The organism is Enterobacter cloacae complex sp. 277I4, from assembly GCF_050031465.1.
Classification (GTDB): Bacteria; Pseudomonadota; Gammaproteobacteria; order Enterobacterales; family Enterobacteriaceae; genus Enterobacter; species Enterobacter cloacae.
In genome coordinates this window covers 1260323-1721695 of the sequence record NZ_JBLGWC010000001.1, presented here as the reverse complement: position 1 = coordinate 1721695, position 461373 = coordinate 1260323, and the positions used below count along the sequence as shown (strand labels likewise).

At 55.5% G+C, this 461373-nt stretch carries 433 protein-coding genes, 13 tRNA genes, 5 pseudogenes and 1 riboswitch (2 of these 452 only partly in view); of the genes and pseudogenes, 195 read left to right on the top strand and 256 right to left on the bottom strand.

Annotated elements, in window-relative coordinates; all coding sequences use genetic code 11:
- The 9 genes from ACQG19_RS08225 to lrp all read right to left on the bottom strand — a co-directional run.
- Positions 1-306, bottom strand: the 5' portion of a protein-coding gene (locus ACQG19_RS08225; protein ID WP_222168594.1) for an MFS transporter. The gene continues 843 nt to the left of window position 1, outside the view; 306 of the gene's 1149 nt are visible here — the first part of the coding sequence; its start codon is at positions 304-306; the stop codon falls past the left edge of the window.
- A gap of 274 nt (positions 307-580) precedes the next feature.
- A complete protein-coding gene (locus tag ACQG19_RS08220; protein ID WP_222168593.1) occupies positions 581-1444 on the bottom strand; it encodes a dimethyl sulfoxide reductase anchor subunit family protein in 864 nt (287 codons plus the stop codon).
- A gap of 1 nt (position 1445) precedes the next feature.
- A complete protein-coding gene (dmsB, locus tag ACQG19_RS08215) occupies positions 1446-2063 on the bottom strand; it encodes a dimethylsulfoxide reductase iron-sulfur subunit DmsB (RefSeq protein WP_029882994.1) in 618 nt (205 codons plus the stop codon).
- A gap of 10 nt (positions 2064-2073) precedes the next feature.
- Positions 2074-4518, bottom strand: coding sequence for a dimethylsulfoxide reductase subunit A (gene dmsA / locus ACQG19_RS08210; RefSeq protein WP_013097317.1), 2445 nt, complete (start codon positions 4516-4518; stop codon positions 2074-2076).
- 210 nt (positions 4519-4728) lie between these two features.
- The gene (serS, locus tag ACQG19_RS08205) at positions 4729-6021 is read right to left on the bottom strand and encodes a serine--tRNA ligase (protein WP_008499983.1); all 1293 of its coding nucleotides are present in this window, start codon (positions 6019-6021) and stop codon (positions 4729-4731) included.
- Positions 6022-6113: 92 nt separating this feature from the next.
- Positions 6114-7457 (bottom strand): replication-associated recombination protein RarA, encoded by a 1344-nt coding sequence (gene rarA / locus ACQG19_RS08200; protein WP_029882995.1) that lies wholly within the window; start codon positions 7455-7457, stop codon positions 6114-6116.
- Positions 7458-7466: 9 nt separating this feature from the next.
- A complete protein-coding gene (lolA, locus tag ACQG19_RS08195; protein WP_013097319.1) occupies positions 7467-8078 on the bottom strand; it encodes an outer membrane lipoprotein chaperone LolA in 612 nt (203 codons plus the stop codon).
- Positions 8079-8206: 128 nt separating this feature from the next.
- Positions 8207-11911, bottom strand: a complete 3705-nt coding sequence (locus ACQG19_RS08190) for a DNA translocase FtsK (RefSeq protein ID WP_246931499.1) — start codon at positions 11909-11911, stop codon at positions 8207-8209.
- Between the two features lie 135 nt (positions 11912-12046).
- Positions 12047-12541, bottom strand: a complete 495-nt coding sequence (lrp, locus tag ACQG19_RS08185; RefSeq protein WP_000228469.1) for a leucine-responsive transcriptional regulator Lrp — start codon at positions 12539-12541, stop codon at positions 12047-12049.
- A 545-nt stretch (positions 12542-13086) separates the two neighbouring features.
- On the opposite strand from lrp, the gene trxB reads away from it, so the two are divergent.
- The 5 genes from trxB (at position 13087) to infA (ending at position 18910) form a co-directional block, all read left to right on the top strand.
- Positions 13087-14055: a thioredoxin-disulfide reductase gene (gene trxB / locus ACQG19_RS08180; protein WP_013097321.1), complete on the top strand. Its 969-nt coding sequence runs from the start codon at positions 13087-13089 to the stop codon at positions 14053-14055.
- 114 nt (positions 14056-14169) lie between these two features.
- Entirely contained in the window at positions 14170-15936 is a 1767-nt protein-coding gene (gene cydD, locus ACQG19_RS08175; protein ID WP_013097322.1) for a heme ABC transporter permease/ATP-binding protein CydD, read from the top strand.
- Positions 15936-17657: a heme ABC transporter ATP-binding protein/permease CydC gene (gene cydC / locus ACQG19_RS08170; RefSeq protein ID WP_246931500.1), complete on the top strand. Its 1722-nt coding sequence runs from the start codon at positions 15936-15938 to the stop codon at positions 17655-17657. Before cydD ends, cydC begins: the two co-directional genes overlap by 1 nt.
- 45 nt (positions 17658-17702) lie before the next feature.
- Entirely contained in the window at positions 17703-18407 is a 705-nt protein-coding gene (gene aat / locus ACQG19_RS08165; RefSeq protein ID WP_013097324.1) for a leucyl/phenylalanyl-tRNA--protein transferase, read from the top strand.
- A gap of 284 nt (positions 18408-18691) precedes the next feature.
- A complete protein-coding gene (infA, locus tag ACQG19_RS08160; protein ID WP_002211347.1) occupies positions 18692-18910 on the top strand; it encodes a translation initiation factor IF-1 in 219 nt (72 codons plus the stop codon).
- Between the two features lie 287 nt (positions 18911-19197).
- Here infA and clpA read toward each other — a convergent pair whose 3' ends face one another.
- Together clpA and clpS are read right to left on the bottom strand one after the other, a co-directional pair.
- A complete protein-coding gene (gene clpA / locus ACQG19_RS08155; RefSeq protein WP_023622164.1) occupies positions 19198-21477 on the bottom strand; it encodes an ATP-dependent Clp protease ATP-binding subunit ClpA in 2280 nt (759 codons plus the stop codon).
- A gap of 27 nt (positions 21478-21504) precedes the next feature.
- Positions 21505-21825 (bottom strand): ATP-dependent Clp protease adapter ClpS, encoded by a 321-nt coding sequence (clpS, locus tag ACQG19_RS08150; protein ID WP_006174393.1) that lies wholly within the window; start codon positions 21823-21825, stop codon positions 21505-21507.
- A gap of 267 nt (positions 21826-22092) precedes the next feature.
- Here clpS and cspD point away from each other — a divergent pair, with 267 nt between their 5' ends.
- On the top strand, positions 22093-22314 hold the full coding sequence (cspD, locus tag ACQG19_RS08145; RefSeq protein ID WP_008499993.1) for a cold shock-like protein CspD: 222 nt from the start codon (positions 22093-22095) through the stop codon (positions 22312-22314).
- Between the two features lie 70 nt (positions 22315-22384).
- On the opposite strand, the gene macB is transcribed toward cspD, so the two are convergent.
- Together macB and macA are read right to left on the bottom strand one after the other, a co-directional pair.
- Positions 22385-24325 carry a macrolide ABC transporter ATP-binding protein/permease MacB gene (gene macB / locus ACQG19_RS08140; RefSeq protein WP_029883000.1) on the bottom strand — a complete coding sequence of 647 codons (1941 nt, stop codon included), beginning with the start codon at positions 24323-24325 and terminating at the stop codon, positions 22385-22387.
- Positions 24322-25437 carry a macrolide transporter subunit MacA gene (macA, locus tag ACQG19_RS08135; protein ID WP_246931501.1) on the bottom strand — a complete coding sequence of 372 codons (1116 nt, stop codon included), beginning with the start codon at positions 25435-25437 and terminating at the stop codon, positions 24322-24324. The genes macB and macA overlap by 4 nt, the downstream gene beginning before the upstream one ends.
- Positions 25438-25596: 159 nt before the next feature.
- Between macA and ACQG19_RS08130 the strand changes: the two genes are divergently transcribed.
- Positions 25597-26553, top strand: a complete 957-nt coding sequence (locus ACQG19_RS08130; protein WP_038419018.1) for a VirK/YbjX family protein — start codon at positions 25597-25599, stop codon at positions 26551-26553.
- On the opposite strand, the gene ACQG19_RS08125 is transcribed toward ACQG19_RS08130, so the two are convergent.
- On the bottom strand, positions 26550-28208 hold the full coding sequence (locus ACQG19_RS08125) for an ATP-dependent endonuclease (protein WP_222168587.1): 1659 nt from the start codon (positions 28206-28208) through the stop codon (positions 26550-26552). The genes ACQG19_RS08130 and ACQG19_RS08125 overlap by 4 nt on opposite strands.
- Positions 28209-28578: 370 nt before the next feature.
- Between ACQG19_RS08125 and aqpZ the strand changes: the two genes are divergently transcribed.
- From aqpZ to hcr, 4 genes are all read left to right on the top strand, one after another.
- Entirely contained in the window at positions 28579-29274 is a 696-nt protein-coding gene (gene aqpZ / locus ACQG19_RS08120) for an aquaporin Z (protein WP_013097330.1), read from the top strand.
- Positions 29275-29431: 157 nt separating this feature from the next.
- Positions 29432-30331, top strand: coding sequence for a lysine exporter LysO family protein (locus ACQG19_RS08115; protein WP_013097331.1), 900 nt, complete (start codon positions 29432-29434; stop codon positions 30329-30331).
- Between the two features lie 144 nt (positions 30332-30475).
- Positions 30476-32128 carry a hydroxylamine reductase gene (gene hcp, locus ACQG19_RS08110; protein ID WP_222168586.1) on the top strand — a complete coding sequence of 551 codons (1653 nt, stop codon included), beginning with the start codon at positions 30476-30478 and terminating at the stop codon, positions 32126-32128.
- A 10-nt stretch (positions 32129-32138) separates the two neighbouring features.
- On the top strand, positions 32139-33107 hold the full coding sequence (gene hcr, locus ACQG19_RS08105) for an NADH oxidoreductase (RefSeq protein WP_246931502.1): 969 nt from the start codon (positions 32139-32141) through the stop codon (positions 33105-33107).
- 58 nt (positions 33108-33165) lie between these two features.
- Here hcr and ACQG19_RS08100 read toward each other — a convergent pair whose 3' ends face one another.
- Positions 33166-33600, bottom strand: a complete 435-nt coding sequence (locus ACQG19_RS08100) for a DoxX family protein (protein WP_222168584.1) — start codon at positions 33598-33600, stop codon at positions 33166-33168.
- A gap of 152 nt (positions 33601-33752) precedes the next feature.
- Between ACQG19_RS08100 and poxB the strand changes: the two genes are divergently transcribed.
- From poxB to ACQG19_RS08080, 4 genes are all read left to right on the top strand, one after another.
- Complete coding sequence (gene poxB / locus ACQG19_RS08095) at positions 33753-35471, top strand: ubiquinone-dependent pyruvate dehydrogenase (protein ID WP_013097335.1); 1719 nt, start codon at positions 33753-33755, stop codon at positions 35469-35471.
- A 38-nt stretch (positions 35472-35509) separates the two neighbouring features.
- Positions 35510-36511: a low-specificity L-threonine aldolase gene (gene ltaE, locus ACQG19_RS08090; RefSeq protein WP_222168583.1), complete on the top strand. Its 1002-nt coding sequence runs from the start codon at positions 35510-35512 to the stop codon at positions 36509-36511.
- Between the two features lie 10 nt (positions 36512-36521).
- Complete coding sequence (locus ACQG19_RS08085; protein ID WP_222168582.1) at positions 36522-37958, top strand: SDR family oxidoreductase; 1437 nt, start codon at positions 36522-36524, stop codon at positions 37956-37958.
- 92 nt (positions 37959-38050) lie between these two features.
- On the top strand, positions 38051-39064 hold the full coding sequence (locus ACQG19_RS08080) for an NAD-dependent epimerase/dehydratase family protein (RefSeq protein WP_013097338.1): 1014 nt from the start codon (positions 38051-38053) through the stop codon (positions 39062-39064).
- Positions 39065-39160: 96 nt separating this feature from the next.
- Here ACQG19_RS08080 and ACQG19_RS08075 read toward each other — a convergent pair whose 3' ends face one another.
- The 15 genes from ACQG19_RS08075 to gspC form a co-directional block, all read right to left on the bottom strand.
- Entirely contained in the window at positions 39161-41002 is a 1842-nt protein-coding gene (locus ACQG19_RS08075) for a glycoside hydrolase family 19 protein (protein ID WP_013097339.1), read from the bottom strand.
- A gap of 136 nt (positions 41003-41138) precedes the next feature.
- Positions 41139-41591, bottom strand: coding sequence for a type III secretion system invasion protein IagB (gene iagB, locus ACQG19_RS08070; RefSeq protein ID WP_029883008.1), 453 nt, complete (start codon positions 41589-41591; stop codon positions 41139-41141).
- A gap of 137 nt (positions 41592-41728) precedes the next feature.
- Complete coding sequence (locus ACQG19_RS08065) at positions 41729-44431, bottom strand: glycosyl hydrolase family 18 protein (protein WP_246931504.1); 2703 nt, start codon at positions 44429-44431, stop codon at positions 41729-41731.
- Between the two features lie 263 nt (positions 44432-44694).
- Positions 44695-45492 carry a prepilin peptidase gene (locus ACQG19_RS08060; RefSeq protein ID WP_013097342.1) on the bottom strand — a complete coding sequence of 266 codons (798 nt, stop codon included), beginning with the start codon at positions 45490-45492 and terminating at the stop codon, positions 44695-44697.
- Positions 45489-45974, bottom strand: coding sequence for a type II secretion system protein M (locus ACQG19_RS08055; protein ID WP_013097343.1), 486 nt, complete (start codon positions 45972-45974; stop codon positions 45489-45491). The genes ACQG19_RS08060 and ACQG19_RS08055 overlap by 4 nt, the downstream gene beginning before the upstream one ends.
- On the bottom strand, positions 45971-47101 hold the full coding sequence (gene gspL / locus ACQG19_RS08050; protein ID WP_045295714.1) for a type II secretion system protein GspL: 1131 nt from the start codon (positions 47099-47101) through the stop codon (positions 45971-45973). The genes ACQG19_RS08055 and gspL overlap by 4 nt, the downstream gene beginning before the upstream one ends.
- Positions 47102-47116: 15 nt before the next feature.
- Positions 47117-48133, bottom strand: coding sequence for a type II secretion system minor pseudopilin GspK (gene gspK, locus ACQG19_RS08045; protein ID WP_246931505.1), 1017 nt, complete (start codon positions 48131-48133; stop codon positions 47117-47119).
- Positions 48130-48801, bottom strand: a complete 672-nt coding sequence (gene gspJ / locus ACQG19_RS08040; protein WP_038419012.1) for a type II secretion system minor pseudopilin GspJ — start codon at positions 48799-48801, stop codon at positions 48130-48132. Before gspJ ends, gspK begins: the two co-directional genes overlap by 4 nt.
- Positions 48798-49172: a type II secretion system minor pseudopilin GspI gene (gene gspI, locus ACQG19_RS08035; RefSeq protein WP_029883205.1), complete on the bottom strand. Its 375-nt coding sequence runs from the start codon at positions 49170-49172 to the stop codon at positions 48798-48800. Before gspI ends, gspJ begins: the two co-directional genes overlap by 4 nt.
- The gene (gene gspH / locus ACQG19_RS08030; protein WP_020689911.1) at positions 49165-49650 is read right to left on the bottom strand and encodes a type II secretion system minor pseudopilin GspH; all 486 of its coding nucleotides are present in this window, start codon (positions 49648-49650) and stop codon (positions 49165-49167) included. Before gspH ends, gspI begins: the two co-directional genes overlap by 8 nt.
- Complete coding sequence (gene gspG / locus ACQG19_RS08025; protein WP_013097349.1) at positions 49650-50099, bottom strand: type II secretion system major pseudopilin GspG; 450 nt, start codon at positions 50097-50099, stop codon at positions 49650-49652. The genes gspH and gspG overlap by 1 nt, the downstream gene beginning before the upstream one ends.
- A 2-nt stretch (positions 50100-50101) precedes the next feature.
- Positions 50102-51310 (bottom strand): type II secretion system inner membrane protein GspF, encoded by a 1209-nt coding sequence (gene gspF / locus ACQG19_RS08020; protein WP_020689910.1) that lies wholly within the window; start codon positions 51308-51310, stop codon positions 50102-50104.
- Positions 51310-52788: a type II secretion system ATPase GspE gene (gspE, locus tag ACQG19_RS08015; protein ID WP_057071989.1), complete on the bottom strand. Its 1479-nt coding sequence runs from the start codon at positions 52786-52788 to the stop codon at positions 51310-51312. The genes gspF and gspE overlap by 1 nt, the downstream gene beginning before the upstream one ends.
- A gap of 13 nt (positions 52789-52801) precedes the next feature.
- Positions 52802-54730, bottom strand: coding sequence for a type II secretion system secretin GspD (gene gspD / locus ACQG19_RS08010; RefSeq protein WP_013097352.1), 1929 nt, complete (start codon positions 54728-54730; stop codon positions 52802-52804).
- A gap of 12 nt (positions 54731-54742) precedes the next feature.
- Complete coding sequence (gspC, locus tag ACQG19_RS08005; RefSeq protein ID WP_029883203.1) at positions 54743-55474, bottom strand: type II secretion system protein GspC; 732 nt, start codon at positions 55472-55474, stop codon at positions 54743-54745.
- 299 nt (positions 55475-55773) lie between these two features.
- Here gspC and ACQG19_RS08000 point away from each other — a divergent pair, with 299 nt between their 5' ends.
- Together ACQG19_RS08000 and ACQG19_RS07995 are read left to right on the top strand one after the other, a co-directional pair.
- Complete coding sequence (locus ACQG19_RS08000) at positions 55774-57327, top strand: peptidoglycan-binding domain-containing protein (RefSeq protein WP_222168578.1); 1554 nt, start codon at positions 55774-55776, stop codon at positions 57325-57327.
- Positions 57327-57953, top strand: a complete 627-nt coding sequence (locus tag ACQG19_RS07995) for a hypothetical protein (RefSeq protein WP_222168577.1) — start codon at positions 57327-57329, stop codon at positions 57951-57953. Before ACQG19_RS08000 ends, ACQG19_RS07995 begins: the two co-directional genes overlap by 1 nt.
- Here ACQG19_RS07995 and ACQG19_RS07990 read toward each other — a convergent pair.
- From ACQG19_RS07990 to ACQG19_RS07980, 3 genes are all read right to left on the bottom strand, one after another.
- On the bottom strand, positions 57950-58573 hold the full coding sequence (locus ACQG19_RS07990; RefSeq protein ID WP_047351950.1) for a helix-turn-helix domain-containing protein: 624 nt from the start codon (positions 58571-58573) through the stop codon (positions 57950-57952). The two genes, ACQG19_RS07995 and ACQG19_RS07990, sit on opposite strands and share 4 nt — an antisense overlap.
- Before the next feature lie 263 nt (positions 58574-58836).
- Positions 58837-59667, bottom strand: a complete 831-nt coding sequence (locus ACQG19_RS07985; protein WP_095455610.1) for an N-acetylmuramoyl-L-alanine amidase — start codon at positions 59665-59667, stop codon at positions 58837-58839.
- Positions 59664-59987, bottom strand: a complete 324-nt coding sequence (locus ACQG19_RS07980) for a heavy metal-binding domain-containing protein (protein WP_112012253.1) — start codon at positions 59985-59987, stop codon at positions 59664-59666. The genes ACQG19_RS07985 and ACQG19_RS07980 overlap by 4 nt, the downstream gene beginning before the upstream one ends.
- Before the next feature lie 107 nt (positions 59988-60094).
- On the opposite strand from ACQG19_RS07980, the gene ACQG19_RS07975 reads away from it, so the two are divergent.
- The 6 genes from ACQG19_RS07975 to artJ all read left to right on the top strand — a co-directional run bounded on the left by ACQG19_RS07975 (position 60095) and on the right by artJ (position 64598).
- Complete coding sequence (locus tag ACQG19_RS07975) at positions 60095-60613, top strand: lipoprotein (protein ID WP_013097359.1); 519 nt, start codon at positions 60095-60097, stop codon at positions 60611-60613.
- A gap of 226 nt (positions 60614-60839) precedes the next feature.
- On the top strand, positions 60840-61568 hold the full coding sequence (gene artP, locus ACQG19_RS07970) for an arginine ABC transporter ATP-binding protein ArtP (protein WP_013097360.1): 729 nt from the start codon (positions 60840-60842) through the stop codon (positions 61566-61568).
- A 20-nt stretch (positions 61569-61588) separates the two neighbouring features.
- Positions 61589-62320: an arginine ABC transporter substrate-binding protein ArtI gene (gene artI / locus ACQG19_RS07965; protein WP_020689903.1), complete on the top strand. Its 732-nt coding sequence runs from the start codon at positions 61589-61591 to the stop codon at positions 62318-62320.
- 6 nt (positions 62321-62326) lie between these two features.
- Positions 62327-63043, top strand: a complete 717-nt coding sequence (gene artQ, locus ACQG19_RS07960; RefSeq protein WP_013097362.1) for an arginine ABC transporter permease ArtQ — start codon at positions 62327-62329, stop codon at positions 63041-63043.
- Positions 63043-63711 carry an arginine ABC transporter permease ArtM gene (artM, locus tag ACQG19_RS07955; RefSeq protein WP_013097363.1) on the top strand — a complete coding sequence of 223 codons (669 nt, stop codon included), beginning with the start codon at positions 63043-63045 and terminating at the stop codon, positions 63709-63711. Before artQ ends, artM begins: the two co-directional genes overlap by 1 nt.
- Before the next feature lie 155 nt (positions 63712-63866).
- Positions 63867-64598, top strand: a complete 732-nt coding sequence (gene artJ / locus ACQG19_RS07950) for an arginine ABC transporter substrate-binding protein ArtJ (protein WP_013097364.1) — start codon at positions 63867-63869, stop codon at positions 64596-64598.
- A gap of 75 nt (positions 64599-64673) precedes the next feature.
- Here the strand turns inward: artJ and ACQG19_RS07945 are convergent, their stop codons facing one another.
- From ACQG19_RS07945 to nfsA, 11 genes are all read right to left on the bottom strand, one after another.
- Complete coding sequence (locus ACQG19_RS07945) at positions 64674-66143, bottom strand: sensor histidine kinase (RefSeq protein ID WP_222168576.1); 1470 nt, start codon at positions 66141-66143, stop codon at positions 64674-64676.
- Entirely contained in the window at positions 66127-66834 is a 708-nt protein-coding gene (locus ACQG19_RS07940) for a response regulator transcription factor (protein WP_029883196.1), read from the bottom strand. The genes ACQG19_RS07945 and ACQG19_RS07940 overlap by 17 nt, the downstream gene beginning before the upstream one ends.
- 105 nt (positions 66835-66939) lie before the next feature.
- The gene (gene rlmC / locus ACQG19_RS07935; RefSeq protein WP_057072617.1) at positions 66940-68079 is read right to left on the bottom strand and encodes a 23S rRNA (uracil(747)-C(5))-methyltransferase RlmC; all 1140 of its coding nucleotides are present in this window, start codon (positions 68077-68079) and stop codon (positions 66940-66942) included.
- 40 nt (positions 68080-68119) lie between these two features.
- On the bottom strand, positions 68120-68593 hold the full coding sequence (locus ACQG19_RS07930) for a YbjO family protein (RefSeq protein ID WP_020689898.1): 474 nt from the start codon (positions 68591-68593) through the stop codon (positions 68120-68122).
- A gap of 65 nt (positions 68594-68658) precedes the next feature.
- Entirely contained in the window at positions 68659-69504 is an 846-nt protein-coding gene (potI, locus tag ACQG19_RS07925) for a putrescine ABC transporter permease PotI (RefSeq protein ID WP_020689897.1), read from the bottom strand.
- Positions 69501-70454, bottom strand: coding sequence for a putrescine ABC transporter permease PotH (gene potH, locus ACQG19_RS07920; RefSeq protein ID WP_020689896.1), 954 nt, complete (start codon positions 70452-70454; stop codon positions 69501-69503). The genes potI and potH overlap by 4 nt, the downstream gene beginning before the upstream one ends.
- A gap of 10 nt (positions 70455-70464) precedes the next feature.
- Positions 70465-71598: a putrescine ABC transporter ATP-binding subunit PotG gene (gene potG / locus ACQG19_RS07915; RefSeq protein ID WP_013097371.1), complete on the bottom strand. Its 1134-nt coding sequence runs from the start codon at positions 71596-71598 to the stop codon at positions 70465-70467.
- Between the two features lie 143 nt (positions 71599-71741).
- Positions 71742-72854 (bottom strand): spermidine/putrescine ABC transporter substrate-binding protein PotF, encoded by a 1113-nt coding sequence (gene potF, locus ACQG19_RS07910; RefSeq protein WP_013097372.1) that lies wholly within the window; start codon positions 72852-72854, stop codon positions 71742-71744.
- A 351-nt stretch (positions 72855-73205) separates the two neighbouring features.
- Positions 73206-73682: a YbjN domain-containing protein gene (locus tag ACQG19_RS07905; RefSeq protein ID WP_003858385.1), complete on the bottom strand. Its 477-nt coding sequence runs from the start codon at positions 73680-73682 to the stop codon at positions 73206-73208.
- A 63-nt stretch (positions 73683-73745) separates the two neighbouring features.
- Positions 73746-74648, bottom strand: a complete 903-nt coding sequence (gene rimK, locus ACQG19_RS07900; protein WP_013097373.1) for a 30S ribosomal protein S6--L-glutamate ligase — start codon at positions 74646-74648, stop codon at positions 73746-73748.
- A gap of 51 nt (positions 74649-74699) precedes the next feature.
- Positions 74700-75422 (bottom strand): nitroreductase NfsA, encoded by a 723-nt coding sequence (gene nfsA / locus ACQG19_RS07895; protein WP_020689894.1) that lies wholly within the window; start codon positions 75420-75422, stop codon positions 74700-74702.
- 184 nt (positions 75423-75606) lie between these two features.
- On the opposite strand from nfsA, the gene ACQG19_RS07890 reads away from it, so the two are divergent.
- The 3 genes from ACQG19_RS07890 (at position 75607) to ACQG19_RS07880 (ending at position 78240) form a co-directional block, all read left to right on the top strand.
- Entirely contained in the window at positions 75607-75876 is a 270-nt protein-coding gene (locus ACQG19_RS07890; protein WP_006809455.1) for a GrxA family glutaredoxin, read from the top strand.
- A gap of 852 nt (positions 75877-76728) precedes the next feature.
- The gene (locus tag ACQG19_RS07885; protein WP_222168574.1) at positions 76729-77187 is read left to right on the top strand and encodes a hypothetical protein; all 459 of its coding nucleotides are present in this window, start codon (positions 76729-76731) and stop codon (positions 77185-77187) included.
- A 48-nt stretch (positions 77188-77235) separates the two neighbouring features.
- Complete coding sequence (locus tag ACQG19_RS07880) at positions 77236-78240, top strand: hypothetical protein (protein ID WP_350362597.1); 1005 nt, start codon at positions 77236-77238, stop codon at positions 78238-78240.
- Between the two features lie 27 nt (positions 78241-78267).
- Here the strand turns inward: ACQG19_RS07880 and ACQG19_RS07875 are convergent, their stop codons facing one another.
- Entirely contained in the window at positions 78268-78651 is a 384-nt protein-coding gene (locus tag ACQG19_RS07875; RefSeq protein ID WP_013097375.1) for an inner membrane protein YbjM, read from the bottom strand.
- Positions 78652-78921: 270 nt separating this feature from the next.
- Between ACQG19_RS07875 and ACQG19_RS07870 the strand changes: the two genes are divergently transcribed.
- Positions 78922-80607: an aspartate:alanine antiporter gene (locus tag ACQG19_RS07870; RefSeq protein WP_246931506.1), complete on the top strand. Its 1686-nt coding sequence runs from the start codon at positions 78922-78924 to the stop codon at positions 80605-80607.
- Positions 80608-80952: 345 nt separating this feature from the next.
- The gene (locus tag ACQG19_RS07865; protein ID WP_246931507.1) at positions 80953-81381 is read left to right on the top strand and encodes a GIY-YIG nuclease family protein; all 429 of its coding nucleotides are present in this window, start codon (positions 80953-80955) and stop codon (positions 81379-81381) included.
- A gap of 237 nt (positions 81382-81618) precedes the next feature.
- Here the strand turns inward: ACQG19_RS07865 and ACQG19_RS07860 are convergent.
- A pseudogene (locus ACQG19_RS07860) lies at positions 81619-81845 on the bottom strand (phage tail protein); the annotation flags it as partial.
- A gap of 809 nt (positions 81846-82654) precedes the next feature.
- On the opposite strand from ACQG19_RS07860, the gene ACQG19_RS07855 reads away from it, so the two are divergent.
- The 4 genes from ACQG19_RS07855 (at position 82655) to arsC (ending at position 85243) form a co-directional block, all read left to right on the top strand.
- A complete protein-coding gene (locus tag ACQG19_RS07855) occupies positions 82655-82924 on the top strand; it encodes a hypothetical protein (protein WP_102751713.1) in 270 nt (89 codons plus the stop codon).
- A 229-nt stretch (positions 82925-83153) separates the two neighbouring features.
- Positions 83154-83474, top strand: a complete 321-nt coding sequence (locus tag ACQG19_RS07850; protein WP_038418999.1) for a metalloregulator ArsR/SmtB family transcription factor — start codon at positions 83154-83156, stop codon at positions 83472-83474.
- Between the two features lie 35 nt (positions 83475-83509).
- A complete protein-coding gene (locus tag ACQG19_RS07845; protein WP_246931508.1) occupies positions 83510-84799 on the top strand; it encodes an arsenic transporter in 1290 nt (429 codons plus the stop codon).
- Positions 84800-84811: 12 nt separating this feature from the next.
- Complete coding sequence (arsC, locus tag ACQG19_RS07840; RefSeq protein WP_058650658.1) at positions 84812-85243, top strand: glutaredoxin-dependent arsenate reductase; 432 nt, start codon at positions 84812-84814, stop codon at positions 85241-85243.
- 15 nt (positions 85244-85258) lie between these two features.
- Here the strand turns inward: arsC and ACQG19_RS07835 are convergent, their stop codons facing one another.
- Positions 85259-85810: a TetR/AcrR family transcriptional regulator gene (locus ACQG19_RS07835; protein ID WP_058650659.1), complete on the bottom strand. Its 552-nt coding sequence runs from the start codon at positions 85808-85810 to the stop codon at positions 85259-85261.
- A gap of 82 nt (positions 85811-85892) precedes the next feature.
- Between ACQG19_RS07835 and ACQG19_RS07830 the strand changes: the two genes are divergently transcribed.
- On the top strand, positions 85893-87107 hold the full coding sequence (locus tag ACQG19_RS07830) for an MFS transporter (RefSeq protein ID WP_246931509.1): 1215 nt from the start codon (positions 85893-85895) through the stop codon (positions 87105-87107).
- Entirely contained in the window at positions 87097-87909 is an 813-nt protein-coding gene (locus ACQG19_RS07825; RefSeq protein ID WP_038418994.1) for a Cof-type HAD-IIB family hydrolase, read from the top strand. The genes ACQG19_RS07830 and ACQG19_RS07825 overlap by 11 nt, the downstream gene beginning before the upstream one ends.
- Before the next feature lie 57 nt (positions 87910-87966).
- Here ACQG19_RS07825 and ACQG19_RS07820 read toward each other — a convergent pair whose 3' ends face one another.
- Positions 87967-89199 carry an MFS transporter gene (locus tag ACQG19_RS07820; RefSeq protein WP_013097422.1) on the bottom strand — a complete coding sequence of 411 codons (1233 nt, stop codon included), beginning with the start codon at positions 89197-89199 and terminating at the stop codon, positions 87967-87969.
- Positions 89200-89366: 167 nt separating this feature from the next.
- On the opposite strand from ACQG19_RS07820, the gene ACQG19_RS07815 reads away from it, so the two are divergent.
- The 3 genes from ACQG19_RS07815 to deoR all read left to right on the top strand — a co-directional run bounded on the left by ACQG19_RS07815 (position 89367) and on the right by deoR (position 91537).
- Positions 89367-90095: a phosphatase PAP2 family protein gene (locus tag ACQG19_RS07815; protein ID WP_029882876.1), complete on the top strand. Its 729-nt coding sequence runs from the start codon at positions 89367-89369 to the stop codon at positions 90093-90095.
- Between the two features lie 7 nt (positions 90096-90102).
- Positions 90103-90711 (top strand): undecaprenyl-diphosphate phosphatase, encoded by a 609-nt coding sequence (ybjG, locus tag ACQG19_RS07810; protein ID WP_020689884.1) that lies wholly within the window; start codon positions 90103-90105, stop codon positions 90709-90711.
- 67 nt (positions 90712-90778) lie between these two features.
- Positions 90779-91537, top strand: coding sequence for a DNA-binding transcriptional repressor DeoR (deoR, locus tag ACQG19_RS07805; RefSeq protein ID WP_038418989.1), 759 nt, complete (start codon positions 90779-90781; stop codon positions 91535-91537).
- 67 nt (positions 91538-91604) lie between these two features.
- Here deoR and dacC read toward each other — a convergent pair whose 3' ends face one another.
- The gene (gene dacC, locus ACQG19_RS07800; RefSeq protein ID WP_014831210.1) at positions 91605-92810 is read right to left on the bottom strand and encodes a serine-type D-Ala-D-Ala carboxypeptidase; all 1206 of its coding nucleotides are present in this window, start codon (positions 92808-92810) and stop codon (positions 91605-91607) included.
- A 241-nt stretch (positions 92811-93051) separates the two neighbouring features.
- On the opposite strand from dacC, the gene ACQG19_RS07795 reads away from it, so the two are divergent.
- A complete protein-coding gene (locus tag ACQG19_RS07795; RefSeq protein ID WP_246931510.1) occupies positions 93052-93678 on the top strand; it encodes a glutathione S-transferase family protein in 627 nt (208 codons plus the stop codon).
- Here the strand turns inward: ACQG19_RS07795 and ACQG19_RS07790 are convergent, their stop codons facing one another.
- A complete protein-coding gene (locus ACQG19_RS07790) occupies positions 93679-94797 on the bottom strand; it encodes a PQQ-dependent sugar dehydrogenase (RefSeq protein WP_040020711.1) in 1119 nt (372 codons plus the stop codon). It lies immediately after the preceding gene.
- Positions 94798-94903: 106 nt separating this feature from the next.
- Complete coding sequence (gene bssR / locus ACQG19_RS07785; RefSeq protein WP_013097430.1) at positions 94904-95287, bottom strand: biofilm formation regulator BssR; 384 nt, start codon at positions 95285-95287, stop codon at positions 94904-94906.
- 216 nt (positions 95288-95503) lie between these two features.
- Here bssR and rimO point away from each other — a divergent pair, with 216 nt between their 5' ends.
- Complete coding sequence (gene rimO, locus ACQG19_RS07780; protein ID WP_013097432.1) at positions 95504-96829, top strand: 30S ribosomal protein S12 methylthiotransferase RimO; 1326 nt, start codon at positions 95504-95506, stop codon at positions 96827-96829.
- Between the two features lie 63 nt (positions 96830-96892).
- Here rimO and gsiD read toward each other — a convergent pair whose 3' ends face one another.
- The 5 genes and pseudogenes from gsiD to iaaA all read right to left on the bottom strand — a co-directional run bounded on the left by gsiD (position 96893) and on the right by iaaA (position 103115).
- Entirely contained in the window at positions 96893-97804 is a 912-nt protein-coding gene (gene gsiD / locus ACQG19_RS07775) for a glutathione ABC transporter permease GsiD (RefSeq protein ID WP_029882874.1), read from the bottom strand.
- Between the two features lies 1 nt (position 97805).
- Positions 97806-98726, bottom strand: a complete 921-nt coding sequence (gene gsiC, locus ACQG19_RS07770; protein WP_020689877.1) for a glutathione ABC transporter permease GsiC — start codon at positions 98724-98726, stop codon at positions 97806-97808.
- Positions 98727-98731: 5 nt separating this feature from the next.
- Positions 98732-100270, bottom strand: coding sequence for a glutathione ABC transporter substrate-binding protein GsiB (gsiB, locus tag ACQG19_RS07765; protein WP_045295697.1), 1539 nt, complete (start codon positions 100268-100270; stop codon positions 98732-98734).
- Positions 100271-100293: 23 nt separating this feature from the next.
- Complete coding sequence (gene gsiA / locus ACQG19_RS07760) at positions 100294-102165, bottom strand: glutathione ABC transporter ATP-binding protein GsiA (protein WP_040020707.1); 1872 nt, start codon at positions 102163-102165, stop codon at positions 100294-100296.
- Positions 102152-103115, bottom strand: a pseudogene (iaaA, locus tag ACQG19_RS07755) (beta-aspartyl-peptidase). The gene gsiA and the pseudogene iaaA overlap by 14 nt, the downstream one beginning before the upstream one ends.
- Before the next feature lie 189 nt (positions 103116-103304).
- Between iaaA and moeA the strand changes: the two are divergent.
- A complete protein-coding gene (gene moeA / locus ACQG19_RS07750; protein ID WP_045901364.1) occupies positions 103305-104537 on the top strand; it encodes a molybdopterin molybdotransferase MoeA in 1233 nt (410 codons plus the stop codon).
- Position 104538: 1 nt separating this feature from the next.
- Positions 104539-105291, top strand: coding sequence for a molybdopterin-synthase adenylyltransferase MoeB (gene moeB, locus ACQG19_RS07745; protein ID WP_100168458.1), 753 nt, complete (start codon positions 104539-104541; stop codon positions 105289-105291).
- A 62-nt stretch (positions 105292-105353) separates the two neighbouring features.
- On the opposite strand, the gene fsa is transcribed toward moeB, so the two are convergent.
- Positions 105354-106016 carry a fructose-6-phosphate aldolase gene (fsa, locus tag ACQG19_RS07740; protein ID WP_029882869.1) on the bottom strand — a complete coding sequence of 221 codons (663 nt, stop codon included), beginning with the start codon at positions 106014-106016 and terminating at the stop codon, positions 105354-105356.
- Between the two features lie 128 nt (positions 106017-106144).
- Between fsa and ACQG19_RS07735 the strand changes: the two genes are divergently transcribed.
- From ACQG19_RS07735 to ACQG19_RS07720, 4 genes are all read left to right on the top strand, one after another.
- On the top strand, positions 106145-107044 hold the full coding sequence (locus ACQG19_RS07735) for a glycyl-radical enzyme activating protein (RefSeq protein ID WP_102751705.1): 900 nt from the start codon (positions 106145-106147) through the stop codon (positions 107042-107044).
- Between the two features lie 4 nt (positions 107045-107048).
- Positions 107049-109481 carry a formate C-acetyltransferase/glycerol dehydratase family glycyl radical enzyme gene (locus ACQG19_RS07730; RefSeq protein WP_246931511.1) on the top strand — a complete coding sequence of 811 codons (2433 nt, stop codon included), beginning with the start codon at positions 107049-107051 and terminating at the stop codon, positions 109479-109481.
- A 219-nt stretch (positions 109482-109700) separates the two neighbouring features.
- Entirely contained in the window at positions 109701-110516 is an 816-nt protein-coding gene (locus tag ACQG19_RS07725) for a Cof-type HAD-IIB family hydrolase (RefSeq protein ID WP_029882866.1), read from the top strand.
- 151 nt (positions 110517-110667) lie between these two features.
- Positions 110668-111924 (top strand): DUF1479 domain-containing protein, encoded by a 1257-nt coding sequence (locus ACQG19_RS07720; protein ID WP_246931512.1) that lies wholly within the window; start codon positions 110668-110670, stop codon positions 111922-111924.
- Here the strand turns inward: ACQG19_RS07720 and ACQG19_RS07715 are convergent.
- Positions 111921-112994, bottom strand: coding sequence for a LacI family DNA-binding transcriptional regulator (locus ACQG19_RS07715; protein ID WP_130626477.1), 1074 nt, complete (start codon positions 112992-112994; stop codon positions 111921-111923). The genes ACQG19_RS07720 and ACQG19_RS07715 overlap by 4 nt on opposite strands.
- A 286-nt stretch (positions 112995-113280) precedes the next feature.
- Here ACQG19_RS07715 and ACQG19_RS07710 point away from each other — a divergent pair, with 286 nt between their 5' ends.
- Positions 113281-114582, top strand: coding sequence for an MFS transporter (locus ACQG19_RS07710; RefSeq protein WP_014831193.1), 1302 nt, complete (start codon positions 113281-113283; stop codon positions 114580-114582).
- A 17-nt stretch (positions 114583-114599) separates the two neighbouring features.
- Positions 114600-116963 carry a glycoside hydrolase family 31 protein gene (locus tag ACQG19_RS07705; RefSeq protein ID WP_058679302.1) on the top strand — a complete coding sequence of 788 codons (2364 nt, stop codon included), beginning with the start codon at positions 114600-114602 and terminating at the stop codon, positions 116961-116963.
- A 93-nt stretch (positions 116964-117056) separates the two neighbouring features.
- Here ACQG19_RS07705 and ACQG19_RS07700 read toward each other — a convergent pair whose 3' ends face one another.
- Positions 117057-118652 (bottom strand): ABC-F family ATPase, encoded by a 1596-nt coding sequence (locus tag ACQG19_RS07700; protein ID WP_246931513.1) that lies wholly within the window; start codon positions 118650-118652, stop codon positions 117057-117059.
- Between the two features lie 221 nt (positions 118653-118873).
- Here ACQG19_RS07700 and ldtB point away from each other — a divergent pair, with 221 nt between their 5' ends.
- A complete protein-coding gene (gene ldtB / locus ACQG19_RS07695; RefSeq protein ID WP_020689864.1) occupies positions 118874-119794 on the top strand; it encodes a L,D-transpeptidase in 921 nt (306 codons plus the stop codon).
- 43 nt (positions 119795-119837) lie between these two features.
- Here ldtB and ACQG19_RS07690 read toward each other — a convergent pair whose 3' ends face one another.
- From ACQG19_RS07690 to mntR, 9 genes are all read right to left on the bottom strand, one after another.
- Entirely contained in the window at positions 119838-120554 is a 717-nt protein-coding gene (locus ACQG19_RS07690; RefSeq protein ID WP_013097449.1) for a GntR family transcriptional regulator, read from the bottom strand.
- A 15-nt stretch (positions 120555-120569) separates the two neighbouring features.
- Entirely contained in the window at positions 120570-121892 is a 1323-nt protein-coding gene (locus tag ACQG19_RS07685) for a PTS sugar transporter subunit IIC (protein WP_038418970.1), read from the bottom strand.
- 51 nt (positions 121893-121943) lie between these two features.
- The gene (locus ACQG19_RS07680) at positions 121944-123320 is read right to left on the bottom strand and encodes a glycoside hydrolase family 1 protein (protein WP_023622501.1); all 1377 of its coding nucleotides are present in this window, start codon (positions 123318-123320) and stop codon (positions 121944-121946) included.
- A 147-nt stretch (positions 123321-123467) separates the two neighbouring features.
- Positions 123468-124508, bottom strand: a complete 1041-nt coding sequence (locus ACQG19_RS07675) for an aldo/keto reductase (protein WP_040020693.1) — start codon at positions 124506-124508, stop codon at positions 123468-123470.
- A 106-nt stretch (positions 124509-124614) separates the two neighbouring features.
- On the bottom strand, positions 124615-126138 hold the full coding sequence (locus tag ACQG19_RS07670; RefSeq protein ID WP_246931515.1) for an efflux transporter outer membrane subunit: 1524 nt from the start codon (positions 126136-126138) through the stop codon (positions 124615-124617).
- Complete coding sequence (locus ACQG19_RS07665; protein WP_029882858.1) at positions 126138-127709, bottom strand: DHA2 family efflux MFS transporter permease subunit; 1572 nt, start codon at positions 127707-127709, stop codon at positions 126138-126140. Before ACQG19_RS07665 ends, ACQG19_RS07670 begins: the two co-directional genes overlap by 1 nt.
- On the bottom strand, positions 127706-128800 hold the full coding sequence (locus tag ACQG19_RS07660) for an HlyD family secretion protein (RefSeq protein WP_058683726.1): 1095 nt from the start codon (positions 128798-128800) through the stop codon (positions 127706-127708). Before ACQG19_RS07660 ends, ACQG19_RS07665 begins: the two co-directional genes overlap by 4 nt.
- A gap of 101 nt (positions 128801-128901) precedes the next feature.
- A complete protein-coding gene (locus ACQG19_RS07655; protein ID WP_038418965.1) occupies positions 128902-130011 on the bottom strand; it encodes an anion transporter in 1110 nt (369 codons plus the stop codon).
- Positions 130008-130481: a manganese-binding transcriptional regulator MntR gene (gene mntR / locus ACQG19_RS07650; RefSeq protein ID WP_013097457.1), complete on the bottom strand. Its 474-nt coding sequence runs from the start codon at positions 130479-130481 to the stop codon at positions 130008-130010. Before mntR ends, ACQG19_RS07655 begins: the two co-directional genes overlap by 4 nt.
- 183 nt (positions 130482-130664) lie before the next feature.
- Here mntR and mntS point away from each other — a divergent pair, with 183 nt between their 5' ends.
- Positions 130665-130793, top strand: coding sequence for a manganase accumulation protein MntS (gene mntS, locus ACQG19_RS07645; RefSeq protein ID WP_013097458.1), 129 nt, complete (start codon positions 130665-130667; stop codon positions 130791-130793).
- A 283-nt stretch (positions 130794-131076) separates the two neighbouring features.
- A complete protein-coding gene (locus ACQG19_RS07640) occupies positions 131077-132660 on the top strand; it encodes a phosphoethanolamine transferase (protein WP_129251494.1) in 1584 nt (527 codons plus the stop codon).
- 150 nt (positions 132661-132810) lie between these two features.
- Here ACQG19_RS07640 and ompX read toward each other — a convergent pair whose 3' ends face one another.
- On the bottom strand, positions 132811-133329 hold the full coding sequence (gene ompX / locus ACQG19_RS07635) for an outer membrane protein OmpX (protein WP_013097460.1): 519 nt from the start codon (positions 133327-133329) through the stop codon (positions 132811-132813).
- A gap of 354 nt (positions 133330-133683) precedes the next feature.
- Between ompX and rhtA the strand changes: the two genes are divergently transcribed.
- The 6 genes from rhtA to ybiO all read left to right on the top strand — a co-directional run bounded on the left by rhtA (position 133684) and on the right by ybiO (position 140294).
- Positions 133684-134571, top strand: coding sequence for a threonine/homoserine exporter RhtA (rhtA, locus tag ACQG19_RS07630; protein ID WP_013097462.1), 888 nt, complete (start codon positions 133684-133686; stop codon positions 134569-134571).
- Positions 134572-134870: 299 nt separating this feature from the next.
- Positions 134871-135374 carry a DNA starvation/stationary phase protection protein Dps gene (dps, locus tag ACQG19_RS07625; RefSeq protein WP_013097463.1) on the top strand — a complete coding sequence of 168 codons (504 nt, stop codon included), beginning with the start codon at positions 134871-134873 and terminating at the stop codon, positions 135372-135374.
- Positions 135375-135735: 361 nt separating this feature from the next.
- Positions 135736-136479: a glutamine ABC transporter substrate-binding protein GlnH gene (gene glnH / locus ACQG19_RS07620; RefSeq protein WP_013097464.1), complete on the top strand. Its 744-nt coding sequence runs from the start codon at positions 135736-135738 to the stop codon at positions 136477-136479.
- 93 nt (positions 136480-136572) lie between these two features.
- The gene (gene glnP, locus ACQG19_RS07615) at positions 136573-137232 is read left to right on the top strand and encodes a glutamine ABC transporter permease GlnP (RefSeq protein WP_003858462.1); all 660 of its coding nucleotides are present in this window, start codon (positions 136573-136575) and stop codon (positions 137230-137232) included.
- Complete coding sequence (gene glnQ / locus ACQG19_RS07610) at positions 137229-137951, top strand: glutamine ABC transporter ATP-binding protein GlnQ (protein ID WP_013097465.1); 723 nt, start codon at positions 137229-137231, stop codon at positions 137949-137951. Before glnP ends, glnQ begins: the two co-directional genes overlap by 4 nt.
- Before the next feature lie 129 nt (positions 137952-138080).
- Positions 138081-140294, top strand: a complete 2214-nt coding sequence (ybiO, locus tag ACQG19_RS07605) for a mechanosensitive channel protein (protein WP_246931516.1) — start codon at positions 138081-138083, stop codon at positions 140292-140294.
- Positions 140295-140339: 45 nt separating this feature from the next.
- On the opposite strand, the gene rlmF is transcribed toward ybiO, so the two are convergent.
- Entirely contained in the window at positions 140340-141248 is a 909-nt protein-coding gene (gene rlmF / locus ACQG19_RS07600; RefSeq protein WP_013097467.1) for a 23S rRNA (adenine(1618)-N(6))-methyltransferase RlmF, read from the bottom strand.
- 243 nt (positions 141249-141491) lie between these two features.
- Here rlmF and mcbA point away from each other — a divergent pair, with 243 nt between their 5' ends.
- The 3 genes from mcbA (at position 141492) to ybiJ (ending at position 142688) form a co-directional block, all read left to right on the top strand.
- The gene (mcbA, locus tag ACQG19_RS07595; protein ID WP_013097469.1) at positions 141492-141758 is read left to right on the top strand and encodes a DUF1471 family periplasmic protein McbA; all 267 of its coding nucleotides are present in this window, start codon (positions 141492-141494) and stop codon (positions 141756-141758) included.
- Between the two features lie 117 nt (positions 141759-141875).
- On the top strand, positions 141876-142142 hold the full coding sequence (locus ACQG19_RS07590; protein ID WP_013097470.1) for a DksA/TraR family C4-type zinc finger protein: 267 nt from the start codon (positions 141876-141878) through the stop codon (positions 142140-142142).
- A 285-nt stretch (positions 142143-142427) separates the two neighbouring features.
- Positions 142428-142688, top strand: coding sequence for a DUF1471 family protein YbiJ (gene ybiJ, locus ACQG19_RS07585; protein ID WP_013097471.1), 261 nt, complete (start codon positions 142428-142430; stop codon positions 142686-142688).
- Between the two features lie 114 nt (positions 142689-142802).
- Here ybiJ and ybiB read toward each other — a convergent pair whose 3' ends face one another.
- Positions 142803-143765 carry a DNA-binding protein YbiB gene (gene ybiB / locus ACQG19_RS07580; RefSeq protein WP_246931517.1) on the bottom strand — a complete coding sequence of 321 codons (963 nt, stop codon included), beginning with the start codon at positions 143763-143765 and terminating at the stop codon, positions 142803-142805.
- Positions 143766-143990: 225 nt separating this feature from the next.
- On the opposite strand from ybiB, the gene ACQG19_RS07575 reads away from it, so the two are divergent.
- The 5 genes from ACQG19_RS07575 to ACQG19_RS07555 all read left to right on the top strand — a co-directional run bounded on the left by ACQG19_RS07575 (position 143991) and on the right by ACQG19_RS07555 (position 149345).
- A complete protein-coding gene (locus ACQG19_RS07575) occupies positions 143991-144524 on the top strand; it encodes a fimbrial protein (protein ID WP_029882477.1) in 534 nt (177 codons plus the stop codon).
- A gap of 61 nt (positions 144525-144585) precedes the next feature.
- Positions 144586-145260 (top strand): fimbrial biogenesis chaperone, encoded by a 675-nt coding sequence (locus ACQG19_RS07570; protein ID WP_020684993.1) that lies wholly within the window; start codon positions 144586-144588, stop codon positions 145258-145260.
- Between the two features lie 71 nt (positions 145261-145331).
- Positions 145332-147827, top strand: a complete 2496-nt coding sequence (locus ACQG19_RS07565; protein WP_246931518.1) for a fimbria/pilus outer membrane usher protein — start codon at positions 145332-145334, stop codon at positions 147825-147827.
- A 23-nt stretch (positions 147828-147850) separates the two neighbouring features.
- Positions 147851-148834 (top strand): fimbrial protein, encoded by a 984-nt coding sequence (locus ACQG19_RS07560; RefSeq protein WP_246931519.1) that lies wholly within the window; start codon positions 147851-147853, stop codon positions 148832-148834.
- A gap of 10 nt (positions 148835-148844) precedes the next feature.
- On the top strand, positions 148845-149345 hold the full coding sequence (locus ACQG19_RS07555; protein WP_038418952.1) for a fimbrial protein: 501 nt from the start codon (positions 148845-148847) through the stop codon (positions 149343-149345).
- On the opposite strand, the gene dinG is transcribed toward ACQG19_RS07555, so the two are convergent.
- Positions 149332-151509 (bottom strand): ATP-dependent DNA helicase DinG, encoded by a 2178-nt coding sequence (dinG, locus tag ACQG19_RS07550; RefSeq protein ID WP_246931520.1) that lies wholly within the window; start codon positions 151507-151509, stop codon positions 149332-149334. The two genes, ACQG19_RS07555 and dinG, sit on opposite strands and share 14 nt — an antisense overlap.
- Positions 151510-151606: 97 nt before the next feature.
- Positions 151607-152959, bottom strand: a complete 1353-nt coding sequence (gene rhlE, locus ACQG19_RS07545) for an ATP-dependent RNA helicase RhlE (RefSeq protein ID WP_058679310.1) — start codon at positions 152957-152959, stop codon at positions 151607-151609.
- Between the two features lie 207 nt (positions 152960-153166).
- On the opposite strand from rhlE, the gene cecR reads away from it, so the two are divergent.
- From cecR to ACQG19_RS07520, 5 genes are read left to right on the top strand one after another with little or no spacing between them, the layout of a single operon-like run.
- A complete protein-coding gene (gene cecR / locus ACQG19_RS07540) occupies positions 153167-153844 on the top strand; it encodes a transcriptional regulator CecR (protein ID WP_013097480.1) in 678 nt (225 codons plus the stop codon).
- Positions 153841-154836: a secretion protein HlyD gene (gene hlyD, locus ACQG19_RS07535; RefSeq protein WP_013097481.1), complete on the top strand. Its 996-nt coding sequence runs from the start codon at positions 153841-153843 to the stop codon at positions 154834-154836. The genes cecR and hlyD overlap by 4 nt, the downstream gene beginning before the upstream one ends.
- Positions 154829-156565: an ATP-binding cassette domain-containing protein gene (locus ACQG19_RS07530; RefSeq protein WP_246931522.1), complete on the top strand. Its 1737-nt coding sequence runs from the start codon at positions 154829-154831 to the stop codon at positions 156563-156565. The genes hlyD and ACQG19_RS07530 overlap by 8 nt, the downstream gene beginning before the upstream one ends.
- On the top strand, positions 156558-157691 hold the full coding sequence (locus ACQG19_RS07525) for an ABC transporter permease (protein WP_038418946.1): 1134 nt from the start codon (positions 156558-156560) through the stop codon (positions 157689-157691). The genes ACQG19_RS07530 and ACQG19_RS07525 overlap by 8 nt, the downstream gene beginning before the upstream one ends.
- 9 nt (positions 157692-157700) lie before the next feature.
- Positions 157701-158807, top strand: a complete 1107-nt coding sequence (locus tag ACQG19_RS07520; protein ID WP_014831156.1) for an ABC transporter permease — start codon at positions 157701-157703, stop codon at positions 158805-158807.
- On the opposite strand, the gene ACQG19_RS07515 is transcribed toward ACQG19_RS07520, so the two are convergent.
- Positions 158769-159179 carry a YbhQ family protein gene (locus tag ACQG19_RS07515; protein WP_014831155.1) on the bottom strand — a complete coding sequence of 137 codons (411 nt, stop codon included), beginning with the start codon at positions 159177-159179 and terminating at the stop codon, positions 158769-158771. The two genes, ACQG19_RS07520 and ACQG19_RS07515, sit on opposite strands and share 39 nt — an antisense overlap.
- 133 nt (positions 159180-159312) lie before the next feature.
- On the opposite strand from ACQG19_RS07515, the gene ACQG19_RS07510 reads away from it, so the two are divergent.
- Genes ACQG19_RS07510 through ACQG19_RS07500 form a run of 3 tightly spaced genes read left to right on the top strand, consistent with a single transcriptional unit; the run spans position 159313 to position 162271 of the window.
- Complete coding sequence (locus ACQG19_RS07510; RefSeq protein ID WP_013097486.1) at positions 159313-160074, top strand: endonuclease/exonuclease/phosphatase family protein; 762 nt, start codon at positions 159313-159315, stop codon at positions 160072-160074.
- Positions 160071-161309, top strand: a complete 1239-nt coding sequence (clsB, locus tag ACQG19_RS07505; RefSeq protein WP_013097487.1) for a cardiolipin synthase ClsB — start codon at positions 160071-160073, stop codon at positions 161307-161309. Before ACQG19_RS07510 ends, clsB begins: the two co-directional genes overlap by 4 nt.
- The gene (locus ACQG19_RS07500; protein ID WP_013097488.1) at positions 161309-162271 is read left to right on the top strand and encodes a lysylphosphatidylglycerol synthase domain-containing protein; all 963 of its coding nucleotides are present in this window, start codon (positions 161309-161311) and stop codon (positions 162269-162271) included. The genes clsB and ACQG19_RS07500 overlap by 1 nt, the downstream gene beginning before the upstream one ends.
- 83 nt (positions 162272-162354) lie before the next feature.
- On the opposite strand, the gene ACQG19_RS07495 is transcribed toward ACQG19_RS07500, so the two are convergent.
- The 6 genes from ACQG19_RS07495 to moaA form a co-directional block, all read right to left on the bottom strand.
- A complete protein-coding gene (locus ACQG19_RS07495; RefSeq protein WP_014831151.1) occupies positions 162355-163062 on the bottom strand; it encodes a Bax inhibitor-1/YccA family protein in 708 nt (235 codons plus the stop codon).
- 58 nt (positions 163063-163120) lie between these two features.
- Positions 163121-163573, bottom strand: a complete 453-nt coding sequence (gene moaE / locus ACQG19_RS07490; RefSeq protein ID WP_038984995.1) for a molybdopterin synthase catalytic subunit MoaE — start codon at positions 163571-163573, stop codon at positions 163121-163123.
- Between the two features lies 1 nt (position 163574).
- Entirely contained in the window at positions 163575-163820 is a 246-nt protein-coding gene (gene moaD / locus ACQG19_RS07485; RefSeq protein WP_013097491.1) for a molybdopterin synthase sulfur carrier subunit, read from the bottom strand.
- The gene (gene moaC / locus ACQG19_RS07480; protein ID WP_013097492.1) at positions 163813-164298 is read right to left on the bottom strand and encodes a cyclic pyranopterin monophosphate synthase MoaC; all 486 of its coding nucleotides are present in this window, start codon (positions 164296-164298) and stop codon (positions 163813-163815) included. The genes moaD and moaC overlap by 8 nt, the downstream gene beginning before the upstream one ends.
- Positions 164299-164301: 3 nt before the next feature.
- Positions 164302-164814: a molybdenum cofactor biosynthesis protein B gene (gene moaB, locus ACQG19_RS07475; protein ID WP_013097493.1), complete on the bottom strand. Its 513-nt coding sequence runs from the start codon at positions 164812-164814 to the stop codon at positions 164302-164304.
- 24 nt (positions 164815-164838) lie between these two features.
- Positions 164839-165828, bottom strand: coding sequence for a GTP 3',8-cyclase MoaA (moaA, locus tag ACQG19_RS07470; RefSeq protein WP_013097494.1), 990 nt, complete (start codon positions 165826-165828; stop codon positions 164839-164841).
- Positions 165816-165950: riboswitch (molybdenum cofactor riboswitch) on the bottom strand. Its footprint overlaps the gene before it by 13 nt.
- Positions 165951-166176: 226 nt before the next feature.
- Here moaA and yvcK point away from each other — a divergent pair.
- Entirely contained in the window at positions 166177-167085 is a 909-nt protein-coding gene (gene yvcK / locus ACQG19_RS07465; protein ID WP_013097495.1) for a uridine diphosphate-N-acetylglucosamine-binding protein YvcK, read from the top strand.
- Between the two features lie 71 nt (positions 167086-167156).
- Here the strand turns inward: yvcK and uvrB are convergent, their stop codons facing one another.
- The gene (gene uvrB / locus ACQG19_RS07460) at positions 167157-169172 is read right to left on the bottom strand and encodes an excinuclease ABC subunit UvrB (protein WP_013097496.1); all 2016 of its coding nucleotides are present in this window, start codon (positions 169170-169172) and stop codon (positions 167157-167159) included.
- Between the two features lie 751 nt (positions 169173-169923).
- On the opposite strand from uvrB, the gene ACQG19_RS07455 reads away from it, so the two are divergent.
- Positions 169924-170646: an ABC transporter ATP-binding protein gene (locus ACQG19_RS07455; RefSeq protein ID WP_246931524.1), complete on the top strand. Its 723-nt coding sequence runs from the start codon at positions 169924-169926 to the stop codon at positions 170644-170646.
- Here ACQG19_RS07455 and bioD read toward each other — a convergent pair.
- From bioD to bioB, 4 genes are read right to left on the bottom strand one after another with little or no spacing between them, the layout of a single operon-like run.
- Positions 170609-171310, bottom strand: coding sequence for a dethiobiotin synthase (gene bioD / locus ACQG19_RS07450; protein WP_020685271.1), 702 nt, complete (start codon positions 171308-171310; stop codon positions 170609-170611). The genes ACQG19_RS07455 and bioD overlap by 38 nt on opposite strands.
- Positions 171303-172058 carry a malonyl-ACP O-methyltransferase BioC gene (bioC, locus tag ACQG19_RS07445; protein WP_062856851.1) on the bottom strand — a complete coding sequence of 252 codons (756 nt, stop codon included), beginning with the start codon at positions 172056-172058 and terminating at the stop codon, positions 171303-171305. The genes bioD and bioC overlap by 8 nt, the downstream gene beginning before the upstream one ends.
- The gene (bioF, locus tag ACQG19_RS07440; protein WP_246931526.1) at positions 172042-173199 is read right to left on the bottom strand and encodes an 8-amino-7-oxononanoate synthase; all 1158 of its coding nucleotides are present in this window, start codon (positions 173197-173199) and stop codon (positions 172042-172044) included. Before bioF ends, bioC begins: the two co-directional genes overlap by 17 nt.
- Positions 173196-174236 (bottom strand): biotin synthase BioB, encoded by a 1041-nt coding sequence (gene bioB / locus ACQG19_RS07435; RefSeq protein ID WP_014831141.1) that lies wholly within the window; start codon positions 174234-174236, stop codon positions 173196-173198. Before bioB ends, bioF begins: the two co-directional genes overlap by 4 nt.
- Before the next feature lie 68 nt (positions 174237-174304).
- Between bioB and bioA the strand changes: the two genes are divergently transcribed.
- Positions 174305-175612 (top strand): adenosylmethionine--8-amino-7-oxononanoate transaminase, encoded by a 1308-nt coding sequence (gene bioA / locus ACQG19_RS07430; RefSeq protein WP_058683713.1) that lies wholly within the window; start codon positions 174305-174307, stop codon positions 175610-175612.
- 48 nt (positions 175613-175660) lie between these two features.
- Positions 175661-176137: a kinase inhibitor gene (locus ACQG19_RS07425; RefSeq protein ID WP_013097504.1), complete on the top strand. Its 477-nt coding sequence runs from the start codon at positions 175661-175663 to the stop codon at positions 176135-176137.
- Positions 176138-176223: 86 nt separating this feature from the next.
- Here ACQG19_RS07425 and hutH read toward each other — a convergent pair whose 3' ends face one another.
- The 5 genes from hutH to hutI all read right to left on the bottom strand — a co-directional run bounded on the left by hutH (position 176224) and on the right by hutI (position 182463).
- Positions 176224-177744, bottom strand: coding sequence for a histidine ammonia-lyase (gene hutH / locus ACQG19_RS07420; RefSeq protein ID WP_246931528.1), 1521 nt, complete (start codon positions 177742-177744; stop codon positions 176224-176226).
- A complete protein-coding gene (gene hutU / locus ACQG19_RS07415) occupies positions 177741-179429 on the bottom strand; it encodes a urocanate hydratase (protein WP_246931529.1) in 1689 nt (562 codons plus the stop codon). The genes hutH and hutU overlap by 4 nt, the downstream gene beginning before the upstream one ends.
- Positions 179430-179556: 127 nt before the next feature.
- On the bottom strand, positions 179557-180291 hold the full coding sequence (locus ACQG19_RS07410) for a histidine utilization repressor (RefSeq protein WP_013097507.1): 735 nt from the start codon (positions 180289-180291) through the stop codon (positions 179557-179559).
- 19 nt (positions 180292-180310) lie between these two features.
- A complete protein-coding gene (gene hutG, locus ACQG19_RS07405; RefSeq protein WP_246931531.1) occupies positions 180311-181246 on the bottom strand; it encodes a formimidoylglutamase in 936 nt (311 codons plus the stop codon).
- Positions 181243-182463 carry an imidazolonepropionase gene (gene hutI / locus ACQG19_RS07400; RefSeq protein WP_029882493.1) on the bottom strand — a complete coding sequence of 407 codons (1221 nt, stop codon included), beginning with the start codon at positions 182461-182463 and terminating at the stop codon, positions 181243-181245. The genes hutG and hutI overlap by 4 nt, the downstream gene beginning before the upstream one ends.
- Before the next feature lie 224 nt (positions 182464-182687).
- On the opposite strand from hutI, the gene ACQG19_RS07395 reads away from it, so the two are divergent.
- Positions 182688-183971, top strand: coding sequence for a putative acyl-CoA thioester hydrolase (locus ACQG19_RS07395; RefSeq protein ID WP_038418926.1), 1284 nt, complete (start codon positions 182688-182690; stop codon positions 183969-183971).
- Positions 183972-184077: 106 nt separating this feature from the next.
- Here the strand turns inward: ACQG19_RS07395 and pgl are convergent, their stop codons facing one another.
- On the bottom strand, positions 184078-185073 hold the full coding sequence (pgl, locus tag ACQG19_RS07390; protein WP_013097511.1) for a 6-phosphogluconolactonase: 996 nt from the start codon (positions 185071-185073) through the stop codon (positions 184078-184080).
- 140 nt (positions 185074-185213) lie between these two features.
- On the opposite strand from pgl, the gene ACQG19_RS07385 reads away from it, so the two are divergent.
- Positions 185214-186032, top strand: coding sequence for a pyridoxal phosphatase (locus ACQG19_RS07385; RefSeq protein ID WP_161668979.1), 819 nt, complete (start codon positions 185214-185216; stop codon positions 186030-186032).
- On the opposite strand, the gene modC is transcribed toward ACQG19_RS07385, so the two are convergent.
- The 4 genes from modC to ACQG19_RS07365 form a co-directional block, all read right to left on the bottom strand.
- Positions 186033-187091 carry a molybdenum ABC transporter ATP-binding protein ModC gene (modC, locus tag ACQG19_RS07380; protein WP_058661677.1) on the bottom strand — a complete coding sequence of 353 codons (1059 nt, stop codon included), beginning with the start codon at positions 187089-187091 and terminating at the stop codon, positions 186033-186035.
- A gap of 2 nt (positions 187092-187093) precedes the next feature.
- A complete protein-coding gene (gene modB / locus ACQG19_RS07375) occupies positions 187094-187783 on the bottom strand; it encodes a molybdate ABC transporter permease subunit (protein ID WP_013097514.1) in 690 nt (229 codons plus the stop codon).
- On the bottom strand, positions 187780-188556 hold the full coding sequence (gene modA, locus ACQG19_RS07370) for a molybdate ABC transporter substrate-binding protein (protein ID WP_058661675.1): 777 nt from the start codon (positions 188554-188556) through the stop codon (positions 187780-187782). The genes modB and modA overlap by 4 nt, the downstream gene beginning before the upstream one ends.
- A gap of 178 nt (positions 188557-188734) precedes the next feature.
- Complete coding sequence (locus ACQG19_RS07365) at positions 188735-188884, bottom strand: AcrZ family multidrug efflux pump-associated protein (protein ID WP_013097516.1); 150 nt, start codon at positions 188882-188884, stop codon at positions 188735-188737.
- A gap of 129 nt (positions 188885-189013) precedes the next feature.
- Between ACQG19_RS07365 and modE the strand changes: the two genes are divergently transcribed.
- From modE to gpmA, 7 genes are all read left to right on the top strand, one after another.
- On the top strand, positions 189014-189802 hold the full coding sequence (gene modE / locus ACQG19_RS07360; RefSeq protein ID WP_058661673.1) for a molybdenum-dependent transcriptional regulator: 789 nt from the start codon (positions 189014-189016) through the stop codon (positions 189800-189802).
- Between the two features lie 67 nt (positions 189803-189869).
- Positions 189870-191342: a molybdate ABC transporter ATP-binding protein ModF gene (gene modF / locus ACQG19_RS07355; RefSeq protein WP_023622344.1), complete on the top strand. Its 1473-nt coding sequence runs from the start codon at positions 189870-189872 to the stop codon at positions 191340-191342.
- Between the two features lie 201 nt (positions 191343-191543).
- On the top strand, positions 191544-192560 hold the full coding sequence (gene galE, locus ACQG19_RS07350; protein WP_023622345.1) for a UDP-glucose 4-epimerase GalE: 1017 nt from the start codon (positions 191544-191546) through the stop codon (positions 192558-192560).
- A gap of 9 nt (positions 192561-192569) precedes the next feature.
- A complete protein-coding gene (gene galT, locus ACQG19_RS07345; protein ID WP_013097520.1) occupies positions 192570-193616 on the top strand; it encodes a galactose-1-phosphate uridylyltransferase in 1047 nt (348 codons plus the stop codon).
- Between the two features lie 3 nt (positions 193617-193619).
- Positions 193620-194768: a galactokinase gene (gene galK / locus ACQG19_RS07340; protein WP_100168475.1), complete on the top strand. Its 1149-nt coding sequence runs from the start codon at positions 193620-193622 to the stop codon at positions 194766-194768.
- Positions 194762-195805, top strand: coding sequence for a galactose-1-epimerase (galM, locus tag ACQG19_RS07335; RefSeq protein WP_013097522.1), 1044 nt, complete (start codon positions 194762-194764; stop codon positions 195803-195805). The genes galK and galM overlap by 7 nt, the downstream gene beginning before the upstream one ends.
- A 220-nt stretch (positions 195806-196025) precedes the next feature.
- Positions 196026-196778, top strand: coding sequence for a 2,3-diphosphoglycerate-dependent phosphoglycerate mutase (gene gpmA / locus ACQG19_RS07330; protein WP_008501111.1), 753 nt, complete (start codon positions 196026-196028; stop codon positions 196776-196778).
- Positions 196779-196839: 61 nt separating this feature from the next.
- Here gpmA and aroG read toward each other — a convergent pair whose 3' ends face one another.
- Positions 196840-197892, bottom strand: coding sequence for a 3-deoxy-7-phosphoheptulonate synthase AroG (gene aroG, locus ACQG19_RS07325; protein ID WP_013097523.1), 1053 nt, complete (start codon positions 197890-197892; stop codon positions 196840-196842).
- Between the two features lie 304 nt (positions 197893-198196).
- Between aroG and ACQG19_RS07320 the strand changes: the two genes are divergently transcribed.
- Together ACQG19_RS07320 and zitB are read left to right on the top strand one after the other, a co-directional pair.
- A complete protein-coding gene (locus ACQG19_RS07320) occupies positions 198197-198574 on the top strand; it encodes a YbgS-like family protein (RefSeq protein ID WP_020685076.1) in 378 nt (125 codons plus the stop codon).
- Between the two features lie 106 nt (positions 198575-198680).
- Positions 198681-199613, top strand: coding sequence for a CDF family zinc transporter ZitB (gene zitB / locus ACQG19_RS07315; RefSeq protein ID WP_038986082.1), 933 nt, complete (start codon positions 198681-198683; stop codon positions 199611-199613).
- Here the strand turns inward: zitB and pnuC are convergent.
- From pnuC to mngA, 20 genes are all read right to left on the bottom strand, one after another.
- Entirely contained in the window at positions 199610-200329 is a 720-nt protein-coding gene (gene pnuC / locus ACQG19_RS07310; protein ID WP_020685075.1) for a nicotinamide riboside transporter PnuC, read from the bottom strand. The two genes, zitB and pnuC, sit on opposite strands and share 4 nt — an antisense overlap.
- Positions 200330-200351: 22 nt before the next feature.
- A complete protein-coding gene (nadA, locus tag ACQG19_RS07305) occupies positions 200352-201395 on the bottom strand; it encodes a quinolinate synthase NadA (RefSeq protein WP_048971046.1) in 1044 nt (347 codons plus the stop codon).
- Positions 201396-201586: 191 nt separating this feature from the next.
- Positions 201587-201662: transfer RNA gene (locus tag ACQG19_RS07300), tRNA-Lys, on the bottom strand.
- Positions 201663-201684: 22 nt separating this feature from the next.
- Positions 201685-201760, bottom strand: a tRNA-Lys gene (locus tag ACQG19_RS07295).
- 46 nt (positions 201761-201806) lie between these two features.
- A tRNA-Lys gene (locus ACQG19_RS07290) sits at positions 201807-201882 on the bottom strand.
- A gap of 3 nt (positions 201883-201885) precedes the next feature.
- A tRNA-Val gene (locus ACQG19_RS07285) sits at positions 201886-201961 on the bottom strand.
- Positions 201962-201988: 27 nt separating this feature from the next.
- Positions 201989-202064: transfer RNA gene (locus tag ACQG19_RS07280), tRNA-Lys, on the bottom strand.
- 161 nt (positions 202065-202225) lie between these two features.
- On the bottom strand, positions 202226-203020 hold the full coding sequence (cpoB, locus tag ACQG19_RS07275; RefSeq protein ID WP_013097528.1) for a cell division protein CpoB: 795 nt from the start codon (positions 203018-203020) through the stop codon (positions 202226-202228).
- A gap of 9 nt (positions 203021-203029) precedes the next feature.
- Positions 203030-203551 (bottom strand): peptidoglycan-associated lipoprotein Pal, encoded by a 522-nt coding sequence (gene pal, locus ACQG19_RS07270; protein ID WP_006177214.1) that lies wholly within the window; start codon positions 203549-203551, stop codon positions 203030-203032.
- A gap of 35 nt (positions 203552-203586) precedes the next feature.
- Positions 203587-204879, bottom strand: coding sequence for a Tol-Pal system beta propeller repeat protein TolB (gene tolB, locus ACQG19_RS07265; RefSeq protein WP_013097529.1), 1293 nt, complete (start codon positions 204877-204879; stop codon positions 203587-203589).
- Positions 204880-205012: 133 nt separating this feature from the next.
- On the bottom strand, positions 205013-206278 hold the full coding sequence (tolA, locus tag ACQG19_RS07260) for a cell envelope integrity protein TolA (protein WP_095427304.1): 1266 nt from the start codon (positions 206276-206278) through the stop codon (positions 205013-205015).
- 28 nt (positions 206279-206306) lie between these two features.
- Entirely contained in the window at positions 206307-206735 is a 429-nt protein-coding gene (gene tolR / locus ACQG19_RS07255; RefSeq protein ID WP_003858589.1) for a colicin uptake protein TolR, read from the bottom strand.
- Positions 206736-206738: 3 nt separating this feature from the next.
- On the bottom strand, positions 206739-207431 hold the full coding sequence (gene tolQ, locus ACQG19_RS07250) for a Tol-Pal system protein TolQ (RefSeq protein WP_013097532.1): 693 nt from the start codon (positions 207429-207431) through the stop codon (positions 206739-206741).
- Positions 207428-207832 carry a tol-pal system-associated acyl-CoA thioesterase gene (ybgC, locus tag ACQG19_RS07245; protein ID WP_003858593.1) on the bottom strand — a complete coding sequence of 135 codons (405 nt, stop codon included), beginning with the start codon at positions 207830-207832 and terminating at the stop codon, positions 207428-207430. The genes tolQ and ybgC overlap by 4 nt, the downstream gene beginning before the upstream one ends.
- A gap of 147 nt (positions 207833-207979) precedes the next feature.
- A complete protein-coding gene (ybgE, locus tag ACQG19_RS07240) occupies positions 207980-208270 on the bottom strand; it encodes a cyd operon protein YbgE (RefSeq protein WP_013097534.1) in 291 nt (96 codons plus the stop codon).
- Complete coding sequence (gene cydX, locus ACQG19_RS07235; RefSeq protein ID WP_003858598.1) at positions 208270-208383, bottom strand: cytochrome bd-I oxidase subunit CydX; 114 nt, start codon at positions 208381-208383, stop codon at positions 208270-208272. Before cydX ends, ybgE begins: the two co-directional genes overlap by 1 nt.
- A gap of 14 nt (positions 208384-208397) precedes the next feature.
- On the bottom strand, positions 208398-209537 hold the full coding sequence (cydB, locus tag ACQG19_RS07230) for a cytochrome d ubiquinol oxidase subunit II (protein WP_013097535.1): 1140 nt from the start codon (positions 209535-209537) through the stop codon (positions 208398-208400).
- 15 nt (positions 209538-209552) lie between these two features.
- Positions 209553-211121: a cytochrome ubiquinol oxidase subunit I gene (cydA, locus tag ACQG19_RS07225; RefSeq protein WP_013097536.1), complete on the bottom strand. Its 1569-nt coding sequence runs from the start codon at positions 211119-211121 to the stop codon at positions 209553-209555.
- Between the two features lie 670 nt (positions 211122-211791).
- The gene (mngB, locus tag ACQG19_RS07220; RefSeq protein ID WP_246931536.1) at positions 211792-214422 is read right to left on the bottom strand and encodes a mannosylglycerate hydrolase; all 2631 of its coding nucleotides are present in this window, start codon (positions 214420-214422) and stop codon (positions 211792-211794) included.
- 23 nt (positions 214423-214445) lie between these two features.
- Entirely contained in the window at positions 214446-216362 is a 1917-nt protein-coding gene (gene mngA, locus ACQG19_RS07215) for a PTS 2-O-a-mannosyl-D-glycerate transporter subunit IIABC (protein ID WP_148790822.1), read from the bottom strand.
- A gap of 171 nt (positions 216363-216533) precedes the next feature.
- Between mngA and ACQG19_RS07210 the strand changes: the two genes are divergently transcribed.
- Positions 216534-217250: a GntR family transcriptional regulator gene (locus ACQG19_RS07210; RefSeq protein ID WP_246931538.1), complete on the top strand. Its 717-nt coding sequence runs from the start codon at positions 216534-216536 to the stop codon at positions 217248-217250.
- A gap of 82 nt (positions 217251-217332) precedes the next feature.
- Here the strand turns inward: ACQG19_RS07210 and sucD are convergent, their stop codons facing one another.
- From sucD to sdhC, 8 genes are all read right to left on the bottom strand, one after another.
- Positions 217333-218202, bottom strand: a complete 870-nt coding sequence (gene sucD / locus ACQG19_RS07205) for a succinate--CoA ligase subunit alpha (protein WP_008501094.1) — start codon at positions 218200-218202, stop codon at positions 217333-217335.
- Positions 218202-219368 (bottom strand): ADP-forming succinate--CoA ligase subunit beta, encoded by a 1167-nt coding sequence (gene sucC, locus ACQG19_RS07200; protein WP_006809579.1) that lies wholly within the window; start codon positions 219366-219368, stop codon positions 218202-218204. The genes sucD and sucC overlap by 1 nt, the downstream gene beginning before the upstream one ends.
- 95 nt (positions 219369-219463) lie before the next feature.
- The gene (gene odhB, locus ACQG19_RS07195) at positions 219464-220684 is read right to left on the bottom strand and encodes a 2-oxoglutarate dehydrogenase complex dihydrolipoyllysine-residue succinyltransferase (protein WP_095439893.1); all 1221 of its coding nucleotides are present in this window, start codon (positions 220682-220684) and stop codon (positions 219464-219466) included.
- A gap of 14 nt (positions 220685-220698) precedes the next feature.
- The gene (sucA, locus tag ACQG19_RS07190) at positions 220699-223506 is read right to left on the bottom strand and encodes a 2-oxoglutarate dehydrogenase E1 component (RefSeq protein ID WP_023622290.1); all 2808 of its coding nucleotides are present in this window, start codon (positions 223504-223506) and stop codon (positions 220699-220701) included.
- A 227-nt stretch (positions 223507-223733) separates the two neighbouring features.
- Complete coding sequence (gene sdhB / locus ACQG19_RS07185; RefSeq protein WP_246931539.1) at positions 223734-224450, bottom strand: succinate dehydrogenase iron-sulfur subunit SdhB; 717 nt, start codon at positions 224448-224450, stop codon at positions 223734-223736.
- 15 nt (positions 224451-224465) lie between these two features.
- Positions 224466-226232: a succinate dehydrogenase flavoprotein subunit gene (gene sdhA, locus ACQG19_RS07180; protein ID WP_014831113.1), complete on the bottom strand. Its 1767-nt coding sequence runs from the start codon at positions 226230-226232 to the stop codon at positions 224466-224468.
- Positions 226232-226579, bottom strand: a complete 348-nt coding sequence (gene sdhD, locus ACQG19_RS07175) for a succinate dehydrogenase membrane anchor subunit (protein WP_008501088.1) — start codon at positions 226577-226579, stop codon at positions 226232-226234. The genes sdhA and sdhD overlap by 1 nt, the downstream gene beginning before the upstream one ends.
- Entirely contained in the window at positions 226573-226977 is a 405-nt protein-coding gene (gene sdhC, locus ACQG19_RS07170; protein ID WP_020684965.1) for a succinate dehydrogenase cytochrome b556 subunit, read from the bottom strand. The genes sdhD and sdhC overlap by 7 nt, the downstream gene beginning before the upstream one ends.
- A 639-nt stretch (positions 226978-227616) precedes the next feature.
- Here sdhC and ACQG19_RS07165 point away from each other — a divergent pair.
- Entirely contained in the window at positions 227617-228900 is a 1284-nt protein-coding gene (locus ACQG19_RS07165; RefSeq protein WP_013097545.1) for a citrate synthase, read from the top strand.
- 99 nt (positions 228901-228999) lie between these two features.
- Here the strand turns inward: ACQG19_RS07165 and nei are convergent, their stop codons facing one another.
- The 7 genes from nei to ACQG19_RS07130 all read right to left on the bottom strand — a co-directional run bounded on the left by nei (position 229000) and on the right by ACQG19_RS07130 (position 234741).
- Positions 229000-229791, bottom strand: a complete 792-nt coding sequence (gene nei / locus ACQG19_RS07160) for an endonuclease VIII (protein ID WP_095907522.1) — start codon at positions 229789-229791, stop codon at positions 229000-229002.
- 19 nt (positions 229792-229810) lie between these two features.
- Positions 229811-230548 (bottom strand): 5-oxoprolinase subunit PxpA, encoded by a 738-nt coding sequence (pxpA, locus tag ACQG19_RS07155; protein WP_029883020.1) that lies wholly within the window; start codon positions 230546-230548, stop codon positions 229811-229813.
- Positions 230535-231467, bottom strand: coding sequence for a 5-oxoprolinase subunit PxpC (gene pxpC / locus ACQG19_RS07150; RefSeq protein ID WP_246931541.1), 933 nt, complete (start codon positions 231465-231467; stop codon positions 230535-230537). The genes pxpA and pxpC overlap by 14 nt, the downstream gene beginning before the upstream one ends.
- Positions 231461-232117 (bottom strand): 5-oxoprolinase subunit PxpB, encoded by a 657-nt coding sequence (pxpB, locus tag ACQG19_RS07145; protein ID WP_029883019.1) that lies wholly within the window; start codon positions 232115-232117, stop codon positions 231461-231463. Before pxpB ends, pxpC begins: the two co-directional genes overlap by 7 nt.
- Before the next feature lie 14 nt (positions 232118-232131).
- Positions 232132-232875: a type 2 GTP cyclohydrolase I gene (locus ACQG19_RS07140; RefSeq protein WP_023621132.1), complete on the bottom strand. Its 744-nt coding sequence runs from the start codon at positions 232873-232875 to the stop codon at positions 232132-232134.
- Between the two features lie 10 nt (positions 232876-232885).
- On the bottom strand, positions 232886-234298 hold the full coding sequence (gene phrB / locus ACQG19_RS07135; protein ID WP_246931543.1) for a deoxyribodipyrimidine photo-lyase: 1413 nt from the start codon (positions 234296-234298) through the stop codon (positions 232886-232888).
- A 236-nt stretch (positions 234299-234534) separates the two neighbouring features.
- Positions 234535-234741: a YbfA family protein gene (locus ACQG19_RS07130; protein WP_013097552.1), complete on the bottom strand. Its 207-nt coding sequence runs from the start codon at positions 234739-234741 to the stop codon at positions 234535-234537.
- 309 nt (positions 234742-235050) lie between these two features.
- On the opposite strand from ACQG19_RS07130, the gene kdpF reads away from it, so the two are divergent.
- The 9 genes from kdpF to potE all read left to right on the top strand — a co-directional run bounded on the left by kdpF (position 235051) and on the right by potE (position 246984).
- Positions 235051-235140, top strand: a complete 90-nt coding sequence (kdpF, locus tag ACQG19_RS07125) for a K(+)-transporting ATPase subunit F (RefSeq protein ID WP_014069365.1) — start codon at positions 235051-235053, stop codon at positions 235138-235140.
- Positions 235140-236819 (top strand): potassium-transporting ATPase subunit KdpA, encoded by a 1680-nt coding sequence (gene kdpA, locus ACQG19_RS07120; protein ID WP_246931545.1) that lies wholly within the window; start codon positions 235140-235142, stop codon positions 236817-236819. The genes kdpF and kdpA overlap by 1 nt, the downstream gene beginning before the upstream one ends.
- Before the next feature lie 17 nt (positions 236820-236836).
- On the top strand, positions 236837-238885 hold the full coding sequence (gene kdpB / locus ACQG19_RS07115) for a potassium-transporting ATPase subunit KdpB (protein ID WP_246931547.1): 2049 nt from the start codon (positions 236837-236839) through the stop codon (positions 238883-238885).
- Positions 238886-238897: 12 nt separating this feature from the next.
- A complete protein-coding gene (kdpC, locus tag ACQG19_RS07110) occupies positions 238898-239473 on the top strand; it encodes a potassium-transporting ATPase subunit KdpC (RefSeq protein WP_029883014.1) in 576 nt (191 codons plus the stop codon).
- Complete coding sequence (gene kdpD, locus ACQG19_RS07105) at positions 239474-242161, top strand: two-component system sensor histidine kinase KdpD (protein ID WP_426725861.1); 2688 nt, start codon at positions 239474-239476, stop codon at positions 242159-242161.
- A complete protein-coding gene (gene kdpE, locus ACQG19_RS07100) occupies positions 242158-242835 on the top strand; it encodes a two-component system response regulator KdpE (protein ID WP_013097557.1) in 678 nt (225 codons plus the stop codon). The genes kdpD and kdpE overlap by 4 nt, the downstream gene beginning before the upstream one ends.
- A gap of 279 nt (positions 242836-243114) precedes the next feature.
- Positions 243115-243219, top strand: a complete 105-nt coding sequence (gene speFL, locus ACQG19_RS07095) for a leader peptide SpeFL (RefSeq protein WP_003858645.1) — start codon at positions 243115-243117, stop codon at positions 243217-243219.
- A 256-nt stretch (positions 243220-243475) separates the two neighbouring features.
- Positions 243476-245674 (top strand): ornithine decarboxylase SpeF, encoded by a 2199-nt coding sequence (gene speF / locus ACQG19_RS07090; RefSeq protein ID WP_013097558.1) that lies wholly within the window; start codon positions 243476-243478, stop codon positions 245672-245674.
- A complete protein-coding gene (gene potE, locus ACQG19_RS07085) occupies positions 245671-246984 on the top strand; it encodes a putrescine-ornithine antiporter (protein WP_013097559.1) in 1314 nt (437 codons plus the stop codon). The genes speF and potE overlap by 4 nt, the downstream gene beginning before the upstream one ends.
- Positions 246985-247087: 103 nt before the next feature.
- Here potE and pgm read toward each other — a convergent pair whose 3' ends face one another.
- A complete protein-coding gene (gene pgm, locus ACQG19_RS07080; protein WP_020684950.1) occupies positions 247088-248728 on the bottom strand; it encodes a phosphoglucomutase (alpha-D-glucose-1,6-bisphosphate-dependent) in 1641 nt (546 codons plus the stop codon).
- Between the two features lie 24 nt (positions 248729-248752).
- Positions 248753-249301: a replication initiation negative regulator SeqA gene (gene seqA / locus ACQG19_RS07075; RefSeq protein WP_020684949.1), complete on the bottom strand. Its 549-nt coding sequence runs from the start codon at positions 249299-249301 to the stop codon at positions 248753-248755.
- A gap of 183 nt (positions 249302-249484) precedes the next feature.
- Between seqA and ybfF the strand changes: the two genes are divergently transcribed.
- The 4 genes from ybfF (at position 249485) to fur (ending at position 252097) form a co-directional block, all read left to right on the top strand.
- Positions 249485-250258: an esterase gene (ybfF, locus tag ACQG19_RS07070; protein WP_023621115.1), complete on the top strand. Its 774-nt coding sequence runs from the start codon at positions 249485-249487 to the stop codon at positions 250256-250258.
- A gap of 128 nt (positions 250259-250386) precedes the next feature.
- Positions 250387-250674, top strand: a complete 288-nt coding sequence (gene ybfE, locus ACQG19_RS07065; protein ID WP_013097563.1) for a LexA regulated protein — start codon at positions 250387-250389, stop codon at positions 250672-250674.
- 155 nt (positions 250675-250829) lie between these two features.
- Positions 250830-251360 (top strand): flavodoxin FldA, encoded by a 531-nt coding sequence (fldA, locus tag ACQG19_RS07060; RefSeq protein ID WP_008501067.1) that lies wholly within the window; start codon positions 250830-250832, stop codon positions 251358-251360.
- A gap of 290 nt (positions 251361-251650) precedes the next feature.
- Positions 251651-252097, top strand: coding sequence for a ferric iron uptake transcriptional regulator (gene fur, locus ACQG19_RS07055; RefSeq protein ID WP_010428651.1), 447 nt, complete (start codon positions 251651-251653; stop codon positions 252095-252097).
- 113 nt (positions 252098-252210) lie between these two features.
- Here fur and chiQ read toward each other — a convergent pair.
- The 4 genes and pseudogenes from chiQ to nagE form a co-directional block, all read right to left on the bottom strand.
- Positions 252211-252534: pseudogene (gene chiQ, locus ACQG19_RS07050) on the bottom strand (ChiQ/YbfN family lipoprotein); the annotation flags it as partial.
- Positions 252535-252578: 44 nt separating this feature from the next.
- Positions 252579-253976, bottom strand: a complete 1398-nt coding sequence (gene chiP, locus ACQG19_RS07045) for a chitoporin ChiP (RefSeq protein ID WP_038418907.1) — start codon at positions 253974-253976, stop codon at positions 252579-252581.
- Between the two features lie 446 nt (positions 253977-254422).
- Positions 254423-256090, bottom strand: a complete 1668-nt coding sequence (glnS, locus tag ACQG19_RS07040; protein ID WP_013097566.1) for a glutamine--tRNA ligase — start codon at positions 256088-256090, stop codon at positions 254423-254425.
- Between the two features lie 169 nt (positions 256091-256259).
- Positions 256260-258209 carry a PTS N-acetyl glucosamine transporter subunit IIABC gene (gene nagE, locus ACQG19_RS07035; protein ID WP_020684946.1) on the bottom strand — a complete coding sequence of 650 codons (1950 nt, stop codon included), beginning with the start codon at positions 258207-258209 and terminating at the stop codon, positions 256260-256262.
- Positions 258210-258538: 329 nt separating this feature from the next.
- Here nagE and nagB point away from each other — a divergent pair, with 329 nt between their 5' ends.
- The 12 genes from nagB to ACQG19_RS06975 all read left to right on the top strand — a co-directional run bounded on the left by nagB (position 258539) and on the right by ACQG19_RS06975 (position 265404).
- Positions 258539-259339, top strand: a complete 801-nt coding sequence (gene nagB / locus ACQG19_RS07030; RefSeq protein WP_013097568.1) for a glucosamine-6-phosphate deaminase — start codon at positions 258539-258541, stop codon at positions 259337-259339.
- 55 nt (positions 259340-259394) lie between these two features.
- A complete protein-coding gene (gene nagA, locus ACQG19_RS07025) occupies positions 259395-260543 on the top strand; it encodes an N-acetylglucosamine-6-phosphate deacetylase (RefSeq protein ID WP_102751678.1) in 1149 nt (382 codons plus the stop codon).
- 8 nt (positions 260544-260551) lie between these two features.
- Positions 260552-261772: a DNA-binding transcriptional regulator NagC gene (gene nagC / locus ACQG19_RS07020; protein WP_013097570.1), complete on the top strand. Its 1221-nt coding sequence runs from the start codon at positions 260552-260554 to the stop codon at positions 261770-261772.
- Between the two features lie 45 nt (positions 261773-261817).
- On the top strand, positions 261818-262570 hold the full coding sequence (gene nagD, locus ACQG19_RS07015) for a ribonucleotide monophosphatase NagD (protein WP_013097571.1): 753 nt from the start codon (positions 261818-261820) through the stop codon (positions 262568-262570).
- 249 nt (positions 262571-262819) lie between these two features.
- A complete protein-coding gene (asnB, locus tag ACQG19_RS07010; RefSeq protein WP_013097572.1) occupies positions 262820-264484 on the top strand; it encodes an asparagine synthase B in 1665 nt (554 codons plus the stop codon).
- 227 nt (positions 264485-264711) lie between these two features.
- Positions 264712-264788, top strand: a tRNA-Met gene (locus ACQG19_RS07005).
- A gap of 8 nt (positions 264789-264796) precedes the next feature.
- Positions 264797-264881: transfer RNA gene (locus ACQG19_RS07000), tRNA-Leu, on the top strand.
- Positions 264882-264904: 23 nt separating this feature from the next.
- Positions 264905-264979 (top strand) — tRNA-Gln (locus ACQG19_RS06995).
- 32 nt (positions 264980-265011) lie between these two features.
- Positions 265012-265086: transfer RNA gene (locus ACQG19_RS06990), tRNA-Gln, on the top strand.
- Positions 265087-265103: 17 nt separating this feature from the next.
- Positions 265104-265180, top strand: a tRNA-Met gene (locus tag ACQG19_RS06985).
- 39 nt (positions 265181-265219) lie between these two features.
- Positions 265220-265294 (top strand) — tRNA-Gln (locus ACQG19_RS06980).
- Positions 265295-265329: 35 nt separating this feature from the next.
- Positions 265330-265404 (top strand) — tRNA-Gln (locus tag ACQG19_RS06975).
- 105 nt (positions 265405-265509) lie between these two features.
- Here the strand turns inward: ACQG19_RS06975 and ubiF are convergent.
- Positions 265510-266685 carry a 3-demethoxyubiquinol 3-hydroxylase gene (ubiF, locus tag ACQG19_RS06970; RefSeq protein ID WP_058680561.1) on the bottom strand — a complete coding sequence of 392 codons (1176 nt, stop codon included), beginning with the start codon at positions 266683-266685 and terminating at the stop codon, positions 265510-265512.
- Between the two features lie 135 nt (positions 266686-266820).
- Here ubiF and miaB point away from each other — a divergent pair, with 135 nt between their 5' ends.
- The 10 genes from miaB (at position 266821) to rihA (ending at position 277094) form a co-directional block, all read left to right on the top strand.
- Positions 266821-268245, top strand: coding sequence for a tRNA (N6-isopentenyl adenosine(37)-C2)-methylthiotransferase MiaB (gene miaB, locus ACQG19_RS06965; RefSeq protein ID WP_013097574.1), 1425 nt, complete (start codon positions 266821-266823; stop codon positions 268243-268245).
- Between the two features lie 163 nt (positions 268246-268408).
- The gene (locus ACQG19_RS06960; RefSeq protein ID WP_246931549.1) at positions 268409-269455 is read left to right on the top strand and encodes a PhoH family protein; all 1047 of its coding nucleotides are present in this window, start codon (positions 268409-268411) and stop codon (positions 269453-269455) included.
- Positions 269452-269919 carry an rRNA maturation RNase YbeY gene (gene ybeY, locus ACQG19_RS06955; protein WP_003858677.1) on the top strand — a complete coding sequence of 156 codons (468 nt, stop codon included), beginning with the start codon at positions 269452-269454 and terminating at the stop codon, positions 269917-269919. Before ACQG19_RS06960 ends, ybeY begins: the two co-directional genes overlap by 4 nt.
- Before the next feature lie 89 nt (positions 269920-270008).
- Positions 270009-270887 carry a CNNM family magnesium/cobalt transport protein CorC gene (gene corC / locus ACQG19_RS06950; protein ID WP_013097576.1) on the top strand — a complete coding sequence of 293 codons (879 nt, stop codon included), beginning with the start codon at positions 270009-270011 and terminating at the stop codon, positions 270885-270887.
- A 5-nt stretch (positions 270888-270892) separates the two neighbouring features.
- Positions 270893-272431, top strand: a complete 1539-nt coding sequence (gene lnt / locus ACQG19_RS06945; protein WP_246931551.1) for an apolipoprotein N-acyltransferase — start codon at positions 270893-270895, stop codon at positions 272429-272431.
- Positions 272432-272831: 400 nt separating this feature from the next.
- The gene (locus ACQG19_RS06940) at positions 272832-273737 is read left to right on the top strand and encodes an amino acid ABC transporter substrate-binding protein (RefSeq protein WP_014883004.1); all 906 of its coding nucleotides are present in this window, start codon (positions 272832-272834) and stop codon (positions 273735-273737) included.
- A 155-nt stretch (positions 273738-273892) separates the two neighbouring features.
- Positions 273893-274633: an amino acid ABC transporter permease gene (locus ACQG19_RS06935; protein ID WP_013097579.1), complete on the top strand. Its 741-nt coding sequence runs from the start codon at positions 273893-273895 to the stop codon at positions 274631-274633.
- Positions 274633-275307, top strand: a complete 675-nt coding sequence (gene gltK / locus ACQG19_RS06930) for a glutamate/aspartate ABC transporter permease GltK (RefSeq protein ID WP_013097580.1) — start codon at positions 274633-274635, stop codon at positions 275305-275307. The genes ACQG19_RS06935 and gltK overlap by 1 nt, the downstream gene beginning before the upstream one ends.
- Positions 275307-276032 (top strand): amino acid ABC transporter ATP-binding protein, encoded by a 726-nt coding sequence (locus ACQG19_RS06925; RefSeq protein ID WP_014831084.1) that lies wholly within the window; start codon positions 275307-275309, stop codon positions 276030-276032. Before gltK ends, ACQG19_RS06925 begins: the two co-directional genes overlap by 1 nt.
- A 120-nt stretch (positions 276033-276152) precedes the next feature.
- Positions 276153-277094, top strand: coding sequence for a pyrimidine-specific ribonucleoside hydrolase RihA (gene rihA / locus ACQG19_RS06920; RefSeq protein ID WP_057071701.1), 942 nt, complete (start codon positions 276153-276155; stop codon positions 277092-277094).
- Positions 277095-277173: 79 nt separating this feature from the next.
- Here rihA and ACQG19_RS06915 read toward each other — a convergent pair whose 3' ends face one another.
- Positions 277174-277656 carry a zinc ribbon-containing protein gene (locus tag ACQG19_RS06915; protein WP_014831082.1) on the bottom strand — a complete coding sequence of 161 codons (483 nt, stop codon included), beginning with the start codon at positions 277654-277656 and terminating at the stop codon, positions 277174-277176.
- 214 nt (positions 277657-277870) lie between these two features.
- Here ACQG19_RS06915 and leuS point away from each other — a divergent pair, with 214 nt between their 5' ends.
- The 14 genes from leuS to lipA all read left to right on the top strand — a co-directional run bounded on the left by leuS (position 277871) and on the right by lipA (position 292832).
- Positions 277871-280453, top strand: a complete 2583-nt coding sequence (leuS, locus tag ACQG19_RS06910; protein WP_246931553.1) for a leucine--tRNA ligase — start codon at positions 277871-277873, stop codon at positions 280451-280453.
- A 14-nt stretch (positions 280454-280467) separates the two neighbouring features.
- On the top strand, positions 280468-281037 hold the full coding sequence (gene lptE, locus ACQG19_RS06905; RefSeq protein ID WP_028028133.1) for an LPS assembly lipoprotein LptE: 570 nt from the start codon (positions 280468-280470) through the stop codon (positions 281035-281037).
- Positions 281037-282068: a DNA polymerase III subunit delta gene (gene holA / locus ACQG19_RS06900; protein ID WP_047024238.1), complete on the top strand. Its 1032-nt coding sequence runs from the start codon at positions 281037-281039 to the stop codon at positions 282066-282068. Before lptE ends, holA begins: the two co-directional genes overlap by 1 nt.
- Entirely contained in the window at positions 282061-282726 is a 666-nt protein-coding gene (nadD, locus tag ACQG19_RS06895; RefSeq protein WP_038420893.1) for a nicotinate-nucleotide adenylyltransferase, read from the top strand. Before holA ends, nadD begins: the two co-directional genes overlap by 8 nt.
- A gap of 268 nt (positions 282727-282994) precedes the next feature.
- Positions 282995-283312 carry a ribosome silencing factor gene (gene rsfS, locus ACQG19_RS06890; RefSeq protein WP_003858696.1) on the top strand — a complete coding sequence of 106 codons (318 nt, stop codon included), beginning with the start codon at positions 282995-282997 and terminating at the stop codon, positions 283310-283312.
- Between the two features lie 3 nt (positions 283313-283315).
- Positions 283316-283783, top strand: coding sequence for a 23S rRNA (pseudouridine(1915)-N(3))-methyltransferase RlmH (gene rlmH / locus ACQG19_RS06885; protein ID WP_003858701.1), 468 nt, complete (start codon positions 283316-283318; stop codon positions 283781-283783).
- A gap of 28 nt (positions 283784-283811) precedes the next feature.
- A complete protein-coding gene (gene mrdA / locus ACQG19_RS06880; protein ID WP_426725860.1) occupies positions 283812-285713 on the top strand; it encodes a peptidoglycan DD-transpeptidase MrdA in 1902 nt (633 codons plus the stop codon).
- A 2-nt stretch (positions 285714-285715) separates the two neighbouring features.
- Positions 285716-286828 (top strand): peptidoglycan glycosyltransferase MrdB, encoded by a 1113-nt coding sequence (mrdB, locus tag ACQG19_RS06875; protein WP_013097590.1) that lies wholly within the window; start codon positions 285716-285718, stop codon positions 286826-286828.
- Between the two features lie 16 nt (positions 286829-286844).
- On the top strand, positions 286845-287957 hold the full coding sequence (rlpA, locus tag ACQG19_RS06870) for an endolytic peptidoglycan transglycosylase RlpA (protein ID WP_040020605.1): 1113 nt from the start codon (positions 286845-286847) through the stop codon (positions 287955-287957).
- Between the two features lie 139 nt (positions 287958-288096).
- Entirely contained in the window at positions 288097-289308 is a 1212-nt protein-coding gene (gene dacA / locus ACQG19_RS06865; RefSeq protein WP_013097592.1) for a D-alanyl-D-alanine carboxypeptidase DacA, read from the top strand.
- Positions 289309-289413: 105 nt separating this feature from the next.
- Positions 289414-289677, top strand: a complete 264-nt coding sequence (gene ybeD / locus ACQG19_RS06860; protein ID WP_003858718.1) for a DUF493 family protein YbeD — start codon at positions 289414-289416, stop codon at positions 289675-289677.
- 95 nt (positions 289678-289772) lie between these two features.
- Positions 289773-290414, top strand: a complete 642-nt coding sequence (gene lipB / locus ACQG19_RS06855; protein ID WP_013097593.1) for a lipoyl(octanoyl) transferase LipB — start codon at positions 289773-289775, stop codon at positions 290412-290414.
- Positions 290415-290705: 291 nt separating this feature from the next.
- Positions 290706-291659: a YbeF family transcriptional regulator gene (locus tag ACQG19_RS06850; protein ID WP_013097594.1), complete on the top strand. Its 954-nt coding sequence runs from the start codon at positions 290706-290708 to the stop codon at positions 291657-291659.
- 207 nt (positions 291660-291866) lie between these two features.
- Positions 291867-292832 carry a lipoyl synthase gene (lipA, locus tag ACQG19_RS06845; RefSeq protein ID WP_013097595.1) on the top strand — a complete coding sequence of 322 codons (966 nt, stop codon included), beginning with the start codon at positions 291867-291869 and terminating at the stop codon, positions 292830-292832.
- An 81-nt stretch (positions 292833-292913) separates the two neighbouring features.
- On the opposite strand, the gene tatE is transcribed toward lipA, so the two are convergent.
- Together tatE and ACQG19_RS06835 are read right to left on the bottom strand one after the other, a co-directional pair.
- Positions 292914-293117 carry a twin-arginine translocase subunit TatE gene (gene tatE / locus ACQG19_RS06840; RefSeq protein WP_013097596.1) on the bottom strand — a complete coding sequence of 68 codons (204 nt, stop codon included), beginning with the start codon at positions 293115-293117 and terminating at the stop codon, positions 292914-292916.
- Between the two features lie 125 nt (positions 293118-293242).
- Positions 293243-294031 carry a deaminated glutathione amidase gene (locus tag ACQG19_RS06835; RefSeq protein ID WP_029882132.1) on the bottom strand — a complete coding sequence of 263 codons (789 nt, stop codon included), beginning with the start codon at positions 294029-294031 and terminating at the stop codon, positions 293243-293245.
- A 67-nt stretch (positions 294032-294098) separates the two neighbouring features.
- On the opposite strand from ACQG19_RS06835, the gene crcB reads away from it, so the two are divergent.
- On the top strand, positions 294099-294482 hold the full coding sequence (gene crcB / locus ACQG19_RS06830; protein WP_029882131.1) for a fluoride efflux transporter CrcB: 384 nt from the start codon (positions 294099-294101) through the stop codon (positions 294480-294482).
- 219 nt (positions 294483-294701) lie between these two features.
- Here crcB and cspE read toward each other — a convergent pair whose 3' ends face one another.
- Both cspE and pagP read right to left on the bottom strand, forming a co-directional pair.
- Positions 294702-294911: a transcription antiterminator/RNA stability regulator CspE gene (gene cspE / locus ACQG19_RS06825; RefSeq protein ID WP_002439184.1), complete on the bottom strand. Its 210-nt coding sequence runs from the start codon at positions 294909-294911 to the stop codon at positions 294702-294704.
- A gap of 190 nt (positions 294912-295101) precedes the next feature.
- A complete protein-coding gene (pagP, locus tag ACQG19_RS06820; protein WP_155687007.1) occupies positions 295102-295719 on the bottom strand; it encodes a lipid IV(A) palmitoyltransferase PagP in 618 nt (205 codons plus the stop codon).
- Positions 295720-296300: 581 nt separating this feature from the next.
- On the opposite strand from pagP, the gene dcuC reads away from it, so the two are divergent.
- A complete protein-coding gene (gene dcuC / locus ACQG19_RS06815) occupies positions 296301-297668 on the top strand; it encodes an anaerobic C4-dicarboxylate transporter DcuC (protein ID WP_246931559.1) in 1368 nt (455 codons plus the stop codon).
- 93 nt (positions 297669-297761) lie between these two features.
- Complete coding sequence (gene rna / locus ACQG19_RS06810; RefSeq protein ID WP_013097602.1) at positions 297762-298571, top strand: ribonuclease I; 810 nt, start codon at positions 297762-297764, stop codon at positions 298569-298571.
- Here rna and ACQG19_RS06805 read toward each other — a convergent pair.
- Entirely contained in the window at positions 298565-299182 is a 618-nt protein-coding gene (locus ACQG19_RS06805) for a flavin reductase family protein (RefSeq protein WP_013097603.1), read from the bottom strand. The two genes, rna and ACQG19_RS06805, sit on opposite strands and share 7 nt — an antisense overlap.
- A 267-nt stretch (positions 299183-299449) precedes the next feature.
- Between ACQG19_RS06805 and rnk the strand changes: the two genes are divergently transcribed.
- Positions 299450-299860 carry a nucleoside diphosphate kinase regulator gene (rnk, locus tag ACQG19_RS06800; RefSeq protein WP_013097604.1) on the top strand — a complete coding sequence of 137 codons (411 nt, stop codon included), beginning with the start codon at positions 299450-299452 and terminating at the stop codon, positions 299858-299860.
- Positions 299861-299967: 107 nt separating this feature from the next.
- Here the strand turns inward: rnk and ACQG19_RS06795 are convergent, their stop codons facing one another.
- Complete coding sequence (locus ACQG19_RS06795; protein WP_013097605.1) at positions 299968-301206, bottom strand: zinc-dependent alcohol dehydrogenase; 1239 nt, start codon at positions 301204-301206, stop codon at positions 299968-299970.
- 180 nt (positions 301207-301386) lie between these two features.
- Between ACQG19_RS06795 and uspG the strand changes: the two genes are divergently transcribed.
- On the top strand, positions 301387-301815 hold the full coding sequence (gene uspG, locus ACQG19_RS06790) for a universal stress protein UspG (protein ID WP_013097606.1): 429 nt from the start codon (positions 301387-301389) through the stop codon (positions 301813-301815).
- A 60-nt stretch (positions 301816-301875) separates the two neighbouring features.
- On the opposite strand, the gene ahpF is transcribed toward uspG, so the two are convergent.
- Both ahpF and ahpC read right to left on the bottom strand, forming a co-directional pair.
- Positions 301876-303441: an alkyl hydroperoxide reductase subunit F gene (gene ahpF, locus ACQG19_RS06785; protein ID WP_029882129.1), complete on the bottom strand. Its 1566-nt coding sequence runs from the start codon at positions 303439-303441 to the stop codon at positions 301876-301878.
- Positions 303442-303629: 188 nt separating this feature from the next.
- Positions 303630-304193, bottom strand: a complete 564-nt coding sequence (ahpC, locus tag ACQG19_RS06780; RefSeq protein ID WP_008501015.1) for an alkyl hydroperoxide reductase subunit C — start codon at positions 304191-304193, stop codon at positions 303630-303632.
- A gap of 638 nt (positions 304194-304831) precedes the next feature.
- Here ahpC and citR point away from each other — a divergent pair.
- From citR to ACQG19_RS06765, 3 genes are all read left to right on the top strand, one after another.
- Entirely contained in the window at positions 304832-305731 is a 900-nt protein-coding gene (citR, locus tag ACQG19_RS06775) for a DNA-binding transcriptional repressor CitR (RefSeq protein ID WP_246931560.1), read from the top strand.
- Between the two features lie 171 nt (positions 305732-305902).
- On the top strand, positions 305903-307126 hold the full coding sequence (locus ACQG19_RS06770; protein ID WP_029882127.1) for a phosphoadenosine phosphosulfate reductase: 1224 nt from the start codon (positions 305903-305905) through the stop codon (positions 307124-307126).
- Complete coding sequence (locus tag ACQG19_RS06765) at positions 307111-307737, top strand: IbrB-like domain-containing protein (protein WP_013097610.1); 627 nt, start codon at positions 307111-307113, stop codon at positions 307735-307737. Before ACQG19_RS06770 ends, ACQG19_RS06765 begins: the two co-directional genes overlap by 16 nt.
- On the opposite strand, the gene ACQG19_RS06760 is transcribed toward ACQG19_RS06765, so the two are convergent.
- Positions 307738-308898 carry a pyridoxal phosphate-dependent aminotransferase gene (locus ACQG19_RS06760; protein WP_246931562.1) on the bottom strand — a complete coding sequence of 387 codons (1161 nt, stop codon included), beginning with the start codon at positions 308896-308898 and terminating at the stop codon, positions 307738-307740.
- 122 nt (positions 308899-309020) lie between these two features.
- Here ACQG19_RS06760 and ACQG19_RS06755 point away from each other — a divergent pair, with 122 nt between their 5' ends.
- Genes ACQG19_RS06755 through ACQG19_RS06745 form a run of 3 tightly spaced genes read left to right on the top strand, consistent with a single transcriptional unit; the run spans position 309021 to position 310860 of the window.
- Entirely contained in the window at positions 309021-309635 is a 615-nt protein-coding gene (locus tag ACQG19_RS06755) for a methylthioribulose 1-phosphate dehydratase (protein ID WP_013097612.1), read from the top strand.
- Positions 309632-310321 (top strand): acireductone synthase, encoded by a 690-nt coding sequence (gene mtnC / locus ACQG19_RS06750; RefSeq protein WP_020685649.1) that lies wholly within the window; start codon positions 309632-309634, stop codon positions 310319-310321. Before ACQG19_RS06755 ends, mtnC begins: the two co-directional genes overlap by 4 nt.
- Positions 310318-310860, top strand: coding sequence for a 1,2-dihydroxy-3-keto-5-methylthiopentene dioxygenase (locus ACQG19_RS06745; RefSeq protein ID WP_246931563.1), 543 nt, complete (start codon positions 310318-310320; stop codon positions 310858-310860). The genes mtnC and ACQG19_RS06745 overlap by 4 nt, the downstream gene beginning before the upstream one ends.
- Before the next feature lie 88 nt (positions 310861-310948).
- On the opposite strand, the gene ACQG19_RS06740 is transcribed toward ACQG19_RS06745, so the two are convergent.
- Positions 310949-311173, bottom strand: a complete 225-nt coding sequence (locus tag ACQG19_RS06740) for a helix-turn-helix domain-containing protein (protein ID WP_047351880.1) — start codon at positions 311171-311173, stop codon at positions 310949-310951.
- 105 nt (positions 311174-311278) lie between these two features.
- Between ACQG19_RS06740 and ACQG19_RS06735 the strand changes: the two genes are divergently transcribed.
- Entirely contained in the window at positions 311279-311545 is a 267-nt protein-coding gene (locus ACQG19_RS06735) for a helix-turn-helix domain-containing protein (RefSeq protein ID WP_058650492.1), read from the top strand.
- A gap of 40 nt (positions 311546-311585) precedes the next feature.
- On the opposite strand, the gene ACQG19_RS06730 is transcribed toward ACQG19_RS06735, so the two are convergent.
- Both ACQG19_RS06730 and mtnA read right to left on the bottom strand, forming a co-directional pair.
- Positions 311586-312065: an SRPBCC family protein gene (locus tag ACQG19_RS06730; RefSeq protein WP_246931565.1), complete on the bottom strand. Its 480-nt coding sequence runs from the start codon at positions 312063-312065 to the stop codon at positions 311586-311588.
- Between the two features lie 43 nt (positions 312066-312108).
- Complete coding sequence (gene mtnA / locus ACQG19_RS06725; RefSeq protein WP_246931567.1) at positions 312109-313125, bottom strand: S-methyl-5-thioribose-1-phosphate isomerase; 1017 nt, start codon at positions 313123-313125, stop codon at positions 312109-312111.
- Between the two features lie 104 nt (positions 313126-313229).
- Between mtnA and mtnK the strand changes: the two genes are divergently transcribed.
- The gene (mtnK, locus tag ACQG19_RS06720; protein ID WP_246931569.1) at positions 313230-314429 is read left to right on the top strand and encodes an S-methyl-5-thioribose kinase; all 1200 of its coding nucleotides are present in this window, start codon (positions 313230-313232) and stop codon (positions 314427-314429) included.
- Between the two features lie 30 nt (positions 314430-314459).
- Here the strand turns inward: mtnK and ACQG19_RS06715 are convergent, their stop codons facing one another.
- From ACQG19_RS06715 to ACQG19_RS06695, 5 genes are all read right to left on the bottom strand, one after another.
- Positions 314460-318617 (bottom strand): Ig-like domain-containing protein, encoded by a 4158-nt coding sequence (locus ACQG19_RS06715; protein WP_246931570.1) that lies wholly within the window; start codon positions 318615-318617, stop codon positions 314460-314462.
- A gap of 131 nt (positions 318618-318748) precedes the next feature.
- On the bottom strand, positions 318749-319990 hold the full coding sequence (locus ACQG19_RS06710; protein WP_187443941.1) for an LVIVD repeat-containing protein: 1242 nt from the start codon (positions 319988-319990) through the stop codon (positions 318749-318751).
- A 43-nt stretch (positions 319991-320033) separates the two neighbouring features.
- Positions 320034-321098 (bottom strand): sugar ABC transporter substrate-binding protein, encoded by a 1065-nt coding sequence (locus ACQG19_RS06705; protein WP_246931571.1) that lies wholly within the window; start codon positions 321096-321098, stop codon positions 320034-320036.
- 20 nt (positions 321099-321118) lie between these two features.
- Complete coding sequence (locus ACQG19_RS06700) at positions 321119-322114, bottom strand: ABC transporter permease (protein ID WP_013097621.1); 996 nt, start codon at positions 322112-322114, stop codon at positions 321119-321121.
- Positions 322111-323613, bottom strand: a complete 1503-nt coding sequence (locus ACQG19_RS06695) for a sugar ABC transporter ATP-binding protein (RefSeq protein WP_350362579.1) — start codon at positions 323611-323613, stop codon at positions 322111-322113. The genes ACQG19_RS06700 and ACQG19_RS06695 overlap by 4 nt, the downstream gene beginning before the upstream one ends.
- A gap of 159 nt (positions 323614-323772) precedes the next feature.
- Between ACQG19_RS06695 and ACQG19_RS06690 the strand changes: the two genes are divergently transcribed.
- The 4 genes from ACQG19_RS06690 (at position 323773) to ACQG19_RS06675 (ending at position 326527) form a co-directional block, all read left to right on the top strand.
- Positions 323773-324861: an oxidoreductase gene (locus ACQG19_RS06690; protein ID WP_047024254.1), complete on the top strand. Its 1089-nt coding sequence runs from the start codon at positions 323773-323775 to the stop codon at positions 324859-324861.
- Between the two features lie 57 nt (positions 324862-324918).
- Positions 324919-325662, top strand: coding sequence for an SDR family NAD(P)-dependent oxidoreductase (locus tag ACQG19_RS06685; protein ID WP_013097624.1), 744 nt, complete (start codon positions 324919-324921; stop codon positions 325660-325662).
- A gap of 183 nt (positions 325663-325845) precedes the next feature.
- A complete protein-coding gene (locus ACQG19_RS06680; RefSeq protein WP_246931573.1) occupies positions 325846-326142 on the top strand; it encodes a type II toxin-antitoxin system RelE family toxin in 297 nt (98 codons plus the stop codon).
- Entirely contained in the window at positions 326123-326527 is a 405-nt protein-coding gene (locus tag ACQG19_RS06675) for a helix-turn-helix domain-containing protein (RefSeq protein WP_222168541.1), read from the top strand. The genes ACQG19_RS06680 and ACQG19_RS06675 overlap by 20 nt, the downstream gene beginning before the upstream one ends.
- Here ACQG19_RS06675 and ACQG19_RS06670 read toward each other — a convergent pair.
- Both ACQG19_RS06670 and cstA read right to left on the bottom strand, forming a co-directional pair.
- Positions 326524-326721: a YbdD/YjiX family protein gene (locus ACQG19_RS06670; protein WP_013097627.1), complete on the bottom strand. Its 198-nt coding sequence runs from the start codon at positions 326719-326721 to the stop codon at positions 326524-326526. The two genes, ACQG19_RS06675 and ACQG19_RS06670, sit on opposite strands and share 4 nt — an antisense overlap.
- A 103-nt stretch (positions 326722-326824) precedes the next feature.
- Positions 326825-328930 carry a pyruvate/proton symporter CstA gene (cstA, locus tag ACQG19_RS06665; RefSeq protein WP_058683138.1) on the bottom strand — a complete coding sequence of 702 codons (2106 nt, stop codon included), beginning with the start codon at positions 328928-328930 and terminating at the stop codon, positions 326825-326827.
- 292 nt (positions 328931-329222) lie between these two features.
- On the opposite strand from cstA, the gene ACQG19_RS06660 reads away from it, so the two are divergent.
- Positions 329223-330335: a M20 family metallopeptidase gene (locus tag ACQG19_RS06660; protein ID WP_038420892.1), complete on the top strand. Its 1113-nt coding sequence runs from the start codon at positions 329223-329225 to the stop codon at positions 330333-330335.
- 67 nt (positions 330336-330402) lie between these two features.
- Here the strand turns inward: ACQG19_RS06660 and entH are convergent, their stop codons facing one another.
- Genes entH through entC form a run of 5 tightly spaced genes read right to left on the bottom strand, consistent with a single transcriptional unit; the run spans position 330403 to position 335228 of the window.
- On the bottom strand, positions 330403-330816 hold the full coding sequence (gene entH / locus ACQG19_RS06655; RefSeq protein ID WP_047351875.1) for a proofreading thioesterase EntH: 414 nt from the start codon (positions 330814-330816) through the stop codon (positions 330403-330405).
- Positions 330816-331568, bottom strand: coding sequence for a 2,3-dihydro-2,3-dihydroxybenzoate dehydrogenase EntA (gene entA / locus ACQG19_RS06650; protein WP_222168540.1), 753 nt, complete (start codon positions 331566-331568; stop codon positions 330816-330818). Before entA ends, entH begins: the two co-directional genes overlap by 1 nt.
- Entirely contained in the window at positions 331568-332422 is an 855-nt protein-coding gene (locus tag ACQG19_RS06645) for an isochorismatase (protein WP_222168539.1), read from the bottom strand. The genes entA and ACQG19_RS06645 overlap by 1 nt, the downstream gene beginning before the upstream one ends.
- Before the next feature lie 10 nt (positions 332423-332432).
- A complete protein-coding gene (gene entE, locus ACQG19_RS06640) occupies positions 332433-334043 on the bottom strand; it encodes a (2,3-dihydroxybenzoyl)adenylate synthase EntE (protein WP_040020567.1) in 1611 nt (536 codons plus the stop codon).
- Positions 334044-334052: 9 nt separating this feature from the next.
- Entirely contained in the window at positions 334053-335228 is a 1176-nt protein-coding gene (gene entC, locus ACQG19_RS06635) for an isochorismate synthase EntC (RefSeq protein WP_038418883.1), read from the bottom strand.
- A 188-nt stretch (positions 335229-335416) separates the two neighbouring features.
- On the opposite strand from entC, the gene fepB reads away from it, so the two are divergent.
- Positions 335417-336376 (top strand): Fe2+-enterobactin ABC transporter substrate-binding protein, encoded by a 960-nt coding sequence (gene fepB / locus ACQG19_RS06630; protein ID WP_013097635.1) that lies wholly within the window; start codon positions 335417-335419, stop codon positions 336374-336376.
- 46 nt (positions 336377-336422) lie between these two features.
- On the opposite strand, the gene entS is transcribed toward fepB, so the two are convergent.
- On the bottom strand, positions 336423-337670 hold the full coding sequence (gene entS / locus ACQG19_RS06625) for an enterobactin transporter EntS (protein WP_222168538.1): 1248 nt from the start codon (positions 337668-337670) through the stop codon (positions 336423-336425).
- A gap of 108 nt (positions 337671-337778) precedes the next feature.
- On the opposite strand from entS, the gene fepD reads away from it, so the two are divergent.
- The 3 genes from fepD to fepC are packed head-to-tail and all read left to right on the top strand — an operon-like array spanning position 337779 to position 340572.
- The gene (fepD, locus tag ACQG19_RS06620) at positions 337779-338786 is read left to right on the top strand and encodes a Fe(3+)-siderophore ABC transporter permease (RefSeq protein WP_246931574.1); all 1008 of its coding nucleotides are present in this window, start codon (positions 337779-337781) and stop codon (positions 338784-338786) included.
- Positions 338783-339775 (top strand): iron-enterobactin ABC transporter permease, encoded by a 993-nt coding sequence (gene fepG / locus ACQG19_RS06615; protein WP_038418881.1) that lies wholly within the window; start codon positions 338783-338785, stop codon positions 339773-339775. Before fepD ends, fepG begins: the two co-directional genes overlap by 4 nt.
- Positions 339772-340572 carry an iron-enterobactin ABC transporter ATP-binding protein gene (gene fepC, locus ACQG19_RS06610; RefSeq protein WP_020684607.1) on the top strand — a complete coding sequence of 267 codons (801 nt, stop codon included), beginning with the start codon at positions 339772-339774 and terminating at the stop codon, positions 340570-340572. The genes fepG and fepC overlap by 4 nt, the downstream gene beginning before the upstream one ends.
- Before the next feature lie 82 nt (positions 340573-340654).
- Here the strand turns inward: fepC and entF are convergent, their stop codons facing one another.
- Genes entF through fes form a run of 3 tightly spaced genes read right to left on the bottom strand, consistent with a single transcriptional unit; the run spans position 340655 to position 346012 of the window.
- On the bottom strand, positions 340655-344515 hold the full coding sequence (gene entF, locus ACQG19_RS06605) for an enterobactin non-ribosomal peptide synthetase EntF (RefSeq protein ID WP_246931575.1): 3861 nt from the start codon (positions 344513-344515) through the stop codon (positions 340655-340657).
- A complete protein-coding gene (locus ACQG19_RS06600) occupies positions 344512-344724 on the bottom strand; it encodes an MbtH family protein (RefSeq protein WP_057072263.1) in 213 nt (70 codons plus the stop codon). The genes entF and ACQG19_RS06600 overlap by 4 nt, the downstream gene beginning before the upstream one ends.
- Before the next feature lie 10 nt (positions 344725-344734).
- Entirely contained in the window at positions 344735-346012 is a 1278-nt protein-coding gene (gene fes, locus ACQG19_RS06595; protein ID WP_281506449.1) for an enterochelin esterase, read from the bottom strand.
- 67 nt (positions 346013-346079) lie between these two features.
- On the opposite strand from fes, the gene ACQG19_RS06590 reads away from it, so the two are divergent.
- Together ACQG19_RS06590 and entD are read left to right on the top strand one after the other, a co-directional pair.
- Positions 346080-348320 carry a TonB-dependent siderophore receptor gene (locus tag ACQG19_RS06590; protein WP_013097643.1) on the top strand — a complete coding sequence of 747 codons (2241 nt, stop codon included), beginning with the start codon at positions 346080-346082 and terminating at the stop codon, positions 348318-348320.
- Between the two features lie 163 nt (positions 348321-348483).
- Positions 348484-349131: an enterobactin synthase subunit EntD gene (gene entD / locus ACQG19_RS06585; protein WP_246931577.1), complete on the top strand. Its 648-nt coding sequence runs from the start codon at positions 348484-348486 to the stop codon at positions 349129-349131.
- A gap of 92 nt (positions 349132-349223) precedes the next feature.
- On the opposite strand, the gene betT is transcribed toward entD, so the two are convergent.
- Positions 349224-351257 (bottom strand): choline BCCT transporter BetT, encoded by a 2034-nt coding sequence (gene betT, locus ACQG19_RS06580; RefSeq protein WP_013097646.1) that lies wholly within the window; start codon positions 351255-351257, stop codon positions 349224-349226.
- 128 nt (positions 351258-351385) lie between these two features.
- Between betT and betI the strand changes: the two genes are divergently transcribed.
- Genes betI through betA form a run of 3 tightly spaced genes read left to right on the top strand, consistent with a single transcriptional unit; the run spans position 351386 to position 355137 of the window.
- Complete coding sequence (betI, locus tag ACQG19_RS06575; RefSeq protein WP_013097647.1) at positions 351386-351973, top strand: transcriptional regulator BetI; 588 nt, start codon at positions 351386-351388, stop codon at positions 351971-351973.
- Between the two features lie 13 nt (positions 351974-351986).
- The gene (betB, locus tag ACQG19_RS06570; RefSeq protein ID WP_246931579.1) at positions 351987-353459 is read left to right on the top strand and encodes a betaine-aldehyde dehydrogenase; all 1473 of its coding nucleotides are present in this window, start codon (positions 351987-351989) and stop codon (positions 353457-353459) included.
- Positions 353460-353472: 13 nt separating this feature from the next.
- Complete coding sequence (betA, locus tag ACQG19_RS06565; RefSeq protein WP_038418873.1) at positions 353473-355137, top strand: choline dehydrogenase; 1665 nt, start codon at positions 353473-353475, stop codon at positions 355135-355137.
- Positions 355138-355175: 38 nt separating this feature from the next.
- On the opposite strand, the gene ACQG19_RS06560 is transcribed toward betA, so the two are convergent.
- The gene (locus tag ACQG19_RS06560; protein ID WP_372588454.1) at positions 355176-355634 is read right to left on the bottom strand and encodes an SgcJ/EcaC family oxidoreductase; all 459 of its coding nucleotides are present in this window, start codon (positions 355632-355634) and stop codon (positions 355176-355178) included.
- Positions 355635-355950: 316 nt separating this feature from the next.
- On the opposite strand from ACQG19_RS06560, the gene ACQG19_RS06555 reads away from it, so the two are divergent.
- The 5 genes from ACQG19_RS06555 (at position 355951) to ACQG19_RS06535 (ending at position 359199) form a co-directional block, all read left to right on the top strand.
- Positions 355951-356133 (top strand): hypothetical protein, encoded by a 183-nt coding sequence (locus ACQG19_RS06555; protein WP_154819466.1) that lies wholly within the window; start codon positions 355951-355953, stop codon positions 356131-356133.
- 91 nt (positions 356134-356224) lie between these two features.
- The gene (gene brnQ / locus ACQG19_RS06550) at positions 356225-357529 is read left to right on the top strand and encodes a branched-chain amino acid transport system II carrier protein (RefSeq protein WP_222168532.1); all 1305 of its coding nucleotides are present in this window, start codon (positions 356225-356227) and stop codon (positions 357527-357529) included.
- Positions 357530-357538: 9 nt separating this feature from the next.
- On the top strand, positions 357539-357961 hold the full coding sequence (locus tag ACQG19_RS06545; RefSeq protein WP_222168531.1) for a DUF2000 domain-containing protein: 423 nt from the start codon (positions 357539-357541) through the stop codon (positions 357959-357961).
- A 115-nt stretch (positions 357962-358076) separates the two neighbouring features.
- Positions 358077-358409, top strand: coding sequence for an SMR family transporter (locus ACQG19_RS06540; RefSeq protein WP_146257225.1), 333 nt, complete (start codon positions 358077-358079; stop codon positions 358407-358409).
- A gap of 433 nt (positions 358410-358842) precedes the next feature.
- Positions 358843-359199, top strand: coding sequence for a hypothetical protein (locus tag ACQG19_RS06535; RefSeq protein WP_222168530.1), 357 nt, complete (start codon positions 358843-358845; stop codon positions 359197-359199).
- Between the two features lie 71 nt (positions 359200-359270).
- Here the strand turns inward: ACQG19_RS06535 and ACQG19_RS06530 are convergent, their stop codons facing one another.
- The 8 genes from ACQG19_RS06530 to ACQG19_RS06495 form a co-directional block, all read right to left on the bottom strand.
- Complete coding sequence (locus ACQG19_RS06530; protein WP_246931583.1) at positions 359271-360410, bottom strand: fimbrial protein; 1140 nt, start codon at positions 360408-360410, stop codon at positions 359271-359273.
- A 14-nt stretch (positions 360411-360424) separates the two neighbouring features.
- Entirely contained in the window at positions 360425-360961 is a 537-nt protein-coding gene (locus ACQG19_RS06525) for a helix-turn-helix transcriptional regulator (protein ID WP_222168528.1), read from the bottom strand.
- A gap of 26 nt (positions 360962-360987) precedes the next feature.
- A complete protein-coding gene (locus tag ACQG19_RS06520; protein WP_246931584.1) occupies positions 360988-363471 on the bottom strand; it encodes a fimbria/pilus outer membrane usher protein in 2484 nt (827 codons plus the stop codon).
- 19 nt (positions 363472-363490) lie between these two features.
- Complete coding sequence (locus tag ACQG19_RS06515) at positions 363491-364189, bottom strand: fimbrial biogenesis chaperone (protein WP_246931585.1); 699 nt, start codon at positions 364187-364189, stop codon at positions 363491-363493.
- Positions 364190-364297: 108 nt separating this feature from the next.
- A complete protein-coding gene (locus tag ACQG19_RS06510) occupies positions 364298-364846 on the bottom strand; it encodes a fimbrial protein (protein ID WP_246931586.1) in 549 nt (182 codons plus the stop codon).
- Between the two features lie 43 nt (positions 364847-364889).
- Entirely contained in the window at positions 364890-365267 is a 378-nt protein-coding gene (locus tag ACQG19_RS06505) for a hypothetical protein (RefSeq protein ID WP_130626529.1), read from the bottom strand.
- Positions 365268-365704: 437 nt separating this feature from the next.
- Positions 365705-365830 carry a hypothetical protein gene (locus ACQG19_RS06500; RefSeq protein ID WP_255250417.1) on the bottom strand — a complete coding sequence of 42 codons (126 nt, stop codon included), beginning with the start codon at positions 365828-365830 and terminating at the stop codon, positions 365705-365707.
- Between the two features lie 139 nt (positions 365831-365969).
- Positions 365970-366326, bottom strand: a complete 357-nt coding sequence (locus tag ACQG19_RS06495) for a hypothetical protein (RefSeq protein ID WP_246931587.1) — start codon at positions 366324-366326, stop codon at positions 365970-365972.
- Between the two features lie 223 nt (positions 366327-366549).
- On the opposite strand from ACQG19_RS06495, the gene ACQG19_RS06490 reads away from it, so the two are divergent.
- From ACQG19_RS06490 to ACQG19_RS06460, 7 genes are all read left to right on the top strand, one after another.
- Positions 366550-367218 carry a helix-turn-helix transcriptional regulator gene (locus ACQG19_RS06490; RefSeq protein ID WP_029883740.1) on the top strand — a complete coding sequence of 223 codons (669 nt, stop codon included), beginning with the start codon at positions 366550-366552 and terminating at the stop codon, positions 367216-367218.
- Positions 367208-368011 (top strand): PhzF family phenazine biosynthesis protein, encoded by an 804-nt coding sequence (locus tag ACQG19_RS06485; protein ID WP_108453292.1) that lies wholly within the window; start codon positions 367208-367210, stop codon positions 368009-368011. Before ACQG19_RS06490 ends, ACQG19_RS06485 begins: the two co-directional genes overlap by 11 nt.
- A 117-nt stretch (positions 368012-368128) precedes the next feature.
- Positions 368129-368467, top strand: coding sequence for a DMT family transporter (locus ACQG19_RS06480; protein ID WP_029883738.1), 339 nt, complete (start codon positions 368129-368131; stop codon positions 368465-368467).
- A gap of 14 nt (positions 368468-368481) precedes the next feature.
- Positions 368482-368805 carry a DMT family transporter gene (locus ACQG19_RS06475; RefSeq protein ID WP_058651695.1) on the top strand — a complete coding sequence of 108 codons (324 nt, stop codon included), beginning with the start codon at positions 368482-368484 and terminating at the stop codon, positions 368803-368805.
- A gap of 11 nt (positions 368806-368816) precedes the next feature.
- Positions 368817-371198, top strand: coding sequence for a choline trimethylamine-lyase (gene cutC, locus ACQG19_RS06470; protein WP_246931588.1), 2382 nt, complete (start codon positions 368817-368819; stop codon positions 371196-371198).
- Positions 371161-372120 carry a glycyl-radical enzyme activating protein gene (locus ACQG19_RS06465; protein WP_246931589.1) on the top strand — a complete coding sequence of 320 codons (960 nt, stop codon included), beginning with the start codon at positions 371161-371163 and terminating at the stop codon, positions 372118-372120. The genes cutC and ACQG19_RS06465 overlap by 38 nt, the downstream gene beginning before the upstream one ends.
- 196 nt (positions 372121-372316) lie before the next feature.
- Positions 372317-372535, top strand: a complete 219-nt coding sequence (locus ACQG19_RS06460; RefSeq protein ID WP_029883734.1) for a YgdI/YgdR family lipoprotein — start codon at positions 372317-372319, stop codon at positions 372533-372535.
- 101 nt (positions 372536-372636) lie between these two features.
- On the opposite strand, the gene ACQG19_RS06455 is transcribed toward ACQG19_RS06460, so the two are convergent.
- The 4 genes from ACQG19_RS06455 to budA form a co-directional block, all read right to left on the bottom strand.
- Complete coding sequence (locus ACQG19_RS06455) at positions 372637-373110, bottom strand: cold-shock protein (protein WP_038981039.1); 474 nt, start codon at positions 373108-373110, stop codon at positions 372637-372639.
- 138 nt (positions 373111-373248) lie between these two features.
- Positions 373249-374019 (bottom strand): (S)-acetoin forming diacetyl reductase, encoded by a 771-nt coding sequence (locus ACQG19_RS06450; RefSeq protein ID WP_013097651.1) that lies wholly within the window; start codon positions 374017-374019, stop codon positions 373249-373251.
- 20 nt (positions 374020-374039) lie between these two features.
- Positions 374040-375761, bottom strand: coding sequence for an acetolactate synthase AlsS (gene alsS / locus ACQG19_RS06445; RefSeq protein ID WP_176601416.1), 1722 nt, complete (start codon positions 375759-375761; stop codon positions 374040-374042).
- Positions 375733-376512 (bottom strand): acetolactate decarboxylase, encoded by a 780-nt coding sequence (gene budA, locus ACQG19_RS06440; RefSeq protein ID WP_095908436.1) that lies wholly within the window; start codon positions 376510-376512, stop codon positions 375733-375735. The genes alsS and budA overlap by 29 nt, the downstream gene beginning before the upstream one ends.
- A 105-nt stretch (positions 376513-376617) precedes the next feature.
- Here budA and ACQG19_RS06435 point away from each other — a divergent pair, with 105 nt between their 5' ends.
- The 3 genes from ACQG19_RS06435 to ACQG19_RS06425 all read left to right on the top strand — a co-directional run bounded on the left by ACQG19_RS06435 (position 376618) and on the right by ACQG19_RS06425 (position 378756).
- Positions 376618-377499, top strand: coding sequence for a LysR family transcriptional regulator (locus tag ACQG19_RS06435; RefSeq protein ID WP_020684590.1), 882 nt, complete (start codon positions 376618-376620; stop codon positions 377497-377499).
- 229 nt (positions 377500-377728) lie between these two features.
- Entirely contained in the window at positions 377729-378184 is a 456-nt protein-coding gene (locus ACQG19_RS06430) for a hypothetical protein (protein WP_246931591.1), read from the top strand.
- Between the two features lie 98 nt (positions 378185-378282).
- Positions 378283-378756, top strand: coding sequence for a GNAT family N-acetyltransferase (locus tag ACQG19_RS06425; RefSeq protein ID WP_246931592.1), 474 nt, complete (start codon positions 378283-378285; stop codon positions 378754-378756).
- 92 nt (positions 378757-378848) lie between these two features.
- Here ACQG19_RS06425 and ACQG19_RS06420 read toward each other — a convergent pair whose 3' ends face one another.
- Positions 378849-379571 carry an SDR family oxidoreductase gene (locus ACQG19_RS06420; protein ID WP_095907491.1) on the bottom strand — a complete coding sequence of 241 codons (723 nt, stop codon included), beginning with the start codon at positions 379569-379571 and terminating at the stop codon, positions 378849-378851.
- A gap of 98 nt (positions 379572-379669) precedes the next feature.
- Here ACQG19_RS06420 and ACQG19_RS06415 point away from each other — a divergent pair, with 98 nt between their 5' ends.
- The gene (locus tag ACQG19_RS06415) at positions 379670-380569 is read left to right on the top strand and encodes a LysR substrate-binding domain-containing protein (protein ID WP_246931594.1); all 900 of its coding nucleotides are present in this window, start codon (positions 379670-379672) and stop codon (positions 380567-380569) included.
- Here ACQG19_RS06415 and ACQG19_RS06410 read toward each other — a convergent pair.
- The 8 genes and pseudogenes from ACQG19_RS06410 to ACQG19_RS06375 form a co-directional block, all read right to left on the bottom strand.
- Positions 380566-380847, bottom strand: a complete 282-nt coding sequence (locus tag ACQG19_RS06410) for a hypothetical protein (protein WP_126850885.1) — start codon at positions 380845-380847, stop codon at positions 380566-380568. The genes ACQG19_RS06415 and ACQG19_RS06410 overlap by 4 nt on opposite strands.
- An 88-nt stretch (positions 380848-380935) precedes the next feature.
- Complete coding sequence (locus tag ACQG19_RS06405) at positions 380936-381322, bottom strand: hypothetical protein (protein ID WP_095907489.1); 387 nt, start codon at positions 381320-381322, stop codon at positions 380936-380938.
- A gap of 44 nt (positions 381323-381366) precedes the next feature.
- The gene (locus ACQG19_RS06400; protein WP_246931597.1) at positions 381367-381888 is read right to left on the bottom strand and encodes an SMI1/KNR4 family protein; all 522 of its coding nucleotides are present in this window, start codon (positions 381886-381888) and stop codon (positions 381367-381369) included.
- 130 nt (positions 381889-382018) lie between these two features.
- The gene (locus ACQG19_RS06395) at positions 382019-382483 is read right to left on the bottom strand and encodes an SMI1/KNR4 family protein (RefSeq protein ID WP_232519539.1); all 465 of its coding nucleotides are present in this window, start codon (positions 382481-382483) and stop codon (positions 382019-382021) included.
- Between the two features lie 233 nt (positions 382484-382716).
- Complete coding sequence (locus tag ACQG19_RS06390) at positions 382717-383250, bottom strand: SMI1/KNR4 family protein (RefSeq protein ID WP_095907486.1); 534 nt, start codon at positions 383248-383250, stop codon at positions 382717-382719.
- 11 nt (positions 383251-383261) lie between these two features.
- Positions 383262-387473, bottom strand: coding sequence for an RHS repeat-associated core domain-containing protein (locus ACQG19_RS06385; protein WP_246931599.1), 4212 nt, complete (start codon positions 387471-387473; stop codon positions 383262-383264).
- Between the two features lie 17 nt (positions 387474-387490).
- Positions 387491-387928 (bottom strand): DcrB-related protein, encoded by a 438-nt coding sequence (locus tag ACQG19_RS06380; RefSeq protein ID WP_045902376.1) that lies wholly within the window; start codon positions 387926-387928, stop codon positions 387491-387493.
- Between the two features lie 72 nt (positions 387929-388000).
- A pseudogene (locus ACQG19_RS06375) lies at positions 388001-388237 on the bottom strand (efflux transporter periplasmic adaptor subunit); the annotation flags it as partial.
- 189 nt (positions 388238-388426) lie between these two features.
- Here ACQG19_RS06375 and ACQG19_RS06370 point away from each other — a divergent pair.
- The 4 genes and pseudogenes from ACQG19_RS06370 to ACQG19_RS06355 form a co-directional block, all read left to right on the top strand.
- A complete protein-coding gene (locus tag ACQG19_RS06370) occupies positions 388427-388897 on the top strand; it encodes a PAAR domain-containing protein (protein WP_040021424.1) in 471 nt (156 codons plus the stop codon).
- Positions 388897-390288, top strand: a complete 1392-nt coding sequence (locus ACQG19_RS06365) for a PAAR domain-containing protein (protein WP_040021426.1) — start codon at positions 388897-388899, stop codon at positions 390286-390288. Before ACQG19_RS06370 ends, ACQG19_RS06365 begins: the two co-directional genes overlap by 1 nt.
- Complete coding sequence (locus ACQG19_RS06360) at positions 390289-390681, top strand: hypothetical protein (RefSeq protein WP_246931601.1); 393 nt, start codon at positions 390289-390291, stop codon at positions 390679-390681. It abuts the gene before it with no gap.
- A 59-nt stretch (positions 390682-390740) separates the two neighbouring features.
- A pseudogene (locus ACQG19_RS06355) lies at positions 390741-390962 on the top strand (helix-turn-helix domain-containing protein); the annotation flags it as partial.
- On the opposite strand, the gene ACQG19_RS06350 reads toward ACQG19_RS06355, so the two are convergent.
- Positions 390959-391855, bottom strand: coding sequence for an oxidoreductase (locus tag ACQG19_RS06350; RefSeq protein WP_246931603.1), 897 nt, complete (start codon positions 391853-391855; stop codon positions 390959-390961). The pseudogene ACQG19_RS06355 and the gene ACQG19_RS06350 overlap by 4 nt on opposite strands.
- A 105-nt stretch (positions 391856-391960) precedes the next feature.
- Here ACQG19_RS06350 and ACQG19_RS06345 point away from each other — a divergent pair, with 105 nt between their 5' ends.
- Positions 391961-393082, top strand: a complete 1122-nt coding sequence (locus tag ACQG19_RS06345) for a YbdK family carboxylate-amine ligase (protein ID WP_023620415.1) — start codon at positions 391961-391963, stop codon at positions 393080-393082.
- Here the strand turns inward: ACQG19_RS06345 and ACQG19_RS06340 are convergent.
- The 3 genes from ACQG19_RS06340 to ACQG19_RS06330 form a co-directional block, all read right to left on the bottom strand.
- Positions 393033-396167 carry an efflux RND transporter permease subunit gene (locus ACQG19_RS06340; protein WP_058661405.1) on the bottom strand — a complete coding sequence of 1045 codons (3135 nt, stop codon included), beginning with the start codon at positions 396165-396167 and terminating at the stop codon, positions 393033-393035. The two genes, ACQG19_RS06345 and ACQG19_RS06340, sit on opposite strands and share 50 nt — an antisense overlap.
- Before the next feature lie 9 nt (positions 396168-396176).
- Positions 396177-397241 carry an efflux RND transporter periplasmic adaptor subunit gene (locus tag ACQG19_RS06335; protein WP_219248689.1) on the bottom strand — a complete coding sequence of 355 codons (1065 nt, stop codon included), beginning with the start codon at positions 397239-397241 and terminating at the stop codon, positions 396177-396179.
- A 105-nt stretch (positions 397242-397346) separates the two neighbouring features.
- The gene (locus tag ACQG19_RS06330) at positions 397347-400055 is read right to left on the bottom strand and encodes a cation-transporting P-type ATPase (protein WP_246931605.1); all 2709 of its coding nucleotides are present in this window, start codon (positions 400053-400055) and stop codon (positions 397347-397349) included.
- A gap of 489 nt (positions 400056-400544) precedes the next feature.
- Here ACQG19_RS06330 and ACQG19_RS06325 point away from each other — a divergent pair, with 489 nt between their 5' ends.
- Positions 400545-400793, top strand: coding sequence for a DUF1158 domain-containing protein (locus tag ACQG19_RS06325; protein ID WP_013097677.1), 249 nt, complete (start codon positions 400545-400547; stop codon positions 400791-400793).
- A gap of 47 nt (positions 400794-400840) precedes the next feature.
- Here the strand turns inward: ACQG19_RS06325 and ACQG19_RS06320 are convergent, their stop codons facing one another.
- Both ACQG19_RS06320 and ACQG19_RS06315 read right to left on the bottom strand, forming a co-directional pair.
- Positions 400841-401182 (bottom strand): RamA family antibiotic efflux transcriptional regulator, encoded by a 342-nt coding sequence (locus ACQG19_RS06320; RefSeq protein WP_014830972.1) that lies wholly within the window; start codon positions 401180-401182, stop codon positions 400841-400843.
- A gap of 32 nt (positions 401183-401214) precedes the next feature.
- Positions 401215-402318 carry an MBL fold metallo-hydrolase gene (locus ACQG19_RS06315; RefSeq protein ID WP_246931607.1) on the bottom strand — a complete coding sequence of 368 codons (1104 nt, stop codon included), beginning with the start codon at positions 402316-402318 and terminating at the stop codon, positions 401215-401217.
- 190 nt (positions 402319-402508) lie between these two features.
- Here ACQG19_RS06315 and ACQG19_RS06310 point away from each other — a divergent pair, with 190 nt between their 5' ends.
- The 3 genes from ACQG19_RS06310 to nfsB all read left to right on the top strand — a co-directional run bounded on the left by ACQG19_RS06310 (position 402509) and on the right by nfsB (position 404231).
- Positions 402509-403099 carry a TetR/AcrR family transcriptional regulator gene (locus tag ACQG19_RS06310; RefSeq protein WP_426725859.1) on the top strand — a complete coding sequence of 197 codons (591 nt, stop codon included), beginning with the start codon at positions 402509-402511 and terminating at the stop codon, positions 403097-403099.
- Entirely contained in the window at positions 403089-403457 is a 369-nt protein-coding gene (locus tag ACQG19_RS06305) for an MmcQ/YjbR family DNA-binding protein (RefSeq protein ID WP_013097681.1), read from the top strand. Before ACQG19_RS06310 ends, ACQG19_RS06305 begins: the two co-directional genes overlap by 11 nt.
- A 120-nt stretch (positions 403458-403577) precedes the next feature.
- Entirely contained in the window at positions 403578-404231 is a 654-nt protein-coding gene (nfsB, locus tag ACQG19_RS06300) for an oxygen-insensitive NAD(P)H nitroreductase (RefSeq protein ID WP_013097682.1), read from the top strand.
- Positions 404232-404267: 36 nt separating this feature from the next.
- On the opposite strand, the gene ACQG19_RS06295 is transcribed toward nfsB, so the two are convergent.
- The 4 genes from ACQG19_RS06295 to ACQG19_RS06280 all read right to left on the bottom strand — a co-directional run bounded on the left by ACQG19_RS06295 (position 404268) and on the right by ACQG19_RS06280 (position 406905).
- A complete protein-coding gene (locus ACQG19_RS06295) occupies positions 404268-404555 on the bottom strand; it encodes a helix-turn-helix domain-containing protein (RefSeq protein WP_013097683.1) in 288 nt (95 codons plus the stop codon).
- Complete coding sequence (locus ACQG19_RS06290) at positions 404536-404865, bottom strand: type II toxin-antitoxin system RelE/ParE family toxin (RefSeq protein ID WP_044158813.1); 330 nt, start codon at positions 404863-404865, stop codon at positions 404536-404538. The genes ACQG19_RS06295 and ACQG19_RS06290 overlap by 20 nt, the downstream gene beginning before the upstream one ends.
- Before the next feature lie 139 nt (positions 404866-405004).
- Positions 405005-406039, bottom strand: a complete 1035-nt coding sequence (locus ACQG19_RS06285; protein ID WP_044158814.1) for a hypothetical protein — start codon at positions 406037-406039, stop codon at positions 405005-405007.
- The gene (locus ACQG19_RS06280) at positions 406036-406905 is read right to left on the bottom strand and encodes a helix-turn-helix transcriptional regulator (RefSeq protein WP_013097685.1); all 870 of its coding nucleotides are present in this window, start codon (positions 406903-406905) and stop codon (positions 406036-406038) included. Before ACQG19_RS06280 ends, ACQG19_RS06285 begins: the two co-directional genes overlap by 4 nt.
- A gap of 107 nt (positions 406906-407012) precedes the next feature.
- Here ACQG19_RS06280 and ACQG19_RS06275 point away from each other — a divergent pair, with 107 nt between their 5' ends.
- Together ACQG19_RS06275 and ACQG19_RS06270 are read left to right on the top strand one after the other, a co-directional pair.
- Positions 407013-408449 carry an MFS transporter gene (locus ACQG19_RS06275; RefSeq protein ID WP_029882609.1) on the top strand — a complete coding sequence of 479 codons (1437 nt, stop codon included), beginning with the start codon at positions 407013-407015 and terminating at the stop codon, positions 408447-408449.
- Positions 408450-408513: 64 nt separating this feature from the next.
- The gene (locus ACQG19_RS06270) at positions 408514-409758 is read left to right on the top strand and encodes a mechanosensitive ion channel family protein (RefSeq protein WP_020689363.1); all 1245 of its coding nucleotides are present in this window, start codon (positions 408514-408516) and stop codon (positions 409756-409758) included.
- Here the strand turns inward: ACQG19_RS06270 and ACQG19_RS06265 are convergent, their stop codons facing one another.
- The 4 genes from ACQG19_RS06265 to ACQG19_RS06250 form a co-directional block, all read right to left on the bottom strand.
- Positions 409759-410730, bottom strand: coding sequence for a LacI family DNA-binding transcriptional regulator (locus ACQG19_RS06265; protein ID WP_038418845.1), 972 nt, complete (start codon positions 410728-410730; stop codon positions 409759-409761).
- A 75-nt stretch (positions 410731-410805) separates the two neighbouring features.
- Positions 410806-411948, bottom strand: coding sequence for a Gfo/Idh/MocA family protein (locus tag ACQG19_RS06260; RefSeq protein ID WP_246931609.1), 1143 nt, complete (start codon positions 411946-411948; stop codon positions 410806-410808).
- On the bottom strand, positions 411941-412966 hold the full coding sequence (locus ACQG19_RS06255; RefSeq protein ID WP_246931610.1) for a sugar phosphate isomerase/epimerase family protein: 1026 nt from the start codon (positions 412964-412966) through the stop codon (positions 411941-411943). Before ACQG19_RS06255 ends, ACQG19_RS06260 begins: the two co-directional genes overlap by 8 nt.
- 15 nt (positions 412967-412981) lie before the next feature.
- Positions 412982-414220, bottom strand: coding sequence for an MFS transporter (locus ACQG19_RS06250; protein ID WP_029882613.1), 1239 nt, complete (start codon positions 414218-414220; stop codon positions 412982-412984).
- 204 nt (positions 414221-414424) lie between these two features.
- On the opposite strand from ACQG19_RS06250, the gene ACQG19_RS06245 reads away from it, so the two are divergent.
- Positions 414425-414787: a type II toxin-antitoxin system RelE/ParE family toxin gene (locus tag ACQG19_RS06245; protein WP_013097692.1), complete on the top strand. Its 363-nt coding sequence runs from the start codon at positions 414425-414427 to the stop codon at positions 414785-414787.
- Positions 414775-415074 carry a helix-turn-helix domain-containing protein gene (locus tag ACQG19_RS06240; protein WP_013097693.1) on the top strand — a complete coding sequence of 100 codons (300 nt, stop codon included), beginning with the start codon at positions 414775-414777 and terminating at the stop codon, positions 415072-415074. Before ACQG19_RS06245 ends, ACQG19_RS06240 begins: the two co-directional genes overlap by 13 nt.
- Positions 415075-415237: 163 nt before the next feature.
- Here ACQG19_RS06240 and pheP read toward each other — a convergent pair whose 3' ends face one another.
- From pheP to ACQG19_RS06185, 11 genes are all read right to left on the bottom strand, one after another.
- The gene (gene pheP / locus ACQG19_RS06235; RefSeq protein ID WP_040021452.1) at positions 415238-416623 is read right to left on the bottom strand and encodes a phenylalanine transporter; all 1386 of its coding nucleotides are present in this window, start codon (positions 416621-416623) and stop codon (positions 415238-415240) included.
- Positions 416624-416725: 102 nt separating this feature from the next.
- Positions 416726-418699, bottom strand: coding sequence for a PhoX family protein (locus tag ACQG19_RS06230; RefSeq protein ID WP_057071947.1), 1974 nt, complete (start codon positions 418697-418699; stop codon positions 416726-416728).
- Between the two features lie 126 nt (positions 418700-418825).
- On the bottom strand, positions 418826-421009 hold the full coding sequence (locus tag ACQG19_RS06225; protein ID WP_058651674.1) for a TonB-dependent receptor: 2184 nt from the start codon (positions 421007-421009) through the stop codon (positions 418826-418828).
- A gap of 223 nt (positions 421010-421232) precedes the next feature.
- Complete coding sequence (gene yahO, locus ACQG19_RS06220; protein WP_246931611.1) at positions 421233-421508, bottom strand: DUF1471 family periplasmic protein YahO; 276 nt, start codon at positions 421506-421508, stop codon at positions 421233-421235.
- 150 nt (positions 421509-421658) lie between these two features.
- Entirely contained in the window at positions 421659-422690 is a 1032-nt protein-coding gene (locus tag ACQG19_RS06215; RefSeq protein WP_040021458.1) for an ABC transporter ATP-binding protein, read from the bottom strand.
- A gap of 1 nt (position 422691) precedes the next feature.
- The gene (locus ACQG19_RS06210; RefSeq protein ID WP_038982839.1) at positions 422692-424266 is read right to left on the bottom strand and encodes an ABC transporter permease; all 1575 of its coding nucleotides are present in this window, start codon (positions 424264-424266) and stop codon (positions 422692-422694) included.
- A 24-nt stretch (positions 424267-424290) separates the two neighbouring features.
- On the bottom strand, positions 424291-425307 hold the full coding sequence (locus ACQG19_RS06205; RefSeq protein WP_108453269.1) for an iron ABC transporter substrate-binding protein: 1017 nt from the start codon (positions 425305-425307) through the stop codon (positions 424291-424293).
- A gap of 358 nt (positions 425308-425665) precedes the next feature.
- Complete coding sequence (locus ACQG19_RS06200; protein WP_045293282.1) at positions 425666-426496, bottom strand: CPBP family intramembrane glutamic endopeptidase; 831 nt, start codon at positions 426494-426496, stop codon at positions 425666-425668.
- A gap of 81 nt (positions 426497-426577) precedes the next feature.
- Positions 426578-426650: transfer RNA gene (locus tag ACQG19_RS06195), tRNA-Thr, on the bottom strand.
- Between the two features lie 508 nt (positions 426651-427158).
- Positions 427159-427548 carry a S24 family peptidase gene (locus ACQG19_RS06190; protein ID WP_426725858.1) on the bottom strand — a complete coding sequence of 130 codons (390 nt, stop codon included), beginning with the start codon at positions 427546-427548 and terminating at the stop codon, positions 427159-427161.
- Entirely contained in the window at positions 427548-427787 is a 240-nt protein-coding gene (locus ACQG19_RS06185) for a hypothetical protein (RefSeq protein WP_196343306.1), read from the bottom strand. The genes ACQG19_RS06190 and ACQG19_RS06185 overlap by 1 nt, the downstream gene beginning before the upstream one ends.
- Before the next feature lie 99 nt (positions 427788-427886).
- Here ACQG19_RS06185 and ACQG19_RS06180 point away from each other — a divergent pair, with 99 nt between their 5' ends.
- Positions 427887-428153, top strand: coding sequence for a DinI family protein (locus tag ACQG19_RS06180; RefSeq protein WP_426725857.1), 267 nt, complete (start codon positions 427887-427889; stop codon positions 428151-428153).
- Between the two features lie 97 nt (positions 428154-428250).
- Here ACQG19_RS06180 and ACQG19_RS06175 read toward each other — a convergent pair whose 3' ends face one another.
- From ACQG19_RS06175 to ACQG19_RS05975, 41 genes are all read right to left on the bottom strand, one after another.
- Positions 428251-429612 (bottom strand): phage tail protein, encoded by a 1362-nt coding sequence (locus tag ACQG19_RS06175; protein ID WP_426725856.1) that lies wholly within the window; start codon positions 429610-429612, stop codon positions 428251-428253.
- Between the two features lie 60 nt (positions 429613-429672).
- The gene (locus tag ACQG19_RS06170; protein WP_350389311.1) at positions 429673-430638 is read right to left on the bottom strand and encodes a DUF6453 family protein; all 966 of its coding nucleotides are present in this window, start codon (positions 430636-430638) and stop codon (positions 429673-429675) included.
- The gene (locus tag ACQG19_RS06165; RefSeq protein WP_426725855.1) at positions 430639-434424 is read right to left on the bottom strand and encodes a phage tail protein; all 3786 of its coding nucleotides are present in this window, start codon (positions 434422-434424) and stop codon (positions 430639-430641) included.
- Between the two features lie 9 nt (positions 434425-434433).
- Complete coding sequence (locus ACQG19_RS06160; RefSeq protein WP_058660771.1) at positions 434434-434967, bottom strand: tail assembly protein; 534 nt, start codon at positions 434965-434967, stop codon at positions 434434-434436.
- Positions 434910-435629 (bottom strand): C40 family peptidase, encoded by a 720-nt coding sequence (locus ACQG19_RS06155; RefSeq protein WP_054829864.1) that lies wholly within the window; start codon positions 435627-435629, stop codon positions 434910-434912. Before ACQG19_RS06155 ends, ACQG19_RS06160 begins: the two co-directional genes overlap by 58 nt.
- Positions 435629-436333 (bottom strand): phage minor tail protein L, encoded by a 705-nt coding sequence (locus tag ACQG19_RS06150; protein ID WP_394983095.1) that lies wholly within the window; start codon positions 436331-436333, stop codon positions 435629-435631. The genes ACQG19_RS06155 and ACQG19_RS06150 overlap by 1 nt, the downstream gene beginning before the upstream one ends.
- Before the next feature lie 36 nt (positions 436334-436369).
- Positions 436370-436723, bottom strand: coding sequence for a phage tail protein (locus ACQG19_RS06145; RefSeq protein WP_063161534.1), 354 nt, complete (start codon positions 436721-436723; stop codon positions 436370-436372).
- Between the two features lie 2 nt (positions 436724-436725).
- Complete coding sequence (locus ACQG19_RS06140) at positions 436726-440148, bottom strand: tape measure protein (RefSeq protein ID WP_426725854.1); 3423 nt, start codon at positions 440146-440148, stop codon at positions 436726-436728.
- Positions 440149-440211: 63 nt separating this feature from the next.
- Positions 440212-440808 (bottom strand): hypothetical protein, encoded by a 597-nt coding sequence (locus tag ACQG19_RS06135; protein ID WP_052135636.1) that lies wholly within the window; start codon positions 440806-440808, stop codon positions 440212-440214.
- A gap of 107 nt (positions 440809-440915) precedes the next feature.
- A complete protein-coding gene (locus ACQG19_RS06130) occupies positions 440916-441590 on the bottom strand; it encodes a DUF6246 family protein (RefSeq protein WP_426725853.1) in 675 nt (224 codons plus the stop codon).
- A gap of 57 nt (positions 441591-441647) precedes the next feature.
- Positions 441648-442391: an Ig-like domain-containing protein gene (locus ACQG19_RS06125; RefSeq protein ID WP_426725852.1), complete on the bottom strand. Its 744-nt coding sequence runs from the start codon at positions 442389-442391 to the stop codon at positions 441648-441650.
- A gap of 62 nt (positions 442392-442453) precedes the next feature.
- Complete coding sequence (locus tag ACQG19_RS06120) at positions 442454-442837, bottom strand: phage tail termination protein (protein WP_045354798.1); 384 nt, start codon at positions 442835-442837, stop codon at positions 442454-442456.
- Positions 442834-443202 carry a hypothetical protein gene (locus ACQG19_RS06115; protein ID WP_045336300.1) on the bottom strand — a complete coding sequence of 123 codons (369 nt, stop codon included), beginning with the start codon at positions 443200-443202 and terminating at the stop codon, positions 442834-442836. The genes ACQG19_RS06120 and ACQG19_RS06115 overlap by 4 nt, the downstream gene beginning before the upstream one ends.
- A gap of 2 nt (positions 443203-443204) precedes the next feature.
- Positions 443205-443561, bottom strand: coding sequence for a hypothetical protein (locus ACQG19_RS06110; protein ID WP_426725851.1), 357 nt, complete (start codon positions 443559-443561; stop codon positions 443205-443207).
- Positions 443561-443734, bottom strand: a complete 174-nt coding sequence (locus ACQG19_RS06105; protein WP_426725850.1) for a hypothetical protein — start codon at positions 443732-443734, stop codon at positions 443561-443563. Before ACQG19_RS06105 ends, ACQG19_RS06110 begins: the two co-directional genes overlap by 1 nt.
- Positions 443734-444114 carry a DUF7370 family protein gene (locus ACQG19_RS06100; protein ID WP_196343293.1) on the bottom strand — a complete coding sequence of 127 codons (381 nt, stop codon included), beginning with the start codon at positions 444112-444114 and terminating at the stop codon, positions 443734-443736. The genes ACQG19_RS06105 and ACQG19_RS06100 overlap by 1 nt, the downstream gene beginning before the upstream one ends.
- A 2-nt stretch (positions 444115-444116) precedes the next feature.
- On the bottom strand, positions 444117-444518 hold the full coding sequence (locus tag ACQG19_RS06095; protein WP_426725849.1) for a hypothetical protein: 402 nt from the start codon (positions 444516-444518) through the stop codon (positions 444117-444119).
- Positions 444519-444527: 9 nt separating this feature from the next.
- Positions 444528-445604 carry a major capsid protein gene (locus ACQG19_RS06090; protein ID WP_063159380.1) on the bottom strand — a complete coding sequence of 359 codons (1077 nt, stop codon included), beginning with the start codon at positions 445602-445604 and terminating at the stop codon, positions 444528-444530.
- A gap of 11 nt (positions 445605-445615) precedes the next feature.
- Positions 445616-446056 carry a hypothetical protein gene (locus ACQG19_RS06085; RefSeq protein ID WP_108684215.1) on the bottom strand — a complete coding sequence of 147 codons (441 nt, stop codon included), beginning with the start codon at positions 446054-446056 and terminating at the stop codon, positions 445616-445618.
- A 3-nt stretch (positions 446057-446059) separates the two neighbouring features.
- On the bottom strand, positions 446060-447445 hold the full coding sequence (locus tag ACQG19_RS06080; protein WP_426725848.1) for a DUF2213 domain-containing protein: 1386 nt from the start codon (positions 447443-447445) through the stop codon (positions 446060-446062).
- A 92-nt stretch (positions 447446-447537) separates the two neighbouring features.
- The gene (locus ACQG19_RS06075) at positions 447538-447732 is read right to left on the bottom strand and encodes a hypothetical protein (RefSeq protein ID WP_044704353.1); all 195 of its coding nucleotides are present in this window, start codon (positions 447730-447732) and stop codon (positions 447538-447540) included.
- A 31-nt stretch (positions 447733-447763) separates the two neighbouring features.
- Positions 447764-448765 carry a phage minor head protein gene (locus tag ACQG19_RS06070; RefSeq protein WP_426725847.1) on the bottom strand — a complete coding sequence of 334 codons (1002 nt, stop codon included), beginning with the start codon at positions 448763-448765 and terminating at the stop codon, positions 447764-447766.
- Positions 448698-450149, bottom strand: coding sequence for a DUF1073 domain-containing protein (locus ACQG19_RS06065; RefSeq protein ID WP_335264833.1), 1452 nt, complete (start codon positions 450147-450149; stop codon positions 448698-448700). Before ACQG19_RS06065 ends, ACQG19_RS06070 begins: the two co-directional genes overlap by 68 nt.
- 28 nt (positions 450150-450177) lie before the next feature.
- Positions 450178-451740, bottom strand: a complete 1563-nt coding sequence (locus ACQG19_RS06060) for a terminase (protein ID WP_426725846.1) — start codon at positions 451738-451740, stop codon at positions 450178-450180.
- Complete coding sequence (locus tag ACQG19_RS06055) at positions 451737-452387, bottom strand: hypothetical protein (RefSeq protein WP_426725845.1); 651 nt, start codon at positions 452385-452387, stop codon at positions 451737-451739. The genes ACQG19_RS06060 and ACQG19_RS06055 overlap by 4 nt, the downstream gene beginning before the upstream one ends.
- A 165-nt stretch (positions 452388-452552) precedes the next feature.
- Positions 452553-452771 (bottom strand): hypothetical protein, encoded by a 219-nt coding sequence (locus tag ACQG19_RS06050; RefSeq protein WP_106105990.1) that lies wholly within the window; start codon positions 452769-452771, stop codon positions 452553-452555.
- A gap of 179 nt (positions 452772-452950) precedes the next feature.
- Positions 452951-453496, bottom strand: coding sequence for a KilA-N domain-containing protein (locus tag ACQG19_RS06045; protein ID WP_032634763.1), 546 nt, complete (start codon positions 453494-453496; stop codon positions 452951-452953).
- A 350-nt stretch (positions 453497-453846) separates the two neighbouring features.
- A complete protein-coding gene (locus tag ACQG19_RS06040) occupies positions 453847-454317 on the bottom strand; it encodes a lysis protein (protein ID WP_350362784.1) in 471 nt (156 codons plus the stop codon).
- Positions 454314-454754, bottom strand: coding sequence for a lysozyme (locus ACQG19_RS06035; protein WP_350362785.1), 441 nt, complete (start codon positions 454752-454754; stop codon positions 454314-454316). Before ACQG19_RS06035 ends, ACQG19_RS06040 begins: the two co-directional genes overlap by 4 nt.
- Complete coding sequence (locus tag ACQG19_RS06030) at positions 454741-455046, bottom strand: phage holin family protein (RefSeq protein ID WP_122008274.1); 306 nt, start codon at positions 455044-455046, stop codon at positions 454741-454743. Before ACQG19_RS06030 ends, ACQG19_RS06035 begins: the two co-directional genes overlap by 14 nt.
- A 340-nt stretch (positions 455047-455386) precedes the next feature.
- Positions 455387-456196 (bottom strand): antitermination protein, encoded by an 810-nt coding sequence (locus ACQG19_RS06025; protein WP_426725844.1) that lies wholly within the window; start codon positions 456194-456196, stop codon positions 455387-455389.
- A gap of 112 nt (positions 456197-456308) precedes the next feature.
- Positions 456309-456950, bottom strand: a complete 642-nt coding sequence (locus ACQG19_RS06020; protein WP_200448562.1) for an HNH endonuclease signature motif containing protein — start codon at positions 456948-456950, stop codon at positions 456309-456311.
- The gene (locus ACQG19_RS06015) at positions 456947-457594 is read right to left on the bottom strand and encodes a recombination protein NinG (RefSeq protein ID WP_426725843.1); all 648 of its coding nucleotides are present in this window, start codon (positions 457592-457594) and stop codon (positions 456947-456949) included. The genes ACQG19_RS06020 and ACQG19_RS06015 overlap by 4 nt, the downstream gene beginning before the upstream one ends.
- On the bottom strand, positions 457587-458255 hold the full coding sequence (locus tag ACQG19_RS06010) for a serine/threonine protein phosphatase (RefSeq protein ID WP_426725842.1): 669 nt from the start codon (positions 458253-458255) through the stop codon (positions 457587-457589). The genes ACQG19_RS06015 and ACQG19_RS06010 overlap by 8 nt, the downstream gene beginning before the upstream one ends.
- Complete coding sequence (locus ACQG19_RS06005) at positions 458252-458422, bottom strand: NinE family protein (protein WP_426725841.1); 171 nt, start codon at positions 458420-458422, stop codon at positions 458252-458254. The genes ACQG19_RS06010 and ACQG19_RS06005 overlap by 4 nt, the downstream gene beginning before the upstream one ends.
- Positions 458422-458877, bottom strand: coding sequence for a YbcN family protein (locus tag ACQG19_RS06000; RefSeq protein WP_017383033.1), 456 nt, complete (start codon positions 458875-458877; stop codon positions 458422-458424). Before ACQG19_RS06000 ends, ACQG19_RS06005 begins: the two co-directional genes overlap by 1 nt.
- Before the next feature lie 248 nt (positions 458878-459125).
- Positions 459126-459368, bottom strand: coding sequence for a hypothetical protein (locus ACQG19_RS05995; RefSeq protein WP_125387033.1), 243 nt, complete (start codon positions 459366-459368; stop codon positions 459126-459128).
- Positions 459365-459988, bottom strand: coding sequence for a DUF551 domain-containing protein (locus ACQG19_RS05990; protein ID WP_426725840.1), 624 nt, complete (start codon positions 459986-459988; stop codon positions 459365-459367). Before ACQG19_RS05990 ends, ACQG19_RS05995 begins: the two co-directional genes overlap by 4 nt.
- A 271-nt stretch (positions 459989-460259) precedes the next feature.
- On the bottom strand, positions 460260-460643 hold the full coding sequence (locus tag ACQG19_RS05985; RefSeq protein WP_426725839.1) for an ead/Ea22-like family protein: 384 nt from the start codon (positions 460641-460643) through the stop codon (positions 460260-460262).
- Complete coding sequence (locus ACQG19_RS05980) at positions 460640-461185, bottom strand: hypothetical protein (RefSeq protein ID WP_420792525.1); 546 nt, start codon at positions 461183-461185, stop codon at positions 460640-460642. The genes ACQG19_RS05985 and ACQG19_RS05980 overlap by 4 nt, the downstream gene beginning before the upstream one ends.
- Before the next feature lie 74 nt (positions 461186-461259).
- Positions 461260-461373 carry the 3' portion of a winged helix-turn-helix transcriptional regulator gene (locus ACQG19_RS05975; RefSeq protein ID WP_426725838.1) on the bottom strand. Its footprint extends 228 nt past the window's final position, so the window shows 114 of its 342 coding nt (coding positions 229-342); its start codon lies off the right edge, out of view; its stop codon occupies positions 461260-461262.

Sequence of the window (461373 nt, the reverse complement as noted above, 5' to 3'; positions counted from 1 at the left end):
AAAGCGCCAGATCATCCAGCTCCAGAAGCCGACCATCAGGCCCAGCCCGGCACAGCCGGCAGCGAAAATCAGCGAGGCCAGATAATAGCTGCGGTTAAAGCCAACGCGTTTAATCAGGCTCCCCGTCATCAGCGTGCCCAGCAGGTTCCCCGTGAAAAAGGACGAGCTGACCATACCCACCTGCCAGGTTGGTAAGTTTTCATGGGCAAGCCATAGCGGGACGAGCGTATTCAACACTGCGATCGCCAGGGTCAACAAAAGCAGGCCACAGAGCAACAGGAGCACTGGCCGGGTATAGATGGTCATGGATTAAAAACCGTGAGGAAGTTCAGATTTCGTGCGCATCATGCCACTGGCAAAAACAAAGTCAATCCACCGATTCAGGCGTCAGGCACGATATGTGCCATGTCGATTTAAAAAACTCATCCTGCTAATGCAAAGTCTGCTACTGATATTAATTATCTGGTTGTTTTTATTTATTTCAGGGGATTTTTAATACCAAACATCAGTCGAAAAATTTCATGATGGAAAAAAGAAAAGCCGGGCGCTATGTCCCGGCTTTTTATAACGAAAAATCAAATCAGCTGGCGATAGCCATGCCTACCGTCATATGCAGGCCGTAAAACACACCGCGACCGATCAACTCCCCTGCCAGCACCAGCACAAAGGCCACTGACAGTAACGGCAGTGCGGGCTGATAACCTTTAAGCTGAGGGGCAATCCAGCACACCAGCGCAACAGCCAGCAACACCACACGCCAGGCCATCAGAGAACCGTAATCTGGCACCAGAGTTGAGGCCTGCTGAATGGAGCTGTGAATGGTTGCCAGCTCAGCGCCCTGCATCAGCGCAACCATCGTGCTCACCACCAGCGCCAACAGCGAAACGGCAGGGAGCAGACGCATCGCCCAGCCGTCCACACTCGCCACGCGCAGCAGCAGGTAGCCCAGCAGCGGCCCACCGATAAACATCGTCAGGAAGAAACTCATTGGCGTCCAGACGCTATACCAGGTGGGAACGGTATCGATGGTGTTATAAACCCGCACCATCATCCACACGAAGACCACGCCCAGCACCATTGTCACGATCAGCCACACGTTGCGCAGCCCCGCAGGAAGCTTTTTCAGGGCTGCCAGCAGCCAACCCAGCCCACCGACGGCAAAGAAGATCGCCCCGCTGGCAATTTCGTTACTCAGTGAGGATGCCCCCACGCGATTGAGAGAGTTGAACGCGCGCATTGGCGAGCCGAGGTGCAGCGTAGAGGCAATAAAACCGATCCCCATCAACGCCCACAGACCAAACATACTCAGCACCACGCGCTGCTGCTGTTCAGCTTTCAAATCGCCTTTCAGTAACGCAAGCGCGAGCACAATAAAGCCCCCCGCCACGCACTGCCCAAAGACCGTGAAGATCATCAGCGGCCATTCATGCCATCCACTTCCCATCTCACACCTCCTTCGGGTTTGCCAGATAGCCGGTGGTATCTCCCGTCGGGCGGCTGTTGGCGTTAGGTTTAATCACAATGCTCGGCTTGGTGAAGTGCGCGGACGGCAGTGGCGCGACGGCCGCAAGCTGGCCGTGTTTTTTACGCAACTCGTCAATCGGGCCGAAGTCCAGCGCGCGCAGCGGACAGGACTCCACGCAAATCGGCTTTTTGCCCTCTGCGACGCGGTCATGGCAGCCGTCGCACTTGGTCATGTGGCCTTTGGCGGCGTTGTACTGCGGCGCACCGTACGGACAGGCCATATGGCAGTAGCGGCAGCCGATGCAGACATCCTCATTCACCACCACAAACCCGTCGTCGCGCTTGTGCATCGCCCCGCTCGGGCACACTTTGGTGCAGGCCGGATCTTCACAGTGGTTACAGGCAATCGACAGGTAATAGGCAAAGACGTTCTGATGCCAGACGCCGTTATCCTCCTGCCAGTCGCCGCCCGCGTATTCGTAGATCCGGCGGAAGCTGACGTCCGGGGTCAGGTCTTTGTAATCCTTGCAGGCCAGCTCGCAGGTTTTGCACCCGGTGCAACGGCTGGAGTCAATAAAAAATCCATACTGGGTTGTCATCGGTTACTCCTTACACCTTCTCAACCTGAACAAGGTTTGTGTGGGACGGGTTGCCTTTCGCCAGCGGCGATGGGCGCTGCGTGGTCAGTACGTTAATACTGCCAGCCTGGTCGATGCGGTTTGCATCCGGGCTGTACCACGCGCCTTCCCCCAGTGCGACAACACCAGGCATCATGCGGGGCGTCACTTTGGCTTCAATATGCACCTCGCCGCGACCGTTAAAGATACGCACACGATCGCCATTACTGATGCCTCGTGCTTTCGCATCCATCGGGTTAATCCACATCTCCTGGCGGCAGGCGGCTTTCAGCACATCAACGTTGCCGTAGGTGGAGTGAACGCGCGCTTTGTAGTGGAATCCGGTCAGTTGCAGCGGGAATTTTGCGGTGAGCGGATCGTTATAGTTTTCAAACCCGGGCGTGTAGATCGGCAGGGGATCGATAACATCCCCTTCCGGCAATTCCCAGGTTGCGGCAATGTTTGCCAGCTCTTCGGAGTAAATCTCGATTTTGCCCGATGGCGTGGTCAGCGGATTCGCCTGCGGATCGTCGCGGAAGGCTTTGTACGCCACGTGGTGCCCTTGCGGATCGCGCTGTTTATAGATGCCCTGCTTGCGGAAGGTATCGAAATCCGGCAGGTCAGGGATCGCTTTACGGGAAAGTTCATGCAGATGACGCATCCACTCTTCCTGAGTGCGGCCTTCTGTGAACTGTTGTTCGACACCAAGACGTTTCGCCAGCTCAGAGGTCATCTCATAGATGGTTTTGCACTCGAAACGCGGTTTGATGGCCTGGTCGGTGAAGATCACGTAGGACATGTTGCCGCAGGAGGCATCCAGCGCGAAATCCATCTGCTCCGAGGCGGTGCAATCCGGCAGCAGAATATCCGCATATTTCGCCGATGAGGTCATGTGGCAGTCGATCACCACAATCATCTCGCACTTCTTGTCATCCTGCAGGATTTCGTGGGTGCGGTTGATCTCCGAGTGCTGGTTAATAAGGCAGTTACCGGCGTAGTTCCAGATCATCTTGATCGGCACATCCAGCTTGTCTTTGCCCCGTACGCCATCGCGCAGGGCGGTCATCTCCGGCCCGCGCTCAATGGCGTCGGTCCACATAAACATGGAGATACTGGTCTGAACCGGGTTTTCCAGGGTTGGCATCCGTTCAAACGGCAGCGAATAGGAACCTTCGCGCGCGCCACTATTCCCACCATTAATACCCACGTTACCGGTCAGAATGGAGAGCATCGAAATAGCACGAGTGGCGATTTCGCCATTCGCGTGACGCTGTGGCCCCCAGCCCTGGCTGATATAGGCCGGTTTCGCTGAACCGATTTCACGCGCCAGCTGGACAATACGTTCCGCCGGTATCCCGGTGATTTTTGATGCCCACTCCGGGGTCTTCGCCACGCCGTCACTGCCCTGGCCCAGAATATACGCCTTGTAATGCCCGTTGGCAGGAGCACTGGCGGGCAGGGTTTTCTCGTCATAGCCGACGCAGTATTTATCGAGGAATGGCTGATCGACAAGGTCCTCAGTGATCATGACCCACGCCAGCGCGCTGACCAGCGCCGCATCGGTGCCCGGGCGAATAGGGATCCACTCATCTTCCCGGCCTGCACCCGTATCGGTATAACGCGGATCGATGATGATCATCCGGGCGTTAGATTTGGCGCGAGCCTGCTCAAGGTAATAGGTTACCCCACCGCCGCTCATGCGCGTTTCACCAGGATTGTTACCGAAAAGCACCACCAGTTTGCTGTTTTCGATATCGGACGGGCTGTTACCATCTGCCCAGCCACCGTAGGTGTAGTTCAGGCCGGCAGCAATCTGTGCAGAAGAGTAGTCACCGTAGTGATTGAGATAACCGCCGCAGCAGTTCATCAAGCGCGCCACCAGCGTTTTGCCCGGTGGCCAGGAGCGGGTCAGCGTTCCCCCAAGCGTTCCGGTGCCATAGTTCAGGTAGATGGATTCGTTACCGTACTCTTTTATCAGACGCTGCATATTGCTGGCGATGATATCGTAAGCTTCATCCCAGCTGATGCGCTCGAACTTCCCTTCCCCGCGCTTACCGACGCGTTTCATCGGGTACTTCAGACGGTCCGGGTTATAAACCCGGCGGCGCATTGAGCGGCCACGCAGACAGGCGCGAACCTGATGCAAGCCGTCGTAGTTATCGTCACCGGTATTGTCGGTTTCGACGTATTTGATCTCGCCATCCACCACATGCATACGTAATGGACAACGGCTACCACAGTTTACGGTACAGGCGCTCCACACCACGTTTTCCGGGGCCGTAGCCGGGGACAACGCATCCGCCGCCGACGCCAGTCGGGTAAAAGGGAGAGTGAAGGCACTGCTGGCAACGGCGAGACCGCCAATTGCCGTGGTTTTCATCAACCCACGGCGAGTGACCTCGGCAGCCATTAACGCTTCAGGCGCTTTGATTTTCATAAAGACTCACTTTGGTTGCTCACAAAGAATAAGGGGCGGAATTAACCGCGATATAGTTTTATATATAACGAGCTAATGCGTTATGCGTGTTTTATGCTGGCTTTCATTCGCAGGAGTATTACTACTTTAGAGGGAGGGGGTATTGCGTCGTATCAAACCGAGGGTATAAAAAAAGCGCCAAAAGGCGCTTTTTTGTTGTAAGGCAAAGAATTAGCCGATGTACTGCTGGCCTTTCATGTATGGGCGCAGCACTTCAGGGATCTCAATACGTCCGTCTGCCTGCTGATAGTTTTCCAGCACGGCAACCAGCGTACGGCCAACAGCCAGACCAGAGCCGTTCAGGGTATGCACCAGACGGGTTTTCTTATCGGACTTGCTGCGGCAGCGTGCCTGCATACGACGCGCCTGGAAATCCCAGACGTTAGAGCAGGAGGAGATTTCACGGTAGGTGTTCTGCGCAGGTACCCACACTTCCAGATCGAAGGTTTTGCAGGCGCCAAAGCCCATATCACCGGTGCATAGCGCCATACGACGGTACGGCAGGCCGAGCAGCTCCAGCACTTTCTCCGCGTGGCCGGTCATCTCTTCCAGCGCGTCCATGGACTCTTCCGGACGAACGATCTGTACCATCTCAACTTTATCGAACTGGTGCATACGGATCAGACCACGCGTGTCACGGCCGTAAGAACCCGCTTCAGAGCGGAAGCACGGAGAGTGCGCCGTCAGTTTGATTGGCAGGTCGTCTTCGTCGATGATCTCATCACGCACGAGGTTGGTCAGCGGCACTTCCGCGGTTGGGATCAGCGCGTAGTTGCTGCTGTCGGCTTCCTCGTCCAGCGGACGGGTATGGAACAGATCGCCGGCAAATTTCGGCAGTTGTCCGGTACCGTACAGAGTATCGTGGTTAACCAGATACGGAACGTAGGTTTCGCTGTAACCGTGCTGCTCAGTGTGCAGATCCAGCATGAACTGTGCCAGCGCACGGTGCAGATGAGCAATCTGACCTTTCATCACCACGAAGCGAGAACCGGTCAGCTTCACGGCTGCCGCAAAGTCCAGGCCCGCGTGCATTTCGCCCAGAGTAACGTGATCGCGAACCTCGAAGTCGAACTCACGAGGCGTACCCCAGCGTTTCACTTCAACGTTGTCGTTTTCGTCTTTACCGACAGGAACGCTGTCGTCAGGAATGTTCGGGATAGCCAGGGCGATATCACGGATTTCGGCCTGAAGAACATCCAGCTCAGCTTTCGCCTGGTCCAGCTCTTCACCCAGTTTGTTCACTTCCAGGCGTAATGGCTCAATGTCTTCCCCGCGCGCTTTCGCCTGGCCGATGGACTTCGATCGAGAGTTACGCTCTGCCTGCAGATTTTCAGTTTGTACCTGCAGAACTTTACGACGCTCTTCAAGAGCGCGCAGCTTATCTACATCCAGCTTAAAGCCCCGGCGTGCCAGTTTTTCAGCGACTGCGTCTGGCTCATTACGCAGCAGATTGGGATCGAGCATGCTTATCCTGTGCTTATCGAATTAAAATAGGAAAATGTGGCCACAGCCTGCGGCCACAGGGATACAATGCCAACATTACCGCAACGACTGAACTAACGGTAGCGTTTTATAGGGCTATTTTGATCCTGTCCGGCGAGCCAGGCGAGCTTTTCGCCAATCTTGCCTTCAAGACCTCTGTTTGTGGGGTGATAATAGCGGGTTTGTGCCATTTCCTGAGGGAAATACTCTTCCCCGGCCGCGTAAGCGTTGGGTTCATCGTGAGCGTAACGATACTCCTGCCCGTACCCCATCTCTTTCATCAGCTTCGTTGGCGCATTACGCAGATGCACCGGCACATCGTAGTCCGGGCGCTCACGCGCATCCGACATGGCCGCTTTGAATGCGGTATAGACGGCATTACTTTTCGGCGCGCAGGCCAGATAGACAATCGCCTGAGCAATAGCGCGCTCACCTTCCGCCGGCCCGACGCGAGTAAAACAATCCCAGGCCGAAAGCGCCACCTGCATGGCGCGCGGATCGGCATTGCCAACATCTTCTGAGGCAATCGCCAGACAGCGACGCGCGACGTACAGCGGATCGCCACCGGCAGTGATAATGCGTGCATACCAGTAAAGCGCGGCATCCGGCGCGCTGCCGCGTACCGACTTATGCAGCGCCGAGATCAGATCGTAAAAGCGATCGCCTTTGTTATCAAAACGCGCGCTACGCTCACCGGCAATTTCGGTCAACAGTTCCGGTTTTAATACCCGTTTGCCGGCGTCGTCGACTTCGGCCATATCGGCCATCATTTCCAGGGTATTCAGCGCCCGCCGCGCATCGCCGTTAACCAGTTCCGCAATTGCACGACGCGTGTCGTCAGGCAGGACAATGTCCTGTCCGCCATAGCCGCGGGCTTTGTCGTCCATCGCCTGGGTGAGAACTTTTTCAATATCCTCGGTGGTGAGCGATTTAAGCAGGTAGACGCGCGCCCGGGAAAGCAGTGCCGAGTTGAGTTCAAATGACGGGTTTTCGGTGGTGGCACCGATGAAGAAGATGGTGCCATCTTCGATGTGCGGCAGGAATGCATCCTGCTGACTTTTATTAAAGCGATGGACTTCGTCCACAAAGAGGATGGTTCGTCGCCCGGCGTTACGGTTCTGGCGCGCGCGCTCGATTGCCTCGCGGATCTCCTTCACACCGGATGTGACGGCCGAGATGCGCTCGACGTCCGCGTTAGCGTAGCGGGCGATCACTTCAGCAAGCGTGGTTTTACCGGTACCGGGTGGTCCCCAGAGGATCATCGAGTGCAGATGCCCGGCCTCAATGGCCCGCGGCAACGGCTTACCCGCAGCCAGCAGGTGCTGCTGGCCAATATACTGAGCTAAATTTTCTGGCCGCATACGCGCGGCCAGAGGTTGAAACGCATTATCTGAAAAATCGAGCGACAGGTTGCCCACTCATGCCTCTTACTTACGTTGGTCGTCCACCGTTACGCCCTGCGGCGGGGTAAAGGTAAATTTAGATGCATCGACAGCGCCATTTTGCTGAGATTTGAGCTGATAGCTGCTGCGCTGATCGTCCTGCTCAACGGCGCCGAACTGATTGATGGTACCATTGGTGCTTACATTGATGGTGAACTGCTTCAGGTTGCCGTTGCTGCCTTTTGGCGTCAGGACAAACTCATCACCGTTCTGCTTAATATTATACTGCTGCCAGTCGCTGGCCTGGTTACGGGCTATCAGCATAAAGGGCGTGTTGCTGGTCGCATCTTTCAGCCAGGTGGCGGTTGCCTGCTCAACAAACGGGTTGAAGAACCACAGGGTTTTGCCGTCAGAGACCAGGATGCTCTCATCCGGCTGAGTCATGTGCCAGTTGAAAAGATTTGGGCGTTTTACCCACAGATCGCCCTGGCCTTCCTGCACCGCATTACCGCTGCCGTCAGTCACTTTTTGCGTGAAGCTGGCGTGGAAGCTGCTCACTTTATCCAGGCGGCTTTTAAGGTCGCTGGCCGCATCAGCCCAGACGCTGCTGGCGACAAAACTGGTGAGTAATGCACAGGCGATTGCGATTTTTTTCATTGTTGTTCCTTAAAATACGTCATCCCGAAATGGGGTTTCCGTTTTCTATTCTGGACCTGCCCGCAGGCAGGTGACAGAAGAAAATGCTTAAATTTGGCTGATTTCCCCTTCTTTGCACACGCTGAAGATCAATCAAACGGCGGCGGAGCCAGCACCTCACGGTTACCGTTATGCCCCTGCTCGCTGACAATGCCCTGGGCTTCCATCTGCTCGATGATGCGCGCCGCGCGGTTGTAGCCAATACGGAACTGACGCTGAACGCCGGAGATAGACGCTTTACGTTTTTCGGTAACAAAATTAACCGCCTGGTCGAATAACGGATCCAGCTCTTCGCCGCCGTCAAAGCCACCGCCGCCGCCTTCGCTTTCGCTGTCGGAGGTAATGCCGTCAACGTATTGTGGACGACCACGCGCTTTCCAGTCCTGCACCACGGCATGCACTTCCTGGTCGCGAACGAATGCGCCGTGAACGCGCACCGGAGAGGTGGAGTTCGGGCCGGAGTAGAGCATATCCCCCATCCCCAGCAACGATTCAGCACCGCCCTGATCAAGGATGGTGCGCGAGTCAATTTTGCTTGATACGGTAAAGGCGATACGGGTCGGAATGTTGGCTTTAATCAGACCCGTAATGACGTCCACAGAAGGACGCTGCGTCGCCAGGACGAGGTGAATACCGGCCGCACGCGCTTTCTGTGCCAGACGGGCAATCAGCTCTTCCACTTTCTTACCGACGGTCATCATCAGGTCAGCGAACTCATCCACCAGCACGACGATGTAAGGCAGTTTTTCCAGCACCGGATGCTGGGCATCCATGCTATCGCCCGGTTTCCAGTATGGATCGGGAATTGGACGACCCATCCGCGCCGCCTCGGCGATTTTCTCGTTATAACCCGCAAGGTTACGCACGCCCAGAGCCGACATCAGCTTGTAACGGCGCTCCATCTCGTTGACGCTCCAGCGCAGAGCATTGGCCGCGTCTTTCATGTCGGTCACAACTTCCGTCAGCAGATGCGGGATCCCCTCATAGACCGACAGTTCCAGCATTTTCGGATCGATCATGATGAAACGGACATCTTCCGGCTGCGCTTTGTAGAGCATGCTGAGGATCATGGCGTTCACACCCACCGACTTACCGGAACCGGTTGTACCCGCAACCAGCAGGTGAGGCATTTTCGCCAGATCGGCTACCACCGGCTCACCCGCGATATCTTTACCCAGCACCACGGTCAGTGGTGAAGGGTTGTCGCGGAATTTGGTGTTGTCCAGCACTTCACGCAGGTAAACGGTCTGACGTTTTTTGTTCGGCAACTCAAGACCGACATAAGGTTTACCAGGAATGACTTCAACCACACGAACCGCAACGGTCGACAGAGAACGCGCCAGGTCGCGGGACAGGTTTGAAATACGCGCGGCTTTAACGCCAGGCGCCAGGTTGAGTTCGAAACGGGTAATGACAGGGCCTGGAGAGTAGTTGACCACGTCCGCTTTAATGCGAAAGTCAGCCAGACGCGCTTCTACCAGACGGGCCATTTGCTCCAGCGCGAAGGTATCGACCGGCTCAACTTCTGCTGGCGGCGGCGTTAACAGATCCAGCGACGGCAGAGGCGTGCTCGGACGTTGCAACGGACGGCTGTCACCGTTACGCATCAGCAGCGGATGAATGAGACTTTCCTGCGGCTGTGCCTGAGGCTGCTGGAATTGTGGCTGCTGTGGCTGCTGTGGCTGCTGTGGCTGCGCATAAGATTGTGGCGCAGGCTGCTGCGGCTGGGCGTAAGCCTGTGGCGCTGGGGCCGGCTGCTGACGCACCGGCTCGGCTTCCGGCATGACGCTCGGCGTGAACAGCGGTTCGCTCGGAGCATCATCCACCAGATCTTTCATCGGTGAGAATTCGAAATCCGACAGCGAGAACGGGTTCGCACCAGCAGGCTGCTCACCTGAATAGCGTTGCTGCTGGGTGGCCGCAAACTGGCGTGCTAATTCTGCCTCTGCTGCATCATCATCGTCCGCCTGAGCAGGATGATCATGCTGATACTCCTCGCCATAGCGCTGATGCTGCTGTGCGGCGAACTGACGCGCCAGTTCGTCCTGCTGCATTTCATCTGCATCATCGTCGTAATCAGATTCACGGGCTTTCTCCTCAGCCATACGCTGAGAAGGCAGTTTAATGCCATAGGATGCCAGCTCGCGGCGGGTTGGCACACGCACGCGGTTAGGACGCGGCAACTGCGGGCCAATCCCCTCTTTTACCTGAGGACGTGGTGTTCCACCTGTCGCCAGGCTAAAGACCGGCGCCGCAGCCGAAGCGGCTGCTGTGGCCTGTTTCACGCTCTCTGCCACTGGTGCAACCGCAGGCGTTGAAGTAACCGGCGGTGCGGAGACAGAAGGTGTATTCACAACAGGCTCTTGCACCGGCTCGGGAACAGGCTGATACCATGCTGCCAGTTGCTCGCGCTCACGGGCACGGCGCTCTTCAACCTCTTCGAAATAGTACATTGGCGGACGAGACGGTTTGACCTCTTCCACCACCTCAGGTTCTGGTTGAGGCGCGACGTAAGGCTCAGCAGGCGGAACAGGCTCAGGGACATACTCCTGATACGGTTGCGCGACGGGCTGCTCGTCGTACGGGTACCCCTGCGGCTCATGAACGGGCTCAGGCTGATAAGGTTGCTGCCACGGTTCCTGCTGGACCGGCGCATAGCTTTCTGGCTCTGGTGCGATAACCGGCTCTGGCGTATGAACGCCAGGCGCCGTTTGCCACTCTACCTGAGGCTGTTGAATAGCGGACTCGGGAGCGGGAACCGACGCAGACGGCATAACGGCTTCCGCTGGTGCTGCATAAGCCTGCGCCGCCGTGGTCGCGGCTGCCGCGGCGGCAACCGGTGCGGTAACAGAGTGACCGTTTAGCAGTGGATCGTATTCATCAAAATCGCCCGGCGTGGCGCGACTGCCAGAGAAAAGCACATCATCAGGATCAACGGCGGCACCGGCTGAACGGTACTCAACATGATCGTCTTCGTCCATGCGTTTACCGGAGAAGAGCGCCGCATCGGTTTTACGACCCAGCGGGTTGGCAAATTTCTCGGCGACGCGCTGACGGCGTGCCAGTGCTCCACGCAAAATACGTGCACGACGAGATTCACGACGCTGTACTGGCGCATCGTCTTCCTCTTCGTACTCATCTTCATATTCGTCTTCATCGACCCATGTGTCGTCACGACGGGTACGGTTGCTGGCAAAGGTCAGAATAGTGAGGACAAAACTGCCGATCTTCTCGGCAATGCTCACCCACGACCAGCCGGTGAACAGCGTTAATCCTGCCGCCCAGATACACAGCAATGCCAGGGTACCGCCGCTGCTGTGAAGCATAGGCTGTAACGCAGAGCTCAGCAGGCTACCGATGACCCCGCCAGACGCGAAATACCAGATGTCATCGGCGTTGATGGCTGCCAGCCCGCAGGAGGTGAGGATCAACGCCAGCGCGCCTATCAGGCGCAGCGAAACCGCGAAATAGTCGATGTAGTCGTCGTTCTGACGATGGCGCCAGGCAAACCAGCATCCGCCAATAATAATGACGGGAATGGTATAGGCCATCACACCGAAAATGAAAAACAGGGTGTCCGCAAGCCAGGCACCGGGAACGCCGCCTAAATTATGGATAGGCTCATGCCATGCAGTTTGTGACCAGCTGGGATCTGAGGGGTTGAAACTGAGTAAGGCTGCCATCAGCCAGACGGCAAAAAGGGCAATAACAATCAGCAACGCCTCAAGGAGCCGACGTCCGCTGCTTAGCTTCGATAATGTGACTTCTTTGTCTTCAGTGTATTCCTGGCTCAAGAAAGGCTCTCCAGGTATCAGGCATATCCTGCCTGTTTGCTAAAACGGACAACAGCGCCGGGACACCCCGGCACTGTTGCTGTATGGATTAACAGGAGTGTAATCAAACTACACTGATTTTGCACCTGTTCCGTGTTAGCGCGTCTTAATAACCAGACGATTGCTCTGTTTGACCTCTTCCATCACCACATAGGTACGGGTGTCGTTCACGCCTGGCAGACGCAGCAGGGTTTCACCCAGCAGCTTACGGTAGGCGGACATATCTGGTACGCGGGTTTTCAACAGGTAGTCGAAATCGCCAGAAACCAGATGACACTCTTGAATTTCTTCAAGTTTTTGTACAGCGGCGTTAAATTGCTCAAACACATCCGGTGCACCACGATTCAGAGTAATCTCAACAAATACCAGAAGTGAGGCATCCAGATAATGCGGGTTCAGCAGAGCCGTATAGCCCTGAATAAAACCCTGTCTTTCCAGTCGGCGCACACGCTCAAGGCACGGCGTCGGGGAAAGTCCCACACGTTTTGAAAGCTCGACGTTGGAAATACGCCCATCCTTTTGCAATTCATTAAGAATGTTACGATCGATACGGTCGAGATCTTTGCCAGGGCGCTTCTTGCTATCTACCATTATTATTGTCTCTCTGTATTCCTTCCCTACTCCTGCCTGGACCCTGTGCACATCACTGTTCAGAGCCTGTACCCGTTAGTCATCACATCGCCTGGTTATCTATTAGACGCGATGCGGATTCGGGTTCTGTTGGTAAGAAGACCGTTGCCCGAAGGCAGTCACCGACATCACGTATGGCGTCTGTCCACGCCATGCGTAGATTTCACTGACCCGGTAAAAATGGCATTTACATGCATGCCTATGCGGCACACGGTTAACGCGGTTTTTTTTTCTTCCTTGAATGTTTTCGCAAAAGCGCAGGGGATTGTCAAAGCAAAACATCGATTTTTAGTACAACATGCCGGATATTCATTTCGGTGGGGTATTAATCCTCATTTTATTGCCTTATAAACAAGCGAATTTAAGAAGTAAGCCTGATGTTATAGCGCTCAATTTATCGTCATTGCCTATCGTACAGATTGAGATCAACATTGCTGTGCTCTTTTTTTACGGCAACAAATTCCCTACAATCCAGCCAACTGTCTGCCAACAACAATGGGGATCTCATGGGCACGGCCAAACACAGTAAGCTGCTAATTCTTGGTTCTGGACCTGCGGGATATACCGCGGCGGTCTATGCTGCACGCGCTAACCTGCAACCGGTTTTGATTACCGGTATGGAAAAAGGCGGTCAGCTGACCACCACCACTGAAGTGGAAAACTGGCCAGGCGACCCTAACGACCTGACCGGGCCGCTGCTGATGGAGCGTATGCACGAGCATGCGGCTAAATTCGAAACCGAAATTCTGTTCGACCATATTAACAAGGTCGATTTGCAGAACCGTCCGTTCCGCCTGACGGGCGACAGCGGCGAGTACACCTGCGATGCGCTGATCATCGCAACGGGCGCTTCTGCCCGCTACCTCGGCCTGCCGTCAGAAGAGGCGTTCAAAGGTCGCGGTGTTTCTGCCTGCGCAACCTGCGATGGTTTCTTCTATCGCAACCAGAAAGTCGCGGTCATCGGTGGCGGTAACACTGCCGTAGAAGAGGCGCTCTATCTGGCGAACATCGCTTCTGAAGTGCACCTTATCCACCGTCGCGACACCTTCCGCGCCGAGAAGATCCTGATCAAACGTCTGATGGATAAAGTGGCGAGCGGCAACATTGTGCTGCACACCAACCGTACGCTGGAAGAAGTGACGGGCGATCAGATGGGCGTTGCCGGTCTGCGTATTCGTGATACCCAGAACACCGATAACGTCGAAACGCTGGAAGTGGCGGGCCTGTTTGTGGCTATCGGTCACAGCCCGAACACGGCGATCTTCGAGGGGCAACTGGAGCTGGAAAACGGCTACATCAAAGTGCAGTCCGGTATTCACGGCAACGCGACCCAGACCAGTATCCCGGGTGTGTTCGCTGCTGGTGACGTCATGGACCACATTTACCGTCAGGCGATCACCTCCGCAGGCACCGGTTGCATGGCCGCGCTGGACGCTGAACGCTACCTTGATGGGCTGGCTGAACAAGGTAAATAATCTTTACAAGTCAGTAACAAACGTAAATAAAGGCGGCGATAAGTCGCCTTTATTGTCTCCTCGTTGTAACATTGCGCTGCCCACTTTCTAATAACATCACCTGCAAAGCACGCAATGGAAAAAACCCGTCAACAAGAGTTAACACGCTGGCTAAAACAGCAGAGCGTTCTTTCCCGCCGCTGGCTCATGATTTCCCGTCTTCTGGGACTGATCAGTGGTCTGTTGATTGTTGCCCAGGCATGGCTGCTGGCCCGCATTCTCAATCATATGATCATGGAGAACATTCCGCGTGAAGCGCTTCTGCTGCCCTTCATCGTCCTGATCCTGGTTTTCATTCTGCGCGCCTGGGTTGTCTGGCTGCGCGAACGCGTTGGTTTTCACGCGGGGCAGCATATTCGCTACGAAATTCGCCGACAGGTGCTTGATCGTCTTCAGGAAGCCGGGCCCGCATGGATCCAGGGAAAACCAGCCGGAAGCTGGGCAACGTTAATCCTTGAACAGATTGACGATATGCACGACTACTACGCCCGCTACCTTCCGCAGATGGCGCTGGCCGTCTGCGTCCCGCTGCTGATTGTGATAACCATTTTCCCTGTCAACTGGGTAGCTGCGCTGATCCTGCTGGGTACCGCCCCGCTGATCCCCCTGTTTATGGCGATGGTGGGGATGGGAGCGGCCGATGCGAACCGCCGTAACTTCCTTGCGTTGGGTCGACTGAGCGGCCATTTCCTTGACCGTCTGCGCGGCATGGAGACGTTACGCATTTTTGGCCGGGGTGAAGCCGAAACGGAAAACATTCGCCTGGCGTCGCAGGATTTCCGTCAGCGCACGATGGAAGTGTTACGTCTGGCGTTTCTGTCGTCTGGCGTACTGGAATTCTTTACCTCGCTCTCTATCGCCCTCGTGGCGGTCTATTTTGGTTTCTCGTATCTCGGCGCGCTGGATTTTGGTCATTACGGCACGGCGGTAACGCTGTCGGCCGGTTTCCTGGCGCTTATTCTGGCTCCGGAATTTTTCCAGCCGCTTCGCGATCTTGGCACCTTCTACCATGCCAAAGCGCAGGCCGTTGGCGCGGCTGACAGCCTGAAAACGTTCCTGGAGACGCCGCTGGCGCATCCGGAGCGGGGAGAGGTAACGCTGAACGCCAATGAACCCGTGACCATTGAAGCACGTGATTTCTCTATCCTGTCACCGGAAGGGAAAGTGCTGGCTGGCCCACTGAACTTTACCTTACCCGCCGGGCAACGGGTGGTGCTGGTAGGGACCAGTGGTTCAGGGAAAAGCTCGCTGATTAATGCGTTATCCGGTTTTATGGCTTATACCGGCTCACTGCGCATCAACAAAACCGAACTGCGCGATCTCGATCCGAACGCCTGGCGAAAACAGCTCAGTTGGGTGGGGCAAAACCCGCAGCTGCCAGCCCCGACGCTGCGGGAAAACGTCCTGCTGGCTCGCCCGGATGCACGTGAAGACGAGTTGCAATCTGTTCTCGACCGCGCCTGGGTCAGCGAGTTTCTGCCGCTGCTTCCGCATGGCGTCGATACCGTTGTCGGCGATCAGTCTGCCGGGTTATCCGTGGGCCAGGCGCAACGCGTGGCGGTCGCCCGCGCGTTGCTTAATCCATGCCAGTTAATGCTGCTGGACGAGCCGGCGGCCAGCCTGGATGCGCACAGTGAACAGCGCGTGATGGCGGCCCTGAACGCCGCCTCGCGGCAGCAAACCACCCTGATGGTCACTCATCAGCTGGAAGGCATTGCCGACTGGGACCAGATCTGGGTCATGGAAAACGGTCGTATTGTTGAGCAAGGCGATTACGCCTCTCTCGTTACCGCGCAGGGCCCCTTCGCTGCCCTGCTGGCGAATCGTCAGGAGGACATCTGATGCGTGCCCTGCTTCCCTATCTCGCGCTCTATAAACGCCACAAATGGATGCTGACGCTGGGCATCGTGTTGGCCATTGTGACCCTGCTTGCCAGCATCGGCCTGCTCACACTTTCCGGCTGGTTCTTGTCTGCCTCTGCCGTGGCGGGGGTTGCCGGGCTCTACAGCTTCAACTACATGCTTCCGGCGGCGGGCGTCCGCGGCACTGCCATTACCCGTACGGCAGGACGGTACTTCGAGCGACTGGTCAGCCATGACGCGACATTCCGCGTGCTGCAACATCTGCGCATTTACACCTTCAGTAAACTGCTGCCCCTCTCCCCTGCCGGACTGGCGCGTTTTCGTCAGGGGGAATTGCTCAACCGTGTGGTTGCGGATGTCGACACCCTGGATCACCTCTACCTGCGCGTGATTTCACCGATTGTCTGCGCGTTTGTGGTGATTGTGGTAGTCACGCTGGGTCTGTCGGTGCTGGATGTCCCTGTTGCGCTGACGCTGGGCGGGATCATGCTTTTGACGCTCATTATCCTGCCGCCGCTATTTTACCGCGCGGGTAAATCCACCGGAGAGAACCTGACGCGTCTGCGCGGGGAGTACCGCCAGCAGCTCACCTCCTGGTTACAGGGGCAGGCCGAACTGACGATATTTGGCGCCAGCGAGCGCTACCGTGCGCGAATGGAGAACACAGAACTGAACTGGCATGAAGCCCAGCGCCGTCAGTCTGAGCTTACCGCGTTCTCTCAGGCGCTTATGATGTTAATCGGGGGTGTCGCGGTCATCGCCATGCTCTGGATGGCGTCCGGTGGCGTTGGCAATAACGCACAGCCGGGCCCTCTGATTGCCTTGTTCGTATTCTGTGCCCTGGCGGCCTTTGAAGCGCTGGCGCCGGTGACGGGTGCCTTCCAGCATCTCGGCCAGGTCATCGCCTCCGCCCTGCGCATCACGGAGATTGCGGAGCAGGATCCGGAGGTGAAGTTCACCGCAGAGCAAACGGCCACGCCTGAGCAGGTTGCCCTGACACTCAATAACGTCACCTTCGCCTATGATAAGCAGGCACAGAATGCGCTGGAAGGCATTAGCCTCGCTGTGGATGCGGGTCAGCGGATTGCGATCCTCGGCCGTACCGGCTGCGGCAAATCCACGCTTTTGCAACTGTTAACGCGAGCCTGGGATCCACAGCAAGGTCAGATTCAGTTTAACGGAACTCCGCTGGCAGACTTCAGCGAACAGGCGCTGCGCAAAACCGTCAGCGTGGTTCCGCAGCGCGTTCATCTCTTCAGCGCCACGCTGCGCGATAACCTGCAGCTGGCTGCACCGGAGGCCACTGATGACGTACTCCGCGCCATGCTGGAGCAGGTCGGGCTGCATAAGCTGCTTGAAGACGATGGCCTGAACAGCTGGCTGGGTGAAGGCGGTCGTCAACTCTCTGGCGGTGAGCTGCGTCGTCTGGCGATTGCGCGCGCGCTGCTGCATGATGCGCCGCTGATGTTGCTCGACGAGCCCACAGAAGGGCTTGATGCGACAACTGAAAGCCAGATCCTTGATTTACTTGCGAATGTTATGGCCGGTAAAACCGTCCTGATGGTGACACACCGCCTGCGTGGACTGGCAAGTTTTGATCGGATAATTGTGATGGACAACGGACACATTATTGAGCAAGGTAGTCACGCAGAGCTGTTGACGAAACAGGGTCGCTACTACCAGTTTAAACAGCGTCTGTAGACTATATTTGTAGCGTCCTCACTCGCGTACTGGAGTTTTGCTGTCATGCGCCTGGTCCAGCTTTCTCGTCATAACATTGCGTTCCCGTCGCCAGAGGGAGCGCTGCGTGAACCCAATGGGCTGCTGGCACTTGGCGGCGATCTCAGCCCTGCCCGGCTCCTGATGGCCTACCAGCGCGGCATATTCCCGTGGTTTTCACCTGGTGACCCTATTTTATGGTGGTCTCCCGATCCGCGCGCCGTGCTCTGGCCCACGCAGTTTCACCTGAGCCGCAGCATGAAGCGTTTCCACGCAAAATCACCGTACCGGGTCACATTGAATCACGCCTTCGGTCAGGTGATAGAAGGGTGTGCGGAAGACCGTCATGAGGGGACATGGATCACCCGCGATATCATCACTGCCTATCATCAACTGCACGAGCTTGGCTACGCCCACTCCATTGAGGTGTGGGAAGGTGGCGAACTTGTTGGCGGTATGTACGGCGTCGCGCAGGGGACGTTGTTCTGCGGTGAGTCGATGTTCTCCCGGGCGGTAAACGCCTCGAAAACGGCCCTGCTGGTTTTCTGCCAGGAGTTTGCTCAGCGCGGCGGGCAGTTGCTGGATTGTCAGGTTCTGAACGAGCATACCGCCTCCCTCGGTGCGGTTGAAATCTCCCGCCGCCACTACATTGAGCACCTGGATAACTGCCGTCAGGAGAAGCTGCCGCGCGATTTTTGGGTACCGCGGACACTCTTTATGCCCAATGTCTAAATGTTTTCCGCATATTTTTTATGAGGGTGTTATAATTATGCCGCAGAGTAGCTTCTGCCTGTTGCCCCGCCGCCGTTTGGGACCTTCGCTTCAGATAACGTCCTGACGTTTATCCTGTTGTATCCCCTTTACGAATGCGCTTTCCGTTCGGTTGTACCGTGACGCTTGGGCAATGCGCCGAAACTGTTTTGCTGCGTTTTAAACGCGCAATTCTTTACTTAATTGATGAATTTCGGCATTATCTTGCCGGTTCAAAACTTGGTAGTGATACCCCAGAGGATTAGATGGCCAAAGAAGACAATATTGAAATGCAGGGTACCGTACTTGATACGTTGCCTAACACCATGTTTCGCGTAGAGCTGGAAAACGGTCACGTGGTAACTGCGCACATCTCCGGTAAAATGCGCAAAAACTATATCCGCATTTTGACGGGCGACAAAGTGACTGTTGAACTGACCCCGTACGACCTGAGCAAAGGCCGCATTGTCTTCCGTAGTCGCTAATTGTTTTCGCCTGTAATGGCAGATGAATATTAAAAAAGGCCGGGATAATCCCGGCCTTTTTTTATTCATGGCTTCAGTGTTGGTGTATTGTCTTCCACGGTTGTACAGAGGCGCCAATTTATGGCTGTGGATTTATCCAGAACCAACATCGAACGAAACTGGAAAGCGCCTCGCAAAATTCCTCTGCAGGCTGTTGCCCTCACCCCGCCCCTCTCCCACGGGGAGAGGGAGAAAAGCAGGCATAAAAAAACCGGGCTGATGCCCGGTTTTTAACACACATATTACACTCAGTGAGCCGCTTCCGGCTTGTGCTTCGCCGCACTCTGGAAATCGTACGTCAGTTCGTTCTTCGCCTGATCCAGTGCCACCGTCACCTGGCCGCCGTCCACCAGCGAGCCAAACAGCAGTTCGTTCGCCAGCGGTTTCTTCAGGTTGTCCTGAATCACACGCGCCATCGGACGGGCACCCATCGCACGGTCGTAGCCTTTCTCAGCCAGCCAGTTGCGGGCCTCCTGGCTCACTTCCAGCGACACGCCTTTCTGATCAAGCTGAACCTGCAGTTCGACGATGAACTTGTCTACCACCTGATGGATCACCTCGGTAGACAGGTGATCGAACCAGATAATGTTGTCCAGACGGTTGCGGAACTCCGGCGTAAAGATCTTCTTGATCTCTTCCATCGCATCGGTGCTGTTATCCTGGTGGATCAGGCCGATGGATTTACGCTCGGTTTCACGTACCCCGGCGTTGGTGGTCATCACCAGCACCACGTTACGGAAGTCCGCCTTGCGCCCGTTGTTGTCGGTCAGCGTCCCGTTGTCCATCACCTGCAGCAGGATGTTGAACACGTCCGGGTGCGCTTTCTCGATTTCATCGAGCAGCAGTACCGCATGTGGATGCTTGATCACCGCGTCGGTGAGCAGACCGCCCTGGTCAAAGCCCACGTATCCCGGAGGCGCACCAATCAGACGGCTGACGGTGTGACGCTCCATATACTCGGACATATCAAAGCGCAGCAGTTCAATGCCCAGCGCTTTGGAGAGCTGCACCGTTACTTCGGTTTTCCCGACACCGGTTGGACCGGCGAACAGGAACGAACCGACAGGCTTATGCTCATGCCCCAGTCCGGCACGGGCCATCTTGATCGCTTCGGTTAAGGCCTCAATGGCTTTATCCTGACCAAAGACCAGCATCTTCAGACGATTGCCAAGGGTACGCAGCGTGTCGCGATCGCTCTGAGAAACGCTCTTCTCAGGGATGCGCGCGATACGAGCCACTACGGACTCAATATCCGCCACGTTGACGGTTTTCTTACGCTTGCTGGCTGGCATAAGACGCGCACGCGCCCCTGCCTCGTCAATCACGTCAATCGCCTTATCCGGCAGATGACGATCGTTGATGTATTTCACCGCCAGCTCCACCGCCGCACGCACCGCTTTCGCGGTGTAACGCACGTCATGGTGCGCTTCATACTTCGGTTTCAGGCCGTTGATGATCTGCACCGTTTCCTCGACGGACGGTTCAGTGACATCGATTTTCTGGAAGCGACGCGCCAGGGCACGATCCTTCTCAAAGATGTTGCTGAACTCCTGGTAAGTGGTCGAGCCAATCACCCGGATCTTGCCGCTGGAGAGCAGCGGTTTGATCAGGTTAGCGGCGTCCACCTGCCCACCCGAAGCGGCACCCGCACCGATGATGGTATGAATTTCATCGATAAACAGGATGCTGTTGGTATCCTGCTCCAGCTGTTTTAACAGCGCCTTGAAGCGTTTTTCAAAATCACCACGGTATTTGGTGCCCGCCAGCAAAGAGCCGATATCCAGCGAGTAGATGGTGCAATCGGCAATTACTTCCGGTACGTCGCCCTGCACAATGCGCCAGGCGAGACCTTCGGCAATCGCGGTTTTACCCACGCCCGATTCCCCCACCAGCAGCGGGTTATTTTTGCGGCGACGGCACAGCACCTGAATCGCGCGCTCCAGCTCTTTATCGCGACCAATCAGCGGGTCGATACCGCCAACGCGAGCAAGCTGATTAAGGTTGGTGGTGAAGTTTTCCATACGATCCTCCCCGCCTGCTTGCTCTTCATTGTTATTGACCTGATTGCTGGGATCCGATGCCTGGTTAGGCTCGTCTTTGCGCGTGCCGTGGGAAATAAAGTTAACCACATCGAGTCGGCTGACTTCGTGTTTGCGCAGCAGGTAGGCCGCCTGCGACTCCTGCTCGCTGAAGATGGCGACTAGGACGTTTGCGCCCGTCACTTCGCTACGTCCGGAAGACTGGACGTGGAATACCGCGCGCTGCAGCACACGCTGGAAGCTGAGCGTCGGCTGTGTGTCGCGCTCTTCTTCACTGGCTGGCAGCACCGGTGTCGTTTGTTCGATGAAGGCTTCGAGTTCCTGACGTAGCGCCACCAGATCCACGGAGCAGGCTTCCAGCGCTTCGCGGGCAGATGGGTTGCTAAGCAGTGCGAGCAGTAAATGCTCGACGGTCATAAACTCATGTCGGTGCTCACGCGCTCTGGCGAAAGCCATATTTAAACTGAGTTCCAGTTCTTGATTGAGCATAGGCACCTCCCCCAATTTTATGCCTTATCAGGCCTTTTCCAGCGTACACAGCAACGGATGCTCGTTCTCCCTCGCATAGTCGTTCACCATCGCCACTTTGGTTTCCGCCACCTCGGCGGTAAAGATGCCGCAGATAGCTTTGCCACGATAATGAACGGTAAGCATCAGTTGCGTTGCACGTTCTACATCATAAGAAAAGAACTTTTGTAGCACGTCAATAACAAATTCCATCGGCGTGTAATCATCGTTCATTAACATAACTTTATACATAGATGGCGGTTTTAGCGCGTCACGCACTTTGTCTTCCGCCAGCTGGTCAAAATCCAGCCAGTCGTTGGTCTTACCCATTTTGCATAACCACTTTGAATCTACCTCAGATGTTAGATAACAATCATCTATTACTGTCATCCGCGATGTCTGTCACAAACTGTTGCAATAGCGTTAACTGCTTCAAACTTTGGTTGATTATTGTCCCATCTCCAGCGCCAAACGCTTGACGATGTCTTTCGATTCTCTAAATTGTACAAGCGTGAGATGGCGAGGTTTTGAACAGCCCCCACTCCACCACCGGTTCATTCCATCTTAACTTATAAGATTTACGAAGGATGTCGAAGCATGGAAATGGGTACTGTTAAGTGGTTCAACAACGCCAAAGGGTTTGGCTTCATCTGCCCCGAAGGCGGCGGCGAGGATATATTCGCTCACTATTCCACCATTCAGATGGATGGTTACAGAACGCTCAAAGCCGGGCAGTCCGTCCGGTTCGATGTACATCAGGGACCAAAAGGCAATCACGCAAGCCTTATCGTACCGATTGAAGCAGAAACGGTTGCTTAGCTCTCTGTTTTATTGTGTACATCCCGCAGTCAAAATGCCAGCCCGATCGGCTGGCATTTTTATTTTCGGGTTATTCCCGAGCCAGCGCATCCACCGGATCCAGCCGCGCCGCGTTGCGGGCCGGCAGCCAGCCAAACAAGATGCCGGTAAAGGTCGAGCATAAAAATGCGGTAAGAATGGCCACCGGTGAAAACCCAATCTCCCAGCCGGGTAAGAAAATCTGCAGGGCAAAGGCGATCATCATCGACAGCGCAATCCCCATGGCGCCGCCCACCAGACACACCAGCACCGCTTCAATCAAAAATTGCTGCAGCACGTCGCTGGCTCTGGCCCCAACCGCCATGCGAATACCAATTTCCCGGGTACGTTCCGTCACCGAGACCAGCATGATATTCATCACCCCGATACCGCCAACGACCAGCGAAATCACCGCCACCAGCGTGAGGAACAGCTGAAGAGTACGTGTGGTCTTTTCCGCCGTTTTCAAGAGGCCGTCCATATTCCAGGTGAAGAAATCCTTCTTCCCGTGACGCAGGGTTAACAGCCGCTCAAGCTGCTGTTCGGCCAGCGCGCTGTCATAGCCCTCCTTCACGCGAACAGTGATGGAGTTCAGCCATGACTGCCCCATAATCCGCCCGGAAATGGTGCTGTACGGTAGCCAGACCCGCAGGATCTTGCTGCTGCCAAACATGGACTGCTTCTCTTCCGCCACGCCAATCACGGTGGCTGGCATGTTCCCTACGAGGATCACTTCGCCCACGACGTTGGTTTTATTGGGGAAGAGCTGTCTGCGCGAGTTCGCGTCCAGTACCACCACCTGCGCCCTGCCCGCCAGCTGTTCGGCGTTGAAGGTCGCCCCTTCGCTGAAGGTCATGCCGTAGACGTTAAAATAATCTCCGCTGACGCCGTTCGCGCTGGCGGCAACGTCCACGTTACCCACGCGCAGGCGAAGGTTTTGCGACACGGCAGGCGTCGCCGAATTGACCCACGGCTGTTTCTGAATGGCCGCCAGGTCGTCGTATTTCAACGCCTGCTGATACTGCGGTTCGTCATCACCAAAGTCTTTCCCGGGATAGACGTCAATGGTGTTGGTCCCGATAGCGCGGATATCCGCCAGCACCAGCTGTTTGGCTGCATCGCCCACCACCACAATCGACACCACCGATGCAATACCGATGATGATCCCAAGCATGGTCAGCAGGGTGCGCATTTTATTGGCCGCCATCGCCAGCCAGGCCATGGTCAGCGCCTCGCGAAAACCGCTGGAAAACTGTCCCCAGCCGGTTGCAGCAGGCAAGGCTTCTTTTGGCGCGGCCGCTCTGGACGCACGCGGTGGCGGGTTGCTCACCAGCTCGCCGTCGTGGATCTCGATAATGCGCTCAGCCTGCGCCGCCACCTGCGGATCGTGAGTCACGATAATGACCGTGTGCCCCTGATCGCGAAGCTGATGGAGGATCGCCATCACCTCTTCACCGGAATGGCTGTCGAGCGCTCCGGTGGGTTCATCGGCCAGGATCACCTGCCCGCCGTTCATCAGCGCACGGGCAATACTCACGCGCTGCTGCTGACCGCCAGAAAGCTGCGAGGGCTGATACTCTACCCGCTCCGCCAGACCAAGACGCGTTAACAGCGCCTGCGCGCGCGCAAGGCGTTTCTTGCGCTCCACGCCTGCATAGACCGCCGGGACCTCCACGTTCTGCGCCGCACTCAGGTGAGAGAGCAGATGGTAACGCTGAAAGATAAAGCCGAAGTGTTCCCGACGCAGCTTTGCCAGCGCGTCGCCGTCCAGAGTGGAAACGTCCGTTCCGGCCACGCGGTAGGTACCGCTGGTCGGTTTATCCAGACAGCCAAGAATGTTCATCAGCGTCGATTTACCGGAACCCGACGCGCCAACAATCGCCACCATCTCGCCCGCTTCCACGCGCAGGGAGATGCCCTTCAGCACCTCCACCGGACCATCGCCCGACGGATAGCTGCGACGAATATCAGTCAGCTCAAGCAACGCCGTCATTTCGCCGCTCCGGGCAGGGTTTCGCTGGTGACCACCTCGTCACCCTCTTCCAGCCCTTTCACCACCACCACGTCGGTATCGTTGCGTGCGCCAATCACCACTTCACGCTCGCGCGTTTCGCCGTTGCGTAACACCTTCACCTTATAGCGGTTATCCCCGGCGGGTTCCCCCAGCGCAGAGAGCGGAACGGTCAGCACGTTTTTTACGCCGGTCAGCTGAATATGGACCTGCGCGGTCATATCCAGACGCAGCACGCCCTGCGGGTTGGGGACTTCAAAACGGGCATAGTAGAAGATCGCGTCGTTCACTTTTTCCGGCGTAGGCAGAATGTCCTTCAGCACGCCTTCATAGCGCGTCTGCGGATCGCCCAGTACGGTGAACCAGGCGTTCTGCCCCGGCTTAAGATGGATAACATCCGCCTCGGAAACCTGCGCTTTCACCAGCATAGTGCTCATATCCGCCAGCGTCAGAATGTTCGGCGCCTGTTGGGCGGCAATCACCGTCTGACCCTGAAGCGTGGTGATCTGGGTCACTTCCCCGGCCATGGGCGCCACAATCTTCGTATAATCGAGGTTGGTTTTCGCCGTATCCAGCGAGGCCTGGTTGCGCTTGATTTGCGCGTCAATGGTGCCAATCTGCGCCTGTTTCACCGCCAGTTCGGTGGCGGCCGTGTCGAGATCCTGTTTCGAGATCGCCTGCGTTTTGGCCAGCGCCTGCTGACGCGTCAGGGTCACCTGGGCAAGATTACGTTCCGCCAGCGCCTGCGCACGCTGCGCGCGCAGCTCCATCAGCGTGGCTTCCACTTCCCGGATCTGGTTTTCAGCCTGTTCCGGGTCGATAACGCCGAGCAGTTGCCCCTTTTTCACCTTATCGCCAATCTCAACGGACAGCGTTTTTAACTGCCCGCTAACCTGTGCGCCCACGTCAACCTTGCGCAGCGCATCAAGTTTGCCGGTCGCCAGTACGTTTTGCTGCAATTCACCCGGACGGACGATCAGCGTTTGATACTGCGGAACCGGCGCGTTGAGCACTTGCCATAACCAGTATCCGGCCGCTATCACCACTATCGCCAGCAGCAGAAACCACTTTCTGCGTTTTCCCTTAAGGTTCATAAATATTCCAAATAATTATTCTGGCTTACATCAACGTCGATTCTATCTAAACCACTCCTCAACGAAACCCCTGAATTCAGGAAATGCCTGGATTTGTTGACACAACGTTGACAAAGGGCCTGCTGAAATAACGCCATTCCATAAGAAGCAGGATCTCACATGTCTTCCATCGTCGATACACCGTATTCCACTCTGTCGCAGCCTAAATCCGGCTGGCAGCTGTTTAAAAGCCTGGTCACTGGCACCATTACGCCGGGCCTGGCATGGCAAAATCCCGCCTATCGACGTAAGTTTGCGCTTCGCACGCTGGCCACACCGCTCAGCACCGCACGTCTGCTCTCAAGCCTGGCAAAGCAGCCCCGTTTGATGCAAATGCTGCAGGTCCAGCCTGGCCTGCCCTGTCGCCTGCATCGCCCTTGGCTGACCGTGAATATGGATCGCCCGCATGCGCTGGAAGCCCTGAACTGGCACTACCAGACCATGAGTCACCACCTGCCAGCCGCGCTGCTCAAAGGCTATCTTTCTAAGCAGGGCGTGACGCTCCTGACCTTAACCGGTAAGGATGAACAGCAGTTTACCGTTCGGTTGTGCGCCGATGCGTTCCTGGATAAAGAGGGAGAAGCTACCCTCTTTTTCAGTGACCATCAGGATACCGTGCTGGCGGAAATAACGTTTACGCTGTGCCCGTTTGAAGGCAAAAGCACGCTCTTTATCGGCGGCCTGCAGGGGGCGAAAGCCCACGTTCCGCATGAGCTGATCCAGAAGGCAACCAAGGCGTGCCATGGCCTTTTCCCGAAACGTCTGCTGGTTGAAGCTGTCATGACGCTTGGCAGCGCCTTTCCGGTGGAGCAGATTGTGGCGGTGAGTAATGCCACCCACATCTATCGCAGCTGGCGGTATCGCAAGAAAAAAGAGGGGAAATTGCTGGCGGATTACGACAGCTTCTGGATCTCCCTCGGCGGACACAAACAGGATAACGGTAACTTTGAACTGCCGCTTGCCATGCCGCGTAAGTCCATGGAAGAGATTGCCAGTAAAAAACGCGCAGAATATCGCCGCCGCTATGAGCTACTGGATAGCCTGACGGAGCAGGTCACCCAGGCAACCCGGCGTTAATCGGCTTTCCCGCGTGCCAGCCACAGGACGCGGGAGAACATTTTACGCAGCAGCGTAGGCACCGATTCGATCCCTCTCCGCCCTGCTTCTGTTGCCACTTCAATGGCTAAATCCGGTTTTGAAGAGCGGTGGATCGCTTTGGCGATCACGCGCCGCATGTTCATCGGCACATCGACCGGCACCATCGCTATCCTGTGGAACACGTCATCGAACCCCTGGCGGTACATAAAGTGCTCCATGTCCATGGCGGGCAGCATGGTTAAATGATCCCGCTCTTCTTCTCGCTCATCGTTCAACAAGCTGCGCACGGTGGATGCGTATTTTTTACCCGCCTCATCGCCGTCGACCAGTACGTGCCATTCTATGCCCATCCGCCGGGCGAATTTGATCAGCGGCTTTAATCCTGACTGCGCAAACTCGATGACCTTAATCCCCTCCGCATCAAAATGGTGGCCGCACTGGCGCGCCAACTCGTTGATGACCCAGGTCTCGGTTTCCCCCTCCACCAGAAGCCAGCAGCGGGCAAAAAGCGACGAGGCGCGATTAAAGCGGATATGAAACGCAATACGGCGACCATCCTCGGCATTCATCCCTCCCGGCCCCAGCCGGTAAGCAGAAACGCGCGATGATTCACGCACCAGGCGGCAAACATACTCGACCGGCGTCAGCGACAACAACTCGCCGGAATTGGTGGTAGTAATGCGCTGAAGCGGCAGCAGATTCAGCAGGTGCCAGGCAACGGAGAGCATGATGGGGTGCAGACGTGTTTCCGGATCTTCCACCAGCAGCAGCGGACGCGCATCGCGATCCAGACGGACGGTTCCCTTGGCCTGCAGAAGGGTGGAAAACAGCCCCAGCAAAATCACCCGATGAGTGCGTCCGCCGGGCCGGTCGATCATCCGGTTAATGATATCGAGATAGCGCCAGCTTCGTTGCTCATCATGGGACCGACGGCGCATCAGACGATGGTACGACTGCGAGGTTCCCTGCTCGGAAAAATAGTGCTCCAGCAGTTGCACCATGGCAGAGAGCCCCTGGCGGATTTGCCCATCGGTGAGATTTTGCGGACGCGAAACCAGCTCGCGTGCCAGGAAATCAAGCTCGCGGGCGGTGACTTCTACTTCCGGCATATGCGGCACGGTACCGTTACGGATACGCCGCATAAAACGCGCATCGCGCAAGCGTAGCACCGGCATCAAACGAATCAGATGCCGGGCCAGCTCGTCGATATTGTCCAGCGGTATGGGGTTGCCTTTCTGGTCGAGAAATTCACGCAGGGTCAGCACCCCTTCATTCTCTGACATCTCGCCTTCCAGACGATAAAAAATACGGTGGAAGCCATCATCGCTCTGAACCCAGCACGGTGACATCGGGCGGAAGCGACGCACCCTGTGACGCCCCGGCTCGGATTCGCGGAACGTCAGAATGATATGGAGATGCTTCTCACGGCCGTTGACATCGCCGGGTGGAAACCAGAAATCATCATGAACGAAGTGATACAAATCGCCTTCGGGCGAAAGCAGCAGCGTCAGCGCGTCCAGCAGGCTGGACTTACCCCAGGCGTTCTCGCCGATGAGGACGTTATTCTGCTCCAGCTGGAGTGACAGACGGTTTATACCGCGAAACCCGACAATTTCCACACGTTCGAGAAGCATACATCCCCCGAGAAATGATCACTTTTTCCTTTAAGTTATCAGCAGTATAGCGGGAGGATGCCGCGCAGAACACTGTCAGGCCTCCTGATTATTTTGTCTCAGCACGAAAATTCAGAATTTACGTGCAAGGTTTCATTTGAAATAGTCTCAATAGCACCACAAACTATCGCCCGCAAATTGGACTATGATCTATTCACCTCCAGTTTGAACAAGGATTGACATCACATTGCCTTAAATCAAATTATCCGAATTTATTTAAGTGGCGAAGGGGTGTTGTTGGTTTCTAAAATAATGGCTCTTTGAGTCGTCATCCCTTTATGGCGATATATCCCGCGCGCGGGAAAGCGTGCGGTAGTTAATTGAGGTGGTTATGTTCAGAAAATTAGCAGCAGAATGCTTTGGTACATTCTGGCTGGTGTTTGGTGGCTGCGGTAGTGCCGTTCTGGCAGCAGCATTTCCGGAACTCGGCATTGGTTTTGTCGGCGTCGCGCTGGCATTTGGTTTAACGGTATTAACCATGGCCTTCGCAGTGGGACATATTTCCGGTGGTCATTTTAACCCGGCCGTAACATTAGGCTTATGGGCTGGTGGTCGCTTCCCGGCCAAAGAGGTCATTGGCTATATTGTCGCTCAGGTTGTGGGCGGTATTATTGCTGCCGCGGTGCTGTACGTGATTGCCAGCGGTAAAGCCGGCTTTGACGCCGCAGCCAGCGGTTTTGCTTCCAACGGCTTCGGTGAGCACTCGCCTGGCGGCTACTCTATGCTCTCTGCCATTGTGATTGAAATTGTGCTGACCGCCGGCTTCCTGCTGGTGATCCACGGCGCGACCGACAAATACGCCCCTGCGGGCTTCGCGCCTATCGCTATTGGTCTGGCACTGACGCTTATTCACCTGATCTCCATTCCGGTGACCAACACCTCGGTGAACCCGGCGCGCAGCACCGCCGTCGCCATCTTCCAGGGCGGTTGGGCACTTGAGCAGCTGTGGCTGTTCTGGGTAATGCCGATCGTCGGCGGTATTCTGGGCGGCGTGCTGTATCGCACCCTGCTGGAAAAACGCGATTAATCTTTCCCTCCCTCTCCCTGTGGGAGAGGGCCAGGGTGAAGGTAACAGGCCGGGTAAGGCGCAGCCGCCACCCGGCTTTCTTTTGCCGCTTTACTGAACAGCCTTTATTGGGTAGTGTCTCTGGCGCTCAACAACTACTCACAAGGACCGGTTGTTCATGTTCTCAGGACTCCTCATTATTCTGCTGCCCCTGATTGTGGGCTATCTTATCCCGCTGCATCAGGCATCGGCATTACGGCTTATCAACCGTTTTCTCAGCTGGATTGTTTACGTCATTCTGTTCTTTATGGGGATTAGCCTGGCCTTTCTGGATAACCTGGCGACCAATCTGCTTTCCATCCTGCATTATTCTGCGGTCACAGTTGTGGTTATTTTGCTCTGCAATATCGCCGCCTTATTCTGGCTTGAGCGCACTATTCCGTGGAAAAACCATCACCATCAGGAAAAACTGCCTTCCCGAATTGCGATGGCGCTGGAATCATTAAAACTGTGCGGCGTCGTGGTGCTCGGTTTTGTCCTTGGGCTCACCGGATGGCCTTTTTTGCAGCACGCCACCGAAGCCAGCGAATATACCCTGATCTTCCTGCTGTTCCTTATTGGTATCCAGCTACGCAATAATGGCATGACCCTGAAACAGATTGTCCTGAATCGTCGGGGAATGATTGTTGCCGTTATTGTGGTCGCCAGTTCAATGGTAGCAGGCGTCATTAACGCCTTGATTCTCGACCTGCCGCTCAAAACCGGCCTGGCCATGGCCTCCGGATTTGGCTGGTATTCCCTCTCCGGTATTCTGCTAACCGAGTCGTTTGGCCCTGTCATTGGCAGCGCCGCCTTCTTTAACGACCTGGCGCGGGAGTTAATCGCCATCATGCTGATCCCGGGTCTGGTTCGCCGCAGCCGCTCTACCGCGCTGGGTCTGAGCGGGGCGACGTCGATGGACTTTACCCTGCCGGTATTACAACGCTCTGGCGGGCTGGAAATGGTGCCCGCCGCCATCGTACACGGCTTTATTCTAAGCCTGCTGGTGCCTGTTCTGATGGCCTTTTTCTCCGCCTGATACCTCTCTGGCGGTAGGGTTCCTGCCGCCAAAATTGCGCTAAATCAATCTCCCTCTACTTTGTCAAAAAAAGCCCTTTTCACCGCCCGGACACAGGCATAACCTTAAACATGTATATCAAATATAACTTTAACAGGTGTGATTATGTTTTGTGTGCAATGTGAACAAACTATCCGTACCCCGGCAGGCAATGGCTGTTCTTACGCGCAGGGTATGTGCGGTAAAACCGCAGAAACATCAGACCTGCAGGATCTGCTGATTGCTGCCCTGCAGGGGCTTTCCGCCTGGGCATTCAAAGCCCGCGAGTACGGTATTGTCGACCACTACGTAGACAGCTTTGCGCCGCGCGCCTTTTTCTCCACGCTGACTAACGTTAACTTTGATTCGCCGCGCATTGTCGGGTACGCCCGTGAAGCGATTGCCCTGCGCGAAGCGCTGAAAGCGCAGTGCCTGAATGCCGATACCAGCGCCCGTGTGGACAACCCGATGTCAGAACTGCAGCTGGTGAGTGACGACCTGGGCGAATTACAGCGTCAGGCCGCAGAATTTACCCCGAACAAAGACAAAGCGGCGATTGGCGAGAACATTCTCGGCCTGCGCCTGCTGTGCCTGTACGGCCTGAAAGGTGCCGCAGCCTATATGGAGCACGCGCACGTGCTTGGCCAGTACGATAACGACATCTACGCGCAGTACCACAAAATCATGGCGTGGCTGGGTACCTGGCCTGCCGATATGAATGCGCTGCTTGAGTGCTCTATGGAAATCGGCCAGATGAACTTCAAAGTGATGAGCATTCTGGATGCCGGTGAAACCAGCACCTACGGTCATCCAACGCCAACGCAGGTCAATGTGAAAGCGACCGAAGGCAAATGTATTCTCATCTCCGGCCACGACCTGAAAGATCTCTACAACCTGCTGAAGCAGACCGAAGGCACCGGCGTTAACGTCTATACCCACGGCGAAATGCTGCCCGCACACGGCTACCCGGAACTGCGTAAATTCAAACATCTGATCGGGAACTACGGCAGCGGCTGGCAGAATCAGCAGGTTGAGTTCGCCCGCTTCCCGGGCCCAATTGTGATGACCTCTAACTGCATCATCGACCCGACCGTCGGCGCGTATGATGACCGCATCTGGACCCGCAGCATCGTTGGCTGGCCGGGCGTGAATCACCTTGAAGGTGACGATTTCGGTCCGGTGATCGCCCAGGCGCAGCAGATGGCGGGCTTCCCGTACAGCGAAATTCCGCACCTGATCACTGTCGGTTTTGGTCGCGAAACGCTGCTCGGCGCCGCAGACTCGCTGATTGACCTCGTCAGCCGTGAAAAACTGCGCCACATCTTCCTGATTGGCGGCTGTGACGGCGCGCGCGGTGAGCGTAACTACTTCACCGATTTCGCCACCCGCGTGCCGGAAGATTGCCTGATCCTGACGCTGGCCTGCGGTAAATACCGTTTCAACAAGCTGGACTTCGGCAACATTGAAGGGCTGCCACGTCTGGTGGATGCTGGTCAGTGTAACGATGCCTATTCAGCCATCATTCTGGCGGTCACGCTGGCGGAGAAACTGGGCTGCGGCGTGAACGATCTGCCGCTGTCGCTGGTGCTCTCCTGGTTCGAGCAGAAAGCGATTGTGATCCTGCTGACCCTGCTCTCTTTGGGCGTTACCAATATCGTCACCGGCCCAACCGCGCCAGGCTTCCTGACGCCGGACCTGCTGGCCGTGCTGAACGAGAAATTCGGTCTGCGTTCCGTGACCACCGTAGAAGAAGATATGCAGCAACTGCTGAGCGCGTAAGGAGTATTTCATGACCATGCCAACCTCTCAGTGCCCGTGGCGGATGCAGGTTCATCACATCCATCAGGAGACGCCGGATGTGTGGACGCTGTCGCTGCTGTGCCATGACTACTACCCGTACCGTGCCGGTCAGTATGCGCTGGTCAGTGTCCGCAACTCCGCGGACACATTGCGCGCCTATACGATCTCCTCGACGCCGGGCGTGAGCGAATACATTACGCTCACTATCCGCCGCATCGATGACGGTGCAGGCTCGCAGTGGCTCACGCGTGACGTCAAGCGCGGGGATTACATCTGGCTGTCTGACGCTCAGGGGGAATTTACCTGTGACGACAAAAGCGAAGATAAATTCCTGCTGCTGGCCGCGGGCTGTGGCGTCACGCCGATCATGTCAATGCGTCGCTGGCTGGCCAAAAACCGCCCGCAGGCCGACGTGCAGGTGATCTACAGCGTGCGCTCGCCGGACGATGTGATCTTTGCCGATGAGTGGCGCAACTACCCGGTGACGCTGGTGGCAGAGCACAACGCGACGCACGGTTTTGTCGAGGGACGTCTGAGCCGCGAGCTGCTGCAACGCGTGCCCGATATAGCGAACCGTACGGTGATGACCTGCGGCCCGGCACCGTATATGGAGATTGTGGAACAGGAAGTGAAAGCCCTGGGCGTAACCCGCTTCTTCAAAGAGCAGTTCTTCACGCCGGTGGCGGAGGCGGCAACCAGCGGGATTCAGTTCACCAAACTGCAACCGGCGCAAACCTTCTTTGGCCGCGTGGGCACCACGCTGCTGGAGGCGCTGGAAAGCAATAAGGTGCCGGTGGTAGCTGCCTGCCGTGCGGGCGTATGCGGTTGCTGTAAAACGAAGGTAGTCTCCGGGGAGTACAGCGTGACCAGCACCATGACGCTGACCGATGCAGAAATTGCTGAAGGTTATGTGCTGGCGTGCTCATGTCATCCGCAGGGCGATCTTGTGCTCGCGTAATCGTTAAACGTGTCATTGTAGGCCCGGTAAGCGCCAGCGCCACCGGGCTTTTTTTGCCCTATCGCCACGCAGGACCTTTCCCTACCGCGTACCGCCCTGCCCCTAAAAACGCCACCGCCAGCGAGCCGATAAAGAAATACACCAGGCTCTCAATGGCCCACGCACCAACGGCATCGAGTGCAAAGGTTTTGCCCGTGCCCACCATCAGCCATGCCACAATCATGGTAAACGCCAGCACCAGCGCCGCCGGGCGCGTAAAGAGGCCGACAATGATCAGGATCGGTGCCACCACTTCGCCAATCAATACGCCGTAAGCAATAAACCCCGGCAGCCCTTTTTCCACCAGCAGGCCGCTGATAAAGCCCACACCGCCAAATAACTTGTGTAATCCGTGAAACAACATCAGCCCACCGACGGCAAGTCGTAACAAGAGTTTGCCGAGATCGTCGCACGTTAGCTTTTCGCTTACAGCAATTAACAATGATTTAACCATCTGAAATGATTCCCGTTTTCACCCAATCTGTCGCCAGATTATGCCGAATCATTGCCGGTGAAAACCACCCTGAAATGAGGGGTATTGTGCAGGCAATACAGTGACTTTCTTCTAAGCTTGTAAGCGATATCACAAAAAGGAGACGGACAACCATGAAACAAACCGTGGCTGCATACATAGCGAAGACCCTTGAACAGGCAGGTGTAAAACGTATCTGGGGCGTAACCGGCGATTCACTGAACGGGCTGAGCGACAGCCTCAACAAGATGAAAACCATTGAATGGATGCCGACCCGTCATGAGGAGGTCGCCGCCTTTGCCGCCGGGGCCGAAGCACAGCTCACCGGGGAACTGGCCGTCTGCGCCGGGTCGTGTGGCCCAGGGAACCTGCACCTGATTAACGGGCTGTTCGACTGTCACCGCAATCACGTGCCGGTGCTGGCAATTGCCGCCCATATTCCCTCATCTGAAATCGGCAGTGGCTATTTTCAGGAGACGCATCCGCAGGAGCTGTTCCGTGAATGCAGCCACTATTGCGAGCTGGTGTCCTCGCCGGAGCAGATCCCGCAGGTTCTGGCGATAGCCATGCGCAAGGCGGTGCTGAACCGCGGTGTTTCTGTGGTCGTGATCCCGGGGGATGTGGCGCTCAAGGCTGCGCCCGAAGGGGCCAGCACCCACTGGTATCACGCCCCCCAGCCGGTCGTTACCCCAGCTGAAGAGGAGCTGAAAAAACTGGCGCAACTGCTGCGTTACGCCAGCAATATCGCCCTGATGTGCGGCAGCGGCTGTGCTGGCGCGCATAAGGAACTCCTTGAATTTGCAGGTAAGCTAAAAGCCCCAATTGTTCATGCCCTGCGCGGCAAAGAGCACGTTGAGTACGATAACCCTTACGACGTGGGCATGACCGGGCTGATCGGTTTTTCGTCCGGCTTCCATACCATGATGAATGCCGACACGCTGATCCTGCTCGGTACCCAGTTCCCCTATCGCGCGTTCTACCCGACGGATGCCAAAATCATTCAGATCGATATTAACCCGGCCAGCATCGGTGCACACAGCAAGGTCGATATGGCGCTGGTGGGCGACATTAAATCTACCCTTGCCGCCCTGCTGCCGCTGCTGGAAGAGAAAACGGATCGTAAATTCCTCGACAAAGCCCTGAGCGATTACCGCGATGCGCGTAAGGGGCTGGACGAACTCGCCAAACCGAGCGACAAAGCGATCCACCCGCAGTATCTCGCGCAGCAGATCAGCCACTTCGCGGACGACGATGCCATCTTTACCTGCGACGTCGGCACGCCAACCGTCTGGGCAGCACGCTACCTGAAGATGAACGGCAAACGCCGCCTGCTCGGCTCGTTCAACCACGGCTCAATGGCCAACGCCATGCCGCAGGCGCTGGGCGCCAAAGCCACCGCCCCGGAGCGTCAGGTGGTGGCGATGTGCGGTGACGGCGGATTCAGCATGCTGATGGGCGATTTCCTGTCGGTGGTGCAGATGAAGCTGCCGCTGAAAATCGTGGTCTTCAATAACAGCGTGCTGGGCTTTGTGGCGATGGAGATGAAGGCCGGGGGCTATCTGACGGACGGCACCGAGCTGCACGACACCAACTTTGCCCGCATTGCCGAAGCCTGCGGCATAACCGGTATCCGCGTGGAGAAAGCCTCCGAGGTGGATGAAGCTCTGCAACGGGCGTTTTCCATCGACGGCCCGGTGCTGGTGGATGTGGTGGTCGCCAAAGAGGAGCTGGCCATCCCGCCGCAGATCAAGCTGGAGCAGGCCAAAGGCTTTAGCCTCTACATGCTGCGGGCGATCATCAGCGGCCGCGGCGATGAAGTGATCGAACTGGCAAAAACCAACTGGCTCAGGTAAAACATTTCGCATGACCTCTTAAAATAAAGGGATGTGAAATGATTGATTTACGCAGTGATACCGTTACCCGTCCGAGTCGCGCCATGCTCGAAGAGATGATGGCCGCCCCGGTCGGGGACGACGTCTACGGTGACGATCCAACGGTCAACGAACTGCAGCGCTATGCCGCAGAACTCAGCGGTAAAGAGGCCGCCCTGTTCCTGCCCACCGGAACGCAGGCCAACCTGGTGGCGCTGCTCAGCCACTGCGAACGCGGTGAAGAGTACATCGTCGGCCAGGGAGCGCATAACTACCTGTACGAAGCGGGCGGCGCGGCGGTGCTCGGCAGCATTCAGCCGCAGCCGATCGACGCCGCACCGGACGGCACTCTCCCGCTCGACAAGGTCGCCGCAAAAATCAAAGCCGACGACATCCACTTCGCCCGCACCAAATTACTCAGCCTTGAAAACACCCACAACGGCAAAGTCCTGCCGCGCGAGTACCTCAAAGCGGCGTGGGAATTTACCCGCGAGCGCAGGCTCGGCCTGCACGTGGACGGCGCACGAATCTTTAACGCCGTGGTAGCCTACGGCTGCGAGCTAAACGAGATTACGCAATATTGTGACTCGTTCACCATCTGCCTCTCAAAAGGGCTGGGCACCCCCGTGGGTTCTCTGCTGGTGGGCGATGCGGACTACATCAACCGCGCCAACCGCTGGCGCAAGATGACCGGCGGCGGCATGCGCCAGGCCGGTATTCTGGCCGCAGCGGGTCTGTATGCCCTTAAAAACAACGTGGCACGTCTGCAGGACGATCACGACAACGCCGCGTGGATGGCCGGGCAACTGCGTGAAATTGGCGCCGACGTGATGCGACACGACACCAACATGCTGTTTGTTCGCGTGGGTGATGAGCACGCCGCTGCGCTTGGGGAGTTCATGAAAGCGCGTGGCGTACTGATCAACGCGTCACCTGTTGTGCGTCTGGTGATGCATCTCGACGTCAACCGCGAGCAGCTGTTGGACGTCGTGAAACACTGGCAGGCGTTTTTACAGCGTTAAGGAGCAGAACGTGCCGCAACGTATTCTGGTGCTTGGTGCCAGCGGGTATATCGGTCAGCATCTGACCACGGCGTTAAGCCAGCAAGGACATCAGGTGCTGGCGGCGGCACGCAACACTGAACGCCTGCAAAAACTAAACCTGCCTGGCGTCACCTGCCACAACGTCGACCTTAACTGGCCAGAGTCACTACCCGCACTGCTGGAAGGGGTCGACACGCTGTACTACCTGGTGCACAGCATGGGCGAAGGCGGCGATTTTATCGCCCACGAACGTCAGGTGGCCCTGAACGTCCGCGATGCCCTGCGGCAAACGCCAGTTAAGCAGGTGATTTTTTTAAGCTCGCTCCAGGCGCCCGAAAATGAGCAGTCCGACCACCTGCGCGCCCGTCAGCTTACCGCGGACACCTTGCGCAGCACGGATATCCCCGTCACCGAACTGCGGGCGGGGATCATCGTCGGCGCGGGCTCTGCCGCCTTCGAAGTGATGCGCGATATGGTCTACAACCTGCCGGTGCTCACCCCACCGCGCTGGGTGCGGTCGCGCACCACGCCGATTGCCCTGGAAAACCTGCTGCATTACCTGGTGGCGCTGCTGGACCATCCCGCCGAACAGCACCGCGTGCTTGAGGCCGCGGGGCCGGAGGTGTTGAGCTATCAGGAACAGTTCGAGCATTTTATGCGCGTCAGCGGCCGCCGACGCTGGCTCATCCCCGTTCCCTTTCCGACCCGCTGGATCTCCGTGTGGTTTTTAAACGTTATTACCTCGGTGCCGCCGACGACAGCGAAAGCGCTGATCCAGGGGCTGAAGCACGATCTGCTGGCGAACGATGGCGAACTGCGCGCATTAATTCCGCAGATGCTGATCCGTTTTGACGACGCGGTGCGCCATACCCTGAAAGAAGAAGAGAAGCTGGTGAACTCCAGCGACTGGGGCTACGACGCGCAGGCGTTTGCCCGCTGGCGGCCGGAGTACGGTTATTACCCGAAACAGGCGGGCTGCACGGTGAAAACCTCGGCCAGCCTGGCATCGCTGTGGGAGGTGGTGAACCAGATCGGCGGCAAAGAGCGTTATTTCTTCGGCAATATTCTCTGGCAGACACGCGGAGCGATGGATCTGCTGGTGGGCCACCGGCTGGCGAAAGGCCGCCCTGCGCAGCCGTACCTCAAAGTGGGTGATACGGTCGACAGCTGGAAAGTCATCATCGTCGAACCGGAAAAACAGCTGGCGCTGCTGTTCGGCATGAAAGCGCCAGGGCTGGGACGGCTCTGCTTCACGCTGAAAGACAAAGGCAATTGCCGTGAACTGGACGTCCGCGCCTGGTGGCACCCACATGGGATGCCCGGTCTGTTCTACTGGTTACTGATGATCCCCGCACATCTGTTTATCTTCCGCGGGATGGCAAAACGGATTGCGCAACTGGCAGAACAAAAAACGGAAAAGAACTAAATAAAACTCGCTTTCTTTCACCTTTCCCATTGCAACCCGCCGTAATTCACGAAAGAATGCGCACGAAATTCTTTTCAACACAGTGGATTGTTATGAAGGTACTGGTTACCGGGGCGACCAGCGGCTTAGGCCGAAATGCGGTCGAATTTCTGCGCAACAAAGGCATTAGCGTCAGGGCTACCGGTCGCAACGAGGCGATGGGTAAGCTGCTGCAAAAAATGGGCGCAGAGTTTGTCCATGCCGACCTGACGGAGCTGGTCTCCTCTCAGGCGAAAGTGATGCTCGCCGGAATCGACACCCTGTGGCACTGCTCCAGTTTTACCTCTCCGTGGGGAACCCAGGAAGCCTTCGATCTCGCCAACGTGCGCGCCACGCGCCGTCTGGGCGAGTGGGCCGTTGCCTGGGGCGTGCGTAACTTTATTCATATCTCCTCTCCGTCGCTCTACTTCGACTATCACCACCACCGGGATATCCAGGAAACGTTCCGTCCGGCCCGTTTTGCCTGTGAGTTTGCCCGCAGCAAGGCGGCCAGCGAAGAGGTGATCGACCTGCTGGCGCAGTCGAACCCGCATACGCGCTTTACGATCCTGCGTCCGCAAAGTCTTTTCGGACCACACGATAAAGTGTTTATTCCGCGCCTGGCGCAGATGATGCACCACTACGGCAGCGTGCTGCTGCCGCGCGGCGGTGATGCGCTGGTGGACATGACTTACTACGAAAATGCCGTGTACGCCATGTGGCTGGCGAGCCAGCCGGATAGCGATAAACTGGCGTCCGGTCGCGCCTATAACATTACCAACGGCGAACCCTGCCGCCTTCGCACCATTGTGCAGCGCCTGATCGACGAGCTGCACATCGACTGCCGCATTCGCTCGGTGCCTTATCCCATGCTGGATATGATTGCCCGCAGCATGGAGCGTTTTGGCAGCAAAACCGCCAAAGAGCCTGCGCTGACGCATTACGGCGTGTCGAAGCTGAATTTTGATTTCACGCTGGATATTTCGCGTGCGGAGAACGAGCTGGGGTATAAGCCGATTGTGACCCTGGATGAAGGGATTGTGCGCACCGCGGCGTGGCTGCGGGACCATGGGAAGTTGCATCGGTAGTTAATTGGGTGCGGCCTGATGCCCTCACCCCGGCCCTCTCCCACAGGGAGAGGGTGTAAACACGAAAACGGCAACCCGAAGGTTGCCGTTTTGCTTTTACAGAGCCGTCCAGGCCTCAGACCATGCCAGACCTGCGCCTGGTTCATAGTACATTGGTGCGTTGTTACACCAGCCGCTGTACGGGAACGGTTTGCACTGGAACAGTTTACCGTGGTTGTTCACGATATCGCCTGCGCTGTACTTGCTGTTCGCGCTCCACGCCGGGTAAGAGCCGGAAGTGCCTTCGTCCTGAGACGGGGTGGCTGCTTTGGCTTTTACGTTCAGCAGGTATGTGGTGGTGCTGCTCAGCTCGCCGTCGCTGACGGTCAGGCTGATTTCATACTGCTGCGCCGTCGCGGCTTCAGGCGCGTTGAAGGTCACTACCGCTTTATCGTCGCCGGTAACGGTCTGGCCGTCCTGGGAACGCCAGGTGTAGGTCAGCTTGTTGCCGTCTTCGTCGGTAGAGCCTTCTGCGCTCAGGGAGACCTGCGCACCGGCTTCAACCGCACCGATCGGACCGGCAATCTGCGCTACAGGCGCATGGTTTACCACCGCCGGGATGTCGTCTGGCACAGGTGCCGGGGTTTCATCCGGTGTTGGTGTCGGCGCTGGCGTCTCATCTTCAGACGGGGCTGGAGCAGGAGCCGGTGTTTCATCCGGCACGACCGCGGAACCGTCGTCGTTAACGATGTTCACGTTAAAGAACTTCTGTACACACTTGGTGTAGTCGCCGTCTTTGAACGCGCTAAATGGCGTCTGGTAACCCACCAGCTGGCAAGCGTAGGTCTTGCCATCTGGGGTATCCGCGCTCCATCCCCAGTCCTGTTCCCAGTAGATCTTCAGGGCACCTGCGCCACCTTCATCGAACTGCTTCATGTTGGCACAGCCAAGCACTTCGTCAGCCGGTACAGGGACTTTCAGGTAGTTAGCGAACTCTTTGTAGTATTTGATACGGTTCTGAGACTGAGCAATTTCAGTCGGGCCACCGCACTCTACGCCGCCGTTGATGATCTGGGTGGTCACGCCAAAGCCAGGGACAAGGCCGTTGGCTTTATCGTGGTCGTTCGGCTGCCAGGTGCCGTCGATAACCTGAAGCATGCTTGGTTTTGGCGGCTGTGGATAGGCGAAGAAGAAGATGGCGCTCGCCAGGTTCAGCCAGGTGTCGGCCACCAGCTCAGGTTTGTCGAGCAGCGTGCGGACATCGCCGTACATTGCTTCAGAGAATGGACCGTAGTTGTAGTTGTAGGACAACTGCTTAGCGCCGCGGCCAAAGTAGCTCAGGAAGTCGCCATCTTTGTCTTTACCGCACGGCCAGGTCTGACCCTGCCAGACGTCCGGGTTACACTCCCCGTTATAGCCGCCCTTCTGGCCTTCACTCCAGCCCATCTCGCGCACATAGACCAGTGCCTGACGCCATTCCGGCTCCGGACGCCAGCTTTCGTGGCCGCCGGTTTCCTGTGCGAAGTGAGCAAACATGGTTGCCAGCTCTTTACGGCAGATAGCTTCGCTGTCGCGGCCATCGTTGTAGGTATCACACAGCGCCGGGAATTTACCCACGGCTTTCAGGAAGTTACTGTAGCTGTAATCCTTCGCGCGCAGCGGGAACAGGTATTCCCAGTCGCTCTCTTTAAGGATCCCTTCAACGCGTTTCACGTTTACCGGGTTGGCTGCACGGCCTGGCTCAATCTGCTCGACCTGAGCGTTGTCCAGCGTACGGATGGTATCCTTCACGGATTTCATCAGTGGGAAATCGGTGAGCTCTTTTTCCTTTTTAGCCAAATCGCTGGCTTTCATGGTGTAAGGCACACTGCTTTCCGCCTTCAGCATGGTGGCCTGAGCAATCACCGGCGCTACGCAGGCACCGGCAATAAGCACGCTCAGTAATGTCCTTTTATTCATCTCGGTTATTCCTGTTAATTTCGATAAAGTTAAATAAATCTAAATTCATTTATTAATCCGTTAATAAATAAACTTCAGACAGCTGCTTTTCATTTTCTGAAGAATACGGGTGGGTACTCTTCAAAAAACAAAAAACTCACCAGTTGGTTCTGTCGCGGGCGGCTAATTTTAACTGCTGATACTTTTTCCAGACCTTATGGGCATAGACCATGCGCTTAGGGTAATTTTCTTTTTTAAGCCCGGCGTTATACGCACCTACCGCTTCCCAGTTGTATCCATAAACCTTAATCATGCCTGACAAAATAGAGGCGCCGACCATAATGGAGGTACAGGGCTCTGTCATCAGACGGTTTTCATTAATGCCTTTGCGTTCAAGTTCAGGAAAGTGCGAGCTGTTGATTTGCATTAATCCGACATCGCGCGTTCCGTCATGATTGATGCCAATGGCGTACGGGTTCATTCCCGATTCCACATTCGCGATGGCATAAAGTAAAAACGGATCAATATGATAATAATGCGCCGCTTTATTCCAGCAATTTGCAAATGCGCTATGACTTAATATCAATAACAAAAACAGAAACCTTTTCATTCTTCACCTGCGTGGCCGTTTTTTATTCTCCTCAAACACGTCCTGTTAAATTAGTGGAAGGTACTGGCCACACCCGAAGCGGGGTGTGACCAGTGATTGTGGGCCGATATCACACCCACAATTTCAAGCTCAGAAGATTATTTGCAGTCTGCTGACGCGCCTTCTTTCACCCATACATCGCTGTTGCCTGGTTTGTCACCTTTTGTCCACCATTTCGCGCGGTACTCGAAACCTTGATAGGTTGTCTTGTCACCACCGTTGTAGACCATGTCGGAGCGCCAGTTCATTTTCACCTGGCTGACCAGTTCCCATGCATCGGCGTTAAAGCCAGGTTTGTTGCCCTGAGTCCAGTACTTCGCTTTCCATACCAGATTATCGGAGCTGACCATGTCGCCGTTGTTGTAGATTTTGCTGGATTCCCATGCCGCGTATTTGCTGGCATTGGCATCTACCGGGTTATCGCAGCTGCCGGTTGCAGTGCCTTCATCCGATGGCGTGTTACCTTCATCGGATGGCGTGTTGCCTTCGTCAGACGGGGTATTGTCTTCATCAGGCACAACCGGGGTGGCTTTCGGCGTTACGGTAACCTGTACGTTAGACTGTACGCTGGTTTTACCGTCGCTTACGACAACGCTCAGGGTGTAGGTTGAGTCAGTTGTAACGTCCGGCGCGGTGATCTGTACGCTGGAGGTATCAGTACCGGTCGCGTGCATATCAGATGGTACGCTCCAGGCGTAGGTCAGTGCATCACCGTCTGGATCCGCCGCCTGCACGTTCAGGGCGTAGGTCTGACCGGCTTCCAGAATGACGTTCTGCATCTGGTTAACCACAGGGGCCTGGTTGGCTTTCGGCGCTTTGTTCACAACCTGAACGTCAGCGGTGCTGCTCAGGCCTTTTGGATCGGTCACGGTCAGACGGAATGCCAGGGTCTGGTTGCTGGTCACAGCGCCAACAGAGAAGGTCGCTTTCGCTTTGGTGCTGTTGGTCAGGGTAACGCTTGGGCCAGAAATCTGGGTCCATTTGTAGGTCAGCGCATCGCCATCAGGATCGGTGGAGGCAGAGCCATCCAGAGTCACGGTCGCAGGGCCGGTCACAGTTTGATCCGCCGCAGAAGCAACCGGTGCATGGTTGGTCACTACCGGATCTGGCGTGGAGCTGCCCAGCAGGCTTTCGTTCATCGCGTTCAGGATATCGCCGTTATCGGAGTCGATAGACCACGCGAACAGGCCGCCCAGGTTTTTCGCCAGAACGTACTTACCTTTTGCGGTGGCGGAACGGGCATCTTCATAAGAGATCAGCTCGCCGGTGGATTTGTTGAAGACGTATGGCGCTTCAGCGTCCGCGTCGTAGCCATATTCCCAGCCTGGCTTGCCTTTGTACTCGTTCACAATCTGACGATAGTCAACAACGCCTGGTTCCCAGGTGCCTTTCACGCCGTCAGTCGCGGTACCGGTGAACGGGTTGTTGCCGGTATAGCCGTGAACGCCAGTCCAGCCACGACCGTACATGCCGGTACCCACCACGATTTTGCCTGGCTGTACGCCCTGCTCCAGCAGCGCGTTAACGCCATTTTCGGTGGTGTAGTTGGTGTCCGGACGCCATGCTGGTGCATGCAGCGCAGCCTGGTGGCCCAGATCGGTCATGCTCCACGCGCCGTAGAAGTCGTAGCTCATCAGGAAGATGTGATCGAGATACTGCTGCGCCGTGGTGTAATCCACGTCTTCAATCTTATCTTTACCGGCACCGATGGCGCTGGTCAGTTCATAGGTGCGCCCCGTTTCAGCGGACAGTTCGTTCAGCATGGTACGCAGATCGCGAATCACGGCAGTATAGGTTGCCTTATCCTGCTGCGGGTTACCCAGTGATTCGTTCACACCGCCGCCGCCCGGGAATTCCCAGTCGATATCCACACCGTCGAAGAATTTCCAGGTTTTCAGGAAGTCTTTCACAGAGGCCACGAAACGTGCACGGATCGCGGAATCGTTCATGTGATAGAACGGATCGGACATGGTCCAGCCGCCAATGGATGGCAGAATTTTCAGGTCAGGATGGGCTTTTTTCAGCGCCATCAGCTGGCCGAAGTTACCTTTGTACGGGTCGTCCCAGTTAGATACGCCGGACTGAGGTTTTTGCAGCGCAGCCCACGGATCGTGGATCGCCACGGTGTAGTCAGGACGGCCAGCACAGGCTTTCTGCAGGTTGGCGAAGCTGTTGCCGTTTTCAACGGTTTTCAGACCGTCGTTGATGCCGTCGCCGCCACAGATTGGAATGAAGCCGTACAGGATGTGGTTCAGGTTAGCGGCAGGGATTTTATCGACCGGGAAGTTACGGCCATAAACGCCCCACTCAGGGAAGTAGGCGGCAACCACTTTATCGGTATGTTTTGCGAAGGTTTTGTTGTTTTCCTGCAGAGGCGCATTCAGCGGCAGGAGGTGGCTACCGTCAGTATCCGCCACGATGATCAGCTTGCTTGCGCTTTTGGTACAGCCGCTGTTGTTACAGAGTTCAACCTGCTCCTGGTAGCGACCGCCTTTTTTCACTTTAAAGGTGGCAGAACCGGATGCACCGGCAGCACCGGACCAGACGGTCTTGCCATCCAGCAGCACTTTACCGGAGGTCGGCGCGTCGCCGCTCCAGACGTTCCACTCGACTTTTACGTCGACACCGTCGTTATGAACCTTAACAAGATTACCGTAGTCCACTACGGCCTGGTCCACTTCAACGATGGCAAATTTATCGTTACCGCTGCTGATTGAAGGCGTACCTGGCGCTGCGGCGAACGCAGAGCCGGAAACGGCTGCGACAAAGAGTGCCAGATAGGTTGGCTTCATAAATTTCATTATTAATTCCTGATAATCTTATTTTTGATAAATGAAAAGGACCATGTATTCCATATAACATGGGCGAGTACTGAATAAGCTATTTAATTAAAACCACAAACCCAATTTAATTTTACTAACCATGTATAGTGCTAATATACCCTCCATAAAAAGACATGAGCGGCAATCCTTACAGCTTATGTTTCTTACAATACTCCGGGAATTAGTTGACGTCCTTTCATTCCCTCAGCGAAAAAATTTCAAAAAAAACTTGACCACATAAATCAGAATGTGAATTGCAAGGTCTGCAGAATAAAAATAACCAAACCGGCGAGTGACAACAGAGGGCCAAACGGAATAACGCTATTTTCTTTAACCGCTTTATAAAAAACAAAATACAGTGCGATACCGCTTAATGCCGCCGCGAGCAATAACGAAGGTAACGCCTGCCAGCCGCACCACGCGCCCAGCGCAGCCAGCAGCTTAAAATCACCGTAGCCCAATCCCTCGCGTCCTGTTGTCAGGCGAAAGGCCCAGTAGAGAAGCCACAGCGACAGGTAGCCCGCCGCTGCGCCAAACAGGGCATCCGACAACGGTAAGGTATGAAAAAGCGCATGATTCAGCAGGCCCGCCCACAGCAGCGGCTGCGTCAGGCAGTCCGGCAGCAGCATGTGTTTTGCGTCTATCGCCGCCAGCGGCAGCAGTCCACACCAGAGCACCCATAGCGACATCAATGCAGCCGCAGACGGGGCGTACGCCGCCGTTAGGGCAAAAAACAGGGCACTGGAAAGTTCAAGCAACAGCAGACGCAGCGGGATCGCGGTCTGGCAGCAGCGGCAGCGCCCACGCAGGCAACACCAGCTCAGAACCGGGATATTTTCCCACCAGGCGAGCGTGTGGGAGCATGCGGGACAGTGGGAGGCCGGAAACAGCAGGTTTCCGGCCCCCTCCTCCTCTTTAATGAGCGGGGGAATGCGTTCGACCACCACCCCCAGAAAGCTGCCGATAATGCCGCCAAGCGTGCCGCTGAGCAGGCAAAGGGCGGGCATCTGGCTGCCCTGAAGCAGCGTCAGCGAGTTCATGCCACTTTCGCCCAGGAGAGCTTAATCTGGGCCTTTACATCGCTAAGGTGATCAACCGGCGTGAGATCCATTTTCTCCAGACGAACCCCGGTGGTTAAATTCACCTCCCGAAGCCAGTTTTTCAGTTCATAGACGTTGACCCGATCAATATTAAACGTCAGGGTTTGCCCGTCCTGCTGGATATTACTCAGCGCAACGTGGATCTCTTTGGCACTCTCTTCCACCACGCTTCTCGGGTTACTGGTTTTTAAGACTTTCGCCTGAAGGTGATTTTTATTAATTTCTGCACGCATCCAGTTCAGGGTCTGTTTCTGTTTTTGCAGCGTGGCTTTCTCATTTTTAATAATATTATCCAGCGGGGTCATCACACCGTACCAGATAATGGCGCAACAGAGCGCCGAACCACAGAGTTTAATCAGCGTTCGTTCGCGCGGGCTGTAACGCAAATAGCGTGCTTTTAATTGTCCAATTTTCTCTTTCATTTATATTTCCCTGTGATGATAGCGGTATAAGGCGCTTCACTGGAGACCGGCTGCAGCGTAAAGTCGAAGGTATCACTCGCCTTATTGACGAACGCCTGCAACGCCGTGGGATCCATCGAACGGATGTTCAGCGTGAGCTGATTCTGGGTGTCGTCGTATCCCACTTCACTCAGTTCGACCGCCGGGAGCGATTGCTTGATCTGCTCCAGTGCGTCCAGTTGAAGAAAGATCCCTTTCTTCTCTTTCTTGATGTTCTGCCCGAAGTGGTACTTCAGGTTGGTGGTCTGGCGCAGCGTGGGGAAATAGTGCTGGGCCAATTCCACCATCTGCTGCTGGGCCAGGTTTTCCTGGTTAGAGAGCATCCAGGCCATGCCGATGCGAGGGCCAACCAGCAGCCCGAGACTCAGCACCGCCATGGCGGCAAGGGCCGGTTTCGCATAACGGAAACCGGTCTGTGCACCCGTGGCGCTAAAAACGCCGTGCAGCAGGTTTGCTTTGCTGCTTTTCCACTGCGGCTGGATCAGCACCAGCGGATGCTGCCAGGCCCGTTGCTCATCCACCTGCACGTCCGCTGGCGCATCGCCGTAACAGACGAGGTTACCGGCGCACTGCTGGCTCAACAGCAGCGGCAACAGGGCGGCGTCGGTTTCACAGGCGCCAAACGGCGAATAGCGCATCCAGTAACCGCTGTCGGTGGAGACCAGCGTGCTGCCGCCTTCGGTTACCGGCAGAAGGATCGCATCGGGCAGCACCTGCACCACCGTCAGCCCGGCATTGGCACAGCGGTCCAGCCAGTACTGCAAACGCGCCGCATCAATGGCCACCGCGTCCACTTCCCGCCCCTTCTTGTTGAGCACCGTCCAGTGAAGCGTGTCCACATCGCCAATCAGCGTCTCTTCTGCCAGCCAGGAGAACTCAACGCTGCCTTTTTTGGGCAACGTGAAGCGACGGAAGATCATTTCGCTGGCCGGCAGTAGCAGGCAGACGCGTGCGGCTAACGCGTGACCGGCAAGCGCCGCCAGTGACGCCCCGCCCTGACGCTGTTCCACCTGGTCGCTACCGGACTCGCACCACATTATGTTCCCGTCCTCATGCGTGTCGGGACGAATAAAAAGCACCTGTTTCATAGAATTCGTCTTGTGTTATTCAACCATTCGGTAGCGACGTTGCCAGGTAATCACCTTCCCGGCTTCATTATCAACATGAAGCTGGCTGACGACGCGCAGCGTTAAATCATCGGTATTGCCGGTACTGTTGACCCGGAAATAGTGACTGTTTACCGCAAGAAACGCCTGAACCTGCTTGAGGGCGTCTTTGGTCTGCGGATAATTTGTCTCAAGCTCTTTCTGGAATGCCTCCATCGACTCCCAGCCCTCTTCCGGGCGGGAGGCGATCAGACGGGCGGCCTCGTCCTCGCTCAGCGAGCCGATAAACAGGGCTGCCAGCAGCGGTGCCTGTTCTTCGGTCAGGGTGTTGACATCCACCTTGCTGGCGGTGTCGGGTAAGGCGCACAGCACTTTACTGACCTTGCCGTAGGCCGCCACCGGAAACGCAGGCAGCAGCTTTAGCTCCCCCGGGGTGCGCATCATCTGATTCGCAGGCAGCCGCGCGGGCTCAACGCCGGCCCAGGCATCTGTCTCCAGCCCCTCTTTGGCCGTTGTGGTATCACCGTCGAGATAGTCCATCAGCTGCTGGTAAATCTCTTCTGCGTCACCGGCGGAAATGCCGCTGTCGGTCAGAAGCTGCTCAACGATGCACGCTTTGACCGGTTTTTCCGGCAACGCCCCTGCGGTCTGTACTGCGGGGGTCGGATCGGCCGCCAGCAGGTTATTGACGTTAAAGCAGGTCTGGGCATCCTCAATCTGGCTCACCACGGTGTAGTGTTCACCCTCTGTCTCCACCGTCTCTGTCCACTCCCCTTTGGGCGACAGCCCCTGGCTGTCACCGCTGGCGTAGGTCTGAAGCAGACCTTCAATGGTTTTTTGCTGGCTCTGAATGGCCCAGCGCAGCTGCTGCTGACTCACCTGATAACGGGTTTTCTGCAGATTGCGGCAGAACTGCTGGCTGATTTTGGCCGCCAGCGCCGACATCATGACCAGCAAAATTAGCACCACCAGCAGCGCGACACCGCGCTGTTTTCGAACCGATTTTCCGCTCATTTGTTCTCTCCTGACGGAGCGGGCACCGGCTGCGGTTGTGGCTGCGCTGGTGTGGCCGCATCCCCCGATGGCGCAGGCGTTTGTTCTGTTGGTGCCGCCGGGGCGACCGGCATATCACCCGGCGTGGTAAATACCCAGCGCCAGGTATCGCCATTCTCCATGGTCAGCAGAAGCTCTACGCCGTCCGGCTGATGCGCCGTGTCGGTCCATTTGTTCTGCCAGCCCTCTTTCCAGAAGCGCCACGTCATCTCTTTGACATCGCTGAGGATCGGCACCTCTTCCGGCTTCACATCGGCAGGGCTGTCGATAACCGGCCAGATATCGCGCCACAGTTTTTTGTCCTCAAGCCGCCAGCGCACGCGCTCCAGCTGGACCTGACCGCTCACGCCGTTCAGCGTGGTCAACTCCAGCGCATCGTCGTGCTGGACAAATACGTCAGGCTCGTTGCGTGGCGCGCGTGCCTGAAGCTGAAAGAAATCCCGCTCCAGCAGGTTATAGGCGCGCTGAAGCTGGTTGAGTTGAGTCGCCGCCACGTCGGTGGCGTTCGAGGTGCGCATCGCCCCGTCCAGAATTTGCCAGGCAAGCGTGCTGATAACCGCGAAGATGGTCAGCGCAATCATGATCTCCAGCAGCGTAAAGCCCTGCTGACGCTGAATGTGCTTACTCATTTCACCTCTCCGGGTTCCGGTATCTGCAGGCTCAACACCGGTTTGTCTTCATCATCTTCGGCGTACACCTGCACTTCATCGGCAAAGCGATTTTCGGCGGTTTTCACCCGCTGCTTGCGCCAGATCCAGCTTCGCCCCCCCATGATTTCAGTCCCTGTCTGCAGGGCATCCGGGAACGGCGTGTTGCTCAGCTTTGCTTCCGCCAGCTGGTTTTCCGCCACCCAGCTCGCCTGCAGCGAATCGGCCAGGCCATGGGTAAAGCGCACGTTCAGCGAGACGGAGTTCATCAGCGCCAGCGCGGCGGTGGAGAAGATGACCAGAGCGACCATCACTTCCAGCAGGGTCATCCCCTGTTCTTTGCGTTTAGTCATCGTTCTCTACCGAAACCGGTGATGCCCCCTGCGACACCACGCGAAAGCGCTGCTTTTTATCGAAACTCTGCAGGGACAGCGTGAAGCGGCTTATCTCCCCGTCCGGCAAAAAGACAATCTGCGGCGTGGCGTCGGTTGTGGCAGCAATGCGCTGCGGTGACAGCGACACGTGCATCTCTTCCGGGAACTGGCCGTGGGTGACAATGCGCCCGGCGGTTAAGGGTTCCCAGTGTCGTTCGCCTTCTTTTTCGGCCCAGGTCACCAGCTGATATTCTGAGGTGGTGATCACCAGCCCAACGATATTTCCGTCCATTACCGCACGGTCTGAACCATATTCAACGAGGGCTTTTAACTGCTGACCGAAAATATCCGCGCCGCTGCGCGAGGGGATTGTCGACACCACCATCATGGCGCAGGAGGCAAATATCACCAGCGCCAGAATAATTTCCAGTAAGGTAAACCCACGTTGCTTATTCATTACTTCTCTTTTTTATCTAAAGACCAGTTGGTAATATCATCCGCGGTATTCGCTTCGGCATCCGGGCCCGCAGAGAAAACATCCACTGCGCCATGTTCACCCGGGCTGACCAGAATATAATCATTGCCCCACGGATCTTCCGGCAGGCGGCGAATATAGCCATCATCACGGTAGTTTTTCGGGATTGGCGCGATATCAGGTTTGGTGACCAGCGCCTGCAACCCCTGCTCCGTCGTGGGGTAACGGTGGTTATCCAGCTTGTACATATCCAGCGAACCTTCCAGCGCCACAATATCGCTGGTTGCTTTCTGGGCATCGGCTTTTTCTTTATTCCCCATTAAATTTGGTACCACCATACTGGCGAGCACACCGAGAATAACGATCACCACCATTAATTCGAGCAAGGTAAAGCCAGCCTGACCTTTCAGGCTATTTCGTTTTAAAGACATATTTAACCCACCATATTATTGAGCTGAAGAAGCGGTTGTAATATTGACAGCACGATAAATAAAACCACTGTCGCCATTGTCACCACCAGTGCCGGTTCAAATACCGACAGCGTTAACGTAATTCGATGCTGTAATGCCGATTCCTGGTTTTCCGCGGCGCGATCCATCAATGAACCTAATTCCCCGCTCTCTTCGCCGGAGGCAATCATATACAGCATGGTCGGCGGAAAGAGTTTCGCCTGGTCCAGCGCGTTATACAGAGAAGCGCCCTGACGTACGGTATCCGCCGCCTGCTCCAGCACCTGCCGGGCATAGAGGTTTTCGATCCCGTCCATCGCGATATACATCCCCTCCAGCAGCGGGACGCTACTGGCCTGCAGAATGCTGAGCGTACGGATATAGCGGGCGCTGTTGATGGCGCAAACCAGCTTTTTGATCGGCGAGCCATTCACCAGCCAGCTGTGCCAGCGAAAGCGGTTCGTGGTTTTCTTCACCCACGTCTTAAAGCCCACGATTGCGCCGAACAGCCCCCCGGCAATGTATATCCCGTACGCCTGCAGAAAATCGCTCACCGCAATCAGCGTGCGGGTGGTGATCGGCAGCTGCTGTTTCATGTGCACGAACTGCTCGATGACCTGCGGCACCACCGCCACCAGCAGGATGCTGATCACCGCCACGGCAACCACCGTCAGGGTGATCGGGTAGACCATCGCCTGCGTCAGCTTGCTTTTCATCTTCTGGCGCTGCTCGTTGTACTCCGCCAGCTTCTCCAGCACATCGCCGAGGTGGCCGGTTTTTTCCCCGGCCATCACCAGCGTGCAGTACAGCTTGTCAAAGGTGCGCGGGAACTGGCTGAAGGCATCAAACAGCGTATGGCCTTCCACCACTTTCTCGCGGATCTCCGTCACCATAGCCGCCAGCTTTTTGTCTTCCGTCTGCTTTGAAATGGCCTTCAGGGCGCTTTCCAGCGGCAGCGACGCGTTAACCAGCGTTGACAGCTGACGGGTGAACATCGACAGCACCGGCACAGAGAGTCTGGCGCCGGTTTTGGCTTTAGCGCTGGCCGCATTTTCACGGGTTTCGGTGATGGTGAGCGGCATCAGCTTCTGCTCACGCAGCGACTGGCGCACCTGCTTAGGTCCTTCCGCCTGCAGCGTGCCGCGCTGGGTTTTCCCGGCGGCATCGGTCGCGGTCCACGCGTAGAAAGCCATTATTCATCGCCTCCACGCTCGGCGGTCACGCGCATCACCTCTTCAAGGGACGTGATACCGCTGATGACCTTCATCAGCCCGTTTTCACGCAGGCTGTAGGCCTGTTTGAACAGCTCGGTCTCAATGGACATCTCATCTTTATCTTCATGAATGGCGCGGCGCATGGCGCTGTCGACCACCAGAAACTCGTGAATGCCCGCGCGTCCCTGATACCCGCTCTGGCGGCACTGGTCGCAACCAACGGCGCGATAGATGGCCTTTGGTGGCTTATCCATAAAGCTAAACAGCGCTTTTTCATTGTCATCCAGCGGACTGGTGGTACGGCAGTGCGGACACAGCCGACGCACCAGACGCTGGGCAATGACGCCGAGTAGCGACGAACCGATTAAAAAGGACTCCAGCCCCATATCCCGCAGACGGGTAATCGCCCCCGCCGCACTGTTGGTGTGCAGCGTAGACATGACCAGGTGACCGGTGAGCGACGCCTGCACCGCGATTTGCGCGGTTTCACCGTCACGAATTTCCCCGATCATCACCACGTCCGGATCCTGACGCAAAATGGCGCGCAGGCCGCGGGCAAAGGTCATGTCCACGCGCGGGTTGACCTGCGTCTGCCCCACCCCTTCCAGCTCGTACTCAATCGGATCTTCGACGGTCAGAATGTTGCGTTCATGTCCGTTCAGGGCCGACAGAATGGCATACAGGGTGGTACTTTTACCGGAGCCTGTCGGCCCGGTGACCAGGATGATGCCGTGCGGGCGGTTAATCAGCCCTTTCAGTTTTTCCAGCTCTTCATCAATGAGTCCGAGCTTGTTGATATCCGGTTTCAGGTTGCTCTTGTCGAGCAGACGCATGACCACGCGCTCGCCGTACTGCGACGGAATGGTCGAGACACGCACGTCAATCGCCTTGCGGCCAATGCGCAGGGAGATACGGCCATCCTGCGGCAGTCGTTTTTCGGCGATGTCGAGTTTCGACATGACCTTAATACGCGAGACCAGCAGCGGGGCCAGTTTACGTGCGGGCTGGAGCACCGGGCGCAGCACGCCGTCAACGCGGAAACGGATGCTCAGCGTGCGCTCAAAGGTTTCGATATGGATATCCGATGCGCCGTCTTTTACCGCTTCGCCGAGAATGGCGTTGATCAGGCGGATCACCGGCGAGTTTTCGTCGTTATCCAGCAGATCTTCGTTGTCCGGGATCTCCTCGGTTAACGCCATCAGATCGATATCCGCATCCATATCGTCCACCAGCTGCTGCGAAACGCCGCTGTTCTGCTGCCAGATTTTAGCCAGCATCTCATCAAACGCTTCCGCGCTCAGCGTCTGGGGCATAAAGGCGCGCCCCAGTACCCGGCGCATCTCCAGTAGCGCAAACGCGGGGACGTCGTCACGGATATAGACCGTGTCGTTCCAGAAAAGGATGCCGTTCTCCTTCGCAAAGCCGCTGGTGCAAAGCTGTTTCGTCAGTTCATCCACGCGTCACCTCCCCTTACTCTTTGAAGGGGTTGCGCGTGGTAGCAGGTGCGCTCACGCCGACCGGCATGGAGTGATCCTGCTTTGGATAGGCAGGCAGGACGGCGTTATCGGTGTTCTCAACAATGCCGAGCTTTTTCTCCTCCAGACGCTGCTGTTGACGGGCGCGGATCTGGTCGTATTTCTCCTTCGTCGCCGCGCTGTAGTTGTCGTCATCACGCAGGACGGTGGTATGGATAAAGACCATCAGGTTGCGCTTCGACGTATCCTCCGAGGTATAGCGGAACAGCTGTCCCACCAGCGGCAGATCGCCGAGCAGCGGCACTTTCGACACGTTCTGTTTGCTGACGTTTTCCATCAGACCGCCCAGCACCACCGTCTGGCCACTGTGGACCATCACTTCGTTGTTGATGGTACGGGTGTTGAAGGTTGGGCCGAGGCTGGCGTCTTCGGTGGCGCTGGCGTCAACGCTGGAGACCTCCTGCTCGATCTTCAGGTGGATCATGTCCCCGTCGTTGATCTGCGGAACAATCTTCAGCTTGGTACCGACGGTTTTACGCTCAACCGAGTTAAAGACGTTGTCGCCGCTGGTGGTCTGAGAACCCGACAGCACCGGCACATCCTGACCCACGTTGAACGACGCTTCTTTGTTATCCAGCGTCACCACGCTTGGCGTGGAGAGAATATCGTTCTTGCCGCTGGTGGAGAGCGCGGTCAGCAGTGCGCCATAGTCACCGTTGAAGAAACCGGTCGCCAGGCCAGTAAAGGAGGCCCCTTTGATCGTGCCGTTTTTGACCTGGCTAATGGGCAGACCGGTTGAACCGAACTGCACGCCGCCGTGTTTGCCGGTCCACTGCACGCCGAGATCCATGCCGTTACCGTCCTGCACTTCCGCAATGATGGCTTCCACCAGCACCTGCGGACGACGAATATCCAGCTTGTCGATCACCTTCTCCAGCGAGTTCATGACGTTTGGCTGAGCGGTGATCACCAGCGAGTTAGTGGACTCATCGGCGGTGATATTCAGCTCGCTATTGGTTGTCGCGGTTTTGCTTTTCGCGGTACCGGCTTTGTCTTTCAGCTGCTCACCGATACCGGTCAGCACCGGCACCACTTTCGAGGCGTTGGCGTATTTCAGGTAGAAGACGCGGGTATTGCCCTCGTTGTTCTGTTCGCGGTCGAGCTGGCCAATCAGCGAGCGGGTACGCGCGCGGGCATCTTCGGTGCCGCTGATCACCAGGCTGTTGGTTTCATCATCGGCCACCACTTTAGTCGCCAGCTGCGGGGCGTTTTGCCCTTTCTGCTCTTCATTGTTGAGATTATTCAACATATCGGAGAGCTCTTTCGCCGAGGCATAGCGCAACGGTACGATTTCACGACGCTGCATACCGGAACGGTCCACGCGCTCAACCAGATCCACCAGGCGGTTCACCACCGAGGCTTTCCCGGTTAACAGCAGCACGTTAGAGGGTTCAAAATGGACCACGTTGCCGATCCCCGAGGCATCGTTCAGCTGGCGCAGCAGCGGGGCCAGCTCGCGTACCGGCACGTTCTCCATGCGCACTACGCGGGTGATGATCTCATCCCCTTTGCCCGGGTTTTTACTGTCGGCCACCGGCACCCCGGCGGTACGCGCCACGCTGGAACGCACCACTTTGATCATGCCGTTATCCATTGGGATCACCGACAGACCGTAGAGATCCAGCACGCTCAGGAAGAACTGATAATATTCCTCTTCCGACAGCACGTTATAGGTTCTCACCGACACCGTGCCCTGAACGGACGGATCGACGAGAATCGTTTTATTCAGATTGCGACTTACCGTATCGATAAATTCGCGAATATCGGTATTTTTAAAACTGGCGCTAAAGTTGGCTGCAAACAGCGAACCGGAATATAACGACAATGCGGTCAGCGCCACGCACGCCCATGGAAATTTCTTCATGATTTACACTTGTTAATTGTTTAGAACATTAACCCGAATATTTTCAAGGTGAGCGTGCCGTCTGACGACGACCTCCGCTTCTTTCATTTTCGACCAGTTGGCGATAATATTTTTCGCCTGCGCTTCTTTCGTCATATCGACGTCATTCACTTTCACCACCACATCACCCTGTTTCAGCCCTGTTTCACTGTAAAAAGGCGACGCATTGCGTGGATTAATGTTAAAGCCTTCCAGTTGGCCTTTATCGATTAACGGCTTTAACACCAGATAATCATCGAGATGCAGACTGTCCGCGCCGGCATCTTTTTTCGATTTCGTCACCGGGCTATTGCCTGCATCGCCCTTAAAATAAGGCGGCTGTTTGAGGGCGAGCGTTTGCTTCGTGCCTTCATACTGAACAACCACGTTATCTTTATTAATTTCATCCACATACGCATCGTCGAACCCCACCAGCGGTTCTCCTTCCCGGTAGCTCTGCTGCCCGGCGGGGGTCTTAATCACGGCGAACGACAGCCACGACTCATCGCTGCGGATGATGCCTTCAATTTCTGCAGACAACGGCGCTTTTACCGCCGCCGGAACGTCGGCCTGACGGACCGCAGCCGTAAAAAGACCGAACGTTTTGTCACTGTTACGCGGTTTTAGCGGCGCTTTATCAGCATTAGCTAACTTATTCGTAACCTTTTTATAATCTTTAAAAACGACATAACCCTGCTGGCTGCAAAAAATTAGCATGACTAGCATTATGCAGGGCGTCATTAGCCTGGAAAGGAATGCGTTCCTCATTATTATCGGGCCTTTTAGCAAAGCAGGAATTCGCAGCGGTATGCTGCATAACTTAGTGAGCAAATAGTAATAAGCGTGACCAGTGCAAACCACCGGCTTCGCTATTAACTTTAATGAAGAAAATGATTGACCGGAAAAAAAGGGAATGTTAGATGCAGCCTGACAGGTTATTTTTACTCTGGTGTTAAATTGACCATGACAGGGGCTTACCGTACTTTTCGCCCATTGCTATTAAAGAGAAGAGACGGTAAGTCGTTATGTATCAGAGCCATTTTAAATTCAGTACCCCGCCGTTCAGAAATATCACCCGCAAGTCGGGCGATTTTCTGGTGCCTTATCATCAGGATGTGTTTAATCTTCTGAAAGAGAAAAGCCAGCAGGCAGGGATCACCGGGCTCTTTTACCACGACAGCGAACTGCTGGGGCAGTTCAGCGATGCCCTCAAAGCCAGCAGCAAGTCGGTGCTCTGCATTAATGCCTTTCCAAAGCTGAGCGCCAGTAGCCTGCTCTTCAAACTCAACCCGGTAGCGAAAGAGAAGAACAAGCTCCAGGCGGTTGACGCCATTATTCGCCAGTGGCGCGATGCGAAGTCGACCCACAAGGTGCTGGTCATTTCCCAGGCGCAGGCGATGAAGGCCAGCGGCTATGACGTGCTGGGCATACTGCTTACCCGTGCGCAGGAGCTGGATGTTCGCCTGTCGATTGTGCTGATGGGCACGGCTGACCAGGAAGTGATGCTGAAAGCCTCTGCCCTGCAGGAATATGTGCTGACCTGCCACACCCTGCGCAACCTGACCTGCCGCGAGTTCCTGAGCTACGTTGACGCCCAGTGCCACGAGCACGGCGCGGATGTCTCTCCGCTGACGCCCGCTCGCGTGAAAAAAACCCACGCCCTGACCAAAGGCAACATCAGCAAGCTGAACGAACTGGCTCATCTTTCCATGCTGGCCGCCTGGACCGAACGGGCGCCAAACGTTGGACCGCGTCATTTGCGTCTCGCCACCGGTGAAGCCCTGCCAGCGCCTAAGCGTGGTAAAACGCTGGCCTCCATCGGGTTGTTCGCGTCCGTCCTGTTCGCCGCCTGCGGCTGGATGATGACCTCGTCCATTACGGCAAAACTGCCGGTGGCGCTGCCGGTACCGGCCAGCTGGAAACAGCAGGTAAAAACGCCAGACGCGCCGGTACTGCCGGTTATCGAACAGGAGGTGGTGAATCAGCCCGATGCCATGCACCAGCTTTACGCCATGTGGGGCTATGACGCCTCTGCCGACGATGCCCTGTGCCAGAATGCCGCAAAAGTGAACCTGATGTGCAAACAGGGTAATGCCTCCCTGGACACGCTGGCGAAAGACGGTTACCCGTGGGTGAGCGAGATTAAAACAGGCGATCACATTAATTACGCCGTCGTGGCGCGTGCCGGGAAAAATTCCCTCGATCTGCTGATGAACAACCGCACCTGGCAGGTGAGCCGCTCGTGGTATAACCAGCACGCAACGGGCAATTACACCCTTCTGCACCGCCTGACCCCGTCAGGCAAAGACGAAATCACCGCCGCCAGCGACAGTAAAGATCTTGAGTGGCTGGATCAGCAGCTGAGCGTGGCGCTGGGCGAAAGCGAAACGCACGATAAAAACTGGACGGCGGAGCTGATGAAGCGCACCCGCGAATTCCAGGAAAAAATGCACCTCCGCGTCGACGGTATTCCGGGTGAAGACACCCTGATGCAGCTGATGCGCGAAACCCATACCACGCCGAGCGTGTTGATCCAGACAACCCAGGCTAACCCGACTACGCAAGAGAAGCACGCATAATGTCTACCATCTGCCTCGCTGCCCAGCGCAGCTATACCACCGGGGAACCGGTCTGGTTCTCATGGCGTTTGCCGTCATTCAGTAAAATTATCAGCGTGCTGACGCTCTGGTGTCTGGGGCTGTACGCGCTGATCGTCGCAGGCCTGTATGCGCACGTGTACTGGAACCTGCGCCACCCGGCGCCGGTGATAAAAAAGGTGAGCGTCGCGAAGCCAGACACCACCCTTTCTGATATGCATTACGTGTATGTCACCAAACCGTTCCCGCACCCGCAACCAAAGCCGCAGTCGGTAAAAGTGCAGGAAGATTTACCGCCGATGGACAATATGCCCATTAATAGCGACGAAAATGACTGGCAGCAGGCACCTGATGGCGCATTGCCGGACAGCCCCGTCACGCATGATACTTCGCGCGATACCTTACCCGGCACCGAAGCGCACGAACAGGCGATGAAACACGCGCAGGCAACGCAGCCGGATGAAGACAATTCATTAAAAATGTTATTTATGCAGGCGCTAAAACAGCAGCAGGATGATATGGCGAAGGGAAAAATGCCCGCACCACCGGTTGACGAAACGCAAAATGCGTCTCCTTCGATAATAAAAGGAGACGCGGGAGGGGATTAATATTTTTCCGGCAGGGAGGTCAGGCTAATCAGTCGCCCTTTTTCGACCACAATATATTGACCTTTTTTCAGGTCTGAGAGAATTTTAATAATGGTGCTACGTGCCAGGTTGGTGTATTCCTGAATATAATCATAAATATTAATATCTCGCTGATGATCAACAATCAGTTCGTTAATTTCTATCAGGAATTCACGGACGACGGAGTACGCGCTGCGGGCAACCAAAACATCATCCCGCTTGCTGAGCAAACAGATATACCAGGCCAGCACTTTAGTCAGTTCAGGCCACAGCCCGTGTTGGGTCATTAACTGCTGGAATTGATCTTTATGTATGGTACGAACCACGGTATTACTGCGTACCACGCCCTGCATATGCGTAGAGTTGTAGAAAATAGCGGAGAGACCAAAGATACATTGTCCCTGTAACGTAAACATACATAAGTCATCAGAACTGCGGCGGAACTCGACTTCTCCGCTGACGATAATGTGAATATTATCGGAGTTGCAGGTTGATATTTTTTGCCATTTTCTTAACGTTTTTTCTTCATACCCGGCCGTTGCAGAAATAATGGCTTCCATTTCATGATGGGGACGTGTTTTTTTACCAAAAATGCTTAACATTATTATACCCAATTAAGATGTTTAAATAAGAAAATTATCCGACAAGGCGTTACGTTGCCGTAAAATGTGTTGGTATTCTTTTTGAAATTAAAAAAACCAGAAGAGGACTGTTTCTTTAATTTGATTCATGCTGTGAATCGATGAATCAATCTTAGATGAGGGCGATTTTAAATCAATTTACTTAAAATGAATTGAGAATGTACTTAAGATTAATCTTATGATCATGCTCACAAAAACGAGGCATTCGGGTTAATCCCGAAGGATTACCCCTGCCCGTATTTCTCTAAAAGTGCTTCGGCAATGGCCATCGTTTCCACATCTGCCACGCCGTTCCACAGCTGCGGCCTGAAGTGCATCTGGAAGACCATAATGATGCGCTTCTGCTGAGCGGGGGTGCTGTTGTCGGGAACCTCGTAACCGTAACGCGCGAGCAAATCAAGTAACGCTGCGGTCTCCACGGCCTGATACCGTGGCCGCCCGTTCATATAGAACGCCACCCGGGACGCGTCGGGCCAGGCGCCAATCCCCTGCGCTGCAAGCTCGCGCCACGGGAACAGCGGACCGGGATCGTCCTTGCGCTGAGGCGCGATATCCGCATGGGCCACCACGTTCTCGGGTTTAATCTGATAGCGGGCGATAATGTCTTTTGCGAGCGGCACCAGGGCCGCAATTTGCGCGGGTTCGAACGGCGAAAAGTGTTTTACCCCGGCCGTTTTTTGCCAGCCGCGATTCTCAAGCTCAATGCCAACCGACGTATCATTAATACGGTTGGTGCCGCGCCAGAAGCTGATGCCCGCATGCCAGGCCAATTCGTTCTCGGGAACCAGCTGCCAGATGCGCGGTTTACCGTCCGGTGCGGGCGGCTTTGCCGGGATCAAATAGTGGGAGCTGACGTTCTTGTCCGTCAGCGTGGCCAGCGAACTGTCAAAGTCATCCGCCGTATAGTGGATAACCAGCACCTTGATGCGCGGATAGGCCGCCTGCGCCTGGTGGCGGGTATCCAGTTCATAGGCGCCTTTATCCACAATGCCTTTTTCCGTGGCGCACCCTGCCAGCAACAGCGCCAGCAGGAGTGTTGAAAACGCGCGTTTCATCGACGGGTTTTCACCGCCGTACCGCTTACACTCACCATCAGCATGCTGGCATCTTTACCGACGGTTTCGTAGTCGATATCAATCCCCACAACCGCATCCGCCCCCAGTGCTTTGGCCTGTTCGCCCAGCTCCTTAAAGGCGATTTCCCGGGCTTTACGCAGCTCTTTTTCATACGCGCCAGAGCGGCCGCCGACGATATCGCGGATACCGGCAAAGAAATCGCGAAAAATGTTGGCCCCCAGAATGGCTTCGCCCGTGACCACACCGCAATACTCGATAATCGGCTGCCCTTCCAGGGTTGGCGTTGTTGAAAACTGCATGGTTTCTCTCCTTCTTTAGCGTTCAATGCCTTAGCCCATAACTTCACCAGCATTATCGGTTCGTTACGCTATGATTGAAAGGATAGTTAATAAATAAGGAAATCAACATGCGCTACTCTGCTTTAACGCTTTTGGTGCCCTGCGCGCTGGTGCTCAGCGCGTGTACCACCACGGTCACGCCAGCCTTTAAGGATATCGGTACCCGCAGCGGCCCCTGTATAGAGGGCGGCCCGGATACCGTGGCGCAACAGTTCTATGATTATCGCATTCAACACCGCAGCAACGATCTCACCGGCCTGCGTCCGTATCTGAGCGATGGGCTGGCAAAACTGCTGAACGATGCCACGCGCGATCCGCAGCACAACGCGCTGCTGAAATCCGATCCGTTCTCCAGCCGCACGACGTTGCCGGACAGCGCCGAAGTGGCCAGCGCCTCGACCATTCCGAACACCGATGCGCGTAACATCCCCCTGCGCGTGAAGCTGACCCAGGGCACCCAAACCTGGCAGGATGAAGTGCTGATGATCCGCGAAGGCCAGTGCTGGGCGGTGGATGACGTACGCTATATCGGCGGGAGCGTTCATGCCCCGGCAGGCACGCTGCGCCAGTCGATTGAGAATCGCTAAACCCACTGTTTCAGAATTGTAAACCCCGAAAAATGTGCGGCATTTCATGCGGAATGCCGACATTTATACTCACCGACCTTGGGCTTCGCTATTTTGTGCTATGTTTAAGGGGTATTACGGGTTATATTTAACTTTTAACGCAGAAATATTGCATAACTATTCTGTCAACGGTACTATCTGCGGCCTCAATTGCTATAGATTGCCTGGATGAGTAAAGACTGCCCCGATGAGTATTAAACTAAACGGCATTAACTGCTTCTACGGCGCACACCAGGCGCTGTTCGACATCACGCTGGAGTGCCCGGAAGGCGAAACGCTGGTTTTGCTTGGCCCAAGTGGCGCGGGTAAAAGTTCTCTTTTGCGTGTCCTTAATCTGCTTGAAATGCCCCGTTCAGGAACGCTGGCTATCGCCGGTAACCACTTTGATTTTGCGAAAACGCCGTCCGATAAAGCGATTCGTGAACTGCGTCAAAACGTTGGCATGGTCTTCCAGCAATACAACCTCTGGCCGCATCTGACCGTCCTGCAAAACCTGATTGAAGCGCCCTGCCGCGTTCTCGGTTTGAGCAAGGATCAGGCGATGGCGCGTGCTGAAAAGCTGCTGGAGCGTCTGCGCCTTAAGCCCTACAGCGATCGTTATCCGCTGCACCTCTCCGGGGGTCAGCAACAGCGTGTGGCGATTGCCCGTGCGCTGATGATGGAGCCAGCGGTACTGCTGTTTGATGAGCCGACCGCCGCGCTGGACCCGGAAATCACCGCCCAGATCGTGAGCATCATTCGTGAGTTGGCGGAAACCAACATTACTCAGGTCATCGTCACCCATGAAGTGGAAGTGGCGCGTAAAACCGCCAGCCGTGTGGTCTACATGGAAAACGGGTATATCGTTGAGCAAGGTGATGCGAGTTGCTTTACCAACCCGCAAACCGATGCCTTCAAAAACTACTTATCTCACTGAGAGTGCCAGGGAAAATGATAATGAAAAAAGTATTGATTGCCGCGCTGCTCGCTAGCGTCAGCCTTTCCGCTACCGCAGCCCAGACCATCCGTTTCGCCACCGAAGCGTCCTATCCTCCGTTTGAATCTATCGACGCCAACAACAAGATTGTGGGCTTCGATGTCGATCTGGCTAACGCGCTGTGTAAAGAGATCGACGCGACCTGTACCTTCAGCAACCAGGCGTTTGACAGCCTGATCCCAAGCCTGAAGTTCCGCCGTATCGACGCCGTGATGGCCGGTATGGACATCACCCCAGAGCGTGAAAAGCAGGTGCTGTTCACCACGCCGTACTATGACAACTCCGCCCTGTTTATTGGTCAGAAAGGGAAATTTACCTCTGTTGACCAGCTGAAAGGCAAAAAAGTGGGCGTACAGAACGGCACCACGCACCAGAAATTCATCATGGATAAACATCCGGAAATCACCACCGTGCCTTACGACAGCTACCAGAACGCGAAGCTGGATCTGCAGAACGGCCGTATCGATGGCGTGTTTGGTGACACCGCGGTAGTAACCGAATGGCTGAAAGCCAACGATAAACTCGCGCCAGTGGGCGACAAAGTGACCGATAAGGACTACTTCGGCACAGGTCTGGGGATTGCCGTTCGTCAGGGCAACACTGAGCTGCAGCAGAAATTCAACGCTGCGCTGGAAAAAGTGAAGAAAGACGGCACCTACGAAACCATCTATAAAAAATGGTTCCAGAAGTAATTCCTGATGAATGAAATTCTTCCTTTAGCAAGCGCCGCCGGGATGACCGTCGGCCTTGCCGTTTGCGCACTGATTATCGGCCTGGTGCTGGCGATGTTCTTTGCGGTATGGGAATCTGCAAAATGGTTCCCTGTCGCCTGGACCGGCTCCGCGCTGGTCACCGTGCTGCGTGGGCTACCGGAGATTCTGGTGGTCCTGTTTATCTATTTCGGTTCCTCACAGCTGCTGCTGACGCTGTCGGACGGCTTTACCCTCAATCTTGGCGTCGTGCAGATCCCGGTGCAGATGCAGATTGAAAACTTCGACGTCAGCCCGTTCCTCTGTGGCGTCATTGCCCTTTCCCTGCTCTATTCTGCGTACGCGTCGCAAACCCTGCGCGGTGCGCTGAAAGCGGTACCGCAAGGACAATGGGAATCTGGCCAGGCGCTGGGGATGTCGAAAGCGGCGATCTTCTTCCGTCTGGTGATGCCGCAGATGTGGCGTCATGCCCTGCCGGGTTTAGGGAACCAGTGGCTGGTGCTGCTGAAAGATACGGCGCTGGTGAGCCTGATAAGCGTTAACGATTTAATGCTGCAAACCAAAAGCATCGCTACCCGCACCCAGGAGCCGTTTACCTGGTACATTGTGGCGGCGGCTATCTACCTGGTGATCACGTTGCTGAGTCAGTACATCCTTAAGCGTATTGACCTGCGTGCGACGCGCTTTGAACGGAGACCAGGCTGATGCTGGACTATTTACCCGAGCTGATGAAAGGGCTGCACACCAGCCTGACGTTGACCGTGGCGTCCATCATCGTGGCACTGATCCTGGCGCTGATCTTTACCATCATCCTGACGCTGAAAACGCCGGTGCTGGTGTGGATTGTGCGCGGCTATATCACCCTCTTTACCGGTACGCCGCTGCTGGTGCAGATCTTCCTGATTTACTACGGCCCGGGCCAGTTCCCGTCGCTGCAGGAGTATCCGGTTATCTGGCATCTGCTCTCTGAGCCGTGGCTGTGTGCCCTGATCGCCCTTTCACTGAACAGCGCTGCCTACACCACTCAGCTGTTCTACGGAGCGATCCGCGCCATTCCGGAAGGACAATGGCAGTCCTGCGGCGCGCTCGGCATGAGCAAAAAAGATACGCTGGCCATTTTGCTGCCGTACGCCTTTAAGCGTGCCCTCTCCTCTTACTCCAACGAAGTGGTGCTGGTGTTCAAGAGTACCTCGCTGGCCTACACCATCACCCTGATGGAAGTGATGGGCCACGGGCAACTGCTCTATGGACGCACCTACGATGTGATGGTGTTTGGCGCGGCAGGCGTGGTGTATCTGGTAGTTAACGGTCTGTTGACGCTGATGATGCGCCTGATCGAGCGTAAAGCGCTGGCGTTTGAGCGCAGAAATTAATCACGTAAATGCATAAAACGGTATTGATAAAGCGGGTAACCTGATGGGTTATCCGCTTTTTTTTATTCCTCAATAAATATTTAATCATTTATATTGAATATAAATTCAATAAATGGCATTGTACTTTCATAAGACCTACAGACGGGAGTATTACAATGAAAAAGTTAGTTCTGGCCGCATTACTGGCAACGTTTGCCGCAGGCGCAACGGCTGCGGATAAAATCAATTTCGGCGTTTCTGCCACGTATCCACCATTTGAATCGCTGGATGCCAGCAACCAGATCGTGGGTTTTGATATTGATCTGGCGAAAGCGCTGTGCAAACAGATGCAGGCCGACTGCACCTTTACCAACCATGCCTTTGATAGCCTGATCCCGTCTCTGAAATTTAAAAAATACGACGCGGTGATCTCCGGTATGGACATCACGCCAGAGCGTAGCAAGCAGGTGGCCTTCACCGACCCGTACTACGCCAACTCGGCGGTGGTCATTGCGAAGAAAGGGGCTTATAAATCCTTTGATGAGCTGAAAGGCAAACGCATCGGGATGGAAAACGGCACCACGCACCAGAAATACCTCCAGGACAAGCATCCTGAAGTGAAAACCGTGGCCTATGACAGCTATCAGAACGCGATTATCGACCTGAAAAATGGCCGTATCGATGGCGTATTTGGTGACACCGCGGTCGTCAACGAATGGCTGAAAACCAACCCGCAGCTCGGTACGGCAACCGAAAAAGTGACCGATCCGCAGTACTTCGGTACGGGTCTGGGCATTGCGGTGCGTCCGGATAACAAAGCGTTGCTGGCAAAACTGAACGGCGCGCTGAAGGCGATTAAAGCTGACGGTACGTATCAGAAAATCAGCGACCAGTGGTTCCCGCAGTAACCTCTTTTTGCCGGGTGGTCCGGCCTGCGGGGGTGGTCTGTAGGCCGGGTAAGCGCAGCGCCACCCGGCACTCTCTCACAACGGCACGAAGAACCTGAACCGCGCCCCGCTCACCGACTCCATCAGCCTGATCCCTCCCCCGTGTAGTTCCAGCATCCGTTTGACAATCAACAGCCCTAACCCACCGCGATTCTCCCGCGATGCTTGCGGATTCAACGCTGAAGGCCGCAGGAACAGATCGTCGCGCAGCGCGGCATCCACACCGGTTCCTGAATCGGCCACCTCAACCTGTAGCTTTTCATTCTCCTGCCATACGGCGAGACGGATCTTGCCGCCGGTGGGGGTATGGCGGATGGCGTTATCCAGCAGATTGGTCACCACGCGCTCTATCATCGAGACATCGGCATACACCAGCGGCAGCGGCCCGGGAACGTCTATCTGGAGCTGAAGCTCGCGCGTGCGCGCCGTGAGCTCAAACTTTTGCGCCACGTCGGAAATAAGCTCTCCCATCGCAAAACGCTCGCGCTGGGGCTTGATGCCGCCGTGCTCAAGACGCGCAAGCTCAAACAGCTGCTGTGACAGGTGACGCACCTTTTGCCCCTGACGCAACGCCGTGGCGAGGTATTGCTGATGCTCCTGCTGCGTCAGGGTGGCGGATTTCAGCGACAGCGTTTCCAGATAGCCAAGCAGCGAGGTCAGCGGCGTGCGTAAGTCGTGGGAAATATTGGCGATAAACTCCCGGCGCTGGCGGTCGCTGTCGGCCAGTTGATCCCACTGGTGGGCGATTTTGCGTGCCAGCTCGATAAAATTGTTACGCAGGAGCGCCACTTCATCTTTTGCTGCCACATCCGGCTGTTGGACCGCCAGCGCGCGTATCGCGCTCATGCTGTCATGCTCCAGCCCGGCCACTTCACGCGTCAGCCGTTTAACCGGACGCGTGACCCAGTACCAGATCAGTAAGCCCGCCAGCAGGCCAAACAACGCCACCCACAGCATTGACCAGAGCACCGTACTCCACAGCGCCTTGTGCCAGGCCATGTCCGCCAGCGCGTTCGACTCCTCGCCCTGTAAAATAATATACAGATAGCCTTTAAGCTCGCCGTCCTGACGTAACGGCGTCGCGCTGAACACTTTCTTGTTCTGGCTACGCGGATCGTCGCCAAAAACCGGCATGGTCGCACCGCTGAGGAACTCCTGTACCGGCGCGAGATTGATGCTTTGTCGCTGAATATGGCCCGGCGGGGCGGCATCGGCCAAGATATCGCCATCCGGGGAGACGACGTACAGTTCCACGCTCGGGTTGAAGGTCATCAGCCTGTCAAAGAGCGGTTTCAGCGCGGTACGGTCGACCCTGCCCTGGGCGTTCAGAATGGGTTCGCGCTGCACGATCTGTTGCGCCAGGCCGCCAGAGAGACGCTGAACCATGGCGTTACCATACTGCATGCTGCTGTAGAGCTGGACGGCGCAGGCGACGGCGGCACAGAGCATCATCAATAAAATGAACAGCAGCGTCAGGCGCTGGCTCAGGCTAAAGCGGCGCATCATGGTGCGGCTCCGCAAATTTATAACCTTTGCCCCAGACGGTGCGAATGATCTCCGGCTCGGCAGCGTCTTTTTCAATCTTGATGCGCAGGCGGTTGATATGGGTGTTAACGGTATGCTCGTAACCTTCGTGCTGATAGCCCCACACCTGCTCCAGCAGCGCCAGACGCGAGAAGACCTCGCCAGGATGGCGGGCAAAGAAGTACAGCAGTTCAAACTCGCGCGGGGTGAGATCCACTATCTGGCCGTGAAGCAGCACGCTGCGGGCCAGCGGGTCGATCGTCAGGCCATGCGCCTGAATATTCCCGGCACTCTGCGCCTGCCCCATCGCCTGCTGGCGGCGGAACAGCGCCTTAATGCGCGCAATCAGCTCCTGCACCGAGAACGGTTTTGCCAGATAATCATCCGCGCCGGTTTCCAGGCCGGTGATCCGATCGGTTTCGCTGCTGCGGGCGCTAATAATGATCACCGGCAGGTAGCGGGTCATCTGGCGAATACGACGGCAAATCTCCAGGCCGTCGACGTTGGGGAGCATGAGATCGAGGATCACCGCGTCCCACGGCTGTTTTTCAAGGCACTGTAACGCGTTGCCGCCGTCGGGCTCGTGGGTGATGATGTAGCCTTCATCTTCTAAATTGAGTCGCAGAAGTGCCGCGATATCGTGGTCATCTTCCACCAGCAGGATCTGCTTCATGGGTAAGCCTTATTTCATCTCTTATGACGTAAGCTTACCTGATTTCGCAGGGTTGAAGAGTTCACATTTTGTTGAAGATTTTGCGGATGTCATGCCGGGTGGCGGCTACGCCTTACCCGGGATGCGGGTTAACAACGTCAACACTTCATAATGCGCGGTATGCGGGAACATATCGAAAAGCTGAACACGTTCAATGCGGTAGCCCGGCAGGTGAGCGATATCTGTCGCCATGGTACGGGCGTTGCAGCTGGAATAAATAATGTAATCCGGCGCCATCTGGCTCAGATAGTCGCACAGCGCCTTGCCAATGCCCCGGCGCGGCGGGTTGACCAGCACCAGCTCCGGCACGTTGCCCTGGCCGGTCGCGAACTGCGTGGAGTCCAGCGCCTGGAAGTGCAGATTGGTTAATCCGAGCTCAGCGGCAGACTGTTTCGCGCAGGCAATCGCTTCGGCGGCGATCTCAATCCCGGTCAGCTGCATCTCGGGCGTGGCGCAGTGCAGACCAAAGCCCCCGACACCGCAGAACAGATCCCACATATGATGGATGTTTAACGCCCTCACCCAGTCGCGGGCGGTGGCATATAACGCACTCGCCACCGTCGGGTTGGTCTGGAAGAAACTTTGCGGGCGGATCCACAGCGGCACGTTGTTGAACGTTTCCGCCAGCGCATGCTGCCCGGTGAAGAAGATCTCTGTCTCCCCCTCCATAATCGCCATATGCACCGGCTGAATATTGGCGGTAATGACCTTCAGTTGCGGAAGCTGCTCCTGCAGCCACGGCAGCGCCGCGCGCAGTTGTTCCAGCTTGGCTTGCGAGCGCAGCACGAAACGCAGCATCATACCGCCGTCCATCTGGCTCTCGGTCAGGAGGAGATATTTCAGCTCGCCGCGCTTACGGGCGACGTTATAAGGCGTTAACCCCGCGCGGGCAATCAACGGTTTAAGCGCCGCAAAGACGGGCTCAAACGAGGCAGGATAAAGCGGGCAGCCGGTGAGATCTTCCGGCGTACCGTCGCGATGCAGCATGCCCAGCAGCGGTTTTTCTACGCTGCCGCTGACCACCATTTTGGCTTTATTACGAAAACCCTGCTCCGGGCCGCTGACGGGGGCGCACCACTCGCCCACCGCATGTTCAGCCAGCAGCTGTTGCAGGTCGGCCATTTTGGCGGTGAGTTGTTGAGAGACCGGCTGTTCTATCCACTGACAGGAGCGGCAGCGTCCGGCGTCATAGAGTGCGCACTGCATAGGAAAACCTTAAGAATAACGAGGGCTGCGATTATACACATTATTGCAGGCGGAAGAACCGCCGGCTTGAAGCTGGAGCAAAGAGCAGCAGGAGCACCAGCATATCGGGTAATTTCTGCATGACCAGCGCATGGAAGATCTCGCGTTTGGATCCACCGGCAATGCTGAACAGCTCCGGATAGCCATAGCCCAGCGAGGCGGCCCACAGATAGCTGGCGGCGGTCACCTGCGTCAGCAGATAGACCCAACGCGCCCAGTTGCGCCCTTTAACCAGCGAAAACGCGCAGTAGATTTCGATAAACACCAGCACAAGGCTGCTGAGGAATACCAGCGTGAGGTTCCAGGTTTGCACGCTGCGGTGAATGAACTCACCGATGCCGCGCGCCCCCAGGGTGTTGAGGATCATCAGTACATCAAGACAGCGGATCATAATAATAGCGAGCGCCGCCACCTGCACCAGCGCAGGTACGTTTGGACGAGCGTGCGTAAGACGTGATTTTTTTAATAATCCCAATGTTTTACTTCCCTGAAAAACAGTGCCGCGTCATGCGCGGCACATCACTGGAAATAATAATTCCTTCAGCCGCGTCTTGCACGCTGGATATCGCGCACGCGCTGCTTTTCCGCGCGCGCCATCAAATACCAGGCGATAAATCCGACAATTCCGACCACGCCGAGGATTATCGACGCCAGGGCGTTGATCTCCGGGTTTACCCCCATGCGCACGCTGGAGAAGACCAGCATTGGCAGCGTCGTCGCCCCTGGCCCGGAAACAAAGCTGGCGATCACCAGATCGTCGAGCGACAGGGTAAAGGCCAGCAGCCAGCCGGAGATCACCGCAGGCATAATCATCGGCAGCGTGATGATGAAAAAGACCTTCACCGGCGTGGCACCGAGATCCATCGCCGCCTCTTCAATGGAGCGATCCAGCTCGCGCAGACGCGAGGAGATGACCACCGCCACGTACGCGGTACAGAAGGTCACATGCGCCAGCCAGATGGTGAGCATGCCGCGATCCGCCGGCCAGCCAATGGCATGCGCCAGCGCCACAAACAGCAGCAGCAGCGACAGGCCGGTGATCACGTCCGGCATCACCAGCGGCGCGGTGATCATAAAGGCAAAGCCGTTCGAGCCGCGAAAACGCCCGAAGCGCACCATCACCAGCGCGGCGATGGTGCCCAGCACCGCGGCCATCGTAGCCGCCAGCGCCGCGATGGTCAGGCTCAGCCCCACCGCGCTCATCATCGCATCGTCGTGGAACAGTTCGCTGTACCAGCGCGTCGACCAGCCAGCCCATACGGTGACCAGTTTGGAGCTGTTGAACGAGTAGATCACCAGCATCAGCATCGGCGCATACAGGAAGGTAAAGCCGATCACCAGGATCGCAATTCGCCACGGAGAGCGCACTACCGGTAAGTTGTTCATCCGTGGTCTCCCATCTGTTTCTGCTGATGCTTGTGGAACCACATGATCGGCACGATCAGCAGCAGCAACATCACGATCGCCACCGCGGAGGCCACCGGCCAGTCGCGGTTATTGAAGAACTCCTGCCACAACACGCGGCCAATCATGATGCTGTCCGGGCCGCCGAGCAGTTCCGGGATCACAAACTCCCCAACCGCCGGAATGAACACCAGCATCGACCCGGCGATAATCCCGCCTTTGGTCAGCGGCACAATCACGCTGAAGAAAGTCTTCAGCGGACGGGCGCCCAGATCCAGCGAGGCTTCCACCAGCGAGTAGTCGATACGCGTCAGCGCCGTATAGATCGGCAGCACCATAAACGGCAGGTAGGCGTACACAATCCCGATATAGACCGCAAGATTGGTGTGCAGAATAGTCAGCGGCTGATCGATAACCCCTAACCACATCAGGAAGTTATTCAGCACCCCGTTATTTTTCAGGATCCCCATCCACGCGTAGACGCGGATCAGGAACGAGGTCCACGACGGCAGGATCACCAGCAGCAGCAGAATATTGCGCGTCGAGGGCTTACTGTGCGCCACCGCCCATGCCAGCGGGTAGCCCATCAGCAGACAGCAGAGCGTGGAGATCGCCGCCACCTGCAGTGACTGCAAATAGGCTTCGACATAAAGCGGATCTTCCGTCAGCTGCAGGAAGTTGCCAAGGTTAAGCGTCAGCGTCAGCTGTCCGTCTGCCCAGTCCAGCAGATTGGTGTAGGGCGGGATCGCCCGCGCCATTTCCGCCAGGCTTATCTTGAAAACGATCAGGAACGGCAGCATGAACAGCAGGATCAGCCACACGTAAGGCATGGCAATCACCAGCTTGCGGCCGTGGTTCATCTGCATGCGCGCCAGCCAGTGCGCAAAGCCGCCCGGTTTTTCGACGCGGGCTGGCGGTTCAAGTGTACTCATTGGCCGCTCCTTATACCGTCAGCACGACACAACTGTCCGCATCCCAGCACAGACGCACTTCGTCGCCCCAGGTCGGCAGTCCTTTACGGTAGCGATGTTCGTTTTGCAGCTGGGCGCTGAGCATCTGCCCGCTCTTCAGACGGACGTGGTAAATAGAGAGATCGCCCAGATAGGCAATGTGCACCACTTCGCCCACGGCAAAGTTAAAGCCATCGGCCGGAGGATCTTCACAGAGCATGATTTTCTCCGGTCGCAGGGCGATATAGACCGGCACGTTGTCTACCACGGAGTTATCCGGGTCGACCTTCAGCGGATGCTGCAGCCCCGGCGATTCGATGATCAGCCCGTCTTCTTCACGCGCTTTCAGCAGCCCTTCAAAAACATTCACCGAGCCGATGAACTCCGCGCTGTAGCGGGTAGTCGGGTGTTCATAAATCTCTTCCGGCTCGCCAATCTGCACGAACTTACCGCGGTTCATGATCGCGATACGCCCGGCCATGGTCATGGCCTCTTCCTGGTCGTGGGTGACCATCACGCAGGTCACGCCCACGCGTTCGAGGATATCCACCACTTCGAGCTGCATACGGTCGCGCAGTTTTTTATCCAGAGCACCCATCGGCTCATCAAGCAGCAGCAGTTTCGGGCGTTTCGCCAGGCTTCGGGCCAGTGCCACGCGCTGACGCTGACCACCAGAAAGCTGGTGCGGTTTACGCTTCGCGAACTCCTGCATGTGCACCAGACTCAGCATCTCCGCCACACGCGCGGTGATTTCGGCTTTTGGCAGCTTGTCCTGCTTCAGGCCAAACGCGATGTTCTGCTCCACCGTCATATGCGGGAACAGTGCGTAAGACTGGAACATCATGTTAATCGGACGCTGATACGGCGGTACGCTGGAGAGATCCACGCCATCCAGCACAATCTGCCCGGCGGTAGGTTGTTCAAACCCGGCCAGCATGCGCAGCAAGGTTGATTTACCGCAACCAGACGCCCCGAGAAGGGCAAATATTTCGCCTTTGTAGATAGTCAGGCTGACGTCGTCCACGGCATGCTGGCCATCGAAAGATTTGGTGAGATTACGAATTTCAAGTAGCGGGGTCAGCGCTTTACGGACTTTCGCCTGCGGGCGGGGGATCGCGTCATTCACGGGGTGTTCTCCGGCATAGATCAAAACTGGTGCAAACGCACCGTCAGGGTGCGCATCGCCGGGCGGCGCGAACGCTTGCCCGGCCTACGGGTTGTGTCGGCCCGGTAAGCGATAGCGCCACCGGGCAACGTTACCAAACGCCGTTATTTCCCGCTTTTCACCTTGGTCCACGCACGGGTACGTACGCGGTCAATTTTTGGATCCTGTACTTTCAGGGTGAAGAGCTTGGCAAACACATCCGCTGGCGGATAGATAGCCGGATTATTACGGATCTCTTCGCTAATCAGTGGCAAGGAGGCCTTGTTACCGTTGGCGTAGTATACATGGTCGCTGATATGGGCAATCACTTCCGGACGCATCAGATAGTTAAGGAACTGATACGCTTCATCTTTGTTTTTCGCATCGGCAGGCATGGCGAAGACATCAAAGAAGGCCAGCGCCCCCTCTTTCGGAATGAAGTAGGAGACATTCACGCCGTTTTTCGCCTCTTTCGCGCGGTTAGCCGCCTGCCAGACGTCCCCTGCCCAGCCAATTGCCACGCAGATATCGCCGTTAGCCAGGTCGTTAATGTACTGTGAAGAGTGGAAGTAACGGATATTCGGACGCAGCTTCAGCAACAGATCGGTCGCCGGGCCGGTGTAGTCATCCGCCTTGTTGCTGTTCGGATCTTTGCCGAGATAGTTCAGCACGGTGGCGAAAATCTCTTCCGGGGCATCCAGGAAGGAGACGCCGCAGCTTTTCAGCTTCGCGAGGTTCTCCGGCTTCAGCACCACGTCCCAGCTGTCCAGCTTGACGTCCGGGCCCAGCGCCGCTTTGACTTTATCCACGTTGTAGCCAATACCGGTGGTCGCCCACAGATACGGCATGGCGTATTTGTTCTCCGGGTCATGCTTAGAGACCAGCTTCAGCACTTCCGGGTCGAGGTTTTTCCAGTTTGGTAACTTGCTCTTGTCCAGCGGCTGGAAAACGCCTGCGGTCAGCTGACGCTCCAGGAAACTTGCGGACGGTACCACCAGGTCAAAACCGGTGCTGCCTGCCATCAGTTTGCCTTCCAGCACTTCGTTGGAATCAAACACGTCGTAGACCACTTTAATGCCGGTCTCTTTTTCAAAATTAGCCACCGTGTCCGGGGCAATATAGTCAGACCAGTTATAAACATGCAGCGTTTTTTGTTCCGCAGCGAGCGTGCCGGCAGAGACGGCCATCAGAGCACCCGCAACCAGACCCGATAACCATTTTTTATTCAAGGCGATCATAGTGTTATTCCTTCTGAAAGCTCGTTAACAAACGAACTAAAACTGTGCAATCTGGATATATGCAAAAATCATGCATAGTTTGTCGCTCTGCTCAAAATAAAAAGAAACCTCTTTACCCGGCAGGATCCGCTCGCTTTTTTAAGCATCGCAAGAATAACTGTAGCCCGTGTCTCCGGCTATAGCCCAGACGAAAAAACGCCTTTTATCAATTTTTTATGCAGGTTATGTCTACGTGATAAGCCGAAATGGCCTTTGAGGAGGTGAAAAATTCTTTAAAGAAAGGTTAAAAGCAGCAGAATAAATGGCGTTATGCAGCCGCTCTGGCAGCGACTGCGCAAAAGTCAGACAGGCTTAGTGAAGAAAATTGGGAGATGCATCATTATTCTCTGCATCGTCTTCCGCGCTGTACAGCAGATGGTGTGCATTGGCTTCCATCATAACCATTGAAATTTGCTCTTCACTCAAACGCATAAACCAGGCGAACTGCTTGAAGGAGAGCCCCGCGCCGGAGAACAAAGACTGGCAAACAACCAGTTTTGGCAGATTATCATCCTGTATATCGAGGAATGCTTTCACCGTCAAAGAACTGGCGTTGATCGCAGAGAGGTCAGAGGCCAGCGCCAGCAGCGCAGACGGCTTAACTTCTGCCAGCGCAGAGAAGAGGATCACGTCGTTAATGAGATCGATTTTGGCATCAAAAATGCCGTCGAAATTCTGCATGTGAGGCAGATGCAGCGCCTGGCAGGAATCACATTCAAAGAAGGTGATACCGGCATCATCAAGCCATTGACGTAACGTATCCAGTGTTGGAACGACCTGTAAATCCATCGCGGTGGAGCCTCTTTAGTAAAAACTTCGCATAGGGTACTCAAAAAGTGCGCGGTAATCCATTTAACCACCCGTTTTAAGACAGTAGCCCGGCGTGGCATGACGCTCAATCCATGCAATCATTTTACCTGCAATATCAACACCGGTGGTTTTTTCTACCCCTTCCAGCCCGGGCGAGGCATTCACTTCCATCACCAGCGGCCCGCGCGTTGCCCGCAGAAGGTCTACGCCTGCCACGTCCAGCCCCAGCGTTTGCGCCGCTTTCACGGCAATCTCCCGCTCGCGCTCGCTGATATCAGCAACCCGCGCAACGCCGCCCCGGTGGAGGTTGGAGCGAAAATCGCCCTCTTTCGCCTGACGCTCAATGGCCGCCACCACCTCATTGCCCACCACGAAACAGCGGATATCGCGCCCTTTGGCCTCTTCAATGTACTCCTGCACCAGAATGTGCGCATTCAGGCCGCGGAAGGCGTCAATCACGCTCTCTGCTGCCTGTCGCGTCTCTGCCAGCACCACGCCAATACCCTGTGTGCCTTCCACCAGCTTGATGACCAGCGGCGCACCGCCCACCATGTCGATCAGATCGCTGGTGTCGTCCGGGGAGTGAGCGATGCCGGTGACCGGAAGATCGATACCCTGGCGGGCGAGCAGCTGCAGCGAGCGCAGCTTATCCCGGGCGCGGGAAATGGCGACAGATTCGTTGAGAGGATAGCTGCCCAGCATTTCAAACTGGCGCAGCGCGGCCGTACCGTAATAGGTGATCTGCGAGCCAATGCGGGGGATCACCGCATCAAAATGCGGTAGCTTGCGGCCTTTGTAATGGATCGAGGAAGCAGCAGGGTCAATGTTCATATAGCAGGACATCGGATCGAGGATCTCAATCTGATGTCCGCGTTTTGCCGCCGCTTCTCGCAGGCGTTTGCATGAATAGAGCGTTCCATCCCGGGACAAAATGGCAATTTTCACCCTGCACCTCTCTAAAGACATGGGAAAAGCCTGCGTATCATACCGAATGGACTAGCGCGTCGCCCAGCCCTGTTTATGCAGATAATCGAGAATAAACGGGCGATTTTCTTTAATGATGGTACGGCGGATGTGGTCGCTCCAGGTATCGCGGCGGTTATTGCTGCCGCGCGTCATGTAGTAGTGCGCCAGCTCCTCGTCATACTGCGCCAGCACGTCGTTGTCGACCGGCTGGTAGTGGTTTTCATGGACCAGCATCGCCGCAGGCAGGCGCGGCTTGAGATCCGGGTTGTCAGCCGGCCAGCCGAGGCAGAGACCGAACAGGGGCAGGACGTGCTTCGGCAGCTTCAGCAGTTCGGTTACGCTTTCAATATTGTTACGCAGCCCGCCGATATACACGCCGCCTAATCCCAGCGATTCCGCCGCCGTAAAGGCGTTTTGCGCCATCAGCGCGGTATCGACCACACCCAGCAGCAGCTGTTCTGCCAGCCCCAGCTCGGCTTCAGGGCAAATTTGCAGGTGACGGTTAAAGTCAGCGCAGAATACCCAGAACTCGGCGGCCTGGGCTACATGCTTCTGCCCGCCCGTGAGCGTCACCAGTTGCTCTCGCATGGCCTTGTCGGTAATGCGAATAATTGAACTGCACTGCAGAAAGCTGGAGCTCGAGGTGGCTCTGGCGCTGTCGATGATGGCTTCACGCTGCGCCTCGGTGATGGGCTCATCGGTGAAGTGGCGGATGGAACGGTGGGAACGGAGCAGGTCAATAGTTGGCGTCATCGTCTCTCTCTTTGTCTTGCTTAATACGTGTGGCAGCCAGTATAGGCAATGATGCGCGGCATGTAATTGGCGAAACATAGCTCAAGGGTATTAAAGCGACAGGCGAAACCTACTTTAATGACGGCAGGTTATCGTGCACTATACGTGTCATTCGCCGTCAGGCTTGTTTTTTGAGGAGAGAGAAATGTTTGCAGTAATTTTTGGTCGTCCAGGATGCCCTTACTGTGTGCGCGCAAAAGAGCTGGCTGAAAAACTGACTGAAGAGCGTGATGACTTTAACTTCCGCTATGTGGATATCCACGCAGAAGGCATCACCAAAGCCGATCTGGAAAAAACCGTAGGTAAACCGGTTGAAACCGTACCGCAGATCTTCCTCGATCAGAAACACATTGGCGGCTGCACCGATTTTGAAGCTTACGCTAAAGAACATCTGGGTCTGTTTGCCGCTCAGTAATCACTAAGCAAACCCCACGCCCTGACGTGGGGTTTTATCTGTTTGCCAGTGCATAGCAGCCAGGCGATAACCTTTGGTTATGGCAAACTGGATAAACGCGCGAGCACTACGCTTGCACGGGCCTACGATTAATAATGCAATTCCTTGATATTAATACCGATTGTAGGCCGGGTAAGCGCAGCGCCACCCGGCATTGTTGACGGCCAGGTTGCTATAAATCTTCCTGAACGGCAGTAAAAATGTCTCTGCTCCCGGAACTGTCGATTAATTCTTTTTAAGCTGCCAGTACGGCAGTGCACCCACCCAGTATCGCGCTGGCTCGTTTCCCGCTTTTCTAAGCTGCCTGTACGGCAGTGCACTTTAGCGTCTCGTTACGCAGGGAATCAATCGCGTTTCTAAGCTGCCTGTACGGCAGTGCACTGAAAGCAAACATCGCTATCGTATTGTCATAAAAGAAAATAATCAATTCTGATGCCTTTAACCCTTTTTTCTACTCATTCTGTTCATCCTTAATAAATCAAAAACTTACAAGGCCTTCCCTAAAAAGGGTTTTGACGCATTTCGTCAGGAAAGACCTTTCAATACCCCCTTGCGTATTTCTTCACAAATGATCTTTACGATGAAGTCCGGGCTCCCCACTTCAACCTGTTACGCAGACAACTCAAAAATAAATATTTAAAAATCAATATATTAAAAATTTCTCATTTTCTCTGGCGAAGCCGGGCGATCTGATTATACTTTCTGAACGAACTCAAAATACTGTATGTATATACAGTAAAATTGTGTTCCGGGCAGGACGTCGCCTGACGCTGGGCAACGTCCGTTATGCAGGTTACCCCGTGGAGATACACCATGAACCCTGTCGTGAATACTTATCTCGCCGCCCCTAAAGCCGCTATCACACACTTCGACTCTTCTCAATCCGACTCGCTGCCGTTTCCGGTTCCGTCGGGTGAAAGTACAGTGCATGCGTCGTTACCGCTCACGCCTGCTCTACCGCAGGCGGTCAATGGTCCCATTAACATCATGACCCTCGCCTCCCCCTCACCCGATTATATGTGGGGAGTTACCTGGACCGGCATTACCTATATCAGTACCAGCGGTAATGCCTTTACACCCGTAGCACGCCTTCCCGTTCCGGGGCTGACTCAGTTTCCCATAGACCTGCTGGTGACACTACTCACCCAACCTCTGGATTCACCTGGCGTGATCGAAGGGATCTCTTCTCAACTCTCACCGGTTACCCCTTCCGGGGGAATTAACAGTGCCTATTGCCTTGTGGATAACACCAATACCTTGTTCGCTAACTAAGGCACAAAAGTCTATGCCGTTGGGTTGAATGTTCCTGATTTACCGTTATTGGGGATAAGCATTAAACGCACGCTGGATACCTCGGCATTTATTCCGGAAGGACAGGCCATCACAGGTCTCGTGTTGACCTATGACGGGAATCTGGTTGTGCTGGGCACGCGGTCCATTTCGGTCGTTTCTCGCACATTCTCTGGCCCGGTGCATACCCTGACGCTGGGCGCTGATGAGTATGTTTCAAACTCGGCGGCGGTAGATGAACACGGCGGTATTTATGTCGTCTCGGATAAGCTGATGCATAAAGTCGTCTGGACAGGCAGCACGCTCTCTGCCGATCCGGCCGATGGCGCATGGGTAAGTTCTTATCCCACCGGTGATACCTACCCGACCATCTTCGGCTCGGGTTCAGGGGCTACGCCGACATTAATGGGGTTCGGCAGCGATGCCGATAAGCTGGTAGTGATCACCGACGGTAAGAAGCGAATGAGTCTGGTGGCTTTCTGGCGCGATGCGATCCCAACCGGGTTTAGCGAGCGCATTGCGGGGATCATCCCGGTAACCTGCGGTCTGCCGCTGAGCACTGAATACATCCAGAGCGATCAGTCCGTGGCGATTCTGGACTACGGTGCCTTTGTGGTCAATAATGTGGGCGCAGGCACCGGTACGGGAATCGCCCTTACCGACGCGCTGGCGCGCGGCCCGATCCTTGATTCCCCTCAGGGCGTTGAGCGCTTTGCCTGGGATCCCGTCAGTCACAGCTGGAGCTCAACCTGGAGCCGGGCTGATATCTGCTCCAACACCATGATCCCGGCCATCAGCTCTGCGAGTAATACGGTTTATACCAGCGGTTACTATCGCAATAACGGCGGATGGAAGGTGGTAGGTATGGACTGGAATACCGGGCAAACAGTGCACAGTACCGTATTTAACGACAATATCTGCGGCAACGGCATTTACGCGCAGATGGAGTTTATGCCGGATGGCGATCTCCTGATGAATAGCATCCTGGGGCCAATGAGGGTGCAATTGCCCGGCGGAACCGTGCTGCCGTTATGAGGACGCAATGAGGGCGCAACGACGTCCTCATTCTTTTTTATTATGTAACCGTTGATGCCGTATCAGTGTGCGAAGAAACAGGAAAAACAGCGCACCGAGCGCGCACCAGAATACGCCGCTCAGCAGCCAGGCCAGCTCCTGCCAGAGGCTTCGCGTGGACACAAAAAGCAACCGCATCAGCACCAGACACAGCGGTGCCGCCAGCATTGCCCCTAACAGCGGCTTAACAACCTCGCCCTCGCGCGAGAGAAAACTCGCGGCCACGCCAGGCAGAATGAAAAAGAGCAGTCCCAGTTCCGGATGCCCGGAGGCTCTGAATGCCCCCTTAACATTAAACGCTAATGACATACAGACAACGGTGAACAGTAAGAAACAGCTTATCGCTCCTGCCCATTTTCCTTTAATGTTCAAATTATCCTCCTGACTTCTCTATCAAATAAAGTTTCGTCGCGTGGACACCCGATCGGATAAAGTTATGCGGCAATCCTTGCCAAAACCCGCATACGGTTATGCGATAATGAGTAGCCGTTGGTAGCTAATGCGATTAAACTATCCAGCTGCTATTGTCTTAGGGAATTTTTTTGGCCGCAGGGAGTGTAGAAGTATTCCCTGGCACTGAAAACAGTAGCCCAAAATGTCCTTTCATTCAACAACTTACTGGTAAACAAGAAGTTAGCCTCCGTGAATATAAACGTCGCAGACTTGTTAAATGGGAATTACATCCTGTTATTATTTGTGGTACTGGCGCTGGGCCTTTGCCTGGGTAAATTGCGCCTGGGTTCAATACAACTTGGTAATTCCATTGGCGTTTTAGTCGTCTCCTTATTATTAGGTCAGCAGCATTTCAGCATTAACACAGACGCGCTTAACTTAGGTTTTATGCTGTTTATTTTTTGTGTTGGTGTCGAAGCGGGTCCTAACTTTTTTTCCATTTTCTTCCGCGACGGCAAAAATTATCTGATGCTGGCGCTGGTGATGGTCGGCAGTGCGCTGCTGATCGCGTTAGGGCTGGGTAAACTGTTTGGCTGGGATATCGGGTTAACGGCCGGTATGCTGGCAGGCTCCATGACCTCGACGCCGGTTCTGGTGGGTGCAGGCGATACCCTGCGCCATTCCGGTATGGCCGGGGCACAGCTTTCTACCGCACTCGATCACCTGAGCCTGGGCTATGCCCTGACCTATCTGATTGGTCTGGTGAGCCTGATTGTAGGCGCACGCTATCTGCCGAAACTGCAGCATCAGGATCTGCAGACCAGCGCCCAGCAAATCGCCCGCGAGCGTGGTCTGGACACGGACTCCAAACGAAAAGTTTATCTTCCGGTGATCCGCGCTTATCGGGTCGGGCCAGAGCTGGTCGCCTGGGCGGACGGTAAAAATCTGCGCGAGCTGGGGATTTACCGCCAGACGGGTTGTTATATCGAACGTATCCGCCGTAACGGCATCCTGGCGAACCCGGACGGCGATGCGGTGCTGCAGATGGGCGACGACATCGCGCTGGTGGGTTACCCGGATGCCCACGCGCGGCTGGACCCAAGCTTCCGTAACGGTAAAGAGGTATTCGACCGCGACCTGCTCGACATGCGTATCGTCACCGAAGAGATTGTGGTGAAAAACCACAACGCCGTCGGCCGTCGTCTGGCGCAACTGAAACTGACCGACCACGGATGCTTCCTGAACCGCGTGATCCGCAGCCAGATTGAGATGCCTATCGACGATAATGTCGTCCTGAATAAAGGTGACGTGTTGCAGGTCAGCGGCGACGCACGCCGCGTGAAAACCGTCGCCGACCGCATCGGCTTTATCTCCATTCACAGCCAGGTCACCGACCTGCTGGCCTTCTGCGCCTTCTTTATTGTTGGCCTGATGATTGGGATGATCACTTTCCAGTTCAGCAACTTTAGCTTTGGCATCGGTAACGCTGCCGGGCTGCTGTTTGCCGGTATCATGCTGGGCTTCCTGCGAGCGAACCATCCAACCTTCGGCTACATTCCGCAGGGCGCGCTGAACATGGTGAAAGAGTTTGGTCTGATGGTCTTTATGGCGGGTGTCGGCTTAAGCGCCGGTAGCGGCATTGGCCACAGCCTCGGCGCCGTCGGCTGGCAAATGTTGGTTTCCGGACTTATCGTCAGCCTGGTACCGGTGGTGATCTGTTTCCTGTTCGGCGCCTACGTGCTGCGCATGAACCGCGCCCTGCTCTTCGGGGCAATGATGGGTGCGCGTACCTGTGCGCCAGCGATGGAAATCATCAGTGATACTGCCCGCAGCAACATCCCGGCGCTGGGTTATGCGGGCACCTACGCTATCGCTAACGTACTGCTTACGCTGGCAGGTACGCTCATCATCATCATCTGGCCTGGACTCGGATAACTCTTAACTTTGCGCGTAACGAAAAAATTTTCGTTATGCGCAGAACTTTTTTATCAGGGGGCAGTCATAACTAGTGCCACTGCTTTTCTTTGATGTCCCCAATTTGTGGAGCCCATCAACCCCGCCGTTTTGGTTCAAGGTTGATGGGTTTTTTGTTGCCTGAAATTCTATGACTCTTAAAATCAGCTACTTACAATCACGTTTTCTGATATCAGAAGATTTCGAAAAATCCGTCTGATCAAAATCAGCATCCCATTTAATTTTTTTGTCCCTTCCTCATGAAAAATCATCGCCCCCTGCCAGCAAAAGAATAAAATCAGTAAAAAGATCAGCAAGGAAAGCCGCATGTTCGTTTTTTATCCCGAGAGAATCTACAGCAGAACGGAAGTGATGAGCAAACCATCACCAGTTCCGCCAGTAAATGGCATCTACTTCTGGTGGTTTAAGGAAATTCCTCCAGGTGTACCGACAGAGGGGTGCGTTACCTCTGACGGCTACACGCTGTTGTATGTAGGTATCTCACCCGACCAGCGAGGGAAACCTAACAGCCGTTCGAACTTAAGGAAACGCATCAACACGCACTATAGCGGCAATGCCGCTGGCTCAACGCTCAGGCGCACGCTGGGTGTGTTATTGAGTAGTTCAAGTGGCTTTCCGCTGCGCCGTGTGGGATCTGGATCCAGAATGACATTTACTCATCCTGGCGAGCAGTGGCTTGATGTCTGGATGGAAAAGAATGCCAGGGTTCACTGGATACCTGTCGAAGCGCCCTGAGAGATTGAGGATAAACTGATCGCATCTATTCCCCTTCCATTAAACATTCAGGGGAATGCTCATGAATTTAAAATTACGCTTTCGGAAATGCGGAGGCTGGCTGCTGCCGAGGCAAGATTGATGGAGATTGCTGATGAAAGGGGTTTAAAAGGAGATTAGCAGTACAGTGACTGTTGCTGTAACACTGCGCCAGCAGGCCTGTATTAGTAGGCTAATTGCTCCTGCTTTCTTTTAGAGTTTGGTCTGGCCTGAAATCGCATCGAGCGAACGGACGAGCGTGCCGGACTTGTCCGCTGGTGGTCAGGACAACAATTAGCAGAACCAGTTCATTGCGTGGAAGATTGCTGCATCGGCATCCTCGCTGGCGCAGACCATGCCCACAATGACGGTGATCTCCGTGGTAATGGATCGGGTGTCTTCGTTTATTCGACTACGCGCCCCCCACGGTGGTAATTCTGAGCCATATAACGAAACTCCTAAAGAAGAGTTTCGCTATGATTCATTTATATGGAATGTAAATAATCGAGGCCATATTGTCTGAGTTATGATACAAAGTAATCGTTGAAGGGATAACGATACGATGAGAGTAAGTAATGGTTTTTAGTGAGATTGCCGTTCTATCATGTCAAATAGTGGCGTCTTTGCTGATGGGATGTGATTATTTCATGCCGTCCAAATGGAGAGGTAAGATCAATCAATCGCTTTCTGAATATTTCTCCCGTTTAAGGGATAATGTTGACAGAGATATCTCCATGAGATTTAAAGAAATATTCGCACAATTACAAATAATATTCTTTTGTTTATCTCTGCTAGCAATTGCCGTTGCAATATATTACTTTAGAGTTTTTTTGTTTGAAAACTTAACACCCATGCTATATCTGTGCATCACAATAATTTCAATTTTATGCGCCGCCATAGCTTTACATTATATCATAGGTCATACAGTAAAATTGCTCGTCACTTTAGGCATTGGGGGAATATTATTCAGAAGCATCTCTGTCTTCTTGCTTAAAACAGAAAAAGGTCCACTTGCCGGAACAGGATTTCTTATGTTGCTTGTATCATTCATAATGCGTTACATGAATATCACTCACATCTAAACGCAACGAAACAGCAATGACCATGCGCTATGCTAATCTGGCACTTGATCACATCGAAACAACCTTTCGTATTATTCTGCTAGCAACAGTGGTTACTGACGATTCAAGGGCACATGAAGTGTATTTTTAAAGCCAGAAACGTATTCTATTCTTACTTAACGAGATTCCCTGTCATGAAAGACCTGCTACAGCAAGGACATAAACTTCGTTCAAAGGCAAAAGAATTAGCGATATCTGTTCTTCAAAAACATCCAGACGGAAACAAGAATGGTAAGGGCGTAAAACAAGCCGATGTGTTTCGACTTTGTGGCCTGGATTGGGGTAATTACCCAAAAGCCCTGAGTACACAGCAACAGTACTGGGTTGTAGCCCTACTGCGCGAATTAGAAGCTGATGGATTAGTAGAGCAAGTGGAAGATAAAGGCCCCTGGCGATTGAAGTAATACCGTCTGATAAAGGTGACGATAGCGGTTGGTAACACATCGTAATCGCCACCTTTAAGCATTTAACTAACCTATTGTTTTCATTACAAATAATTATTTTCACTAACCCATTACATAAATTTTTTTTTGTTCCCTCAAATTTTATGCTCCATCATCCCCCCTCTTCCCTCCCCCGCATCAAACATATATGATTAAACAAATATGTATCAACTACCCGCAGGGTTCAACCATGCTCCACCCGCTCCAGCTTTTCAAAACCCTCTCCGACGAAACGCGGCTCTCCATCGTCATGCTTCTGCGTGAAGCCGGTGAGCTATGCGTCTGCGATCTCTGCTCCGCAACCACGGAGTCACAGCCGAAAGTCTCGCGCCATATGGCCTTACTTCGCGAGTCCGGGCTGGTTATCGACCGTCGTGAGGGGAAGTGGGTCTATTACCGTTTGTCTCCGAACATGCCTGCGTGGGCAGCTACCGTCATCGATAACAGCTGGAACTGCCTGCGGGATGAAACGCGTGCAAGGCTAAAGAATAGCCTTCCTGGGTCATGTTAAACACATTCATAAAAACAGATATAACGGAGTAAACGATGTTTCTGGCAGGGGCAATTTTTCTGTTGACGCTGGTACTGGTCATCTGGCAGCCCAAAGGGCTCAGTATCGGCTGGAGCGCGACGATTGGCGCCGTGCTGGCGCTGGCCAGCGGCGTGATCCACCTTAACGATATTCCGGTGGTGTGGAATATCGTCTGGAATGCCACGGCGACGTTTATCGCCGTTATTATCATCAGCCTGCTGCTGGATGAGTCCGGCTTTTTCGAGTGGGCGGCGCTGCATGTCGCCCGCTGGGGAAACGGTCGGGGGCGTTTGCTCTTTACTTATATCGTGCTGCTGGGTGCGGCCGTCGCGGCGCTGTTTGCTAATGATGGTGCAGCGTTGATCCTGACACCTATTGTCATCGCCATGCTGCTGGCGCTGGGGTTCAGCAAGCAGGCCACGCTGGCGTTTGTGATGGCGGCAGGTTTTATCGCCGATACCGCCAGCCTGCCGCTGATTGTCTCGAACCTGGTCAACATTGTGTCGGCAGACTTCTTTAAGCTGGGGTTCAGCGAATACGCCTCGGTGATGATCCCGGTTGATATCGCCGCGATTGCTGCCACGCTGGTGATGCTGCATCTGTTCTTTCGCAAGGAAATTCCACCGGAATATGATCTTGCGAAACTCCAGGAGCCCGCCCGGGCCATTCACGATCTCCCGACGTTCAGAACAGGCTGGATAGTGCTACTGCTTCTTCTCGTCGGCTTCTTTGTGCTTGAGCCTCTCGGCATTCCGGTCAGCGCCATTGCAACAGCTGGCGCGCTGATTTTATTCGCCGTTGCAAAACGCGGACACGCGATTAATACCGGAAAAGTGCTGCGCGGCGCACCGTGGCAGATCGTCATCTTCTCACTGGGGATGTATCTGGTGGTCTACGGTTTGCGTAACGCCGGGTTAACCGAATACCTTTCAGGCGTGCTGAATGCGCTGTCCACCCACGGTTTATGGGTGACTACTCTGGGAACCGGGTTCATCACCGCCTTCCTGTCATCCATAATGAACAATATGCCCACGGTGCTGATTGGCGCACTCTCTATTGATGGCAGCACGGCAACAGGATTGATTAAAGAAGCGATGATTTACGCCAACGTGATTGGCTGCGATCTGGGGCCAAAAATCACGCCTATCGGTAGTCTCGCCACCCTGCTCTGGCTCCACGTGCTGGCGCAAAAAAACATGACCATTACCTGGGGCTACTATTTCCGGACGGGCATCATCATGACGCTGCCGGTTCTGTTTGTGACGCTCGCCGCGCTGGCGTTACGTCTCACTTTCACACTGTAATGAGCCACTGATATGACCAACATCACCATTTACCACAATCCCGCCTGCGGCACCTCGCGCAACACGCTGGAGATGATCCGCAACAGCGGCACCGAGCCAGAGATCATTCTCTATCTGGAAAATCCGCCGTCACGCGATGAACTGATCAAACTGATTGCCGACATGGGCATTTCGGTACGGGCGCTGCTGCGTACAAACGTGGAGCCCTATGAGCAATTGGGTCTGGCAGAAGAGACGTTCACTGACGACCAGCTTATCGGTTTTATGCTGCAAAACCCGATCCTGATTAACCGTCCGATTGTGGTGACGCCGCTGGGCACCCGCCTGTGCCGCCCGTCTGAAGTGGTCCTCGATATTCTGCCGGATGCGCAGAAAGGGGCATTTACGAAAGAGGACGGTGAAGCCGTCGTGGATGCCAGCGGGAAAAAAATCACCCAGAAATAGAGGCGGGCCTGCAGGCTAGCGGTTCCCCTCGCCTGCAATCCTTCCCACCATCGCCCGGATCTCCTCACGCGTCAGCGGCGCTCTGTCGGTGACAAAGTGTAGCGTCATTCCTTCGATAAAGGCGTCCAGCGCGCGGGTGGTGACCGGGTCAAACCACTGCTCAAGCGTCGTCTGGCTCATCTGCATCCAGTCCTGCATTACCGTTTTCAGCGCCGCGCTGCGGTGCATAAAAGTGTAGAGCTGGTACATCAGCGCCATGTTGTGCGGCGTCGTCACCTGCGAGCTGTGGATCAGCGTGGTGATGGATTCACACGCCATCTCCGGGCTGGTTACCCCCGCGAAGAAATCACGGTATTGCTGCGACATCTGCCGGGTAAACCACGTGAAAGCCTCTTCCAGCAGCGACTCCATGCCGTCAAAATAGTAGGTCATTGACCCCAGCGGAACCCCGGCACAGCTGGCGATTTTACGGTGCGTGACGGCATGGATACCGTGCTCAGCAATGGTGTCCAGCGTCGCCTGCAGGATCTTCTCCCGGCGATGCGGGTCGTTAGGTGGTCTGCTCATACATGCCTCATCTGATTTGTGTACAAATGTACACAAACTTGCTAGTGTTGTCGCTATTGTTGTGCTTCTGGTGCTTATCTCAATGACTCTGACCTCACCCCGTAAGGCCCTGCGGTTGCGCATGTGGGCGCTTTTCATGTTCTTCTTTATTCCGGGTCTGCTGATGGCGTCCTGGGCCACGCGTACCCCGGCGATCCGCGATATTTTGTCGGTCTCCACCGCGGAGATGGGCATTGTGCTGTTTGGCCTGTCGATAGGCTCAATGAGCGGTATTCTCTGCTCGGCGTGGCTGGTGAAGCGCTTTGGTACCCGGGCGGTGATCCGCACCACCATGTGCTGCGCAATACTGGGGATGCTGGTGCTCAGCGTGGCGCTGTGGTATGCCTCGCCGGTCCTGTTTGCCCTGGGTCTGTTGATCTTTGGCGGCAGCTTTGGCGCGGCAGAAGTGGCCATTAACGTTGAAGGAGCTGCGGTCGAGCGCGAGATGAATAAAACCGTGCTGCCAATGATGCATGGCTTTTACAGCCTTGGCACGCTGGCCGGTGCGGGCGTGGGCATGGCGCTGACGGCCTCCGGCGTGAGCGCGAATCTGCATATCCTGCTGGCCGCGCTGATCTCTGTTGTGCCGGTGCTGACCGGTATCCGCGCCATTCCGGACGGCACGGGCAAAAACACCTCTGATGAACACAAAACGGCGGAAAAAGGGCTGCCGTTCTACCGTGATTTCCAGCTGATGCTGATCGGCGTGGTGGTGCTGGCGATGGCGTTTGCTGAAGGCTCCGCCAACGACTGGCTGCCGCTGCTGATGGTAGACGGACATGGGTTTAGCCCGACCTCTGGCTCGCTGATCTACGCCGGGTTTACGCTGGGGATGACCGTCGGACGCTTTACCGGCGGCTGGTTTATTGACCGCTACAGCCGCGTGGCGGTGGTGCGCGCCAGCGCCCTGCTCGGCGGGCTGGGCATTGCGATGATCATCTTCGTGGATGTGGACTGGATTGCCGGCGTATCGGTGATCCTCTGGGGCCTGGGTGCCTCACTTGGCTTCCCGTTGACCATCTCCGCCGCCAGCGATACCGGCCCGGATGCCCCGACGCGCGTCAGCGTGGTGGCGACCACAGGCTATCTGGCCTTCCTGGTCGGGCCGCCGCTGCTGGGCTTCCTGGGTGAGCACTACGGGCTGCGCAGCGCCATGCTGGTGGTGTTAGGGTTGGTCATGATTGCGGCGCTGGTGGCGCGCGCCGTGGCGAAGCCGGAAAAAGAACAAACGACACTGGAGAAGGGATATGAGCGTTAAACTGATTGCAGTCGACATGGATGGCACCTTCCTTAGCGACGCGAAAACCTACAATCGCGAACGTTTTCTGGCGCAGTATGCGCGCATGAAGGAGCAAGGTATTCGCTTTGTGGTGGCCAGCGGTAACCAGTATTACCAGCTGATCTCCTTCTTCCCGGAGATTGCGCATGAGATTGCGTTTGTCGCCGAAAACGGCGGCTGGGTGGTCAGCGCCGGGGAAGATGTTTTTAACGGTGAACTGTCGAAAACGCACTTCGACACCGTTGCTGCCGTGCTAAACGACGTTCCCGGCATTGAGATTATCGCCTGCGGCAAAAGCAGTGCCTATACGCTCAAAGCCTATGACGATGAGTTCAAAGCTATCGCCGCGAAGTATTATCATCGCCTCGAAATGGTAAGTGATTTCGACAACCTGAACGATATTTTCTTCAAGTTCGGACTCAACGTTTCTGATGATGAAATCCCGCGCATTCAGGCCATGCTGCACGAAAAACTCAACGACATAATGGTGCCCGTCACGACCGGCCATGGAAGTATCGATCTGATTATCCCCGGCGTGCATAAAGCCAACGGCCTGCGGATCCTGCAACAGCGCTGGGGCATTGACGACAGCGAGGTGGTGGCTTTCGGTGACAGCGGGAACGATGTGGAGATGCTGCGCCAGTCAGGCTTCAGCTTTGCGATGGCGAATGCCAGACCGCATATCAAAGCAGCGGCCCGCTTTGAAGCGCCGCATAATAACGAGGAAGGCGTACTGGATGTGATTGATAAGGTGCTCAACAGGGAAGCACCGTTTAATTAACACGTGCGGTCTGGTGCCCTCACCCTGACCCTCTCCCACCGGGAGAGGGAATAAGAATTATGGCTGCAGAGCGTTCCCGACGCGTTTGTCCTTCAGGAACATCACCATCAGGATAACCCACAGCACGCCGTTGGCGAGGTTAAACAGGCTGAACAGACCGTTGCCGCCGAGCGCATAAGCGTGCTTGCTCACCTCGATCCCGACGGTAAAAATCAGCATCTGCAGCATCCCCATCGCCGCCGAAACGGTGCCTTTACTCATCTCGCTGGCAAACAGCGTCAGACGCACCAGCCCGGCATTCGCCACGCCAATACCGAAGGCGTAAATACTCAACCCCGCCGTCATCCACAGATAGGCATGAGATGATACCACCGTCGCCACCGCGGCCACGGTAAGGCCCGCCGCAATCGGCCAGCCGCCCATGATGATGAGCGAGCGCACCGTGCGTCGTGATGTCAGACGCGCCAGCACCAGGTTACCGATAATCAGTGCGCCAAAAATCGGCACCTGCAGCAGCCCGTACTCGTAGCTGCTGAGCTGTTCACCGCTGATGATAATGACCGGTGACTGGGCGATCCACGCCAGCAGCGGCAGACTAACAAAGCCCGTCGCCAGCGCGCCTGCCACAAAGCGGCCGTTTTTCAGCACTGCTTTATAATCCCGTCCCAGCTCTTTCAGCGACAGCGTCTCACCCAGTCGGGTGGCCGTTTCCGGCATTGCGCGGTGCAGGCCAAAGAACGCGATGGCGGCCAGCACGGCGAAGAGCACAAACATGCCTTCCCACGGTGCCACATGCACCCACGCGGCGCCCACCAGCGGCCCCAGCAACGGAGCAATCAGCGCCACGTTCGCCATCAGCGCGGTGATTTTGATACACACAGCCTCCTCAAAGGACTCCTGAATGGCGGCATACCCCACGGCACCGATAAAGCACAGGCTTACCCCCTGCAGGAAACGCAGCAGGGTGAACTGTTCAATGTTTTGCGCCAGCAGCGTGGCGAGACAGGTCACGATAAACCACACCACGCCCGTCAGCATCACCGGACGGCGGCCAATACGATCCGACAGCGGCCCTAACAGCCACTGTAAAAACATGCCGCCAGCCAGATAGGCGGTCATAGAGGTCGGCACCCATTCAATACCTGCGTTGTATTGCGCCACCACGGCCAGCATACCGGGCTGAATCATATCGTTGCCGATATAGGTAGAGAACTCGTAAAGCACCAGACACAGAGGGAAAAGTAACGCCTGACGACCCAGACGCGTACCCGAAGAAGAACGGTTTAACATGCAATCTCTTTATGATGAAAAAATCGCGATGAGTGTAATGAATTGCCGCTGTCTGAGATAGCAAATTATCCAGAAGAAACAGAAATAAAGCATTTATCGTCGTTGTTTAAGGTTTCCTTAAGTTGACACCAATATGATAGCCATATTTCACGCTACCAACCAACTCTATGACCCGCATATCCCCTCGTTCAGAATTGTCTAAGTTACAGACAAATAAGACAAAACAACTTTACCGCCTGCCTGTGCGCTTTTATGGTTATCAGCTTTTAGTGCTGATCGCCCTTGCCGTGGTGTTTACCTGGCTTTCTCGTGGCGAAACGCTTGATAAATGGATCACTGGCTTTTGGTATGACGCGGCAACACACCGCTTCCCGCTGCAGAAAAACCCGCTGCTGGATCTACTGAACCACCGGCTGGCGAAGTACATCGCCATTGCCATGGCGGTGGGTGCGTTGTTTTACGGTGCCTGGAAGCGCAATGCGAGACTGGTCACCGCCGCACTGCTGATGGGGCTTGGCACGCTGGTGGTTGGCGTGTTGAAAAGCCTGAGCCATCACAGCTGCCCGTGGGATCTGGTGGAGTATGGCGGTAAGGCCGTCTCTTACCCCCTGTTCAGTTCCGCTCCGGCAGACAGCGGCCCTGGCCGCTGCTTCCCCGGCGGCCATGCGTCCAGCGGCTTTATGGTGATGGGTCTGTTCTTTGCCTTCTGGCGCGAGCGCCCGCGTCTCGCCTGGAGCTTTGTGGCCTTCGGCGTGGTGTTAGGTCTGGCGATGGGCTTTGGTCAGGTCATGCGCGGGGCGCATTTTTTCTCTCACAACCTGTGGGCTGGGTGGTGGGTCTGGTTTTCCCAGGTAGCGGTCTACGGCCTCGTTTCTGCCTGGTTTGCTAAAGAGTAAAAACGCTATGTTAGAGAATCTTAATTACCAGCTGTTTTATCTGATCAACGCCACCCCGGCCTCGCCTGAGTGGATGATCGATCTGGCCACTTTCCTGGCAAAAGATCTGATCAGTATTGTGCCTGTGCTGGCGGCTATCCTCTGGCTGTGGGGACCGCGCAGCCAGGTCAACGCGCAGCGTCAGCTGGTGATCAAAGTGGCGATGACGCTGGGGGTCAGCGTGCTGGTCAGCTATGTTCTGGGTCTCGCCTTCCCGCACGATCGTCCTTTTGTCGAACACGTCGGCTATACCTTCCTGCACCACGCGCCGGATGACTCGTTCCCAAGCGATCACGGTACGGTGATCTTTGCTTTTGCGCTGGCCTTCCTGTTCTGGCATCGCCTGTGGTCAGGTGCGCTGCTGATGGCCATTGCGGTCGCCATTGCCTGGTCTCGCGTGTATCTGGGCGTACACTGGCCGCTGGATATGGTAGGCGGCTTCCTGGTGGGGCTGATCGGCTGCGTCAGCGCGGCGATCCTGTGGAACCTCTTCGGGCTGGCGCTGTATCGCGGACTCTCGTCTCTCTATCGCACCCTTTTCGCTATCCCGATCCGCAAAGGCTGGATACGTGACTAACCCCGGTATGACAGGTTACACTTGAGCCCCCGCCCTGCGGGGGCTCACTTTTTCATCCTGAGGATCTATGGAAACACGCCGCGATGACCGCATAGCTCAGTTGATACAGGCGCTGAAGCGTAGTGATAAGCTTCATCTTAAGGAAGCCGCTACCCTCCTCGGCGTTTCAGAGATGACCATTCGCCGTGACCTGAACAGCGAGAGCGCGCCCGTCGTGCTGCTGGGCGGCTATATTGTGCTGGAGCCACGTAGCGCCAGTCATTATCTGATCAGCGATCAAAAGACGCGCCTGGTTGAAGAGAAACGCAAAGCCGCCCGTCTGGCGGCCTCTCTGGTGCAACCGCACCAGACGCTGTTTTTTGACTGCGGCACTACCACGCCGTGGATAATCGAAGCCATCGACAGCAGCATCCCCTTTACCGCCGTGTGCTACTCGCTGAACACCTTCCTGGCCCTTCAGGAGAAACCCGAGTGTCGGGTGATCCTCTGCGGCGGTGAGTTCCACGCCAGCAACGCCATTTTTAAGCCGCTCAATCTTCAGGACACGCTCAGCAATTTGTGTCCGGATATCGCGTTTTACTCCGCGGCGGGCGTGAGTACCCGTCAGGGGGCGACCTGTTTTAACCTGGAAGAGCTACCGGTAAAACACTGGGCATTAAGCGCCGCGCAGTACCATGTGCTGGTGGTGGATCACAGCAAGTTCGGCAAGGTGCGTCCGGCACGGATGGGCGAGCTGGCACAGTTCAATGCCATCATCAGCGATTGCCGCCCGGATGAAGAATACGTGACCTACGCAAAGGCGCAGCAGGTCAAGTTAATGTATTGAGAGGGGTGCGGTCTGATGCCCTCACCCCGGCCCTCTCCCACAGGGAGAGGGTGAAAAGCGGGAAGACTTAACTAAACCAGCTGCCAAACCAGCTATGGAATTTCATCATCACGAAGTCCCACATCCGGCTGAAGAAGCCGCCCTCTTCGACCGCTTCCATCACAATCAGCGGACGCTGTTCAATCGACTTACCGTTTAACTGGAAATCAATCGTCCCGACCACCTGGCCTTTTTTCAGCGGCGCGGTGAGCTGCGGATCGGTGAGGGTATAGCTCGCTTTCAGGTTTTTCAGCTGACCACGTGGAATGGTCACCGACCCGGCTTCACCGGCCCCCAGGTTCACCTCACTCTTGTCACCAAACCAGACGCGCTGGCTGACGAACGTGGCATCCGGTTTAATCGGCGTCACGGTTTCAAAGAAGCGGAAGCCCCAGGTCAGCAGTTTTTCTGACTCGTTAAAACGAATACGGTCGGTTTTGGTGCCCAACACCACCGAGATCAGACGCATATCACCCTGGGTCGCGGAGGCCACCAGGTTATAACCCGCCCCGGCCGTGGTGCCGGTTTTCATCCCGTCAACGTTGACGTTGCTGCTCCACAGCAGACGGTTGCGGTTCGGCTGGCGGATTTTATTAAAGGTAAACTCTTTCTCTTTGTGGATGGCATATTCGTCCGGCACATCGTGGATGAGCGCCTTGCCGAGCAGCGCCATATCGCGCGCGGTACTGAACTGGCCCGGCGCATCCAGACCGTGGACGGTTTTAAAGGTGGTATTGGTCAGACCCAGCTTTTGCGCATAGCCGTTCATCAGGCCAATAAACGAGTCCTGGCTTCCCGCAACATAATCTGCCAGGGCGATACAGGCATCGTTGCCGGACTGGATAATCACCCCTTTATTCAGATCGGAAACGGAAACCTGATCGCCAGGTTTCAGGAACATTACCGATGACCCGCGCAGCGCCGGGTTGCCGGTCGCCCAGGCGTCCTTCCCGATGGTGACCATATCGTCGAGCTTGATCTTACCCGCCTTCAACGCCTGGCCAACCACGTAGCTGGTCATGATTTTGGTCAGGCTGGCCGGGTCGAGTTTCTCATCCGCATTGCCTTCCGCCAGCACTTTACCGCTGGAGTAATCCATCAGGATCCAGGCACGCGCATCTACCGGCGGCGCTTCGGGCGCAGCCTGCTCAGCCGCATAGAGAGTTGGTGCAAACAGGAAAAGGAGCGCGGAGCCTGCCGCCAGGCTGCGCAGAGAAGTCATTTTTCGCGTCATAAATGCCACCCGAGTGTCCATTCAAAAATTACGTCACATCACCGTGTCGCAAGAAGCGATGAGTAATAGCGCACTAAAACGGTTAATGAAACCCAACGAGGGTAAAGTTATTAAAGTTTATGCAATAACATTCAGATACGCTTTGATTAAGGCGATTTTTTTCTCTTCTGTTGCGTAATTGTTAGGTTTATCTCACCATGGCGAAAAGCTGACTCGGATTCACATCTTATCGGGAGTAATTATGATTACGCTGTGGGGAAGGAATAATTCGACCAACGTCAAAAAAGTGCTCTGGACGCTGGAGGAGCTGGATTTACCGTTTAACCAGATAATGGCGGGTTTGCAGTATGGGGTTAATAAAGACGCCGACTACCTGGCGATGAACCCGAACGGCCTGGTGCCGCTGCTGCGCGATGATGAGACGGACGCCACGCTGTGGGAATCCAACACCATTGTCCGCTACCTGGCCGCCCAGTATGGGCAAGGCCGTCTATGGGTAGAAAATCCGGCCCGCCGCGCGCAGGGAGAAAAATGGATGGACTGGGCCAACCAGACGCTCTCCCCCACGCACCGCGTGATCCTGATGGGGCTGGTCAGAACCCCCGAAGCCGAGCGCGACTATCCCGCCATTCATACGGCGCAGGACGCCTGTGAAAATCTGTTTGCGATGATGGACGATGAGCTGGCGAAACACGCCTGGTTCTCGGGTGCCGACTTCGGCGTGGGCGACATTGCCGTTGCGCCATTTGTCTGGAACCTGACCAACCTCGGTCTGACGTGGACGCCGCGCCCTCACCTGGCGCGCTGGCTTAAACAGCTGAGCGAACGCCCGGCCTACCGTAACGTGGTGATGATTCCGGTAAGCTGATCACCTCCCGGACGGGCTGACTTTCAGCAACTGCCCGTCCGTTTCATCGGTCAGAACATACAGATAGCCGTCCGGACCGACGCGCACATCGCGGATGCGCTGTTTCCGGTCGCCCAGGATCCGTCCGTCCTCGGTCACCGTGTTGCCGTTCACACTCAGCACGATCACATCCTTCTCTTTCAGCGCCCCGATAAACAGCTTGTTTTTCCACTGCGGGAATACATCACTGTTATAAAACGCCATTCCGCTCACGGCGGGCGAGACTTTCCAGACAAACAGCGGTTTTTCGGTTCCTTCAACGTGTTCACCTTTCGCCTCAGGAATTTTCAATCCGCTGTAGTTGATACCGTGGGTCGCCAGCGGCCAGCCATAGTTTTTCCCTTTCTCCGGAATGTTAATCTCATCCCCGCCACGCGGGCCGTGTTCATTAAGCCACAGCGTGTCGCTCCACGGGTTCATCGCCATCCCTTGTGGGTTACGAATGCCATAAGACCAGATTTCCGGCCGCGCACCGGCGGTGTTCACAAAGGGGTTATCCGGCGGGACTTTGCCATCCTCCGTCAGGCGTACCACTTTCCCCTGGAGTTTATCCAGATCCTGCGCCGTCGGGCGCTGGTTGTTTTCGCCCAGCGCAATAAACAGATAGCCTTTGCCATCAAACACCAGCCTTCCGCCAAAGTGGTGACCGGTGGAGAGTTTCGGCATCTGACGGAACACCACCTGGAACGCCTCAAGGCGGGAAAGATCGTCGCTTAAGCGCCCGTAACCCACCGCCGTTCCGGCTTTGCCGTCAGCGCCTGCCTCGGCGTAGCTCAGCCAGACGCGGCGCGAGGTGGCAAAATCCGGCGCCAGCACCACGTCCAGCAGTCCTCCCTGTCCGTTGTCCCAGACTTTGGGCACCCCTGTTATCGGGTCTGACAGCCCTTTCCCGGCCTGCCAGTGTTTCAACTGGCCGCCCTTCAACGTCACGAGCAGCCCTTTGTTATCCGGCAGGAACGCCAGTGACCAGGGGTGTTCGAGTTTGTTCTGCAATACCTCAACCTTAACCGCATCAGGTGCAGCAAGGAGCGAAAACGGAAATAACAACGCAGGCAGGAAAATTAGCGAGGATCGGTGCATAACACGCTCCTTTATCGGCATATGGCATAAAGATTAGCCACTACGTCCGGGCGCGTTATCACTTTTACAAAAGCTTAATCAGAAGGGGGAGTTGCCTCCCCCGGAATCAGTGCTGTTCAAGCTTCGCGTGCTCGTTCAGACACATGATGCATAGAGAGAGCGTTGTCAGGCAGTTTTCAAGCTTCTCCGCGTTTACAGCGATAAAAGTCGGGCAGTCATGGCGTCCGTTCATCAGACAAACCCCGGCAATGGAGAGCACCTCGGCGGCGCGGCGCAGCGCAATACATTCGCTTTCGGCGTATTCCGCTTTCAGGATGGGTGCTTTTTCACGCATGAAATTGCAAAGTTCAAAGAAATTATCACGCAGATGTTCGCTTTCGCTGACTGACATATACCCTTTCGCCTTCCTCAGCTGCAGATATGCGGCAAGGTCGATTCGGGCGTTGATCAGCTTGTTCAGCAGATCGCGTTTCAGTCTGTCAACGGACATACTCATTCCTCCTCTGTCAGCCCCTGTGCACAGTCAGAATAAGGTTATTTTTTGTACAGTTTAATGCCTGAGATCAATTATTCTTAACTGATTAACATTCTTTACAATGTTACAACCTGCGCGGGCATCATCTGCACTGCAAAGAGTGTATAAATCCCCCGCGATACGCTGTAAAATCCCGCCCTGATAACTCCATAATTGATGAATTTTTAACCTATGAGCAATGTTACGCACCCGCCGAAAATCGGCTTTGTCTCCCTGGGCTGCCCGAAAAACCTGGTGGATTCTGAACGCATCCTGACCGAACTTCGCACCGAGGGCTACGACGTGGTGCCAAGCTACGACAACGCCGACATGGTGATTGTGAACACCTGCGGGTTTATCGACAGCGCGGTTCAGGAATCCCTGGAAGCCATTGGTGAAGCCCTGACGGAAAACGGCAAAGTGATTGTGACCGGCTGCCTGGGCGCAAAAGAGGACCAGATCCGTGAAGTGCACCCGAAGGTGCTGGAGATCACCGGTCCACACAGCTACGAGCAGGTGCTGGAACATGTTCATCACTACGTACCCAAGCCTAAGCACAACCCGTTCCTGAGCCTGGTGCCGGAACAGGGGGTGAAGCTGACGCCGCGTCACTACGCTTACCTGAAAATTTCCGAAGGCTGCAACCATCGCTGCACCTTCTGCATTATCCCGTCCATGCGTGGCGATCTGGTGAGCCGCCCGATTGGCGAAGTGCTGGCAGAAGCCAAACGTCTGGCCGATGCGGGCGTGAAGGAGCTGCTGGTGATCTCCCAGGATACCTCCGCCTACGGCGTGGATGTGAAGCACCGTTCCGGTTTCCACAACGGCGAGCCGGTGAAAACCAGCATGGTCGGCCTGTGCGAACAGCTCGCTAAACTGGGCATCTGGACGCGTCTGCACTACGTTTACCCTTATCCGCACGTTGACGACGTCATCCCGCTGATGGCCGAAGGCAAAATCCTGCCGTACCTGGATATCCCGCTGCAGCACGCCAGCCCGCGTATCCTGAAGCTGATGAAACGCCCAGGCTCCGTTGACCGCCAGCTGGCGCGCATCAAGCAGTGGCGCGAAATCTGCCCGGATCTGACCCTGCGTTCGACCTTCATCGTTGGCTTCCCGGGTGAAACCGAAGAAGACTTCCAGATGCTGCTCGACTTCCTGAAAGAGGCCCGTCTGGACCGCGTAGGCTGCTTCAAGTACAGCCCGGTTGAAGGCGCAACCGCTAACGAACTGGCGGATCAGGTGCCGGAAGAGGTAAAAGAAGAGCGCTGGAACCGCTTCATGCAGCTGCAACAGCAGATCTCTGCTGAACGTCTGCAGGAGAAAGTGGGCCGCGAAATTATGGTCATCATCGACGAAGTTGACGAAGAAGGCGCGATTGGCCGCAGCATGGCGGATGCCCCTGAAATCGACGGCGCGGTGTACCTGAACGGGGAAACCAACGTCAAGCCGGGTGACATCATTCGCGTGAAAGTGGAAAACGCCGACGAGTATGACCTGTGGGGTAGCCGGGTTTAAACACCCAGCGCCTGTTTTGTAGGCCGGGTAAGGCGTAGCCGCCACCCGGCACATTCCACTGCCCTACCCCTTAATCCTCGGATCCAGCGCATCGCGCAGCCCATCCCCCAGCAGGTTGAACGCCAGCACGGTCAGGAAAATCGCCAGACTCGGGAATATCGCCACGTGTGGCGCAATCACCATATCTGCCCTCGCCTCGTTGAGCATCGCGCCCCACTCCGGCGTCGGTGGCTGGGCCCCTAATCCCAGAAACGACAGGCTGGCGGCGGAAATTATCGACACGCCGATACGCATCGTAAAATAGACCACAATCGACGACACCGTACCCGGCAGAATATGGCTGAACAGGATGTTGGCGTCGCTGGCCCCCATACTGCGGGCGGATTCAATAAAGGTCTGCTGCTTCAGTACCAGCGTATTGCCGCGCACCAGACGGGCAAACGCCGGGATCGAAAAGACCGCGACGGCGATGATGACGTTTGCCATGCCGCTGCCCATAATGGCGACAACCGCAATTGCCAGCAAAATGCCGGGGAAGGCAAACAGCACGTCGCAAATGCGCATTATGATCCGGTCCCACCAGCCCTCGTAATACCCTGCCACCAGGCCCAGAACGGTACCGATGACCGCACCGATAAGCACCGCAAACACCCCGGCGGCGAGCGATATCTGCGCGCCCATCAGCACGCGGCTAAAAATATCGCGCCCCAGAGAGTCCACGCCGAACCAGTGCATCATCGACGGTCCGTCATTCAGGCGGTCGTAATCAAAGTAGTTTTCCGCATCATACGGTGCCACCCACGGCGCAATGGCGGCCACCACAATCAGCAGCAGTACAAACAGCCCCGCCGTCATGGCAACAGGCTGGCGACGAAAGCGCCGCCAGAATTCAAACCATGGGGTGCGGATATGGTCCGGCTTCAGCCCCGGCATAGCGTTTACAATGGCCTGACGACGCCAGTTCAACAATCGCATCTTACTTATACCTGATGGCCGGATTAATGGCGGCGTACAGCACATCCACCACTAAATTGATAAGAATAAATTCCAGCGAGAAGAGCAGAACTTCCGCCTGAATGACCGGATAGTCGCGCATCTCGACCGAATCCACCAGCAGGCGCCCCAGCCCCGGCCAGTTGAAGACCTTTTCCACCACGATAGAGCCCCCCAGCAGGAAGCCGAACTGCAGCCCCATCATGGTCACTACCGGGATCATCGCGTTGCGAAAACCGTGCTTGAGGATGACCCACTTCTCGCTCACCCCTTTCGCCCGTGCGGTACGGATGTAATCTTCACTCAACACGTCAACGAACGACGCGCGTGTGAAGCGCGCCATCACCGCGGAGACGGCCGCGCCCAGCGTCATGGACGGCAGGATGTAGTGCTTCCAGGTATCGGCCCCGACGGTGGGCAACCAGCCCAGCTCCACGGAGAAAATCTGCATCAGGAGCATCCCCAGCGCAAAGGCCGGGAAAGAGATCCCGGTCACCGCCAGCGCCATGCCAAGCTTGTCCGGCCAGCGGTTGCGCCAGACGGCAGCGACAATCCCGGCGCCAAGCCCAAACACCACCGCCCAGCACATGCTGGCAATCGTTAACCAGAACGTAGGCATAAAGCGGCTGGCAATCTCTTCCGATACCGGGCGACGCGACACCATCGAGATACCAAAATCGCCCTGCAGCACGTTGCAAATATAATGGAGAAACTGCATGTACAGAGGCTGGTCGAGACCAAGCTGTTTGCGCACCAGTTCAATGACTGTGGCATCCGCCTCTGGCCCGGCCACCAGACGCGCCGGATCGCCCGGCAGCAGATGGACAAACAAAAACACCAGTACCGCCACAATCAGCAGCGTCGGGATAAGCCCGAGCAGGCGTTTACAAACATAATTGAGCATGAGTGTTATTTTAAATCCGCATCGTCAAAGCTAAAGCCCGTATCCGGCATGATGTAAAACCCGGTCAACGCTTTGTTATGCGCCGAAACCAGTTTTTCCACCACCAGCGGTACCCACGGCGACTCTTTCCAGATGATATCCTGTGCGTCTTTGTAGAGGCGCGCTTTCTCATCCGGTTTGGTGGTTTTCAGCGCATCGGCAAGATCTTTATCCACCTGTGGGTTGCTGTAGAATGCCGTGTTGAACAGGGTCGGCGGCCAGTTCTGTGAGGCGAACAGCGGCGACAGCGCCCAGTCAGCCTCACCGGTAGAGGCCGACCAGCCGGTGTAGAACATCCGCACGCCGCTCTCTTTCTGCCCTTTCCCTTCCACTTCTGCTGCACGCTGCCCGGCATCCATCGCGGTGACCTGCACCTTAATACCGACCTGCGCCAGCTGCTGCTGGGTAAACTGCAGCACCTTCTGCGCGGTACTGTGATTATGGGATGACCACAGCGTGGTGCTAAAGCCGTTCGGGAAGCCCGCCTCTTTTAACAGTTCACGGGCTTTCGCCGGATCGTATGGCCACGGCTGATAGCTTTGCGCATAGGCAATAGCCGGTGGCAGCACGCCGGTGGCCGGGGTGGCGAAGCCCGCGAAGGCCACTTTTACCAGCGCCTGACGGTTAATCGCGTAGTTGATGGCCTCGCGCACTTTGGGATTATCAAACGGCTTTTGCGTCACGTTCATGCTGATGTAACGCTGCATAATGGACGGACTGGCCACCAGCTCCAGCTTGCTGTTCTTCTGCAGGATCGCCGCCTGCTCGTACGGGATCGGGAAGGCAAACTGCGCTTCGCCGGTTTGCAGCATCGCCGCGCGGGTGTTGTTATCCACCACCGGGCGCCAGGTGATGGTGTCGAGCTTCGGCAGCCCCTGCTGCCAGTAGCCGGCGAATTTCTTCACCTTTACAAAGTCCGTCTGGTTCCAGGTCACCAGCTCATACGGGCCGGTACCGACCGGATGGAACCCAATATCTTTCCCGTATTTTTTTAGCGCGGCAGGGGAGATCATCGCCGTCGCCGGATGCGCCAGAATATTAATAAAGGCCGAGAACGGCTCTTTCAGGGTAATTTTTACCGTTGTCGGATCGACCGCCTCGGTGCTGGCGATATTTTTATAGAGGTTATAGCGCTTGAGGCTGTTTTCCGGGTTGCTGGCGCGGTCGAGGTTAACCTTCACCGCCTCCGCGTTGAAATCGGTGCCATCCTGGAACTTCACGCCGGTTCTGAGCTTAATGGTATAGACCAGCCCATCATCCGAGACGGTGTACCCCTCTGCCAGCACATTTTTCAGCTTCATCTCTCTGTCCAGGCCAAACAGCCCCTGGTAGAACGATTTGGCGACCGCCTGCGACAGCGTATCGTTGGCGTCATAGGGATCGAGGGTGGTGAAATTGGAGCCGACGGCAACCACCACATCTTTGGCAGCGAACGCGGGAGAGGCGGCCAGGGCTGCCGTCACGCTCGCGGCTAACAGCCATGTACGAGCAACAAATTTAACCATTGTGTTCTCCTGCCTGTTGTACGTTATAACCGCGAAAATGCATTGTCCTGACGCGGAGGGGCAACAAAATGTCCGGGGCCCACTTCACGAAGCGTGACCCGCTCCATGACCTCACCCCGTTTACGAATATTGCTCGGCATCTCATCCTGCAACAGCACGCGCTGCCCGTGACGGTGTTCGGGATCGGCAACCGGTACTGCAGACATCAGCTTACGGGTGTACGGGTGCTGCGGGTTCTCAAACACCGCCCGCCGCGGACCAATCTCGACGATTTGCCCCAGATACATCACCGCCACGCGATGGCTGATGCGCTCCACCACCGCCATGTCGTGGGAAATAAAGAGAAAGGCAATCCCCAGATCCCGCTGTAAGTCGAGCAATAAATTGATGATTTGCGCGCGGATAGAGACATCCAGCGCCGAGACAGATTCGTCTGCGATCACCACTTTTGGGTTCAGGGCCAGCGCGCGGGCAATACAAATTCGCTGCCGCTGACCGCCGGAAAACTCATGCGGGTAACGCCAGGCATGTTCCGGCTTCAGACCCACGCGTTCCAGCAGCCACGCCACCCGACGCTGTGCGGCTTCGCCGTCGAGCAGGTTATGCACCCGCAGCGGCTCCATAATCGAATATCCCACCGTATGGCGCGGGTCCAGAGACGCATACGGATCCTGAAAAATAAACTGGATATTCCGCCTCACCGCCTGAAGCTTACTGTCAGGAAGGGTGTCGATACGTTCGCCGTTAAAGGTAATGCTCCCTTCCTGCGACTCCACCAGCCGAAGTAACGCGCGTCCGGTGGTGGATTTGCCGCAGCCCGACTCCCCCACCAGCGCCAGCGTTTCGCCTGGCCATAAATCAAAACTGACATTTTCAACCGCGTGCACTTCACGCTTTACGCGGTTGAAAATGCCGCTGCGCAGAGGAAAACGGGTCACCAGATCCCGCACCTCCAGAATGGGCTTGCCGGGGACCACGGTGTCCTGCTCGGTTTCCTCTTCCTGGCGGCCCGCCGCCTCAAGGGAAATCAGCGGGAAACGGCGCGGAAGATCGCTGCCGTTCATCGCTCCCAGACGCGGAACCGCCGCCAGCAGCGCTTTGGTGTATGGGTGGGCGGGCGCATGGAAAATCTGCTCTACCGTGCCGGTTTCTACCGCCCTGCCCTGGTGCATCACCAGCACGCGATCGGCAATATCCGCGACCACGCCCATATCGTGGGTGATAAACATCACCCCCATCTCCATCTCCTGCTGCAGCACTTTGATAAGCTGCAGGATCTGCGCCTGGATGGTGACATCCAGCGCCGTCGTCGGCTCGTCCGCAATCAATACCGCCGGACGGCACGAGAGCGCCATGGCAATCATCACCCGCTGACGCATCCCGCCAGAGAGCTGATGCGGATAGCGGCCCAGTATGGACTGCGACTCCGGGATACGTACCAGCTCCAGCATCCGTTTGGCTTCCAGAAGGGCTTCATCGCCGCTCAGTCCCTGATGCAGGCGGATGGATTCGGCAATTTGCTCTCCAACCGGGAAGACCGGGTTCAGCGAGGTCATCGGCTCCTGGAAGATCATCGCGATATCCGCCCCGCGCACGCCCTGCATCTGTGCTGCGCTCAGCTCATTTAAATCTATGACCTGACGATTGCGACGGCGCAGAAGCATCTTCTCGCTGCTGATTTGCCCGCCCGTCTGTTCCAGCAGGCGCATCAGCGCCAGCGCGGTGACCGATTTCCCGGAGCCGGACTCCCCCACAATCGCCAGCGTTTCGCCGCGGTTGAGTGAGAACGATAAATTCTCTACTGCGGGGATGAACTGCCGCTCCTCCTGAAACGCAATATTCAGCTGATGGACAGCCAGCACTTCGCGGTTATCCAGCTCTTCACTGTGCGGCACGCGTTGCCCCCTTATTCACGATAGATCCCGGTGCTGGGTTCATCACCGGCATAGCCCCAGGCGCGGTACATCCCTTCGCTGTTGAACGGCAGGGCTACGTTACCCTCACGGTCCACCGCAATGAGTCCACCCTCACCGCCCAGCGCGGGCAACTTTTCCATTACCACACGCTCGCAGGCTTCACTCAGGCTGAGCCCGCCGTAATCCATCAGGGCGGTAATGTCGTATGCGGCGAGCGCGCGAATAAACACTTCGCCGGTTCCGGTGCAGGAGACCGCCGCCGTGGCGTTATTGGCATAGCACCCGGCGCCCGGCAGCGGACTGTCGCCAACCCGGCCAGGTAGCTTGTTGGTCATACCGCCGGTTGAGGTGGCCGCCGCCAGATTACCAGCCTTATCAAGCGCCACCGCGCCAACCGTGCCCATTTTGGTGGTTTCATTGAGCGGTGAGGAGTGGTCCAGCTGGGTCATGCCCGCCGTACGGGCTGCCAGCAGCTGCTGGTAGCGCTCGTCAGTGGAAAAAAGATCCGGCGATACCCGCTCCATCCCGTGTGCGAAGGCAAAGTTCTCCGCCCCAACGCCCGTCAGTAGCACATGAGGACTCTCTTCCATCACCAGTCGCGCCGCCAGAATCGGGTTGCGCAGATGGCTCACGCCCGCCACGGCCCCTGCTTTCAGGGTGACGCCATCCATCACGCAGGCATCCAGCTCGTGCGTCTCGTCACGCGTATACACGGAACCTATCCCCGCATTGAACAGCGGACATTCTTCCAGCAGACGCACCGCTTCGGTCACCACATCCAGCGCGCTTTCGCCCGCCTCCAGCATTCGCTGGCCCGTTTCGACAATGGCGTAGAGCGCATCAATGTAGCGCTTCTCCTGCTCAGGACTGAGCTGTGCACGGGTAATAGCCCCGGCGCCGCCATGAATTGCGATTACCGCATTAACCATTTCGCCTCACCTGTCAGCCTGCATGGCGGCTTTTTCTATAAATATCATTATCGTTGATGATTCTTCAGATAATTTTTGAATATAGAAAGACGCAACTGCGATGTAAAGGGTACTCATGGTGGGTCATACAGTTAGCCGCACTTTTCTGCCATAATGAGCGCTTTCGTTGTTACTGTGCTGGAGCCCACCATGGATTTTACCGCCGGACTGATGCCGCTTGAGACGGCACTCACGCAGATGCTTGACCGACTTTCCCCGCTGCACGACGTAGAGACGCTGCCGCTGGCGCGCTGTTTTGGTCGTATTGCCGCACGCGACATCATTTCCCCGCTTAACGTGCCGGGGTTTGATAACTCAGCGATGGACGGTTACGCGGTACGCCTGGCGGATCTCCAGACGGGTCAGGCGCTGCCTGTCGCAGGAAAAGCCTTCGCCGGTCAACCGTTTGACGGAGAATGGCCTGTGGGCACTTGCGTGCGCATCATGACCGGCGCGCCGGTTCCCGCAGGCTGCGATGCGGTGGTGATGCAGGAAGAGACCGAACAGACCGCTGACGGCGTGCGCTTTACCGCCAGCGTCAAAGCAGGCCAGAACATCCGCCGCACCGGCGAAGATATTGCTCTTGGCGCAACGGTATTCGCTGCGGGGCAGAAGCTGACGGTGGGTGAACTGCCGGTACTGGCCTCGCTCGGTATCGCAGACATTGAGGTGATCCGTCAGGTGCGCGTCGCGCTCTTTTCTACCGGTGACGAATTGCAGCTTCCGGGCCAGCCGCTGCAGGACGGGCAGATTTACGACACCAACCGTCTGGCGGTACACCTGATGCTGGAGCAGTTGGGCTGTGAAGTGATCAACCTTGGCATTATTCCTGATGACCCGGAAAAACTGCGCGCCGCCTTTATTGAGGCAGACAACGCGGCCGACGTGGTGATCAGCTCCGGCGGTGTTTCGGTGGGTGAAGCGGATTACACCAAAACCATCCTGGAAGAGCTGGGTGAAATCGCCTTCTGGAAGCTGGCCATCAAGCCGGGCAAACCGTTCGCTTTTGGCAAGCTTAAGCACAGCTGGTTCTGCGGCCTGCCGGGTAACCCGGTCTCTGCCGCCCTGACCTTCTACCAGCTGGTGATCCCGCTGCTGGCGAAGCTTTCGGGTAACCGTGCCAGTCCGCTGCCGGTACGCCAGCGCGTGCGTGCCGCTACGCGCCTTAAGAAATCCCCCGGTCGTCTTGATTTCCAGCGCGGTATTCTAACGCGCAACGCGGAGGGCGAGCTGGAGGTGAGCACCACCGGCCATCAGGGCTCGCACATTTTCAGCTCCTTCAGCCAGGGCAACTGCTTTATAGTGCTGGAGCGCGAGCGTGGCAATGTGGAAGCAGGCGAATGGGTTGAGGTGGAGCGCTTTAACCACCTGTTCGGAGGCTAAGATGGCGGCGGAACTGAGCGATGAAGAGATGATGCGCTATAACCGCCAGATTGTCCTGCGCGGTTTTGATTTTGAAGGCCAGGAAGCGCTCAAGGCGGCCAGCGTACTGGTCGTCGGCCTGGGCGGTCTGGGCTGCGCCGCCGCGCAATACCTCGCCGCGGCGGGTGTGGGCAAGATGACGCTGCTGGACTTTGATACCGTGTCGGTGTCCAATCTGCAGCGCCAGACGCTGCACAGCGATGCGACACTCGGCCAGCCGAAGGTGGACTCTGCCCGCGCAGCGTTAACGCGCATCAACCCCCACGTTCAGTTCACTCCGATTAACGCGATGCTGGATGACGAGGCGTTAAACGCGCAAATCGCAAAGCACGATCTGGTGCTGGACTGTACTGATAACGTCGCCATCCGCAACCAGCTAAACGCCGGCTGTTTTACCCACAAAACGCCGCTGGTTTCTGGCGCGGCAATCCGCATGGAAGGACAGATCAGCGTCTTTACCTATGCTGAAGGCGAACCGTGTTATCGCTGTCTGAGCCGCCTGTTTGGTGAGAATGCGCTCACCTGCGTCGAGGCGGGCGTGATGGCGCCGTTAGTCGGCGTGATCGGGTCACTGCAGGCGATGGAAGCGATCAAAGTGCTGACCCGTTACGGTACGCCAGCGGCGGGGAAAATTGTGATGTATGACGCAATGACCTGCCAGTTCCGCGAGATGAAGCTGATGCGTAATCCGGGGTGTGAGGTGTGCAGCGGTTAAACCTCGTTGCGGCCTGATGCCCTCACCCCTGCCCTCTCCCACCGGGAGAGGGAGATAACGCGTCAGAGAGCCGTCCGTCCAAACGCCCCCTGCCAGTCCTGCTCAAACTTCACGATCGCCGCATCCACCGCCGGAGAGGTAATAAACTGCTGCGCCACGTCCAGCGGCAGCGTGATGGACTCACAGCCGGCCAGCAGGCAATCCAGCGCCTGACGCGGGGTTTTGAAGCTCGCCGCCAGTACTTTTGATTGCGGGGCATGCAGCGTCAGCAACTGCTGTAATTCCACAACGGTCTGGATCCCGTCTCCGCCCTGCGCATCCACGCGGTTAACGTAAGGCGCGACATACTCTGCCCCCGCCAGCGCGGACAACATCCCCTGTGCGGCACCATATACCGCGGTCCCCAGCGTCGGGATCCCTTCTGCTTTCAGCATTTTGATCGCCGCCAGCCCTTCCGCCGTCACCGGCACTTTCACCACCAGGTCGTTAATGATGGCACGCAGCTTACGCGCATCGTCCACCATGCCTTCGGCGGTCGTGGCCATCACCTGCGCGAACAGACGGCCTTTGCCACCCAGCGCGTCGTGCAGTTCTGGCAGCAGAACCTCAAGCGGCGTTTTGCCTGCCGCCACAATGCTGGGGTTGGTGGTTACGCCCGCCAGCGGGAAGATACGTGCGAGCTTTTTCACTGCCGCAACGTCAGAAGTGTCGAGATAAAGTTCCATGATGTCGCCCTCAATTTTAGCCTGCACTTACCCTATCACGACAAAACCTGCTCAGGAGTTGACCTGCATCAAGATAACTTTCATTCGAAAGTAATTTAATCTTCATATGCAAGATGAGAGGCAAAATCATGATCTTCAATATTCAGCGTTACTCTACCCACGATGGCCCCGGGATCCGTACCGTGGTGTTCCTGAAAGGCTGCTCGCTGGGCTGTCGCTGGTGCCAGAACCCGGAAAGCCGGGCCCGCACGAGGGACGTGCTGTTTGATGCACGTCTGTGCCTGGACGGCTGCGATCTGTGCCAGCAGGCGGCACCGGGCAGTATCGAACGTGCGCTGAACGGTCTGGTCATCCACCGAGAGAAACTAGACGAACAGACGCTTAACGCCCTTACCGACTGCTGCCCGACACAGGCGCTCACCGTGTGTGGTGAAGAACGTCAGGTGGAGGAGATCATGGCGACCGTCCTGCGCGATAAGCCGTTTTACGACCGCAGCGGCGGCGGAATCACCCTCTCCGGCGGCGAGCCGTTTATGAACCCCGATCTGGCACTGGCGCTGTTTAAAGCCAGCCATGAACAGGGTATTAATACCGCCGTCGAAACCTGCCTTCACGTGCCGTGGCACTATATCGCGCCTTCACTACCGTATGTCGATCTGTTCCTCGCCGACCTGAAGCATGTGGATGCAGAGGTGTTCAAACAGTGGACGGACGGCTCGGCAAAACGCATCCTGGACAACCTGAAACGCCTGGCGGCGGCCGGGAAAAAAATCATCATTCGCGTGCCGTTGATCCCGGGCTTTAACGCCGATGAAGCCTCTGTTACCGCCATTACCAATTTCGCCGCCGACGAACTGAACGTTCGCGACATTCACTTTCTGCCGTATCACACGCTGGGCATGAACAAATACACACTGCTCGGCCAACCTTACTCTGCCCCTGACAAACCGCTGGATAACCCTGCGCTACTGGACTTTGCACAGCAGTATGCCTGCCAGAAAGGGTTAACCGCGACCTTACGAGGATAAAACGATGACTACCCTGAATCTCAACACCCTCAGCGAGCGCATTAAAGCGCACAAAATGGCCCTGGTGCATATCGTGAAGCCGCCGGTCTGTACCGAGCGCGCGCAGCACTACACTGAAATGTACCAGCAGCATATGGATAAACCGATCCCGGTGCGTCGCGCGCTGGCGCTGGCGCATCATCTCGCGCAGCGCACCATCTGGATCAAACACGATGAGCTGATCGTCGGTAACCAGGCAAGCGAAGTGCGCGCCGCGCCGATCTTCCCGGAATATACAGTCTCCTGGATTGAGAAAGAGATTGACGATCTGGCGGACCGTCCCGGCGCGGGCTTTGCGGTCAGCGAAGAGAATAAGCGCGTTCTGCATGAGATCTGCCCGTGGTGGCGCGGCCAGACGGTACAGGATCGCTGTTACGGCATGTTCACCGACGAGCAGAAAAGCCTGCTGGAAACCGGCATTATCAAAGCCGAAGGCAACATGACCTCCGGCGATGCCCACCTGGCGGTAAACTTCCCGCTGGTGCTGGAAAAAGGGCTCGACGGCCTGCGCGCTAAAGTGGCCGAGCGCCGCTCGCGCATCAACCTGACGGTGCTGGAAGACCTGCACGGCGATCAGTTCCTGAAAGCGATAGATATCGTGCTGGAGGCGGTAAGTCTGCATATCGAACGTTTTGCAGCCCTGGCGCGTGAAATGGCGGCTACTGAATCCCGCGTCAGCCGCCGCGACGAGCTGCTGGCGATAGCGGAAAACTGTGACGCGATTGCCCATGAACCGCCAAAAACCTTCTGGCAGGCGCTGCAGCTGTGCTACTTCATTCAGCTTATCCTGCAGATTGAGTCCAACGGCCACTCCGTGTCGTTCGCCCGCATGGATCAGTATCTCTACCCGTACTACCGTCGCGACGTAGAGCTGAACCAGAGCCTCGACCGCGAGCACGCCATCGAGCTGCTCCACAGCTGCTGGCTGAAGTTGCTGGAAGTGAACAAGATCCGCTCCGGCTCGCACTCCAAAGCCTCCGCAGGCAGCCCGCTGTACCAGAACGTCACCATCGGCGGTCAGAAGCTGGTCAACGGTGAGCCAATGGACGCCGTCAACCCGCTCTCTTACGCGATTCTGGAGTCCTGCGGTCGTCTGCGCTCCACCCAGCCAAACCTGAGCGTGCGTTATCACGCAGGGATGAGCAACGACTTCCTCGATGCCTGCGTGCAGGTGATCCGCTGCGGCTTCGGCATGCCGGCGTTCAACAACGATGAAATCGTGATCCCGGAATTCATCAAGCTCGGCGTGGAAAAAGAAGATGCGTACGACTATGCCGCCATCGGCTGCATCGAAACCGCCGTTGGCGGCAAATGGGGCTACCGCTGCACCGGCATGAGCTTTATTAACTTCGCCCGCGTGATGCTCGCCGCGCTGGAAGGCGGCCGCGATGCCACCAGCGGGAAAGTGTTCCTGCCGCAGGAGAAAGCGCTCTCTGCCGGTAACTTCTGCAATTTCGACGAGGTGATGACGGCCTGGGATACCCAGATCCGCTATTACACCCGTAAATCCATCGAGATTGAGTATGTCGTGGACACCATGCTGGAAGAGAATGTCCACGATATCCTCTGCTCGGCGCTGGTGGATGACTGCATCGAGCGGGCGAAAAGCATCAAGCAGGGCGGCGCGAAGTATGACTGGGTCTCCGGCCTGCAGGTGGGGATTGCCAACCTCGGTAACAGCCTGGCGGCGGTGAAGAAACTGGTGTTCGAGCAGGGCGTCATCGGTCAGCAGCAGCTGGCGGCGGCGCTGGCGGATGACTTCGACGGGCTGACGCACGAGCAGCTGCGTCAGCGTCTGATCAACGGTGCGCCGAAGTACGGCAACAATGACGACAGTGTGGACATGCTGCTGACCCGTGCTTATCAGACCTACATTGACGAGCTGAAGCAGTATCATAACCCGCGTTACGGCCGTGGCCCCATTGGCGGTAACTACTACGCGGGCACATCCTCCATCTCCGCAAACGTGCCGTTTGGTGCAGCGACAATGGCGACTCCGGACGGACGCAAAGCGCACACCCCGCTGGCGGAAGGCGCCAGTCCGGCCTCCGGTACCGATCATCTCGGTCCAACGGCGGTAATCGGCTCCGTGGGTAAACTGCCGACCGAAGCGATTCTTGGCGGCGTGCTGTTAAACCAGAAGCTGAACCCGTCGACGCTGGAAAACGACAGCGACCGCCAGAAGCTGATGGTGCTGCTGCGTACCTTCTTCGAGGTGCATAAAGGCTGGCATATTCAGTACAACATCGTTTCACGCGAAACGCTGCTGGACGCGAAGAAACACCCGGACCAGTATCGTGACCTGGTGGTACGCGTCGCAGGCTACTCGGCGTTCTTCACCGCCCTGTCGCCGGATGCGCAGGACGATATCATTGCGCGTACGGAGCATACGCTGTAACGAAGTATCCCCTCTCCCTTGAGGGAGAGGGTTAGGGTGAGGGGGAAATGTGCACGCTGATGCCCTCACCCCGGCCCTCTCCCACCGGGAGAGGGAGAAAAGACTAAAAACGACAACGTCGGTTGCCGTTTTGCTTTTACTTTCGAATGAAATTAAATTTGTGCTCTCCGTCACCTTGTTATTAGAATGTTTCAAAACGCAGTGACCCAGGAGCACAGTATGACCGTTAAAGTTATCGTCACCGATATGGACGGAACTTTCCTTGATGATGCCAAGCAGTACGATCGTGACCGCTTTCAGGCACAGTTTGAGCAGCTTAAAGCCCGTAATATTGAATTTGTTGTCGCCAGCGGTAACCAGTATTACCAGCTCATCTCCTTCTTCCCGGAACTGAAAGATCAGATCTCCTTCGTGGCGGAAAACGGTGCGCTGGTCTTCGATCACGGTGAACAAATTTTCCACGGCGAGCTGACGCGTCATGAGTCGCAAATCGTTATTGGCGAACTGCTGAAAGACAAAGGGCTGAACTTTGTGGCCTGCGGTCTCGACAGCGCTTACGTCAGCGACCAGGCCCCGGAGGCGTTCGTGGCGCTGATGTCAAAGCACTATCACCGCTTAAAGCGTATCAGCGACTACCGCGACATTAACGACGTGTTGTTTAAGTTCTCCCTGAACCTGCCGGACAGCGATATCCCGAATCTGGTCGATAAACTGCATGTCTCCCTGGACGGCATTATGAAGCCGGTTACCAGCGGCTTTGGTTTTGTCGATTTGATTATCCCCGGCCTGCACAAAGCCAATGGCATCAGCCGTCTGCTGAAACGCTGGAAAGTCTCCCCGCAGGAGTGCGTGGGTATTGGCGACAGCGGCAACGACGCGGAGATGCTGAAGCTGGTGAAATACTCCTTTGCAATGGGCAACGCAGCCGAAAGCATCAGAGACGTAAGCCGCTACAGCACCGACGACAACAACCACCAGGGCGCGCTGAACGTTATTCAGGCGGTGCTGGATCACCACTCCCCGTTCGACGCCTGATTCCCTTCCTGCCGGAGCCGCGCTCCGGCCCCCCTTACTCTTTTTCCATCCTGTGCTACCCGTCAACTTTTTAAACTTGCATTAACCAATTTTTAACTTAAAGTATCACTTGTAGACATTTTTACTTTCGAATGAAAGATGCGAGGCAGTTATGACGTTTACCAGTGAAACTTTGCCGGCGGATTACAAAGCCGCAATCCGTGAGATGAAGCGCGAGCTACGGGCGCAAATCGGCGATGTGCAGGCGGTGTTCGATAAGCTCAGCGATACCATCGCGACCCGCGTGGCGGAAATTAACGCCCTGAAAAACAAAGGCGAGCCCGTCTGGCCGGTGATCCCGTTTGCGGATGTGAAAAATGGTACCATCACATCCGCGCAGCGTGAGGCGATCAAACGCCGGGGTTGCGCGGTAATAAAAGGTCATTTCCCACGCGAGCAGGCGCTGGCATGGGATCAGTCGATGCTCGATTACCTCGATCTCAACCAGTTTGATGAAGTCTATAAAGGGCCCGGCGATAACTTCTTTGGTACCTTAACGGCGTCTCGCCCGGAGATTTACCCTATCTACTGGTCACAGGCGCAAATGCAGGCGCGCCAGAGTGAAGAGATGGCGCAGGTGCAGTCGTTTCTGAACCGTCTGTGGACATTCGAGAGCAACGGCAAACAGTGGTTCGACCCGGACGTCAGCGTGATTTACCCGGATCGCATCCGCCGTCGTCCACCGGGCACCACCTCGAAAGGGCTGGGCGCGCATACCGATTCCGGTGCGCTGGAGCGCTGGCTGCTGCCCGCCTATCAGCAGGTTTTCGCCCGCGTCTTTGATGGCAACGTAGAGAAATACGATCCGTGGAATGCTGCGCACCGTACTGAAGTGGAAGAGTACACCGTGGATAACACCACCAAATGTTCGGTGTTCCGCACCTTCCAGGGCTGGACGGCGCTGTCGGACATGATCCCGGGCCAGGGGCTGCTGCACGTGGTGCCAATCCCGGAAGCGATGGCTTATATTCTGCTGCGTCCGCTGCTGGATGACGTGCCGGAGGACGAACTGTGCGGCGTCGCGCCGGGGCGCGTTCTGCCGGTGTCAGAGAAATGGCACCCGCTGCTTATCGAAGCGCTCACCAGCATTCCGGCACTGGAGGCGGGCGATTCGGTGTGGTGGCACTGCGATGTGATCCACTCCGTCGCGCCGGTTGAGGATCAACAGGGCTGGGGCAACGTGATGTACATTCCTGCCGCGCCGATGTGCGAGAAGAACCTCGCCTACGCGAAGAAGGTGAAAGCGGCGCTGGAAACCGGGGCATCGCCGGGTGATTTCCCGCGCGAGGATTATGAAAAAACCTGGCAGGATCGCTTTACCGTGGCCGATCTCAATATCCACGGCAAGCGTGCGCTGGGCATGGCTTAACTGTCGTACAGCCCTTCCCGCTCAACGGCGGTGCGTCGTTTCCCCTGACGTATCCGCCGGACCGATTCCCGTACGGTCAGGGTGCCGTTAAGCAATAGCGTGCCTGATGGTGCCTCCGGGCGCATCAGCCGCTGCTGGAGCATATGTACCGCTTCGGTGCCCAGCTCATCACGCGGGACATGTACCGCGGTTAACGGTACATCCTGAATGGCCGCCAGATTAAAGCCGTCAATGCTCATCACCGAAATATCCTGCGGCACGCGTAACCCCTGTTTTTGCAGGGCGCTGATGGTGCCCGCCGCCATAAAGTCACCACCCACCAGAAACGCAGTCGGCAAGTCTTTCCCCTGCATGTGGCTCAGCCAGTCGGTGACCAGTTGCTCCGTTTCGCGAGCGCTGAAGCTCGGCACCACCAGCAAATCGCGTTTATCGTTGAACTTCAGGTTGTGCGACTGCCATGCGTCGCGGATCCCCGCAAGACGCAGCTCCATGGTGTAACGCCGCAGGCACAACACATTCATCACCTCACGGTGTCCCATTTCAAACAGATAGTCCGCCGCCCGCTCGCCAATGGCCCGATGGTCCGGCGCGACGGCAGGCAGGCGCATATGCCGGTCGCGGCAGTTAATCAGCATGCAGGGTTTACCGACATCCACTGCCAGGTCGTGGATATGCGGATCGTCAATCCCGAGGAGGATGGCGGCCTGGGTGTCCGGCTCGTTCATTCGCGCCAGAAACTGCTGGGCGTCGCTGTCGTTCTCCTCCAGCGCGCAGTAACGCAGGCGAACATCGTACGAGGCCAGGCCTTTGCTTACGCTCTGGATCACACGGTAGTAAAAGATGTCAGACCGCTCGTCAAAGGCGCGCTGTGGGGCGAAGACAACGAGACTGTTGAGCAGCAAACGGCCCGCAGCCATTCCGTCCAGCACCCCCAGCTCGCGCGCGCATGCCAGCACCTTCGCACGTGCTTTTTCACTGGTATTCGCCTTCCCGGCAAGGACCCGCGAAACGGTGCTGATGGAGAGCTGAGTCCGGGCAGCGATTTCGGTGATTTTTAGCCTTTTGTCCATTTTGTGATCTGGCTCCATTTGCGAAATGACAAAATTTTCATAGCGTGCATATCAGGCAATAGCTGATGTCAAAGCCATGATGCCAAATGATGTCGCTCAGTTATGAGAAATTTTGCACAAAATCCACTATTGCCCTCTCATTTTCTCCCTTAAGGTGAACTTGTCACACAACTTCCATACTAGTTGTATAGCAACTTGAAGCGGTAAAACAGATAACAATCAACGTCATAAACCTGTGTGACACCTGAACCTCCGTCCCCTTACCGTCCGTCTTGTGGAGAGTAAAATGAGTCAGGACATTAATAACACCGTTGCGGCAAGCAAAACCCGTCGCGTCATTAAAAACCTGCGCTGGTATGTGCTGGTGCTGTTCTTACTTGGCGTCACCGTTAACTACATCACCCGAAACTCACTCGGGATCCTCGCCCCGGAACTGAAAGAGAGCCTCGGTATCACCACCGAGCAGTACTCCTGGATCGTCGGGGCATTCCAGATCGCCTACACCATTTTCCAGCCTCTGTGCGGCTGGCTGATCGACGTGATCGGCCTGAAGATTGGCTTTATGGTTTGCGCCGGGATCTGGGCGCTGATGTGTATTTTCCACGCGGGTGCCGGGAGCTGGCTGCACCTTGCCATACTGCGCTTCTTTATGGGGGCTTCTGAAGCCGCCGCCACGCCCGCAAACGCCAAAACCATTGGTGAATGGTTCCCGAAATCGGAACGTCCTGTGGCAGCCGGCTGGGCCGGTGTGGGCTTCTCCATTGGCGCAATGCTGGCTCCGCCTATCATCTACTTCGCGCACGCCTCGTTTGGCTGGCAGGGCGCGTTTATGTTCACCGGCGTGCTGGCGCTGCTGTGGGTGATCCTGTGGTGGGCGTTCTACCACAATCCGGAGCAGCACCCGAACCTGAGCAAAGACGAGCTGGCGTTTATCAAGCAGGATAACGAACCGCCTGCGGTAAAACTGCCCTTCCTGACCGCACTGAAAACCGTCTCAAAAAACAAACGCTTTTACGGTATCGCCATCCCGGCCTTTATGGCGGAACCGGCCTGGGCGGTACTGAGTTTCTGGGTGCCGCTGTATCTCGCCAAAGAGCACGGCATGGATCTGAAGCAGATCGCGATGTTTGCCTGGCTGCCGTTCCTGGCCGCCGATCTCGGCAGCGTGGCGAGCGGTTACCTCACCCGTCTGTATACCCGCCTGTTTGGCTGCTCCCGCGTCAACTCCGTGGTGGCAAGCTCCGTCACCGGCGCGTTCCTGATGATCTCTCTGGCCGTCGTCGCCATTACCCGCGACCCGTACATCACCATCGTGCTGATCTCCATCGGCGGTTTCGGGCATCAGATCATCTCCTGCATGCTCAGCGCCCTGGTGGTGGAGTCGTTCGATAAAGGCCAGATGGCGACCGTTAACGGTATGCGCGGCTCGGCGGCGTGGATCGCCAGCTTCCTGTTCTCGCTGTTGATTGGTGTGACCGCCGACAAAATCGGCTTCAACCCGCTCTTTATTGCCATGGGTTTCTTTGACCTGATTGGCGCTGTTTTCCTGGTGGCATTTATTGCTGAACGTCGCGCCAAGCGCGCCTGATAGTGGATGTATTGCATATGAAAACCCTGAAAAACTGGACCGTCGATAAGCAGTCGGCCAACCATCTGGAACTGCTGGTGGATAACCAGCACCGCCTGTGCCTGTATGTGCTGGAAGAGAACCTGTTCCGTGTACTGATCAAACGTAAAGGTGAACTGGCGCTGGACCGCACCTGGAGCATCGCCCCGGAAGAAGATGTGCCGTGGGAAGGCCGTCGTCGCGACGATCTGAGCGGCTTTACCTGCCCTGCCTGGACGCTAAGCCAGCAGGATGAGGGGCTGACAATTGCTACCGAACAGCTGCGTGTGACCGTTCATCAGCCGCTGTGGCTGGAGTGGCATTATCGCAATGACGCTGGTGAGTGGCAGCCGCTGGTCAATGACCGTCCAACCAGCGCCTATCTGCTGAACGCTCACGGCGACGGGGTGGCACACTACCTGAGCCGTCGCAAGGACGAGCGTTTTTACGGCCTGGGTGAGAAAGCGGGCGACCTGCAGCGCAACGGTAAGCGCTTCGAGATGCGCAACCTCGACGCCATGGGCTACAACGCGGCCAGCACCGACCCGCTGTACAAACACATCCCGTTTACCCTTACCCGCCGCGATGACGTGAGTTACGGCCTGTTCTACGACAACCTGAGCAGCTGCTGGCTGGATCTGGGCAACGAGATTGATAACTACCACACCGCCTACCGTCGCTGGCAGGCGGAAGCGGGTGATATCGATTACTACCTCTTTACCGGCAAACGGGTGCTGGATGTCACCAAAGCCTTTGTGCGCCTGACCGGGAAAACGCTGTTCGGGCCGAAATGGAGCCTGGGCTACAGCGGGTCGACCATGCACTACACCGACGCGCCGGACGCACAAAACCAACTGATGAACTTTATTCGCCTGTGCGAAGAGCATGCGATCCCGTGCGACTCGTTCCAGCTCTCATCGGGTTATACCTCGATCAACGGCAAGCGCTATGTCTTTAACTGGAACTACGACAAAGTGCCGCAACCGAAGGTGATGACCCAGGCATTCCACGACGCGGGGCTGCGGCTGGCGGCAAATATCAAGCCGTGCCTGCTGCAGGACCACCCGCGCTATAGCGAAGTGGCGGAAAACGGCCTGTTCATTCGTGATTCAGAAACCGACGCACCAGAACGCTCCAGCTTCTGGGATGACGAAGGTTCCCACCTCGACTTTACCAACCCGCAGACGGTGAAATGGTGGCAGGAAGGAGTCACCACGCAGCTGCTGGAGATGGGGATCGACTCCACCTGGAACGATAACAACGAATACGAAGTGTGGGACGGCGAAGCGCGCTGCCATGGTTTTGGCAAGGAGATCGCCATCAAACACATCCGCCCGGTGATGCCGCTGCTGATGATGCGCGCCTCGCTGGAAGCGCAGCAGCGGTTTGCCCCGGAAAAGCGCCCGTATCTGATCTCCCGTTCCGGCTGCGCCGGGATGCAACGTTACGTTCAGACCTGGAGCGGCGATAACCGCACCAACTGGGAAACCCTGCGCTATAACATCCGCATGGGGCTGGGTATGAGCCTGTCCGGGCTGTTTAACGTTGGTCATGACGTGGGCGGTTTTTCTGGCGACAAACCCGACGCCGAGCTGTTTGTCCGCTGGGTGCAGAACGGCGTGATGCACCCGCGCTTTACCATTCACTCGTGGAACGATGACCACACGGTGAACGAGCCGTGGATGTATCCGGGCGTCACCCCCGCTATTCGCGGTGCCATTGAGCTGCGCTATCGTCTGCTGCCGTATCTCTACACCCTGCTCTGGCAGGCGCATGCCGATGACGAACCGATGCTGCGCCCAACCTTCCTCGACCACGAACACGATGCGCAGACCTTTGAAGAGTGCGACGAGTTCCTGCTGGGCCGGGACCTGCTGGTGGCAAGCGTGGTGGAGGCCGGACAGCGAGAGCGCCGTCTCTGGCTGCCGGATAACGAAACCGGCTGGTACGATTTTTACACCCACGCGTGGTACGCGGGCGGGCAGTGGATCGCTCTGGATGCACCGCTGGAAAAACTGCCGCTGCTGGTGCGCGCCGGTGCCGGTCTGCCGCTCAGCGAACGCATCACTCACGTCAGCGCGGAAAAAGACGACACCCGCGAGCTGAAGCTGTTCCCGGTCAAAGGCGTGGGCACCAGCACCGGTCTGCTGTTTGAAGATGACGGTGAAAGCTGGGGCTATCAGAACGGCAATGCGCTGTGGGTAGAGTGGGAAATGGTGTGCGATGGGGCAACCATCAATTTGAAGATCACTGCGCGCGGAGATTATCGTCCGGCGTGGAAAGCACTGAAGGTGTCATTACCGGCGGGGGAAAAACGCAGGCTGCTTGTGAATGGGATTGAAGGGAGTGAGTGGGTGATGTAGTGCGGCCTGATGCCCTCACCCTAACCCTCTCCCACGGGGAGAGGGAACAGAACGTAGGCCGGGTAAGGCGAAGCCGCCACCCGGCTTTTTTTTTTAGTTCTCGATACCTTTGCTGCGCAGATAATCTTCATAGTTACCGGTGAAGTCCACCACGCGCTCTGGCGTAATTTCAATCACGCGGGTTGCCAGCGAGCTGACGAACTCACGGTCGTGAGAAACGAAGATCAGGGTGCCCTGATACATCTCCAGCGCCATGTTCAGCGATTCAATAGATTCCATATCCAGGTGGTTGGTCGGTTCGTCCATCACCAGAATGTTCGGTTTTTCCATCATCAGCTTGCCGAACAGCATACGGCCCTTCTCTCCACCGGAGAGCACTTTGGCAGGCTTCTTGATGTCGTCCTGGCTGAACAGCAGACGCCCCAGAATACTGCGCACCGCCTGCTCATCGTCCCCTTCCTGCTTCCACTGGCTCATCCAGTCGAAGACGGTCAGGTCGTTTTCAAATTCATACTCGTGATCCTGCGCGTAATAACCAATTTGCGCGTTTTCGGACCATTTCACGCTCCCGTTGTCCGGCTGCAGTTCGCCGACCAGGGTTTTCAGCATGGTGGATTTACCCACGCCGTTGGCACCCAGAATGGCGATCTTCTCGCCCACTTCCAGCAGCAGGTTGAAGTTTTTAAACATCGGGCCTTCATCAAAACCTTTGGTAAGGGCTTCCACTTCCAGCGCGTTACGGAACAGTTTCTTGTCCTGCTCGAAACGGATGAACGGGTTCTGACGGCTGGAAGCTTTAACTTCTTCCAGTTTGATTTTGTCAATCTGGCGGGCACGCGATGTTGCCTGACGGGATTTAGAGGCGTTGGCGCTAAAGCGGCTGACGAAGGATTGCAGGTCCGCAATCTGCGCTTTCTTCTTGGCGTTATCCGCCAGCAGACGTTCACGCGCCTGGGTGGCCGCCGTCATGTATTCGTCGTAGTTGCCCGGGTAAACACGCAGCTCACCGTAATCCAGATCCGCCATGTGCGTACACACCATGTTCAGGAAGTGACGGTCGTGCGAGATGATGATCATGGTGCTGTCACGGTCGTTGAGCGTCTGCTCCAGCCAGCGGATGGTGTCGATGTCCAGGTTGTTCGTCGGTTCATCGAGCAGCAGAATGTCCGGGTTAGAGAACAGTGCCTGCGCCAGCAGCACACGCAGCTTCCAGCCGGGTGCCACTTCGCTCATTGGGCCGTAATGCTGTTCGACCGGAATGCCCACGCCCAGCAGCAGCTCGCCCGCACGCGCTTCTGCAGAATAACCGTCCATTTCGCCGTATTGCGTCTCCAGATCGGCCACTTTGTAGCCATCTTCTTCGCTCATTTCGGCCAGCGCGTAGATACGGTCGCGCTCCTGCTTCACTTCCCACAGCTCCGCGTGCCCCATGATCACGGTGTCGAGCACGGTGAACTCTTCAAAGGCGAACTGATCCTGACGCAGTTTACCGATGCGCTCGTTGGGATCGAGCGACACGTTGCCGAGCGTCGGCTCCAGGTCACCGCCGAGGATCTTCATAAAGGTGGATTTACCGCTACCGTTGGCACCAATCAGGCCGTAACGGTTGCCGCCGCCAAATTTGACGGAAATGTTTTCGAACAGCGGCTTACTGCCAAACTGCATAGTGACGTTGCTGGTAACTAACACGGGGAGATTCCTGCGAAAAGTGTGATAAACACGGCATTATGCCACAATTCCGAATTGAGATCCTGTGTTGCGACGCTCCGCTAAACTTTAACAAAATCGAAAAAAATGTGATTTCGTACACATCTGAATTCCCTGTTAGCGGGAATGCACATATAATGCGCTCCCATCACAGATTCAGACTTATCAACTCACGCCTGAATGGCTTAGATACCTCGCACAACATGAACATGAAATTAACAACGCTTTTTGCGGCGGCGTTAGCCGTAGTAGGTTTTTGCAAAACCGCTTCTGCGGTGACTTATCCGCTGCCGACAGACGGTAGCCGTCTGGTGGGTCAAAACCAGGTGGTGACGGTGCCTGAGGGTAACACTCAGCCGCTGGAGTATTTCGCAGCACAGTATCAGCTGGGCCTGTCTAACATGCTGGAAGCGAACCCGGGCGTTGACCCATACCTGCCAAAAGCAGGTACCGTTCTCAACATCCCTCAGCAGCTGATCCTGCCGGATACCGTTCATGAAGGTATCGTGATTAACAGCGCGGAGATGCGTCTGTATTACTACCCGAAAGGCACTAACACGGTAATCGTGCTGCCAATCGGTATCGGTCAGTTGGGTAAAGATACCCCGCTGAACTGGACCACCAAAGTCGAACGTAAGAAAGCAGGCCCAACCTGGACCCCAACGGCGAAAATGCACGCGGAATACATCGCGGCAGGTGAACCGCTGCCAGCCGTGGTTCCGGCAGGCCCGGATAACCCAATGGGTCTGTACGCCCTGTACATCGGCCGCCTGTACGCCATCCACGGTACCAACGCTAACTTCGGTATCGGCCTGCGCGTAAGCCACGGCTGCGTGCGTCTGCGTAACGACGACATCAAATTCCTGTTCGAAAACGTGCCGGTAGGTACCCGCGTCCAGTTCATCAACGAACCGGTTAAAGCGACCTCTGAGCCGGATGGCAGCCGTTACATTGAAGTGCACAACCCGCTGTCCACCAGCGAAGACCAGATCAACAATAACGAAATCGTGCCGATTACGCTGACCAGCGCGGTGCAGTCCGTGACCTCTCAGCCGGACGTGGAAACGACTATCGTTGACCAGGCTGTGCAGAACCGTTCCGGTATGCCGGTGCGTTTGAACTAATCGCGATACAGCGAAAAAAGCGGGCTTCGATGCCCGCTTTTTTTTATCCGTTATTCACGATCACAATCCCGCCGTGGTCGTAACGATAATGACAGTGCGCATACTCCAGCGGCGTGCCATCTTCCAGATAAATCACCTGCTCCACCTCCAGCACCGGGTCGCTCTCCTCGCAGACCAGATGCTGCATATCCAGCGCATTCGGCTTTAGCGCCCGCACCACGCGGTACGATCCCATGATTTTCAGCCCCAGCGTCTCCTGCACATAGCGAAACACCGAGCTTTCAAGATGACTTTTGTTCAGGCCGGGCACCAGGTTGAGCGGCATTACGGTCGCGTCCAGCGACATGGGCTCACCATTAAGCAAACGCAGACGAATGAAGTCATAGACCGGCGTATCGGCATTGATCATCAGCGAGGCCTGCTCTTTTTCGTTCGGGAAGCGCAGTTCAAAATGCACCACCTGGCTCGTTACCGTGCCCAGATGCTCCCAGGTTTTGGTCGCGCCAAAGTAGTCGCTGCCGGAGAGATCCCACTGCGACAGCTGAAGGAAGTTTTTGCGGATGAACGTCCCCTGCCCCTGACGGGTATATACCAGCCCTTCAACGATCAGCTGACGCATGGCCTGCTGAATGGTCATCCGGCTGGTATTGAACTCCGCCGCCAGCGCAAACTGGTCCGGCAGGGGTTCATTGGCGGCATACTGCTGGCTGATGATGCGTTTTTTGATTTCACGCGCTATGGTGATGTACTTCGCCGCCATCGTACTTCCTTCTGTTTAATGTTCTATCCCGCTGTTTTTCAACGCCACTCGCTCGGCAATTTTGAGGAAAGGCAGGTAGAAGAATACACCAAATACGATGATTGCCAACTGCACCACCACCGCCCGCCAGTCCCCCGCGGTTGCCAGCCAGGCGCTCAGAATTGGCGGCGTGGTCCACGGGATCATCACCACGCAGCGCGACATTAATCCCAGCGTGGTGCAGAGCCAGGCGAAGTAAATGCCAATGGCGGGCAACAGGACAAACGGAATCATTAAAGGCAGGTTAAACACAATCGGCAGGCCGAAAATCACCGGCTCGTTGATGTTGAACAGACCCGGCGCCAGCGACAGACGTGCCACCTGTTTCGCCGATTGTTGCCGCGAGAAGATAAAAATGGCGATCAGCAGTGAAATGGTGCTACCGGTACCGCCCACCATGCCAAAGGTCGGCACGAAGATGTTGTTGATGATATGCGGGATCGGCTGGCCGTTGGCAAAGGCCAGCATGTTCTCATTGGTATTAATCAACAGGAACGGCTCCAGCACCACGCTGTTGACTACCGACTGATGAATACCCAGCGTGAAGAGGAAGTTACCAAAGCTGTAGATAAAAATCGTCCCCGGCAGGCTGGTATTGATGAGTCGCAGCGGCTGCTGGATAAAGGTGGTGATCAGGTGAATCAGATCCGTATGCAATACGTTCGCCAGCAGCGCGGCCAGAACGGCAAACAGTGAGAGCGTCAGGATGGTCGGGATCAGGGCGCTAAAAGATTTACTGACCGCCGGCGGCACGTTTTCCCCCAGTGATATTTGCAGCGCCTTAAGCCGCGAGATGGCGATAAACAGCTCCGTCGAGAGCAAGCCAATCAGCACCCCGGCGAAAATCCCGGTCGAACCAATGTTGGCGAAGGTCAGCACCTGGGTGACATTCACCGTGGTGTCGCTGCCGACGGGCGTGAGCTGCAGACGCATCGGCATCATGATAATAAAGCTGCTGACAGCGATAACCACTGCCGAGACCGGATTGTCGAAATCCTTGTTGCGCGCCAGCGACCAGGCAATCATCGGCGCCAGCAGCAGCGCGGCGATATTCAGCGTGCCATTGATGATCGCCTCGCCCCATACCTTGAAGTGCGTGAGCGTGTCGCCGTCAAAAATCCAAGGAAACACCACATTGTTCACCAGTACCGCCAGTCCGGCGAGGATGAAAATCGGCATCACCGTGGCGAAGGCATCGCGCAGGGAGCGAAGATGCACCTGGTTTGCCAGGCGCGCTGAGAACTCAACAAATTTATCGACAAAGGACTGCATATGCGGTGTGATTTTTGTTTCAGACATAGCGGATAGTTCCCATCAATCAGTCACAAAAACGGCCCGGCAGCGTACGGCTTACATCTCGCGTCCGTTGGTATGGATAACCTGTTTTAACCACGCGTAGCTCTTCTTCGGCACGCGTTTCAGGTCTTTAAGGTCGTGGTTTTCACGGTTGACGTAGACCACGCCGTAGCGCTTACGCATGTCACCCTGGGAGCTCAGAATGTCGATCAGACCCCAGCCGAGATACCCCATCACCTCTGCGCCATCCTCGAACATGGCGGCTTTCATGGCCTCGATATGCGCCCGGTGATAGTCGATGCGGTAGGTATCCTCAATCGGGTTCACGCCATCCCAGGATTCAATCACGCCAATGCCGTTTTCAATCGGGAACACCGGCATGCGCCAGTCGTTGGCGTAGCGGGTGATGATGGTGCGAAAACCGAGCGGATCGATCTGCCAGTTCCATTCGGTGGCTTTCAGGTACGGGTTATTTTTATCGCCGTACAGCAGGTAATTGTTCACCGGGGTTCCCTGCGGAATGGCATCGCTGTCCAGCGTTTTACTGGCGTAGTAGCTGAAGGCCATAAAGTCGTTTTGGGTTCTTGCGAACAGCGCCAGATCCTCGGCACGGTAGATATCGCCAAACCCTTCCTGCTCCACCACCGCCATCACCGCCGGGCTATAGCCCTGACCAGCAAAGACGCGCAGCAAGTTCTGGTTGAGGAATTCATCGTACTGCTGGGCGCAGAAGATATCGCGCGGTTTGCAGGTGGCCGGGTAAACCAGCTGGTGCGCCAGCATACCGCCCATCAGCTGACCCGGTTTTGTCTGGTGCAGGTATTCGGTCAGCGTCATGTGCGCCACCATGGTGTGATGCTGCAACTCGTACAGCTCGCGCAGGGTTTTCTCGCCTTTCATGTAGCCGGAAATACGAAACGCTTCCGGCATATGGAAGATGTTCTGTTCGTTGAAGGTCAGCCAGTACTTCACACGGTCGCCGAAGCAGTCGATCATCTTTTTGCCATAGCGGATAAAGGCATCCATGACGCGACGATCGTTAAAGCCGTTGTACTCCTGCGCCAGCGCCAGCGGCATATCGAAGTGATAGAGGCAGATCATCGGCTCGATACCGCGGGCGATGAGATCGTTAATAAAGCGGTCGTAAAAGGCGATGCCCTCATCGTTGAACTCGCCGTCGCCCTGCGGACAGACCCGGCTCCAGGAGATTTGAAAGCGGTAGCAGTTCATGCCCAGATCCTGCATCAGGTCGAAATCTTCCCGGTAGCGGTGATAGGAATCGGTCGCCACTTTCCAGTCGGAGATGTTTTCCCCCGCTTCGCGAATGTCGTACACCGACATCCCCTTCCCGCCCTCATTCCATGCCCCTTCCGTCTGCATACTGGATACTGAGTTGCCCCATAAAAAGTTGGCTGGCAGTGATTGATTCATGGTCTCTCCCTATATGACTAGTCATTTAAATTTCATGACTAGTCATATAGGCGAAGATGTAAAAGCGATCAAAGAGGAGGATCGAATTTTGTGAGCAGAGCGGGAAAAAAAGCCCCGGCAAGCGACGCGCCGCCGGGGAAAGGAGGGTTATTGCTGTGCGAGCTGATTACGACGATATTCCCCCTGCCGCTCCAGCATCCAGCCCGGATATTCGCGCGGCAGTGCGCTGACGGCATCAAGCTGTTTCAGCTCGTCTTCACTTAAACGGATCCCCGTTGCGGCGATGTTGTCATCCAGTTGATCGACGCGTTTGGCTCCAATAATGACGCTGGTCACCACCTTCTGATGCAGCAGCCACGCCAGGGCGATTTGCGCGACGGAGACGCCTTTGCTTTCGGCAATAGTGCGCATCACATCCACACAATCGAAGGCGCGCTCTTTTTCCACCGGCGGGAAGTCAAACTCCAGACGACGACCACCGGCTTCACTCTGCCCGTCGCGGCCATATTTTCCGCTCAGCAGGCCACCCGCCAGCGGGCTCCAGACCATCAGCCCGACGCCTTCGCTCTGCATCATTGGCACCAGTTCGCGCTCCAGATCACGTCCGGCGATGGTGTAATAGGCCTGCAGCGACGCGAAACGGGCCAGACCCAGTCGCTCGGAAATGCCCAGCGCTTTGGCGATCTGCCACGCGGCCCAGTTAGAGACACCGATGTAGCGCACGTGCCCATGCTGCACCAGGTTATCCAGGGCATAAAGCATCTCTTCCATCGGCGTTGCGGGGTCGAAACCGTGAAGCTGGTAGAGATCGATATGGTCGAGCTGCATACGGCGCAGGCTCTCTTTCACGCTGCTGATAATGTGATAGCGTGAGCTGCCGCGTGAGTTCACCCCCGCCGTGCCCGTTTCGCCAAACACTTTGGTGGCAACCACCACGTTTTCGCGCGGAATTTTCAGGTTTTTGAGTGCCTGGCCGGTGATCTCCTCCGAGCGGCCTTCGGAATAGACGTTCGCGGTGTCGATGAAGTTGATCCCGGCATCCAGCGCACGGCCCACCAGCTGCTCGGCTTCACTTTGCTGCAGCTGGCCAATCTTGCCCCACATGCCACCTTCACCGCCGAAGGTCATGGTGCCAAGGCACAGTTCAGAAACAAACAGACCGGTATTGCCCAGTTTTTGATAACGCATAAGATAGTCCTCACATGTCGTTTGATGGGTGCCTGATAGTTATACCCGCCCCCTGGCCAACGCGAATGTGGCGTTCCTGTCCGTTTCTTGCCCAATCCTCTGAATATTATCCGCGCGGGGCATCGCCAAAGACGGCGTAATCCGGTAACTGCACCTGCTGATAGGGCTCCCAGCCGCCGCCCAGCGCCTTATAGAGCGCCACCAGATCGAGCGCGCTTTGCACCTGCGCCTGGGCACGTTGCTGCTCGGCCTGTGCCAGCTGCCGTTGGGCGTCGAGCACGTCGATAAAGCTGGCAATCCCCTGCCGGTAGCTATCGCTGGCCAGGTCGAAGGCGTTTTGCAGCGCATCGATGGTCTTCGCCAGACCCGCTTCACGCTGCTGATCGGTGCGGTAACTCACCAGCGCATTCTCAACATCCCCCAGCGCAGTCAGTACCGTCTGGCGATAATCCAGCACCGCCGCCCCCTGTTGCGCACGCGCCACTTTCACGCTGGAGACCAGTCTTCCGCCCTGGAAGATGGGAATGGAGACCTGCGGACCAAAACTGTAGAAGTGGCTGCTCCAGTCGGTGAGCCAGTTGGATTCGCTGTTGCGCAGGCCAAACTGCCCGGAAAGAGTAAAGCTCGGGAACAGCTCGGCCACCGACACGCCAATTTGCGCTGTGGCGGCATGGAGATTCGCTTCCGCTTCTCGCACGTCCGGACGACGCCGCGCCAGCGTGGATGGAATACCCGTTTGCACGATATCCGGCAGCGCAGGCATCGGCTGGGCGGACTGCAATTCCGCATCCAACGCCCCCGGCGGCTTGCCGAGCAGGATCGCCAGGCCGTTCATCGCCTGCCGCTCCTGCGCCTGATATTGCGGCAGTTGTGCTTCAAGATTGCCCAGCTGCGCCCGCGCATTTTCTACGTCCATCTGCGGCGACAACCCGCCCCGCTGGCGACTTTCGGTCAGATCCAGCGTTTGCTGCGCACTTTTAATCTGGGTGTTCAGCGTGGCAATAATGCTCTGCGCCCCGCGCAGCTGGAGCCAGGCGCGCGCCACTTCGGCTTCAAGGGAGACCAGCGCGTCGTTACGCTGCTCAATAGCGGCTTTTTGCTGCGCTTCAGCAGCTTCAACCTGACGGCGAACTTTACCCCAGAGGTCAATCTCCCACTGGGCGTCGAAGCTGCCCTGGTAGAGGTTGATCGGCTGCGTCAGCGGTCCTAACGCCCCCCTGAGTTCCGGATCGACGTTATCAAGCTGGTCGTAGACCCCATGAGACTTCAGCTCACCTTCCAGGCCGAGCTGCTGGCGCGTCGCCTGCAGATTGCCGTTGACCGACGGATAAAACCCCCCGCCCGCCTGGTTAATCTGTTCGCGCGCGCCAGCGATGCGCAGCACCGTTTGCTGCAGGGACAAATTCCCGGCGATGGCGCGTTCAATCAGGCTGTCGAGCTGCGGCGAGCCGAACGTTTTCCACCAGCGCGGGTTAGTCGCAGCGGAGGTGGTTTGTGATTTCACCGTGCTGTCGCCTTTATCGTTCCAGTGCGTGACGGCAGGCGGTGCAGGCGGCTGGTAATCCGGCCCCACGGCGCAACCTGCCAGCAGCATCATTATCATCAGGGGGTGTAAACGTCTGTGTATCATCAATGTGCTCCTGCACTCCCCTCGCTCTTAACCGGCGAGAGCAACAAACAAAACGGAATCAGGACCAGCGCCACCACGCTCAGAATGGTGAATACGTCGATATAGGCCAGGAAGCGCGACTGCTCAATCATGGTCTGGTACATGCGCCCGGTGGCAATGCCGGTCGGGTCGCCGACCTGAGTGGTAAAGTTCTGGATCGCCTGCGCGCTTTCGCGGATCGCCTGCTGGAACTGCTCGTTAAACGGCGAGGCGTGGTACGCAAGGTGCGCGCTGTGGGCCTGCGAGCGCTCGGTGATGGCCGCCGTCGAAAGCGATATGCCAATCGAGCCCGCAACGTTACGGAACATGGTGAACAGCGCCGCGGCATCCGCGTTCAGCCGCCTCGGGATAGAAATAAACGCGATGGTGGTCAGCGGGACAAACAGGAACCCCAGCCCAATCGACTGGGCGCTGCGGAACAGCACCAGCGTTTCGAAGTCAATGTCCGGGGTGAGCGTGCGCGACCAGAAGAACGACACAGCCAGACAGGTAAAGCCAAAGGCGATGATCCAGCGCGTCTGCACTACCGGCATCAGCTTCAGGACCAGCGGGATGGTCAATACAATCAACACTGCGCCGGGCGACAGAACCAGCCCGGACCAGGTGGCGGTATAGCCCAGATCCTGCTGCGCCAGCTGCGGGATCACCACCGAGCTGCCGTAAAGGATCATCGCCATCCCCGCCATCAGCAGGCTGGAGATGGTAAAGTTGCGGTCCTTCATGCAGTGCAGATCAACAACCGGTTTTTTGGCATACATCAGCCAGTAAATGGCGCCAATGATGCCGACCAGCGTTAACACCGCAAAGGTGCGAATAAAGTTCGAGTAGAACCAGTCATCATCCTCGCCCCGGTCGAGCATCACCTGCAGACAGCCGAGGCCAAGCGCGATCAGGCCGATCCCCGTCCAGTCGATAGTCAGCTTCTCTTTGGCTTTACTCTCCCATGGGGGATCTTCCAGCAGCTGGTAGATCGCCAGCACCGTCACTATCCCCACCGGGATGTTGATAAAGAACACCCAGCGCCAGGAGTAGTTGTCAGTGATCCAGCCCCCGAGCGTCGGGCCGAGTACCGGCGCAACGATAATGGCGATGGAGGAGAGACCAAACGCTTTGCCCCTGTCTTCCGGTTTAAAGTAGTCAAGCAGCACCGACTGCTGCGTGGGCTGCAGGCCGCCGCCAAAAAAGCCCTGCATCACACGGAACAAGATGATTTGCCACAGCTCGGTCGCGATCCCGCACAGGAACGAGCAGACGGTGAACATCACGATGCAAATCAGGAAGAACTGCTTGCGGCCAAACACCCGGCTGAGAAATGCCGAGATGGGCAGGACGATGCCGTTAGCCACCAGGTAGCTGGTTAATACCCAGGTGGACTCGTCATAGCTGGACGAGAGCGAGCCCGCCACGTGCGGCAGCGCCACGTTGACGATGGTGGTGTCGAGGATCTCCATAAACACCGCCAGCGTAACGACAATCGCCACCGCCCACGGATTGCTGGCGGGCTTCCAGTTGTCGTGGCTGTGATCCGTCATTCCACGGTGACCTTCGGTTCCACCGACAGCCCCAGCGGCAGCGGTTTGTTCGGATCCAGCCCTTTATCAATCACAATTTTCACCGGCACGCGCTGGACAATTTTAACAAAGTTGCCGGTGGCGTTTTCCGACGGGAACGCCGAGAAACGCGAGCCGCTGCCCTGCTGGATGCTGTCGACATGGCCTTCAAGCGCCATATCTGGCCAGGCATCGACGGAAACCTCCACCTTATCGCCTGGCTTCATGCGCTCAAGCTGAGACTCTTTAAAGTTGGCCACCACCCAGACGTTGGGTGAGACCAACGAGAACAGCGCCGTGCCCGCCTGTACCAGCGTACCCGGCTGCACGTTGCGCTTAGTGACAAACCCGTCGAACGGGGCGCGAACTTCGGTGTAAGAGAGGTTGAGGTTAGCGGTTTCCAGCTGCGCTTTAGCCTGATCGACCTGGCGCTCACGCGCTTCGACGTTGGTCTCCTGCTGGCGGATCTGCAGCTGTACCTGCTCCGCCACTTCCAGCTGGGCCTGCGCGCTTGCCAGAGCGGCCTGTGCACTACGCAGCTGGGCGTTGGCGGAATCAATGCTTTGTTGGGTGGTGGCACGCGGATCGACCCCGCGCTGGCGGCGATACTCCGCCTGCGCGTTGGCGAGGTCTGCCTGCGCTTTCAGCACCTGCGCTTTGGCTTCGTCGCGCTGGGCGGGGTATTGCACTTTCGAGAGCGCCAGCTGTGCCTGGGCCTGATGCAGCTGCGCAATAGCCAGGCCAAGCTGGGCCTGAGCCTGATCGCGCTGGGCGGTGGTATCACGCGGATCGATAACCACCAGCAGATCGCCCTTTTTCACGCGCTGGTTATCACGCACATGTAACGCCGTGACATAACCCGCCGTTTTAGGGGCAATCGTCACCACATCGCCGTCGGTAAAGGCGTCGTCAGTTGTCTCTTCGTTACGGGTTAAAAACCACCAGACCAGCGCCACGATGACCATCACCACCACGACAATGCCGAGGATAATTAACGGTTTTTTGCCCGGACGCTTACGCTCATTATTGTTTTTGTCCTGCTCGTCAGCAGGGGTGTTTTGTTCTTCAGCCATAGTTCAGCAACGGTCCTGTCAGTGAGCGGCATCACACTATGCCGTTCACTAAAGCTAGGACGTTGCTATACGTTTGCCAGGAAAAACTGACAAATTGCGCACTATATGAGAAGGAATAATCCGAAACCGATCGCCGCAGCCCAGAGCAGCATGGGGATCGACCAGAGATGGAAGCGCCACCAGATGCGGCGATCGTTCGCCATCCGCAGGGCAATCAGGTTGGCCAGCGAGCCGGGCAGCAGACCAAACCCGCCGATGTTAACCGCCCAGGCCAGAAGCGTGTCCGGCGGAACATAGTTGAGCAGTAAAATGGTAGAAGGCACGTTGCTGATGACCTGCGAGAGGCCAATCGCCGTCAGCCACAGCCCCGGCTGAGACAGACCGCTGACGCTATGCAGCACGTGTTGCAGCACCGGGAGCTGGATAAGCAGATGCACGTCGATGAACATCACCATAAAGACCAGCAGCAACGTCCAGTCCACGCTCACCAGCACGCGTCGCGCCAGCACGACAAAACCAGCCGCCACGAGCAGCACGCCCGCCAGTTCATACCGCAGCTCCAGCGCAAACAGAAAGACGATATACAGCCCCAGGCAGCTCCAGACCAGACGAGGCTGCCACTGCGGGCCGGTTGTGCCGCTGTGGTATTGCAGTTTTTTATCCGGGAAGGCAAACCAGCAGACCGCCAGCAGCGACGCCATCATCACCAGCGCCAGCGGCGCCATCTGCCAGGTAAAGGCGGCGAACGATAACCCTGAACGTCCCCAGAGCAGAATGTTTTGCGGGTTGCCGATAGGGGTTAACAGCGAGCCCGCGTTGACGGCCAGCGCTTCAAAGATGATCAGCCGACTCACCGGGATCTCGCAAAGTTTACGCAGGGTGAGCGTCAGCGGCACGATGATAAACAGCGCCACATCGTTGGTGAGAAAGGTCGACAGCACCGCGGCGGAGAACACCATAAACAGCGACAGCCTGCGTTCGGTGGCAAACCGGCGCACCATTTTGCGCCCCAGCACGTCGAAGTAGCCGCTCAGCTCCACCCCTTTGGTGAGCATCATTAACCCGCTTAGCGTAATGATGGTGCGCCAGTCAATCGCCGCAGGCCAGGCCTTGGGCGCAAACGGTACAAAAAGGCTTAAACCTGCACCAATAATCAATAAGAGATGAAAGAAGCGATCGCGCGTGAGGGCCTGCAGTCCAGGGATTTTCATTCAGCGGAGGAACCATATTTAAGCGTAAACTCACGAAACTTCACCAGCGTCTCTTCGCTGACGTGGTGTTCCATTCCTTCCGCATCCCGACGGGCAATCTCCGGGCTTACGCCCAGCACCAGCAAAAAGTTCTCCACCAGTTGGTGGCGCTCGCGGCTCTCCTGCGCCAGCTTCTCCCCTTCCGGCGTCAGAAAGACGCCGCGCCACGGGATCATTTCGATTAAGCCGACGGAGGCCAGACGTTTTAACATCTTCGCAACGGTTGGCTGCGAAACCCCCAGCCTGGCCGCCATATCTACCTGACGTGCTTCCCCGACCTCGCGAATCAGATCGGAAATCAGCTCAACATAATCATCAATCAGTTCACGTCGGTGGGCTTCACGCACCTGACGAAAACCTTCGACGTGCTCTTCCACATTCACCAGTTGCGTCGTTTTTCTGATTGTTGGCTTACCTGCGCGACGGTTCATTGTACTTCCTCAGTGGGGTGACGCTTCCAGCGCCCGGTATCGAGAGCGCACATTGTAAACCATACCTCTACAAGCACAAAAAATTAACGAAATAGCCATAGCTATACAATATAGCCTGTGCTATATCTGTATGTAATGCAGTCACCCTTCACGGATCGAAGGGATCAAAAATCAGGAGGTCTTATGAACGAATTCAAGAGGTGTATGACCGTGTTTACTCACTCCCCCTTCAGGGTGCGCTTAATGCTGTTGAACATGCTGTGCGATATGTTTAACAACAAGCCGCATCAGGACGACAAACCTTCCCACTAAGCGGCGTTGCGGTACGCCGCTTCATTTTGCCGTCATATTCCCGCTGTAAACTGGCCTCCGGCCGCCCTATTCCCGGTTTTTTTTACGGATTTGCAATCCTCTTCGCAAAACATCTGCTTAGCAACGGTTGATATTATTTAGCGCTCGCACTATCTTCTTGCAGCCCTGCACAATTTGCGGCTCGCTGAAGCGGACCCTCATTCCCTCTCCACGCACTGTCAGGCAGGTTATGACCCTTGACGCCAGGGTGAGCACATGGCGTTTTTATGCATGATAGTGACCTATGAATTTAACCCTGATAGACACCGTTGTTACCCGCAGTCGGGCCTTAAGTCCGTGGACGGCATTCTACTTTTTACAATCCTTGCTGATTAACTTTGCGCTGGGTTACCCCTTCAGCCTGCTGTATGCCGTTGCGTTTACCTGCATTCTGCATTTGCTGTGGCGTACCGCGCCGCGCGCGCAAAAAACGTTAGTGGGCATCTGCTCCCTGATTGCAGCGCTCTATTTCCCGTTTGGTCAGGCTTACGGTTCGCCAAACTTTAATACCCTGCTGGCGCTGCACTCGACCAACATGGAAGAGTCGACCGAGATCCTGACGATCTTCCCGTGGTACAGCTACGTGGTCGGCCTCTTTATTTTTGCGCTTGGCGTTATAGCGGTGCGTCGTAAACCCGAAGAGAAAAAAGCGTGGGGAAAAATAGAGACGCTGTGTCTGGCATTCAGCGTAGTGACCTTCTTTGTCACCCCCGTGCAAAACCTGGCCTGGGGCGGCGTGTTCAAGCTGAAGGATACCGGCTATCCGGTGTTCCGCTTTGTAAAAGACGTTGTCGTCAATAACCAGGAAGTTCTCGACGAGCAGGCGCGCATGGCTGAGCTCTCCAATATGAAAGACACCTGGAACGTGCTGGCGGTGAAGCCGAAGTACCATACCTATGTGGTCGTCATCGGCGAAAGCGCACGCCGCGATGCGATGGGCGCGTTCGGCGGACACTGGGATAACACGCCGTTCGCCAGCGCCGTCAACGGTACCCTGTTTACCGATTATATTGCGGCCAGCGGCTCGACGCAGAAATCGCTCGGCCTGACCCTGAACCGCGTTGTCGACGGCAAACCACAGTATCAGGATAACTTTGTCACGCTGGCAAACCGTGCCGGTTTTCAGACGTGGTGGTTTTCTAATCAGGGGCAAATTGGCGAATACGATACCGCCATTGCCAGCATCGCGAAGCGTGCCGATGAAGTGCAGTTCCTGAAAAACGGTGATTTTGAAGCCGATAAAAATACCAAAGACGAAGCATTGCTCAAGATGACGGCGCAGGTTTTTGCCACGCAGCGCACGCAGCCACAGCTGATCGTCCTGCACCTGATGGGTTCGCACCCTCAGGCCTGTGACCGCACGCAGGGGAAATACGCCGAGTTTGTGCAATCTAAAGAGACCTCTTGCTATCTGTACACCATGACGCAAACCGACGAACTGCTCAGCAAGCTGTACGATCAGCTACGTAATACGGGTGAGAGTTTCTCGTTGGTTTATTTCTCGGATCACGGGCTGGCGTTTAAAGAGCGCGGTAAAGAGGTGCAGTATCTGGCGCACGACGATAAATTCCAGCAAAACTTCCAGGTACCGTTTATGGTGCTGTCGAGTGATGACAAGAAGCATCGTATTATCACCGCGCGCCGCTCGGCCAATGATTTCCTGACGTTCTTCTCGCAGTGGACGGGGATTTCAGCAGAGCAGATCAAAAATGCTTACCCGTTTATCTCAAACAAGAAAGCTCCCCCAGTGTACGTTACCAACTTCAAGTTACAGAAAGTTGACTATAACCATTTGGGTACGGATATTTTTGATATAAAGAGTAAGTAAGCTGTGCGGTCTGATGCCCTCACCCTGGCCCTCTCCCACAGGGAGAGGGAAAAAACATTAAAAACGGCAACCCATGGTTGCCGTTTTGCTTTTACCTTGCAAAAAAAAATCCGCCACATGGGCGGATTTTTTACTGGCTCACCGAAGTGATTAGAAGCGGTAACCTACGCCCGCGATCCAGGTGCCGACGTCAACGTTGCGGATACGGCTCTGCTCATAGGAGAAGTCCAGAGCAACGTCTTCGATTGGGTTGAACTGCAGACCCGCGCCATAGGAGAAGCCGTAGTCGCTGTTGCTTGCAGTGCGGTTCAGACCCTGGTTTTCGGTCTGCTGGAATTTACCGTAGCCAACACCTACAACACCGTAGATGCTTGCCCAGTCGTTGATACGGTAAGCTGGACCAGCGGTGATGCCGTAGTACTGGCCTTTGTTGTATGCGCCGTTTTCAGAACGATCTTTCTCGGTGTAGGTGAAAGAACCGATCACGCCCAGTGGGTTGTTATCCTGCTCGTAACGATACTTCAGGTTGAAACCGTTAGCTTTGTTCATTACGCCCTGCATATCGCTCTGAGCGTAACCACCGGTAACAGTGGAAGTAGCAGCTACAGCGGTACCTGCGGAAACAGCCAGTACAGCGGCCAGTGCTGAAAGACATGCAATTTTTTTCATAACCACCTCAAATGTGCTTCAAGTAAATCCGTAAGTTTTAAATATATCAAAAAAATTTGCGAAACTCTTTGTGATTCGTGATGTCTAACGGGACCTTTCCTGTAACAGAACGTTTCCAGCATCAGTTATCTTGTTCAAATCACAAAGGATTTCTGTTGCTAAATACTCATACTGCGCGTCAACGCCGTTACATTCATCCAGATTATTCCTAATCTGACAGGCGATAAAACCAGCAACGCTTATCCATTTTACGGATTTTCCCTGGTTTTTTTTCAACAGTAGCTCAACCGTTGCGCCATATTTCAATTACACTGCGGCTTTTACCCTATTTGACAAAAATTGACAGGAGAAAGGATGCCAGGGATATCCCGCACGTCATCGGTCTGGATGCCGGTTGCTGTAATTCTGATTGCGATGCTGTCTATACAGAGTGGCGCGTCCCTCGCGAAATCGCTCTTTCCACTGGTAGGCGCACCGGGGGTGACAGCCCTGCGTATCGCTTTGGGTACCCTGATCCTCGTGGTCATTTTTAAACCCTGGCGGTTGCGCGTCAAAAAAGAGCAGCGCCTCCCGCTGCTCTTCTACGGGCTGGCGCTGGGGGCCATGAACTATATGTTCTATCTCTCTATCCAGACCATTCCGCTGGGGATTGCCGTCGCGCTGGAATTTACCGGCCCGCTGGCGGTGGCTCTTTTCTCCTCCCGACGGCCTGTCGATTTTATCTGGGTGGTGTTAGCGGTTCTGGGGTTGTGGTTCCTCTTACCGCTGGGCCAGAGCGTCTCTGAAATCGACCTGACGGGTGCCGCGCTGGCTCTGGGCGCCGGAGCCTGCTGGGCGGTGTATATCCTCACGGGTCAGCGCGCCGGCGAAGAGCACGGCCCGGCGACCGTGGCGCTGGGCTCGCTCATTGCCGCCATCATCTTTGTTCCGCTGGGTATGGCTCAGGCGACAGACTCTATCTGGCAGTGGTCAGTAATGCCGGTGGGTTTTGCTGTCGCCATCCTCTCAACGGCTCTGCCTTATTCACTGGAGATGATTGCCCTCACGCGGCTGCCAACGCGCATCTTCGGTACCCTGATGAGCATGGAGCCTGCACTGGCCGCCATCTCCGGTATGGTATTCCTTGGGGAAACCCTCACCTTTACCCAGACGCTGGCGCTGTGCTCCATTATTGCGGCGTCGATGGGGTCAACGCTCACCATGCGCCCTGAGCCAAAAGTTGAGAAAGTGGACATCCGCTAATACCGTATATTCTGCATGGCCTCGGTGCCATGCAGAATAAAGGCCAGTTCTGTATTATTTATAATTTCTTACATTCTTCGTCATCGAAAAGTCATATTTCTCTCGCCCTTAATGGGAAATAGAGAATTAAGATTGATCTGTGTCAATTTTAAAAAACACCATATAGTTCAATCAGTTAATAATTCAACTCCCTTCTTGCTATTAAACCAATAGGCACAGCCAAACCGCAGGGAAAAAATCCGGTGCTATACTTAGTTCCGTAATTACCTGGGACATAAACATCAAGAGGATATGAGATTATGAGTACCGCTAAACTGGTGAAAACGAAAGCGTCTAATCTGCTTTATACCCGTAACGATGTATCGGACAGCGACAAAAAAGCAACGATTGAGTTGCTGAATCGCCAGGTGATCCAGTTCATCGATCTTTCGCTGATCACCAAACAGGCCCACTGGAATATGCGCGGTGCAAACTTTATTGCCGTTCATGAAATGCTGGATGGCTTCCGCACAGCACTGGTCACCCACCTGGACACCATGGCCGAACGCGCCGTGCAGTTAGGTGGTGTGGCGTTGGGTACCACGCAGGTGATTAACAGCAAAACGCCACTGAAAAGCTATCCGCTGGATATTCACACCGTTCAGGATCACCTGAAAGAGCTGGCAGACCGTTATGCGATTGTGGCTAACGACGTGCGTAAAGCGATTAGCCAGGCTAAAGACGAAGATACTGCGGATATCTTCACCGCCGCGTCTCGCGACCTGGATCAATTCCTGTGGTTTATCGAATCTAACATTGAATAATCCATAAGAATTTTCTATCGAACCCTCGCCTCCGGTGAGGGTTTTGCACATTTATGGTGCACACTTTTCCACTGAGACGCTGCAAAAGTGAAAGAAATGTAATAATCACCTCACACAACCGTTAACGGAAGATTGTTTTTTCATCATTATTTGCGCTAAATATCTCCCCGTCAGTTGAGCCAAACGACGCGCACCAAAACGGTGCTCCACCTTGGTGCAATCAGACATCATTGCCACGTTTATTGTGCAATGCATGACATCCTCCCCTTTGCAAAACAACAGCTTGTAAAGTTGGCACGATTTTTTCATTGTGCCTGTCGTTCTCGCAGGGGATCGCCCCGTGGATATAAAAGGAAATGCTATGAAGTCTGTATTAAAAGTTTCACTGGCTGCACTTACCCTGGCTTTTGCGGTCTCTTCTCAGGCCGCCGATAAACTGGTTGTAGCCACCGACACGGCGTTTGTTCCGTTTGAATTCAAACAGGGTGATAAATACGTTGGTTTTGATGTGGATCTGTGGGCCGCAATCGCAAAAGAACTCAAACTGGATTACACCCTGAAGCCAATGGACTTCAGCGGTATCATCCCGGCACTGCAAACCAAAAACGTAGACCTGGCCCTGGCAGGCATCACCATTACTGATGAGCGTAAAAAAGCGATCGACTTCTCTGACGGCTACTACAAAAGCGGCCTGCTGGTGATGGTCAAAGCTGACAATAACGACGTTAAAAGCGTGAAAGATCTCGACGGTAAAGTGGTGGCGGTGAAGAGCGGCACCGGCTCCGTTGATTACGCGAAAGCGAACATCAAAACCAAAGATCTGCGCCAGTTCCCGAACATCGATAACGCCTATATGGAACTTGGCACCAACCGTGCTGACGCGGTTCTGCACGATACGCCTAACATCCTCTATTTCATCAAAACCGCAGGTAACGGTAAGTTCAAAGCGGTCGGTGAGTCTCTGGAAGCACAGCAGTACGGTATTGCCTTCCCGAAAGGCAGCGACGACCTGCGTACGAAAGTTAACGGTGCGCTGAAAACCCTGAAAGAGAACGGCACGTATAACGAAATCTACAAAAAATGGTTCGGTACCGAGCCTAAATAATTTTACCTGAATTCAGGTTTGTAACGCCCGGTGACGCTCATGCTTACCGGGCCTACGTTTTTCGTTTTTCACCACGGTATACAGGAATACATCATGCAGTTTGACTGGAGCGCCATCTGGCCTGCCATTCCTCTCTTGCTTGAAGGCGCTAAAATGACCCTGTGGATTTCGGTCCTCGGTCTGGTTGGCGGGTTGATTATCGGTCTTGTCGCCGGTTTCGCCCGCACCTACGGTGGCTGGATTGCAAACCACATCGCACTGGTTTTCATCGAAGTGATCCGCGGCACGCCTATTGTCGTACAGGTCATGTTCATCTACTTCGCCCTGCCAATGGCCTTCACCGACCTGCGCATCGACCCGTTCAGCGCCGCCGTCGTGACCATTATGATCAACTCAGGTGCCTACATCGCGGAAATTACGCGCGGTGCGGTGCTGTCGATTCATAAAGGCTTCAGTGAAGCGGGTCTGGCGTTAGGTCTTTCGCGTCGCGAAACCATCCGTCACGTAATTCTGCCTCTGGCGCTGCGCCGCATGCTGCCGCCGCTGGGCAACCAGTGGATCATCAGTATCAAAGACACGTCGCTGTTCATCGTTATTGGCGTTGCTGAACTGACCCGCCAGGGCCAGGAGATCATTGCTGGCAACTTCCGTGCGCTGGAAATCTGGAGTGCGGTAGCCGTTGTCTACCTGATTATCACTCTGGTTCTGAGCTTCGTTCTGCGTCGTCTTGAAAGAAGGATGAAAATCCTGTGATTGAATTTAAAAACGTATCCAAGCACTTTGGTCCAACCCAGGTGCTGCACAATATCGATCTGAGCATCAAACAGGGTGAAGTGGTTGTGATTATCGGGCCCTCTGGCTCCGGTAAATCCACGCTGCTGCGCTGCATCAATAAGCTGGAAGAGATCACCAGTGGCGATCTGATCGTCGATGGTCTGAAAGTGAATGATCCGAAAGTGGATGACCGTCTGATTCGTCAGGAAGCGGGCATGGTGTTCCAGCAGTTTTACCTGTTCCCGCACCTGACGGCGCTGGAAAACGTGATGTTTGGCCCGCTGCGCGTACGCGGTGCCAACAAAGCGGCGGCGGAAGCGCTGGCTAAAGATCTGCTGGCGAAAGTGGGCCTCGCAGAACGTGCTCACCACTACCCTTCTGAACTTTCCGGTGGACAACAGCAGCGTGTGGCTATCGCCCGCGCGCTGGCGGTTAAACCGAAAATGATGCTGTTTGATGAGCCAACCTCCGCACTCGACCCGGAGCTGCGCCACGAGGTGCTGAAAGTCATGCAGGATCTGGCCGAAGAAGGCATGACGATGGTGATCGTGACCCACGAAATCGGCTTCGCTGAGAAAGTGGCGTCCCGCCTTATCTTCATTGATAAAGGCCGTATCGCAGAAGACGGTAACCCGCAGGCGCTGATTGCAAACCCGCCAAGCCAGCGTTTGCAGGAGTTCCTGCAGCACGTCTCCTGATTACCAGACCTCTGAAATGCAAAGCCGGGCATGCCCGGCTTTTTTACGCCAGATTGTTCCCAAAACACGCCCTTCGCTCCCTGCCCTCTATACTTATCATTTTGTTCGACATTTTCACCGGAGGGCACCGTGCCGTGGATCCTGCTGTTGTTGCTTAGCTTGTTTAGTGCGCCATCGATAGCCGTTGCTATCCCCGGCGTAACCACCGGAACGTCCACTGCGCAGCAAAAAACGCCTCCACCGGAACCGGATGCAGAAGAGAAAAAAGCCGCCTACAGTGCCCTTGCCGATGTGCTGGAAAACGACACCTCCCGGCAAGAGTTAGTCGATCAGCTGCGAAAAATTGCCGCCACACCGCCCCAGGAGCCCGTTCCAACCATCACCCCGCCGCCGGTAGAAGAGCAAAAAACGGTGCTGGAAAATGTGACTGAGGTTAGCCGCCACTATGCCGATGCCCTCTCCTCGCGCTTTGCCCAGCTCTATCGCAACCTGATGGGCTCTTCGCACAAGCCCTTTAACCCCCGTACGTTTACCGCGGCTGCCACGCAATTTTTACTGCTGGCGTCCGCCGTCTTCATTTTTTACTGGCTGGTGCGCCTGTGCGCGTGGCCCCTGTACCGAAAAATGGGGCAATGGGGTCGCAAGAAGAATCAGCAGAAAAGCAGCTGGTTGCATCTGCCGCTGATGATCGCCGCCGCGTTTATCATTGATTTACTGCTGCTGGCGCTGACGTTGTTTACAGGGCAATTGCTGGCCGACAGGCTGAATACCGGCAACAAAACTATCGCCTTCCAGCAGGCGCTGTTTCTGAATGCCTTCGCCGTAATTGAGTTCTTTAAGGCGCTGCTGCGGCTGATATTTTGCCCACGCGTGCCGGATCTTCGCCCTTTCACTATTCGGGATAGCAGCGCCAGATACTGGGCGCTGCGTCTGAGCGTGCTCAGCGGGTTGATTGGTTATGGTCTGCTGGTTGCCGTGCCAATCATCTCCAACCAGGTGAACGTCCAGTCTGGTGCGCTGGCGAATGTGCTGATTATGATCTGCATTACCGTCTGGGCGCTCTACCTCATCTTCCATAACAAAAAGACGATCACCGAGAGCTTGCTGCATCTGGCCGACCGTTCCCTCTCGTTCTTTAGCCTCTTTATTCGCGCTTTTGCCATGGTGTGGCACTGGCTGGCCAGCGCTTACTTCATTGTGCTGTGCTTCTTCTCGCTGTTCGATCCCGGCAACAGCCTGAAATTTATGATGGGTGCCACGTTTAAAAGCCTGGCCATTATTGGCGTCGCGGCCTTTGTTTCCGGCCTGCTCTCTCGCTGGCTATCGAAAACCATTACCTTGTCTGCTCAGGTCCAGCGCAATTACCCGGAGCTGCAAAAACGGGTGAACGGCTGGCTTTCGGTTTCACTGAAGGTGGCGCGCATTCTCACCGTCTGTGTGGCGATTATGCTGCTGCTCAATGCCTGGGGACTGTTCGATTTCTGGAACTGGCTGCACAACGGCGCTGGGGAAAAGACCGTTGATATTTTAATTCGTATCGCGCTGATCCTGTTCTTCTCTGCCGTAGGCTGGACGCTGCTGGCCAGCCTGATTGAGAACCGCCTGGTCTCTGACATTCACGGCAGGCCGCTGCCAAGCGCGCGTGCCCGCACCTTGCTCACCCTGTTCCGCAACGCGCTGGCGGTTATCATCAGTACCATCACGATTATGATTGTGCTTTCGGAAATCGGCGTGAATATCGCGCCACTGCTGGCCGGTGCGGGTGCGCTGGGTCTGGCTATCTCCTTCGGCTCGCAGACGCTGGTGAAGGACATCATCACCGGTATCTTTATTCAGTTTGAAAACGGCATGAACACCGGGGATCTGGTGACCATCGGGCCGCTGACCGGCACCGTTGAGCGAATGTCGATTCGATCCGTCGGCGTGCGCCAGGACACCGGGGCGTACCATATTATTCCGTGGTCATCGATTACCACCTTCGCCAACTTCGTCCGGGGTATTGGCTCGGTGGTGGCAAATTACGATGTCGATCGTCATGAAGATGCCGATAAAGCCAAACAGGCGCTGCGGGATGCGGTAGATGAGATGATGACCATGGAGGATATTCGCGGCCTGGTGATTGGCGAGCCGTCGTTTGCCGGTATTGTCGGGCTGACCAACACCGCCTTTACCCTGCGCGTGTCGTTCACCACCCAGCCGCTCAAACAGTGGACGGTACGTTTTGCCCTCGACAGCATGGTGAAAAAACACTTTGATCTGGCGGATGTGCGTATGCCGGTGCAGACGTATCAGGTGCTGCCGCCGCCTGCCTCGCCGCTCCCTCCGCAGGAGCCGACGCTGTAACCGAGCCGGGTGGCGGCTTCGCCTTACCCGGCTTACGACGGCGTGCTATTTGCGACGTTTGTTATCGTCCATAAACGTCCAGGCGATAAAGCGGCTCTGTTTTTGTCCCTGCGCCATCTCTTTTTTCACCACCTTCACGGCACCGGCTTCGGTCAGCGCGCGGTAGAGCGGCGGCAGGTTATCGCCGCGCGAAACCAGGGTGGTAAACCATTTCACCTGGCGGGCAAACTGTTTACTTTCCGCGATCATGCGCAGGATAAACGCCACCTCGCCCCCTTCGCACCACAGCTCCTGCTGCTGGCCGCCGAAGTTGAGCGCGCCATCTTCAGCCTGACCCAGATTGCGACGCTTACGTTCGCTCCCGGCGCGGGCGGCAGCCGCTGAATCATGGAATGGCGGGTTGCAGAGGGTGGCGTCGTAGTGCTCGTTCTTGTGGATAATGCCGTTGAAAATAGAGGCGGCATCTTTCTGACGGCGTAAGCGAATAGACCGACTTAAGCCAGGATTGGCATTAATGATCGCCTGCGCGCTGGCAAACGCCTCAGCGCCAATTTCGCTCCCGGTAAAGCGCCAGTGATATTCATGCACGCCGATGAGCGGATAAATCAGGTTCGCGCCGGTCCCAATATCCAGAACCGTGGCCTGCTGAGGAATAACGCCGCCACGATCGTCAGCCAGAAGATCGGCAAGATAGTGGAGATAATCGGCACGCCCCGGCACGGGCGGGCAGAGAAAGCCTTCCGGGATATCCCAGTGCGTAACGCCGTAAAAATGCGCCAGCAGGGCTTTATTCAGCATTTTTACCGCCTGCGGGTCGGCAAAGTTGACCGAAGGCTCACCGGCTGGGGTCTGCACGATGTAGTCCTGCAGCGGAGGGCAGCTCTGGCATAACGCCTTCATGTCATAGCGGCTGCGGTGGCGATTTCGCGGGTGTAATCCCGGCTTGGAAGTCATGGCATTCTCCTTTAAACAGCGGCGTAAGATACCCTGTGCGGGAGCAACGGTAAATATCTCTCTGCTGTGCGCAAAAAAACGCCATAAATCAGTGACCTTTATGTCGCTGATCTGTCAGCGAATTGTCAATTTATATCGTTCAAAAAATAAGCAGATCATCATCAAATTTTTGCGCTAAATCACACTCGTCAGGCTTCTAAACTTAAAGGGAATCACCTGTTGTTTCCCCCTGAGGATGTGATTATGAAAAAATACCTGACTCTTGTTGTTATCGCTGGCGCGCTGGCAAGTGCGTCATTTTCTGCCATGGCCGTTCAGTCACTGACCGAAAGTACCGATACCAGCCAGCTGCGCCCTGCAGGCACCGTCTCGGTAAGTCGTGCAAGTAACCTTGACGATCTGCAAAACAAGCTGGCCGAAAAAGCGCGCGAAGAAGGTGCGAAAGGCTTCGTGGTGAATTCCGCCGGCGGCGATAACCATATGTATGGCACAGCAACCATCTATAAATAAGTTCCCCTTCCGAGAACCACTGCATCTGGCTGACAGATGCAGTTCTCAACTCCCGTCTTGACTGTACGTTTTTTGACCCCACATTAATAAGATACACACCGAACGTGAGGATAAGCCATGGCTTCCGGATGGGCGAATGATGACGCCGTTAACGAACAGATCAACAGTACCATTGAAGATGCCGTTGCCCGTGCTCGCGGTGAAATTCCGCGCGGGGAAAGTTTAACGGAATGCGAAGAGTGCGGAGAAACGATTCCGGAAGCGCGCCGTAAAGCCATGCCCGGCGTACGGTTATGTGTCTCCTGTCAGCAGAATAAAGATTCAAAAAACAAATCACATTCAGGATATAATCGCAGAGGATCGAAAGACAGCCAGTTACGTTGACTTTCCTTTACCGAAGTTCACCGCGCAAGCGATTTCCTTTACGCTCACGATTTTTTAACAGGCGCGTAGCAAAATGTGCCATGAATCATGCGTCTGTAAACCGGAGCGACAAGAACTGTAAATTGCCCTTCTGAATTTATTAATATTCAATAAGTTATTTGTCATTCAATTTTTTTGAGCAACCACGTCAATTCTCTTCGATTTTATCTGCCGAAAAAAAACGTGATACTTATCACATCGACGGAACATCGTCCCCTTAACAGAAAAACCTGCGAGAGATTAATTATGAAAACCATCAAATATGCTGTTGCTGCTGTTGCCCTGTCCGCTCTGTCTTTTGGCGCTTTCGCTGTAGAGCCCGTTTCTTCTGCTCAGGCACAGAACATGAATAAAGTAGGTGTGGTGAGTGCTGATGGCGCAACCACGCTGGACGGTCTGGAAGCCAAACTGGCTGAAAAAGCCGCTGCGGCCGGTGCAAGCGGATACACCATTACATCCGCTAACGGCAATAACAAGCTGAGCGGCACTGCGGTTATCTACAAATAATCGACTGAATTAATGCTCCACCCTCACCATACCCTCTGGTGAGCTGCTCCAACCCTCATTGACCCTGTTGTTACCCTTGCTTGCCCGTCCGCCACTGGACGGGCTTTTTTTTGCCTAAAACGCCTGTTCCACACGGGCTAACCCCGCCTGGACAGACTCCACTTCACCGGTTGCCAGCAGGCAGCAGGCCATCTGCAGCTTAAGGGTGTGCGGAACAGGGACATTGCCGGCAAGGCACTGCTCAATCCAGTGCGCAGTCGTGTGCGGATCTTTTGCCTCCGGCAACACCACATCCACATTCTCTTCACCCCGCTCCAGCACGGGTCGCGTGCCGGCGGCATCAATCAGCACCAGCTGCGGGCAGCGCTGCGGATTGGCGTAAACTTCCCCTTCGGTGCCGTGCATCAGCAGCGCCCTGCCGCCGATATCTTCAAAGAACTTGCCCACCCGCGTGACATACTCCGGGTGCGATACGCTGGAGAGGCGCAGGACATCCGCTTCACCAAACGGCGTCGCCAGTTTCGCCAGGGTGTGCGCACTGTTGCGCACACCCATGCGCCAGCGCATATCCAGCTGTTTTTCCAGCGGCGGACAGAGCGCCTTAACCGGAATAAAGACCGGCTGATGACCATCCAGCTTTGCCTGTGCCTGTCCGGCGTGCAGGGTTGGCTCGATACCTAACATGCCAAAAATGGTCTCCGTCAGGACGCGAGTCGGATCTTCGCTAACGCCATGGACAACTACCGGGAACCCGAGCTTATGCAGCAGAATAGCCAGCAGTGGCGTCAGATTCGCCTGTTTGCGCGCGCCGTTGTAGGTAGGGATGACAATCGGCATCGGTCTGGCTACCGGTGGCGTTAAGCGCAGCGTTTGCGCCTGCATCGCGTCATAAAAACCGCGCATCTCCGCTTCGCCTTCACCTTTAATGCGTAGCGCAATCAGGATACCGCCCATCTCCAGATCGGGCACGTCGCCGTTAAGCATATGGGTGTACAGCGCACGGGCCGTTTCCTGATCCAGGTCGCGGGCATGGTTTTTTCCCCGCCCTACCTCTTTGATAATTTTACGATAGTCCACGACATCTCTCCTTGCGGCTCTTTGCAGATACTATAGCCCTGATAAATGCCTGGCGGGTAATCATTTTCCTTTCTCTCCCGACACCCTGACAAACGCCCTTCGAGGGTAAAAATGGTCTGAAGATAAATTGAACGAAAAATAGTTCTCAGCGATAGTTCATGCCGAATTAATCAGCCACGTGATGATTAATACCTGAAGTGCCATACTTTCATTCAGAGGATTTAAATGAAAAAAATGATTATTGCGGGGATCGCCGCCGGGATGGCGTGTGCTTCCGTTTCTGTATTTGCGTCCAGTGGTGAAGGTCAAATTAATTTCACAGGTGAGATTATTGATTCTGCATGTACTGTGGTAAACGGTTTAAGCAATCCGCTTAATGTTTCATTAGGTAAGGTGTCTAAATCTGCATTTACCGGAAGTGGTTCGACGACCTCAACAACCCGCTTTAGTATTCAGTTAAAAGATTGTCCTGAAACGGTTACCAGCGCCTCGGTGACATTCGGCGGGACGCCTGACAGTAACAACAAAGATATTCTTGCTGTGACATCAGGAACCGGTTCGGCGTCAGGAGTGGGTGTTCAGTTGCTGGATAAAACGGAAAATCCACTGAGCTTATATACGGCCTCTGCTGCGTATACGCTCACGCCAGGTACCACAACAAACGATCTGCAGTTTGGCGCACGTTATATCCAGACCGGAGGAACGGTGTCTGCCGGACTGGCGAATGCCGCGTCTACCTTCACTATCGTTTACAACTAATAAAACAGATATTAGCTACCCCAGTGGCTAATATCTGTTATTGCTTTATTACGGTGTCACTATGCGAAAATATCTTCTGGCCTCCTCTTTTTTATTTATTGCCTCCGTTGCCCATGCGGGTATTACCATTGGCGGCACACGCGTGGTCTACCCAGAAAGTAAAAAAGAATCCTCTATTGGGATCACCAACCCGGACAATCTCGATTATCTGGTGCAGTCATGGGTCGAGACGGAAGATAACGCACGTGAGAAAGCACCGTTCCTGATCACGCCGCCGCTGTTTCGCCTTGATGCGAAGCAAGAGAACGTTCTGCGCATCATCAGAACCGGGGGAAACTTACCTGCCGATCGCGAATCGCTGTTCTGGCTGAATATTAAATCCATACCCTCTTCTGCGCGCAATGAGAGCGTTAATACGCTGCAGATTGCGATTAAAACCCGCATTAAGCTGCTTTATCGCCCGTCAGGTATTACCGGAAAACCGGAAGATGTCGCCACGCAATTATCCTGGCACACCCGGGGAAACCAGCTGATTGTCGAAAACCCCACGCCGTTTTATATGAATTTCCAGGAAATAACGCTCGACGGTAAAAAGGTCGATAAAGCCACCTATGCCGGCCCAAAAAGTGAAACCCATTTCGCGACACCAGGAAATATTACAGCACACACCGTAAGCTGGAAAATCATCAATGATTACGGCGGTATTAGCCAGTCCTATAGCGCACAGATTAAATAACGTCTGGAATAGCGAAAATCGTTATGAGCTGGGACTACTCCACCGAACCACCCAAACAGCACGGACGCTCAATGCTTATTGCATTGGGCTGCACGCTGTTGGGTGTGTGCGTGCAAAAAGTTCTGGCCGATGATTATTTCAACCCGGCGCTACTGGATATTGATAACCCAGGCCAGGGTAAAACCGACCTCAGTATTTATGAGATTGGTCCCGGTCAGGCTCCCGGTAAATATCACGTTGATGTCTACGTCAACAATAATAAAGTGGCAAGCAAAGAGATTGAGTTCACGCTGAAGAAAGACGCCAGCGGTAAATCAACCCTGCAGCCGTGCCTTAGCGCCGCCCAGTTAAAAAGCTTCGGTATTAATACCGAAAAATTCGGGCAGGACGATAAGGCGCAGTGCATTGACCTGAGCGTGATCCCCTCCGCCAGCGCAACGTTTCATGTTAATCCGCAGCAGCTGCTGTTAAGCATTCCCCAGACCGCAATTACTCAGGTACCGCGTGATTACGTCGACCCGCAGGAATATGACGAGGGAATTAACGCCCTGCTGCTCAATTACAGCTTCACCGCCGGGAACAACCGCGGCAAAGGTGAAAACGGTAGCGATCAGCGCAGCGAGTTTCTTAACCTGCGTCCGGGTCTTAACCTCGGGGCGTGGCGTTTTCGTAACTACTCCACCTGGAGCAAAACCAGCGGTGACGGTGACGCAGAGAGCCAGTTTTCTTCGGTCTATACCTACGCCCAGCGCGATATTATCGCCCTTGGCGGGAACGTCACATTCGGCCAAAGCTCTTCCCCTTCCGATGTGTTTGACAGCATCTCTTACACCGGGGCGCAGATCGCCTCGGATGACGACATGCTCCCGGACAGCATGAAGGGCTTTGCGCCGGTGATCCGCGGTACGGCGCACAGTAACGCCCAGGTTATCGTTCGCCAGAATGGTTACGTCATTTACCAGAACTATGTCGCTCCCGGCGCGTTCGAGATTAACGATCTCTACCCCACCGGCGGAAGCGGCGATTTGAACGTCACCGTGAAAGAGACGGACGGCAGCGAACAGCATTTTGTGGTGCCTTATGCGTCGGTGCCGGTGTTGCAGCGTGAAGGCCGCTTTAAATACAGCCTCACCGCGGGGCGCTATCGCAGCTATGACAACGACGTCGAAAAAACCCCGTTTATGCAGGGTACGGCAATCTACGGCTTGCCTTACGGCTTTACGGTCTACGGCGGCGTGCAGGCAAGCCAGTATTACGATGCGCTGGCGCTGGGGGTCGGCAAGAATATCGGCGATCTCGGGGCCTTTTCGGTGGATGTCACCGACGCCAAATCAGAGATGCAGGATCAGGCCCCCACTCGCGGGCGCTCCTGGCGCATCCGCTACAGCAAAGATTTCGCCACCACCGGTACCCATTTTTCCATTACCGGCTATCGCTATAACAGCAAGGGGTTCTACACCCTGCAGGACACGCTGGATTCCCATACCCGTAATGACGACTGGGAAACGCCGGACACGCGCCGCAGCCGCGAGGAGGCGACTGTCGACCAGTCCCTGGGCGGGGCGTTTGGTTCCCTGACGTTAAGCCTGGTCAAAGAGAACTACTGGAATTCAAGCCAGGGGATGACCTCACTGAACCTCGGCTACAACAACTCCTGGCACGGCATCAGCTACGGTCTCAGTTACGGACTGGATAAAAACACGCGTGACAGCGGGGATGATAATAATGAGAAAACCAGCGAGCAGACGATTGCATTTAACGTCTCCGTTCCGCTCGATCGCTGGCTCAGCAACACCTGGGTGAACTACAACCTGAACAGCACAAAGCACGAAACAACCCAAAGCGTGGGTCTGAACGGCACGGCGCTGGCCGGTAATAACCTCAGTTGGGGGGTTCAGCAGGGCCATAGTCAGAGCAGCGGGGACAGCACCAGTCTGAATGCCGATTATAAAGGCACCTACGGCGAAGTGAGCGCCGGGTATTCACAGGATAACCAGCAGCAACAGCTCAATGTCGGTCTTCAGGGCAGCATGATCGCCCATGCGCACGGCATCACCCTCGGTCAGCCGATGGGTGAGACCGCTGCGCTGATCGAAGCGCCGGGCGCAGACGACACCAATGTCACCAATCAGACAGGCATCAACACCGATTATCGCGGCTATGCCATTGTGCCGTACGTTTCGCCATACCGTCACAACACCCTCGCGCTGAACACCGAAACCTTGCCGGAAAATGCCGATATCGACCAGGCCGCAAAAACGGTGACACCAACGCGCGGCGCCATTGTGCGAGCACATTATGAAACGCACGTAGGCAGTCGGGTGTTGATGACACTAAAACGCGCGGATGGTCGCCCGATCCCCTTTGGCGCAACGGCATCTCAGGCCCATCAGGACGGTGAATTTATCGTAGGCGACGGCGGGCAGGTGTACCTCACCGGTATGCACGAGACAGGTACGGTTAACGTCAGCTGGGGGAAAACCGCCGACAGCCATTGCAAGGCAACTTATCACCTGCCCACCAAAGCCGACGGCCCTGTTCTTAACGTTACGGCGCAGTGTGTATGACCCTTCCCGAGGAAAAAATGAACATGTGTAGTTATGTCTTCGCACTGCTGGTTTTACTCACGAGCGCGTGTCTGGTGCCACATGCCCAGGCGGCAACCTCCTGTGACAGCGCCGATCTGCCTTATACCCTTGATGCGGGCACGCTTTCTGTACCCACAACACTCGATATTGGCGGCGTCATCCCGGGTTCGGCAAAGACCCATACCGTTAACGGCAGCTGTACCGGCACGATGACGAATCACACCCTTATTTCCTGCTATTACGGAACGGGAACGGAAGTGCCTGGCATGCCGGGCGTGTATACCACCAATGTTGACGGCATCGGCATTGAGCTTCTGAACAGCAGCGGGCAGATCGTTCGCGGCAAAGGGTACTCATGCGATACAACCGCCACGCCCATTGGGACGGTCAGCAGCGACAGCGGACAAACATTTTCTTTCAGCTACACCCAGCGGTTAATCAAAACGGCATCACATATCGGTAGCGGTACCCTTTCGCTCGCGCAGGATCCCTATGGATTCGGGGTTTTTAACTCTGTGGGGATTTCTGGTGCACGTAATACCAGCCACTATTCCGCCACGGTCAGCGAAAGAACGGCGACCTGTTCTATTGATCCGCTAAATCTGACGGTGACCCTCGGCAATTTCCCGGTGTCGCAATTTACCCACGTGGGCAGCTATACGGCCTGGAAGTATTTCAACATCACCGCCACCTGTACCGAAGAGGTCAATCTTACGGCCTCGGTAACCAGCGCAAATGGCATCAACAGCCAGTATGCAGATGTCCTGAACCTGACGCCCGGCAGCGACAGCGCCACGGGCGTGGGGGTGAGAATGCTGCTTGACGGTGTCGATCTTAAATACGACTACCCAATCCCGGTGGGTGGAAGAGCCGAACCAGGCGTTCCGGATGTGATCCCCTTCGCGGTGCAGTATTACCAGACGGATGCCAGCGTCACGGCGGGGAAAGCCAATACGATTGCCACCATCGATCTTGAATACCAGTAACGGAGCGAAGATGAAAACGTTATCCCTGTTGCTCGCTCTGACGAGCCTCTCTGTGGGCGCGACCGACGTGACGCTCAATATCGAAGGGAATATTTACGACACCACCTGCCAGGTAGACAGCGCCAGCCAGAACATGGTGGTGGATCTGGGACAGGCCGTCGCCAGTGATTTTAAGGATATCGGCGACACCGGCCCGTGGAAAAACTTCGATTTAAAGCTCACCAATTGTCCGCCCACGCTGACGGTTGCCACCATCAGCGTTGACGGCCCCCGCGATACGGACCACCCCTTTAAATTCGCCAATAGTGGCACCGCCAAAGGGGTGGCATTAGAGCTGGCCGACCGTCTGGATTACATCGTGCTTGCCCCCGAAGCCCGCTTTAGCGTGGTGATTGACGCCGGTACCCACACCGCCGATTTTCCCATGGCGGCACGCTATTACGCTACCGCCCTGCCTGTGACGGCGGGTACCTTCAACAGCGTTGTTCAGGCCACCTTTACTTACCAGTAGGACCGCGCCCCTTAGCACGGATGCTTTTCCGACGCCCGGCAGTCTGTTTTGCCGGGCGTTTTTTTATTTCAGGCACCTCCGGCTGTTCTATCGGGAACACCGGCAGGGCATTTAGCAGGCGCTGACCATAGTTTTTGGTGAGCAGACGCTTGTCGTAGATCACCACTTCGCCCCAGCAACCGTGGCTACGAATCAGACGACCCACCTGCTGAATCAGGTTAAACGACGCCGCCGGGAGACTTTGAACCTCAAACGGATAGCGGTTGAGGCTTTTCAGCCATTCTCCTTCGGTGATCACCACCGGGCTGTCGATGGGTGGGAAGGCGATTTTATGAATATGCACCTGGGTCAGATAGTCGCCCTTCAGATCCAGACCTTCCGCAAAAGACTGTAACCCCACCAGCACGCTGCGCTCGCCGTTATCGATGCGCTGGCGGTGGAGCTCTACCAGCCGATAGCGCGGCTGATCGCCCTGCACCAGCAGCAGTAAACGCAGATCGGTAACATGTTCCAGAAAGCGCTGCATGGCGCGTCCGCTGGCAAACAGCACCAGCATGCCGGGGTATTTTTTACTCTCCAGCTGTTCGCGGAAATAGGCGGCCATTTCGGCAATATGCTGCTCTTCGTTATCGATAAGCGGCTCGTAGCGCATGCGCGGGATCACCAGCTTGCCCTGCTCGCAGTGGTTAAACGGCGAGTCCAGCGCCACGAAACGGTCCCCCGCTTTTTCTTTCAGGCCGCTCATCTCCTGCAGCCGCGAGAAGCTGTTCAGGGAACGCAAGGTCGCTGACGTTACCACCACGTGCGGCACGCTGCGCCAGATCAGCTTTTCCAGCTGATCGGCCACGCGGATGCCCACGCAGTGGAAAAAGAGGTGCACCTGCCCGTCTCTCACTTCGCGGGTGGCCCATTTGGTGACCGGCGCGCCGGACGCCTGCGCCATTGAGGCCAGCCGCCAGAGTTTGCTTTGCGCTTCAAACATGCCCAGCGCACGGTTCATTTGCAGCAGAATACGGTGCAAACGCACCACGTCATGGGTGCCGGTCTTTTCACTGAGATCGTTTAAGAACATCTCGGCCAGGCCGCGCAGCATTTCCAGATGCTTCGCCAGCTGCTGGCAGATCTCCATCACCTCGTCCGGCAACTCCCCCATGGCAAAACGGTGCTCTGCCTCCTGAGTCGCCGGGAGATACAGATTCAGAATGTTGTTCAGGGATGCGATAAGGCCGTAGACCTCTTCACAGTGTTCACTCAGACGCTCGGGCACCGCCAGCGGCGGCGTGGTTTTGGGACGGAACTGCTCCATGCAGGTGGCCACCAGCTTGCAGAACAGATCGAGCTGCAGGCGGAACCACGGGGCCGTGATTTCAGCACTCATCTCCAGCGCATCCCGGGCTACGTCAGGCAAATGGTGGCCTTCATCAAGCACCAGCAGCAGGTTTTTCGGCTCCGGCAGCACCGCCTCGCTCTCCAGCGCCGCCATCACCAGCGCATGATTGGCGACCACCACTTCCGCTTCCTGGATCTCCCGCCGGGCGACAAAAAACGGGCACTCGCGGTAGTAGTGACAATTACGGTTGAGGCAGCTGGCTTTATCGGTGCTGAGCCTGCGCCATAAATCATCGCCGATGGCCTGGCTGGTGTGATCGCGCAAACCGTCCCACCTGTAGCTGTCGAGATCGGCTTTCAGCTTCGCACACTGTTCCTGCTCCGCCTTGTTGTTTGGCGTCAGTTCGTCATCAAGAAACGCCAGCAGATCCTGCTGGGTGGGCTCACTGCTGGCGAGCGCCGCCAGGTTACGCGGGCAGACATAACGTCCGCGGCCAAAGGCGGCGGTAAAACGCAGCTCGGGGATAATTTTGCGCAGCAGCGGCAGGTCTTTGCTGAAGATCTGATCCTGTAGCGCCACGTTAGCGGTGCTGACCACCAGCGTCTTTTGTTCTTCCCGCGCAATAGCGATGCCCGGGATTAAATAAGAGAGGGTTTTACCGACCCCGGTTGGCGCTTCAATCGCCAGATGTCGCCCGTCATCACCGGCGAGCGTTTTTGCCACATCGGCAATCATCTGCCGCTGTGGTGCCCGGGGGATAAAGTCGGGGATCTGCTGCTGGAGTGCCTTATACCAGGCACCAATCTGCGCTTTCAGCGCCGCGGTTAAAGCCATCGGAAAACCTGAAATACTGTATAAACAGCCACTATTGTGGCACTTTATTTTCGTCGCCGCAAAAAGAAAAGCCCGGCTTTACGGCCGGGCTTCCAGATTACTGTGGGTTAGCCGGTTTACGCGGACGGCGACGGCGCTGCCCTTCTCCTGCCGGTTTCCCTTCGCCGTCGCGGCGAGGCGGTTTATTGCCCGACTTCGGCGCGCCGCCTTCGGCACGGCGTGGCTGCTGCTGACCACGGCCGCCGCCCTGACCGCGTCCACCGCCGCCACGCTGCTGGCGACCATTCTGAATTGGCTCCGCTTTAATGGACGGATCCACTTCGTATCCCGGCGTTTCAATACGCGGGATCTCTTTCTTCAGCAGACGTTCGATATCGCGCAGCAGTTTGTGTTCATCCACGCAGACCAGCGAGAGCGCTTCGCCAGTAGCCGCCGCACGACCGGTACGGCCGATACGGTGAACATAGTCTTCCGGCACGTTTGGCAGCTCGTAGTTCACCACGTGCGGCAGCTCTTCAATGTCCAGACCACGGGCAGCGATGTCGGTTGCCACCAGCACGCGGATATCACCGGATTTAAAGTCCGCCAGCGCACGGGTACGCGCCCCCTGGCTCTTGTTACCGTGGATAGCCGCACTGCGAATACCGTCTTTGTTCAGCTGTTCCGCCAGGTGGTTTGCACCGTGCTTGGTACGGGTAAAGACCAGCACCTGCTGCCAGTTACCCTGACCAATCATCTGGGAGAGCAGTTCCCGCTTACGCTTTTTATCAACGAAGTGCACGTGCTGGGTCACCTGCTCAGAGGCGGTGTTGCGGCGCGCCACTTCAACTTCCAGCGGGTTATGCAGCAGCTTTTCAGCCAGCGCTTTGATATCGTCGGAGAAGGTCGCGGAGAACAGCAGGTTCTGACGGCGCGGCGGGAGCTTAGCCAGCACGCGGCGAATATCGTGGATAAAGCCCATGTCGAGCATGCGGTCGGCTTCGTCCAGCACCAGAATTTCGACGTTATCTAGCTTCACGGCGTTCTGATGTTCCAGATCCAGCAGACGGCCCGGCGTTGCCACCAGCACGTCCACGCCGCCGCGCAGTTTCATCATCTGTGGGTTAATGCTCACACCGCCAAAAACCACCAGCGAACGAATGTTGAGATAGCGGCTGTAATCACGCACGTTCTCGCCAATCTGCGCCGCCAGCTCGCGGGTTGGGGTGAGGATCAGCGCACGAACCGGGCGACGCCCCTTCGCGTGCGGCTGATTTTTTACCAGCAGCTCTAACAGTGGCAGGGTGAAGCCTGCGGTTTTACCGGTCCCGGTCTGGGCACTGGCCATCAGGTCACGGCCCTGCAGAACGGCAGGGATCGCCTGCTGCTGGATTGGGGTTGGCTCAACGTAGCCCTGCTCTGCGATCGCGCGCAGAATTTCCGGGTTCAGGCCAAGGGAATCAAAAGACATAAAAACTCCGAACCGCCCCGACCATCACAGGTGTAGTTTTCAGGGAGATATAACGAATAGGGGAGGACAAAAACCACAATGTCGCGAAGGGGCGGAGTGTAGCAGCTTTTGTGACGTGGCGCATAAAATATCCCTCCACCTTCCCTCGACGATTTCGCTAATCAGGCATAATCTTAATCAATCGATTGATTAATTTTTAATGCCGCTATGAATACAACCCCGACAACCTCTAAAGGCGAACAGGCCAAAAGCCAGCTTATTGCTGCCGCGCTGGCGCAGTTTGGTGAGTATGGCTTACACGCCACCACCCGGGATATCGCGGCGCAGGCCGGGCAAAACATTGCGGCTATCCCCTACTATTTTGGCTCAAAAGAGGATTTATACCTCGCCTGTGCCCAGTGGATCGCCGATTTTATTGGCACGCAGTTTCACCCGCACGTGGAGGAAGCCACCGCGCTGCTCAGCCAGCCGTCGCCCGATCGTGACGCTATCCGCCAGCTGATCCTCAACGCCTGCCACAACATGATCCGCCTGCTGACGCACGACGACACGCTGAACCTGAGTCGATTTATCTCCCGTGAACAGCTCTTCCCCACTGCCGCCTACCAGCTGGTGCATGACCAGGTGATTGCCCCGATGCACACGCACCTTACCCGGCTGATTGCGGCCTATACCGGGCAAGACGCCAACGATACCGCTACGATTTTGCATACCCACGCCCTGCTGGGTGAGATTCTGGCCTTCCGTCTGGGGCGAGAAACGATTCTGTTACGCACCGGCTGGACACAATTTGATGAGGATAAAGCCGCGCAGATTAGCCAGGTTATCACCTGTCATCTGGATCTGATCCTGCAAGGCTTAACGCAAAGGAGCCTGAAGTCATGAAAAAACCTGTCGCCATCATTCTGGTGGTTGTTGTTTTGCTTGCCGCAGGCGTCGGTGGCTGGCTGTGGTATCAAAGCCATCAGGATCGCGGCCTGACGCTGTACGGTAACGTTGATATTCGCACCGTGAACATGAGCTTCCGCGTCGGGGGGCGGCTGGCGTCGCTTAACGTGGATGAGGGCGACACCATCAAAACCGGGCAGACGCTGGGGATGCTTGATAAAGCGCCCTACGAGAACGCGTTAATGCAGGCAAAAGCCGGGGTTTCCGTCGCCCAGGCGCAATATGATCTGATGCTGGCCGGTTATCGTGACGAAGAGATTGCCCAGGCTGCTGCCGCAGTCAAACAGGCGCAGGCAGCCTATGACTATGCGCAGAATTTCTATGCCCGCCAGCAGGGGCTGTGGAAAAGCCGCACTATTTCGGCCAACGATCTGGAAAACGCCCGTTCATCACGCGATCAGGCTCAGGCAACGCTGAAATCCGCACAGGACAAACTGAGTCAGTACCACACCGGTAACCGCCCGCAGGATATCGCCCAGGCCAAAGCCAGCCTTGAACAGGCGCAGGCCCAACTGGCCCAGGCGGAACTCGATCTGCATGACACCACGCTGGTGGCACCGTCTGACGGCACGCTGATGACCCGCGCCGTGGAGCCCGGCAGCATGCTCAACGCCGGAAGCACCGTTTTAACCCTGTCGCTCACCCGTCCGGTATGGGTGCGCGCCTACATTGATGAACCAAACCTCGGCCAGATGCAGCCGGGTCGCGAACTGTTGCTCTATACCGACGGCCGTCCCGATAAACCGTATCACGGCAAAGTGGGCTTTGTTTCACCCACCGCTGAGTTCACGCCAAAAACGGTGGAAACGCCGGATCTGCGTACCGACCTGGTGTATCGCCTGCGCATCATCGTCACCGATGCGGACGATGCGCTGCGTCAGGGCATGCCAGTCACCGTAAAAGTGAACAGCGGGGAACGACATGAATGACGCGGTTATCCGGCTCGACAATCTGGTCAAACGCTTCGCGGGCATGGAAAAACCGGCCGTCGCGCCGCTGAACTGCACCATCCAGAAAGGCTATGTAACCGGGCTGGTTGGTCCGGACGGCGCAGGCAAAACCACGTTGATGCGGATGCTGGCAGGCCTGCTTAAGCCCGATGAAGGGGCGGCCAGCGTGCTCGGACTCGATCCGATTAAAGATGACGGTGCACTCCACGCCATGCTCGGCTATATGCCGCAGAAGTTTGGTCTCTATGAAGACCTGACGGTGATGGAAAACCTTAATCTGTACGCGGATCTGCGCAGCGTGACCGGTGAAACCCGTCAGCAGACTTTCGCCCGTCTGCTGTCCTTCACCTCCCTCGGTCCCTTCACCGATCGTCTGGCGGGCAAACTCTCCGGCGGGATGAAGCAAAAGCTGGGGCTGGCCTGTACGCTGGTCGGCGAGCCGAAAGTGCTGCTGCTGGATGAGCCCGGCGTGGGCGTGGACCCGATTTCACGCCGCGAGCTGTGGCAGATGGTGCACGAGCTGGCCGGTGACGGAATGCTGATCCTCTGGAGCACCTCCTATCTGGATGAAGCCGAGCAGTGTCGCGATGTGCTGCTGATGAACGAAGGCGAGCTGCTTTATCAGGGAGAACCGACGAAGCTGACCCAAAGCATGGCCGGACGCAGTTTCATGATGCACAGCCCGCAGGAGTCGAACCGCAAACTGCTGCAACGGGTGCTGAAGCTGCCCCAGGTCAGCGACGGGATGATTCAGGGCCGTTCGGTGCGCGTGATCCTGACCAAAGAGGCGACCGAAGCGGATATTCGTCACGCGCCGGGCATGCCTGACATTGAGATGGAAGAGACGGCTCCCCGCTTTGAGGACGCGTTTATCGATCTGCTGGGCGGAGCGGGTACTTCGGAATCGCCGCTCGGGGCGATCCTGCACACGGTGGAAGGTACGGCGGGTGAGACGGTGATCGAAGCCAAATCTCTGACCAAAAAATTCGGTGATTTCGCCGCCACCGATAACGTCAATTTCGCGGTGAAGCGCGGTGAAATTTTTGGCCTGCTCGGGCCAAACGGCGCGGGGAAATCCACCACCTTTAAGATGATGTGTGGCCTGCTGGTACCTACGTCCGGCAAAGCGCTGGTACTGGATATGGATTTGAAAGTCAGCTCCGGCAAGGCGCGTCAGCATCTGGGGTATATGGCGCAGAAGTTCTCGCTGTACGGCAACCTGACGGTCGAGCAGAACCTGCGCTTTTTCTCCGGCGTTTACGGCCTGCGAGGGCGCGCCCAGGACGAGAAAATCCACCGCATGAGCGAGGCGTTTGGCCTGACAGCTATCGCTTCCCACGCCACGGATGAGCTGCCCCTGGGATTCAAACAGCGGCTGGCGCTGGCCTGCTCGCTGATGCACGAGCCCGATATTCTGTTTCTGGATGAACCCACGTCAGGTGTTGATCCCCTCACCCGCCGCGAGTTCTGGCTGCACATCAACAGCATGGTGGAGAAAGGGGTAACGGTGATGGTAACCACCCACTTTATGGACGAGGCGGAGTATTGCGATCGCATCGGGCTGGTCTATCGCGGCAAGCTGATTGCCCACGGCACGCCGGATGACCTGAAAGCCCAGGCCGCAGACGACGAGGTGCCGGACCCGACCATGGAGCAGGCGTTTATCACCCTCATCCACGACTGGGATAAGGAGAATGCCGATGCGTAATAAGGCGATTTCCTGGCGCCGGGTGCGCGCGCTGTGCATCAAAGAGACGCGTCAGATCGTGCGTGACCCCAGCAGCTGGCTGATTGCGGTGGTTATCCCGCTTCTGCTGCTGTTTATCTTCGGCTATGGGATCAACCTCGACTCCAGCAAGCTGCGGGTTGGGATATTACTGGAGCAGCAGAGCGAAGAGGCGCTCGACTTCACCCACGCCATGACCGGCTCGCCCTACATTGACGCCACCATCAGCGACAACCGACAAGCGCTTATTCAGAAGATGCAGGCCGGGAAAATCCGCGGTCTGGTGGTGATCCCGGTCGATTTTGCCGCCAACATGGCGCGGGCAGATACCGCTGCGCCGATCCAGGTGATCACTGACGGCAGCGAGCCGAATACCGCCAACTTTGTCCAGGGCTACGTAGAGGGGATCTGGCAGCTCTGGCAGATGCAGCGCGCCGAAGACCGGGGCGAAACGTTCGAACCGCTGATCGACGTACAGATGCGCTACTGGTTTAACCCTGCCGCCATCAGCCAGCATTTTATTATCCCGGGTGCGGTCACCATCATTATGACGGTGATTGGCGCAATCCTGACCTCGCTGGTGATTGCCCGCGAGTGGGAGCGCGGCACCATGGAGGCGCTGCTTTCAACCGAAGTGACGCGCCTTGAGCTGCTGCTGTGTAAGCTTATCCCCTACTACTTCCTCGGCATGCTGGCGATGCTGCTCTGTATGCTGGTCTCGGTGTTTATCCTTGGGGTGCCGTACCGCGGCTCGCTGGTGCTGCTCTTTTTCATTACCAGCCTGTTCCTGCTGAGCACGTTGGGCATGGGGCTGCTCATCTCCACCGTCACCCGCAACCAGTTTAACGCCGCGCAGGTGGCGCTGAACGCCGCCTTTTTACCGTCGATTATGCTGTCCGGGTTTATCTTCCAGATAGACAGCATGCCCGCGGTGATCCGTGCCGTGACCTACATAATTCCGGCGCGCTATTTCGTCAGCACGCTGCAAAGCCTGTTCCTGGCGGGGAATATTCCGGTAGTGCTGATTATCAATACCCTGTTTTTGCTGGCGTCGGCGGCGATGTTTATTGGGCTGACGTGGATGAAAACCAAACGGCGTCTGGATTAAGGAGCGAACATGTTTCACCGTTTATGGACGTTAATACGCAAAGAGCTGCAATCGCTGCTGCGCGAGCCGCAAACCCGCGCCATTCTGGTGTTGCCGGTGCTCATCCAGGTGTTTCTGTTCCCTTTTGCCGCCACGCTTGAGGTGACCAACGCCACCATCGCGATTTACAACGAAGACAACGGTAAACATTCCGTCGAGCTGACCCAGCGCTTTGCCCGGGCGAAGGCTTTTACCCATATCCTGCTGCTGAAAAGCCCACAGGCGATCCAGCCCACCATCGATACCCAGAAAGCGCTGCTGCTGGTGCGTTTTCCGGCTGATTTTTCCCGCAATCTGGACACCTTCCAGCCCGCGCCCATGCAGTTGATCCTCGACGGGCGTAACTCCAACAGCGCGCAGATTGCCGCGAATTATCTGCAACAGGTGGTGAAGGATTATCAGCAGGAGTTGATGGAGGGGAAACCGAAGCCCAACAACAGCGAGCTGGTGGTACGTAACTGGTACAACCCAAACCTGGACTACAAATGGTTTGTGGTGCCGTCGCTGATCGCCATGATCACCACCATTGGGGTGATGATCGTCACCTCCCTGTCCGTCGCCCGCGAACGCGAGCAAGGTACGCTCGATCAACTGCTGGTCTCCCCGCTGGCGACCTGGCAAATCTTCGTCGGTAAAGCGGTTCCCGCCCTGATTGTTGCCACGTTCCAGGCCACCATCGTGCTGGGCGTGGGGATCTGGGCCTACCAGATCCCGTTCGCCGGGTCGCTGGCGCTGTTCTACTTCACGATGGTGATCTATGGACTGTCGCTGGTCGGGTTTGGCCTGCTGATTTCCGCGCTCTGCTCCACGCAGCAGCAGGCGTTTATTGGCGTATTTGTCTTTATGATGCCGGCCATCCTGCTCTCCGGGTATGTTTCGCCGGTTGAGAATATGCCGGTGTGGTTACAGGATCTGACGTGGATAAACCCGATTCGTCACTTTACGGATATCACCAAGCAAATTTATCTGAAGGATGCGAGTCTGGATATTATCTGGGGAAGTTTGTGGCCGCTACTGGTCATAGCAGCCACGACGGGGTCAGTGGCGTACGCGATGTTTAGACGCAACATTGCGTAGCTTTTTCTCTTTGGCCAGCAAAGAGACCACCGCAGGCCCTGCAAGAATGGCCAGACCGGCCAGCGCCAGCAGCAGGTTGTTTTGCAGCACGCGAGACAACAGCCACAGCACAATCATTGCGGCACCAAAGTACCAGGTGGTGGTGAGCTCTTCGAGCACATCCCCCACCTCGCGCCAGCGCGCTTCATGATGGCGCTGCAGGAACAACATCGACAGCACGGTGACGCCATAGAGGACGCATAGTCCTAAGCCAACACGCACCAGCGTGCCGCTCATCCAGCCCATCACCAGTACGGCCACGACCAGTAAATGCAACATTATCTGCCAGCAACTTAGACCCGTTGCGACACGAACACGTTGTTGCCACTTCATGGCTTCTCTCCTGAAGGATTTTTCTCTGCTTAATCAGACTACCGCACTTTACGGAAAATTCCGTAACACCGCATCTTTTTGTGACGACGACTACACTTTATTTTCATTGGGATAGTCACTCAGGAAGGAGCTTATGACCAAAAAAATGCAGCATTTCTCGCTTAAAGTGCTGACGATAAACATTCATAAAGGCTTCACAGCATTTAATCGCCGCTTCATTTTACCGGAGCTGCGCGACGCGGTTCGCACCGTCAGCGCGGACATTGTCTGCCTGCAGGAAGTGATGGGCGCGCACGAGGTCCATCCGATGCACTTCGAAAACTGGCCCGACACGCCCCACTACGAATTTCTGGCCGACACCATGTGGAGTGATTACGCTTACGGCCGCAATGCGGTCTATCCTGAAGGGCATCACGGAAATGCGGTGTTGTCGCGTTATCCCATTGAACATTACGAGAACCGGGACGTCTCCGTCGGCGAAAGCGAAAAGCGTGGGCTGCTGTATTGCCGTATCGCCCCGCCGGATCTCGATTTTCCGGTGCACGTTGGCTGTGTGCATCTCGGTCTGCGGGAAGCGCATCGCCAGGCACAGCTGCAGATGCTGGCCGAGTGGACTAACGCCCTGCCCGAAGGAGAGCCAGTGGTCATTGCCGGGGATTTCAACGACTGGCGGCAGCGGGCTAACCACCCTCTGAAAGTGGAGGCCGGGCTGGAGGAAATTTTCACCCGCGCGCACGGCAGACCTGCGCGCACGTTTCCGGTGCGCTTCCCGTTGCTGAGGCTTGACCGCATTTATGTGAAAAACGCCCATGCCAGCAGCCCGACGGCGCTGGCGTTGCTTAACTGGCGCCACCTTTCCGACCATGCCCCGCTGAGCGCGGAGATCCACTTATGAAATGTACCTGGCAGGAAGGCAACCGGATCACGCTGCTGGTCAACGGGGACGAATATTACCCCGCCGTTTTTGATGCGATAGACCGCGCGCAGCATAAAGTGATCCTCGAGACCTTTATCTGGTTTGAAGATGATGTGGGCAAACAGTTGCACAGCGTGCTGCTGCGCGCCGCCCAGCGCGGCGTCAAAATTGAAGCGCTGCTGGATGGCTATGGCTCGCCCGATCTTAGCGATGCGTTCGTGAATGAGCTCACTGCCGCAGGCGTTGTGTTCCGCTACTACGATCCCGGCCCTCGCCTGTTCGGCATGCGTACCAATCTCTTTCGCCGGATGCACCGCAAAATCGTCGTCGTTGATGAGACGGTGGCGTTTGTCGGTGGCATTAACTACTCCGCCGAGCATATGTCTGACTACGGCCCGGAGGCCAAGCAGGATTACGCCATCCGCATCGAAGGGCCTGTGGTTCAGGACATTTTGCTGTTTGAACTGGAAAACTTACCCGGCAAAGAGGCCGCCCGACGCTGGTGGAAGCGCCGCCATCGTCCGGAAGAGAACCGGAAGCCCGGCGAAGCGCAGGCGCTGTTCGTCTGGCGGGATAATGGCGAGCACCGGGACGATATTGAACGCCACTACCTGAAAATGCTGGCGAATGCCAAACGCGAAGTGATCATCGCCAACGCCTACTTCTTCCCGGGCTACCGGCTGCTGCACGCCATGCGCAGTGCTGCCCGACGCGGCGTCCGCGTGAAGCTGATTGTGCAGGGCGAGCCGGATATGCCCATCGTCAAAGTCGGCGCGCGGCTGCTCTATAACTACCTGCTCAAAGGCGGAGTGCAAATCTACGAATACCGTCGCCGACCGCTGCACGGCAAAGTCGCGCTGATGGACGATCACTGGGCGACCGTCGGCTCCAGTAACCTCGATCCGCTGAGCCTGTCGCTCAACCTGGAAGCGAACCTGATCATTCACGATCGTCAGTTTAACCAGACCCTGCGGGATAACCTGCAGGGTCTGATCGTCAACGACTGCGTGCGCGTGGACGAGTCCATGGTGCCAAAACGCACCTGGTGGAATCTGGGGATCAGCGTAGTGGTGTTCCACTTCCTGCGCCATTTCCCGGCGATGGTGGGCTGGCTGCCGGCGCATACCCCAAAACTTGCGCTGGTGGATCCGCCTGTTCAACCCGAGATGGAAACCCAGGACCGCATTGAGGCGGAAGATGGAGGGAAAACCTGATGTCTAAATCGCATCCACGCTGGCGAATGGCGAAAAAGATCCTGACCTGGCTGTTTTTTATTGCCGTTGCGGTGCTGCTGGTGGTTTACGCGCAAAAGGTGGATTGGGAAGAGGTGTGGAAAGTCATCCGCAACTACAACCGGATGGTGCTGCTGGGAGCGGTTGGGCTGGTGATTGTGAGCTATCTGATGTACGGCTGCTATGACCTGCTGGGCCGCGCCTACTGCGGCCACAAGCTGGCAAAACGCCAGGTCATGCTGGTGTCGTTTATCTGCTACGCCTTTAACCTGACGCTCAGCACCTGGGTCGGGGGGATTGGCATGCGCTATCGCCTGTACTCGCGCCTGGGACTGCCCGGTGGGACCATCACGCGTATATTTTCGCTGAGCATTACCACCAACTGGCTGGGTTATATTCTGCTGGGTGGGGTGATCTTTACCATCGGCGTGGTGCAGTTGCCCGCACACTGGTATATCGATGAAGCCACGCTGCGGATTTTAGGTTTCGCGCTCCTGCTCATTATCGCCCTGTATCTCTGGGCCTGCGCCTTTGCCAGACGCCGCCATATGACCATCAAAGGGCAAAAGCTGGTTTTACCTTCATGGAAATTTGCCGTGCTGCAGATGGCGGTCTCCAGCGCCAACTGGATGGCGATGGGGGCAATTATCTGGCTGCTCATTGGCGAAGATGTGAATTATTTCTTCGTGCTGGGGGTGCTGCTGGTGAGCAGTATTGCCGGGGTGATCGTACATATTCCGGCCGGGATTGGGGTGCTGGAAGCGGTATTTATCGCCCTGCTTGCCGGAGAACATGTTTCTCATGGGACGATTATCGCCGCCCTGCTCGCCTACCGCATGCTCTATTACTTCCTGCCGCTGGCACTGGCCACGGTCTGTTATCTGGTGCTTGAGAGCCGGGCGAAGAAGCTAAGAGCGAAGAACGAGAAGGCGATGGCAAAATAGGCGCAGCGGTCTGATGCCCTCACCCCGGCCCTCTCCCACAGGGAGAGGGAGAAAAACCGCACCGTTAGGGTGAGGGGCAGTATTTAACGACGGTTGCCGAAAATACGCAGCAGCATCAGGAACAGGTTGATGAAGTCCAGATACAGCGTCAGGGCACCCAGAATTGAGTATTTACGCAGGTTGGAACTGTCACGCACGTCAATCTGCTCACCGATGTTTTTCAGCTTCTGGGTGTCGTAGGCGGTTAAGCCAACGAAGATCACCACCCCGATATAGGTCACCGCCCACATCAGCGCGTCGCTCTTCAGCCACAGGTTCACCAGCGACGCCAGCACAATCCCGATCAGCCCCATGAACAGCATGTTGCCAAGACCGCTGAGGTCACGTTTGGTGGTGTAACCGTACAGGCTCATCACACCAAACATCCCGCCGGTGACCACAAAGGTGCTGGCGATGGAGGAGTAGGTATAGACGATGAAAATGCTGGAAAGCGTCAGCCCCGTCAGTGCCGAATAGAGCATAAACAGGGTGGTCGCCATCCCGGCACTCAGCTTCTGTACCAGACCGGAGAGCACAAACACCAGTGCCAGTTGCGCAATGATCAGCCCAAAGAAGGTGATTTTGCTGGAAAAGATAAACATCATCAGTTCAGGGGTATTGGCCGCATACCACGCGATAAATGCGGTAAGCAGTAAGCCCACCGTCATCCAGCCATAAACCTGAGCCATATACGTCTGCAGGCCACTACGGGTCTGCTGTACTATCGAATCGGAACGCGGAAATCGGTCCATGATTCACTCCTGATTAAGTAGACACACACGTTAAGACTAACACATCCACATAAACCTGTTACCAACGGCTGGCGGCCTGTTTGTCGCTGTCGCGCGATTCAACCCACCGCTCCCCCTCCGGCGTCGCTTCACGTTTCCAGAACGGGGCTTTGGTTTTCAGGTAATCCATGATGAACTCCCCGGCAGCAAACGCGCTGCCGCGATGGGCGCTGGTCACCCCCACGAAAACGATCTCCTCGCCCGGCCACATCTCACCGATGCGGTGGATAACCGTCACACGCCCGAGCGGCCAGCGGCCTCGCGCCTCTTCGACGATCGCAGCCAGAGATTTCTCGGTCATGCCCGGATAGTGTTCCAGCGTCAGCGCTTTTACGCTGTCGCCAAGGTTGTGGTTACGCACTTTACCGGTGAAGGTCACAACAGCACCGTCTTCATCGCGCTCTGCCAGCCAGTGATATTCCGTACCGACGTTAAAGCGCTCAGGGCTAACCAGAATTCGCGTATCAACCATCTTAACCCCCCGTCACCGGTGGGAAGAAGGCCACTTCATCACCTGCCGCCAGCGGATGGGTAAACTCCACCAGCGTCTGGTTGACGGCGGCCAGCAGCTTCCCTTCATCCAGCGCCAGCGCCCAACGGTCGCTTTGCGCCGCCAGATGCGCACGCAGTGCGGCAACGTCTTTAAACGTCGCCTCCAGCGTCAGGCTGTCGGTATTCACCAGTTCACGCACCTGGGCAAAAAAGAGCACCTTAATCATGGCTGTCCACCTTAAAATCACCGGATTTGCCGCCGCTTTTCGCCAGCAGACGAACCGGGCCAATCACCATATCTTTCTGCACCGCTTTGCACATATCGTAGATAGTCAGCGCGGCAACGGACGCCGCCGTCAGCGCTTCCATCTCCACGCCCGTTTTACCGGTTAAACGACACAGCGATTCGATGCGCACGCGGTTGTGCTCTGGCTGGGCCTGAAGATTGACCTCCACCTTGCTGAGCATCAGCGGGTGGCAGAGCGGAATTAAGTCCCAGGTGCGTTTCGCCGCTTGGATCCCGGCGATGCGGGCAGTGGCAAAGACATCACCCTTATGGTGGCTGCCGTCGATAATCATCGCCAGGGTGTCTGGCAGCATGGTAACGAACGCTTCGGCACGCGCCTCGCGGACCGTTTCGGCCTTGGCAGAAACGTCCACCATATGCGCTTCGCCAGCGGCGTTAATGTGGGTCAGTTGCGACATAGCTTATTTCTTTAAATGGGGATGAAAATTACACGGACGGGTACGGGCATCCAGCTGCGGGGCGATAATGTTGTCCCACGCGGTGCGGCAGGCTTTGGTCGAGCCCGGCATGGCGAATATCAGTGTGTTGTTCGCCATGCCCGCCACCGCACGTGACTGCAGCGTCGAGGTACCAATCTCTTCAAACGACAGCATGCGAAACACTTCGCCGAAGCCTTCTACCTCGCGGTCGAACAGCGGGATAAGCGCCTCTGGCGCCTGGTCGCCTGCGGTAAAACCGGTGCCGCCGGTGATCAACACCACCTGCACTTCATCGCTGGCAATCCACTGGGAGACCTGCGCGCGTATGGCATAGCGGTTCTCTTTGACGATCGCTTTATCAACGATCTTATGCCCGGCGTCATGGGCGGCTTCGCGCAGCCAGTGGCCGGAGGTGTCATCCTCTTCGCCACGACGGTCGGAAACGGTAAGGATGGCAATACGTGTCGGGATAAATTCCGCGCTGACCTGACTCATCTTCTGGTTCCTTCTTAAGCCTGATTACCCGCCAATGTATGACAGGTTCTGAGTAATGCCGGTGTTGCCCTGATGCAGGAAGTGGGTCTGTTTTTTATGCGTCAGCGCCTCAGAAATACGCGCTTCCAGCGCGGTCTGTTGCGCATCGTCTTCCAGCAGATCGCGAAGGTTAACGCCGCCATCCCCGAACAGACAGAGATGCAGTTTGCCCACCGAGGAGACGCGCAGGCGGTTACAGCTGGCGCAGAAATCTTTCTCGTAAGGCATGATAAGTCCAATCTCCCCTTCGTAATCCGGGTGACAAAAGACCTGCGCCGGGCCGTCGCTGCGCTGGCGGATCTGGTGGATCCAGCCGCGTTTAAGCAGCTCATCGCGCAACACCATGCCGGAGATATGGTGGCGGCGGAACAGCTCGCTGCCCTCGCCCGTCTCCATGAGTTCAATAAACCGCAGTTGAATGGGGCGGGATTTGATCCACGCCAGGAAGGTGTCCAGCTGATGATGGTTTACATCACGCATCAGTACGGTGTTGACTTTGACCTTATCGAACCCGGCGGTAAACGCGGCATCAATACCGTCCATCACCTGCTGGAATTTATCCTGCCCGGTAATGGCATGAAACTGACGGGCATCCAGGCTGTCCACGCTGACGTTAATGGCCGTTAAGCCCGCATCACGCCAGGTTGCGACATCGCGCGCCATGCGGTAGCCATTGGTGGTCACCGCAATCTGACGGATGCGTTCGTTTTCACGCACGGCGGCAATAATGTCGGGGAAGTCACGGCGCAGCGAAGGTTCTCCGCCGGTCAGACGCACTTTTTCCGTGCCGAGTGCCGAGAACGCGCGCGTAACGCGGCGAACTTCATCCACGGAGAGAAAGCCGTTATTGGTGACGCTGCCCGGTTTGTAGCCGTCGGGCAGACAGTAGGTGCAACGGAAGTTGCACACATCGGTAATCGACAGACGTAAGTAGTAAAACTTACGCGCGAAAGCATCAGTAAGTTGTGAAGCCATGTACACCTTTCCAGATACGGGAGGCACAGTCATTTCTTTCTGTACCCTGGTGGCATAGTTGCCACGGCCAGGGCGCCATATCTTTCGACACAGGCACCAGGGCTAGAGTGTATGTTTTCAAATTTGAAAACGTGGTTATGGCGATAGTAGCGCGTAAATCACCCTTTCGCCATTATCGCTTAACGCTATATAAACATGTATATAGCGACCTGATCGTGCATTTTCGTTACAGAATACGCCAAAACAGCAGATTCGCATTGATATACGTCATTTTGCCCTGGCTGAGGCATCGTCTTTTAGGGGTAGTTAGGTTACTGTTACGCAGATCGAACGTGATAAGGAATATGTATGCGCAATCGCACTTTTGCGGATCTTGACCGGGTGGTGGCACTGGGTGGAGGCCATGGTCTGGGCCGGGTGATGTCCTCTTTGTCATCCCTTGGCTCAAGACTGACAGGGATAGTAACAACAACGGATAACGGCGGATCGACGGGGCGGATCCGACGCGCAGAAGGCGGCATTGCCTGGGGCGATATGCGTAACTGCCTGAACCAGTTAATTACCGAACCGAGCGTCGCCTCGGCGATGTTTGAGTACCGTTTTGGCGGTAACGGGGAACTTTCCGGGCATAACCTTGGAAATTTGATGCTTAAAGCGCTGGATCACCTGAGCGTGCGCCCGCTGGAAGCGATCAATCTCATCCGCAATCTGCTCAAAGTGGATGCGTTCCTGATCCCGATGTCTGAACAACCGGTCGATTTGATGGCCATCGACGTGGAAGGCCATGAAGTGTACGGCGAAGTGAATATTGATCAGCTTACGCTGCCGCCGAAAGAGCTGATGACTTACCCGGCCGTTCCCGCCACGCGCGAAGCGGTTGAGGCTATCGCCGAGGCGGATTTGATCCTGATTGGCCCGGGCAGTTTTTACACCAGCCTGATGCCGATTTTACTGGTGAAAGAGCTGGCGCAGGCCCTGCGCAGAACGCCCGCCCCGATGGTGTACATCGGTAATTTAGGTCGCGAATTGAGTCCAGCAGCGGCCAGCCTGTCGCTGGCGGATAAACTGGAGCTGATGGAGCAGTACGTCGGTAAAAAAATCATCGACGGTGTTGTGGTCGGGCCGAAAGTGGATGTAACGGGCATTGGCGATCGCGTGGTGGTGCAGGAGCCGCTGGAGGCCAGCGATATCAAATACCGTCATGACCGTCACTTGTTGCGTGACGCGCTGGAGAAGGCGATTCAGGAGTTGGGTTAGGCTCGTTTTGTGCGGCCTGATGCCCTCATCCTGGCCCTCTCCCACAGGGAGAGGGCGAAAACACGCTGCTTTTAAGATGCGGCGATGAAAAGATCCCGCAGCTGATGCAGCTGGTCGCGAATTTGCGCTGCCTCTTCGAACTCCAGGTTCTGGGCATGCTGCATCATCTGCGCTTCCAGCTCGTGGATTTTCTGCTGCAGCGCTTTCGGCGTCAGCGCGACGGTATCTTCTTCCACCACGGAACGCGCCTTGCCGCGTCCTTTCGCTTTGGTCTTCGCAATGTTCTGACCCAGGGCCAGAATATCCACCACCTTCTTGTTCAGACCCTGCGGCGTAATGCCATGCTCTTCGTTGTAGCGCTGCTGTTTCTCGCGACGGCGTTCCGTTTCGCCAATCGCTTTCGCCATCGACGGGGTGATTTTATCGCCGTAGAGAATCGCTTTACCGTTGACGTTACGCGCGGCGCGGCCAATGGTCTGGATCAGCGAGCGCTCAGAACGCAGGAAGCCCTCTTTGTCAGCATCGAGGATTGCCACCAGCGAGACTTCCGGCATATCCAGACCCTCTCGCAACAGGTTGATCCCCACCAGCACGTCAAACTCGCCCAGACGCAGGTCGCGGATAATTTCCATACGCTCCACGGTATCGATATCCGAGTGCAGATAACGCACCTTCTCGCCGTGTTCTTCCAGATATTCGGTCAGGTCTTCCGCCATACGTTTGGTCAATGTGGTGACCAGCACGCGCTCGTTGATTGCCGAACGGGCGCGGATCTCGGAGAGCAGATCGTCCACCTGAGTCGCAACCGGACGGACTTCGATCACCGGATCCAGCAGCCCTGTCGGACGAACCACCTGGTCAACCACCTCATCGCCCGATTTCTCCAGCTCGTAGTTGCCCGGCGTCGCCGAAACGTAAATGGTTTGCGGTGCCAGCGCTTCAAACTCTTCAAACTTCATCGGACGGTTGTCCAGCGCCGACGGCAGACGGAAGCCGTACTCAACCAGCGTCTCTTTACGCGCGCGGTCACCGCGATACATCCCGCCGATCTGCGGGATCGTGACGTGGGATTCGTCGATCACCAGTAACCCGTCCGCCGGAAGGTAGTCAAACAACGTCGGCGGCGGCTCGCCCGGCCCACGGCCAGAGAGGAAACGGGAGTAGTTTTCGATGCCGGAGCAGTAGCCCAGCTCGTTCATCATCTCCAGATCGAACTGGGTACGCTGGCTCAGGCGTTGCTCTTCCAGCAGCTTATTGTTCGCCAGCAGCACCTTACGGCGTTCCGCCAGCTCCTCTTTGATCTCTTCCATCGCCTGCACAATACGCTCGCGTGGCGTTACGTAGTGCGTTTTCGGGTAGATGGTGTAACGCTGAATAACGGACTCGACGTGGCCGGTGAGCGGGTCGAACAGCGACAGGCGTTCCACCTCTTCGTCAAACAGCTCAACGCGCAGGGCAATGTCGTCCGATTCCGCCGGGAAGATGTCGATAACCTCGCCGCGCACGCGGAACGTACCGCGCTGGAACGCCTGGTCGTTACGGGTGTACTGCAGCTCCGCCAGTCGGCGCAAAATCGCACGCTGATCGATGATCATCCCCTGCGTCAGGTGCAGCATCATCTTGAGGTAGAGATCCGGGTCGCCCAGACCGTAGATGGCAGACACCGACGCGACCACCACCACATCACGACGTTCCAGCAGCGCCTTCGTCGCCGAGAGACGCATCTGCTCAATGTGTTCGTTCACCGAGGCATCTTTCTCGATGAAGGTGTCAGAGCTCGGCACATAGGCTTCTGGCTGGTAGTAATCGTAATACGAGACGAAATACTCGACGGCATTCTCCGGGAAGAACTCTTTCATCTCGCCATACAGCTGCGCCGCCAGCGTTTTGTTGGGCGCCAGCACCATGGTGGGGCGTTGCAGATCCGCAATGACGTTGGCGATGGTGAAGGTTTTACCCGAACCGGTCACCCCCAGCAGCGTCTGGTGTGCCAGCCCATCTTCCAGCCCCTCTTCAAGACGACGGATCGCCTCAGGCTGGTCGCCAGAAGGACGGAAAGCAGAATTCAGTTTGAACGGTTTACTCATGGGCGACAACCTGGTGATGTAAAAAGCGGCAGGTGAGTAATTTTACTCGTTGTGGCCAGGAATGCCAGTAAAAAACACTGGATGTAAAACCAGTAGCGTGTCACGATATTTAGCATAGCACCCGAAGGATTAGCGTATTCCCGGTCAAAATTTCGACTGAGACGACATAAAACACCAGCCCTACCCGGTTATCCCCAGAACATTTTCATTTTTAACATTTGTCAAGCCAGGTAATGGTAGTTTTATGGTAACCGGTGACACTTTTATGACGGCAATTGATTTTATCTAACCAGTTAAATCTTAAAGGATATTTTCCAGAGCCGCGTTTCGCGTCAATTTGGGCGTAACCCGCGTATTCTCTCGCTTATCGCGTGTTTTCTAACTCTAATGCACATGGTTATCCACAGGAATAGTGGATAACTGCGTCCAGCCCATACAGACTGCCGCTCAGCAAATTCCCGGTTTTTCCCACGAGGCGGTGACAAAAAATTTTTATCGCTAATTTTTGCCAATCAACCGTTGCGTTATTCATAACCAATCAATGAGATCTTGCTCACAATTCAGCCATTTCAGTCCCTGCACCACCGTTAACAGTTCTGGCACTGAGACAGTGCAATCAGCTTATCGATCGGTCGTTTTGCGACGGCATTATCCTAAAAAAGCCTCTTTTTTAATCAGTTCAACGGTTCTGGCAGGAGATTTGCAGATTCATTAACGAGCCTCACCCACATACATTTTTAAGGAGAGAAAGATGTTGAGTCTGCGTGCAGTCAATCAGTTTTACGGAAACCAACATACGCTATGGAATGTCGATTTGGATTTACCGCAGGGCTTATGCACAGGGGTGATTGGCCTGCCCGGCATGGGAAAAACCACCCTCATCAACTGCATCACCGGCGCGTTACCGGTGCAGAGCGGAACCATCGTCTGGCACGAAGCCGGTGCCCCGCCCTGTGATTTACTGCGTCAGGCACCGGATCAACGCGCGCTGCCGGGGATTGGCTACGTGCCACAGGACCGACGGATTTTTTCGCAACTGACCATTGAGGAAAACTTGCACATCGCCATGCGGGCGACAGGGGCAACGGACACGCGTGCAAAAATCGATGTCTATGACCTGTTCCCGCAGCTATGGGCGCTGCGACAGATTCGGGCGAACGGGCTCTCCCCGGACGATCAGTATCAGCTGGCGCTGGCTAACGCGCTGGTCAACCGACCGCGGGTATTGATTCTGGATGAGCCGCTGCAGGGCGCAGGGTACAGCTTTGCTCAGAAGCTGGGCCATCTTCTTGCTCGGCTTAATCGTGAGCTGGGGATGACGGTGTTATTAGCCGAGCAGCAGCTGTCGTTTATCCGCCGGGTAGTGGATCGTTTCTGTATGCTTTATCGCGGGCGTAACGTGGCCCAGGGCCACGTTACCGAGCTGGATGACGAACTTATTGCCCACTGGATGTCGCGGGAAGCAAGGCACTGAGGTCGAGGTAATGTCCGGTGTCGGCGTGCTCAGCACCGTCCGCAAGCCATGGGATCTCCCCAAGGAACGGCGCGGGAAGCACTCGCCTGAGCGTGGCCAGATACTCCTGATGACGCTTACCGGGTGCGACCACGTCGTTGGCTATCCAGCCCGCCAGACGCAGCCCGGCCTGCTGAACGGCCTGTGCCGTTAACATGGCGTGGTTGATACAGCCGAGCTTCACCCCGACCACGAGGATCACCGGAAGCTGCTCGCGCTGGACCCAGTCCGCAAACGTCAGTTCGTCCGACAGCGGCGTAAACCACCCCCCTGCGCCTTCCACCAGCACCCAGTCAGCCTGGCGTTCCAGTGCGCGCAGGCCGTCCGAGAGCACGGAAAACGCGATGGGGCGGCCTTCGTCGGCGCTGATAATGTGCGGCGACGTCGGCTCGGCAAAGGTATAGGGATTCACCGCCGCATAGTCCAGCGGCAGCGTGCTGTTACGCTGCAGCGCCAGCGCGTCGGTATTGCGTAACCCCTGTGCCGTCATCTCACTTCCGGAGGCGACGGGCTTGTACCCGGCGGTGGTTTTGCCCTGCAGACGAGCCGCCTGCAACAGCGCGGAACTGGCCACCGTTTTACCCACTTCGGTATCCGTTCCGGTGACAAAATAACGTTCAGTCACGTTCGATAATCCCATGAAAGAGTTGATAAGAGAGCGGGAAAGTGCCCCGCCGCTGCGGCCAGGCCAGCTCCAGGCGCTGCAATTGCCCGCGCGTGAGCGGTTTTCTCTCGCGCCCGGCATGCAGATGCGTAGCGCCAATGCCCTTCAGCGAGCGCATGGCGCTGAACGCATCGCTAAAGTTCAGCGTGATGGTCTGCACCTGGCTGCGAAAGCGCCAGCCCGTCAGCGCGTCCGTCACCTGGTCATACGCTAAAAAGCGGTTGGCGTGCGGCTGTTCGTCTACCGCTTTCCATGCCTGATTCAGCTCGGGCAGCGAGCTTTCCAGCAGGGTGGTAAAGGCCACCTTTCCGCCCGGACGCGCCACGCGATACAGCTCGTTTAACGCCTGCGAAAGGCTACTGCACCACTGTACCGCCAGGTGACTCCACACCAGATCGAACTGCGCATCCGGCAGCGGAAGCGACTCAATATCGCCAGTCAGATAGCGGTCAGCCGCCTGTTGCTGTCGCGCCTCGTCCAGCATCTGCTCAGAGAGATCGAGTGCGGTGACGTGGCTTCCGGCGTCGCGCCAGTAGCGGCTGTTACCGCCGGGGCCGCATCCGGCATCCAGTACGTACCGGAAACGACGCGCACCGAGTAGCTCAAGCAGCCCCTGAGCGCTCTGACGCTGAAGCTCATCATGCTGCGAATAACTGCGTGCAGCCCGGCCAAACGCCGCCGCAATGGCCTGTTTATTGACTGGCGACATGGAGAGCCTCCAGCAGCGCATCGATATCTTCCGCTTTGTGCGCCGCCGTCAGCGTCAAACGCAGACGCGCCGTACCCGGCGGCACGGTGGGCGGACGGATGGCCGTGACCCACATTCCCCGTTCGCGCAGCGTCTGTGCCAGCGCGAGCGCACGGTTGTTTTCCCCCACGATAACGGGCTGGATGGCGCTCTGCGAATCGGTGCTTTGGAAAGGAAGCCGATCCAGACCCTGACGGAAACACTGAATATGTTCTGCCAGACGCGCGCGCCGTTCAGCCCCCTCTTCACCGCGGATCACCTCCAGCGAGGCAGAGAGCGCCACCGCCTGCGCAGGCGGCATACTGGTGCTGTAAATCAGATGTCGGGCGAACTGCAGCAGATAATCGGCGACGGACTCGCTGCACAGCACGGCGGCCCCGCTCACGCCAACGCCTTTGCCAAAGGTGACGATCAGCAGTTCCGGCTTCACGCCCTGCTGACTGACGCTACCGCGACCGTCCTCACCCATCACGCCAATACCGTGGGCATCATCCACCAGCAGCCAGGCGTTTTGCTGTTTCGCAACGTCAGACAGCGCACGAAGCGGCGCGCTGTCGCCATCCATGCTAAACACCCCTTCCGTCACCACCAGCTGTTGTCCGGCACAGGGTTTATCCAGCAGCGTGGCGAGCGAAAGCGCATCGTTGTGGGCAAAGCGCCGCAGCTGTGCCGGGCTGAGACTCGCCGCCTCCAGCAAAGAGGCGTGGCTTAAGCGGTCCGCGGCGATACGATCGTCCTTGCCCATCAGCGCGGCAATCACCGCCTGATTGGCGGCAAAGCCGGAGATGAACAGCAGCGCGCGCGGATAGCCCAGCCAGTCGGCAAGCGTCTCTTCCAGCGCCTGATGCGCTGTCGAATAGCCGCTGACGTGCCCCGAACCACCGCTGCCCACGCCGTAGTGTTCCGCCCCCTGCTGCCAGGCGCGAACAATCGTCGGATGCTGGCTCAGGCCGAGATAATCATTGCTGGAAAAATTACAGTACTGCCGCCGGGCGTGGGTCAGAAAACGGCCTGCACCGTTTTCCACTACCCTGCGAACGCGAAAAGCATCCCGCGCCCGGCGCTCTTCCAGCGCGGATTGAATACGAGCCTGCCAGGTCATACGGATGCCGCGTTGTAGAACTGTTCGGTATCGGCGTTGAAAATCTGCTGCTCCAGCTGCTGCTGTTGCTCGTTATCTCCCGCCAGCACCTCGGTCTGATGCGGGTTCAGCCCCAGCTTGCGGAACAGCTGGACGTCTTTGTCCTCTTCCGGGTTCGGCGTGGTCAGCAGCTTGCAGCCGTAGAAGATGGAGTTAGCGCCAGCCATAAAGCACATCGCCTGCGTCTGCTCGTTCATCTGTTCGCGACCGGCAGAAAGGCGGACGTATGAGGTTGGCATCATGATGCGCGCGACCGCGATGGTGCGGATAAAATCAAACGCATCGACATCCTCGTTATCCGCCAGCGGCGTGCCTTTGACCTTCACCAACATGTTGATTGGCACGCTTTCCGGCGGGGTCGGCAGGTTCGCCAGTTGCAGCAGCAGTCCGGCGCGATCTTTCACCGTCTCGCCCAGCCCCACAATCCCGCCCGAGCACACTTTGATGCCCGCTTCGCGCACTTTGTCCAGCGTATCCAGACGCTCCTGATAGGTACGGGTGGTGATGATGTTGCCGTAAAACTCTGGCGAGGTGTCAAGGTTGTGGTTGTAATAATCCAGCCCTGCAGCAGACAGGCGCTGCGCCTGCTCTTCGTTCAGCGTGCCGAGGGTCATACAGGCTTCCAGCCCCATCTCTTTGACCCCTTTTACCATCTGCTCCAGGTACGGCATGTCGCGATCGTGCGGGTTTTTCCATGCCGCCCCCATGCAGAAACGGGTAGAGCCCGCGTTTTTCGCCTTACGCGCGGAGTCGAGCACCTGCTCCACTTCCATCAGACGTTCGGATTCCAGCCCGGTTTTATAGCGCGCGCTCTGCGGGCAATATTTGCAATCTTCCGGGCAGGCACCGGTCTTGATCGACAGCAGCGTACTGACCTGAACATGGCGCGGATCGAAGTGCTGACGATGCACCTGTTGGGCTTCGAACATCAGCTCCAGGAAAGGTTTATTGAATAATTCAGTGACTTGCGACATCGTCCAGCGTGCGTGGTGAGCCATGGGGCTTCTCCAAAGGGTTTTGTTAATTTTCGGTTCGGTTTATACTCGTAAACCTAAAACTTTTCAAAATGGTTTACAAGTCGATTATGACCCAGGACGATCTCGCCTTCGACCAGCAGCATATCTGGCACCCTTACACCTCCATGACCCGCCCGCTTCCGGTCTACCCGGTGGCCTCGGCCCACGGCTGCGAACTGCACCTTGCCAGCGGCGAGCCGCTTGTTGACGGTATGTCATCCTGGTGGGCGGCCATTCACGGGTACAACCACCCGCGTCTGAATGCCGCGATGAAAGCGCAGATTGAGCAGATGTCGCACGTGATGTTTGGCGGCATTACCCATCAGCCGGCCGTTGATCTCTGCCGTCGTCTGGTGGCGATGACGCCCGATGCGCTGGAGTGCGTGTTCCTTGCCGACTCCGGCTCGGTGGCGGTGGAAGTGGCGATGAAAATGGCACTGCAGTACTGGCATGCCAGGGGGGAATCCCGTCAGCGATTCCTGACCTTCCGCAACGGCTACCACGGCGATACCTTTGGCGCGATGTCGGTGTGCGATCCGGATAACTCCATGCACAGCCTGTGGAAGGGGTACCTGCCGGAAAACCTGTTTGCCCCGGCCCCGCAGAGCCGTTTTGACGGCGAGTGGAATGAAATGGACATGGTCGGCTTTGCGCGGCTGATGGCTGCCCACCGCCATGAGATTGCCGCCGTGATCCTCGAACCGATTGTTCAGGGTGCTGGCGGGATGCGCATGTACCATCCCGAGTGGTTAAAACGCATTCGTAAAATGTGTGACCGCGAGGGCATCCTGCTGATTGCCGATGAGATCGCCACCGGATTTGGCCGCACGGGTAAGCTGTTTGCCTGCGAACATGCGGATATCACACCGGATATCCTGTGCCTGGGGAAAGCGCTGACCGGCGGTACCATGACGCTCTCCGCCACCCTCACTACCCGTCAGGTGGCCGACACCATCAGCGACGGCGAAGCAGGCTGCTTTATGCATGGCCCGACTTTTATGGGCAATCCGCTGGCCTGCGCGGTGGCAAACGAAAGTCTCGCGATCCTGCAAAACGGCGAGTGGCAAACGCAGGTTGCGGCGATTGAGGCGCAACTGAAAGAAGAGCTCAGTGCCGCCTCGGGGGCGAATTTCGTGGCGGACGTGCGCGTGCTGGGTGCCATCGGCGTGATTGAGACCACCCATCCGGTGAATATGGCGGCATTGCAGCGCTTCTTTGTAGAGCGGGGGGTCTGGGTGCGGCCTTTCGGCAAACTTATCTACCTGATGCCACCGTATATCATCACGGCTGAACAGCTACGCTCGTTAACCGCCGCGGTAGTAGAAGCCGTTAACATTCCGGCGCATTTCACGATTTGACCCTATACGTTACACTTCCTGAACGAGTGAATAACGAGGGCAAACCGTATGAAAATCATCAGTAAAGATCTGCGCGACGGCGAAAAACTGCCTGAACGCCACGTCTTCAACGGGATGGGGTATCAGGGAGATAATATCTCTCCGCACCTGGCATGGGACGATGTGCCGGCGGGCACCAAAAGCTTTGTGGTCACCTGCTACGACCCGGATGCGCCAACCGGCTCCGGCTGGTGGCACTGGGTTGTGGCCAACCTGCCCGCCGATACGCGCGTTCTGCCGCAGGGTTCCGGCTCCGACCTGGTCGCCCTGCCGGAAGGCGCCATTCAGACGCGCACCGATTTTGGGAAAGCCGGTTACGGTGGCGCAGCGCCGCCAAAAGGAGAAACACACCGCTATATCTTCACGGTTCACGCGCTGGATGTAGAGAAGATTGAGGTCGACGAAGGGGCGAGCGGCGCGATGGTAGGGTTTAATGTGCATTTCCATTCGCTGGAGAGCGCGTCGATTACGGCGATGTATTCGTAAAAAAAAGCCGGGTGGCGGCTACGCCTTACCCGGCCTACATTTCGGATTCGTAGGCCCGGTAAGCGCAGCGCCACCGGGCAAAAAAATCACAGCACCGAAGGCAGCAACCCCACCAGACGCCCCTCTTCCAGAAGCTGCATCGCCTTATCAATATCCGGCGCAAAGAAGCGGTCATCATCGTAATGCGATACGTGCTCACGCAGCGCATGACGTGCCTGCTCCAGCAGCGGGCTGGACTTCAGCCCTTCACGCAGATCGATCCCCTGACACGCCGCCAGCCATTCCACTGCCAGCACGCCACGGGTATTGGCGGCCATCTCCCACAGACGACGTCCGGCAGCCGGAGCCATCGAGACGTGATCTTCCTGGTTAGCAGAGGTTGGCAGGCTGTCCACGCTGTGCGGGTGCGACAGCGCTTTGTTTTCGCTCGCCAGCGCTGCGGCCGTCACCTGGGCAATCATAAAGCCTGAATTCACCCCGCCGTTGCGCACCAGGAACGGTGGCAGCTGGGACATATGCTTATCCATCATCAGCGCAATTCGCCGCTCGGACAAGGCGCCCACTTCGGCAATCGCCAGCGCGATGTTATCCGCCGCCATCGCCACGGGCTCGGCGTGGAAGTTACCACCGGAGACCACCTCGTTTTCCTGGGCGAACACCAGCGGGTTATCGGACACCGCGTTGGCTTCCACCAGCAGCACTTCTGCGGCCTGGCGCAACTGCGTCAGACACGCACCCATCACCTGCGGCTGACAGCGCAGCGAGTACGGATCCTGTACCTTGTCACAATTATGGTGCGAATCAGCAATCTCACTGGTCTCCGTCAGCAGATGGCGATACATCGCGGCAGCGTCAATTTGTCCGCGCTGGCCACGTACGTCATGAATACGCGCGTCAAACGGACGACGCGAGCCCAGCACCGCCTCCGTGGTCAGCGCACCGCACACCACGGCCGAGGCGAACAGATCTTCGGCTTCAAACAGACCGCGCAGCGCAAAGGCCGTGGAGGCCTGCGTGCCGTTAAGCAGCGCCAGCCCCTCTTTTGACGCAAGGGTGATTGGCGCTAATCCGGCCTTTTTCAGCGCCTCTTTTGCCGGGAGCCACTCTCCCTGCCAGCGCGCCTGACCTTCCCCCAACAACAGCAGCGACATATGCGCCAGCGGGGCGAGATCGCCGGAGGCGCCAACGGAGCCTTTGGCGGGGATCCATGGATAGACTTCCGCGTTCACCAGCGCTATCAGGGCCTGGATCACGCTCAGACGAATGCCGGAAAAGCCGCGCGCCAGACTGTTAATTTTGAGCACCATCATCAGACGGACAATCTCGTCGTCCAGCGGCTGGCCAACGCCTGCGGCATGGGAAAGCACCAGCGAACGCTGGAGATTTTCCAGATCGTGCGTGGCAATGCGCGTCTGCGCCAGCAGACCAAAACCGGTGTTGATACCGTAGGCGGTACGCCCCTCGGCAATAATGGCTTCAACGCAGGCCACGCTGTCGTTAATGGCGGCATGGGCGCTTTCATCCAGCGAGAGCGTGACCGGCTGACGCCAGACGTGACGCAGCTGTTTGAGCGTGAGCGAGCCGGGAGTGAGTGTTAACGCGTTCATTCATGCTTTCCTTGTGTGGCAGGGATCATCGGCAGGTTAAGTCCCTGCTCTGTGGCACATTCAATAGCAATCTCGTAACCCGCATCTGCGTGACGCATCACGCCGGTTGCCGGGTCGTTGTGCAGCACGCGTGCGATACGCGCGGCGGCTTCATCCGTTCCGTCACAGACGATAACCATCCCGGAATGCTGGGAGAAGCCCATCCCCACGCCGCCACCGTGGTGCAGCGATACCCAGGTCGCGCCGCTGGCGGTGTTGAGTAAGGCATTCAGCAGCGGCCAGTCGGAGACCGCGTCTGAGCCGTCGCGCATGGCTTCGGTTTCACGGTTCGGGCTGGCGACGGAGCCAGAATCCAGATGGTCGCGACCAATCACAATCGGGGCAGACACTTCGCCGCTGCGCACCATTTCGTTAAAAGCCAGACCCAGCTTTTGCCGCCACTCCAGCCCAACCCAGCAGATACGCGCCGGCAAGCCCTGGAAGTTAATGCGCTCGCGGGCCATATCCAGCCAGTGGTGCAGGTGTTCATCGTCCGCGACAATTTCCTTCACTTTGGCATCGGTTTTGTAGATATCTTCCGGGTCGCCGGACAGGGCCACCCAGCGGAACGGACCGATACCGCGACAGAACAGCGGACGAATATAGGCTGGGACAAATCCCGGGAAATCAAAGGCGTTGCTGACGCCCATCTCTTTTGCCATCTGGCGGATGTTGTTGCCGTAATCGAAGGTCGGAATGCCCATCTCGCTGAACGCCAGCATGGCGGAGACGTGTTCTGCCATCGAACGCTTAGCGGCCAGTACCGTGCCTTCAGGATCGGTTTCTGCTTTTTGCTGGTAGGCTTCCCACGTCCAGCCTTTTGGCAGATAACCGTGCAGCGGATCGTGGGCGCTGGTCTGGTCGGTAACGAGGTCAGGGCGAACGCCACGGGCCACGAGTTCCGGCAGGATCTCTGCCGCGTTGCCGCACAACGCTATCGATACCGCTTTACCTTCCGCAGTGTATTTTTTGATACGCGCCAGCGCGTCATCGAGGCTGTCGGCCTGTTCGTCAACATAGCGGGTACGCAGACGGAAATCGATGCGGCTCTGCTGGCACTCAATGTTCAGCGAGCAGGCGCCAGCCAGCGTCGCGGCCAGCGGCTGTGCACCGCCCATGCCACCCAGACCCGCGGTCAGTACCCAGCGGCCTTTCAGCGAGCCGTTGTAGTGCTGACGACCGGCTTCGACGAAGGTTTCATAGGTGCCCTGCACAATCCCCTGGCTGCCAATGTAGATCCAGCTACCCGCGGTCATCTGGCCATACATCGCCAGCCCTTTGGCATCCAGTTCGTTAAAGTGTTCCCAGGTCGCCCAGTGTGGGACCAGGTTAGAGTTGGCAATCAAAACGCGCGGCGCGTTTTTGTGGGTTTTAAATACGCCAACCGGCTTGCCGGATTGCACCAGCAGGGTTTCGTCGTGTTCCAGTTCGGTCAGGGCCTTAACAATGGCGTCATAGCACTCCCAGTTGCGCGCGGCGCGGCCAATGCCGCCGTACACCACCAGTTCGTGGGGGTTTTCCGCAACCTCAGGATCAAGGTTGTTCATCAACATGCGCAGTGGTGCTTCGGTGAGCCAGCTTTTGGCGATAAGGGTGGTGCCGCGCGCGGCGCGGACATCCTGCTGACGGTATTTACCTGACGACATTGTGTGCTCCTCATACGGGACAGATGATGCATTTAGATATACTTGTATAGACAAGCACACACAAGGTCAGATTTAACAAAAAAGATACAATTTTGTTATATTGCGTTAGCTATCACGCTTTTAAAACTTATGACATAAAGTGGCCCTGCAACCGATAGCGGCTACCGGGGAACAGCAGTCTTGCATGCGACACAATCTGCGCGGATGACCAGGTGCGGCGGCGGATCAGCAGGCAGGGATCGTGCTCTTTGATACGCAGCAGCTCGCACTCCTGCGGCGTCGCGCGCACCGCTTCCACAATGTGCTCCCCTTCCGTCAGCGGTGCGACAAGCGAGAGAAAGGCATGCGGCGTGGTTTGAGTGTAATCCTGGTCCAGATAGTCCGGTATCCGTTCGGCGTTTACGCAGCGATCCTCAATCTGCACCGGCACGTCATTTTCGAAATGCACCATTACGGAATGGAAGATCCGGGTTCCCTCCTTGACGTTCAGTACCGCAGCCTGCTCGGCGCTGGCCTGCGTCTCTTCAAGCACCAGCACTTCGCAGTGGTGCTGATGGTTTCGCGACGCTATCTCGTCCGCAATGCTGCGGATTTCAAACAGCGCCGATTGTCCTTTCGGCTCCGCCACAAACGTCCCGACCCCCTGCAGACGCACCAGCAGGCCTTCGTCGGTTAGCTCGCGTAACGCCCGGTTGATGGTCATCCGGCTAAAACCAAACTGCGCCACCAGATCGGCTTCAGAGGGAATGCGGTCATGCGGCCGCCAGACGCCGGTGGCAATTTTTTCGCTGATCGTCTGCTTCACCTTTTCATAGAAAGGCGCGGGAGAGCCGGACGGCGGCTGAGGTGAGCGTGAGAACATCGTGACTCCTTAAATATTGTTATGCCCACCAGTGAGCAATTTGCCAGGCCAGACGGGCGGCAAGCTTCGCCCCCTGTCCGTCCCGATCGTAGTGAGGGTTAAATTCTACCAGATCGGCGGCCTGCAGTTTTCCGCTACGGCAAATGCGCTCGATCGCGGGCAGGAGATCCCGCGCAGGCACGCCTAACGCCGCGGGGGCTGACACGGCGGGCATCTCGGCTGCGGGCAGAACGTCCAGATCAATGGTGAGGTAAACACGATCGGCCTGCGCCAGCACCTGTTCCAGGGCTGATAGCGCATCCAGGTGGAAATGCAGATCGTCCACCAGCGTGGCGTTAAGCCGTTCAGCCTCGTCAAACAGCGCCTGGGTGTTCGCCGCGCGGCTGACACCAAAACAGGCGTACTCAAATTCCCGCGCGTGGTCAGCACAGTAGTTCGCCAGCTGACGAAACGGGGTGCCGGAGGTGGCCCGTTCGGCCTTGCGCAAATCAAGATGCGCATCCAGGTTGATGACCGCCACGCGCTCATTCGGGAACGCCTCAAGGATACCACGGCCGTGGGCCCAGGCGGTCTCGTGTCCGCCGCCCAACACCAGCGTACGCATGCCAGCCTGCTGACAGGTCACCACGGCATCGCTCAGTGCCTGTTGGCCCTCTTCCAGTTGGTCATCCTCAACGTAAACCGACCCCATGTCCACCAGCCGTTCGTGGCCGGAATGCGTTGCCATGTTCGCCAGCGCCTTACGCAGCACGTCGGGAGCCTGCGCCGCACCCTGCCTGCCCTGATTACGCCTTACTCCTTCATCACAGGCAAAGCCTATCAGCGCAATCGCGGATGAAACCGGGGTAAATTGCGACGGCTGGCGTATGGTCTGAAAAATACGTTTTGCGTTGCTGGCCTCGGCGCTGTCGTCGCGCCCCTGCCAGACGGTCTCTGCAACAGGCTGCCAACTCATACTGCCTCCCCCCGGAAAATGCGTTGATACAGCGGATTGCGTCCCGGCTCGTAAACCATTTCTACCGGATGGTCTGCATCCCAGACGATAAAATCAGCCATAAAACCGGCCTTTAACTGCCCGTGCGTTGTTCCACGCCCCAGCGCTTGCGCGGCATGTCGCGTGACGCCAGCCCAGGCCTCTTCAGGCGTCAGGCCAAACTGTACGCAGGCCATGTTCATGGCCAGATGAATGCTCGCGAACGGGCTGGTGCCGGGGTTGTAATCCGTGGCGACCGCCATCGGTACGCCCTGCGCCCGGAGCTGTTCAACCGGTGGACGCTGACGCTCCTGAAGAAAATAGAACGCGCCGGGCAGCAGTACCGCAACCGTGCCGCTTTGCGCCATGGCCTGAACACCCTTCTCATCCAGGTATTCGATATGATCGGCAGATAACCCTTTAAATCGGCTGACCAGCGCCGCACCGCCCAGGTTAGAAAGTTGCTCCACGTGCCCTTTCACCGGAATACCCCGTGCGCGGGCGGCCAGGAAAAGCCGCTCGGTTTGTGCTGGCGTGAAGCCGACGTTTTCACAAAAAACATCCACCGCTTCGAACAGCCCTTTTTGCCACAGTTCGGGCATGATCTGCTCGCACACCAGTGTGAGGTACGCGTCTGGATCGTGGCGGTATTCCGCAGGAACCGCATGCGCGGCCAGCAGGGTTGGGCTGATCTCAACCGGATTACTCAGGCTGAGCTGGCGTGCGACCTGCAGCATTTTTTCTTCGGCCGCGGCGTTAAGACCGTAGCCGGATTTGATTTCCAGGGTGGTCACCCCTTCATTCATTAACCGCTCCAGCCGCTGCTGCGCCAGTGTAAGCAAATTTTCCGGCGAACTGTCGCGGGTTGCCGAGACGGTGGCGTTAATTCCGCCCCCCTGTGCGCTGATGGTCTGATAGGAGACACCGTTGAGACGCTGCTCCCACTCCGCCGCGCGATTGCCACCAAACACCAGGTGGGTATGGCAGTCGATAAGACCCGGCGTGACCAGGCGTCCACCGAGATCGACGCATTTATCATGCCCGGAAGGGAGGTCTGCTTCAGGAATAACGGCCAGAAGGGTTTGACCGCGCACCACAAGGGCATGATGCGCTTGCAGGCCATACGATTCTTCACCAGGAACCATTGTCGCCAGTCGCGCATTTCGCCATATCACATCGTCAGGATGAAGTTGCAGCATAAGCCTTTCACTTGTCATGGGTTGTATAGACATTTATTTTCATCTGCTGGCTGCTGTCAACCGCCTTTATGAAAATGTTATTTATTTGTGACGACTTTCCCGCCCCCTGCGGGCGAAAAATGCAACTTTTCCCCTTTTTATCTTCCCGTTTCGCTCAACTTAGTATAAAAAAGCAGGCTATTTCGTCTATCTCGTTTAAGACTTGCATACCCAGGAGCTTCACCTTGAACATTTCCAGGATTTCCCGTCTGGCGTTGGCACTCGCCTTTGGCGTGACATTATCCGCATGCAGTTCAACGCCACCGGATCAGCGACCTTCTGAGCAGGTCGCGCCAGGCACCGCGTCCCGTCCGATTTTGTCCGCTGATGAAGCGAAAAACTTCGATCGCGCGCACTACTTCTCCGCGATGGATCCAAACGCTGCGCCGTGGACGCCGTCTTCTATTAACCTGCCGAAGCAGCCAAACTTTGTTGTGGGTCCGGCAGGGGCGCAGGGCGTGACGCATACCTCTATTCAGGCTGCGGTTGACGCTGCCATCACCAAACACAGCGCATCTCGCCAGTACATCGCGATCATGCCAGGTGAATATGAAGGTACCGTTTACATTCCGGCAGCACCGGGCAGCATCACCCTTTACGGTCTGGGCGAAAAAGCCATCGACGTTAAAATTGGTCTGGCGATTGATTCCGAAATGGACAGCACCACCTGGCGTCACCTGGTCAACCCGGCGGGTAAATACATGCCGGGCAAACCAGCCTGGTATATGTTTGATAACTGCCAGAGCAAGCGTGCCGCTACCATTGGCGTGATGTGTTCTGCGGTCGTCTGGTCTCAGAACAACGGTCTGCAACTGCAGAACCTGACCATTCAGAACACCCTGGGCGACAGCGTTGATGCGGGTAACCACCAGGCCGTGGCGCTGCGTAGCGATGGCGACAAAGTGCAGATCAACAACGTGAACATTCTGGGTCGTCAGAACACCTTCTTCGTGACCAACAGCGGCGTACAGAACACCCTGCAGAATAACCGTCTGACCCGTACGCTGGTGACCAACAGCTACATCGAAGGTGATGTGGATATGGTCTCCGGTCGTGGCGCGGTGGTATTTGATAACACCGATTTCCGCGTCGTGAACTCACGTACCCAGCAGGAAGGTTATGTCTTTGCGCCAGCGACACAGTCTAATCTGTTCTACGGTTTCCTCGCCGTCAACAGCCGCTTCAACGCCTCCGGTGACGGCGTGGCGCAGCTGGGTCGCTCCCTGGACGTGGACTCTGCAACCAACGGTCAGGTTGTGATCCGCGACAGCGTTATCAACGAAGGTTTCAACGTGGCAAAACCATGGGCTGACGCCGCCATCTCCAAACGTCCATTCTCCGGCAATACCGGTTCCGTGGACGATAAAGGAAACGTGCAGCGCAACCTGAACGACGCTAACTTCAACCGCATGTGGGAATACAACAACCGCGGTCTGGGTAGCAAAGTGGTTGCGGAGCCGAAGCAGTAATCTGTTTTGCCGGGTGGCGGCTTCGCCTTACCCGGCCTGTCCGTTAATGCAGTACCATCGGGCATAAAAAAACCTCGCGTTCGCGAGGTTTTTTGTTTTAAGCCGCTTAGTGAGCGTTTACCACTACCCACATTGGCCCCTGGCCTACCGCATAGCGCCCTTTCTCTTCCAGCAGGCCCTGCTCGCCTTTGATTTCGTACAGGGCGATGTGGTGAGACTTCTGCCCCGCTGCAATCAGGTATTTACCGCTGTGATCGATATTAAAGCCACGCGGCTGCGTTTCCGTCGGCTGGAAGCCTTCTACTGCCAGCACGCTGCCGTCTTCCGAGACGCTAAAGATGGTGATCAGGCTGGAAGTACGATCACAGGCGTAGAGATGGCGACCATCCGGCGTAATGTGAATATCCGCCGCCCAGCGGGTATCCGAGAAGTCAGACGGCATCATATCCAGCGTCTGCACGCACTCAATCTGCCCGTTAGGATCTTTCAGTTCCCAGACGTCCACTGAGCTGTTCAGCTCGTTGACCACGTAGGCGTACTGCTGGTTTGGATGGAAGACCATATGACGCGGGCCTGCCCCCTCTACGGTGGTCACTTCAGCCGGATTCTGCGCCACCAGGTGACCATCGTCGCTCAGGGTAAACAGGCAGATACGATCCTGCTTCAGCGCCGGTACCCACAGTGTGCGGTTGTCCGGGGAGATATTCGCCGAGTGGCAGCCTTCCAGCCCTTCCACCACATCCACGGTTTCGACCGGAATGCCCTCTTCCAGACGCGTCACGCTGACACAGCCCGCGTTATAGGAGCCGCTGAAAACAAAGTTGCCCTGGCGATCGGTTGAGATGTGGGTTGGGCTACCCGGCAATGGCGCTTCCGCAGTGTAAGTCAGCGCGCCGTCATCCGGAGAGATGCGGTAGGCCAGCACGCGAAACTCCGGGCGCACACCCACGTACAAGAAACGTTTATCCGGGCTGATCGCCATTGGTTGTACCTGACCAGGCACATCAACAACCTGCACCAGCGTGAGGGTCCCCTCGGCATTTAAACGCCAGACGTGGATCTGCTGGCTTTCAGGACTGGCGGTATAAACGGTTTGTTTCATGAATATTCACTCCTCACTGCGCATGAAAGTAGTTAACTTTTGACGGTGAATGCTGAATTGTCGACGGGAATTTTGACGCGTTCGCCTCTCGGTGTACCATCCCATCAGATCGTAAATTCAATATTAACCCGGAAAAACAAATGACCTCGCGTGTGATTGCTCTGGATTTAGACGGTACCTTACTGACGCCGCAAAAAACCCTTCTCCCCTCCTCCCTTCAAGCGCTTAAACGCGCACAGGAAGTGGGATATCAACTCCTTATCGTAACGGGTCGACATCACGTTGCCATTCACCCTTTTTATCAGGCACTGGCGTTAGATACACCTGCAATTTGTTGTAATGGCACTTATTTGTATGATTATCAAGCAAAAAAGGTTTTAGAATCCGACCCGCTGCCGGTTCCCCAGGCATTGCAGTTAATAGATCTGCTGGATGAACATGCGATCCACGGCCTGATGTATGTCGATAATGCGATGGTCTATGAGCGCCCGACCGGCCACGTTATCCGCACCACCAACTGGGCTCTGTCTCTGCCAGAAGCGCAGCGTCCGGTCTTTACCCAGGTCTCTTCCCTGCGCCAGGCGGCTCAGGATGTTGAGGCTATCTGGAAATTCGCGTTGACCGATGAAGATACCAGCAAACTGAATACCTTCGCGAAACACGTTGAACAGGCGCTGGGTCTGGAGTGCGAATGGTCCTGGCATGACCAGGTGGATATTGCCCATAAAGGCAACAGCAAAGGTAAACGCCTGACACAGTTCGTGGAGTCTCAGGGATGGTCAATGCAGGATGTGATCGCCTTTGGCGATAACTACAACGACATCAGCATGCTGGAAGCCGCCGGAACGGGCGTGGCAATGGGCAATGCCGATGACGCGGTGAAAGCGCGCGCTAACGTGGTGATTGGCGATAACACCACCGACAGCATCGCGCAGTATATTTATACCCACCTGCTGTAATCAGGTGGTAATGGAGACGCTCTTGATTTGCGCGTAAAGCCACAGGCCAGGTTTGATCCCTAACTCATCCCTGGCCCACGGACTGATCCGTGCCCAGAGCGTCCTGCTCCCCACCTCAAGCTGCACCTCTACCTGACCGTTATCATCAAAACACTCGGCGACCTTCGCGCGCAGGATATTTCGGATACTGGTCTGCAGCGGAGGCTGTAAAACCAGAGAGACATCCGACGCCTGAATACGAATACGCAGCGCCGACTGCAGGGGCTTGTCGATTTTATTCACCCACAGGTGCTGGTCGCCCAACGCCAGGGCGGTCATCGCGTAATGCGGGTGGTGCTCCAGCACGCTCACCTTCAGGATACTGCTCTGCTGCTCCCGGGGCAGCCACGGGTGCATGACGCTACTGCCCCAGACCTCTTCAAGATTGCCAAACGCCTTTACGCTGCCGTTTTCCAGCACCAGTACGTTATCCGCCAGATGCAGAATTTCATCCAGGGAGTGGCTGACGTACAGCATCGGGATCCTGATTTCACGCGCCAGGCGCTGGAGATACGGCAGGAGTTCACGTTTACGCGGAATATCCAGCGAGGCCAGCGGCTCATCAAGCAGCAGGAGTTCGGGGGCGGTGAGCAACGCGCGCCCTATCGCCACCCGCTGTTTCTCACCGCCGGAGAGCGAGGAAGGCAACCGGTCAAGCAGTGGCTCAATGCCCAGCAGCGCCACCAGCTTGTCAAACTGCGCGGCCATGCTTTTGGCCATGCCGTAACGCAGATTCCCGCGCACGCTGTAGTGCGGGAATAACCGCGCATCCTGAAACACATAGCCAATACGCCGTTTATCCGGCGTCAGGTAAATCTTGTTTTCAACGTCATTCAGGACGCGATTATTCAGCACAATGCGCCCTGCCTGCGGGCGTGTCAGGCCACCGATCGCATTAATGAGCGAGGTTTTCCCGGCGCCGGAGACCCCAAAGATGGCGGTGATGCCGGTGGCAGGCAGCGTCTCGTCCAGTGTAAGGGTGTGGTTTCCCAGCGTCTGGGTGAAATGGAGTTCCAGCATAACTATTTCCCCATCCGCTCGCGGCTGAGTCGCGCCAGCCATTCAGAGACCAGCAGCGATATCAGCGCCAGCACAATTGAGATAACGCACAGACGCGCCGCAGCACCTTCGCCACCCGGCGTCTGTATCAGCGTATACATGGCCGAAGGGATCGTCCGCGTTTCACCGGGGATGTTCGAAACAAAGGTAATGGTGGCACCGAATTCACCCAGCGAACGGGCAAAGGCCAGTACCGTACCAACAATAATGCCCGGCAGCGTGAGCGGTAGCGTAATGGTGAAAAAGACGCGCCAGCGCCCGGCACCCAGCGTGCGGGCGGCCTGTTCCAGTTTGATATCCACCCCTTCCAGCGCCAGGCGGATAGCCCTCACCATCAGCGGAAATGACATCACCGCCGCGGCCAGCACCGCACCGCGCCAGCTAAAGGCAAAGGTCAGCCCGAACCAGTCGTACAGCCATTGGCCGATAAACCCGCGTCGGCCCATGGACACAAGCAGCAGATATCCCACCACGACGGGCGGCAATACCAGCGGAAGATGGAGAACGCTGTCAAGTAGCGCTTTGCCGGGAAACTTACAGCGCACCAGCAACCAGGCAAAGAAGATCCCAAAGGGCAAACTTAGCGCAACCGCCAGGGAAGAGACTTTCAGGCTCAGCAGTACAGCCTGCCATTCAGGATCGGTCAATATCATTCGTGAGTCGTAAATCCATAACGTTTAAAGATTGCGGACGCTTCCGGCCCCTTCAGGTACGCCTGGAAGGCCGTCACGGTCGCATTTTTATGTCCATCAACAATCGCAACAGGATATTCCACTTTTTTGTGGGCGTCTTCCGGGAACGTGCCAACCACTTTGACCCCCTTGCTGGCAACGGCATCCGAGCCGTAGACAATGCCCAGCGGAGCCTCATTGCGCTCCACCAGCGCCAGCGCACCGCGTACGTCTTCTGCCGGCGCCAGATCTGATGACAGTGTCTGCCACGCGCCCAGTTTCTGCAGGGCCTCTTTCGCGTAAATTCCAGCCGGTACATGGTCCGGATCGCCCACTGCCAGCCGGCCACCGTTCAGAAGACGCGTCCAGTGAGTCTCTTTGTTGATGGTGATGTCACCCTGCGGACTGGCTTTTGGCGCGACCACGACAAGGCTATTCCCCAGCAGCGTTTCGCGGGTTGTCGTATCCACGGCTTTCTTATCAACGGCGTAATCCATCCATTTCTGATCGGCAGAGATGAACAGATCGGCCGGTGCCCCCGCTTCAATCTGGCGCGCCAGTGTAGAAGAAGACGCGAAAGAGGAGACGACGTCGACGTTCTTCTCTTTTTTATACGCAGCAGCAATATCCTTCATCGCATTCGTCAGCGACGCCGCCGCAAAAACCGTAATTTTACCTTCGTCGGCCAGCGCGTGTCCGGTCAGCGAAAGTGCCAGCGTTGCCCCTGCGAAAAAGCGTAACCCTGTACGTGCCATCTGTAGCTCCTGTGAGTTTCGTTATATACGCAATAATATAACGACAACGCCGGAGATATCCCAGCGTTAAATCGTACCGATCAAGAGGTACAATTACCGGATGCTTTAAATCATATCGGCGATGACGAAAAATACTTGAGAGCAAAACGCCCGGGCAAGCCGGGCGTTTTGTAGGGAATCAGTGCTGCTTTTTAGCGCGGTCTCTGTGACCAATGTTCGAAAAGACGTTGAACACTTCACCCAGGCCGTAGATGGCACCGAGGATGATGGCCATTACTACTGGTACCATGATCACGGCGAATACCAGACTTTTCAACAACTCTAACATGGTTTTCTCCAGATATTGTGGACGGCTTATTCTACCCTGAAAAGTAAGAAAAACATCCCCTTTTGTGCGGTCCCCTTTGCGCCCTGTGCCATTTGGTTCACAATAGCCCTTTTGTCAGGACACTCCGTTATGCAGGCTGAAATTCTCCTTACCCTACGACTTCAGCAGAAGCTTTTCGCCGATCCGCGACGTATCGCCCTGCTTAAACAAATAGAACAAACGGGTTCAATAAGCCAGGGGGCAAAGAACGCGAGCATTAGTTATAAAAGCGCCTGGGACGCGATCAACGACATGAATACCCTGAGCGAGCAGATGCTGGTTGAGCGAGCCACGGGCGGCAAAGGGGGCGGTGGCGCCGTGCTGACCCGCTACGGCCAGCGTCTGATTCAGCTTTATGACCTGCTGGCCCAGATCCAGCAGAAAGCGTTCGATGTGCTAAGTGACGATGATAACCTCCCGCTGGACAGCCTGTTAGCCGCCATTTCTCGCTTCTCACTCCAGACCAGCGCCCGCAACCAGTGGTTTGGCACGGTCACCGCGCGCGATAACGGGCAGGTCCAGCAACATATCGAGATCCTGCTTGCCGACGGCACCACACGCCTGAAAGCCGCGATTACCGCCCAAAGCGGAGAGCGTCTGGGGCTGGATGAAGGCAAGGAGGTGCTGGTGTTGCTGAAAGCGCCGTGGGTCGCAGTGACGCGCGATGCCGAACGCGCCAAAGCGGCAGACAACCAGCTGCAGGGTACCATCCAGCGCATTGAACGTGGTGAAGCGCAGTGTGAGGTCCTGATGACCCTGCCGGACGGCCAGGTGCTGTGCGCGACGGTTGCCCTGAGCGAGGCGCACGAATTAGAAGAAGGTGCTGTAGTCACCGCATATTTCAACGCAGACCGGGTAATTATCGCCACATTGTGCTGAGCGGATTGACAAGCGTGTCGACAGTGAGTATCCCTGACATCTGATGCTGCAAAAAATGGGATAAATCATGTCATCATTGCATATTTCGCAAGGTACGTTTCGTCTTGGCGATACCCGAACGCTGACGCTGCCAGATTTAACACTCCATGCGGGTGAAAGCTGGGCATTTGTGGGCACCAACGGAAGCGGCAAGTCCGCGCTGGCCCGGGCGCTGGCCGGAGAGCTCACCCTGCTTAAAGGTGAACGCCAGAGCCATTTTACGCGTACGACGCGCCTGTCGTTTGAACAGCTGCAGAAGCTGGTGAGCGATGAATGGCAGCGTAACAACACGGACCTCCTCAGCCCGGGCGAAGAAGACACGGGCCGCACAACGGCAGAAATTATTCAGGACGAAGTCAACAATCCCGCCCGTTGTCAGCAGCTGGCGGAGCAGTTTGGCATCACCGCCCTTCTCAACCGCCGCTTCAAATACCTTTCCACCGGCGAGACGCGTAAAACGCTGCTCTGCCAGGCGCTGATGAGCGAACCTGAGCTGTTAATCCTGGATGAGCCGTTCGACGGTCTGGACGTGCAGTCCCGCGCCCAGCTGGCGGACCTGCTGGCCTCGCTTAACCAGCAGGGCTACACCCTTGTGCTGGTGCTTAACCGTTTTGATGAAATCCCGGATTTTGTGCAGAACGCCGGGGTGCTGGCGGACTGCAGCCTTACCGAAACCGGCGAAAAATCGGTACTGCTGAAACAGGCGTTGATTGCCCAACTGGCGCACAGCGAAAAGCTCGACGGCATTACCCTGCCCGAACCCGACGCCCCTTCGGTACGTCTCGCTTTAGATCCTAATCAGCCGCGGATTGTGCTGCGTGACGGGGTGGTCTCTTATGACGATCGTCCGATCCTGAATCATCTCAGCTGGACGGTTAATCCGGGCGAACACTGGCAGATTGTCGGTCCCAACGGCGCGGGGAAATCGACGCTGCTGAGTCTGATCACCGGCGATCACCCGCAGGGCTACAGCAACGATCTGACCCTGTTTGGCCGCCGTCGCGGAAGCGGTGAAACCATCTGGGATATCAAAAAGCATATCGGCTATGTCAGCAGCAGCCTGCATCTGGATTACCGGGTCAGCACCACCGTACGCAATGTGATCCTCTCCGGGTACTTTGATTCCATCGGTATTTATCAGGCGGTATCGGACAAACAGCACAAGCTGGCCCAGCAGTGGCTGGATATTCTGGGGATGGACAACCGGGTCGCTGACGCGCCGTTTCACAGTCTGTCCTGGGGGCAGCAGCGTCTGGCATTGATCGTCCGGGCGCTGGTGAAACACCCGACCCTGCTGATCCTCGATGAGCCGCTTCAGGGGCTGGATCCGCTGAACCGCCAGCTGATCCGTCGCTTTGTGGATGTGCTGATTGGCGAAGGTGAGACCCAGTTACTGTTTGTCTCACATCATGCTGAAGACGCACCGGCCTGCATCACGCACCGTCTGGAGTTTATCCCGGACGGTGAGCACTATCGTTACCTGCTGAGCAAAATCGATTAACTTCCGGAGGGCGCCGCCCTCCGCTTTTCAGATAACCTGCAGTGATACTTCTTTATCTCTTTGATCTACAATGCGAGTGGATCAAAAAAAAGCGGGTTTGAAAAACAGTGTAAACGATTCCACTAATTTATCCCATGTCACACTTTTCACGTCTCTGTTATGCTATGGTTATTACATACCATAAGCCTAATGGAGCGAAATATGCGAGTTCTGGTAACAGGTGGTAGCGGTTACATAGGAAGTCATACCTGTGTGCAACTGCTGCAAAACGGTCATGATGTCATCATCCTCGACAACCTGTGCAATAGTAAGCGCAGCGTGCTGCCTGTGATTGAACGTCTTGGCGGAAAACAGCCGACTTTCGTCGAAGGTGACATCCGCAATGAAGCGTTGATGACCGAGATCCTCCACGACCACGCCATTGAAACGGTGATCCACTTCGCTGGCCTGAAAGCGGTCGGTGAGTCGGTCGCGAAGCCGCTTGAGTATTACGACAACAACGTCAACGGTACCCTGCGTCTTATCTCCGCCATGCGCGCGGCGAACGTCAAAAACTTCATCTTTAGCTCATCCGCCACCGTCTACGGCGATCAGCCCAAAATTCCTTACGTTGAAAGCTTCCCCACCGGTACGCCACAAAGCCCGTACGGCAAAAGCAAACTGATGGTGGAACAGATCCTGACCGACCTGCAAAAAGCACAGCCGGAGTGGAGCATCGCCCTGCTGCGCTACTTCAACCCGGTGGGCGCCCATCCGTCAGGCGATATGGGTGAAGATCCGCAGGGTATTCCGAATAACCTGATGCCGTATATCGCACAGGTGGCGGTGGGCCGCCGCGAGTCGCTGGCGGTGTTCGGCAATGACTATCCAACTGAAGATGGCACCGGCGTGCGTGATTACATCCACGTTATGGATCTGGCCGACGGCCACGTGGCAGCAATGCAGCAATTGGCCGACAAACCGGGCGTGCATATTTACAACCTCGGCGCCGGTATTGGCAGCAGCGTGCTGGATGTGGTTAACGCTTTCAGCAAAGCCTGCGGTAAGCCGGTCAACTATCACTTCGCCCCCCGCCGCGAAGGAGACCTCCCGGCATACTGGGCTGATGCAACCAAAGCCGATAAAGAGCTTAACTGGCGTGTTACCCGCACGCTGGATGAAATGGCACAGGATACCTGGCACTGGCAGTCTCGCCACCCACAAGGTTATCCGGACTAAGGATCCGTCATGACTTCATTCAATCCCGTCGATCATCCGCATCGTCGTTTTAACCCGCTTAGCGGGCAATGGATTTTGGTGTCTCCGCATCGCGCCAAGCGCCCCTGGCAGGGGGCGCAAGAGACGCCTGCAAAACAGACGCTGCCACAGCACGACCCGGACTGCTTCCTGTGTCCGGGCAACACCCGCGTAACGGGAGATAAAAACCCGGACTACAAAGGCACCTTCGTTTTCACCAACGATTTTGCCGCGCTCATGACCGACACGCCGGACGCGCCGCAGAGCGATGATCCGCTGATGCGTTGTGAAAGCGCCCGGGGAACCAGCCGCGTGATCTGCTTCTCGCCCGATCACAGCAAAACGCTACCGGAGCTTAGCGTTGATGCGCTGAAAGAGGTGGTGAGCACCTGGCAGGCACAAACTGCGGAGCTGGGCCAGACTTATCCGTGGGTGCAGGTATTCGAAAATAAAGGCGCCGCGATGGGCTGCTCTAACCCGCATCCACACGGGCAGATCTGGGCGAACAGTTTCCTGCCCAACGAAGCCGAACGAGAAGATCGCCTGCAAAAAGCCTATTACGCGGAAAACGGCTCCCCGATGCTGGTGGACTACACCCGGCGTGAACTGGCCGACGGTAGCCGTACTGTGGTCGAAACGGAACACTGGCTGGCCGTTGTGCCGTACTGGGCGGCGTGGCCCTTTGAAACGCTGCTGCTGCCTAAAGCACATGTTCAGCGCATTACGGATCTCAGCGACGCACAGCGTGACGATCTTGCGCTGGCGCTGAAAAAGCTGACCAGCCGTTACGACAATCTGTTCCAGTGCTCCTTCCCGTACTCAATGGGCTGGCACGGCGCACCGTTTAACGGCGAAGAGAATCAACACTGGCAGTTGCATGCCCATTTCTATCCGCCGCTGCTGCGTTCTGCGACGGTGCGTAAATTTATGGTGGGCTATGAAATGCTGGCGGAAACCCAGCGTGACCTGACGGCAGAACAGGCCGCAGAACGCCTGCGTGCCGTTAGCGATGTCCATTATCGCGAATCAGGAGTCTAATAAATGAGTCTGAAAGATAAAACACAATCCCTGTTTGCTGAAAAATTTGGCTACCCTGCTACCCACGTTATCCAGGCACCTGGCCGCGTAAACCTGATTGGTGAACACACCGACTACAACGACGGTTTTGTTCTGCCCTGTGCCATTGATTACCAGACGGTGATCGCCTGCGCAAAGCGCGATGACCACAAAGTGCGCGTGATTGCGGCGGATTACAGTAATGAGATAGACGAGTTTTCCCTCGATGCCCCGATTGTTATCCACGACAGCCAGCAGTGGTCCAACTATGTGCGCGGCGTGGTGAAACATCTGCAAAAGCGTAATAAGAATTTTGGCGGTGCGGATCTCGTCATCAGCGGCAACGTGCCACAAGGGGCCGGTTTAAGCTCGTCGGCATCCCTGGAAGTGGCGGTGGGAACCGTCTTTCAGCAGCTGTACCATCTGCCGCTGGACGGGGCGCAAATCGCACTGAACGGCCAGGAAGCGGAGAATCAGTTTGTGGGCTGCAACTGCGGCATCATGGACCAGCTTATCTCCGCGCTGGGCAAAAAAGAGCATGCGTTACTGATTGACTGCCGAACGCTTGGAACCAAAGCCGTTCCCCTGCCAAAGGGTGCCGCGGTCGTGATTATCAACAGCAACTTTAAACGTACGCTGGTGGGCAGCGAGTACAACACCCGCCGCGAGCAGTGCGAAACCGGCGCACGCTTCTTCCAGCAGCCGGCCCTGCGCGACGTGACGCTTGATGAATTCAACAAAGTGGCGCACGAGCTGGATCCGGTAGTGGCAAAACGCGTTCGTCATGTGCTGACCGAAAACGCCCGAACCGTTGAAGCCGCTTCCGCGCTGGCCAAAGGAGACCTGAAACGTATGGGGGAACTGATGGCAGAGTCCCACGCCTCCATGCGCGATGACTTCGAAATCACCGTTCCGCAAATCGACACCCTGGTGGAGATTGTCAAAGCGGTCATCGGCGATAAAGGCGGTGTACGCATGACGGGCGGTGGTTTTGGTGGCTGCATCGTCGCTCTGGTGCCGGAAGATCTCGTCCCGGCCGTCCAGTCGGCGGTGGAGAAACAGTACGAAGCCAAAACGGGCATTAAAGAAACGTTCTATGTTTGTAAAGCATCACAAGGAGCCGGACAGTGCTAAACGAAACGCCAACCCTCGCACCGGATGGTCTGCCGTATCGCCTGTTAACCCTGCGCAACAGCGCGGGGATGGTTGTTACGCTCATGGACTGGGGTGCCACCCTACTTTCCGCCCGCGTACCAATGCCAGACGGCAGCGTGCGCGAAACCCTTCTCGGCTGCGCCTCGCCTGAGCAGTATATCAACCAGGCCGCCTATCTTGGCGCGTCCGTCGGGCGCTATGCGAACCGCATTGCGAAAAGCCGTTTTGAGCTCGACGGTGTTCGCTACACGTTGCTGCCAAGCCAGGGTGAGAACCAGCTGCATGGTGGACCGGAAGGATTTGACAAACGCCGCTGGAAAATTGTCCAGCAAAACGACCGGGAAGTGCTGTTTTCACTTGACTCGCTGGATGGCGACCAGGGATTCCCGGGTAACCTTACCGCGTTTGCACGCTTTACGCTGACCGACGACAACCGTATCGCCATTGAATACCGTGCGACGGTCGATAAGCCGTGTCCGGTCAACCTGACCAACCACGCCTACTTCAATCTGGACGGTAACCAGTGCGATGTGCGTAACCATAAGCTGCAGATCCTTGCGGATGCCTATTTGCCGGTGGACGAGATGGGCATTCCGTATCAGGGGCTGAAGCCCGTGGAAGGTACCAGCTTTGACTTCCGCAACGCAAAATCTATCGCCCAGGATTTCCTGAGCGATGACGATCAGCGCAAGGTGAAAGGTTACGACCACGCGTTCCTGCTGCAGGCACAAGGCGATGTGAAACAGCCTGCTGCACAGGTCTGGTCCGCGGATGAAAAACTGCAGATGACGGTCTACACCAGCGCCCCTGCCCTGCAATTCTACTCAGGTAACTATCTTGGCGGGACAACCGCACGTGAGCACGGCGAGTACAGCGACTGGCAAGGTCTGGCGCTGGAGAGCGAGTTCCTGCCGGACAGCCCGAACCATCCCGAATGGCCACAGCCGGACTGTGTGCTGCGCCCGGGTGAAGAGTACGTCAGCGTCACCGAGTATCATTTTACTCCGCACGCTTAACCTCCGGCCGCAACAACGTCAGCCCTCCCCTGGAGGGCTTTTTTCTGCACGCCTTGCTGAAAATAGCGCCAATCGCAGACAAAATCATAACCCTGGATTCACAAGCACCTTACACTCAGAGACTATTTTCGCTATGGTTAGGGTTAAGCGTTGCTGCTGGCACGGCCACGGCAATATAATGAGAATTGATATCATTCTAAAAATGCTTGAGGAGTAAGAGATGGCTATTACTAAGCTGGTTCTGGTGCGCCACGGCGAAAGCCAGTGGAACAACGAAAACCGCTTCACCGGTTGGTACGACGTTGATCTGTCTGAGAAAGGCGTAAGCGAAGCAAAAGCGGCAGGTAAACTGCTGAAAGAAGAAGGCTTCAGCTTTGATTTTGCTTACACCTCTGTGCTGAAACGTGCCATCCACACCCTGTGGAACGTGCTGGACGAGCTGGATCAGGCCTGGCTGCCGGTTGAGAAATCCTGGAAACTGAACGAGCGTCACTACGGTGCGCTGCAGGGTCTGAACAAAGCCGAAACCGCTGAGAAGTACGGTGACGAGCAGGTTAAACAGTGGCGTCGCGGCTTCGCGGTAACCCCACCAGAGCTGACCAAAGATGACGAGCGCTATCCGGGCCACGACCCGCGTTACGCGAAACTGACCGACGCTGAGCTGCCAACCACCGAGAGCCTGGCGCTGACCATTGACCGCGTTGTTCCTTACTGGAACGAAACCATTCTGCCACGCCTGAAAAGCGGTGAGCGCGTGATCATCGCCGCTCACGGTAACTCCCTGCGCGCGCTGGTGAAATACCTGGACAACATGGGTGAAGACGAGATCCTCGAACTGAACATCCCGACTGGCGTACCGCTGGTGTATGAGTTCGACGAAAACTTCAAGCCAATCAAACACTACTATCTGGGTAACGCGGATGAGATCGCAGCGAAAGCCGCGGCTGTTGCGAACCAGGGTAAAGCGAAGTAATTTTCGCCGGACATAAAAAAAGCGCGGAGCCTTCCGCGCTTTTTTATTTGTGCCGGAAGAATCAACCGCGACGGGCTTTTACCGCATTCGCCAGCTGACGCAGGATGGCGTCGGTATCTTCCCAGCCAATGCAGGCATCCGTCACGCTCTTGCCATAGACCAGCGGCTCGCTGCCTTCGAGGTTCTGGTTACCCTCAACCAGATGGCTTTCAATCATCACCCCAATCACCGCTTTCTCGCCGCCAGCAATCTGCTGACAAACATCTGCGCCGACTTCCATCTGCTTTTTAAACTGCTTGCTGGAGTTGGCGTGGCTGAAGTCGATCATCACCTGAGGCGGCAGCCCGGCTTTTTCCAGCCCGACCTTCACTTCCGCGACATGTTTTGCGCTGTAGTTAGGCTCTTTACCGCCGCGCAGAATGATATGGCAGTCACCGTTACCGCTGGTGTTAACAATGGCAGAGTGACCCCATTTGGTCACGGACAGGAAGCAGTGTGGTGCCCCTGCCGCATTGATGGCATCAATAGCGACTTTGATGGTGCCATCGGTACCGTTTTTAAAACCCACCGGGCAAGAGAGGCCGGACGCCAGTTCACGGTGAACCTGAGATTCAGTGGTACGCGCGCCAATGGCGCCCCAGCTCATCAGGTCTGCCAGATATTGTGGCGTAATCATATCCAGGAACTCACCGGCGGCTGGCAGGCCACTGTCGTTAATCTCCAGCAGCAGCTTGCGCGCAATACGCAGGCCGTCGTTAATCTGGAAGCTGTTGTCCATATGCGGATCGTTAATCAGCCCTTTCCAGCCAACGGTGGTGCGCGGCTTTTCAAAGTACACGCGCATCACAATTTCCAGCTCATCTTTAAGCTCTTCGCGCAGCTTAAGCAGTCTCGCGGCATACTCTTTTGCCGCGGCAGGATCGTGGATAGAGCACGGGCCAATCACCACCAGAAGACGATCGTCATTACCTTTCAGGATCTTGTGGATCGCTTTACGAGCATGAGAAACCGTGTTTGCGGCATTTTCAGTGGCGGGGAATTTCTCAAGGAGTGCTACAGGAGGTAATAACTCATTGATCTCTTTAATGCGTAAATCGTCGTTCTGATAATTCATCTTCTTTCCAGCTCTGCCATATCTTTAGTAATGAAAGCAATCCTTTCAATCTATCTTGTCGACCAGGAAGTGTAAACACGGTTTTACACTTCACGCAGATAATTCCTGGAATTCGCCTAAAAATCGCCACAAAATAGCGAAAAACGAGATCTAACCTAAGCTTTTTAACTGTAACAACCATTTTTGCTTTATTAAACGCGATTCCCTACTGACGTAAGTCCGTCTGGCGGGATCTTTCGCCTCTGAAAAAGATGCACTGTTGGAGAATGTTATCCAGCGTAACGACAAGAACAGGAGCACCATGATGAAAATGACGAAACTGGCAACTCTCTTCCTGACGGCAACCCTCACCCTGGCAAGCGGCAGCGTTCTTGCGGCTGAAACGAGCTCATCGGGTAACGGCGATGCTAACGCGGCTGCGTCAGCAGGCCAGGTGGCCCCTGATGCCAAACAGAATGTCGCCCCGAACAATGTCGATAACAGCCAAATTAATAACGGGAACACGAATACCGGCGGCACGATGCTGCACCCTGATGGTACCGACTCAGGCACCATGAATCATGACAATATGAGCAAGGATGAGGTTCACAAAAACACGATGTGTAAAGACGGACGTTGCCCGGACGCGAATGACAAAGTGGGCGATGATGCCAATACCAAAACGGATGGTACAACCCAGTAACCGGTTATTGATTTAACTGCGAAAGGAGAGCTCAGGCTCTCCTTTCTTTTTGAGTAACTTATTAAAAACGCTACACTAATAACAATAACGAATCAGGAAAGATAACATGGCACACACGCATTCCCACGCCTCCGGCGACGACAACGCTAAACGCCTGCTGCTGGCCTTCGGCGTTACCGCCACCTTCATGATTATTGAGGTGATCGGCGGTTTGATCTCCGGCTCCCTGGCGCTGCTGGCTGACGCCGGACATATGCTTACCGATGCAGCAGCGCTGCTTTTTGCCCTCCTGGCCGTACAGTTTGCCCGTCGTCCTCCTAATGCACGCCATACATTCGGCTGGCTGAGGCTGACGACGCTTGCCGCGTTTGTTAATGCGATTGCGCTGGTGGTCATTACCCTTCTTATCGTCTGGGAGGCCATTCAGCGCTTCAGACACCCTCAGCCGGTCGCCGGGATGACAATGATGGCGATCGCCGTGGCGGGGCTGCTTGCCAATCTTCTGGCCTTCTGGATTTTGCATCGCGGCAGTGGCGAAAAGAACCTTAACGTACGCGCCGCGGCTCTGCATGTGATGGGAGATTTACTGGGCTCGGTGGGAGCCATTGTTGCCGCACTGGTGATCCTCTACACCGGCTGGACGCCTGTCGACCCTATTCTTTCTGTACTGGTCTCGTGTCTGGTGTTACGCAGCGCCTGGCGGCTATTGAAGGAGAGCGTCAATGAGTTGCTTGAGGGGGCGCCCGCCTCGGTGAATATCGCCGAGTTAAAACGTAATCTGCATCGTTCAGTTCCTGAGGTACGTAACGTCCACCACGTACACGTCTGGCTGGTGGGCGAGAAACCGGTTATGACGTTGCACGTCCAGGTGATCCCTCCGCACGACCACGATGCGCTGCTCGAACGCATCCAGCACTTTCTTGAACATCACTATGAAATTGGTCACGCGACCATCCAGATGGAGTACCAGCCCTGTAACGGGCCGGATTGCCACCTGAATGAGGCGCAGTCCGACCATTCACATCATCATCACCATTAACTGGAGAGCGCGTGAGAGCCTCGCTCACGCGCGCTGTTAATCCACATCCGGCTTCCGTTCAGGGCAATGAAGGTCAACAGCAGATATTCCAGAGACATCGCATAGACGCCCTGCAGGGCGAAAATCACCACGCTGATGACATTGATGATGACCCACAGCAGCCAGTTCTCAACGTATTTACGGGTCATCAGGATCATCGCCGCAATGGACAGCACCATCATGCAGGAATCCCAGAACGGGAAAGCATCCGGCTGAAGCACTGGCATTGTCACCTGTAACCCGATGCCGGACATGGCCGCCACAGCAATACGGGTCAGGAAAGCAAATACCGGGTTGATGTAGACCGTCATTAAACCAATGGCGACCACACACGCGACAAACCAGGCGATGGCTTTCGGCAAGGGTAACCAGCGGATCTGCAGCTCGGCCTCCTGCTGGCTGTTCTGCCGCGACCACGCGTACCACCCGTAGATATTGGCCGCAAAAAAGAACAGCTGCAAAAGCAAGCTTGCGTAGAGCTGGATCTGGAAGAAGATAATCGCAAACAGCGTAACGTTAATGAGCCCGAACGCGTAATTGCTGATCTTCTCCAGGCTTGCGAGCCAGATACAGAGTAATCCCGCCAGCGTGCCAACGGCCTCAATCCATGACAGGTCATAGCCACCTGCACCAATCGGTATATGAACCAGAATGTTTTGTGTGCTAAAAAAATCCATCTTTTCCCCGGAACGTAGTGAATTAAGTACGTAGTGTAGCCGCAAAATCCAGCATGCGGTTAAGTGGAACTAACGCGCCTTCACGCAGAGCGGCATCCACATGGATCTCATGCGCCGCACCGCCGGTTTCTAACCCTTCGGCAATCGCTTTCAGGCCGTTCATCGCCATCCACGGACAGTGCGCACAGCTGCGGCACGTGGCTCCCTCGCCTGCGGTTGGCGCTTCCAGGAGCTCTTTCTCCGGCACGGCCTGCTGCATCTTGTAGAAGATACCGCGATCGGTCGCCACGATAAGCTGCTTATGCGGCAACGTTCTGGCAGCATTAATAAGCTGGCTGGTTGAACCCACGGCATCGGCCATATCGACAATCGACTGCGGTGATTCAGGATGAACAAGAATAGCGGCATCAGGGTAAAGCGCCTTCATGCGGGACAGTGCCTGCGTCTTGAACTCGTCATGAACGATGCAGGCGCCCTGCCAGCAGAGCACGTCTGCCCCGGTCTGCTTCTGGACGTAGTTTCCAAGGTGGCGGTCAGGTGCCCAGATAATTTTCTCACCCAGGCTGTCCAGGTGCTCAATCAGTTCAACGGCGATGCTCGACGTAACAACCCAGTCTGCGCGCGCTTTAACTGCTGCCGACGTATTAGCGTACACCACCACGGTCCGGTCAGGATGGGCATCGCAGAAGGCCGAGAATTCGTCAATCGGACAGCCGAGATCCAGTGAACACTCCGCGTTCAGCGTTGGCATCAGGATGGTTTTTTCAGGGCTAAGGATTTTTGCCGTTTCCCCCATAAAACGCACCCCCGCAACCAGTAGCGTGGAAGCAGGATGTTTTGCACCAAAGCGCGCCATCTCCAGAGAGTCAGAAATACAGCCTCCGGTCTCTTCCGCCAGCTGCTGGATTTCCGGATCGGTGTAGTAATGTGCCACCATCACGGCATCTCGCTCTTTGAGAAGACGCTTGATTTTCTCACGGTAGAACTGCTTTTCATCCATGCTCAGCGGAACAGGCTTCGGCGGGAAGGGATAGATTGCGGCTTCAGGATCAAACATCACGCTCATTATGGCTTCTCGTTTTACTGGCTTAACAATATTGCCTTTCTTTTGCCTGACATAGCAAAACGCAGGGCAATTGTGTTTTGTATACTAAACAAGATAGCGAATCTGGAGTGAAAAGTCACCGGGAATAGATGTGCGGAGCATTTGTTGTATCGCAGATAGCAAAAAAGCGCTTTTAGGGCGCTTTTTAACATTGGTGGGTCGTGCAGGATTCGAACCTGCGACCAATTGATTAAAAGTCAACTGCTCTACCAACTGAGCTAACGACCCCTTGCGGGATTTTTCTTCGAAGTGGTGGGTCGTGCAGGATTCGAACCTGCGACCAATTGATTAAAAGTCAACTGCTCTACCAACTGAGCTAACGACCCATTCGGGTGCTGACTTCGAAGATTTTACTCGGTTCCACGTTTGAAGTGGTGGGTCGTGCAGGATTCGAACCTGCGACCAATTGATTAAAAGTCAACTGCTCTACCAACTGAGCTAACGACCCGAGTGGTGGGTGATGACGGGCTCGAACCGCCGACCCCCTCCGTGTAAAGGAGATGCTCTACCAACTGAGCTAATCACCCACTCTGTACTGCCGGAACTGCTTTAAGTGGTGGGTCGTGCAGGATTCGAACCTGCGACCAATTGATTAAAAGTCAACTGCTCTACCAACTGAGCTAACGACCCACTTTTACGCTGCTTTCACGTTGTTTGATATCCCGTGGCAACGGCGGCATATATTACTGATTTAAGAATTCTGCGCAACAAAAATTTCGATGAAGATCACTTAACTGCTTAGTAATCATGCTGCACGACCAGAAATAACGCGATTTCTGGTCATGCGATAATCATCCCATCGAACTTAGACGTTTTTGCGCCTGTTTGGCCCCTTCCGTGCCCGGGAATTTTGCAACCACCTGCTGATAAACCGCTTTGGCTTTCGCAGTGTCACCTTTGTCCTGCATGATCACGCCGACCTTAAACATCGCATCAGGCGCTTTTGGCGATTTCGGGTAATTTTTCACCACAGAAGCGAAATAAAACGCCGCATCGTCTTTTTTACCCTTGTTGTAATTCAACTGACCCAGCCAGTAATTTGCGTTTGGCTGGTAAGTGGAATCCGGGTACTTCTTAACGAAGTTCTGAAACGCAACGATAGCATCATCCTGGCGCGATTTATCCTGTACCAGTGCAATGGCCGCGTTGTAATCCGTGTTCGCGTCACCACTCTGCACAGGCGCCCCTGTCGCAGCAGAGGCATCGGCTGAAGGCGCTGGCGCGTCTGTGGCCGCTCCGCTTTGATCGCCCGCTGCTGGTTGCGCTGCTGCCCCCCCGCTGCTCAGGCTATCAATCTGCAGCAAGATCTGCTTTTGACGTTCCACAACCTGGTTAAGCTGATACTGGCTCTCCTGAATCTGACCACGGAGGGAGTCGATATCAGTTTGGTTATCGGAAAGTTGTTGCTGGAGTTGGGTTAAAAGCTGACTGTGAGCGTTAGAGATACGCTCGAGTTGAGTGACCCGGTCTTCCACCGAGCCTGAGCCGACACTACTGATTGGTGCCTGAGCAAAAGCGGCCCAGGGGGCCGCTATTCCAACCAGTAACGACAGACTCAACAGATGATGTCTGAAGTTACTGCTCATGCAATTCTCTTAGTAAACCAGTACGGCACGACGGTTTTTGGCGTACGCCGCTTCGTCATGACCCAGTACTGCAGGTTTTTCTTTACCGTAAGAAACGATGGAGATCTGGTCAGCAGAAACGCCTTTACCCTGCAGGTACATTTTAACAGCGTTAGCACGACGTTCACCCAGGGAGATGTTGTACTCTGGAGTACCACGTTCGTCCGCGTGACCTTCTACGGTGACTTTGTAAGACGGGTTGCTACGCAGGAAGTTAGCGTGAGCATCCAGCATCGCAGCGAAGTCAGAACGGATGTCGTATTTATCCAGATCGAAGTAAACGATGTTGTTCTGCTGCAGCTGCTGCATCTGAAGACGCGCTTGCTCTTCAGAGGACATGTTGCCATTGCCGTTCGCGTCCATACCGGTGCCGGCACCCATCATGCCTTCGCCGCTCTGGTCATTGCTGGCGTTCTTGTTAGAAGAACACGCTGCGATTGCCATTACAGGCAGAGCGATCATCAGCCCCTTCAGCACTTTGTTCAGTTGCATTTCTATGATTCCTTTAGTAATCAATTAATTATTATTTACAGATACGGCGACCAGGCAGGGGATTTTACCTGTCCATCAGTTGCCGGAATACGCGCTTTGAAACGCCCATCTGTAGAAACCAGATTCAGCACAGATCCCATCCCCTGAGAAGAGCTGTAGATTACCATAGTGCCGTTAGGTGCCAGACTTGGCGTTTCATCCAGGAACGTTGACGACAGAACTTGGACGCCACCCGCTACCAGATCTTGTTTGGCAATGTGCTGCTGCCCACCGTTGGAGCTGACCATTACCATAAATTTACCGTCGCTGCTCACATCTGCGTTCTGGTTCTGAGAGCCTTCCCAGGTGATACGCTGCGGAGCCCCGCCGTTGATGTTCACTTTATAGATTTGTGGACGGCCTGCCTGGTCAGAGGTAAACGCCAGGTTCTGGCTGTCCGGGAACCATGATGGTTCCGTGTTGTTGCTGCGACCATCCGTCACCTGACGGATCTGACCAGAACCAATGTCCATCACGTACAGGTTCAGGCTACCGGTTTTGGACAGCGCAAAGGCCAGCTTAGAGCCGTCCGGCGAGAACGAAGGCGCACCGTTGTGACGTGGGAACGACGCCACCTGACGAACAGCACCGTTAGCCAGCGTCTGAATAACCAGCGCAGAACGACCGCTTTCGAAGGTCACGTAAGCCAGTTTAGACCCGTCCGGAGACCAGGCTGGAGACATCAGCGGCTGAGAAGAGCGTTTCACCAGGAACTGGTTGTAACCGTCGTAGTCAGAGACGCGCAGCTCATACGGGAACTGGCCGCCGTTGGTCTGTACCACATAGGCGATACGGGTACGGAACGCACCTTTAATACCGGTCAGTTTTTCGAATACCGCATCGCTGGCAGCGTGAGCCGCATAGCGCAGGTACTGTTTAGTGACCTTGTAAGAGTTCTGAGCCAGAACGGTACCCGGTGCACCGCCGGTATCCACCAGCTGCCAGGCCACGTTGTAAGAGCCGTCCGGGTTAGGGGTAACCTGACCCACAACCACGGCATCAATGCCCAGTGCAGACCATGCGGCAGGTTGAACTTCCTGCGCGCTACCCGGCTGCTGAGGCAGACGAGAACGATCTAACGGGTTGAATTTACCGCTGTTACGCAGGTCAGCTGCCACGATGCCGCCGGCATCTTCAGGCGCCGCACCAGGGCCAGCCCACTGGAATGGAACTACACCGATTGGGCGTGCCGAGTCCACCCCCTGGGTGATCTCGATACGTACTTCTGCGTGCAGTACAGCTGCCCACAGCATTAAGAAACTAAATGCTACACGTAATGCCTGCTTCATCATATCTCCCTTATCTGGGTAACCTTACCCACGATAATTTAGCAGAATGTTAACAAACCCAAATAGACAAAACTACTAAACCCTGTGACTAAACCTGGTCTATTTTTCCCCGTTTGCACGGGGAAAATGTAACTTAAGGTTTGAAGTCCAGCGGTGCATTTTTAAAGACTTCGTAGACTGCCTGAGACGGTGGTTTAGGCATCTTCGCCTGACGTGCTGCAGCCTGAGCTGCAGTACACAAAGCGGGATCCCCACCTTCAGACTTAATATCAAGAAGCATGCCGTCCGGCGCCAGTTTTATACGCAGCGTACACGTTTTACCGGTATAGGAAGACGCATCATAGAATCGGCTTTCGATAGCGGATTTAATCTGCGCAGCATAGCCATTGATTTCAGCCCCTGTCGCACCGTTGCTCTTAGTGTTACCACTTCCTGTCGGTGCTGCGTTGTTTCCTTTCGCCCCACCGCCTGTTTTCGGCGCATTCTTACCGGAACTGAGATCGCCCAGCAGATCGTCAACGCCCGCAGCGGCAGCGGCTTTTTCTGCAGCAGCCTTTTTCGCTGCAGCTTTTTCAGCAGCCGCTTTTTTATCGGCAGCAGCCTTCTCAGCTGCAGCTTTTTTGTCGGCAGCTTTCTTCTCCGCAGCCGCTTTTTCAGCAGCGGCGGCTTTTTCTGCGGCAGCTTTCTCGGCAGCGGCGGCTTTCTTCGCAGCCTCGGCAGCCGCTTTCTTCTCGGCTTCCTGAGCAGCTTTTTTTGCAGCTTCGGCTTCAGCTTTCTTCTGAGCATCAGCAGCGGCTTTTTTCGCGGCTTCTGCTTCCGCTTTCTTCTGAGCATCAGCGGCGGCTTTCTTCGCGGCTTCCGCTTCCGCTTTCTTCTGGGCGTCGGCAGCGGCTTTCTTCGCCGCTTCTGCCGCTAATTTCGCCTGGGCATCAGCCTGTGCTTTGGCATCCGCTGCGGCTTTAGCTGCCGCCTCTTCCGCCTGCTTTTGCTGTTCCTGGGCTTTCTTCGCGGCCTCTTCGGCTTGCTTCTGCTGTTCTGCCTGCTCTTTCGCGGCTTCCTGCGCCTGCAAACGTTCTTTCTCAAGCTGCTTCAGACGTTCCTGCTCGGCGGCCTGCTTTTCACGCAGTTCCTCCGCTTGCTGTTGCGCCTGTTTTTCTCGCTGCTCTTCAGCCCGTTTTGCACTCGCCTGCTGCTGTTGCTGACGGTTATAGTTCTGCACGACCGCACCGGGATCCACCATGACGGCGTCGATAGAAGAACCGCCACCGCCGCCCGCTGATGCATCAATATGCTCGTCGAACGAACTCCAGATCAGCCCTGCAAAAAGGATCACATGCAGCACTGCGGAGACGATTATCGCTCGCTTAAGCTTGTCGTTCTGTTCGGTTGCCTTTGACACTATCGGTTCCCAAAAACTACGCGGATGATCAAATAGGCTGAGTCATTAAGCCGACAGACTTAACACCCGCACTATGTAGCAAGTTCAGCGCTTTAATAATTTCATCGTAAGGCACGTCTTTCGCACCACCGATTAAGAAGACCGTTTTCGGATTTGACTCCAGGCGTCGTTGCGCTTCAGCAATCACCTGCTCCGGCGGTAGCTGATCCATACGATCTTTCTCTACCACGACGCTGTATTGCCCTACGCCGGAAACCTCAATGATGACCGGAGGATCGTCATTGGTGCTTACCGCCTGTGATTCTGTCGCATCCGGCAGATCAACTTCCACGCTCTGGGTAATGATGGGCGCTGTCGCCATAAAGATCAGCAGCAACACCAGCAGTACGTCCAGCAGCGGAACGATATTGATTTCGGACTTGAGCTCGCGACGACCTCGTCCACGCGATCTGGCCATGGTTTACCCCTTGTTGCTCTCGGTGCTGGTAAACGCCTGACGGTGCAGAATCGCGGTGAACTCTTCCATGAAGTTGTCGTAGTTCAGTTCCAGTTTATTCACGCGCTGGTTCAGACGGTTGTAAGCCATAACCGCCGGGATTGCCGCAAACAGACCGATAGCGGTTGCAATCAGTGCTTCTGCAATACCCGGTGCAACCATCTGCAACGTCGCCTGCTTCACTGCGCCCAGCGCGATAAAGGCGTGCATAATCCCCCACACCGTACCAAACAGGCCGATATACGGGCTAATGGAACCCACCGTTCCCAGGAAAGGAATGTGCGTTTCGAGATTTTCCAGCTCGCGGTTCATGGAGATACGCATCGCACGCGAGGCTCCTTCCACCACCGCTTCAGGTGCATGGCTGTTCGCGCGATGCAGACGGGCAAACTCTTTGAATCCGCTGTAGAAAATTTGTTCGGAGCCAGCGAGACTATCGCGACGACCCTGACTTTCCTGATACAGACGGGACAGTTCGATACCCGACCAGAACTTATCTTCAAACGCTTCCGCTTCACGGCCAGCCGCATTGAGAATACGCGTTCTCTGGATGATGATGGCCCAGGATGCGATTGAAAAACCAATCAAAATCAGCATGATAAGTTTAACCAGAAGGCTTGCCTTCAGGAACAAATCAAGGATATTCATGTCAGTCACTGCTTAAACTCCGCGACAATAGACTTAGGAAGCGCACGAGGCTTCATTATGGTTGGATCAACACAGACAATCAGTACTTCAGCTGAGTTCAGTACGGTGTTCTCTGCATTGACTATCCGCTGCGTGAAAACCAGCGAGGTTCCGCGCATTGATGTAATTTCAGTTTGGACTTCGAGCATATCGTCGAGTCTGGCAGGCGCAAAATACTCAAGCGTCATCTTGCGTACCACAAAGGCAACTCGCTCAGCCAACAGTACCTGTTGACTAAAGTGATGATGGCGCAGCATCTCTGTGCGTGCCCGTTCATAAAAAGCAACGTAGCTGGCGTGGTAAACCACACCACCGGCATCGGTATCTTCGTAATAGACACGAACCGGCCATCGAAACAGCGTTGTATTCACTTTACATCCCGGTAATGCAACAAAAGTTTATGCTTTAAACTTCGCTACTATACGCGCGGGAATGATGGTTTGGAATGGGAGAAAGTAAACGGAGAGTAAATTTTTATGGGCTCGGGTAAGCCCATATGGTTAACGGACATTTCTTATTCAGAAGAAGAAGAAAATCAATCCAGCAAGCAGCACGATATCGGCGATAAGCGGGCAGAAAATGCCCTGCCAGTGAATCGCTTTCGGACGAAAGCCTACGCCGTGGATCACACCTGCGCACACCGCCCACATAATGAGAAAGCCGTGCCAGATCTCAAGCTCGCTGGTCTTCGCTGCAAAACGCGAAGGGTCCCAGAAGATACACCCTGCCAGCAGTAATGCCATCACTAAAGAAAGCGCCCGTAACGGGCGCTTATCCATTACCGCATATAACGTTGCGATAATCTTCATTAGTGTTTTTCTTCACCCGCTTTGGTCGCTTCAACGTGCTCAAGCGCCAGGGCAGTGATGACACCAAAAGCACAGGCAAGAAGCGTCCCTAAAATCCATGCGAAATACCACATATTCAGCTCCTTACTTAGTACATAGAGTGGGTGTTGCTTTCGATATGTTCTTTAGTGATACGACCGAACATTTTCCAGTAACACCAGATGGTGTAGGCCAGAACAATCGGAACGAACACGCAAGCAACATAAGTCATTAAGTTCAGCGTCATATGGCTGGAGGTTGCATCCCACATGGTCAGGCTAGCATTCAGCATGGTGCTGGATGGCATCACGAATGGGAACATAGCGATACCTGCAGTCAGGATGATGCACGCCAGCGTCAGTGATGAGAACACGAACGCCAGAGCGCCTTTTTCCAGACGAGACGTCAGAACCGTCAGCAGCGGCAGCAACACACCCAACGCCGGAATAGCCCACAGCACAGGCATCGCGTTGAAGTTCACCAGCCATGCACCGGCCTCACGCGCCACTTCTTTGGTCAGCGGGTTAGACGGCGCGACGTGGTTAATCGCAGACGTCACCACGTAACCATCAATACCGTAGACCACCCAAACACCTGCCAGCGCGAAGCAGACCAGTGTGATCAGGGCAGCAACCTGAGCCGTTGCACGAGAACGCAGATGCAGCTCACCAACAGTACGCATCTGCAGATAGGTTGCGCCCTGGGTGATGATCATCGCCACACTGACTACGCCTGCCAGCAGACCAAACGGATTCAGCAGCTGGAAGAAGTTACCGGTGTAGTAAAGACGCATGTACTCGTCCATGTGGAACGGTACACCCTGCAGCAGGTTACCGAATGCCACACCAATCACCAGCGGTGGAACGAAGCTACCAATGAAGATGCCCCAGTCCCACATGTTACGCCAGCGGGTGTCTTCAATCTTGGAACGGTAGTCGAAACCGACCGGACGGAAGAATAAAGACGCCAGAACCAGAATCATCGCCACGTAGAAACCGGAGAACGCAGCCGCGTAAACCATCGGCCAGGCAGCGAACAGCGCGCCGCCTGCGGTGATCAGCCACACCTGGTTACCGTCCCAGTGCGGGGCGATGGAGTTGATCATGATTCGACGCTCGGTGTCATTACGACCGAGGAAACGGGTGAGCATCCCCACCCCCATGTCGAAACCATCCGTGACAGCAAAACCGATCAGCAGAACACCGATCAACAGCCACCAGATAAAACGCAATACTTCATAATCGATCATTTGATGACTCCTGTCTTAGCGTGCCGGCTGAGTAGTCACACCGGACTGCTCGTAGTGATAGCGACCGGTTTTCAGGCTGCTTGGGCCAAGGCGCGCGAACTTGAACATCAGGAACAGTTCAGCCACCAGGAACAGGGTGTAGAGACCACAGATCAGCAGCATTGAGAAGATCAGATCGCCTGCTGTCAGCGAGGAGTTGGCCACCGCCGTTGGCAGCACCTCACCAATCGCCCATGGCTGACGTCCATACTCCGCAACAAACCAGCCGGACTCAATTGCGATCCACGGCAGCGGGATAGCATACAACGCCGTACGCAGCAGCCATTTTTTCTCGCCGATGCGGTTACGAATCACAGACCAGAAGGACGCCGCAATGATCAGCAGCATGATGATGCCGCAGCCTACCATGATACGGAATGCAAAGTAGAGTGGCGCTACGCGTGGAATAGAGTCTTTGGTTGCCATCTGGATCTGCGCTTCCGTCGCGTCGGAGACGTTCGGGGTATAGCGTTTCAGCAGCAGACCGTAGCCCAGATCTTTCTTCACGTCGTTGAACTGGTCACGAACGGCCTGGTCGGTAGAACCGGCACGCAGCTGTTCCAGCAGAGCGTAGGCTTTCATACCGTTACGGATACGGCCTTCGTGCTGCTCCATCAGCTCTTTCAGACCCGTCACCTGTTTGTCAACAGAACGGGTGGCGATGATACCCAGCGCATAAGGAATTTGAATGGCGAAGCGGTTTTCCTGGGCGTCCTGGTCCGGAATACCGAACAGGGTAAAGGCAGCCGGGGCCGGTTGGGTTTCCCATTCAGCTTCGATTGCGGCGAGCTTGGTTTTCTGTACGTCACCCATTTCATAACCGGATTCATCACCCAGCACGATAACGGAGAGGATGGCAGCCATACCGAAGCTTGCAGCGATAGCAAAGGAACGTTTAGCGAAGGCGAAGTCACGACCACGCAGCATATAGTAGGAGCTGATGCCCAGAATGAACATCGCGCCGCACACATAGCCAGAGGCCACGGTGTGGACGAATTTAACCTGAGCAACCGGGTTCAGGACCAGTTCGGCAAAGCTGACCATCTCCATACGCATGGTTTCGAAGTTGAAATCAGACGCAATCGGGTTCTGCATCCAGCCGTTTGCCACCAGGATCCACAGCGCGGACAGGTTAGACCCTAATGCCACCAGCCAGGTCACCGCCATATGCTGGACTTTGCCCAGACGGTCCCAGCCGAAGAAGAACAGACCTACAAAGGTGGATTCGAGGAAGAAGGCCATCAGACCTTCAATGGCCAGCGGCGCACCGAAGATATCCCCTACATAGTGGGAATAATATGACCAGTTAGTCCCGAACTGGAACTCCATGGTCAAACCGGTAGCCACGCCCAGTGCAAAGTTGATACCAAACAACTTGCCCCAGAACTTGGTCATATCTTTATAAATCTGTTTGCCGGACAGAACGTATACCGTTTCCATGATGGCCAGCAGGAACGCCATACCGAGCGTCAGCGGCACAAACAGGAAGTGGTACATCGCGGTCAAGGCAAACTGTAAGCGCGACAGTTCGACTACGTCTAACATTATGACTCCTTGCTCATCGCATGAAGACTCCGAGAGTGAACCCCAGGAAAAGGATCCACACGCATGCCCCAATACAAAGTTATCTGCTCCCCTTCTTCGTTGCCTATTCTCTACAGAATGAAAAAGCAGTGATGAAAGGTTACAAATACGTTAATAAAAAACTCAAATTGGTCCCGCAAATATAATACGCTGCAAAACCCTTACAATAAACAGGTTTTTATTGAATCATATTTACGTTTTTCGACGGCGATCAATTTATAGCAAAATTACCACTTTTCGACCATTTTGATCGGGGACAATTTAGCGCTTTTAAGCACCTTTTTCCAAGGATTAAACTTTGATTTAAATCAAAAACAACGACCGATGTTAACCATGTTTAAACGCGGTAAGAATGGTGAAAACCATGTTAACGATATGTGCATACAAAGCTGTGATTGGTTATCGAAGAAGGGAAAAAATATAAACAGAAGTGATTTTAATTAACGCAAAAGAAAAACACCTTTTCGACGCGGGGCAATCCTTAAAGCGTAGTCGGGCCAGGTTATTTTTCCAGAGTTTGACTGCAACCCTTCGAAATTACATTTAATTTACTTTTCGCGCTCTATAAGTTAACACCGTAGCGTGACTATTTAATGAAAAAAGGCTGCACTTGGCAGCCTTTTTTCGTTTTTCAGGCAAGAAGAATGCTAAAGGTTCGTGACTGCCCCGGTCTGAACGTGCCGGTAATCCCCTGCTCTTCACGATCATCCAGTAACCGTTCATTCAGGTCCGTTTCGCCGCACCGTTTCAACGCCGGGTTAACGGATAACGTCGTCTCGCAGACGCTGGACTCCGAAGGGTTGAACAGGCGAAGAATAAGTTCATCCCGATCTTCCGCTTTTTTGAGCGCGCTGAGCACGCATCCCGTCGGGGAAAGCGCCAGCAGACTGTAACTTTCCGGCGTGGTGAACGACGCACGGTTTAATTTCATCGCATCCCAGGGGATCTTGTTATAGCACTGCACCGGCGTTAACCACGCCTTAGCCTGCTGCGTGACGCCCGAGCTTTCAGGGGTGCCACTGAAACTGAACAGGCTAAAACGGCAGGTTAACGGACCACGCATCTGGGAATCCGGGACGGGCATCTTAATCCCCGAAGGTCTGCCAGGGCGCAACAGCAAATCTTCTTTTCCGAGTAACCCCACGCCGCGCAGCAGAGTCAGCGCAAAGGCTTTTTTGGTATCGCCCACCACTTCAAATTCACGTAGTCCTTCTGTAAACAGCGCAAGCCCGTTTCGCTTTTCCTGCAGCACGGCATAGTTGAGCAAATTCCAGACAGGAACGGGCGCTTCTTTCCAGCCCTCTTCCTGCCAGCGTTGCATCGCAGCGTCCTGCACGGGGCGAGTAATGGTGCCAAACTGCGTATCCGCGAGCACGTGCTGAGTCGTAAACGGTGTGGGGATCAGCACCCGAACGCGGTGGTCATCCGCCTGGTTATCCAGACGCACCGCCACATCAATACGTCTGCTGTTGTGGCTGAGCGTAATGTCAAATGCCACCTCAAGAGAACCCTTTCGCTGACGTGCTGCGCGTTCAGAGAGGTTTGCCGGTACAGCAATACGGTGGCGGATCACCGCCCTGCTCTGCCAGGCTTCGTGTATGACGTCAACCTGATGCTCGCCCTGTGCTGAAGTGAGTCTCCACTCTTCCCGTGAAGGCGAGTAGTCGTACTCATCGCCATCATCCGAACTCTCTTCAATCTCCAGTACCCGGTCGTAAATCAGGCCGGTTTCTTTGTCGCGCAGACGCAGCGTACCGTCGTCGTTTATATCAATCTGCCAGAAAGCATTTTCGAGTAAAGCACCGGTGTTTTGCGCCGGAGAGAGCACCTTTCCGGCTACGTGCGGTTCTATAAACAGCGTACGGTAGCCCATCGACGGCAGGATCTGGCTGAGCTGGATATCAAACTCCATAAACGGTTCGTAGTTGCCGTAATGGACAATCTGCCGGTCAATGAGACCAGGGTCGAGCTCGCGCGCGCTGCGAATGAAATACGGGATCTCGTTGCCTTTCTCATCACGCAGACGAAACTGGCTGGCGCGCAGCCGAATCGTGGTGTTCATCACCTCTTCACGCGGCCAGGGCATCAGGTTGAACATCACCAGCTTATCGGCGTCGGATTGCGGCATGTTGTCGACAATCTTGCGCATATAGAAGCGCACCAGGTTGTCTGCCATGTCCTCCGCCAGCTCAAAGCGGGAAACAATCTCGCGATGCACCTTGTCGCTGCAGCAGCAGCCGATGCTGTCGTGGGCGTGATTCTTGAGGATCTCTTTCCACATTTTCTCCAGCAGACCGTGGTGATAGTCGAAGCCGAGAGTCCAGGCAAGCGTCGCCAGCGGCTCAAGCACGTTGACGATTTTATTCTCGATACGCGCATGGGCGATTTTAATGTCCATGCGCGTGGAGCCGATTGTCCGGTGCACGCGCATGTATTTCCCGTCGATAAACTCCCCTTTCAGCGTCGCCAGTTCATCGCGCCGCGCCTCAATATGGTCAAACACCTCCTCGAAGCGGCTCATCACAAACTGACGTTGCGGATAGATTTCACGAAGCTTCTCCATCACCGCAAAAAGGTTCTGCTGCAGCGGCATCTGGTCGTGTCCGTTGGGCAGCAAAATCTCTTTGGTGACAGAGGCGTTTTCCAGGACCTCGAAATAACTGTCGAGCCGTTTTCGTAGCCCGGCCTCATCCTCAGGTAAGTACTTACCAATCGCATAGCCCAGCGGCAGCACCTGTGCCGTCACTTCACTGCCGTCCTGGCTCTGCCAGAGAAATTCGGTTTTATCGGTACCGTGTCGTTCAGAACAGCCGCGCCAGAACATCGTGCGGGTAATGCCAAAGCCGTTATAAATATGCGGAAGCTGGCCTGACATCCCAAACGAATCCGGCAGATAACCGATCATCATCGGCTCGCCGAACGCCATACAGTCGCGAATACCGTACATCAGGTTGCGGACAATCGACTCGCCGCTGACGATCGTGGTATCGGTCTGGGTATACCACGGGCCGATAATCAGTTTTCCGCGCTCGACAAGTGCCTTCACCCGCGAGCGGTTTTCGGGCTTGACGGCAAAGTAATCCTCCAGCACTGCCGTCTGTCCGTCGAGAACGTAATATTTATAGGCCTCGTCCTGCTCCAGACGGGTCAGGATCTCTTCCATATTATTGACCAGAAGAATACGCGACTCTTCGGTGGTGAAGTACCACTCACGGTCCCAGTGCATATGCGGCGTGATATGAACGCGAGATACAGCTTTCATCTTCGTTTCCTGTGTTGTGCGTTTTACGGTATGGCGTCTTCAGTGATGTATTTGCCCGTTTTGACCGCCTGACGTCGCCAGAGCAGCAGAATAAATGTGGAGATAGCGGTCCCCACCAGCGCCGCACCAAACCAGCCTGCCGCTGCAACCACACCGCTCAGCCCTGCATCATGAAGTAAAAAGAGCGAGAAAATGCCTGCGCCCGGCGTGGACAGGCCGATCCCCATCGCGCCAACAATCGCCCCTGTCACCATGGAGCCCAGCACAAATGAGCCAATGACGCGGAGGGGATCTTCAATCGCCATCGGTATCGCCCCTTCGGTAATGCCCGCGAGGCCAAGCAGCCACGTTGATTTGCCGGTTTCAATTTCAAACGGTTTAAACAATCTCGGCGCCAGCATCGTTGACGCCGTCACGGTAAAGGCCGAGACCATCTTGACGGAGGCGAAAATCGCATAGGGGCCATACACCCCGTTGGCCATCGCCCCGAGGCAGAACGCGTAGGAGGCTTTGTTAACCGGCCCGCCCAAATCGAACGAACACATAAAGCCAAGGATCGCGCCCAGGAGCAGCGCATTCGCGCCAGAAAGACCATTGAGCCAGGCGGTGAGCGCGTTGTTTATCCAGGCCACCGGTTCGCCGATCACAAACAGCATCAGGCTGCCTGCGCCCAGCACGCCAATAACCGGATAAAGATAAAAGGTTAAGAAGCCGTTGAAGCGGCTACTGAGGCGAATGTGATTTTTCACCCAGCGCATCAGGTAGCCCGCAATCAGCCCGCCTGCGATGGCCCCCAGAAAACCGGAACCAATCATATTGGCAGCCAGACCGGCAGCGAAACCCGGCGTCAGCGCCGGTTTATCCGCCAGTGAATAAGCGGTATACGCCGCCAGAACGGGAACCATCAGCATGCCAAGCATGCCGCCGCCAAGCTTGCGGTACATCCACAGCCACGAATTTTCCTGATCGAACAAGTGCTGCAGCTCCAGGGTTTGCGCCAGCAATACCGACACGGCCAGCACTGTACCGCCAGCAACAATCAACGGCACCGCAAAGGAGATGCCGCTCAGGAGCGCCTGTTTGAGCTCGGTTTTGACACTCTTTTTAGTTTCGGTATCGACGGTCGCATGACGCGCAGCGTCGGCAGGCTTTAACGCCAGCGCACGTTCTATTAACGCTTCAGCATGGCGTAGTGGCTCCGCAACGGGTACGGAAACGGTGGGGATCCCCGCAAAGCGTTCACTCTCTTTGATCGCCACTTCTGCGGCAAAGATACATGCTCTGGCCTCCTGCAGTTGCTGCGACGTGAGGCGTCCCTCAATGCCGTTCGCCCCCTGCTTTTCCACCACCACGTTGACGCCCATCCTGCGTCCCGCTTTTTCCAGGTACTCCGCCGCCATATAGGTGTGGGCAATCCCGGCCGGGCAGGCGGTAACGCAGACAATAGTCGGGGCACTCTCCTGGATGGCGTCGGCCTGCTCCCCGGGTGCGGCGTCCAGCGCGGTCAGCACACCTTCTGCCGTGGTCGCCGCCATTACGCGGGCCCTGAGATCGTCATCCGCCAGGCGAGACGTGAGCGCCGTTAACACCTCAATATGCGTTGATCCGGCTTCCGCCGGAGGGATCGCGAGCAGGAAAATGAGCGTGACCTCTTCCGGCCCGTCCACCCCTTCCCATTCCAGCGGCTCGCACAGCGTTGCGACGGCAAATGCCGCCTCTTTTACCGTGGCCGATTTGCCATGGGGGACAGCCAGCCCCTCACCCAGCGCGGTTGGGCCAAGCGATTCCCGTTGAAAAACGTCCACCAGAAAAGCCTCGGCGTCAGTGATTTTGCCCAGCGCCTCCAGCCGCATCGCGAGCTGACGTATTGCCTCATCACGGCGGGTAAACTGCGCCTGAACGCAGACAGCACGCGGATCGGTCAGGGTCGTCAGGTTCATAGAGATCCTCACAGTTGCATCGTTATAGTCTGCGGAGGATTGTGGCAGAGCGGATAATACATTTATGTGATCATTTTCACTAACATCAACATTTGTATTTAATTTGTATTATTTACAAATCATTAGTTGAATGCATAATTCTCAGAAAAGGTATTAATCAGGCGCAATAAAATGGGCAATAAACCGCGATACCGGCAGATAGCGGATGTCTTCCGCGAAAAAATTAACGCCGGAGAATTAAAACCGGGTGACGCGCTACCAACGGAATCCAGCCTTCAGGAGGCGTTTAGCGTCAGCCGCGTCACCGTCCGGCAGGCCCTGAAACTGCTTGCCGACGAACAGATCATCGAAAGCATCCAGGGCAGTGGTTCATATGTAAAAGAGGAGCGGGTCAATTACGACATTTACCAGCTCACCGGCTTTTACGAAAAACTGGCGGATCGCAACGTTGATACGCACAGCGACGTTAAAATTTTTGAAGTGGTAAAAGCCGATACAAGACTCGCGGCTACGCTGGCAATTGGCGAGGATGATAAGGTCTGGCACGTCATGCGCGTACGCTTCATCAAGCAGAAGCCGGTAAACCTGGAAGAAACCTGGATGCCGCTGGCGATGTTCCCCGACCTCACCTGGGAAGTGATGGAAAAGTCGAAATACCACTACGTTGAACAGATCAAAAAGCTGGTCATCGATCGCAGTGAACAGGAGCTGGTGCCGGTCATGCCCTCAGAAGAGGCAATTGCCGCGCTGGCGCTCGATCCGGCAAAACCGATCCTGGAAAAAGTCTCCCGCGGTTTCCTGAAAGATGGCCGGGTTTTCGAATACAGCCGCAACGTGTTCAATACCGACGATTACAAATTCACCCTCGTGGCGAAACGCAGGCAATAAAAAAGGCCGCTTTACAGCGGCCAACCATGTCGAAACGGACATTTTTTATTTCAACGCGCCCCTTTCAGGGCGCAGAGAGGACTTACTTAATGATGGATTTCAGTGCTTCGCCGATATCCGCCAGGCTGCGAACGGTCTTCACGCCTGCGGCTTCCAGCGCTGCGAATTTCTCATCAGCCGTACCTTTACCACCGGCGATAATCGCGCCTGCGTGACCCATACGCTTACCTTTCGGCGCCGTCACACCCGCGATGTAACCGACTACTGGCTTGGTTACGTGTTCTTTGATGTAAGCAGCCGCTTCTTCTTCCGCGCTACCACCGATCTCACCGATCATGACGATCGCTTCGGTCTGTGGATCTTCCTGGAATAGCTTCAGGATGTCGATGAAGTTAGAGCCTGGGATTGGGTCACCGCCGATGCCCACACAGGTGGACTGGCCGAAGCCGTAGTCGGTGGTCTGCTTAACCGCTTCATAGGTCAGCGTACCGGAACGGGAAACGATACCCACTTTGCCCGGCTTGTGAATGTGACCTGGCATGATGCCGATTTTGCATTCGCCTGGGGTGATCACGCCTGGGCAGTTCGGGCCGATCATGCGCACGCCCGCTTCGTCCAGCTTCACTTTCACGGTCAGCATATCCAGCGTCGGGATACCTTCAGTGATGGTGATGATCAGTTTGATGCCTGCGTCGATCGCTTCCAGAATGGAGTCTTTGCAGAACGGTGCCGGAACGTAGATAACGGTCGCGGTTGCGCCCGTCGCTTCTACGGCTTCACGCACGGTGTTGAACACCGGCAGGCCCAGGTGTGTGGTGCCACCTTTACCTGGTGTTACACCGCCAACCATCTGCGTACCGTAGGCAATCGCCTGCTCGGAGTGGAAAGTCCCCTGGCTACCGGTGAAGCCCTGGCAGATAACCTTGGTATCTTTATTGATTAAAACTGACATTATTTCCCCTCCACTGCGGCAACAACCTGCTGAGCTGCATCCGTCAGACTTTTCGCTGCAATAATATTCAGGCCGCTGTCAGCCAGTTTTTTCGCGCCGAGTTCAGCGTTGTTACCTTCAAGACGCACAACAACCGGAACGTTAACGCCCACTTCTTCTACCGCGCCGATGATGCCGTCTGCGATCAGGTCGCAACGTACGATACCGCCGAAGATGTTCACCAGAACGGCTTTCACGTTGTCGTCAGAGAGAATGATTTTGAACGCTTCGGTTACGCGCTCTTTGGTTGCGCCACCGCCTACGTCGAGGAAGTTCGCTGGCTCGCCGCCGTGCAGCTTAACGATGTCCATGGTGCCCATCGCCAGGCCCGCACCGTTAACCATGCAGCCGATGTTGCCATCCAGCGCCACGTAGTTCAGTTCCCACTGAGCAGCCTGTGCTTCACGCGGGTCTTCCTGAGACTGGTCACGCATTTCGCGCAGATCTGGCTGGCGGAACAGGGCATTGCCGTCAGCACCCAGTTTGCCATCGAGGCAGATCAGATCGCCCTGAGTGGTGATCACCAGCGGGTTGATCTCGATCAGCGCCAGATCGCGCTCCAGGAAGATGGTCGCCAGACCCATAAAGATCTTGGTGAACTGCTGAACCAGCTTGCCTTCCAGACCCAGTTTGAACGCCAGTTCACGGCCCTGGTAAGGCATTGGACCTGCCAGTGGATCGATAGCCACTTTATGGATCAGGTGTGGCGTCTCTTCTGCCACTTTTTCGATTTCCACGCCGCCTTCGGTAGACGCCATGAACACCACGCGGCGTGAGCTACGGTCTACCACCGCGCCCAGATACAGCTCTTTCGCGATGTCGGTTGCCGCTTCAACCAGGATCTGGTTGACTGGCTGGCCGTTCGCATCTGTCTGGTAAGTGACCAGACGCTTGCCGAGCCAATGTTCAGCAAATGCACGAATTTCTTCTTTGCTCTTAACAACCTTCACACCGCCCGCTTTACCACGGCCACCAGCGTGAACCTGACATTTAACTACCCACGGGCCGGAACCGATTTTAGATGCGGCTTCTTCTGCTTCACGCGGGGTAGTACAGGCATAACCCACCGGAGCCGGTAAGCCATACCGGGCAAACAGCTGTTTGGCCTGATATTCATGTAAGTTCATGTGTTCTATCCATCCTTCAGGGTAATCGTTATCTTCAAACCTGCAGGCCGGTGCAAGGCGTATCCGGCCTACAGGGCAGGTGATGCTAAAAGGGACTAGACGTCCAGCAGCAGACGCGTTGGATCTTCCAGCAGCTCTTTAATCGCTACCAGGAAGCCCACGGACTCGCGGCCGTCGATCAGACGGTGATCGTAAGAGAGCGCCAGATACATCATTGGCAGGATCTCCACTTTACCGTCTACCGCCATCGGACGATCTTTAATGGCGTGCATACCCAGGATCGCGCTCTGCGGCGGGTTGATGATCGGGGTAGACATCAGCGAGCCAAATACGCCGCCGTTGGTAATGGTGAAGTTACCGCCGGTCAGGTCGTCTACGGTCAGCTTGCCGTCGCGGCCTTTCACGGCCAGCTCTTTAATATTTTTCTCGATGTCGGCCATACCCAGGGTATCCACATCACGCAGAACCGGAGTCACCAGACCACGTGGCGTAGACACCGCCATGCTGACGTCGAAATAGTTGTGGTAAACCACGTCATCACCATCGATGGACGCGTTCACTTCCGGGTAGCGTTTCAGTGCTTCAACAACCGCTTTCACGTAGAAGGACATAAAGCCCAGACGGATACCGTGACGTTTTTCAAACGCGTCACCGTACTGCTTACGCAGGTCCATGATTGGCTTCATGTTCACTTCGTTGAAGGTGGTCAGCATCGCGGTGGAGTTTTTCGCTTCCAGCAGACGCTCTGCCACACGCTTACGCAGGCGAGTCATTGGCACGCGTTTTTCACTGCGCGCACCCAGAGCAGGCTGTGCTGCTGGGGCTGCCACAGGGGCTTTCGCTTCTGCCTGAGAAGGCGCTTTCGCCAGGTGTTTGTCGATGTCTTCACGGGTCAGACGACCGCCTACACCGGTACCTTTGATGGCTGCCGGGTCAAGGCTGTGTTCAGCCAGCAGGCGACGGATCGCCGGGCTGAGCGCGTCGTTGGTCTGTTCTTCCAGAGAAGCCTGCTGGCGCTGAGCCGGCGTAGAGGCTTTCTCTTCAGACTTCGCGCTGGACTCTTTGCCCGCGCTGTTGCCTTCACGCAGGCGACCCAGGATCTGGCGAGAGGTTACGGTGGTGCCTTCGTCTTCCAGCACCGCGTCCAGAACGCCATCCGCCGAAGCCGGTACTTCCAGTACCACTTTGTCAGTTTCGATTTCTACCAGCACTTCATCGCGCTTAACGGCATCGCCTGGTTTTTTATGCCAGGTAGCGACGGTCGCATCTGCTACAGATTCAGGCAGGTCGGGAACAAGAATATCTACGCTACTCATTATGTATCCTTTAATTAATCGACGTTCAGCGCGTCATTGACCAGATCTTGTTGCTGCTTCTGGTGAACGGACATATACCCTACCGCCGGAGAGGCGGAGGCCGGGCGACCTGCATAACGCAGAGCAGACCCAAATGGAATCACTTCACGGAAATGATGCTGGCTGCAGTACCATGCGCCCTGGTTGAGCGGCTCTTCCTGGCACCAGACAAAATCATGTACGTGAGCGTACGGTTTCAGCGCTTCCTGCACCGCCTGGTGCGGGAATGGATAAAGCTGTTCGATACGCACGATGGCGACATCTTTCTGATCGTTCTTACGGCGCTGTTCCAGCAGGTCGTAATAAACCTTACCAGAACACATCACCACACGCTTCACAGCCTGCGGATCCAGTTCATCAATCTCACCGATGGCAGGCAGGAAGGTGCCATTCGCCAGCTCATCCAGGCTGGACACCGCCAGTGGGTGACGCAGCAGGGATTTTGGTGACATGACCACCAGCGGACGGCGCATACCGCGCAGCGCCTGACGACGCAGCATGTGGTAAACCTGAGCCGGGGTGGACGGTACGCAAACCTGCATGTTCTGCTCAGCGCAGAGCTGCAGATAACGTTCCAGGCGCGCGGAGGAGTGCTCAGGACCCTGGCCTTCATAACCATGTGGCAGGAGCATCACCAGGCCACACATACGGCCCCATTTCTGTTCGCCAGAAGAGATGAACTGGTCGATAACCACCTGAGCACCGTTGGCGAAGTCACCGAACTGCGCTTCCCAGATGGTCAGCGTACGCGGCTCTGCGGTAGCGTAACCGTATTCGAAGGCCAGCACCGCTTCTTCAGAGAGCACGGAGTCCCAGACCTTGAACTGGCCCTGACCGTTGTGCACGTGCTGCAGCGGGGTGTAGGTTGAACCGTTAGACTGGTTGTGAACTACCGCGTGGCGGTGGAAGAAGGTGCCACGGCCCGCATCTTCACCGGACAGACGAACAGGAATACCTTCATCAACCAGCGTCGCGTAAGCCAGCGTTTCTGCACCGCCCCAGTCGAACAGCTTCTCACCTGCCGCCATAGACTGACGGTCAGCATAAATTTTTGCCACGCGAGACTGCATCTCGATGGCGTCTGGCACGGTGCTGATGCGTTTAGCCAGCTCCTGCAGGCGCTTCATCTCGACCTTGTTCGGGTAGCTCTCATCCCACTCGTGGTTGAGGTACGGCGACCAGGTAAAGGAGTGCATGTTCATCGGACGCAGCTCTTTAACCACGCACTCACCCGCATCCAGCGCGTCGCGGTAGAGGTTGACCATTTCGGTCGCATCTTCCAGCGTCGCCACTTTTTCGCTTTCCAGCTTGTCAGCGTAGATTTTGCGCGGCGTCGGGTGTTTTTTGATTTTCTGGTACATCAACGGCTGGGTTGCACTTGGCTCGTCGGCTTCGTTGTGGCCGTGACGGCGGTAGCAGAACAGATCGATGAACACATCGCGTTTGAAGGTGTTACGGAAGTCCAGCGCCAGACGGGTCACGAAGGCGACCGCTTCCGGGTCATCCGCGTTAACGTGGAAGATTGGCGCCTGTACCATCTTGCCGATGTCGGTGCAGTAAGGGGTTGAACGCGCATCCAGTGGGTTAGACGTTGTGAAGCCCACCTGGTTGTTGATGACGATACGAACGGTACCGCCCACTTCATAACCACGCGCTTTGGACATGTTCAGGGTTTCCTGAACCACGCCCTGCCCTGTGACCGCCGCATCACCGTGAATGGTAATTGGCAGCACTTTGTTGCTGCTTGGCTCGTCCAGACGATCCAGACGCGCACGCACGGAACCGATAACTACCGGGCTGACGATCTCCAGGTGCGACGGGTTAAACGCCAGCGCCAGGTGAACCAGACCGCCTTCGGTTTCGATATCAGACGAGAAGCCCATGTGGTACTTCACGTCACCGGTGCCGAGATGTTCTTTATGTTTGCCCGCGAATTCGTCGAACAGGTCCTGCGGTTTTTTACCCAGCACGTTGACCAGCACGTTCAGACGACCACGGTGCGCCATGCCCAGTACCACTTCACGGGTACCGCTCTTGCCTGCATGACGAATCAGCTCTTTCAGCATTGGCACTAACGCATCGCCGCCTTCCAGCGAGAAGCGTTTTGCGCCCGGGAACTTCGCGCCCAGATAGCGCTCAAGCCCTTCCGCTGCGGTCAGTTCGTTCAGGAAGCGTTTTTTCTCGTCAGCCGAGAAGGTCGCGTGGCCCGCTACGGATTCGATACGCTGCTGGATCCAGCGTTTCTCTTCGGTAGAAGTGATATGCATGTATTCCGCGCCGATGGAGCCGCAGTAGGTTTGCTTGAGGGCGTCGATCAGATCGCCCAGCTTCATCGTGTCTTTACCGATGGCAAAAGAACCTACGTTAAAGCTTTCCTGGAAATCGGCCTCGGTCAGATCGTGATACGCCGGATCGAGATCCGCCACACGGTCTTGTTTCCACAGTCCCAGCGGATCGAGATTCGCATGCTGGTGACCGCGGAAGCGATAAGCGTTAATAAGCTGCAGGACTTTAACCTGCTTCGCGTTGGTGTCAGGGTCGGAAATCGCAGAAGAGTAACGTGAGGCATCCTTCGCCAGACGACGGAAATAATCACGTGTTTTGGAATGGAATTGATCCGGTTTGACTCCCGTGCCAGGCAACTGCTGGAACATGGAACGCCAGTTTGCGTCCACTGAGTCAGGATCGGTTAAGAAGTCTTCATAGAGCTGTTCTATCCAGCTCTGGTTGGCACCAGAGAGGTAAGAAGAGTCCAGCCAGGCTTTCATTGCGCCGTTCTGCATCGTGATCCCTTAAGCATTTTTATGCTTACTTTCGCCGTAGAAACTACCACGCACACCGCGTGTACGTGCCGGGGTTCACCTGCGAGCTCTTTTACTTTGGCCCGCGAAGGAACCTTTAGAAACTGTCTAGACTTCAGGGCAGTTTTTAAAGGTTTCTGCAATCTATCCCCTCTCCCTTTGGGAGAGGGTTAGGGTGAGGGGGAACAGCGCCCCCTCTCACTACTTACTTACGCACTGCGCTGCAGCAGCATCGACTTAATATGGCCGATGGCGCGCGTCGGGTTCAGCCCCTTCGGACACACACTGACGCAGTTCATGATGCTATGGCAGCGGAATACGCTGAAAGCGTCACTTAAACCTTCCAGACGACTATCGGTTTCGGTGTCGCGGCTATCGATCAGGAAGCGATAGGCAGCCAGCAGACCGGCCGGGCCGATGAACTTGTCCGGGTTCCACCAGAACGACGGGCACGACGTTGAACAACATGCACAGAGAATACACTCATACAAGCCGTCGAGTTTTTCACGCTGCTCAGGAGACTGTAAATGCTCACGAGCGGGTGGATTTTGCCCATTATTCAATAAGTAAGGTTTAATCTTCTCATATTGTGCATAGAATTGCCCCATGTCTACCACCAAATCACGCACGACCGGCAGGCCTGGCAGAGGACGGATAACAATTTTCTGGCCCGGGCGTTGCAACGCGGAAATTGGCGTGATGCAGGCCAGACCATTTTTGCCGTTCATGTTGATGCCGTCAGAGCCACACACCCCTTCACGGCAGGAGCGACGGAACGACAGTGTCGGATCTTTTTCTTTCAGCTGGATTAACGCATCCAGCAGCATCATGTCACGACCTTCTTCCGCTTCCAGCGTGTAATCCTGCATGCGCGGAGCGTCATCTACATCCGGGTTATAACGATAAACTGAGAATTCGAGTTTCATTGTCCTGTCTCCGCATTAGTAAGTACGAATCTTCGGCGGGAACGCCGGACGCAGTTTCGGTTCCATGTTCACCTGACGGCGCGTCATGGTTTCCGACTCTGGCAGATACAGGGAATGGCACAGCCAGTTTTCATCGTCACGATCCGGGAAGTCGAAGCGGCTATGCGCGCCACGGCTTTCGGTACGGAAGTTGGCCGACATCGCGGTTGCGAACGCGGTTTCCATCAGGTTATCCAGCTCAAGACACTCAACGCGCTGGGTGTTGAACTCGCTGGAAGTATCATCCAGACGGGCGTTTTTCAGGCGCTCGCGGATCGCTTTCAGTTGCTCAAGACCTTTCGCCATCGCGTCACCTTCACGGAATACCGAGAAGTTGTGCTGCATACATTCCTGCAGCGCTTTGCGGATTTCCACCGGATCTTCACCGTTACGGTTACCGTTCCAGCGGTTCAGACGCTCAAGCGATGCATCAATTTCGTCGTCGGTCGCGTCACGCAGCGCGCCCTGTTCGGCAATGGATTCCTGCAGGTGCAGACCCACCGCACGACCAAACACCACCAGGTCCAGCAGGGAATTCCCCCCCAGACGGTTGGCACCGTGTACGGACACGCAGGCAATTTCGCCTACCGCGAACAGGCCTGGGATGACCACATCTTCGCCCTGCTCGTTCACGGTCAATGCCTGACCGGTCACTTTGGTCGGAATACCGCCCATCATGTAGTGGCAGGTAGGAATAACCGGAATTGGCTCTTTCACCGGGTCGACGTGGGCGAAGGTACGGGACAGCTCCAGAATACCCGGCAGACGGGATTCCAGTACCTCTTTACCCAGGTGGTCGAGTTTCAGCTTGGCGTGTGGACCCCATGGGCCATCACAGCCGCGACCTTCACGGATTTCGATCATGATGGAACGCGCCACCACATCACGACCCGCCAGGTCTTTCGCATTCGGGGCATAGCGTTCCATGAAACGTTCGCCGTGTTTGTTCAGCAGGTAACCGCCTTCACCACGGCAGCCTTCTGTCACCAGAACACCCGCACCGGCGATACCGGTTGGGTGGAACTGCCACATCTCCATATCCTGCACCGGCACGCCAGCGCGAATAGCCATCCCAACGCCGTCACCGGTATTGATGTGGGCGTTAGTGGTGGACTGGTAAATACGCCCTGCACCGCCGGTCGCCAGCACGGTTGCGCGCGCTTTGAAGTAGACCACTTCACCGGTTTCAATGCACAGCGCAGTACAACCGACAATCGCGCCATCGGCATTTTTCACCAGATCCAGCGCATACCACTCGGAGAAGATAGTAGTGTGGTTTTTCAGGTTCTGCTGATACAGAGTATGCAGTAGCGCGTGACCGGTACGGTCAGCCGCTGCCGCGGTACGTGCCGCCTGCTCGCCGCCGAAGTTTTTCGACTGGCCGCCAAACGGACGTTGATAGATGGTGCCATTTTCCAGACGGGAGAACGGCAGACCCATATGATCCAGCTCCAGAATCGCTTCCGGGCCAGTCTTACACATATATTCGATGGCATCCTGGTCGCCGATGTAGTCGGACCCTTTTACCGTGTCGTACATGTGCCATTCCCAGTTATCTTCATGGGAGTTACCCAGCGCAACGGTAATACCGCCCTGCGCAGATACCGTGTGGGAACGGGTCGGGAATACTTTAGAGAGCAGCGCACAGGTCTGGCCGCTCTGGGAAATTTGCAGCGCGGCGCGCATACCTGCGCCACCCGCACCAATCACAACAGCATCAAATTCTCTGACTGGCAGTTTCATTACACACCCCACACCACAACGAATCCATAAATAACGTAAACCACCAGTGCAACGACAATGGCCAGCTGCAGAGGAAGGCGAATCGCCAGCGGTTTAACGTAATCGGTCAACACCTGCCACATGCCAATCCAGGCATGAATAAGAATGGAGAACAGCGCCAGCAGGGTGAACACTTTGGTGAAGGCAGATCCGAAGAACCCACTCCAGATTTCCCACGTCAGCGTGCCGCTGGTCGCGAAGAAACCGATCATATAGATGATGTAGAGGGTGAGAACGATGGCGGTAGCACGGACCAGAATGAAGTCATGTACGCCGTTGCGTCCTAATGCGGAGGCGTTGCTTACCATACGAGAACTCCTGCGAGAAGTGAAAGCACGACTGTAATCACAAATGAAATGTTAGCGGAACGTTTCCCGGCTTCGAAAGTCTCTTCCAGGTAACCAAAGTCCATCAGCATATGGCGAACACCCACCACAACGTGGTACGCCAGTGCGGTCAGAATGCCCCACATGATGAATTTCACGAAGAAGCTGTTCATGATGGCAGAGGCCTGGAGGAATCCTTCAGGAGAAGAGAGGCTGGTGCCCAGTAACCACAGCAGAATGCCTACCGCCACAAACGTAATCACACCCGATACACGGTGCAGAATGGACGCTATTGCTGTTACGGGGAACCGGATCGTTTTGAGATCCAGATTGACAGGTCTTTGTTTTTTCACATTTCTTATCATGAATAACGCCCACATGCTGTTCTTATTGTTTCCTTCCTCCGGACTGCGATGCGGGTCAGACAGCGTTCCTTTTCTATAACTGCGCGTCATGCAAAACATTGCTTCCAAATGCTAAAACGACACGTTACAACGCTGGGTGGCTCGGGATTGCAGGGTGTTCCGGAGACCTGGCGGCAGTATAGGCCGTTCACAAAATCATTACAATTAACCTACATACAGTTTGTCGGGTTTTCTCTGGAACAGTGATCAGGGTCACGATAACAACATCTTTTTAATTTTTAATCATCTGATTTGACAAATGTTAAACAATATTGTTACAAACGTCATCAGAAAAGGCATATAATGCGCAAAAGTTATGAGGTCTCTCTTTCACCTGACAAATAGTTATGTAACAGTGTGATGGTATTGACCGAAGTTATCAGGACAGTTATTAGTGATATACAGGTTTGAAAAATTCGGACTGCAAAAACGCTGATTTGCTGTTGTTTCACTGATATTTCATTCGTTTACCTGCAAGGCGCCATAGCTCTGTACCCTGGTTTGTCCTCGTGAGCTGAGCGGTAAGCCAAATAACAATCTGGTAACGGTGATTAACAGCTGAAAGCAAATCCGGTAAAGCGCAGTCTTAAGCATAAGGCGCTAAGGAGACCGTAAATGGCTGATACAAAGGCAAAACTCACCCTCAACGGTGGTGATGCTATTGAACTGGATGTGCTAAAAGGCACGCTCGGTCAGGATGTTATTGATATCCGTACGCTGGGTTCCAAAGGAGTGTTCACCTTTGACCCTGGATTTACCTCTACCGCATCTTGCGAATCCAAAATCACCTACATTGACGGTGACGAAGGTATCCTGCTCCATCGCGGCTTCCCCATCGATCAGTTAGCCACAGAATCCAACTATCTGGAAGTGTGCTACATCCTGCTGAACGGCGAAAAGCCGACGCAGGCTCAGTATGATGAATTCAAAACCACCGTCACCCGTCACACCATGATCCATGAGCAGATTACCCGTCTGTTCCATGCGTTCCGTCGTGACTCTCACCCGATGGCGGTGATGTGCGGGATTACCGGTGCGCTGGCGGCGTTCTACCACGACTCCCTTGACGTGAATAACCCACGCCACCGCGATATCGCAGCGTTCCGCCTGCTGTCCAAAATGCCAACCATGGCAGCGATGTGCTACAAATACTCCATCGGTCAGCCGTTCGTATATCCACGCAACGACCTCTCCTATGCCGGTAACTTCCTGCGCATGATGTTCTCCACGCCGTGCGAAGAGTACGAAGTGAACCCGGTGCTGGAACGCGCGATGGACCGTATTCTGATCCTGCACGCTGACCACGAACAGAACGCCTCTACCTCCACCGTCCGTACCGCAGGCTCTTCAGGCGCGAACCCGTTCGCCTGTATCGCTGCGGGCATCGCCTCCCTGTGGGGACCGGCGCACGGCGGCGCGAACGAAGCTGCACTGAAGATGCTGGAAGAGATCAGCACCGTTGAGCACATTCCTGAATTCGTGCGCCGCGCGAAAGACAAGAATGACTCCTTCCGTCTGATGGGCTTCGGTCACCGTGTGTACAAAAACTACGACCCACGTGCAACCGTGATGCGTGAAACCTGCCACGAAGTGCTGAAAGAGCTGGGCACCAAAGACGATCTGCTGGAAGTGGCGATGGAGCTGGAACACATCGCGCTGAACGACCCGTACTTCATCGAGAAGAAACTCTACCCGAACGTAGACTTCTACTCTGGCATTATTCTGAAAGCGATGGGCATTCCGTCTTCCATGTTCACCGTGATCTTCGCCATGGCACGTACCGTGGGCTGGATTGCGCACTGGAACGAAATGCACAGCGAAGGCATGAAAATCGCCCGTCCTCGTCAGCTGTATACCGGCTACGAGCAGCGTGATTTTAAGTCTGATCTTAAGCGCTAAAAGACGTGGGTGCGGCCTGATGCCCTCACCCCGGCCCTCTCCCACCGGGAGAGGGTGAAAACATTAAAAACGGTAACCTGAGGGTTACCGTTTTATTTTTTACCTCTGGCACCCGGGACACCAGTAAAACGGTCGTGAAGAGAGCGTTGTCTTCTCAATCACCCCACCGCACCGCTCGCACCTCTTCCCCGCCCGATGAAACACCTTAAAGCGGAATAGCGCCCCGTGATGCTTGTTGTCATCTACCACGCCGCGGGTGTTATACGATAGCCGTGGAATATCCAGCAGCGCGTGAGAGAGCGCTTCCAGCTGTTCATCGCTCAACTGCGACGCTTTATGCTGTGGTGCCAGCCCGACCTCCCAGAGAATTTCGACGCGAAGGTAATTGCCTAATCCGGCCAGGAACGCCTGATCGAGCAGTAGCCCGGAAAATTGCCGGTTGCGGAATTTAGGGGATAACAAGCGGGCTTTGACATCGTTCGCCGTCAGACGCATATCCAGCACGTCCGGCCCGACCCGCTGTAAGAACGGGTGCGTAAGCAGTTGCTCCGGCGTTAACATTTCGATATCAGACGCGCTATACAGCAAAATCGCTTTATCCGCGGTTTGCAGCCTGACGCGCAGCACACGGGTGGTTTGCGGCTGCTCGTTGGCGTTAACCACCCGCCAGACGCCATAAAGCTGGTTGTGGCTGTATAACGTAAGGTTATGGGAGAAATGCGTGAGTAACGCCTTTCCCCGTGTTTCGATGTGGGTCACCGTTTGTCCCACCAGCGGTGCTTCAAACGGCTTCAGTTGAGGAAAAGCAAACCAGACGTCCGTCAGGGGTTTGCCTTTTATCGCCGCCTCGAGGCTATCCGCAGCGCGGCGGATCTCCGGGCCTTCTGGCATCTCTTTATCCTTATGATTTTCAGGCGCTGACGAGGATCCCCTGCTCTGCAAACGCCGCCCGTAAGCGGCGGGCAAACTGCAGCGCGTGCTCGCCATCACCGTGTAAGCATACTGTGTCAGCCTGAACGCTGGCCGTATTACCTTCAACCGTTGTTACTGTTCCCTCGCGCACCATCTGAAGGGTCTGCGCCAGCGCCAGAGACTCATCGGTGATCAGCGCGTTGGGCCGGGAACGGGGAACCAGGGTTCCGTCGGGCTGATAGCCTCGGTCGGCAAACACTTCCTGGCGGGTGGTTAACCCCAGACGCTGACCGGCGCGAATCAGCTCGCTCCCCGCCAGGCCAACCAGGATCAGTTGTGGGTTGCAATCGAACACCGCCCGGGCGATGGCCTCAGCCAGCGCGGGGTCGTTCGCCGCCTGATTATAGAGCATGCCGTGCGGCTTCACGTGGCGCAGCGCGCCCTGCTGCGAACGCACAATCGCCTCGAGCGCGCCAATCTGGTAAAGCGTCTGGGCGTAGACCGTCTCGGGCGGGAGATCCATCGCCGTGCGACCAAAATTCTCCCGGTCAGGGAAGCTCGGATGCGCCCCTATCGCTACGCCGTTTTTGATGGCATTGCGCACGCTAGCCAGCATCGTTTGGGCATCACCCGCGTGAAAACCGCAGGCGATATTCACCGAGGTGACCAGGGTCATCAGTTCAGCGTCGGCGCTGCCGCCCTCGCCCAGATCGGCGTTTAAATCAATCTTTACCATCAAGCCTCCACGCCAGTTGTTCCAGATAACGCTGCTGGTCCTGCCGCGCCTTCAGCGCCTCCTCCAGGGAGCATTGCACGAAGTGAATCGGCTGTCCGAGCGGGATTTGCGCCAGATGGTAGCGATCGGCCTCAATAATGCAGGCGATGCGCGGGTAACCGCCCGTGGTCTGTGCATCGTTCATCAACACAATCGGTTGACCGTTACCCGGTACCTGAATGACGCCGGGCAACAGACCGTGTGAAAGCAGTTCGCGGTCCGTCGTACGGGTCAGCGGCTGCCCCTGAAGACGATACCCCATGCGGTTACTCTGCGGGCTAATCTTCCACGGCGAGCGCCAGAAAGACTCCTGAGACATCTCATCAAATTCTTGATACTCCGGCCCCGGCAGGGCGCGGATCTGGTTTCCCCACAGGAGCTGTTTTACACCCTGCGCGGTTGAAAAGTGCCGCGTTGACGGTTTTATCGCCAGACGATCGCCATCGCGCAACAAACGTCCTTCGTGGCCGCCAATTCCGGCTTTCTGATCGGTACTGGATGAGCCCAGCACCTCCGGCACGTCAATCCCACCGGCAACGGCAAGGTAACTGCGAACCCCATGCTGAGGACGCTTAAGCGTTAAACGCTGTCCGGCTTTTGCCCGCAGCCGCCAGCCGGTCCAGACCGCTTTGCCATCAAGCGTGGCATCGCACCCGGCGCCGGTTAACGCAAACCAGGTCTCCTGACTAAATTCAATGACACACTGCCCCAGCGTAATTTCGAGCGCAGCCGTATTGCCGGGATTGCCCACCAGCACATTGGCAATCTCCAGTGCTGGCCTGTCCAGCGCGCCACAGTAGCTCACGCCAGACTGGCGCATGCCAAAGCGACCCGCATCCTGAACAGAGGTGTAAAGCCCGGCGCGAATAAGCGTTAACATACCCCCTCCTTCTGCGGAATAAAGCGAAGGGTGTCGCCAGGACGCAGGAGGACCGGCGAGTCCAGGCCCGGTTCAAATAACGGCATCGACGTGTGTCCGATAAGCTGCCAGCCCCCCGGCGACGCCAGCGGATAAATGCCCGTCTGTTCGCCGCCAATCGCGACGGTACCCGCCGGCACGCTCAGGCGCGGCTCAGCGCGACGTGGCGTATGCAGTGCCGAAGGGAGTCCGCCCAGATACGGGAAGCCCGGCTGGAATCCCAAAAACCAGACCACATAATCAACAGAGGCGTGCAGCTCAACGACCTGTTTTTCGGTTAGCCCACTGTGTTCAGCCACCACGCCAAGATCGGGTCCCCCTGTGCCCCCATACACCACCGGGATCTCAATCGTGCGGGATTCCGGCTCCAGCGCTTCGCTCTCCTCCCACCAGCGCTGTAAACGTTCAATGGCATCCAGTGCCAGCATATGCGGATTACGCAGCACCACGGTGATGTTATTCATCCCCGGGATCGCTTCAACCACCTCCGGCACATCCACCAGACGCTGCGTTAACCGCCAGATACGCTTTTGGGTAGCAAGGGTGACGGGCGGCTCCAGCTCCAGCACCACCGCCGTTTCCCCCAGAAGATAACAACGCGCTCGCTGCACTCAGGTACCTCTCATCAGGCCGGGTTAGGGATATCAATAAAGGTGACATCCAGATCGGTATTTTCGGTCAGCCATTCGCTCAGGGCGCGAATGCCGCCGCGCTCGGTGGCGTGGTGACCTGCCGCGTAAAAATGCAGCCCCTGTTCACGGGCTGAATGGATGGTCTGCTCGGAGACTTCCCCGGTAATAAAGGCATCAACACCAAAACGCGCGGCGCTATCGATAAAGCCCTGACCGCCACCGGTGCACCAGGCGACACGCTTCACCGTATCCGGGCCGGTATCGCCGCTCCACAGCGGACGGCGGCCCAGACGAGCTTCAATCCAGGAGGCCAGCTCAAGACCCGGTACCGGCATCGACAGCTCGCCCCACGGTACCAGCGGCTCAATTTCACCCATCACGGTGATCCCTAACAGCTGCGCGAGCTGGACGTTGTTGCCAAGCTCGGGATGAGCGTCCAGCGGCAGGTGATAGCCATAGAGGTTGATATCATTCGCCAGCAACGTTTTCAGTCGGTTGCGCTTCATGCCGCGAACGATCGGTGATTCGTTCTTCCAGAAATAGCCGTGATGGACGATGACCGCATCGGCCTCCTGACGCACGGCTTCATCCAGCAACGCCTGACTGGCGGTCACACCGGTGATAATTTTTTGCACCGTGTCGCGCCCTTCAACCTGTAACCCGTTCGGGCCGTAGTCGCTGAAGGCACTGCTGTTCAGTTTTTCGTTGATCAGACTTTCCAGTTCGGTATTTTTCATCATGACTCTCTTACGCTTTGCGGGCCGCTTCGTACGCCGCCAGCGTGGCGACGCGTGCCTGTTTATGTTCAACAATCGGACGAGGATAATCGAGCGTTACGCCCTGTTTGTCCGCCCATGCCCACGGGTCGTGGATCGCCTTAGCGGGAACCGCTTTCAGCGCAGGCAACCAGTGGCGGATAAACGTCCCGTCCGCATCAAATTTTTGTCCCTGCGTGGTGGGATTAAAAATCCGGAAGTAAGGTGCCGCATCGGTTCCGGTCGAGGCCGCCCATTGCCAGCCGCCGTTATTCGCCGCGAGATCGCCATCGATCAGCTGAGAAATAAAATACCGCTCCCCGACACGCCAGTCGATAAGCAGATCTTTCACCAGGAAGCTGGCGGTAATCATCCGCAGGCGGTTATGCATCCATCCGGTTTCATTCAGCTGGCGCATCGCGGCGTCCACAATCGGGTAGCCGGTTTCACCCTTTTGCCAGGCCTGCAGCAGCGTCTCGTTTTGCTGCCACTGCACATTTTCGGTCCAGCGAATGAAAGGACGATGTTTACATAATTCAGGGTGATACGTCATCAGATGACGGTAGAATTCGCGCCAGATAAGCTCGTTAAGCCATACCGAGCCAGCGCCCCCCTCCAGCGCCTGGGGCTGCTCTGCCAGAAGACGGTGTAAACACTGGCGCGGAGAAAGCACGCCCAGCGCTAAACAGGCCGACAACCGGCTGGTACCTTCAATGGCGGGGAAATCCCGGCGTGCCTCGTAAGCGGCCGCCCCCGTTTTGCAGAACTGGCGCAGCTGCGCGATTGCCGCTTTTTCATCAGCCGGGAATAAAGAGTGCTCATACGCCTGTTGCGGATAGTCAAACGTCAGTTCAGGCAGGTCGTCTACACACTCCCCTCGCGCAGACGGCGCGGCAACACACTCCGGCAACGCCTCTTTCAGCCGTTTGATAAATGCATTTTTAAACGGCGTAAAGACCTTATACATCTCGCGATTGCCGGTCATTACGCTGCCCGGCGCCAGCATGACGCTGTCATCAAATCCCTGACACTCTACATCCCCGAGGATGCGCTCAAGCTCGCGATCGCGCTGCTGTTCATTGAATTCGTACTGGTAGTTGTAAAAAAGATGCGTAACGTCGTTCTGCTGACACACCTCCTGTACCGCGCTGAGCTGAGCGGTAAAATCGCTGACCTCTTTGTAAATCAACGGAATGCCTTTTTCCGCCAGCGAACGTTGCAGGGCATTCAGATGCGAACAGAGATAAGCGGCTTGTCGGGGGGCCATATCATGCTGCTGCCACTGTCCGGGAGTAGCGATAAACAGTGCCAGCACGCGGGCGTGTTCAGAGCGACAGGCTGCCGCCAGGGCGATGTTATCATGCAGGCGCAGATCCGCGCGAAACCAAACCAGATGGGTGGGCATAAAACTCCAGGCAATTGTCCATTATGTCCGTAAGGGCATGCCGTAAAACGAAAAAGGCACGCATTGAACTACTTTGCCATGAAGTGTAGACAGGATGAAATAAGGTAGTGGCTGTTGATGACTCAGAATAAGAAGTTATGCCTGAAAACCACCCAACGAACCGCGAATCCGGAGGGACAAAAAAAACCGCCACATTGCTGTAGGCGGTTTGTTTATTGCTGTGTGTAGTCTTTTTATTAGTAGAAATCACAGGTCGCTTTTTCGGCCTGATCCATCCATACCGGCTTCTCGCTGGTTTTTGCCCAGACGCGGTGCAGATAGCTGTAAAAACGTGCGCGATCTTTCCAGAACAACATCACCGGCAGGGCCAGCACGCCAGCCACTACGGCGAAAGCGCGACGCATGAACACGATATGAGCCGGATACTCTTTATAAAGATCCATATTTTTCTCCCCTGTAGTTGGCCGGAAACTGACTCCGGAAAATTCAAAAACTGTGACCTGGCTAAAATAATATCGCTTTGTTTGTAATTTTACTACTCATCCGACCACTTATTTTTAGCCGTTTAGCCAAAATTTACATTCACACCGTAATTAAGTTACAAAAAAGTTAACGATTTACTTATCAATAGTTAAATTGTGGGCTTTGCCATTTTTATACTTTTTTTACACCCCTCGTCCTGATTTTTGCGAAATCTTTGCGCCATAAATCCTACCGTTAGCACAAATACAAATGTCACCCGGAGGTGGATTGTGAGTGCAGGCCTTATTGCCGGCATCGTGCTGGTGTTCCTGTTATTGGGCTATCTGGTTTATGCCCTGATTAATGCGGAGGCATTCTGATGGCTGCTCAGGCGTTTTTGCTTATTGCCAGTTTTTTAGGGGTGTTGTTCCTGCTGGCAAGACCGCTGGGAACAGTGCTGGCAAGGATGATTAACAACGTGGCGCTGCCGGTGGCAGGTCGCGTAGAAAAAGTGATCTGGCGCGTTCTGGGCATTCGGGAGGGGGAAATGAACTGGCGCCAGTATCTGATGGCGCTCCTGCTGCTGAATATTGTCGGCCTCATCGTCCTCTTCAGCATGCTGATGCTGCAGGGGAGCTTACCGCTCAACCCGCAGCAGTTACCGGGTCTGTCCTGGCATCTGGCGCTGAACACGGCAGTCAGCTTTGTCACTAACACCAACTGGCAGTCCTATGCCGGGGAAACCACGCTGAGCTACTTTAGCCAGATGGCCGGGTTAACCGTGCAAAACTTCCTCTCTGCTGCCACCGGTATTGCGGTGATCTTCGCGCTCACGCGTGCCTTTGCGCGTCAAAATATCAGCACGCTGGGCAACGCATGGGTCGATCTGACACGCATCACGCTGTGGATACTGCTCCCTGTTGCCCTCATTATCGCGCTGTTCTTTATTCAGCAAGGTACCCTGCAAAACCTGCTGCCTTACGCGCCGTATACCTCTCTGGAAGGGGCAAAACAGCTTTTGCCTATGGGGCCGGTGGCCTCGCAGGAAGCCATTAAGATGCTCGGGACTAACGGCGGTGGCTTCTTCAACGCCAACTCGTCGCATCCGTTTGAAAACCCAACAGCGCTGACCAACTTTGTCGAAATGCTGGCGATCTTCCTGATCCCCGCCGCGCTCTGTTTTGCCTTTGGCGATGTGGTCAACGACCGCCGTCAGGGACGCACCCTTCTGTGGACCATGTCTCTGATCTTCGTGGTCTGCGTCGCGCTGGTGATGTGGGCGGAATGGAAAGGTAATCCGCATTTCCTGACGCTGGGCGCTGACAGCGCGATCAACATGGAAGGGAAAGAGAGTCGCTTTGGCATCCTGTCCAGCAGTTTGTTTGCCGTGGTTACCACCGCAGCCTCGTGCGGGGCGGTTAACGCCATGCATGACTCCTTTACGGCACTGGGTGGCATGATCCCAATGTGGCTGATGCAGATTGGCGAAGTGGTGTTTGGCGGCGTGGGCTCTGGTCTTTACGGCATGCTGCTGTTTGTGCTGCTGGCGGTGTTTATCGCCGGTCTGATGATTGGCCGTACCCCGGAATACCTGGGCAAAAAAATCGACGTCCGGGAGATGAAATTAACCGCGCTGGCCATTCTGGTCACGCCTGCTCTCGTGCTGCTCGGCACCGCGCTGGCACTGATGACCGAAGCCGGGCGCAGCGGCATCTTTAACCCGGGTATCCATGGCTTTAGTGAAGTGCTCTACGCCGTCTCGTCTGCGGCGAACAACAACGGCAGCGCCTTTGCAGGCTTAAGCGCCAATTCGCCTTTCTGGAACTGTCTGCTGGCTTTCTGCATGTTTGTCGGCCGCTTCGGCGTGATTGTGCCGGTGATGGCCATCGCCGGATCGCTGGTGAATAAAAAAATCCAACCGACCACCACCGGTACATTACCGACACACGGTGCGCTGTTTATTGGCCTGCTGACCGGCACCGTGTTGCTGGTAGGCGCCCTGACCTTTATCCCCGCCCTCGCGTTAGGCCCGGTCGCGGAAACCCTCTCTTTACGCTGATTTTGCGGAGAATTGTCATGAGTCGTAAACAACTGGCCCTGTTCGAACCGTCGTTAGTTCGTCAGGCCCTCATGGATGCGGTGAAAAAGCTGAGCCCGCGCGTACAGTGGCACAACCCGGTGATGTTTATCGTCTGGGCAGGCAGCGTGCTGACTACCGTCCTGGCGCTTGCCATGGGAACAGGTCACCTCCCGGGCAACGCGATGTTCACCGGAGCCATCAGCCTGTGGCTGTGGTTTACCGTGCTGTTTGCCAACTTTGCCGAGGCGCTGGCGGAAGGCCGCAGTAAAGCGCAGGCCAATAGCCTGAAAGGGGTAAAAAAGACCGCCTTCGCACGCAAATTACGTGAGCCAAAATACGGCGCGCAGATGGACCACGTGCCGGCAGATGAGCTGCGTAAAGGCGATGTGGTGCTGGTGGAAGCCGGTGACATCATCCCCTGTGATGGCGAAGTCATTGAAGGGGGCGCCTCGGTAGACGAGAGCGCCATTACCGGGGAATCTGCGCCGGTCATTCGTGAATCTGGCGGTGACTTCGCCTCGGTCACGGGCGGGACGCGTATTCTCTCCGACTGGCTGGTGATCCAGTGCAGCGTCAACCCGGGTGAAACCTTCCTCGACCGGATGATCGCCATGGTAGAGGGCGCGCAGCGTCGTAAAACACCCAACGAAATTGCCCTCACCATTCTGCTGGTGGCGCTGACCATCGTCTTCCTGCTGGCTACCGCCACGCTGTGGCCCTTCTCCAGCTACGCGGGCACCGCGGTCAGCATCACCGTGCTGGTGGCGCTGCTGGTCTGCCTGATCCCAACCACCATCGGCGGCCTGCTCTCCGCTATTGGTGTGGCGGGTATGAGCCGCATGCTGGGCGCGAACGTTATCGCCACCAGCGGACGCGCCGTAGAGGCCGCCGGTGACGTGGATGTGCTGCTGCTGGATAAAACCGGGACCATCACCCTCGGCAACCGCCAGGCCTCCGAGTTTTTAACTGCCCCGGGCGTGGATGAAAAAACGCTGGCCGATGCCGCCCAGCTCTCGTCTCTTGCCGATGAAACGCCGGAAGGCCGCAGCATCGTTATTCTGGCGAAACAGCGCTTTAATCTGCGCCAGCGTGATGTGCAGAGCCTGCACGCCACTTTTGTCCCCTTTACGGCACAAACCCGAATGAGCGGTATCAACATTCAGGAGCGCATGATCCGCAAAGGTTCCGTTGATGCCATTCGTCGCCACATTGAAGCCAACAACGGCCATTTTCCACCGGAAGTGGACAATCTGGTTGAGAGCGTTGCTCGCCAGGGGGCCACACCGCTGGTCGTAGCCGAAGGGGCGAATGTGCTGGGGGTGATTGCGCTGAAGGACATCGTCAAAGGCGGCATTAAAGAGCGTTTCGCCCAGTTGCGTAAAATGGGGATTAAAACGGTGATGATCACCGGGGATAACCGGCTGACTGCCGCCGCGATTGCCGCAGAAGCGGGCGTGGATGATTTCCTCTCGGAAGCCACACCGGAAGCCAAGCTGGCGTTGATCCGTCAGTACCAGGCGGAAGGTCGTCTGGTCGCGATGACCGGTGACGGCACCAACGACGCCCCTGCCCTCGCACAGGCCGACGTGGCGGTGGCGATGAACTCCGGTACCCAGGCGGCAAAAGAGGCGGGCAACATGGTCGATCTTGACTCTAACCCGACCAAGCTGATTGAAGTGGTGCATATCGGTAAACAGATGCTGATGACGCGCGGGTCATTAACCACGTTCAGTATCGCCAATGACGTGGCGAAGTATTTCGCCATTATTCCCGCGGCGTTCGCGGCCACCTATCCGCAGCTAAACGCGCTGAACGTGATGCATCTGCACTCCCCGTCTTCGGCCATTCTCAGTGCGGTGATTTTCAACGCCCTGATTATTGTCTTCCTGATCCCGCTGGCGCTGAAAGGGGTGAGCTATAAACCGCTGACGGCTGCTGCCATGCTGCGCCGTAACCTGTGGATTTACGGGCTGGGCGGGCTGCTGGTGCCCTTTATCGGGATTAAAGCTATCGACCTGCTGTTAACGCTGTTCGGGCTGGTTTAAAAGGTGAATCAAATGACGATGTTACGTCCCGCTATACTTCTGTTTATTCTGCTGTCTCTCATTACCGGTGGGCTTTACCCGCTGCTGACCACCACGCTGGGCCAGTGGTGGTTCAAGGATCAGGCCAATGGCTCGCTGATCATACAGCAGGGTGAAAACCGCGGCTCCCGCCTGATTGGTCAAAACTTTACGGATGCCCGGTACTTTCAGGGACGCCCTTCCGCTACCGCCGATAGCCCGTATAATCCGATGGCATCCGGCGGGAGCAACCTGGCGGGCAGTAATCCTGAACTGGACAAAGCCATCGCTGAGCGTGTGGCGGCCCTGCGCAGCGCCAACCCGCAGGCCAGCCGGGAGATTCCAGTTGAACTGGTGACCGCCTCCGCCAGTGGGCTGGACTACAGCCTGACGCCTGAAGCGGTGGCCTGGCAGATACCGCGCGTCGCCGCTGCCCGTCATCTGAGCGTCGAGCAGGTCAGCCAGCTGGTGGCAGCGCACACGCAAAAGCCGCTGGTCAGTTTCATTGGCATGCCGGTAGTGAATATTGTTGAGCTGAATCTGGCGCTGGACGCGCTAAGGAATAACTAAATGACCGACGAGCCCTTGCGCCCGGATCCTGACAGGCTGCTGGAACAGACAGCTGAAGCCCATCGCGGCAAGCTGAAAATTTTCTTCGGTGCCTGCGCGGGCGTCGGGAAAACCTTCGCCATGCTGACAGAAGCTCAGCGGCTTCGGGCTCAGGGGCTCGATATTCTAATCGGCGTGGTGGAAACCCACGGCCGTAAAGAGACCGCGGCGTTGTTAAAGGGGCTGGCCACGCAGCCTCCTCGCCGTATCAGCCATCGTGGCAGGCTGGTGACGGAGTTTGATCTCGACGCCGCCCTCGCCCGCCGCCCCGCCCTTATTCTGATGGACGAACTGGCGCACAGCAATGCGCCAGGCTCGCGCCACCCCAAACGCTGGCAGGACGTAGAAGAGCTACTTGAAGCCGGGATTGACGTCTTCACTACGGTGAATGTTCAGCATCTCGAAAGCCTGAACGACGTGGTCAGCGGCGTGACCGGCATTCAGGTGCGCGAAACGGTGCCGGATCCGTTCTTTGACTCCGCTGATGAAGTGGTGCTGGTGGATCTGCCGCCAGACGATCTGCGCCAGCGCCTGCATGAAGGGAAAGTCTATATTGCAGGCCAGGCCGAACGCGCTATCGAACACTTCTTTCGTAAAGGCAACCTGATTGCCCTGCGCGAACTGGCCCTGCGCCGCACCGCCGATCGCGTGGATGACCAGATGCGTGCCTGGCGCGATCTGCAAGGACAGGAACGCGTCTGGCATACGCGGGATGCCATCCTGCTGTGCATTGGTCACGGTAGCGGCAATGAAAAGCTTGTCCGTACCGCCGCCCGGCTGGCTGCGAAATTCGGCAGCGTCTGGCACGCGGTGTATGTCGAAACGCCGCAGCTTCACGCCCTGCCAGAAAACCAGCGTCGCGCGATCCTGAGTTCGCTGCGCCTGGCCCAGGAGCTGGGGGCGGAAACCGCGACCCTCTCCGATCCGCAGGAAGATAAAGCCATTCTGCGCTACGCGCGTGAGCACAACCTGGGCAAAATTGTCATTGGCCGTCGCCAGCACCGGCGCTGGTTTAGCCGCGAATCGTTTGCCGACAAGCTGGCCCGGCGTGCACCCGACCTGGATCTGGTGGTCGTGGCGCTGGACGACAAACCCACGCCGTTACCCAACCGTGCGCCAGACAGCCGCACGTTCACCGATAAATGGCGCATCCAGCTTCGCGGTTGCCTTATCGCCGTCGTGCTTTGCGCCCTGATTACCTTTATTGCCAGCCAGTGGCTGATTGCGTTTGATGCCGCCAACCTGGTGATGATCTACCTGCTCGGCGTGGTGCTGGTGGCGCTCTTTTACGGGCGCTGGCCGTCAGTCCTGGCAACGGTAATTAACGTCATCAGCTTCGATCTCTTCTTTATCGACCCGCGCGGAACGCTTGCCGTCTCGGATGTACAGTACGTCCTCACGTTTGCCGTCATGCTCACCGTCGGGCTGGTGATCGGGAATCTGACGGCAGGCGTTCGATATCAGGCACGTATCGCCCGCTATCGTGAACAGCGCACCCGACATTTATACGAGATGTCTAAATCGCTGGCGGTAGGCCGCACGCCGCTGGATATCGTCCAGACCAGCGAGCAGTTTATCCGCTCGACATTTAACGCCAGTAACCTGATTTTACTCCCGGATGAGCACGGTAAGCTGCGCCCGCTGACGTCGGCCACGGGCATGACGCCGTGGGATGAGGCCATTGCACGCTGGAGCTTCGATAAAGGGTTACCGGCAGGCGCAGGGACAGACACCCTCCCCGGCGTGCCGTATCAGATCCTGCCGCTGCGCAGCGCGGATAAAAATCAGGGGCTGGTCATCGTCGAGCCTTCTAATCTGCGCCAGCTGATGATCCCCGAGCAGCAGAGGCTGCTCGAGACCTTTACGTTGCTGGTTGCCAGCGCCCTGGAGCGGCTGGCGCTGACGGCCAGCGAAGAACAGGCCCGGCTGGCAAGCGAGCGCGAAAGCATTCGCAACTCGCTGCTGGCGGCGCTCTCACACGATCTTCGCACGCCTCTCACCGTGCTGTTTGGCCAGTCGGAAATTCTGACCCTAGATCTGGCGGCGGAAGGTTCAAAACACGCCCTGCAGGCCAGCGAGATCCGCCAGCACGTGCTGAACACCACGCGACTGGTGAATAACCTGCTCGATATGGCGCGGATACAGTCTGGCGGGTTCAACCTCAAAAAAGAGTGGCTTACGCTTGAGGAAGTGGTAGGAAGCGCGCTGAAAATGCTGGAGCCCGGTCTCGGCGGACGGCATATCGCCCTGAACATGCCCGATCCCCTGACATTAATTCACGTTGATGGCCCGCTGTTTGAGCGGGTGTTAATTAATCTGCTGGAAAATGCGGGTAAATATGCCGGAGCACACGCGCAAATTGGGGTGAATGCTTCGGTGGAAGATCACACCCTGCGGCTCGATGTCTGGGACACCGGGCCCGGTATTCCTGCCGGGCAGGAAAAAGCGATATTCGAAAAATTCTCACGGGGCAATAAAGAGTCTGCCATTCCGGGGGTTGGGCTGGGTCTGGCGATCTGCCAGGCCATTATTGACGTCCATGGCGGCACCATTTCGGCGGAGAACCGCCCGGAAGGAGGTGCACGTTTTTGTGTTACACTTCCTCTGGACACCCCGCCAGAACTTGATGAATTACCAGAGGATTTGTGATCAACGTCCTGATTGTAGAAGATGAACTCGCCATTAGCCGGTTTCTGCGCGCTGCGCTGGAAGGTGACGGTCTGCGCGTTCATGATGCCGGTACGCTCCAGCGCGGGTTGATTGAAGCCGCTACCCGCAAGCCGGACCTGGTGATCCTCGATCTCGGTTTGCCGGATGGCGACGGTATCGATTTTATTCGCGAGGTGCGCCAGTGGAGCCAGATGCCCATTCTGGTGCTCTCCGCACGCACCGAAGAGTCGGATAAAATCGCCGCGCTGGATGCCGGGGCGGACGACTATCTTATTAAACCTTTTGGGATTGGTGAGTTACAGGCTCGCCTTCGTGTGGCGCTGCGTCGCCACGGTGCCGCCACGCCTGCCGACCCAACGTACACTTTCGGTGATGTGCACGTTGATCTCGCTTCGCGACGTATTGTGCGCGGTGAAGAGGAGATCCATCTCACGCCGATAGAGTTCCGCCTGCTTGCGGTTTTGCTCAACAACCACGGTAAGGTGCTGACCCAACGTCAGCTGCTGGCTCAGGTGTGGGGACCCAACGCCGTGGAACATAGTCACTATTTACGCATATATATGGGCCACCTGCGCCAGAAACTTGAAACCGACCCCGCACGTCCTCGCCATTTATTAACTGAAACCGGTATCGGTTATCGGTTTATGCTTTGAATAACTATTCAATTTTATTTCCAATAAAAACAAACCCACCCACATAATTCCGTTTAAATAAGCCATAAGCGATAATTTTGGCTTATTTTTGCTCATCCAAAACACAAACAACACAATCCGTTAACGCATCATCAACAAACCAGTTTTTTGATCTGCGATAGTCATTGAAAACGAATAATTATTTCTGATTTGATCGGTTAAGGGTGATCTGATTCACAGTTAATCGCTTTTTCCTGGATAAAATGACCATGCTTTCAATTACTGAAAGGAAAATGAAACATGGAAAACAATAATCGCTTGATGCCCCATATAAGGCGGACAACACATATCATGATGTTTGCCCACCGAAACTGCTTTGACTTCCATCTCTTTAATGCCCGGTAGTCCTTCGACTTCTGGCGCACCCGCTTGCAGGTTAACCTGAAAAAACTCTATTTTACAGGCCGTTGCCTGTGAAGGCGTGCGTTCATTCAATTTAATTCAGACTTATCCGCAGCCGGGCGGACTGAATCTCATTCATTAAAAAGCAACTTACTGATTTTTTATCAGCGGCCACACTTTGCTTTTTTTTCCGGACATTATCGATTTCTTTCTTGCGAGAAATCGAGGGACGAATATTGCCTTAAATAAAGAGAGAAAGATGAAAAGTTTAAAAATTGCAACCAGCCGTGCATGCCCTGATTGCTTTACCACTCACCGTGAACTGGTAGATGTCAGCACCTCTGATTATATTGACGTGGCCGCCATTGTTCTGGCCGTGAGCGATATTTCCAGTGGCACTCTGGAAGAAATAGAAGCTACCGGGTTTGGTATTCCCGTATTCATTGCGACACATAAAGAAGAGTTCATTCCGGCTGAATATTTATCGCGCATCCACGGTGTGTTTGAGTGTTCAGAGACCAGTAACGACTTTTACGGACGTCAACTGGAAGCGGCCGCGCAGAAGTACGAAACCCAGCTACGCCCCCCGTTTTTCCGCGCACTGGTCGACTACGTGAATCAGGGCAACAGCGCATTCGATTGTCCGGGGCATCAGGGTGGGCAATTTTTCCGCCGTCATCCTGCCGGTAATCAATTTGTCGATTTCTTCGGCGAAACGCTTTTCCGCTCCGATCTGTGCAACGCCGACGTGGCCATGGGGGATCTGCTGATTCATGAAGGCGCGCCGTGCATTGCCCAGCAACACGCGGCGAAAGTGTTTAATGCGGATAAAACCTACTTTGTGCTGAACGGTACCTCATCATCTAACAAAGTGGTGCTAAACGCCCTGCTCACCCCCGGCGACCTGGTGCTGTTCGATCGTAATAACCATAAATCCAACCACCACGGAGCCCTGCTTCAGGCGGGTGCCACGCCGGTCTATCTGGAAACTGCGCGCAACCCGTACGGCTTTATTGGTGGGATTGATGCCCACTGTTTTGAGGAGAGCTACCTGCGCGAGCTGGTATCGGAAGTGGCGCCGGGTCGCGCGCGTGACGAACGTCCGTTCCGTCTGGCGGTGATCCAGCTGGGCACCTACGATGGCACCATTTATAACGCCCGCCAGGTCGTCGATAAAATTGGTCACCTGTGCGACTACATCCTGTTCGATTCTGCCTGGGTGGGCTACGAGCAATTTATTCCGATGATGGCCGACTGCTCTCCGCTGCTGCTGGAGCTGAACGAAAACGATCCGGGGATCCTGGTTACGCAGTCAGTGCATAAACAGCAGGCGGGTTTTTCGCAGACCTCGCAAATTCACAAGAAAGACCGCCATATTAAAGGCCAACCGCGCTATGTCCCGCACAAGCGCCTGAATAACGCCTTTATGATGCACGCCTCCACCAGCCCGTTCTACCCCCTGTTTGCCGCACTGGATATCAACGCCCGCATGCACGAGGGGCAGAGTGGCCGCAATATGTGGATGGACTGCGTGGTTACCGGCATTGAAGCACGCAAGCTGATCCTGGAGAACTGCCAGTTTATTCGCCCGTTCGTGCCGGAGCTGGTAGATGGCCGTCCGTGGGAAAGCTGGGACACGGCTGAAATTGCCACCGACCTGCGCTTCTTCCACTTTGTGCCGGGTGAAAACTGGCACGCTTTTGAAGGGTATGCCGAGCATCAATACTTTATCGACCCGTGCAAACTGCTGTTGACCACGCCGGGCATCAACGCCCGTACCGGCGAGTATGAGGATTTCGGCGTGCCCGCCACCATCCTGGCTAACTTCCTGCGTGAAAACAGCATCGTGCCGGAGAAATGCGATCTCAACTCGATCCTGTTCCTGCTGACCCCTGCGGAAGATATGGGCAAGCTGCAGCAGCTGGTGGCACAGTTGGTTCGTTTCGAAAAACTGCTTCAGACCGATGCGCCATTAAAAGAGGTGCTTCCGTCTATCTGTAAGCAATACCCGGAACGCTACGCCGGTTATACCCTGCGCCAGATATGCCAGGAGATGCATGAACTGTACGCCCGCCATAACGTGAAACAGCTGCAAAAAGAGATGTTCCGCAAGTCTCACTTCCCTCGCGTGATGATGAACCCGCAGGACGCAAACTATGCGTATCTGCGTGGTGAGGTTGAACTGGTCTCGCTGCGTGATGCGGAAGGCCGTATTGCCGCCGAAGGCGCCCTGCCTTACCCACCAGGCGTGCTGTGCGTGGTTCCGGGTGAAGTCTGGGGAGGCTCCGTCCTGCGCTACTTTGCCGCGCTGGAGGAGGGTATCAATCTTTTACCGGGCTTCGCACCGGAACTGCAGGGTGTGTACGTCGAGGAGTGTGACGGACGCAAACAGGTTCGCTGTAACGTCATCAAACAACCCGCCGCTCAGCCCGCGCTGCTGAAAGGAGAAAAATTATGAGTAAGTCCAACAAGATGGGCGTGGTGCAGCTGACCATCCTCACCATGGTCAACATGATGGGGTCAGGGATTATTATGCTGCCCACCAAACTTGCCGAGGTGGGTACCATTTCGATTATCTCCTGGCTGGTAACCGCGGTCGGCTCCATGGCGCTGGCATGGGCATTTGCCAAATGCGGAATGTTCAGCCGTAAGTCAGGCGGGATGGGCGGCTACGCCGAATACGCCTTCGGCAAATCTGGCAACTTTATGGCTAACTACACCTATGGCGTGTCGCTGCTGATCGCCAACGTGGCGATTGCCATCTCCGCCGTGGGTTACGGTACGGAGCTGTTTGGTGCCACGCTCAGCCCGGTGCAAATTGGGCTGGCGACCATCGGCGTACTGTGGATCTGCACCGTGGCCAACTTTGGCGGCGCGCGCATCACCGGCCAGCTGAGTAGCATCACCGTCTGGGGCGTGATTATCCCGGTTGTGGGGCTGTGCATCATCGGCTGGTTCTGGTTCAGTCCGACCCTGTACGCGAACTCCTGGAACCCGCACCATGTGCCGTTCTTTTCCGCTGTGGGGTCCTCTATCGCCATGACGTTATGGGCCTTCCTCGGTCTGGAATCTGCCTGTGCTAATGCGGAAGTGGTAGAGAACCCGGAAAAGAACGTCCCGATTGCCGTTCTTGGCGGAACGTTGGGCGCGGCGGTGATCTATATCGTCTCCACTAACGTTATTGCCGGTATCGTACCGAACATGGATTTGGCTAACTCCACGGCGCCGTTTGGGCTGGCCTTCGCGCAGATGTTCACCCCGGAAGTCGGGAAAGTGATCATGGGGCTGATGGTCATGTCCTGTTGCGGTTCACTCCTCGGCTGGCAGTTCACCATTGCGCAGGTGTTTAAATCTTCGGCTGACGAAGGTTACTTCCCGAAAATCTTCTCCCGCGTGACCAAAGCCGATGCGCCGGTGCAGGGCATGCTGGCCATTGTCATCTTCCAGAGCGGATTGTCGCTGATGACCATTAGCCCGTCGCTGAACAGCCAGTTCAACGTGCTGGTCAACCTGGCGGTGGTGACAAATATCATTCCATATATTCTGTCGATGGCGGCGCTGGTGATCATTCAGAAGGTGGCGAAAGTCGATCCCCGTAAAGCACGGGCGGCCAATATTGTGGCACTGATTGGGGCGATTTACAGCTTCTATGCGCTCTACTCATCCGGCCAGGAGGCGATGCTTTATGGTGCGATGGTGACCTTTATGGGCTGGACGCTGTACGGGCTGGTCTCACCGCGGTTTGAATTGAAGAATAAACATAGTTAGGTAAAAGCAAAACGGCAACCCAAGGGTTGCCGTTTTTCGTGTTTTCACCCTCTCCCTGTGGGAGAGAGCCGGGGTGAGGGCATCAGCCCGCACCGAACACCACTTACGCGTTTTTCAGCACTTCGCTGACAATCTCTACCGCTTCTTTCTCAATCTGCTGGCGATGCTCAGCGCCGAGGAAGCTTTCACAATAGATTTTGTACGCATCTTCCGTACCGGATGGACGCGCGGCGAACCAGCCATTTTCGGTCATCACCTTCAGCCCCCCGATAGAGGCACCGTTACCCGGCGCTGCCGTCAGACGGGCCGTGATGGGATCACCGGCCAGCGTGCTGGCACTGACCATCTCCGGAGAGAGTTTAGACAGGGCTGCTTTCTGTGCGGAGGTCGCGCTTGCCTGGATACGGTTGTAGCTCGGTGCACCAAAGCGCGCCGCCAGCTCGTCGTAGTGTTCCTGCGGGTTCTTGCCGGTGACCGCGGTGATCTCCGCCGCCAGCAGACACATGATGATACCGTCTTTGTCGGTTGACCATGGTGTGCCATCGAAACGCAGGAAGGATGCCCCCGCGCTCTCTTCACCACCAAAGCCGAAGCTGCCGTCATGCAGACCGTCAACAAACCATTTAAAGCCCACCGGCACTTCCACCAGCTTGCGACCCAGCGCATCGACCACGCGGTCGATCATGGCTGAAGAGACCAGCGTTTTACCCACAGCCACCTCTTTGCCCCACTGTGGACGATGCTGGAACAGGTAGTTGATTGCCACAGCCAGGTAGTGGTTTGGGTTCATCAGCCCGGCCGGGGTAACGATACCGTGGCGGTCATAATCCGGGTCGTTGGCGAAGGCCAGATCGAATTTGTCACGCAGTGCCAGCAGGCCTGCCATCGCGCACTCGGAGGAGCAGTCCATACGGATCGCGCCGTCTTTATCAAGGTGCATAAAGCGGAAGGTCTGATCGACGTGATCGTTAACGATGGTCAGATCCAGCTTGTAATGCTCTGCAATGCGTTTCCAGTATTCAATACCGGAGCCGCCCAGCGGATCCACCCCCAGCTTCAGGCCGGCTTTCTGGATAGCCGCCATATCGACGATATCCGCCAGCCCTTCCACGAACGGCTGCACCAGATCCTGCTCTTTCACGTGGCCGGACGCCATGGCCGCATCCAGAGAAATACGCTTAACGCCTTTCAGACCATCGGCCATTAAGGCGTTGGCGCGGTCTTCCACCACTTTGGTGACGTTGGTATCTGCCGGGCCACCGTTAGGTGGGTTGTATTTGATACCACCGTCTTCCGGCGGGTTGTGAGAAGGCGTGATAACGATACCGTCAGCCTGTGGGCCACCTTTTTTGTTGTGCACAAGGATAGCGTTAGAGACGGCAGGCGTTGGGGTGAAACCGTTATTTTCCTGCACAATTACATCAACGCCGTTCGCCGCCAGAACTTCCAGCACGGAAATGAATGCCGGTTCAGACAGGGCGTGAGTATCTTTCCCCACGTAGCACGGACCGGTAACACCGTTTTTGGCGCGCTCTTCCGCGATGGCCTGAGCAATGGCCAGAATGTGCGGTTCGTTAAAGCTATGGCGTGCGGCGCTACCGCGATGGCCTGATGTCCCAAACTTCACTGCGTGTTCTGCGTTGCCCACGACCGGTTTCAGCACATAATACTGCGCGGTCAGCTGAGCGACGTTAATCAAATCGCTTTGTTGTGCAGGTTGGCCTGCACGGCTGTGATTTGCCATTACCGGGTCCTTCTGATGCAAGGGTTAAATTGTACCGCAAACCTTTTCAATCAATTCCGCCGGGAACTGCATGGACTGCATGATGTGTTCAACCATGCTGCACTTGCGGCCCGTATTGGTATTGGTGATGACCCAGTACGGTGTGCCAGGGACATGTTTAGGTTTGGTCTGGTTGCCATTTTGCAGCAGCGTCTGCTCGTCGCCCGCGAAATAGACGCGCGTGCGACCGTGCAGCGACTCAGTCGCTTCAGCAAACGCCTTGTTATCCAGTGAATAAAGTGTAGACAGCACCAGCATGAAGCGGTTGACCGCTTTTTTCTGCTCTGCATATTCATCAGACAGCAGCAGCTCGCGCATCGCACGTACTTTGTCTTTCACCTGCACGACGGCAGGTTTTGCTTGTGCAACAACACTCGGCTGAGACACGACATCTTTAGTGGCTGGGGTAGCAGACGGTGAGGCGGCGGAAATTTTAAGCATACGCCGTAAAATGTCGGACGCGCTCTCCCCGATATGCCGCGTTTGGCTGGCAATAAACTGATAGAGTTCGTCATCAACTTCGATTGTTTTCATCTTAATCCAGTGCGATATCTTATCTGAATACAAGTCGTTGAGATTATAAAGTCAAATCCCAACAGCGGATAGCGTCAAACCAGGTTGGCGGCAAAAGTCAGATTAAACTGGAACCTTGCAGCCGGGCGGCAGAATGGTCAACATAATACCCTAACCTGTCACACCTAAAAAAAGAACTTTGCCATGAAATTGAATACCCGAGCGCAATCTGCACAATCGCCGAACACGAATCCTCCCATCGTACTGGTTCACGGGCTGTTTGGCAGCCTGGATAACCTGGGCGTGCTGGCGCGCGATCTGGTTACCGATCACGATATTTTGCAGGTGGATATGCGAAATCATGGCCTTTCCGGGCGTTCAGAAGAGATGACCTATGCGGCCATGGCGCAGGATCTGCTGGATACGCTGGATGCCAACAATCTCGAGAAAGTGACGTTGATCGGGCATTCAATGGGCGGCAAAGCGGTCATGGCACTGACGGCTCTGGCACCAGAAAGAATAAGTGGCCTGGTGGTCATAGATGTCGCCCCGGTGGATTACCACGTGCGTCGCCATGATGAGATTTTCGCCGCCATCAACGCAGTGACCAACGCTGGCGTCTCGACGCGCCAACAGGCAGCTGTCGTTATGCGTGAGCATCTGGATGAAGAAGGGGTTATCCAGTTTCTGCTGAAATCGTTCGTTGACGGCCAGTGGCGGTTCAACGTGCCGGTGCTGTGGGAGCAGTACGATAACATCGTTGGTTGGGAAACCGTTCCGGCATGGCCGCACCCTACCCTCTTCATTCGTGGCGGCAATTCGCCCTACGTTACCGACGCCTGTCGCGATACCCTGCTGGCGCAATTCCCGCAGGCACGCGCTCATGTCATAGCTGGCGCCGGACATTGGGTTCATGCGGAAAAACCAGACGCCGTCTTACGCGCCATTCGCCGCTATCTGACTGATACGGCAAATTGATTAAAAAGAGAGCGACTGGAAGGCTGCGGGCTTCCAGTCGTTGGCGTGCCGTTTTTGGTGATGTATGATGGCGCGCTTATCGCCCAGGCATTAGCAGGGCGGCGTGTTTCCCCCGAAGTCTCAGAATCATGGCCAAAGAACAAACGGACCGTACGACACTAGATCTGTTCGCGAATGAGCGTCGACCGGGACGACCAAAAACGAATCCGCTTTCGCGCGACGAACAGCTGCGTATTAATAAACGCAACCAGCTTAAACGCGATAAAAATCGTGGGCTTAAGCGTGTCGAACTGAAGCTCAACGCCGACGCTGTCGATGCGCTAAACGAACTGGCTGACGCGCGTAATATCAGCCGCAGCGAGCTGATCGAAGAGATGTTACTCACCCAACTCGAGACCATGCGCAGTAAGGCATAAGTCCGAAAAATCCCTTTATTACCCTTTTCATGTAGCACAGAGTGCAGTCCTGCGCGATAGCTGTTTCCGCAGGGTTGCCTGTTCTGCTATTATTGCCTTTATCCGTGGACAAATTGCGCCACCATACCATTAAGTATCAAGAGGTTATTTTACTCATGGCAATTATCGGCATTTTCTTCGGCAGTGATACCGGCAATACCGAAAATATCGCAAAAAACATTCAGAAACAGCTCGGTAAAGACGTTGCCGATGTGCACGACATCGCCAAGAGCAGCAAAGAAGATCTCGAAGGCTATGACATCCTGCTGCTGGGTATTCCGACCTGGTATTACGGTGAAGCCCAGTGTGACTGGGATGATTTCTTCCCAACGCTGGAAGAGGTGGATTTCAACGGCAAGCTGGTTGCCCTGTTTGGCTGCGGCGACCAGGAAGATTATGCAGAGTACTTCTGTGATGCGCTGGGCACCATCCGCGACATTATTGAGCCAAACGGTGCCGTTATTGTAGGTCACTGGCCTACCGCTGGTTATCACTTCGAAGCGTCTAAAGGTCTGGCAGACGACGATCACTTCGTGGGTCTGGCGATTGACGAAGATCGTCAGCCAGAACTGACCGCCGAGCGCGTTGAAAAATGGGTTAAGCAGATCCGTGAAGAGCTGCACCTGGACGATATTCTTAACGCCTGATGATTCTTGCGGCGCAACGGTGGTTGCGCCCATAAACCAGGTCAAACCGATTAAATTAATTGCTACAATCTTTTAACTTTTTCGCCCAGACCTGTACAATGACCCCCTGATAAAACGTGGCTTTCACAATGCAAGTTTGTTGGTGATACCACGTTTTTATAAGCATACTTTACCTGAGACTTGCAGTTTTCATTTAGCCATGGCAGTTCTATAATGAGACGCATTATCCCGGGTGCAATTTCTGTCACTTCCTACAGAAGTGAATCGTTTAGCAACAGGACAGATTCCGCATGACTGACAACAATACCGCATTAAAGAAGGCTGGCCTGAAAGTTACGCTTCCTCGGTTAAAAATCCTTGAAGTGCTTCAGGGTCCAGACAATCACCATGTCAGTGCGGAAGACCTTTATAAGCGTCTTATCGACATGGGCGAAGAGATTGGGCTGGCAACCGTCTATCGTGTGCTGAACCAGTTTGATGACGCGGGCATTGTCACCCGTCATAATTTCGAAGGCGGTAAATCTGTATTCGAACTGACTCAACAGCATCACCACGATCACCTGATCTGCCTGGATTGCGGCAAGGTCATTGAATTCAGCGATGATTCCATTGAATCTCGCCAGCGTGAAATCGCCGCACGTCACGGTATCCGCCTGACGAACCACAGCCTGTACCTGTATGGTCATTGCGCTGAAGGCGATTGCCGCGAAGACGATCACGCGCACGACGCGAAATAAACACGTTTCATACTCTGAGCCAGCCGCAAGGTTGGCTTTTTTTTGCCTGCGGTCTGGCAAAAAAAAAAGCCCGGCAGCGCAGCGCCACCGGGCATGATAACAGCGAGAAAATGGCTGTTGTTGCTGCGAATCTCTTTCCAGATCTGATCGCAACGCTTCGCGACTTCCTGATCGTTACCGGTTTTACGCGCCTGGATACAGGCCTGATAATCCATTACACGAATATTCTCCTGGGTTGCGAACTGTTCATGCGCTTTCTCTTTTTTCAGCACATTCAGCACGCTCTGACAGGCTTCGATCTTCTCCGGCGAACCTTCCGCCGTATTGATACACGCGCTGTAGGCTTCTTTCAGACGGGAGTCCTCTTTCGGGGCCTGATTCTGCGCACAAGCCACCAGTCCCGATGCCAGCAACGCGACGATTACAATCTTTTTCATATGTAGTCTCCGGTCCGGCGGGAATTACCCCGCCGGACGAGTCATCAGAAGATGGTGAACGGAGCGATAACCATGAATTTCACGTCGCGTTCATCCTGGAAGATGTTGCCGTAACCGCCCGCGTAGCTCGGGATATCGGAGTGGTTGTCGTATTGTGTAAAGTGCAGTTTGAACATAGTACCTTTGGCGCGACCATCCTGCAGGGTGTAGATCGCATCCAGGCTGTAAGCGGATTCTTTGAGACGATAGTTTGGATCGTAGTATGCGTCTGGCGTTGCCATATCAGCAGGCTTCGCATCCCATGCGTAGGCGTAAGATGCCCCCACCGCCCAGCCTGGCAGGTTCCAGTTTTTCAGATCATACATTGCGCCGAAGAAGACTGCTTTTTCGCCATCGGCGTTGAAGTCGGAACGGTTATCCCACCAGATATCCAGACGACCGTTTGAAGATGCATAGGTTGGGGTCATACGCTGCAGGAAGTAGCCCTGCTGCCCTTCCGCTTTTACCCACGTTCCTTCAAGACGCAAATCTACCTGACCGACTTTGTAGCCGAAGGTCAGCGCCTGCAACCACGCCGTGCCGTCATAAATATCATTCACGCCACCGTCACTGACTTTATCTCGCGTACCGTAGAACTGGTAGCTGGTACTCAGCGGGCTACCCGCGATGTCAAATTTATAACTGGCCTTAGCAAAATACTGATCGATATAACCTTCCGCCTGACCAAATGCCGCTTCAAGCACTAAATCATTTTTAAAGTCGTACTTCGCGCCCAGCGAGTGAAGATAATCCACTTTGGTCTTTTTATCGTTCTGGTAGAACTTGTCCATTTCGATATGCCATGGCGCTTTATACTCGTTGGTCCACATATACGAGAAGCTCAACGCACCTGCGTCACCGTAATCAAAATTGGCACCCGCTTCTGCCCCCTGATAGGTACCTGGCATAAAGCTCCAGTGCGGTGCTAACAGGGTTTGACCGGTTGGCTGAATATAACCACCGCGCGCCCATACCGGGCCGTATTTAAATTTCGCAGCAGCTTTATACAGGCTGATACCGCTTTTATCTCCAGACCAGTCTTCTTTATACGCTTTATTACTGGAGGAGAAGGCTATTTCGTTCGGGTGGCCGCTGTCACCATTTTCCGCCATTTCAATTGCCGTGAAGGCGGCAATATCCAGACCGAACATATCGGCAGCGTAACCAGACTGGAAATCCAGATTGGCGTTCCAGGTAGAGTGAGAAAGGTTCGTTTTATATTTATCTTCCGTGACATCTTTACGGTCACGTTCACGCTGCCAGTAATAAATACCGCCCGTGAGGGTTGAATCATCGATGAAACCTGCTGCTTTAGCGTCTGGCGTCACCACCAGGCCTGACATTGCTGTCACACCGGCAATAGCCAGCGCCAGCGCACTACGTTTGCCACTGAACGTACGCATAGATTATTCCTCTTTGACGAATTAAAACGCCTAAAACGGCGAAAAATATAAAAGACCTGATGGTCAGGGGTAGTCGGAAATACCCTCGAATAACTACCGTCTTTAGGTTATTTTTCGCGACGCGAATTATCAATGCTTTTCGGTGGCTAAAACTCAGGATTATGACGAAGAGCACATAATTGGTAGTGCTTTGTAACATTTAACGGGATGCCAGAACTGGCGGGGGAAAAGGCCGATTTTCAATAAGTAACGCGTTAAATGATATTCTTTTTACGGTGTGTCAGACTTTTGAAAGGGGATAAACTTTTTTTAAAAAAAATAAGTAGCACCACATTGACCTGTTATTTTAATAAACGCTATTTGGCTACTGCTTTAAAGGCATGATCACTCTATAAAAAAACGCCGCATTACGCGGCGTTTGTTTCTCATTGACCAGCGCGGCGTTATTATTCGCCGATCTTCGTCCAGGTATCACGCAGACCAACCGTACGGTTAAATACCGGTTTTTCAGCGGTGCTGTGACGACTGTCCAGGCAGAAGTAACCTTCACGTTCAAACTGGAACGCTTTACCCGCCTCAGCCGCTTTCAGGGATGGCTCAGCGTAACCCTGTTTGATGACCAGCGATTCCGGGTTGATGGTCGCCAGGAAGTCTTCTGCTGCGCCTGGGTTAGGCACGCTGAACAGACGATCGTACAGACGAATCTCTACCGGCAGCGCGTGTGATGCACTGACCCAGTGGATCACGCCTTTCACCTTACGACCGTCCGCTGGATCTTTGCTCAGAGTCTCGGCATCGTAAGTGCAGAAGATCGTGGTGATGTTGCCTTCAGCATCTTTCTCTACGCGCTCAGCCTTGATCACATAGGCGTTACGCAGACGCACCTCTTTACCGAGCACCAGTCGCTTGTACTGCTTGTTCGCTTCTTCGCGGAAGTCAGCACGATCGATCCAGATTTCACCACTGAACGGTACGTCACGGCTGCCCATCTCCGGTTTGTTCGGATGGTTAGGCATCGAGACCATTTCGCTCGCACCCTGCGGATAGTTTTCGATAACCAGTTTTACCGGGTCGATAACGGCCATCGCGCGCGGCGCGTTTTCGTTCAGATCTTCACGAATGCAGGATTCCAGAGACGCCATCTCAATGGTGTTATCCTGCTTGGTCACGCCAATGCGTTTGCAGAACTCACGGATTGACGCCGCGGTGTAGCCACGACGGCGCAGACCAGAGATGGTCGGCATACGTGGGTCGTCCCAGCCTTCAACGTGCTTATCGGTCACCAGCAGGTTCAGCTTACGCTTGGACATCACGGTGTATTCCAGATTCAGACGAGAGAACTCGTACTGACGCGGATGCACCGGAATCGTGATGTTATCCAGCACCCAGTCGTACAGACGACGGTTGTCCTGGAATTCCAGCGTACACAGCGAGTGGGTGATGCCTTCCAGCGCATCGCTGATGCAGTGGGTGAAGTCGTACATCGGGTAGATGCACCACTTGTTACCGGTCTGGTGATGTTCAGCGAATTTAATGCGGTACAGCACCGGGTCGCGCATCACGATAAACGGTGATGCCATATCGATTTTGGCACGCAGGCACGCTTTACCTTCCTCGAAGCCACCAGCACGCATTTTTTCAAACAGCGCCAGGTTCTCTTCCACGCTGCGATCGCGGAACGGGCTGTTTTTACCCGGTGCCGTCAGCGTGCCGCGGTATTCACGGATTTCATCCGCAGAGAGCTCGTCAACGTAGGCCAGACCTTTATTGATCAGCTCAACGGCATAGGCATACAGCTGATCGAAATAGTCAGAGGAGTAGCAGATATCGCCAGACCAGTTGAAGCCCAGCCATTGCACGTCGTTCTTAATGGACTCAACGTATTCGATGTCTTCTTTTACTGGGTTGGTGTCATCGAAACGCAGGTTGCACTGCCCCTGGTAATCCTGTGCGATACCAAAGTTCAGGCAGATCGATTTGGCGTGACCAATGTGCAGGTAGCCATTAGGCTCCGGCGGGAAACGCGTATGCACCGTGGTGTGCTTACCACTGGCCAGATCTTCATCGATGATCTGACGAATAAAGTTACTCGGGCGGGCTTCTGCCTCACTCATCGTGGATTCCTCAAAGCGTAAACAACGTATAACGGCATATGATCTTATAAGCCGGACGTAGTGACAACCCTTAAAACGTCCCGGAAGAAAATAATGGGGGCATTTGCTGCAAAAAAAAGCGGCGGAGGATCTCCCCCGCCGCTTAAGGCATGACTCTACTCAGGAGCGATTACTTGCCTTTAATCTCATACAGTGGCGTTTGCCCCGCAACCACCTGACCTTTTGCCTGAAGCACCAGGCCGCTGAAGTCGTCGATATTGCTGCATACCACCGGGCTTATCATCGAACGGGCATTGGCGTTCAGGAAGTCCAGATCCATTTCAAGAATCGGCTGGCCTGCAACCACTTCTGCGCCCTCTTCTACCAGGCGAGTAAAGCCCTGGCCGTTCAGCGCAACGGTATCAATACCCATATGAACCACGATCTCCGCGCCTTTTTCGGTTTCGAGGCAGAACGCGTGGTTGGTGTTGAAGATTTTCACGATGGTGCCCGCCGCAGGAGACACAACGGTTTTCTCCGTTGGTTTCACCGCAACACCGTCACCGACCGCTTTGCTGGCAAACGCTTCGTCAGGTACCTGCTCAAGCGCGACCACCTCACCCGTAACCGGTGAAACCAGCGCGGCGATAGTAGCGGCGTTTGGTACAGCCTGCGGTTTAGCAACCGGAGCATCAGCCACAGGCGCGCTATCCGTTGAGGCAGCAGCAACCGGTCCACGGGCAACCACTTTTTTCATTTCATCGCCGATAGATTCGGCTTTCGCACCCACAATAACCTGGATGGTTTGTTTGTTCAGTTTCACCACACCAGACGCGCCCAGGCGTTTGCACATGGCATCGCTTACGCGCGCAGAGTCGCCAACGGTCAGACGCAGACGGGTAATACAGGCATCAATGGCTTTCAGGTTATCGGTACCGCCTACCGCGGCGATATAGCTGGTTGCCAGCTGGGTCAACCCTTCTTCGGTATTGCTGTTTGCTTCACTGGTTACGACGTCATCTTTTGTATCCTCGCGGCCCGGCGTTTTGAGGTTAAACATACGAATAACCGCGCTGAACAGGAGGAAGTAGACGACGAAGAACACCAGGCCCATCACAACCAGCATCCAGACGTTTTTGCTGGCTGCCGGCAGGTTGTACATCAACACGTAGTCGATCGCACCGGCTGAGAAGGAGAAGCCCGCGTGAATGCCCAGCAGGGTGGCCACAAACAGGCTGATACCGGTAAGCACCGCATGCATGAGATACAGCAGCGGAGCCAGGAACATGAACAGGAATTCCAGTGGCTCAGTAACACCGGTCAGGAACGCCGTTACCGCAACGGAGAGCAGCATGCCGCCAACCATTGGGCGACGCGCTTTTGGCGCGGCCAGATACATTGCCAGTGCAGCGCCCGGCAGACCAAACATCATGATTGGGAAGAAACCGGACATGAACATGCCCGCGGTGCCGTCACCCGCGTAGAAGCGGTTGATATCACCGTGGAATACGGTACCTGCTGCGTTGGTGAACTCACCAATCTGGAACCATGCGATGGTGTTCAGAACCTGATGAAGGCCGGTTGGGATCAGCAGACGGTTGATGAAACCGAAGATACCTGCCCCCATTGCGCCCGCAGACACGATCCACTCACCGCCTGCATGAATGGCATGCTGTACCGGCGGCCAGACATAACCAAAGATAGCGGCCAGAATCAGACAGAAAAAGCCTGTCGCAATCGGAACAAAGCGTTTTCCGCCAAAGAAGCTCAGGAAATCTGGCAGTTTGATACCCGCCCAACGGTTGTACACTGCACCGCCGACCAGACCGGTAATAATACCCGCCAGAACACCCATGTTGATTTCAGGGTTGATGGTTACCATCGCTTTGGTCAGGATGAAATAACCGACTGCCCCTGCCAGCGCCGCGGCACCCGCGCTGTCTTTAGACCAGCTGGACGCCACGCCGATGGCGAAAATCAGCGCCAGGTTGTCAAATATCGCACCACCCGCTTGCGCGATAAACGGCACGTTAAGAAGATCGGGTTGCCCGAATCGCAACAGCAGTGCTGCAACCGGTAGCACGGCGATAGGGAGCTGCAAAGCCCTACCGAGGCGCTGGAAAAAACCTAAAATATTCATCCTATTCCCCCTACGAGACCCTTGTTAAGGCTCGTGCATTAACTATGTTTTTTATTGTGTCACGAACTAGAAATACAGTTGATGATTCACTGGCATTGTGAGTGTGTGAAAAATTAATTCGTATCGCAAATTAAAAGCGTACTTTTTGTGATTTTTGTCACCAAATATCGTTTATTACCCTCCCTTTCACTGGCTAACATCGAAAACTTATTTTATCATTCGAAAAATCAAGACGGATTGATCCGGCCTGAAAGGTTCCAGGTTACGCTTAAGTATCAGGTCCCGATACCCATCCGCCCACTCTTCTACTTAAACTCTTGAGGTGAACAATGAGACTGATTCCCCTGGCAACTGCTGAACAAGTCGGTAAATGGGCCGCTCGCCATATCGTTAACCGTATTAACGCCTTCAAACCAACCGCCGATCGTCCTTTCGTACTTGGCCTCCCTACCGGCGGCACACCGCTGACCGCATATAAAGCACTGGTAGAGATGCACAAAGCAGGCCAGGTTAGCTTCAAACACGTTGTCACATTCAACATGGATGAATATGTCGGCTTACCGAAGGATCACCCGGAAAGCTACCATAGCTTCATGCACCGTAATTTCTTTGATCACGTTGATATTCCAGCTGAAAACATTAACCTGCTGAATGGAAACGCGCCTGATATTGACGCAGAATGCCGTCAGTATGAAGAAAAAATCCGTTCTTACGGTAAAATCCACCTGTTTATGGGCGGTGTGGGTAACGATGGTCATATCGCGTTTAACGAACCCGCGTCGTCACTGGCGTCCCGTACCCGTATTAAAACGCTGACCCATGACACGCGCGTGGCAAACTCCCGCTTCTTTGATGGCGATGTGAACCAGGTTCCTAAATATGCCCTGACCGTCGGTGTCGGCACGCTGCTGGATGCCGAAGAAGTGATGATTCTGGTGCTGGGCAGCGTGAAGGCGCAGGCGCTCCAGGCTGCCGTTGAAGGCAACGTAAACCACATGTGGACCATCAGCTGCCTGCAGCTGCATCCAAAATCCGTCATCGTCTGTGACGAACCGTCCACGATGGAACTGAAGGTGAAGACGCTGAAATACTTCAACGAGTTAGAAGCTGAGAACATCAAAGGTCTGTAATTGAATAACCGCCTCTTCATGAAGAGGCGGCCGCTTTTTTTAACCGGGGGTCGTTATGTACGCTTTAACCCACGGTCGGATTTATACCGGCCATGAAATTCTGGATGACCATGCGATTGTTATCGCCAATGGCCTGATTGAACGTGTTTGTCCGCTGGCAGAGCTGCCGCCGGAGATTGAACAGCGCTCACTCAATGGAGCAGTAATCTCCCCCGGTTTTATCGACGTACAGCTGAACGGCTGCGGCGGTGTGCAGTTTAACGACACCGCAGACGCCGTCACCGTCGAAACGCTGGAAATCATGCAGAAAGCGAACGAGAAATCGGGCTGCACCAGCTATCTGCCAACCCTCATCACCAGCAGCGATGAACTGATGAAACAGGGTATCCGCGTTATGCGTGAATACCTGGCGAAACACCCAAATCAGGCTCTGGGTCTGCACCTTGAAGGGCCATGGCTGAATATGGTGAAGAAAGGGACGCATAATCCGGATTACGTGCGTAAGCCTGATGCCGAACTGGTCGACTATATGTGTGCCAATGCGGATGTGATCACCAAAGTGACGCTGGCACCTGAAATGACCGGTACTGACGTGATCAGCAAACTGGCCGCCGCCGGGATTGTCGTGTCAGCGGGCCATTCAAACGCCACGCTGAAAGAGGCAAAAGCCGGTTTCCGTGCGGGTATTACCTTTGCGACACACCTGTATAACGCCATGCCGTATATCACGGGTCGCGAACCGGGGCTGGTTGGGGCGATTCTGGATGAGCCAGACGTTTACTGCGGCATCATCGCGGACGGTTTACACGTCGATTACACCAACATTCGCAACGCCAAGCGGCTGAAAGGTGACAAGCTTTGCCTGGTGACGGATGCCACCGCACCGGCAGGTGCAAATATTGAGCAGTTCATTTTTGCCGGTAAAACAATATACTACCGCAACGGACTGTGTGTGGATGAAAACGGTACGTTGAGCGGCTCCTCCCTGACCATGATTGAAGGCGTGCGTAACCTGGTCGAGCATTGCGGCATTGCGCTTGAAGAAGTGCTGCGCATGGCAACCCTTTATCCTGCGCGTGCCATCGGCGCGGATAAACAGCTCGGCAGAATTGCACCAGGCATGGTTGCAAACCTGACGGCATTCACACACGATTATAAAATTATTAAGACCATCGTTAATGGTAACGAGGTCGTCACTGAGTAAGTAAAAGTATGACACCAGGCGGACAAGCTCAAATCGGTAATGTCGATCTCGTTAAACAGCTTAACAGCGCGGCGGTATATCGCCTGATTGACCAACACGGGCCAATCTCACGTATTCAGATAGCCGAACAAAGCCAGCTTGCTCCCGCCAGCGTGACAAAAATTACACGTCAGCTTATTGAGCGCGGCCTGATCAAAGAAGTCGATCAGCAGGCCTCCACCGGAGGCCGCCGCGCAATTTCCATCATCACCGAAACCCGCAATTTTCAGGCCATTGGCGTTCGTCTTGGTCGCCATGACACCACCCTGACGCTTTACGATCTGAGCAGTAAAGCCATTGCCGAAGAGCACTACCCTCTTCCGGAGCGCACCCAGGAGACACTGGAGCACGCGCTGCTCAATACCATCGCGCACTTTATCGAAAGCTGTCAGCGCAAGATCCGCGAGCTCATCGCCATTTCGGTGATCCTGCCCGGGCTGGTTGATCCGGAAAGCGGTGTCATTCGTTATATGCCACATATCCCGGTCGAGAACTGGGCGCTGGTGGAGGCGCTGGAAAAGCGCTTTAAAGTGACCTGCTTTGTGGGTCACGACATCCGCTCGCTGGCGCTGGCCGAGCACTACTTTGGTGCGAGTCAGGACTGTGAAGACTCTATTCTGGTGCGTGTTCACCGCGGTACCGGGGCGGGCATTATCTCCAACGGACGTATCTTTATTGGCCGTAACGGCAATGTGGGCGAGATTGGTCATATCCAGGTGGAACCGCTTGGCGAGCGCTGCCACTGCGGTAATTTTGGCTGTCTTGAAACGGTTGCCGCCAACGCGGCCATTGAGCATCGCGTCCGTCATCTGCTGGAACAAGGCTACCAGAGCCGCGTGACGCTGGATGATTGTAAAATCGGCGCCATCTGCAAAGCCGCCAATAAAGGCGATGCGCTGGCCTGCGAAGTGATCGAACAGGTCGGGCGCCACCTCGGCAAAACCATTGCCATTGCCATCAACCTTTTTAATCCACAAAAAGTGGTGATTGCAGGTGAAATCGTCGAGGCGGAAAAAGTGTTACTGCCCGCGATTGAAGGCTGCATTAACACCCAGGCGTTGAAAGCGTTTCGTCAGAATTTACCGGTCGTGCGTTCGACGCTGGATCACCGCTCTGCGATTGGCGCGTTTGCGCTGGTCAAACGCGCCATGCTCAACGGGATCCTGTTGCAGCATTTGCTGGAAAGCTAATCGGGACTTATAGTAACGCCTTCTTTTTTTGATGTCGGATTGTTCATGACCATTAAGAATGTAATTTGTGATATTGACGGCGTGCTGATGCACGACAACGTCGCCGTGCCAGGTGCTGCGGAGTTTCTACACCGCATCATCGACAAAGGAATGCCGCTGGTTCTTCTCACGAACTACCCTTCCCAAACCGGTCAGGATCTGGCGAACCGTTTTGCCACTGCGGGCATCAACGTACCGGACAGCGTGTTTTATACCTCCGCAATGGCGACGGCAGATTTTTTGAAGCGTCAGGAAGGGAAAAAAGCCTACGTGGTCGGTGAAGGTGCGCTGATCCACGAGCTGTATAAAGCAGGCTTTACCATTACCGATGTGAACCCGGACTTTGTGATCGTCGGCGAAACGCGCTCGTTTAACTGGGAGATGATGCATAAGGCCGCCTACTTTGTCGCCAGCGGCGCGCGCTTTATCGCCACCAACCCGGATACGCACGGCCGTGGTTTCTATCCGGCCTGCGGAGCACTGTGCGCCGGTATCGAAAAAATCTCCGGTCGTAAGCCGTTTGTGGTCGGTAAACCGAGCCCGTGGATCATTCGTGCCGCGCTGAACACGATGCAGGCCCACTCTGAAGAGACGGTGATTGTCGGTGATAACCTGCGCACCGATATTCTGGCCGGTTTCCAGGCGGGTCTGGAGACCATTCTGGTGCTCTCCGGTGTCTCTCAACTTGATGACATTGATTCGATGCCGTTCCGGCCGAGCTGGATCTACCCCTCCGTCGACGAAATTGACATTATCTGATTCAGAACCACGCCTCAGGGCGTGGTTTTTCATTTATAGCCCCGCCCAATAAAATCACATCTAACAAAAACGACAGTTCATTGCATAATCATCAATAAAACTGTTCATGACATACTCTTTTTTCAACATTCCGCAATCACCATTGCACTATTTTCGTTTAACCCGGTAAAACCCTTGCGCGCTCTTCTCCTTTGCGGCATTTTCATAAGCAAGCAACATTACAAAGCAACAGGGTTAACGGAGAAGGTTATGTGTTCAATTTTTGGCGTACTGGATATTAAAACTGACGCGGGCGAACTGCGTAAAAAAGCACTCGAGCTGTCCCGCCTGATGCGCCATCGCGGCCCGGACTGGTCCGGTATTTACGCCAGTGACAAAGCAATTCTGGCTCACGAACGTCTGTCGATTGTGGACGTCAACGCCGGTGCACAGCCGCTGTATAACGAGAAAAAAACACACGCGCTGGCTGTAAACGGTGAAATTTATAACCATCAGGCGCTGCGTGCCGAATATGGCGATCGTTACGCCTTCCAGACCGGCTCTGACTGTGAAGTCATTCTGGCGCTGTATCAGGAGAAAGGCCCTGAGTTCCTGGACGACCTGCAGGGTATGTTTGCATTCGCCCTGTACGACAGCGAAAAAGACGCTTATCTGATCGGCCGCGACCACATTGGTATCATTCCGCTGTATATGGGCCATGATGAACACGGCAACTTCTATGTTGCGTCTGAAATGAAAGCGCTGGTGCCGGTATGCCGCACCATTAAAGAGTTCCCGGCAGGTAGTTACCTGTGGAGCAAAGATGGCGAAATCCGTCAGTACTACCAGCGCGACTGGTTTGACTATGATGCGGTAAAAGACAACGTGACTGACAAAGCCGAGCTGCGTCAGGCGCTGGAAGATTCCGTTAAAAGCCACCTGATGTCAGACGTGCCTTACGGTGTGCTGCTCTCCGGCGGGCTGGACTCCTCCGTTATTTCAGCCATCACCAAGAAATTTGCGGCGCGTCGTGTTGAAGATCAAGAGCGTTCAGAAGCCTGGTGGCCACAGCTGCACTCCTTTGCCGTCGGGCTGGAAGGTGCACCGGATCTGAAAGCCGCGCAGGATGTGGCGAACCACCTCGGCACCGTGCACCATGAAATTCATTTCACCGTGCAGGAAGGTCTGGATGCGATCCGCGACGTGATCTATCACATTGAAACCTATGATGTGACGACCATTCGTGCATCCACCCCTATGTATCTGATGTCCCGTAAGATTAAAGCAATGGGCATCAAGATGGTGTTGTCAGGTGAAGGTTCTGATGAAGTGTTTGGCGGTTACCTGTACTTCCATAAGGCGCCGAACGCGAAAGAGCTGCATGAAGAGACCGTACGTAAACTGCAGGCGCTGCACATGTTTGACTGCGCACGTGCTAACAAAGCGATGTCCGCATGGGGTGTTGAAGCGCGCGTTCCGTTCCTGGATAAAAAATTCCTCGACGTGGCCATGCGCATTAACCCGCAGGACAAAATGTGCGGCAACGGTAAAATGGAAAAACATATCCTGCGTGAATGTTTTGAATCCTACCTGCCGGCGAGCGTGGCATGGCGTCAGAAAGAGCAGTTCTCGGATGGCGTTGGCTACAGCTGGATCGACACCCTGAAAGAGGTGGCGGCGAAACAGGTTTCAGACCAACAACTGGAAACAGCAAGCTTCCGCTTCCCGTACAACACGCCAGGCTCTAAAGAAGCGTATCTGTACCGTGAGATCTTCGAAGAGCTGTTCCCGGTACCGAGTGCTGCGGAGTGTGTGCCAGGCGGTCCTTCAGTGGCCTGCTCTTCAGCGAAAGCCATTGAATGGGATGAATCTTTCAAAGCGATGAACGATCCATCAGGACGTGCGGTAGGCGTTCACCAGTCTGCCTATAAATAAACACGTATTTGAACATCAGGCCCTGCGGGGCCTGTTTTTATTTGCCTTACATTTCACCGTCTAAAATCGATTAATAACCAATAATTGCCGAATATTCGGTCACGCTGTTCGCAACCTAACCAAACAGTCACATTCCGGCCATTTTCGTTGAAAAAGGTGTTGACGCTGCAAGGGTCTATACGCATAATGCGCCCCGCAACGCCGATAAGGTAACGCGAAAAAAAGATGGCTACGTAGCTCAGTTGGTTAGAGCACATCACTCATAATGATGGGGTCACAGGTTCGAATCCCGTCGTAGCCACCATCTTTTTTGCGGGAGTGGCGAAATTGGTAGACGCACCAGATTTAGGTTCTGGCGCCGCAAGGTGTGCGAGTTCAAGTCTCGCCTCCCGCACCATTCCCAGGTAAGCGTTGCACGGATGGGGTATCGCCAAGCGGTAAGGCACCGGTTTTTGATACCGGCATTCCCTGGTTCGAATCCAGGTACCCCAGCCATATTTCTTCGATCATGCGGTTCTCCGCGGTATTGGGGTATCGCCAAGCGGTAAGGCACCGGTTTTTGATACCGGCATTCCCTGGTTCGAATCCAGGTACCCCAGCCATCGAAGAACGCAGTACTGGCTACGTAGCTCAGTTGGTTAGAGCACATCACTCATAATGATGGGGTCACAGGTTCGAATCCCGTCGTAGCCACCATATTAAGATTATCGATCTGTTTCGGTAATAAAAAATTGTTGGGGTATCGCCAAGCGGTAAGGCACCGGATTCTGATTCCGGCATTCCGAGGTTCGAATCCTCGTACCCCAGCCAATTTAAAAGTCGTTAAGCAGTACGTTTAACGCAATTGGGGTGTCGCCAAGCGGTAAGGCTCTGGTTTCTGATACCAGCATTCCGGGGTTCGAATCCCTGCACCCCAGCCACTTAAAACAAACAAGCCCGCTCTGCGGGCTTTTTTGTTTTTGTACAGAATTGTGCGGCCTGATGCCCTCACCCTGGCCCTCTCCCACGGGGAGAGGGTAAAAGGATTAGAGTCCGAGAGCGTATTTGAGCGCCTGACGCTTCAAGCCGCCGGCGCGTTCCGCCGCCATCAATCCAATGTTTCGCAGAATACGCACCGGGGCCAGATCATTGCTGAAACCGGCATAGAACAGATCCATCCCAGACTGCATGATGAAGTTATCCGCCATACGTCGCGTCTGGTAGCGCTTGAGTACGTGATGGCTTGACCAGGCCTCCGCATGCGCACGTGCATTGCCCAGCACATCCAGTAAAGCATCAACGTCACGATACCCGAGGTTCACGCCCTGCCCCGCCAGAGGATGAATGGTGTGCGCCGCATCGCCCACCAGCGCCAACCCTTCACGGGCATACTGCAGCGCATGGCGACGTGTAAGAGGAAACGCCCCTGCGGCAACCGGCGTGATATGTCCCAGACGGGCCGGGAAGTGTTGCAGAATTTCACGCTGCAACTGCTCCATTGAAAGCCCCTGTAGCTGGCGAATGCGCGCCGGTTTGTCGTACCACACCAGCGACGCCCAGTTATCGAACAGCGGTAAAAAGGCATGCGGACCATTCGGAGTAAAGTGCTGCCAGGTACTCTCTCCCGGCGCATTTTCACACTGAACGGTGATCAGCATACAGGACTGCTCATACTGCCAGGCATGAACACCGATGCCCGCCATTTGTCTGACCTGCGAGTGAGCACCGTCAGCCCCAATGACCAGCTTCACGGCCAGTTCATCGCCGCTGTCGAGCGTCAGCGTGTAGCCGCTATTGTGAGGATGCAGCGCCTTCAGCGACGCAGGAACACACAGCGTCACCTTCGGATGCGCCTCCAGCGCCTGCCAGAGCGCCCGCTGGAGGACGTTGTTTTCCACCATATAGCCCAGACGCGGCAGCTTCAGCTCGGCGGCATCAAACGCGACGTGGGCATTTTCCCATTCCCAGGTTTCAAGGCGACTGTAAGGGTGAGCCCGCATATCGAGCACCGCCTCCCAGACGCCCAGCCCGCGAAGCAGATCGACAGAGGCCGCGCTGATGGCGGAAATGCGGACATCCGGCTTTGCCGTCGGGTCAAACTCAGCAGGTGCCGCCTGCTCAATAACCGTTACCTCAAATCCCTGCTGCGCCAGCCCCAGCGCCAGCGCGCCGCCGACCATACCGCCGCCGACAACGGCAATTTCGGTGTGTTGGAGTGTCATGGTCACTTTTCCTTATTGGAGAATCCCTTAAGTTTACCGGATTTTTGCAGTCCTGAGACGCATAACCTTCATACTGGTCACAACCCCACCAAAGCATTACAATACACGGCTTGCAATCCTGAGCTGAGCAAGTCGATGACTAAAAAACTCCATATAAAAACCTGGGGCTGTCAGATGAACGAATACGATTCATCCAAGATGGCCGATCTGCTGGATACCACCCACGGATACCAGCTGACTGAAAATGCGAAAGAAGCCGATGTGCTGCTGCTGAATACCTGCTCAATTCGTGAAAAAGCGCAGGAAAAAGTTTTTCACGTTTTAGGTCGCTGGAAACTTCTCAAACGAAAAAATCCGGACCTGATCATCGGTGTGGGTGGCTGCGTCGCGTCGCAGGAAGGTAAGCTGATTCGTCAGAGAGCCCCCTATGTGGATATTGTCTTTGGCCCCCAGACCCTGCACCGCCTGCCGGAAATGATCAACAAGGTGCGCGGCGATCGTAGTCCGGTCGTTGATGTCAGCTTCCCGGAGATCGAAAAATTTGACCGTCTGCCCGAGCCGCGTGCGGATGGCCCGACCGCGTTCGTCTCAATCATGGAAGGCTGCAACAAATACTGCACTTATTGCGTGGTGCCTTATACCCGTGGTGAGGAAGTGAGCCGCCCGGCAGACGATATTCTGTTTGAAATCGCGCAGCTTGCCGCACAGGGCGTACGCGAAGTGAACCTGCTGGGTCAGAACGTGAACGCCTGGCGTGGTGAGAACTACGACGGCACCACCGGCAGCTTTGCTGAACTGCTGCGCCTGGTGGCCGCGATTGACGGTATCGACCGTATTCGCTTTACCACCAGCCATCCAATGGAATTCACCGACGATATTATCGACGTTTACCGCGATACGCCGGAGCTGGTGAGCTTCCTGCATTTGCCGATTCAGTGCGGCTCTGACCGCGTGCTGAACCTGATGGGGCGTCCGCATACGGTGCTGGAGTACAAATCCACCATTCGTAAGCTGCGTGAAGCGCGTCCGGATATCCAGATAAGCTCCGACTTTATCGTTGGCTTCCCTGGTGAAACCGCTGACGACTTCGAGCGCACCATGAAGCTCATCGGCGAAGTGAATTTTGACGTCAGCTACAGCTTCATCTTCTCTGCGCGCCCTGGCACACCGGCGGCCGATATGGTTGACGATGTCCCGGAAGAAGAGAAAAAACAGCGTCTGTACATTCTGCAGGAGCGTATCAACCAGCAGGCCAACGCCTGGAGCCGCCGCATGCTCGGCACCGTGCAGCGTATTCTGGTGGAAGGCACCTCCCGTAAGAGCATCATGGAACTCTCAGGCCGTACCGAAAACAACCGCGTGGTGAATTTCGAAGGCACCCCAGACATGATCGGTAAATTTGTGGACGTCGAGATTGTGGAAGTGCTGACCAACTCGCTGCGCGGAAAACTGGTGCGCACCGAAGATGAGATGGGGCTGCGCATTGCGCAATCTCCTGAATCCGTCATTTCCCGCACGCGTAAAGAAAACGATTCTGGCGTTCGGGTTTACCAGCCATAATCCTTCAGGCCTGCCTTCCCGGCAGGCCTTGTATTTCCTCTCAACGTCCCCAATATCTTCCGCAACGCTTGCGCCTTTTTTCCATGGCGTGAATAATTTCGGTAATGACCGTTTTATTACGCCTGAGGGCGCCGGGCCAGTTAACCAATCAAAGAGGAACAGTTTGAACATAGACACGCTTGAAATTAGCCTAACGCCAGCAGACAACGCTCGCCTGCTGAGCCTGTGCGGGCCGTTTGATGACAACATCAAACAACTGGAGCGACGTCTGGGTATCGAAATCAATCGTCGCGATAATCATTTCAAACTCACCGGACGCCCTATCTGCGTCAATGCGGCTGCGGACATCCTGCGTAACCTGTATGTCGATACCGCCCCGATGCGTGGCGAAACTCAGGATATCGAACCGGAACAAATTCACCTCGCCATTAAAGAGGCGCGCGTGCTTGAGCAGAGCGCAGAAAGCGTGCCGGACTATGGCAAAGCCATCAATATCAAGACCAAACGTGGCGTCATCAAGCCGCGTACACCGAACCAGGCGCAGTACATTGCCAACATTCTCGACCATGACATCACCTTCGGCGTAGGTCCGGCGGGTACAGGTAAAACCTATCTGGCCGTCGCCGCTGCGGTTGATGCGCTGGAGCGCCAGGAGATCCGCCGTATTCTGCTGACCCGCCCGGCGGTTGAAGCAGGTGAAAAACTCGGCTTCCTGCCGGGGGACCTGAGTCAGAAGGTGGATCCTTATCTGCGCCCACTGTACGACGCGCTGTTCGAAATGCTGGGCTTTGAGAAAGTTGAGAAACTTATTGAGCGTAACGTGATTGAAGTCGCCCCGCTGGCCTACATGCGTGGCCGTACCCTTAACGATGCGTTCATTATTCTGGATGAGAGCCAGAACACCACCATCGAACAGATGAAGATGTTCCTGACGCGCATCGGCTTCAACTCGAAAGCGGTTATCACCGGTGACGTCACCCAGATTGACCTGCCGCGCAGCACCAAATCGGGCCTGCGCCACGCCATCGAAGTGCTGGCTGAGGTGGACGAAATCAGCTTTAACTTCTTCCACAGTGAAGACGTGGTACGCCACCCGGTGGTCGCGCGTATCGTTAACGCCTATGAAGCCTGGGAAGAGGCCGATCAGAAGCGTAAGGCCGAACTGGTCGCAGAACGTAAGCGCGAAGCGCAGGAGCAAGAACAGAAATGAGTCAGGTGATCCTCGATTTACAGCTGGCCTGTGAAGATAATTCCGGCATGCCAGAAGAGGCGCAGTTTCAGAAATGGCTGGATGCTGTTATCCCCCAGTTTCAGGAAGAGTCAGAAGTCACGATTCGCCTGGTGGATGAAGCAGAAAGCCATGAGCTTAACCTGACCTACCGCGGGAAAGATAAGCCAACCAACGTGCTCTCTTTCCCGTTCGAAGCCCCACCGGGTATTGAAATGCCGCTGCTCGGCGATCTGATCATCTGCCGTCAGGTGGTGGAACAGGAAGCCAAAGAGCAGCAAAAGCCGCTCGAGGCCCACTGGGCGCATATGGTCGTCCATGGAAGCCTGCACCTGCTGGGCTACGATCATATTGAAGATGACGAAGCGGAAGAGATGGAGTCCCTTGAGACAGAGATAATGCTTGCTCTGGGCTATGAGGATCCGTACATTGCCGAGAAAGAATAGTCAGACAACCGACTGACTAACATGCCGCCGCGTAAGGAAATAGCGCGGCGGTAAACATTGAACTGACGAGAGAACCCTTAACAAACGCCATGAGCGACGACAATTCACACAGTAGCGACACGACAAACAGTAAAAAGGGATTTTTCTCCCTCATTCTGAGCCAGCTTTTCCATGGTGAGCCCAAAAACCGTGATGAACTGCTGGAGCTGATTCGTGATTCCGGGCAAAACGATCTTATCGACGAAGATACGCGCGAAATGCTCGAAGGGGTAATGGACATCGCCGACCAGCGCGTTCGCGATATCATGATCCCCCGCTCGCAAATGATTACCCTGAAACGTAACCAGAGCCTCGATGAATGCCTCGATGTGATTATCGAATCCGCTCACTCCCGTTTCCCGGTCATCAGCGAAGACAAAGATCACATCGAAGGGATTTTGATGGCCAAAGATCTGCTGCCGTTTATGCGCAGCGATGCCGAAGCCTTCAGCATGGAAAAAGTGTTACGCCAGGCCGTGGTTGTGCCGGAAAGTAAACGTGTGGATCGGATGCTGAAAGAGTTTCGCTCCCAGCGTTACCACATGGCGATTGTGATTGATGAATTTGGCGGCGTGTCAGGCCTTGTCACGATCGAGGATATTCTTGAGCTGATCGTGGGCGAGATCGAAGACGAGTATGACGAAGAAGAAGATATCGACTTCCGTCAGCTTAGCCGCCATACGTGGACCGTTCGCGCTCTGGCCTCCATTGAGGATTTCAACGACGCCTTCGGCACCCACTTCAGCGATGAAGAGGTGGATACCATTGGTGGGCTGGTGATGCAGGCCTTTGGTCATCTTCCTGCCCGCGGCGAAACCGTTGACATCGATGGTTACCAGTTCAAAGTGGCGATGGCCGACAGCCGACGTATTATACAGGTTCATGTCAGAACGCCGGACGACTCACCGGTGCCAAAACTGGAAGATTAATGTAAATGGCATTTGCCCCACTGCTTGAACGCCAGCGCGTCCGTTTGCTGCTGGCGCTGTTACTCGGAGCCAGCGGTACGCTGGCTTTTTCTCCTTACGATATCTGGCCTGCAGCCATTCTCTCCCTGATGGGGTTACAGGGGTTAACCCTGAATCGTCGTCCCGTTCAGGCTGCAGCCATTGGCTACTTCTGGGGGCTGGGGCTGTTTGGATCCGGCATAAACTGGGTCTACGTCAGCATCGCCCAGTTTGGGGGTATGCCGGGGCCGGTTAACGTCTTCCTTGTGGTTCTGCTGGCCGCCTATCTCTCGCTCTACACCGGTCTGTTTGCGGGCATTCTCTCCCGCCTGTGGCCTAAAACCAGCTGGCTGCGCGTTGCCATTGCGGCTCCCGTGGTCTGGCAGATCACCGAGTTTCTGCGTGGCTGGGTACTGACCGGCTTCCCGTGGCTGCAGTTTGGCTACAGCCAGATTGACGGCCCGCTGAAAGGTCTGGCGCCAGTAATGGGCGTTGAAGCCATTAACTTCCTGCTGATGGTGGTGAGCGGCCTGCTGGTGCTGGCGCTGGTCACGCGTAACTGGAAACCACTGGTGGTGGCGCTGGTTCTTTTCGCTCTGCCCTTCCCGCTGCGTTATATCCAGTGGTATACCCTGATGCCAGAGCGCGCCACACAGGTATCGATGGTGCAGGGAAATATTCCGCAGGCGATGAAGTGGGATGAAAAAGAGCTGCTGAACACGCTGAAAATTTACGCCAACGCCACTGAAGAGGTGATGGGTAAATCACAGCTGATCATCTGGCCTGAATCTGCCATTCCGGATCTGGAAATTAACCAGCAGCCGTTTCTCAACATGATGAACGATCTGCTGCGCGCGCGCGGCAGTACGCTGATCACCGGGATTGTGGATGCGCGTCTGAATCAGCAGAACCGCTACGATACCTACAACACCATCATTACGCTCGGCAAAGACAGCGAGTACAGCTACACCTCGACTGACCGGTATAACAAGAATCACCTTGTTCCGTTTGGCGAGTTTGTTCCGCTGGAATCGATTCTGCGTCCGCTGGCACCATTCTTTGACCTGCCAATGTCCTCTTTCAGTCGGGGGCCGTATGTGCAGCCGCAGCTGCATGCACACGGCTTTGCCCTGACGGCGGCCATTTGCTACGAGATCATCCTCGGTGAACAGGTGCGCGATAACTTCCGTCCGGATACGGACTTCCTGCTGACCATCTCTAATGATGCCTGGTTCGGTAAGTCGATTGGTCCGTGGCAGCACTTCCAGATGGCGCGGATGCGTTCACTGGAGCTGGCGCGTCCGCTGTTGCGCAGCACCAACAATGGCATCACCGCCGTGATTGGACCGCAGGGTGAAATTCAGGCCATGATCCCGCAGTTTACGCGCGACGTGTTGACGGCTAAAGTCACGCCGACAAGCGGCCTGACGCCATATGCCCGCACCGGCAACTGGCCGCTGTGGATCCTGACCGCCCTGTTTGGCTTTGGGGCTGTGCTGATGAGCCTTCGTCAGCGTCGTCGCTAATCTTACCTTCTGTTGCCGGGTGGCGCTGACGCTTACCCGGCCTACATTTCGCTTCGTCGGTCGGGTAAGGCGTAGCCGCCACTCGACAGTTCCCTCCCAAATTTCAATTCTGGCACGCCTATTGCTTTGTTTGTTCAGGTAAACGCAGTTTGGCTTCGTGTGCAACCTTGTCGCACCAGCATAGATCGCCGGTAGCACCGAAACGGTGCAACGAGAGATTTCTGCCTTGGAATGGTGCGGCGCGCTTCGCAAAAATAAACAATAACGCAGCAAAATCTTTACATTAAGCCAGACTAAATGTTAACAAGCTTGCATAACACTGCACTCGCATAGCGCGAGATATAACAACATCACAATGGGTATCAATGCGTCACTGACGCTGATAAGAAAGGAGTTGGGTATGCAATTACGTAAACTGGCCACAGCAATGCTGGTAATGGGGATGTCCGCAGGCGTCGTTCACGCTGAAGACGCGCCGGCAGCCGGCAGCACTCTCGACAAGATTGCCAAAAACGGCGTGATCGTGGTCGGCCACCGTGAATCTTCTGTCCCGTTCTCTTACTACGACAACACGCAAAAAGTCGTGGGCTATTCACAGGACTACTCTAACGCCATCGTTGAGGCCGTGAAGAAAAAGCTGAACAAACCCGACCTGCAGGTAAAACTGATTCCAATCACCTCGCAGAACCGTATCCCACTGCTGCAAAACGGCACCTTCGATTTTGAGTGTGGCTCAACCACCAACAACCTTGAGCGTCAGAAACAGGCCGCCTTCTCCGACACCATCTTTGTGGTGGGGACCCGTCTGCTGACTAAAAAAGGCGGCGACATCAAAGATTTTGCTGACCTTAAAGGCAAAGCCGTTGTTGTGACCTCCGGGACAACCTCAGAAGTGCTGCTGCACAAGCTGAACGACGAGAAGAAAATGGATATGCGCATCATCAGCGCGAAAGACCATGGTGACTCCTTCCGTACGCTGGAAAGTGGCCGTGCCGTCGCGTTTATGATGGATGATGCTCTGCTGGCTGGCGAACGTGCAAAAGCGAAGAAACCGGACAACTGGGATATCGTTGGTACCGCCCAGTCGAAAGAAGCCTACGGCTGTATGCTGCGTAAAGACGATCCGCAGTTTAAGAAGCTGATCGATGACACCATCGCCCAGGTGCAAACCTCCGGTGAAGCGGAAAAATGGTTCGACAAATGGTTCAAGAACCCAATTCCACCCAAAAATCTCAACATGAACTTTGAACTGTCTGACGACATGAAAGCACTGTTCAAATCACCAAATGACAAGGCTCTTAACTAATTAGAACTACAGGGGCGGGATCTCCTGCCCTCTCGATTGTCGGGAAGCATGGACAGACTATACGTTGAGTGGTCGTTCCCCACTCAGCGCGAAAAATGAGCTTCTCACCAATCTTCGAGGGTAGCGCTGCTACCCTTTTTTTTCTGGAGTTTATTATGTCAATAGACTGGAACTGGGGCATATTTCTGCAACAAGCCCCGTTCGGCAACACAACCTATCTTGGCTGGCTGTGGAGCGGCTTTCAGGTTACCGTTGCGTTATCGATAACGGCGTGGATTATTGCGTTCCTTGTCGGTTCACTGTTCGGTATTCTGCGCACCGTCCCTAACCGTTTTCTCTCTTCTATCGGCACGCTGTATGTGGAACTGTTCCGTAACGTTCCGCTGATCGTGCAGTTCTTTACCTGGTATCTGGTCGTTCCTGAACTGCTGCCGGAAAATATTGGCATGTGGTTCAAGTCGGAACTGGATCCTAACGTACAGTTCTTTGTCTCCTCGATGATGTGTCTGGGGCTGTTTACCGCCGCGCGCGTGTGCGAGCAGGTACGCGCCGCTATTCAGTCGCTGCCGCGTGGACAAAAGAACGCGGGTCTGGCGATGGGGTTAACGCTACCGCAAACCTACCGCTACGTCCTGCTGCCTAACGCCTACCGCGTCATTGTTCCACCGATGACCTCAGAGATGATGAACCTGGTCAAAAACTCGGCCATCGCCTCCACGATCGGTCTGGTCGATATGGCGGCGCAGGCGGGTAAACTGCTGGATTATTCCGCCCACGCGTGGGAATCCTTCACGGCAATTACGCTCGCGTATGTTCTGATTAACGCTTTCATCATGCTGGTGATGAACCTGGTTGAACGCAAAATTCGCCTGCCGGGCAATCTGGGGGGCAAATAATGTACGAATTTGACTGGAGTTCCATTGTTCCTTCCATGCCGTACCTGCTGGATGGCCTGGTGATCACCTTAAAAATCACGGCGATCGCCATCATCGTCGGTATCGTCTGGGGCACCCTGCTGGCGGTAATGCGCCTGTCGAGCTTCAAACCGCTCGCCTGGTTTGCCACTGCCTACGTTAACGTTTTCCGCTCTATCCCGCTGGTGATGGTGCTGCTGTGGTTTTACCTGATTGTTCCCGGATTCCTGCAAAACGTTCTGGGACTGTCACCGAAAACCGATATCCGCCTGATTTCCGCGATGGTTGCGTTCTCCATGTTTGAGGCCGCTTACTATTCCGAGATCATCCGTGCGGGCATACAGAGTATCTCACGCGGGCAGTCCAGCGCGGCGCTGGCGCTGGGGATGACCCACTGGCAGTCCATGCAGCTCATTATTCTGCCGCAGGCGTTTCGCGCCATGGTTCCCCTCCTGCTGACCCAGGGCATCGTGCTGTTCCAGGATACCTCTCTGGTATATGTCCTGAGCCTGGCAGACTTCTTCCGTACCGCGTCCACCATCGGTGAGCGCGATGGTACGCAGGTTGAGATGGTGCTCTTCGCAGGTGCGGTCTATTTTGTGATTAGTTTAAGCGCGTCGCTGTTGGTCAGTTGGCTGAAGAAAAGGACGGTATAATGATTTCCCTGAAAAATGTTTCTAAATGGTATGGGCACTTTCAGGTGCTGACCGACTGCTCCACCGAAGTCAAAAAAGGTGATGTGGTGGTAGTGTGCGGGCCGTCCGGTTCCGGTAAATCGACGCTGATCAAAACGGTTAATGGTCTGGAGCCTGTGCAGCAGGGTGAAATTGTTGTTAACGGCACCAAAGTGAACGACAAGAAAACCAACCTTGCCCAGCTTCGCTCCCACGTGGGGATGGTGTTCCAGCATTTTGAACTGTTCCCTCACCTCTCCATCATCGAGAACCTGACGCTGGCGCAGGTGAAAGTGCTTAAGCGTGACAAAAAAGCGGCGCGTGAGAAAGGGCTGAAGCTTCTGGATCGCGTGGGGCTTTCTGCGCATGCCGATAAGTTCCCGGCACAGCTTTCCGGCGGCCAACAGCAGCGTGTGGCGATTGCTCGCGCACTGTGTATGGATCCGGTGGCAATGCTGTTCGACGAACCGACCTCCGCACTCGATCCCGAAATGATCAACGAAGTGCTGGACGTCATGGTTGAACTGGCCCACGAAGGGATGACCATGATGGTGGTGACCCACGAAATGGGCTTCGCCCGCAAAGTGGCAAACCGCGTGATCTTTATGGATGAAGGCAAGATCGTTGAAGACTCGCCGAAAGAAGAGTTCTTCGCCAACCCGAAATCCGAACGCGCTAAAGACTTCCTGGCTAAAATCCTGCATTAATCTTCTCAGTGCGCAATCTGCAGATTGCGCACTGTCTCACGCTTTCATGCTCTGCTTCTCGTCGGCGTCACATTGCAGCGTTAACCTTGTCACAAAATAACGCTACGTATGGAGAACGCTATGGCACAGCCTATTATTTTCGATTGCGATCCGGGTCATGATGACGCGATTGCCCTCGTCCTTGCACTTGCCTCCCCTGAACTTGAAGTCAAAGCTGTTACCTCATCTGCCGGCAACCAGACGCCGGATAAAACCCTGCGCAACGTCCTGCGTATGCTGACCTTGCTAAAGCGCCCCGATATTCCCGTGGCCGGTGGCGCGGTCAAACCGCTGATGCGTGAACTGATCATTGCCGACAACGTACACGGAGAAAGCGGCCTGGACGGCCCGGCGCTGCCGGAACCGGGTTTCGCCCCGCAATCCTGTACCGCCGTGGAGCTGATGGCAAAGGTACTACGCGAGAGTGCTGAACCCGTCACGCTGGTAGCAACGGGCCCGCAAACCAACGTTGCGCTGCTGCTGAACAGCCATCCTGAACTGCACAGCAAAATTGCCCGTATCGTGATTATGGGCGGAGCCATGGGGCTGGGTAACTGGACGCCTGCGGCGGAGTTCAACATCTTTGTTGACCCGGAAGCGGCGGAGATCGTCTTCCAGTCGGGTTTGCCGATTGTGATGGCCGGGCTGGATGTTACCCACCGGGCGCAGATTATGGCGAATGACATTGAGCGTTTTCGTGCGATTGGCAACCCGGTTGCCACGACCGTGGCCGAGCTGCTCGACTTCTTTATGGAATATCACAAAGCCGAGAAATGGGGATTCCACGGCGCGCCGCTGCATGACCCGTGCACCATTGCCTGGCTGCTGAAGCCTGAGATGTTTACCACGATAGAGCGCTGGGTTGGTGTGGAGACCCAGGGGAAATACACCCAGGGGATGACGGTAGTGGATTACTATTCACTGACGGGGAATAAACCGAATACCACGCTAATGGTGGATATCGATCGGCAGGCGTTTGTGGATTTGCTGGCGGAGAGGCTCGCATACTATAGTGCGGCCTGATGCCCTCACCCCAACCCTCTCCCACGGGGAGAGGGAGCAAACACTAAAAACGGCAACGTGGTTGCCGTTTTGCTTTTACCTAGGGCTCAAACGGCCGACGCTGGAACTGATCGTGCCCGCACTTCGGACAGAGTGACAGCACCTCCGGTGTATAAACGGCAATATGGTGATGGCATTTCTCACAGACCAGATTTCCCAGCCCCACCACTTCGCCGCTGTGATACACGCCGTGATGATTCAGATCCTGAAAGACTTCACGCCACTCCAGCTGTGTTTTATCGGTAATATCCGCCAGCTCCTGCCAGAGGCTCTCCTTGATCACCCGCATAAATACGCTGTCGGTCACCTCGTCCTGGCTCTCCTGGTAACTGCGCGCGAACTCTTCGAGGTCACGACGCACGGCGCGCGTCACCTCTTCCACTTCGGTTCGCGTTAACTCACCCGTTTGCGTCACGCGCGCACGCGCCTGTTCCACCAGCGCGTCGATATCACGCTCGCCGTTACGCAGCCGTTCCGTCAGTGTTGCCACCAGTTCGCGGTAAAATTGAGCAACCTTGTTCATCATTTTGCCTCCCGGGTAAGTAACTATTTCTAATAATAGACCTTATTTCATCGCCGCTTTGTCAGGTGAACCACAGACCCGGTAAATTCCTGCAAAGCGCATTTGTGCGAAAGGCTGTTTTGACGCGGACGTTTGGGCTATGCTATGCGGATCTGAAATACCACATCCATTGGCTACATTTGTAGCTGTATTGAAAACAGGACCACTGGCTGCCATGCAAGAGCAATACCGCCCGGAAGAGATAGAATCAAAAGTCCAGCAACACTGGGACGAGAAGCGTACCTTTGAAGTAACCGAAGACGAGAGCAAAGAGAAGTATTACTGCCTGTCGATGCTTCCCTATCCTTCTGGTCGACTACACATGGGCCACGTGCGTAACTACACCATCGGTGATGTGATTGCACGCTACCAGCGTATGCTGGGCAAAAACGTGCTGCAGCCAATCGGCTGGGATGCATTCGGTCTGCCTGCAGAAGGCGCGGCGGTCAAAAACAATACGGCGCCAGCGCCGTGGACGTACGACAACATCGCGTACATGAAAAACCAGCTCAAAATGCTGGGCTTTGGCTATGACTGGAGCCGCGAGCTGGCGACCTGTACCCCGGAATACTATCGCTGGGAACAGAAGTTCTTCACCGAGCTGTACAAAAAAGGCCTGGTCTATAAGAAGACGTCTGCCGTTAACTGGTGCCCGAACGACCAGACCGTTCTCGCGAACGAACAGGTTATCGACGGCTGCTGCTGGCGCTGCGACACCAAAGTTGAGCGTAAAGAGATCCCACAGTGGTTTATCAAAATCACCGCTTACGCTGACGAACTGCTGAACGATCTGGACACGCTGGACCACTGGCCGGATACCGTTAAGACCATGCAGCGCAACTGGATCGGCCGTTCTGAAGGCGTGGAGATCACCTTCAACGTTGAGAACTACGATCAGACTCTGACCGTCTACACCACCCGTCCTGATACCTTCATGGGCGCGACCTATCTGGCCGTGGCCGCAGGTCACCCGCTGGCGCAGAAAGCTGCCGAAAATAACCCAGAGCTGGCTACCTTTATCGACGAATGCCGCAACACGAAAGTGGCAGAAGCCGACATGGCGACCATGGAGAAGAAAGGCGTTGCCACGGGCTTCTATGCGAAGCACCCACTGACTGGCGAAGCGATTCCGGTCTGGGCAGCAAACTTCGTGCTGATGGAATACGGTACCGGTGCCGTGATGGCTGTTCCGGGTCACGACCAGCGCGACTATGAATTTGCCACCAAATACAACCTGCCGATCAAAGCCGTTATTCTGGCGGCTGACGGCTCTGAACCTGACCTGTCTGAGCAAGCACTGACGGAAAAAGGCACGCTGTTTAACTCTGGTGAGTTCAGCGGCCTGAGCTTCGAAGAGGGTTTCAACGCCATCGCCGACAAACTGGCATCGCTGGGTGTGGGCGAGCGTAAAGTGAACTACCGCCTGCGCGACTGGGGCGTTTCCCGTCAGCGTTACTGGGGTGCGCCAATCCCGATGGTCACGCTGGAAGACGGCACCGTAATGCCAACCCCTGAAGATCAGCTCCCGGTTATCCTGCCGGAAGATGTGGTCATGGATGGCATCACCAGCCCGATCAAAGCCGATCCTGAGTGGGCAAAAACCACCGTTAACGGTCAGCCTGCGCTGCGTGAAACCGACACCTTTGACACCTTTATGGAGTCTTCCTGGTACTACGCCCGCTACACCTGCCCGCAGTATCAGGAAGGGATGCTGGATTCCGACGCGGCAAACTACTGGCTGCCGGTAGACATCTACATCGGTGGTATTGAACATGCCATCATGCACCTGCTCTACTTCCGCTTCTTCCACAAGCTGATGCGTGACGCAGGCATGGTGAACTCTGACGAGCCAGCGAAACAGCTGCTGTGTCAGGGCATGGTACTGGCAGATGCGTTCTACTATGTGGGTGCGAACGGCGAACGTAACTGGGTCTCTCCGGTTGATGCGATTGTTGAGCGCGACGAGAAAGGCCGTATCGTGAAGGCGAAAGACGCCGAAGGTCATGAACTGGTGTATACCGGCATGAGCAAGATGTCCAAGTCCAAAAACAACGGCATCGACCCGCAGGTGATGGTTGAGCGCTACGGCGCGGATACCGTGCGTCTGTTCATGATGTTTGCCTCACCGGCAGACATGACCCTGGAGTGGCAGGAGTCCGGTGTTGAAGGGGCGAACCGCTTCCTGAAGCGCGTCTGGAAACTGGTTTACGAACACACCTCTCAGGGCGACGCACCGGCACTGAACGTTGCTGCCCTGACTGAAGACCAGCAGGCGCTGCGTCGTGATGTTCATAAAACGATTGCAAAAGTGACCGATGATATTGGTCGTCGTCAGACCTTCAATACCGCAATTGCGGCTATTATGGAACTGATGAACAAGCTGGCGAAAGCACCGCAGGAAGGCGAGCAGGATCGTGCCTTAATGCGTGAAGCGCTGTTGGCTGTCGTGCGCATGTTGAACCCGTTCACCCCGCATGTCAGCTTCACCCTGTGGCAGGAGCTGAAAGGCGAAGGCGATATCGACAACGCGCCGTGGCCGGTTGCTGATGAATCCGCCATGGTGGAAAACACCACGCTGGTGGTGGTACAGGTCAACGGTAAAGTACGCGGTAAAATTACCGTCGCCGTTGATGCAACCGAAGAACAGGTTCGTGAGCGTGCTGGCCAGGAACATCTGGTGGCGAAATATCTTGAGGGCGTTACCGTACGTAAAGTGATCTACGTACCAGGTAAACTGCTGAATCTGGTCGTTGGCTAAGCGCGGGAGGAAACGTGCGACAACTGGCAACAATACTCTTATCTCTGGCGGTGCTGGTCACCGCGGGGTGTGGCTGGCACCTGCGCAATACCACGGCGGTGCCCGCTGAGATGAAAACGATGATTTTCGACTCAGGGGATCCGAATGGTCCACTCAGCCGGGCAGTGCGTAACCAGCTGCGTTTGAACGATGTTCAACTGATCGAAAAAGGCACCCTGCGCCAGGATGTACCGTCATTACGTATCTTAAGCTCATCGCTGGCTAAAGATACCGCGTCGATCTTCCAGGATGGACGTACTGCGGAATATCAGATGGTGCTGACGGTGAACGCGGCAGTATTGATCCCGGGTAAAGACATTTTCCCTATCAATACCAAAGTGTACCGCTCGTTCTTTGATAACCCGCAAACGGCGCTGGCAAAAGATGCTGAGCAGCAGATTATCATTAACGAAATGTACGACAAGGCCGCAGAACAGCTGATCCGTAAGCTGCCAGGCATTGCCGCAACGACAAGACAGGGTTCTGACATCATCGACAAACCGGATGCCAACACGCCTCCTGTTTCTACCTCCATGGGTAACTGATGATCAGGCTGTATCCTGAACAACTCCGCGCGCAGCTCAATGAAGGGCTGCGCGCGGCGTATCTGCTACTGGGTAACGACCCGCTCTTGCTTCAGGAAAGCCTGGATGCCGTGCGACATGCCGCCGCCGCTCAGGGCTTTGATGAACACCACACCGTCCAGTTGGATAACAATACCGACTGGAATGCCCTTTTCTCCCTTTGCCAGGCGATGAGTCTCTTTGCATCACGCCAGACCATCCAGATCCTGCTGCCAGAGAATGGTCCGAACGCGGCCATCAATGAACAGCTGGCGACGCTGGTCAGCCTGTTGCACAGCGATCTGCTGTTAATCGTGCGTGGAAACAAGCTCACCAAAGCGCAGGAAAACGCCGCGTGGTTTACCCAACTCGCCACTCATGCCGTGCTGGTCACCTGCCAGACGCCTGAGCAGGCCCATCTGCCGAAATGGGTGGCGGCAAGAGCGAAGCAGAATAACCTGCAACTGGACGACGCAGCGAATCAGCTGCTGTGCTACTGCTATGAAGGCAACCTGCTGGCGTTGGCCCAGGCGCTGGACCGGCTCGCCCTCCTCTGGCCCGATGGCAAGCTGACTCTGCCGCGCGTGGAGCAGGCGGTTAACGACGCTGCACACTTCACGCCGTTCCACTGGGTTGATGCGCTGCTGATGGCAAAGAGCAAACGTGCCCTGCATATTTTGCAGCAGCTACGCCTTGAGGGTAGCGAACCGGTTATATTGCTGCGTACGCTGCAGCGTGAACTGCTGATGCTCATCACGCTCAAGCGCCAGTCTGCTCATACGCCATTGCGTTCGTTGTTCGACAAACACCGTATCTGGCAAAACCGTCGGGCGATGACCACCGAGGCCATTAATCGTCTGAGCCATGAACAGCTGCGCCAGGCGGTACAGCTTTTGATGCGCGCAGAGCTCACGTTAAAACAAGATTACGGCCAGTCCGTCTGGGCGGAACTGGAAAGCCTTTCTCTGCTGCTCTGCCACAAGGCGCTGGCAGATGTATTTATCGATGGATAGCATGCACTCTCTACAGGCCCTGTACGGTGGCACCTTTGACCCGGTCCATTACGGTCATCTGAAACCGGTTGAAATTCTGGCGAATCTGATTGGTCTTCAGCGCGTGATTATCATGCCCAATAACGTTCCGCCACATCGGCCTCAGCCTGAGGCCACCAGCGTGCAGCGAAAAGAGATGCTCGCCCTGGCCATTGCGGATAAACCGCTCTTCAGCCTGGACGAGCGTGAACTCCGTCGCGACACCCCGTCCTGGACCTCGCAAACGCTACAGGAGTGGCGGGCCGAACAGGGGCCGGACAAACCGCTGGCCTTTATCATCGGCCAGGATTCTCTGCTCAACTTCCCCACCTGGCACCAGTATGAAACCATTCTGGAGAACAGCCATCTCCTCGTCTGCCGCCGTCCGGGCTATCCGCTGACCATGCGTGAAGAGCAGTATCAGCAGTGGCTGGAGGCTCATCTGACCGACAATGTGGAAGATCTGCATAATCAACCTGCCGGGAAGATCTATCTGGCGGAGACGCCGTGGTTTGATATTTCTGCGACAATCATTCGCGACCGGCTTCAGCACGGTTTAGCCTGTGACGATCTCCTGCCATCGTCAGTGCTGGACTATATCCACGCGCACGGGTTGTATCAGAAAAGCGCAGACGCATAATCCGGGCGCACAAAAAGCGCCTTATTGATTATCCTGCCTTGACAGAGTAAGCCATACTGTTATCCTCCGCTGCCAGACTTTCCCGCCGCTCATTGCTTTACAGAAATTGTTTTACAAAAATGGCGATGCAATCTCCGGCGGAGGGTGGGATGATACCCGCCTTCAAAAGCCCGGCCGGTGACATTTGTCCCGACAGGGGCGTCAGTTCAGGTATACTGTCTGGCTACGAATTCATAGTTGCACAATCTCATTCACCCAGGGGGAAAACTTGCAGGGTAAAGCACTCCAGGATTTTGTTATCGACAAAATTGATGACCTGAAAGGTCAGGACATCATCGCTATCGACGTTAAGGGTAAATCCAGCATCACCGACTGCATGATCATCTGCACCGGTACGTCTACTCGCCATGTGGTTTCAATTGCCGATCATGTTGTGCAGGAATCACGTGCAGCAGGGCTGTTACCGCTCGGTGTTGAAGGTGAAGCAACCGCTGACTGGGTGGTTGTCGATCTTGGCGATGTGATTGTCCACGTCATGCAGGAAGAGAGCCGTCGCCTGTATGAGCTGGAAAAACTCTGGGGTTAATGCGTGAAGTTGCAGCTGGTCGCCGTCGGCACCAAAATGCCGGACTGGGTACAAACCGGTTTTACTGAATATCTGCGTCGTTTCCCTAAAGATATGCCGTTCGAGCTGGTGGAGATCCCCGCCGGAAAGCGCGGCAAGAACGCGGATATTAAACGCATTCTTGATAAAGAGGGAGAACTGATGCTGGCTGCCGCAGGCAAAAACCGCATCGTGACCCTCGATATTCCAGGCAAGCCCTGGGATACGCCGCAGCTGGCGCACGAACTGGAGCGCTGGAAGCAGGATGGTCGTGACGTCAGTCTGTTGATTGGCGGGCCTGAAGGGTTGTCCCCTGCCTGTAAAGCGGCGGCAGAACAAAGTTGGTCTCTCTCCGCGCTGACGCTTCCCCACCCGCTTGTTCGGGTACTGGTGGCAGAAAGCCTGTACCGCGCGTGGAGCATTACTACCAACCACCCCTATCACCGCGAGTAATGACTGACCAGGGTAGATTAAGCAGCGGATGAAACTACAGAATTCTTTTCGCGACTATACGGCTGAGTCCGCGCTGTTTGTGCGCCGGGCGCTGGTCGCCTTTACGGGGATTTTGCTGCTTACCGGCGTGCTGATCGCCAACCTTTATAATCTGCAAATTGTCCGCTATACCGATTACCAGACGCGCTCAAACGAAAACCGCATCAAGCTGGTGCCTATCGCCCCCAGCCGCGGCATTATTTACGACCGAAACGGCACCCCGCTGGCCTTAAACCGCACCATCTACCAGATTGAGATGATGCCGGAAAAAGTCGACAACGTGCAGGATACGCTGGAAGCATTGCGAAGCGTTGTCGATCTTAACGATGACGATATTGCTGCCTTCAAGAAAGAACGCGCCCGCTCTCACCGTTTTACCTCCATTCCGGTTAAAACCAACCTGACGGAAGTCCAGGTCGCCCGCTTTGCGGTCAACCAGTACCGTTTCCCCGGTGTGGAAGTGAAAGGCTACAAGCGTCGCTACTACCCTTACGGTTCCGCGCTGACGCACGTGATCGGCTACGTCTCCAAGATCAACGATAAAGACGTTGAGCGTCTCGATAAAGACGGCAAGCTGGCAAACTACGCCGCGACGCACGATATCGGTAAGCTGGGAATTGAACGCTATTACGAAGATGTCCTGCACGGGCAGACCGGCTATGAAGAGGTGGAAGTTAACAACCGTGGCCGCGTTATTCGTCAGTTGAAAGAGGTGCCGCCGCAGGCAGGGCATGACGTCTACCTGACGCTCGACCTGAAACTCCAGCAGTATATTGAAACCTTACTGGCGGGCAGCCGTGCGGCAGTTGTCGTGACCGATCCGCGTACCGGCGGCATTCTGGCGATGGTCTCCATGCCAAGCTACGACCCTAACCTCTTTGTCGATGGGATTTCCAGTAAGGACTACTCCGGCCTGCTTAATGACCCGAACACGCCGCTGGTCAACCGCGCCACGCAGGGGGTCTATCCGCCGGCGTCCACGGTGAAACCTTACGTCGCCGTCTCGGCGCTGAGCGCGGGTGTCATCAACCGCAACACCAGCCTGTTTGACCCGGGCTGGTGGCAGTTACCGGGTTCAGAGAAACGCTATCGCGACTGGAAAAAATGGGGCCACGGTCATCTGAACGTGACGAAATCGCTGGAAGAGTCTGCGGATACCTTCTTCTATCAGGTGGCGTACGACATGGGTATTGACCGCCTGTCAGAGTGGATGAGCAAATTTGGCTACGGCCATTACACCGGGGTCGATCTCGCCGAAGAACGCTCCGGCAACATGCCAACCCGCGAGTGGAAGCTAAAGCACTTTAAAAAGCCGTGGTATCAGGGTGATACCATTCCGGTGGGTATCGGCCAGGGCTACTGGACCGCCACCCCGCTGCAGATGAACAAAGCGATGATGATCCTCATCAACGACGGGGTGGTGAAAGTCCCGCACCTGCTGCAAAGTACCGTTGAAGAGGGCAAAAAAGTGCCGTGGATCCAACCGCATGAACCGCCAGTGGGGGATATTCACTCCGGCTTCTGGGAGATCGCCAAAGACGGGATGTACGGGGTGGCAAACCGCCCGAACGGTACCGCGCATAAGTATTTCGCCGGTGCGCCGTATAAAGTGGCCGCCAAATCCGGTACGGCGCAGGTCTTCGGCCTGAAGGCCAACGAAACCTATAACGCACACCGCATTGCCGAACGACTGCGTGACCATAAGCTCATGACGGCATTTGCACCCTATGATAACCCGCAGGTGGCGGTGGCAATGATTCTGGAAAACGGTGGCGCAGGGCCAGCCGTGGGCACCATCATGCGCCAAATCCTCGACCACATCATGCTGGGTGATAACAACACCGAACTGCCGGCTGAAAACCCGGCGGCCGCTGCGGCGGAGGACCAATAATCATGACGGATAATCCAAATAAAAAATCGCTGTGGGATAAAATCCACATCGACCCAGCCATGCTGCTGATCCTGCTGGCTCTGCTGGTCTACAGCGCTCTGGTTATCTGGAGCGCCAGCGGCCAGGACATCGGCATGATGGAGCGCAAGATTGGCCAGATCGCGATGGGGCTGGTCATTATGGTCGTCATGGCGCAGATCCCGCCACGCGTCTACGAAGGCTGGGCCCCCTATCTCTACATCTTCTGTATTATTTTGCTGGTTGCGGTAGATGCCTTTGGGGCCATCTCCAAAGGCGCACAGCGCTGGCTGGATCTGGGCGTAGTTCGCTTCCAGCCCTCGGAAATTGCCAAAATCGCCGTTCCACTGATGGTGGCACGCTTTATCAACCGCGATGTCTGTCCGCCATCACTGAAAAACACGGCCATCGCACTGGTATTGATTTTCCTGCCAACGTTGCTGGTGGCGGCGCAGCCTGACCTTGGTACCTCGATCCTCATCGCACTCTCTGGCCTGTTTGTTCTCTTCTTGTCGGGCCTGAGCTGGCGTCTGATTGGTATTGCGGTGGTGCTGGTTGCCGCGTTCATCCCTATTCTCTGGTTCTTCCTGATGCATGATTATCAGCGCCAGCGCGTGATGATGCTGCTCGATCCGGAAACCGATCCGCTGGGTGCGGGCTATCACATTATTCAGTCCAAGATCGCGATTGGCTCCGGAGGCCTGCGCGGTAAAGGATGGCTGCACGGCACCCAGTCGCAGCTGGAGTTCTTACCAGAGCGCCATACCGACTTTATCTTTGCGGTCCTGGCGGAAGAGCTTGGGCTGGTCGGCATCTTGATCTTACTCGCGCTGTATGTACTGTTAATCATGCGCGGGTTGTGGATTGCCGCGCGCGCGCAAACCACCTTTGGCCGCGTCATGGCGGGCGGGTTAATGTTGATTTTATTCGTTTATGTCTTCGTAAATATTGGTATGGTGAGTGGTATTCTGCCGGTTGTAGGCGTTCCGCTTCCGCTGGTGAGTTACGGAGGCTCGGCACTGATCGTGTTGATGGCCGGGTTTGGTATCGTGATGTCGATCCATACCCACAGAAAAATGTTGTCAAAAAGCGTATAAAAATAAGGGGATCGGAATGCGTAAGCAGTGGCTGGGGATCTGCATTGCGGCAAGTTTACTTGCGGCGTGCACAAGTGATGATGGTCAGCAACAGGCAACCGTCGCGCCGCCGCAGCCTGCGGTGTGTAATGGCCCAATCGTTGAAATCAGCGGCGCCGATCCCGTTTATGAACCGCTCAACGCCAGCGCGAATCAGGATTATGAGCGCGACGGCAAAAGCTACAAAATCGTTCAGGACCCTTCCCGTTTCAGCCAGGCGGGTTTCGCCGCCATTTATGATGCGGAACCCGGGAGCAACCTGACGGCATCAGGAGAAGCGTTCGACCCGACGCAACTCACTGCGGCACACCCGACGCTGCCTATCCCAAGCTACGCGCGTATCACCAACCTGGCGAATGGCCGTATGATCGTGGTCCGCATTAACGATCGCGGTCCGTACGGTAACGACCGTGTGATTTCGCTGTCGCGCGCCTCCGCCGACCGCCTGAACACCTCGAACAATACCAAGGTTCGTATCGACCCCATTATCGTGGCACCGGATGGCTCGCTCTCCGGGCCGGGTACCGCGTGTACGACAGTGGCGAAACAGACCTACGCCCTTCCCGACCGTCCGAATCTTGACGGTGGCATGGGGAGCGTCTCATCGCCGGCCGAGCCTTCTCAGCCAGCAGGCGAAGTGCGTCCTATCAGCAACGACACGTTGCAAAGCGATGACAGCACTGGCGCACCGGTAAAGAGTAGCGGTTTCCTGGGGGCTCCAACGACCTTAGCCTCCGGCGTGCTGGAAGGCAGTGAACCTGCCCCGGCGCCTGTTGCCTCCCCCGTCGCGCAGCAGCCTGCCCCCGTCACCGCTCCGGCAACGACCCAGAGCGCAGCGGTAGCAGCGCCTGCTGCCGCTTCCAGCGGCGGCTTTGTCGTTCAGGTGGGCGCCGTCAGCGATCAGGCCCGCGCGCAGCAGTATCAACAGCGCCTGAGCCAGCAGTTTGGCGTTCCAGGCCGCGTTGAGCAAAACGGGGCTGTGTGGCGTATTCAGATGGGACCGTTTGCCAGCAAATCGCAGGCAGCGACCCTGCAGCAGCGTCTGCAAAATGAAGCGCAACTCCAGTCATTTATCGCTGTAGCGAAGTAATGTATCGGCGGCATCCGAATTGTCAGTTTGTGTAAAAGTCATTCACAAACTCATGCTTAAAGTCGGATGCCTGCCTGAATAGCATTTGCTATAGTAAGGCACTTTTTTTAATTCCATCACGGATGTCGTAGTTCTGACCATGAAGACCACTTTTTCTGCTCGTTTTGTGCAGCGCATGGCGCTGACCACGGCCCTTTGCGCTGCTGCGCTCTCCGCAGCTCACGCCGATGACCTGAACATCAAGACCATGATCCCTGGCGTTCCGCAAATCGATGCGGAATCCTACATCCTGATCGATTACAACTCTGGCAAAGTTCTGGCAGAACAGAATGCCGATGCCCGCCGCGATCCGGCCAGCCTGACGAAAATGATGACCAGCTACGTTATCGGCCAGGCGATGAAGGCAGGTAAATTTAAAGAAACAGACCTGGTCACCATCGGTAACGATGCGTGGGCAACCGGCAACCCGGTCTTTAAAGGCTCCTCTTTGATGTTCCTGAAACCGGGTATGCAGGTTCCTGTCTCTCAGCTGATTCGTGGTATCAACCTGCAGTCCGGTAACGACGCCTGTGTCGCCATGGCCGATTTCGCTGCGGGCAGCCAGGATGCGTTTGTGGGCCTGATGAACAGCTACGTTTCTGCGCTGGGCCTGAAAAACAGCCACTTCCAGACCGTTCACGGCCTGGATGCGGAGGGTCAGTACAGCTCTGCGCGCGATATGGCGCTGATTGGCCAGGCGCTGATCCGCGATGTACCGAACGAATACGCCATCTATAAAGAGAAAGAGTTTACCTTCAACGGTATTCGCCAGACCAACCGTAACGGCCTGCTGTGGGATAACAGCCTGAACGTTGACGGCATCAAAACCGGCCATACCGACAAAGCGGGTTACAACCTGGTCGCCTCTGCTACCGAAGGTCAGATGCGCCTGATCTCTGCCGTGATGGGCGGTCGTACCTTTAAAGGCCGTGAGACAGAAAGCAAAAAACTGCTGACCTGGGGCTTCCGTTTCTTCGAAACCGTGAACCCACTGAAAGCAGGTAAAGAGTTTGCCTCTGAGCCGGTCTGGTTTGGTGATAACGATCGCGCCTCCCTGGGCGTGGACAAAGATCTGTACCTGACCATTCCACGCGGGCGCATGAAAGATCTGAAAGCCAGCTACGTGCTGAACACCACCGAGCTGCATGCACCGCTGCAGAAAAACCAGGTTGTAGGCACCATCAACTTCCAGCTGGATGGCAAAACTATCGATCAGCGCCCGCTGGTTGTCCTGCAGGAAATTCCTGAAGGCAATTTCTTCGGCAAAATCATTGATTACATTAAATTGATGTTCCATCACTGGTTTGGCTAAAAATCGAACACTTGAAAGTGTGATTTTGATCCCCATATACTAAGTATCCTGATAACTCCCACCTGACGTGGGAGTTATTCTTTTTGACGTTACGCCGGAGCTGACATGAAAACCAAACTTAACGAACTGCTTGAATTCCCTACCCCATTTACTTACAAAGTAATGGGTCTGGCGAAACCTGAGCTGGTTGATCAGGTGGTTGAAGTGGTACAGCGCCATGCGCCGGGTGACTACTCTCCGTCAGTAAAACCAAGCAGCAAGGGCAACTACCACTCGGTATCTATTACCATTACCGCAACACACATTGAGCAGGTTGAGACGCTGTACGAAGAGCTCGGCAATATCGAAATTGTTCGTATGGTGCTGTAGTCCCTCTGCGGTTACCCGGTTTGCCGGGTAACCCCTCTCCCCCGCTGTGATATACTCCCCCTCATCTTTTGTCCCTCGTCTTCGGAGACGTCGTTTTGTATCAGGATAAAATTCTTGTCCGTCATCTCGGGCTGCAACCTTATGAGCCTGTCTCCCAGGCTATGCATGACTTCACCGACTCACGCGATGACACCACCCCTGATGAAATCTGGCTGGTAGAACACCTGCCAGTGTTTACGCAGGGGCAAGCGGGAAAAGCGGAACATTTATTGATGACGGGCGATATCCCGGTTATTCAGAGCGACCGCGGCGGGCAGGTTACGTACCATGGCCCAGGGCAACAGGTGATGTACGTTCTCCTGAACCTCAAACGCAGAAAGCTGGGCGTACGTGAACTGGTAACTCTGCTTGAGCAAACGGTCGTCAACACGCTGGCGGAATACGGTATTGATGCGCATCCGCGGGCCGACGCACCGGGAGTCTACGTGGGCGAGATGAAGATCTGCTCGCTGGGGCTGCGTATCCGTAAAGGCTGCTCGTTTCACGGGCTGGCTTTGAACATTAATATGGACTTGAAGCCCTTCCAGCGCATCAATCCCTGCGGCTATGCCGGGATGGAAATGACGCAAATGTGCCAGTGGGTTGATACGGCAACAACAGAAAATATCCGTCCTGTACTTTTAGCTAATATGTTAGCGCTACTTAACAATCCCCCGCACGAATATATCACTGCTTAATATATTATACATTGTGGCTCGATAATTTGACGGGCCACGATTTAATTGCCGCTTTTACACTTTACAATAATCCGCAGATTCTATATTTTCGAAGCGCTCGAATATTACCGATCCATATTATTTAGCCTCCCGTCAGCGCTGCGTGCAGGACCTAAGTAACTTGCGTGATAATCACTCAACTGGTTGTTTTTGATAAACAAGTGAAACAAAACCAACTCTTTACGAATCTCTACAAGCATAATAAATAAATTCAACTATCATTCATGTTGTGAATGTGTACGGAGTAAAAGCGTGGAGTATAATAATTTACCAGCCAAACGCCTGAATGAACCCGGTGGCGAAGACAAGCCGCAAATTTTTCGGACTTTACGTAATATTGATCTCAATTTATTGACTATTTTTGAGGCGGTATATGTCCATAAGGGTATCGTTAACGCTGCGAAAATTCTTAATCTCACGCCCTCTGCAATAAGCCAGTCTATTCAAAAGCTGCGCGCTATATTTCCGGACCCGTTATTTATTCGTAAGGGACAGGGTGTCACCCCCACGGCTTACGCCACGCATCTGCATGAGTACATCAGCCAGGGGCTGGAGTCGATTCTGGGCGCGCTGGATTTAACCGGAAGCTACGACAAACAACGAACCATCACCATCGGCTGCTCTCCCTCTGTGGGGGTGTTGGTTATGCCTGCCATTTACCAGGCCGTAAAAGAGCATGCGCCGCAGTTGCTGCTGCGTAATGTACCGATCAGCGAACCTGACGTGCAGCTTGCCCAGTTCCAGACCGATTTAATTATCGACAGCGGCAGCTTCAGCGCCCGCGCGTTGGGGCAGAATGTCCTCTATGCCGACAACCTGGTGCTGGTCTGTCGCCAGCAGCATCCGGTGCTCAGCGAGCCGCTCACCATAGAGAATCTGCGTAACTACGACCACTCGTCATTTATGACGGAAGGACAGTCTCATCATGCGCTGCGCCAGCGTATCGATGACATTTTCCCGGAGCGCCAGATAAGCTTCAGCAGTTACAATATGTTCACTACCGCGTCCCTGATTGGCAGCAGTGACATGCTCTGCATCATGCCTTCGCGCCTGTATCATCTGCTGCGGAAATGCTGGCCGCTGGAGAGCATTCCGCTCAGCCAATTGAATGCAGAATCTATCGAGATTTCACTGCATTACAATAAGCTCAGTCTGCGCGATCCGGTACTTGAAAATGTGATCCGCATCATCCGCCAGGCCTTCTGACAGGTTGACACAGCACAAGCCCCTGCCTCACGCAGGGCAAAAGGCACAAAACAACAACTATTTTACAAATTGGCGACCTGGCAGGCTGCTTTAACGACCGTTTCAATGATATACTGCCTGTCGTTCGTTCAAAAATAGTTGATAAATACAACATTCCCTTGAATTGAAACGCTTTCCTTCGATATTCGCAACTGGAACACGCACGCTATGAGTAAACCCATTGTGATGGAACGCGGTGTTAAATACCGCGATGCCGATAAAATGGCCCTTATCCCGGTTAAAAACGTGGCTACAGAGCGCGAGGCGCTGTTAAGAAAACCGGAATGGATGAAAATCAAACTTCCGGCCGACTCTTCGCGTATCCAGGGGATCAAAGCGGCGATGCGTAAGAATGGCCTTCACTCTGTATGTGAAGAAGCCTCTTGCCCGAACCTTGCTGAGTGTTTCAACCACGGCACCGCGACGTTTATGATTCTGGGTGCTATCTGTACCCGCCGTTGCCCGTTCTGCGATGTTGCTCATGGCCGCCCGGTGGCACCAGATGCAAACGAACCTCAAAAACTGGCGCAGACCATTGCTGATATGGCGCTGCGTTATGTGGTCATTACCTCCGTTGACCGTGATGACCTGCGTGATGGGGGTGCTCAGCACTTTGCTGACTGCATTACTGCCATTCGCGAGAAAAGCCCGAACATTAAGATTGAGACGCTGGTGCCGGATTTCCGTGGTCGTATGGACCGCGCGCTGGATATCCTGACCGCAACGCCACCAGACGTCTTTAACCACAACCTGGAGAACGTACCGCGTCTCTACCGTCAGGTGCGTCCGGGTGCTGACTACAACTGGTCCCTGAAGCTGCTGGAGCGTTTTAAAGAAGCGCATCCACATATCCCTACCAAGTCAGGTCTGATGGTCGGCCTTGGTGAGACCAATGACGAAATCATCGAAGTGATGCGCGATCTGCGTCGCCACGGCGTGACCATGCTGACGCTGGGCCAGTATCTGCAGCCAAGCCGTCATCACCTGCCGGTGCAGCGCTACGTTAGCCCGGATGAATTTGATGAGATGAAAGCGGAAGCGATGGCGATGGGCTTCACCCATGCTGCCTGCGGTCCGTTTGTGCGTTCCTCTTACCATGCCGATATGCAGGCAAAAGGCGAAGAAGTTAAATAACCCTGTAATATTCACTTACAGGAATACAAAAAAACCGGCCTGTTGAGCCGGTTTTTTTTCGCAAGCCTTAAGGCATTGCCGTTACTCTTTGTGAGAGAGCTTTTCAGCCGGAACGGTATCCTCGGCGCTTTTCTTCGCTGCCGCGTCATCGTCGTTCATCGCTTTCTTAAAGCCTTTGATGGCGGCACCCAGGTCACCACCCAGCGTGCGTAACTTCTTGGTACCAAACAGCAGGACGACCAGTGCGGCAACCACCAGCAGTTTGGTAATACTAATCTCACCCATAGATACCTTCTTTACTTAAAACAGGCTGCATTCAGCGTCAAAACCGGATCATATTAACGGTCATTTGGCGCGTGCACACAATAGCAACCTGTAACAAGGTGAATCAAGCATTGTTGAAAAAAACATCACAATAATTGCGGTGGCGCAAAACGTCGGTTGCGAAGAACAGGTAATTGCTGCCGTGCAAGCGCTATCCTTTCTGAAATTATCTCCGCCATCAGTAAAACCGGACCTTCCGCTGCGGCGGCAATCGTGACGCCCAGCGGGTCAATCACCCTGCTCTGCCCGATATTTTTATTGCCGCACTCCCCTGCCGCGACCACATAACAGGTGGTATCCAGCGCGCGCGCCGTAAGCAACGTGGCCCAGTGATGCTCTTTCAGCGGCCCTTTAACCCACGCGGCAGGCAGAACAAGCACATCCGCTCCCTGTAATGCCAGGCTCAACGCCAGCTCAGGAAAACGCAAATCGTAGCAGGTCATCAGCCCAATGTTTAAACCATCAACCGCGATCAGGGGCGGAACGCACTCCCCCGGGTCAACCAGGCGCGACTCCTGGATACTGAACGCATCATAGAGATGAAGCTTGGCATAGCTGGCGATGATGACGCCGCCACGGATGGCCACCAGTGTGTTAACTGCCCGGCCAGGCGTTGACGGCACATGGACCGTCAAAATTGTGGTCATGTCATTACCCGCGCTCTCGGCCAGTAATTGCTGTAAAAACGCGCCATCCAGCGGCTGCGCGGATTTCACCGACAAATCCGGGTCGTTATCATCGCGTGCCAGCAAGGCCTCTGGCAGCACCAGCAATGACGCTCCCTTCTGTTGTGCCTGTTTCATCAGCGAGACACACTGCGCCGCGTTCTCATGCCAGCGAGGCGTGACCGCAAACTGCCCTACCGCAACATACATATTTGTCCCCTGATTATAAACAGCGTTAAACTCGCCACTCTTACACATCAAATAGCAGGTATTTACAGTGTTACAACTCCTTTTAGCTGTTTTTATTGGTGGGGGGACGGGGAGCGTTGCGCGGTGGTTCCTGAGTATGCGGTTTAATCCACTGCATCAGGCGATTCCAATGGGAACACTGGCCGCAAACCTGATTGGTGCGTTTATCATTGGCATGGGTCTGGCCTGGTTTAACCGTATGACGCACATCGATCCCATGTGGAAAGTATTGATTACCACCGGGTTCTGCGGCGGTTTAACCACCTTCTCCACCTTTTCTGCGGAAACGGTGTTTTTGTTTCAGGAAGGCCGTATCGGCTGGGCGTTGCTGAACGTTGCGATAAATATGCTCGGCTCTTTTGCGATGACCGGGATCGCATTCTGGCTATTTTCTTCCGCCAGCCCCCACTAACTGCCGAAGCGTTAATGTTGGCTTAATTTTTCTCTGTCACTCTGGTGCCAATACAGAACGAGGGTGACAGAATGAAAGAGAGTTTGATGAGCGCAGGCGTGGTGTTGTTGAGCGTGCTGATCGTTGCCAGCTTCCTGAAGATGTATCTGCTTGGCTGATGCAAAACGAAAAAAACCCGCTCAGTGAGCGGGTTTTGAAATTCTTGCTGACGCGTCTGAATTACAGAGCGATTACGTTAGCAGCAGAAGGGCCTTTGGCACCGTTAGTGATTTCGAACTCTACACGCTGACCTTCAGCCAGAGTTTTGAAACCATTAGACTGGATTGCAGAGAAGTGTACGAACACGTCTTTGCTGCCATCTTCAGGAGTAATGAAACCGAATCCTTTGGACTCATTAAACCACTTAACGTTACCTTTAATCTTAGACATCAAAATTACCTTTACATTAAAAAACGACACAAATGCTGTGTCGGTTACCAGTACAACAATTGTGGGACCTTTTGTCCAGCGGATCTTTGATAAAAAGTGACTAAAGTCGCGTTAATTTTCGCTGGCGGATTTTTATCCCATATGAATCAACGACTGCGCATTTTTTCACCACTTTGTCAGCTTTTTTCAGTTAAAACTGAAAACGCATCCAGGCGAAGTAAACGTTACCGTTGTTGTACGTACCGGGAATGTAGGTCATCTGGAACGTTGCAGGACCATAACCAATTGAGGCCAGCGGCAGCAGAACCGGAATGGGGATATAGTTCCAGTTGTCGCGTGCAGTCACCCCGGCGGTATAGCCCAGGCCAACGTGGAAGTTGTCGTCAGCTAACGGACGCCAGGTTTTCTCCCAGCCATAGCCACCGATCGGTTCCCATTTGTTAAAGGAGTCTTTAAAGGCCATCAGATAAATACCGTGCCAGTTGCCCTTTTCGTCCCAGCGCGACTGACCAAAACCTGCCCCCCACGGGCGCTCGTTATATTTGTCGGTCTTTTCTTTGTCGTAGGCAAAGCGTGCATGCCAGGTGATGGCCGGCACGTAGAGATCATAGTGCTCTGGCGCATTCCAGGTCTGCGAAACATTATCCGTAAAGGTGGAGAACCAGCCCTTATCCGTCGCGTTCTCTTCAGCCTGTGCCACAGAAGAGAGCGTTAACTGTGCAAAAATAAACAGAAAAATGAAGAAAAATTTATTACGTACGATCACAATGCAATTACCATTCTTAGTATTCGAGGCAAAGTTTACCATACAATAGTTGAATGGAGCCTTAACGGCATCGGCATTACTCCTAATTAATCAGCCACTTTGCGAGAATATTCTGAGAGCGGCACGGCGGCCTGTTGAATAATCATCTCACGGGCGCGTTCAAACCTTTTTTAATAATGCCTACCGGTAAAAATAACCCTGCTTTTAATATGGCTTTCAGGACAAACATAACGCCCTGTCTGCAAGGTATAAAGATTATCATTAGCCTCTACAGCCAGTGTTTTCGTGCTGCTCAGCCCCTTTCTCACGAAACGCTGTACGGACCCACTCACCAACGCGCACCGGCAGGAAAAGTCTTTTCCCCTCTTATTCAGGAACGTGTTAATATAGAATCAATAAATTAACAACTCATTAGCATTTAAATGACATACTCCACTGTTGTCACCGGTCAATACCCATATGTCATTATTGCCATCACCATGGCAAAAATATCGCTAACATCTGCTTTAGTAGTATATTTATTGATTTTAATCAGCAAGGACTGGCCATTAATTCGGCACATTCTCATCCTTCTTTTTTATTGATTATTTGTGCTCTCGGGCAGCAAGGATACAGGGGAAATCATGCTTACGTTTTTCGAGCTCCTTATCGGAGTCGTCGTCATTGTCGGTGTAGCACGCTACATCATTAAGGGGTATTCCGCCACGGGCGTGTTATTTGTCGGCGGCCTGGCCTTGCTGATCGTTAGCGCCCTGATGGGTCACCAGGTCTTACCCGCCAGCGCAGCCAGCACCGGGTATACCGCCACAGACATTGTTGAATACATTAAAATTCTGCTCATGAGCCGTGGTGGCGATCTGGGCATGATGATCATGATGCTGTGCGGTTTTGCCGCCTACATGACCCATATTGGTGCCAACGATATGGTCGTGAAGCTGGCCTCCAGACCGCTGCAGTACATCAACTCCCCGTATCTGCTGATGGTAGCAGCCTACTTCCTCGCCTGTCTGATGTCGCTGGCCGTGTCGTCCGCGACTGGCCTGGGGGTGTTGCTAATGGCTACCCTGTTCCCGGTGATGGTTAACGTCGGCATTAGCCGTGGTGCAGCGGCGGCTATCTGCGCCTCTCCGGCGGCCATTATTCTCACCCCTACCTCTGGCGACGTCGTACTGGCGGCGAAAGCCGCAGAAATGTCACTCATCGATTTCGCCTTTAAAACCACGCTGCCGATTTCCATTGTGGCTATCGTGGGCATGGGCATCGCGCATTTCTTCTGGCAGCGTTATCTCGATAAAAAAGAGCACATCAGCCACGAAATGATGGACGTGAATGAAATCACCACCACCGCCCCGGCGTTCTATTCCATTCTGCCGTTCACCCCTATCATCGGCGTGCTGATTTTTGACGGCAAATGGGGACCACAGCTGCACATCATTACCATTCTGGTTATCTGTATGCTGCTGGCCGCCATGCTGGAATTTATTCGCGGTTTCAACACTCAGAAGGTATTTTCTGGCCTGGAAGTGGCGTATCGCGGTATGGCCGATGCGTTTGCAGGCGTTGTGATGCTGTTGGTGGCGGCAGGCGTCTTCGCGCAGGGTCTGAGCACTATCGGCTTTATTCAGAGCCTTATCTCCATCGCCACGTCGTTCGGCTCTGCCAGCATTATCCTGATGCTGGTACTGGTGGTGCTGACCATGCTGGCAGCTATGACCACCGGTTCAGGTAACGCGCCGTTCTACGCCTTCGTTGAGATGATCCCAAAACTGGCACATTCTTCCGGTATTAACCCGGCTTACCTCTCCATTCCCATGCTTCAGGCGTCTAACCTCGGTCGTACCATTTCGCCGGTATCAGGTGTCGTAGTCGCGGTCGCCGGGATGGCAAAAATCTCGCCGTTCGAAGTGGTAAAACGCACGTCGGTCCCGGTGCTTGTGGGCCTGATCATCGTGATTATCGCAACCGAAGTGCTGGTTCCTGGCGCAGCCTGAGTAAAATGACCGATATCCAAAAAGCGCCTGCGGGCGCTTTTTGTGCTTTAATAACTTCCAGAAATCTATCGCGTTAACCCATCAGGAAATCACATGTTCAGGAAGGATATCGTTATCCCGTCTGGCGCCATGGCGCTTGCACTCTGTGTCTTCTCCGCGCAGGCGGATCCGCTCAAAGCCACGCAGTATGGCGATTTCGATCGCTACGTTCTGGCGCTTTCCTGGCAAACCGGGTTCTGCCAGAGCATGGCTGAACGTAACCGTAACGAACCCGAAGAGTGCCGTCTGCAAAAAGAGAGCAATAACAAGACCGATTATCTAACCGTACACGGATTATGGCCTGGCCTGCCAAAATCCATCGCCGCACGCGGCGTGGATGAACGCCGCTGGATGCGTTTTGGCTGCGCGACCCGCCCAATCCCGAACATGCCGGAAGCCAAAGCCAGCCGCAAATGCTCAGCCGCCGAAACCGGGCTATCACTGTCGGGTGCCGCAAAGCTGAACAGCGTCATGCCCGGTGCTGGCGGTAACTCCTGCCTGGAACGCTATGAATATGCCAAACACGGCGTCTGCTTCGGCTTTGATCCTGACGCCTATTTCGGCACCATGGTACGGATGAATCAGGAGATAAAAAACAGCGCGGTGGGTAAATTCCTGGCGGATAACTACGGTAAAACGGTAAGCCGTAAAGATTTTGATAACGCCGTGGCGAAAAGCTGGAGCAAAGACAACGTCAAAGCGTTCAAACTGACCTGCAATGGTAATCCGGCCTATCTGACCGAAATGCAGATCTCGCTTAAGGCCAGCACCATTAATAACCCGCTGTCTGCCGGCTCTTTTGCGCCACAGCCACATCCGGGTAACTGTGGCAAACAGTTTGTTATCGATAAAGTGGGTTACTGATCCACAATCGGGCGCACCATATCGAAGCGGTGTTCATCACTGATGCCATAATAGGCCGTCGGCCCACCCGCACGCAGGATGGGCTGCGCTTTCGCCGTCTGGTAGATCCCCTCTTCCAGCAGCGATTCTGCAATATGAATCCCCACCACTTCGCCCAGCACCAGCCAGGTGTCTACCGGCGTGCCGTCGGCGCCGGTCAGCTGAATACACTGCGACAGGCGGCACTCAAAGTTCACCGGACTCTCGGCCACGCGTGGCGCCTTTACAAGCTGGCTTGCCGCTGGCGTCAATCCGGAAAAAGAGAACTCGTCTTGATCGTGAGGCAGCGTAGCGGAGGTGAGATTCATCGCCTCAGCCAGATCGCGCGTGGCAAGGTTCCAGACAAACTCACCCGTTTCGTTAATATTACGCACGCTGTCTTTCCAGCCGTTGCTGGAAAAGCCAATAATCGGCGGGCGGTAGTTAAAGCAGTTAAAGAAGCTATACGGTGCCAGGTTGATCTGTCCTGCCTGGTCGCAGGAGGAGATCCAGCCAATCGGACGCGGACCAATAATGGCATTCAGCGGGTCATGCGGCAGGCCATGCCCCTGTGACGGTTGATAAAAGTACATAGCGCTCTCTTAATGAGGGTCAGACGCGAACTGCGTTTACCCACTATCCTGATTCAGAACGTTCAGCGTAACGCAATCCGCCAGAAATGCAGACTGAATAAATTTCAGCGAAAATTCATATGGCCCATGAATGTGACCTCTATCACTTCAAAGTTGCGTGCGCAGGCAGTATCATCGGGAGAGTTAAACCCTCGCTGCCAGACGGCGAGGGTTTTCTTTTGGATTGGTTTCTGCGTTACACGCAGCATTAACGACATGGAGTAAAAAATGTCCAGACCCACCATCATTATCAATGAACTTGACGCAGAACGTATTGACCGACTTCTGGAAAAACCAGAATTCGCCTCGCTCCCGGTAGCCGATGCCCTGAATGAAGAGCTCGACCGGGCGCAGATGTGTACCCCGGAGTCCATGCCGCATGACGTGGTCACCATGAACAGCCAGGTCAAATTCCGCAACCTGACAACGGGCGAAGAGTTAACCCGCACGCTGGTCTACCCGGCGCAAATGACCGACAGCAGCGCTCAGCTTTCCGTGCTGGCACCGGTCGGCGCGGCCCTGCTGGGCCTGCGTACGGGGGATACCATTCACTGGGAATTGCCGGGCGGTGCCTCGACCCATCTGGAAGTGCTGGCGTTGCTCTACCAGCCAGAAGCGGCAGGCGATTACCTGCGTTAATCCCATCTGAACAAGCGCGACCCGCGTTGCACAGAGGATGCCTGCGCATCCTCTTTCCGCAGATTCACCTGGACGTCCTATATCGTGCCGCAGGTAAGGGAACCGTCTTAAACCACCCCACCCGGAAACGCATTCACCAGCCCTTTAACCTGCTGTTCCGCCGCTTCCGGCGTTTCTGCACCGGGCACCAGAATCACCTTCCGGCACGCCTCCTCCCGTTTTTCAAAGATCCGGTAGGCGCGTTCGGCATCGTCCAGCGGCAGATAGTGGGTGACAATCTCCTCCGGCGTCAGCAACCCTTTTTCGATCAGCGGTAACAACTCGCCAAGCCAGGCGTGGACGTGGGTCTGGCCCATCTTAAAACTGAGCCCCTTATCGAAGGCATCACCAAACAGGAAGCCATGGATAAAGCCCGCATACACGCCGGGCACGCTCACCACCCCACCCCGTCGAACAGCAGCAATACACTGACGCAGCGCTTTACCGCTGCTGCCCTCAATTTTAAGGTTGCTGAGGATGGTTTCCGTGGTGCTGCCTTTGGCTTCAAACCCCACGGCATCAATGACGGCATCCACGCCGCGCTGGCCTGCGGTTTGCTCAATGATTTTTTCCGCTGCGTCGTTGTCTTCATCAAAGTTGATGGGGATAGCGCCGTAGCGCTCTGCGGCAAAACGCAGACGATACGGGTGATGGTCAACCACAAAGATCTGTTCGGCACCTAACAGCCGCGCGCAGGCGATGGTCAGTAACCCCACCGGTCCTGCACCAAAAACGGCGACGCTGGAGCCTTTTTCAATCTGGGCATTTTTCGCCGCCTGCCACGCGGTAGGCAAGATATCGGAGAGGAACAGCGCTTTATCATCGGAGAGCAGCTGAGGCACTTTGAACGGCCCGACGTTTCCTTTGGGCACCCGAACGTATTCCGCTTGTCCACCGGGCACGCCGCCATAAAGATGGCTGTAGCCAAACAGCGCGGCGGGCGCGGGAATTTGCTTTTTATTCAGCGCGGCGCCCTGCCCGGCGTTGGTGCTCTCGCAGGCCGCGTACTGCTGCAGGCGGCAAAAGAAGCAGTCACCACAGGCGATGACAAACGGGATCACCACCCGGTCGCCTTTTTGCAGCGTCTTCACTTCCCTGCCCGTCTCCACCACTTCGCCCATGAACTCGTGGCCAAAAATATCGCCGTGTTCAACTTTGGGGATCTTCCCGCGGTAGAGATGCAGATCCGATCCGCAGATCGCCGTGGCCGTTACGCGCAGGATAATATCGTCAGGTTGTTCAATAACAGGATCGGGGACATTCTCGACACGAACATGATGTGGACCGTGGTACGTGAGTGCTTTCATGCGACCTCCGAAAGGATCCGGGTAAGTATTTAAGGGTAGCGTTCCCTGACGAACTGCCCGGGATTAGCGGGCTTTTGAGATTTATCCTGGGAAAAACAGAAAAGTGCCGCAGCGCTTACAAAAACCATATTCATTTTATGGTTGAATGATTCCAGCGTTTATAAACAAGGAGAAACGGGTATGTATCAGAGAATTATTATGCCGGTTGATGTTTTTGAGATGGAGCTGAGCGACAAGGCCGTACGCCATGCGGAATTTCTGGCGCAGCAGGACGGGATTATTCATCTTCTACACGTGCTGCCGGGTTCTGCCAGCCTGAGTCTGCATCGCTTTGCCGCCGATGTACGCCGCTTTGAAGAGCATCTGCAGCATGAGGCGGAAAATCGCCTGCAAACGATGGTCGGGCACTTCACCATCGATCCTTCCCGCATTAAAACGCATGTCCGGTTTGGCAGCGTGCGCGATGCCGTTAACGAGCTGGCGAGCGAGCTGAACGCCGACGTGGTGGTTATCGGTTCACGCAATCCGTCCATTACCACGCATCTGCTGGGTTCAAACGCCTCCAGCGTTATCCGTCACACCCACATTCCGGTGATGGTCGTGAGATAAAAAAAAGAGGCCACCTTATGGTGGCCTCTCCTGGTGCAGGTGCAGTCTTACTGACTTTTATTATGCTGTTTTGGTGCGAATCAGGTAGTCGAACGCGCTCAGAGACGCTTTCGCCCCTTCACCGGTCGCGATGATGATCTGCTTGTACGGCACGGTAGTACAGTCGCCCGCTGCAAATACGCCCTTCACGCTGGTTTCACATTTGGCATCGATGATAATCTCGCCCATGCGGTTACGCTCAATGGCGCCTTCCAGCCAGGTGGTGTTTGGCAGCAGACCAATCTGCACGAAGATCCCCGAAAGCGGAACGCTGTGCACATCGCCACTGACGCGGTCGCGGTACTCCAGACCGGTGACTTTACTGCCGTCGCCCTTCACTTCCGTGGTCTGCGCATTCAGCACGATGTCGACGTTTTTCAGGCTGCGTACTTTATCCTGCAGAACCTGGTCTGCCTTCATCTCTGGTGCAAATTCCAGCAGGGTAACGTGTTCAACAATGCCCGCCAGGTCGATAGCCGCTTCGACACCGGAGTTACCACCGCCAATCACCGCCACGCGTTTGCCTTTAAACAGCGGACCATCGCAGTGCGGGCAGTAGGTCACGCCTTTGGTGCGATACTGATCTTCACCCGGCACGTTCATGTTGCGCCATTTGGCACCGGTGGCAATGATAATACTGCGGGCTTTCAGCACCGCGCCGGAAGCAGTTTCAATCTGGTGTAAGCCACCTTCGACTGCGGCAGGAACCAGCTTGCTGGCGCTCTGGCTGTCGATTACATCCACTGCGTAATCATTGACGTGCGCTTTAAGTGCGCCAGCCAGTTTCTGGCCTTCGGTCTTCGGCACAGAGATGTAGTTTTCGATATCCACGGTATCCAGCACCTGGCCGCCAAAGCGTTCGCCCATCAGACCGGTACGAATACCTTTACGTGCGGAATAGACCGCTGCCGCGGCGCCCGCCGGGCCAGAGCCGACAATCAGCACATCATACGCATCGCGCTTGTTCAGCTCTTCTGCGGCACGTTTTTCGGCGCCGGTATCCACTTTGGCCACAATTTCGGACAAGGTCATACGGCCCTGGCCAAACTCCTGCCCATTCAGGAACACTGCCGGAACCCCCATCACGTTGCGATCGGTGATTTCGTTCTGGAAAGTGCCGCCATCAATCGCGGTGTGTTTAATACGCGGGTTCAGGACTGACATCAGGTTCAGCGCCTGCACCACGTCCGGGCAGTTGTGGCAGGAGAGCGAATAGTACGTTTCAAAGGTGAAATCCCCGTCGATATCGCGGATCTGCTCCAGCAGTGCCTGCGCCTCTTTCGACGGATGCCCACCGGTCCACAGCAGAGCCAGCACCAGTGAGGTAAATTCGTGGCCCAGCGGTGAGCCGGCAAAACGCGGCCCCTGATCAGAGCCCGGGTTGGTGATCAGGAAAGATGGCTTACGCACTGCCAGATCGTTCGCTTCTTTGAAGGTCACTTTCGGTGACAGTTCGGCGATCTCCGCCAGCAGTTCCTTGATTTCTGCCGATTTAGCGCTGTCGTCCAGCGTGGCAATCAGCTCAACAGGTTTGGTCAGTTTCTCAAGGTATGCCTTGAGCTGGGTTTTCATTGTAGTGTCGAGCATTGTTCTTCCCTCTCTAAAAACGTCATCATGCAAGCTGCCTTATACGGGCGGCCTGAATGCAACTTGCATCATGGTGCTGGAATGAAATGGGCGCGGGGGGCGCCCATGGGTTGCCGGATGGCACGTCGTTTACCCGGCCTACGATACTGTAGGCCTGTGCAAGCGCAGCGCCGCCAGACTTTACAGACTTAGATCTTGCCGACCAGGTCTAAAGATGGAGCCAGCGTCGCTTCGCCTTCTTTCCATTTCGCCGGGCACACTTCGCCTGGGTGAGACGCCACGTACTGAGCTGCTTTCACTTTACGCAGCAGGTCAGATGCATCACGGCCGATACCTTCAGCGGTAACTTCGATAGCCTGGATAATGCCCTGCGGGTCAACAACGAAGGTCGCACGGTCTGCCAGGCCTTCATCTTCACGCATGTTGTCGAAGTTACGGGTCAGGGCGCCAGTCGGGTCACCGATCATCGCGTATTTGATTTTCGCGATGGTTTCAGAGCTGCTGTGCCACGCTTTGTGGGTGAAGTGGGTGTCGGTAGAGACAGAGTACACGTCTACGCCCAGCTTCTGCAGTTCATCGTAGTGATCGGCTACGTCACCCAGTTCGGTCGGGCAAACGAAAGTGAAGTCAGCCGGATAGAAGAAGAACACGCTCCAGCGGCCTTCGGTATCTTTCTCAGTGACTTCAATGAATTCGCCGTTTTTGAACGCCTGGTTTTTGAAAGGTTTAATTTTGGTGTTAATCAAAGACATCTGTACTTCCTCCGTGTTTTCGTTGAGATGTAAGGTAACGAACTTTCGCTACATGGGCTAATGCGTTTGCTTTATCAAATCAATCAGCCATACCTAACAACCCGAACAAGACAACGTTGTGAACCCAATGAATAAAAGCCCGAAAGTAAAAAGGCCGCCCTGGTGGGCGGCCCTGATACCTGAACTTTCCACAGGAACTTTCAGTGCCAGTGAGACTGGCGTTGCGTTGCGCTCTACATACCTTTATATCAAGGTCGTTACAGCCCCCCGATTACAGCACTCGTGTCGGGACAGGGCAATGGATTGAAGGGATAATCATATCTATGGCTGTGATAGGTTTTACCAAACTAAGCATTCCCCATCGCCGCTAATGCTCACGCCAGTAAAAATAAAAATGAGTGATAATTACTTGTCCATATATAAATCTGACTATTTTTATTCAGTTCTGTTTTCTATTTTAAAGGTAAAAATATCTTAACCATTATTGAAGTTCTATTTCATTAATCTACGTTCGTGATATATTAAGTTGGTTTTCAATCATAATTAAGCGAGCTAACCATCAAGGATGGTAAATGGTTACGTTCCTTCTATAGTTATCAGTGATGTGATAACGCAACGCAGCACACTCAGGATGAAACATGGCAAATCTTTACGACTTAAAAAAATTCGATCTCAATCTGCTGGTCATTTTCGAATGCATCTACCAACACCTGAGCATCAGCAAGGCAGCAGAAACGCTCTACATAACGCCTTCCGCGGTTAGTCAATCCCTGCAGCGGCTGCGTAACCAGCTGAACGATCCGCTGTTTATCCGTTCGGGAAAAGGGATCACTCCCACTACCGTCGGGGCAAATTTGCATCATCATCTTGAGCAAAACCTCAATCAGCTTGAGCAGACCATCAACATCATGCATGGCTCATCGCTCAAAAAGAATTTTGTCATCTACTGCCCACAGGTTCTGACAACTGACAATCTGCTCAACCCCATGAAGCTATTGATGCGAGAGCACAATTATGAAATAGAGCTTCATGACATGCTGCTGTCCGCGGATTCCGCAGAAGACCTGCTTGCCTACCGTAAAGCAGACTTAATTTTCTCCATTGCGCCTATCAACAATCGCTCAATGGTATGCGTTCCCTATGTTAATTACCGAATGATTCTGGTGTGCAGCCAGGATCACCCCCGTCTGCAGGAGACCGCTACCCTGGAAGAGCTGCAGAAAGAGAAGTTTACGATCTTCCTGAGCGATGAAGCGGGTGTGAAACACTATCAGTCAAAGACTGAGGAAGTGCATGCCGACAGGACAATCGGTTTTCGCTGCGACTCTCTCTTTTCAATCATAAACATGATCAGCGCATCGCATTTAGTGGGATATATCCCGGAAGTCCTGTATGAAAAATACCGTGACGTATTGCGACTGAAAAAAGTGGACGCCCCCTTCATGCTGCCACAAATGGAAGTCTTCATGGTTTATAACCGCTCAGCGCTTAACAGCTCGGTTTTCTCGAGGTTTGTTGAGCAGATTACGCAAAAATAAATCCGAATGGCTGTGATATTTACAGCCATTTCTCTCTTCAAAATATAACCCTCATTTATAGATAATAAAAAATCTGCCTTTTTTGATTTACCTGCCTTTATTTTCACTACTATTATTCTCTCTCCTGCATTGACATGAACGTCCGGTATTTATTTCCAGGAGGAGTTGCCTTTGTCAATTTATAAGCATCCACTTAATCAAAATGTCCTTGACGCTGCGACAGAGCGTATAACATGGACGCTTGAGAATCTGCCAAGGGTCTGTGTTTCATTTTCTGGCGGAAAAGATTCCACCATTATGTTCCATTTAACGGCCCGACAAGCCCGAAAAATGGGAAAGAAAATCTGTCTGTTATTTATCGACTGGGAAGCGCAGTTCACCTGTACCATTCAGCATGTGAATAACATGATCGCACAATACGCCGATGTGATTGAAAAATGCTGGTGGGTAGCGCTCCCGTTGACCACGCAAAATTCACTTTCACAGTTCCAGCCCGAATGGCAGTGCTGGGAGCCGGGTAAAAACTGGGTACGCACGCCCCCTGAAGAGGCGGTAACCGATCCAGATTACTTCTCGTTCTACCAGCCCGGCATGACCTTCGAGGCCTTTGTTCGTGAATTTTCCGACTGGTTTGCCAAAAGGCGCCCGGCAGCAATGATGATCGGCATTCGTGCCGATGAATCCTACAATCGCTTTTTGACGATCGCTAACGCACGAAAGCAGCGCTTTGCCGATGACAAACCCTGGACCACCGTCGCCCCCGGCGGGCACGCCTGGTATGTCTATCCGCTTTATGACTGGAAAACCGCCGATATCTGGACCTGGTTTGCGAAAACGGGCGGGTGCTATAACCCGCTTTACGACCTGATGTTTCAGGCTGGCGTGCCGCCGCGCTATATGCGCATCTGTGAACCCTTTGGCCCGGAGCAGCGTCAGGGATTGTGGCTCTATCATGTTGTAGAGCCCGAACGCTGGGCGGCGATGTGTGAGCGGGTAAACGGCGTGCACAGTGGCGGGGTCTACGCGGGGCAGGACAATCATTTCTATGGCCACCGCAAAATTCTGAAACCCGACGCGCTCAGCTGGCGGGAATACGCCATGCTGCTTCTCGACAGCATGCCGCACACCACCGCAGAACATTACCGCAATAAAATCGCGATCTATTTGCACTGGTATCAGAAGAGAGGCATGGCCGATATTCCCGACACCCAGGAGGGCGATATCGGCGCCAAAGATATCCCGTCCTGGCGACGCGTGTGCAAGGTATTACTCAACAATGACTACTGGTGCCGGGCGCTGTCATTCAGTCCGAACAAACCCAGGCATTACCAGCGTTACAGCGAACGGATGAAATCAAAACGCAAGGAGTGGGGGATCTTATGCAGCAGCAATTAATTAACGAGATGAAAAATTATCTTCAGTCTCTTCCCGAAGATAAACGCATTGAAGCCATTAACGCCTTTCGCCAGGCTATCCATGAAAATAGCCCTTTTCGCGAACAGCCTGTCGACTGCGTACTGTGGATCAAACAGGACGAGATTACCGCGAACGATTACAACCCCAACAACGTTGCCCCGCCGGAAAAACGGCTGCTCTGTAAATCCCTGGAGATGGACGGTTTTACCCAACCCATTGTGGTGACAGAAAGTGAGGCCCGGCATTATGAAATTGTCGACGGCTTCCATCGCCATGAAATTGGGTCCAACCGGGCGGTATTAAAACGCCAGCTTAAAGGCTATCTGCCTGTCACCTGTCTGCGTAAAGAGCGGCAGAAAAAGTTCGACCGGATAGCGGCCACCATTCGTCACAATCGGGCGCGCGGCCGCCATCAAATTAATGCGATGTCCGATATCGTCCGCGAGCTGGTGCAGCTTGGCTGGGACGACGAGAGAATCAGTCAGGAACTGGGAATGGATAGCGACGAGGTATTACGCCTCAAGCAAATCAACGGTCTGCTGGAACTCTTTGCAGACCGCCGTTACTCAGAAGCCTGGACGGTCAAATAATCAGAGCGCGTTAAGACGCTCTGCCGCCGCCAGCAGCGTCGATTCCTGTTTCGCAAAGCAGAGACGAATCAGCTTATGCGGGAAGGGATCGGCGCAAAAGACGGATAACGGGATCGCCGCCACGCCCACCTCTTTGGTCAGCCACTGGCAAAAATTGACGTCGTCCAGATCGGAAATGGCGCAGTAATCGGCCAGCAGGAAATAGGTGCCTTCACACGGCAGGATCTCCAGACGGCTCTGACTCAGGGCATTCACAAACCGATCCCGACGAGCGCGGTAAAATTCGGGCAGCTCACGGTAATGCTCAGGCTCAGCGCGCAGCATATCGGCCAGCGCCAGCTGGGCAGGCGTGTTCACCGCAAACGTCAGGTACTGGTGCACTTTACGCAACTCCGCGCTGATGACCGCCGGTGCCACGCAGTACCCCACCTTCCAGCCGGTCATATGATAGGTTTTACCGAATGACGACACCGCCACAGCGCGCTCGCGAAGCTGCGGATGGGCCAGCACGCTGACATGCCCTTCCCCGGCAAAGCAGATGTGCTCATACACTTCGTCGCTAAGAACATAAATTTCACGTTCCGCAATGGCCTGCCACAGCGCGGCGAAATCGCTCTTCTGCCACACCGTCGCCGACGGGTTGTGTGGTGTATTCAGAATGACCAGCCGGGTGTTGTCGCTCAGCAGCGCAGCAAACGCCTGCCAGTCGGGGCGAAAATGCGGCGGCTGTAATGCCACGCGCTTCACCACGCCGCCGGACAGTTCGATGGCAGGCGCATAGCTGTCGTAGCTTGGGTCAAAGCAGATAACCTCATCGCCCGCGCGAACCAGCGCGGTGATGGCCGCATACAGCGCTTCAGTCGCACCTGCCGTCACCGTAATGTCGCTGTTGGCATCCGGTTGATAGCCATAGCATTCCGCCGTTTTATCCGCAATGGCGTCACGCAATGCCTGCACACCGGTCATCGGCGCATACTGATTCGCCCCCTGGGCAACGTGCCAGGCCAGACGCTCCTGCAAATAGCCTGGACCATCAAAATCCGGGAACCCCTGCGAGAGGTTAATGGCGTTGTGCTTCTGGGCCAGAGCGCTCATCTGCGTAAAGATAGTGGTGCCCAGGTTGGGAAGTTTGCTTTGCGGAATCAATGCGTTATTGCTCATTGTGGGGTGCCTGCTTGTAATACTTATGTTGCTGCCACTATAACACGATGTTAGTCTTTGGCAATCAAGACGCTTAGACGTCTAAACAATATGAATATTCCTGACCGAGAGGGTAAAAGGAAATGACAGACAACCTGCAACTCACGCAACTGGTCGAAGCCTGCCGCTGGATTGGCGCCAAAGGCTGGGCCCCCGCCACCGGCGGTAACATGTCGGTACGTCAGGATGAAAACCTGTGCTGGCTCAGTGAATCCGGCAAAGACAAAGGCAGCCTCACGCCGGATGATTTTCTGCAGGTGGAGATCGCCACCAATCGCGCCCCCTCTGGCCGTAAACCTTCGGCCGAAACCGGGTTACACACGCTTATCTATCGCCTGTTCCCGGAGGCCAACGCCGTACTGCACGTCCACACGGTGAACGCCACGGTGCTCTCGCGGCTGGTGAAAGAGGCGGAGTTGCACATCAGCGGCTTTGAAATGCAAAAATCCCTCACCGGGCAGACCACGCATCTGGCTACGGTTGCCATTCCGGTATTCGATAACGACCAGGATATAGACGCCCTCGCTTCGCGAATCGCCCATTACGCGCAGGAGCGCCCGCTTAATTATGGTTTTCTTCTGCGCGGCCATGGCTTAACCTGCTGGGGACGTGATGTGGCCGAAGCCCGCCGTCATCTGGAAGGATTAGAATTCTTATTTGAATGCGAAATGCGTTTACGACAACTGGAGAAGATATGATTCGCGCGATTGTGACGGATATTGAGGGAACCACCAGCGATATCCGTTTTGTCCATGATGTTTTGTTCCCTTATGCGCGTGAGCGTCTGGCGGCCTTCGTCACCGCCCAGCAGTACGCAGAGCCGGTCAAATCGATTCTGGACAACCTGCGCGATGAAATCGACACTCCGCACGCCAGCGTCAGCGATCTTATCGAGACCCTCTTCACCTTTATGGATGAAGACCGTAAATCGACGGCGCTGAAGGCCCTGCAGGGAATTATCTGGCACGACGGTTACGTCAACGGCGACTTTACCGGCCATCTCTACCCGGACGTGCTGCCGGCGCTGGAAAAATGGAAAGCGCAAGGCATTGATCTCTATGTTTATTCTTCTGGTTCCGTCGCTGCGCAGAAACTGTTATTTGGCTACAGCGATGAAGGTGATATTACTCATCTGTTCAGCGGCTACTTTGATACCCATATTGGTGCCAAGCGTGAGGTGCAGTCTTATCAGAATATTGCGGCGCAGACGGGCATTGCCCCGTCGCAGATCCTGTTCCTGTCGGATATCCATCAGGAGCTGGACGCTGCTGAACAGGCCGGTTTTCGCACCCTGCAGCTGATTCGCGGTGATGATGACGGTGCAAGCCACCATCATCAGGTTCACCAGTTCGACGAGATTAACCCGGAGCAGATCCCTTCATGAGCGCATTAACCATTTATTCCGATAAAGACGCCAGTAAGCACTTGTGGCACAGCACCGACGCCGCCGAGATCGCCCAACAGCTCAACGCCAAAGGTGTGCGTTTTGAACGCTGGGCGGCTGACCGTGATTTAGGGCGCGACCCTGCCCCAGAAGTGTTCATTGACGCTTATCAGCATGCCATCGACAAGCTGGTCGCGGAGAAAGGCTATCAGAGCTGGGATGTGATCAGCCTGCGCGCCGACAACCCGCAAAAAGAAGCGCTGCGCGCTAAATTCCTCAACGAGCACACCCACGGCGAAGATGAAGTGCGCTTTTTCGTGGAAGGCGCGGGATTGTTCTGCCTGCACATTGACGATGAGGTGTATCAGGTGCTGTGCGAGAAAAACGACCTGATTTCGGTACCGGCGGGCACACCACACTGGTTTGATATGGGCTCAGAGCCAAACTTTACGGCCATCCGTATATTCGATAATCCGGAGGGCTGGGTGGCGCAGTTTACCGGTGATGCGATTGCGGAAGCGTATCCGCGTCTGGCATAGGTGAAAATTGCTCCCTCTCCCTGTGGGAGAGGGCTGGGGTGAGGGGGAACATACCACTCTGGTGGTCATTCCCGCAGTCAGACATTAGTTAAATGCTGGCAATAATCCTCTGCACATCTGCCCCAACCAATTTTGCCAAATGCACAAACTCCACCACATCTAACCTGCGTTCACCACTTTCCACTTTAGCGATAAACGACTGCGGTTTCCCCAGCGCCTCCGCAAGCTGCGTCTGAGTAATCCCTTTCTCTTTACGCGCTTTCTTCAACGCATTGATAACTCGCTGGTATTCATCTGAATAAACTGAGGCCATTGTTCCGATTCCATACAAATATCCTGAAATCGAATATCCTCCCATTGCGTTTTTATCCCAAAACGGGATAATTGAGCCCGTAACGAACTTACGTAAGGAGGACACATGCGTGATAAAAACTGGCATCCTGCCGATATCGTTGCCGCGCTAAAGAAACACGGAACAAGCCTGGCAGCCTTGTCACGTAAGGCTGGACTATCATCATCTACACTGGCAAATGCGCTTTCCCGGCCATGGCCTAAAGGGGAATGGCTAATCGCTCAGGCGCTCAACATCTCGCCTGAAGTGATATGGCCGGAAAGATATTTTGATGAAAAGGGGACACCCATTTTTCGTCAAAGAAGGGCGACAAGAAAACGCCCCCATCTTTAACACTATCACCGTATACTCCCCCTCACCCCAACCCTCTCCCTCAAGGGAGAGGGGGTCTGAGAGACTTCACATACCCCACCAGCTGATCCAGCACGATCCCCCAGCCTTCATGGAAGCCCATCTGTTCATGCTGCTCACGGATTTCTTTCGTGGGATGGCGCGCAACCGCCGTATAGCGGGTTTTGCCCTCCCCAAGATCCTCCAGCAACAAAATCGCCGTCATAAACGGCTTTTCGGCTGGTTTCCACCCTTCGGTATAGCCGTCGGTAAAGACCAGCTTTTTACCGGGATCGATTTCCAGGAAAACACCTTTATTGTCCATTTTTTGCCCGTCCACGTCGAAAACGGTATTGAACCGTCCACCCACGCGCAGGTCGAGGTCGCATTCGGTCACTTTATGGGGGGCAGGAATAAAGAAGTTTTTGATGTGCTCTGGCGTTGTCCAGCAGAGCCACAGCAGGTCGCGCGGTGCATCCACCACGCGTTCCAGTTTTAAGTCTGTTTCGGGATCGAGCGTCACGATGTTGTCCTCTCAGGGGAACCCCTTACAAGGATAGCCGGACTCAGGCGAATTTCCCCTTTGCTACCGCTTCCGGCGTGACCACGCCCGTATCCAGTACCCAGCCGCTTATCAGCGAGGCTGGGGTGACGTCAAACGCCGGGTTGTAAACCTGCGCATTTTCCGGTGCCCACTGTACCGCGCCGAAGCTTCCCGCCACGCCCGTCACTTCACTGGCCGCGCGCTGCTCAATCGGGATCGCCTCACCGTTCGGGCAGGCCGGATCGAGGGTGGTTTGCGGGGCGGCGACATAAAACGGAATGCCGTGAAATTTCGCCAGCACCGCCAGGGAATAGGTGCCGATTTTGTTCGCCACATCGCCGTTGGCGGCAATACGATCTGCCCCCACCCACACGGCATCCACCTCCCCTTTTGCCATCAGACTGGCGGCCATGGCGTCGGTAATCAGCTGATACGGCACGCCCAGCTCGCCGAGCTCCCACGCGGTCAGCCTGCCGCCCTGCAGCAGCGGACGGGTTTCATCCACCCAGACGTTGCTGACGTTGCCCTCCTCATGTGCGCGAGCAATAACACCCAGCGCAGTGCCGACGCCTGCGGTTGCCAGACCGCCAGTGTTACAGTGGGTCAGCAGGCGGCTACCGGGCTTCACCAGCGCGCTGCCCGCTGTCGCAATGGCGTCACAAAGCTGCCTGTCTTCGTCAATCAGTCGCAGAGCTTCCGTCACCAGCGCCGGAACGAAATCTTCCTGCCAGAGCGCCTGCTTCATGCGGTCGAGATTGTTCATCAGGTTGACCGCCGTCGGGCGGGCAGCGCGCAGCGTTTCCAGCGCCAGCGCCAGCTCGTCGCGGCTTTTCCCCGTTTCCGCCAGCAGCGCCAGCAGCAGACTTGCAGAGAGACCAATCAGCGGCGCACCGCGCACCCTAAGGGCGTGAATATGCCCCACCAGCGCCTCGACCGTTGAGGCGTCAAGCCAGCGTTTCTCCTGCGGAAGGGCCTGTTGGTCGAGAATAAAGAGCTGATTATCCGCCACCCGCAGGCTGGTCGTCTGTAATGTCTGCATGTCGTTAATTCCCTGTTGCGTTGTTGTAGCACATTGTGTCAGGATGAAATCCAGATGTATAGACGTCTAAATGTCTTTATTCGCAAATCAGTGAGGAGCAGGCAATGTCGCAATACCGTACCTTTACCGCCCAGGACGCCGTGGAGTATGCCAGGCAGTTTGGCGGCCTTGATAATCCATCATCACTGGTAGAGGCGCAGGAAGTAGGCGACGGCAACCTCAATCTGGTCTTCAAAATTTTCGATGCTCAGGGCGTGAGCCGCATCATCGTAAAACAGGCGCTGCCATACGTTCGCTGCGTCGGTGAGTCCTGGCCGCTGACGCTGGACCGCGCCCGTCTTGAGGCGCAAACGCTGCTGGAGCATTACAAGCACAGCCCGCAGCATACCGTGAAAATTCATCATTTTGACCCGGAACTGGCGATCATGGTGATGGAAGATCTCTCCGACCATCGCATCTGGCGCGGGGAGCTGATTAAGAATAACGCCTACCCGCAGGCTGCGCGTCAACTGGGGGAGTACCTGGCGCACACGCTGTTCCACACCAGCGATTTTTACCTGCACCCGCACCAGAAAAAAGCGCAGGTTGCCCAGTTCATTAACCCGGAGATGTGCGAGATCACTGAAGATCTGTTCTTTAACGATCCGTACCAGATCCACGAGCGCAACAACTATCCGGCTGAGCTGGAAAACGATGTCGCCGCCCTGCGCGATGACGCCCAGTTGAAAATTGCCGTGGCCTCCCTGAAGCATCGCTTCTTCTCCCACGCCGAAGCGCTATTGCACGGGGATATCCACAGCGGATCGATTTTCGTGGCCGAGGGTAGCCTGAAAGCGATCGACGCCGAATTCGGTTACTTTGGCCCGATTGGGTTTGACGTGGGTACCGCCATCGGCAACCTGCTGCTGAATTTCTGTGGCCTGCCGGGGCATTTAGGCATCCGCGATGCCGCTGCCGCCCGGGAACAGCGTCTGATCGACATTCAGGCGTTATGGAATACCTTTGCGGAGCGCTTCCAGGCGCTGGCGCACGAGAAAACCCGGGATGCCGCGCTGAGTGCGCCGGGCTATGCCTCTGAATTTTTGAAAAAGGTCTGGCGAGATACCATTGGTTTCTGCGGAACGGAGCTGATCCGCCGCAGTGTGGGGCTGTCTCACGTCGCGGACATCGATACCATTCAGGACGACGCGATGCGCCACGAATGTCTGCGCCACGCCATCACGCTGGGTAAAGCGCTGATTGTGATTGCCGATCGCATCGACAGCGTGGAAGAGCTGGTGGCAAGAGTGCGCCAGTACAGTTAAAAAAAACCTCCCTTTCGGGAGGTTTTTGCATCAGTTTTTGGTGAGCGTGGTGGTCACGGTGTAATCGAGAGACCACGATGAATGCCAGTCTTTACCGGCAAACTTGATATCCCCACGGTAAACCCCGCTCGGGAGATCCGGGTTATCGGCCTCAACATACTTAAGGCTGGCGCTATAGCCTGTGGTTTCCCAACTGCTACACAGAACCGCCACATTGAACGGACGGGTGGAGCAATCCGATCTGCGCTGCGCGCGTATCTTCACGTCATGGGTATTGCCTTGTTCATCCTTCATCGGCACGACAAGCGTGCTGTAACCTTCGGCGGTCCATACCAGGGACGTCGGCCCCTGCGTACTTCCCGTTGCCACAAACCCAAGCGAAGGGAAGCCAAATATTGCGCCCGTACTGAATGCGCTTGTCGAACCGGTGACGCTCCACATGGCTGAATAGCTGGCAATAAACACAACCGTTTGATCGGTTTTAGTGGTGTTATTACTCTCTGCACTCACCTTTGCCGTACCGGTATCCGGGCCACTCAGCTTCACGGTCGCCACGCCGCTGCCATTGGTCACACTGGTTTGCGCTGAAAGGGTATTAAGCGTGGTGTTCCAGTTGACCGTCGCATTTTTGACGGCATTACCGTTTACGTCTTTCACCACTGCGGTGTAGGTAATGCGGTCGGTGTTGACTACCGCGTGGTCAGAACTGGCCTTGAGGCTCTCAACCCTGGCGGTAGTCGCATCGCCAATAAATGTTACCGGCTCCGCGTTTATCGCCGCCGTTGAACCGACAACTGTTGCGCTAACCGTTGCCGTTCCGGCCGTTGTCGTTGACGCCGTTACAACCGCCTGACCCGCTTCGTTGGTTTTTGTGCTGGCGCTGGCAAGCTTCACGCTGCTGTTATCTACACGCCACGCCACATCCACACCGCTAAGCGGGTTATGGTTGGCGTCTTCGACGGTGGCGGTCCAGCGTATGGTCGCGTTCCCGTCAGCCACCGCCTCTTTTTTATCCGCACTCAGGCTCGTAAATTGCGCTGTCGCCGGATTACCGGTCACGGAGAGAGTAAGCGTCTGACCGCTACCATTCACCGTCGCGGTAACCGTCATGTTGCCCGCTTTGCGCGATGAGAAGCGCGTTTCAGCCTGCCCTTGCGCATTGGTCATTGCTGAAACGGGCGTCAGGGTCACATCAGCCGCATCACTGCTGCTCCAGTTAACGGCAACGCCTGGTACAGGGTTCTGATGGCTATCCACCACGGTTGCGGTTAACAGTACGGTATCGCTGTCAGCCACAATGCCGGTCGTTTTATCCGCCGTGAGGGTAGCCAGCTTTGCCGTGGTGGTGTCACCGGTGAAGGTCAGTTTTGTCACGCGTAACGTGTTACTGCCGAACGTGGCCTGAAGAGAATATTCCCCCGCGGTTTCAGAACGTAAGGTCACGCTCGCCTCACCCGATGCATTCGTCACGCTGCTCGTATCGGACAACGTCGCGCCGGAAGGGCTCACCGCCCAGCCAACCTTCGCTCCGTCAACCGGGTTATCATTGGCATCCACAACGGTAGTGCGCACGGTGATACCGTCGGTGCCATTGGCCACCGCCGTCACGCTGTCGGCGGCCATCTCCGTCATTTTCGCGGTCGTGAGATCGGCCGTGAAGGTTGCGCTGTCAGCACGAACGGGTGCGCTTTCAGCGGTCTGAGCCGTGATGACAACGCTGCCTGATTTCAGCGAGGTAACCACCAGCGAGGCATTGCCCTGCGCATCCGTCCGCGTACTGCTGGCGGCGAGCTTAACGTCTGGGTTATCTGCCGACCAGTTAACCTCTACGCCCGAAATGGCGTTACCCTGCAGATCGCGCACCTGCGCCGTCCAGGTAATACTGTCGCTGCCGTTGGCCACGGCCTGTTGCTTATCGGCCACCACGGCGGCGATACGCTGCGTGCTGGTGTCAGCGACAAACGTTACGGCTTCCGCTTTCACCGCATTCTGCTGGTTTACATCAGCATAAACCCAGGCAACGCCCGTTTTTGCTGACGACAGCGACAGCGTTGCGTTTCCGGCAGCGTCGGTAACCGAGGTTTTGCTTCCTGCGGTCGTGCCATCTTCCCGCTTCACCGTCCAGTTAACCGTCACGCCTTCAAGCGGATGATTGCTGTTATCTGCGACCTGCGCGGTATACGTTACGCTGTCGCTGTTATTGGCAACAATGCGGGTTTTATCGACATTGACCGATCTCACCTGTGCGCTGGCGCTGTCCGCAACAAATTTTAGCGTCGGGGTAGAGAGCGGGTTACCGTCCGCCAGTTGCGCACTCACTGTCGTCGCAACCACGTCACGGCTAATGAGCTGAATGCTGGCCTGCCCTTGTTCATTGGTGAGGGTGCGTTCAGCAGACAGCTGAACCGCAGCGTTATCCGCTGTCCATTTCACCTCTTGCCCCGAAACGGGATTGCCGGACCGATCGACAACGCTTGCCACTACGACAATTGGCGTTACGCCGTCTGCCGGTGCGCTTACGGTCGACGGACTGAGTGATGCAAGTTCCACAACCTCGGACACCGCCTCTTCAGTCACAGAGGCGGTAGCAAGCTTAATATTGCCGTCGATGAACGTCTGAATGGTGAGGGTGGCAGGCGCGGTTCCGCTGATAAGCGTTGCGCTGTATACGCCGCTGCTCGTTTCGCGAAACGCGCTTATTTGCGGTGCGACAGGCGCCGCGGTGCCTGTAACGGCATTTTTCAGGGTGATCGATGCGCCAAGACGCTCCGATAACCCGGTTGCAGCCTCGCCGGATGCGGTTTTTAGCGCCAATGTTAATACCGACTGACTGGTGCCATCCGCCGGTAAGCGGGACGGAGACGCCGTCAGGCTGGGCTGCAGCGTGGTTACGTCCATTCCGTTTACGTTCACCGTCATCCGCGCGGTATCAGAAGCGTTACCGTGCTTATCCCAGGCCGTTGCGGTTAACGTATACGCGTTGGAACCGCCATTTTTCCAGGCTGGAAGCGTAATCACCACCTGGGCCGGATCGGCACCCGGTGTGATTTTGCCGCCGTTACGTATCAAATTGTCACCCTGCCAGTCGATGCGTTCGAGCCCGTATTTCGTTTTAACCTTCGCGGTTACGGTCTGGCGGGCATTTTCATTCCCGGCAATGTTTTCTGGCAGTGCGAGCGAAATCAGCTCCTGCTTACGGTAATCCAGGACAATATTGTTATTACGATCGACCAGCTCCTGACGTGACCCCAGCAGCGTACGGCGTGCCCCCACCTGGTCCGCATCAAGCTGCGTGCGCAGCGGCACGCCCGGCGCCCAGTTGACCGCAAGGTTAAACTGCGTATCCGATGCCTCGCCCTTACCCATTTTTTGGTTTACGCCCAGGGTAACCAGTGGAACGGGCGTGTAGCTCAGTCCAACGGTTACGGCGTAAGGATCTTTCTGACGATCGTCCTCATCGTCACCGAAAAGCCCGACGTGCTGACCATAGTATTGTTCGTAGACGAGGTTCGCCCCAAGCTGCGGATACGCGGGGAGATACCCGGTTGCACGCAGGTCAAAGCCGTTCGCCACGCGCTCGTCATAATCGCGATAGCGGGACGAAGACATCCAGTCGCTTAAACGGTAGTAGCCGTTGGCTGAAAGACGCAGATAGTCCCAGCCTAGCTCGGCTCCAACACCAAGGCGCTGATGCTGATTCGCCGAAACCTGGCGATCGTAAAAGGTATTCACGCCCCACATCCATGCGGTATTAAATTCACGGTAGCCAAACCCGACATTAACGATATTTCTGTCGTCGTGACGACGGCCACCCAATTGGGTGAACAGCAGCGACGTTTTTTGCTCGTATAAAGGGATAAGCAGATCTAACTCCGCGTCCTGAATGGAAAAATGCTCATCAGTACCGATATTCAGACGCGTGGTACCAAATTGATTTAACCAGGACTCAATTTCCTGCGTGGCGGTATTTGTTGCCTGGGACGTAATTGCGCTGGCGACAGAACGGCCACTGCCGCTCTCCAGCAGTGACCCCGCCTGCACGGCGGTTTGTGCCACTACCCGCTCTGTGGTTTGCGGCTCGGCTACCTTATCCTGCGCGGCGACGGGCGTCGCGCCCAGCGAAAATAATGACGACGGAAGGAGTTGCAGTGCTATTTGCAACCAGGCTGCACATTTTTTCAGGCTCATTAAATTCATCCTTGAATAAAAAAGAGCCATAGTACGTATCAGGACTTAAAGATAAAGTCGGCGCGTTTATTTTAAGAATCTATAAATATAAGCATTCACCTAATAAATATATTTCAGTTCCCCATTCCCTTTCAGCCCCAATATTCAATCACCGACAACCCGCCGTTATAATCCGTGCTGTAAATAATTCCCTGCGCATCCACAAAAACATCACACGACTGGATCACCTGCGGGCGATTCGGGCGTGTATCCATCATCCTTTCAGGTGCAGCAGGTACCAGCGCCCCCGTTTCCACCGGGCGGTAGGGATTCGAAATGTCATACGCACGCACCCCTGCATTCTGAAAGGTGGCGAAGATCAGCGTGGAACTGACAAAGCTTCCCGGCCGGTTCTCGTGCAGATTATGCGGGCCGAAATGCGCGCCTTTCGCCACGTAGTCTCTTTCATCCGGCTGCGGGAAGGTGGAGATACTTACCGGGTTCGACGGCTCGCGGATATCAAACAGCCAGATGAGCTTCTCGCCGTCCTCCTGGTTGTCGAGCACCGCTTCGTCGAGCACCACCAGCAGATCGCGGTCCGGCAGCGGCAGCGCGGTATGCGTTCCGCCACCAAACGGCGGGCTCCAGTTGCGGTGGCTAATCAGCTTCGGCTGAGTGCGATCTTTCACATCCAGCAGCGTTAAACCACCGTCACGCCAGCTGCCGTATGCCGTATCCCCGGCGATAATGGCATGATGCAGCGCGTAGCGTTTGCCTTCCGGCCACTCTGGCCGTTCACCTGCGGCCTGATTCATGCCCGGCAACCACCAGCGCCCTGCCACTTCGGGCTTACGCGGATCGGCCAGGTCGATGGTCAGGAAGATATAGTCGGTAAAGCCGTCGATCAGCGCCGACACATAGGCCCAGCGACCGCCGACGTACCAGATGCGGTGGATACCAATGCCATTTAACGACAGAAAACCGATTTCACGCGGCCTGTCCGGCGTGGAGATATCAAACACGCGCAGCCCGGCGCTCCAGCCTTTGTCCTGCACGTCGCTGACGGTCTCCCCCACCTGACGGGTGTAGTAGACCTTTTCATCGGCGAAGCGGGCATCGGCAAACAGATCCCGGGCGTTAATCACCAGCAGTAAATCGTCGTGTGCCTGCAAATGCACATTCCAGGTGCCGGGCGGCGCAGGTACATAACCCGCCGCTTTCGGGTTTTTCGGGTCGCGCACGTCAACAATCGAAAAGCCCTGCGACACCATATGGCCAATATACGCATAACCGCGGTGCACCATCAGCTGCACGCCGTCCGGGCGACCGCCCTGGTCGCTATGGCCAATCAGCCGCATATTGCGGCTGTATTCAGGGGTGGGTAATGTTGTCACCTTTAGCTCCTTTCGCCGGGTGGCGGCAGCGCCTTACCGGGCACTATTTTGACTTAGCTTCCAGCGTCGCAAACCACGGCGCAATAAAGTCTTCGGTCTGTCCCCAGCCCGGAATGATTTTCCCCAGCGACGCTACGTTCACCGCACCCGGCTGAGCGGTCAGCAGCGCCTTCGGGATCGCCGCTGCTTTAAAATCATAGGTCGCAGGCGTCGGCTCTCCGGCAATCTTGTTAGCGATCAGACGCACGTTAGTTGCCCCAATCAGCTTTGGATCCACCGCCACGCTCACTGCCCACGGGCTTCCCGGCTCGCGCATCAGCTGTAAATCCTGGTTGGAGATGTCGATGCTGTAGAGCTTGATTTCAGTGCGGCCATTCTCCTTCAGGGCTTTATACGCCCCCTGGCTGAAGGCGTCCCAGGTGCCCCAGATAGCGTCGATTTTACCTTTCGGGTATTTCGCCAGAATTGCCCCGACCTTGTTGGCGGTATCGCCCTGCACGTCCGACGACACCGCGCCAATAGACTCCAGCTCTTTGATATTCGGGTACTGTTTTTGCAGTTCCTTATACGCCGCCTGACGACGCTCCATCGGCGGGAAACCGGCGACCCACAGCTTGACGATATTGGCCTTGCCGTTGAAATCTTTCGCCAGCTGGCCGAAGGAGAGATTCGTCAGGGAGGCATCGTCCTGCTGGGTGACCGTCACGCCTGGGATCTCGCCGTTGACGGCGGTATCAAACACCGAAACCTTAATCCCGGCATCCACCGCCTTCTTCACCAGCGCGGTCGCATACGGATCACGCCCCTGAGAGAGAATAATCCCGTCATATTTCTGGCTGATCGCCTGATTCACAAAGTCCTGGAATTTTGCGTCGTCACCGTTGCTTAAAAAGGTGCTGACCTTAAAGCCAAGTTTTTTCCCTTCCTGAATCGCCCCGGCGACAAACTGCGTGGTGTTGTCATCCGAGCCAAGGTTGCGGATCACCGCAATGCGAATGGGGCCGTCGTGGTTGGCAATGGCCGCCGGAACCGGTGCAGGCGTGGCCGCAAAGCCCGGCAGAGAGGTGAGTAACCCAAGAGCCACCAAAGAGAGTGCAATCTTTTTCATTTTTTTATCCCGTTGTGTTGTCAGCGTTTTTGTATGTAAGTAATCGCCAGCGCCACGGCAAGCACCAGCCCTTTTATAATGTCCATGGCGTAATACGGTACGGAGAGCATCACCAGCCCGTTCGACAGAACGCCCAGAATGACCGCCCCCACCAGCGTTCCCAGCGCGTTCGGCTTGCCGGAACCGGCCAGCGAAAAGCCGATCCACGCTGCTGCCACCGCGTCCATCAGATACCCGCCGCCCGCATTCACCTGCGACGACCCAATGCGCGAGGCCAGCAAAATCCCGCCCAGTCCGGCCAGCAGCGAGGCAAGCACGTAGGCCGCAACCTTGTAGCGCGTGGTGCGAATACCCGAAAGGCGCGCCGCCTCCGGGTTGCCGCCGATGGCATACATGCGTCGGCCGTGGGTGGTCAGTGACAATCCCAGCTGTGCCAGCAGGGTCACCGCCAGCATGATGATGACGATGGTCGGCACCTGCCCCAGCAGGCTGAACGCCGCCGGAATGGTTCCTTCCGCCATATCACCGCTCGGCAGCACCATGTTCTCGGTAATCGACCCGCCGTAGCTGTAGGTCATCGCCACGCCCTGTATCACGAACAGGCTGGCAAGCGTCGCGAGCATGTCCGGAATACGCAAAATGACGATCAGAAAGGCGTTAAACAGGCCGACCAGCGTGCAGAGCGCAAGGGTGATCACAATCGATTCGGTGGTGCCGAAGCCGTGCCAGACGAAGAGCGAAATCACCAGCGCATTCGCCAGCGACGCCGTTGAGCCGACGGAGAGATCAAACCCGCCCACGGTGAGTGAAATCGATACGCCAATGGCAATCACCGTGACGATGGCAATCGAGCGCAGAATGTTGATGATGTTGTTCGGGTCGAGGAAGCTGTCCGACGCCAGGCCAAAAACCACCACCAGCGCCACCACGGTGAGCAACATGCCCCACCGGTAGAGAAAATCGAAAATCTGTTGACGGCCAGACGCCGCCGCGGTCACTGAAAGGGCTTTGCTCACGACGCCGTTCCTCCGGTTGAATAATAAAGTAGTGTCTCTTCCCGCGCCTCGGCCCCGGGGATTTCCGCCACGATCCGTCCGTCCCAGAGCACGCAGATGCGGTCGCACAGTCCTACCAGTTCGGCAAATTCGCCCGAAGCGTAAATCACTCCTTTGCCCTCGCGGGCCAGGCCGTCGATCAGTTGAAACAGATCGGTCTTCGCTTTGACGTCAACGCCCTTGGTCGGCTCGTCAAATATCAGCACGCTGGCGTCATTGCGCAGCCATTTGCCAATGGCGACCTTCTGCTGGTTACCGCCAGAAAGCCGACGTAAAACCTGCCCCGGCCCGCGTGTTCGCACGCCGACGCGGGCTATCACCTCTTCCGCCCAGCGCCACGCCTGACGATGACCAAAGAGACTCCAGCGCGAAAAGCTGTTATCTGCCGTCACGGCCAGGTTCATGCTCACCGGCTCGTCGATGAAAATCCCCTCCTTGCGTCGCTCCTCCGGTACCAGCGCCAGCCCGCGCAGCACGGAATCGGCCGGATCGCGCGGTTTCCAGGGCTGATGATTGAGCTCGCCACGCTCCACCCGGCTTTTGCTGGCACCAAACAGCGCCTTGCAGAGTTCGGTTTTGCCTGCGCCCGCCAGACCGGCAATGCCAAGGATTTCGCCTTTACGCAGATGCAGGGAGATATCTTTCAGCAACGCGTCGTCGTGCAGCCCCTCCACCCGCAGCAGCGTCTCGTCGCTATGCATAGGACGGGCTGGCGGGTAGATATCGCTCAGTTCGTGGCCGAGCATCTTCTCGACGATCGCTTCGCCGCTGAGATCCGCCATCGGGCCGGTCTCAATCAGCTTGCCATCACGCAGCACCGTTAAGGTGTCACAGATGGCTTTCAGTTCATGAATGCGGTGCGAGATAAACACCACGCCAATGCCCTGCTGCTTTAAACGCCGCACCACCGCGAACAGGCGTTCACTGTCGTGGGCATCCAGCGGTGCGGTAGGTTCATCGAGGATCAAAAAACGGCAGTGATGCGACAGCGCCCGCGCCAGCAGGATCTGCTGTTTTTCAGCCAACGAACAGCTGTCGATGGAACGGCGAACGTCCAGCGTAACGTCGAGCTGCGCCAGCGCCTGCTTCGCCTGTTGACGAATAGCACGCCAGCGGTAGCGATGTCCCGGCTGCGCCAGCTGGTCGAGCATGATGTTTTCAGCGATGCTCAGCCCCGGAACCAGCGCCACGTCCACTTCCTGCTGCACAAGGTGGATCCCCAGCCGTTTGGCATCGAGCGGTTCGCGGACCGTCACCGGCTGGTTATTAATGCAGATCTCCCCCTCATAGCGATCGTGCGTTCCGCACAGCACCGCCATCAGCGTCGATTTCCCCGCGCCGTTAGCCCCGGTCAATGCATGCACCGATCCGCCGTTCAGGGTAAAGTCCACGCGCGACAGCGCCTGAAAGCCGGAAAAGGCCAGGCTGATACCGCGCATCTCAAGGCGACTGGAAACCATCCGCGTAGGATCCTCATTAATAGTTTGATTTATTGAATTTTTCACAGCTCCGGTTGACTGACAACGACAGAAAAGGCATAAGATAAAGCCAAATATTATTAGCCATCCGGATGTCCAGACATAACATCGGGTTAGCGCTTGCTAAAAAAGGACAACACCATGAGCAACACCGATATCCGCGTCGTTCCCGGCCCGGCGAACTACTTTTCTCACCCCGGAAGCCTTGCGCATCTGCATGACTTCTTCACCCCGGAGCAGCTTTCCCGCGCGGTGTGGATCTACGGCGAACGCGCGCTTGAAGGCGCTCGTCCCTACCTGCCGGAGAGCTTTGCGGCCCCCGGCGCAAAACACTTGTTGTTCAAAGGCCACTGCAGCGAGCGTGACGTCACCCATCTGGTGAATGAATCCGGCAGCGAGGCGGCCGTGGTGATTGGTGTTGGCGGCGGAGCGGTGATGGATACGGTCAAAGCCGTGGCGCGTCGTTTGGGCGTTCCGTTCGTGGGTATCCCGACTATCGCCGCTACCTGTGCGGCATGGACGCCGCTCTCCGTCTGGTACAACGATGCCGGGCAGGCGCTGCAGTTTGAAATTTTCGACGATGCCAACTTCCTGGTGCTGGTGGAGCCGCAAATCATCCTTAACGCCCCGGCGGAATACCTGCTGGCTGGTATCGGCGATACCCTGGCGAAGTGGTATGAAGCGGTTGTACTCGCACCGCAGCCTGAACACCTGCCGCTGACCGTACGTCTGGGGATTAACGGCGCGCTGGCTATCCGCGACGTGCTGCTGGAACGCAGCGAGGACGCGCTGGCTGACCAGCAGCGCGGCGAAGCAACGCAGGCATTCAGGGATGTGGTGGATGCCATTATTGCCGGTGGCGGCATGGTCGGTGGGCTCGGCGAACGTTATACACGCGTGGCGGCGGCACATGCGGTGCATAACGGCTTAACCGTCCTGCCGCAGACGGAAAAATACCTGCACGGCACCAAAGTGGCCTACGGCATTCTGGTGCAAAGCGCCCTGCTCGGTCAGGACGACGTGCTGGCGCAGCTTATCACCGCGTATCAGCGCTTTAACCTGCCGACCCGGCTTCGCGAGCTGGAGGTGGATATCAACAACCGTGACGAACTGGACAAGGTCATCAATCACACCCTGCGCCCGGTGGAGTCGATTCACTATTTGCCCGTGGCGCTCACACCTGACGTTCTGCGCGCGGCGTTCGAGAAAGTGGAATCCTTCAGCCGTTAAACGCGCCGAGCGACTATACCTAATGATGATTCTCACCACTCTCGCAACGAGGTCATCATGCAGATCGATTTAACAGGTAAGAAAGCGCTGGTTACCGGTGCCAGCCGGGGATTGGGCCGTGCTATCGCGCTGTCGCTGGCACGCGCCGGTGCCGATGTGGTTATCACGTATGAAAAGTCCGTCGATAAAGCCCAGGCCGTGGTCGATGAGATAAGCGCGCTGGGGCGGCACAGTGAGGCGGTTCAGGCCGACAGCGCCAGCGCAGAGGCTATTCAGGACGCGGTCACCCATGCGGCGCGCACCCTCGGCGGGCTGGACATTCTGGTCAATAACGCCGGTATCGCCCGCGGCGGCCCGCTGGAGTCCATGACGCTGGCGGATATCGATGCCCTGATTAACGTCAACATTCGCGGCGTGGTGATCGCCACGCAGGAAGCGCTGGTACATATGTCTGACGGCGGACGCATTATCAATATCGGTAGCTGTCTGGCAAACCGCGTGGCGATGCCGGGTATCTCCGTCTACTCCATGACCAAATCCGCGCTTAACTCCTTCACGCGCGGTCTGGCGCGGGATCTGGGGCCCCGCGGTATTACCGTGAACCTGGTGCATCCCGGCCCGACCAACAGCGATATGAACCCGGAGGACGGCGAACAGGCAGAAGCCCAGCGTCAGATGATTGCCGTCGGTCATTACGGACAACCGGAAGATATCGCGGCGGCGGTCACCTTCCTCGCCAGCCCGGCCGCCGGACAGATCTCCGGTACGGGGCTGGATGTGGACGGCGGTTTGAACGCCTAATCGCACATTTTCTGCAAGCCTCTGTCGCCCGGCAGAGGCGTTTTCGCACCGCCTCGACGGTTTGCGTTTTGCCGCTTACTTGCATTTGTTCTCCGCTCTACAGTAGTCCATAAGAAATTCGGAATTTATCTAATAGTCTTATTATTTCCTTATACTTTGTGTGGGCGTACAGTGGAGGTACGGATGAAGATTGTCTGGTCCAATGGGGCAAAGAAGACATTTTTAAAGATTGACGAGCGATATCAGCGTCGCATTGAGTTGAAGCTTGTTGAGCTGGATGACCGCTCGGCTCCCCGGCCCGATATCAAAAAAATATCGGCGACAGAAGATCACTACCGGCTACGCGTTGGCGATTACCGCATCGTCTATACGCTTCGGGACGAACCCGATAACCATTGTTATGTTTTGGCCGTTAAGCGCAGAACATCAACAACTTACCTGCACGAGGAGAAAGCCACCTATGGCTGTTCAGCTAATTAAGGACGATAACGGAAAAACGCAGTACGTGGTTATTCCCTATGATGAATATTTTCGTATGTGCCTGCAGATGACGGAAATCGACGACGAAACCGACGACGATCTGGAGGATATTGAAGTCGAACACGATGAGCTGGATGACGTTGAACTTCCAGGTGAGGTTTGCAGCATCATGACCTGGCAGAACGTCAGCCTGCAGGCCGCCTGGCGCATCCTGCGCGGCATGTCCCAGCAGGAGGTGGCAGAGAAACTCGGCATCAGCCAGTCTGCCGTATCACAGCTGGAAGCGCTGGACTCCCGTCCGCAAAAGCGCACCCGTGAAAAGCTGGCGGCGATCTACGGCTGTAAACAGGAACAGATCAGCCTCTATTTACCGAAAGAGGGTTAACAGCACTTCGCCCCGCCCTTGCCGCCGTAACGGGCGTCCTGGCGATCGCGGAAAAATTCGTCGTAGGTCATTGGCGTCTGGTCCGGATGGTTGACGCGCATATGCTCGACGTAGTTGTCGTAGTCCGGCACGCCAATCATCATTTTGGCGGCCTGGCCTAAGTATTTGCCTGCTTTGGAAAGGGTGTCGAACATAAGTCATTTCTCGTTTGTTTCCCTCACCCCGGCCCTCTCCCAAAGGGAGAGGGAGGATAAGAAATGTAGGCCAGGTAAGCGCTAGCGCCACCCGGCACACAGGTTAATGCGCCCCTTTGGCCTGGGTGACAATCTCTTCCAGGTTTTCAGGCATCGGTTCATACGGTGTCTCTTTCGCTGTCGGCTTGTCTTCTTTCAGCGCCGCCAGCGCGGTCTTCAGAGAATACAACGCCAGTACCACGACCACCACCATAAAGAAGATGGTCAGCCCGGCATCCAGACGGTTGTTAAACACCAGCTGCGACAGCTGTGATTCCGTATACTGTGCCGGGATTTTACCGCTGTCGATCATCGCCTGGAACTTATTGGCAATCGCCAGGAAGCCCACTTTATTGTCCGGGCTGAAGGCTTTCTGCCAGCCCGCCGTCAGGGTACAAATCAGCAGCCAGGAAGTAGGCAGCAGCGCCACCCAGGCATAACGCTGGCGCTTCATCTTGAACAGCACCACCGCACACAGCATCAGCGCCATCCCTGCCAGCATCTGGTTAGCGATACCGAACAGCGGCCACAGCGTGTTAATACCGCCAAGCGGATCCACCACGCCCTGATGCAGGAAGTACCCCCACGCCAGCACGCACAAGGCCGTTGCCAGCAGGTTCGCCGGGAGCGAATCGGTACGCTTCAGATTCGGGGAGATCACGCCCAGCAGATCCTGCAGCATAAAGCGCGCCGCACGCGTCCCCGCATCCACCGCCGTCAGAATAAACAGCGCTTCAAAGAGAATGGCGAAGTGATACCAGAACGAGACATCCATCAGCCCGCCCAGCGCACCGTGAAGGATGTAGGCCATGCCCACCGCCAGCGTAGGCGCGCCACCCGCGCGGGAGATAATCGACTGCTCACCCACTTCACTGGCGATACTCGATAACGTATCCGGGGTAATGGCAAAGCCCCAGCCGCTTACCACCTGTGCTGCGGATGCCACCACGTCGGCGGTGCCCGCCGGAGCCAGAACCGCCATCGGGCTGTTCATCGCGAAGTAGACGCCCGGGTCGATAATGCAGGCAGAGACCAGCGCCATGATCGCCACGAAGGACTCCATCAGCATGCCGCCGTAGCCAATCAGGCAGGCCTGATTTTCATTCGCCAGCATCTTCGGCGTGGTCCCGGAGGCAATCAGCGCGTGGAAGCCAGACACCGCACCACAGGCGATGGTAATAAACAGGAACGGGAACAGGTTACCGGTCCAGACCGGGCCCGTACCGTCAACGAATTTGGTTAACGCTGGCATGGTCAGCGTCGGGCGCATGATCAAAATACCAATAGCCAGCCCGACGATGGTGCCAATTTTCAGGAACGTGGAAAGGTAATCACGCGGGGCCAGCAGCAGCCACACCGGCAGCACCGCGGCCACAAACCCGTACCCCACCAGCATCCAGGTCAGCTGTACGCCGGTAAAGTCGAAGAACGGTGCCCAGGTTGGGCTTTCTGCCACCCAGCCGCCGGAGATAATGGCGAACACCAGCAGCACCAGACCAATCACCGACACCTCACCAATGCGTCCCGGACGCAGGTAGCGAATGTAGATCCCCATAAAAATGGCCAGCGGAATGGTGAACGCGACGGTGTAAGTCCCCCACGGACTGTGGGTCAGCGCTTTCACCACAATCATCGCCAGCACCGCAAGGATGATCACCATGATCATAAAGGTCGCCACCAGCGCAATCACCCCGGCCGTCGCGCCCATCTCCTCTTTCACCAGCTCCCCAAGCGAACGGCCGTCGCGACGGGTGGAGACGAACAGCACCATAAAGTCCTGTACGGCCCCCGCCAGCACCACGCCGGCAAGGATCCAGATCATCCCCGGCAGATAGCCCATCTGCGCCGCCAGCACCGGCCCCACCAGCGGGCCTGCCCCGGCAATCGCCGCAAAGTGGTGACCGAACAGCACTTTCTTATCGGTCGGAACGTAGTCCAGCCCGTCGTTATGACGAACGGCGGGCGTCATGCGCGTGCCGTCAACCGCCAGCACCGTTTTGGCAATATAGCGACCATAAAAACGATACGCGATCAGATAAATGCAGACGGAGGCAACGACAATCCAGAGCGCATTGATCTGTTCCCCCCGGTTGAGGGCGATATAGCCCAGGGCAAAAGCTCCCACAACGGAAAGCAGTGCCCATGTAAGGTATTTCCCTGAGTTGTTCATAGTTGTTGTCCGTTGTTGTGGAACAGTGAGATGTTACATTTTGTTTCTAGAACAACGCGTAAAATTTAACAACTTTGAAACGCAATAATGCGTGGTCAAACCAGAGATTTACACCACAGTGTTAAGTCGATCACTTTCAGGCTGAAACAACCCCGTCGCTGTCATCGGTCACACTTCTGCGTTTTTCGTCCTGGCTCAACCTTACGGGATGATTTGTATCATTTTTTTTACGCTCAACCTCGCCAGAATGACCCTGCGCGATCGCGCGCTTACCGCTTACAAGGAAAAGGAAATGAATCTGGATCGCTACATTGAAGAGCTGAAAAGCCTGGTGAACGTGGACTGCGGCACCCAGACCATCGCGGGCGTTGCCGCCGTGGCTGGCATTTTAGAATCACTCTGGCAACGCGAAGGCTGGCATACCGGGCAGGTAAACCTGGGCGAGAAGGTTGGCCCGGGCCTCTTCGTCAGCAACAAGCCGCAGGCAGAGCAGTTCGACGTGCTGCTGGTCGGCCATCTTGATACCGTTTTTGCCCCCGGCACCGTGGCCGAACGCCCGTTGAGCGAGGACGATACGCGTCTCTACGGCCCCGGCGTGTCTGATATGAAAAGCGGACTGCTCAATATTCTGTGGGCAATGCGCGAGCTAGATCCTGCGGATAAAGATCGCCTGGCAATCGCGGTCGCGATGAACCCGGACGAAGAAACGGGCTCGGTATACTCCCACGAATGGATCGGTGCGCTGGCACAACGCTCCCGCTGCGTGCTGGTGTGCGAAGCTGCCCGTGCTGATGGCTCTCTGGTGAAAGCCCGTAAAGGTATGGCGGGCTATCACCTTACCTTCAAGGGCGTGGCGGCACACGCGGGTAACGACCCGGAAAAAGGCCGTTCGGCAATCACAGCGTTGGCAAACAGCATCGTTGCCCTGAATGCGCTGAGCGATGGGTCGCGCGGCACCACACTCAACGTAGGGGTGATTAGCGGCGGCAGCGCGGCAAACGTGGTGGCGGACCACGCCGTGGCCGAGCTCGACGTTCGCTTCTGGGAAAACGACGAGTACGACCGGGTGAATCAGGCGCTGGAAGCCTTATGTGAAAAAGGCTTTTTAGACGGCGTGACGACGACGCTGACGCGGGTCAATCACAAACCGGCGATGGCAGCAAGCGTTGCGACTCAGGCACTGATGCAGCAGGTTGAAGCGGCAGGTAAAGCGGAAGGCATCGCCATTACCTGGCAGGCGGTTGGCGGCGGCAGCGATGCCAACCACACCGCTGCGCTGGGTATCCCCACGCTTGACGGCTTAGGGCCGATTGGCGCGGGCTTCCACAGCCCGGCGGAGTGGCTGGACAAAGCGTCCATTGCGCCGCGAATTCGGTTACTTAAACGCGTCGTCTCAATGCTCTAATTTTGTACTACACCGTCCCCTCTCCCTGTGGGAGAGGGTTAGGGTGAGGGCAACAGGCCGCACAACATTACCCCAGCACCATCGTACTCAACCGGCAGGTACAGCACCGCCGTCCCTGCTCGTCGAACACCACAATCTCCCAGCTCTGGCTGGATCGACCCAGATGCAGCGGCTGACACACGCCGCGCACGGTCCCCTGCGCTACCGCACGATGATGGGTGGCATTCAGCTCCGTTCCCACCACGTTCTGCCCGTCGCGGGTCATCAGAAAACCGGCCATCGAGCCCAGCGTTTCCGCCAGCGCCGCCGACGCGCCACCGTGCAGCAGGCCAAACGGCTGATGGGTGCGCGCATCCACCGGCATTTCCGCTTCCAGCATATCGTCGCCAAGGCGGGTATAAACGATGCCCAGATGCGCCACCAGCGTGTTCTGGCTGGTGGCATTGAGCGCATCTAACGATAAATGGCGTTTCCAGATCATTACGCCCCCAGCGTGGAGCCGCCGTCCACCACGATATCCTGCAGGGTGATATGGCTGGCAGCATCGGAGGCCAGGAACAGGATCGTGCTGGCAATCTCCTGAGGACGGGCAATTTTCCCCAGCGGGATCCCCAGCTTAAACTGCTCGCCAAAACCGCGAATGCGCTGCTGCTCCGCATCGTCGCAGGTCCACAGGGTGCGCTGCATATCGGTATCCGTTGACCCCGGCGACACCAGATTACAGCGCACGCCGCTGCCCGCCAGCTCCAGCCCGACGGTGAGGGCCAGGCTTTTCAGCGCCGCTTTCGAGGCGCCATAGGCACTCATCCCGATGCGCGGCGTGTGGGCCGCGTCGGACGCCACGGTGACAATCGCCCCACTCTGCTGACGACGGAACTGGCCCATCGTCTGTTGAAAGAGGTTAAACGCCCCGCCAACGTTGACCGCAAACGTCTGCTGCCAGTCCTCCTGCGAAAGCTGGTCCGTGGCGCCCATGCGCAGAATGCCGGCGGCGTTGACCAGTATATCCAGACGTTCCTCTACGGCGAGCAAGCGCCCGCAGACATCGCTCACCTGCGCCGCGTCAGATACGTCCAGCGTTTCGGTAGCAAACGGATAATTCTCCTGCGGGAAAGCCAGATCGAATCCGGTCACCTTCGCGCCCGCGTCGGCAAAGGCCAGCGCCGTCGCATAACCAATCCCTTTACCCGCCCCTGTCACCCAGACGGTTTTGCCGGTGAAATCAAAAACCATTACTGCACCTCGCGGGAGAGTAGCGCCCACCAGGCGTCGAGGGTCGGATTTTTTGCCAGCATCACGAAATCGATATCGCCGTGGACTTTACGCCAGCGTGCGGCGAGCGCCATCATGCGCACCGAATCCAGGCCGTAGTCGATCAGGTTTTCATCATCCATCGGTTCGTCGGTTTCATCGAGTAATGGCAGGATGAGCTCACGCAGCGCCGCTTTTGAGGCCGGAACCGACGGCAACAGATCATCGGTCATCACCACGCGGCCGGAACGCCCCGCCACATAGTTGAGCGACATCAGATGCTCTTCGCGGGTGAAATCTGCCAGCGCGTCGGCAATAAAGAAGGGTTTGATGTCGCGCATAAACGCATCGGTGGCGGTGGTCATGCAGCCGATGTGGGCATACACGCCGGTGATCAGCAGCTGATTGCGGCCTGTCTCTTTCAGCATCAGCTCCAGCGGCGAGCGATGAAACGCGCTGTAGCGCCACTTCACCAGCACGGTGTCCGCTTCGTCCGGGGTCAGTTCAGCGACGATGCGCTGCTGCTCCGGGGAGCGGGTCAGGCCCGGGCCCCACATGTCATTCAGCAGGGCGCGGTCTTCGTCGCTCTGCTCTTTCGGCTGGGCGGTGTAATAAACCGGAATGTTGTGCGCTTTACAGTACGCGCGCAGCCTGGCGATGTTCGCCACCACCTGCTGCATCATCGCGCTGTTTTCGCCCCAGAAGTTCAGGAAATACTCCTGCATATCGTGGATCAGCAGCGCGGCACGTTCAGGCTCAAACGCCCAGTTCACTTTACTTGTCGGCAACTCTGCGGCAGTTGGCAGCGCATAAGCGGTTAATTTTGGAATAGACATACTCTGTTCCTCAGGCCCGGGCGCGTTCAGCGATCCACAGGCGCAACTGTTTCTTATCGACTTTGCCGACCGGCGTTAACGGCAGCGCATCCACGCTCTCCACGCGATCCGGCAGTTTGAATTCGGCAACGCCCTGCTCGCGCAGGAAGCGACGCACCTCAACCGCACGCAGCGGCTGTTTCACCACCAGAAACGCGCAGCTTTTCTCGCCCAACAGGCTGTCCTCCATGCTCACCAGCGCGGCGTGGATCACTGCCTCATGGCGCAGCAGCAGGTTTTCGATCTCTTCAGCGGCGATCTTCTCCCCGCCGCGGTTGATCTGATCTTTCTCGCGCCCCTGCACGGTGATGTACCCCTGCTCGTCGATGGCAATCAGATCGCCGGAGCAGTAAAACCCGTTGGCATCAAAGGCGCTGGCGTTGTGTTCCGGGCTGTTGAAATAGCCGCGGAAGGTGTACGGCCCACGGGTCATCAGACGTCCTGTTTCGCCACGCGGCAGCGGGTTGCCGTGCTCGTCCGCCACCCATACTTCGTCATCCGGGCACATCGGACGGCCCTGGGTGTGGATGATGCGCTCCGGGGTATCGTCGAGAGCGGTGTAATTCACCAGCCCTTCCGCCATGCCGAACACCTGCTGTAGCTGGCAGCCAATTTCCGCCGGAATACGCGCGGCAAGCGTGGCGGAGAGGCGTGCGCCCCCCACCTGCAGCAGCTTCAGCGATTTAAGCTGCGCATTGCCCGCGCCGTCGGCAATCGCCTGCAACCACAGGCTGACCGCCGGGGGTACCAGCGAGGTGACGTTAATTTGATGGCGTTCAATCAGCGGGAAGCAGATCGTGGCGCTCGGATCGTGCGCCAGCACCACGCAGCCACCAGCCATGAATACCCCTAACGAACCCGGGGAACTCATGGCGTAGTTATGGGCCGCCGGTAGCGCATTCAGATAGCGGGTATCCGCGGTAATGCCGCAAATTTCGTTGCTGCGACGGATGCTGTAGTCGTAATCGTTATGCGTACGCGGGATCAATTTTGGCGTGCCGGTACTGCCGCCTGAAAGCTGAAAGAACGCCACTTCGTCGGCGGGCGTGGGGTTGGGGATAAAATGGGCCGCCGGGTGGGCGATGGCCGCCTCCAGGGCATGTGCGCCGTTATCGCCACGCAGCAGGACAACACGCACAGAGCGATGTTCATCCACAAAACGGTTCAGGAAATCATCGCCTGCAAACAGGGCGTGCTCGCGGTCGGCAATCAGCAGCGCGGGTTTGATCTGTGCGGCGTAGGCGTTCAGCTCGTTACGTTGGTGGCTGAAAAGCGCGTTCACCGGAGCCACACCCACCTGCAGAAGCGCGAAAAAGGTGATGTAAAACTCAGCCACGTTGCCGAGCTGAACCAGCGCGGTCTCGCCACGACGCACGCCTTGCCCCTGCAGGGCGGAGGCCAGGTTATTCACCGCCTGGTTGAACGCGCGCCAGGTCAGGTGACGTTCACCGTCAATAATGGCGACGGTATCTTTCTCCGCGTGGTCGGTCAGAATGTGGGTCAGCGGCAGATCCTGCCAGTAGCCTTTTTCACGGTAGCGCCGGGCAAACTCCTCAGGCCAACGGGTAAAGGGGATGGTCATGATGATTCCTCAGTGCAAACCAAAAACGTTGAGCATGGTGGAGAGCTTCACCCCGGTTTCGCGCCACTCGCCCACCGGGGAGGAGGCTGGCACAATGCCCGCACCGGCAAACAGGCGAACGCGATTTTTAAGCAAACGCGCGCAGCGGATGGTCACCACCCACTCGCCGTTGCCTTCGCTGTCACACCAGCCAACGATGCCGCCAAACAGTTCGCGGTCGAACGGCTCCAGCCCGGCAATCAGCTCTTTTGCCGCCTGATGCGGGAAACCGCTCAGCGCAGGCGTCGGGTGCAGCAGACAGGCCAGAGTCAGGGCGTTCTCATTTTCACGGGCCTCCCCTTCCACCGGCGTCGCCAGATGCCAGAGCGTTGGGGTGGTGATCAGCTGCGGGGAAGCTGGCATGCTGAGATGATGGCTGCGCGGTGCCAGAATGGCTTTCATCGCCTGGGTCACCAGATCGTGCTCGTGGCGATCCTTCTCGGAGGCCAGCAGCTTATTACCCGCCTCGCGATCCAGCACGTCATCCGGCTGACGACGCGCAGAGCCCGCCAGCGGCAGAGAACTAAAGTGTGTCCCCTCTTTACGCAGCAGCAGTTCCGGGCTCGCGCCCAGCAGCACGCCGCCATCTTCCAGCGGCACATGGAAGTTGAAGCTGGCCGGATTCTGGGCGATCAGTCGCTCCATCAGCGCGCCGCTATCAATCGTTTTATCCGTCGCAATATCAATCAGCCGCGACAGCACCACTTTGTTCACCTGTGGCGTGGCGGTGAGCGCTGCCGCACGGGCAACCATCTCTTCAAACACGGGCTGCGGCGGGATCTCAGTGCGGGTTTCCACGCTCAACGCCTGGGAAGCGGAAAAATAGCGCGCGGACTGCTGACGCGCCGGGCGCGAAAAGGTCTGCCAGTGCTGCGGAATAAACAGGGATGAGGGCTTGCGGGTATCGAACGGGATGGCTCCCACCATCACGGGATGGGCAATGCCGCTGGCCTTCGCGTTGCGGAAAGCCTGAGCCAGTTTCTGCTGGAAGGCCCCCGACGGGTTATCACCGCCCTCGGCGGGTTCAGAGAAACGGGAAAAACAGCCTGACGTGGTAAAACTGCGGTAAGGCGACATAAAGAAAAAGCTGTCTGATGGCAGCGTGGTCGCGGTGTGCTGAACTTCCTCAGCCAGGGACGTATCCATATCATCCTCCATAAAATGATAAAAGAAGCAATAATGATTATCATTTATATTTTCGTTGGCTAACCTAATCCCACATCGCGCCGGTGTCAACCGCAGAGCGAACATCTTGTACGAGTATCGCTTGCATCCCCTCGCCGCAATCATGAAAATGAGAAGCATTAACTTCAAAGAGAACAGGATGCCGCGTTGTGAAATTCCCCGCCGTTTGCCGTAATGCCCTTCTTTTAACGGGATGTTTTGTTTTAGGACTAACCTCAGCCATCGCCGCCGACTGGCCGCGTCAGGTAACCGACAGCCGCGGCGTGCATACCCTGGAGAGCAAACCCACGCGCATTGTCTCCACCAGCGTGACCCTGACCGGCTCTTTGCTGGCGATTGACGCTCCGGTAGTGGCCAGCGGGGCGACTACGCCCAATAACCGCGTGGCGGATGCGCAGGGCTTTTTACGTCAGTGGGGTGATATTGCGAAACAGCGCAACGTGGCGCGCCTGTACATTGGCGAGCCGAGTGCGGAAGCGGTGGCGGCGCAGATGCCGGATCTGATTCTGATTAGCGCGACCGGCGGAGATTCGGCCCTGGCGTTGTACGATCAGCTCTCCGCTATCGCGCCGACGCTCATCATCAACTACGACGACAAAAGCTGGCAGGAACTGCTGAAGCAGCTAGGCACGATAACCGGACAGGAAAAACAGGCCGCCGAACGCATTGCAGCATTCGATAAACAACTCGCGCAGGTGAAACAGCAGATGACGCTGCCGCCGCAGCCGGTGAACGCCATTGTGTACACCGCTGCCGCGCACAGCGCTAACCTGTGGACCGCGGAGTCTGCCCAGGGCCAGCTGTTGCACCAGTTAGGCTTTACCCTGGCCGAACTGCCTGCCGGGCTGCACACATCAAAAAGTCAGGGCAAACGTCACGACATCATCCAGTTAGGCGGTGAAAATCTGGCTACCGGGCTGAACGGTGAAGGCCTGTTCCTGTTTGCCGGCGATCAAAAAGACGTCGAGGCGATTTACGCCAACCCGCTGCTGGCTCACCTGCCTGCGGTGAAGAATAAACGCGTGTGGGCACTGGGAACGGAGACGTTCCGCCTGGATTATTACAGCGCGATGCTGGTGTTAGAGAGATTAAATGCATTGTTTAAGTAGGCATTTTCCCTCCCTCTCCCCGTGGGAGAGGGGCGGGGTGAGGGCATCAGGCCGCACCGTCGTTCAATACAACCTCCTGCCTGAACCGGCGCAATTCTGCTAATACCATTAACAGGATCCCACCTACAACGGCTAACGCAAACCCGCTGGTGCTCGCCGAAGCCACCGGTGTCATGACGGCCCCCAGCCCACCGAGGATCGCCGCGCCAATGGCATCGCCCGTCACGTTTTGCGCGGTCCACAGGCCGTTGATGCGCCCGAGCATCCCCTCCGGCGTCTGGGTCTGGATCAGGGTGTACTGCAACAGAGAACTGATGGCGCTCAACCAGCCGAAGAGCACCAGACACAGCACACCCAACGCCCAGACCGGCATCAGGCTGAAGAACCCCATCGCGATAAACGATGCCAGTGTCGTCAACAGCATAATTAACCCTGGACGCGCGCTCTGCGCCAGCCTGCCGCTGGTTAGCGCACCACACGCCGCGCCGAGCGGAATGGCGGCGTACAGCAAGCCAATCTCTGAGGCGCTTATCTGCCACACCCCCGCCAGCGCCGGGTACAGCACGCGTACGGCGCTCGCCATCGTCAGCAGGCCACCGAGCAGCGCAATACCACCAATCAGCGGATTGCTGAACAGAAACCGGATCGCCGCCATCAGCGATTTCAGCGGATGCTCACGCGGCTGCGGCGGCGGTGGCAGAAGCGGCAGACGCAGCAGGGTTAAGGTGGTGATAAACGTCCCCGCCGCCGCGAGGCCGTAGTTCCACGCCACGTTACCGGTGGCCAGCAGCAGGCCGCCCACCATCGGCGATATCACCGAGCCAAGACGGACGGTAAGCATGGTAATTGCCCCCGCCTGCATCAAATTCTCACGCCCTACCAGCGCGGGTGTGGCGGCCAGCAGCGCCGTCACGCCTAACGAAGCAAAGAAACCATCCCACAGCCCGAGGGCGTAAATGGCGAGTAAGGAGGGTTCTGGCAGCATTGCGTTCAGGCACAATCCGACAAACCCCACCCCGCAGGTGCCGCGTGCCAGCAGGATCAGCTTCTTGCGTTCGTACCTGTCGGCCAGCACGCCGCCGATCATCAGACCGATAAACATCGCCCCGCCGGTTAAGGTGACCGACAGCCCGACCAGCCAGCTTGAGTGCGTCAACGTCTGGATCTGTACCGGGACGGCAACGCCGAGCAGGCCGAGGGACAAAATGGAGATAAAACGCGCGATAAACACGGCGCGATACGCCGGGTGCGTCTTCAGCAGGCTGAGGTTAATCAGCCAGGATTTTTGATTCATGACAAGACCTTGAGTCTATTTCTACCCATTCCATGGGCGCACATGCTAACATAGCCAAATAAGATAGATAACGATAATCACTATCATTATCACATCATGGATGTTGCTATGTCGTTTTCCTCTTCTTCTGCGGTGCGCGCGGTTGCCGTGCCCGTGTTATTGCTGCTGTTAATCCTTGCGATGGCGCTCAGTCTGCTGGTTGGTGCGAAACCGCTGCCCGCCTCCGTGATTGTTGATGCGCTCTTTGGTACCTGTCAGAGCGCCGACTGCATCATCGTGCTGGATGCCCGCCTGCCCCGTACCCTGGCCGGATTACTTGCCGGTGGCGCACTGGGCCTTGCGGGAGCCCTTATGCAAACCCTCACCCGCAACCCGCTGGCTGACCCCGGCATTCTTGGCGTGAATAGCGGTGCCAGCTTTGCCATTGTGCTTGGTGCGGCGCTGTTCGGGTTTACCTCTCCCTCAGAACAACTGGTAATGGCCTTTTGCGGCGCGCTGGCGGCCTCGCTGATTGTCGCCTTTACCGGCAGCCAGGGCGGCGGGCAGCTTAGCCCGGTACGTCTGACGCTGGCGGGCGTGGCGCTTGCCGCCGTGCTGGAAGGGTTATCTAACGGCATTGCCCTGCTTAACCCGGACGTTTACGACCAGCTCCGCTTCTGGCAGGCCGGTTCGCTGGATATCCGCACGCTGGAGACGCTTAAGGTGGTGGTCATCCCGGTGATGATTGCCGCCGCCGTGGCACTCGGTTTAAGCCGGGCGCTGAACAGCCTGAGCCTTGGCAGCGACACCGCCACCGCGCTCGGCAACCGCGTGGCGCGAACCCAGTTGACGGGATTAGTGGTCATCACCGTGCTGTGCGGCAGTGCGACGGCAGTGGTCGGCCCGATTGCCTTTATCGGGCTGATGATGCCGCATCTGTCGCGCTGGCTGGTGGGGGCCGATCACCGCTGGTCTCTGCCGGTGACGCTGCTGGCCACCCCGGTCCTGCTCTTGTTCGCTGATGTTGTCGGGCGTCTTCTGGTTCCCGGCGAACTGCGCGTTTCGGTGGTCAGCGCCTTTATCGGCGCACCGGTCCTGATCTTCCTGGTACGACGTAAACGCGGAGGTGACGCATGATGGCCCCCTCTCGTCGTTTGATCGTCAGCGTTTCGCTGTTGGTTATCGCCATTCTGATGCTGGCGATCGCAAGCCTGTGCAGCGGCGCGGTGACGCTCGATCTCGCCCAAGTGTTTAACGCGCTCACCGGCAGCGCCCCGCGCGCTGTCACGATGGTGGTGACGGAGTGGCGACTGCCGCGCGTGGCAATGGCGATGCTGGTGGGTGCCGCGCTTGGCGTCAGCGGCGCGATTTTCCAGTCGCTGATGCGCAATCCGCTCGGCAGCCCGGATGTAATGGGTCTCAACACCGGTGCCTGGAGCGGCGTGCTGGTCGCGATGGTGCTGTTTGGTCAGCATCTGACGGCCATCACCGTGACGGCGATGACCGGCGGGATACTGACCGCGCTGGTGATCTGGCTGCTCGCCTGGCGCAACGGTATCGACACTTTCCGCCTGATCATTATCGGTATCGGCGTGCGTGCCATGCTGATGGCGTTCAATACCTGGCTGCTCTTGCAGGCTTCGCTGGAAACGGCGCTGTCGGCCGGGCTGTGGTATGCCGGTTCCCTCAACGGCCTGACCTGGGGCAAAGTCTGGCCAGCCGCGCCATTGATTCTGCTGATGTTTATCGCCGCGCTGCTGCTGGTGCGGCGCATGCGGCTGCTGGAAATGGGTGACGACAGCGCCTGTGCGCTGGGGGTCGGCGTTGAGCGTTCGCGTCTGATGCTGATGCTGGTCGCCGTGTTGCTCACCGCGGCCTCCACCGCGATTGCCGGACCCATCTCCTTTATCGCCCTTGTTGCCCCTCACATTGCGCGTCGTCTTAGCGGTACGGCCCGCTGGGGCTTAACCCAGGCGGCGCTGTGCGGCTCAATGTTACTGTTGGCCGCCGATCTCTGCGCCCAGCGGCTGTTTATGCCTTATCAACTTCCGGTGGGCGTTGTCACCGTCAGCCTTGGCGGGATTTACCTCATCGTCTTGCTCGTTCAGGAGTCACGCAAGAAATGACCGATTCAACCACCCGCTTGCGCGGCGAAAGCCTTACTCTCGGTTACGGCAAAAAAATCGTTGCCCATGACTTAACCGTCAACATTCCTGACGGCCATTTCACGGCGATTATCGGCCCGAACGGCTGCGGCAAGTCGACCCTGTTGCGCACCCTCAGTCGCCTGATGACGCCGGTTGAAGGCCACGTATTCCTCGACGGCGAGCAGATCCAGCGCTTTGCCAGTAAAGAGGTGGCCAGGCGCATCGGGCTGCTGGCGCAAAACGCCACCACGCCGGGAGACATCACGGTGCAGGAGCTGGTCTCACGCGGACGCTATCCGCACCAGCCGCTGTTTACCCGCTGGCGCAAGGAAGATGAAGACGCGGTAAACCGCGCGATGCAGGCTACGGGCATTACGGACCTCGCCCGGCAGAGCGTGGACACGCTTTCCGGCGGCCAGCGTCAACGGGCGTGGATCGCGATGGTGCTGGCGCAGGAGACCTCCATTATGCTGCTGGATGAACCGACGACCTGGCTTGATATCAGCCATCAGATCGATCTGCTCGAGTTGCTGAGCGAGCTCAACCGCACGCAGGGTTACACCCTGGCGGCGGTGCTGCATGATTTGAATCAGGCCTGCCGCTATGCCACGCATTTAATTGCACTGCGCGACGGTGAAATTGTGGCGCAGGGCGCGCCGAAGGAGATTGTGACGCCAGCGCTTATCGAGCGGATCTACGGCATGCGCTGCATGATTATTGACGACCCGGTGGCGGGCACGCCGCTGGTGGTGCCGCTTGGAAAGCGTGCGCGCTGATGCCCTCACCCCGGCCCTCTCCCACAGGGAGAGGGAGTAAACCATCCCCCTCGCCGTGGGTGAGGGTTAGGGTGAGGGGAAATCACTCCCCCAACATCTTCTGCAACACCGGCCCAATCTTCTCAAACGCCTGCGGCGAAATGATGTCCACATGGGCGCAATCCTGGCTGTATACCTCCAGTTCATTTACCCACGGCGACCACGCCACCTGCGGATCCATCGTTCGCGTGCGCTCGGCAACAAACAGCGTTGCTTTCCCGTCAAACCGCGAGCTGTGCGCCGTGGTGAGCAGCCGCACCGCGTCGGCGTAGTTACCTTCAATGGCGTTGAATAGCGCGCTGGAGCCCTGCCCCTGCTGGGCGGCGATAAACGCCTGACGCTCGCGCTCAATTTCGGCCAGCACCGCCGGGTCGAGTCCGTTGGCCTCTTTTTCCGCCCAGTTCTGGGTTTCCGGTGGCCAGGTATCCAGCAGACCCAGGAAGGCGACGATTTCGCCCTGTTCACGCAGACGCGCAGCAATCCCCTGCGCCAGCGTACCGCCAAGCGAGTAGCCGAACAGGTAATACGGCCCGTGGGGCTGCCGGCCACGTAACGTAGTCAGATGATGTTCAATCACCCCATCCAGATCCGCACACTGCTGCATCGGCCCCTCCGGGCGCGGCGACTGAATTCCGGTAATGGACCAGCGCGGGCTAAGGTAGCGCGCCAGCACGCTGAACTGCCAGGCAAAACCGGAAGCCGGATGGAAGCAGAACAGCGTCGGGCCGTCGCTTTCGCGCAGCGGCAGCAAGGTTTCATAACCCAGACGCTGCGCCTGCTCGTCGCTTATCGGCGAATCCAGCAGAGCACTCAGCCTGCTGACCGTAGAGGCGACCATTATCTGCCCCGGCGTCACCTTGCGGGCGAACGTACGGCTGAGTTGTGCGGCCAGGCGCATCGCCAGCAGCGAGTGGCCGCCGAGGGCAAAGAAATCGGCTTCGATGTCGTTTACCGCGCAGCCCAGCAAAGACGCAAACGCCTGCGAGACGGCAATTTCGGTTGCACTTTCCGGTGCGCGTCCGATGGTTTTGCTGGTCAGCTCCGGCAGCGGCAGCGCCTTGCGATCCAGTTTGCCGTTTGCGCTTAACGGCAGCGCGCTGATTTGCAGTAACACCACCGGCACCATATGCGGCGGCAATTGCGATCTGAGTGAGGCAAGCAGCGCGTCGCGATCCAGCGGTAAACCGGATTCAGAAACCACATATCCCACCAGCTGACGGGCATCGCCGCCCGTGGCCGCCGCCTGGTTGAACACGCAGGCGTGCGCCACCGCCTGAGCCACGTCGGGCAGCGACAGCATCGCCCGGTCGATTTCGCCAAGCTCGATGCGCTGGCCGCGAATTTTCAGCTGGTCGTCGCTGCGGCCTAAATACTCCACCGCGCCGTTGTCCAGCCAGCGGGCGATGTCACCGGTACGGTACATCCGCTCGCCCGGCGCGAACGGATCGGCAATAAAGCGGCTGGCGGTGAGATCCGGACGCCCCAGATACCCCTGCGCCAGCTGAATGCCGGTGAGATAGAGATCGCCCGCCACGCCAAACGGTACCGGGCGCATCATCGCATCCAGGATCCGCAACCCGGTGTTCCATACCGGGAAACCGATCGGCACGCTGTTACCTGCAACTGCCGCCAGCTCTGGTCCAAATGCCGGATACCAGCTAACGTCCACCGCCGCTTCCGTCGGGCCATAGAGGTTATGCAGCGGCACGTGAGTGAGCTGCTCCCATTCGCGACAAAGTTCCGTCGGCAGTGCTTCCCCGCTGCAGAATACCTGCCTGAGGCTCTTACAGCAGTCGGCGTTTTCCGGCGTCAGCGAGGCGACAAACGCTGCCAGCATCGACGGCACAAAGTGGGTGGTGGTGACGCCATAGTGCGCAAAGAAGTGCTGCATGGCCTGAGGATCACGGTGCGCGTCCGGCTCGGCCATCACCAGCTTCGCCCCGGCGATAAACGGCCACCAGAACTCCCAGACCGACACGTCAAAGCTGCACGGCGTTTTCTGTGCCACCACGTCGCACGCCGTCAGCGGGTAGTGATCCTGCATCCATTTCAGACGGTTAACGATGGCAGTATGCCCGACCATTACCCCTTTCGGACGCCCTGTCGAGCCCGACGTAAAGATGATGTACGCCGTCTGCTCCGGCTTCGCCAGCCGCAGCGGTTCAGCCTCCGCAGCCGGTAATAGTGTGTTGTAACTAAACGTCCCAATGGACAGATCGCTAAAGCGCGGACGCTGTTCGTCGGTGGTGATAAGCAGCGACGGCTTCGCGTCCTCCAGCATCATCCGCAGACGATCGTCCGGGTAGCCGGTATCCAGCGGCAACCACGCGGCCCCCGCTTCCACAATGCCATGCAGCGCTAACGTCAGGAATACCGAGCGCGGCAGCGCCACCGCCACGCTGTCGCCCGGTTTCACGCCGCGCTCACGCAACAGATGCGCCAGTGCCACCACCTGCTCGCGCATCTGGCGATAGCTGAGCTCGATGTGCGCATCCGCCAGTGCGGGCGCGTCCGGCGTTTTGCTCGCCTGTTCCGCCACCAGTTCCGCAAGCGTGATGGACGGTAGCGCCAGCCCGGTGTCGTTGATGCGTGCAAGCTGCTGGTATTCCTGCTCTGAGACCGTTTCAACCTCGCCGCAGCGCAGGTCCGGGTTAGCGGCAAATTGCGTCAACATCGCATTCAGGCGCGCCACGTGACGGGCCAGCGTGGTTTCATCGTAGCGCTGTTTATTGGCGAGGATCTCAATGCTCAGCCCGCCCAGCTCGTCCGGGAACAATGCCAGCTCCAGATCGTTCACCGGGCCGGTGGCCAGCGTGTGGGTGGTGGCCTCCACGCCAGCGATATCCAGCTGATAATCGAATACCTTGACGTTGAGCACCGGGCCGAACAGGGCTTCATCACCCGCGGCACGCCCGCTGTCGCGCACGATCTGCTCGGCGTCGTAGCGCTGGTGGCGACGCATTTTTTTCAACTGGTTTGCCAGGCGCTGCGCCAGTTCCGGCAGGCACTCCTGCGGATGAATGTTCACCGCCAGCGGCAGCACGTTGAGCACCGGGCCAGTTGCGGTCAGCGCAGCGGAGCCCATGCGGCGCATAAAGATAAACCCGGCGGCGTAGTCCAGCCGTCCGGTGAGACGGCCCAGCCACAGCGCCACCAGCGCAAGCGCCAGATCGGTGCGCTGTACCTGTCCTGCGGCCTGCGCAAGCTGGCTGAAGGCGCGGCCATCGGCGGCGATTTTCAGGCGCAGGATGTCGGTGGTGGCGGCGCGCCCAGGTAGCGGCGCAGAGGAAAGCGAGACCGGAGAAGGAAGCTGTTTGCGCTGCTCAGCCCAGAAGGCACCGTCGCGCTGATACGCCTCGCTGTCGCGGTAGCGCTGATACTCCTCCACCACCCCGGCGAACGGCGTAAACGGGGAGTCAGGCGTGGGCTCGCCCCTCTTCCACGCGGCATAAATCGCAGCGATCTGGCGGGTAATCGCCGGGAAGCTGAAGCCATCGACCACTAAATGGTGATAGCGCTGATACCAGTACCAGTGTTGCGGACCGATCTGAATCAGCAGGTGAAACGCCAGGGGCTGACCGCTGTCGACACGAAGGTTCTGGTTAAGGTCGGCGTCCATCAGCGCCACGGCGGCGTCATGGGAACCGGCATTTACGATTTCCGGTTCAGGCAGCGTCATTGATACATCCACCCACTGCCACACCTCACCGTTATCCTCGGTGAAGCGCATGCGCAGAGTGTCGGCCTGCATCATGCCTTCGGCAACGGCTTTTGCCAGCAGCGGTGCGTCAATATCGCCTTTCAGTTCGGTGTAGTGTGCCACGCTCCAGGCGTTCGGCAGGCTGGAAAGCTGCTCCGCCATCCAGATGCCCGGCTGGGCGGCTACAAGCGGCAGACGGTTCATGCATACTCCCCCGCATAATTAGAGGGGCTGAGCGTCTGCCAGTGTTCGGCCAGCCACTGCTGGCATGCGTCCTGCGATTGCGCTTCGCATACCACGCGCCAGCCTGCGGGCAATTCGCACTGCTGCGGCCACAGGCTGTACTGCCCCTGATCGTTACGCAAAATAGCAAACTGCCCCTGCGGATTATCGAAAGGATTGCTGAATTCCATACAGACTCCGTTAGTGAATAAGCGGCTGCCAGAGGGTCATCAGCCCCTGCGTCAGCCCACCGCGCCAGCAAAGCGCGTCGTGTCCGCCGTCAACCTGACGCCAGTAAACCTGCTGCTGTGTGTGCAGTTCGTCGTAAATGGCCTGATTCGCGCGGTAAATCAGCGGCTCGTTGCGCCCGGCCTCAAGGACGATGCGCAGGCCGCGTGCGGTTTTTTCACCCGCTTTCAGTTGGGTGATAAGCAGCCCTTCCTGCTGCCCGCCGCGATGCGGCCACCAGTAAGAGCCGGACTGGCTCAGCACGCAGCCAAAACGCTGCGGCCAGTTAAGTGCGGCATAAAGCGAGGAGAGTCCACCGAAGCTCTGGCCTGCGACCACCGTACGGTCTGCGCGGTCGCTGAATGGCGTGCGTTGTTTTACAAGAGGGAGAAGTTCTTCCTGCACCGCCAGCCAGAAATCGGGGTTACAGGGCAATTCGTTATTGCGATGCGCCATATCTATCACATCGATTAAAACGTAGACGGCAGGCGGCAGTTTGCGTCCGAGGGTAAGCGCCGTCAGCGCTGGCCAGACGGGCATGCTCTCGGCCCAGAACTGGCCGTCGAGCAGCACCGCCAGCGGGCGTTCCGGATCGTCATCGCCGGTGGTAAATATCCAGACGCGACGACGGTTGCCCAGTCGATTGCTCTGCCAGTCAATGCAGACCGGCTGCCGGTATGGCGTATTGGGGCGATCCCAGCCGGGCTGCACCGGAGCGTCGGGCATCTCCAGTGCAGAGACATCATGTCCCCTCCCGCCTCGCCAGCTCTGGGTATTAAGCGGGTCGGACATTGCCTGCGGCAGCAGCTTGCGCCAGCCTTCGCGCAGCGCCAGGCGATCCGGCTGCTCACCGTGAAACACATCGGGCGCAAAATCGTCTGTATTCTCTGAGGGGATAAAGCAGTAGCTGCCGCGCCACTGGGGGCTGAACTCGCCCTGCCATTGCCAGACGTCGGTATCCGGGATGCGTTCGAGGGATTGTGGGCGGGCATTTTTATGGTGATCGGTTACGCCGGTGATATACAGCCAGACGCGTTTCACCGCCGAGGTGTGTTGCGTTCCCGCCGGATCGCGCCACCAGAAGGTGACCCGATATTTCCCCTGTTCACGCACCCATTCCGGGCCGTTTTTCGACTGCCACCAGGCTTCACTTCCCGTTGTTAACACCGTCACCCTTCTAACCTCATGTTTAACAGTCTTTTTTGTTTCAGGACAAATTTTATTGATAATATTATTGATAACTATTTGCATTTGCAATAGCGTAATGCCCGCGCTGTGGGAAGCGCGTTCATAAGAAACCATAAAAGCGGGACATCCAATGAATAAGAAGATTCACTCTCTGGCCTTGCTGGTCAATTTAGGGATTTATGGCGTCGCGCTGCCTGCCATGGCAGACGACAATACCGCCTCCGCGCAGCATGAAGACACCATGGTGATCACCGCCGCCGAGCAGAATTTGCAGGCGCCGGGGGTTTCCACCATTACCGCCGATGAGATCCGTAAAAATCCGCCCGCGCGTGACGTGTCTGAAATCATCCGCACCATGCCGGGCGTTAACCTGACCGGTAACTCCACCAGCGGCCAGCGCGGTAACAACCGCCAGATTGATATCCGCGGTATGGGCCCGGAAAACACCCTGATCCTGATCGACGGCAAGCCGGTCACCAGCCGCAATTCGATTCGTCTGGGCTGGCGTGGCGAGCGCGACACCCGCGGTGATACCGGCTGGGTGCCGCCTGAGATGATCGAGCGTATTGAAGTGATCCGTGGCCCGGCTGCCGCGCGTTACGGCAACGGTGCGGCAGGCGGCGTGGTGAACATCATCACCAAAAAATTCGACGACCAGTGGCACGGCTCCTGGAACACCTATCTGAACGCGCCTGAACACAAGGATGAAGGTTCCACAAAACGCACCAACTTCAGCCTGAGCGGCCCGCTGGGCGGCGACTTCAGCTTCCGCATGTACGGTAACCTCGACAAAACCCAGGCCGATGCGTGGGACATCAACCAGGGCCATCAGTCCGAGCGTACCGGCGCCTATGCCAACACCCTGCCTGCAGGCCGTGAAGGGGTAGAAAACAAAGACATCAATGGCGTGGTGCGTTGGGACTTTGCGCCAATGCAGTCTCTGGAGTTTGAAGCGGGGTACAGCCGCCAGAACAACCTCTACGCCGGTGATACCCAGAACACCAACAACGACAATGCGCTGGTGAAGAAGAACTACGGTAAAGAGACCAACCGTATCTATCGCCAGAACTTCGCCGTCACGTGGAATGGCGGCTGGGATAACGGCATTACCACCAGCAACTGGGCACAGTACGAACACACCCGCAACTCACGTCTGGGTGAAGGGCTGGCCGGAGGAACCGAAGGGCTGTTCAACAGCGATAAATTCACCGATACCGACCTGGCCGACGTCATGCTGCACAGTGAGATCAACCTGCCGATTGATTTCATCGTCAACCAGAACCTGACGCTGGGCACCGAGTGGAACCAGCAGCGCATGAAGGATTCCACCTCCTTCTCGCAAACCCTGCAGGGCGGGACCATTCCAGGGATGAGCGACGATCGCAGCCCGTATACCTCCGCAGAGATTTTCTCCCTGTTTGCGGAAAACAATATGGAGCTGACCGACAGCACCATGCTGACCCCGGCGCTGCGCTTCGACCATCACACCATCGTGGGTAACAACTGGAGCCCGTCCCTGAACCTGTCGCAGGGTCTGGGGGATGATTTCACCCTGAAGATGGGTATTGCGCGTGCCTACAAAGCACCGAGCCTGTACCAGACCAACCCGAACTACCTGTTATACAGCAAGGGCCAGGGCTGCTACGCAAGCTCTGACGGCGTGGGCTGCTACATGATGGGTAACGACGATTTGAAAGCCGAAACCAGCATCAACAAAGAGATTGGTCTGGAGTGGAAACGCGACGGCTGGCTAGCGGGCGTGACCTGGTTCCGCAACGACTATCGCAACAAGATTGAAGCGGGCTATGCGCCAATCGGCCAGACCTCCACCAGCAAAGTCACCACCGATATCTACCAGTGGGAGAACGTGCCGAAAGCGGTGGTTGAAGGCCTGGAAGGTTCCCTGAACGTGCCGGTCAGCGACACCATCAACTGGACCAACAACATTACCTACATGCTGCAGAGCAAGAACAAGGAGACCGGCGACCGTCTGTCGATCATCCCGGAGTACACGCTGAACTCTACCCTGAGCTGGCAGGTGCATCAGGATGTGTCGCTCCAGTCGACCTTCACCTGGTACGGCAAGCAGCAGCCGAAGAAGTACAATTACAAAGGTCAGCCGGTGACCGGGTCAGAGAAAGACGAGGTCAGCCCGTATAGCATCCTTGGCCTGAGCGCGACGTGGGACGTGACCAAAAACGTCAGCCTGACCGGCGGCGTGGATAACGTCTTCGACAAACGCCAGTGGCGTGCGGGTAATGCCCAGACCACCGGGAATACCTCGACGGGTGCCTATATGTACGGCGCGGGGGCTTATACCTATAATGAGCCAGGCCGCACGTGGTATATGAGCGTGAATACCCGATTCTGATACAGGCAGTGACTTCCCCCCTCTCCCTGTGGGAGAGGGCCGGGGTGAGGGCGAGGTAAAAGCAAAACGGCAACCCCGTTGCCGTTTTTAGTGTTTGCTCCCTCTCCCCGTGGGAGAGGGCCGGGGTGAGGGCAACAGGCCGCACAATTCTGAAGGGAAAACCATGCACACAACCCACAGCACGTTCGTTCTCGCCAGCCTCACCGTTCACCGCATCACCTTCGCCCCCACCACCTTCATCGACGCCGATCTCCTCTGGCTCCCCCATCACGCACAGCTGGCTGACGCCGGACGCAAACGCAAAACCGAACATCTGGCGGGCCGCATCGCCGCCGCGCATGCCTTACCTGGCCACGCCGTTCCCGGCATCGGCCCCAGCGGCGAACCGCTCTGGCCGTACGGGGTTTCGGGTAGCATCACTCACAGCGGCACGCAGGCGATGGCGGTTGTGGTTCACCATCCTCATGCCCTTGTAGGTATCGATACAGAGGCGATCCTTTCCGACCGTGAAGCCCATGAAATCCAGGACGGTATCATCAATGCGCAGGAAGCGGCGTGCTTAACGCGTTCAGGCTACCCTTTTGCACAGGCGCTGACGCTCGCGTTTAGCGCGAAAGAAAGTTTGTTTAAAGCGCTGTTTCCGCAGGTAAAGATTTACATGGGTTTTGACTGTGCGAGAGTCGCAGCGTTAGATGATAAAACCCTTGTGCTGGTGCTTTCGCGCCCGGCTGGAGAATATGCGGAGGGCACACGTTTCACCCTCTTCTGGCACAAAAGGGATGACAGCGTGTTGACGCTGCTACAAGCCTGATGGCGCTTCGCTTATCAGGCCTACAAAGTTGGCTCGCGGTAGGCCGGGTAAGGCGAAGCCGCCACCCGGCATCAATTTAGAATGCGATTCGCTTACACATCCGGGAACATCACGCTATTCCCCGGCGCTTCCCGGTGCAGATGGATAAAGTTCAGGTGCCGTTCATACTGGTCCAGAATATCCGTAATCACCTGCTCCTTGCTGTAGTCCATCAAATCATTCCCCTGGCTACCTTCCAGCAGGAAGGTCTCCAGCCGGTAGTAGGTCGATTTGCCGCTGCGCGCGCGGTAGGTAAACCCGGGCACCGAATACTGCTGCGGCCAGATCTGATAGACAAAGTTCTGCTCGTCGCCCATATGCACCAGCAGATCCAGATGCCCCAGGGTCTCGCCCTCTTCCGGCGGCAGGTTTTTCAGCTCCACGTAGGCACCGCGTAATCGCAACTCCTGCGCCACCTCTTCCATTGCCGGGAAGCAGACCGTCTCCATCATCTGGCTGGTGTAGCGCGTGCCCGGGTAGTTCATCAGGCGCGAGAGACGCTTCTTCCAGCTCAGTCTGTCCTGGGCGCCCAACGGGCGCGGTGCGGTATCGCGGCTGGCGCTGACGCGACGGTAGTCTTCCACCTTGAGCGATTTATACAGCCCGGCCATCACAAAGAAGATCACAAAGCTGAACGGCAGACCCATGATCACCGTGGTGTTCTGCAGGGCGGAAATCCCGTTGGTCATCAGCATGCCGAGCGTCAGCAGGCCGATGGCGACCGACCAGAAGATACGCAGCCAGTTTGGCGCATCGCTGTTGATGTCCTTCAGCTTCGAGGTGAAGTTCCCCAGCACCAGCGCACCGGAATCCGCCGAGGTGACGTAAAACAGAAGGCCGGTAATGGTGGCCACGGAGGCGCTAAAGGTGAACGCCGGGTATTGCGCCAGCAGGCTGTAGAATCCGCGCTCCGGGTGCGCCATCGCCTCCTGCGCAAACGCCGCGTCGCCGTGGATGATCTCATGCAGCGCACTGTTGCCAAAGACCGACAGCCACAGCAGGGTAAAGGTGAACGGAATGATCAGCGTGCCCATCACAAACTGGCGGATGGTGCGACCACGTGAAATACGCGCCAGGAACAGGCCGACAAACGGCGACCACGCCACCCACCACGCCCAGAAGAACAGCGTCCAGTTGTTCATCCACTCCACCGGGCGGTCAAAGGCAAAGCTGTTCAGCGTCATGCCCATAAAGCGGTTCACGTAGTCACCCACGTTCAGCACTAAGGCATTGAGCAGGAACGAAGTGTCGCCCACAAACAGCACAAACAGAATCAGCCCCAGCGCCAGCGCGACGTTCAGCTCGGAGAGCACGCGGATCCCCTTATCCACGCCGGCAGTGACCGAGATGGTGGCGATAATCACCGACAGCGCGATCAGCGCGGCTTTCGCCGCCAGCGAATCCGGGATATCAAACAGCACGCTCAGCCCGTAGTTGAGCTGCACCACGCCAATGCCAAGCGTGGTGGCGATACCGAAGATGGTGCCGATCACCGCCGCAATATCGACGCTGTGCCCTATCGGACCGTTAATCTTTTTACCGAAAATGGGGTACAGCGCAGAGCGAATGGTGAGGGGTAAATTATAACGATAGCTAAAGTATCCGAGCGCCATGCCCATCAGGGCGTACATCGACCAGCCGGTCAGTCCGTAGTGGAACAGCGTCCAGACCATCGCCTGGCGCGCGGCCTCCATCGTCTGCCCTGCCCCTTCCGGCGGCTGCATATATTGCGTGACCGGTTCGGCCACGGAGAAGAACATCAGGTCGATGCCGATACCGGCGGCAAACAGCATCGCCGCCCAGCTTAACAGACTAAACTCGGGTTTTGACTGCTCGGGCCCGAGCTTCACCGAACCAAAGCGCGAACAGGCAATGCAGACAACAAAGACAATATAGAGCGTCGCCGCCAGCAAATAGTACCAGCCGAAGGTCTTCGACACCCAGTTCAGGGTGCGCCCAATCCACTCGGCAGAGAAGTCGCTAAAGAAGATCGTCATCAGGGAAAACAACAAAATCAGTCCTGCGGATGTATAAAAAACAACCGGATTGATTTTGTCCTTTTCTCTGTCTTGCGAAAGATCTGTCATCCAGTATCCCCACTATTTTTGTAACTATTAAAATCCAAATCCGCAACAATTAAGACACATTTTATATTGAACGTCCAATCAAAAACCGCTTTAATGGTTAACCAACGCTGATGAATGGAGTGGCAAAAATGCCCAAAGTGGGGATGCAGCCGATCCGGCGCAGGCAACTGATCAACGCCACGCTGGAAGCAATAAATGAAGTGGGAATGCATGACGCAACCATCGCGCAGATCGCCCGTAGGGCGGGAGTCTCAACCGGGATCATCAGTCACTACTTCAAAGATAAAAATGGCCTGCTGGAAGCGACCATGCGCGACATCACCGGCCAGCTGCGCGACGCGGTTCTGAGCCGCCTGCATGCCCTGCCGGATGGCAGCGCAGAGCAACGATTGCAGGCGATTGTCGGCGGCAACTTTGATGAAACCCAGATCAGCAGCGCGGCAATGAAAGCCTGGCTGGCCTTCTGGGCGAGCAGCATGCATCAGCCGATGCTCTACCGGTTGCAACAGGTAAGCAGCCGCCGTTTGCTTTCAAACCTGGTGTACGAATTCCGCCGCGAACTGCCGCGTGAACAGGCGCAGGAGGCGGGTTACGGGCTTGCAGCGCTGATCGACGGGCTGTGGCTGCGCGCCGCGCTAAGCGGCAAACCGCTGGATAAAAACGTAGCCCAGTCGCTCACCAGCCACTTTATCAGCCAGCATTTACCGACCGAATAACCGAGGAGAATTTATGTCCCGAATGGCAGAACAGCAGCTTTATATCAATGGTGGTTATACATCCGCCACCAGCGGTCGCACCTTCGAGACCATTAACCCGGCTAACGGCGACGTTCTGGCGACCGTACAGGCCGCCGGGCGCGAAGATGTCGATCGCGCCGTCCAGAGTGCCCGGCAAGGGCAAAAAATCTGGGCGGCAATGACCGCCATGGAGCGCTCGCGCATTCTGCGTCGCGCCGTCGATATCCTGCGCGAGCGGAACGACGAACTGGCGAAGCTGGAAACCCTCGACACCGGTAAAGCGTATTCGGAAACCTCAACCGTGGATATCGTCACCGGTGCGGACGTGCTGGAGTACTACGCGGGGCTGATCCCGGCGCTGGAAGGCAGCCAGATCCCACTGCGCGATACCTCTTTCGTCTACACCCGTCGCGAGCCGCTGGGCGTGGTGGCGGGTATTGGCGCGTGGAACTACCCGATCCAGATCGCCCTGTGGAAATCCGCCCCGGCGCTGGCGGCGGGCAACGCGATGATCTTCAAGCCGAGCGAAGTCACCCCCCTCACCGCCCTGAAGCTTGCGGAAATCTACACCGAAGCGGGCCTGCCGGACGGCGTATTTAACGTTCTGCCGGGCGTGGGCGCGGAGACCGGCCAGTACCTGACCGAACACCCGGGCATCGCGAAAGTCTCCTTCACTGGCGGCGTCGCCAGCGGCAAAAAGGTGATGGCGAACTCGGCGGCCTCGTCCCTGAAAGAGGTGACGATGGAGCTGGGCGGCAAATCCCCGCTGATTGTATTTGACGATGCGGATCTCGATCTCGCTGCCGACATCGCGATGATGGCCAACTTCTTCAGCTCCGGCCAGGTCTGCACCAACGGCACCCGCGTGTTCGTACCCGCGAAGTTCAAGGCCGCGTTTGAGCAGAAAATTGTTGAGCGCGTGGGCCGCATCCGCGCGGGCGATCTGTTCGATGAAAACACCAACTTTGGCCCGCTGGTCAGCTTCCCGCACCGCGACAACGTGCTGCGCTATATCGCCAAAGGCAAAGAGGAAGGCGCGCGCGTGCTGTGCGGCGGCGACGTGCTGAAGGGCGAAGGCTTTGACAACGGCGCGTGGGTCGCCCCGACCGTGTTCACCGACTGCACCGACGAGATGACCATTGTGCGCGAAGAGATCTTCGGGCCGGTGATGTCCATCCTCACCTATGAATCTGAAGAAGAAGCCATTCGCCGCGCCAACGATACCGACTACGGGCTGGCGGCAGGCATCGTGACGGCCGATCTGAACCGGGCCCATCGCGCGATTCATCAGCTTGAGGCGGGTATTTGCTGGATCAACACCTGGGGTGAATCCCCGGCAGAGATGCCGGTTGGCGGCTATAAACACTCCGGTATCGGCCGCGAAAACGGCGTGATGACGCTCCAGAGTTACACCCAGGTGAAGTCCATCCAGGTTGAGATGGGTAAATTCCAGTCCATATTTTAACCGGGAGGTTTTTTTGCAATTTGACTACATCATTATTGGTGCCGGCTCTGCCGGCAACGTTCTGGCAACACGACTGACTGAAGATCCGGATACCACCGTTCTGCTGCTTGAAGCGGGCGGCCCGGATTACCGCTTTGACTTCCGCACCCAGATGCCTGCCGCACTGGCATTCCCGCTGCAGGGCAAGCGCTACAACTGGGCGTACGAAACCGAGCCAGAGCCCTATATGAATAACCGCCGCATGGAATGCGGACGCGGTAAAGGGCTGGGCGGGTCGTCGCTCATCAACGGCATGTGCTACGTGCGCGGCAACGCGATGGATCTGGACAACTGGGCGAAAGAGCCAGGTCTGGAGCACTGGAGCTACCTCAACTGCCTGCCCTACTACCGTAAGGCTGAAACCCGCGACGTGGGTCCGAACGACTACCACGGCGGCGACGGCCCGGTGAGCGTCACCACCTCCAAACCGGGCGTGAACCCGCTGTTTGAGGCAATGGTGGAAGCGGGCGTACAGGCGGGCTACCCGCGCACGGACGATCTCAACGGCTATCAGCAGGAAGGCTTCGGCCCGATGGACAGAACGGTTACGCCACAGGGCCGACGCGCCAGCACCGCGCGCGGCTATCTGGACCAGGCGAAGCAGCGCCCGAACCTGACCATCCGTACCCATGCCATGACCGATCGCATTCTCTTTGACGGCAAGCGCGCCGTGGGCGTCGAGTGGCTGGAAGGCGAAAGCACCATTCCGTCCAAAGCATCGGCAAACAAAGAGGTGCTGTTGTGCGCCGGGGCGATTGCCTCTCCGCAGATCCTGCAACGCTCCGGCGTGGGCAACGCGGAACTGCTGAAGCAGTTTGATATTCCGCTGGTGCATGACCTGCCCGGCGTGGGCGAAAACCTGCAGGATCACCTGGAGATGTATCTCCAGTACGAATGCAAAGAGCCGGTCTCCCTCTACCCTGCCCTGCAGTGGTGGAACCAGCCGAAGATTGGCGCCGAGTGGCTGTTTGGCGGCACCGGCGTGGGAGCGAGCAACCACTTCGAGGCGGGTGGCTTTATCCGCAGTCGCGAGGAGTTCGAGTGGCCGAACATTCAGTATCACTTCCTGCCGGTGGCGATTAACTACAACGGCTCCAACGCGGTGAAAGAGCACGGCTTCCAGTGTCACGTTGGGTCGATGCGCTCACCAAGCCGCGGGCATGTGCGTATTAAATCGCGCGATCCGCACCAGCATCCGGCGATCCTGTTCAACTATATGTCCCACGAGCAGGACTGGCAGGAATTCCGCGATGCGATCCGCATCACCCGCGAAATCATGCATCAGCCCGCGCTGGACAAATACCGTGGCCGCGAAATCAGCCCGGGGGTTGAGTGCCAGACCGACGAACAGCTGGACGAGTTCGTGCGCAACCACGCCGAAACCGCCTTCCACCCGTGTGGAAGCTGCAAAATGGGCTATGACGAGATGGCGGTAGTCGATGGCGAAGGCCGCGTTCACGGGCTGGAAGGGTTACGCGTGGTGGATGCGTCGATCATGCCGCAGATCATCACCGGCAACCTGAACGCCACCACCATTATGATCGGTGAGAAAATTGCTGATGCCATTCGCGGGCGTGAGCCGCTGGCGAAGAGTACAGCGGCATATTACGTGGCGAACGGAGCGCCGGTAAGACGCTGAGTGGTTCCCCCTCTCCCCGAAGGGAGAGGGGACAGATCTTATCCTTCAGGCATTGCGGAAGAGTGATGGGAGGAAATTTTCCACTCTTTTCCGTCCCACGCATAGGTGAAGGTATAGCGGGCAGTCACGGTCGATTTATCGGCGAAAGTGAAGGTATACGTTCCGGTATCAATAGCTTTATTGCAGCCCAGACGAATGGTGCGGCTATCAATTTTACCGTAAGGCTTCTTCTTCAGAAAATCCTGGAAGTAATCCACGCGCTCCTGATCGGTCAGTCGCACCTGATTTGAAATTGTCGGTAGCAGAACCGCATCACTCAGATAATTTTCCGCCACTTTATGGGCATCGCCTGTTTGTAATGAGGCATTCCATCTGTCAAAGAGTGCTTCAATTTGCGGGTTATCTACCTTTACACAGTCCTGTGCAGTGGCAGCAAAAGCAGAAGACGAGGCAAGACCGAGAAGTGCAGCAAGAGAGAGTAACGTTTTCATAACCATTTTCCTTATGTGGTTTTGTTCCTGTGGGGCGCACTATCCGTTTTATTCCGCTGCGTGACAATCTCCATTACTTATTATTACGCTTTTTACAGAAGTGAGAGAAAAGGTCAGTTTTTATACCGCCACACAAGTCCATCAAAACATAACCACCGAAAAAACAATAAGTTAAATTGTAATTTTATTTTCATAAGATTTTACGCATTGAATAATTTTGTTACCTTTAATTTCAACATACAACAAATGTTGAAATTACAACTTTTTGTTTAATCTATATCATTGCCCTCAACTCATTAAGCACTCTTGAGAGGATGGCAGTATGCCGAACAGTAAGTTATGTCTGAATGTCTCCCTGGTTATCCTGAGCCTGATGCTCAGCGGCTGCGTGATCAGGGATCATCACTCCACCGATCGCCATCATCCGGATCATCATCACTGGCACCATGATCCTTCCCATGCACATGGCTGGCATGATTTTCATGGGCATCACGGCCATCGTTGATCCCCATGCACGGCTGGCACGCCCGGTTTCAGGGCGTGTTTTATAATTAACCTCTGGCGCTGCCGACAACCAGAGTGAAGACGATATCCACATGACAACTTTCCGCGTCAGAGACATTTTTATCCTGGGGTTTCTCAACTTCGCCTTGTTTGTTGGGGCCGGTAATATCATTTTTCCGCCCCTGATCGGCTTACAGGCAGGAACATCCGTCTGGTATGCCGCAATGGGCTTTTTATTGACGGGTGTCGGGTTGCCGGTGATGACCGCCATTGCCATGGCGAAAGCCGGCGGATCGCTGCAGACAATAACCCAGCCCACCGGACGCCTCTGCAGTATGGTCCTGACTATTGCCTGTTATCTTTGTATCGGACCGCTGTTCGCCATTCCGCGAACCGCCACCGTCTCGTACGAGCTGGCATTACAACATTATCACCCTGGCGCGTATGGCTTAGCCTGGTGGAGCCTGAGCTTTTTCGCGCTGGTCGTTCTGATCTCCCTTCATCCCGGCCGCCTTCTCGATACGGTAGGTAAGTTCCTGTCGCCTTTGAAAATCGTGGCGCTTCTGGTACTGACAATCACGGCGATGCTCGTACCAGCGGGGGCTCCCCTGCCTCCACAGGGTCTGTATGCCACCTCCCCTTTTTCTCAGGGGGTCACCAATGGTTATCTGACGATGGATACGCTGGCAGCCCTGGTCTTTGGGCTGGTGATTGTCAGAGCGATTCAATCCAGAGGGGTAACCTCTCCCCGCCTTATTACTCGTTATGCGTTCTGTTCCGGCCTGATTGCAGGCGTGGGCCTTGTCGTGGTGTATGCAGGCCTGTTCCGGCTTGGGCTAAGTAGCAGCGGGCTGATTGATGGGGCAACAAACGGCGCTCAGGTGCTCAGTGCTTATGTCCACTTTAGCTATGGGCCTGGCGGCGACATTTTTCTGGGGGTGTTGATGACCCTTGCCTGCCTGGTTACCGCTGTCGGGCTGACATCGGCCTGTGGCGCCTGGTTCAGCGACCATACCCGTTTTAGCTATCGAACCTGCATCTGGTTTTTTGCCATCGTCTCCATGCTGATATCAAATATCGGGTTGACCCAATTGATTGCGTTATCGGTGCCGGTTCTGACGGCGATTTATCCGGTGTTTGTTGTACTTATCGTGACCTTTTTCATGCGAACAACCTTCCACTCACCAGCGCGGGTCATTGTCCCTGCGGCATTCGTTACCTTTCTGTTTGGTCTGGCTGAGGCACTTAGCGCCGCGGGCGGCCCCTTATGGCTGACAACGCTCAGTGCCAGGATGCCGCTACATAATCAGGGTTTGGCCTGGCTGCTACCTGCTGTCGGCATACTTTGCGTAACGTTCGTGAATGACCAGCTACGGTATAAATCAAAATATCACTGAGGAATCGAGATGTTTGAAGACAATCAAAAAAAACTCTATGTCGTTGTTAACCGCACGCAGGATCCGGCGTTGCTGCTGAATGCCACGGCCCACCTGGCCGCCGGGATCATGCGCAAGGCGGATGATGCCCTCTTCCATGACTACCCAAACGCTGAAAGCGGGCTGAATGCTTATCTTAGCCATTACCCGGTCGTGATCCTGCAGGCCAAAAACAGCAATCAGTTAAAAACCGCGGCACTGAAATCTCAGGAAGCGGGGATCCCGTTTAATTTCTTTACGACGACGATGCTTGGCCCCTCCTCTGAAGCCCAGATTCAGGCAACGAAAGAAACCACGCTTGAAGCACTGGAATTCGTCGCCATTGCGCTCTACGGGGATACGGAAGCGATAGCGCCGATCACCAGAAAATTTTCTGTTTTTAAGCTGGCCTGAGAAGGTGCGCTGGCTCACACAAAACTAAACACTAAGTTTAATTTACAACTAAATGTTGATATTATTTTTCCACCCGATTTGGGTGATACAGAAGTATGTTGTGACAGGCCTTTATATGAATAGCTACCTTTTTCTTTTTATATCAATTATTTGTGAAGTTATTGCAACAACAGCATTAAAATTATCCGACAGCTTTACCCGGCTATGGCCTGCCACCGTTACGGTTCTTTTCTACCTTCTTGCGTTTTGGTCGTTAACCATTCCCATGCGAACCATACCGACGGGCATTATCTATGCGATATGGTCAGGAGCCGGAATTGTCCTGATTAGTCTGGTGGGATGGGTTGTTTATGGCCAAAAACTGGATATGGCCGCCCTGGCAGGGATGGGGCTGATCATTGCGGGTGTGGTGGTGATAAACCTGTTTTCAAATTCATCAGGTCATTGAAAAGCTCTATCCCGCCTGGTTTTATGTCATATGGTACAAATTATGATCAAAAATTTTCTCGTTATTTTTGTGGTGTTGCTGTTCCTTCTCTTATCCCTTGAAGTCTTTTTTATCGAAAAACGCCATGTTAATTATTTTCGCGATGGCGTAAGAAATGTTGAGGAGGTGTTATCTTTGTGGGAGGAACATTAAACCCGGACTGTCGTTTAATATTTAAACATTTATTACCGCCGCAGCACAAACATATTATTACTTTTGTTAAATATTCAACGTAATGTTTTATCAATGTAAAGTATTGTCGTATATTTGACAGCAGATTTATCGGATGCTTATCAGCGTTAATCTTATGAATAGGCAATAACTATTATGTACTCTCTACTGAGGTGGCTAAACTGTATTTATAGAGTATTTTATGTGTTAAAAAGGTAGATGAGTGGAAATAACAAAATCATGGATTTCATTAGGCACTATTGTCAGTCCCATCACAGGCACCTTCTTTACCAAAATAATCACGCAACATAACCATAAATATTTGCTGTGGTATAAAGGTGATTATCTTATCAAACCGGGTGATAAAATTAAGGTTAACAACAACGGTTTTATTATTTCCGAAAAATTACGTGCCGTAAACATTATACAAATTGATAAATACAGTCCGACACTCTGGCGAGTCATGCACAACATGTCCAGCTGCCCGGGTGACAGAGAGCCTGAAACCCCGTATTGCGCTTCAACAACACGATGCATTTTCAAAACCTGCCCTCACGGCAAAACACGTTTAACGCCATAACAGTGAGAAAAGATTGCCTGAGCCTCTTTTAGCAGAGGCTTTTTTAGGCGCTGCTGGCAGATCAAATCACGCTAAAGATAGCTTATCGTATAAATTATTTTCCCGTTTGCAGTTCCTGCCGTAACACTATCTTCTGTCTGGATATATCTTGCAGAAAGGGGAATAATTATACTACCTGTACCATCAGAAGGAAGTCCTCCGGTAATCGGGAGGCCGAAATCAATGATATTTGTATCTGCAGTAGCAACATCTCCTGCACTAATCTGGATCCCAATTCCCGTAGCGGCATCTGATGTACTATTATCAACTGACATGATCCCATTAGTTGCATCAATTAGTGAGCTAACGGGTGAAAATGATATAGACCATGCGTTATTTTTAAATGTGCCTGTAGAAATGGTGCCATTATCTGACGATACATTATCCCAGGAGGTCACCTGGCTTCCATTAAATACCTCGCAGTTGGTTAGATGTATATCTGACTGAACCCAGGGAGTTGTACTACCTTTTCCGTTAAAACTACTGGTGGTCCATTTTCCGAGTAAAATAGTATAATCTGGCGTAGTACAGGTCGGGAGTGACACATCTATAGAACCAGAGAATGATAATGTGAACAGGTCTACGGCACTGGTCTTTCTGCCTAAAGCCATATTCATCGTAGGAAAATTAGCAGCGTTTATTACGCCTGGACTTACCGGGCCAGTCTTTACTAAAGTAAGATAGACGCTCAACATAGAACTCGATTCAGTACAGCTGGTACTGGCAGCACACGAACCTCCTATATTGGCAGGAACAGCACCATGGGCACTAAGCATAGAATACGTTAATCCAATACCCGGGAGCCCTGTTTCATAAATTTTTCCTGCCCATGAAGACCATGATGTACTTTCCGATGGTATAACCGTGCCTGACCAACCAGATAAAGGCTGAGGGGTACTGGTCATGGTTGTTATGTAATACCACGTCGCCGCTTTATCACAATTTACAGTAACGCTACTAAATCCAGGCCGATATCGCTGCTGATATAACACTGTACCATCAGGCATATCATTACTTACTGAAATTTTTGCATAATTCAATGGTGTCGAAACAATACTCCCTCCCTTAAAAGATGACGTACTGCTTAGCGAGCAGGTTTCAGCCATTACCGCTTGTGAAATTACCATCAGAAACAGAAATATCACCGCCCCTGCCTTTACGGAAATGTTCATTCAACCCTCATCAATCAGCCAAAATGGTTACGGTATGTTTGATACATCAAGCCCACCTTAAACAGCTCGGCATCAGATTTAATATAAAGTTTATCCATCAGGCGCCGCTTATAGGTGCTGATCGTTTTAATTGATAAACCATAATGTCTGGACATGTTATGCGGCGATATCCCAAGAATAAACCAGGACAGCACGCGCAACTCCTGCGTTGAAAGTTTTAAGTGTGTTCTTGTTCGTACAAGGTGTTTTTTTGCTTCATGCTGTCGGTTTATTCTCCGGGACAGAAACTCCTGCATTTCGCGGGCATTGTAACGCGCGGTCAAATAATCCCATTGTTTTTCCAGGCAAAAAATTCTGACCAGCGATTCCATGTCCGGCCCTGCAATAATCATATGTTCATTATTGGCTGACCGCATCCACGCACCTGTCTCATCTGAACGGATTTTACACAGCGTATATTTTTTCGCTAATAGCGGATGCGAGGCGATCAATTCCACCATGGCTGAAAAGAAAAATTCATTATCAGTAAATACACAAACTAAAACTTTCATTAGCGTCCTGACGTTGTTACGTCGTATTAATTACAGATTGCGTCGAAGGTCAGCAATTTTTTGCCCGCCGTGGACGGGAGCGAATACTTCATTTTGCAGCGGGACGCTGCATCATCCGCCCAGCGAAGTTCCAGTACCCCACTTTGCTGCGTCAGACGGGCATACAGGCGCCCCCCCTGCCCGACATATCCCACTGTCTGATGACTGGCATCGATGGCACGAGCCGAGAAAGGCACACCTTCTCCGTTGCTCCGGCGTACCGTTATCAGAACCGGCACGCCTTCAGCGGCGCGATACTTAACTTTCACCACGGCACCCGCGTATGGGATCACCTGCTGGCTGGTACTGTCGAGACCTACATCATCATCTACCGAGGTGGGATCTAACGACACGCTGTTTTTCTGATAGGGCATCAGATTTGGCACCAGCGCATAACCAGCACGGTTAACGCGCGTTCCGGCGTAGCCCGGTATTTCCGCCCCTTCAGCACCTTTCGCCTCAACCAGCGCGAAGGTGTTGCCGGTCCAGGGAGAGAAAGTCACGCCGCCGGAATGCGCGACTGCGGTACCGCTCATTCCCAGAGAGCCACTCTTCCACGCCTGACCCTGGGCATAGTTTGCCGTGAGGGTGGAAACCGGCCCGGTCCACGTGCCGCCAATTTGCCCGGAATCTCCCGACTGATGCTGATGCGATGCCCCGGCATTCCAGCTAAATTGCTGTCGTTCACCTGCACTGCCGGAGAGCGCAACCTGCTCGCTGAAATGTCCCTGGCCGTCACGCGACATCTGCCCGGTAAGCAGCGGCGAGGAGATCCCTCCCAGCGGCATGTTGAAACTCAGTGTCCAGATATTTTGAAAATCGCCCCCGGCCGTGCGGCTGCGGTTAACCCCCAGATTCCAGTTCACCCTGCCCGTGGTCAGGGTGTAGCCCGCCTGATACTGCTGGTCGTGGCCTTTTCGGCCCCAGTAATCCTGCAGAATACCCGTCACATACAGCTGTCCCCATTTATCGGGTAACCCCTGGTTGAGGGTCAGCGTCATACGATTGCGGGTTTTACCTGTCCGTCCGTCTGTTCCCTCACCAGGCCGCTGCTGATGTAAAAGGGCGGCATCCATCAGAGAAAGATAATTTCCCGTCGAGTATCGCCAGGTAGCCAGGGAAAACTGCGTCTGGCTCGCCGGAATAAATTTGCTGTAACTCAGCCGGATGCTTTCTCCCCGCAGCGTCTGTTCTCTTAGCCGGGTTTGCGACCAGGTGGTATCGAATGACACCGCGCCGACAGGCGTTCCCACCGCAAAGCCGGCCTGCATGGCCTGATAAAATGACGTCGCCTGTATCCCTCCTGAGCCGGTCAGGCGGTTCGTCAGCCCCCGCTGATAGGTCACTTCACCAAATGCCGGACGTTCACTGAGATAATCCCCCCTCAGCCTGCCCGCCGTCGCGCTGTAACGGTGTGTTCCCGGGCGCAGCAGCTGCGCAACCGATGCATAGGGAACGTCAAAAAAATGTTGTGAGCCGTCCGCCTCACGTACCGTGACGTTCAGATCGCCGCCATAACCGCTCGGATACAGATCGTTGATAACAAAGGCCCCGGGCGAAACAGACGTCTCGTAAATGAGTTTACCGTTCTGATGTACCATCACTTTCGCGTTGGTTTGCGCCACGCCACGGATCTCCGGCGCGTACCCCCGCCGGGAGGCGGGCAGCATCCGGTCATCGCTGGCGACCGATGCCCCCGTAAACGCCACAGAGTCAAATAGCTGCCCGGAGGTGTTCGATTCCCCTAACGTCAGGTTTCCCTCAATACCCGCCAGTGGATGCTGCACGTAGCTGTTAAGCACGGTATATTTTTTCTGCTGCGTGCCATTCTGCTGCTGCCAGCTTAACGTCCCGTTATGGCGAAAATACCAGGAGCCGATATTCAGCCCACCGTTCAGCGCCGCATAGAGGTTGTTATATTCTCCGCCGCTATTCTCGCTGCGGTAACCATTCACGTTATAACCCAGTAATAGCGCAGGGATCCCGGCATCCCAGAGCGCCGGGCTTACCTGGCCGCGCGCGGCATGCTGCAGCAGGGCCTGGGGAATACTGACATCAAGCCGCTGTCTGCCGCCGTTAAATTCCAGATGACTTTCTGGCAGGACAGCCTGCAGATCGCACCATTGCCCGTCGTTATTTACACACAGTCTGTTCTGTTTTAACTGTAATCCTGCGACGGTCGCTGGCGACAACAGAATTCTCTGCGAGTCAGTCTCTTTTCCGCTAATGCGAATATCATCGATCATGACCAGCTTATTATTCAGGTAAATATCCGCCCGGTACCGGCCCGCCGGCAGTCCGTTTTTCATATACGCCGACAGGTCGACTTTTTCCGGATGTGAGATGCGCAAAAAATTACTGTCAAACTGTATGTCATCGTCAGCCTGAACGCCGGAAGAGAAAAACAGCGCAGAAATCACCCCGCAAGCCACGCCTGAAAGCGGTGGCCATACCGATAATCCCTTCTTCATAACATCCGAGTCCTGTGAATTAATTTTTCAGGAGACCATTTGCGGAACGCTCAGCACCATAATCATTGATATATGTCCAGGTGATATCTCCGCCGGAGGCGAGAGCATGTCCGCGTTTTATCGTGAACGTTTTTTTGCCCCAGGCAGGCACGACATCCCCCACCGTCTTCCAGTTACCGGATGCCACCCCTGCCAGAGAAACGCTCCAGGGCGTGTTATTGATTGCTTCCAGCTGCGTGGTAGATACTTTTCGCCAGCTGAGCTGCTGCGCGGCTTTTTCAGGTGTTCCGGCGAGGCCTTCAGGGCGATAAAATAATTTAATGCGTGTCCGGAAAGCCATTTGCAGTTTATTTACCGCCGTTTTATTGACCGCCGGAATTTCCAGTACATTGATCCAGAAAACCGATTCCCGGTCCCGGGGTAGCGTATTTTCCACAGCAGATATACGCAATGACTGCCCCTGTTCCGGATTAATTCTGGCGATAGGCGGCGTAATTACAAAAGGCGTATTCAGTTTGTCGGGTGATGCCTCACTGTTTCCGTCATCTATCCAGTTTTGGGTCAGCACCGGCTGTGAGCCATGATTTTTAATTTCCAGCGCTATCTCTTTTTTTCCCTGCGGATAGATAACGCGCGTTCCGGAAAGAGAGATCGCTGCCGCAGCGATATGATTAAAAAAACAGAATAAAATAAGCGTACCGATAAATTTTAATTTCATATTGTTCCATTCTGGTAAAAAACGGCCTGATTCCTCAGGCCGACGACAGACCTCAAGAAGATCACACTCCTTGTTTAATTATTGTTATATCCGTACTGTGCGATTAAATCAGAGATAAATAATACTGTACGTCACAGAGCTGGCTACTGCCCCGGATGTCGCCGCCCCGGTCGCATAATAACGGACGGCATAATTCAGCGTGCCGGTACTGGACGACGCATCAATCGTGGTTCCGGACGTGGACTGTGAAGCATAGTCACCCGCCATAATGACGGAGCTGTTGTCATCCACATCAAGCAATTCCAGCTCGACGTTTGTTGCTCCGGCGGTATCCGAGTTGTTTAAGCGCCCGGCGCTGTTAACCTGTCCCCCCGCTTCAAAAAAAGCGCGGGTTTTAGTATTTGCAGGGTCACAACCGGTCAAATTAATGGTGAACGCGGTTGCCCCCGCTGTCGCTCCTGCTGCACTTAATGCTGAGGTCGGTACGGCGGGTAAAGATACCGTGCCATCAGCACTACCATTATTTACCACCGCCGCACAGGTCTCACTGTTTACCGAACCGGTAAAGGTGATCGTCCCCGAACTCGCGGCATAAACCAGAGTGCTGGTGATGGCATAAGTGCATACCGCCAGAAATATCTTAAATTGATTAGACATCCTTACAATCTCATTTAAAAAAAGTTAAGTTGCTTATGCATTCTTAAAATGCTTCATCATTAATCTCAGCCTGGGTAATAAAGAAGACCTTCACTTTTTCGAGCGAATAGGTCTTCCCTTTATTTGACGAAATAAATTCGTAAGGGATACCCAATGTAAACAGGCTGAGTTTCAGCTGGCCTATTGCATGCCATAATTGCCTGCTGGATGACTTAAGGCCGTACTTTTCCCATACCTGATGTAATAATTCATCGCGGCTGATCTCTTTTCGGACTGCGTGCTCCAGAAGATAGGCAAAAAGATTCATCTTTGTCTTCTGAAAACGCATCCCTCCTTTTCGGGGAGCCTGCGAATTATCAATCCATCCGACAAGCAATGTTTCCCGGTTTATCCAGAGACGGGAGCCATTATTAAATTCCACAATATAACCGCTACACGCTGCCTGACAGGCGACAAGATCCCTATTCTTTTTTATACGAATACCTCCCTAAAACTGGCTTCAGGATTAATACCACTGTCACTGTGAGGTTATATTGTGTTTAGTAACGATAAATGTGTCAATCAGTGAAAAAACCAACCCCTTTAACCACATAAAATGCAAAAAAGCAGTCAAACACACCAAAAACAGAAAGAAAAATGAAGCAAAAAACCACTCCAATTTATAATTCCACAGTTTATAAATGATAATGTTGAATTGTAATTACCACTAAATTTGTGAGGTTTTTTGTCTGAAAAACTATTTTTTTTAGTGATTTATACTGATTACGAAAAGTAATAACAGCTTAACTAATGCTTCATTTGTTTTTGTCAGGCGGGAAAATGCCTCTTTCTCACCCGTCTGGCATAAGGCGGCGAACCTCAGGCAGAAAATATGCGAAAGAGCTGGTAAACGTAGTTGATGATGCAAAGCAGAACGACGGCATAAACGAAGCCTCGCTCTGACCATTTGCTCCAGCCGGTGTTCTTTTGACGATCGCTGTTCATATACCCCCCTTAACGGATGCCAGTGGGGGTATATTATAAACACAATGAGTAATAATCAACTTTTTGTTGAATTATGACTTCTCAGTTACGCGGACGATACGGGAAGGGGGACCGCCCACATGTCCCACTATTTCGACAATCACCCGCCAACACAGGGTGTTAACACCCGAGCAAGTTCTTCATTGGTCTGTTTTGCACCAGAGATGAGGGTAATATCGATAAAGTTTGCCCCCGTTGTATGAGACATATCGATCTGGGCAATCAGCCTGTCCCCTTTAGCAATATCAAAAAAGTTGGGGGTATCCCGCTCAGGGAAAATCAGCTCCACGTCGTAGCCGTCCGCAATGAGTGCGCTTCGCATACAGTGATAGCGCCCATCCAGCCCGGGATGGGCAGAAACAGTGAAGGGTTGATAGGTCGTAGCCTCGCCAAAAGGCCGTACCAGCTGGCATGCTGTCAGCAGCACTACGGCCACCATTACGCTCAGGATCTTCATCGTATTCCTTAAAAATTATGCTGTTCCGGTCTCTTTAACCGTACGGTGAGCCCTGAAATCTACGCGCACATAACACCAACATCAACTTTTTGTTGATATTTAAACATAACAGGTATAATTTGACGCTACGGAGAGGCCGTCTCAGCCAGGAATGGCAAGGGACGGAAATGAAAACGAGCGATTAAACAGAACATCTGACCATGCCGGATAGAGAGGAACACGAATGAAATCAGATTACGCGAAACATATTGAACTGATTTCCGGGCCACTGGAAGCGGCAATGGAAGCACTGGCAGGTACGTTGTCGGCGAACCAGGAGATTGTGTTGCACAACCTGACCACACCTGAACAGTCCGTTGTAAAAATTATCAACGGGCATGTGAGCGGTAGAAAGGCGGGTGACAATCTCTTATCCGGTCCTGAAAAGGACAAAGGCTTTGCTCTGCTGCTGAAAAACAGCCAGGACAGCACCCCGGTTACAGTCAAAAATTATAAAACCGTCACTGCATCCGGGAAGATCCTGAACAGCGCCTCAACCATTTACTACAGTGATGAAGGGGTACCGTTAATGGCCTTTTGCATCAATGTCGATACCTCCCCTTATGAGCAAATGCGCAAGTACCTGGACGCGATAGCGGTCAGCCCGCTTGCAGAGACGGACCCGCAGGATATGAACCTGGGAGGTATCATCGAGCAGTCCATCCAGGAAATTATTGATAAGCATTCGGTCCCGGGTAAAAAAGTCCAGAAAGCACAGCGGCTTAAAATTGTTGCGGAAATGCATGCTAAAGGCATTTTCAAAATGCGAGGCGGTGTCCAGCACGCGGCGCAGGCCCTGGGAGTGACCCGCTATACGGTCTATAACGATCTTGAGGTGATGGGTGAAAAATAACAGCCCCCGGCGCATCCCGTTTTACCAGGTTGACGCCTTCTCTGACGGCCCCTTTACCGGCAACCCAGCAGCAGTCTGCCTGCTGGACGCCTGGCCAGAAGACTCTGTTCTCCAGCATATCGCCACAGAAAATAACCTTTCTGAGACCGCGTTCGTGGTTAAACAGGACGACGGTTTCAGGATCCGCTGGTTTACGCCTGCGGTGGAAGTCGATCTCTGCGGCCATGCAACGCTCGCGGCGGCCAGCGTTCTGTTAAGTAACGAAAGTGCTGGCGACAGCATTCGCTTCTTCTCGCGCAGCGGTGAACTGACGGTGACCTCAAACGGCGGCAAATTCACGCTCGATTTTCCACAGTCCATCCCCTCTCTCATTGAGGCTCCGCAGGGGTTGCTTAGCGCGCTGGGGCTGGAAGAAGGGACAGGCGAAATCTGGCAAGCCGCCGATCTCATCGTGGTGATTGATGACGAAGCGCAGTTAGACACCCTTAACCCTGACTTTGCCGCCCTCAATACTTTTAACACGCGTGGCGTAGTCGTTACCGCTGCATCACGCACCTATGATTTTCGTTCTCGCTGGTTTGGCCCTCAGGTAGGTGTGGACGAAGATCCGGTGACGGGCTCCGCGCACACCTTTCTGGCACCGCTGTGGAGTGAAAAGTTGGGCAAGAAAACGCTGCATGCCCAACAGGGGGGATGCCGTAAAGGAGAGCTGATTTGCCATATTAAGGATAACGGGCGTATCGCGCTGACGGGTGAAGCGTGTCTGATTATTGAAGGGACCTTTATTCTGTAAGCACACGGATGTGTGTTTAATTTCTTATATTTAAATTATTCATTTCCGGGAGGAGAACACACAGCATCGGTTTTATTGTAATCCCTACGTATTATTTTATTTTGTGAGAATAATTCAATGACGTTATCCAAAAGCGTTACCGCACTGATTGCGGCGGTATCCATTGAAGTGATTGCCACAACATTATTATCGCTCTCAAACAGTTTTCAGCGTCCTGCTGTGGGAACCGCTGCGATAATATGCTACGGAATCAGTTATTATTTTTTATCCCTCGCATTACGCAGAATTCATATTGGCGTGGCGTACGCAATTTGGTCTGCGTTCGGCATATTCAGCATTAGCTATATTCAGACGCGTATTTTTCATTTTACGCTCGGGCAGAATGCATGGATGGGTTTATGCCTGGTCATCAGTGGAATAATCATATTAAACCTGGCGATTAAGCAAAATAAATAACACAGCGAACAATTATGTTTACTCTATTAACCTATCTGTTTTGGCTGATTATTTCAGTCACGATGGAAGTTATCGGCACGCTTCTGCTCCCTAAAACGGATAACTTTAAAAATATCCCGCTAACCATTCAATGTCTGGTGTGCTACGTCATTTCATTTTATGCCCTGTCGATGCTTATGGGAGCCATTTCACCTGTAGCGGCCTACGCCCTCTGGTCAGGTATGGGGATAGTCATGATTACGCTTATGAGCAGCCTGTTTTACCAGTTGCGCAGCAGCATTCTCGAAAAGGTTGGGATCTGCTGCATTGTGGCAGGACTGATCGTCATCGCCATTTGAGGAGAGACAGCATGAACACAGAACATCTTTCCCTGCGAGTGATACAGCTTCGTGATAAGTACCTGCAGGCAAAGCCTTTTGTCTCTGCACACCGGGCCGTCAGCGTCACCGAAGTGTATAAAGAAAACCCCGGGATGGATAACACCCTGTTAAGGGCGCTGGCCTTCCGCCGCGCCTGTGAAAAGGCTCCCCTGTACGTGGCCGATAATGAACTGATCGTCAGCCATCCGGCCGGGGGAGCACGGGGCGGCGAAGTCTCGCCTGAAATAAGCTGGCGCTGGGTGGCCGGAGAGCTGGATAACCTCCCCCATCGCGCGCAGGACCCGTACCAGATTGATGATGAAACACGGCGTTTGCTGCGGGAAGAGGTATTTCCTTACTGGGAAGGTCGCTCGCTGGACGAGATGGCGCAAACCCGGCTCACGACGCTCGGGCTGTGGGAGTGGTGCCACGACGACGGGATCTGCGATGTCACCATCAAAACCCAAAACGGCGGTGGCGACTCCTGCCCGGGCTACGACACGCTCCTGCTTGGCAAAGGCATAAAAGGGATTCGGGACGAAGCATCGGCACGTCTGGCTACACTCGATCCGACTACGCCCGACTATAGCGACGCCTTTAATTTTTACACGGCTATGCTGCATACCTGCGACGGTGTAGTGACCTATGCACAACGCTACTCGCGCTACCTGACGCAGCTTGCCGAAACGGAAAAGGATCCTCTGCGCAGGGACGAGCTGCTGCAGCTTGCCGACATTTGTCGTCACGTACCGGAACATCCGCCGCGCCATTTTCACGATGCGCTACAGGCAATCTGGTTCGTTCACTCTCTCTTTATGCTGGAGGAGAACCAGACCGGCATCTCTCTTGGCCGCGTCGATCAATATCTCTGGCCGCTGCTGGCACGCGATCTCAACGACGGTACGCTCACCCGGCAGCAGGCAGAAGAGCTGCTCTGCTGCTGGATGATCAAAATGGCCGAAACCCTGTGGATCTGCAGTGAACCGACGGCCATGTATTTTGCGGGTTACCAGCCTTTTATCAATCTTGTGGTGGGTGGGCAGAAACGCGAAGGCGGCGACGCCACCAACCCGCTGACCCTGATGATCATGGACTGCTCGGCACAATTAAAAATCTACCAGCCCGGGCTGGCGGTACGTATCCACAACCAGTCTCCCCAGCCGTTTATGCGCAAAGTGGTCGACGTCGTGCGCAGCGGGATGGGATTCCCGGCCTGCCACTTTGACGATGCGCATATCAGAATGATGCTACATAAAGGCTTCAGCTACGAAGACGCCCGCGACTACTGTCTGATGGGCTGCGTCGAGCCGCAGAAGTCAGGAAAAATGTACCAGTGGACCTCGGTGGGTTACACCACCTTTACGGCCGCCATCGAGCTGGCGCTGCGCAACGGCCACAATCGTGCCGGAAAGCCGTGCGGCCCGGCAACCGGCGATGTGACGCAATTTACCACGTATGAAGAGGTAGAACAGGCGGTGCGAAGCCAGCTCTCCGCCATCGTTCGCAACGCGGCACAGGCCACGCGGGTTGTGCAAAAACTGCACGCCGAGCATGCCCGTAAGCCCCTGATGTCATGCTTTATCGACGGGTGTATGGCGACGGCAAAAGATGTCACCCAGGGCGGCGCCTCCCTGAATGCCGGACCGGGCCTGATTTGGACCGGCCTCGCCGACTGCGTGAACTCGCTGATGGCGATCAAAACTCTGGTCTATGAAACCTCCCGCTTCACGTTGCCGGAGATCGTAGAAGCACTCGACCACAATTTTGTCGGCTACGACGAGATCCAGACCGCCTGTCTGCGGGCACCGAAGTACGGTAACGACATTCTGGCCGTGGACGAGATCGCACGGGAGCTGGTGCGTTTTATTGAGCAGGAGCACCGCCGGTACCGGATGCTGTATGCGCCGTTCGCCTTCGGCACGCTCTCTATCTCCAATAACACGCCGTTCGGGCTTATCACCGGCGCACTGCCCTCCGGGCGTCTGGCAGGTAAACCGCTCGCAGACGGGATAAGCCCGGCTCAGCAAACGGATTACCTCGGCCCTACCGCCATTATCAACTCCGTCAGCCGGATTAACGTTGAAGAGATGGACATTGGCATGGTGCATAACATCAAGCTGATGTACGGCATGCTGGAAACGACAGAGGGGCAGAACAGCCTGATCCACCTGCTGCGCACCGCCAGCGTTCTGGGAAATGCCCAGCTGCAGTTCAGCTACGTGGACGATGAGACGCTGCGTAAGGCCCAGCAAAATCCCGCCGACTATCGCAACCTGATGATTCGGGTAGCGGGATACAGCGCGTTCTTCGTTGAATTAAGTAAAGAGGTCCAGGATGAGATTATCAGCAGAACCACTCAGCGATCCTTCTGATCAGGTGTCCGGCTGGATCTCCAACATTCAGCGGTTTTCGTTACATGATGGGCCAGGGATCCGCAGTATTGTCTTTTTCAAAGGTTGCCAGATGCGCTGCACCTGGTGCGCCAACCCGGAGGGAATAACCCCCGGCAGGGAGCTCTTTTACCACGCTGACCGCTGCCTGCACTGCGGCAAATGCGCGGCGTTGTGCCCGACAGGGCTTCATCGGCGGATGGAGAATATTCACACCCTGGAACGCGACCGTAGCTGTACAGGCTGTGGCCTGTGCGAAGCACACTGCCCCACCGCCGCGATCGGCGTAGTTGGTGAGCATGTCAGCGCAGGGACGGTCTTTGAACGGGTGATGGCGGACGAGATTTGGTTCCGGCAGTCCGGCGGCGGCGTCACGCTGAGCGGCGGCGAAGTGGCTACCCAGCCCAATTTTGCCCGGGCGCTTATTGATCGACTGAAGACCGAGGATATTCATATCACCCTTGAAACTGCTGGCTATGCCTCCTGGCATGCGCTTCATCAGGCTTCCGCTGGCTGCAATCTGATTATGTACGATTTAAAAAGTGCAGACGACACGCTGCATAAACGTTTTACCGGCGTCAGCAATAAAACGATTGTGCGCAATCTTGCCCGGTTATTACAGGGAGATCAGCAGATCATTATCCGCATCCCGGTGATCCCTGGATTTAATGACGCACCGGATCAGGCGGCGAAGTTACTGGCGTTAATTGCTTCATTGACCCACGGACGGCGTAATTTTCTGGGTGTCGAGTTATTGCCCTACCACCGCTTCGGGACAGGGAAATATAAATTACTCAGCAGGGATTACGGCTGGAATTGCCATTCCGCCAATGTCGATCGCTTCCTGCATATTGCCGGGCACTATCACCTGCCGGTGAACGTCTCGGGTACGCTGGCTGGATAACGGAGAGAAAAGAATGTTAACGAACCCCCATGACAAACAGGAAAAAGTTGTCACGCCACTTGAACGCCGCGCCGTCATAGGCTCGCTCATATTTATATTCATAATCTATGCAGTGTTACTGATGACTCAATTTTAATGACTGGATTATCAGTAACGCCTTTCGGCCCGTCGTGGCTTTTTTAAATCAGGTATGAAGATGAAGAAGTTAGTTGCAGTTTTTAGTCTGGTATTTCTGTCACTTACCCTTGCAGGATGTTCAAGTGACTATGTCTTACAGAAGAAAAATGGTGAGATGATTATTACGCATGGAAAACCAGAAGTTGATGATGATAACGGTTTAATTACCTATGAAGATGTTGCCGGAAATGAACATGCCATCAACCGCGACCAAATTGTTCAGATGATCGAGAAATAACCCCTGCGGGAATGATGTGGATCGCCTGAACAGGCAACCATTTTACCCTCTTCTCTTCAGGGAAGAGGGTCAGAATGCACGAAACGCCACCCGGCAACAGATTACTTCAGCAGCTTAACCGTGGCATCGATATCGATTTCATCTTCGGTAAAGATCAGCGTGGTGTTCTGGAAGGTGGTGATCGCCAGCTTCTTCACCGTGCGCATTTCGCCCGGTTTTTTGTCGGTTTTCGGTTTGATGTTATTCATCAGCAGCCCGACAGACAGCACCGCGTTCTCTTTGTCGATGCCCGTATCCGCAGGCTCTTCTTCGCTAAACACCACGAAGGATTTGATGGAGGTGAGCTTCACGCGCTCGCCCGCAATATAGAGGTGCTTACTTTCCGGGATCACCTTCACCGCATAGGCGGAAAGGCCTTTGTTATTGGTGGTTGGCTCAAAAGTCACCGCCGCATCTTTCTTGATCAGATCAGGGTTGGCGACCTTAATCACATGAAAATAGCGGTTGTCACCGTTTTCATCTTTGATAAATCCAAAGCCTTTATCTTTAAACCACGTTGTGATTGTACCGTTCATCGCTGTTACCGCCTGTCAAATCGTCATGACTAAAGTTTTGCAGCGCGCAGTGTAATGCACAATGGCGGAGGAGACAAAAAAAAGCCCCTGCACGGGGGCAGGGGAAAACTCATGTCAGAGCTTATTAGTATTACGTTTTTAGTTGAACACCATCCCACCATCGATTAACAGAGACTGGCCGGTCATGTAGTCGGAATCTGGCCCGGCGAGATACGAAACGCAGGCGGCGACATCTTCCGGTTCGGACAGGCGGCCAAGCGTAATACGTTTGGCAAAGGTTTCGGTGCCATAGCCAAGCGGTTTACCTGCCGCCTCTGACACCTGGCGGTCAATCTCCGCCCACATTGGCGTTTTCACGATGCCCGGGCAGTAGGCGTTAACGGTGATCCCCAGCGGCGCGAGATCCCGTGCTGCGGTCTGGGTTAAGCCACGAACCGCGAATTTACTGGAGCTGTATACCGCCAGTTCGGGGTTACCGGTATGGCCCGCCTGGGAGCAGGCATTGATGATCTTGCCGCCGTGTCCCTCTTTGCGAAACGCGTCAATCGCGGCCTGCATGCCCCAGATCACCCCTTTGACGTTGATGTTGTAGACCTTGTCGACAATCTCCGGCGTGATGGATTCGATGGGCGTAGACGGCGCAATCCCGGCATTATTCACAATCACGTTGAAACCGCCCAGCGCGGTGCGGGCTTTCTCAACCGCCGCAAACACCTGGTCGCGGTCAGAGACATCCACCTTCACGGCGATGGCATTACCGCCGTTACGGATGATTTCATCGGCAACGGCTCGCGCCGTCTCATCGTTATAGTCGGCGATAGCGACGGCAAAGCCATCTTTCACCAGGCGCAGCGCAATCGCTTTACCAATCCCCTGGCCTGAGCCGGTTACGAGAGCAACTTTTTGCATTTCTCTGTCCTTATAGTGAGTCACAAAATCTGGCTGAGATGGAGCTGGCCCATCAGCAGCGGGTTATCGCTGTAGTCAACGGGAATGGCCACCACGGCCGGGCCATTCACATCCATCGCCGCACGCAGCGTCGGTTCAAGGGCATCGGCGCTCTCCACGGCAAAACCCCTGGCGCCAAAGGCATCGGCATAGGCTTTGAAATCGACCGGGCCGAACTCCACGCCGGAAAGGCGCTGGTATTTTTTCTCTTCCTGAATGGCGACCATGTTGTAGCCGTTATCCACCCAGATGATGTGCAGCACGTTGGCATTAAGACGCACGGCGGTTTCCAGCTCCATGCTTGACTGCAGGAAGCCGCCGTCGCCGGACACCGAGACCACTTTGCGCCCGGGGTTGACCAGCCACGCGCCAATAGCCCACGGCAGCGCAACGCCCATGGTCTGCTGACCGTTGGAGATCATCACCTGACGCGCCCGGAAGCTGTAGAGGTAGCGGGCGATCCAGATGTGGAAGCTGCCCATGTCGACGGTCAGGGTCACGTCGTTATTCACGATGTCCTGCATGGCCCGCACGATACGCAGCGGATGCAGGGCAAACTGGTTGAGCGAGGCACCGCGGCGATCGAGCAGATCGCGCTGATGCTGGCGATCGACCAGGATCTCTGACGCACGCTGGCTCAGCTCCAGCTTGTGATCGATCCGGTTAGCGAGCAGGTTCAGCGTTTCGGCGATATCCCCAACCAGCTCCAGATCCGGTACATAATTGCGTTCTTCATAGGCCGGCAGCACGTCAATGTGCACCAGCGTGGCGTCGCCACTGTTCCACATGGAAGGCTCATACTCCACCGGGCTGTAGCCGATGCAGATAATCAGATCCGCCAGATGCAGCAGCCTGTCGCCCGCCTGGTTATTGAACAGACCGACGCGTCCGGCAAAGCGGGTGAAGTGCTCCTGGTTCACCGCCCCGGCGGCCTGATAAGTGCTGGTGACCGGAATGCGGCTTTTCTCCAGCAGCTTACGCAGCGCCGCGCTGTTGGCAGGCTGGCTCGCCATCAGCCCCAGCAGGATCACCGGGTTTTTGGCTTTGTCGATGAGCTTCGCCACATCGTTAATGGCCGATTCGGGAGCCGGGCCCATCAGCGCCGGGCCGCTGGCCGGTAAAATCGCGCCCGTAGCGGGCTGGTCAACAATATCCTGCGGCAGGCTGACGAACGCGCCCCCCGGCCTGCCGTGCTCGGCGGCACGAAACGCATTCGATACCACTTCAGCAATCGCATCCGGAGAGCTGACTTCCACTGCGTATTTGGTGACCGGGCTGAACATGGCAACCGTGTCCATGCTCTGGTGCACCAGTTTGGCTTTATCCGCCCGCTTCACCGCTCCGCCCAGCGCCACCACCGGGTCGCCTTCGCTGTTGGCGGTGGCAATGCCGGTGATCAGGTTCGAACAGCCCGGCCCGGAGGTAACCAGCGCCACCCCTGCCTTGCCGGTCAGACGCCCTACCGCCGCCGCCATGAACGCCGCATTCGCCTCGTGGCGTACCGGGATGATTTCGATGGACGAATCCAGCAGGGAGTCAAAGACTTTGTCGATTTTCGCCCCCGGGATCCCGAACACCTGCTTCACGCCCTGCGCTTCCAGCTGGCCGACAACCATATCGGCGCCGTGCGCCCACTGACGTGACTGTTTCTCACTGTTCACGGTAGTTCTCCTGTTAGTTTTCGACGGAACGGATCGCTGCATCAAGGTTGCTGGGGTGAAGGTTGGCCTGTAAAAACGCGCTGTCGGCGGGCAGGTCAATCATTAGCTTGTGTATTTCGCCAAAGGTGAGCACGCCGCTCTCCAGCTGGTAATCCAGCAGATGTCCCCCACCCTGACGGTCGTCGGTAATGAAATGTTCGTGATAGCCAGCCACGTTGATGCCCTGCATATGCTGCGGCGTGCGGAACCCGACCAGTACCCCTTCGCGCTGGTTAAAGCGGAACACCGGCTGGTCGTCCAGCACGTCGGTCATCGCGCGGTATGGCGGCGTCTGACGCGGTACGGTACGGGTGTGGGCGTGGCGGAAGTTGCCGTCGATGCGCAGCGCGCAGAACAGGTTATCCGAGGGAATTTGCTGGTCGATCACGTCGTGGATCTGCTGACGGCTGACCGGCGCATCAAAAATTTTGCGGTACTGCGGCTGGAACCAGGTCATCACCGCGAACGGCGTTTTCTGCTCTGGCTTCGCGGCGCGTGCACTGCCGTCGGCGCGCAGCTGGTACACCTGGCTGCTGAAGGCAATCATTTCGCCGTCCAGCTCGTTGAAGGTGCCCAGACCAAAATCACCGTGTGCCAGCAGATCGGCGATGGTGGTGTCCCCCTCGTAGACGCCGCTTAGCAGGGCGCTCATTAGCGATGTCTGATAGATCACGCTGTCAGGATGCTTAGCGGAGAACCCGCGCAGGGTCTCGCATAAGCTCGCCTCACAGTCGCAGGCAGATGAGTGCATCATCATGCTCGTCCTCTTCAACTTTATTTATAAAGGTTAAATAAATGTTGACCCGATTCAGCAGAGAGTTCCAATATAGAATCCATGCTGGTTTGAGACGTTTTTGATATGGAACTTCGTTATCTGCGGTATTTTGTCGCGGTTGCACGCGAGCGACACTTCACCAGGGCGGCCAAAGCGCTGGGTATTTCACAGCCTCCTCTGAGTCAGCAGATCAAACGGCTCGAAGAGGAAGTGGGCACGCCGCTGTTCAGGCGTCTGACGAGAGGTGTGGAGCTAACCGAAGCGGGAGAAGCCTTCTACGAGGACGCCTGTAAGATCCTGGCGCTGAGCGACGCCGCGCTGGAGAAAGCCCGCGGCATCGCGCGCGGTCTGAACGGTAACCTGTCGATTGGCATCACCAGTTCAGATGCTTTTCATCCCAAAATTTTCGCGCTCATTCGTCAGTTTCAGGTACAGAACATGGCGGTGCAGGTACACCAGGTGGAGGCCAATATGTCTTCGCTGACGGCGATGCTGGCGGAGGGGGAACTGGATATCGCCTTCGTGCGGCTGCCGTGTGAGAGCAGCAAGGCATTCGAGTTAAAAATCCTCGACCGGGAGCCGATGGTGGTGGCACTGCATCGCGACCATCCGCTCGCAACAAGCGGCGATCTGGCGCTGGAGCAGCTTCGGGATACGCCAGTGGTGTTGTTCCCGCAGGAAGTCGCGCCCGGCCTGTTCGACCGGGTTTACAGCTGTTGCGAACGGGCCGGAATAGACGTACAGCACGCGCTGCAGTCGTCTCAGCTCTCGTCCTCCCTGAGCATGGTCTCTGCAGGCGGCGGCTTCGCGCTGGTGCCGAAATCGATGGCGGCCATCTCTCCGCCGAATGTCACCTACCACGCGCTGAGCTCACCGGAGCTTTATACCGATATCGCGCTGTGCTGGCGGCGCTTTGAACGCTCGCGGACGGTGAAGCGGTTCTTGACGATGATAAGCGAGGAGTAGCGGCCGGTTTGGTTGGTGGTTTTTGTAGGCCGGATAAGACATAACCGCCATCCGGCAATGCCCTTCTGGAAGCCGCCTCGCAAACCTGCAAGCAACCTTATGTAATTCATGGGCATCCCTTTTCTTCCTTTTTTTGCCGCCGTAAAGTGCCTGCGTTGCGGCACATCCGCAACCGGGGCCAGGAACCCACAAGCATGACGCGACATTTTTTACCTGAAGAGGATGCCCAATGACGACTCTCCCTGGATTTTCTTACTCGCTCGCTGAAGAAAGCGCGGTGTATCACCTTACTCATCTGCCCCTTCCCGATTCTGCGGATCTGTTCGAACTGGCAGACACCTGCGCCGCCTGTGTCAGCGTGCTGATTGAAACCGACGATGCCTTTACCCATGCCATCCTTTGCGAGCGTCTGCTGGCGGTACTGAAACGCCTGCGTGAACGTTGCGATGCAGAACTCCCCTCGCATCTGGTTGAGCAACTGATTGCGGGGGAAAAGATCGTTTCCTGTGTGCCGGACTGCTGGCAGGAGACGACGTTGCAGGTGGATTATGCGCTGGCACTTACGCGTGCGGTAAGGGGCGGTACGCAGCCTGCGGACGTGGCAAAAGACCTGACCGGGCTGCTGCACGATATGGTCTGGCTGCTGGCGGAGTTTGTGAAAGAGCCTTATATCCCGGCGCACTGAGCCAGGTAGCGGCTGATAATCCCGGACGATTCAGGCATTACAATTTCGATAGCGAATGATAAGGTAGATTTCCCCACTCACTTACGGGCAGGACAAAAGTGAATATTTCAGAGAAATATGAATGGAGTAAGAATAACTACCTGGTGAGTACAGACAGAGAAAAACTGGATGTACAGGCCATCCATCGATATTTAACGAGATCGACCTGGGCAAAAGGCATTCCTCTGGATATTGTCTCTGCGTCAGTCGAAAACAGCCTTAACTTCGGCGTCTACCATAAAGAAAATCAGATTGGTTTTGCTCGCCTGATAACAAATTACGCTACCTTCGCCTACCTTTGCGATGTTTATGTGCTTGAAGAATACCAGGGTGAAGGGCTCGGAAGATGGGTTATGGAATGCATACATAGTCACCCCATTTTTGATCGGCTCCGCAGGGTGATGTTATTTACAACCACAGCGCCCTGGCTTTATGAAAAGTTTGGCTACGAGCCGGTAAACAGAGAAAACTATGCATGGACTATTACGCGTCCTGATATTTACACCGGTGGAAAAAGCCTGACTGATAAATAGACCTAAAACAATTGCAAACGCTATCAGCCAGGCATGCATTACCGGGTAATATATTTTTAGATAAAAATGAATGTAATGATCCGCGTTGTGCTTCAGTTTGCAGATGCAGTTGGTCTGATGGTGATTTCTGTTGTATCAACGCTTTCCGGCGCCTCAATGATATGCCTTACGGCACGAGCAATGTCAGCAGGTTGAAGTGCAACAGCGCGGTAAACATCCATCGCCGCCATGGTTTCTGCATGGGTAATGGTTGATGCCAGTTCACTTTCCACTACGCCAGGATTAACGCACGTTACGCGAATTTTAGAGCTTTCCTGTCGTAAACCATCTGAAATAGCCCGTACCGCAAATTTAGAGGCACAGTACACTGCCGCCGTTGGCACAACGGAAAGTGCACCAATAGAGCCAATGTTTATTATCTGACCAGATTCCTGCGCTTCCATCAGCGGAAGCACAGCGCCAATACCCCACAGCACACCCTTGATATTAACGTCAATGATGCGTTCCCATTCATCCTGTTTGCCAGCCGAAAGCGGTGAAAGCGGCATAACGCCCGCATTGTTGATAAGAACATCAACACGGCCCCAGTTATCCAGCGCGGCCTGTACGAAGCCAGCCATAGACTGTCGGTTTGTGACATCTAGCTGCTGGGCTTTCGCGATACCACCCGCACTGCAAATTTCTGCGGCAATCGCCTCGGTACGCTCCACTCTGCGTGCTCCCAGTAAAACCTTCGCGCCTGCCGTTCCCAGCTCTCTGGCAATGCCTTCTCCAATACCACTTGATGCGCCGGTGATTAATATCACTTTATCCATAATGCTCTCCTTCAGTTGGGTTCGAAGAGATAATAGAACTTGATGATTAGTTCCAGTATCCTGCTTTTACTGGACTAACTGGTTAGCAGCGTTAAACAATGAAGATTGATCTTAACCTTTTACCCGTTTTCATGGCGGTGGCAGAGGAGCATAGTTTCATTAAGGCCGCGGTACGGCTGGGCGTTACCCGTTCGGCGGTCAGTCAGGGAATACGACGGCTTGAGGATGCCTTTGGGACAATGCTGGTCATGCGCACGACACGCTCAGTGAATTTAACGGAAGCGGGAGAACGGCTGCATAAATCTCTGTCATTACCGGTAGCCGGTATTGAAGCCGCATTCGATGATATGGCTTCTGACGATATGCCACGTGGCCTTCTCAGGATTGCAGTGACCTCGATTGCGGAAGAATTTCTTTCGGGTCCGCTAATCGCCTCGTTTGCGGCTGCGAACCCAGCGGTGACGCTTGATATTGTTGTCACGGATGAGGAGTTTGATATCGTGGCAGCAGGTTACGATGCTGGCGTGAGGCTCGGAGAAGTCATTGAAAAAGATATGATTGCTATTCCGCTTACCGGAAAGCAACGTGAAATGGTGGTTGCCTCTCCCTCCTATCTCTCAGCCAACGGCATACCCGCTCACCCGCGTAAGCTGATGCATCATCGATGCATTGGCTGGCGACCAGCCCCGAATGTTGCGCCTTATCGCTGGCCATTTGAAGAGAACGGAAAAGCGTTCGACCTGTCGATTGAACCGCAGATTACAACTAACGATCTGCGTCTGATGCTGAGGCTGGCACTTGCCGGTGGCGGCATAACGCTTGCCACTCAGGAAACATTCAGGCCGTATATTGAAGGAGGTCAGCTTGTATCATTGCTTGATGATTTTCTTCCCCATTTTCCTGGCTTTTATCTGTACTTCCCTCAGCGTCGCAATATTGCGCCAAAGCTCCGCGCCCTGATTGACCATGTCAGGGAATGGCGGCAGCAATCTGCTTAATCGGAGGCGTGGCTGCGCCCGGCGGCGCTACGCTTGCACGGGCCTACGGTGAGTGTCGAGGCGGGTTTGTTTGATGATGGCAATTGATGATTGGTTTTCGCAGGTAAGGCGTAGCCGCCACCCGGCAATGCAGCTCTTAAAGCCGCATCCTGTTCGATCAGGACGTTGGCTAATAATCTTGAAAACATTTGTCGTGCAGGTGAGTGCATTTGGGGGGATTGATCAGGAGGATCATTATGCGATGTGCTAAAGGCTTTATTTGGGTCGTAAATATTCATGATATAAAACCCGATCCTGCTACTCCTGCAGCAGGCGGTAGTCCTGCCACAGGAATGGGTCTGCCCGATCGGATAGACATAACTAATTTTATAAAAATACTGTTTCGCCACTACCAATTTTCTTCACTTCAAGCCCTTTAAATTTGATGCCAATCCCATGTTCCTGATCCAAATCGGTCGAGAACATGAACCCAAATTCATTGTCCTCATCTGGGGAAAGATAAACTTTCAGCAAAATCAAGTCTTTTGCCTCCACACCATAAATACGCTTGCTATATACCTGGGTTTCAGTTGCGATTTTCTCGAAAAAATCTTTCTGTTTCTTAATAAGAAAATCGATGTCTTTTTTCATTTTCTCATCGACCGAATCAGATTCAAGTTTTATGCACTGGACGAGAAAAGGACCAAATGCAGATAATACAAAATCGACTGAGATACCTTCATCATCTTCATAAAATTCCATATCCACTGGCATTGAAAACCTCTTTATTATGAGTTTCATACTTTTTAAAATAAAAATCACAGATCAATAGTTACATTCATTCCTGTGCTAAGTGACAAATCACAAATCCTCTCGTAAAAATCGGTAAAGTCATTACTAATTCTATAAATATTTCCACACTCATTTTTCTCAGCGATGTCAAACTTTTGGATATCATCCTCTGCATGCAGATGTGTTCTATCCCAATAATAAACACCCTGGCTTTTACTGCCATTTAATATAAGGTAAAAATTACCTCCAGAATCATCGCCAATGATTAATTTATCATCAATAAAATCAAGTTCATTTAAAAAATTCTCATTTTGACGAAAAATGTCGTGATTAGGGTTTTTCATATTCATTCCAAAAAGAGCATGAAAAGCGATAATCCCTTCATCGACATCTACGTACTCCAGCTCACAAAAATCCGGAGATTTTACAACAAAACCATTTTTCAAGCTGAGAAATTCTTTATAATCTTCTGGTAAACTGACTTTGAATTTTTCCTCCAAAATTCTAATCTCATCTTTTGTTTTGGATTGACCACATGAAATAGGCATAAGCTATCCTTAGTATATAATTCCTTGATGTTAGATAATCCACCCAAGAAAAAAATCAAACTACAATTAATTTTTATATACATAATTTATTGTAGTAATAAAGTCGGAAAAACTATCTCGACTTCTTATTTCAAATGCTTTCGAACTTGATAACAGGTGGGGGAAAATCATCAGGGAATGATTTACATCTAATTTTATTTTTTAATAATCTTTTAACAAAATCAGTAAACCCACCATCAAAATACTCAACTTCAGGTGATCTTGCTGCAATAATAGCAACAGTCCATAACTCACTATTATCTTTAGAATTTACGACCCAGAATAGATAATCCCCATTATCGGTAACTCCTAACGGAATCAACCCATTATCCTTGGGATACAGTTGATAATGATAATAATCCTTATCTGACTCAATTAGATAATTAAGGTCTTCCAAAATAAATTTATATTGTTCAAAAAAGTTGACATCTTCATTTTTACTAAAGGGGTTAAAAATAACAATAAAGTCCGCGATGCGACCTGAACCATACTCATTTATAAATTCAATATAATCAGAGGGGAAAGATAAACTATCCTCAATCAGTGGCCATTTCATTCCCTTTCCTGAATCCGAAGGGGCGACAGGTGCTGCTAGTATTGTAACCAGTTTATTTATCAACATAGCATGCGTTCCAATATTGATATGAACAGCTTTTAATCGGGCCTGAACATCTATCAAAATAACCAAATTTGGGAATCAATTTTCATTCCACAGAACTTTTATTACTAGTACGCTGTTCATAAATAAAAATCGGGAAATATCCAAGAGATACTCCCCGTAAAGAAACATTATATACCATTCCAGAAAGAAATATCATTTGCCCCTGTTGAATTTATAATTTCCGTTAGCGGGCATGCTTTTAAGAAATGCGAACCAATACCTCTGATAAATAGTTCAAAAGTATCAGCTATCGATTCCCATCCATCCATAGTTTGTTCACTTGTAATAGCATAAACTTTGCCATTATGAGTATTAAGTAAGATTGTATAAGGGTCTGATATTGCAATACATATCACACCATCTGGTCTATGCTCGCCAATCCACCAATGGTTAAACTCATCATTGTTAATCCTGACTATTTTCTCCAAATAATCATCGCCATGGCCGAAAGATATATTCCCCAAAGAGAAGTTATCAATATCATAATTATTGACAAACTCAATAAAATCCTTTGGGAAATTTACACCAAGTCTTTCCTCAGAATGCTGGATATTATTTACAGGCACCATTCTTTTTTTCAAAATCAAATCATCCATTTCTCCATTAAAAGGAGAGAACTTCTCATTCAACTTAACTTCAATTTCATTTATTGTTAACAACATAACTATTACCCTCATTTCGTATGCCAAATACCGCCACTGCCAACATGAGTACTTCCAGGTACAGGTATAGCATATGGTCCAAAATCGACATGATGATGTATTATTGTATCTCCTTTATAATTCACATGTTCAGGAAATGCTTTAATCCATGTGTCATCTATTTTTGGTGACAACCCTAACTCTTTTATTCTATATAAATTACTATTACTTAAGGAACCTGGTTGCATATCAGCCCATTGACTCCAAAATTCTTGATTATTTCTTATACCACCCTTTGAAGTTAGTGTTCCCGATTCAAATGTTCTGGTGTCTATTGAGAATGCGGGATCAGGTCTTCCGGGGAAACGGGGATCTACCCGCGTCTGGTACGGATTGTTACCTCTTACTACATCTCCCTTACATAACCCAAGCGGATCAATATATTTGTAAGGGTTTGGAGCATACGCGTAAGTGTTTAGCCCGCCATTCAACCCAATCGGATCCTGTACAATAAACCGCCCGACCTGCGGGTCGTAGTAGCGGAACAGGTTATAGTGCAGCCCCGTTTCACCGTCAGCGTACTGCCCGGCATAGCGAAGCGGTTGATGCGCCATCGCTGTGCGATTCACAACCCGTGAGAACCCTTCGCTCTGATGGCGCACCTCGCCAAAGCTGCCGTACTGGCCGCTCCAGCGCACCGCGCCGCGCTCGTCGGTCACTTCCAGCGGCGCGCCGTTCAGGTCGGTGTTGAACCAGTAAATCTCACCGCTGCTCTGGTCACGGAGATGATCCACCCGCGCCATCGGGCTCCAGGCTTCATTCGGGTCATAAATATATGTACTGCACAGCCCGGTTTGCTGCTGCTCCTGCAACAGGCGGTAGCCCTGCCACAGGAAGCGCGTTTCGGTGGTGCCGTGCGCGGTAGTGACGATTTTGCGGGTACGGCGGCCCAGTGCGTCGTAGTGATAGCGCGCCTCAAACCGCCCTTCCGGCCCGGTTCCGCGGGCGGATACCAGCCGGTTCTCGGCGTCATACGCATAATGCTGTTCATACAGCCCGTTGCGGCGGCTGACCAGGTTGCCCCAGTGGTCGTATTTCATAAACAGCGCCTGCCAGTGCTGCAGGCGGTTATCCGTGACCGGTACCGCATCGTCATTGGCGGCGAGGTTATCCGCGGCGTCATAGCTGAACTGCGCGCGGCTGTGCCCCTGTCGGGCCTCGTAGTGCTTCAGCAGACGCCCTTCGGCGTCGTAGCCGTAATCCACCTCACCGCGCAGGGTGTCGCTGACACCAGAAAGCTCACCGCGTGCGGTGTAGCGATACAGGCGTTCCAGTATCGCCTGCTCCGGCAGGGTCACGTCCGTACTTAGCTCACTGCGCTGCAGGGTACGTCTGCCAAGGCTGTCATATTGGCGGAACTGCTCGCGCGCGCCCTGGGTGCGGCGCACCTCGCGGTGCAGGCGGTCGCGGGTGAACTCGGTCACCAGCTGCTGCCCAAAGCGGATGGCGCTGACATGGCCGGAGCCATAGTGCAGCCAGGCCAGCTTTTGCTCGCCGGGCAACGTCAGGCCGGTCAGGTTACTCAGGGCATCCCATTCATAGCCCACCGCGCCGTTAATGCCGGATTCGCTCAGCACGCGCCCGGCGTCATCATGGCGGTATGCAATCTCATCGCTTTCGATACCCAGCGCAACGCCGTCGGCTGTTGGGGTGCGACGGATGCGGGTGATCTGGCCGCTCAGGTCGCGGACGTAGCGGTACTCCGCGTGGCGCTGAGTGCGCCCGATCAGCAGCCCGCTGTCGTCATAGCTGAACTGCTGGACGCGACGGGCGATGCCGCCGTCGGCGGCAGGTCGGCCATTTTCTTCGAGCGCGCAGAGGAACCCTCGCGCATCCCATTCCATATGGCGCACGGTCTCGTCCGGGCGCGTTTCGCTGAGCGGGCGGCCCACGGCGTCATAGGTGAAGCGGTATTCCGCCCCGTTGCCGTTATCGAGTCGCAGCAGGTTACCGCGTGGGTCGTAGCGCCACTGGCGCACGCGGCCAATACGGTCGGTAAGGCTGACCGGGAGACCGAGCGCGTTATAGGCCCAGCGTACCTCGCTTTCCAGCGGGTCGCGCCAGCCCGTGAGCTGGCCGCGTTCGTTCCACACCAGCGACTCGCGGCTGCCGTCCGGATGGATCACGGCACTCAGCAACCCGGCGTTGTTCCACTCCCGACGCGTGATATTCCCTTCCGCATCCTCGCTGGCAATCAGCTGCCCGAAACGGTCGTAACTGAAACGGGTCACGCTGCCGGAGCAATCGGTGCGCTGCGTCAGCAGCCCCTGGATGTTCCAGACCAGACGTACCACGCCGCCGAGGGCATCGGTGATGCTCTCAGGCAGGTTCTCTTCCTCATCGGGATAGTGATACGCGATGGCGTTACCGGCCGGATCCGTTTCCGACTGCAGACGACCGCGAAGGTCGTACATCGCCTGCGATGAAGTACCGTCCGGGTAGACCGTCCGGGTGATGCGGTCGGTCAGACGATACCAGTAATATTCTGTGCGACGGCCTGCCGGGTCCGTCTCACTGGTCATGCGGCCATACTTATCCCAGGTACTGCAGCGCATCGCACCGCCGGGCAGAATGACATCGCTGAGCTCGCCGTCGCGGTAGACAAACGTCGTCTGGCGGCCGTCGTAATCCGTGAAGCGCGCGACGTTGTCGTCGTCGTCAATCAGCCAGTTCGCCTGCGCACCATCATCACGAATGGCGCGACGGATGCCGTTTTCAAAATCGTATTCGAACGTCAGCTGTTCGCCGCCGCTGTGGCGGAAACCGACCACGCGCGGCAGACCGTCAATCTCCCGCCAGCGGTATTCGCTCAGCAGGCCGTTGGCGTCCTCGTGGGCACTCATCAGCCCGTCCTGCCAGCGGAAGCGTCGGCGCACGCTACCGCCCCGGCCGGTCACGCAGACCAGCTGGCGCTGTTCATCATAAGCGTAACTGACCAGGCAAATCTCGTCATCCAGCCAGGCGCTGGCAAGCCTGTCACGGTCGTAGCGGCAGACCACGCGCTGGCCCGCGCTGTCGGTCAGGGCATGCAGAGTATTATCCTCATTCCACTCGAAGAGAATATCGTTGCCGCAAGGTTCTGAGATGCGCTGAAGCAGTGACGGTGCGTCATCCTGCAGCGGCGCATAGTGCCAGCGCTCGCCGCTGACGTCATACACCGACCAGCTGTCGTCATGGTGATGTTCAAGCCAGTTTTTTTCGCTCTCGCAGTAGGTGCGCATCCCTTTCGGCACGTTCGGGAAGGCAATGTAATCGCCGGACGGCGCACGCCACACCAGCCCGTCCTGATAGGGCTCCAGGCGGCTTTCCCAGAACAGGCTCCAGCCGCGGCCCAGCACGCTGTCGCCGGGGTTGCCGCTGCGCCAGTAGCGCTGCCAGCGCACCGGCAAGCGCGACGGCAGAACGAAATCGAGCTCATCATCCCCGCTGAGAAACTTCTGTCCGCTGACGATATCCACCGGACGGGCGATGATCCCCGCGGCCGCTACGCCGGTCATCAGCGTGCCGGCGCGGCAGGCGATACGGGCCAGCTTATTGATCCCAGGGATTTTGCCCAGCAGCTTAGAGAGCGCCCCGACTTTGCCGGCCGCACCGCCCCAGCCGCCGAGAAGCCCGGCGAACAGCAGAGTAAGATCGGAGACTTTATAGAGCCACTCGGGCACTTCAGACTGAATGGGCAGGGTTTGCTGCGGATCGCCGCCGATGAAGACGTTGTCCGAGCCGGTCATCACCTTCGCGTCGCAGGTGGTGCGATCCCCGATGCGGGACGCAGGCTGGCTGTTAATCGAGACGCGCTTAGAGCCTTCGGCCATCTGCTGCGAGCCGTCGTCCGAGCACTTCACCGCGCTGTCCGTCGCGATGGCGGCGGGTTTGCTGTTGATAAACACATTGGGCGAGCCGGAGGTGATGACACCTTTCTTCGTCATACTGGATGCCCCGGCGTCGGCGATACTGTCCCGGGCGGCGGTCGCCAGCTCCCCGGTGTAATACCCCACGGCCAGGCTTGCGCCGACGAGCAGCACACCCACGCCAAGGCAGGATGCGCCGAGACCGGCAATAAACATCGCCCCCGCCAGAATGCCCCCGGCGGCGGCAATCAGACCACCGACAATCGTTCCGGCAATCATCCCGGCCAGCGCACCGGAGTGGCCGATATCATCACCAACGCGTGCAGCTTCAAACATAACGACTATCCCTGGTGTTAATGGTGGAAGCGAAAGCTCCTGAGAAGATCGCCGAACAGCGCGCAGTCCGTATCGCCCAGCGTACGGGTGCAGGTCATGGTGAACACCAGAATGTTATCGCCCTCGGCATTAAACACGGCCTGCTGCTGCCAGATGCGTTTCCCGTCGCGCAGATAGCTGGCGTGGACAATTTCACCCTGCAAAAGGCCGTCGCCGAGCGTTGCGGCACTGCGTTCACCCTGCTTCCAGCCCTTGAGATGTTTTTCCATCAGGGCGAGCTGGCGATCGATATACGCGGCAAGCGCTTCGCCGGGGTTGAGGGTATCACGGGAGATGTTGAATGCTGGCGCATCCGCTGCAGGCGGCGCGAAGACATTGACGGTACGATCCCGATAGCCCTCAGGAAAAGCGATCATTCCTTCATTAAACAGGCACTGCGAAGATGGTTCTGACATTGAGCGGGTCCCACCACATTTTTTCAGAAGCGGTAAGTTTCGCATATGTGTTTAAGGCTGACTATCCCCAGATTATTGTCCCACCGCCACGCTCGCCGACAGGCCCGCCACCAGCTCAACCCCCTTCGGTAATGTGTCGATATGAATGCGCACCGGTACGCGCTGCGCCAGCCGCACCCAGCTGAAGGTGGGCTCCACGTCGGGCAGACCCAGCCCGCCGGTCTCGTCGTTGTTATCGCCAATCCCATGACCGATGCTCTCCACGTGCCCCGTGAGTACAGGGTCATAACCCATCAGCGGCAAGTGCGCCATGATAATTGGCCGCCGCGACGACGCTTAACGTCAGCGTATAGCGAGCCAGTAAAGAGAGCAGTGATTTCATGACTATAACCTTCTCTTACGAAACGTAGTTTCACTTAGATTTAATACTTGTTGTGCATGTGGTCATTGTTTGTAAAATGACCGCAGGGATTATTTCCATATAAAGTAGAGGGATTTATGCAGCAATACACCAACGAGATCACGCCTGAAATCCGAGAATCCTCCTCACAGGAACACTACGACGAAGATTTTTTAGCAAGCTGTGACAGCAAGACACGTGAAGAGCTTGAGGATTTTAATAAACAAGTTAGTCGCCCATTAGCCTCCATTTTCCGATTCGCTGTAGTGGGAAGCATCACCCGCAACAGGGGAGTGATCCGCAATGCTTCGACAGGCAGTCCAACTGGTGGGTATAAGATGGCGCGGGTTGGAGATAGAGTTGTTTACGCTGACGGCAGTGAAGCCACTATTATTTCCGGTGCAGGTGTAGCGCGTTTAATGCAAGGCGCATCTGCGGCACTGGTTGGCAGTATGCTCGATAACGGAGAAGAAATAATCTCAACACCACAGTCCAGCGGCAGACTGGTATTTCGTGAAGGTGATACATTCCCGAAAGGATTCTTAACCATGCCAGGGAGTAAGCACTGATGGGCGTTAAGGGGTACTTTTTATTCAGGGGCGATAAGACAGTATGCGGCGGTAGGATTATTGAAGGATGGAGTGATCATCAGTTTTTCGGTAAAGACATGTCCTGTGAAGGTCATCAAGTGACCTGTGGTAAATATCCAGGTCGTTACCGTATCTGTGGCGGGCTTGATACCGACTATATACATGGTAAAAGGATCGCCGGAACGCTGCACAGCTATAGCTCCTGCCCCTGCAAATCGAAATTCGTTCCTTCAAACTTTGACGATGGTTACGAACTTGGTGGAGAAGAAACAGTAACACACACTGATCTGTCTCACCCCGTAGGGATTCCTGTACTCCCAGAACCGATTGAATCAGAACCGGAACAACACGCCCAGACAGCGAAGAAGAAAACAGGCATAGACGCTGGTTTTGCCGTTCTCCCCTATGGCGGCACTACAGAAGCCTGGCAACGTCTGCTATTCACCGAAAACCCGCCAGCGCGAGCAAAGGAACTATTCGCTACGCTGAACGGCCCCGATGAAAAATACAAAGCTGGTTCGATTATGCTTCTGGTTGATCCTGAAAAGCAGGACGAGGAACAGATTGCCCACATGAAAGCCGCGAAAGCGAGGGTTGATGCAGCGTTAGAACCACTGACTATCCATGAAGCTAACTTTCTTCATAAGAACAAAGACACCATTGATCTGTTTACTTCACGTGCCAGTACGACAGCCGGGGTTGCTTCAGATGCTGCTGGTAAATACTTTGAGAAGATCGAAAATGTTTTGACCAGGATTCAGCAAGCGTACAAAAATCAGTACATTACCAGTGGCTCACTGATCAGCGAACAGTTCTATGTGCAGAGGCGGCAGCTATTCGGTGAACTTGATAGCATTCTCACTGATTTCACCCGTCACAAACTCGCCTTGCAAGACTACCCGGACATCAAGCGAGCATTAGGACTATCGACCAGTTCTATCACTCACCGCTGGAATCAAACGGGGGTTGCTGACATTGAAGGCTACGCCACCTTCATGGAGAACGCAGCAAAATACGTGAAGATGATGAAAGCAGTTGGCTATGTCGGTATTGCTCTCGATGGCGCTAACAGGCTGGACAAAGTTTATGAAGCCTGCACCGTTGGGAGCGATTGTGAAAAAGCGGCATTTACTCAGGTCGGCGGATTCAGTGTTGGTACTGCTGCGGGTATTTACACATCCTCAGCAGTGTATAGTGGAGCCACTGCGGCATGTGCGGTAGTGCTCGGCGCGTTAACTGTAGAAGTCGGAGCCGTTGGCGCGTTAGCATGTGGCGTAATAGTTTCTGGAGCCGTTGGGTATGGTGTCGGTGAAGTTGGCAGCAACGTTGGGGAGTTTGCAGGAGAGAAAATTTACGAGGTTGTTAAATAAATGTTCACTCTATCTGATCTGATTATCTGCGGATTCGCGGGGTTAAGCCTCTGCTGTGGTATCGCGGTCACGTTCCTCTCATTTCTCAACAAAAAGCGCTTCTCCGCGATCTGCACGCTGTATAAAGAAAAGTTTGGTTCTCTCCCTGCCGGATCGATTATCTTCGATAATGCCGATTCTATAGGGTTTAGCTCAGGTTACGCAGCGAAGATCAACTTTATCGTGAACCCTTTGATCTTTGGTAAAAGCTCAGTTGACAGTACAAATGATGATGTTGCATTCATCAAAGACTTGCCACCTCACCTCAAAAACTGGTTTATCGTCGAGTATGCTTTCTCCGCTTTAGGATTGGTATCAATCGTTATCGCCGGAGCAGTGTTGTATTTTCGATAGCATCCCTTTAAGCAAAAATACAGGAACAAATTGATTTTAAATATATTTTTATTTTATTTGCGCGCCTGATGCAGCGCGAGACCGGGCTGAGCTTTGGGCGATGGCGGCAGCAGCTGCACCTGATTATTGCCCTGCAGGAGCTGGCGAGCGGTGCCCCGGTGCAGAATGTGGCAACAAAACTCGGGTATGAATCCGTGAATGCGTTTATCACCATGTTTCGCAAAGCAATGGGCACCACGCCCGCGCACTACTTTGCCGAACGGAAAAACAGCGGCCGTTAGCCCGGCCCCTCGCTCCCCGCCGCCAGCAGCGGCACTATCACATCGCTGATGGGCACCGGAATACCGTGCGCGTGCGCGCGGCCATAGCGCTGGATCACGCCGTTGCGGATATCCCACTCCAGTGGGCGGTTGGCCTGGCGGTCGGCAAGGATCGAGGTGCCTAAATCGGCCGGTGCGCGCTGGAAGTTCGCCAGGATCTCCTGCGCAACGTCATCATTGAGCGCTGCCCCCTCGGCACGGGCGACAGCAAGGCCTTCGCGCAGATACGCCAGCCCCAGCGCGCTGATATCCTCGCGCGAAAACATCCCGGCACGACGGTTGGCCAGCACCATCAGCCCGGCCACCGCGTTTTGCAGCAGCTTGCGCCAGGCGACAGTGGCGAAATCAGCCGACAGCTCAACCGCACAGCGTGTGCCCTGCAACGCGTCTACCACCCGTTTTGCCTGCGGAACGTCCGGCAGCGTCAGGCGCGGTTTGGCGCGCAGCCAGACGGAGGCATCCGGCTCACGCTGCGCCGGGAACCAGACCACCGACGGCAGCACCGTTGCGCCATTAACCCACGGCTCCAACTGGGCTTTCTGCTCCACGCCGTTTTGCAGGGCGCAGACCACTGTGTTTTCATCGCACAGGGCGCGCAGCCACCCGGCGCTGTCGGCGTTCTGCGTCGTTTTTACCGCCACAAAAACCAGATCGGCGGGACGCGTGACGACGGACGGGTCGATTAATACCGGACCCGGCACGACCGTTTCACCTTCGTCGTCGCGCAGACGCAGTTCAGGATGTGCGGTGCGTCCGCACAACTGCGGCGTGCGACCAGCGTCATGTAGCACCGCGGCGATAGTGGTACCAATTGCACCAGGACCAATCAGCGCAACCACTGGATTGTCAGACATGGTTAACTCCCCTTTTCGCTAAGCCTGCTAACAGTTATACCACTGTAAAAAGTGAGCGCCACGTCGTTGTCTATACTCAACACACGACAGACAACGGAGTGCGCCATGCCTTTACCCGATTTCAAATCCTCTGAACCCTATACCCTTGGCATCGAACTCGAGCTGCAGGTGGTTAACCCACCGGGATACGATCTGAGCCAGGACTCTTCCGCGCTTATCGCCGCCGTTAAAGACGACATCAAAGGCGGTGAAGTTAAACACGATATCACCGAAAGCATGCTTGAGATTGCCACCGGCGTGTGCCAGAACATCGATCAGGCGGCGGCACAGTTCTCCATGATGCAGCAGAGCATTTTGCGAGCGGCGGCGGAGCATCATATTCAGATCTGCGGCGGCGGGACGCATCCGTTCCAGAAGTGGCAGCGGCAGGAGGTGTGCGATGACGAGCGCTACAACATCACGCTGGAGCGCTTTGGCTATCTGATTTTACAGGCGACGGTGTTTGGCCAGCACGTGCATGTCGGGTGCCGGACCGGCGATGACGCGATTTATCTGCTGCATGGCCTGTCACGCTTTGTCCCGCACTTTATCGCCCTGGCCGCCGCATCACCCTACATGCAGGGCACGGACACGAAGTTTGCCTCCTCGCGACTCAATATCTTTTCCGGGTTCCCGGATAACGGGCAGATGCCGTGGGTCAACAACTGGCAGGAGTTCGAGGGGCTGTTTCGCCGCCTGAGCTCAACCAGCATGATCGACAGCATTAAAGATCTGCACTGGGACATCCGCCCCAGCCCACATTTTGGCACCGTTGAGGTGCGGGTGATGGATACGCCGCTGACGCTCGGCCATGCGATCAATATCGCCGGGCTGATCCAGGCGACATCCCACTGGCTGCTGACCACCCGGCCGTATAAGCATCAGGAGAGGGATTTTCTGCTGTATCGCTTTAACCGTTTTCAGGCGTGTCGCTACGGGCTTGAGGGCATACTGACGGACGTGCATACCGGCGAGCATAAGACGGTGGCGGAAGATCTTGCCTGGCTGCTGGAGCAGGTTGCGCCATCGGCCGAGAAACTCGGCGCGACGAGCGCGATTAAGGAACTTGCCCTGCTGTTAAAGCAGGGCAAGAGCGAGGCGCAGCGCATGCGGGACTTTATCGCCGACGGCGGCTCGCTTATTTCTCTGGTTCAGAAGCACTGCGAGCTGTGGGCGACGAGTCCGTAAGGCTATGCCCCCACTCGCGCAGGCGCTGGAACAGCACAAACAGTGCGGGGATGAACAGGATCCCCACTACGGTCGCCACCAGCATACCGCTGAATACCGTAGTACCAATGATGCGACGGCTTTGGGCACCCGCCCCGGTCGCCAGCATCATCGGCAGGACGCCAATGATGAACGATACCGCCGTCATCATTACCGCACGGAAGCGGCGTGATGCCCCCTCGCGAGCCGCATCGACAATTGCTATCCCCTCCATGCGCCGCGCGCGGGCAAACTCGACGATAAGGATCGCGTTCTTGGCAGCAAGGGCTATCAGCAACACCAGGCCAATCTGCACATACACGTCGTTGGCGTAGCCGGCTATCCACAGCCAGACCAGCGCCCCGCCGATGGCGAACAGCACCGAGAGCATTACGCTCGCCGGAAGCGTCCAGCTCTCGTACTGGGCGACGAGGAACAGCCACGCCATCACCACCGCCGCCAGCACAATCCATATCGCCTGATTGCCGGTCTGCTGCTCCTGGTATGACATGCCGCTCCAGGCATAGTCGTAGCCGGCTGGCAGGTTTTCCGCCAGAATGTCGCCCATCGCCGCCATCGCAGTGCTGCTGCTCACCCCTTCCGCCGCGGAACCGCTCACCGACACCGATGGAAACTGGTTGTACTGCTGCAGGAACGGCGCGCCAACGGTGGGCGTGATGGTCACGAGATTACTCAGGCGCACCCGCTCGCCGTTGTTGCTGCGCACAAACAGCTCGCTGATTTGCCCGGCGCGCTCGCGCCACTGCATCTCATTTTGCATCACCACGTGGTAGACGCGGTTGTTGACGCTGAAATCGCCGGCACGCGTGCCGCCAAATGCGGTTTGCAGGCTGCTGAAGATGCGTGACACCGGTACGTCGAGACGCGCCGCGCGCTCGCGGTCAACGGTCAGCGTCAGCTGCGGCACGTTGCTGCTCCAGGTGGTGAATACGCGGCTCAGCTGCGGATGCTGGTTGGCTTTCACCAGCACCTCGCGGGTGATGCGCTCCAGCTCCGCCGGGCTCTGCCCCGCCTGCGCCTGAATACGCAGGTCGAAGCCGGAAGCATTGCCCAGCCCCGGCAGCGTCGGCGGGGCAAAGGTCATGATGGTTGCTTCCGGCAGCGCCAGCAGCTGGCGCTGAAGGGTACCCATCACTTCATCCAGCGGCGGACGCTCGCTCCAGTCCTTCAGCATGATGGAGATAAACCCGCCGTTGGAGGCGGTGGTGCCGTTGAGGATGTTAAACCCGGAGACCTGAATCACGTCTTCCACCGCCGGATGTTTAGCAATTAATTCGCGTGCCGTAGCCATCACCGCCTCGGTGCGCTCCAGCGAGGCCGCTTCCGGCAGCTGAACGCTGGCGAAGAAGTAGCCCTGATCTTCCTGCGGCAGGAAGCCTTTAGGCATCGACATAAAGCTGAACACCACCACAGCCGCCGCGCCTGCGGTGGTCAGCAGTGCCAGCCACGGACGAAGGGTGAATATACTCACCATTCGGGAGTAGAGGCTACGCGTGGCCTCCAGCCCCCGGTTGAAGCCGCGGAAAATCGCCGCGGGCTGCGCCGGACGCGGACGCAGCAGCAGCGCACACAGCGCGGGTGTCAGCGTCAGCGCCACCAGGCTTGAGAGCGTTACGGCGGTGGAGAGCGTGACCGCAAACTGGCGGTACAGCTCGCCGACAATCCCCGGCAGCAGCGCCACCGGCACGAATACCGCCAGCAGCACCAGCGTCGTCGCGATCACCGGCCCGGCAATCTGGCGCAGCGCCAGCGCTGTCGCCGCCGTCCGGCTCTGCCCTTCCGCCATCAGCGTTTCAACACTCTCCACCACCACGATGGCGTCATCCACCACCATGGTCAGCGCCAGAATAATGGCGAACAGGCTGAGCGTGTTGGCGGAATAGCCAAGCGTGTAAAGCACCGCAAAGGTGCCCACCAGCGACACCGGAATGGCAAGGGCGACAATCAGCGTGGCGCGCCAGCTCTGCAGGAACAGGGAAACGACCACCACAACCGCCAGCATCGTCAGCGCCAGGGAGACGCCAATCTCTTTAATGGTGGCAGCCACGAAGGTGGTGGTGTCGAATTTCACCTCATAAACCAGGTCGTCCGGGAAGCGCGTTGAGAGACGCTCCAGCTCTGCACGCACCGCCCCGGCGACGCGCAGGGCGTTAGCAGACGGAGTGGGGTAAATGCCGAGGTAGGCGGAGTCATGTCCGTTCAACTGCGCGCCGGAGCTGTAGCTGCGCGAGCCAAGTTCGATGGTGGCAACGTCCTGCAGGCGTACCAGTTGCCCCATCTCGCCCGCGCGGATGATGATGTTGGCAAACTCTTCTGCCTGGTTTAAGCGCCCCAGCCCGTTGATGGTCAGGGTCTGCTGCTGACCGTTAAAGACCGGTGGTGTACCGACCTGGCCTGCCGCGCCCTGCACGTTCTGCTCGCGCAGCGCCTGCGCCACGTCGTCGGTGGTGACGTTGAGCGCGTTCATGCGATCGGGCCGCAGCCAGATGCGCATGCTGTAGTCGCGCGCGCCAAACATCTGCACCTGCCCGACGCCGGGCAAACGGGACAGCGCCTCGCGCACCTGAGTGCTGGCGTAGTTGCTGACAAACAGCGGCGTGTGGGTGTTTTCCGGTGAGTAAAGACTTACCCCCATCATCAGGTTGGTGGCGCGCTTGCGCACCTGCACGCCGTTTTGCTGTGCCTCGGCCGGTAGCTGTGCCGTGGCCTGCGACACGCGGTTTTGCACGTCGATGGCGGCCAGATCCGGGTCTGTCCCGGCAGCAAACGTGATGTTCAGACTGTAAGTGCCTTCATCAGAACTGGTGGACTCCATATACAGCATGTGGTCCACGCCGTTAAGCTGGGTCTCCAGCGGCGTGGCGATGGCCTCGGCCACGTCAGCCGCGCTGGCCCCCGGCCATGACGCTGACACATTCACGACCGGCGGCGTGATCTGCGGATACTGCTCCACCGGGATCAGCTTCAGCGCGATAGCCCCCAACAGGGTAATGACCAGCGCAATCACCATCGCAAAGCGCGGGCGTTTGATGAAAAACGTCAGCATGATGGCTCCTTAATTCAGTATCTGGACGGCAGCGCCGGGCTGAACACGCTGCACGCCGTCAGCGATCGCTCGCTCACCAGGCTGTACGCCAGAGGCGATCTGGAACTGCTGCCCGATCTGTCCGGCGACCGTCAGCGGACGTTTTTCCGCCCTGCCGTCGGCGTTTACCACCCAGGCGAAGAAACCGTCGTCATTCTGCTGTACGGCAGCGGCGGGTAGCGTCATAACCGGCGTTGCGCTGGCGGGCCGCAGAAAAACATTCACATTGCCGCCGGGCAGCAGCTGATGGCGTGGATTGGCGAATTCGGCGCGCAGCATCACGCTGGCGGTGCGCGGGTCGATGCGGTTGTCCACCGACGTCAGCTCGCCGACGATACGCTGGCCGTTGCTGTCAATTAATGCCTGCCAGGCCTGCTTCATGGCGCGGAGATCGGTATGCTTGCCGACTTTAGCGGCAAAGGCGCCCTCTTCCAGCGCAAAAGCGATGCGGATCGGATCCAGCTGCACCACATCCACCAGTACACCGCTTGCGGGGTTGACCAGGCTGCCGACGTGGAAGTTGCTGTGCCCCACGCGCCCGGCAATCGGTGACGTGATGCGCGTGTACCCCAGCGTCACGTTGCGGGTTTCCAGCCGGGCTTTCGCCTGCTCCAGCGCGGCGCGGGCGACATCGCGCTGCATACGGGCGTTATCCACATCGTGGCGGCTGATGGCGTTGTTGTTGCCCAGGCTTTCAAAACGGGAGAGCTGCTGCTGCGCCTGCCGCAGCGTGGCTTCGGCGCTTGTCACCTCGGCCTGGGCCAGACGCACGGCAGCACGCGGCTCGGCATCATCCAGTTCGAACAGCACGTCGCCTTTTTTCACATATTGCCCGTCGCGGAAGTTGATTTTGGTTATCACGCCTTCCGTGCGTGCTCGCAACTCAACGGTGTGAATCGCCTCGATGCGGCCCGGGATCTGGCGCTCAGCAGCGTGGGTAGTTTGTTCCACGGTGGCAACGCGAACAGGAATGGCGGCGGCAAAGGCAGGTGGCAGGGTGAAGGTGAGCAGTGCGAACAGGAGTGGGAATTTCATGGGAGTACCTCAGGGTTGTTGCCCTCACCCCGGCCCTCTCCCACCGGGAGAGGGAGGTCAGGGTCCCCTCTCCCGGTGGGAGAGGGTTAGGGTGAGGGCAAAAGGTTATGCAGCCTTACGGAACCTGCGGGTGAGTCGCTTCTCGATTTCGACGACGAAGAACATCACGCCCGCTACCGCAAGCGTTACGAACCAGTAGCGCAGCGGCAGCGCTTCCGTCCCGAACAGCATCTGCATAAACGGCAGGTAGATGATGGCCGCCTGAAGCAGGAACAGCACGCCGGTAACCAGCCAGATCCCTTTGTTTGCCAGCAGGCCACGGTTCAGGGAGAACCCTTCGGTATTGCGGCAGTTAATCATGTACACCCACTGGGCGCAGACCAGCATCTGCAGCAGCACGGTGCGGATGAACTCCGCGCTGTGACCGCGCGGGGCCAGCAGGGCTTCCAGCGCAAAGGCGGCGATGGCAATCATGGTGCCCACAAAGGCCACGCGCCACACGGCGTACGCGTCCATCACGTGCTGCCCGGTCTGACGTGGCGGACGGCGCATGATGTTGCGCTCGGCGGCTTCAAACGCCAGGCCGAAGGAGAGCGTGGCGGAGGTTGCCATGTTCATCCACAGAATCAGTACCGGCGTCAGCGGAATGATGTTCCCCGCCAGCAGCGCAATCACAATCAGCAGCCCCTGCGCCAGGTTAGTTGGCATGATGAACAGAATGGTTTTCTTCAGGTTGTCGTAGACACGACGCCCCTCTTTTACCGCGCTGGCAATGGTGGCGAAGTTATCGTCCGTCAGGACCATGTCCGCCGCCTCTTTGGTCACTTCCGTGCCTTTGATGCCCATCGCAATACCCACGTCCGCCTGACGCAGCGCCGGGGCATCGTTCACGCCGTCGCCGGTCATGCCGACGATTTCGCCTTTATCCTGCAGCGCTTTCACCAGGCGCAGCTTATGCTCCGGGCTGGTACGGGCGAAGATGTCATACTTCACCGCCGCGTCCGCCAGCTCGGTGTCATCCATCTTCTCCAGCTGGTAGCCGGTCACCGCCTGCTCGCTGTTGGTGATCCCCAGCATCTGGCCAATGCTCATTGCCGTCTGCGGGTGATCGCCGGTGATCATCTTCACGCGGATCCCCGCCTGCTGGCAGGCGTTAATGGCGTCAATGGCTTCCGGGCGCGGTGGATCCATCATCCCGGCGATACCGAGGAAGATCAGACCGTGGCTGAGATCGTCATGCGTCAGCGCCTGCTCGCCGTTTGCCGGTTTGAACGCCGCGGCCACCATGCGCAGCCCCTGGCGCGCATAGCGCTCCATCTCGCTTTCCCAGTACGCGCGGTCAAACGCCTGCGCACCGTTGCGGGTCTGCTGCTGTGCGCAGAGGGCGAAAATCACATCCGGCGCGCCGGTAATCAGGATCTGCTCCTCACTGCCAATCTGGTAGTGGGTGCTCATGTACTTGTACTGCGAGTCGAACGGGATTTTGTTAATCAGCGTGGTCATCACCGGCGCGAGGTGGGCTTTCACCGCCAGCACCTTCAGCGCGCCTTCGGTCGGCCCACCGGTGATGCCCCACAGGCCGCGCTCGTCCTGAATCAGCTGGCTGTCGTTGCACAGGTCGATGGTGCGCAGGTACTGCTCCAGCACGGTGTCCGGCTGGATCTGCATCGGCTCGTCGCTGCCTTCCAGGTAAATGTTGCCCACCGGCTCGTAGCTGTTGCCGTCCACGCGGTAGCAGGCGTCAGCGGTGATGATGGCCTTCACCGTCATTTCGTTCATGGTCAGGGTGCCGGTTTTATCCGAGCAGACCACGGTCATCGCCCCCAGGGTTTCAACCGTTGGCAGCTTGCGGATAATCGCCCGCTTGCGCGCCATCGCCTGCACACCCAGCGAGAGGATAATGGAGATAATCGCCGGCAGACCTTCCGGTACGGACGCCACCGCCAGGCTAATCAGCGAGAGCAGCAGTTCGCCCATTGGGATCTCGCGGAACACCAGGCTGAAGATAAACAGCGCCGCCATCATCGCCAGAATAATGGCGAAGATAGCCTTGCCCAGCTTGTCCATCTGTACCAGCAGCGGCGTGCGGTGTTTTTCAATCCCGTCCATCATCTGGTTGATGTGGCCAAGCTCGGTCTCCTGCCCGGTGGCAATCACCACGCCGATCCCCCCACCCGCGCTTACGGTGGTGCCCGAGAAGACCAGGTTAGTGCGATCGCCCAGCGGCAGTTCACCGTTCAGCGGGTTGGTGTGTTTATCTACCACCGTTGATTCGCCGGTGAGAATCGCCTCTTCCACGCGTAAATTATGTGCTTCGATTAAGCGCATATCTGCGGGAATACGATCCCCCGCACGTAAAACAATAATATCCCCCGGAACTATTTCAGTTGTGGGTATTGTTTCATGGTTGCCATCGCGAATAACGCGCGCCTCGCTGGAGAGCATATTACGAATACTCTTCAACGATTTTTCCGCGTTGCTTTCCTGAATATGACCAATTAACGCATTGATCACCGCCACGCCTAAAATAACCAGCGTATCAACCCAGTGGCCCATTATTGCCGTTAATACGGCTGCGGCCAGCAGGACATAAATCAGAACATCATTAAAATGGGCTAAAAAACGCAGCCAGGCGGGTTTACCTTTTTTCTCCGGCAGCGCATTCGGGCCATGTTTTTGCAAACGCGCCTGCGCCTCTGCACGCTCCAGACCCCTGGCCTGGCTCTGGGTGTGCGCAAGCACCTGCTCTACGGTCTGCTGGTATGCCAGCCCGCCGGAAGGCGGCACGTTCGGGGACAATTTTTTTTCGGTCATCGTATTTTTCCTTCAATATCCGGTGAACTGAAGCCTGAATTCCTTTCGGGCTAAAATAAATTCATTTTAAAGTCTTGCGAGTAAAATTGATCTACCGCAATATAATGACTTCTCGGTTATTCAAAACTGCATAAAACTATTTCGATGAGCCAATTTTTACAAAATATTTCTAAACCAACTTTAAACGAGGAGGAACCATGTTTGGTATTTATCGCGGACGCCGTCTGGCGTTATACATTATCGCAGCCATTGTTATTGCAACGTTAATTGGATATAGCACCTATTCCTTTGTAAAATTATTTTCGTAATCCAGACATTAATTGACATAACGCGATATTGTTTTAATCGCGCGTGAGGATTTATTTTTATTTTACGAATAAGAAGCTGATAAGTGGTGATTATTTCAGTGAAACCGGGTGGGTGGGTTTATATTGCTTTACGTTCCGGGATGCCGGACAATGACATTTTTAACTGACGATTAACATTACGATGAAACACCCGTTAGAATCGCTGCTCACTGCGGGCGGCATTTTATTGCTGGCCCTGCTTTCGTGCCTGCTGCTACCGGCACCCTCTCTCGGGCTGGTGCTGGCGCAGAAGCTGGTTCAGACCTTCCACATGGTCGACCTTAACCAGCTCTACACCATTCTGTTCTGCGTGTGGTTCTTACTGCTCGGCGCCATCGAATTCTTCGTGCTGCGTTTCGTCTGGCGCCGCTGGTTTTCTCTGGCGTCGTAAGCGTGATGCAGGCCCGGTCAGGCGAAACCGCCACCGGGTAAAACAGCTCAGTGTGCCCTGCTGTGGTTCTCTTTACGATACGCCCCAGGCGGCTGGTTGAACGTGCGGGTGAAGATGCGAGTGAAGGTCTGCTGCGAGTCAAACCCGTAACGCAGGCAGATGTCGTACACCCGGGCGTCTGATTCGCGCAGATCCCGCGCCGCCAGCAGCAGCTTGCGTTCACGGATATAGCGCCCCAGACTCTCCCCTTTGTATTGCATAAACAGCCGCTGCAGGTGCCATTTTGAGTAACCCGCGTGGCGGGCAATCTCTTCGATACGTAATGGCTGGTGCAGGTTATCGTCGATCCACTCGACGATAGTGTCGATGACTTGAGCGGAAATGGTCATACTGCTCTCCCCTTCAGCTTCCTGATTGATCATTATTCCCACCACTCACGAAATGTTTGCGTGGGATCACTCACCCGGACAGGCTCGCCCAGCGCGGGTGTCAACAGCCGATAATTTTTGTCCTTGCTGGCTTTTGCCAGTTGGATCAGCGGATCGTTCCAGGTATGTTTCGCCAGCACGAAGCGCCCGTTATGTCCCGGCACCACGGCTTTCGCGTTCAGATCCACCGAGGCCTGCGCCGTTTCTTCTGGCAGCATATGGATGTACTTCCAGTCCTGGTCGTACTGACCGTTTTCCATAATGGCTAAATCCACCTCGCCAAACTGCTCGCCGATGGCCTTAAAATGCGGCCCGTAACCTGAATCGCCGCTGTAATAAATCTTCTGTTCGGGCGTAACGAACATAAAACTGCCCCACAAGGTTTGATTGCGCTTGATGCCGCGCCCGGAGAAGTGACGCGCGGGCAGCACATGCACCGTCAGCGCCTCGCTGATGCGCACCGACTGGTTCCAGTCGCGCTCTTCAATAATCTCCGGCTTCATTCCCCAGTAACGCAGGTGCGATCCCACGCCCAGCGGGGTGACCACGCGTTTCACCTTTGGCAACAGCGCCGTGATGGTGGCGTAATCCAGGTGATCGTAGTGATCGTGCGAAATGATCAGCAGGTCGATCTCCGGCATGCTGCTCGCCTGCCAGGGATACTCCCCGGCGAAGGCTTTGTTGAGGAATGAAAACGGCGCGGCGTAATTCCCGAGAACGGGGTCGATAAGGATCCGTTTCCCCGCCAGCTGCATATACCAGGAGGAGTGACCGAGCCACACCAGCGTCTCCTGCTCCCGCGGCAGGCTCGCGAGATCGGTTTTCACCAGCGGTAGCGGCTGTGCAGGACGGGCGTTTTCGGTCTTTTTGGTCAGGAACTCCCACATCGCCACCAGCATATTTTTGTCGCCGTTATAGCCTGGCGTGGGCAACGTATTGTGGAATTTGCCGTCGCGATACTGCGGCGAGGCCTCCACTTCCGTGAGCTGCGCACCCTGCGGTGGCTGGCCAAATCCGGCATTCAGAACAAACGTTAAACTCGCGGCTGAAGCAATAATCATGACGAACACCACGCAGATGAAGAGGGACTTTTTCATATCCTGACCCGAAAACGCGCCCCATCCGATGGTTTGCGCGGGCTGAACTTGATTATGAGTGAGTAAGCACTCATTATAGATATGATGATAAAGTCGTCAAGACGTTTTCGATCTTTGACATTCCGCGTTGCAGCGGGTCAAAGCACGTGTTTCAATCAGGGTTTTTACAATTGACAGGAGGAAAAATTTAGTGACACGTCCGAAGAGTGAAGATAAAAAACAGGCCTTACTGGACGCCGCAACCGCGGCATTTGCGCAGTCAGGTATTGCCGCCTCAACGGCGTTAATTGCCCGTAAAGCGGGCGTCGCCGAAGGTACCCTGTTCCGCTACTTTGCTACCAAAGACGATCTGCTGAATGCCCTCTACCTGCACCTCAAGCAGGACCTCTGTCAGTCAATGCTCTCTAATCTGGACCGCAGCCTTACCACACCGAAAGAGCATACGCGAAACATCTGGAACAGCTATGTGGACTGGGGGATACGCAACCCCGTGGCGCATGCGGCAATCCGCCAGATAGGCGTGAGTGAAAAGCTGAGCGCCGAAACGGAACTGGCGGTGAAAGAGATGTTCCCGGAGCTGCATGAACTCTGCCGCCGCTCGGTGCGCCAGGTATTTATGTCCGATGAGTTTAAAACCTTTGGCGATGCGCTTTTCTTATCGCTTGCCGAATCCACAATGGAATTTGCCACCCGCGATCCTTCTCGCGCCGTCGATTTTAAAGCGCTCGGGTTTGAGGTTATGTGGCGCGGGCTTGCCCAGGAAGAGAGCGATGGACAGTAAATCCCTGCAGGAGCACGCCAAACGCGTGGCGCTGGAGCTGCCTTTCACCGAACACTGCTGGCCGTTTGGACCGGAATACGATGTGTTTAAGATAGGCGGAAAAATTTTTATGCTGATGGGCACCGTACATGGACGGCCCCACGTCAGCCTGAAGTCAGACCCGGAAAAATCGCTGTTAAACCAGCAGATTTATCGTGGAGTGGAACCGGGCTATCACCTCAATAAAAAACACTGGATTTCCCTCTACGGTACCGACGACGTTACGCCAGAGCTGGTGACCGATCTCATCAATGACTCGTGGAATCTGGTGGTGGATAAGCTGCCGAAAAAAGACCAGAAGTGGATCAGACCGGTTTGATTGTTCGTCTGAGACGAACAGTATAAGCGCTCGAATCGCACTTATCTTTTTCCGCGTCTCGCTGTAATCTGCTCTCCTTTCGCGCCCGCGTGCGGGCGAATTTCATTACCAGGAGTTGTTATGGATATTATTTCTGTCGCCCTGAAACGCCACTCCACCAAGGCGTTCGATCCCGCTAAAAAACTGACCGCAGACGAAGCGGAAAAGATCAAAACCCTGCTGCAATACAGCCCGTCCAGCACCAACTCTCAGCCGTGGCACTTTATTGTCGCCAGCACCGAGGAAGGTAAAGCTCGCGTGGCGAAATCTGCCGCAGGCACTTACGTCTTCAACGAGCGCAAAATGCTGGACGCTTCTCACGTGGTGGTGTTCTGCGCAAAAACCGCGATGGACGATGCCTGGCTGGAACGCGTGGTGGATCAGGAAGAGGCCGATGGCCGTTTCAACACGCCAGAAGCCAAAGCGGCGAACCATAAAGGTCGTACCTACTTCGCTGACATGCACCGTGTGGATCTGAAAGATGACGACCAGTGGATGGCGAAACAGGTTTATCTGAACGTGGGTAACTTCCTGCTGGGCGTGGCTGCGCTGGGCCTGGATGCGGTACCGATTGAAGGCTTCGACGCCGCGATCCTCGACGAAGAGTTCGGCCTGAAAGAGAAAGGTTTCACCAGCCTGGTGGTGGTGCCGGTTGGGCATCACAGCGTGGAAGATTTCAACGCCACGCTGCCAAAATCTCGCCTGCCGCTGAGCACGATTGTGACTGAGTGCTAATCAGTACTGGCACGCTGGATCCCGGCGTGCCAGCTATTAATAAAGCGTGATCTGCGGATGCTTTACCCCACACACCAACGCATAACGCGTTAAGGTATCCAGACTGGCTCGTGTGATATTTGCTTCCATTCGTGAAACCGTTGGCGCGCTAACCCCCATCCTCTCTGCCACCTGCGCACGCGTCAGTCCGGCCTGGTTTCGCCATTGCGCCAGCATGTCACGCAGACGCGCTTTACGCTCTTCCGCATCAAAAGATGCCTGTACCTCGGAATCACTTAATAACTCTGCTCTTAATTCGTCCCAGTTAATAATCTTCTTGCTCATCTAACATCTCCTGTTGTCTCTTCAGTGCCAGACGGATTTCAGCGGAGGGGGTTTTTTGCGTCTTCTTAATAAAGACCCGCAACAGAAAAATGGTCTTCTCCCGTTGATAGACATAAATTCCGCGACTATGGAGCAGCCCAATTGTTCTTATTTCAAACAAGCCATGTGGCAACGGCTTGCTATCAGGCTCCCTCAATGCGGTTGGATGAGTACGCAATTTATCTAGCTGGCGAATCAACTTCGCCTGTACCACCGCAGGCAATGCGAGGATCTCCTCCCGAACCGCATGATGAACGATAAGTCTGAACATGGTTATTCATCCCTGACGATATTAACATATAAGGCAATTTGCATTAAAGGCTAATTTCACCTTTCGTGATTTACCTTACACGTTTGCGCCAGGATCAACCGAGTCCACGTCGATTCCCTGAATCCTTCTCGCAAAAAACTTACCTGGCCGGGTTACCGGCGTGCCAGATTCGTTCTGCATAGCGCCCAATCACCGCCAGCGACGCCGCGAGGAGCAGGAAGAACACCACTTTGTTCATCCCGTCCCAGAAGTATTCGAAGTAGCGGGTGTAGAGGTTAATGGCGAGGAAGGTCAGGCCAAAACCGCGCAGCATGCCGTCGTCGGTTTTAAGGCTGATGTAAATGCAGAGCACCGCCGCCACGGCGAACAGCAGCGCCCACGGCAGCAGCGAAGCCTGCGTAACGCCATACCAGTTATCGATATCGTAGTTGCCGAAAATCGACATGATCCACAGGGCGACAAACAGATACGTGAGCCCCATCGCTTTGCTGGTCGTGTATAGATGGCGCGCCTGCAGCCTTCCGCGCAGCAGCCAGCACAGTGCCAGCAGCGCACCGCCGAAGAAGATAAAGCGTACCGGGTAGTTCATTCCCAGCCAGTAGGCGCCCCAGCCGGACATATAGCCCGTCTCCGCACCAAACCAGTTACCGAGTGAGAGCAGGAAAAACAGCCACACCAGGCCAGAGCGACCAAAGAAGCCCACCAGCCCGTAAACCGCACATCCCGCCAGGAACAGCGGTGCGATATGGCCGCTGCCGTTATCCAGACGCTCCCCGAGTTGCCAGAGCGCGATGGCGGTAAAGAGCACGCCGAGAAAAAGCATGGCTTCAGTGCTGTAATGCCACTGGGTTTCCCGACGCTGTCGGCTGAAGCCCCACAGATAAAACAGCACGGCAACCAGCGCAGGCAGCCCGATGCGGGCGATGGAGGAGAAAGAGAAGAATGCAATAATGCGCGCCATCAATTCACTGTCGGAGAACAGGCTGCCGATAGCGATGATCACGCAGGCCAGCGCCGTCCAGAAGGCATAGCGGCTGAGCCGCTGCCAGTCCATGGTGACGCGTGTCAAGGTGCCCGCCAGACGCTGATGTTCGTCAGCGCTTAATGTGCCTTCCTGCTGCCACTCGTTGAGCGCGCGGCGCAAAAGCCGCTCCTGTTTTCGGGTTACCTTCATTTTGCCTGCTCCGCCAGCCATTCCATCGCCCGCTCCCCCGCGTCATCCACCGGCAGATAGACCAGCAGCCGCGATCCATTACGCGGTGCAGAGTACCAGTACATCTGCTGCAGGGTAAACTCGCCCAGCTCAGGATGGGTAAACAGCTTGAGCTGATTCTCCACTCCGCGCACGTCGTTGCGCTGATGCCACAGGGTTTTAAATTCTTCAGACACCGCAAAGAATCGCGCCAGTTTAGCTTCCCACAGCGGATCGCCCCGGTGCTCGGCCATCGCCGCGCGGAAATAGGAGACAAAGATCGGCAGCACGTCGTCACGCTTGCCAAGCCGCGCACGCCATGCGGGATGGGTGAGGAAAAGATAAATACAGTTGCGATCTTCCGGCGGGATCGCATTGAAATCGACGCCCATTAAGTGCCCGAAGCTGTCGTTCCACGCCACGATATCGAAGTTGGGTTTCTGGATGCTGGCGGGTTTCGGCATGAGGGTATCAAGCAGGCGACGCGTGCCCTCGCTGATCCCCTCGCAGCCCGTCGCCTGTGGCGCTTCACCCGGCGGCAATCCGGCCAGCACAAACAGATGGCGCGTCTCGGTCGGGGTGCATTGCAGCGCTTTTGCCACTGCCGCCATCACGGTGCTGGAGGGATTAACATCTCTGCCCTGCTCCAGCCACGTGTACCAGGTCACGCCCACGTCAGCCAGCAAAGCCACCTCTTCACGGCGCAGCCCCGGCGTGCGGCGGCGGCCGCTGCGCGGCAATCCAAGACGCTGTGGATCAAGGCTCTCACGCCGGGCGCGTAAAAATGCCCCCAGCTGTTTTCGCGTGTCGTCCTTGAGTGAGACAACAGGTTCAGACATCAGCGCCATAACTCCCCCTGCATGGTAGTGCCAGTACCAGTATAAGCAAGAACTGGTACCCGTTTATCAGATCGTTGATGCTACGACCATCTGTTGAATGACGCAATGGAGTTACCATGAATACGTCAGTTGTTTCACCGGGTCGCGCAGGCCTGATATTGCTGTTAACCGGCCAGATGCTGCCGCTGATTGATACCTCGATCACCAACGTGGCGCTGGACGCTATCACCCACTCCTTGCACGCCACCGCCACCGAACTGGAGCTGATTGTCGCGCTCTACGGCGTGGCCTTCGCCGTCTGCCTTGCCCTTGGCAGCAAGCTCGGGGATAACCTCGGGCGCCGTCGTCTGTTTATGTGGGGCGTGGCAAGTTTTGGCCTGGCGTCGCTGCTGTGCGGAATGGCGGGAACCATTGAGCAACTGCTTGCCGCGCGCATCATTCAGGGCGCAGGAGCGGCGCTGATCGTGCCGCAAATCCTCGCCACGCTGCACGTGACGCTAAAAGGCACGGCCCATGCGAAAGCGATCAGCCTGTTTGGCGGTATCGGCGGCATTGCGTTTATCGTCGGGCAGATGGGCGGCGGCTGGCTGGTGTCGGCAGATATCGCCGGGCTGGGCTGGCGTAACGCCTTCTTTATCAACGTGCCCATCTGTCTGGTGGTTCTGGGCTTGAGCCGTCGCTATGTGCCGGAAACCCGTCGCGAAACCCCGTCGCGCATTGACTGGACGGGCACCGTCCTGCTGGCCGTCATTCTCTGCTGCCTGCTGTTTCCGATGGCCCTCGGCCCGCAGTGGCACTGGTCCTGGCCGCTGAAGGCCGCACTGATGGCGATTATCCCGCTGGGGTATCTGATGGTCTTAAATGCCCGTAAAAAAGAGCGTGAGGATGCCCATCCGCTGATCCCGCCGCGTCTGATGCAGCTTCGCAGCATCCGCTTTGGCGTGCTGATTGCGCTGCTCTTTTTCAGCGTCTGGTCCGGGTTTATGTTCTGTATGGCGCTGACCATGCAAACCGGTCTGGGAATGGCACCGTGGCAGTCGGGGAACAGTTTTATCGCCCTGGGGGTGACCTACTTTATATCGGCATGGTTTGCCCCGCGTCTGATTGCCCGCTACAGCACCAGCTCGATTCTGCTGACCGGGCTGGCGATTCAGATTATCGGCCTGCTGGCGCTGATTGCCACCTTCCGTCTCTGGGGCATGGACAACACGGCGCTGACGCTGGCACCGGCAACCGGGCTGGTTGGCTATGGGCAGGCGCTGATCGTCAACAGCTTCTACCGCATCGGGATGCGCGACATTCAGCCTGACGATGCCGGGGCGGCCAGCGCGATTTTAAGTACGCTGCAGCAGGCCGCCCTGGGGCTTGGCCCGGCGATTTTTGGTGCGATCCTGCTGCACGCGCTGCAAAACCACCACGGCGATTACACCCAGGCGATTAACGTCTTCCTCGCCGTGGAAACCGGCATGATGATCGTGCTGGGGCTGGCAACGTTACGTATGCGCCATCGTCTGTGCCTGCCGGTGGTGAAAACCTGCCACGCCACCAAATAAGCCGCGAATTTGCATAATAGATCCGCAGCCGCCATTATGGGGCTGCATCAATACAGGAGACGTTATGCAGGAATTAATTGCTCAGGTTGAAGAGTTAGGGATTGAAATTAATCACACCACCTCGTTAGTGATTATCTTTGGTATTATTTTTCTTACCGCCATCATTGTTCATTTTATTCTGCACAAAGTGGTGCTCCGCGCTTTTGAGAAACGTGCGCAGGCCAGCAGCCATTTGTGGTTGCAGATCATTACTCAGAACAAGTTATTTCACCGCCTGGCGTTTACCCTTCAGGGGATAATCGTCAACGTTCAGGCGGTACTGTGGCTGCAAAAAGGCAGCGAAGCAGCGGAAATGCTCACCACCTGCGCGAAGCTGTGGGTGATGGTGTATGCCCTGCTCTCTTTCTTCTCGCTGCTGGACGTGATTTTTAATCTGTCGCAGAAAATGGCGACCGCCTCACAGCTGCCGCTGAAGGGGATCTTCCAGGGGATCAAGCTGGTGAGCGCCATTCTGGTGGGGATCTTAATTATCTCCCTGCTGATCGGCCAGTCACCCGCCATTCTGATAAGCGGCCTGGGGGCCATGGCAGCGGTACTCATGCTGGTGTTTAAAGACCCGATTCTGGGGCTGGTCGCCGGTATTCAGCTCTCCGCTAACGATATGCTCAAGCTCGGCGACTGGCTGGAGATGCCGAAATACGGCGCTAACGGCACGGTGACGGACATTGGTCTCACCACGGTTAAAGTCCGCAACTTCGATAACACCATCACCACCATTCCGACGTGGGCGCTGGTCTCCGACGCGTTCATCAACTGGAGCGGCATGTCTGCCTCCGGCGGGCGACGCATTAAGCGCAGCCTGAATATCGACACCACCAGCATTCACTTCCTCGACGAGCAGGAGCAGCAGAAGCTGATTCAGGCGAAACTGCTTAAGCCTTATCTGGCCGCGCGTCATGAGGAAATAAACCTGTGGAATCAGCAAAACGGTGAAGGGGAATCGGTATTAAACCTGCGCAAGATGACCAATATCGGCACCTTCCGCGCCTATCTGAATGAATATCTGCGTAACCACCCGCGTATTCGTAAAGATATGACGCTGATGGTGCGCCAGCTGGCGCCTGACGCAAATGGTCTGCCGATTGAAATATATGCCTTCACCAACACGGTGGTCTGGGCGGAATATGAAGAGATTCAGGCTGATATCTTCGACCATATTTTTGCCGTGGTGGATGAATTTGGTCTGCGTATTCATCAGTCCCCCACCGGGAACGATATTCGCTCCCTGGCGGGCGGCATCGCACAATAATCAGGTACTGGCGCGGGAAATAAAGCGCCAGTCCAGCATCACCCTCTCCGTGGGCGCATCCGGGTTATCGATTTTATTCAACAGCAGATCGACTGCCTTGCGCCCGATATCCCGCGAAGGCTGTTCAATGGTGGTCAGCGAGATCATCTCCGCCAGCTCCGTACCGTCAAACCCTACCACCGCGATATCCTCCGGCACACGCAGCCCCACCTGCTGTATGGCACGCAGCGCCCCTGCCGCAAGGGTATCGGACACGGCAAATACCGCGTCCGGCGGGTTGTCCTTCAGCAGATTTTGCATCGCCGCCATGCCCGCGCTGGAGCTGAGATCGCGGGCATATTCCACCGCCTGATAATCCAGATCCCGCAGGTGGAGCACGCTTTTGTAACCGCGTTCGCGCAGGCGGGCATATTTGTAGCTGAGATCGTGATTGATCATCGCGATACGTTTGCGTCCGCCGTCGACAAGCTGGCTGATGGCATGTTGTGACGCGTCCACATCATTGATGCCCACGCAGGAGACCGTTCCGGCATCGGCGTATTCGGCGCACTGCACCCACGGCGCGGAGCCGATCAGGGCAGCAAGTTCAGGCAATTTTGAGAAGGCATCCATGGTGATAATGCCGTCGACGATTTTGCCCGACAGCAGGCTTAACCCCGAGCGGGAGCGTTCGATATCAGACCCGGAATTGCACAGCAAAATACGGTAGCCGTTCTTCTCGGCTTCCTCTTCAATGCCCTTCACCACTTCGGCACAGAACGGGTTGGCGATATTCGAGACCATCACCAGGATCATATAGCTGCGCGCGGTGCGCAGCTGGCGTGCCAGCAGGTTGGGCTGGTAATTGCTCTCTTTAATGGCCTGCAGGACGCGCTCGCGGTTTTTCGCCTTCACGGTATCGCTGTTGTTAAGCACGCGCGAGACCGTTGCCACGGACACTCCGGCAAGCTGAGCGATTTTCTGAATTGACATAGCGACGGCACTTCCTGCGGTTAACGTTTTATGCAGGCTACCATAAATTCGTTGCCCGGCGAACCGGGCAACGCGTTACGCTTGCACACGAACCCAGCGCTGCTGCTGATGGCTTTTCACAATGGCATCAATGATATACATCACGTTCGCCCCGTCGTGGAACGTCGCAAACGCCGGCCGTTCGGACATCACGCCGGCCTGCACGGCACGGTAAAACTGCGCCATCATGTTTTTAAACGCATCGGGCCAGCCTTCGATGTGTCCGCCGGGGAAGTGAGCGCTGTCGGCCACATCGCGGTTCATCAGACCCGGATCGTCACTGAGCGTCTGATTGGCCTGCGCGCGGTGGCCAATCCACAGCTGTTGCGGCACCTCCTGATCCCATGCCACCGACCGTTCGCTGCCGTTGATTTCAAACGTCAGACGGTTTTTGCGCCCGGCGCTCACCTGCGAAACGCTAAAGCAGCCTTTGCTGCCGTCGTCAAAGCGGAACAGGACTGAGCCAACGTCTTCGGTGGTGACCCGCTTGTCTTCATACTGCGCGTTTTCGTCATGTGTGAAGGTGTGATTGCCTGCCACGTTTGCCTTGCGCGTCGGCCAGACGATGGATAAATCGGCCATCACCTCGGTGATGCGCCGCCCGGTAACAAACTGCACCGTGTCACACCAGTGCGAACCGATATCCGCCACCGCGCGCGACGCACCGCCCAGGGCCGCATCCACCCGCCAGTTGTAGTCCGTTTCCAGCAGCATCCAGTCCTGCAGATAGCTGCCGTGCGCGGCGAAGATCCGCCCGATGCTACCCGCCCTCATCATGCTTGCGGCCTGGCGCACCATGGCAAACTGGCGATAGACAAAGCTGACGCCGTGGATCACCCCTGCCTGCTCCGCCAGCGCTACCAGCTCACGCGCTTCGTCCGGGGTCATGCACAGCGGCTTCTCGGAGAATACGTGCTTTCCCGCGCGCAGGATCTGGCGGTTAATCTCCGCGTGCAGATGGTTTGGCGTGCAGTTGTGCACCACGTGTAAATCCGGATGTGCAAGCAACGCCTCCACGCTGTCGAAGGCGTGCGGCACGTTAAGCTGACGCGCTTTTGCCTGCGCCTCGGCAAACGTACCGTCGCAGAGCGCCACCACCTGCACAAACCCGAGACGCCGAAGCGCCTCGATATGCGCCGGGCCGATAAACCCGCTGCCGATAATGCCGACGTTAATCATCGTTACCCCCTGCGGCAAAATCATCAAACGCGCGCCCGGAGACCGGAATGATGTGGCGGCGGATAAACTCGCTGCCTTCCCTCGCGCCGGTATCACCATCCTTCAGGCAGCACTCCCACTCCAGCACCGCCCAGCCGTCGTAGTCGTACTGGGTCAGCTTGCTGAAGATGCCTTTGAAGTCGATCTGCCCGTCCCCCAGTGAGCGGAACCGCCCGGCCCGGTTGAGCCACGGCTGGTAGCCGCCGTACACGCCGCTGCGCCCGTTGGGGCGAAACTCGGCATCCTTCACGTGAAACGCTTTAATACGCGCATGGTAGATGTCGATAAAGGTCAGGTAGTCCATCTGCTGGAGCAGCATATGGCTTGGGTCGTAGAGAATGTTGCAGCGCGGGTGGTTATCAACAAGCGCCAGAAAACGCTCAAAGGTCACTCCATCGTGCAGATCTTCCCCCGGATGCAGCTCAAAGCAGACGTTCACGCCCTGCTCGTCAAAGGCGTCCAGAATCGGGCGCCAGCGGGTTGCCAGTTCCTGGAACGCCGCCTGAAAACGCTGCTCATTGTGCGGCGGCCACGGGTAGAAAAACGGCCATGCCAGCGAGCCGGAGAAGGTGGCGTGCGCCTTCAGGCCTAATCTCGCCGAGGCCACAGCGGCCTGTTTCAGTTTTTCTGTGGCCCATGCCTGCCGGGCGGCCTCATTGCCGCGTACGGCTACAGGGGCGAAGTGGTCAAACGCGTCACTGTACACCGGGTTTACCGCCACAAGCTGGCCTTCCAGATGGGTCGACAGCTCGCTGATCACCAGCCCGAGCTCCGCCAGCGTGCCGGTGATGTCATCACAATAGGTCTGGCTTTCAGCCGCTTTCTGCACATCAAAAATAGCCGGATGGTTACAGGGGATCTGCACCGCCTTATAGCCCATCGCTGCCGCCCAGCCCGCCAGCCCGTCGAGCGTGTTGAATGGTGCATTAACACCAATAAACTGCGACAGAAAAATACCCGGTCCCTTAATCGTTCTCATACCACCTCCAGAACATTACGCCTTGTCATCGTCATACTTAAACGTGAGAAGGAAAATCAGCGCGATCGCCGCGGCAGCCACCGCCGGGATCCACCAGAACGTGACCCACGCCTGCGGAACGGCCTGCCCGGCCACCAGGCGGTTATAGAGCGCGCCGGATATCTGTGAGCCAAGCAGCATGCCGATGCCGTAGGTGAACATCACGATCATGCTCTGCGCCTGACCTTTGACCTTTTCGCCTGCGACCCGGTCGGTATAGATAAAGCCGACGACAAAGAAGAAATCGTAGCAGACGCCGTGCAGCAGAATGCCGAGATAGAGCAGGATGCGCCCCTCTTCACTCACGCCCAGCGCAAACATGGCGTAGCGCACAAACCACGCCAGCATGCCGATCAGCAGCATGATTTTCACGCCCAGGCGGCGGAACAGCAGCGGAATGACCAGCATGAAGAAGATCTCCGACATCTGCCCGAACGACATGGCGGTACTGACGTCCGCAATACCCGCATCCGCCAGATACGAGGCGGTGTAGGCGTAGTAGGTCCCCAGCGGGACGGAGATCAGCATCGCGCAGACGGAAAAGACGAAAAAGTGGCGGGTTTTAAGCAGCGCAAACGCATCCGCGCAGAAGAGATCGCGAACCTGCACCGGCAGCCCTTTCGCGGGAGCAGGCGTGTGCGGTAGCGTCAGGCTGTAGAGAGCCAGCAGCACGGAGCTGACTGCCGCCACCTGGAAGATGGTGACGCTTGCCGCCACGCCGGTGACGCCGATGAAAATGCCCGCCACAATCCAGCCGATAGTGCCGAACACGCGCACCACCGGGAAGGTTTTATCCACGTTCGCCAGGCTGTGAAAGGCGATATTGTTGGTCAGCGCCAGCGTCGGCATATAGCAGAGCGTGTAACCAAACAGCAAGCCAATCAGCAGCGCACCGTTTTCAGCAATCAGCGCGCCCGGCACAAACCAGAGGATTGCTGCCCCGGCCAGATGCATCACCGCCATCACCTTTTGCGAAGCGAAGAAGCGATCCACCAGCATGCCGAGCACAAACGGCGACAGAATAGAGGCGATAGGCCCGGCGGAGAACGCATCGCCAATCAGCAACGACATGTTGTGCTGGGTCATCACCAGACCCAGCGTGACCGACCAGCTACCCCAGATAAAAAACTGCAGAAACATCATCAGCGACAGACGCGGCACCAGCAGCCGGTGCGGTGCTATCGCCTTTCCACTACTTTCAGTTGTTGACACCATGATAAGCCTCACCCTCAAAAGTAATCGATTACAAAACGGCTCAAACAAAAAGTAATCGATTACAAAATAAAGATCCTGTGGATCGTAGAAGATTTGGGAGGGGGGTCACGATAAAGAGGCTTGCCTGATAAACAGATGTGTTCTGATTGGAATTATAGCCAATAGGCTATAAAATAATAAGGCGAGGAAGCTACAGGAGAAACGATGTGGAACGTCGAGACAACAGACAGATTTGATGAATGGTTCTTTGAACAAACAACAGCGTTAAAAGAAGATGTGCTGGCAGCAATGCATATTCTTTCTGAGTTTGGTCCGCAACTTGGGCGGCCGTTTGTAGACACCGTGAAGGCTTCAGCCTTTGGGAACATGAAAGAGTTACGAATTCAGCACAGAGGAAATCCCATCAGGGCCTTTTTTGCTTTTGATCCTGACCGCAAAGCAATTGTGCTCTGTGCCGGGGACAAAACCGGTTGCAACCAAAAACGGTTTTATAAAGAGATGATAGCGCTGGCTGACGTTGAGTATCACAGACATCTGGCGAATAAGGAGGCCATATGGCAACGCTAAAAGAACTTATGGCACAACAGAGCGCGGAAAGTCAGGAGCGCATTGCGGCGAAAGTTGAAGTAATGCGCAGAATTGTTGCGCTGAACCAACTGCGGGAAGAGCTCAATATTTCGCAGACAGAACTGGCCGCGGCAATGGGGGTAAAACAACCCACGGTGGCGAAAATCGAACAGCCGGGAAACGACCCCCGACTTTCAACGCTCAAACGCTATGTGAGTGCGCTTGGAGGGGAGCTAAGCATCGATGTAACGTTACCAAACGGGAAACGGATAGCGTTTGAGATTTAATAGTGCAACATGTAGGCCCGGTAAGCGCAGCGCCACCGGGCGTGAAGGCAGGTGCGGCCGGGATGCGGTCGGGTTTGGTGCGGTCTGGTGCCCTCACCCCGGCCCTCTCCCACAGGGAGAGGGGGCAAACATTAAAAACGGCAACCAGGTTGCCGTTTTGCTTTTACCTTCGAGAGAGCTTAAACGCGATAAACAGGAACACCACCCACACCGGCAGCAGCATGGCGGACAGGCGCATGTCGTCGATGGTGCACATCAGAACCAGGATCATCGCCAGGAACGCAATACAGATGTAGTTGCCTGCCGGATAGAGCAGCGCCTTAAACTGCGTCTCACGCCCCTTGCGGCGCATCGCGGCGCGAAAACGCAGGTGCGCCAGGCAGATCATGATCCAGTTCAGCAGCAGCGTGGCGACAACCAGCGCCATCAACAGACCAAAGGCGGATTTCGGCAGCAGGTAGTTGATCAGCACCACCAGCGACGTAATGGCCCCGGAAAGCAGCAGAGAGTTGACCGGCACGCCGCGGCGGCTGACGCGGGTGAGGAATTTCGGGGCGTTCCCCTGCACCGAAAGGCCAAACAGCATGCGGCTGTTGGAGTAAACCCCGCTGTTATAGACCGACAGCGACGCCACCAGAATGACGAAGTTCAGCGCCGACGCCACCACGTTGCTGTTCAGATCGTGGAAAATCATCACAAACGGACTGCTGTCGGACTTCACTTCCACCCACGGGTAGAGCGCCAGCAGTACCACCAGCGAGCCGATGTAGAACAGCAGAATACGGTACACCACCTGGTTAACCGCTTTTGGAATGCTTTTATGCGGATCGCGCGCTTCGGCCGCGGTGATCCCAATCAGCTCCAGCCCGCCGAACGAGAACATAATCACCGCCAGCGACAGGATCAGCCCCTTCCAGCCCGTCGCCAGGAAGCCGCCGTGCTGCCAGAGGTTGTCGAGAGTGGCCCGCTCGCCGCCGTGGCCGGAGAACAGCAGCCACAGGCCAAAGCCGATCATGCCGATAATCGCCAGCACCTTGATCAGCGCGAACCAGAACTCGGTTTCACCATACAGGCGCACGTTCACGAGGTTAACGGCGTTGATGATAATAAAGAAGGCCGCAGCCCAGACCCACGTTGGCACCTCGGGCAGCCAGTACTGCATATATATGCCTGCGGCGGTCAGTTCGGCCATTCCCACCAGCACAAACATCACCCAGTAGTTCCAGCCGGAGAGGAAGCCTGCGAACGGGCCCCAGTATTTATAGGCAAAGTGAGCGAACGAGCCTGACACCGGCTCTTCGACGACCATCTCGCCGAGCTGGCGCATGATCAGGAAGGCGATAACCCCGGCGATACCGTACCCCAGCAGGACCGCCGGGCCAGCCATCTGAATGGCGGGGCCGATACCCAGGAACAGCCCGGTACCGATCGCGCCGCCAAGGGCAATTAACTGAATATGTCGATTTTGCAAACCACGTTGCAGCGTCGGGTTCTGTTCCGACGAAGCTTCAGCGCTACCGTTGCCTGAAGCGGATGACGCGTCTTTCACGTCCTACCCCTGTCTCTTTTTTAGAAGGGGCACGTTTTAACACTTCATGCTGGTGGTAGCAAGTTTAACGCCGGGCCACTGCGTGCACCCGGCGGATAAACGTCACGAACCGATGATCCCACCGTCCGCTTTGGTGATCACCACCGTCGACGAACGCGGACGCCCGTTCGGGTTCGCGTCTGGCCAGTTGGAAACAGCACGCGGATTGGCCGGGTCGGTAATATCATCCCCGCCCTCTCCCGGATGCTGAATGTTAATAAACAGCGTGCGGTTGTCCGGCGTAAACGCAATCCCGGTGATTTCACACCCGCGTGGGCCGGTCAGGAAACGGCGATACTCATTGGTGCCCGGAATGGTAGCCACCATCTGGTTATTGCCCATCCCTTCGTACGCTTTCTTATTAATGGTGCTGGAAGAGACATCGGTCTGGATCCACAGCACGCCCTGGTGATCGAACGACAGGCCATCCGGGCTGCCGAATGCTGCCCCCTGCATGGAGCCTTTGGCCTTCGGATCGTCGCTGTCGGTACGCCCGGCCATCACCAGAATATCCCACTTAAAGCGAGCGGCGGCCGGATCGGCTCCCTCTTCGTGCCAGTGCATAATATGACCAAACACGTTGTTGGCACGCGGGTTGGCGGCATCGACCGGCGCCTTGCCCTCTTTACCGCGATCGCTGTTGTTGGTGAGCGTACAGTAGACGCTGCCGCTGGCGTGCGGATCGACCGCAATCCACTCTGGACGATCCATTTTCGTCGCCCCCACCACGTCGGCCGCCAGACGGGTTTTGATCAGCAGATCGCCCTGGCTTTCGAAACCGTTGCTTTTATCCAGGCCATTCTGCCCGAAGATCAGCGGCAGCCAGTCGCCGCTCCCCTCCTCGTTGAACCGGGCAACGTACAGCGTGCCGGACGTCAGCAGCTGCATATTGGCTTCACGGTTGGCAGGATCGTATTTTTTGTCCGAGACGAATTTATAGATGTACTCAAACTTCTGGTCGTCCCCCATATAGACCACCACGCGGTTATCGGCGGCGAGCGTGACGGCGGCGCCTTCATGCTTGAAGCGGCCCAGAGCGGTGTGCTTGCGCGGCGTGGAGCTGGGATCGTAGGGATCAATCTCCACCACCCAGCCGAAACGGTTGGGTTCGTTAGGGGTTTTATCGACGCTGAAGCGGTCATCCACCTCGTTCCAGCGGTAGGATTCATCGCTGTCGCTGATGCCGTAGCGTTTTTCCAGCGGATTAAGATCGGCTTTTTTGACAAAAATATCCGACCAGTTCTCCTCGCAGGTGAGATAGGTGCCCCACGGCGTATGGCCGTTGGCGCAGTTTTGCATGGTGCCCAGCACGCGTTCCCCCTGCGGGTCAGCGGCGGTTTTCATTAAGTCCTGATGCCGTGCCGGGCCGGTAAGCTGCATCGGCGTATTGACGGTAATGCGGCGGGCATACGAAGACGGGCGAACCACCTGCCAGTCGCTGCCCGATTTTTTCACTTCCACCACCGACACGCCCATCGCGTTCTGCCCCTTGCGGGCCTTGTCGAGATTCCAGTTGGCCGTGCCATCGGTAAACAGCATCCCGTTATCGATGTACTCATGATTCAGCGCCAGCAGGCCATGTTCCGGGTTTTGTTTCCCTTGCGGCAGGCTAAACCACGCCATCCCGTCGTGGTGCATGCCCGCCTGCACGGCCTGTTCGTCGGTGGTGTTGCTGGCATCCTGTTTAAACGCCGGCATGTTGTTCTTGATCCCCGTCGGGTCACCCCAGCGATAAAACGGACGGGCGATATAGCCTTCCGGCACCCTGACCGTATCTTCCGTGGATACGTCGATGCTGGTAAAGCCCAGGGAAACCGCTTTTGCCAGTGCAGAAGGCTTTGATACTGCGGCAATGGCGCTTTCAGGTTTGATCAGAAAAGGGAATGAAGCGGCAGCACCCGCCACGGCGCCCATCTGTAAAAAACGGCGGCGGGAGAGGAATACCTCCGCAACCTCGGAGAATACCGGGTTAGCGCTGCGGTTAGTGATATCGTCGCGATGTTCTTTTTTAAATACGGATTTGAGGGGTCTGCCCATAGCGGCTTCCTGTCATTGGCCAAGAGGTAAAGGTCTGGAGGCCAGTGTAAGAAGCTTTTATTACAATTTTATAACAAGGTACGGAAGGATGGGGGCATCCCTGCCCCGGATAACGAGGTGGAACGCTTAGAACTCGTAGCCAACCGAGACCTTAAAGGTACGCGGTTCGCCCTGCGTGATGTAGGTGCCGGAATCGTCAACGCTGGACCAGTAGTTTTCGTTAGTCACGTTGTCGATGCCCGCGCGCACCGTCATCTGGTTTTCATTGTGGTTCACCGCGAAGCGATAGCGCATGCCCAGATCCAGCGTGGTATAGCTGTCGAGCTTTTTGCTGTTCGCGAGGTCGGCGTACTGCGTGCCGGAGTGGTTGACGCGGGCGGTAGCCGTCAGGCCCTCAATCGGTTTGATGTCGTACTCTGCGCCCAGCACGGCGTAGAAGTTCGGGACACCAATGGCATCGTTGCCCTGATTCACGCCGTTTTTGGTTTTGGTCAGCTCGGCCTGCAGCCAGGTGGCGCTGGCGTTCAGACGCATCCCGAGCATTGGCTCGCCGAAGACGTTCAGCTCTACGCCACGGTTACGCTGCTCAGCGTCCAGGCCGTAGTGACCGCTGTCGTCGAGGATCGCCGACGGCATTTTGATCTCAAACAGCGCCAGGGAGCCGCCCACGCGGCCAAAGTCCGCCTTCACGCCCACTTCATTCTGCTTAGAGTGAACGATACCGGTGCTCTGGCCGTAGTTGGTGGCCGTGTTGGGCGCGGTTTTACCCGGTTGCAGCGCTTCGGTGTGGTTAGCGTAGAGCGAAATTTCCTCCCACGGTTTATAAACCACACCGTAGGTTGGCATCCAGCGGCTGCCGTCAAAACCGTCCGCGTCGTTTTCCGCACCGGTAATTTTGTTGTACCCGCGGATGACCACTTTCTGATGACGTGCACCAGCGGTAAACAGCAGCTTGTCATCCAGCACGCCCAGGGTATCGCTCAGCAGCCAGCCCTGAGTGCGGGTGCGCCCGCTGGTCAGCGGATCGCTGTATTTGCCGCCAGAGCCGTTGAAATTGGAGCTGTCCGGCATCGCGACGCCGGTGTTGTGGTAAATGTTGGTGGTTGGGTTATCCGCCGTCGCCGACATTTTCCAGGCGATTTTTTCGTTTTTGGTCATCGCGGAATACCCCACGTTGACCTTGTGCGAGACAAAGCCGGTAGTGAAGTGACCGCGTATCCCCGCCATACCGCTGACGGAATCGCTGATACGGTTGGTATCAAGACGGCTGACCGTGGCCTTACCGCTCTTGTCCACCAGCTTCGGCGCGCTGTAGATCCCCTCTTCGTGCGCGTGCTGCGCGCCGAGACCGGTATAGGCCGTCCAGTTGTCAGTGATGTCGTACTCGCTGCGCCACATCCCGAACTCGTTTTCAATGTCACTGTAGGCCCATTTCTGCGAGAAGTTACGATCGTTTTTCGGCGGCTCTGGCACAAAGTCCACGGCGGAAATGTTGACGCTGGTCGGGCTGCCGTGGAAGGTTTTCTTCTGATAGCCCAGATCCAGCGAGGTACGGAAATTGTCGCCTTTGTAATCCAGACCGGTGGAGAGCAGCGTGGTGCGGCGGCGGTCGTTCGGCACGCCGGTTTCCCCTTCCCGGTGAACCAGGTTCACGCGCGCGCCGAACTGGTCGTTGTCGCCAAAGCGTCGGCCAGCATCGAGCGTGGTGCCAATCTGTGAGTCGGAGGTGTAGTCCACGCCCACTTTCGCCTGCGGGACGTCGCCCGCATGTTTTGGCTCAAGGTTAATCATCCCGCCCACGCCGGAGCTTGCCGCGCCGTTCATCAGCGAGTTTGCCCCTTTGAAAATTTCAATGCGATCGACCATCTGGGCATCCACAACCTGACGCGGCAGCACGCCGGACAGGCCGCCAAAGGTCATGTCATCGCCGTCAAACTTCAGGCCACGAATACGGAAGGTTTCGGCGCTGTTACCGTAACCCTGAACAAACTGCACGCCCGCATCGTTGGCAACCACATCAGCAATGGTTTTCGCCTGCTGATCTTCCACCAGCTTCGAGGTGTAGCTGATGATATTAAACGGCACGTCCATGGCATTCTGCTGGCCGAGCATCCCCAGACGGCCGCCGTTTGCCACCTGTCCATCCAGGAAGGCGGGTACCAGTTGGTCGCCGCCGGGAGTGAAATCAGGCCCGGTGGCAGACTGGACGACCATGGTGTCTTCTGGCTTTGCCTCTGCCGCAAGGGCAGCGTGGGTCACTGCGCCAATGGCGAGCGCCAGCAGTGTTTTATGCATTCTGGTGTTGTTCATAATGGACTCATTAAATGTGCGCGCAAAAATAGCCCGTTGTCGGGCCTTAGAAATGTTTATGTGTAATGCAAATGAGAACTATACGCATTATATCTGCGTTAGCAAGTGTAACCGCGCGTTTCGGCCTGAGGACAGGGGGTTAAATGAAGCCGGGGAAGAGAGAGGTGTTACAGAGGAAAAGCGTGACGCACAGCCACCCCGGATCCGGGATGGCTGCAGGACATTATTTTTTCTTGTAAATATCGGCCGTGCCGTGAATTTTGTTATTGGTATTACCTGACGTGAGCACCAGTACGTCGGCACCTTCTTTTTCTGCTTTTTCAATCAATTCTTTCTTTGCATCATCAATAGAGACTTCATTTGAAGTGCTTACCGTACCGATTTTTTCATACTGCGATTCGACTTTCTCGAATTCATTTTTCGTCAGCAGTTCAGCCGCAAAGGTATTGGTGGTAAACAGAAACGCCGTTCCCAGCAAAATAGCAGTCGTCTTTTTCATAACCTTTTTTCCTTGAGATTAATCAGCAACTACGAAAAACCTCACACATGATGGTGAGGTTTTATGAGCATGGTAGAGAATCTCAGGAAATGCCACACGTTAAGGAAAATTCTTTTATAACAACCCGTTGGATTAAATTACTAACGAACATTAAGAATATTCAAAAACGCGCGCCGTACCAGCAATATCAATACGCACCGCCGCCCCCGGGTGCCATCCAGGCTGACTGACGGTTTTCAGGGTAATCGGCTCCGTTTGTCCGGCTAACGCCAGCGTCAGCGTGGAGAGCTGGCCGGTGAAATCCACATCAACAATCGACACCGGGCTTTCGTGCGCCGCGCATGCCGTCACGTGCAGTTGCTCAGGGCGCAACATCACTCTGCCCTGCCCCGTCGCCTGGGCGTTATCCGTGGGCACCTCGCCCAGCGCGCAGAGCGCATAGCCGCTGGCGAGCTGAGCAGGCAGGATCACCGCATCCCCCAGGAACAGCGCCGTCTCTTCATCCACGGGCTGGCTATAGACCTGATAAGGCGTGCCAACCTGAGTGAAACGTCCGGATCGCATGACCGCCACCTGCGTGGCAAAGGACAACGCTTCGTTTTGATCGTGAGTAACCAGGATCGAGGCCACGCCCGCTTCCGCCAGCAGGTCAGCCGTGGCCTTACGCGTCATGGCGCGCAGGCCGGTATCCAGCGCCGAGAAGGGTTCATCCAGCAGCATCAGGGAAGGACGCTGCGCCAGCGCGCGGGCAAGCGCCACGCGCTGCTGCTGGCCGCCGGAAATCTCATGCGGCCAGTGCGTGGCGAGTTGTCTGTCAAGCGAGACCATCTCCATCAGTGCTTCCACGCGCTGGCGCTTCTCGTGGCGGGTACCGTCTAATCCCCAGGCAATGTTGTCTGCCACATTAAGATGCGGGAAGAGCGCCCCCTCCTGAGGAACAAAGCCAATTTTACGCAGATGCGCGGGAATAAAGTTGTTCTGATCGAACAGGGTTCGGCCCTGCATCACGATACGTCCGCTATCCGGCGTTTCGAACCCGGCAAGGATACGCAGCAGCGTGGTTTTACCCGACCCTGACGGCCCGACAATCGCCGTCCGGCTTCCCGGCGCGACGCTCAGGTTTAAGCTGTCGAGCACCTGCGCATCGGAAAACGATTTAGAAATGGACGTTAATTCAAGCATCTCATAGCCCTGCAATTTTTTTGGACTGCATATAAAGAATGGCGGTCAGCGGAAGTGAAATCAAAATCATCAGCATGGCGTAAGGCGCAGCGGCAACATAATCGATCTCGCTGGTCAGCGCCCAGAAACCGGTGGACAGCGTGCGCGTTCCCAGCGGGGAGAGCAGCAGCGTCGCCGTCAGTTCGTTACTGACGCCAAGGAAGACCAGCGCCGCCCCTGCCGCCGCACCGGGCGCGGCCAATCGCATGGTGACGCTCCACAATGCCTTCGCGGGCGTGCTGCCCAGACTGCGCGCCACGTTTTCGAGCTCCACCGGCGCCTGGGCAATCCCGGCCCGCAGGTTAATGAGCGCACGGGGCATAAACATCAGCAGATAAGCCAGGAACAGCGTAATTTCGGTCTGATAAATCGGACGTGCATAGTGAATGGTGACCGTGACCAGCGCGAGGGCGGTGACGATCCCCGGCAGAGAGCTGGTGATGTAAATGCACCCTTCCAGCATCCGGAAGATGCGGTGCGGATAACGGATACCGAGCCAGGCGATGGGAATGACACAGGCGGTGGTCAGCAGCGCGCCGCCCACGCCGAGCATCAGCGTCTGGCGCAGCGAGTGCCAGAGATCGGCGCTCATCCAGTTCTGTACGCCGCCAAGCCATATCCAGCGACACAGCACAGTGAGCGGTACGCCCAGCGCCAGCACAATCAGCACGAGGAAAAACAGCTGGCCCAACGCCGCAGCAACAGGCTTTAGCGGCCAGCGCGTCTGTTCACGTGCCGCCCCAGCGCCGATGCGCGCATAACGGGCTTTCCCGCGGGTGACCCCTTCCAGCAGCAAGATGGCCAGACAGCATAGCGCCAGCACCCCCGCCAGCATGTTTGCCGCCGGGCCACTGAATGTCGACTGGAACTGGTCGTAAATGGCGGTGGTGAAGGTATCAAAGCGGATCATCACGTACAGGCCATATTCCGCCAGCAGATGCAGGGCCACCAGCAGCGCGCCGCCGCAAATCGCGAGCTTAAGCTGCGGTAACACCACGCGAAAAAAGACCCGCCACGGCGGCGTGCCGAGCGAAGCGGCAACATCTTCAAGCGTTGGATCCAGACGACGCAGCACCGCCGCCACGGGCATATAGATAAACGGGTAGTAGGCTAACACGGAGAGAAACACGCCCGCAGAAAGCCCATGCATGGAAGGCACCACACTCACCCAGGCGTAGCTTTGCACGAACGCGGGGATGGCCAACGGGGCCACCGCCAGCGCAGACCAGATCCCCCGCCCGGCCAGCTGAGTACGTTCCGTCAGCCAGGCTATCGCCACGCCGGTGACGATACAGAGTGGCACCGCTAAGGCCGTCAGCCACAGCGTGTTGCTGAGCAGTTCAGCAACACGCGGGCGAAACACCAACGCCTTAATGGTTTCCCAGCCCGTCTCAATGCCTATGGCAATGATAAAGCCCAAAGGCAGAAGCGCCATTAATGAAAACAGGACAGCTAACGCAACCATCGGCAGCGCAGGACGCCTGCGGGCAGGCTCCCGCACTCTGTTTTTGCCGATGTCGAGACTCAGACCAGACATAGGACGTTCACTTTACTCTCAGGATCACAGCAGGCCAGCTTGCGTCATCAGCTCGATGACTTTTTTACTGTTAAGCGTGGAAGGTTCCACTTTCGGTGCATCCAGCTCGTTCAGCGGCACCAGTTTCGGGTTAGAGGCCGCATTCACGCCCACCGCATATTCAAAGGCGTTATTGGTGCGCAGGCTCTCCTGCCCTTCTTTGCCGGTGATGTATTTAATGAAGGCCTGTGCCTGCGCTTTGTGTTTGCTGGACGCCAGCACGCCGCCGCCGGAGAGGCTAACAAAGGCGCCCGGATCCTGGTGTTTGAAGTAGTAGAGCTTAGTGTTTTTGCTGTTTTCACCCGTTTTGGACTGATCGACAAAACGGTAGTAGTGATAAATCACCCCGCCATCAATCTGACCGGCGTTAACGGCTTTCATCACCGTGCTGTTGCCTTTATAGGCAACGAAATTGGCTTTCATCGCTTTGAGCCACTCAAGGGTGGCCTGCTCGCCTTTCAGGGCCAGCATTGCGCTGACGATCGCCTGGAAATCGGCTCCTGACGGAGAGGCAGCCCAGCGGCCTTTCCACTCGGGTTTAGCCAGATCCATCAGCGATTTTGGCAGCTGCTGCTCGCTCAGTTTTTCCGGGTTATAGACAAATACCGTGCTGCGAGCGGCGATCCCGATCCAGCGGCCGTGTGCCGGACGATACTCCGCCGGTACCTGCTTTAATGTCTCTGCATCTAATGGCGCAAACAGTTTAGCGTTATCAACCAGCACCATTGACGGCGAGTTTTCAGTTAAAAATACATCCGCAGGCGATGCGCTGCCTTCCTGCACCAGCTGGTTGCCCAGCTCGCTGTCATCGCCATTACGCAGCGTGACCTTAATACCCGTTTCTTTGGTAAAACCGTCTACCCACGACTTCACCAGATTTTCATGCTGCGCGTTATAAACAACGATACCTTCGTTGTTATCAGCGGCAAACGATTGAGTTGAAAGGAAAAGTGATGAAGACAACAGGGCAAGCGAGAAGCATGACAGCAGGCGAGAATTCATGAACATATCCTTAATAGACCAACGTGATAAACAACAAAGGGCTGTGTGGGACAGGATTAAAGCATACAACAACGCTAATGATAATTACTATCAATCGAGTTTAGACGTAAAAGTGTAAAATTCGTTTTTAGCAGATTTTAGAATGATAAAAACCCAAATTTTAATGCGAGATAATTTTTAGATTAAGAAAACCTTAAGCCTGACAACAATGAAATTAATTAGCCTTCTATTTATTCTGACGCGAAGGTAAATGTGTTATTCATACCCCCGGCATATATAAAAAAAGCCCCGATGCTTCGGGGCTTTTTATGCTTATCCGGAGGCAGCCAAATTTATAAGGCCACTATTTTAAAAAGCATCATACAGACGCGTGAGGGGCGTACATCGGATAGGTGAAGAACAATAAATGCACGCAGTTCAGCCCAAAATGGAAGAACGTTGCAACCCAGAGCCTGCCGCTCCACATCCACGCCAGGCCGTAAATAATACCGGAGAGGCTGGCAAAAATAATCAGCAGTAAACCGCCGCTATAATGCATTAGCCCAAAAATGAGTGAGGCAATCAACAGTGCTACAACAGGATGCACAACCCGGGACAAGCGCTGCTGCAGATAGCCTCTGAACAAGGCTTCCTCGGCCAAAGAGACGAAGAAAATATTCGCAAGGGCAAATTGAGCAAACCATTCTGGCGCATGCGGCTCAATTCTCAGCCCGCCCAACGCAACAGCCAGAAGTAACAGCGCGGGTATCGCCAATACCAATATTCCCCAGCCGACCTTGCCAGCTTTATAAAGGGGTTTTGCTACGAATAACGTTGGCATGCACGTAATTAAAAAGAACGGCACCACTGCCTTGTCCATATTAAAGTACATACTGAACGGTATGCTTTGCGGACCAACAACGACAGCGTCCAGTACCTTCGGGTTATGGAAGCCAGGGATCGCATGCAAAACCAGGGCAACGGCGATGACCACGCACAGGCCTTCGACCAGATAAGTATATTTATTATTTTTATTACGTAGCCATTCAACAACAGACCAGCCAATAACGATTAATGCAATCACCAGCAGCGCCGGGGCGTCAAGAATGCTCTGTTTCCAGCCGAGAAATGCCGTTAACCCCAGCATCAGGTAAGCCAGGCTTTTATTCAGGGAAAGTGCGGCAAGCGAAGTTGCGAGTAGATACCACATAAATGTCCTTCATGATTGGCATGTACAACAGTGAAACGAATGTCGTGCCGGAGGCATCCCGCGGGGAAGCCATAAATAGGGTGCCGACTACCGGTATCGAACGGGTGACCTACGGATTACACGTCAGTTGCTCTACCTACTGAGCTAAGTCGGCGTTGGTCCGCCACCGGAGCCTCGAACCCCGTACTACAACATCCTGGTTGTCGCTCTTCCCGATGAGCTAGTGGCGGTATGGTGGCTCTGACTGGATCTACGCCAATGACCGGTCGATGGCGGAACAAACGTTCTGACCGACAGGCTACAGAGCCGGGTTCAGAATGATACACATCTGGAATTAACCACGCAAATCAGACGGTTAAAAGCTGGCACAGAGTGAAGGTTCGGTAGCGGTTGGTCGGTCCGGGGAAGAGTGGGCTGGATTAAGCGCTGAGACTAAATGGCACGCCCTGTAGGATTCGAACCTACGACCTACGGCTTAGAAGAACGTAGAGTACTATTTAATACACTGTAATGTCATTAGTTTTTCCGCGCTCGCGCCGGATTTGTGTCATTACGTGTCGTTACATGCTTCTGCGTTTCGTTATGGTTCATCAATGCATGACACATCTGTGACACAGAGAATGCACAGCCATGCCGCCGGGCATAGCTATGCCCTTTCCCCATCACATCACCGGGCAGTCGTCGAACTCACCCGATCGCGCATCGTTGATGATGTAGGTGATCACCCCGAACACTGGCCTGTCCGAATCTGCCATCTCATCCTTTTGTCGTAACAACTCCCTATTACCATTTTCGAGATTCTCCAGGTGAGGCTCTGGGTGGGTGCGATACCGTTTAATGCGGAACTCGCCGCCGTCAGCGCAAACCAGTAGTGAACCATCACATGGAGACAGTGACGCGTCGACAACCAGCAAAGCACCGTTGAGGATACCTTCCCGGTAATGCGTTGCACCGGCCCGCATAAAGTACGTAGCCGCTGGCCTGGTGATGATGCGCTGGTCAAGTGATATACGCTGTTCAACGTAATCCGTAGCCGGCGAAGGAAAGCCCATCAGAATACCCTCCCCATGTTACGCAAGATCCAGTAGCGATTGTCGCTTCCGTCAGTCGTCTTATCTGCGAAGCCTGGCTGGTATCGCTCGATCCATGCATTTGCATCTGCAACGCTGAAATGCCAGTGCCTTTCCTGCAGTTCAGCGATGAATTTGTCTGTATGCAGGCAGAGATAGCCCTTCGGGTTTTGCTGTATGGCCGCAATAAAAGCAGCACGAATATCCGGTTGACGAGGCATTAACACACCCTCACTCACTTATTGACTGTATGCATATACAGTAGTATTTTTGCAAAAACAGATCAAGTACAGGCAATTTTCATTCATGAGAGGATCGGTATGTTTGTTGAACTGGTTTATGACAAGCGTAATGTTGAGGGGCTAGAAGGGGCCAGAGAAATCATTCTGGCCGAGCTGACGAAGCGCGTGCACCAGATTTTCCCTGACGCAGAAGTGAAGGTTAAGCCGATGCAGGCGAACGCCTTAAACAGCAACGCCAGCAAAAGTGATCGTGAAAAGTTAAACCGCATGCTGGAGGATATGTTTGAAGAGTCAGATATGTGGCTTGTATCTGAATTCCCTACCGTTCGCCAGGTTGGCCTTTAAATTTTACTCGGTTAATATTCCCCACGTTTGCTCGGGCATGAACACTGAGCAACCAGCCGCCGCCCGTCATATGTAATAGCGGTCGGCGGCTTCTTCTTCACGAGCCTTGTTTTTGTTCAGCTGATAATGCAATGGAGTCTTCTAAAGCATTTTTTGCAGCCAGTTGCTTTGTATTCCAGATACTATCAGCTGGCATTTCTACACGTACACTGACGAATTGGTCTGCCGGGATATCGGCTGGTTCCCCGTCAGTCAGCCCCTTAATTTCATTGCGAGCAAATGCTGGCGCGTTTGGGTGAGTTCGATGATACGTTTTCACCAGAACAGAACCGTCAGCATTCACGTCATAATCCAGCCAGATTAACGGCTGTTTGTTCCGATCGGTTGGTACGTCAAAACCGCCGTCGATTCCTCCCCAGGAGGCGTCTGCATTCAGACCAGTGCAGCCTTCGATCAGGTATTCTCCGGTGCCCATGCGTGTAACAGCACAACCCTCTGACTCATCGTTGAGCTGGAATGAGCCATCGCTATAGACCTGCACAATCGGAGAGGCGGCTTTAAGTGTGCCGTCGCTGGCCTTTGTGGTGTTATACGTGGTGTAAAATTCCTGCCACCCCGGAGTGGCCACATTTTCTGCCTGCGTTCGGTACCAGATACGCCCACCTTTAGCCAACCCAAGACCTGTCGCGTATATCTGCGTAATCGAATTCTTTCCGCCACGCATTCTGAAAAACTGGCCATACTTTGATGCGTCGGTCGGAAAATTCCCCGTTGTATCAGCTGTTGTCTGCCAAAGTCCCGTGGGCTCAGAAAAATAGTCAATACCGGATGAAACAGGTGTTCCTGAAGCTGTATTTCCCTCCCCGATTCCGAACCCACCTACTACCAGCAATCGTCCTGCAGTAGAATCGGTAACTGATGTCTGAAACGTCGCCGTTGCACCACTTCCCAAACCGAGGTTTGTGCGAGCGTCAGCAGCATTCTTTGCACCTGTTCCACCCTGACTGATACCAAGTGCGGTAGTCAGGCCGCTCAGGCTGGTAATGTCACTGTTAGCACCTTTCTTGGCCAGTGATTTTTGACCTGGTACGGTAACGGCAGTGCCATTGATAGTGATGGTGACATCAGATGTCCCGTTCATCACATCAGCAAAGCCGCTCATGTAGCGTTGATACATTGTGAAGGTTTCAGCGATGTCCTGCGCAAGACCATCCACACTCAAACTGTCGCTCAGAAGAATGGCATATTTGGTTCCCGCAGGGATAGCAGGGTTAGCAGCTGGCGTAATGGTGAGAGAGGTTGCGCCGCCGATGGCGGTAATCTGAAAAACCTGCACTGGACTGGTCATTGCAATAACGGTGCAGCCGTTGCGGATCAGAGAACCTGCGGCGGTAAAATTAGTACCTGTGCCGGTGACATTGTTACCACTAATAGCAATGGTGCCTGTTGTGTAAATCATATTATCTCCAGGTAATAAAAAACCCCGCCGGAGCGAGGTTGATTTAATTAGGCAGTGTATTCAGACGTACATATCGGGCAGAACCGGAAGGCTGAGCGACGTCACCGTGTTATTACCGAAAATGGCATATTGCTCGCGCCCAAGATATTTTCCGCCCTGAACTGAAGCGTTGCCGTTCTGTATTTTTATTCCGAACATTCGATATACATACATGCCGTTTACCGTATGCACCATTAGCCCAAACCTACCCAGCGGAACATATCCGTTACCGATGCTCACGGCACTTGTAGAAGGGGTCCAGAGTTGGTTGAGGTATACGAATGGTCGTTTTGTGGTTGAAAAGGTACAGGCCCCTGCAGCATTGAAAATATTGAGGCCGATACCAGCCTGCGGCGCTACACCACTGGCGAAGATAACGATGTCTATCGTGCCGGTCGCGGGAGCGTCATCGTTCGTGGACGGAGGGCTGAAGAACCTGACCGTGTTACCGTCGAAGTCAATCGTGTTACCACTGTTACAGCGCCCGAAAACAACATACTTCGACTTGTCGTATCCTGCTATCGTGGGAACCGCCCACCCCCCGGTCGGAACATTAACGGTACCCTTCCATATACACTGCCCTGACTGCGTGGCATTGGTTATCGAGGTGAAGTCAGTACTGTCGCTGATAAGCAGGCCCACCCCGCTTCGCTGACCTGTCGGAAATATCTGCCAGACACTACCGGGAAACGTATAGGTGCTATCTCTTTCACTAATGCCCAGAGCCTGCATTCTCGAATTCTGCGTAACCCTGCCACCAGAGATGGTGATGGAATTCATTTTATGCCACAGCCCCGCATCAACATAGGCAGTCGCATGCGGTATAAACAGCACCTGCGCACCTGAAACATAACCGGCAATATCCACATACTTTGATTTCTGGTAGCCAGTATCAAAGCTTGCACCAAACGACGGGCATCTCAGGCCCGCAGTTATCTCCATGCGCTTTCCGCCGTCATTTAGTTCTATCAGTAGTCCTGTCGGCATTTATGTCCACGTCCCCAGTACGATGCGGCCGCCACCCGGAATATTAATGGTTACGCCATTACCATTAATCACCGTTGTGTTGCCGGAGCCATTGAAAGAAAAATTACCGTTTGTGGCGTAAATCGAGCCGCGAACGGTCACGTTGTTAAACGTCGCGTAGCCAGATTTGTTGATGTGCCAGCCAACATTTCCGGTGCCGTCCCATGTTGAAGACTGAATATAGCTGCCGATTTTGGCATTGCTGATGGTACCGTCCTGGATGAACGTATCCCGGATGAAGGTCTGTCCGTTCTGGATTACGAACGGCAACGACACCGCCCCACCAGCCTGCGCCATTACCGCGAAACGGTCAGCCACAAACAGCACCTGTGATTGCATGCCGGATGGCGTATTCTGAACACCAATCCCCATCCCTGCTGCATACTGATTACCATTAGAATCAATAGCGACCTTGATGCTGTACATCGCATTCAGGTTGTTATTGATGTCCGCTGATACCTGCGCGTTCTGGACAATCGCTGCAGACTGACCGTTAACCGTGACCTTTAGCGAATTGATTTGCGTAGCAGACGCCTGGGTAAAATCAGCAAGTGTCTTCGACAAGTCAGTGACATTCGCCGTGTTCCCACCGGTGCTGGAATCCAAAACGCGCAATGACTCAGCGACAGCTTTACTGGCGTCGGCCATCACATTGTCTACTCGATCGATACTGGCTTTGTTATCTCCATACTGGACGCTCAGGAGGTTGCGCTGGTTAACCTGCGCGATCGTACTGGTGATCAGCGCGATAGCATTGTTCTGAATACCGCCGCTGGCCTTATCAGTTTGTGCACCCAGCTCTTCCAGGCGTGATGCCATTGAGGAATCGAGGTCCGTGACAACCTGGCTAAGGTCAGTGATTGATGCTGTATTCTGAGCACCTACAGCAGCTGCTGAATCAGCTTTGTCAGATGCGGCCTGAGTGGCAGCCGTCAATTGACTTACCGCAGAAGCGCGAGTTTCAGTTTCCGTTGCTAACGCCTGGCGAACATCAGTAATACCCGCTTCATTCTGGGCAGTTTTCGCCTCTAGACGAGTAACATCCGTGACGCGGGCTTCCGTCTCAGTGGCGATCACATCCCGGAGCTGTTCGAATGTCGCAGAGTTAGCCCCCTGCTGCGCAGTCTGACGCACAACAACATCAGCAATAGCCAGGGCGTTCCCAATGATTGCTTCTGCTGTCTGCTTATTCGATCCAACCGCCGCTGCAAGACCGTTTGCATTCTCTTTGATTGCATCAGCCAGTTCTGCGAACTTTTCACTGCTCTCCACCGCGCTCTCGATCAGGTCTTTGAACGTATCAGTCTCTTTAATCTCCTCCAGGATTGCATTGGTGATATCACTGAAGTCGTCCGTTGGTTTTCCAGAAGCCTCTACAAATCCTGAAACGCCAAATGCATTACGAGTTCGAACATAAACGTAATAAACATGGTCAAACTTAAGTTTTTGGATGGTCCACTGATTGCCACGGCCAAGGAATTGAGCTTTATTCTCAATGTCGTCGGACAATGGAATCGGAGTCTCACCTGCGTACCAAAATTCAAAAGAAGTATCAGATGTGGCAGTAACAGACATGACCGGAACTAAAGTGGCCTGAAGTGGGCCAGGTATCCACTGAACCGAGTTCGGGGGATTAGGCGCTCCGATAATCAGGCTTACCTGAGTCTCAGCGCCTTTCATTCCATTTTCGTTTCGACCACGAACCCCAAGCGTGTAACTTCCTGCATTCAGGCCGTAAAACTCATATCGGAACTGATCGGTCTCATACTGCGCAACTAATTTCCCATCAGCACTGTAAACGTACAGTTCAAACATCAGCTTTTTAGTGGTTGTAGCTGTTTCCCAGGTTGCTGTGACCTGAATGGTCTCAGAATTTGTGTTAATGATGCGCAGATTTTCAATGTTTGGCACACGGTAGCCATTAAGGGTATCGCTGGGAATGTCAAAAACAGCCCCCTCATCAACAATGGCCTGCTTATTTGGATCGTGCTGGGAGGCCGTAATGCTGTATACGGAATTATTTTCGGTCTCCGCAACGCTGAGGATACGGAATAAACGAGTCGAGACGCTGCTGGTAGAAATGGCAAAAACCGTTCCATCCCGCACCCATGATGGAGTCGTCTTCAGGGTCACGACGTTGTTTGCAACACCGTCAATAACGTACTTCACGAACTTACCATTGCTACCCATGATAGACATGGTATCCCCACCGCCGATAAGCGAGGAGTCAACAGCATCAACGGTAATTTTATTGCCTGAATGCGACATTATTCTGCCGCCGAGGCGTGCGCCGGCATAGTTGTTGTCCATGATTTCAACTATGTCGCCAGGAGTGAAATGGATGGCGTCACGGGGCATCTGGAAAGTTAATCGGCTGCTCTCACGCTTTGCTGTTTCAAGTAGCCACTTACCTGCTCGCCATGCCTGCCCGCGCGAGGTACACCCGAAAGCCTCAAGGATAGTCTCGTTGTAATTTCCACGTGCAATCATGTCGTCATCGGATACGTACTCTTTTACCTGCTCCCAACCGTTATCCGGGTCGGTCCATGACACCACCACTGCATTGTATTTCTCAGAGCGCTTCACAGAGCTTCGCTTGAAGTTGCCATCAACCACGTTAGCATTCGTGATTGTCGCAATCGGATCTTGTGGCGCATCCAGCATGACAGACAGGCGCACACCGTCCCACAATGCAATTCCACGGAACATGCTCGCTATCTTGTCGAGAATGTCTCTCGCACTAGCCTGCTCTGTGATGTAGGCGTTTAGCGTCATGCGTGGTTCTTTTCCGCCGTACCCATCATCAACAAGCTGATCGCAATACTGAGACAGCACATACAGCGCACCGTCATCAACATCGATGTAGCCAGCGCGCTTAGCCAGACCAAAGCGGGAGTTCTTTGCCAGTTCTCTGAACAACCAGGCAGGGTTATTTGTCCATGCCTGTTTGAAACCACCCGTCCACAATCCGGAGTAAGTTCGGGCGATTGGGTCATAATTGTCTGGTACAGACACAATCAGTCCGCGAAGATGGTAAGTGCGGCTTGGGGTGTCGGTGTACTGGTCGCGGTCAATAACGGCGCCTGCGATGGCTGAATATGGATAGCTCAGGTTGTCATCGGTGATTTCACTGCAGCTATTCCAGATAGTTCCGTTGGACAGCAAATCACTGCTGCTGTCGGGCGTAATGCGGCGAACGCGAATATCAAACGGCTTGATATCCGGAGCATCAATCAGATGGGCCTCAAGATATTCGCCTGATATCTTCCCGGTGATGGTCACGGTCTTTTCAATAACCCAGCCTGAAGCGCCAGTTCTGCTCTCCAACACCAGAGTGACGGACGTGTTTTTCTGATTGCCTTTGGTGTCCTGCTCGACCAGTCCGGTCACACCAACGTTAAACCGCACCCGGGTAACGTCCTGATCGGTTATGGTGCGAACCAGCGGAGTATCATAGGTTACTTCGGTGTTTACGATGGTGGTCGCTTCAATAGCAGAGAAGCCATTAATGGGGGATTGCGTTTCAGAGCCGGGGCGCCAGGCGACGCTGACACCATTTACGCTGACACTGCCTGTCGCATCAGTTACGGGAGTCTTATTGAGCTTGAATGATGACAGGTGTTCCTGATCAACGGGACCGTAGATAGGCCCTTCGCTGATGAGATCCAGTACCCGGTAAAATTGCTTTGACTTGAGGTTATCGTCGAGGAGTTTGGGGGTTGATGCTTTGCCGCCGCCTGAAGACATAATGCCACCTTAGCTAATAGATTCCGTCCAGTCCTGGTTGTTGCTTGTGTCAATACCGAGTGAAATTACGTTCGAACCGACCTCCATTTCTCCCAGTAGGAGTGGCACCGCGCGCCCCTGCCCCACCCGGTTCTCAGCACTGGTAAATGAGTTATTTGTGAGCGTATTGGTCTCTGCGGCTTCTGCGGAGTTTTTTGTCTTCATGTTGCGTGACATGTAGATGGAGTAAGCAACCGAGGCGGCAGACAGCACCAGTGAGCCAATGAGAACTATCGTACTGGTCTCAAGTCCCGCCCCCTCAATCACCGGGACGAACAGCACTACAGAGCCATCCTTCAGGCGCCGATCCATGTGCCACTGCACCGAAGACGTTTCAACATCCTCACCCGCCACTCGCATTCTTACTCTGGCGTTCAGGAATGCTTTTTTGAACTCATGATTCTGAGCAAGCAAAAGACGAATGCCCTGGGCAGGGGTATCAACGCTCAGCTCGACTTTGCGGAAATGTCGGCGTAAATGCCCTGCAAATTTAAAGATGAGCACTGTTCATGTCTCCATATGGAATGCATCTGCTTAACGTATGCCGGGCGCATTTGCTCTCTCCGGCTTAAATGCCCTGAGCAATCGTGGTGAAGAACCATATTGTCATCGAGCAGAATCATTGCGTGGCAAGGGTCAGCTCCGGGGAATGGTTGCCTGATTATTACGTCACCTGGCAGCGCTTCTCCCGGCGATACCTGATTGAAGCCATTGCGCGACATGTTGTTCAGATAAAGGTTCTCCCCTCTCAGCCACCAGCCATTCGTCCTTTCGAAGTCAGGGAGGTCAATGCCACACAGGTGATACGCATCACGGAATAGCGTGTAACAATCAGTCACTCCGTGCTCGAACCGCCTCCCCAAAAGGTAATCCACCGGCCTGAACGTTCTGATTTTCCCGTTACAGGCCAGCACCCATGGAAGGCCCGATGCAACCTGGCATTTACGGTCGGCGCCGGACAGAACCGGGCTGTTCATTGGGTGAGAGTGAAATACCGCAGTCACCTCTCCAGCCTCCTCGGCCGCCAGCCACTCATCATCACTGATTCGGAAGTGCTTTCCAGGCTCCGGGTGAACATTCCGACAGCGGAACAACTGCCCGCCATCCAGGATTAAGCCGCACACCTCATCCTGCGACGATGCCGCATAATCGAGTAATTCTTGCATCATGAAACCTTCTGAGAGCCGGGGAAGCTGCTGATTGGCATTGGTTCCGGTCGTGGATAACGGAAGCGGCAGCCGCTACGGCGGTGAGAGCACTTATCTTTCGCCGGGTCAGTGGTTGGATTGTCGCGCTCATCTGCAACCGGCGGCCCGTCATATCCGCACCCGACGCCGCGATACAGCCACTGGCAGACGTCGGCAAGGATGGTTCGCGCCGGGATGATAGCGTTGTCGCAGTCAATCGGTGTCGCCAGCGTGTAAGTGACCTGCTCGAATGTCTCTTCGGTCATCTCTTCCACAACGTAGCGGGAAACCGCTTCCTGCGTCGGATCTGCGTCAGGGTTGCCATTGGGGAAGTTCACCGCGTCCAGGTATTTCACCGGAACCTGACGGCGGGTGATCACCACCCCAAGCATGTCGTCGAAGTCATGGTTTATGCCCGTCAGTAAACCCGTGACGTTCGCCACCACCATTGTTGGCCGGGCATATGTGCCTTCGTTCTTTGACTCGAACCCTTCGACTGCTATCGGGTATGCCTGATACTGATTCCCCTTCCAGATCACATTTCCGTAATATCCATTGGTGCCGGAATGGAACCGGATAAGGTCTCCGCCGTATGGCTGCAGGTCTGCTTCAAAAAGGTCGATGAAAGCCCCGACTCCCGCATCGACACTATCGATAATTAAATTCACTGGTATGTCGCGCACGGCAAACTCCCATTTAAAAAGCCACCCTTGGGTGGCTTATCTTGGCACTTGTTCAAATGTGGCCGTTAGTTCGTATAGCGGCCCGGTCTTTGTCATGCTCCATGAGCGGCAAACAAACAGTTTTTGCACTCCAGTATCAGATGGCGTCCAGTAGAAAGACTGCACCGCCATACGTGCCTTGAGGAAAGCATCGGCAGCTTTCGCAGCATTAGGCCTTGAGCATTTCGCATCATCCACGCCTGTGAATGTCAGCGAGTATTTATCCATCAGAGGGTTAATGCCCTTCGTTTGGCGCTGCTCATAACCATCACCAAGCTTAACAACAGCGACATTAGGTGTCCGTTCTGCCGAGTAGCCTTTCTGTGGTGACCAGGTAAATATCTCTGGCACGATTACCTCCGTAGTAATCCATTCGGACGCTGCTGGTCTCGGATGGTGTTCAGGCTTACCTGCTTCATCATCTGCGACATCTTCGCCATGGTGGCATCATCAATGCCACCAGTTGTGTTGATTTCAAAGGTGATGTGCTGGACGACGCTACCGCCAACACTGCCACTACCCTGCATATCCCGGTTGCTAATCACCCTACCGTTGTCACCGGGAATCATGTACTGGCTGCCGTTGTTAGCCTGGTAGATTTCCGGCTTCCCACCCTCGCCCACGCGGTACATAGAATTGGCGTTGACCGGGCCGCCGTGCTCGCGGGCGCCAGCAACCGCCATCCCTTTGGCCGCCAGCAGTGAGCCAGCATAAGCCGTCTGACCAACAGCAGCAGCGCTCCCCATTGTTGCAATAGAAGCACTCATTGCCGCAGGAGCCCACGCCGAAGCAGCAACAGTGGCCTGAGCCATCGTGGATGCAAGTGATGCAGTCGCAGCGGCCTGACCCATCAACTGACTCTTGACCCACTCGATCCCCATCTGAACAAGACTATCGACAACGCTGCTGAGAATTGTCGTGCCAATGTTGGCGAAGGACTCCTGCAGGCTTTGGGTGCCGTTAATCAGACCGGTAATGGCATTAGTTGCGCCACTCTGAAGGGAGTCTACAGCGTCAGCCATGAGCTGGTTGGTGGTGCTCTGATTGCGATAGATTTCCCATTGGGCAGCGATACGGGCCTGCTCGTATTGTGTATTGGCAGCATTCATCAGTTCGAGGCCACGTTGAGTGATTTGGCCCTTTTGCGTTTCAAACTGTTGAATGAGAGCCAATTGCTGGGCATGCTGGTTTTCCAGCTGCTGAACAGGATCAATCTCACCCAAGGCTGATTGTTGCGGAGTAACAACCTGTTGAGCTCGAATCTTAGCCAGATTTACCTGGTGATTTTCCTCCAAACGTTCGGCAGTTTTATTGTACTGATCCTGGTTAATCTTCTTGGCTGCCAAGGCTGTTTTCAGATCCTCAACATCCTGCTTATAGCTGGCGTTTTCGCGCGCTTCCGGTAGAAGCTTTTGCGCGGCAGCCTCGGCCTTGATGGCATTGGCCGTATCCCATTTCTCTGCAGCATACTGCCGAGCCTGTGCGATCTGGGCCTGAGTTGCGCCTTTCCCAAGAGATTGCTCGGCATTAAGCATGGCCTGCTCTCTGCTAAGTTCTTGAGTTGACCCTGCCGCCAGTTCTGCTTGCTGCTTTAGGTTCGCCAGCTTCTGAGCAACAGATTCAGCAGAAGACGCTGATTTTTTCCCCTGCTGCTCACTCTCTTGTTGAGATTTTTTTCTGGCTTCTTCTGACTTCTCTAAATCATAATTTTCAGCAGCCAGCCTGCCAGCTGCAGAGATTTGATTCTGATTGTCAGTGACCCTGGCAGCCTGCATCCTGGCTTTGGCTATCGCCCGCGCTCTCTCATCCTGAATTTTAAGTAATTCATTCTGCTCTTCCAGAGTAGCGATAACTTTATCGCCCTCCTTGGTCGCGGGAGATATCTGCAGCGCTTTGGGGTCGAAGCTTTTTCCAGCCTGATTAGCTCGGTTTATTTCATCAGCTGTCTCTCCAAAGGCTTTCGCTACGGCACCCTGAACCTGCTCAAGAGACCAAGATTTTTCGATGAGTTGATCATGAACTCCCATCGCCGTGAGCATGTTGTTCGTGAGCGTGCGAGTCGCCTCTGAGGCGGTTTCTTCTGTTCGGGATAATTTATCTTTAGCGGCCTCAAGGTCTCGCGTCTTACGAGCCAGTTCATCAGACACTTCCGCCTGTTGGCGGGCGAAGTCTGTACCTTGCCCCATAGATTCAGCAACTTCCTGCGCTGCCGGGGTAAAGTTCTGATATCTGTCTCTCAGCGAGTCAACTTCACCCTGCAGGTCTGCAACAGCCTCTTTCTGGGCTCGTATAGAATTATTGGCATCTGCAATCGTGCCGCGCAGTTGGGTGTTACTCATTGACGTCATTGACGCATTTAGCTTATCCAGACCGTCAGCAAAGGCGATCGCCTCCTCTTTTGCCTGCTGGGCTTTCTGCCAGAAATAGAAGATCGCTCCGGCAGCGAGCATAGCCGCCCCCGCTGGACCACCTATGAGGGCAAGAGCATTACGAGCAAGTCCAATACCAGCAGATGCTGCACGTGCCGCCGCCGCCGCCCTTGCTGATGCGGCAGCCTGGACTGTTTCAGCCTCAGTAAGAGCGAGAGATACGGTAGTTGCCCGAGTTTTTGCAGCTATTAGGGCATCAAGCGCTAACATTTCAGCAGCGCTACCTTTGGCCACGTTATATTCAGCCTGGGCCAGAGCGAGAGACGAAAGAGCAGCCTCTTTATCAGCCAGAGCCTTACGCTGAGCAGAATTAGCGGCAACCAAAGCTGCTTGTGCCGCCTGACTCTCTGCAACAGCCTGCTTACGAGATGCTGCGATATCAGCGATTTTCGCGGAGGTAGCCATGGTCAGAGCGCCGACATACCGCGCGCCCATTACGCCAGCAACAATCGTGAGCGTAGTGCTGAGAGCGTCCAGGTTTTCACTGAGAGAAATTACTGAATCACTGAATATTTTTACGCCAGTTTTTACTGTGGCATTCTCGCCAAAGAATTTCGTGATATTGTTGTTGGCAATTTCAAGAGACTGGCTGATCGTCGCAGTAGTTTTAGCGAACTCCTGTCCAATTTTATCGCCCTGAGAGAGCAGGCCATTAACGATCACCTCAGTGGTTAACTTGCCCTCTGCAGCCATGTTTCTGAGCGCCCCGATGCTGACATTCATAGAGTCAGCCAGAGCAATCATGAGCCGGTTCCCCTGCTCGTTCACAGAGTTAAATTCATCACCCCTCAATGCTCCGGACGCCAGCCCCTGAGCAAGCTGAATGATTGCATTGCTTGCCTCCTCGGCTGTTGACCCTGACACCACGAAACCCTGGTTAATAATGGTTGTCAGCCTGGTAATGTCCTCTACACTGACGCCATAACTTCTTGTTGAACGCTCCAGACGCGCATAGAGTGTGGCCGTGGCATCAAGACCTGAGCGAGTCTTTTGAGAGATGTCAAAAACACGCTCTGTGACATCAGCCAGCGTTTCAAACGGCGGTACGGAATCCCTGACGGCATTTGCCAGTTTATTGCTGAGGTCCTGCCATGCCTGAGCATATGCGCCAACCTGCTGGACAGAAAGAGCGGCAATGAGCGCTTTCGCGACGCCAGTTAAGCTGGACATAGTGCCTTCAATCGAAGACAGAGAGCGTTCGGTGCGGTTTAAACCAGCCTCAAGACGGCCCATACTCCCATTGAGGCCATTCAGCGCATCATCAATATCCCGACGACCCTGAAGAAGGCGAGCCGTGTCCATATCCACTTCGTAAACGATCGTTCCAGCGCTGACGGTACCAGCCATATTGTTTTCTCCTGGCAATAAAAAACCTCGCCTGAGCGAGGTTTGATATGGTTTTATTGTTGGTTAGTTGCAGGTGTTTTCCCATGAGTCATTAAACTCCTGGCTATCGTCATCTATTACGGAGTGCCCGTTGGTAGATATATACCTTGAATTACCTGCATAAGCGCCGAAACTATTTTTTGCATTTACGTACCCACAAACTGCACCACCCTTGCCGATCTTCTCCCCAGAGAACTCAGCAGATGATGAGTCTTTGAGCAATCCCTTCACTGACTCTTTTGCATCGTAGTATCGGATTGCACGCCCCTCCTCCTGAGCTGTTTCTTGTTTTTTTAAGTCGCTCTTCAGGTCTTCATATTGCTTTCTTTCCGCGTAAGCATCACCAAAAATAGGGGTTTGGGAGTTGACCCAAAAAAGAAATCCCACATTGGCAGCTAATGATACAGCCAAAAAACCAACGGCGCAGAATCGTAAAGTTCCACGCCTCTCCGCCTGTGTAAGACGGGAATTAAACGCCGCCTTCTCGCCTATTTTTCCAAATCCAAAGCCAATGATAATGAAAGTTGCAATTATGAAGACGAGAGATAGTGGCTCTCTTGCTGCGAAGGTGCATGTAATTACTAATGCAATAAAACCCAGCGCCACAAATATCTTGTTCATATCCCTATTCCCCTTTGGTAAAAATGAACATCCTACCCAGGAATAGCACAGGCGCAACGGAAAAGGATGATTTATTGTTCTCAGGGTATCGTTGTATAGAATGTCGGTTACTTCTTTTTCGCATTCTCGCGTCGAACTGCCTGTTTAGCCAGATATTCGTCGGCGATGCTGTCGTACTCTTCGCGAGTAAAGCCTTTCTGGTCAGGATATTTAGCCGCCAGCAGCATCTGAAATTCGGTCATCGTTAACTGAGAGGCTTCAGTGCGGTTCATTCCGAAGTGGCTGCGAGCTGCGCTGATGTAGTCGAATGCTTTAAACTCTGTAGTGCGCTTGCCTGTTTCATGGCGCTGCAGCTGGCGGACCTTAGCTTTGCCGACGACACCATGCTGCATAAGGTGCTGCGCCAGCACGATGATGTCGTTCTTCGGCATCTGTCCCGGTCGGTATACGACGCAATGCCGCCATCCCTTCCATTCGCCGATCATAGGCGTCAGGTCTTCCTCGCAGCACGCCTGAAGCACCAGCATGCACGTTGATAAAAGCTTCTCAGTAGCGCGGTTGAATGATGGAGATAGCCATTCAGGAAATCCTCCCAGCGTGCCAGCGCAAACCTCAATTAGCTGAGCGACATCATTGCCGTGTATGGTGGCGTACGCCTGCACAATCTCTTCCGGAGTGCCGATCCTCGTCATAGCCTCGAATGAAGGCCGTAGCAGGTAATCTTTCCCGCCTTCGCGGCTGTCGCTGATAGAGAGTTCGCCAATATCGGTTAAAGCGGTCATAGGCCTTCCAGTAAACGGTCATTATCAAGGGCAGCACGCCGCCCTTTGGAATGTCCGTTAGGTAACGGTAACCGTATGCACGGCCACAAAGTTGCCGTCTTCGGTGTTGATGATGATCTGCGCGCTGCCGGTGGCGACGCGAGTCACGGTAACGGTGTTTCCGGTGGCCGTAGCTGTTGCTTTGGTCGCATCGGTAGTCGCTACAGTGAAGTCTTTGTTGGTTGCGCCTGTTGGTGCGATATTCACCGTAAAGGTACTGGTACCGCCTGCCGCGCCGGTGCTGGTAGCAGGGGTCACCGTTACGCCGGTCACCGCCACTGCCGTCACTTCGTTGACTTCGATTGTGCTGGCATCGCCCACTTTGAACTCGGTAGAGAACGTGACGATATCGTTGGTACCTCCGTCCGAACTCAGCGCCGTGATGTTCATGTAGCCGATGAATTCTACCGGACCGTAGTCCATGCGCACCCAGATACCAGGCTGGCGCTTGGCCTTCAGCTCATCAGCGAAATACTTGATGAACTTGCCAACACCGTACTGGTCCAGTTTGTCCTTCTTGCGCACTTCACCTTCAAAGCTCAGGGTGAAGTCACTGTTGGTGATGATGGTCTCGACATAGCCGCCGCCGTCATCCGCATCAGAGGTAACCGAGTTCGGGTTGAAGTCGAAGCCTTTCGACGTACCAGCAGCCAGCGCCTTCCACTCAGATTCAAGTGGCTTGACGTCCGGGCAGCCATCGGCGACTTCCAGCACGACCGCACCGCCGAACAGGCGCTCGTTCGAGTTCTGGCAATTAGCCATGTGAAACTCCTCTTTGACGTATAAAAGAAAACCCGCCGGAGCGGGTTATTTGGTTGGGATGGCTATTCGCCGTAAGTGCAGGCGAACTGGAGTCGGAAGACTATTCGCCCTTCTTCTGTGAGCACCGGCGCGGGAATTGCGCCCATGTTCTGGATGTAGCCGACACACTCGTCAGCCATGGGGTTGGCCTGGACGTAATCGACGATGCGCTGTACGGCATTGAGTGCGTCTTTGCGCTTATCTTTTGCGCCTACTACGTCGACCAGGACGTGATACTCAGAGCCGAGGTCTGTACGGATATTCGAGCCGCCGTTTGGCCTGAACACCATGATCGCCTTCGACATGTCACCTGGGTCATCAAACATCAGCTGCTGCACCGTGAAACCGGTCGTTAGACCGGCGTCGCCGAACATATTTCGCACCCGTTCGTGCATCATGGGTGTCATAGTGAAAGCTCCTTACGCACAACATCATCGATGGCAGATCGCTCCTCTTCAAACCCAAGAGTGAGGAATTCCTTTTTAGCAGTTGAGCGACGGAACCTCTGCGGGTTGGCCGGGTCATGAACATAAACGGCATAGTTGGTCGAGTAACCTACCCTGCCTGTAATTACCGCTCCGTCAGTTACGATTTCGCGAAACTGGCTATTTAAAAGTGCTGAGGTATCGATCGGCGTGTAAAGTGCCGCTCTAGCAGCCCCAAGAATCATCGCTGACTGGAGTGCGCGAATGACTTTTCTACCCTGAATATCATTCAGAATTCGGTCAATATTGCGCTCAACACGTGCAGTGCCACGCACTTTGATGCCCATGGCTACACTCCCGTAATTATCGCCCAGTCATCTTCCAGGCCGTCGAGAGTATCGTTCCAGCGCGTTACATGGCGAACCTCATCGGCACCTGCCACGACCGGGTCTGTTTCTGTGCTGACGCCAATCAGGATGTAATCGCCCTCATCGGCCAGTGCGTAAGCCGTGAAAAAGGTGTTTTTGACCACAACCTCTTTACCGATTGACCCGAGCTTTGCAGACAGGCCGCCGATGTAGTCACACATGATGGTTTCAGGAGGTTCGTATGGGTCGACAGGATCGCCCCACTCGTCATTGCCACCTGCACCCTTGCGCCATATCGTGCACAGTTTGTTGTAAGACCATGAAGCAGTAGACGACATCAGCCCTCCTTCCAGCGCAGCACCTTCTCGCCAGTTGCCCGGATGCGCGGGCAGTTGATGAACCACTCGCCGTCCGATTTCACGTAGCCGGTAGTCTCTCGCCCGGTATCGGTCATCACCCATACGCGGACGAATGAACGCGGCAGCCCGTGCTTAACTGATTTGTACGTCATCAGCAGCCCCCGACCACCAGGAACAGGCCCACGCTGTTACCAGCACTGATCGGCAACTCGCCGGTGCATCCGCTGGTATCGAGACGGGCCAGAGAGTCGCGCAACCAGGTAATGCTGTCGTCGCCATATTCAAACGAGCGGGACGCGCCGGACGGCGCACCCTGTGATTTGATGCGGCGCGCGCCTGACGACGTAGCCATAAGCGCGGCGGCGTACATCAGGATCAGCTTCGCAGTGCACTCGTCATACCCGGCACCATCGAGGCACGGGATAATCTTGTTCACCACGCAGAGAATCGGCTCCAGCAGCGCGCCCGGGATGGAGTAACCCAATTCACCGAGGAACGCCTGCACGTCTGCCGCTGTGATTGGGTCAGCCATGGTTATTTCGCCTTCTTGATTGCTTCTGCCAGGGCCGCTTCGGCTTCGTTAGCGCGTTTGGTTTCAGCGTCCAACTTAGCTGCACTTTCCTGCTTCAGTTGCTCAATCACTTCGGCATGCTCTTTATCCTTAGCATCAATTTCAGACCGAGCCTGCTCCAGTTGAGCCAACGCCTCATTGAGTTTTGACTGCAAATCGGAGGCACCGGATGCCACAGGCGCAGATGGTGTCGCCACTTCAAAGACGAGCTTCTCACCCTTCTTCTCGGTGGATTGCTCTGCCTTGCCCTGCTCGATCCACTTTTCAGCGATCGAATCATCGACGTCATAAACCTGTCCAGCCTCCAGCTTTTGAAGGCTGGCACCGGCAAAGAGGTTTGCTACCAATACCTTTACGAGTGCCATGTTGTTTCCTTAGCTCGAAGCGTGAATAACAGAGTAGTGACCGTTGATGTCCTGCTTAACCATCAGGCCAGCAGCACCCCAGGTACGCCAAACGTAATCTGAGTTATAGAACTGACGCGGATCAGCGACGGTACCGAACGCCTGGCCGACGATAGGAGCAATCACGCCAGCCTGCAGCGGCACGATTACGATTTCGTTACCGGTCAGCTCAGCATCTTCTTTGATTGCCGCAATGCCTGAAAGCTTGGAGATCTCTTCCAGTACGGTGCGGAGAGAGTTCACATCGAAATACTGTTCCCAGTTGGACATGATTTCGCTGGAGACGTACCACGTTTGCTGGCCGTACTGCATGTTTTGCAGCTTGAGAACGTCACGCAGGGCGATCGCCGCTGCACGCATGGCTTTCGGGTCGGTGCTGGTTGCGAAGTTAACGGTCAGTGTTACCTGCGCCACACGCTCATCGTGTCGTAAGCCCTTCCAGGTCTTGTCATCGAATTTGATGTAGTTACCGGCCGCATCACGGAAGCCTTCCCAGATGTAGTCCACATACTGGCGACGCACATCATCAACTGATCCGGCCTGAGCATCCGCCAGGGATGAGAGCGCGGAGCCTTTATTGAATACCGGATCACGCCAGTTGAACTTAAAGCCGCTGTCGTGGATCGGCACCATGGTGCCATCGAAGGTGTAAGACTTAGCATCCAGCGCAGCACCAATTTGACCGGACATTGAGGTGTGCGCCCAGCCACGGCCGCCGGTGCGAGCGTATTCGTACACAGACTCTTCAAGACGAACAGAACGAGACAGAGGCATCAGGTCATTCAGCAGCGTGAATTCGGTGTTCGGTTCGAATTGCTTCAGCACGGTCTGGTCATAGGCCTTGTACAGACGGCGGATATCGTCGACTGCGTTTACCGCGTCCAGTACCGGGGCATTTGCCGCTTCACCGCGAACGCGGGTACGAGCAATAAAGTCTGCCACGGCCTGAGCGCTGGAATTGCGAGCGAAAGTCAGTTCATTGAACTGAGCCATGTTGGCTTCGAGGTTCCCGGTTTCGGTCGCCTGCTTAGTGGAGAATACAAACATTCAGGTGCTCCTTATTTAATGACCACGCGCAGGAGGTCACCTGCCGTTGCAATGGTGTATGAGCGGTCTTCTTCTACGTAGCAGCGGACCGATTCATCAGTGCCGACAGCTTTAACGCGGCCGTTGGCCACAGAGAGTGGCTGCCCTTTTGTGTAAGTGCCTGCTGCAGCTGGAACGTTGAAGAAAACGCCTGGGGTTGGGTGGAAAGCAACAACCCAGTCGCCAGCTTTGATGATGTCGTCTACGGTTTTGCAACGCAGGTAGTCATAGTTGGCTACGTAGAGAATCGCAGCTTCATTGCCATCCACGGAAGCGGTGAATTTCTTCGTGGTGTTGTCGAAGAAACCAATCGTACCGGGAGGCGTATCAGCGGCTGCAGCACCTTCACGGTGAAGCTGTGGGTTCGCGAAGATACCGCCCGCGTGAATTACGTGTTTTCCGTCTTTAGCCATTTTTTACTCCGGCATTTCGCTGACTGATTGGGTGTTGGTTGCCTGGCGGAATGCACCGTTCAGGCCGAAAGATGTCTGGCACTTGGCGTACATCGCGTCGAGCGCCTTACCGTCCAGATCCGCGACTTCTTCATCGCTCATGTTCATCGCCAGCTTCACAGCTGCGCGCTTTTCGCCTTTCTCTTTGTCGGCGTTCGCGTTCAGGCTGTTGAAAACGACGTCCACGCGATCGGCGAGTTTCTTCGCCCACGCTGGCATCTCTTCGCTGTTGGTGGCCTGCTCTTTTTTCTTGGGCTTGCCGGTTTCAGGGTCGATTTCTTCATCGCCTTTTTTCTTGGCGGTGGCTTCTTCGGCCTTCATCTGGTTGTATGCGTCCATCAGCTCGGCGTCGGACTTGCCTTCAGTCGGCTTACCAGCGGCTTGCAGCGCATTGATAATCAGTTCTTTCATCGGATCGTTCTCTCCGTTGGTTTTAATCTCGTACTCAGTGGGTTTGCGCACGACTTCTACAGGGTCGCCGACGAACACGGCCTTGCCGTCATCATCGATGAGGTACTTTTGCTTCAGGTATTTGGTGTCATTGCGGTAGATGAAGCTCTCCGGCCACACCGTTTCAGGCCAAAGCCACTTATCCTCGGTGTCACCCTCGCGCAGCTTGTCGCTGATGGCGCGGGAGATGTCGTCAAAAGAAAAGTTGGAGGCATTGGTGAAGAAAAATTTGGTCTTGTTGAGCAGGCCGTCGCGGGTGCAGTCGATACCATCAGCCAGGCGGGCAACTTCGATCTGTTGCTCATCACCTTCCGAGTTAACGAAAATGCCAACGCCCTCTTCCGGAGTCCCGGCGCCCGGCTCATCAAGCAGCACCGCCACATGGTCAAACATCATGTTGGTGGCGATCTCGTTGTACTTCTTGCCCTTCGATTCGCCGTTGGCGGCAATGCCGGAGTACAACAGGCCGGTGGAGATGTGGATCGGGTCGGAGTTGGTACCGGCCAGCATCTCATCCAGACGGTTAATCAGGCGCTTGCCCTTGTCGCTGGATTCGGCGTACTGCCGGTTAACGTACATATCGCCCGTCACCTTCCCGTCTTTGTGGCTGACGTTCTGTAGCCAGGCCCCGACGTGGTACTCGTTCACCGCCCGGACATCTCGCGCCGATACATGCTTGCCGTCCACTTTAGGGTGACCCAGCGGCATCGGATTATGCTCGAGCGTGTTGTAGGCCTTTTCGATTTCTGCTGCCGGGTACAACTTCCGGTTCATCACGATATCGTCCACGACAGGCGTGATGCCGCGAACCACGATATGTGGCTTGCCGTCGATGGTTTCAGTGGTGATGTTTGAAGCGGAGTTGACGACGGTCAGCACGTTAACGCGGTTGCGTTTCATGCTGGGTCCTCGTTGGTGGATTTCAGGCAATAAAAACCCAGCGCTATGGCTGGGTCGCTAATGGTTTAGGTTGCTCTGAAACTTACTTGTAGTTAATTTACCCGATTGAATGCGGTAATGATTACTGCGTCAGGCATTACCATTCTTTGTTTGGCTATTTCTTTTGCTGTATTCATAAAGAAAACATCCGGCTCCAATCCTTCAGGATCGGCTACAACTGTCGATCCTGTAAGGTAGACCTGTCCATTTTTCAAGATTTGGTAAGCTACGAAATATTTGTTAAGCATGACTACCTCTATCGCTCTGAATGAACGGTAATTATGCCCCTTCTTTCCAGCTTATCCTCTCTTTTTTTAGCTTATCCGCCAGCCCCTCGTTGAATATGCTGCCGTCGTCGTTAAGCAGCGCTGGTATCTGGCTGCAATAGCAGTTGTACCGGTTGCCGTTCTCAGCGTAGAAGTCCCGCACCTCTTCGGTGGTGTAGACCTTGCCGTGTCGGCTGGCGTGCCAGGTGCGCGTAGTAGGCTTGAGCGCTGACAGCCATAGCAGGCCGGTATTCAGCCCAAGACGGTCGGCGGCCCAGTCCGTTTCATTCCACTGGGCTTGCCGCAGCGCGCCGACCTGCTCGGTCTGAGCGATGTTCTTTGCTTTCGACATCGACACATCGAGGCGCTTGCTGATGACGCTGGCCGTCTCGCGAGGATTCACGCCGCGCGCTACCGCATCGGTGATTATGTTGGTCAGGTCGCCGCGGGCTGTATCGCTGATGACCTTCCAGTCACTGAACGTTGTCAGCCTGGCCACCGATATCTGGTTAAGGTAACCGGGGCTGCTTAAAAGCTGCTGGAGCGTCGTCTGGCTGGCGTATACCTGCGACTGCTGCGAGAGGTTATTGAATGCCTCCAGCGTGCCGCGCTGCGCCTCAGCGACAACGTAATCCATCGCCCAGAGGTTTTGCTCGCCACCATCCAACAGGTAATCATCGAGAATGCTCTGCACCGCTTCCAGCAGATCAGCAAGCTCCTGCGCCGACATGTCGTAGATGAACTTGCCGGCGTTGACCTGGTAGAGCCGCATGTCCTCGCCGTGGTTGTGGCAGAGGAAGTGCCAGTTATGACTGTTTACCTCTCGCTCTCGCCCGGTCAGGCGCTGGTCAAACAGAGCTTTCAGCGCTCGCTTGATGCCGAGGTATCGCTCCTCGATATCCCGGAACATCGCGGTTACCTGCTTTGCCGATCGGGTTGGGTCAACCTTACTGCGAGGAACTACCGGTGTCCCGACTTTCGTCTTTTGCTCCGGAGTCATCGGAAAGAGGATCATCGGTCGTTACCTTTTTATTTGGGTCAGGCGGCTTAACATCTTCACGCGGCTCAAGTTCTCCCGCTTCCCTGACCTCGTTCTCATCAACAGCAGGTGTGCCGTAGGCTTGCTGGGTATCCTTCGCCACCGCAGCCATTTCCTTCATGTTGGCAATCTTCTCTTTCTCGCTTGGAGCGAGTAGATCAGACCAGGTTAACGTGATTTCGCCAGATTTAGGTGGTTCGATAACCTCCACAGTCCAAAGCCGTTCTATAACTGAACTTGCCCGGTCAGTCTGGAACCCGTTGCGGCGACCATTACAGCGCTTGGCAAAGTCGTTTTTGTCCTGATCTGAAGCAAGCCTTCCTGTCTGCTGGCCAAACAAGATGGTGAATGGCATCTGGACTGAAGATGAAAACTGGTTAGCTGACACTGTCCACGTTGGACTCGGATCGGCAGCGGCAACGGAAAGCACTTTAGCCTCTCCGTCCTGCGTCACCAGGGCCGAATCTGTACCAGAGTTAAGCTTCTGGATAGCAGCGTTAAGCGCCTCAGCCAGCCCCGAGTAACCAGCCTTCTTGGCATCCTCCATGATTTTGTCAATCTTGGTGTCTTTCGACATGTTAATGCCGAGCTGCCTGCTGGCGTTTTTCAGGAACCCCTCAGCGCTGCCGCCGGAGGTTTTAGCCATATCCAGCAGGTCGTTATAGCCTGCACGCAAGAACGGGATGCCAGCCAGTGAGGATTCATCTTCTGAGCCCTCGCAAAAAATAATGATCCGCTCAGGATGAATTTTGATTGAGCGCATAGGACCAACAATACTGCCGTTGTCCCCTACAGGTTGCTCCTGAAAATAATAAAACTTCGGCATGGCGTAATCAGGGGACTTCTGATCCTGCTCTAATTCGCCAGGCTTTACCTGCGATTCCCATGCAGGAATCATCTTCACCAGGCCACGCTCGCGCGAATTACGCATTACGTCACGATTAACTGGCTCAGACCATTCACGACTATCGGCAAACTGAAGAATTAGGGCTGAGTAGTGACCGACAAGGTTACGTCTATCAGCGTCCTTCACCTTGGCCCAGTATTTCTTCATGAGCTTGGTGACTTTCTTTTCCCATGGCGTCGACTTTTTAGACTTCTTCGTCTCATCGCCGTCGACGATCACCGGGGTATCAGTCCAGCATGCATCGAGCAACTTATGCACCGCGCCGAACGCGGCACCGTTGCGCTCATACATGTTATAGAAATGGTCAAAGTCGAGGCGCTCAGGATAGCCAAATTCACACCACAGATGATGTCTCTTAGTGTTGCCTGATTTATTGAAGCCAGCCGCATAAAGCTGTCGAGATCGCGATACCTCGTTGAGGCTATTCACAATCAGCCCAGCGAGGACTTGCATTTCTGTATCGTTACTCACTGAGTTGTCCTTATGTGAAGAATATCGCCCCTAAACGGCGAGGAGAGTGCAGCACGCGGTAACGGGTTGCATCCCAGTCGTGGTCTTCCTGCTGGGTATCTACGTCGTCCGGGTTTTTGCTGTCGCGAACCAGCACGGGTATGCGGCTAATCCATCCGCGGCAGTGCTCGAAAACGTAAAAGGCAGGCTTCTCAGGGATGCCAGATTCCAGCTTCTTACCTTCAACTACAGCCTCAAGCATGTCAGCGAATACCGAGGCCCCGTTTACTCGCGAGCCAGGCTTCTTATTGGCCTCAAGCCATTCGACACCCTGATTTTCCATTTTCTGACCGATCGATAACTCATCGTCACCGGTATTGAAAATGGCGCTATCAGCCGGGCCCGGAATAACTTCCGAGCATATTCCCGGAACAATGTTTAGCTGGCCCTGCGTGACACCGTCGATTTGAATCTCTTCAGGCTCGTCGGCTTCTTCGCCAACCAGCCGCTTGTCAATCCACGCCACGCCTTTGGCGACGTTGGTGGATGACATATTCAGGCCTTTGTTCAGCTCGTCAGGAGGGCAGCCGTACCACTCGCCGATCAGTATCAGCGACCCGGCTGGCGGGCAGAACTGTCGACCATCTGGCAGCTCGGCGGCAGTACCATCAGCCTGCGCCCACCAGAGGTTAGAGAACGGCTTCGACTCACCCCAGTCATGGGAGCGGTCGACGGTCCAGCTATCCGGTATGCGGAACGGCTTAATGACGTGCAGCGATTCATTCCAAAGGTGGTCAAATCGCCCGCCGCTGGTCACATCCCAGGAACCCTCTACCCACGCTTTGCGTCGGTTAGGGTCTTTGATGGCCATCAGGGTCGCGATGTACTGCGGGTCGAGGTACGGGTTCTCTTTGAACGATCCGTGGATGGCAACGCGGGTAAGCGTGATTTCCTCTTCTCGTTCTGTCTGGGGGTTGAACACCATTTGCCGGTCACGCTGTACGGTTCCGCGCGGCGCTGGCTCAATGAATCGCTTCTTCACCCAGGTATGCCCGATGCCAAACGGGTTGGTCGTGCTGAACGTCTCCAGCGGGATTGGCCTCAGTAACTTGCCATTCTCCAGCGGGTAGTTTTCCGGCCTGAACGATGAGCGTCGGCAGGAGAACATCATTTCGTAGAATTCCGGGGACTGCTGTTTCGTCAGCTCGTTAAAGCCAATGAACGGAAACTCCTGCCCGTGGAAATCCCAGTAGTCGTCTGCCTCTTTGCCGAAGCGGAAGAGAAGCTCCTCACCTGTTGGCCACACCCAGCGCAATTCGCTCGCAGATGACAGGTATCGCGCACCATCGTTGAACAGGCGAAACATACGCTTCGACTGAGTGATGATGTCTGCCAGGTTCTTATATTCGGTATCGAAGATGACACCGCGCCAGAACGAGCCATAGCCCACGCCAACATTGCGCCTGAACCTGGCTAACTGCGCAGCGGTCTTACCCGGGCCGCGAGTGCCTTCGAACAGGATTTCGTTACACGGGCAACTCAGCGCCAGAGACTGTGATCCAGGCAGTGGCTTCCATACAGCTTTGTAATTCATCCACCGAGCACCCCGTCCTGTTGTTTTTGCGCTGCCGCTTCCCAGTCGTCCACGTTGTCACTGGTTGGCACCAGCATGACGTTATGGGTGACCTCTTTCGTTTCAGCCTTATTCTCGATGCTGTACGCCTCACGTTCGAGGCCAATCAGCGTCTTCAGGCTGTCGCTCAGGTCTTTCATGGATTTAACGCGGGAAGGCAGGCTGATCACTTTCTGATAAATTTCATTAAGCCGGTCCCGCCCTTTATCGTCGGGGTCAAACATGATGTCGCCCAACTGCTCGAGCGCGCTTACATCTGCGCACTGCGCACCAAGTTCATCGAATAGCGTGTTTGTCAGTTCACGAGCCCGGCGGATGTCTCCCCGGTGCTCCATGCGTACCGTGGCAATCACCTCGGCAGTCGCCTCTATCAGTACGCGTTCGGTCAAAGTGCTTTCGTTGCGTACCGTCCTGCGTACCTCCTGCTTGCGTACCAGATCGTCAGCCTTTTGCTGAATCTTCGCATTGAGGTCACGCGACCAGTCATCACGCTTGGCACGCTTACGGATAGCGCCTTCGCTGATACCTTGTTGTGATGCTATTTCTCGGAGAGACATCACTCCGGCCCGGTACGCCGTCTCGATGGCCTCCCAGTCCGGTTTGCTCATTCGTTACTCCGTTATTTCTTTACAGGCTCATACTTCAGCTTCTGGCTAATGCCATGCTTGACGAGGAAGTTTCTCACCTTTTGGTAATCAGGCTCGCAACGCATCATCAGGCAGAACACTGTCAGCGTCCTGAGGTAGACAGGAACCCACCACCTGCTTTTGATTTCAGCTGACAGTCTGCACATCGCCATTGATTTCTTCCTCGGTAGGAACCGGCGTGAACTCCACGCGCTTTACATCGGCAGGTGCGAAATACAGCCACTCGCCTGTCTCAGTCGCCAGCGGTACGAAGCCGTTAACCAGCTCAGGCTGACGTCGTGACATCTTGCCCGTGAAGGTTTCGCCTGTTTGGGTGGTTAGCGTGATTTGGTAGATGTCGGACATGATTACCTCTTTGCCTTGTCGCAGCTGTTGCCCTGCTTCTCAGAAGTGCTTAGCCACTTACGGCTTACCCGTCAGCAAGATGTGATCACCATCCTTGCGGGGTTACACAGATCATTATCGAAGCCCCTCAGTGAAGAGCTTCTGTAATGCCGCTATTTGCCGACGCAATTCTGCGTTGGCTACCCTGCTTTCGCTTCCATCAGCGTGACCATGTCAGGGTCCATCTGGCTGACGATCCGCTCACGAGCGCAATTGAGAAGCTTCTTGCGACCACCGACGCCCCACTTATTCATTGCCCGGGCACATGCGCTGACCTCTTTGGTCTCATTGGCGATCAGCAGGTCAAGTCGGTTGAGTCGGTTCATATTGCTAAGACCGTTGAGCACAGCCTCGCGGAAGGTTTCATAAACGCGGATTTCAAACTCCGGCTTAATCCAGGCGGCATATCGAATAGCGAGTAGCTCTGCAGCCCATACGCCGGGCTCGTCACCACCGCGAATTACTCTAAGTGCCTGGTTATCTTCCATAGGACATTTTTGTCCTTTGCCTGCCAGCGCCTGAACGAAACGCTTTACTGATGCACTACGAATAAACTTGCCCGGCTTTTGTGACTCAGTAGCCTCGCCTTTCAGGACGGCGGCGGCATGAAGGTCATTCAGGCTATATCGCCCCTTCTCGTCCACTCGGACAGATACACCATTCACGATCACAGTTGGATATGTCATAGCGTTTACCTACTCTTTGAGATGAACCTTTGCCGAAATGAAACGCCAGCCCACCGAAGGCTCGCCAGCACTAAACTGACGTCTCCAAAGGCTCATTTCACAGGTTGGGTTCGGTGTGTTTTATTTGCATCGAACATGCGATAACCAATCAGGATCTGGCAGTTATCGCAGGAGCATGCTCTACCGATTCGGTCGGCAGTTCTTAGTGCGGGGTGTCACCGCAAAATAAAAAGCCTCACGGATGCGAGTCTTGAGTAAATCATTAAATTTCAATTAGATATAGCCATCCAATTAATAGCTATGAGTACGTTTGAATAGCCATTAATAGACATGAACACTCGAAAATATTTTTATTTCATGCACTGATCTTTGATGTAGTCCTGCAAATATCCGACCTGCTTCGTCACTGTGACGATTCGCTCTCTGAGGGTGAAATAATCCCGTTCAGCGGAGTCAGTAAGTCGGGGGCCGGAAGCATCGCCCAGGCCGCCGGAGCCGGGCGCTCCGTTCGCGGGACAGTTTGCGTTGAGCTGCAGCCGCTTACGGCCAGCAATGACATCGCTATGCAGACGCTCAATGGTTTCTTTCGCATCAGCCAGTTCTCCGGTGTATTTCGCATCCAGCGCAGCCACATCTCGCTGGCGGGTCTGCATGTCTTTAATTGTGGCGTTAGCCAGGCTGAGATTCTTGGTGGCTTTGTCACGCTGGTCTTTGTAGGTGATGGCATTGTCGCGGTAGTGGTTCACGAAGAAAGCCAGTAAGCCAATTACAGCCAGCACCAGCAACTGCAGCCAGTAACGCTTTACCAGTGCGCCAATCATGACAGGAACAGAGCCCGCTCTGCCTCCCGACGACGGGTGAGCCCATTCAGGACTTTACCGCCAGCTTTATTCCAGCGCAGGAACTCATCGGCTGCGCCAGCGTAATCACCGGCGTTGAGTTTTCGCAGAAGAGTCGATGTCGACAGTGAACGGGCTCCGAGGTTATACGTGAACGATACCAGGGCGTCGAATTGCCACTGAGTCAGGCTGACTTTAACCAGGCGGGATACGTCGCTTTCATAGCTGACCAGTCCGGTCTTCAGCAGGCGCTCTGCTGTTTCCTGCTTAATCGTCATCCCGGCGCGGATTGGTTTCCCGTCGACAGGCAGAGTCCAGCCATAGCCGATCGTCCATACACCGACGCTGTCCTGGTACGCGGTAAGCTTGCAGCCTTCGAACTGCTTGATCAGGGCAATGCCTTTCTCACTGGTTTGCATTCTTCATCCCCGTCAGACGCTCCCAGAAGTACGTCAGTGCTACAGAGCCCATCGCCCCGCTGATACCAGACGTAACCAGAATCATGTAAAGACTCAGCCCGCTTTCAACGCTTATCAGGCCACCAATGAGTCCGGTAAAGCCGGACACTGCAATTTGCGCCAGCGCGTTGATCCAGCTCCAGGTGGCTTTGTTCTGCTTAACGTCAATAAGGTATCGGACCAGGCCGCCCCAGCATGACAGAGCAAGGACAATCAGCCATGACACTCCGGCAATGCTTTCTTTATCTTGCATACGTTTAGCCATATCACCTCCGAAAGAACGGGGTGCTGTTTGTGTAGAGTGGAAGGATGCCAGGAAACAACAACCGGACATCGCAAATAAAAAAGCCAGCGACAGGCTGGCAATGTGAGGGTAAGGCAATGTCGGCTCTAGGGCCGAAGGGTCCCAGGTAGTGGGTTCGGTGTGCGGCGTACCGCAAATAAAAAAGCCCAAGGCGTTAACCTCGGGCTTGAAATTTTTTGGCTTCGGAACGACTGAACGGATTCCCAGCGTTAGAGATGAATCTATCCAGTTTTTCCGCGAAATGCAATAGTAATTTCCTAAATATTTTATGCTTAGTGAAAAATATTTTTCATCTCGTAACTTTTGAGAGAACAGAATCAGCCATAGACTCCTGTTTGTGGCATTCGGCGACCAACTCTTCAAAAAGCGGCTGAAGCTGCTCATATGCAGCCGTTTTCTTTATCTCCACAATAGTATTAACACCTTCAATAACCGTGGAGAATTTCAGCCTGGCATACCCTCTCCCGCCACATCGTTCACAGACCTTCATCACTGGCACGCCCTGACGATCGCTTTCTGCCTTGTCCAGCACCTTGCCTTTACCATGGCAGCGACACGAATTGCTGATAACGCCTTTTCCGTTACATGGCTGGCATTTAACCCGCACCACCTCCCGCGCTTGCGTCCAGCTCTCCCAATCGCTTGGGCGAACGGCCCGCGACATTTTCGACCAGTACGGCGGTTTCCCCCATGGATATGAGACCTTGTTGGTAAAAACTTGTGCTTCTGTAAATCCGCCACCATCACAGCAATCACATTTTCGAGTGCTGGCAGCACTTCTTGAATAATCCTGGTATGCAAAAGCGCAGAGAACCTTAAGCACGCCTGACCGAGCTGATTCATCGAGTTCAGACAGTGCTCTGAATTTACCTGATAACTTACGTGCCTGCTCATAGAGTCTCTCCAGTGCTATATCTGGGCTGCTAATGCCGATTTTCGAGAGGTAAAGATCGAAACCAAACCCGCACTTGTGACCAGCAATGCCAAGCGCAGCCATAACGTCAGTGCCGGTGAGACTGTCGGATGCGGTTGCGCGAGGAGAGTCACTGAACATCGGTGATTTAGGCGCAAAGTATTTAGCGATTGATTCGAGGTTCATTATGCGGCTTCCTTCTGTGGCTGATTGGTTTTGGTATGGCTGTGCTTTGCTATTGGCGGCAGGCTAGCGCGCTTAACGCTTTCTGCCTGGTACCGCAGGAAGTCGGTGTGGTTCATGCTGACTCCTTCTGCTTTGGTCCGCGATATTCACCATACAGAGGTGTTCTTCCTCTTGGCCTGGTATGCCTGTGGGTTACTTTGGGAGAAAAAAGCGCATCCTCTACATTCATTCCATTTTTTAGTCGACGCTTGATGGATGTTTCTGATACTGAAACGCGAGGATCCCTTGACCATTCTGTGGCGGTTTTCGTTTCGCCATTGAAAGTTATGGCTGTGCGTCCTTTTTTTGTGTGCTCAGGGATATGCACTCGAGAGCGCATGACATTACACGCCCGGCAAAGCACCCTAAGGTTTGAGTCCGCATTGTTATCGACAACCTCATCGATGTGATCAATATGCGCGGTTTTCCATGTGACCTTCTTGCCGCATTTTTCGCATGGTGGAAGTGTTTCTCCATAGCGGTCGTAAACAACTTTTCGGTGCTCATATACGCAACCATTCGCCATTGATAGTGGGTGATCAGGAATTTTGAGCATTTGATATCCCTTCGCATTTTTATGCCTGAATTTCCCTTTACCGTTTTTTGTGAGTTCGTAGGTCCCGTAGCGCATCATTCGGAAGTAGTGCATTTGACAGACACCCTTCCCTGGGTAGTGTTTGCATTCACGATCACAACCTTCAACTTTGCATTTCATGCTGCACTCTCCTGTAATTTTTGACGGCGCTTCATCAGTGCATTGGCCCTGCGGGAAAAAATTGCTTTCACGCGCTTCAGGTAGGTAACGTCAAACCGACGTGGGGCATTGTCAGCTTCGAGCCGCTCTACGCGCTCAAGGCCGATGCGATCAATCAGGCGGATCCGGTACTCAACAGCATTACCGCTCAACTGCCGGTTACAGCGGGTGCAAGCGGAGTGGACGTTAAACACGTTGAATTTGAGGTGTGAGGCAGCGCCGCGTGAACGGTAATGGCTGGCATCAATGGCGCTGCCAGTCAGGTAATTGCTTTTGCCGATGAGTGGATTGCCGCAACTGACACATGGCTTACCTTCATCGCGGATCCGGATGTAGCGATTGAAAGCTGACTGAGCCTCTTTATCCCACTGAGATTTAGACTTGAGTGACTCGCGCTTGGCCTTACGGCGCTTGCGCCCGGCCTTCTCGGCTTCTTTCTGCTCCTTGATACGCTTAGCGGCTGCTTTCACCTTCTCCTTTTGACGTTCTTCCATCGCGAGGATTGCGCCGTGCTCAGGGCAGCACCAGCGGATCCGAATATCGTGAAATTTCGGCACGAAGTATTCACCGCACACTTTGCACTTACGGCGGGATGGTTTACGCATGGGCACCACCTTGAACCTGTACCAGCGTGAGTTTTCCGCAGAACACGGCACCGGTGTCGATGTACATCTGGTTGGCATATTTCAGGGGCTGGCGCGCTGGGGTGTGTCCGAAGATAAACAGATCTGCACCGGCTATTGCAGAGACAATGCCGTCCAGCGCGTCGCTAACCCGCTCACGGTTCCAGATCACCATTTCTTCTGGTACTGGCTTATCGAATGCGTATTCGTTGTGCGGGTAGTCTGCGTGGCAGATGACGACCTTCTTATTGCCGGTAATCAGTTCGATAATCATCGGAAGATTGGTAATCTTTGGCAGAAGGTATTTGAGTTGCACATCCTGCTCAGAATCAAGTTGGTGCCACCATCCACCGCCGTTTGACATCCAATGTCCGAAACTTCCGCCGTTTACCAGTGCATCGAGCATCATCTGCTCATGGTTGCCACGAACAGCACGGAACCACGGCATAGTAATCAGATCCAGGCATTCGACGTTTTCCGCGCCGCGGTCAACAAGGTCGCCAACCGAAATCAGCAAATCACGCGCCGGGTCGAACGAAACTTTTCCGAGCTCATTCATCAGCAGCGTGTAGCACCCATGCAGATCGCCGACGACGAAAATATTGCGCCAGTCAGCGCCATTAATACGTTGATACATGCTCATGCAGATTTTCTCCTCGCCGCGAGTCGCAGCCATTTCTGATCCACCAGACTGGCGGTGTAGTCTTTCAGGGTCGGGATGTCGGACGGCTTAACAGCGGGCTTACGCTGACGGCGCGCCGGAACGCGGAAGATTTCGTTTGTGATGACGCGGGAAAGTGGAGTAGACATCAGGCCTCCTGCTTATCGCGCAGCACCTGGAACTCGCTGCTTTGAGGGATGGTGAGCACCAGGCCAAACTGAGCGCACCAGCCTTCTACCTGGCACATGAAATGGTGCATGTCGCCAGTGTCCAGATCGGACGTGTGGCGCAGCTCTAATTCAATCGTCTTAATTCCGGTGACGAAGTCGGTGTATTCAACCTCTTCATAACCGAGATAGGTCTTTTTGAGGTTGCGCTTTACCCATGCAGGCGTGGCGTCAGTGCGCCCAGACTTGATCAGGTAGTCGCTAATTTCCTTGTACCAAACGTGGCTCAGACTATTTTGTGAAAGGCTTCTCTTCTCGCGCCAGTCTTTGAGTTGGAGCCGGAAGCACTCACCGTTTTCGAGAAGTGGCTTCAGATGCTGAGTAATTGCGCCAAGGTTTCCACGGTGTAGCTTTATGCCGTCTTTTGGGAGAATCATACGGCCTCCTTAACGGAAACCGCAGAATGCAGAAAATCGCAGGTGCATTTCTGCATCTGTGACAAGGTGAGGAGTTCAGATTGTGGTCGCATTTAAGTCCCCTTAAATGCGCAGAAGTCGCTAACGGTTGTTCAGGCCGTCAGCACAGATAGTATGGACGGTTGATTCAACAAAATCAACGCGAGAAAAAGGCCTCCGGAGAGGCCCTGGCTGTCGATATGGGGATTCCCATATCGCTTGTATGGCAGTTACACCAAATCGGGCAATTTGAAGCCTGCCATGTCTTCCGCCCGGATTGGAGGCGATAGGCAGTCAGCAAACACCAGGGTGCCATCGAGCAAAATCACGAAACCCCACCCCATAAACAGGTTGGCACTACACCAGTCAGCCTTTAGGGGCACATCTGGCATCTTGTCTGGAAAGACTGGGTAATGCTCAGCCAGCCACTCCATTGCGTCGCAGCGATTGAGAGTATATTTGTCGTACATCATGCCTCCTGCTGCGGTGCTGCTGGCAGCGGCATCCAGTGCGTGACATGCTCTACTAACAGATTATCGCAATAGAAATTCCAGTACCTGTCATACGCACCAGACCAAACTTCTCCATACTCATTGAATGCCAGGATGGCCTTAAACTGCTCCGGCATCAGATCACTGCAAGCCACCCAACCATCCGGAATCACCGGAGAGTTGAGTTGTTCGGAATTACCGAACGACTGAAGCATGGCTGCGCGATAGGCGTTCCAGCCGACAGCTTTTCCGTGTTCAAACGCGCTGTCAAAGTCATCATCCATTTCCATCGCAGCGGGCACAGATACCGGTGCTGGCGGGGCGGTGTAGAGTGGAATCTCTGTAATTTCGTACTCGTTGATATCTTCCTGAGACCAGTTGCCAAATCTTGTATGTAGGCTAAACCGAGCATCAGCGTGAAGATTGTCTTTGTACATGTACGCCACAGGCTCCACTTCGAGCGATGCCAGCGCGATACGCGCATTATTAATCAGGAGGCTATCAGCAGGAGATAAAACAACATGAGCGTTACCCTCCGCATCAATTTCAGAATTCGTAATTTTTCTGAACAGCTTTGCCAGTTCTTTGGTAATAGTGCTCATGGGCGAATCTCCGTCCTGCCACCAAGTAAGCGGATTGCCACTCGTTCCCGGAAGGTAAGCGGTCGATGGTGTCCGCGGGCATTAACAATTTCAGGCTTTCCATTAGGCGGATAATTGACCCTGACCGATTGACCATCTAGCGCGTGAGAAGCCTCGAGTAGTGCTGACTTTAAGTGCGCAGGGCACTCTTTCTGCACCCGCTCGCCGTCTGAAATGACACCTGCAATCCCCTGAAGCATGCTGGCTAAATTGCTGAGATAATTTTTCACATTCACTCTCCTTTACCGGTGCCATAGGCAGATAAGCACTCTTCAAATCCAGCCTGATTATCCGTTTGACCTAAACTGAAGCCATGCTGAAGACCATGACGAAATGCGCTATCTTGCAATTTATCTGCGCTATCGAGCTTCGCTTCCAGTTCAGCGATTCGCTTCTCTGCGGTTTCCAACACATCCAGCAGCGCCAGCACGGTGGCGGGGTTGGCTGCGGCGATAAATGCAGCATCACGCGCTTCGTTTTCACTGAATACCATGGCTATTTGCTCATGGTTCACGCCGTCAGTGGAGTAAATCTCATCGTCGAACTCAACAGCCCACCGGCCTTTCGTCGCCTTCTCCGCCGCTTCACGCAGAGCCTGGTAATTAATCTCGCTCACTGGTTGCCTCCTTTGCGAAGCTGGGCGGCGATATCTTCGAGAACGCCATCAGAGAATGAGCGGTCAAAATCGCCTTCCGGCGCATTAGCCATAAACTCAGTAGAGGTAAGAATCATCCTGGCAATATCCGCGGCGTTCTTTGCAGTATCATCAATAAAACCAGCTTCCCAGGCAGCCAGCATTCTGTTCGCCACAAAGTAAGCTCCCTCCTTGCGTGCTTCAGTCTTCACTTCAGCCAGGAAAGCGTCGGTGGCCGGGGTGTTGATTTCTGGCTTGGCATATACCGGCCAGCAATCAGTACCGTCGGAATTCTTGTGGCCAGCATCATCGTGAACATCAAGATACTCACCGCACGGGAGAGGGTCTTCCCATGTTGGCGGGATAGTGTGCCAGGATAGATAGGCTTGAGGCTTGTCAAACGCAGCCTTCAGCCCCGCATTCTCCGCAGCCAGCGCCGCGCATCTGGCTTTAAGCTCTGATAATCGGTCACTGCATTCCGCCAGCACCACATCAACATCGGTATCAAGCGGAGGAACATGCATGCTGGCGCGGCCTTTGGTGAAGTCTTCAAGTGCCTTTTCGATTCGTTCTTTCAGTGCTGGCTGTGTATTATTTTTCATGCTCTCACCCCGTATACGCTTAAAATTCTTCTCATCGCCGCGCTGTTGCGGCACTCCTGGCAGATCACGTTCGTGTCCGTCCGCTGAATTAACTTCGACTTGCCATGCTT

What these genes read in the sequence shown, in the direction of transcription:
- ACQG19_RS08220 (WP_222168593.1), bottom strand. Translation starts at nt 1,444, where the DNA reads ATGGGAAGTGGATGGCATGAATGGCCGCTGATGATCTTCACGGTCTTT.
- dmsB (WP_029882994.1), bottom strand. Translation starts at nt 2,063, where the DNA reads ATGACAACCCAGTATGGATTTTTTATTGACTCCAGCCGTTGCACCGGG.
- dmsA (WP_013097317.1), bottom strand. Translation starts at nt 4,518, where the DNA reads ATGAAAATCAAAGCGCCTGAAGCGTTAATGGCTGCCGAGGTCACTCGC.
- serS (WP_008499983.1), bottom strand. Translation starts at nt 6,021, where the DNA reads ATGCTCGATCCCAATCTGCTGCGTAATGAGCCAGACGCAGTCGCTGAA.
- lolA (WP_013097319.1), bottom strand. Translation starts at nt 8,078, where the DNA reads ATGAAAAAAATCGCAATCGCCTGTGCATTACTCACCAGTTTTGTCGCC.
- lrp (WP_000228469.1), bottom strand. Translation starts at nt 12,541, where the DNA reads ATGGTAGATAGCAAGAAGCGCCCTGGCAAAGATCTCGACCGTATCGAT.
- trxB (WP_013097321.1), top strand. Translation starts at nt 13,087, where the DNA reads ATGGGCACGGCCAAACACAGTAAGCTGCTAATTCTTGGTTCTGGACCT.
- cydD (WP_013097322.1), top strand. Translation starts at nt 14,170, where the DNA reads ATGGAAAAAACCCGTCAACAAGAGTTAACACGCTGGCTAAAACAGCAG.
- cydC (WP_246931500.1), top strand. Translation starts at nt 15,936, where the DNA reads ATGCGTGCCCTGCTTCCCTATCTCGCGCTCTATAAACGCCACAAATGG.
- aat (WP_013097324.1), top strand. Translation starts at nt 17,703, where the DNA reads ATGCGCCTGGTCCAGCTTTCTCGTCATAACATTGCGTTCCCGTCGCCA.
- infA (WP_002211347.1), top strand. Translation starts at nt 18,692, where the DNA reads ATGGCCAAAGAAGACAATATTGAAATGCAGGGTACCGTACTTGATACG.
- clpA (WP_023622164.1), bottom strand. Translation starts at nt 21,477, where the DNA reads ATGCTCAATCAAGAACTGGAACTCAGTTTAAATATGGCTTTCGCCAGA.
- clpS (WP_006174393.1), bottom strand. Translation starts at nt 21,825, where the DNA reads ATGGGTAAGACCAACGACTGGCTGGATTTTGACCAGCTGGCGGAAGAC.
- cspD (WP_008499993.1), top strand. Translation starts at nt 22,093, where the DNA reads ATGGAAATGGGTACTGTTAAGTGGTTCAACAACGCCAAAGGGTTTGGC.
- macB (WP_029883000.1), bottom strand. Translation starts at nt 24,325, where the DNA reads ATGACGGCGTTGCTTGAGCTGACTGATATTCGTCGCAGCTATCCGTCG.
- macA (WP_246931501.1), bottom strand. Translation starts at nt 25,437, where the DNA reads ATGAACCTTAAGGGAAAACGCAGAAAGTGGTTTCTGCTGCTGGCGATA.
- ACQG19_RS08130 (WP_038419018.1), top strand. Translation starts at nt 25,597, where the DNA reads ATGTCTTCCATCGTCGATACACCGTATTCCACTCTGTCGCAGCCTAAA.
- ACQG19_RS08125 (WP_222168587.1), bottom strand. Translation starts at nt 28,208, where the DNA reads ATGCTTCTCGAACGTGTGGAAATTGTCGGGTTTCGCGGTATAAACCGT.
- aqpZ (WP_013097330.1), top strand. Translation starts at nt 28,579, where the DNA reads ATGTTCAGAAAATTAGCAGCAGAATGCTTTGGTACATTCTGGCTGGTG.
- ACQG19_RS08115 (WP_013097331.1), top strand. Translation starts at nt 29,432, where the DNA reads ATGTTCTCAGGACTCCTCATTATTCTGCTGCCCCTGATTGTGGGCTAT.
- hcp (WP_222168586.1), top strand. Translation starts at nt 30,476, where the DNA reads ATGTTTTGTGTGCAATGTGAACAAACTATCCGTACCCCGGCAGGCAAT.
- hcr (WP_246931502.1), top strand. Translation starts at nt 32,139, where the DNA reads ATGACCATGCCAACCTCTCAGTGCCCGTGGCGGATGCAGGTTCATCAC.
- ACQG19_RS08100 (WP_222168584.1), bottom strand. Translation starts at nt 33,600, where the DNA reads ATGGTTAAATCATTGTTAATTGCTGTAAGCGAAAAGCTAACGTGCGAC.
- poxB (WP_013097335.1), top strand. Translation starts at nt 33,753, where the DNA reads ATGAAACAAACCGTGGCTGCATACATAGCGAAGACCCTTGAACAGGCA.
- ltaE (WP_222168583.1), top strand. Translation starts at nt 35,510, where the DNA reads ATGATTGATTTACGCAGTGATACCGTTACCCGTCCGAGTCGCGCCATG.
- ACQG19_RS08080 (WP_013097338.1), top strand. Translation starts at nt 38,051, where the DNA reads ATGAAGGTACTGGTTACCGGGGCGACCAGCGGCTTAGGCCGAAATGCG.
- ACQG19_RS08075 (WP_013097339.1), bottom strand. Translation starts at nt 41,002, where the DNA reads ATGAATAAAAGGACATTACTGAGCGTGCTTATTGCCGGTGCCTGCGTA.
- iagB (WP_029883008.1), bottom strand. Translation starts at nt 41,591, where the DNA reads ATGAAAAGGTTTCTGTTTTTGTTATTGATATTAAGTCATAGCGCATTT.
- ACQG19_RS08065 (WP_246931504.1), bottom strand. Translation starts at nt 44,431, where the DNA reads ATGAAATTTATGAAGCCAACCTATCTGGCACTCTTTGTCGCAGCCGTT.
- ACQG19_RS08060 (WP_013097342.1), bottom strand. Translation starts at nt 45,492, where the DNA reads ATGAACTCGCTGACGCTGCTTCAGGGCAGCCAGATGCCCGCCCTTTGC.
- ACQG19_RS08055 (WP_013097343.1), bottom strand. Translation starts at nt 45,974, where the DNA reads ATGAAAGAGAAAATTGGACAATTAAAAGCACGCTATTTGCGTTACAGC.
- gspL (WP_045295714.1), bottom strand. Translation starts at nt 47,101, where the DNA reads ATGAAACAGGTGCTTTTTATTCGTCCCGACACGCATGAGGACGGGAAC.
- gspK (WP_246931505.1), bottom strand. Translation starts at nt 48,133, where the DNA reads ATGAGCGGAAAATCGGTTCGAAAACAGCGCGGTGTCGCGCTGCTGGTG.
- gspJ (WP_038419012.1), bottom strand. Translation starts at nt 48,801, where the DNA reads ATGAGTAAGCACATTCAGCGTCAGCAGGGCTTTACGCTGCTGGAGATC.
- gspI (WP_029883205.1), bottom strand. Translation starts at nt 49,172, where the DNA reads ATGACTAAACGCAAAGAACAGGGGATGACCCTGCTGGAAGTGATGGTC.
- gspH (WP_020689911.1), bottom strand. Translation starts at nt 49,650, where the DNA reads ATGAATAAGCAACGTGGGTTTACCTTACTGGAAATTATTCTGGCGCTG.
- gspG (WP_013097349.1), bottom strand. Translation starts at nt 50,099, where the DNA reads ATGTCTTTAAAACGAAATAGCCTGAAAGGTCAGGCTGGCTTTACCTTG.
- gspF (WP_020689910.1), bottom strand. Translation starts at nt 51,310, where the DNA reads ATGGCTTTCTACGCGTGGACCGCGACCGATGCCGCCGGGAAAACCCAG.
- gspD (WP_013097352.1), bottom strand. Translation starts at nt 54,730, where the DNA reads ATGAAGAAATTTCCATGGGCGTGCGTGGCGCTGACCGCATTGTCGTTA.
- gspC (WP_029883203.1), bottom strand. Translation starts at nt 55,474, where the DNA reads ATGCTAGTCATGCTAATTTTTTGCAGCCAGCAGGGTTATGTCGTTTTT.
- ACQG19_RS08000 (WP_222168578.1), top strand. Translation starts at nt 55,774, where the DNA reads ATGTATCAGAGCCATTTTAAATTCAGTACCCCGCCGTTCAGAAATATC.
- ACQG19_RS07995 (WP_222168577.1), top strand. Translation starts at nt 57,327, where the DNA reads ATGTCTACCATCTGCCTCGCTGCCCAGCGCAGCTATACCACCGGGGAA.
- ACQG19_RS07990 (WP_047351950.1), bottom strand. Translation starts at nt 58,573, where the DNA reads ATGTTAAGCATTTTTGGTAAAAAAACACGTCCCCATCATGAAATGGAA.
- ACQG19_RS07985 (WP_095455610.1), bottom strand. Translation starts at nt 59,667, where the DNA reads ATGAAACGCGCGTTTTCAACACTCCTGCTGGCGCTGTTGCTGGCAGGG.
- ACQG19_RS07980 (WP_112012253.1), bottom strand. Translation starts at nt 59,987, where the DNA reads ATGCAGTTTTCAACAACGCCAACCCTGGAAGGGCAGCCGATTATCGAG.
- ACQG19_RS07975 (WP_013097359.1), top strand. Translation starts at nt 60,095, where the DNA reads ATGCGCTACTCTGCTTTAACGCTTTTGGTGCCCTGCGCGCTGGTGCTC.
- artP (WP_013097360.1), top strand. Translation starts at nt 60,840, where the DNA reads ATGAGTATTAAACTAAACGGCATTAACTGCTTCTACGGCGCACACCAG.
- artI (WP_020689903.1), top strand. Translation starts at nt 61,589, where the DNA reads ATGAAAAAAGTATTGATTGCCGCGCTGCTCGCTAGCGTCAGCCTTTCC.
- artQ (WP_013097362.1), top strand. Translation starts at nt 62,327, where the DNA reads ATGAATGAAATTCTTCCTTTAGCAAGCGCCGCCGGGATGACCGTCGGC.
- artM (WP_013097363.1), top strand. Translation starts at nt 63,043, where the DNA reads ATGCTGGACTATTTACCCGAGCTGATGAAAGGGCTGCACACCAGCCTG.
- artJ (WP_013097364.1), top strand. Translation starts at nt 63,867, where the DNA reads ATGAAAAAGTTAGTTCTGGCCGCATTACTGGCAACGTTTGCCGCAGGC.
- ACQG19_RS07945 (WP_222168576.1), bottom strand. Translation starts at nt 66,143, where the DNA reads ATGATGCGCCGCTTTAGCCTGAGCCAGCGCCTGACGCTGCTGTTCATT.
- ACQG19_RS07940 (WP_029883196.1), bottom strand. Translation starts at nt 66,834, where the DNA reads ATGAAGCAGATCCTGCTGGTGGAAGATGACCACGATATCGCGGCACTT.
- rlmC (WP_057072617.1), bottom strand. Translation starts at nt 68,079, where the DNA reads ATGCAGTGCGCACTCTATGACGCCGGACGCTGCCGCTCCTGTCAGTGG.
- potI (WP_020689897.1), bottom strand. Translation starts at nt 69,504, where the DNA reads ATGAACAACTTACCGGTAGTGCGCTCTCCGTGGCGAATTGCGATCCTG.
- potH (WP_020689896.1), bottom strand. Translation starts at nt 70,454, where the DNA reads ATGAGTACACTTGAACCGCCAGCCCGCGTCGAAAAACCGGGCGGCTTT.
- potF (WP_013097372.1), bottom strand. Translation starts at nt 72,854, where the DNA reads ATGATCGCCTTGAATAAAAAATGGTTATCGGGTCTGGTTGCGGGTGCT.
- ACQG19_RS07905 (WP_003858385.1), bottom strand. Translation starts at nt 73,682, where the DNA reads ATGGATTTACAGGTCGTTCCAACACTGGATACGTTACGTCAATGGCTT.
- nfsA (WP_020689894.1), bottom strand. Translation starts at nt 75,422, where the DNA reads ATGACGCCAACTATTGACCTGCTCCGTTCCCACCGTTCCATCCGCCAC.
- ACQG19_RS07890 (WP_006809455.1), top strand. Translation starts at nt 75,607, where the DNA reads ATGTTTGCAGTAATTTTTGGTCGTCCAGGATGCCCTTACTGTGTGCGC.
- ACQG19_RS07885 (WP_222168574.1), top strand. Translation starts at nt 76,729, where the DNA reads ATGAACCCTGTCGTGAATACTTATCTCGCCGCCCCTAAAGCCGCTATC.
- ACQG19_RS07865 (WP_246931507.1), top strand. Translation starts at nt 80,953, where the DNA reads ATGTTCGTTTTTTATCCCGAGAGAATCTACAGCAGAACGGAAGTGATG.
- ACQG19_RS07855 (WP_102751713.1), top strand. Translation starts at nt 82,655, where the DNA reads ATGAAAGACCTGCTACAGCAAGGACATAAACTTCGTTCAAAGGCAAAA.
- ACQG19_RS07850 (WP_038418999.1), top strand. Translation starts at nt 83,154, where the DNA reads ATGCTCCACCCGCTCCAGCTTTTCAAAACCCTCTCCGACGAAACGCGG.
- ACQG19_RS07845 (WP_246931508.1), top strand. Translation starts at nt 83,510, where the DNA reads ATGTTTCTGGCAGGGGCAATTTTTCTGTTGACGCTGGTACTGGTCATC.
- arsC (WP_058650658.1), top strand. Translation starts at nt 84,812, where the DNA reads ATGACCAACATCACCATTTACCACAATCCCGCCTGCGGCACCTCGCGC.
- ACQG19_RS07835 (WP_058650659.1), bottom strand. Translation starts at nt 85,810, where the DNA reads ATGAGCAGACCACCTAACGACCCGCATCGCCGGGAGAAGATCCTGCAG.
- ACQG19_RS07830 (WP_246931509.1), top strand. Translation starts at nt 85,893, where the DNA reads ATGACTCTGACCTCACCCCGTAAGGCCCTGCGGTTGCGCATGTGGGCG.
- ACQG19_RS07825 (WP_038418994.1), top strand. Translation starts at nt 87,097, where the DNA reads ATGAGCGTTAAACTGATTGCAGTCGACATGGATGGCACCTTCCTTAGC.
- ACQG19_RS07820 (WP_013097422.1), bottom strand. Translation starts at nt 89,199, where the DNA reads ATGTTAAACCGTTCTTCTTCGGGTACGCGTCTGGGTCGTCAGGCGTTA.
- ACQG19_RS07815 (WP_029882876.1), top strand. Translation starts at nt 89,367, where the DNA reads ATGACCCGCATATCCCCTCGTTCAGAATTGTCTAAGTTACAGACAAAT.
- ybjG (WP_020689884.1), top strand. Translation starts at nt 90,103, where the DNA reads ATGTTAGAGAATCTTAATTACCAGCTGTTTTATCTGATCAACGCCACC.
- deoR (WP_038418989.1), top strand. Translation starts at nt 90,779, where the DNA reads ATGGAAACACGCCGCGATGACCGCATAGCTCAGTTGATACAGGCGCTG.
- dacC (WP_014831210.1), bottom strand. Translation starts at nt 92,810, where the DNA reads ATGACGCGAAAAATGACTTCTCTGCGCAGCCTGGCGGCAGGCTCCGCG.
- ACQG19_RS07795 (WP_246931510.1), top strand. Translation starts at nt 93,052, where the DNA reads ATGATTACGCTGTGGGGAAGGAATAATTCGACCAACGTCAAAAAAGTG.
- ACQG19_RS07790 (WP_040020711.1), bottom strand. Translation starts at nt 94,797, where the DNA reads ATGCACCGATCCTCGCTAATTTTCCTGCCTGCGTTGTTATTTCCGTTT.
- bssR (WP_013097430.1), bottom strand. Translation starts at nt 95,287, where the DNA reads ATGTCCGTTGACAGACTGAAACGCGATCTGCTGAACAAGCTGATCAAC.
- rimO (WP_013097432.1), top strand. Translation starts at nt 95,504, where the DNA reads ATGAGCAATGTTACGCACCCGCCGAAAATCGGCTTTGTCTCCCTGGGC.
- gsiD (WP_029882874.1), bottom strand. Translation starts at nt 97,804, where the DNA reads ATGCGATTGTTGAACTGGCGTCGTCAGGCCATTGTAAACGCTATGCCG.
- gsiC (WP_020689877.1), bottom strand. Translation starts at nt 98,726, where the DNA reads ATGCTCAATTATGTTTGTAAACGCCTGCTCGGGCTTATCCCGACGCTG.
- gsiB (WP_045295697.1), bottom strand. Translation starts at nt 100,270, where the DNA reads ATGGTTAAATTTGTTGCTCGTACATGGCTGTTAGCCGCGAGCGTGACG.
- moeA (WP_045901364.1), top strand. Translation starts at nt 103,305, where the DNA reads ATGGATTTTACCGCCGGACTGATGCCGCTTGAGACGGCACTCACGCAG.
- moeB (WP_100168458.1), top strand. Translation starts at nt 104,539, where the DNA reads ATGGCGGCGGAACTGAGCGATGAAGAGATGATGCGCTATAACCGCCAG.
- fsa (WP_029882869.1), bottom strand. Translation starts at nt 106,016, where the DNA reads ATGGAACTTTATCTCGACACTTCTGACGTTGCGGCAGTGAAAAAGCTC.
- ACQG19_RS07735 (WP_102751705.1), top strand. Translation starts at nt 106,145, where the DNA reads ATGATCTTCAATATTCAGCGTTACTCTACCCACGATGGCCCCGGGATC.
- ACQG19_RS07730 (WP_246931511.1), top strand. Translation starts at nt 107,049, where the DNA reads ATGACTACCCTGAATCTCAACACCCTCAGCGAGCGCATTAAAGCGCAC.
- ACQG19_RS07725 (WP_029882866.1), top strand. Translation starts at nt 109,701, where the DNA reads ATGACCGTTAAAGTTATCGTCACCGATATGGACGGAACTTTCCTTGAT.
- ACQG19_RS07720 (WP_246931512.1), top strand. Translation starts at nt 110,668, where the DNA reads ATGACGTTTACCAGTGAAACTTTGCCGGCGGATTACAAAGCCGCAATC.
- ACQG19_RS07715 (WP_130626477.1), bottom strand. Translation starts at nt 112,994, where the DNA reads ATGGACAAAAGGCTAAAAATCACCGAAATCGCTGCCCGGACTCAGCTC.
- ACQG19_RS07710 (WP_014831193.1), top strand. Translation starts at nt 113,281, where the DNA reads ATGAGTCAGGACATTAATAACACCGTTGCGGCAAGCAAAACCCGTCGC.
- ACQG19_RS07705 (WP_058679302.1), top strand. Translation starts at nt 114,600, where the DNA reads ATGAAAACCCTGAAAAACTGGACCGTCGATAAGCAGTCGGCCAACCAT.
- ldtB (WP_020689864.1), top strand. Translation starts at nt 118,874, where the DNA reads ATGAACATGAAATTAACAACGCTTTTTGCGGCGGCGTTAGCCGTAGTA.
- ACQG19_RS07690 (WP_013097449.1), bottom strand. Translation starts at nt 120,554, where the DNA reads ATGGCGGCGAAGTACATCACCATAGCGCGTGAAATCAAAAAACGCATC.
- ACQG19_RS07685 (WP_038418970.1), bottom strand. Translation starts at nt 121,892, where the DNA reads ATGTCTGAAACAAAAATCACACCGCATATGCAGTCCTTTGTCGATAAA.
- ACQG19_RS07680 (WP_023622501.1), bottom strand. Translation starts at nt 123,320, where the DNA reads ATGAATCAATCACTGCCAGCCAACTTTTTATGGGGCAACTCAGTATCC.
- ACQG19_RS07675 (WP_040020693.1), bottom strand. Translation starts at nt 124,508, where the DNA reads ATGCGTTATCAAAAACTGGGCAATACCGGTCTGTTTGTTTCTGAACTG.
- ACQG19_RS07670 (WP_246931515.1), bottom strand. Translation starts at nt 126,138, where the DNA reads ATGATACACAGACGTTTACACCCCCTGATGATAATGATGCTGCTGGCA.
- ACQG19_RS07665 (WP_029882858.1), bottom strand. Translation starts at nt 127,709, where the DNA reads ATGACGGATCACAGCCACGACAACTGGAAGCCCGCCAGCAATCCGTGG.
- ACQG19_RS07660 (WP_058683726.1), bottom strand. Translation starts at nt 128,800, where the DNA reads ATGGCTGAAGAACAAAACACCCCTGCTGACGAGCAGGACAAAAACAAT.
- ACQG19_RS07655 (WP_038418965.1), bottom strand. Translation starts at nt 130,011, where the DNA reads ATGAAAATCCCTGGACTGCAGGCCCTCACGCGCGATCGCTTCTTTCAT.
- mntR (WP_013097457.1), bottom strand. Translation starts at nt 130,481, where the DNA reads ATGAACCGTCGCGCAGGTAAGCCAACAATCAGAAAAACGACGCAACTG.
- mntS (WP_013097458.1), top strand. Translation starts at nt 130,665, where the DNA reads ATGAACGAATTCAAGAGGTGTATGACCGTGTTTACTCACTCCCCCTTC.
- ACQG19_RS07640 (WP_129251494.1), top strand. Translation starts at nt 131,077, where the DNA reads ATGAATTTAACCCTGATAGACACCGTTGTTACCCGCAGTCGGGCCTTA.
- ompX (WP_013097460.1), bottom strand. Translation starts at nt 133,329, where the DNA reads ATGAAAAAAATTGCATGTCTTTCAGCACTGGCCGCTGTACTGGCTGTT.
- rhtA (WP_013097462.1), top strand. Translation starts at nt 133,684, where the DNA reads ATGCCAGGGATATCCCGCACGTCATCGGTCTGGATGCCGGTTGCTGTA.
- dps (WP_013097463.1), top strand. Translation starts at nt 134,871, where the DNA reads ATGAGTACCGCTAAACTGGTGAAAACGAAAGCGTCTAATCTGCTTTAT.
- glnH (WP_013097464.1), top strand. Translation starts at nt 135,736, where the DNA reads ATGAAGTCTGTATTAAAAGTTTCACTGGCTGCACTTACCCTGGCTTTT.
- glnP (WP_003858462.1), top strand. Translation starts at nt 136,573, where the DNA reads ATGCAGTTTGACTGGAGCGCCATCTGGCCTGCCATTCCTCTCTTGCTT.
- rlmF (WP_013097467.1), bottom strand. Translation starts at nt 141,248, where the DNA reads ATGACTTCCAAGCCGGGATTACACCCGCGAAATCGCCACCGCAGCCGC.
- mcbA (WP_013097469.1), top strand. Translation starts at nt 141,492, where the DNA reads ATGAAAAAATACCTGACTCTTGTTGTTATCGCTGGCGCGCTGGCAAGT.
- ACQG19_RS07590 (WP_013097470.1), top strand. Translation starts at nt 141,876, where the DNA reads ATGGCTTCCGGATGGGCGAATGATGACGCCGTTAACGAACAGATCAAC.
- ybiJ (WP_013097471.1), top strand. Translation starts at nt 142,428, where the DNA reads ATGAAAACCATCAAATATGCTGTTGCTGCTGTTGCCCTGTCCGCTCTG.
- ACQG19_RS07575 (WP_029882477.1), top strand. Translation starts at nt 143,991, where the DNA reads ATGAAAAAAATGATTATTGCGGGGATCGCCGCCGGGATGGCGTGTGCT.
- ACQG19_RS07570 (WP_020684993.1), top strand. Translation starts at nt 144,586, where the DNA reads ATGCGAAAATATCTTCTGGCCTCCTCTTTTTTATTTATTGCCTCCGTT.
- ACQG19_RS07565 (WP_246931518.1), top strand. Translation starts at nt 145,332, where the DNA reads ATGCTTATTGCATTGGGCTGCACGCTGTTGGGTGTGTGCGTGCAAAAA.
- ACQG19_RS07560 (WP_246931519.1), top strand. Translation starts at nt 147,851, where the DNA reads ATGTGTAGTTATGTCTTCGCACTGCTGGTTTTACTCACGAGCGCGTGT.
- ACQG19_RS07555 (WP_038418952.1), top strand. Translation starts at nt 148,845, where the DNA reads ATGAAAACGTTATCCCTGTTGCTCGCTCTGACGAGCCTCTCTGTGGGC.
- dinG (WP_246931520.1), bottom strand. Translation starts at nt 151,509, where the DNA reads ATGGCTTTAACCGCGGCGCTGAAAGCGCAGATTGGTGCCTGGTATAAG.
- rhlE (WP_058679310.1), bottom strand. Translation starts at nt 152,959, where the DNA reads ATGTCTTTTGATTCCCTTGGCCTGAACCCGGAAATTCTGCGCGCGATC.
- cecR (WP_013097480.1), top strand. Translation starts at nt 153,167, where the DNA reads ATGAATACAACCCCGACAACCTCTAAAGGCGAACAGGCCAAAAGCCAG.
- hlyD (WP_013097481.1), top strand. Translation starts at nt 153,841, where the DNA reads ATGAAAAAACCTGTCGCCATCATTCTGGTGGTTGTTGTTTTGCTTGCC.
- ACQG19_RS07530 (WP_246931522.1), top strand. Translation starts at nt 154,829, where the DNA reads ATGAATGACGCGGTTATCCGGCTCGACAATCTGGTCAAACGCTTCGCG.
- ACQG19_RS07525 (WP_038418946.1), top strand. Translation starts at nt 156,558, where the DNA reads ATGCGTAATAAGGCGATTTCCTGGCGCCGGGTGCGCGCGCTGTGCATC.
- ACQG19_RS07520 (WP_014831156.1), top strand. Translation starts at nt 157,701, where the DNA reads ATGTTTCACCGTTTATGGACGTTAATACGCAAAGAGCTGCAATCGCTG.
- ACQG19_RS07515 (WP_014831155.1), bottom strand. Translation starts at nt 159,179, where the DNA reads ATGAAGTGGCAACAACGTGTTCGTGTCGCAACGGGTCTAAGTTGCTGG.
- ACQG19_RS07510 (WP_013097486.1), top strand. Translation starts at nt 159,313, where the DNA reads ATGACCAAAAAAATGCAGCATTTCTCGCTTAAAGTGCTGACGATAAAC.
- clsB (WP_013097487.1), top strand. Translation starts at nt 160,071, where the DNA reads ATGAAATGTACCTGGCAGGAAGGCAACCGGATCACGCTGCTGGTCAAC.
- ACQG19_RS07500 (WP_013097488.1), top strand. Translation starts at nt 161,309, where the DNA reads ATGTCTAAATCGCATCCACGCTGGCGAATGGCGAAAAAGATCCTGACC.
- ACQG19_RS07495 (WP_014831151.1), bottom strand. Translation starts at nt 163,062, where the DNA reads ATGGACCGATTTCCGCGTTCCGATTCGATAGTACAGCAGACCCGTAGT.
- moaE (WP_038984995.1), bottom strand. Translation starts at nt 163,573, where the DNA reads ATGGTTGATACGCGAATTCTGGTTAGCCCTGAGCGCTTTAACGTCGGT.
- moaD (WP_013097491.1), bottom strand. Translation starts at nt 163,820, where the DNA reads ATGATTAAGGTGCTCTTTTTTGCCCAGGTGCGTGAACTGGTGAATACC.
- moaC (WP_013097492.1), bottom strand. Translation starts at nt 164,298, where the DNA reads ATGTCGCAACTGACCCACATTAACGCCGCTGGCGAAGCGCATATGGTG.
- moaB (WP_013097493.1), bottom strand. Translation starts at nt 164,814, where the DNA reads ATGAGTCAGGTCAGCGCGGAATTTATCCCGACACGTATTGCCATCCTT.
- moaA (WP_013097494.1), bottom strand. Translation starts at nt 165,828, where the DNA reads ATGGCTTCACAACTTACTGATGCTTTCGCGCGTAAGTTTTACTACTTA.
- yvcK (WP_013097495.1), top strand. Translation starts at nt 166,177, where the DNA reads ATGCGCAATCGCACTTTTGCGGATCTTGACCGGGTGGTGGCACTGGGT.
- uvrB (WP_013097496.1), bottom strand. Translation starts at nt 169,172, where the DNA reads ATGAGTAAACCGTTCAAACTGAATTCTGCTTTCCGTCCTTCTGGCGAC.
- ACQG19_RS07455 (WP_246931524.1), top strand. Translation starts at nt 169,924, where the DNA reads ATGTTGAGTCTGCGTGCAGTCAATCAGTTTTACGGAAACCAACATACG.
- bioC (WP_062856851.1), bottom strand. Translation starts at nt 172,058, where the DNA reads ATGTCGCCAGTCAATAAACAGGCCATTGCGGCGGCGTTTGGCCGGGCT.
- bioF (WP_246931526.1), bottom strand. Translation starts at nt 173,199, where the DNA reads ATGACCTGGCAGGCTCGTATTCAATCCGCGCTGGAAGAGCGCCGGGCG.
- bioB (WP_014831141.1), bottom strand. Translation starts at nt 174,236, where the DNA reads ATGGCTCACCACGCACGCTGGACGATGTCGCAAGTCACTGAATTATTC.
- bioA (WP_058683713.1), top strand. Translation starts at nt 174,305, where the DNA reads ATGGTTTACAAGTCGATTATGACCCAGGACGATCTCGCCTTCGACCAG.
- ACQG19_RS07425 (WP_013097504.1), top strand. Translation starts at nt 175,661, where the DNA reads ATGAAAATCATCAGTAAAGATCTGCGCGACGGCGAAAAACTGCCTGAA.
- hutH (WP_246931528.1), bottom strand. Translation starts at nt 177,744, where the DNA reads ATGAACGCGTTAACACTCACTCCCGGCTCGCTCACGCTCAAACAGCTG.
- hutU (WP_246931529.1), bottom strand. Translation starts at nt 179,429, where the DNA reads ATGTCGTCAGGTAAATACCGTCAGCAGGATGTCCGCGCCGCGCGCGGC.
- ACQG19_RS07410 (WP_013097507.1), bottom strand. Translation starts at nt 180,291, where the DNA reads ATGTTCTCACGCTCACCTCAGCCGCCGTCCGGCTCTCCCGCGCCTTTC.
- hutG (WP_246931531.1), bottom strand. Translation starts at nt 181,246, where the DNA reads ATGAGTTGGCAGCCTGTTGCAGAGACCGTCTGGCAGGGGCGCGACGAC.
- hutI (WP_029882493.1), bottom strand. Translation starts at nt 182,463, where the DNA reads ATGCTGCAACTTCATCCTGACGATGTGATATGGCGAAATGCGCGACTG.
- pgl (WP_013097511.1), bottom strand. Translation starts at nt 185,073, where the DNA reads ATGAAACAAACCGTTTATACCGCCAGTCCTGAAAGCCAGCAGATCCAC.
- ACQG19_RS07385 (WP_161668979.1), top strand. Translation starts at nt 185,214, where the DNA reads ATGACCTCGCGTGTGATTGCTCTGGATTTAGACGGTACCTTACTGACG.
- modC (WP_058661677.1), bottom strand. Translation starts at nt 187,091, where the DNA reads ATGCTGGAACTCCATTTCACCCAGACGCTGGGAAACCACACCCTTACA.
- modB (WP_013097514.1), bottom strand. Translation starts at nt 187,783, where the DNA reads ATGATATTGACCGATCCTGAATGGCAGGCTGTACTGCTGAGCCTGAAA.
- modA (WP_058661675.1), bottom strand. Translation starts at nt 188,556, where the DNA reads ATGGCACGTACAGGGTTACGCTTTTTCGCAGGGGCAACGCTGGCACTT.
- ACQG19_RS07365 (WP_013097516.1), bottom strand. Translation starts at nt 188,884, where the DNA reads ATGTTAGAGTTGTTGAAAAGTCTGGTATTCGCCGTGATCATGGTACCA.
- modE (WP_058661673.1), top strand. Translation starts at nt 189,014, where the DNA reads ATGCAGGCTGAAATTCTCCTTACCCTACGACTTCAGCAGAAGCTTTTC.
- modF (WP_023622344.1), top strand. Translation starts at nt 189,870, where the DNA reads ATGTCATCATTGCATATTTCGCAAGGTACGTTTCGTCTTGGCGATACC.
- galE (WP_023622345.1), top strand. Translation starts at nt 191,544, where the DNA reads ATGCGAGTTCTGGTAACAGGTGGTAGCGGTTACATAGGAAGTCATACC.
- galT (WP_013097520.1), top strand. Translation starts at nt 192,570, where the DNA reads ATGACTTCATTCAATCCCGTCGATCATCCGCATCGTCGTTTTAACCCG.
- galK (WP_100168475.1), top strand. Translation starts at nt 193,620, where the DNA reads ATGAGTCTGAAAGATAAAACACAATCCCTGTTTGCTGAAAAATTTGGC.
- gpmA (WP_008501111.1), top strand. Translation starts at nt 196,026, where the DNA reads ATGGCTATTACTAAGCTGGTTCTGGTGCGCCACGGCGAAAGCCAGTGG.
- aroG (WP_013097523.1), bottom strand. Translation starts at nt 197,892, where the DNA reads ATGAATTATCAGAACGACGATTTACGCATTAAAGAGATCAATGAGTTA.
- ACQG19_RS07320 (WP_020685076.1), top strand. Translation starts at nt 198,197, where the DNA reads ATGAAAATGACGAAACTGGCAACTCTCTTCCTGACGGCAACCCTCACC.
- zitB (WP_038986082.1), top strand. Translation starts at nt 198,681, where the DNA reads ATGGCACACACGCATTCCCACGCCTCCGGCGACGACAACGCTAAACGC.
- pnuC (WP_020685075.1), bottom strand. Translation starts at nt 200,329, where the DNA reads ATGGATTTTTTTAGCACACAAAACATTCTGGTTCATATACCGATTGGT.
- nadA (WP_048971046.1), bottom strand. Translation starts at nt 201,395, where the DNA reads ATGAGCGTGATGTTTGATCCTGAAGCCGCAATCTATCCCTTCCCGCCG.
- cpoB (WP_013097528.1), bottom strand. Translation starts at nt 203,020, where the DNA reads ATGAGCAGTAACTTCAGACATCATCTGTTGAGTCTGTCGTTACTGGTT.
- pal (WP_006177214.1), bottom strand. Translation starts at nt 203,551, where the DNA reads ATGCAACTGAACAAAGTGCTGAAGGGGCTGATGATCGCTCTGCCTGTA.
- tolB (WP_013097529.1), bottom strand. Translation starts at nt 204,879, where the DNA reads ATGAAGCAGGCATTACGTGTAGCATTTAGTTTCTTAATGCTGTGGGCA.
- tolR (WP_003858589.1), bottom strand. Translation starts at nt 206,735, where the DNA reads ATGGCCAGATCGCGTGGACGAGGTCGTCGCGAGCTCAAGTCCGAAATC.
- ybgE (WP_013097534.1), bottom strand. Translation starts at nt 208,270, where the DNA reads ATGAAGATTATCGCAACGTTATATGCGGTAATGGATAAGCGCCCGTTA.
- cydX (WP_003858598.1), bottom strand. Translation starts at nt 208,383, where the DNA reads ATGTGGTATTTCGCATGGATTTTAGGGACGCTTCTTGCCTGTGCTTTT.
- cydB (WP_013097535.1), bottom strand. Translation starts at nt 209,537, where the DNA reads ATGATCGATTATGAAGTATTGCGTTTTATCTGGTGGCTGTTGATCGGT.
- cydA (WP_013097536.1), bottom strand. Translation starts at nt 211,121, where the DNA reads ATGTTAGACGTAGTCGAACTGTCGCGCTTACAGTTTGCCTTGACCGCG.
- mngB (WP_246931536.1), bottom strand. Translation starts at nt 214,422, where the DNA reads ATGAAAGCTGTATCTCGCGTTCATATCACGCCGCATATGCACTGGGAC.
- mngA (WP_148790822.1), bottom strand. Translation starts at nt 216,362, where the DNA reads ATGAACCTGACGACCCTGACCGATCCGCGTGCTGTCTGCGTTCAGGCG.
- ACQG19_RS07210 (WP_246931538.1), top strand. Translation starts at nt 216,534, where the DNA reads ATGGGCAATAAACCGCGATACCGGCAGATAGCGGATGTCTTCCGCGAA.
- sucD (WP_008501094.1), bottom strand. Translation starts at nt 218,202, where the DNA reads ATGTCAGTTTTAATCAATAAAGATACCAAGGTTATCTGCCAGGGCTTC.
- sucC (WP_006809579.1), bottom strand. Translation starts at nt 219,368, where the DNA reads ATGAACTTACATGAATATCAGGCCAAACAGCTGTTTGCCCGGTATGGC.
- odhB (WP_095439893.1), bottom strand. Translation starts at nt 220,684, where the DNA reads ATGAGTAGCGTAGATATTCTTGTTCCCGACCTGCCTGAATCTGTAGCA.
- sucA (WP_023622290.1), bottom strand. Translation starts at nt 223,506, where the DNA reads ATGCAGAACGGCGCAATGAAAGCCTGGCTGGACTCTTCTTACCTCTCT.
- sdhB (WP_246931539.1), bottom strand. Translation starts at nt 224,450, where the DNA reads ATGAAACTCGAATTCTCAGTTTATCGTTATAACCCGGATGTAGATGAC.
- sdhA (WP_014831113.1), bottom strand. Translation starts at nt 226,232, where the DNA reads ATGAAACTGCCAGTCAGAGAATTTGATGCTGTTGTGATTGGTGCGGGT.
- sdhD (WP_008501088.1), bottom strand. Translation starts at nt 226,579, where the DNA reads ATGGTAAGCAACGCCTCCGCATTAGGACGCAACGGCGTACATGACTTC.
- sdhC (WP_020684965.1), bottom strand. Translation starts at nt 226,977, where the DNA reads ATGTGGGCGTTATTCATGATAAGAAATGTGAAAAAACAAAGACCTGTC.
- ACQG19_RS07165 (WP_013097545.1), top strand. Translation starts at nt 227,617, where the DNA reads ATGGCTGATACAAAGGCAAAACTCACCCTCAACGGTGGTGATGCTATT.
- nei (WP_095907522.1), bottom strand. Translation starts at nt 229,791, where the DNA reads ATGCCAGAAGGCCCGGAGATCCGCCGCGCTGCGGATAGCCTCGAGGCG.
- pxpA (WP_029883020.1), bottom strand. Translation starts at nt 230,548, where the DNA reads ATGGTAAAGATTGATTTAAACGCCGATCTGGGCGAGGGCGGCAGCGCC.
- pxpC (WP_246931541.1), bottom strand. Translation starts at nt 231,467, where the DNA reads ATGTTAACGCTTATTCGCGCCGGGCTTTACACCTCTGTTCAGGATGCG.
- ACQG19_RS07140 (WP_023621132.1), bottom strand. Translation starts at nt 232,875, where the DNA reads ATGAAAAATACCGAACTGGAAAGTCTGATCAACGAAAAACTGAACAGC.
- phrB (WP_246931543.1), bottom strand. Translation starts at nt 234,298, where the DNA reads ATGCCCACCCATCTGGTTTGGTTTCGCGCGGATCTGCGCCTGCATGAT.
- ACQG19_RS07130 (WP_013097552.1), bottom strand. Translation starts at nt 234,741, where the DNA reads ATGGATCTTTATAAAGAGTATCCGGCTCATATCGTGTTCATGCGTCGC.
- kdpA (WP_246931545.1), top strand. Translation starts at nt 235,140, where the DNA reads ATGGCTGCTCAGGCGTTTTTGCTTATTGCCAGTTTTTTAGGGGTGTTG.
- kdpB (WP_246931547.1), top strand. Translation starts at nt 236,837, where the DNA reads ATGAGTCGTAAACAACTGGCCCTGTTCGAACCGTCGTTAGTTCGTCAG.
- kdpC (WP_029883014.1), top strand. Translation starts at nt 238,898, where the DNA reads ATGACGATGTTACGTCCCGCTATACTTCTGTTTATTCTGCTGTCTCTC.
- kdpD (WP_426725861.1), top strand. Translation starts at nt 239,474, where the DNA reads ATGACCGACGAGCCCTTGCGCCCGGATCCTGACAGGCTGCTGGAACAG.
- speFL (WP_003858645.1), top strand. Translation starts at nt 243,115, where the DNA reads ATGGAAAACAATAATCGCTTGATGCCCCATATAAGGCGGACAACACAT.
- speF (WP_013097558.1), top strand. Translation starts at nt 243,476, where the DNA reads ATGAAAAGTTTAAAAATTGCAACCAGCCGTGCATGCCCTGATTGCTTT.
- potE (WP_013097559.1), top strand. Translation starts at nt 245,671, where the DNA reads ATGAGTAAGTCCAACAAGATGGGCGTGGTGCAGCTGACCATCCTCACC.
- pgm (WP_020684950.1), bottom strand. Translation starts at nt 248,728, where the DNA reads ATGGCAAATCACAGCCGTGCAGGCCAACCTGCACAACAAAGCGATTTG.
- seqA (WP_020684949.1), bottom strand. Translation starts at nt 249,301, where the DNA reads ATGAAAACAATCGAAGTTGATGACGAACTCTATCAGTTTATTGCCAGC.
- ybfF (WP_023621115.1), top strand. Translation starts at nt 249,485, where the DNA reads ATGAAATTGAATACCCGAGCGCAATCTGCACAATCGCCGAACACGAAT.
- ybfE (WP_013097563.1), top strand. Translation starts at nt 250,387, where the DNA reads ATGGCCAAAGAACAAACGGACCGTACGACACTAGATCTGTTCGCGAAT.
- fldA (WP_008501067.1), top strand. Translation starts at nt 250,830, where the DNA reads ATGGCAATTATCGGCATTTTCTTCGGCAGTGATACCGGCAATACCGAA.
- fur (WP_010428651.1), top strand. Translation starts at nt 251,651, where the DNA reads ATGACTGACAACAATACCGCATTAAAGAAGGCTGGCCTGAAAGTTACG.
- chiP (WP_038418907.1), bottom strand. Translation starts at nt 253,976, where the DNA reads ATGCGTACGTTCAGTGGCAAACGTAGTGCGCTGGCGCTGGCTATTGCC.
- glnS (WP_013097566.1), bottom strand. Translation starts at nt 256,090, where the DNA reads ATGAGTGAGGCAGAAGCCCGCCCGAGTAACTTTATTCGTCAGATCATC.
- nagE (WP_020684946.1), bottom strand. Translation starts at nt 258,209, where the DNA reads ATGAATATTTTAGGTTTTTTCCAGCGCCTCGGTAGGGCTTTGCAGCTC.
- nagB (WP_013097568.1), top strand. Translation starts at nt 258,539, where the DNA reads ATGAGACTGATTCCCCTGGCAACTGCTGAACAAGTCGGTAAATGGGCC.
- nagA (WP_102751678.1), top strand. Translation starts at nt 259,395, where the DNA reads ATGTACGCTTTAACCCACGGTCGGATTTATACCGGCCATGAAATTCTG.
- nagC (WP_013097570.1), top strand. Translation starts at nt 260,552, where the DNA reads ATGACACCAGGCGGACAAGCTCAAATCGGTAATGTCGATCTCGTTAAA.
- nagD (WP_013097571.1), top strand. Translation starts at nt 261,818, where the DNA reads ATGACCATTAAGAATGTAATTTGTGATATTGACGGCGTGCTGATGCAC.
- asnB (WP_013097572.1), top strand. Translation starts at nt 262,820, where the DNA reads ATGTGTTCAATTTTTGGCGTACTGGATATTAAAACTGACGCGGGCGAA.
- ubiF (WP_058680561.1), bottom strand. Translation starts at nt 266,685, where the DNA reads ATGACACTCCAACACACCGAAATTGCCGTTGTCGGCGGCGGTATGGTC.
- miaB (WP_013097574.1), top strand. Translation starts at nt 266,821, where the DNA reads ATGACTAAAAAACTCCATATAAAAACCTGGGGCTGTCAGATGAACGAA.
- ybeY (WP_003858677.1), top strand. Translation starts at nt 269,452, where the DNA reads ATGAGTCAGGTGATCCTCGATTTACAGCTGGCCTGTGAAGATAATTCC.
- corC (WP_013097576.1), top strand. Translation starts at nt 270,009, where the DNA reads ATGAGCGACGACAATTCACACAGTAGCGACACGACAAACAGTAAAAAG.
- lnt (WP_246931551.1), top strand. Translation starts at nt 270,893, where the DNA reads ATGGCATTTGCCCCACTGCTTGAACGCCAGCGCGTCCGTTTGCTGCTG.
- ACQG19_RS06940 (WP_014883004.1), top strand. Translation starts at nt 272,832, where the DNA reads ATGCAATTACGTAAACTGGCCACAGCAATGCTGGTAATGGGGATGTCC.
- ACQG19_RS06935 (WP_013097579.1), top strand. Translation starts at nt 273,893, where the DNA reads ATGTCAATAGACTGGAACTGGGGCATATTTCTGCAACAAGCCCCGTTC.
- gltK (WP_013097580.1), top strand. Translation starts at nt 274,633, where the DNA reads ATGTACGAATTTGACTGGAGTTCCATTGTTCCTTCCATGCCGTACCTG.
- ACQG19_RS06925 (WP_014831084.1), top strand. Translation starts at nt 275,307, where the DNA reads ATGATTTCCCTGAAAAATGTTTCTAAATGGTATGGGCACTTTCAGGTG.
- rihA (WP_057071701.1), top strand. Translation starts at nt 276,153, where the DNA reads ATGGCACAGCCTATTATTTTCGATTGCGATCCGGGTCATGATGACGCG.
- ACQG19_RS06915 (WP_014831082.1), bottom strand. Translation starts at nt 277,656, where the DNA reads ATGAACAAGGTTGCTCAATTTTACCGCGAACTGGTGGCAACACTGACG.
- leuS (WP_246931553.1), top strand. Translation starts at nt 277,871, where the DNA reads ATGCAAGAGCAATACCGCCCGGAAGAGATAGAATCAAAAGTCCAGCAA.
- holA (WP_047024238.1), top strand. Translation starts at nt 281,037, where the DNA reads ATGATCAGGCTGTATCCTGAACAACTCCGCGCGCAGCTCAATGAAGGG.
- nadD (WP_038420893.1), top strand. Translation starts at nt 282,061, where the DNA reads ATGGATAGCATGCACTCTCTACAGGCCCTGTACGGTGGCACCTTTGAC.
- mrdA (WP_426725860.1), top strand. Translation starts at nt 283,812, where the DNA reads ATGAAACTACAGAATTCTTTTCGCGACTATACGGCTGAGTCCGCGCTG.
- mrdB (WP_013097590.1), top strand. Translation starts at nt 285,716, where the DNA reads ATGACGGATAATCCAAATAAAAAATCGCTGTGGGATAAAATCCACATC.
- rlpA (WP_040020605.1), top strand. Translation starts at nt 286,845, where the DNA reads ATGCGTAAGCAGTGGCTGGGGATCTGCATTGCGGCAAGTTTACTTGCG.
- dacA (WP_013097592.1), top strand. Translation starts at nt 288,097, where the DNA reads ATGAAGACCACTTTTTCTGCTCGTTTTGTGCAGCGCATGGCGCTGACC.
- ybeD (WP_003858718.1), top strand. Translation starts at nt 289,414, where the DNA reads ATGAAAACCAAACTTAACGAACTGCTTGAATTCCCTACCCCATTTACT.
- lipA (WP_013097595.1), top strand. Translation starts at nt 291,867, where the DNA reads ATGAGTAAACCCATTGTGATGGAACGCGGTGTTAAATACCGCGATGCC.
- tatE (WP_013097596.1), bottom strand. Translation starts at nt 293,117, where the DNA reads ATGGGTGAGATTAGTATTACCAAACTGCTGGTGGTTGCCGCACTGGTC.
- ACQG19_RS06835 (WP_029882132.1), bottom strand. Translation starts at nt 294,031, where the DNA reads ATGTATGTTGCGGTAGGGCAGTTTGCGGTCACGCCTCGCTGGCATGAG.
- cspE (WP_002439184.1), bottom strand. Translation starts at nt 294,911, where the DNA reads ATGTCTAAGATTAAAGGTAACGTTAAGTGGTTTAATGAGTCCAAAGGA.
- pagP (WP_155687007.1), bottom strand. Translation starts at nt 295,719, where the DNA reads ATGGTAAACTTTGCCTCGAATACTAAGAATGGTAATTGCATTGTGATC.
- dcuC (WP_246931559.1), top strand. Translation starts at nt 296,301, where the DNA reads ATGCTTACGTTTTTCGAGCTCCTTATCGGAGTCGTCGTCATTGTCGGT.
- rna (WP_013097602.1), top strand. Translation starts at nt 297,762, where the DNA reads ATGTTCAGGAAGGATATCGTTATCCCGTCTGGCGCCATGGCGCTTGCA.
- ACQG19_RS06805 (WP_013097603.1), bottom strand. Translation starts at nt 299,182, where the DNA reads ATGTACTTTTATCAACCGTCACAGGGGCATGGCCTGCCGCATGACCCG.
- rnk (WP_013097604.1), top strand. Translation starts at nt 299,450, where the DNA reads ATGTCCAGACCCACCATCATTATCAATGAACTTGACGCAGAACGTATT.
- ACQG19_RS06795 (WP_013097605.1), bottom strand. Translation starts at nt 301,206, where the DNA reads ATGAAAGCACTCACGTACCACGGTCCACATCATGTTCGTGTCGAGAAT.
- uspG (WP_013097606.1), top strand. Translation starts at nt 301,387, where the DNA reads ATGTATCAGAGAATTATTATGCCGGTTGATGTTTTTGAGATGGAGCTG.
- ahpF (WP_029882129.1), bottom strand. Translation starts at nt 303,441, where the DNA reads ATGCTCGACACTACAATGAAAACCCAGCTCAAGGCATACCTTGAGAAA.
- ahpC (WP_008501015.1), bottom strand. Translation starts at nt 304,193, where the DNA reads ATGTCTTTGATTAACACCAAAATTAAACCTTTCAAAAACCAGGCGTTC.
- citR (WP_246931560.1), top strand. Translation starts at nt 304,832, where the DNA reads ATGGCAAATCTTTACGACTTAAAAAAATTCGATCTCAATCTGCTGGTC.
- ACQG19_RS06765 (WP_013097610.1), top strand. Translation starts at nt 307,111, where the DNA reads ATGCAGCAGCAATTAATTAACGAGATGAAAAATTATCTTCAGTCTCTT.
- ACQG19_RS06760 (WP_246931562.1), bottom strand. Translation starts at nt 308,898, where the DNA reads ATGAGCAATAACGCATTGATTCCGCAAAGCAAACTTCCCAACCTGGGC.
- ACQG19_RS06755 (WP_013097612.1), top strand. Translation starts at nt 309,021, where the DNA reads ATGACAGACAACCTGCAACTCACGCAACTGGTCGAAGCCTGCCGCTGG.
- mtnC (WP_020685649.1), top strand. Translation starts at nt 309,632, where the DNA reads ATGATTCGCGCGATTGTGACGGATATTGAGGGAACCACCAGCGATATC.
- ACQG19_RS06745 (WP_246931563.1), top strand. Translation starts at nt 310,318, where the DNA reads ATGAGCGCATTAACCATTTATTCCGATAAAGACGCCAGTAAGCACTTG.
- ACQG19_RS06740 (WP_047351880.1), bottom strand. Translation starts at nt 311,173, where the DNA reads ATGGCCTCAGTTTATTCAGATGAATACCAGCGAGTTATCAATGCGTTG.
- ACQG19_RS06735 (WP_058650492.1), top strand. Translation starts at nt 311,279, where the DNA reads ATGCGTGATAAAAACTGGCATCCTGCCGATATCGTTGCCGCGCTAAAG.
- mtnA (WP_246931567.1), bottom strand. Translation starts at nt 313,125, where the DNA reads ATGCAGACATTACAGACGACCAGCCTGCGGGTGGCGGATAATCAGCTC.
- mtnK (WP_246931569.1), top strand. Translation starts at nt 313,230, where the DNA reads ATGTCGCAATACCGTACCTTTACCGCCCAGGACGCCGTGGAGTATGCC.
- ACQG19_RS06715 (WP_246931570.1), bottom strand. Translation starts at nt 318,617, where the DNA reads ATGAGCCTGAAAAAATGTGCAGCCTGGTTGCAAATAGCACTGCAACTC.
- ACQG19_RS06705 (WP_246931571.1), bottom strand. Translation starts at nt 321,098, where the DNA reads ATGAAAAAGATTGCACTCTCTTTGGTGGCTCTTGGGTTACTCACCTCT.
- ACQG19_RS06695 (WP_350362579.1), bottom strand. Translation starts at nt 323,613, where the DNA reads ATGGTTTCCAGTCGCCTTGAGATGCGCGGTATCAGCCTGGCCTTTTCC.
- ACQG19_RS06690 (WP_047024254.1), top strand. Translation starts at nt 323,773, where the DNA reads ATGAGCAACACCGATATCCGCGTCGTTCCCGGCCCGGCGAACTACTTT.
- ACQG19_RS06685 (WP_013097624.1), top strand. Translation starts at nt 324,919, where the DNA reads ATGCAGATCGATTTAACAGGTAAGAAAGCGCTGGTTACCGGTGCCAGC.
- ACQG19_RS06680 (WP_246931573.1), top strand. Translation starts at nt 325,846, where the DNA reads ATGAAGATTGTCTGGTCCAATGGGGCAAAGAAGACATTTTTAAAGATT.
- ACQG19_RS06675 (WP_222168541.1), top strand. Translation starts at nt 326,123, where the DNA reads ATGGCTGTTCAGCTAATTAAGGACGATAACGGAAAAACGCAGTACGTG.
- ACQG19_RS06670 (WP_013097627.1), bottom strand. Translation starts at nt 326,721, where the DNA reads ATGTTCGACACCCTTTCCAAAGCAGGCAAATACTTAGGCCAGGCCGCC.
- cstA (WP_058683138.1), bottom strand. Translation starts at nt 328,930, where the DNA reads ATGAACAACTCAGGGAAATACCTTACATGGGCACTGCTTTCCGTTGTG.
- ACQG19_RS06660 (WP_038420892.1), top strand. Translation starts at nt 329,223, where the DNA reads ATGAATCTGGATCGCTACATTGAAGAGCTGAAAAGCCTGGTGAACGTG.
- entH (WP_047351875.1), bottom strand. Translation starts at nt 330,816, where the DNA reads ATGATCTGGAAACGCCATTTATCGTTAGATGCGCTCAATGCCACCAGC.
- entA (WP_222168540.1), bottom strand. Translation starts at nt 331,568, where the DNA reads ATGGTTTTTGATTTCACCGGCAAAACCGTCTGGGTGACAGGGGCGGGT.
- ACQG19_RS06645 (WP_222168539.1), bottom strand. Translation starts at nt 332,422, where the DNA reads ATGTCTATTCCAAAATTAACCGCTTATGCGCTGCCAACTGCCGCAGAG.
- entE (WP_040020567.1), bottom strand. Translation starts at nt 334,043, where the DNA reads ATGACCATCCCCTTTACCCGTTGGCCTGAGGAGTTTGCCCGGCGCTAC.
- entC (WP_038418883.1), bottom strand. Translation starts at nt 335,228, where the DNA reads ATGGATACGTCCCTGGCTGAGGAAGTTCAGCACACCGCGACCACGCTG.
- entS (WP_222168538.1), bottom strand. Translation starts at nt 337,670, where the DNA reads ATGAATCAAAAATCCTGGCTGATTAACCTCAGCCTGCTGAAGACGCAC.
- fepD (WP_246931574.1), top strand. Translation starts at nt 337,779, where the DNA reads ATGTCGTTTTCCTCTTCTTCTGCGGTGCGCGCGGTTGCCGTGCCCGTG.
- fepG (WP_038418881.1), top strand. Translation starts at nt 338,783, where the DNA reads ATGATGGCCCCCTCTCGTCGTTTGATCGTCAGCGTTTCGCTGTTGGTT.
- fepC (WP_020684607.1), top strand. Translation starts at nt 339,772, where the DNA reads ATGACCGATTCAACCACCCGCTTGCGCGGCGAAAGCCTTACTCTCGGT.
- entF (WP_246931575.1), bottom strand. Translation starts at nt 344,515, where the DNA reads ATGAACCGTCTGCCGCTTGTAGCCGCCCAGCCGGGCATCTGGATGGCG.
- ACQG19_RS06600 (WP_057072263.1), bottom strand. Translation starts at nt 344,724, where the DNA reads ATGGAATTCAGCAATCCTTTCGATAATCCGCAGGGGCAGTTTGCTATT.
- fes (WP_281506449.1), bottom strand. Translation starts at nt 346,012, where the DNA reads ATGCAAATAGTTATCAATAATATTATCAATAAAATTTGTCCTGAAACA.
- ACQG19_RS06590 (WP_013097643.1), top strand. Translation starts at nt 346,080, where the DNA reads ATGAATAAGAAGATTCACTCTCTGGCCTTGCTGGTCAATTTAGGGATT.
- entD (WP_246931577.1), top strand. Translation starts at nt 348,484, where the DNA reads ATGCACACAACCCACAGCACGTTCGTTCTCGCCAGCCTCACCGTTCAC.
- betT (WP_013097646.1), bottom strand. Translation starts at nt 351,257, where the DNA reads ATGACAGATCTTTCGCAAGACAGAGAAAAGGACAAAATCAATCCGGTT.
- betI (WP_013097647.1), top strand. Translation starts at nt 351,386, where the DNA reads ATGCCCAAAGTGGGGATGCAGCCGATCCGGCGCAGGCAACTGATCAAC.
- betB (WP_246931579.1), top strand. Translation starts at nt 351,987, where the DNA reads ATGTCCCGAATGGCAGAACAGCAGCTTTATATCAATGGTGGTTATACA.
- ACQG19_RS06560 (WP_372588454.1), bottom strand. Translation starts at nt 355,634, where the DNA reads ATGGTTATGAAAACGTTACTCTCTCTTGCTGCACTTCTCGGTCTTGCC.
- ACQG19_RS06555 (WP_154819466.1), top strand. Translation starts at nt 355,951, where the DNA reads ATGCCGAACAGTAAGTTATGTCTGAATGTCTCCCTGGTTATCCTGAGC.
- brnQ (WP_222168532.1), top strand. Translation starts at nt 356,225, where the DNA reads ATGACAACTTTCCGCGTCAGAGACATTTTTATCCTGGGGTTTCTCAAC.
- ACQG19_RS06545 (WP_222168531.1), top strand. Translation starts at nt 357,539, where the DNA reads ATGTTTGAAGACAATCAAAAAAAACTCTATGTCGTTGTTAACCGCACG.
- ACQG19_RS06540 (WP_146257225.1), top strand. Translation starts at nt 358,077, where the DNA reads ATGAATAGCTACCTTTTTCTTTTTATATCAATTATTTGTGAAGTTATT.
- ACQG19_RS06530 (WP_246931583.1), bottom strand. Translation starts at nt 360,410, where the DNA reads ATGAACATTTCCGTAAAGGCAGGGGCGGTGATATTTCTGTTTCTGATG.
- ACQG19_RS06525 (WP_222168528.1), bottom strand. Translation starts at nt 360,961, where the DNA reads ATGAAAGTTTTAGTTTGTGTATTTACTGATAATGAATTTTTCTTTTCA.
- ACQG19_RS06520 (WP_246931584.1), bottom strand. Translation starts at nt 363,471, where the DNA reads ATGAAGAAGGGATTATCGGTATGGCCACCGCTTTCAGGCGTGGCTTGC.
- ACQG19_RS06515 (WP_246931585.1), bottom strand. Translation starts at nt 364,189, where the DNA reads ATGAAATTAAAATTTATCGGTACGCTTATTTTATTCTGTTTTTTTAAT.
- ACQG19_RS06510 (WP_246931586.1), bottom strand. Translation starts at nt 364,846, where the DNA reads ATGTCTAATCAATTTAAGATATTTCTGGCGGTATGCACTTATGCCATC.
- ACQG19_RS06500 (WP_255250417.1), bottom strand. Translation starts at nt 365,830, where the DNA reads ATGAACAGCGATCGTCAAAAGAACACCGGCTGGAGCAAATGGTCAGAG.
- ACQG19_RS06495 (WP_246931587.1), bottom strand. Translation starts at nt 366,326, where the DNA reads ATGAAGATCCTGAGCGTAATGGTGGCCGTAGTGCTGCTGACAGCATGC.
- ACQG19_RS06490 (WP_029883740.1), top strand. Translation starts at nt 366,550, where the DNA reads ATGAAATCAGATTACGCGAAACATATTGAACTGATTTCCGGGCCACTG.
- ACQG19_RS06480 (WP_029883738.1), top strand. Translation starts at nt 368,129, where the DNA reads ATGACGTTATCCAAAAGCGTTACCGCACTGATTGCGGCGGTATCCATT.
- ACQG19_RS06475 (WP_058651695.1), top strand. Translation starts at nt 368,482, where the DNA reads ATGTTTACTCTATTAACCTATCTGTTTTGGCTGATTATTTCAGTCACG.
- cutC (WP_246931588.1), top strand. Translation starts at nt 368,817, where the DNA reads ATGAACACAGAACATCTTTCCCTGCGAGTGATACAGCTTCGTGATAAG.
- ACQG19_RS06465 (WP_246931589.1), top strand. Translation starts at nt 371,161, where the DNA reads ATGAGATTATCAGCAGAACCACTCAGCGATCCTTCTGATCAGGTGTCC.
- ACQG19_RS06460 (WP_029883734.1), top strand. Translation starts at nt 372,317, where the DNA reads ATGAAGAAGTTAGTTGCAGTTTTTAGTCTGGTATTTCTGTCACTTACC.
- ACQG19_RS06455 (WP_038981039.1), bottom strand. Translation starts at nt 373,110, where the DNA reads ATGAACGGTACAATCACAACGTGGTTTAAAGATAAAGGCTTTGGATTT.
- ACQG19_RS06450 (WP_013097651.1), bottom strand. Translation starts at nt 374,019, where the DNA reads ATGCAAAAAGTTGCTCTCGTAACCGGCTCAGGCCAGGGGATTGGTAAA.
- alsS (WP_176601416.1), bottom strand. Translation starts at nt 375,761, where the DNA reads ATGCAGCGATCCGTTCCGTCGAAAACTAACAGGAGAACTACCGTGAAC.
- budA (WP_095908436.1), bottom strand. Translation starts at nt 376,512, where the DNA reads ATGATGCACTCATCTGCCTGCGACTGTGAGGCGAGCTTATGCGAGACC.
- ACQG19_RS06435 (WP_020684590.1), top strand. Translation starts at nt 376,618, where the DNA reads ATGGAACTTCGTTATCTGCGGTATTTTGTCGCGGTTGCACGCGAGCGA.
- ACQG19_RS06430 (WP_246931591.1), top strand. Translation starts at nt 377,729, where the DNA reads ATGACGACTCTCCCTGGATTTTCTTACTCGCTCGCTGAAGAAAGCGCG.
- ACQG19_RS06420 (WP_095907491.1), bottom strand. Translation starts at nt 379,571, where the DNA reads ATGGATAAAGTGATATTAATCACCGGCGCATCAAGTGGTATTGGAGAA.
- ACQG19_RS06415 (WP_246931594.1), top strand. Translation starts at nt 379,670, where the DNA reads ATGAAGATTGATCTTAACCTTTTACCCGTTTTCATGGCGGTGGCAGAG.
- ACQG19_RS06410 (WP_126850885.1), bottom strand. Translation starts at nt 380,847, where the DNA reads ATGAATATTTACGACCCAAATAAAGCCTTTAGCACATCGCATAATGAT.
- ACQG19_RS06405 (WP_095907489.1), bottom strand. Translation starts at nt 381,322, where the DNA reads ATGCCAGTGGATATGGAATTTTATGAAGATGATGAAGGTATCTCAGTC.
- ACQG19_RS06400 (WP_246931597.1), bottom strand. Translation starts at nt 381,888, where the DNA reads ATGCCTATTTCATGTGGTCAATCCAAAACAAAAGATGAGATTAGAATT.
- ACQG19_RS06395 (WP_232519539.1), bottom strand. Translation starts at nt 382,483, where the DNA reads ATGAAATGGCCACTGATTGAGGATAGTTTATCTTTCCCCTCTGATTAT.
- ACQG19_RS06390 (WP_095907486.1), bottom strand. Translation starts at nt 383,250, where the DNA reads ATGTTGTTAACAATAAATGAAATTGAAGTTAAGTTGAATGAGAAGTTC.
- ACQG19_RS06385 (WP_246931599.1), bottom strand. Translation starts at nt 387,473, where the DNA reads ATGTTTGAAGCTGCACGCGTTGGTGATGATATCGGCCACTCCGGTGCG.
- ACQG19_RS06380 (WP_045902376.1), bottom strand. Translation starts at nt 387,928, where the DNA reads ATGTCAGAACCATCTTCGCAGTGCCTGTTTAATGAAGGAATGATCGCT.
- ACQG19_RS06370 (WP_040021424.1), top strand. Translation starts at nt 388,427, where the DNA reads ATGCAGCAATACACCAACGAGATCACGCCTGAAATCCGAGAATCCTCC.
- ACQG19_RS06365 (WP_040021426.1), top strand. Translation starts at nt 388,897, where the DNA reads ATGGGCGTTAAGGGGTACTTTTTATTCAGGGGCGATAAGACAGTATGC.
- ACQG19_RS06360 (WP_246931601.1), top strand. Translation starts at nt 390,289, where the DNA reads ATGTTCACTCTATCTGATCTGATTATCTGCGGATTCGCGGGGTTAAGC.
- ACQG19_RS06350 (WP_246931603.1), bottom strand. Translation starts at nt 391,855, where the DNA reads ATGTCTGACAATCCAGTGGTTGCGCTGATTGGTCCTGGTGCAATTGGT.
- ACQG19_RS06345 (WP_023620415.1), top strand. Translation starts at nt 391,961, where the DNA reads ATGCCTTTACCCGATTTCAAATCCTCTGAACCCTATACCCTTGGCATC.
- ACQG19_RS06340 (WP_058661405.1), bottom strand. Translation starts at nt 396,167, where the DNA reads ATGCTGACGTTTTTCATCAAACGCCCGCGCTTTGCGATGGTGATTGCG.
- ACQG19_RS06335 (WP_219248689.1), bottom strand. Translation starts at nt 397,241, where the DNA reads ATGAAATTCCCACTCCTGTTCGCACTGCTCACCTTCACCCTGCCACCT.
- ACQG19_RS06330 (WP_246931605.1), bottom strand. Translation starts at nt 400,055, where the DNA reads ATGACCGAAAAAAAATTGTCCCCGAACGTGCCGCCTTCCGGCGGGCTG.
- ACQG19_RS06325 (WP_013097677.1), top strand. Translation starts at nt 400,545, where the DNA reads ATGAAACACCCGTTAGAATCGCTGCTCACTGCGGGCGGCATTTTATTG.
- ACQG19_RS06320 (WP_014830972.1), bottom strand. Translation starts at nt 401,182, where the DNA reads ATGACCATTTCCGCTCAAGTCATCGACACTATCGTCGAGTGGATCGAC.
- ACQG19_RS06315 (WP_246931607.1), bottom strand. Translation starts at nt 402,318, where the DNA reads ATGAAAAAGTCCCTCTTCATCTGCGTGGTGTTCGTCATGATTATTGCT.
- ACQG19_RS06305 (WP_013097681.1), top strand. Translation starts at nt 403,089, where the DNA reads ATGGACAGTAAATCCCTGCAGGAGCACGCCAAACGCGTGGCGCTGGAG.
- nfsB (WP_013097682.1), top strand. Translation starts at nt 403,578, where the DNA reads ATGGATATTATTTCTGTCGCCCTGAAACGCCACTCCACCAAGGCGTTC.
- ACQG19_RS06295 (WP_013097683.1), bottom strand. Translation starts at nt 404,555, where the DNA reads ATGAGCAAGAAGATTATTAACTGGGACGAATTAAGAGCAGAGTTATTA.
- ACQG19_RS06290 (WP_044158813.1), bottom strand. Translation starts at nt 404,865, where the DNA reads ATGTTCAGACTTATCGTTCATCATGCGGTTCGGGAGGAGATCCTCGCA.
- ACQG19_RS06285 (WP_044158814.1), bottom strand. Translation starts at nt 406,039, where the DNA reads ATGAAGGTAACCCGAAAACAGGAGCGGCTTTTGCGCCGCGCGCTCAAC.
- ACQG19_RS06280 (WP_013097685.1), bottom strand. Translation starts at nt 406,905, where the DNA reads ATGGCGCTGATGTCTGAACCTGTTGTCTCACTCAAGGACGACACGCGA.
- ACQG19_RS06275 (WP_029882609.1), top strand. Translation starts at nt 407,013, where the DNA reads ATGAATACGTCAGTTGTTTCACCGGGTCGCGCAGGCCTGATATTGCTG.
- ACQG19_RS06270 (WP_020689363.1), top strand. Translation starts at nt 408,514, where the DNA reads ATGCAGGAATTAATTGCTCAGGTTGAAGAGTTAGGGATTGAAATTAAT.
- ACQG19_RS06265 (WP_038418845.1), bottom strand. Translation starts at nt 410,730, where the DNA reads ATGTCAATTCAGAAAATCGCTCAGCTTGCCGGAGTGTCCGTGGCAACG.
- ACQG19_RS06260 (WP_246931609.1), bottom strand. Translation starts at nt 411,948, where the DNA reads ATGATTAACGTCGGCATTATCGGCAGCGGGTTTATCGGCCCGGCGCAT.
- ACQG19_RS06255 (WP_246931610.1), bottom strand. Translation starts at nt 412,966, where the DNA reads ATGAGAACGATTAAGGGACCGGGTATTTTTCTGTCGCAGTTTATTGGT.
- ACQG19_RS06250 (WP_029882613.1), bottom strand. Translation starts at nt 414,220, where the DNA reads ATGGTGTCAACAACTGAAAGTAGTGGAAAGGCGATAGCACCGCACCGG.
- ACQG19_RS06245 (WP_013097692.1), top strand. Translation starts at nt 414,425, where the DNA reads ATGTGGAACGTCGAGACAACAGACAGATTTGATGAATGGTTCTTTGAA.
- ACQG19_RS06240 (WP_013097693.1), top strand. Translation starts at nt 414,775, where the DNA reads ATGGCAACGCTAAAAGAACTTATGGCACAACAGAGCGCGGAAAGTCAG.
- ACQG19_RS06230 (WP_057071947.1), bottom strand. Translation starts at nt 418,699, where the DNA reads ATGGGCAGACCCCTCAAATCCGTATTTAAAAAAGAACATCGCGACGAT.
- ACQG19_RS06225 (WP_058651674.1), bottom strand. Translation starts at nt 421,009, where the DNA reads ATGAACAACACCAGAATGCATAAAACACTGCTGGCGCTCGCCATTGGC.
- yahO (WP_246931611.1), bottom strand. Translation starts at nt 421,508, where the DNA reads ATGAAAAAGACGACTGCTATTTTGCTGGGAACGGCGTTTCTGTTTACC.
- ACQG19_RS06215 (WP_040021458.1), bottom strand. Translation starts at nt 422,690, where the DNA reads ATGCTTGAATTAACGTCCATTTCTAAATCGTTTTCCGATGCGCAGGTG.
- ACQG19_RS06210 (WP_038982839.1), bottom strand. Translation starts at nt 424,266, where the DNA reads ATGTCTGGTCTGAGTCTCGACATCGGCAAAAACAGAGTGCGGGAGCCT.
- ACQG19_RS06205 (WP_108453269.1), bottom strand. Translation starts at nt 425,307, where the DNA reads ATGAATTCTCGCCTGCTGTCATGCTTCTCGCTTGCCCTGTTGTCTTCA.
- ACQG19_RS06200 (WP_045293282.1), bottom strand. Translation starts at nt 426,496, where the DNA reads ATGTGGTATCTACTCGCAACTTCGCTTGCCGCACTTTCCCTGAATAAA.
- ACQG19_RS06190 (WP_426725858.1), bottom strand. Translation starts at nt 427,548, where the DNA reads ATGGGCTTTCCTTCGCCGGCTACGGATTACGTTGAACAGCGTATATCA.
- ACQG19_RS06185 (WP_196343306.1), bottom strand. Translation starts at nt 427,787, where the DNA reads ATGCCTCGTCAACCGGATATTCGTGCTGCTTTTATTGCGGCCATACAG.
- ACQG19_RS06180 (WP_426725857.1), top strand. Translation starts at nt 427,887, where the DNA reads ATGTTTGTTGAACTGGTTTATGACAAGCGTAATGTTGAGGGGCTAGAA.
- ACQG19_RS06175 (WP_426725856.1), bottom strand. Translation starts at nt 429,612, where the DNA reads ATGATTTACACAACAGGCACCATTGCTATTAGTGGTAACAATGTCACC.
- ACQG19_RS06170 (WP_350389311.1), bottom strand. Translation starts at nt 430,638, where the DNA reads ATGCCGACAGGACTACTGATAGAACTAAATGACGGCGGAAAGCGCATG.
- ACQG19_RS06165 (WP_426725855.1), bottom strand. Translation starts at nt 434,424, where the DNA reads ATGTCTTCAGGCGGCGGCAAAGCATCAACCCCCAAACTCCTCGACGAT.
- ACQG19_RS06155 (WP_054829864.1), bottom strand. Translation starts at nt 435,629, where the DNA reads ATGCAAGAATTACTCGATTATGCGGCATCGTCGCAGGATGAGGTGTGC.
- ACQG19_RS06140 (WP_426725854.1), bottom strand. Translation starts at nt 440,148, where the DNA reads ATGGCTGGTACCGTCAGCGCTGGAACGATCGTTTACGAAGTGGATATG.
- ACQG19_RS06135 (WP_052135636.1), bottom strand. Translation starts at nt 440,808, where the DNA reads ATGAACAAGATATTTGTGGCGCTGGGTTTTATTGCATTAGTAATTACA.
- ACQG19_RS06130 (WP_426725853.1), bottom strand. Translation starts at nt 441,590, where the DNA reads ATGACCGCTTTAACCGATATTGGCGAACTCTCTATCAGCGACAGCCGC.
- ACQG19_RS06125 (WP_426725852.1), bottom strand. Translation starts at nt 442,391, where the DNA reads ATGGCTAATTGCCAGAACTCGAACGAGCGCCTGTTCGGCGGTGCGGTC.
- ACQG19_RS06120 (WP_045354798.1), bottom strand. Translation starts at nt 442,837, where the DNA reads ATGACACCCATGATGCACGAACGGGTGCGAAATATGTTCGGCGACGCC.
- ACQG19_RS06115 (WP_045336300.1), bottom strand. Translation starts at nt 443,202, where the DNA reads ATGGGCATCAAAGTGCGTGGCACTGCACGTGTTGAGCGCAATATTGAC.
- ACQG19_RS06110 (WP_426725851.1), bottom strand. Translation starts at nt 443,561, where the DNA reads ATGTCGTCTACTGCTTCATGGTCTTACAACAAACTGTGCACGATATGG.
- ACQG19_RS06105 (WP_426725850.1), bottom strand. Translation starts at nt 443,734, where the DNA reads ATGACGTACAAATCAGTTAAGCACGGGCTGCCGCGTTCATTCGTCCGC.
- ACQG19_RS06100 (WP_196343293.1), bottom strand. Translation starts at nt 444,114, where the DNA reads ATGGCTGACCCAATCACAGCGGCAGACGTGCAGGCGTTCCTCGGTGAA.
- ACQG19_RS06095 (WP_426725849.1), bottom strand. Translation starts at nt 444,518, where the DNA reads ATGGCACTCGTAAAGGTATTGGTAGCAAACCTCTTTGCCGGTGCCAGC.
- ACQG19_RS06090 (WP_063159380.1), bottom strand. Translation starts at nt 445,604, where the DNA reads ATGTTTGTATTCTCCACTAAGCAGGCGACCGAAACCGGGAACCTCGAA.
- ACQG19_RS06085 (WP_108684215.1), bottom strand. Translation starts at nt 446,056, where the DNA reads ATGGCTAAAGACGGAAAACACGTAATTCACGCGGGCGGTATCTTCGCG.
- ACQG19_RS06080 (WP_426725848.1), bottom strand. Translation starts at nt 447,445, where the DNA reads ATGAAACGCAACCGCGTTAACGTGCTGACCGTCGTCAACTCCGCTTCA.
- ACQG19_RS06075 (WP_044704353.1), bottom strand. Translation starts at nt 447,732, where the DNA reads ATGCTTAACAAATATTTCGTAGCTTACCAAATCTTGAAAAATGGACAG.
- ACQG19_RS06070 (WP_426725847.1), bottom strand. Translation starts at nt 448,765, where the DNA reads ATGATCCTCTTTCCGATGACTCCGGAGCAAAAGACGAAAGTCGGGACA.
- ACQG19_RS06065 (WP_335264833.1), bottom strand. Translation starts at nt 450,149, where the DNA reads ATGCAAGTCCTCGCTGGGCTGATTGTGAATAGCCTCAACGAGGTATCG.
- ACQG19_RS06060 (WP_426725846.1), bottom strand. Translation starts at nt 451,740, where the DNA reads ATGAATTACAAAGCTGTATGGAAGCCACTGCCTGGATCACAGTCTCTG.
- ACQG19_RS06055 (WP_426725845.1), bottom strand. Translation starts at nt 452,387, where the DNA reads ATGAGCAAACCGGACTGGGAGGCCATCGAGACGGCGTACCGGGCCGGA.
- ACQG19_RS06050 (WP_106105990.1), bottom strand. Translation starts at nt 452,771, where the DNA reads ATGTCCGACATCTACCAAATCACGCTAACCACCCAAACAGGCGAAACC.
- ACQG19_RS06045 (WP_032634763.1), bottom strand. Translation starts at nt 453,496, where the DNA reads ATGACATATCCAACTGTGATCGTGAATGGTGTATCTGTCCGAGTGGAC.
- ACQG19_RS06040 (WP_350362784.1), bottom strand. Translation starts at nt 454,317, where the DNA reads ATGATTGGCGCACTGGTAAAGCGTTACTGGCTGCAGTTGCTGGTGCTG.
- ACQG19_RS06035 (WP_350362785.1), bottom strand. Translation starts at nt 454,754, where the DNA reads ATGCAAACCAGTGAGAAAGGCATTGCCCTGATCAAGCAGTTCGAAGGC.
- ACQG19_RS06030 (WP_122008274.1), bottom strand. Translation starts at nt 455,046, where the DNA reads ATGCAAGATAAAGAAAGCATTGCCGGAGTGTCATGGCTGATTGTCCTT.
- ACQG19_RS06025 (WP_426725844.1), bottom strand. Translation starts at nt 456,196, where the DNA reads ATGAACCTCGAATCAATCGCTAAATACTTTGCGCCTAAATCACCGATG.
- ACQG19_RS06020 (WP_200448562.1), bottom strand. Translation starts at nt 456,950, where the DNA reads ATGAAATGCAAAGTTGAAGGTTGTGATCGTGAATGCAAACACTACCCA.
- ACQG19_RS06015 (WP_426725843.1), bottom strand. Translation starts at nt 457,594, where the DNA reads ATGCGTAAACCATCCCGCCGTAAGTGCAAAGTGTGCGGTGAATACTTC.
- ACQG19_RS06010 (WP_426725842.1), bottom strand. Translation starts at nt 458,255, where the DNA reads ATGAGCATGTATCAACGTATTAATGGCGCTGACTGGCGCAATATTTTC.
- ACQG19_RS06005 (WP_426725841.1), bottom strand. Translation starts at nt 458,422, where the DNA reads ATGTCTACTCCACTTTCCCGCGTCATCACAAACGAAATCTTCCGCGTT.
- ACQG19_RS06000 (WP_017383033.1), bottom strand. Translation starts at nt 458,877, where the DNA reads ATGATTCTCCCAAAAGACGGCATAAAGCTACACCGTGGAAACCTTGGC.
- ACQG19_RS05995 (WP_125387033.1), bottom strand. Translation starts at nt 459,368, where the DNA reads ATGATGTACGACAAATATACTCTCAATCGCTGCGACGCAATGGAGTGG.
- ACQG19_RS05990 (WP_426725840.1), bottom strand. Translation starts at nt 459,988, where the DNA reads ATGAGCACTATTACCAAAGAACTGGCAAAGCTGTTCAGAAAAATTACG.
- ACQG19_RS05980 (WP_420792525.1), bottom strand. Translation starts at nt 461,185, where the DNA reads ATGCATGTTCCTCCGCTTGATACCGATGTTGATGTGGTGCTGGCGGAA.